At 55.7% G+C, this 461373-nt stretch carries 336 protein-coding genes, 2 tRNA genes, 1 other RNA gene and 1 pseudogene (2 of these 340 running past the window's edge); 173 read left to right on the plus strand and 167 right to left on the minus strand.

The window, feature by feature from the left end; translation table 11 throughout:
• On the minus strand, positions 1-403 hold the beginning of the coding sequence (locus tag Poly59_RS22225) for a Do family serine endopeptidase (RefSeq protein ID WP_146536310.1). Its footprint begins 1130 nt before the window's first position; 403 of the gene's 1533 nt are visible here — the first part of the coding sequence; it begins with the start codon at positions 401-403; the stop codon falls past the left edge of the window.
• A 205-nt stretch (positions 404-608) separates the two neighbouring features.
• On the opposite strand from Poly59_RS22225, the gene glgC reads away from it, so the two are divergent.
• The 3 genes from glgC to Poly59_RS22240 all read left to right on the plus strand — a co-directional run bounded on the left by glgC (position 609) and on the right by Poly59_RS22240 (position 4293).
• A complete protein-coding gene (glgC, locus tag Poly59_RS22230; RefSeq protein ID WP_146536311.1) occupies positions 609-1865 on the plus strand; it encodes a glucose-1-phosphate adenylyltransferase in 1257 nt (418 codons plus the stop codon).
• A 76-nt stretch (positions 1866-1941) separates the two neighbouring features.
• Entirely contained in the window at positions 1942-2868 is a 927-nt protein-coding gene (locus Poly59_RS22235) for a GGDEF domain-containing protein (protein WP_146536312.1), read from the plus strand.
• 54 nt (positions 2869-2922) lie between these two features.
• Positions 2923-4293: a POT family MFS transporter gene (locus tag Poly59_RS22240; protein ID WP_146536313.1), complete on the plus strand. Its 1371-nt coding sequence runs from the start codon at positions 2923-2925 to the stop codon at positions 4291-4293.
• Positions 4294-4307: 14 nt separating this feature from the next.
• On the opposite strand, the gene Poly59_RS22245 is transcribed toward Poly59_RS22240, so the two are convergent.
• A complete protein-coding gene (locus tag Poly59_RS22245) occupies positions 4308-5447 on the minus strand; it encodes a TonB-dependent receptor (RefSeq protein ID WP_146536314.1) in 1140 nt (379 codons plus the stop codon).
• Positions 5448-5849: 402 nt separating this feature from the next.
• Between Poly59_RS22245 and Poly59_RS22250 the strand changes: the two genes are divergently transcribed.
• Positions 5850-6632, plus strand: a complete 783-nt coding sequence (locus Poly59_RS22250; protein ID WP_146536315.1) for a LuxR C-terminal-related transcriptional regulator — start codon at positions 5850-5852, stop codon at positions 6630-6632.
• Positions 6633-6709: 77 nt separating this feature from the next.
• On the opposite strand, the gene Poly59_RS22255 is transcribed toward Poly59_RS22250, so the two are convergent.
• Complete coding sequence (locus Poly59_RS22255) at positions 6710-8182, minus strand: RNA polymerase sigma factor RpoD/SigA (RefSeq protein WP_186776448.1); 1473 nt, start codon at positions 8180-8182, stop codon at positions 6710-6712.
• Positions 8183-9021: 839 nt separating this feature from the next.
• Here Poly59_RS22255 and Poly59_RS22260 point away from each other — a divergent pair.
• Positions 9022-9306, plus strand: coding sequence for a DNA gyrase inhibitor YacG (locus Poly59_RS22260; RefSeq protein WP_146536317.1), 285 nt, complete (start codon positions 9022-9024; stop codon positions 9304-9306).
• A 33-nt stretch (positions 9307-9339) separates the two neighbouring features.
• On the opposite strand, the gene Poly59_RS22265 is transcribed toward Poly59_RS22260, so the two are convergent.
• On the minus strand, positions 9340-10722 hold the full coding sequence (locus Poly59_RS22265; RefSeq protein ID WP_246151858.1) for a helix-turn-helix domain-containing protein: 1383 nt from the start codon (positions 10720-10722) through the stop codon (positions 9340-9342).
• Positions 10723-10952: 230 nt separating this feature from the next.
• Here Poly59_RS22265 and Poly59_RS22270 point away from each other — a divergent pair, with 230 nt between their 5' ends.
• On the plus strand, positions 10953-11870 hold the full coding sequence (locus Poly59_RS22270; protein WP_146536318.1) for a DUF2059 domain-containing protein: 918 nt from the start codon (positions 10953-10955) through the stop codon (positions 11868-11870).
• 67 nt (positions 11871-11937) lie between these two features.
• Positions 11938-13440 (plus strand): sulfatase family protein, encoded by a 1503-nt coding sequence (locus Poly59_RS22275; protein WP_390621527.1) that lies wholly within the window; start codon positions 11938-11940, stop codon positions 13438-13440.
• 22 nt (positions 13441-13462) lie between these two features.
• On the opposite strand, the gene Poly59_RS22280 is transcribed toward Poly59_RS22275, so the two are convergent.
• Entirely contained in the window at positions 13463-15652 is a 2190-nt protein-coding gene (locus Poly59_RS22280; RefSeq protein ID WP_146536320.1) for an ABC transporter permease subunit/CPBP intramembrane protease, read from the minus strand.
• Positions 15649-16383: an ATP-binding cassette domain-containing protein gene (locus Poly59_RS22285; protein WP_146536321.1), complete on the minus strand. Its 735-nt coding sequence runs from the start codon at positions 16381-16383 to the stop codon at positions 15649-15651. The genes Poly59_RS22280 and Poly59_RS22285 overlap by 4 nt, the downstream gene beginning before the upstream one ends.
• Before the next feature lie 216 nt (positions 16384-16599).
• Between Poly59_RS22285 and Poly59_RS22290 the strand changes: the two genes are divergently transcribed.
• Together Poly59_RS22290 and Poly59_RS22295 are read left to right on the plus strand one after the other, a co-directional pair.
• Entirely contained in the window at positions 16600-18450 is a 1851-nt protein-coding gene (locus tag Poly59_RS22290; protein ID WP_186776449.1) for a tetratricopeptide repeat protein, read from the plus strand.
• Between the two features lie 93 nt (positions 18451-18543).
• Positions 18544-19167, plus strand: coding sequence for an EF-hand domain-containing protein (locus Poly59_RS22295; RefSeq protein ID WP_146536323.1), 624 nt, complete (start codon positions 18544-18546; stop codon positions 19165-19167).
• A 74-nt stretch (positions 19168-19241) separates the two neighbouring features.
• Here the strand turns inward: Poly59_RS22295 and Poly59_RS22300 are convergent, their stop codons facing one another.
• The 3 genes from Poly59_RS22300 to Poly59_RS22310 all read right to left on the minus strand — a co-directional run bounded on the left by Poly59_RS22300 (position 19242) and on the right by Poly59_RS22310 (position 22104).
• Positions 19242-20276 (minus strand): trypsin-like serine peptidase, encoded by a 1035-nt coding sequence (locus Poly59_RS22300; RefSeq protein ID WP_146536324.1) that lies wholly within the window; start codon positions 20274-20276, stop codon positions 19242-19244.
• Positions 20277-20308: 32 nt separating this feature from the next.
• Complete coding sequence (locus Poly59_RS22305) at positions 20309-21052, minus strand: hypothetical protein (RefSeq protein WP_146536325.1); 744 nt, start codon at positions 21050-21052, stop codon at positions 20309-20311.
• Between the two features lie 251 nt (positions 21053-21303).
• Entirely contained in the window at positions 21304-22104 is an 801-nt protein-coding gene (locus Poly59_RS22310) for a hypothetical protein (RefSeq protein WP_146536326.1), read from the minus strand.
• A gap of 37 nt (positions 22105-22141) precedes the next feature.
• Here Poly59_RS22310 and Poly59_RS22315 point away from each other — a divergent pair, with 37 nt between their 5' ends.
• From Poly59_RS22315 to Poly59_RS22325, 3 genes are all read left to right on the plus strand, one after another.
• Positions 22142-22351, plus strand: a complete 210-nt coding sequence (locus tag Poly59_RS22315) for a hypothetical protein (RefSeq protein ID WP_146536327.1) — start codon at positions 22142-22144, stop codon at positions 22349-22351.
• A gap of 54 nt (positions 22352-22405) precedes the next feature.
• The gene (locus tag Poly59_RS22320; RefSeq protein ID WP_186776450.1) at positions 22406-23401 is read left to right on the plus strand and encodes a potassium channel family protein; all 996 of its coding nucleotides are present in this window, start codon (positions 22406-22408) and stop codon (positions 23399-23401) included.
• 174 nt (positions 23402-23575) lie between these two features.
• On the plus strand, positions 23576-23956 hold the full coding sequence (locus Poly59_RS22325) for a translation initiation factor (RefSeq protein ID WP_146536329.1): 381 nt from the start codon (positions 23576-23578) through the stop codon (positions 23954-23956).
• Between the two features lie 52 nt (positions 23957-24008).
• Here Poly59_RS22325 and Poly59_RS22330 read toward each other — a convergent pair whose 3' ends face one another.
• The 5 genes from Poly59_RS22330 to Poly59_RS22350 all read right to left on the minus strand — a co-directional run bounded on the left by Poly59_RS22330 (position 24009) and on the right by Poly59_RS22350 (position 31382).
• Complete coding sequence (locus Poly59_RS22330) at positions 24009-24677, minus strand: tRNA (adenine(22)-N(1))-methyltransferase (RefSeq protein WP_146536330.1); 669 nt, start codon at positions 24675-24677, stop codon at positions 24009-24011.
• 100 nt (positions 24678-24777) lie between these two features.
• Complete coding sequence (locus tag Poly59_RS22335) at positions 24778-25791, minus strand: DUF1207 domain-containing protein (protein ID WP_246151859.1); 1014 nt, start codon at positions 25789-25791, stop codon at positions 24778-24780.
• Positions 25792-25801: 10 nt separating this feature from the next.
• Positions 25802-27550 (minus strand): ArnT family glycosyltransferase, encoded by a 1749-nt coding sequence (locus Poly59_RS22340; RefSeq protein ID WP_146536332.1) that lies wholly within the window; start codon positions 27548-27550, stop codon positions 25802-25804.
• 6 nt (positions 27551-27556) lie between these two features.
• Positions 27557-28747, minus strand: coding sequence for an LptF/LptG family permease (locus Poly59_RS22345; protein ID WP_186776451.1), 1191 nt, complete (start codon positions 28745-28747; stop codon positions 27557-27559).
• 133 nt (positions 28748-28880) lie between these two features.
• Positions 28881-31382, minus strand: a complete 2502-nt coding sequence (locus tag Poly59_RS22350; protein WP_146536334.1) for a glycosyltransferase — start codon at positions 31380-31382, stop codon at positions 28881-28883.
• 178 nt (positions 31383-31560) lie between these two features.
• Between Poly59_RS22350 and Poly59_RS22355 the strand changes: the two genes are divergently transcribed.
• Positions 31561-34590, plus strand: a complete 3030-nt coding sequence (locus Poly59_RS22355) for a PSD1 and planctomycete cytochrome C domain-containing protein (RefSeq protein WP_146536335.1) — start codon at positions 31561-31563, stop codon at positions 34588-34590.
• A gap of 71 nt (positions 34591-34661) precedes the next feature.
• On the plus strand, positions 34662-36038 hold the full coding sequence (locus tag Poly59_RS22360; RefSeq protein WP_146536863.1) for a DUF1501 domain-containing protein: 1377 nt from the start codon (positions 34662-34664) through the stop codon (positions 36036-36038).
• A 51-nt stretch (positions 36039-36089) separates the two neighbouring features.
• On the opposite strand, the gene Poly59_RS22365 is transcribed toward Poly59_RS22360, so the two are convergent.
• Positions 36090-37031, minus strand: a complete 942-nt coding sequence (locus tag Poly59_RS22365; RefSeq protein ID WP_146536336.1) for a glycosyltransferase family protein — start codon at positions 37029-37031, stop codon at positions 36090-36092.
• A gap of 253 nt (positions 37032-37284) precedes the next feature.
• On the opposite strand from Poly59_RS22365, the gene Poly59_RS22370 reads away from it, so the two are divergent.
• Positions 37285-38271, plus strand: coding sequence for an aldo/keto reductase (locus tag Poly59_RS22370; protein ID WP_146536337.1), 987 nt, complete (start codon positions 37285-37287; stop codon positions 38269-38271).
• 11 nt (positions 38272-38282) lie between these two features.
• Here the strand turns inward: Poly59_RS22370 and rnpB are convergent.
• Together rnpB and Poly59_RS22380 are read right to left on the minus strand one after the other, a co-directional pair.
• An RNA gene (rnpB, locus tag Poly59_RS22375) (RNase P RNA component class A) lies at positions 38283-38665 on the minus strand.
• Between the two features lie 90 nt (positions 38666-38755).
• A complete protein-coding gene (locus tag Poly59_RS22380; RefSeq protein WP_146536338.1) occupies positions 38756-39925 on the minus strand; it encodes an exonuclease/endonuclease/phosphatase family protein in 1170 nt (389 codons plus the stop codon).
• Between the two features lie 364 nt (positions 39926-40289).
• Between Poly59_RS22380 and odhB the strand changes: the two genes are divergently transcribed.
• Positions 40290-41591, plus strand: a complete 1302-nt coding sequence (gene odhB / locus Poly59_RS22385; RefSeq protein WP_146536339.1) for a 2-oxoglutarate dehydrogenase complex dihydrolipoyllysine-residue succinyltransferase — start codon at positions 40290-40292, stop codon at positions 41589-41591.
• A gap of 58 nt (positions 41592-41649) precedes the next feature.
• Here the strand turns inward: odhB and Poly59_RS22390 are convergent, their stop codons facing one another.
• The 3 genes from Poly59_RS22390 to Poly59_RS22400 are packed head-to-tail and all read right to left on the minus strand — an operon-like array spanning position 41650 to position 48380.
• A complete protein-coding gene (locus Poly59_RS22390) occupies positions 41650-44064 on the minus strand; it encodes a DUF255 domain-containing protein (protein ID WP_146536340.1) in 2415 nt (804 codons plus the stop codon).
• Positions 44065-44121: 57 nt separating this feature from the next.
• Entirely contained in the window at positions 44122-45588 is a 1467-nt protein-coding gene (locus tag Poly59_RS22395; protein WP_146536864.1) for a DUF1501 domain-containing protein, read from the minus strand.
• The gene (locus Poly59_RS22400; protein WP_146536341.1) at positions 45588-48380 is read right to left on the minus strand and encodes a PSD1 and planctomycete cytochrome C domain-containing protein; all 2793 of its coding nucleotides are present in this window, start codon (positions 48378-48380) and stop codon (positions 45588-45590) included. The genes Poly59_RS22395 and Poly59_RS22400 overlap by 1 nt, the downstream gene beginning before the upstream one ends.
• Before the next feature lie 424 nt (positions 48381-48804).
• Between Poly59_RS22400 and Poly59_RS22405 the strand changes: the two genes are divergently transcribed.
• Together Poly59_RS22405 and Poly59_RS22410 are read left to right on the plus strand one after the other, a co-directional pair.
• Entirely contained in the window at positions 48805-50175 is a 1371-nt protein-coding gene (locus tag Poly59_RS22405) for a sulfatase (protein ID WP_246151860.1), read from the plus strand.
• A 400-nt stretch (positions 50176-50575) separates the two neighbouring features.
• On the plus strand, positions 50576-54157 hold the full coding sequence (locus tag Poly59_RS22410) for a hybrid sensor histidine kinase/response regulator (RefSeq protein ID WP_186776452.1): 3582 nt from the start codon (positions 50576-50578) through the stop codon (positions 54155-54157).
• 276 nt (positions 54158-54433) lie between these two features.
• Here the strand turns inward: Poly59_RS22410 and Poly59_RS22415 are convergent, their stop codons facing one another.
• Together Poly59_RS22415 and Poly59_RS22420 are read right to left on the minus strand one after the other, a co-directional pair.
• On the minus strand, positions 54434-54853 hold the full coding sequence (locus Poly59_RS22415) for a DUF4198 domain-containing protein (protein WP_146536344.1): 420 nt from the start codon (positions 54851-54853) through the stop codon (positions 54434-54436).
• Positions 54854-54856: 3 nt separating this feature from the next.
• A complete protein-coding gene (locus tag Poly59_RS22420; RefSeq protein WP_146536345.1) occupies positions 54857-55942 on the minus strand; it encodes a DUF1559 domain-containing protein in 1086 nt (361 codons plus the stop codon).
• 665 nt (positions 55943-56607) lie between these two features.
• On the opposite strand from Poly59_RS22420, the gene Poly59_RS22425 reads away from it, so the two are divergent.
• The 7 genes from Poly59_RS22425 (at position 56608) to Poly59_RS22455 (ending at position 66302) form a co-directional block, all read left to right on the plus strand.
• On the plus strand, positions 56608-57108 hold the full coding sequence (locus Poly59_RS22425) for a hypothetical protein (RefSeq protein WP_146536346.1): 501 nt from the start codon (positions 56608-56610) through the stop codon (positions 57106-57108).
• Positions 57109-57194: 86 nt separating this feature from the next.
• Positions 57195-58718 (plus strand): carboxypeptidase M32, encoded by a 1524-nt coding sequence (locus Poly59_RS22430; protein WP_146536347.1) that lies wholly within the window; start codon positions 57195-57197, stop codon positions 58716-58718.
• A gap of 97 nt (positions 58719-58815) precedes the next feature.
• The gene (locus Poly59_RS22435; protein ID WP_146536348.1) at positions 58816-60552 is read left to right on the plus strand and encodes a hypothetical protein; all 1737 of its coding nucleotides are present in this window, start codon (positions 58816-58818) and stop codon (positions 60550-60552) included.
• 296 nt (positions 60553-60848) lie between these two features.
• Entirely contained in the window at positions 60849-61271 is a 423-nt protein-coding gene (locus Poly59_RS22440) for a GntR family transcriptional regulator (RefSeq protein WP_146536349.1), read from the plus strand.
• Positions 61268-62203, plus strand: a complete 936-nt coding sequence (locus Poly59_RS22445) for an ABC transporter ATP-binding protein (protein WP_146536350.1) — start codon at positions 61268-61270, stop codon at positions 62201-62203. The genes Poly59_RS22440 and Poly59_RS22445 overlap by 4 nt, the downstream gene beginning before the upstream one ends.
• On the plus strand, positions 62200-64341 hold the full coding sequence (locus Poly59_RS22450) for a hypothetical protein (RefSeq protein ID WP_146536351.1): 2142 nt from the start codon (positions 62200-62202) through the stop codon (positions 64339-64341). Before Poly59_RS22445 ends, Poly59_RS22450 begins: the two co-directional genes overlap by 4 nt.
• Before the next feature lie 236 nt (positions 64342-64577).
• Complete coding sequence (locus tag Poly59_RS22455) at positions 64578-66302, plus strand: hypothetical protein (protein WP_146536352.1); 1725 nt, start codon at positions 64578-64580, stop codon at positions 66300-66302.
• Positions 66303-66333: 31 nt separating this feature from the next.
• Here the strand turns inward: Poly59_RS22455 and purN are convergent, their stop codons facing one another.
• Together purN and ileS are read right to left on the minus strand one after the other, a co-directional pair.
• Positions 66334-66927: a phosphoribosylglycinamide formyltransferase gene (purN, locus tag Poly59_RS22460; protein ID WP_146536353.1), complete on the minus strand. Its 594-nt coding sequence runs from the start codon at positions 66925-66927 to the stop codon at positions 66334-66336.
• Entirely contained in the window at positions 66924-70352 is a 3429-nt protein-coding gene (ileS, locus tag Poly59_RS22465) for an isoleucine--tRNA ligase (RefSeq protein ID WP_146536354.1), read from the minus strand. Before ileS ends, purN begins: the two co-directional genes overlap by 4 nt.
• Before the next feature lie 148 nt (positions 70353-70500).
• Between ileS and Poly59_RS22470 the strand changes: the two genes are divergently transcribed.
• The gene (locus Poly59_RS22470) at positions 70501-71850 is read left to right on the plus strand and encodes an ATP-binding protein (protein ID WP_146536355.1); all 1350 of its coding nucleotides are present in this window, start codon (positions 70501-70503) and stop codon (positions 71848-71850) included.
• A 325-nt stretch (positions 71851-72175) separates the two neighbouring features.
• On the plus strand, positions 72176-72862 hold the full coding sequence (locus tag Poly59_RS22475) for a response regulator transcription factor (protein ID WP_146536356.1): 687 nt from the start codon (positions 72176-72178) through the stop codon (positions 72860-72862).
• Between the two features lie 25 nt (positions 72863-72887).
• Here Poly59_RS22475 and Poly59_RS22480 read toward each other — a convergent pair whose 3' ends face one another.
• Both Poly59_RS22480 and Poly59_RS22485 read right to left on the minus strand, forming a co-directional pair.
• On the minus strand, positions 72888-74306 hold the full coding sequence (locus tag Poly59_RS22480) for an O-antigen ligase family protein (RefSeq protein WP_146536357.1): 1419 nt from the start codon (positions 74304-74306) through the stop codon (positions 72888-72890).
• Positions 74307-74319: 13 nt separating this feature from the next.
• Positions 74320-75468, minus strand: a complete 1149-nt coding sequence (locus Poly59_RS22485; protein ID WP_186776453.1) for an acyltransferase family protein — start codon at positions 75466-75468, stop codon at positions 74320-74322.
• Between the two features lie 279 nt (positions 75469-75747).
• Here Poly59_RS22485 and pgi point away from each other — a divergent pair, with 279 nt between their 5' ends.
• Positions 75748-77385, plus strand: a complete 1638-nt coding sequence (pgi, locus tag Poly59_RS22490) for a glucose-6-phosphate isomerase (RefSeq protein ID WP_146536359.1) — start codon at positions 75748-75750, stop codon at positions 77383-77385.
• Positions 77386-77613: 228 nt separating this feature from the next.
• On the opposite strand, the gene Poly59_RS22495 is transcribed toward pgi, so the two are convergent.
• Together Poly59_RS22495 and Poly59_RS30450 are read right to left on the minus strand one after the other, a co-directional pair.
• The gene (locus tag Poly59_RS22495; RefSeq protein ID WP_146536360.1) at positions 77614-78600 is read right to left on the minus strand and encodes a TIGR03009 domain-containing protein; all 987 of its coding nucleotides are present in this window, start codon (positions 78598-78600) and stop codon (positions 77614-77616) included.
• A 233-nt stretch (positions 78601-78833) separates the two neighbouring features.
• Positions 78834-78968: a hypothetical protein gene (locus Poly59_RS30450; protein WP_261343538.1), complete on the minus strand. Its 135-nt coding sequence runs from the start codon at positions 78966-78968 to the stop codon at positions 78834-78836.
• Between Poly59_RS30450 and Poly59_RS22500 the strand changes: the two genes are divergently transcribed.
• From Poly59_RS22500 to Poly59_RS22515, 4 genes are all read left to right on the plus strand, one after another.
• A complete protein-coding gene (locus tag Poly59_RS22500; protein ID WP_146536361.1) occupies positions 78967-80064 on the plus strand; it encodes a WD40 repeat domain-containing protein in 1098 nt (365 codons plus the stop codon). The two genes, Poly59_RS30450 and Poly59_RS22500, sit on opposite strands and share 2 nt — an antisense overlap.
• Positions 80065-80126: 62 nt before the next feature.
• Positions 80127-85298 carry an SdrD B-like domain-containing protein gene (locus Poly59_RS22505; protein WP_390621528.1) on the plus strand — a complete coding sequence of 1724 codons (5172 nt, stop codon included), beginning with the start codon at positions 80127-80129 and terminating at the stop codon, positions 85296-85298.
• Between the two features lie 181 nt (positions 85299-85479).
• Positions 85480-85908: an Hsp20/alpha crystallin family protein gene (locus tag Poly59_RS22510; protein WP_146536362.1), complete on the plus strand. Its 429-nt coding sequence runs from the start codon at positions 85480-85482 to the stop codon at positions 85906-85908.
• A gap of 90 nt (positions 85909-85998) precedes the next feature.
• Positions 85999-86391 (plus strand): Hsp20/alpha crystallin family protein, encoded by a 393-nt coding sequence (locus Poly59_RS22515; RefSeq protein WP_146536363.1) that lies wholly within the window; start codon positions 85999-86001, stop codon positions 86389-86391.
• Between the two features lie 137 nt (positions 86392-86528).
• On the opposite strand, the gene Poly59_RS22520 is transcribed toward Poly59_RS22515, so the two are convergent.
• The 3 genes from Poly59_RS22520 to Poly59_RS22530 all read right to left on the minus strand — a co-directional run bounded on the left by Poly59_RS22520 (position 86529) and on the right by Poly59_RS22530 (position 90180).
• Positions 86529-87863 carry an ATPase, T2SS/T4P/T4SS family gene (locus tag Poly59_RS22520; RefSeq protein WP_146536364.1) on the minus strand — a complete coding sequence of 445 codons (1335 nt, stop codon included), beginning with the start codon at positions 87861-87863 and terminating at the stop codon, positions 86529-86531.
• Positions 87864-87994: 131 nt separating this feature from the next.
• On the minus strand, positions 87995-89194 hold the full coding sequence (locus Poly59_RS22525) for a type IV pilus twitching motility protein PilT (RefSeq protein WP_146536365.1): 1200 nt from the start codon (positions 89192-89194) through the stop codon (positions 87995-87997).
• Between the two features lie 107 nt (positions 89195-89301).
• Complete coding sequence (locus Poly59_RS22530; protein WP_146536366.1) at positions 89302-90180, minus strand: RAD55 family ATPase; 879 nt, start codon at positions 90178-90180, stop codon at positions 89302-89304.
• A 252-nt stretch (positions 90181-90432) separates the two neighbouring features.
• On the opposite strand from Poly59_RS22530, the gene Poly59_RS22535 reads away from it, so the two are divergent.
• From Poly59_RS22535 to Poly59_RS22550, 4 genes are all read left to right on the plus strand, one after another.
• Complete coding sequence (locus Poly59_RS22535; RefSeq protein ID WP_246151862.1) at positions 90433-91518, plus strand: acyl-CoA desaturase; 1086 nt, start codon at positions 90433-90435, stop codon at positions 91516-91518.
• A gap of 119 nt (positions 91519-91637) precedes the next feature.
• Entirely contained in the window at positions 91638-92255 is a 618-nt protein-coding gene (locus tag Poly59_RS22540) for a peroxiredoxin family protein (protein ID WP_186776454.1), read from the plus strand.
• 5 nt (positions 92256-92260) lie between these two features.
• Complete coding sequence (locus Poly59_RS22545) at positions 92261-94210, plus strand: serine/threonine-protein kinase (protein ID WP_246151929.1); 1950 nt, start codon at positions 92261-92263, stop codon at positions 94208-94210.
• A 32-nt stretch (positions 94211-94242) separates the two neighbouring features.
• Positions 94243-94542, plus strand: a complete 300-nt coding sequence (locus Poly59_RS22550) for a hypothetical protein (RefSeq protein ID WP_146536369.1) — start codon at positions 94243-94245, stop codon at positions 94540-94542.
• A gap of 49 nt (positions 94543-94591) precedes the next feature.
• Here the strand turns inward: Poly59_RS22550 and Poly59_RS22555 are convergent, their stop codons facing one another.
• The 3 genes from Poly59_RS22555 to Poly59_RS22565 form a co-directional block, all read right to left on the minus strand.
• Positions 94592-95521 (minus strand): putative 2-dehydropantoate 2-reductase, encoded by a 930-nt coding sequence (locus tag Poly59_RS22555; RefSeq protein ID WP_146536370.1) that lies wholly within the window; start codon positions 95519-95521, stop codon positions 94592-94594.
• A gap of 116 nt (positions 95522-95637) precedes the next feature.
• On the minus strand, positions 95638-96267 hold the full coding sequence (locus tag Poly59_RS22560) for a hypothetical protein (protein WP_146536371.1): 630 nt from the start codon (positions 96265-96267) through the stop codon (positions 95638-95640).
• Between the two features lie 27 nt (positions 96268-96294).
• Entirely contained in the window at positions 96295-97659 is a 1365-nt protein-coding gene (locus Poly59_RS22565) for an ArnT family glycosyltransferase (RefSeq protein WP_146536372.1), read from the minus strand.
• Positions 97660-97716: 57 nt separating this feature from the next.
• Here Poly59_RS22565 and Poly59_RS22570 point away from each other — a divergent pair, with 57 nt between their 5' ends.
• Positions 97717-100020 (plus strand): efflux RND transporter permease subunit, encoded by a 2304-nt coding sequence (locus Poly59_RS22570; RefSeq protein ID WP_186776455.1) that lies wholly within the window; start codon positions 97717-97719, stop codon positions 100018-100020.
• Here the strand turns inward: Poly59_RS22570 and Poly59_RS22575 are convergent.
• Positions 100002-101003 (minus strand): aldo/keto reductase, encoded by a 1002-nt coding sequence (locus Poly59_RS22575; protein WP_146536374.1) that lies wholly within the window; start codon positions 101001-101003, stop codon positions 100002-100004. The genes Poly59_RS22570 and Poly59_RS22575 overlap by 19 nt on opposite strands.
• A gap of 322 nt (positions 101004-101325) precedes the next feature.
• Between Poly59_RS22575 and Poly59_RS22580 the strand changes: the two genes are divergently transcribed.
• A complete protein-coding gene (locus tag Poly59_RS22580; protein ID WP_146536375.1) occupies positions 101326-103302 on the plus strand; it encodes a hypothetical protein in 1977 nt (658 codons plus the stop codon).
• Between the two features lie 222 nt (positions 103303-103524).
• Here the strand turns inward: Poly59_RS22580 and Poly59_RS22585 are convergent, their stop codons facing one another.
• The 4 genes from Poly59_RS22585 to eno all read right to left on the minus strand — a co-directional run bounded on the left by Poly59_RS22585 (position 103525) and on the right by eno (position 106270).
• Positions 103525-103755 carry a hypothetical protein gene (locus Poly59_RS22585; RefSeq protein ID WP_146536376.1) on the minus strand — a complete coding sequence of 77 codons (231 nt, stop codon included), beginning with the start codon at positions 103753-103755 and terminating at the stop codon, positions 103525-103527.
• 134 nt (positions 103756-103889) lie between these two features.
• Positions 103890-104114 (minus strand): DUF1289 domain-containing protein, encoded by a 225-nt coding sequence (locus Poly59_RS22590; protein WP_146536377.1) that lies wholly within the window; start codon positions 104112-104114, stop codon positions 103890-103892.
• A 224-nt stretch (positions 104115-104338) separates the two neighbouring features.
• Positions 104339-104890 carry a hypothetical protein gene (locus Poly59_RS22595; RefSeq protein WP_146536378.1) on the minus strand — a complete coding sequence of 184 codons (552 nt, stop codon included), beginning with the start codon at positions 104888-104890 and terminating at the stop codon, positions 104339-104341.
• 93 nt (positions 104891-104983) lie between these two features.
• On the minus strand, positions 104984-106270 hold the full coding sequence (gene eno / locus Poly59_RS22600; RefSeq protein ID WP_146536379.1) for a phosphopyruvate hydratase: 1287 nt from the start codon (positions 106268-106270) through the stop codon (positions 104984-104986).
• A 219-nt stretch (positions 106271-106489) separates the two neighbouring features.
• Between eno and Poly59_RS22605 the strand changes: the two genes are divergently transcribed.
• Positions 106490-107083, plus strand: a complete 594-nt coding sequence (locus Poly59_RS22605; protein WP_146536380.1) for a riboflavin synthase — start codon at positions 106490-106492, stop codon at positions 107081-107083.
• 94 nt (positions 107084-107177) lie between these two features.
• Positions 107178-108086: a 16S rRNA (adenine(1518)-N(6)/adenine(1519)-N(6))-dimethyltransferase RsmA gene (gene rsmA, locus Poly59_RS22610; protein ID WP_146536381.1), complete on the plus strand. Its 909-nt coding sequence runs from the start codon at positions 107178-107180 to the stop codon at positions 108084-108086.
• 277 nt (positions 108087-108363) lie between these two features.
• Here rsmA and Poly59_RS22615 read toward each other — a convergent pair whose 3' ends face one another.
• The 15 genes from Poly59_RS22615 to Poly59_RS22685 all read right to left on the minus strand — a co-directional run bounded on the left by Poly59_RS22615 (position 108364) and on the right by Poly59_RS22685 (position 134063).
• Entirely contained in the window at positions 108364-109548 is a 1185-nt protein-coding gene (locus Poly59_RS22615) for a 3-keto-disaccharide hydrolase (RefSeq protein WP_146536382.1), read from the minus strand.
• A gap of 236 nt (positions 109549-109784) precedes the next feature.
• The gene (locus tag Poly59_RS22620; protein ID WP_146536383.1) at positions 109785-111068 is read right to left on the minus strand and encodes a 6-phosphofructokinase; all 1284 of its coding nucleotides are present in this window, start codon (positions 111066-111068) and stop codon (positions 109785-109787) included.
• 211 nt (positions 111069-111279) lie between these two features.
• Positions 111280-111741: a hypothetical protein gene (locus tag Poly59_RS22625; protein ID WP_146536384.1), complete on the minus strand. Its 462-nt coding sequence runs from the start codon at positions 111739-111741 to the stop codon at positions 111280-111282.
• Between the two features lie 6 nt (positions 111742-111747).
• The gene (locus tag Poly59_RS22630; RefSeq protein ID WP_246151863.1) at positions 111748-114243 is read right to left on the minus strand and encodes a PulJ/GspJ family protein; all 2496 of its coding nucleotides are present in this window, start codon (positions 114241-114243) and stop codon (positions 111748-111750) included.
• A gap of 6 nt (positions 114244-114249) precedes the next feature.
• Positions 114250-120525: a hypothetical protein gene (locus Poly59_RS22635; protein WP_146536385.1), complete on the minus strand. Its 6276-nt coding sequence runs from the start codon at positions 120523-120525 to the stop codon at positions 114250-114252.
• A gap of 71 nt (positions 120526-120596) precedes the next feature.
• Positions 120597-122054, minus strand: coding sequence for a hypothetical protein (locus Poly59_RS22640; RefSeq protein ID WP_146536386.1), 1458 nt, complete (start codon positions 122052-122054; stop codon positions 120597-120599).
• 151 nt (positions 122055-122205) lie between these two features.
• A complete protein-coding gene (locus Poly59_RS22645; protein ID WP_246151864.1) occupies positions 122206-123537 on the minus strand; it encodes a pilus assembly FimT family protein in 1332 nt (443 codons plus the stop codon).
• Positions 123534-124796 (minus strand): type II secretion system protein, encoded by a 1263-nt coding sequence (locus Poly59_RS22650; RefSeq protein WP_246151865.1) that lies wholly within the window; start codon positions 124794-124796, stop codon positions 123534-123536. Before Poly59_RS22650 ends, Poly59_RS22645 begins: the two co-directional genes overlap by 4 nt.
• Positions 124793-126070: a type II secretion system protein gene (locus Poly59_RS22655; protein WP_146536387.1), complete on the minus strand. Its 1278-nt coding sequence runs from the start codon at positions 126068-126070 to the stop codon at positions 124793-124795. The genes Poly59_RS22650 and Poly59_RS22655 overlap by 4 nt, the downstream gene beginning before the upstream one ends.
• 144 nt (positions 126071-126214) lie before the next feature.
• Complete coding sequence (locus tag Poly59_RS22660) at positions 126215-127660, minus strand: type II secretion system F family protein (RefSeq protein ID WP_146536388.1); 1446 nt, start codon at positions 127658-127660, stop codon at positions 126215-126217.
• A 52-nt stretch (positions 127661-127712) separates the two neighbouring features.
• Positions 127713-128078, minus strand: a complete 366-nt coding sequence (locus tag Poly59_RS22665; RefSeq protein WP_146536389.1) for a four helix bundle protein — start codon at positions 128076-128078, stop codon at positions 127713-127715.
• A gap of 104 nt (positions 128079-128182) precedes the next feature.
• Positions 128183-129901, minus strand: a complete 1719-nt coding sequence (locus Poly59_RS22670; protein ID WP_146536390.1) for a GspE/PulE family protein — start codon at positions 129899-129901, stop codon at positions 128183-128185.
• 102 nt (positions 129902-130003) lie between these two features.
• The gene (locus Poly59_RS22675; protein WP_146536391.1) at positions 130004-131113 is read right to left on the minus strand and encodes a type IV pilus twitching motility protein PilT; all 1110 of its coding nucleotides are present in this window, start codon (positions 131111-131113) and stop codon (positions 130004-130006) included.
• A 432-nt stretch (positions 131114-131545) separates the two neighbouring features.
• Positions 131546-133306, minus strand: coding sequence for a GspE/PulE family protein (locus Poly59_RS22680; RefSeq protein WP_146536392.1), 1761 nt, complete (start codon positions 133304-133306; stop codon positions 131546-131548).
• Positions 133307-133499: 193 nt separating this feature from the next.
• A complete protein-coding gene (locus tag Poly59_RS22685; protein WP_146536393.1) occupies positions 133500-134063 on the minus strand; it encodes a DJ-1/PfpI family protein in 564 nt (187 codons plus the stop codon).
• 343 nt (positions 134064-134406) lie between these two features.
• Between Poly59_RS22685 and Poly59_RS22690 the strand changes: the two genes are divergently transcribed.
• The 3 genes from Poly59_RS22690 (at position 134407) to Poly59_RS22700 (ending at position 138189) form a co-directional block, all read left to right on the plus strand.
• Entirely contained in the window at positions 134407-136071 is a 1665-nt protein-coding gene (locus tag Poly59_RS22690; protein WP_146536394.1) for an outer membrane protein assembly factor BamB family protein, read from the plus strand.
• A 562-nt stretch (positions 136072-136633) separates the two neighbouring features.
• The gene (locus Poly59_RS22695) at positions 136634-136870 is read left to right on the plus strand and encodes a hypothetical protein (RefSeq protein ID WP_246151866.1); all 237 of its coding nucleotides are present in this window, start codon (positions 136634-136636) and stop codon (positions 136868-136870) included.
• Positions 136871-136983: 113 nt separating this feature from the next.
• Positions 136984-138189: a nucleoside monophosphate kinase gene (locus Poly59_RS22700; RefSeq protein WP_246151867.1), complete on the plus strand. Its 1206-nt coding sequence runs from the start codon at positions 136984-136986 to the stop codon at positions 138187-138189.
• A gap of 76 nt (positions 138190-138265) precedes the next feature.
• Here Poly59_RS22700 and Poly59_RS22705 read toward each other — a convergent pair whose 3' ends face one another.
• Positions 138266-139267 (minus strand): DUF6807 domain-containing protein, encoded by a 1002-nt coding sequence (locus Poly59_RS22705; RefSeq protein ID WP_146536395.1) that lies wholly within the window; start codon positions 139265-139267, stop codon positions 138266-138268.
• 212 nt (positions 139268-139479) lie between these two features.
• Between Poly59_RS22705 and Poly59_RS22710 the strand changes: the two genes are divergently transcribed.
• From Poly59_RS22710 to Poly59_RS22725, 4 genes are all read left to right on the plus strand, one after another.
• Entirely contained in the window at positions 139480-141465 is a 1986-nt protein-coding gene (locus tag Poly59_RS22710) for a DUF1549 and DUF1553 domain-containing protein (protein WP_146536396.1), read from the plus strand.
• Positions 141466-141518: 53 nt separating this feature from the next.
• Complete coding sequence (locus tag Poly59_RS22715; RefSeq protein ID WP_146536397.1) at positions 141519-142811, plus strand: DUF1501 domain-containing protein; 1293 nt, start codon at positions 141519-141521, stop codon at positions 142809-142811.
• Positions 142812-142962: 151 nt separating this feature from the next.
• Entirely contained in the window at positions 142963-143979 is a 1017-nt protein-coding gene (locus tag Poly59_RS22720) for a formylglycine-generating enzyme family protein (protein WP_186776456.1), read from the plus strand.
• Positions 143980-144040: 61 nt separating this feature from the next.
• Complete coding sequence (locus tag Poly59_RS22725) at positions 144041-145408, plus strand: Gfo/Idh/MocA family protein (protein WP_146536399.1); 1368 nt, start codon at positions 144041-144043, stop codon at positions 145406-145408.
• Between the two features lie 28 nt (positions 145409-145436).
• Here the strand turns inward: Poly59_RS22725 and Poly59_RS22730 are convergent, their stop codons facing one another.
• Positions 145437-146810 (minus strand): glucoamylase family protein, encoded by a 1374-nt coding sequence (locus Poly59_RS22730; protein WP_390621513.1) that lies wholly within the window; start codon positions 146808-146810, stop codon positions 145437-145439.
• 515 nt (positions 146811-147325) lie between these two features.
• Here Poly59_RS22730 and Poly59_RS22735 point away from each other — a divergent pair.
• The 9 genes from Poly59_RS22735 (at position 147326) to Poly59_RS22775 (ending at position 159019) form a co-directional block, all read left to right on the plus strand.
• Complete coding sequence (locus Poly59_RS22735; RefSeq protein ID WP_146536401.1) at positions 147326-147757, plus strand: hypothetical protein; 432 nt, start codon at positions 147326-147328, stop codon at positions 147755-147757.
• Positions 147754-149781, plus strand: a complete 2028-nt coding sequence (gene mdoH, locus Poly59_RS22740; RefSeq protein ID WP_186776457.1) for a glucans biosynthesis glucosyltransferase MdoH — start codon at positions 147754-147756, stop codon at positions 149779-149781. Before Poly59_RS22735 ends, mdoH begins: the two co-directional genes overlap by 4 nt.
• A 159-nt stretch (positions 149782-149940) precedes the next feature.
• Entirely contained in the window at positions 149941-151473 is a 1533-nt protein-coding gene (locus tag Poly59_RS22745) for a glucan biosynthesis protein (RefSeq protein ID WP_246151868.1), read from the plus strand.
• A gap of 83 nt (positions 151474-151556) precedes the next feature.
• The gene (gene carA, locus Poly59_RS22750; protein ID WP_146536404.1) at positions 151557-152690 is read left to right on the plus strand and encodes a glutamine-hydrolyzing carbamoyl-phosphate synthase small subunit; all 1134 of its coding nucleotides are present in this window, start codon (positions 151557-151559) and stop codon (positions 152688-152690) included.
• 63 nt (positions 152691-152753) lie between these two features.
• Positions 152754-154052, plus strand: a complete 1299-nt coding sequence (locus Poly59_RS22755; RefSeq protein ID WP_146536405.1) for a hypothetical protein — start codon at positions 152754-152756, stop codon at positions 154050-154052.
• A 220-nt stretch (positions 154053-154272) separates the two neighbouring features.
• Entirely contained in the window at positions 154273-154749 is a 477-nt protein-coding gene (gene greA, locus Poly59_RS22760; RefSeq protein WP_146536406.1) for a transcription elongation factor GreA, read from the plus strand.
• A gap of 76 nt (positions 154750-154825) precedes the next feature.
• Positions 154826-155545, plus strand: coding sequence for a hypothetical protein (locus Poly59_RS22765; RefSeq protein WP_146536407.1), 720 nt, complete (start codon positions 154826-154828; stop codon positions 155543-155545).
• Positions 155466-157145: a phytoene desaturase family protein gene (gene crtI, locus Poly59_RS22770; protein ID WP_146536408.1), complete on the plus strand. Its 1680-nt coding sequence runs from the start codon at positions 155466-155468 to the stop codon at positions 157143-157145. The genes Poly59_RS22765 and crtI overlap by 80 nt, the downstream gene beginning before the upstream one ends.
• Positions 157146-157633: 488 nt before the next feature.
• Positions 157634-159019, plus strand: coding sequence for an IS4 family transposase (locus Poly59_RS22775; RefSeq protein ID WP_146536409.1), 1386 nt, complete (start codon positions 157634-157636; stop codon positions 159017-159019).
• A 22-nt stretch (positions 159020-159041) separates the two neighbouring features.
• On the opposite strand, the gene Poly59_RS22780 is transcribed toward Poly59_RS22775, so the two are convergent.
• The gene (locus tag Poly59_RS22780; protein WP_146536410.1) at positions 159042-159581 is read right to left on the minus strand and encodes a hypothetical protein; all 540 of its coding nucleotides are present in this window, start codon (positions 159579-159581) and stop codon (positions 159042-159044) included.
• A gap of 435 nt (positions 159582-160016) precedes the next feature.
• Here Poly59_RS22780 and Poly59_RS22785 point away from each other — a divergent pair, with 435 nt between their 5' ends.
• From Poly59_RS22785 to Poly59_RS22790, 3 genes are all read left to right on the plus strand, one after another.
• Complete coding sequence (locus Poly59_RS22785; RefSeq protein ID WP_146536411.1) at positions 160017-160709, plus strand: outer membrane protein assembly factor BamB family protein; 693 nt, start codon at positions 160017-160019, stop codon at positions 160707-160709.
• A 673-nt stretch (positions 160710-161382) separates the two neighbouring features.
• Positions 161383-161547 carry a hypothetical protein gene (locus tag Poly59_RS29730; protein ID WP_186776458.1) on the plus strand — a complete coding sequence of 55 codons (165 nt, stop codon included), beginning with the start codon at positions 161383-161385 and terminating at the stop codon, positions 161545-161547.
• Positions 161548-161619: 72 nt separating this feature from the next.
• The gene (locus tag Poly59_RS22790; protein ID WP_146536412.1) at positions 161620-162453 is read left to right on the plus strand and encodes a PEP-CTERM sorting domain-containing protein; all 834 of its coding nucleotides are present in this window, start codon (positions 161620-161622) and stop codon (positions 162451-162453) included.
• 330 nt (positions 162454-162783) lie between these two features.
• Here the strand turns inward: Poly59_RS22790 and Poly59_RS22795 are convergent, their stop codons facing one another.
• The 6 genes from Poly59_RS22795 to Poly59_RS22825 form a co-directional block, all read right to left on the minus strand.
• Positions 162784-163485, minus strand: coding sequence for a transposase (locus Poly59_RS22795; protein WP_146536413.1), 702 nt, complete (start codon positions 163483-163485; stop codon positions 162784-162786).
• Positions 163486-163822: 337 nt separating this feature from the next.
• Positions 163823-165223 (minus strand): sulfatase family protein, encoded by a 1401-nt coding sequence (locus tag Poly59_RS22805; protein WP_146536414.1) that lies wholly within the window; start codon positions 165221-165223, stop codon positions 163823-163825.
• A 32-nt stretch (positions 165224-165255) separates the two neighbouring features.
• Complete coding sequence (gene moaA / locus Poly59_RS22810) at positions 165256-166254, minus strand: GTP 3',8-cyclase MoaA (RefSeq protein WP_146536415.1); 999 nt, start codon at positions 166252-166254, stop codon at positions 165256-165258.
• Positions 166255-166260: 6 nt separating this feature from the next.
• Entirely contained in the window at positions 166261-169503 is a 3243-nt protein-coding gene (locus Poly59_RS22815; protein WP_146536416.1) for an efflux RND transporter permease subunit, read from the minus strand.
• Entirely contained in the window at positions 169503-171221 is a 1719-nt protein-coding gene (locus Poly59_RS22820) for an efflux RND transporter periplasmic adaptor subunit (protein WP_146536417.1), read from the minus strand. The genes Poly59_RS22815 and Poly59_RS22820 overlap by 1 nt, the downstream gene beginning before the upstream one ends.
• Before the next feature lie 5 nt (positions 171222-171226).
• Positions 171227-171898: a CerR family C-terminal domain-containing protein gene (locus Poly59_RS22825; protein WP_146536418.1), complete on the minus strand. Its 672-nt coding sequence runs from the start codon at positions 171896-171898 to the stop codon at positions 171227-171229.
• Positions 171899-172166: 268 nt separating this feature from the next.
• On the opposite strand from Poly59_RS22825, the gene thrS reads away from it, so the two are divergent.
• The gene (gene thrS / locus Poly59_RS22830; RefSeq protein WP_146536419.1) at positions 172167-174332 is read left to right on the plus strand and encodes a threonine--tRNA ligase; all 2166 of its coding nucleotides are present in this window, start codon (positions 172167-172169) and stop codon (positions 174330-174332) included.
• A 70-nt stretch (positions 174333-174402) separates the two neighbouring features.
• Here the strand turns inward: thrS and Poly59_RS22835 are convergent, their stop codons facing one another.
• The gene (locus Poly59_RS22835) at positions 174403-174714 is read right to left on the minus strand and encodes a hypothetical protein (protein ID WP_146536420.1); all 312 of its coding nucleotides are present in this window, start codon (positions 174712-174714) and stop codon (positions 174403-174405) included.
• Between Poly59_RS22835 and Poly59_RS22840 the strand changes: the two genes are divergently transcribed.
• From Poly59_RS22840 to Poly59_RS22850, 3 genes are all read left to right on the plus strand, one after another.
• A complete protein-coding gene (locus tag Poly59_RS22840) occupies positions 174713-175699 on the plus strand; it encodes a hypothetical protein (protein ID WP_146536421.1) in 987 nt (328 codons plus the stop codon). The two genes, Poly59_RS22835 and Poly59_RS22840, sit on opposite strands and share 2 nt — an antisense overlap.
• Positions 175700-175723: 24 nt before the next feature.
• Positions 175724-176707: a hypothetical protein gene (locus Poly59_RS22845; RefSeq protein WP_146536422.1), complete on the plus strand. Its 984-nt coding sequence runs from the start codon at positions 175724-175726 to the stop codon at positions 176705-176707.
• A gap of 115 nt (positions 176708-176822) precedes the next feature.
• Positions 176823-179240: a hypothetical protein gene (locus Poly59_RS22850; RefSeq protein ID WP_146536423.1), complete on the plus strand. Its 2418-nt coding sequence runs from the start codon at positions 176823-176825 to the stop codon at positions 179238-179240.
• Positions 179241-179295: 55 nt separating this feature from the next.
• Here Poly59_RS22850 and Poly59_RS22855 read toward each other — a convergent pair whose 3' ends face one another.
• Both Poly59_RS22855 and Poly59_RS22860 read right to left on the minus strand, forming a co-directional pair.
• The gene (locus tag Poly59_RS22855; RefSeq protein WP_146536424.1) at positions 179296-180117 is read right to left on the minus strand and encodes a glycosyltransferase; all 822 of its coding nucleotides are present in this window, start codon (positions 180115-180117) and stop codon (positions 179296-179298) included.
• A 31-nt stretch (positions 180118-180148) separates the two neighbouring features.
• The gene (locus tag Poly59_RS22860; protein WP_186776462.1) at positions 180149-181270 is read right to left on the minus strand and encodes a hypothetical protein; all 1122 of its coding nucleotides are present in this window, start codon (positions 181268-181270) and stop codon (positions 180149-180151) included.
• A gap of 218 nt (positions 181271-181488) precedes the next feature.
• Here Poly59_RS22860 and Poly59_RS22865 point away from each other — a divergent pair, with 218 nt between their 5' ends.
• The 5 genes from Poly59_RS22865 to Poly59_RS22885 all read left to right on the plus strand — a co-directional run bounded on the left by Poly59_RS22865 (position 181489) and on the right by Poly59_RS22885 (position 187800).
• Positions 181489-182601 carry a S1 family peptidase gene (locus Poly59_RS22865; protein ID WP_146536426.1) on the plus strand — a complete coding sequence of 371 codons (1113 nt, stop codon included), beginning with the start codon at positions 181489-181491 and terminating at the stop codon, positions 182599-182601.
• A gap of 211 nt (positions 182602-182812) precedes the next feature.
• Positions 182813-183919, plus strand: a complete 1107-nt coding sequence (locus Poly59_RS22870; protein WP_146536427.1) for a PEP-CTERM sorting domain-containing protein — start codon at positions 182813-182815, stop codon at positions 183917-183919.
• An 88-nt stretch (positions 183920-184007) separates the two neighbouring features.
• Positions 184008-185159: a PDZ domain-containing protein gene (locus tag Poly59_RS22875; protein WP_186776463.1), complete on the plus strand. Its 1152-nt coding sequence runs from the start codon at positions 184008-184010 to the stop codon at positions 185157-185159.
• 52 nt (positions 185160-185211) lie between these two features.
• On the plus strand, positions 185212-186375 hold the full coding sequence (gene mutY, locus Poly59_RS22880) for an A/G-specific adenine glycosylase (protein WP_246151870.1): 1164 nt from the start codon (positions 185212-185214) through the stop codon (positions 186373-186375).
• A 132-nt stretch (positions 186376-186507) separates the two neighbouring features.
• Positions 186508-187800: a cytochrome-c peroxidase gene (locus tag Poly59_RS22885; RefSeq protein ID WP_246151871.1), complete on the plus strand. Its 1293-nt coding sequence runs from the start codon at positions 186508-186510 to the stop codon at positions 187798-187800.
• Between the two features lie 144 nt (positions 187801-187944).
• Here the strand turns inward: Poly59_RS22885 and bshB1 are convergent, their stop codons facing one another.
• The 11 genes from bshB1 to Poly59_RS22940 all read right to left on the minus strand — a co-directional run bounded on the left by bshB1 (position 187945) and on the right by Poly59_RS22940 (position 202522).
• Complete coding sequence (gene bshB1 / locus Poly59_RS22890) at positions 187945-188685, minus strand: bacillithiol biosynthesis deacetylase BshB1 (RefSeq protein WP_146536429.1); 741 nt, start codon at positions 188683-188685, stop codon at positions 187945-187947.
• Positions 188686-188736: 51 nt separating this feature from the next.
• Complete coding sequence (locus Poly59_RS22895) at positions 188737-189549, minus strand: inositol monophosphatase family protein (RefSeq protein ID WP_146536430.1); 813 nt, start codon at positions 189547-189549, stop codon at positions 188737-188739.
• A gap of 17 nt (positions 189550-189566) precedes the next feature.
• Entirely contained in the window at positions 189567-190550 is a 984-nt protein-coding gene (locus Poly59_RS22900) for an aldo/keto reductase (RefSeq protein ID WP_222436154.1), read from the minus strand.
• Between the two features lie 46 nt (positions 190551-190596).
• Positions 190597-191592 carry an NADPH:quinone reductase gene (locus tag Poly59_RS22905; protein WP_146536431.1) on the minus strand — a complete coding sequence of 332 codons (996 nt, stop codon included), beginning with the start codon at positions 191590-191592 and terminating at the stop codon, positions 190597-190599.
• A gap of 178 nt (positions 191593-191770) precedes the next feature.
• Complete coding sequence (locus tag Poly59_RS22910) at positions 191771-193192, minus strand: sulfatase-like hydrolase/transferase (RefSeq protein WP_246151872.1); 1422 nt, start codon at positions 193190-193192, stop codon at positions 191771-191773.
• Between the two features lie 72 nt (positions 193193-193264).
• Positions 193265-195442: a sulfatase-like hydrolase/transferase gene (locus Poly59_RS22915; RefSeq protein WP_186776464.1), complete on the minus strand. Its 2178-nt coding sequence runs from the start codon at positions 195440-195442 to the stop codon at positions 193265-193267.
• A 536-nt stretch (positions 195443-195978) separates the two neighbouring features.
• Complete coding sequence (locus tag Poly59_RS22920; protein WP_146536433.1) at positions 195979-197313, minus strand: Gfo/Idh/MocA family protein; 1335 nt, start codon at positions 197311-197313, stop codon at positions 195979-195981.
• A 133-nt stretch (positions 197314-197446) separates the two neighbouring features.
• Complete coding sequence (locus Poly59_RS22925; protein ID WP_146536434.1) at positions 197447-198286, minus strand: sugar phosphate isomerase/epimerase family protein; 840 nt, start codon at positions 198284-198286, stop codon at positions 197447-197449.
• A gap of 60 nt (positions 198287-198346) precedes the next feature.
• Positions 198347-199876, minus strand: coding sequence for a sulfatase family protein (locus Poly59_RS22930; RefSeq protein WP_186776465.1), 1530 nt, complete (start codon positions 199874-199876; stop codon positions 198347-198349).
• A gap of 367 nt (positions 199877-200243) precedes the next feature.
• Positions 200244-200945, minus strand: a complete 702-nt coding sequence (locus tag Poly59_RS22935; protein WP_222436155.1) for a PepSY-associated TM helix domain-containing protein — start codon at positions 200943-200945, stop codon at positions 200244-200246.
• A gap of 8 nt (positions 200946-200953) precedes the next feature.
• A complete protein-coding gene (locus Poly59_RS22940; RefSeq protein WP_186776466.1) occupies positions 200954-202522 on the minus strand; it encodes a DUF2271 domain-containing protein in 1569 nt (522 codons plus the stop codon).
• A 673-nt stretch (positions 202523-203195) separates the two neighbouring features.
• On the opposite strand from Poly59_RS22940, the gene Poly59_RS22945 reads away from it, so the two are divergent.
• The 3 genes from Poly59_RS22945 (at position 203196) to Poly59_RS22955 (ending at position 206826) form a co-directional block, all read left to right on the plus strand.
• Entirely contained in the window at positions 203196-204080 is an 885-nt protein-coding gene (locus Poly59_RS22945; RefSeq protein WP_246151873.1) for an Lpg1974 family pore-forming outer membrane protein, read from the plus strand.
• Between the two features lie 160 nt (positions 204081-204240).
• Positions 204241-205947 carry a DNA polymerase/3'-5' exonuclease PolX gene (gene polX / locus Poly59_RS22950; protein ID WP_146536437.1) on the plus strand — a complete coding sequence of 569 codons (1707 nt, stop codon included), beginning with the start codon at positions 204241-204243 and terminating at the stop codon, positions 205945-205947.
• 42 nt (positions 205948-205989) lie between these two features.
• On the plus strand, positions 205990-206826 hold the full coding sequence (locus Poly59_RS22955) for a class I SAM-dependent methyltransferase (protein WP_146536438.1): 837 nt from the start codon (positions 205990-205992) through the stop codon (positions 206824-206826).
• A 21-nt stretch (positions 206827-206847) separates the two neighbouring features.
• Here the strand turns inward: Poly59_RS22955 and Poly59_RS22960 are convergent, their stop codons facing one another.
• Positions 206848-208359, minus strand: a complete 1512-nt coding sequence (locus Poly59_RS22960; protein WP_146536878.1) for a sulfatase — start codon at positions 208357-208359, stop codon at positions 206848-206850.
• 82 nt (positions 208360-208441) lie between these two features.
• Positions 208442-208786: a hypothetical protein gene (locus Poly59_RS22965; RefSeq protein ID WP_186776468.1), complete on the minus strand. Its 345-nt coding sequence runs from the start codon at positions 208784-208786 to the stop codon at positions 208442-208444.
• A 343-nt stretch (positions 208787-209129) separates the two neighbouring features.
• Here Poly59_RS22965 and Poly59_RS22970 point away from each other — a divergent pair, with 343 nt between their 5' ends.
• Positions 209130-210968 (plus strand): arylsulfatase, encoded by a 1839-nt coding sequence (locus Poly59_RS22970; RefSeq protein ID WP_146536440.1) that lies wholly within the window; start codon positions 209130-209132, stop codon positions 210966-210968.
• 163 nt (positions 210969-211131) lie between these two features.
• Positions 211132-212013: a serine/threonine-protein kinase gene (locus Poly59_RS22975; protein WP_146536441.1), complete on the plus strand. Its 882-nt coding sequence runs from the start codon at positions 211132-211134 to the stop codon at positions 212011-212013.
• 64 nt (positions 212014-212077) lie between these two features.
• Here the strand turns inward: Poly59_RS22975 and hemG are convergent, their stop codons facing one another.
• Entirely contained in the window at positions 212078-213487 is a 1410-nt protein-coding gene (gene hemG / locus Poly59_RS22980) for a protoporphyrinogen oxidase (RefSeq protein WP_146536442.1), read from the minus strand.
• Between the two features lie 151 nt (positions 213488-213638).
• Positions 213639-214967, minus strand: a complete 1329-nt coding sequence (locus Poly59_RS22985) for a hypothetical protein (RefSeq protein WP_146536443.1) — start codon at positions 214965-214967, stop codon at positions 213639-213641.
• Between the two features lie 246 nt (positions 214968-215213).
• Here Poly59_RS22985 and Poly59_RS22990 point away from each other — a divergent pair, with 246 nt between their 5' ends.
• Both Poly59_RS22990 and Poly59_RS22995 read left to right on the plus strand, forming a co-directional pair.
• Positions 215214-216182: a ferredoxin--NADP reductase gene (locus Poly59_RS22990; protein ID WP_246151874.1), complete on the plus strand. Its 969-nt coding sequence runs from the start codon at positions 215214-215216 to the stop codon at positions 216180-216182.
• Positions 216183-216277: 95 nt separating this feature from the next.
• Positions 216278-217567: a glucose-1-phosphate adenylyltransferase gene (locus tag Poly59_RS22995; RefSeq protein WP_146536880.1), complete on the plus strand. Its 1290-nt coding sequence runs from the start codon at positions 216278-216280 to the stop codon at positions 217565-217567.
• A gap of 93 nt (positions 217568-217660) precedes the next feature.
• Here Poly59_RS22995 and Poly59_RS23000 read toward each other — a convergent pair whose 3' ends face one another.
• A complete protein-coding gene (locus Poly59_RS23000; protein ID WP_146536444.1) occupies positions 217661-219859 on the minus strand; it encodes a preprotein translocase subunit SecA in 2199 nt (732 codons plus the stop codon).
• Between the two features lie 261 nt (positions 219860-220120).
• On the opposite strand from Poly59_RS23000, the gene Poly59_RS23005 reads away from it, so the two are divergent.
• Positions 220121-221671 carry a BBP7 family outer membrane beta-barrel protein gene (locus Poly59_RS23005; RefSeq protein WP_146536445.1) on the plus strand — a complete coding sequence of 517 codons (1551 nt, stop codon included), beginning with the start codon at positions 220121-220123 and terminating at the stop codon, positions 221669-221671.
• A gap of 285 nt (positions 221672-221956) precedes the next feature.
• Here Poly59_RS23005 and Poly59_RS23010 read toward each other — a convergent pair whose 3' ends face one another.
• Positions 221957-222838 carry a hypothetical protein gene (locus Poly59_RS23010; RefSeq protein ID WP_146536446.1) on the minus strand — a complete coding sequence of 294 codons (882 nt, stop codon included), beginning with the start codon at positions 222836-222838 and terminating at the stop codon, positions 221957-221959.
• A gap of 62 nt (positions 222839-222900) precedes the next feature.
• Positions 222901-223461, minus strand: a complete 561-nt coding sequence (locus tag Poly59_RS23015) for a hypothetical protein (RefSeq protein WP_146536447.1) — start codon at positions 223459-223461, stop codon at positions 222901-222903.
• 609 nt (positions 223462-224070) lie between these two features.
• Between Poly59_RS23015 and Poly59_RS23020 the strand changes: the two genes are divergently transcribed.
• On the plus strand, positions 224071-224958 hold the full coding sequence (locus Poly59_RS23020; RefSeq protein WP_146536448.1) for an aldo/keto reductase: 888 nt from the start codon (positions 224071-224073) through the stop codon (positions 224956-224958).
• A gap of 4 nt (positions 224959-224962) precedes the next feature.
• Here Poly59_RS23020 and Poly59_RS23025 read toward each other — a convergent pair whose 3' ends face one another.
• From Poly59_RS23025 to Poly59_RS23035, 3 genes are all read right to left on the minus strand, one after another.
• A complete protein-coding gene (locus Poly59_RS23025) occupies positions 224963-226276 on the minus strand; it encodes an aminotransferase class V-fold PLP-dependent enzyme (RefSeq protein WP_146536449.1) in 1314 nt (437 codons plus the stop codon).
• On the minus strand, positions 226273-226737 hold the full coding sequence (gene sufU, locus Poly59_RS23030) for a Fe-S cluster assembly sulfur transfer protein SufU (protein ID WP_146536450.1): 465 nt from the start codon (positions 226735-226737) through the stop codon (positions 226273-226275). The genes Poly59_RS23025 and sufU overlap by 4 nt, the downstream gene beginning before the upstream one ends.
• Positions 226738-226911: 174 nt before the next feature.
• Positions 226912-227982: a lipid-binding SYLF domain-containing protein gene (locus Poly59_RS23035; RefSeq protein ID WP_146536451.1), complete on the minus strand. Its 1071-nt coding sequence runs from the start codon at positions 227980-227982 to the stop codon at positions 226912-226914.
• Between the two features lie 217 nt (positions 227983-228199).
• On the opposite strand from Poly59_RS23035, the gene Poly59_RS23040 reads away from it, so the two are divergent.
• From Poly59_RS23040 to Poly59_RS23075, 8 genes are all read left to right on the plus strand, one after another.
• A complete protein-coding gene (locus tag Poly59_RS23040; RefSeq protein WP_146536452.1) occupies positions 228200-228841 on the plus strand; it encodes a DUF502 domain-containing protein in 642 nt (213 codons plus the stop codon).
• A gap of 101 nt (positions 228842-228942) precedes the next feature.
• Positions 228943-230028 carry a DMT family transporter gene (locus Poly59_RS23045; protein ID WP_246151876.1) on the plus strand — a complete coding sequence of 362 codons (1086 nt, stop codon included), beginning with the start codon at positions 228943-228945 and terminating at the stop codon, positions 230026-230028.
• Positions 230029-230074: 46 nt separating this feature from the next.
• The gene (locus Poly59_RS23050) at positions 230075-231130 is read left to right on the plus strand and encodes a Gfo/Idh/MocA family protein (protein ID WP_146536453.1); all 1056 of its coding nucleotides are present in this window, start codon (positions 230075-230077) and stop codon (positions 231128-231130) included.
• 139 nt (positions 231131-231269) lie between these two features.
• Positions 231270-234284, plus strand: a complete 3015-nt coding sequence (locus Poly59_RS23055) for an AsmA family protein (protein WP_146536454.1) — start codon at positions 231270-231272, stop codon at positions 234282-234284.
• Positions 234285-234431: 147 nt separating this feature from the next.
• Positions 234432-235568, plus strand: a complete 1137-nt coding sequence (locus tag Poly59_RS23060) for a polysaccharide biosynthesis/export family protein (protein ID WP_246151877.1) — start codon at positions 234432-234434, stop codon at positions 235566-235568.
• 233 nt (positions 235569-235801) lie between these two features.
• Positions 235802-236893 carry a redox-regulated ATPase YchF gene (ychF, locus tag Poly59_RS23065; protein WP_146536455.1) on the plus strand — a complete coding sequence of 364 codons (1092 nt, stop codon included), beginning with the start codon at positions 235802-235804 and terminating at the stop codon, positions 236891-236893.
• Between the two features lie 232 nt (positions 236894-237125).
• The gene (locus Poly59_RS23070; RefSeq protein WP_146536456.1) at positions 237126-237698 is read left to right on the plus strand and encodes a hypothetical protein; all 573 of its coding nucleotides are present in this window, start codon (positions 237126-237128) and stop codon (positions 237696-237698) included.
• Positions 237699-237715: 17 nt separating this feature from the next.
• Positions 237716-238069, plus strand: a complete 354-nt coding sequence (locus Poly59_RS23075) for an amidohydrolase (RefSeq protein WP_146536883.1) — start codon at positions 237716-237718, stop codon at positions 238067-238069.
• Positions 238070-238089: 20 nt separating this feature from the next.
• Here the strand turns inward: Poly59_RS23075 and Poly59_RS23080 are convergent, their stop codons facing one another.
• On the minus strand, positions 238090-239607 hold the full coding sequence (locus Poly59_RS23080; RefSeq protein WP_146536457.1) for an MFS transporter: 1518 nt from the start codon (positions 239605-239607) through the stop codon (positions 238090-238092).
• Between the two features lie 222 nt (positions 239608-239829).
• Between Poly59_RS23080 and Poly59_RS23085 the strand changes: the two genes are divergently transcribed.
• From Poly59_RS23085 to Poly59_RS23125, 9 genes are all read left to right on the plus strand, one after another.
• A complete protein-coding gene (locus Poly59_RS23085) occupies positions 239830-240414 on the plus strand; it encodes a glutathione peroxidase (RefSeq protein ID WP_146536458.1) in 585 nt (194 codons plus the stop codon).
• Positions 240415-240721: 307 nt separating this feature from the next.
• Positions 240722-242047, plus strand: coding sequence for an adenylosuccinate synthase (locus Poly59_RS23090; protein WP_146536459.1), 1326 nt, complete (start codon positions 240722-240724; stop codon positions 242045-242047).
• Between the two features lie 13 nt (positions 242048-242060).
• On the plus strand, positions 242061-242819 hold the full coding sequence (gene uppS / locus Poly59_RS23095) for a polyprenyl diphosphate synthase (protein WP_146536460.1): 759 nt from the start codon (positions 242061-242063) through the stop codon (positions 242817-242819).
• A 128-nt stretch (positions 242820-242947) separates the two neighbouring features.
• On the plus strand, positions 242948-243892 hold the full coding sequence (locus Poly59_RS23100) for a phosphatidate cytidylyltransferase (RefSeq protein ID WP_146536461.1): 945 nt from the start codon (positions 242948-242950) through the stop codon (positions 243890-243892).
• Positions 243893-244036: 144 nt separating this feature from the next.
• The gene (locus Poly59_RS23105) at positions 244037-245032 is read left to right on the plus strand and encodes a PhoH family protein (RefSeq protein ID WP_146536462.1); all 996 of its coding nucleotides are present in this window, start codon (positions 244037-244039) and stop codon (positions 245030-245032) included.
• A gap of 20 nt (positions 245033-245052) precedes the next feature.
• Positions 245053-247413, plus strand: a complete 2361-nt coding sequence (locus Poly59_RS23110; protein ID WP_146536463.1) for an HD family phosphohydrolase — start codon at positions 245053-245055, stop codon at positions 247411-247413.
• A complete protein-coding gene (gene ybeY / locus Poly59_RS23115; RefSeq protein ID WP_146536464.1) occupies positions 247382-248014 on the plus strand; it encodes an rRNA maturation RNase YbeY in 633 nt (210 codons plus the stop codon). The genes Poly59_RS23110 and ybeY overlap by 32 nt, the downstream gene beginning before the upstream one ends.
• Complete coding sequence (locus Poly59_RS23120) at positions 248011-249300, plus strand: hemolysin family protein (protein WP_146536465.1); 1290 nt, start codon at positions 248011-248013, stop codon at positions 249298-249300. Before ybeY ends, Poly59_RS23120 begins: the two co-directional genes overlap by 4 nt.
• A gap of 126 nt (positions 249301-249426) precedes the next feature.
• The gene (locus Poly59_RS23125; RefSeq protein ID WP_146536466.1) at positions 249427-250743 is read left to right on the plus strand and encodes a citrate synthase; all 1317 of its coding nucleotides are present in this window, start codon (positions 249427-249429) and stop codon (positions 250741-250743) included.
• Between the two features lie 74 nt (positions 250744-250817).
• On the opposite strand, the gene Poly59_RS23130 is transcribed toward Poly59_RS23125, so the two are convergent.
• The 4 genes from Poly59_RS23130 to Poly59_RS23145 all read right to left on the minus strand — a co-directional run bounded on the left by Poly59_RS23130 (position 250818) and on the right by Poly59_RS23145 (position 255443).
• Positions 250818-251741, minus strand: a complete 924-nt coding sequence (locus Poly59_RS23130) for a glutaminase (RefSeq protein WP_146536467.1) — start codon at positions 251739-251741, stop codon at positions 250818-250820.
• Positions 251742-251843: 102 nt separating this feature from the next.
• Complete coding sequence (locus Poly59_RS23135) at positions 251844-253292, minus strand: NAD-dependent succinate-semialdehyde dehydrogenase (protein WP_146536468.1); 1449 nt, start codon at positions 253290-253292, stop codon at positions 251844-251846.
• Complete coding sequence (locus tag Poly59_RS23140) at positions 253285-254811, minus strand: sodium/proline symporter (RefSeq protein WP_146536469.1); 1527 nt, start codon at positions 254809-254811, stop codon at positions 253285-253287. The genes Poly59_RS23135 and Poly59_RS23140 overlap by 8 nt, the downstream gene beginning before the upstream one ends.
• 44 nt (positions 254812-254855) lie before the next feature.
• On the minus strand, positions 254856-255443 hold the full coding sequence (locus tag Poly59_RS23145; RefSeq protein ID WP_146536470.1) for a cupin domain-containing protein: 588 nt from the start codon (positions 255441-255443) through the stop codon (positions 254856-254858).
• Positions 255444-255620: 177 nt separating this feature from the next.
• On the opposite strand from Poly59_RS23145, the gene Poly59_RS23150 reads away from it, so the two are divergent.
• From Poly59_RS23150 to Poly59_RS23170, 5 genes are all read left to right on the plus strand, one after another.
• Positions 255621-256961 (plus strand): aspartate aminotransferase family protein, encoded by a 1341-nt coding sequence (locus Poly59_RS23150; RefSeq protein ID WP_146536471.1) that lies wholly within the window; start codon positions 255621-255623, stop codon positions 256959-256961.
• Positions 256962-257032: 71 nt separating this feature from the next.
• Positions 257033-257920 (plus strand): carbon-nitrogen hydrolase family protein, encoded by an 888-nt coding sequence (locus Poly59_RS23155; protein ID WP_222436156.1) that lies wholly within the window; start codon positions 257033-257035, stop codon positions 257918-257920.
• Positions 257921-258029: 109 nt separating this feature from the next.
• Positions 258030-260879, plus strand: coding sequence for an aminotransferase class I/II-fold pyridoxal phosphate-dependent enzyme (locus Poly59_RS23160; protein WP_146536472.1), 2850 nt, complete (start codon positions 258030-258032; stop codon positions 260877-260879).
• Positions 260880-260949: 70 nt separating this feature from the next.
• A complete protein-coding gene (locus Poly59_RS23165; RefSeq protein WP_146536473.1) occupies positions 260950-262431 on the plus strand; it encodes a biotin carboxylase in 1482 nt (493 codons plus the stop codon).
• Positions 262432-263400 (plus strand): C45 family autoproteolytic acyltransferase/hydolase, encoded by a 969-nt coding sequence (locus tag Poly59_RS23170; protein WP_146536474.1) that lies wholly within the window; start codon positions 262432-262434, stop codon positions 263398-263400.
• On the opposite strand, the gene Poly59_RS23175 is transcribed toward Poly59_RS23170, so the two are convergent.
• The 5 genes from Poly59_RS23175 to ykgO form a co-directional block, all read right to left on the minus strand.
• Complete coding sequence (locus Poly59_RS23175; protein ID WP_146536475.1) at positions 263397-264641, minus strand: NupC/NupG family nucleoside CNT transporter; 1245 nt, start codon at positions 264639-264641, stop codon at positions 263397-263399. The genes Poly59_RS23170 and Poly59_RS23175 overlap by 4 nt on opposite strands.
• Before the next feature lie 20 nt (positions 264642-264661).
• Positions 264662-265297, minus strand: a complete 636-nt coding sequence (gene upp, locus Poly59_RS23180) for a uracil phosphoribosyltransferase (RefSeq protein ID WP_146536476.1) — start codon at positions 265295-265297, stop codon at positions 264662-264664.
• Between the two features lie 50 nt (positions 265298-265347).
• Positions 265348-265436: transfer RNA gene (locus Poly59_RS23185), tRNA-Ser, on the minus strand.
• Between the two features lie 126 nt (positions 265437-265562).
• Positions 265563-265958, minus strand: coding sequence for a DUF4430 domain-containing protein (locus Poly59_RS23190; protein ID WP_146536477.1), 396 nt, complete (start codon positions 265956-265958; stop codon positions 265563-265565).
• Positions 265959-266092: 134 nt separating this feature from the next.
• Complete coding sequence (ykgO, locus tag Poly59_RS23195; RefSeq protein WP_040763550.1) at positions 266093-266245, minus strand: type B 50S ribosomal protein L36; 153 nt, start codon at positions 266243-266245, stop codon at positions 266093-266095.
• Positions 266246-266415: 170 nt separating this feature from the next.
• On the opposite strand from ykgO, the gene larC reads away from it, so the two are divergent.
• Positions 266416-267606 carry a nickel pincer cofactor biosynthesis protein LarC gene (gene larC, locus Poly59_RS23200; RefSeq protein ID WP_146536478.1) on the plus strand — a complete coding sequence of 397 codons (1191 nt, stop codon included), beginning with the start codon at positions 266416-266418 and terminating at the stop codon, positions 267604-267606.
• A gap of 98 nt (positions 267607-267704) precedes the next feature.
• Positions 267705-268367 (plus strand): hypothetical protein, encoded by a 663-nt coding sequence (locus Poly59_RS23205; RefSeq protein WP_146536479.1) that lies wholly within the window; start codon positions 267705-267707, stop codon positions 268365-268367.
• Positions 268368-268441: 74 nt separating this feature from the next.
• Here Poly59_RS23205 and Poly59_RS23210 read toward each other — a convergent pair whose 3' ends face one another.
• The 6 genes from Poly59_RS23210 to Poly59_RS23235 form a co-directional block, all read right to left on the minus strand.
• A complete protein-coding gene (locus Poly59_RS23210) occupies positions 268442-269542 on the minus strand; it encodes a calcium/sodium antiporter (protein ID WP_246151878.1) in 1101 nt (366 codons plus the stop codon).
• A 240-nt stretch (positions 269543-269782) separates the two neighbouring features.
• Positions 269783-271450, minus strand: coding sequence for an apolipoprotein N-acyltransferase (lnt, locus tag Poly59_RS23215; RefSeq protein ID WP_146536480.1), 1668 nt, complete (start codon positions 271448-271450; stop codon positions 269783-269785).
• A gap of 160 nt (positions 271451-271610) precedes the next feature.
• A complete protein-coding gene (locus Poly59_RS23220; RefSeq protein ID WP_146536481.1) occupies positions 271611-271997 on the minus strand; it encodes a hypothetical protein in 387 nt (128 codons plus the stop codon).
• A 144-nt stretch (positions 271998-272141) separates the two neighbouring features.
• Positions 272142-272987: a DUF1559 domain-containing protein gene (locus Poly59_RS23225; protein WP_146536482.1), complete on the minus strand. Its 846-nt coding sequence runs from the start codon at positions 272985-272987 to the stop codon at positions 272142-272144.
• A gap of 487 nt (positions 272988-273474) precedes the next feature.
• On the minus strand, positions 273475-274440 hold the full coding sequence (locus tag Poly59_RS23230) for an ABC transporter permease subunit (RefSeq protein WP_146536483.1): 966 nt from the start codon (positions 274438-274440) through the stop codon (positions 273475-273477).
• A complete protein-coding gene (locus Poly59_RS23235; RefSeq protein WP_146536886.1) occupies positions 274437-275342 on the minus strand; it encodes an ABC transporter ATP-binding protein in 906 nt (301 codons plus the stop codon). Before Poly59_RS23235 ends, Poly59_RS23230 begins: the two co-directional genes overlap by 4 nt.
• A gap of 181 nt (positions 275343-275523) precedes the next feature.
• On the opposite strand from Poly59_RS23235, the gene argJ reads away from it, so the two are divergent.
• Complete coding sequence (argJ, locus tag Poly59_RS23240; RefSeq protein WP_146536484.1) at positions 275524-276717, plus strand: bifunctional glutamate N-acetyltransferase/amino-acid acetyltransferase ArgJ; 1194 nt, start codon at positions 275524-275526, stop codon at positions 276715-276717.
• 50 nt (positions 276718-276767) lie between these two features.
• Here argJ and Poly59_RS23245 read toward each other — a convergent pair whose 3' ends face one another.
• From Poly59_RS23245 to Poly59_RS23255, 3 genes are all read right to left on the minus strand, one after another.
• Positions 276768-277751 carry a GNAT family N-acetyltransferase gene (locus Poly59_RS23245; RefSeq protein WP_146536485.1) on the minus strand — a complete coding sequence of 328 codons (984 nt, stop codon included), beginning with the start codon at positions 277749-277751 and terminating at the stop codon, positions 276768-276770.
• Positions 277752-278121: 370 nt separating this feature from the next.
• Positions 278122-278607 (minus strand): hypothetical protein, encoded by a 486-nt coding sequence (locus Poly59_RS23250; RefSeq protein ID WP_146536486.1) that lies wholly within the window; start codon positions 278605-278607, stop codon positions 278122-278124.
• Complete coding sequence (locus tag Poly59_RS23255; protein WP_246151879.1) at positions 278607-278879, minus strand: rod-binding protein; 273 nt, start codon at positions 278877-278879, stop codon at positions 278607-278609. The genes Poly59_RS23250 and Poly59_RS23255 overlap by 1 nt, the downstream gene beginning before the upstream one ends.
• Between Poly59_RS23255 and Poly59_RS30455 the strand changes: the two genes are divergently transcribed.
• A complete protein-coding gene (locus Poly59_RS30455; RefSeq protein WP_261343551.1) occupies positions 278878-279012 on the plus strand; it encodes a hypothetical protein in 135 nt (44 codons plus the stop codon). The genes Poly59_RS23255 and Poly59_RS30455 overlap by 2 nt on opposite strands.
• On the opposite strand, the gene Poly59_RS23260 is transcribed toward Poly59_RS30455, so the two are convergent.
• The 7 genes from Poly59_RS23260 to Poly59_RS23290 all read right to left on the minus strand — a co-directional run bounded on the left by Poly59_RS23260 (position 279006) and on the right by Poly59_RS23290 (position 291340).
• Entirely contained in the window at positions 279006-280061 is a 1056-nt protein-coding gene (locus Poly59_RS23260) for a flagellar basal body P-ring protein FlgI (protein ID WP_315852620.1), read from the minus strand. The two genes, Poly59_RS30455 and Poly59_RS23260, sit on opposite strands and share 7 nt — an antisense overlap.
• 106 nt (positions 280062-280167) lie before the next feature.
• A complete protein-coding gene (locus Poly59_RS23265; RefSeq protein ID WP_146536488.1) occupies positions 280168-280980 on the minus strand; it encodes a flagellar basal body L-ring protein FlgH in 813 nt (270 codons plus the stop codon).
• Positions 280981-281002: 22 nt separating this feature from the next.
• Positions 281003-282172: a flagellar basal body P-ring formation chaperone FlgA gene (flgA, locus tag Poly59_RS23270; RefSeq protein WP_146536489.1), complete on the minus strand. Its 1170-nt coding sequence runs from the start codon at positions 282170-282172 to the stop codon at positions 281003-281005.
• 48 nt (positions 282173-282220) lie between these two features.
• Positions 282221-283027: a flagellar basal-body rod protein FlgG gene (flgG, locus tag Poly59_RS23275; protein ID WP_146536490.1), complete on the minus strand. Its 807-nt coding sequence runs from the start codon at positions 283025-283027 to the stop codon at positions 282221-282223.
• A 67-nt stretch (positions 283028-283094) separates the two neighbouring features.
• On the minus strand, positions 283095-283847 hold the full coding sequence (locus Poly59_RS23280; RefSeq protein WP_146536491.1) for a flagellar hook-basal body protein: 753 nt from the start codon (positions 283845-283847) through the stop codon (positions 283095-283097).
• 237 nt (positions 283848-284084) lie between these two features.
• Positions 284085-288518 carry a VWA domain-containing protein gene (locus Poly59_RS23285; RefSeq protein WP_246151880.1) on the minus strand — a complete coding sequence of 1478 codons (4434 nt, stop codon included), beginning with the start codon at positions 288516-288518 and terminating at the stop codon, positions 284085-284087.
• Between the two features lie 479 nt (positions 288519-288997).
• Positions 288998-291340 carry a DEAD/DEAH box helicase gene (locus Poly59_RS23290; protein ID WP_246151881.1) on the minus strand — a complete coding sequence of 781 codons (2343 nt, stop codon included), beginning with the start codon at positions 291338-291340 and terminating at the stop codon, positions 288998-289000.
• A gap of 398 nt (positions 291341-291738) precedes the next feature.
• On the opposite strand from Poly59_RS23290, the gene Poly59_RS23295 reads away from it, so the two are divergent.
• Together Poly59_RS23295 and Poly59_RS23300 are read left to right on the plus strand one after the other, a co-directional pair.
• The gene (locus Poly59_RS23295; RefSeq protein WP_146536493.1) at positions 291739-292953 is read left to right on the plus strand and encodes a hypothetical protein; all 1215 of its coding nucleotides are present in this window, start codon (positions 291739-291741) and stop codon (positions 292951-292953) included.
• The gene (locus Poly59_RS23300) at positions 292950-293933 is read left to right on the plus strand and encodes a hypothetical protein (protein WP_146536494.1); all 984 of its coding nucleotides are present in this window, start codon (positions 292950-292952) and stop codon (positions 293931-293933) included. The genes Poly59_RS23295 and Poly59_RS23300 overlap by 4 nt, the downstream gene beginning before the upstream one ends.
• A 15-nt stretch (positions 293934-293948) precedes the next feature.
• Here Poly59_RS23300 and Poly59_RS23305 read toward each other — a convergent pair whose 3' ends face one another.
• The 3 genes from Poly59_RS23305 to Poly59_RS23315 form a co-directional block, all read right to left on the minus strand.
• A complete protein-coding gene (locus Poly59_RS23305; protein WP_186776469.1) occupies positions 293949-295625 on the minus strand; it encodes a PP2C family protein-serine/threonine phosphatase in 1677 nt (558 codons plus the stop codon).
• A gap of 352 nt (positions 295626-295977) precedes the next feature.
• Complete coding sequence (locus Poly59_RS23310; protein WP_146536496.1) at positions 295978-297225, minus strand: DUF1559 family PulG-like putative transporter; 1248 nt, start codon at positions 297223-297225, stop codon at positions 295978-295980.
• Between the two features lie 225 nt (positions 297226-297450).
• A complete protein-coding gene (locus Poly59_RS23315; RefSeq protein WP_146536497.1) occupies positions 297451-298089 on the minus strand; it encodes a hypothetical protein in 639 nt (212 codons plus the stop codon).
• 373 nt (positions 298090-298462) lie between these two features.
• Between Poly59_RS23315 and Poly59_RS23320 the strand changes: the two genes are divergently transcribed.
• The 3 genes from Poly59_RS23320 to Poly59_RS23330 all read left to right on the plus strand — a co-directional run bounded on the left by Poly59_RS23320 (position 298463) and on the right by Poly59_RS23330 (position 301955).
• Positions 298463-299584 carry a cysteine desulfurase family protein gene (locus tag Poly59_RS23320; RefSeq protein WP_261343552.1) on the plus strand — a complete coding sequence of 374 codons (1122 nt, stop codon included), beginning with the start codon at positions 298463-298465 and terminating at the stop codon, positions 299582-299584.
• Between the two features lie 409 nt (positions 299585-299993).
• The gene (locus Poly59_RS23325) at positions 299994-300614 is read left to right on the plus strand and encodes a peptide chain release factor 1 (protein WP_146536498.1); all 621 of its coding nucleotides are present in this window, start codon (positions 299994-299996) and stop codon (positions 300612-300614) included.
• Positions 300615-300959: 345 nt separating this feature from the next.
• Entirely contained in the window at positions 300960-301955 is a 996-nt protein-coding gene (locus Poly59_RS23330; protein WP_146536499.1) for a hypothetical protein, read from the plus strand.
• 125 nt (positions 301956-302080) lie between these two features.
• On the opposite strand, the pseudogene nusB reads toward Poly59_RS23330, so the two are convergent.
• From nusB to Poly59_RS23360, 6 genes and pseudogenes are all read right to left on the minus strand, one after another.
• A pseudogene (gene nusB / locus Poly59_RS23335) lies at positions 302081-302473 on the minus strand (transcription antitermination factor NusB); the annotation flags it as partial.
• A 142-nt stretch (positions 302474-302615) separates the two neighbouring features.
• Positions 302616-303341, minus strand: coding sequence for a deoxyribose-phosphate aldolase (gene deoC, locus Poly59_RS23340; RefSeq protein WP_146536501.1), 726 nt, complete (start codon positions 303339-303341; stop codon positions 302616-302618).
• 144 nt (positions 303342-303485) lie between these two features.
• Positions 303486-305837 carry a serine/threonine protein kinase gene (locus Poly59_RS23345; protein ID WP_146536502.1) on the minus strand — a complete coding sequence of 784 codons (2352 nt, stop codon included), beginning with the start codon at positions 305835-305837 and terminating at the stop codon, positions 303486-303488.
• Between the two features lie 90 nt (positions 305838-305927).
• Positions 305928-307235 (minus strand): YHYH protein, encoded by a 1308-nt coding sequence (locus tag Poly59_RS23350; RefSeq protein WP_246151883.1) that lies wholly within the window; start codon positions 307233-307235, stop codon positions 305928-305930.
• 50 nt (positions 307236-307285) lie between these two features.
• Positions 307286-308551 (minus strand): outer membrane protein assembly factor BamB family protein, encoded by a 1266-nt coding sequence (locus Poly59_RS23355; RefSeq protein ID WP_146536503.1) that lies wholly within the window; start codon positions 308549-308551, stop codon positions 307286-307288.
• Positions 308552-308638: 87 nt separating this feature from the next.
• Positions 308639-309211, minus strand: a complete 573-nt coding sequence (locus Poly59_RS23360; RefSeq protein ID WP_146536504.1) for an EF-hand domain-containing protein — start codon at positions 309209-309211, stop codon at positions 308639-308641.
• Positions 309212-309482: 271 nt separating this feature from the next.
• Between Poly59_RS23360 and Poly59_RS23365 the strand changes: the two genes are divergently transcribed.
• From Poly59_RS23365 to Poly59_RS23385, 5 genes are all read left to right on the plus strand, one after another.
• Positions 309483-310175 carry a hypothetical protein gene (locus tag Poly59_RS23365; RefSeq protein ID WP_146536505.1) on the plus strand — a complete coding sequence of 231 codons (693 nt, stop codon included), beginning with the start codon at positions 309483-309485 and terminating at the stop codon, positions 310173-310175.
• A 152-nt stretch (positions 310176-310327) separates the two neighbouring features.
• Positions 310328-314389, plus strand: coding sequence for a CotH kinase family protein (locus Poly59_RS23370; RefSeq protein ID WP_146536506.1), 4062 nt, complete (start codon positions 310328-310330; stop codon positions 314387-314389).
• Positions 314386-314946 (plus strand): ECF-type sigma factor, encoded by a 561-nt coding sequence (locus Poly59_RS23375; RefSeq protein WP_146536507.1) that lies wholly within the window; start codon positions 314386-314388, stop codon positions 314944-314946. Before Poly59_RS23370 ends, Poly59_RS23375 begins: the two co-directional genes overlap by 4 nt.
• 188 nt (positions 314947-315134) lie before the next feature.
• The gene (locus tag Poly59_RS23380; RefSeq protein ID WP_146536508.1) at positions 315135-318290 is read left to right on the plus strand and encodes a PSD1 and planctomycete cytochrome C domain-containing protein; all 3156 of its coding nucleotides are present in this window, start codon (positions 315135-315137) and stop codon (positions 318288-318290) included.
• A 7-nt stretch (positions 318291-318297) separates the two neighbouring features.
• On the plus strand, positions 318298-319749 hold the full coding sequence (locus tag Poly59_RS23385) for a DUF1501 domain-containing protein (RefSeq protein WP_146536509.1): 1452 nt from the start codon (positions 318298-318300) through the stop codon (positions 319747-319749).
• Between the two features lie 15 nt (positions 319750-319764).
• On the opposite strand, the gene Poly59_RS23390 is transcribed toward Poly59_RS23385, so the two are convergent.
• Entirely contained in the window at positions 319765-321267 is a 1503-nt protein-coding gene (locus Poly59_RS23390) for an aldehyde dehydrogenase family protein (protein ID WP_146536510.1), read from the minus strand.
• A gap of 266 nt (positions 321268-321533) precedes the next feature.
• On the opposite strand from Poly59_RS23390, the gene Poly59_RS23395 reads away from it, so the two are divergent.
• From Poly59_RS23395 to trhO, 3 genes are all read left to right on the plus strand, one after another.
• Positions 321534-322070, plus strand: a complete 537-nt coding sequence (locus tag Poly59_RS23395; protein WP_146536511.1) for a hypothetical protein — start codon at positions 321534-321536, stop codon at positions 322068-322070.
• Between the two features lie 141 nt (positions 322071-322211).
• Positions 322212-322727: a thiol peroxidase gene (gene tpx / locus Poly59_RS23400; RefSeq protein WP_146536512.1), complete on the plus strand. Its 516-nt coding sequence runs from the start codon at positions 322212-322214 to the stop codon at positions 322725-322727.
• 37 nt (positions 322728-322764) lie between these two features.
• Entirely contained in the window at positions 322765-323664 is a 900-nt protein-coding gene (gene trhO, locus Poly59_RS23405) for an oxygen-dependent tRNA uridine(34) hydroxylase TrhO (protein WP_146536513.1), read from the plus strand.
• 33 nt (positions 323665-323697) lie between these two features.
• On the opposite strand, the gene Poly59_RS23410 is transcribed toward trhO, so the two are convergent.
• Positions 323698-323901, minus strand: coding sequence for a DUF5989 family protein (locus tag Poly59_RS23410; protein ID WP_146536514.1), 204 nt, complete (start codon positions 323899-323901; stop codon positions 323698-323700).
• Positions 323902-323912: 11 nt separating this feature from the next.
• Positions 323913-325868, minus strand: a complete 1956-nt coding sequence (locus Poly59_RS23415) for a carbamoyltransferase family protein (RefSeq protein ID WP_146536515.1) — start codon at positions 325866-325868, stop codon at positions 323913-323915.
• A gap of 337 nt (positions 325869-326205) precedes the next feature.
• On the opposite strand from Poly59_RS23415, the gene Poly59_RS23420 reads away from it, so the two are divergent.
• From Poly59_RS23420 to Poly59_RS23435, 4 genes are all read left to right on the plus strand, one after another.
• Complete coding sequence (locus Poly59_RS23420; RefSeq protein WP_146536516.1) at positions 326206-328707, plus strand: polysaccharide biosynthesis tyrosine autokinase; 2502 nt, start codon at positions 326206-326208, stop codon at positions 328705-328707.
• 121 nt (positions 328708-328828) lie between these two features.
• Complete coding sequence (locus Poly59_RS23425; RefSeq protein WP_146536517.1) at positions 328829-331444, plus strand: O-antigen ligase family protein; 2616 nt, start codon at positions 328829-328831, stop codon at positions 331442-331444.
• 4 nt (positions 331445-331448) lie between these two features.
• On the plus strand, positions 331449-332630 hold the full coding sequence (locus Poly59_RS23430) for a glycosyltransferase (RefSeq protein ID WP_146536518.1): 1182 nt from the start codon (positions 331449-331451) through the stop codon (positions 332628-332630).
• Complete coding sequence (locus Poly59_RS23435; RefSeq protein ID WP_146536519.1) at positions 332627-333898, plus strand: hypothetical protein; 1272 nt, start codon at positions 332627-332629, stop codon at positions 333896-333898. Before Poly59_RS23430 ends, Poly59_RS23435 begins: the two co-directional genes overlap by 4 nt.
• A gap of 23 nt (positions 333899-333921) precedes the next feature.
• Here the strand turns inward: Poly59_RS23435 and Poly59_RS23440 are convergent, their stop codons facing one another.
• The 4 genes from Poly59_RS23440 to Poly59_RS23455 all read right to left on the minus strand — a co-directional run bounded on the left by Poly59_RS23440 (position 333922) and on the right by Poly59_RS23455 (position 337692).
• Positions 333922-335049: a glycosyltransferase family 4 protein gene (locus Poly59_RS23440; protein ID WP_146536520.1), complete on the minus strand. Its 1128-nt coding sequence runs from the start codon at positions 335047-335049 to the stop codon at positions 333922-333924.
• Positions 335046-336398 (minus strand): lipopolysaccharide biosynthesis protein, encoded by a 1353-nt coding sequence (locus Poly59_RS23445; RefSeq protein ID WP_146536521.1) that lies wholly within the window; start codon positions 336396-336398, stop codon positions 335046-335048. The genes Poly59_RS23440 and Poly59_RS23445 overlap by 4 nt, the downstream gene beginning before the upstream one ends.
• Positions 336395-336970, minus strand: a complete 576-nt coding sequence (locus Poly59_RS23450; protein WP_146536522.1) for a class I SAM-dependent methyltransferase — start codon at positions 336968-336970, stop codon at positions 336395-336397. The genes Poly59_RS23445 and Poly59_RS23450 overlap by 4 nt, the downstream gene beginning before the upstream one ends.
• 80 nt (positions 336971-337050) lie before the next feature.
• Positions 337051-337692, minus strand: a complete 642-nt coding sequence (locus Poly59_RS23455; protein ID WP_186776470.1) for a class I SAM-dependent methyltransferase — start codon at positions 337690-337692, stop codon at positions 337051-337053.
• A 669-nt stretch (positions 337693-338361) separates the two neighbouring features.
• On the opposite strand from Poly59_RS23455, the gene Poly59_RS23460 reads away from it, so the two are divergent.
• A complete protein-coding gene (locus Poly59_RS23460) occupies positions 338362-339177 on the plus strand; it encodes a sensor domain-containing diguanylate cyclase (protein WP_186776471.1) in 816 nt (271 codons plus the stop codon).
• Between the two features lie 37 nt (positions 339178-339214).
• Here Poly59_RS23460 and Poly59_RS23465 read toward each other — a convergent pair whose 3' ends face one another.
• Positions 339215-339904, minus strand: coding sequence for a response regulator transcription factor (locus Poly59_RS23465; protein ID WP_222436157.1), 690 nt, complete (start codon positions 339902-339904; stop codon positions 339215-339217).
• 633 nt (positions 339905-340537) lie between these two features.
• Between Poly59_RS23465 and Poly59_RS23470 the strand changes: the two genes are divergently transcribed.
• The 11 genes from Poly59_RS23470 (at position 340538) to Poly59_RS23520 (ending at position 349592) form a co-directional block, all read left to right on the plus strand.
• Positions 340538-341629, plus strand: a complete 1092-nt coding sequence (locus Poly59_RS23470) for a glycosyltransferase family 4 protein (protein WP_146536526.1) — start codon at positions 340538-340540, stop codon at positions 341627-341629.
• Positions 341630-341956: 327 nt separating this feature from the next.
• Positions 341957-342484, plus strand: coding sequence for a Na+/H+ antiporter subunit E (locus Poly59_RS23475; RefSeq protein ID WP_146536527.1), 528 nt, complete (start codon positions 341957-341959; stop codon positions 342482-342484).
• Complete coding sequence (locus Poly59_RS23480) at positions 342481-342765, plus strand: monovalent cation/H+ antiporter complex subunit F (RefSeq protein ID WP_146536528.1); 285 nt, start codon at positions 342481-342483, stop codon at positions 342763-342765. Before Poly59_RS23475 ends, Poly59_RS23480 begins: the two co-directional genes overlap by 4 nt.
• A 5-nt stretch (positions 342766-342770) precedes the next feature.
• On the plus strand, positions 342771-343118 hold the full coding sequence (mnhG, locus tag Poly59_RS23485) for a monovalent cation/H(+) antiporter subunit G (protein ID WP_246151884.1): 348 nt from the start codon (positions 342771-342773) through the stop codon (positions 343116-343118).
• Positions 343115-343660 (plus strand): DUF4040 domain-containing protein, encoded by a 546-nt coding sequence (locus Poly59_RS23490; RefSeq protein ID WP_146536530.1) that lies wholly within the window; start codon positions 343115-343117, stop codon positions 343658-343660. The genes mnhG and Poly59_RS23490 overlap by 4 nt, the downstream gene beginning before the upstream one ends.
• Positions 343657-344097: a Na(+)/H(+) antiporter subunit B gene (locus Poly59_RS23495; protein ID WP_146536531.1), complete on the plus strand. Its 441-nt coding sequence runs from the start codon at positions 343657-343659 to the stop codon at positions 344095-344097. The genes Poly59_RS23490 and Poly59_RS23495 overlap by 4 nt, the downstream gene beginning before the upstream one ends.
• Entirely contained in the window at positions 344094-344642 is a 549-nt protein-coding gene (locus tag Poly59_RS23500; RefSeq protein ID WP_146536532.1) for a sodium:proton antiporter, read from the plus strand. Before Poly59_RS23495 ends, Poly59_RS23500 begins: the two co-directional genes overlap by 4 nt.
• Positions 344639-346120 (plus strand): monovalent cation/H+ antiporter subunit D family protein, encoded by a 1482-nt coding sequence (locus tag Poly59_RS23505; protein ID WP_246151885.1) that lies wholly within the window; start codon positions 344639-344641, stop codon positions 346118-346120. The genes Poly59_RS23500 and Poly59_RS23505 overlap by 4 nt, the downstream gene beginning before the upstream one ends.
• Positions 346120-347595, plus strand: a complete 1476-nt coding sequence (locus tag Poly59_RS23510; protein WP_146536892.1) for a proton-conducting transporter transmembrane domain-containing protein — start codon at positions 346120-346122, stop codon at positions 347593-347595. The genes Poly59_RS23505 and Poly59_RS23510 overlap by 1 nt, the downstream gene beginning before the upstream one ends.
• Before the next feature lie 34 nt (positions 347596-347629).
• Complete coding sequence (locus Poly59_RS23515; RefSeq protein ID WP_146536533.1) at positions 347630-347899, plus strand: heme biosynthesis HemY N-terminal domain-containing protein; 270 nt, start codon at positions 347630-347632, stop codon at positions 347897-347899.
• Positions 347883-349592 carry a Na(+)/H(+) antiporter subunit D gene (locus tag Poly59_RS23520; RefSeq protein ID WP_146536534.1) on the plus strand — a complete coding sequence of 570 codons (1710 nt, stop codon included), beginning with the start codon at positions 347883-347885 and terminating at the stop codon, positions 349590-349592. Before Poly59_RS23515 ends, Poly59_RS23520 begins: the two co-directional genes overlap by 17 nt.
• A gap of 82 nt (positions 349593-349674) precedes the next feature.
• Here Poly59_RS23520 and Poly59_RS23525 read toward each other — a convergent pair whose 3' ends face one another.
• From Poly59_RS23525 to Poly59_RS23535, 3 genes are all read right to left on the minus strand, one after another.
• Positions 349675-350442, minus strand: coding sequence for a metallophosphoesterase family protein (locus Poly59_RS23525; protein ID WP_146536535.1), 768 nt, complete (start codon positions 350440-350442; stop codon positions 349675-349677).
• Positions 350443-350516: 74 nt separating this feature from the next.
• Positions 350517-351188, minus strand: a complete 672-nt coding sequence (locus Poly59_RS23530) for a YqgE/AlgH family protein (RefSeq protein WP_146536536.1) — start codon at positions 351186-351188, stop codon at positions 350517-350519.
• Positions 351189-351482: 294 nt separating this feature from the next.
• Positions 351483-353021, minus strand: a complete 1539-nt coding sequence (locus tag Poly59_RS23535; RefSeq protein WP_222436158.1) for a sulfatase family protein — start codon at positions 353019-353021, stop codon at positions 351483-351485.
• 175 nt (positions 353022-353196) lie between these two features.
• Between Poly59_RS23535 and Poly59_RS23540 the strand changes: the two genes are divergently transcribed.
• The 3 genes from Poly59_RS23540 (at position 353197) to Poly59_RS23550 (ending at position 355954) form a co-directional block, all read left to right on the plus strand.
• Positions 353197-354573: an EF-hand domain-containing protein gene (locus tag Poly59_RS23540; protein WP_146536538.1), complete on the plus strand. Its 1377-nt coding sequence runs from the start codon at positions 353197-353199 to the stop codon at positions 354571-354573.
• An 85-nt stretch (positions 354574-354658) separates the two neighbouring features.
• Positions 354659-355078 carry a hypothetical protein gene (locus tag Poly59_RS23545; RefSeq protein WP_146536539.1) on the plus strand — a complete coding sequence of 140 codons (420 nt, stop codon included), beginning with the start codon at positions 354659-354661 and terminating at the stop codon, positions 355076-355078.
• 15 nt (positions 355079-355093) lie between these two features.
• Positions 355094-355954, plus strand: a complete 861-nt coding sequence (locus tag Poly59_RS23550; protein WP_146536540.1) for a hypothetical protein — start codon at positions 355094-355096, stop codon at positions 355952-355954.
• Positions 355955-356006: 52 nt separating this feature from the next.
• On the opposite strand, the gene rsmH is transcribed toward Poly59_RS23550, so the two are convergent.
• The 5 genes from rsmH to Poly59_RS23575 form a co-directional block, all read right to left on the minus strand.
• Positions 356007-356942 carry a 16S rRNA (cytosine(1402)-N(4))-methyltransferase RsmH gene (gene rsmH / locus Poly59_RS23555; RefSeq protein WP_390621529.1) on the minus strand — a complete coding sequence of 312 codons (936 nt, stop codon included), beginning with the start codon at positions 356940-356942 and terminating at the stop codon, positions 356007-356009.
• 25 nt (positions 356943-356967) lie between these two features.
• A complete protein-coding gene (locus Poly59_RS23560; RefSeq protein ID WP_146536542.1) occupies positions 356968-357903 on the minus strand; it encodes a sugar phosphate isomerase/epimerase family protein in 936 nt (311 codons plus the stop codon).
• 90 nt (positions 357904-357993) lie between these two features.
• Positions 357994-360225 carry an ABC transporter permease subunit/CPBP intramembrane protease gene (locus tag Poly59_RS23565; protein WP_146536543.1) on the minus strand — a complete coding sequence of 744 codons (2232 nt, stop codon included), beginning with the start codon at positions 360223-360225 and terminating at the stop codon, positions 357994-357996.
• The gene (locus Poly59_RS23570) at positions 360225-361004 is read right to left on the minus strand and encodes an ATP-binding cassette domain-containing protein (protein ID WP_146536544.1); all 780 of its coding nucleotides are present in this window, start codon (positions 361002-361004) and stop codon (positions 360225-360227) included. The genes Poly59_RS23565 and Poly59_RS23570 overlap by 1 nt, the downstream gene beginning before the upstream one ends.
• A gap of 263 nt (positions 361005-361267) precedes the next feature.
• A complete protein-coding gene (locus tag Poly59_RS23575) occupies positions 361268-362590 on the minus strand; it encodes a homoserine dehydrogenase (RefSeq protein ID WP_186776472.1) in 1323 nt (440 codons plus the stop codon).
• A gap of 92 nt (positions 362591-362682) precedes the next feature.
• Between Poly59_RS23575 and Poly59_RS23580 the strand changes: the two genes are divergently transcribed.
• The 6 genes from Poly59_RS23580 to Poly59_RS23600 all read left to right on the plus strand — a co-directional run bounded on the left by Poly59_RS23580 (position 362683) and on the right by Poly59_RS23600 (position 379481).
• A tRNA-Arg gene (locus Poly59_RS23580) sits at positions 362683-362756 on the plus strand.
• Between the two features lie 380 nt (positions 362757-363136).
• The gene (locus Poly59_RS29735) at positions 363137-365542 is read left to right on the plus strand and encodes a two-partner secretion domain-containing protein (RefSeq protein ID WP_246151887.1); all 2406 of its coding nucleotides are present in this window, start codon (positions 363137-363139) and stop codon (positions 365540-365542) included.
• Positions 365543-365662: 120 nt separating this feature from the next.
• Positions 365663-373753: a beta strand repeat-containing protein gene (locus Poly59_RS23585; RefSeq protein ID WP_186776473.1), complete on the plus strand. Its 8091-nt coding sequence runs from the start codon at positions 365663-365665 to the stop codon at positions 373751-373753.
• 267 nt (positions 373754-374020) lie between these two features.
• Complete coding sequence (locus Poly59_RS23590) at positions 374021-376054, plus strand: putative bifunctional diguanylate cyclase/phosphodiesterase (RefSeq protein ID WP_186776474.1); 2034 nt, start codon at positions 374021-374023, stop codon at positions 376052-376054.
• 339 nt (positions 376055-376393) lie between these two features.
• A complete protein-coding gene (locus Poly59_RS23595; protein WP_146536547.1) occupies positions 376394-377671 on the plus strand; it encodes an alpha/beta hydrolase family protein in 1278 nt (425 codons plus the stop codon).
• A gap of 229 nt (positions 377672-377900) precedes the next feature.
• Positions 377901-379481 (plus strand): adenylate/guanylate cyclase domain-containing protein, encoded by a 1581-nt coding sequence (locus Poly59_RS23600; RefSeq protein WP_146536548.1) that lies wholly within the window; start codon positions 377901-377903, stop codon positions 379479-379481.
• Between the two features lie 68 nt (positions 379482-379549).
• On the opposite strand, the gene Poly59_RS23605 is transcribed toward Poly59_RS23600, so the two are convergent.
• From Poly59_RS23605 to Poly59_RS23625, 5 genes are all read right to left on the minus strand, one after another.
• The gene (locus Poly59_RS23605) at positions 379550-381004 is read right to left on the minus strand and encodes a DUF1501 domain-containing protein (RefSeq protein WP_146536549.1); all 1455 of its coding nucleotides are present in this window, start codon (positions 381002-381004) and stop codon (positions 379550-379552) included.
• Between the two features lie 16 nt (positions 381005-381020).
• The gene (locus Poly59_RS23610) at positions 381021-383873 is read right to left on the minus strand and encodes a PSD1 and planctomycete cytochrome C domain-containing protein (RefSeq protein WP_146536550.1); all 2853 of its coding nucleotides are present in this window, start codon (positions 383871-383873) and stop codon (positions 381021-381023) included.
• Positions 383874-383919: 46 nt separating this feature from the next.
• Positions 383920-385368, minus strand: coding sequence for a DUF1501 domain-containing protein (locus tag Poly59_RS23615; RefSeq protein WP_146536551.1), 1449 nt, complete (start codon positions 385366-385368; stop codon positions 383920-383922).
• The gene (locus tag Poly59_RS23620) at positions 385361-387733 is read right to left on the minus strand and encodes a PSD1 and planctomycete cytochrome C domain-containing protein (protein ID WP_146536893.1); all 2373 of its coding nucleotides are present in this window, start codon (positions 387731-387733) and stop codon (positions 385361-385363) included. Before Poly59_RS23620 ends, Poly59_RS23615 begins: the two co-directional genes overlap by 8 nt.
• Positions 387734-387892: 159 nt before the next feature.
• The gene (locus tag Poly59_RS23625; protein ID WP_146536552.1) at positions 387893-388096 is read right to left on the minus strand and encodes a hypothetical protein; all 204 of its coding nucleotides are present in this window, start codon (positions 388094-388096) and stop codon (positions 387893-387895) included.
• A gap of 181 nt (positions 388097-388277) precedes the next feature.
• Here Poly59_RS23625 and rpsB point away from each other — a divergent pair, with 181 nt between their 5' ends.
• The 6 genes from rpsB to Poly59_RS23655 all read left to right on the plus strand — a co-directional run bounded on the left by rpsB (position 388278) and on the right by Poly59_RS23655 (position 394880).
• Positions 388278-389036, plus strand: coding sequence for a 30S ribosomal protein S2 (rpsB, locus tag Poly59_RS23630; protein ID WP_246151889.1), 759 nt, complete (start codon positions 388278-388280; stop codon positions 389034-389036).
• A 152-nt stretch (positions 389037-389188) separates the two neighbouring features.
• On the plus strand, positions 389189-390172 hold the full coding sequence (gene tsf, locus Poly59_RS23635; protein WP_146536553.1) for a translation elongation factor Ts: 984 nt from the start codon (positions 389189-389191) through the stop codon (positions 390170-390172).
• Positions 390173-390349: 177 nt separating this feature from the next.
• Positions 390350-391108 (plus strand): UMP kinase, encoded by a 759-nt coding sequence (gene pyrH / locus Poly59_RS23640; protein WP_146536554.1) that lies wholly within the window; start codon positions 390350-390352, stop codon positions 391106-391108.
• A gap of 166 nt (positions 391109-391274) precedes the next feature.
• Complete coding sequence (frr, locus tag Poly59_RS23645; protein ID WP_146536555.1) at positions 391275-391838, plus strand: ribosome recycling factor; 564 nt, start codon at positions 391275-391277, stop codon at positions 391836-391838.
• A gap of 295 nt (positions 391839-392133) precedes the next feature.
• Complete coding sequence (locus tag Poly59_RS23650) at positions 392134-393480, plus strand: GDSL-type esterase/lipase family protein (protein WP_146536556.1); 1347 nt, start codon at positions 392134-392136, stop codon at positions 393478-393480.
• 2 nt (positions 393481-393482) lie between these two features.
• Positions 393483-394880 (plus strand): type III PLP-dependent enzyme domain-containing protein, encoded by a 1398-nt coding sequence (locus Poly59_RS23655; protein WP_146536557.1) that lies wholly within the window; start codon positions 393483-393485, stop codon positions 394878-394880.
• Positions 394881-394885: 5 nt separating this feature from the next.
• Here Poly59_RS23655 and Poly59_RS23660 read toward each other — a convergent pair whose 3' ends face one another.
• Positions 394886-395893, minus strand: a complete 1008-nt coding sequence (locus Poly59_RS23660; protein WP_146536558.1) for an alpha/beta hydrolase — start codon at positions 395891-395893, stop codon at positions 394886-394888.
• 328 nt (positions 395894-396221) lie between these two features.
• On the opposite strand from Poly59_RS23660, the gene Poly59_RS29740 reads away from it, so the two are divergent.
• Positions 396222-396626 (plus strand): hypothetical protein, encoded by a 405-nt coding sequence (locus Poly59_RS29740; RefSeq protein WP_186776475.1) that lies wholly within the window; start codon positions 396222-396224, stop codon positions 396624-396626.
• Between the two features lie 172 nt (positions 396627-396798).
• Here Poly59_RS29740 and Poly59_RS23670 read toward each other — a convergent pair whose 3' ends face one another.
• The 6 genes from Poly59_RS23670 to Poly59_RS23695 all read right to left on the minus strand — a co-directional run bounded on the left by Poly59_RS23670 (position 396799) and on the right by Poly59_RS23695 (position 405607).
• A complete protein-coding gene (locus Poly59_RS23670; RefSeq protein ID WP_146536560.1) occupies positions 396799-397242 on the minus strand; it encodes a hypothetical protein in 444 nt (147 codons plus the stop codon).
• A gap of 85 nt (positions 397243-397327) precedes the next feature.
• Positions 397328-399010 (minus strand): glycoside hydrolase family 43 protein, encoded by a 1683-nt coding sequence (locus Poly59_RS23675; RefSeq protein ID WP_146536561.1) that lies wholly within the window; start codon positions 399008-399010, stop codon positions 397328-397330.
• Between the two features lie 233 nt (positions 399011-399243).
• The gene (fae, locus tag Poly59_RS23680) at positions 399244-399792 is read right to left on the minus strand and encodes a formaldehyde-activating enzyme (protein ID WP_146536562.1); all 549 of its coding nucleotides are present in this window, start codon (positions 399790-399792) and stop codon (positions 399244-399246) included.
• 156 nt (positions 399793-399948) lie between these two features.
• Positions 399949-400533: a PEP-CTERM sorting domain-containing protein gene (locus Poly59_RS23685; protein WP_222436159.1), complete on the minus strand. Its 585-nt coding sequence runs from the start codon at positions 400531-400533 to the stop codon at positions 399949-399951.
• A 20-nt stretch (positions 400534-400553) separates the two neighbouring features.
• Positions 400554-401843 (minus strand): DUF1501 domain-containing protein, encoded by a 1290-nt coding sequence (locus Poly59_RS23690; protein WP_146536564.1) that lies wholly within the window; start codon positions 401841-401843, stop codon positions 400554-400556.
• The gene (locus tag Poly59_RS23695) at positions 401840-405607 is read right to left on the minus strand and encodes a DUF1553 domain-containing protein (RefSeq protein WP_146536565.1); all 3768 of its coding nucleotides are present in this window, start codon (positions 405605-405607) and stop codon (positions 401840-401842) included. Before Poly59_RS23695 ends, Poly59_RS23690 begins: the two co-directional genes overlap by 4 nt.
• Positions 405608-405940: 333 nt before the next feature.
• Here Poly59_RS23695 and Poly59_RS23700 point away from each other — a divergent pair, with 333 nt between their 5' ends.
• Together Poly59_RS23700 and Poly59_RS23705 are read left to right on the plus strand one after the other, a co-directional pair.
• Complete coding sequence (locus Poly59_RS23700; RefSeq protein ID WP_146536566.1) at positions 405941-406855, plus strand: glycerophosphodiester phosphodiesterase family protein; 915 nt, start codon at positions 405941-405943, stop codon at positions 406853-406855.
• 30 nt (positions 406856-406885) lie between these two features.
• On the plus strand, positions 406886-408307 hold the full coding sequence (locus tag Poly59_RS23705; RefSeq protein WP_186776476.1) for an arylsulfatase: 1422 nt from the start codon (positions 406886-406888) through the stop codon (positions 408305-408307).
• Between the two features lie 49 nt (positions 408308-408356).
• On the opposite strand, the gene rdgB is transcribed toward Poly59_RS23705, so the two are convergent.
• From rdgB to Poly59_RS23720, 3 genes are all read right to left on the minus strand, one after another.
• Positions 408357-408965 (minus strand): RdgB/HAM1 family non-canonical purine NTP pyrophosphatase, encoded by a 609-nt coding sequence (rdgB, locus tag Poly59_RS23710; protein ID WP_146536568.1) that lies wholly within the window; start codon positions 408963-408965, stop codon positions 408357-408359.
• Between the two features lie 2 nt (positions 408966-408967).
• Complete coding sequence (locus Poly59_RS23715) at positions 408968-410083, minus strand: hypothetical protein (RefSeq protein ID WP_146536569.1); 1116 nt, start codon at positions 410081-410083, stop codon at positions 408968-408970.
• Between the two features lie 137 nt (positions 410084-410220).
• Entirely contained in the window at positions 410221-411627 is a 1407-nt protein-coding gene (locus Poly59_RS23720; RefSeq protein WP_146536570.1) for a phytoene desaturase family protein, read from the minus strand.
• Positions 411628-411788: 161 nt separating this feature from the next.
• On the opposite strand from Poly59_RS23720, the gene Poly59_RS23725 reads away from it, so the two are divergent.
• Positions 411789-412910 (plus strand): GTP-binding protein, encoded by a 1122-nt coding sequence (locus tag Poly59_RS23725; RefSeq protein ID WP_146536571.1) that lies wholly within the window; start codon positions 411789-411791, stop codon positions 412908-412910.
• Between the two features lie 7 nt (positions 412911-412917).
• On the opposite strand, the gene Poly59_RS23730 is transcribed toward Poly59_RS23725, so the two are convergent.
• Positions 412918-416580 carry a translocation/assembly module TamB domain-containing protein gene (locus Poly59_RS23730; protein WP_146536572.1) on the minus strand — a complete coding sequence of 1221 codons (3663 nt, stop codon included), beginning with the start codon at positions 416578-416580 and terminating at the stop codon, positions 412918-412920.
• 210 nt (positions 416581-416790) lie between these two features.
• On the opposite strand from Poly59_RS23730, the gene Poly59_RS23735 reads away from it, so the two are divergent.
• From Poly59_RS23735 to Poly59_RS23785, 11 genes are all read left to right on the plus strand, one after another.
• Complete coding sequence (locus tag Poly59_RS23735) at positions 416791-417840, plus strand: NAD-dependent epimerase/dehydratase family protein (RefSeq protein WP_146536573.1); 1050 nt, start codon at positions 416791-416793, stop codon at positions 417838-417840.
• Between the two features lie 268 nt (positions 417841-418108).
• Complete coding sequence (rpe, locus tag Poly59_RS23740) at positions 418109-418819, plus strand: ribulose-phosphate 3-epimerase (RefSeq protein ID WP_146536574.1); 711 nt, start codon at positions 418109-418111, stop codon at positions 418817-418819.
• A gap of 2 nt (positions 418820-418821) precedes the next feature.
• Positions 418822-419427, plus strand: coding sequence for a histidine phosphatase family protein (locus Poly59_RS23745; RefSeq protein ID WP_146536575.1), 606 nt, complete (start codon positions 418822-418824; stop codon positions 419425-419427).
• Between the two features lie 270 nt (positions 419428-419697).
• A complete protein-coding gene (locus Poly59_RS23750) occupies positions 419698-421347 on the plus strand; it encodes a DUF1549 domain-containing protein (protein WP_146536895.1) in 1650 nt (549 codons plus the stop codon).
• A 47-nt stretch (positions 421348-421394) separates the two neighbouring features.
• The gene (locus Poly59_RS23755) at positions 421395-422669 is read left to right on the plus strand and encodes a DUF1501 domain-containing protein (protein WP_246151890.1); all 1275 of its coding nucleotides are present in this window, start codon (positions 421395-421397) and stop codon (positions 422667-422669) included.
• A 5-nt stretch (positions 422670-422674) separates the two neighbouring features.
• Entirely contained in the window at positions 422675-423283 is a 609-nt protein-coding gene (locus Poly59_RS23760; protein WP_246151891.1) for an RNA polymerase sigma factor, read from the plus strand.
• A gap of 10 nt (positions 423284-423293) precedes the next feature.
• On the plus strand, positions 423294-425243 hold the full coding sequence (locus tag Poly59_RS23765) for a cell division protein CrgA (protein WP_146536576.1): 1950 nt from the start codon (positions 423294-423296) through the stop codon (positions 425241-425243).
• 167 nt (positions 425244-425410) lie between these two features.
• Positions 425411-426907 (plus strand): oligosaccharide flippase family protein, encoded by a 1497-nt coding sequence (locus Poly59_RS23770; RefSeq protein WP_186776477.1) that lies wholly within the window; start codon positions 425411-425413, stop codon positions 426905-426907.
• 118 nt (positions 426908-427025) lie between these two features.
• Positions 427026-427712 (plus strand): hypothetical protein, encoded by a 687-nt coding sequence (locus Poly59_RS23775; protein ID WP_146536578.1) that lies wholly within the window; start codon positions 427026-427028, stop codon positions 427710-427712.
• 35 nt (positions 427713-427747) lie between these two features.
• A complete protein-coding gene (locus tag Poly59_RS23780) occupies positions 427748-428596 on the plus strand; it encodes a sugar phosphate isomerase/epimerase family protein (RefSeq protein ID WP_146536579.1) in 849 nt (282 codons plus the stop codon).
• Positions 428593-428940, plus strand: coding sequence for a histidine kinase (locus Poly59_RS23785; protein ID WP_146536580.1), 348 nt, complete (start codon positions 428593-428595; stop codon positions 428938-428940). Before Poly59_RS23780 ends, Poly59_RS23785 begins: the two co-directional genes overlap by 4 nt.
• A gap of 69 nt (positions 428941-429009) precedes the next feature.
• Here Poly59_RS23785 and Poly59_RS23790 read toward each other — a convergent pair whose 3' ends face one another.
• Positions 429010-430236, minus strand: a complete 1227-nt coding sequence (locus Poly59_RS23790) for a HEAT repeat domain-containing protein (protein ID WP_146536581.1) — start codon at positions 430234-430236, stop codon at positions 429010-429012.
• 143 nt (positions 430237-430379) lie between these two features.
• On the opposite strand from Poly59_RS23790, the gene Poly59_RS23795 reads away from it, so the two are divergent.
• The 5 genes from Poly59_RS23795 (at position 430380) to Poly59_RS23815 (ending at position 434544) form a co-directional block, all read left to right on the plus strand.
• Entirely contained in the window at positions 430380-431174 is a 795-nt protein-coding gene (locus Poly59_RS23795; RefSeq protein WP_246151892.1) for a phosphoadenylyl-sulfate reductase, read from the plus strand.
• A 27-nt stretch (positions 431175-431201) separates the two neighbouring features.
• A complete protein-coding gene (locus Poly59_RS23800) occupies positions 431202-431630 on the plus strand; it encodes an Rrf2 family transcriptional regulator (protein WP_146536583.1) in 429 nt (142 codons plus the stop codon).
• Positions 431631-431830: 200 nt separating this feature from the next.
• Entirely contained in the window at positions 431831-432061 is a 231-nt protein-coding gene (locus Poly59_RS23805; RefSeq protein WP_146536584.1) for a FeoA family protein, read from the plus strand.
• A gap of 47 nt (positions 432062-432108) precedes the next feature.
• Positions 432109-434337 (plus strand): ferrous iron transport protein B, encoded by a 2229-nt coding sequence (gene feoB, locus Poly59_RS23810; protein ID WP_146536585.1) that lies wholly within the window; start codon positions 432109-432111, stop codon positions 434335-434337.
• Between the two features lie 12 nt (positions 434338-434349).
• On the plus strand, positions 434350-434544 hold the full coding sequence (locus Poly59_RS23815; RefSeq protein ID WP_146536586.1) for a FeoB-associated Cys-rich membrane protein: 195 nt from the start codon (positions 434350-434352) through the stop codon (positions 434542-434544).
• A 38-nt stretch (positions 434545-434582) separates the two neighbouring features.
• Here Poly59_RS23815 and Poly59_RS23820 read toward each other — a convergent pair whose 3' ends face one another.
• Together Poly59_RS23820 and Poly59_RS23825 are read right to left on the minus strand one after the other, a co-directional pair.
• Positions 434583-435383 carry a DUF1559 family PulG-like putative transporter gene (locus tag Poly59_RS23820; RefSeq protein WP_246151893.1) on the minus strand — a complete coding sequence of 267 codons (801 nt, stop codon included), beginning with the start codon at positions 435381-435383 and terminating at the stop codon, positions 434583-434585.
• A gap of 135 nt (positions 435384-435518) precedes the next feature.
• Positions 435519-436826, minus strand: coding sequence for a hypothetical protein (locus Poly59_RS23825; RefSeq protein WP_186776478.1), 1308 nt, complete (start codon positions 436824-436826; stop codon positions 435519-435521).
• A gap of 314 nt (positions 436827-437140) precedes the next feature.
• On the opposite strand from Poly59_RS23825, the gene Poly59_RS23830 reads away from it, so the two are divergent.
• From Poly59_RS23830 to Poly59_RS23845, 4 genes are all read left to right on the plus strand, one after another.
• Positions 437141-438388, plus strand: a complete 1248-nt coding sequence (locus Poly59_RS23830; protein WP_146536588.1) for a trans-sulfuration enzyme family protein — start codon at positions 437141-437143, stop codon at positions 438386-438388.
• A gap of 122 nt (positions 438389-438510) precedes the next feature.
• Positions 438511-439671, plus strand: coding sequence for a trans-sulfuration enzyme family protein (locus Poly59_RS23835; RefSeq protein WP_146536589.1), 1161 nt, complete (start codon positions 438511-438513; stop codon positions 439669-439671).
• 192 nt (positions 439672-439863) lie between these two features.
• Positions 439864-442305 (plus strand): efflux RND transporter permease subunit, encoded by a 2442-nt coding sequence (locus Poly59_RS23840; RefSeq protein WP_146536590.1) that lies wholly within the window; start codon positions 439864-439866, stop codon positions 442303-442305.
• 82 nt (positions 442306-442387) lie between these two features.
• Positions 442388-444553: a protein kinase domain-containing protein gene (locus tag Poly59_RS23845; protein ID WP_146536591.1), complete on the plus strand. Its 2166-nt coding sequence runs from the start codon at positions 442388-442390 to the stop codon at positions 444551-444553.
• A 17-nt stretch (positions 444554-444570) separates the two neighbouring features.
• Here the strand turns inward: Poly59_RS23845 and nadA are convergent, their stop codons facing one another.
• The gene (gene nadA / locus Poly59_RS23850) at positions 444571-445686 is read right to left on the minus strand and encodes a quinolinate synthase NadA (RefSeq protein WP_146536899.1); all 1116 of its coding nucleotides are present in this window, start codon (positions 445684-445686) and stop codon (positions 444571-444573) included.
• A gap of 150 nt (positions 445687-445836) precedes the next feature.
• On the minus strand, positions 445837-447597 hold the full coding sequence (locus tag Poly59_RS23855) for a M48 family metallopeptidase (protein ID WP_146536592.1): 1761 nt from the start codon (positions 447595-447597) through the stop codon (positions 445837-445839).
• A 274-nt stretch (positions 447598-447871) separates the two neighbouring features.
• Here Poly59_RS23855 and Poly59_RS23860 point away from each other — a divergent pair, with 274 nt between their 5' ends.
• Positions 447872-448318 (plus strand): nuclear transport factor 2 family protein, encoded by a 447-nt coding sequence (locus Poly59_RS23860; protein WP_146536593.1) that lies wholly within the window; start codon positions 447872-447874, stop codon positions 448316-448318.
• A 133-nt stretch (positions 448319-448451) separates the two neighbouring features.
• On the plus strand, positions 448452-449924 hold the full coding sequence (locus Poly59_RS23865; protein WP_146536594.1) for a glycoside hydrolase: 1473 nt from the start codon (positions 448452-448454) through the stop codon (positions 449922-449924).
• 332 nt (positions 449925-450256) lie between these two features.
• Here the strand turns inward: Poly59_RS23865 and Poly59_RS23870 are convergent, their stop codons facing one another.
• The 8 genes from Poly59_RS23870 to Poly59_RS23905 form a co-directional block, all read right to left on the minus strand.
• Positions 450257-453304 carry an efflux RND transporter permease subunit gene (locus Poly59_RS23870; RefSeq protein ID WP_146536595.1) on the minus strand — a complete coding sequence of 1016 codons (3048 nt, stop codon included), beginning with the start codon at positions 453302-453304 and terminating at the stop codon, positions 450257-450259.
• Positions 453301-454407: an efflux RND transporter periplasmic adaptor subunit gene (locus Poly59_RS23875; protein ID WP_146536596.1), complete on the minus strand. Its 1107-nt coding sequence runs from the start codon at positions 454405-454407 to the stop codon at positions 453301-453303. Before Poly59_RS23875 ends, Poly59_RS23870 begins: the two co-directional genes overlap by 4 nt.
• Positions 454404-455528 (minus strand): efflux RND transporter periplasmic adaptor subunit, encoded by a 1125-nt coding sequence (locus tag Poly59_RS23880; RefSeq protein WP_146536597.1) that lies wholly within the window; start codon positions 455526-455528, stop codon positions 454404-454406. The genes Poly59_RS23875 and Poly59_RS23880 overlap by 4 nt, the downstream gene beginning before the upstream one ends.
• A 620-nt stretch (positions 455529-456148) precedes the next feature.
• Positions 456149-457351 (minus strand): tetratricopeptide repeat protein, encoded by a 1203-nt coding sequence (locus tag Poly59_RS23885; RefSeq protein WP_146536598.1) that lies wholly within the window; start codon positions 457349-457351, stop codon positions 456149-456151.
• Positions 457348-458310 (minus strand): hypothetical protein, encoded by a 963-nt coding sequence (locus Poly59_RS23890; protein ID WP_246151894.1) that lies wholly within the window; start codon positions 458308-458310, stop codon positions 457348-457350. Before Poly59_RS23890 ends, Poly59_RS23885 begins: the two co-directional genes overlap by 4 nt.
• A 221-nt stretch (positions 458311-458531) precedes the next feature.
• Positions 458532-459506 (minus strand): multiheme c-type cytochrome, encoded by a 975-nt coding sequence (locus tag Poly59_RS23895; RefSeq protein WP_146536901.1) that lies wholly within the window; start codon positions 459504-459506, stop codon positions 458532-458534.
• Positions 459507-459928: 422 nt separating this feature from the next.
• Positions 459929-460348 carry a hypothetical protein gene (locus tag Poly59_RS23900; RefSeq protein WP_146536599.1) on the minus strand — a complete coding sequence of 140 codons (420 nt, stop codon included), beginning with the start codon at positions 460346-460348 and terminating at the stop codon, positions 459929-459931.
• Positions 460349-460555: 207 nt separating this feature from the next.
• Positions 460556-461373, minus strand: the 3' portion of a protein-coding gene (locus tag Poly59_RS23905) for a DUF1559 domain-containing protein (RefSeq protein WP_146536902.1). It continues 331 nt past the right edge of the window; 818 of the gene's 1149 nt are visible here — the last part of the coding sequence; the start codon falls outside the window, past its right edge; its stop codon occupies positions 460556-460558.

A 461373-nucleotide genomic window follows, 5' to 3' on the forward strand; every position in this document is an offset into this window, starting at 1 on the left:
CGCCGCTGCCCATCCCGCTAGATTCACGTTCTTGGATTTGCGGCTGGGCCTGGCCGCCAAAGAAGTCTTCGAAGCCGCGCGGCACGCGACGGCCTGAGGTGCGAACCACTTGAGTCTGTTTCGTGCTGATGCTGACCACACTTGGCTTCAGTGCTTCGGCGACGTTTCGAAACGCTGTCGACAATCCGTCCGCAGCGGTCAAGTTTTGTTGCTGCAACGTCGCCGCGGCAGGCGGTGCTGGCTGGCCGTCCCGCTGAGCCGAAAATTGCCCAGTCGGTGCCCGTTCTTGCCCAATCGCTTCAACCTGCAAACTCTGCGGCAACGACATCACAACGCCCATCACCAAAACCCCAACCAACATGGCGGCCAGTGCGAACGATGTACTTTTCCAAAGACTCTGCATCAATGTTTCTCCAAGTCCAAAAACTCACGATCCGGCTGTCAAACCGGCAGAACGTTCTCATCATTCTAGGCGAGCAAACCGCAGGCCAATTCTTCCGTTCGGTCTCGCATGACAGCCATGCAGCGTGGTAACTTAATGATTGCATAAACAGGACGTTGTAGAACGCGATGATTCAGGGCAATCAACGGGTGTATGGAATCAAAAAATGATGCGAGACACTTTGACAGTGATTTTGGCGGGTGGACGCGGTTCACGGCTCGAACCACTGACGCGAGACCGAGCCAAACCCGCCGTTCCCTTCGGCGGGCTGTACCGGATCGTCGACTTTGTGCTCAGCAATTGCCTGAACAGCGGGATGCGCAACATATTGTTGCTGACGCAGTACAAAGCGGGTTCGCTGGACCGGCACATCAACTTGGCATGGCGAAATTACTTTTGCCGAGAATTGGGCGAATTCATCGATGTCGTTCCGCCTCAACAGCGTTTCGCCGACAACTGGTACACCGGCACGGCCGACGCAGTTTACCAGAACATCTACGCGATCGAACGCGAACAGCCGCGTGACGTCGTCATCTTGGGCGGCGACCATATCTACAAGATGAACTACAAACCGATGCTGGAATTCCATCGCAGGATGGACGCAGACATCACCATCGGGGCGCTGCGAGTGACACGCAGCGAAGCCAAAGAGTTTGGCGTCATTCAGGCCGATTTAGATCACCGAGTCCTCGGTTTCCAAGAAAAGCCCGAAGACCCGATCCCCACCCCCGAAGACCCCGACGTCTACATGGCGTCGATGGGCATCTATATCTTTAACGCACGTTTTCTGTACGAACAATTGTGCGACGACGCGACCATCGAAGACAGCGACCATGACTTCGGCAAGAACATCATTCCCGGGGCGATCGACGATTACAAAGTCTATGCGTTCCCGTTTTTGGACGAGAATCGCAAACGCGACGCATACTGGCGAGACGTCGGCACGATCGACGCCTACTTCGAGGCTACGATGGACCTGATCGGCGTCGACCCGCTGCTGAACCTGTACGACGAACATTGGCCCATCCGCGCGTTTCAACCGCAACTGCCGCCGCCAAAATTTGTTTTCGGCAGCGAGGGTGGCCCAGCAACTCGCCGCGGCGTCGCGCTCGATTCGCTGGTTTGCCAGGGTGCGATCATCAGCGGCGGTACGGTTGCCCGCAGCGTCTTGGGACCAGGCGTTCGGATCAACTCTTACGCTCGAGTCGAAGATTGCATTCTGTTCGATGATGTCGAAGTCGGGCGTCGCAGCCGGCTACGACGCGTGATCGTGGACAAGGGTGTCCGTATCCCGGCCGAAACCGAAATCGGATATGATCCCGAAGCCGACCGGGCTCGCGGATTCACCGTCACCGAAAGTGGACTAGTGGTCATCGCTCGTGGTGACGAACTTTCGTTCGCCCCCGAAGTGGCCCGCAGCTAGCAACTGTCAGCCTGGGAATTGTGTACCTGGCGAACGTGAACAGGGCAAACGTGAACAAGGCAGGGATTTTTCGCCAATGTCGCTCGCAGAAGCTACGCCGCTGATCGCCGGGATCGTGCTTGCGACCATTTTATTGGCCGTCGGCTTTCTGATCGGCTACCGTCGCGGCCGACGGCGAACCGCCGATGATGGACACAACCTCAGCGACGATGATCGCCAGCAACTTCTGCAGTTGATGCAGGAACTCGGCGCCTGGACCCACGACTACGCTGGGAACGTGTCCGGCAACCAAGAACAACTGGTCCGCTTGAGCGAAGCGGTCCAAAAGGACGGCGCAAGATCGCCTGCCGAAATCAAAGTCGTCGCCGTCTTGCAACAGATCATGCAGAACAACGAGCAACTAAAGTCCAAACTCGACGAAGCCGAAGAACAGCTCGAACGACAGACCCGTCAAATCGCATGCTATCTAACCGAAGCCCGCACCGACGGACTGACGGGTCTGTTCAATCGGCGAGCACTGGACAACCGATTGGACGAACTGTTCATCGGCTACCGAGCGGGCGGTCGATCATTCGTAATCGCGTTGATCGACATCGATAAATTCAAAGTCATCAATGACACGCACGGACACCAAGCCGGCGACCAAGTGCTAAAACAGCTAGCCTCGGTGCTGCGGACTCGCTTGGACGGTTCGCTGATGGTCGCACGATTCGGCGGCGAAGAATTCGCGGCCGTGATGGACGGGCCACTGCGAGTCGCGGCGGAAAAAATGAACGAGTTGCGTAAGGCTGTATCGGAGTACCCGATGCAGGCGGGTTCGAAAACGATCGACGTCACGATCAGTGTCGGGCTTAGCGAACCACGCGACGACATGATCGTCAGCCCCGTGCTGCGACGAGCCGACGAAGCATTATACGCCGCAAAAAACATCGGACGAAACCGAGTCTACTTTCACGACGGCCGAGACCCGATCCTGGTCGGAGCTCCCGAAGTAGCAAAGTAATACGACGATCAGCAATACGCATCACAGCAATTCGCAACTATAAGACTTATCACGATGGCAAGCCCCCAAACGACGCCCTACGACATCACCACCATGCCGCCGGGCATTCCCTACATCGTCGGCAACGAGGCAGCCGAACGATTCAGCTTCTATGGAATGCGCGCCATTTTGACGGTGTTCATGACCAAGTATCTGGTCGATGCGACCGGAGCGATGGACACAATGGGTGACGAGGACGCCAAGTTCTGGGGGCACACGTTCATCATGGTGGCGTACTTTACGCCAATTCTTGGCGCGTTTGCGGCGGACTGGTTGTTTGGTAAGTATAAAACGATCCTCTGGTTATCGTTGCTTTACTGTGCCGGCCACTTCGCATTAGCGATCAACGAAACGCGGATGGGACTTGCGGTCGGACTTAGTCTGATCGCACTAGGTACCGGAGCGATCAAGCCCTGTGTTTCGGCTCATGTAGGGGACCAATTCGGGACCCGAAACTCGCACTTGCTAGAAAAAGTCTTCGGTTGGTTTTACGTTGCCATCAACCTTGGCGCGTTCCTGTCGACTCTAGCGACGCCGTTCTTGCTGGACCGATTCGGATCCAAAGTCGCCTTTGGTGTGCCGGGCGTTTTGATGGCCATCGCGACGTTCGTTTTCTGGCTTGGCCGAAACAAATTCGTTCACATTCCGCCCCGCGGAATCGTGGTTTTCAAGGAAGCGTTCACCGGCGAAGGATTGAAGGTTATCCTGAAATTGACTCCGGTGTATCTGCTGGTTGCCGTTTTCTGGAGTCTGTTTGACCAAACCGCGACGAGCTGGGTTTTGCAGGCTGAAAAGATGGACCGGACGGTGTTCGGATTCGAATTGCTTTCCAGCCAAATCCAAGCTGCCAACCCGTTCATGATCTTGGTGCTGGTACCGCTGTTCAGTTACGTGGTCTATCCGGCAATTAGCAAGGTCTTCCCGCTGACATCACTGCGAAAAGTTTCAATCGGGATGTTCCTGTCGGTGTTGGCATTCGCTTTGATTGCGGTTGCCGAATCGAAAATTCAAGCAGGCGACACGACTAGCATTAGCTGGCAAGTCTTTGCGTACTTCATCATGACGGCAGCCGAAGTGATGGTCTCGATCACGTGCCTGGAGTTCAGCTACACGCAGGCTCCCAACAGCATGAAAAGCATCATCATGAGCCTGTACTTGCTGTCGGTTTCACTCGGCAACTTCATTGCCGCAGGCGTCAACGCAGTGATCCTGAACGCGGACGGTTCATCGAAGCTGCCTGGGGCAATGTACTACTGGTTCTTTGCCGGACTGATGTTCGCCGCCGCAGTTGCCTTCATCTTTGTCGCATATTTCTATCGCGAAAAGACATTTATCCAAGACAACGAGGCATCTCAGCGTTCGATCGCCGAGGGCAGCGAAGGCTAATCGCACCGAAGCGACTAAAATTGCCAAGCGGCTCGGATACCGACGCCATCGCTAAGGTCGATACGCACGTCGTCTCGTTCGTACTCGATACGACGACCGAACGTGTAGACGGTTTCGATGTTGAAGCCGCGGTTGCCGGCGCCGATCACTTCGTAGCCGCCAATCAACTCGTAGGCTCGGACCGTTAATTCGTCCGACTCGCCACTGGATCGCTTCACGGCCCATGTGTTGCCGCCGATGCTGGCACCGACGAAAGCCCAACCTTCTGCATGGCCGCCGTTTTTCCACAAACGACGGGCAAGCCGCGGACGTGGCATGGTCGCGTCGATTTTCCACCATGGGGTTGGCAAATAAACAAATCCAACAGCAGGCAACAAGCCAATGTCATTACGGGCAAAGTAAACGACACCAGCGGACAACGTTAGATTCGGACGCGGCTTCCAGTTCATCAGCGCCAATCCAAACAAACGAAACCCATTGTCGGATGTGTCGAAGTCACTTCGCACCGACGGGGTGACAACAACGGTGGTCGAGAAAACTTCGGACCATTTTTTTTGGTTCAATATCGATATACCGGTGTCGTAGACTGAACCCGGAACGTCAATGCCGGTCGGGCCGTCCAAGTGATCGACACGAAAGTAAGGACGAAATCCGACGATATTATCCATCGATCCACCGGTGATCACGCCGATCGGAAACCCAAAATTGATCCTCGCCTCTTCGAAGGTTTGGTTCATTCGCCCCGAGACGTCATCGTTGCCGGTGTCCCAAAGATGCCCGCCAAGTACTTCGGTGCCTTGATAGAAGCTTTTCCTGAACCGCTCAATCGGTACCTCGCCCGCGGCCTGGCTCACCATCATCGACGCCACCGAATCGGCAGGCATGTAGACGGTCGGCGGATAGATTCCGTCCATCGTTGGATCGATGACTGGACCACTCAGAATCAGATCGCTGATCGAGCGATCGCCCAAGGCCGGATCGTGCACGACACGGTCGCGAAAAGCATGCTGGCCAAACAGCGGGTCTTGGGATGTATTGCTCCGCAGTAGATCCGAACCTGAAATCGTTTGAGCATTTGAAACTGGCGTGTCCCATCCGGCGACGGCACAAACCGCCGCCAGCGAACTGGCAAGGCAAAATTGCGACAACCGCATAGCAAACTCCGAAGAACAGTGGGACAGGTTGACTGCTACCAAAATGACGACGGGCGAATCAACTGAAATCCTTCATGCGGACTGCTCCGACCGCTCGTGGCCTGTAAAAACGTCACACTCAGTGAAAAAAATTGGTCTAAATCTGCAATAAATTGAATTTCACGAAGAATTTTTCGCAAATCCGCACTTTGAGTGCGGCAAACCGTAAAAGAGTGCGATACTTTGCTAGTACGGAAATCGCTCCGGCAATTTTTCGTAATGAGAGCTTTGCCCGTGCCCCGGCAAAGCTCTTGGTAGTGCGCGGCAGGTTCGAAACTGCCCCTTTCGGCCTGCCGCCGCACTACACTATTAACAAGAGGCTAGTGGATGGCATGCCGTTGAGTGGATCTTCGCTCCGATTGAATGATCGGCTACCCACAGTCGACAACCAATTTCTACAACCCACGATCCAGATTGGGGACACGAGTGAACACCGGGGGCAACGGGATGCAGCCAGACGGATTTGATCAGGTCGAATCCTTCATGGCCGAATGCCGTTCGATTGTGTCCGAAGTCCACGCCGCAATCTTGGCAGACACTCCCACCGACATTGCGATCAATTCGAGGCCTGATTGTGTCTTCATCAAAGCCACCGATGGGACGATACTGGACTGCAACGATTCGTACCGCAAACTGTTCTCTCACCATGTCAGCCCAACGGGCCGACTTGGATCAGCGTACCTGGACGAATCGCTGATCGCAGCATCGCAACTCTCCGATCAGCTGATCATCTCGGGCGCTGACGACGTTGTGTTCACCCATCCTTGCCGGGACTCACACGGTCGCTCCATCACGTTACGAACGTACAAGTCATCCTTACTTGGACTTGGGCACCCTCGTTACGCGATTCTGGGCATCTGCCGGCTGATGAGGGTTAGCATCAGCGACCGGCATGTACGATTGCTGCCACTTCATGCCTCGTGGAATCAGTTTGCAAAACTAAAGCCGCGCGATCAACAAATCGCAGCCGCACTGGCACGCGGTGAGAAATTAAAAACGATCGCAAGTGAGCTGTCCGTGTCGGACAAAACGGTCGAAAACGCCCGTTCACAAATATTCAGACACATGAATCTGGATCAGGCTGCTGACCTGATCAAACTACTCGTTCGGCTTCAGGACAACGGCTTTGCTGACTTTGGTTTGTGATAACAATCGTCAGCAAAGCCCAGTGTTTTACAACGCCCAGTGTTTTACAACGCCCAGTGTTTAACAAAGCCCAAGCGTTAGCTAAGAAACTGTTCCAGGTGATCCGACACATCGGCACCCTTCAGCTTACCGATCGCAGCTCGCTCGATCTGACGCACCCGCTCGCGGCTAAGCTGAAACACATTGGCGACTTCAGCCAGTGTGTGTGGGAAATGAGCCCCAAACCCGAAACGCATCAACAGAATTTGGCGTTCTCGGTCGCCCAGTGTTCCCAACAATTCGGAACACCGTTGTTTCAGGTCGTTCGCATCGGCATTGTCCGGTGGCGTCGTGTCAGCTCGATCGGGCAAGAGATTCCCAAACTCTTGCTGGGTCCCACCCGAAACGCTCTGGTTCAGACTGACCGGTGTTTCCGCGACTCGTTCCAGCACCGCCAAGCGTTCCGTCGACGTGTTCGTCAACTTCGCGAGTTCATTCTTCGAAGCACGGCGTCCCGTTTCTTGAAAGAACCGTGTTTTGACTCGCGACAACTCGTTCAGTTCGCTGATCACCTGCGCAGGAACTCTTACCGCTCGCCCCTGCTCGGCAACTCCGCGACCGATCGCTTGACGAATCCACCAGGTTGCGTATGTGGAAAGTTTAAAACCACGACGATACTCGAACTTCTCGACCGCCCGCATCAACCCAGCGTTGCCTTCTTGAATTAAATCCAAGAACGATACACCTCGATTGCGATACTTCTTGGCCACCGAAACGACCAATCGCAAGTTCGCTTCGACCAGCCTGCTCTTTACATCCAAATAACGCAAATAAGCCTTCTCGATCAGTTTCAGACGACGAGCCAACCCGGCATATGAGTGCATCGTCGGACGCAGCAAACGCAGATACTCGCGACGAACTTCGCCATCCGAAGTAGCATCAATCGCCGCACGCAAGTTTTGGATGCGGCCGAAACGCCGCTTCAAATCGCCGTACAACTCTTCGATCAACGACAACCGGACGCCGAATTCCTCGATCAAAACGACCGAATGCTCGCGCCGCTTGCCGAATGCTTGAAAGGCCTGCTTTCGACGACGTGCCGACACCGATCGGCTTGCCGTTAATTCAAAGTTCTCTTTCATCGACTTGCGAATGCCTGCAATCGATTGCAGATTTTGCGGCAAACGATTGCACAACGCCTTTTTCGCTTTCGCATCGCTGACCGAGTAATCGAGCGTGCGATCGGCTCTCTTTTCGCCTTCGGCTACCGCCGTCAGTTCTGCAACGACGGACTCTGCTACATATCCGACCCGTAACATCTGACGTCGGAAAACACCTCGCGCGGTGTCCATCTCGATTGCCAAAGTCAACTCGTCCTTGGTCGAAAGCAACGGAGTCCGCGCGATCTCCTCGAGATACAAACCGAGCGCATCCGCTTGGTCATCGGCGTAGACTGTACGCGAGGGTTCACGACTTGGGTTAGAAACCGACGAGCGATCGCCCGAACGCACGCTGACCGTACGGACGCGTGGATCGAGCTGAGTGGTTTCAGGTGAGTAGAGGGAAACCATGATTTTTCCTGCTCCTCGAATTTCGAAAAGGATGTCGGCTGCTTGGCAGCCTGGGGGTGGGCATAGGGAACAAGACGCAATTGTCGTGCCTAAAAAGTTTTTACGCCGGACAAGCCCCCCCGGCTGTTGCAGCCTAAAGAGCAGCCCGCGACCAAACCATTCAGCCGAGTTGCCAGTTCTCTGACACATCAAGGACATTCCTGGTTCCCGATTGTCACGATCTTGGCGCCTGGTTCCCTCCTAAAATTGCTTTCGCGGTGCCGCATCCGCCTCGTTAGTCACGCTGCTTGCACTTTTTTCGCGATTTCGTTGCCAAGCTTGGCGTTTCGATTGTAAAAAACGGAGAAAGGATCCCGCACTTACACATCACCGAGACGGATACGACTCCTCGTGTGTTGGGCTAACCGAAAAAGATGCTTCCCACTAACTAATCGTTTATTCCAAAAGCCCATCCCAGTTTGCGACACGACGAATCAACTTGAACGTCCAACGACCAATTTCAATCCAGTGCGAGTTTCGAGCCCGGATTCATTGAGACATTTTGGGACACCGGGGCAAAAATACCCAGTTCGCATTTCCATCGTGGCTAGCCAAATCGAATCCAACATCACAAAAATGCGACTTGTACGACGCGAGTCGATCAATGCGACTTGAACAATGCGACTTGAACAACGCGACTTGAACAACGGCGCCCCAGACAGTCGACTAGGTGTCGACTAGTTAATGTCCAAGACACACGACGAGACATTCGGCTGGCGACGGGCGAGGTTGATTCAAACCCATCGCGATCCAGCACGGCGGCATCAATCCATCATCCGATCCTCGGCAATCCAATATCCATGCACCGAAAAGACCCTAGCCTCAATCACAGTGCCCGTGCCTCGGGTGCATCACCTGCACGTCGCACGGGAATTCTTAGCTGCAGCACTTGCGGCCAACCATTTCGCATCGACGAAACACCCACGCCGCCGTTTTGCAGCGAACGTTGTCAGTTGATTGATATGGGCCGCTGGCTGGACGAAGAAATCAGCGTGCCTCACGAAGGCGGCAACAGCGACATCATGGGCGGCCAACGCGAATCGGTGGACGACGAAGACGAAGACGATGACGATGCTTACGGCTAGTTCACTCGTCGGCTAGTTCACTTATCGATTAGTTCACTCATCGATTTCTGCAATCCGGCTGATCGCCTCGCCCGCCCAAGGACTGTCCGGCGCCAAATCCAGGAATCGTTTCCAGTGATGTTTTGATTCGACGGAACGTTCTAGTTGGTCCAGAACGCGTGCAAGGTTGTAGTGCACGTCCGCATAGTCGCTGTGCAATGACAGTGCTCCGCGAAAAGCTGCCACCGCCAATTCCAACTGACCAGTTTCCGACAACACGCTGCCTAGACTGGCGCGAGCTTCGACAAAGTCGGGATCCACTTCGATCGCACTGTAGTAACGTTCGCGCGCAGCGACCGGCTCGCCGAGACGGTAAAGCATTTCGCCGATCTGGAAACTGATATCGGCTCGCGGGCCATCTCGGGCGATGATCGCATGGCAATAGTCGATCGCGGTTGCGAAATCACCGTCATCTTCGGCTACAAAAGCAGCCGACAACAACGCATCGGACTGGGCATCGGAGGAATGCCGCAGCGAGTACTCGTCGGGCACCTTGTCGATATCCGAAAAGATCGCCAGCGTCGCAGGGGGAAAGGTCAGGTCATCAACGGGCTCACTCGCCCCGGCGTCGAGCATTCCGGAATCAAACGCATCAAAGTCGAACCGAAGTTGGCCGCCCGGTTCTAGTAGCCCTTCGCCTTGTCGCATCAAGACATGTTTGCCTTCGATTAAGATCGACAACTGATCGAGCGGCCGTTGAATGTCGGGTAAGACTTCGACCCATTCCACCAGACGCTGCTCGATCGCCTGAGGACTGGCGCCCGAGGCGATCCACTGGGCCAATCGCCGAGCGGTCGCGACTTCTTGAAAATCAAAGTACGGCAATCGATGCAGCGTCTGCACCGGCGTGATCAAACCTCGGCGCTGCCACCGCCGGATCACTCGCACCGACACACCCAACAAATGCGCTAACATCGCCGGCGTGTAGTAACGACGAATGGCTTGCTCGACATCCACCAACCCAAGCCGATGCCAGAGATCGGTTTCGTGCAGAATCTCGACCTGCCCAGCCGCAGCGGCTTCGCGAACCGAATCCCTCAACAACTCGGCTTCCGCCAGCGGTGACTCTTCGGCGCCGACCACCACCCAGTCCACTAACTCGTGATCGACATCCACCACGATGGCGTCGTAAGATCGCAGCACATTGGTCGCCTCACGTTGGTTCATTCCACCGAAACGTCCGACCAAGGCGACTCGCTTGCCGGCCACCCAGTCACCGGGCGTCACCCCATCAGCCGCGCCCGCCGTTGCCGCGCCCGCAACATCTTCCTCGGCATCTTCCTCGAACAGATCGGCAGCGATTTCGTCGGCTAACTCACCAGCCACTTCGTCATCCGAGGTGTCGCGATTAACGGAAAGATCGGGGGGGACGGTCAACGATCGAATCCGAGTGTTTACAGGAGAAAATTAAGGCATCATCAGCATGCTTCATTATTCAGATTCATGGATCGGCTGCGAGTGTGCGACCTGTTAAAAACGTCAATGCGGTTTAGGTATCCCAAAGTCGCGTTTTAACCGATGGACAGCTACAATCCTGCGATAGCCAGCTCCTACCTTCAACCCCAAACCTCCTTCATACCTTGATCTCTCCCACCCCGAAGGTCCGCATGAAGACCCGCCTGAAGCTGCTGTGGGGTCGCGTTGATCGCCTAGCGACGAACCTGAAACGGCTTGAGACCCGCAAAAAGAAACGAATTCTCGATGCTCTCGGGCTTGCGACGATTCTGGTGCTGGCCTGGGGGCTCTATCGCGTTTCTCGCCAGGACTCTCAGTCGCGAGAGCTAGCCTTGGCCAAAAGCATTGCTGCAGGCACAACCGGGGCAGATTTAGAGGCCAAAGCCAGCGAAGTGATTCTTCGCCTGGAAGAGAACTATCAGCCAGCCGGCGAGGATGAGTTGGCGATGGACATCATTGAAAAAAAGGCCAAGCTGCAACCAGAAATCGGCAAGAAGATGCCGGACGCAAGCATGCATTACAGCGCCACAGATGACTCGGAACTACAACCAGCCTCCGTCGAAAATGACAAAACCCTATCGGAATTGGTTTCGATCAAATCGATGGCGGAAAAAACCGCGGATCCGTTGGAATCTGTCGAGCCGTCGCCCGGTTCGCCGCGATCGGATGTCGAGACGCTGCTTGATCTGCTGCAGTCGGACGAAGCGGCGAAGCAAACGATCCAGCGGATGCTGGAACAGAACGTCAGGCAAAGTCCAGAAATGAGTCCTTACGGAGAACTAATCCGAGAGTTCTTCGAAAAATACTTTGCGTACGATGTGCTGAAGGACGAGATCGTTGAACTGTACGACAACTCGTTCACCGACGAAGAGATCCAACAGATGATCGCTTTCTACAGCACTCCGGTCGGACAAAAAGCAGTCCGATTGCTGCCCGCTTTGGCGATTGCCAGCGGTGAATTGGGCGTCAAACCTGCCGAAGCGAACATCAAAGACTTGCACCGGGCGATCGAAAAACGAGAGACTCAACTTCGCGCCGCTGGCATTAACGAAATCGCTCCTCAACCGTAAGACTTATCCGTAAGGCTCAACCGTGAAATCTGCTGTCTCTGTATCGATTGTTCTTGCCAGCAGTTTTCTGCTTTTCAGCCGTCCGCTGATCAGCGAAGCGATCGCGCATACGGACCACAAGAAACCGCTGAACATCGTTTTCGTGTTGTGCGATGACCACCGCTTCGATTGCTTTGGTGCCGCCGGGCACCCGTTCCTCGAAACGCCGCACATCGACTCGCTCGCTCGTGATGGTGCAATGCTGACGCGAGCGTACGTGACGACTTCACTTTGCTCACCAAGTCGTGCGTCCATTCTGACCGGCCAATACGCGCACAATCACCGTGTCGTCGACAACTATCATCCGGTTGATCCGGCGCTGGTATTTTTCCCCCAACAGTTGCAAGCCGCTGGCTATCAAACGGCCTTCGTCGGCAAGTGGCACATGGGCGGCGAGATCGATGATCCGCAGCGCGGTTTCGATCACTGGATCGCATTCAAGGGCCAAGGCACGTATTGGCCCGACGGCCATGGCACCACGCGTGAGGTTCCCCAGACGACCTACGACGGACTCAACGTCAACGGAAAACGCGTCGCTCAAACCGGCTACATCACGGACGAACTTACCGACTATTCGATTGAATGGCTTAAACAAACGGATCCGAACAAACCGTTCTTTCTGTACGTCAGCCACAAAGCGGTCCACTCTGACTTCGTGCCCGCCGATCGGCACCGAGGTCGTTACCAAGACCAACCTCTGCCAATCGGCATTCCAACGACCGACGAAATGGACGCTGGCAACATGCCGATGTGGGTTCGCAACCAACGCAACAGCCGACACGGTGTCGACTTTGGTTACAACTTGAATGGGTTCTCGCCCGAAGTTTACTACCGCCGCTATTGTGAATCTCTGCTTGCGGTCGACGACGGCGTTGGCAAATTGCGAAGCCATTTGTCGGACGCTGGATTGGCCGAAAACACGCTGTTCGTTTACATGGGCGACAACGGGTTTCAGTTCGGCGATCACGGGCTGATCGACAAGCGAGTCGCGTACGAAGCGAGTGCCAAGGTGCCACTGTTAATGGTGGCGCCGGGAAGTATTCCCAAGGGCCAGGTCTTCACAGACCTAGTGGGCAACATTGACATCGCACCCACACTGCTGGAAGCCGCAGGGGCCGAGAAACTGCAGCGCGCCGACGGCACCAGTTTTTGGAAGGCCGTCTGTGGTGACGCGGACGCCGCGCCACCGCGTGAATCACTGCTGTACGAATACTACTGGGAACGCAACTATCCTCACACGCCAACGCTGCACGCGATCATTGGCGGTCGCTGGAAATACATCCGATGCCACGGATTGTGGGATCGCGACGAATTGTACGATTTGGAATCTGACCCCGGCGAGATGGACAATCTGATCGATGCACCGGAGCACCAGGAACGAATCGCCGAACTGAACGAAAACCTGTGGTCGATGATCCAGTCTACCGGCGGCAACGAGATGCCACTGCTGGAAGATCGCGGTTCGCTGTTCCCGCGGCGTGATCCCGCGAAATCAAAACAAGCGAGCTTCCCAGCCGAGTACTTCGAGTAAGTTCGCTGGATTCGATTTAACGTTAGTGTGCCGGAACCGTAGCCAAAGTCTTGGTCCGCGTCCCCGCCCAAACCATCAAAATTCCGATCACGGCGATCGCTGTTGCGATTGCGATCCACATCGGTGGCAGGTGGGTTTGATTGTCAAAATCAGCACCCAAGAAATTGAGCTTCTCGTGATAGTGGCCCACCAATTCCAACAGACCGTTGTGAACAAAGTGCATCACCATTCCGGGCAACACGCTACCGCTGCGATACGCGATCCAGCCCAACAATAAACCCAACAATGTGGACGGTACAAAACGCTCGATCAATAATGCGTTGCCGGTCAAAACGTGGAACAATCCGAACAAGAGTGCCGTCAACGTGATCGTTTGCCACGGCTTCATCACCCGTCGAAACGATGAAAACAGAAAGCCGCGAAAGCAGAGTTCTTCGATGATCGCCGGTGTCGCGGCAAGCGTCCCCAGCAACACCCACGGCGGAACCAGCTTCCATGCCTTCAAGACCTTGCGAGTCTGAGCGATTTTTTCTTCACTGAGTCCGCCTACACCCAATGCCTCGGCAAGCACAAAGGCTTCGTGCGCGATCGCCCACGCTCCCAAACCGATCACCAGCGCACCGAACAGTGCAGCGATCGACGGACGCCGCAATCGGAACGTCGTTCGCGGTCGATTGCGGCCAAACCACGCCGCAATCGCCGGTACAAATCCAAACACGACGACTAGCGCCATCGCACTCAGGATCATACTTCGAATCTGCAATCCGGCCGACTGCGTGTCTGTTAGATCGGCTTGTCCGCCCAACATCGACGCTTTGACGCCGACTAAATACTGCATCAAGACGTTCGACAACACGAAGTAGATGGGCACCAACAAGGCCAGCACGAGCGCGGCCGCTTGCGGGCTGGCGACGTCTGTCCATTTCTTTGGTCGTCGAAAAAGTGACCCGATCGATTGTTCGCTCGTGCGTGTTACCGCGTCGCTGCCAAACAACTTTGCCGCGATCCCTAGTGCCGCCGCGGCGTAACCCATCGTGCTTAGCACTGCCGCCCCGGCCGCAGCCGGCTGGACCGTCCCGCCCAACACTTCGCGAGCCAACAAGACGATGTTGATCAGCGGTGCGATCGCCAACGGACCAGACAACTCCACCCCTGGCATCAACGACAACATGCCCGGCGTGATCGCAAACAACATGACGGGAATCAAGTAAGCCTGGGCTTCTTTGAACGACCGAGCGAAACTGGTCAACGACAACAGCACCGCCGAAAAGAAACCGCTGAACAGTACCAACAAACCCAGAATTTGCAGCACCGCCAACCAAGGAAACCCAGGATCGCCACCGGTCAACAGCGGCAGCAAACCACCCAACCACAGCGTCGTGAACATGGCCAGCAAGTTGGCAAGCGCCGTTAACAACGCCACCGTCACGACCGCCACATATTTTGCCAGCAGCACATAAAACCGCGGCACTGGCGATGCCATCAGTGCTTCCATCGTGCCCCGTTCGCGTTCACCAGCCGTCAAGTCAATTGCCGGATAAACCGCGCCGGTGATCGTCATCAACACCAGAACCAACGGCACAATCGTGGCAAGAATTGGCGTCTCTGTTGGCTCGCCGACTTCGGCGACCGTCACGTCGACCGGCGGCTTGAAGTTGGGATCCACTGCCTCGGCGACTCTTTCGGCAAACGCCAATTTCAACCATTGCATCCGTTCCACAATGATTCGCCGCGCATTCTGGCTGGTGGCATCGCCGGCGAACGACTTCAGCGTCAACGAATAGCGTCCATCGTTTTCCTCGACCAGCTTCGCAGCCACTTCGACGACGCCGTTTTCAAGAGCTTGCACCGGAGTCAGCGGCGTACCATTTTCGGTGTCCGAGGTATTGAAAAACACGAACTCAGCCAACTTACCGCTGCTTGAGCTCAACACCTCATCCGGCGGTACCGACTCGGGACTGCAAAGGAGATCATTCAGCCGGGTGCCCTCGGCGTCTGAACTGACCGCAATCCGGTATTTGACCTCGACCGAAGAATCCGCAGTCAACAAATATCGGTTCATCGCCATGCTCAGCAACGGATAAACCAACAATGGCATCAACAACAACGTCACGATCGTGCGACGATCGCGGCTAGTTTCTTTTAGCTCTTTTTGACATAGCCGCCATAAGCGACCGGGTGTGTTTTTCGTTGTGTGATGCGGCTGGCTCATGACACTTCCCGCATCAACTCGACGAACATGTTGACCAAGTGTTCTTGACCGGTGGACGCACGCAATTCTTCCATCGTTCCCATGTGCCGCATTTTTCCACGGTGCAACAGCCCGAACCGATCGCAAAGTCTTTCTGCTTCGTCCAATCGGTGCGTGCAAACGATCACAGCTTTGCCTACCTGGCGCAAGTGTTCGATGTATTCGAAGATGGTCTGAACACCGACCACATCCAACCCACGTGTAGGTTCGTCCAGTAACATCACGGGCGGATCATGAATCAGACCGCGAACGAGTGTCACTCGCTGCCGCTGGCCCGTCGAAAGGGTACCGGCACGTCGACTTAGCAGCGGCTCGATGCCCATCAGCTTCGCCAAATTTTCACATCGCTGGGCCGCAACGTCCGGATCAACCGCATAAAGATCAGCAAAATAAAGCAGCATCTCGCGAACCGAAAGCCACGGGTAAACTCCGTCACTTGCCGAAACGAATCCCAAACGAGCTTTGACGCCGATCGGATCGTCGGCGGTACGAATACCATCCACTTCGGCGAAACCTTCATCGGGCTCGAGCAGGCCCAAAATCATCCGTAGCGTGGTCGTTTTGCCAGCACCATTGGGGCCCAACAGCCCAAAGACTTCGCCGGGCATCACCTGGAACGACAAATGATCGACCGCGCATAGGTCACTGTCATCAAGCGAAAAGTTCTTCGTCAGCGACTCGGCAACAAGCATCGATCTACGCCCGGCCGGTATGGCCGGCGTGTTTGGATGATTCGGTGAAAACGCCCTGGAGGATAACGACCTGCATACGTTGTCAGATTACCGGCGGTTCGGATAGTCCGCCCATTTCAAGGTTTTCCGTGATTCCGGTCTACGCGCGGCGGTAGCCAACCCGCCATAATGAATGAGATCCCACCAATCACGCATTTTGGCGATGAGCTTACCCCCATGACATTGTGTTTTCTTGATTTCTCGTCCGACCACCCGGCCAATGACCGCTTGCAACGACACGCCTCACGCATCCGCCGATCGTTGACAGTGCTGGCGATGGCCGGCGTCGTGACAACGGCAGCGCTTTCGATGCCTCAGGCTTTCGGACAAGATAGCGGCGCGCCGGTTGTCGAGACTGACGCACCCGCCGGCACTGACACAAAACCCAGCACCGAAACCAAACCCGCTGCGACGGACGCCGGTCAATCTGAACTTGACGAAGCGATCATCAAGCGCATCGACGCCGAAACCGAAGACCAACTGGAATCGGTGGCCGCGCTATTGGAGTCTTCGTTGACCAAGGGTCTGGACGAAGAAAACGCGGCGTTCGCGAAACAAATGCTCGGTTCGGTCCTGCTGCAACGTGCTCAAGGCATGGCGCAAACGATTGTCCAAGCCAACGGGCGTCGCCGCGAAGACGTTCGTGAAGAAACCATCCGAGTCCTCAACCAAGCGGTCGAAGCCGATCCCAAATTGGTCGAAGCCTTCCTGCTGATCGCTCGTTTGAATCTGTTGCCCGGCGGCGATCGGAAGCAAATCACCGCAGCGACAACCAGTGCGATCGCCCTGCTGGAAGATGACCCGAAAGAGAAAAGCGCAGCGTTGATGTTGCGAGCGTTGACGCAAGACAGCGAAGACAAGCGAATGCAGGATCTGAACGCCGCTATCGAAGCGGACGGCGAAAACATGGAAGCCCGCCAAGCCCGCGCGCTTGCAAAGCTTGAAGAAAACGACGTCGAAGGCGCGATGGTCGACTTGGAAGGAATCCTTGCCAAGGATCCGACTAATCAAGCCGTCGCTGGTCTGGCCGTCCAAAAGTTGGTTCAACTGGAACGCTTGGACGAAGCGATGAAATTGATCACCAACATGTTGGCGTCCAACCCGAACGAAGGCATGTATCGCATGCGGGCCGTTCTGCACCGTGCCAACAACGACAGTGACCTGGCGCTTGCCGACCTGAACAAGGCGATCGCGATGGCCCCCAAAGACCCGATGACGCTAATGCAGCGTTCGGCTCTTGCCCTTGATCGCGATGACGTCAAATCGGCCAAGGCAGATTATGCCGCTGCACTGGAAATCGAACCGCGAATCGAAGGCGCCGACGAAGGAATCGAGCTGCGACTGCAAATTGCAATCGCCGAAAAGCGGATGCCAGATGCGATCAATGACGCTCAACTGCTGTGCGATAAAGCGCCCGACAACGTATTCCGGCGTCTGCGATTGGCCAGTCTGTACTCGATCGACAATCGACCTCGAAAAGCCATCGACATCCTGTCCGGCATCCTTCGCGATGACCCCAAGAACGTCGCTGTCCTGCGAACGCGTGGCGACGCGCTCTTGAGCGTCGGTGATCACGCTGCGGCGATCGATGACTATGAAAAAGCCATCGCGTCAATTGGCAATCTAGACGTGTCGGTTGCCGACGAACAAGACAAGATCGAAGCTTCGGGCATCTATAACAACCTGTCCTGGGTGTTGTCGACTTCGACGAACGATTCGGTTCGAAACGGCAAACGAGCGATCGAGTTGGCTGAAAAGTCGGCCGAATTGACGGACTACCAAGAAGCCCACATCCTCAGCACGCTCGCAGCCGGCTATGCCGAAGCGGGTGACTTTGAGAATGCTCGTCTTTGGAGCGAAAAAGCAGTTGCTTTGGCTGCCGAAGAAGAAGACCAGACCAATAGCCAACTGGAACAGTTGAAGGAAGAACTCGAGTCCTACAAGGCGGATAAACCTTGGCGAGAGAAGCAGGAAACGGAGGAAAACAACGTCCCGATCCTGTCGCCGGAAGAGCTGATCGATACTTGATCGAAACCTTTGCGTTGGTTGCGAGTTTAATGGACTAGACGCCCCTATTGGAAAGTGTGCGTCGAAAAATCCACAACTTGGGAACTCAACTCGATGAAACGATCACGATCAGCTTTGGCCGCTGCCTTGGCCACACTCGCAATGGCAACCACCACCGTCGCCCAGCCTCCCGAGGGCCGTGGGCGAGGTCGCGGGGACGGCGGTGGTCCTCGCGGCGGTGGCGCGCCGGGCGAAGGCATGATGCGATTCATCCCTGTCCTGGCCGCGCTCGACGCAGACAAGGATGGCGTGCTTTCCAAAGCCGAAATCGAAAACGCCACAAAAGCGCTGCTGACTTTGGACAAGGACAACGATGGCAGCTTGTCGGCCGAAGAGATGCGTCCGGCCAATCCAATGCGTGGCGGCGGCGGTCGCCCCGACGCGGCTGGCCGCCCAGAAATGGGTGGTCGTCCCGATATGCGTCAAAACCCTGGCGAAGGCATAGCCGCAATGTTTACTCAGCGGGACGCAAATAAAGACGGCAAGCTTTCAGGTGACGAAATCCCGGCAGCGATGGCCGAGCGTGTCGAACGACTTGATACTAATAGCGATGGTGCGATCGACAAAGATGAAATGGCCGCCGCGATGAAGCGGATGCGTGATGGTGGCGGCCGTCAAGGTGGCGATCAAGGCGGACGCCCAGGCGGCGATCGTCCCAAACGCCCCAGTGCTGAGTAAGCCAGTGCTGAGTGAGCCAGGCTAGGACGACGGTGTTGGGCGATGTCAATCGGCATCGCCCAACTTTTCGCTGCTTACACGGTGAAGTCGTGGAAGACTTGATTGTCTTCCAGTTCGGCAAACATCCGCGGCCCAAAGTACGGCGACACTAGCGAGTTCAAATTCAACTCGCCGCGGGCATAACGCAGCTTCGCGTGCCCCGACGTTACCCCCACGGCAACATACTTGCCGGGGCCTGCAGCTTTGTCTTCGACCAACCACGGGCAACCACTTGCCCCACCACCAAAGTTGGTTGCCATCACGGGCGCAAAATCGCTGTCGGGTCCGTTTCCTTGGCCGAATAAGTAGTCACCCTCGCTTTGCCAAAGCTGTTTGCCAAAGTCGAACCCGCTGCCGGCCGGATACCCCACAATCGCGACTCGTTCATTATCAAAGAAGTCAGGATCGGTCACGACTTCCGTTCGAATCTGAGTCCCGATGATGTCGCCGATGTTTCGATCGACGTAACAGATCGCGATGTCCAGATTAGTCGCCGGATTGTTCAAATAAGAACGCGGAATGTAGGCGCCCGTCACACGGCATGTCGGCCGGTCGTTGCTGTCGTAGTAGTCGTAGCCCGCGTGAAATTCGAGCGCCCGCGACCAAGTCCGGGTTGTCGAGTCGTACAGATTGTGGGCCGCGGTTGCGATCGTACTGGGCCCCGTGATCCACGCTGACCCCATCGCCAATGGCAATCGAGTATCAGGCGAAATCTGAATGAACAGCTTGCCGATCGCACGCAATTGATTCGATTGCGGACGAGCAACTAGGCGAGTCTGGAAGTAGGGATTCAGCGGCTGTTCCAACAGACTTTCCACTCGCGGAAACGCAACTGACGGGCGAACATTGTGAATCGTCCGATCACGGTCGGCGGCAAAGTCAAACGGATCGATCGGCGCCGACGGATAGGCACCGCCAGAATACGGAGAGGCTTCCGACGGATAGCTTGGCATCGCCATCGGCATGCTGAATTCGTCTTTGCGACCAAGTTGCTGCAAACGCAGTCCCTTGGCCGTCAAGAACGGATGAGCATCGCCAGACTGCTCCGGCGAGTTTCCTTGATCGGGCATCGAAGATGAATTCCAAGACAATGACTTGGCAACTATCGAAGCGAGATTGCTTCTTGCAGCGGTTGCAGCACACTGCTAATCAAATACTCGTCGACAAGGTCGCGGCAAAGGCCCGCCAACCTTTCGAACTCTTTTGCAAACGTTTCATCCGCACCAAGGCTGTCGTAGCGCCGAACCGTCAAGTAGACGCTGATTTGGTCTTCACCAAATTCGCCGGTACGAACTTGGAACGCATTGGTTCGCGATTCGAAACTGACCCGGCACTGAGTCTTGCAATCTTCGTCGAGTGCGAACTGGATGGCCGGTTCGTGCGACAACAACTTGCCAAATGGAACCTGCAAGAATCGTTCGAGCCCCGGTGCCACGCCAACAGCTTCGGCAAGGATCTCGTTGTGGTTACCTCGGTACGCAAAATCAAACCCAGCCATCACCGACAACGATTCGCAATCGAGCGGACTGATCGACAAATCATAGGGGACCATTTCCAACACCATGCGGTGCTGGTCAACGGCCGACTCATATGACTCGGGGTTCACAACACCACTGTTGACTCGCTTGGCTTCCACCGACGTCCATCGATAGTGGCCCGCTTCCTTTTCTTCTTCCAGAACGTATTCACCTTTTTCGCGTGAATAAAAGTTCTGCATCTTGGGATAACGGCGACGCACCTGTTCAAAATAGTGCAGGACGGACTCGCGACCCTGAGGCAATTCCATTTCGGTTGAAAGGTTCATGTTGAGATAAAAATCGTCGCTCAGTTCGCCATATCCGCTCATTCAGCCGTCTCCTGTGATCATCCGCGTTCGAGTGTTGCCCGCCCAAAAAAGGTTCCTGCGGCAATCCGTCAGCCATCTCTGATGGCGGCTTTCAGTATAGACGCGCGGCCTAGCGCAAAGAACCGCCGCGAATGACGGAAAGTCACCAATCACCGCAATTTAGCGGGTAAAACTCGCGAATTCAGCCTGCACGCTCTGTCCGTTGCCACTGCCAAGGCCACAGAATCGGCATTTACGACAAACTGGACGAGTCAATTCGATGGCGCAAGCGATTCGCGGTGTTGTCCCGCCAACAGGAATGCAGCCAGTGCGGTCGCGGCGACTGCGCTTTGCGGAGTCCAGCTCAAAAAGATGCCCATGAGAACTTGGTCGAACTCCATCTGCAGTGAATGTCCGACGAATAACGCAATCGCGATCAAGGAGAACGTGATGGGAATCAACAACACAACTCGTCGCTGCCACGACCAACGATGGGGAATCATCGCCAACCCGACCAACGTGGCTGGGCCGATCGCATAGATCGTCACCAGCGTTATCGGGTGGACCGCCAACCGGCTGACCACGGTGGACGCGATCGCCGCCATCGTCGTGACGATCATCAGACCACGCAGACTAAATTGTACTGGCGCGAGCTTTTGTGAATTGCCGGAATGGGACGACGCATTTGAATTGAGTTTGGCGTCTCCTGGATCAACAACCATTGCCCCATCAACGGCATCGTTCAGAAAGTCACGTTGCCAAACGGCAAACGCGCCGATGACGCATCCGACGACTGCTGCGCTCGCGATGTTCAAACCCATCGCACGATAGTCAGCAAACATTCCGCCGTACGTGTTGCCGGCTTCCCAAACTTGCCAAGGAAATCCGATTGCTGAGTTCAAGGTTGCGGGTCGCCCGACCAATCCGGACCAATCGGAAGAACGGAAAAAGTAGGACAGAGCGTTCACCGCCGCCATCAACAACATGCCAATGGCCAAACCTCGCATGAACCACCGGCCAGCCGAAGCTCGCACATCGGCGAGAACGGATTCGTTCTTGGATTCGAATACCATCTGCGAACCTCCATCGATCGGAAACAAACGGCAAGTCGTGAAATCGCTGCAATTAGTTTTACCCGTGCATGTTGCGGCACAGAGACAAACGGCCAAACAGTCGGCCAAAACCTATGAACTGATTCTAGCCGCCTGTACCGGCGACGGCGAAACGATTGTGCAGCTCGTTCCTATCTTGTCGGTTGGCAAAACTTTACGCCGGACACTTTTGATGAATCCAGCCGCCGCTACCGCTGGTGGCGGGTAGAGTTTTTCGTATTTCATCCATCCTTTTGCCAGTTACATGGGCGGTGCATGCACCATGACGCGAAAACACGGACTGGACAATCCGCACACTGGCAAAATGCCTCGGACATTCGAACACCGTTCTCGACGAACGTTGCGAAACGGTTTCACCTTCTTTGGTGGCACCTTTCTGCTTTCGACCGCCGGGTACGTCATCGCAGGATGGTCATGGGTTGATGCAATTTACATGGTCACGATCACATTCTTCGGCGTCGGGTATGGCGAAGTCCATTCGATCAACACCGTGTGGATGAAGTGGTTCACGATGGGCGTGATCTGCGCGGGATGCTCTTCGCTGATCTATGTGATCGGCGGCATCGTTCAAATGTTAACTGAAGGCGAAATCGAAGAAATCATGGGCATTCGACAACGATCACGCGAAATTGACTCTCTGTGCGACCACACCATCGTCTGCGGCTACGGCCGAGTCGGTCAAATGCTGGCCGCTGAACTGCGAAACCAAGGACAGTCGTTGGTGATCTTGGACTGTGATCCCGACCGAGTCGACCGAGCAATTTCCGATGGTTTCCTGGCGATGGAAGGCAACGCGGTCGAAGATGAAACGCTTCACGAAGCAGGCATCTTTCGCGCCGCAACCCTGGCCACCGTTTTGCCCGATGATGCCGCCAACGTCTTCATCACTTTGACAGCTCGCGACCTGTGCGAAACCATTTGCATCATCGCTCGCGCCGAATGTCCGACGACCGAACGCAAACTGATTCGTGGTGGCGCGACTCACGTTGTCATGCCAGCCGCCATCGGTGCAATCCGCATCGCACAACTAGCCTGCAGTTCCGACCAGTCTCGCGAAAACCTTCCCGAAGATCGCTACCGCATGCTGGACTCGCAAGGCAAAAAGGAAGCCTGCAAAGTCATCCTACCGTCGGCGCCGCACCCGTCGGACGAAAATTCCGAATCGAAAATGCAAGCTGACATCGCCGAACTCGCAGACCTTGCATCCGGGCTGGCCCAATCCATGGACAAGGTCGCTCATGATCGGTCGATCAGCTAATCCAACCCTGTCGAGACTGCGAATGTAGGGTCTTTGAAAGAACCTACCCCAAAGAGTATTTTGCTTGGCATTCACGCGATCCCGGGCGGCACGGCCTGAAATGTCGAAATCGACACAATTCCGAAGGGATCGATGCATTTCAACGAACGTCTCGCAATCGATTGCCCGATCACCATGACTCGACTTTTCGCCGGAACGGCGTTTGATATCCCGCCGACTTGCGACCAATGTGGCAAATTGGAATCCGATTGCATTTGCACGGCAGCCGAAAAAGCCGAAGCCGAACGGGCTCGCCAGCAAGCTGCCGACCGGCGCAGTCCCGAATCGCAAACCGCTGTTGTCACAGTGCAGAAACGCAAAGGTGGTCGGCAAGCGACGGTGATCGAGGGACTGACCGCCAAGGCAAACGATTTGCCCGAACTGCTTGGAAAACTGCAAGCGGCCTGCGGCGCCGGTGGAACGGTCAAAGCAAAAGAAGACCTGATCGAGCTGCAGGGTGATCACGCAGCTACAATCCGCAAGTCGCTAACGAATCTGGGCTACCGCGTCAAGTAGCAACCACACGATCCATCGGAGCGTCTGAGCCCCGGACATCGAGTGATTGAGTCTATGTGTTTACTCGCATCAAACGCTCGATCGCAGCCAAACGTTGTTCAGGTTCTTCGCCCAATCGATCAAGCTTTCGCAAGTACGTTGCTTCGTCCTTCAATCGATCGACAAAGTCCGACTGCCACCGGCGGATCAGGTGCGGCCCAAACAAAATCGCGGCCTCAAAATCTAGACCATCGTATGCCACGTCGCGGGAACCGACGGTATCCGATGAACGGCGGCTAAAACGCAAGATTGGATAAGCCCAGTGCCCGATCGCGACTTGTTCATCAACCAAATCAAACCGGCATCGCAATCCCCAGCGGCGCAGCAGTTCTGGGCGGCGATTGGGTTGCAACAGGACAACCTCTGGAACACGATCTGGATGCGCGTCCAAGATCGATGTCATCAACTCGCCGCCCATCCCACAAATGCTAACGCTGTCAGCTTCACCCGCCGCTAAACCTGCAAAACCATCGGCAAACCGAACGTCCGCATCGTAGCCGGCAAGTGTTGCTTTCGAATTCCGAAATGGCTGTGGTTTATTCTCGATCGCAATGCCGCGTTCAATGCGTCCAGATGCTAATAACGCTTTGAGCAGATGAGCATGGTCGGATCCGATATCAGCATGCACGCGACAACGAATCTGGGACGCAACTGCTTTCAAGCGATCGTCGAGGCGAGGCACGGAAAACAGACCCGACAGAGGTAAAATCGGTGAAGGAATCCGGCATGAACGTCGTCCGGCCGATTCTTGGCCACCCACGGGCCGACCGCATGATAGACGACTAATAGTCGAACCAAGTACCGATGCCGATGTAGTCTTCGCGGTTTTCGAAAAATTGCGATTGGCTGGTCGGGCCGCTGCCATACTGCAGACCGAATCGCCAACGCCGTCCCGACTCGGGGCCTTCGAATCCCCATCCTAATTGCAAGGTCGGGGCAATTTCAAAATCGACGCTTTCGCGAATGTTTAAGTTGATCGCCGCAAACGGAGCACCCGATCGTAGAGTTTTCGCCTCAGGCGTTAGCTCGGCTCCCAATTGGAATTGCATTGGTGCGGCGCCACCGTCATAGCTGAACGCCCACGCCACCTCGCCATACAACCGCGAGGTATTGGTGGGCAGGTAGCCAATGCCCCAAACCAAAGACTCGGTGACGTAGTTAACGCGTTTGAAGGTTGGATTTCGCTCGATGAATTCGTCTCCCACATGCGAGCTGATATGGAAGTACCCGAACTTCATTCGCCAAGCACCTTCGGCAGCCGTGATCTCGGTTCCGAATCGATAGTCCATCGACTCGACATCTTCCGACTCGCGAACATTCAGCCGCGTGATCACCGCGCCTTCCAAATCCCACTGCCATCCACGCGCATCACGTTGACCGACGGTACCGTAGCGCACCAGTCCGACGCGACCGCCCACCGTTGCATCCCAATAGATGTTGTCGTCGTTATCTAAAAAAATGACCGTTGAGATCCGCGGCTCTTGCGGACCAGCAAGGTAAGAGTGCCAGAGCAATCCGTCGGGCAGATACCGCCAATCTCGTGCGTCGGGATTCGACGAATAAGCAGATCCCGTCGCGCACTGGCAAACGTGTTCGCACTGAGCCGAGACTTGTTCTAGCACGGTCTCTGCATCATGGAACAAAAGCGGATCATCAATGTCAACTTGCAGCGACGCATGGGCAACGTCTCCCAACAATTCATCAGCAAGAACCGACGTTCCAGCGGCAACCGACAGCACAGCGGTCAGAACGCCACACATCAATCGCTTGCCAAAAACAGAAACAAATCTCGGCACCGCGTCCACCCTAATGAAGCTCTCGTTTTTTGACGACAGCCTGAGCTGTGCCGTTCGGCTTGATCCGCCGAGCAACGTAGACTTCGTCATTGTCACTGGCGGCGACCAACTTATAGGCAGATGAAAGAGTATCGCGCGCGAACTGTCGGTCTGCTTGACCGACCACCACGACAAGCTCCTGATGATTCAAAATCGTGCGATCCAGACCGCCTGTCCGCGCTGTTTGCAGGTGTACATGCGTTTGGATCGGCAATTCGACTTTAGCGCCATGAGATTTTTCATCGAAGAAAACGACCAACGCATTCGGATTATCCGCTGTCAGCTTGGCGACTTTCCCGAGAACCGATCGTTCCGCTGCCACGGTTGGCACGAAACGGGCGGTCGTGAAACTAATCACTCCGGCGGCAAACGCGGCAGTAAATGCCCAGGCAGATGCCGAGAACGCTTTGTCGGTGTTCCAGTACCGCAGCACAACGGCAAGCACCGCCGCCCCGCCGATTCCTGCGGCAATCGTGACTGCCGAAACCGTTCCGCCAAACCAAACATCCAGCGACATCACCAAGATTAACGTGAACAGCAGGATCAGCGAAGCGCGTTGGGGGAACGGCTTCAAGTAGGCGGAGATCCCGTTTTCGCGTTCGGGGCGAAGCACCGTTTGATCCAACATGCCACCGATCATCAAGCAAAGCAACGGAAGGGCCGGCAGGATATAGGTAGGCAATTTGCAGCTAGCAAGCGAAAAGAACAATAGAATCCATCCTGCCGCCAAGAACAGAAACCCCATGTCCTTGGACCGCAAACCACGCTTTGCATCGGAGCGACCGACCAGGAAAAATCCCAGTGATGGCAACACCAACGAAGTCGGAAACATCGCAGCCAGCAACGACGGTGCATAGAACCAAAATGGTTCCTTGTGGTTCGATCCTTGTGTGAATCGTTTTAGATTGTGTTCAAGGAAGAAGTAGTCACCAAAGGCGGGGTTCGACTTCCAAACGGCGATGTACCAAGGAATGCAAACGATGGCGATCGGCGCGCCAAAAGCAGCCCAATGTAGGAACTTTGGTCGTGTCGAATCTTGTCGTAGCCATGCGCTAACTACGACCGGAGGCCCGCACAGCAACAGCGCAACTGGGCCCTTGGTCAGCACACCCAGCGCACACGCGATGCCTGCAAACATCCACCATCCCCAATGATGGGATTCCTGGCGAACGGCGATGTAGGCCGACAACAGCGTTGTGACCACAAAGAACGAAAGAAGCGAATCAAGAATCAAGAATCGACCGGCGAAAACAAATCCACCACAAAGCAGCAAAGCGACTGAACCCAAAAATGCCGGTCGTGCTGCCAGGATTCTTTTCCCCAGAAGAAAGCTAACCAGAATCGTCGCCAGCGACGCCAAAACTGCCGGCAAACGCGCCGCCATTTCGGTGTTGCCAAAGCACTTGAAACTTAACGCCGTCAACCAGTACATCAGCGGCGGCTTGTCCAGGTAGGGCTGGCCGGACAACGTCGGTGTGATCCAGTTCTGCGAATCGTTCATCTCGATCGCAATCTGTGCGTACCGAGTTTCGTCCGGTTCAATCAACGGGTACGACAACGAGGGCATCAGAATCGCAGCGCTCGCCGCAACCAATACCCACATCGCGATCGTCTCTTGACGCTTTGTCCATGGTTTGGACTGAATTTTAGATTCAGCGGCGATCGGAAACAGCGTCTCGTTCCACCAACATCGAATCTTTGTCTTTACAGGAGTCAGCATTTAGATCTAGGCCGGAAAATAAACAGTTCTTCGAATCAACAGGACTCCGATTGCGACCGACAGACCGTTCGCAATCCAGACGCCTATGGAAAGAATTTTCCCTTCCTTTGCCATATCCAAACACAGGGCAAAGATCGGGTAGTAAACCAACAGAGTGGGGAGGAACACGATGCCAAACGTGGTCATCGTGTCCGCCGTTTTCATTCGAATCGCTAGGGGAATCCCAAGCAGCGCCATCGCCAGACAGGTGAACCCGCTGGACCACCGACGATGGACTTCGGTATCAATCCGTCGCAGACGTTTGTGGCTTCTCGCAACCGCGTCCAGGCGGGCCTGTGCGGCGGAGTCGCATATGGTGTCGCATCGAGAGCCCAGGACGCTGAAACCGACCCGCACCGCGACTTCACTTTCGCGTTGGTGAATGTCCAATTTTTGTTTGACCGTTGCCGATGCAAAGTCCGACATCGGCATGTGCGATGGGTTTGCCGTCAGCACGTCGTAGGCTGGCCGGTTGGACAGCGGAATCGTGTGTACAAGCGTGTCGGGAAAATGGAAGGAAGCCTTCCCACCGACACTCGCCGATCCATCCGTCACGCTTAATGTCAACGCTTCGGCGTCGTCATCGTAAGACAACGTGGCGCTGCGAGCATTGATCGAGACCGATTCATTGTTGGCGCGGCGCAGGTTGATCACGGGATCAACCAACGTCTTGCCCTGGACGTCGCGAACGTTCAGCGACATTGATCCGTGTTGAAAGCTTCGGTCGCGTTGAAGAACACCATAAGCGACTCGTTCGACCGACGACATCACGACCTTTTGAATGCCGTGAAAGCCCCAAGTGAACGCTGTGTTGATCAATCCAACCGTCGCCAAACTCAGCACGGTGGTGATCACAATCGCAGGCAGCATTGCCGGAATCGGCGAAATGCCGACCGATTGCATCGCGGTAAACTCGTTATCGGCCGACATCCGGCCATACACGCAGCACACACTAAACAGAGCGGTGCCAGGCACCGCTACTGCCAACGCGTTAGGTGCTGCGTAGGGAATCAACTGCAATACGCCCGCGACCCCTAAACCTTGCTCGAGTGCTTCACGGGCTACCCCGATGAACATGACCAAGACCGTCAGCGCAACCAGCGCGACAGAGAACATCTTCAGGATATCCATCCCGATTCGTATTTGGATCGTGGTCACTTTTGCGTCACCTGTACTTCGGAGCTCGAATCAACAGGTTTGGTACCAAAGTCGTTTGCGTCAGGGCCACCCCACCCTGGCAGGCAGCAACCGAGGAAGTGCTCGATCAGCCTGTCTGACAAACGTGAAAGCGTCATCGCGACACCCCGACCGTGTGACGAGCGGCAACCTGCGAGACAGGTTTTGTGGCTTCGATTGGCGGTGTGACTTCGACGATATAGCCAGGACCACGTTTGCCGAGTGAAACAATTTTGGTGCCGACCGGCATGCTTTGTCGCAGCAAGGCTTGGTCGACTCGATTCTGGATTACCAGCAGCGTACCGGGGTTGTTGCGAACATATTCGGCGAGTTTCACGTCGCGAACATTATCGAAATTCGGGATGTCGCTGCGACTAAGGTAAAACGGCACCTCTGAAAACTCATGCGACACCGTGGCCATTGGCCGAGTCGCAATGGATTGGGTTGCCAGGCCGCCCATTGAGAAGGCAATTTGTCGCTCTAGCGGTGATCCACTACCGAATAAAGTTTGATCGCGACTGTAGGCCGGGACCATTTGGTGCATCACCATGATCGCGAACAAAAATGCGGCGGCCGACGATGATGCCCAGGCCAATTTGGACTGGTGACGATCGTTGATCAACAAGATCGCCATCACCAACATGCCGGCCCACATCATCGCCCAAAGGTAGATTGTCGACGGTACGTCGATGCCCATCGTGATCACAAACATGACAAAGCCGACGCCGCCCAAACACGTGGCGACCGTGGCTCCGCGAGCAGACCAGAAAATCGCGAACCAGTGTTCGGTTTGCGACTGAGTCTGCCGCATCATTTGGTCCAGGTAATGTCCGACCATCAACGCCAGCGCCGGTGCGGCCGGCAGCACGTAGGTCGGCAACTTGCAACTTGAACACGAAAAGAACGCAAAACACCAAGCGGTCCACAACAACAAAAATCCGATCGCGAGCGGACGCTGACTCTGAGCGGCGGATTTCTTGGCAAACAAAAATCGGGCATAAGGTATCGTCAGGAACGACCATGGGTGTCCCGCGACCAACAACACTGGCACGAAGTACCAAATCGGTTGAGAGTGAAATTCACCGGCGAAACGACCGAAGTTGTGAACCCAAAAGAACTGCATCAAGAAGTCTGGATCTTGCCGCGACACGGCAATCAACCACGGCATCGCAATCAACGCAACAACGCCGCCAACGATCCCATAGTGCCACCATCGTGGCTTGGCGTGCCCTTCGGACAACCACGCCATCGCGAAGACAGGCGGAAGCCAAAGAATTAGCGCGACGGGTCCCTTGGTCATGAAACCGAGTCCACAAGCAATCGCCGAGACGAGCCACCAACCTAGCTTGACCTTGCCGCCACGAATCGACTCGTACGCGGCGAACATCGACGTGCAGATCATCAGTGTCAGGACACCATCAAGCAACAAGTATCGACTGGTGAAGGCAAACCCAACCGACAGCATCAAGACACCGCCAGCGAACAGACCAATTTGCCGGCCGAACCAACGTGTGCCAAAAAACATCGTGCTTGCCAGTGTCGCAAGTGCTGCCAAGGCAGGCACCAAACGAGCGGCCGATTCGGACATGCCGAATAATTTGAAACTTGCCGCACATAACCAATACAGCAACGGTGGCTTGTCGTAATAAGTTTGAAAATTCAATTGCGGAAGAACCCAATTTCCGGTCGCCAACATCTCGCGAGGAATCTCGGCGTAACGGGTCTCGTCACGATCGATCAACGGATATCCAAGGTTCGTCAGCAAGAACAAGGCTGCGACGACTAACAACGCCAATTGAAGCCAGCCAGCTTGGCGATCGCCGAGGATATTATTGGTGGATGCGACCGGGGCAGCCGTGCCGGCAATCCGTGGTTTGTCATCGCTATGACTTGTCGCGGAACCCGGAAATTGAACCGAGTTCCACCAGTAACGCGCCATGCTGGTCAAGACGCGAGGGATGTGCGCGATCGAAACGGTGCTGTTGCCTTCGGTTCGTAATCGATGCGAAACACCGACTTCGACCAGGCTCAGGCCGCGTTGGTTGACTTGGGTCAGCAGTTCTGAATTGACCAAGAATCCGTTGCCGGAAATGGTCAGGCTGCGAATCACGTCGCGATGGAACAACTTCATGGCGCAATCGACGTCGCGAACACCTGTCTGCAACAAGATTCGCACCATTTGGTTGTAGACTCGCGAATACAAGCAACGCAGCGCCGTGTCTTTGCGATCGATGCGGTATCCGCAGACGACGTCGTAGCGTTTCGACAGCAAGACGAACCGATCCAGTTCCGTCAGGTCGAACTGGCAGTCCGCGTCGGTGAACATCACCAGTTCTTTTTCGGCGGCCGAGAATCCAGTTCGAAGTGCGGCGCCGTATCCCTGGTTCGGATTGTGAGAAATCAAGCGAACGGCCGGATGCTCCACCGCGCAAGCTCGGACCAAATCGGCGGTTCCGTCAGTGCTACCATCGTCGACAACGATAATTTCATAATCGTCGGAGACCAGTCGTAGCGCCGCGTCCGCTTCCTCGATCGCCTGAACGATCACCTCGCATTCATTCCATGCGGGCAAAATCAGCGAAATCGAGGATTCTTGAGGGTCGTTCTGGGGGTGCATCCTTGCACTTTCCTGTCACAGGGGGGTGATCCACGTGCGCTGACAGTAAGAGACTGTGGGACGCCGAGCAATACCAACTTCTAACCAGATAGTAGGAACCATCTCGATGCCCGCAACTCCGATAGGTTAGGTTACAATGGACTACCCTGCCTAATGACTTGTTTTGCGAGCATTCTTGATGCCCTCCCGCCCACTTTTCGTTAACAGCGGTGCGCTCGCTCGACGGGCCTTGCTGTTTGCGATTTCAACATTTGTCGTTCAGACGCTACTTTGCCCAGCTTCACAAGCCGGCGAGGCGGCGACACCCGACCAAATCGAGTTTTTCGAGCGAGAAGTCCGTCCGGTTTTGGCCGAACACTGCTATTCGTGTCACAGTGCGGGTTCGAAGACGCTGCAGGCGGGGCTAGCCTTGGACAGTCGCGCGGCAATGCTAGCAGGCGGCGATTCGGGCGAATCGATCGTTCCGGGCGATCCAGATTCAAGCGTTCTGATCGAAGCGATTCGATACGAGTCGTACGAAATGCCGCCTAAGGGCAAACTGGCGGACGAGCAGATCAAAGCTCTTGAACAATGGGTCGCGATGGGGGCCCCCTGGCCTGACGAAGCCGCGCCAACGGCGGAAATGAGTCGTCCGAGTTTTGACTTGCAACAACGGGCAGCCGAACATTGGGCTTGGCGACCGATCACATCGCCAAAAGTTCCAAGCGTCTCGGACGTGTCCTGGCCCAAAGCCGACATCGACAATTTTGTCCTCGCGAAACTTGACGCGGTCAAACTTTCCCCTGCCGAACCAGCGGACCGATCCGCGATGCTGCGCCGACTGTATTTCGACTTGATCGGTTTGCCGCCGACGCCGGACGAAGCGGCCGAATTTATGGCCGACACGTCGCCCGCTGCGACCGATCGATTGGTCGATAAGCTGCTCAATTCACCGCACTTTGGCGAGCGTTGGGGACGGCACTGGTTGGATCTGGTTCGGTACGCGGAATCGCGAGGCCATGAGTTTGATGAAGACGCGAAGGACGCATTCCAATACCGCGACTACGTCATTCGCGCGTTTAACGCCGATGTGCCTTATGACCAATTTGTTCGCGAACATATTGCCGGCGATTTGCTAGACACGCCGCGACTGAACCCCGAACAGGGATTCGACGAGTCGGTGCTGGGAACCGGGTTTTGGCACCTGGGTGAGTGGGTGCATTCGCCGGTGGATATTCGAAAAGATGAATCGGACCGATTCGACAACATGATCGACGTGATGTCGAAGACGTTTCTCGGTGTGACGGTAGCCTGCGCTCGATGTCACGACCACAAATTCGACGCGATCTCGACAGCCGACTATTACTCGTTGTCGGGTTTTTTGCAGAGCAGCGACTTTCGGCACGTTCGCTTTGAATCTCATCACCACAATCAACAAATCGCAGGCGATCTCGCCAAACTCGACGCCGAATATCGACGTGCAATTACCCAGACTCTTGCTCGAGCGGGCGTGGCCATGCCGGCGCTCGATCCGATCCCAAGTGAACTCGCCGAATCCGTCGTGGTGAACTTCGGAAAGATCGACGACCGAGATTTCATGCAGAACGGTTTCACGTTCGGTGATCGGCCACGACATGCTGGCGATGCCTACGTCGAATCGGTGGACGGTGAACCGAAACTGAAATTCGCCGACAGCGATGCGGCCGCTAGTGACACTTTCTGGAATGGTTTGACGTCGGTTTCAGACAAGCCTGTCATGCATCGCAGCAAATTGGACGAAACGCTTCGCAGTGGTCGCACTTTGCGCACCCCGACCTTTGAATTGACCGCCGGCCGAGTTTTCTGCCGCGTTCGTGGACAAGGGCAAGTGTTCGCTTGCGTTGACTCTCACCGCTTTGTCGCTGGACCGCTGCACGGAAGCACGATTGCTAACTTTGACACGCACAGAGAAGGCAGCACGCCGTGGCTGGAACTGAACTTGGACCGGTACATCGGGCATCGTGTTGAACTCGAATTCACACCAGCGAAAGACGCGACCGTCGAAGTTTCGGTAATCATGCAAGGTGCCACAAAAGAGACTCGTAAACGGTGGGATCAACATGCCGAAAAAGTATCGGCCGCAGTCGCCAAGTTCGCCAAGTCAGCCCATGAAGTTTTGCAGCAAGCCCCGCAAGAACTGATCGGTTCGTGGGCCGACCAACGGGCACAATTGCGATCACGCGTGAAGGTTCAATCGCAGACCGCCATGTCGATGATGGACGGCACGGGCGAAGACGATCACGTGCTGATCCGAGGCAACTCGTCGAAGCCCGGCGAAATCGAACCACGTCACTTCTTGACCGCCATTGCCGGCGACGAGCCGATGAAAATCGCGGTTGGCAGCGGGCGTCGCGAATTGGCCGATGCGATCAATGCAGCCGACAATCCGTTGACCTCGCGAGTCATCGTGAACCGAATCTGGCACCACTTGATGGGCCGCGGCATCGTGCCAACGACGGACGACTTTGGCGTGCTGGGGCAACCACCAACGCACCCGGAATTGCTAGACCATTTGGCAACCACTTTTAGTAACGACGGACGAAGCATCAAGCGAGCCATCCGGCGAATTGTTTTGTCATCGACCTACGCAATGTCCAGCACGCCTGATCCGGCGGCGGTCGAAGCGGATCCAAAGAATCTGAATTGGCACCACCGTCCGCCACGCCGACTCGAAGGCGAATCAATTCGCGATGCTCTGTTGGCGATTTCGGGACAACTGGATCCGAAACCGTTCGGCAGCCCGGTGCCGATCTATCTGACTTCGTTTATGGATGGCCGTGGACGCCCCGGCAAGAGCGGTCCGATGGACGGCGATCGACGGCGATCGATCTACATCGCCGTGCGTCGAAATTTCTTGCCTCCATTCATGCTCGCTTTCGACACGCCGACACCGTTCAGCACGATGGGACGCCGCACGGTGTCGAACGTACCGGCGCAAGCGTTGATTCTGATGAATGATCCGTTGGTGGTTGAACTGAGTAAAAAGTGGGCTGAAACCGTCATGTCGAGACACGATTCAATGGACGACCGAATCGCCGACTTGTACCAGTCTGCCTTTGCGCGGCAACCGACATCCGCCGAACAAAAAATTGCAACTCGGTTCATTGGCGATGAACAAGAGTTGCCACAGCGATGGGCCGATCTGGCTCATGCGCTCGTCAACACAAAGGAGTTCATTTTCCTAAGATGAAAAATCCATTCCCAAATAACGGCTCGTACCCATGCGGTCGGTTTCAGTCGGCGCCGACGACTCGCCGCCAAATGCTAACAAACTGCGCCAGCGGATTCGGTGCCATCGCTTTGGCGGGACTGCAATCCGACGCCGCCTTTGCATCCGTTTCTGGTCAACCGTTGCACGGCCCACACCATGCGGTGCGTGCCAAGAACGTGATCTTTTTGTACATGGATGGTGGACCGTCCCAGATCGACACGTTTGATCCCAAACCGATGCTCGCCAAGTTTGACGGCAAAGATCCTAGCAAATTGTTTAACGTCGAACCCACCCAGTTCAACAACAACGGAAACGTGTTGGCGAGTCCGTGGAAGTTCAACCAGTACGGCGAGTCCGGCATCCCAGTCAGCGACCTGTTTCCGCATGTGGCAACGTGCGTGGACGAGTTGGCGGTCATGCGTTCGATGGTTTCCGAGTTCCCCGAGCACACGTTTGCGAATTACTTTTTGCACAGCGGCAGTGGGCTGCAAGGCCGGCCGAGCATGGGAGCTTGGGTCAATTACGGACTGGGCAGCGAGTGCCAGAACTTGCCTGGTTTTGTCGTCATCAACGGCGGCTTGATTCCGCCGGGTGGGCTGGACTGTTTCGGCAGTGGATTTCTGCCGGCCAGTTATCAGGGATCGATCTTCAAGCCATCGGGCAGCGGCGTGGCCAACATCGATCCGACCGAAAAGATCGCCGGTCGGCAACGCCAGAAACTGGATTTGATTGCCAAGCTTGACGGTTTCGCCGTCGACAACTTCGGAGCTCACGACAGTCTTGATTCGGCGATCCGGAACTACGAACTCGCGTACGCGATGCAAATGGCTGTACCGGAGGTGATGTCGCTGGCCGACGAACCTGGCTATCTGCAGAAACAGTACGGCATGGAATCCGAGTACGAACCGACACGTACTTATGCGGCACAGTGTCTATTGGCGCGACGTATGATCGAACGTGGTGTTCGGTTCGTCGAACTGACCTGCCCCAGTGTCGGTGGTGACCGATGGGATCAGCACAGCAACCTAAAACAGGGTCACGAGAATAACGCGCGTGCGGTCGACCAACCGATCGCTGCACTGCTGAAGGATCTTCGCGCGCGCGGATTGCTAGACGAAACGCTTGTCGTCTGGGCGGGCGAGTTTGGACGCACTCCATTTGCGCAAGGCAAGAACGGTCGCGATCACAATCCGTTCGGGTTCACGATCTGGATGGCAGGTGGCGGAGTCAAACCGGGAACGATCTACGGTGCCACCGACGAATTTGGATACAAAGCCGTCGAGAATCGTACCGAGATCCATGACCTACACGCCACGATGTTGCACTTGATGGGCGTCGATCACACTCGATCGACGCTCCGGTTCAGCGGTCGCGACATGCGTTTGACCGATGTGAAGGGGCATGTCATCCACGACGTGATCGCCTAATGGGAAACCACGTCGCGGTTGGACAGATTGACTAAGCCCATTGCCTTTCGGCTAAGCAGCACGCCGAACAGCGGCAGCCATGCCGACCGTTGGTAACTGATGAATCATGCGGACTTCATCGACGTTACAAGGCACGACATCACTGGTTCGCAGCGACTTGGCGATTTTCGATTCCAGTGTCGGTGCCAGCGATTGTCCGATGGATTCAGACAACATCGATGGATTCAACAGGTTTGCGAGCGTCGCCAACGCAGATGCCTTGCAAGCGACCGACCAACCACCTTGATAGAAGCACGACCGGATCGCTCGCAATCGTTTGCCGCGTCCCATCGACGGGGTATCGCAGGGAACCGAATCCTCTTCGCTTAGGATGCTCGATTGCTCGGCCAACTCACATCGCCAACCGGCCGCGCGGATCATCAATTCGTAAGCGTAGGTCGCATCCAATTCATTCCGCAGGTCGCACGTTTCGGTGACCGAACGAATCACTTCGCGGCGCCAAAACGATGCCGACAGGTACGCGCCAATGACCTTCCGGCTTTTGGCCGATGCTTGGTTCTGAGTGCTCGCGTTTGCTTTGCAAAGTCGGCCTGCCGTGTCTGACCAACCGGCCGCTAAGATTTGCTGATCGAGTGCGCTTCGAATCACCGGAGCAACCACACCGGCGTCGTAGATCTCGAACTTCTCGATCGCCGAGTCCGTCCATCCTTCGGTGGCTTGCAAGCCACCAGCCAGAACGTGTACGAATCGACCGTTGGCCGCCAGGGCTCCGGCCGCAACCAGATCCACGACGCTGTTCGACGCACCCGTGATGAAGCGAACCTCGCCGTCCAATTCAAATGGATCGTCGTAATGACCATCGTGGCAGACGAGAATCTCGGCTGCTTCGGGTTGGTTTTCCAAAACGCTGATCAAGGTTTTCTCGAACGTCGCCAAATCGCGACCAACGGGAACCACAATCGATAAACGCGGAATAGGAGGGAATTTTGTCACCAATACCGTCCAACAAGAGATGCTGAAGTAAGTCCGCCAAAATCGGCTTTCGAGGCGTTCAATCGGGTGGATCCCAATAAAACGCGGTCTGGAGGTAGTTTTCGGGTACTGCGACACACAGAATTGAGCCGTTCGGTGTCCAGTGAAGGGAATCACGGGAACTTTGGCTCGGCCCCTTTGAATCGGTTCGCTAACCGGCACAATTTGACGCTCGCACAGTTTCACGCCCTCCTCGATCGAAAGCTTTTCTGACATGCACACTCGCTCCCTCGGCGCCCACGGGCCAGCGGTATCGGAAATCGGCTTTGGCGCATGGGCGATCGGCGGCGGTTGGGGCGACCAAAATGACGAGACATCGTTAAAAGCTCTCAACCAGGCGATCGATCGCGGCGTCAACTTCATCGATACCGCGGCGGGCTACGGCGACGGACACAGCGAGCGGCTGATTGCAAAAGCATTGAAGAACCGCAGCGAAAGCGTCTTTGTCGCCACCAAGACGCCGCCGGCCGACGGTCCGTGGCCCCCCAGCCCGTACTGTCGTTGGCAGGATCGATACTCGGCCGCCTACCTGCGCGACAACGTTCACCAGCGGCTGAACAACCTTGGCACCGATCGAATTGATCTGCTGCAGTTACACACTTGGACGCGAGCCTGGAACGATGACCCGCAGCCCCTGTTGGTGCTTCGCCAAATGCGCGAAGAAGGCAAAATTGGACTGATCGGCGTCAGCACTCCCGAACAAGACCAATCTTGTGTGATTCAACTGATGCGAGACGGTCTGGTCGATGTCGTGCAGGTCATCTTCAACCTGTTCGAACAAGAACCGGCGGCTCAGATCTTGCCAGTCGCAGCCGAAACAGGCACAGGAGTCATCGTGCGAGTCTCGCTGGACGAGGGTGCGCTGGCCGGCAAGTACTCCGGCGAGCACTCGTTCCCTGACGATGATTTTCGCACTCGATACTTCGAAGGCGACCGCATGCAGCGGACGGTGGACCGAGTCGAAAAGATTCGAGCGGACTTGAAAGCGTTCGGGTTGCAGGACCAGTACTCGCCGGCCGACGTGGCTCTGAAGTTCGTGCTGGCACGGCCAGAGGTCAGCACGGTGATCGCCGGTATGCGATCGGTTGCCCAAGTGGACCAGAACACACGGACCAGCCAACTGAAAGATCTGCCCGACGATTTGCTGATCCAACTGCGGCGCCATCAATGGCACCGCGGCGTGTGGTACAGCGGAAAGTAATGAGGATAAAAACGGCGAGTGGGTTTGTAAGCCGGGTTCTGTAACGAAAGTTTGCACTTTCGCCAACGATCATTTATCTGTGCACGACGATTGCTCGCCGCCTCAATTGCGACCTACCCGAATGATGGAACGCGACGGACCGCCGCTTCATTCTGTTTGGTCTAGCTCCGGATGGGGTTTACCGAGCCGATCGTGTCACCACGAACGCTGGTGCGCTCTTACCGCACCGTTTCAGCCTTACCACGCACGCTCGAAAGCGCCGTTCGGCGGTCTACTCTCTGTTGCACTTTCCCTAACCTCACGGCCGGTCGACGTTATCGACCATCCTGTCCTGCGGAGCCCGGACTTTCCTCCAGTGATAACTCGTACCACCAGCGATCGTCCCACCCACTCACCGAATCCCTAGGTTATCGGTTTTGACGATTAGGTGTTAGGGACCGGGTGACAGGACCGGGTGATCGAGAGCTTTCTCCGTTCCAGCTTTTTACAGCTTGCCGCCTTCGTGAGCGGTGAAGTCGGCGAACACTGGCAAATGGCTGGTGACGGCTTCCGCTTCGATCGGGTTCATATCCTGAGCTCGGGCGTAATCGTAGACGCCCGACCGACCCAAGAATTCGCTCGCCGAAACGTTGTCGATCAACAGGTTACAGGTGTGGTAGCGGCTGTAGATATCCGTTGGACGTCCGACCACCGCCGCTCGCATCGAGCCGCCGCCCATGGTGGGGATCAAGTACGCGTCGTCGGCTTGAAACAGCCCCAGCATGATGACGTCATCCTCGCCGCGACCGTCGCCGCGGACCGACTTCATGATGCCGGGCAGCAAAGCGACTTCGCTTTGAGCGCGTGCCAAGTCGACTCGCACATTCACCAGCGAAAACGTCCAAGCAATCTGGGAGTCCGGCTTGGCGGCTCGGAAGGTTGCCACCAACGGATCGTAAGTCATTTGGTTCTGCGGATCTTCGACCGTATAAGTTTGCCGGCGGTCGACCAAGACTTGGTTGGTGTCAAAGATGAACGCCAACTGTTCTTGGCGGCCATTGGGTCCCGACGAATCGCCAATCACATAGTCGTAGCGGTTCTGGTAGTTCGAGCCGACTTGACCGCCGTTGATGATTTCGACCAATCGCGGAATCAAGTCTCGTTCGATCGACGCGATCTGCTGCAGCGCGATGACGTCGAACTGGCGAACGACCGCGGCAACGTGCTTTCGGACCGTCAAATTGCTTAACTTTGTCGGACCAAAACCGTCCAGGGCCCACGACGCAACCTTGATGCTGCGGTAACGAGGCGGCGCAGATGGCGTCTGGGCGGACGGCAGCGAGGTCTTGGGCGGCGAAAAATCTTGGATTCCTTCGACCGCAAAGCCGGAACTTGACCGCGACGTCAGTGTGATTGGATTGGCGGGACTGCCAAAATTGGTGAACTCGGTTTCGGGGACCGATCGATTGGGATCAATCTCGACGCGTTCGTCGATGTAAGGTGCCTCGATGTAGTTAACGAATTGGCCGTCACTTTGCGGCACATCCTTGGCAAGCACACTGACTCGGTCCAATCCTGCGATTTCATAATGATTGAAAAAATACCATCCTCCGCCGGCCACTAACAGGACGACGGCAGCGACTTGGATTGGGCTTCCACCTTGAGAATCTGACATGACGGCGTACTAACGTCGGTGGGCTAAAGGATTAAAACATGGTCCTTGATCAGCATCGAACCGAAACGGACTCCGCCATCAACTCGGCAGATCAAATGCATGCAAATCGACAAAACCAGGTGAGCTCAACCGTCGCGAAAAGCCGCTGTCGTCATGGCCGCTAGAATCCGAGCGACTAAATCGGCCGGCCCAGCCGGTTCTGCTGGCACTGCCGGTCACAGGACTTGGCACTGACAGGGTGACGCACCACTCGGATTTCGGCGACGACAGTGGCCTTCTTCCGCTGGGCGTGGGAGCGGCGACTTGCTATTTTGACGGCAGCAATTTTGCCTCTTCCTACCCTTCAATTCCATAGACGGTTCTCGTGAGCGAAACGATCCAGGTCGAAGTCCCCACCGTTGGCGAATCCATCAGCGAAGTTCAAATTGGCCAATGGCTCAAGGCCGAAGGCGATTGGGTCGCGTCGGGTGAAGATCTCGTAGAAATTGAAACCGAAAAGGCATCGGTCCAAATTCCGGCTCCATCGTCGGGGTTCTTGGAAAGCATCGCCAAACAAAGCGAAGAGTTTGCGGTGATCGGCGAAGTCATCGCAACAATCCGAGTCGCCGAGCAACCGGCCGGCGGATCGGCTCCTGCCGCAGCACCGCCTGCGGCCGCCGCGGCGCCAGCTCCCCAGGCTGCGCCTGTACCAAGTTCCGCACCAAGTCCTGCATCATCCGGCACCGGAACTGCCGCCGCGTTTGTGATGCCCGCCGCTCAGCGTTTGCTCGACACCCACGGGCTCCGTGCGGCTGACGTTCCCGCGACGGGACCCGGTGGACGGTTGCTCAAGGAAGACGTCCAGGCGTTCGTCCAAAACCGACCAGCCGCTGCACCACCTGCCGCAGCACCAGCGAAACCGCCGACCGCGGTGGCCGCACCGCGCCGCGAATCCGCTGCATCGTTGGTGACCGACGGGCCAGCCCACCGAACCGAGGAAGTCAAACCGCTGTCGATGCTTCGCCGCACGATTGCAACTCGTTTGGTCGAGGCCCAGCAGACCGCCGCGTTGTTGACGACGTTCAACGAAGTCGACATGTCGCCGACCATGCAAATTCGCAAGGAATACAAAGACCGCTTTGTCGAACGTCACGGCGTCAAACTGGGCTTCATGTCCTTCTTTGCCAAAGCGGCCGTCGAAGCACTACGCAAGTTTCCAGCCGTCAACGCGGAAATCCGTGATGGCAACGCGATCTATCGAAACTATCAAGACATTGGCGTCGCCATCGGCGGCGGCAAAGGATTGGTGGTGCCGATCTTGCGCAATGTCGAACGGATGTCGTTCGCCGACATCGAAGGCACGATCGCTGGGTTTGCAAAACAGGCCAGCGAAAATCGCCTACAACCCGAAGACTTGATGGGTGGCACCTTCACCATCTCTAACGGTGGTGTCTACGGATCGCTGTTGTCGACGCCAATCGTCAATCCGCCACAAAGCGGCATCCTGGGTCTGCACTCGATCCAAGATCGTCCCGTTGCAATCGACGGACAAGTCGTGATCCGGCCGATGATGTACATCGCACTGACCTACGATCACCGCATTGTTGATGGCCGCGAAGCAGTCGGCTTCCTAAAAACGATCAAAGAAGTGATCGAAGAACCCGCACGGTTGTTCTTGGAACTGTAAGACAATGCACTTTTCGTAGTACGGGCTGCCCGCCTGCATTTCGGGCTAGCAGCCTGAGCTACGAATGATCAACAACTTCGATCTCAAAAACCGCGTCCGTGGTTTGCGGCGCGATACAGCGACTTGCATCACACGCCTGCGACCGTAACGTGAACGTCAACGGCTGTTTCCCAAGCGGTGCATCACCCGCTATTTGCACCGTGGCTCGGAATGTGACTTCGCCCTGGTACAGAACCAAGTTCTGCTTCAGCACTTCATCAAGTTTCCTCGTCCCCTTCGGCGTGGCAATCTTCGCATCAAAGAACGGCTCGGCGGATGAAATGTCCAGCGTCGTCGACTGAACGAAATCGACGCCAGGATTGTCTCCGTACAAGTGCCAACCAGGTTCGATCGACAAGCGAATTGCGAAGTCGACCGTTTCGCCGCGCCCAACCCGAATTTGTGAAGCAAATAACTCGCCCACGATCGCGTTAGCAGTAAATCGCAAATCCGCATCGCTGAGTGAATCGTTCACGGTGACTCCAGCGGCCGAAGCTACAGCCGCGCCAGTTTCTAGCTGCATCGCCAGCGCGACCAGCAACTCATCTGCGTTGCCGGCAGACGCCCAGAGCGATCCGGCCAACCCTTCGATGGTTCGATTGGCAGCCTCGCGGTACTTTGCATCACCCGTCAAAGTCGCCAGTTCCAGCATCACTCGAGCAGCGATGCCGTTGCCGGACGGCAGATTACCGCCGCCGCCAAGATTCTTCGACCGAATCACAAAATCATTCTGTTCGTTTCCAGCGGCGTGATTCGCAGATCTTGAGGTAAAGAAAAACCCGCCCGCCTGTTCGTCTTGAAAGTCGGCCAACATTCGATCAGCAAGATCAATCGCAGCGTCCAAGTACTTTGCTTCTTCGGTGGCACGATGCAATTCCAACAGCGCGGCCGCCATGAAGGCATGATCATTCAAGTATCCATCCAGCTTTGATTGACCGCCGCGTGAAGTCCGCTGCAAACGACCATCAATGATCATCGACCCCAATACAAAATCCGCCGCCCGTCGCGCCGCCTCGACATAGTCAGGACGTTCCAACGTACGTCCGGCATAGGCAAGCGATTCGATCATTAGCCCGTTCCAAGCCGCCAACACCTTGTCATCCAAGTGCGGATAGAGTCGCTTTTGCCGTTCCGCCAACAACTTCGAACGCATTGCGGACAAACGCACCTCTAATTCACTCTCGTCAAGCTTTGCCGCGGCCGCGAATTGCGAAATCGGCTTTGGCAGATGCAGAATGTTGCTAGTCGACTGCTCCCCACTGGCTTCATCGTGAAAGTTACCATCGGCTAAAACGCCATAGACGCCGGCGAACACATCCGCGTCGTCTTTTCCAAGTACCGATACGATTTCGTCTCGCGTCCAAACGTAGTACTTGCCCTCCGTGGCATCACTTTCCGAATCAATCGCCGAATAGAAGCCTCCTTCGGGCGAGGTCATTTCGCGACTCAACCATTCGACAATCCCATCAACCGCTGCCAAATACGAATCGTCTTCGGAGAGCAAATAGCCATCAGTGTAGGCGCGCATCAGTTGCGCATTGTCGTACAGCATCTTTTCAAAGTGCGGCAGCAACCATTTTGCGTCGGTTGAATACCGATGAAAGCCACCGCCAATTTGATCGTGGACACCGCCACGCGACATTTTCGTCAGAGTTGTGTTGATCATCTTTAGCACCGCAGCGTCCGGTTCTCGGCGGTGCTGATCGACTAACAAAGCCAGCGCCGAATGAGGCGGAAATTTTGGCGCGCCGCCAAATCCGCCTTCCACCGAATCGAAACGAGACTTCAATGCCTCGATCGCAACGCTGATCAACTCTTTCGACGCAGGCTTGGTACTGTCCGGCGACTGACCGGCGCGGCTGATCATGTCCGTGATCGCACCGGCTTGCTTCATCACTTCGTCATTTCGCGTTTTCCAGATGCCGGACAACTGCGACAAGATTCGCTTGAACGAATCGTGAGAGAAGTAGGTGCCCGCCATCCACGCCTTGCCATCTGGAGTCAACCAAACCGAGTTCGGCCAACCTCCGCTGCCTCTTGTGACAAGCTGGGTTGCGATCATGAACTGTTGATCAAGATCCGGCCGTTCTTCGCGATCCACTTTAATGCAGACGTAGTTCGCATTCATAACCTCCGCCACATCCTCGCGTTCGAACGATTCTCGTTCCATCACGTGGCACCAGTAACACGTTGAATAACCGATCGAAAGAAAAACTGGTTTGTTCTCCTTCTTTGCTTTCGCAAAAGCTTCCGGCCCCCACGGATACCAATCGACCGGGTTATGCGCGTGCTGCAACAAGTACGGACTGGTTTCGTCGATCAACTTGTTGGTGTGCTTGTGCATCGTCGCATCTTCTTGCGAAAAGGAAAACGATCCTTGCCCAATCGCAAACAGCAAAACAACCAAGCAAGCCATCGCACGTCGAAGATTCATCACAGCGGGCTCTTGAGAATGCGAGTAGGGCGTTGCGAAAGATCAAACAGCAACCACTCAGGCGAGAACGTCGTGAATGACACGACCATGAACATCAGTCAGACGCCGCTGGATTCCGTTATGGTAATGCGTCAGACGTTTGTGATCGAAACCTAACAGGTGCAAGATCGTCGCGTGGAAATCGTGGATCGTGGTGACGTTCTCGGTCGCCCGAAAACCAAACTCGTCCGTTGCGCCATAACTGTGTCCGCGTTTGACTCCTGCACCCGCCATCCAACACGTAAACCCTAACGGGTTGTGGTCACGACCGAGCGTACCGGCCTGAAACATTGGCATTCGCCCAAACTCGGTCGCAAAAACGAGTAACGTCGAGTCCAGCAAGCCTCGCTGTTTCAAGTCACGAAGCAGACCTGCCACTGGTTGATCTAAAATCTCGCCGTGCACGTCATACTGTTCTTTCAGCTTGCTGTGCCCGTCCCAATTGATTCGCCCACCCGACGCGTAGGCTCCGTTGAAGATCTGAACAAACCGCACTCCGTTTTCGACAAGCCGCCGAGCCAGAATGCAGTTATTGGCGAACGCGGCCTTATCTTTGTTGGCACTATCAGCGCCGTATAATTTCCGAATGTGCTCAGGTTCGGTTGAAAGATCAACGACGTCGGGAACGTGCAACTGCATCCGTGCGGCAAGCTCGTAACTGGCAATTCTTGCCGCAAGCTGTTGATCGCCAGGAAAACGGTTTTGGTGCGATTGTTCTAAAAAACGCAGAAGCTCACGAGACGAGCGGTCCGTTTTTGCCGAGATCGAAGCCGGTCGATCCAGAAAACGAATCGGCTTGGTCGTGCTAAGCGGCGTGCCTTGAAAAGCGGCTGGTAAGAAACCGCTGGCCCAGTTGTTCGGCCCCGACTGAGGCATTCCGCGAGGATCTTCGATCGCCACAAACGCTGGCAAATTCTGGTTCTCGCTACCAAGCCCAAAGTTGATCCACGCCCCCATGCTTGGGAATCCGTCAAACGCAAAGCCGGTGTTCATGACGTTTTCAGCCGGCCCATGCGTGTTCGACTTGTTCGTCAACGAATGGAAGTAACAAATGTCATCAGAAAGGTCGCCGATATGTGGCACAAGATCCGAGACCATTTTCCCCGATTGACCGCGCGGGCGAAACTGCCAGAGTGGCTTCGTCAGATTGCCGTTCGGACCTTGGAATGAAACCAGCTTCTCGTTCCCCGGCAGTGGTTGCCCATCCAATCGGATCAGCTCAGGCTTGTAGTCAAAGGTGTCAACGTGGCTGAGTGCCCCCGAACAGAAGACCACGATCACGTTCTTCGCCTTGGCCGCAAAATGGGGCGAGCGAGGCAAGTACGGATTGGCGGGATCAATTTTCGGACGGTTCGATTCCGATGCCTCTGATGCCTCTGATGCTTCGGTCATCAACGAAGCCAATGCGATCGATGCCAAACCACCGGCTGCACCGGAGATCAACTGGCGTCGGCCGATGTTGAACTGTTTTAATTGTGAATGCATCATGGGATGTACAGGAACTCACTGGAATTGATCAACACGCGACACAGTTCGGCGAGACTCTCGGTTTCAACGAACTGGACCAACCGTTTTGTTTCGGCTACATCCGGCGGGCGAGAGTACGCGATCGCCAGCGCACAACTCACCTGATCGCTGACCGAGTCACCGGCTTCGGCACGAACTCGATCGGCAAAAAATTTCGCTTGTTGCAACACGAACGGACTGTTCAGCAGTCCAAGTGACTGAGTTGGCGTGATCGAGCGAGTTCGCTTGGGCTGCATCTGTCCCGCATCTGGACAGTCGAACGCACCGAATACATCAACGGACTGCATGCGGATTTTGTGCGCGTAAATCATCCGCCGCCATCCACTTTCATCGAACGTTTCGATCGGCTGGTAGTCAGCTAAACCGCCACGCTGTTTGAACAGATTGAAACCAGGGCCACCGGGTTGCCGATTCAATTTTCCACTAGCTTGCAAAATGCTGTCGCGAATCGATTCGGCCTCTAACCGGCGAGGCGGATATCGCCAAAGTAATCGAGAATCGGCATCGACCGTCGTCCCAGCGGCGTAGGGCCGATTGGATTGGCGAAACGTATCCGACATGACGATCTGGCGATGCAGACTCTTGAGCGACCATCCGCCATGAACAAAGTTGGACGCTAAAGCGTCGAGCAATTCGGGATGTGAAGGACGCGAGCCCATCTCGCCAAAATCGCTGGACGTATCCACCAGTCCTTCGCCAAAGTGGTGTTGCCAAACTCGATTGACGATCACTCGTGATGTCAACGGATGATCTTGCCTGGTCAGGTCGCGGGCAAGTGAGACACGCCGATTGACTTCGGGTTCATCGGCTTTCAATTGCAAGTCACCCAAGATCCTCGGGATCGCAGGCACTACTTGCTCGCGGCGATTCATGGGATCACCGCGATGCAGCAACCATGTTGGTTCTGGCGAATCACTGAACGAAGCGGCGAAAACTTTCGGACCAGCCGTCAAACGTTTCAAGTTGGCACGCGCGGATCGAAGATTCGCGTTGGCCTTGACGATTAATTCGACTTGCTCGGGCGTCTTGCCGGACAGCGTGACGTCTTTGGCTGGCCGAGTGTCGTCTTCACGCAAGTATCGATTGCCGGTATCGGCTACGACGAGCCAATCGCCCGAACCACCGTCCAGCACCTTCAACACATAGTCTGCTGGTTGACTGCTGCCACGATCCCAAACGACTCGATCGATCGTGGTCGGTTCAGGAAAATCAATCTGAATCCAAGCGGGGCCCTTTCTACTGGCAACCCAAGGAAACGCTTGACGACGATCGGTTAGTCCATCGATCAGATTATCGTGATGACGTGTCTGATTGGCCAGTTCGAAACTTGACGCCGATGCGGTCGCGCCCGCCGTCGCCAACGCCGCGTTAGTTTCGCCTGACCAAACTTCGAACTCGTAAAGCGAAGCCGGTCCGTTGTTGCCCGTCGCAGCGATCTCCATCCGTACGGATGAAGTGGTCACTGGGTCGATCGTTTCAGTGTGAAGCGAATCAAGCGGCGTTTCGAGCGACAACGAGATTCGCAGTTGATCCGATTCATCCGTTAATTTTTCCAACCGATCGCGTGCTGCGGGTACTTTCGCCGCAAATTCGTCATTCGTTTTCCCCCGAAGTCTTCGCTCGCCGAAACTTAGTCCTGCAAAGATCGCTTGCATCGAGTAGTAATCGCGTTGCAGGATTGGATCAAACTTGTGGTTGTGACAGCGGGCGCAGCCAACGGTGAGTCCCAGCACACTTTGGCTGACCGTTTGAATGACCTCGTCCAGTTCATCTTGGCGAGCTTGACGCATCGCTTCATCGTCGCGACCGATCTGGCCGGGCAAGTTGGCGGGGCCGGAAACCAGAAATCCCAACGCGGCGTCTTCGCCAACGGTGTCGCCCGCAATTTGTTCGAAAACGAACTGATCATAAGGCTTGTCATGGTTCAGCGAATCGATCACCCAGTCCCGATAGGGCCACGCATTGGGCCGCGGCGAGTTGGTTTCGAAGCCGACCGTTTCAGCCCACCGAATCACGTCGAGCCAGTGCTGCGCCCAACGTTCGCCATACGCCGGTGAATCAAGAAGCCGAGTGACGGCCTTTTCGTAGCCAGCTTCGACGCCGTCCGGGTCATCAAGGAACAGTGCTACCTGGTCCGGGGTCGGCGGCAACCCGGTGATGACCAGACTGAGTCGCCGCAGTTGCGTCGTGGGATCAGCACACGGCGAAAGCGACAAGTCGGACTCGCCCAACCTCTTTGCGATCATTTGGTCGATCACCGACTCGAAACCGCCACCGTCGGTTGAAGCGCCGCTTACCGTTTCACTGCGGAACGTTTTGATAGGCTCAAGCGACCATAGGTTCGAATCAATGTCATCAGCGGTCGCATCCATCTGGCCTGGCCAAGGCGCACCATCGGTGACCCACTTTTTCAGCGTTTCGATTTCGGCTGCCGAAAGACGTTCACCGTCGGGTGGCATCTGCATTTCGAGATCGTTCGTGCCGGTCACCACGGCGATCAAGAAACTGTCGTCGGGATTGCCAGGAACGACCGTCGCGACGCCAACGTCACCGCCACGCAGCATCGAACTACGACGATCCAGCCGCAGGCCACTGTTTTGTTCTTCACTGCCATGACAATGCGAGCAATGCTGGTCCAGGATCGGCTGAACGTCGCTTGTGAATTCCACCGTCTCGTTTGCGACGGCGTAGCAACAGCCGACGATGGTCATCGCGATGAAGGAGATCGATCGAATTAAAAGACCTGCCATAGATTGAGGCAATCAAAAGGGAGGGAAAACAAAGCTATCAGCAGGCTTTATTTTTTGTTGGTGGGGCAGGAACCAGAGTCGATTCAAAATTCGCGTCGAGCAAGTTCGGACCAGTCGGTGCGATTGTCTCTATCAATATCTCGTGATCGAAGGGGCTAACCAGCTTAACACTACGACGGACCAACGCCAACTCTTTCTCGTTTTGTGGATATCTGAACCACCGGCTTCAGTCTTACTGAATTCTTCATTGCGTTGTTTCCTGTTTGTTTCGTCACTGTGGACTTCCTAAGATGTCCGGTTCAACGCTGACTCACTTCTATTGACTTCGGAAACAAACATGAAATGGTGCCTTTTTGTAGCCTCGATAATTTTTGGATTTTGGGTCGGTGACTCATATTTTAGTTCAGCAGCAGATCGACCGAACGTGCTGTTCATCATCTCAGATGACCTGACTTCAACAGCACTGTCGTGTTACGGCAACTCCGTCGTTCAAACACCAAACATCGATTCGCTTGCCGCCCGAGGCACGCGTTTCACCCGAGCCTATTGCCAAGGTACTTACTGTGGTCCGTCGCGGGCTTCGTTCATGTCAGGCTACTACCCGCATGCGACGGGTGTGTTGGGATACAAAAATCCGCGTCCTCAAATCGGCGATCGAGCGACTTGGTCCCAGCATTTCAAAAACAACGGTTATTACGCAGCGCGGGTAAGCAAAATTTTTCACATGGGCGTGCCGGGCGGAATCGAAGAACGCGGCGATGGACGTGACCATGACGGCGGCAACGGAGCCGACGATGAACGATCGTGGACTGAGCGATTCAACAGTCCTGGACCGGAATGGAGGGCGCCCGGGGATGGCGAAACGCTGGAAAACAATGCTGATGGCAAGAAGCCCGTCGTGGGCGGAAACACCTTCGTGGTCGTCGAAGCGGATGGTGACGACATGGTCCACAGCGATGGCAAGACGTCGGCCAAAGCGGTCGAGCTGTTGCAACAGCATCGCGACGAACCGTTCTGGTTGGGCGTCGGCTTCGTGCGTCCGCACGTGCCATTCGTCGCACCGAGATCGTATTACTCGCCATTCAAACCGTATCAGAACATTCAGTTGCCAGAAAAACTTGTCGGTGACTGGGACGACATTCCGCGACCGGGCATCAACTACAAAACAAGCAAGAACATGAAAATGGATTTGAGACGGCAAAAGAAAGCGGTCGGCGGCTACTACGCTTCCGTCGCTTTCATGGACGCGCAAGTTGGAAAGGTTTTGGATGGACTGCGCCGCGCCGGACTTGAAGACAACACAATCGTGATCTTCACCAGTGATCATGGCTATCACCTGGGCGAACATGACTTTTGGGCCAAGGTTTCGCTGCATGAGGAATCGGCATCAGTGCCGCTGATCATCAGTGTCCCTGGCAAGCAACCCGCAACCTGCGACAGCCTCGTTGAACTGATAGACCTGTATCCGACTCTATCGAGTCTTTGTGGTTTAGACGTTCCAACGCGTCTGCAAGGCAAGGACATTTCAAGGATGCTTGACGATCCGACCGTGACAGTGCGTGAAGCCGCGTTCAGCGTTGCGCCGTCCAGCAAAGGTTTCCTAATTCGCGAAGACCGCTGGGCGTACTTGCAATACGAAGAGGACGGCACGCGAGGCCAAGAACTCTTTGACATGAACGCCGATCCGAAACAGTTCACGAACTTGGCGACCTCAAAAGAGCACGCCGATACCGTCACAAGACTGCAGACCAAGCTCGCAAAAAAGCTGGCCGAAGTCCGCGACAACGATCTGTAACAAGCGCGCGGAAATCGAAACAGGGAAAGAGAATTATTGTATGAACCATACGACGCCCCTTTCCCGATTGCTGATCACTGCAGTCTCACGGACAACTGCCGATGGCAGGGACGATAACTGGGCCGGCGTCGTCAGCTGGTGTTTGCGACGACAGCGAATTTGCAACCACTGAGACCGTCCGAGTTTCCGCGGTTTTCGAACCAAGGAAGCGGTGGCATCTTCAACAGCATCGTCCCAGAAGCACTTGTTTCTCCGATTTGCGGACAGCGATGTCATGCAGGGGTGGAATGCTCGAATGCGAAAGCGATACCATACACTGGTATGCAAAATTTCATTGAGGGTGAGCACCGCTTGAACGCAGATCAAGTTAAGAGGTTCCTGTTCTTTCATGGTAATCGGCGTGATAGGAAAACAACATTTGGCAGCGTTCCGTTGGGCGATGGCGATAGCGTTCTTGATGGCGGCGGGAATCTCGCAGGCTCAGAACAATTCGGCGATGCCGCTTGCCAAACAATTCGACGCCGGGCATATCGACGTGCTGGTCGACAACCTAGCTGTTGATCTGAAACTGCTCGCGGAAGTGAACGAAGGGCTCGCCACCGCCGAAACGGCCGGCATTGACGACACTTTGAATGAGCAACGTTTCGGCGGCTTTGGATCGCGTGAGATCACTCTCCGAGACTCGCTGAAATACTTCCTACCGATCTTGGCCGGACTCCTGATTGCGGCGTTTTTTTTTCTGGTGCGACAGCGCGAACGCAAGAAAGCAGAACGACTGTTGCGAGTCAGCGAGGAGTGCTTTCGCAAGTTGATCGAGCACGCACCCGAGGCCATCATGCTCGCAGACCCCAACGCCAACTGGGTCGCGAACGTCAATCCGGCGGCCGAGCGGCTGTTCAAAATGTCCGCTGCCGAACTTGCCAACATCGGACCGATGGAGCTGAGCCCACCCACACAGCCAGACGGTAGGCTGTCCAGCGAGAAAGGCGAAGAGTTTCTCGCCCGAGCAATGGCGGGCGAGACGCCCGTTTTCGAGTGGACGCACCGCGACGCGGAAGGTCGCGACATCCCATGCGAAGTCCGTCTGCTGCGCATGGAGATCGGCGGACGCACGGTAGTGCGAGGCAGCATTATCGATATCACCGAGCGCAAGAAAACCGAGGCCGCCCTAGAGAAATCCCGACGACGATTCGAACAACTCGTCAGTTCCGTCGAGGGCATTGTTTGGGAAGCCGATGCGCAGACGATTGAATTCAAGTTTGTCAGCGAACAGGCCGAGCGGTTGCTGGGTTACCCGGTCGAGAAATGGATGGAGCCGGGATTCTGGGTGAACCATATCCATCCCGCCGACCGAGCTGCCGCCACAGAACATTGCATGACGTGCACCCGACAGGGACGGAATCACGATTTCGAATATCGCATGCTTGCGGCTGACGGTCGTGTGGTCTGGCTGCGAGACATCGCCACGGTGCTGGTCGAGCAAGGCGTGCCGAGGCTCCTGTGCGGCATTATGGTAGACATCACGGAGCAGAAGCGGGCCGAGGCGTCGCTCAGCACCGCTGCTGAGCTCACGGGCAGTTTGATCAGGTCGATGCAGGATGGATTTTGCGTGCTGGATGAAAACGGTGTGCAATCGGATGTGAACCCAGCCTTTTGCGAGATGACCGGGTTTTCGCGTGAGGAACTCATCGGGCTCAACGCTCCCTATCCCTATTGGCCACCCGAGGAATATGAGCGGATTCAAGCTGCTCTGACAGAGACCCTTGACGGCGCGGCGGCGCATTTCGAGCTGACCTTCATGCGTCGAAATGGAGAGCGTTTTCCGGTGATCGTTAGCCCATCGAGTGTAAAAAATGACACCGGCGAAACGGTCAGTTACTGTGCGACGGTGAAGGACATCACTGAACTCAAGCGTGCGCAGTGGGAACTCGCCTCTACAACGGATCTGCTCGAGCGCACCAGTCGGATGGCAAAGGTCGGCGGCTGGGAATTAGACCTCAGAACAAAAGAATTGTTCTGGTCAACGGAAACTTTTCGCATCCATGAGATCGAACCGACCTCGCCGCCCAGCCTCGATCAGGCGATCGCCTTCTATGCCCCCGAGGCGCGGCCAATCATCGAGGCCAAAGTAAAGGCCGGAATCGAAAAGGGCACGCCGTGGGATCTCGAGTTGCCGATGAGCACCGCCACGGGCCGGAACATCTGGGTGAGGGCCCAGGCGTCCGCCGTCGAGGGCGAAGACGGGAAGGTGGTCAAACTGGTTGGCACTTTTCAAGACATCACTCTGCGCCGACACGCCCAAATCGAACGTGAAGCACTCGCGGGCAAAATGCAGGAAACGCAGAGGCTCGAAAGTCTCGGTGTCCTTGCAGGCGGCATCGCGCATGATTTCAACAACCTGTTAACGGCCATCCTTGGAAACGTTAGCGTTGCTCAGTTGAAGCTACCGTCGGATTCGTCCGTGCAAGACTGCCTGGGAAATATTAACGAGGCATCACTGCGCGCCGCCGATCTGTGCAAGCAAATGCTCGCCTACTCGGGACGTGGTCGCTTCGAGATTCGGACGCTCGACCTTGGCGAACTTGTCGAGCAAACCACACAGATGCTGCAAATCTCGATCAACCAAAAGGCAGTGCTCCGTTTTCACCTTCAGCCAGGACTGCCTCCGGTCGACGTGGATCCCACTCAAATTCGACAAGTGATCATGAATCTGGTGATCAACGCCTCCGAAGCGATTGGCGAGACCGACGGCGTGATCAGCTTTTCCACTGGCGCTACCCAAATCAATCGCGATTGCGCCGATGACACTCTGATGCTTCCTGATTTGCCAACAGGCGATTACGTTTGCCTCGAAGTATCCGACAGCGGTCCTGGGATGAGCGAGGAAACGCAGGCAAGAATTTTTGATCCTTTCTTCACTACAAAATTCGCGGGGCGCGGACTAGGACTTGCCGCGGTACAAGGCATCGTGCGCGGTCACAAGGGCGCGATGAGGGTCGATTCGAAATTGGGCTACGGCACCTCGTTCAAGCTTTTCTTTCCCGCATCGACGGGAACACGCGAAACCGCCGAGGAAACTGAAGAAGCCCAGGAAGCCAGCCCAGCATGGCAGGGGCAGGGCGTCGTGCTTGTGGTCGACGACGAAGAACCCGCGCGGAACACCATCGCCAGGATGATGCCTCTGTTAGGGTTCGACTATGTATTGGCCGTTGATGGCCGTGAAGCCATCACAATCTTCCGAGCGAATCCCGCGAAGTTCGCGATCGTCCTGCTCGACTTGATCATGCCGCACATTGACGGCGAACAGACTTTTAACGAACTGCGCCAAATGCGGCCGGACGTCCCCGTGGTGATCATGAGCGGTTTCAATGCCCACGAGGCACTCCTGCGATTCAAAGGCAAAGGACTCGCCAGCTTCCTACAAAAACCGTTCACGATTGCCACACTGCGCACGACGATCCACGGGATTTTACACGGCAAAGAATCAGTGCCTCCACAGGACGAGAAACTGCCGCCGCGTGGCGACGAAATCCCAGACGACTCTCTCTCGAGTCCATTTCGACAATCGCGGCTTCCTGAAATATCGCAACAAAGATTGAGCGAACCTGAGACCTTCGAAGCGTCTCAAACGATTCTCGTCATTGATGACGAAAGGATGATTCGAGAGTCGACAAAAACCCTACTTCAATCGCTGGGTTATGAAGTCCTAACCGCTAGCAACGGCCAAGACGGAATTGACGTCTTCATGGAACACGTCGGCCGTGTCAGCATGGTGTTATTAGATTTCCGACTTCCCGACATGCGCGCGGATGCCGTCTTTCAAGTATTACGTCAACATTCAAATGTTCCCGTCGTTCTATTGACGGGTTTCTTGGCGTCAGATGTCGCCGAGACGTACCAAGCCATGGGTTTTGCGGCGACGCTTGAAAAGCCGCTACCCGCGGAATCTCTTTGCAAGTTGCTTCAAGAGATTCTGGGGTAATTCATCGAGGCGACGATGGTGCAGGGCGTGCTCAAAGCCAACGTAAGATCACGGTCACGCACCAATTAGACGCGCAACAGAACCAAACTTCCTCTCACGTTTGCGCACGTTCGTTTTGTTAAAAAAATGCTTTAAAATTATGGACAAAAAAAGCCGGCACATTGTGTGCCGGCTCGAATTCGATTCATCAAACCTTTTCGATCGAAACGATTGGATTGCAAGTCGATCGCGATGGAAAGACGAACAATCTACTCTCTCTCAAATTTGTTTGAAAACTTATTGCTCGATGAGATTGATATCGAAAACGTTGTCTTCACCAGCAACGACTTCGATCTCACTGGGGCTCATCACCAATTCCGAAGTGGGCTTTCGTCCGCGGCGTTTGGGACGCTCGAATTTTACGTCATCTGGCCCGGCCTGTGCAAACTCGTATTCGAGTCGATGCGTTCCGGCCACAGCACCGGTCTGGTTCGGCAAGTAGTAGGCCACAAACTTGCCTTCCGCGTTCGTCCGGGCCAGTGATGGCCGTCCCTGAATTGGAAAGAACTCGATACTGACATTGGGAACGGGCTCTCCGTCCAATTTCAAAATCCCAGTGACCTGGCCGAGAGTGGAATCCCGGCCGCTACAACCGACACTGGATGACGCGAGTGCCGCAATCATTGCGACTGAAACGATAGATTGATTTAGTTTCACGGCTTAGAAATCCTGATCGAAGACCCAGCGGTCGGCACGACCGGTTAGGGCGGGGAAGACATTCACAAAGTCGATGCTGTCGGTGATGAATCGCACGGACCCATCGGCAAACAAAAACTGAACTCCACCAATGTGCTGGGAACGGAAACCGTTATGCAGAGTCGTCTCCCATTGTTGGGTGTAGTTGCCAGAGTACAAACTGTTGTTCGGAAAACGGGGAACCGTAACGTTGGCGGTTTGCCCCCAGTAGCGAGGACCGCCCCACTCGAAATACCCTTTGTTGGCTGACCACATTGCACCGTTGCCACGACCCGGACGAGCGTCGTACTGCTTGCCATCAAAGTCGTACATGTAAGCACCGTGCTCGCCGACTGCGATCGTGTTGCTTAGACCGTCCGAAATACTGGCAAAGCGACGTTCTTGAAATCGGTTGTTCTTCATCGAAAAGAAGCCATCGTCCTGCAACCAACCATAACCCGTCCACGTCGCGGTTTCGTTGTAGTAGCGATCCCAGTCGAAGTCCGTGTCGCCGGGTCTAAAGTAGAAACCGACGGAGGCCACATATTCGGGAACCTGAACTTCATAAGAAGCTGGTGCTGTGGGATCCCATTGCCGAGTTGCGTTGCTGGTGTTCTGGAATCGCTCCTTTGGCAGTGTGCTCGATGGGCAGTTGTATCCGGGGACTTTGGTCTCGGACATTACTTTCCAATTCCTGTTGGGCAGACCCGATCCGTTCGTGTCCGAGAAATCGGTGCCCGTATAGTCCAATCGTTCCGCGGCGCTCGTCTGTTCGATCTGCGCCAAAATGGCCACCAGCCAAGAAGGGCCCGTCGTCGGCGTTGCACCGCCCGTAGGGATCGTTTGCCGGACGCTAACGTTCCCCGGTATCTGTCGAAACGTGTCGTGGTAATTGTGAACGGCGATCCCGATCTGTTTCAAGTTGTTGGAGCACTGCATGCGCCGCGCTGCCTCCCGTGCGGCCTGAACCGCTGGCAACAGTAGGCCGACGAGCACGCCGATAATCGCGATCACAACGAGCAGCTCAACGAGTGTGAACCCCCGACGTTGAGGGCCTAAGATTTTGAACATGAGGTTTCCTAGAAAGCTTTGGGTAGAGGATCGATTGACGTCTAACTCACACAGCATGAGTACGCTGCTGGGACGTAAAGCAAGATGGATGCCGAGACTTTCTCTCACGGAAATGTGACCGACTCGGCAAACGTGCTGGTGATGCAAAGGTCGCCCTTGTTGTCCCATCGTGACCGACAAAGCCCCAACGATCCGTTTCCTTTTTTCTTGAAAATCCAGAGTCGGGCTAAAGTTACGTGCGAGGGTTTCAGTTGGTGCCGAATACCTAAGCACCGCTGCGCAAAGAAGTCGCGACCGCATGGGGGTTCCGCGTGGATGCTCTGGTCGATGGTAGAAAGTGGTCGCTATGCCCGCGGCCAAACACAAGAGCCAACAGACATTGCGACGTTCTTTGCCAACAGCGTTCGTTCACAGGGCGACATCACCGCGTTGAAGTTGCGTCGCTTATCAACAACGGTGGCTGCCGATCCTATTTGGCCAAGATTTCAAGCTTGACTTGTCAGCGAGCGGCTATTAGTTGTAGAGTTCAGGTGAACAGGCCCTTCCGATTTTCACGTATCGAGGAGGTTACGATGGAGCCTGAATATAGTGGCGACGATCTTTCGAAACGCCCGAGTAAAAACTCGCGATCTGAAACCCCACATTCAGACAGTAAGCGTTCCACCATGGAACGTTTCTTTGTCGGCCTTAGCGAGTGCATCTTTCACTCGAAACTGGGTGTGGTCGATGTCCAGCTTGTCGACTACGTCAGCGACATGATGATTCGGTTCATTCGAACCGATGACATCCACCGAGTCCGACGCCCTAATGGACGTCCGGCAACCGAAGTGTTTCAAATGCTTCGCGAGGCCGAACAACGCATCGGCTTAGCGCGGCGCGAAGTCCACCGGCACATCGGCGACTTCACGCTGTTCTGGTCCGGCATGTATCCGGAAAGTTTGCGTCAGTCAAAGTCATCGGCCGTCGCAGACCAGTTCTTTGACTACTGCCAACAAGGCAAACGTGCCTATGCGATCGCAGCCGAAATCGATGCCGGCGAAGACCGACCATCGTCGGACGTCTTGATGGCACTGAGCGATCAATTCGAAATGTGCGCTTACGGGCTACGAGAAATCCGCCGCGAACTGGAAGAAGGCAACACCGGCGACGGAATTCTGTTGGCGTAGCTGATTGCAGACAGGCGTCGAATTGGCTGAGAGGGCTAGGCCTGCGGGGGTCTGGCCTGCGGCGGAAAACTGCTATCTTTGCGTGCATGAATACCAAACAAGCACGATTTGATTCCGTCTGCGAGAAAGCTCGTCAGGCGATGAAGTTGCAGACTGCCGCGGATACTTTGGAATGGGACGAACGCACCGGAATGCCATCCGGTGGCGGTGATTACCGTGCCGAACAAGTTTCCATGTTGCGAGGCATGGTTCACGAACTTCGCACCGACGCTCAGTACGGCGACGATCTTTGCCGTTTGATCGACGACGTTGCCGGCCAAGATCCCCATAGCGACGAGTCGGCGACGGTCCGCGAACTTCACCGTGATTGGGACCGCGATCGCAAGCTGCCCACGCCGCTGGTCCGCAAAACGTCGGAGGCGACGGTCAAGGGGCAACAAGTCTGGGACGCAGCACGCAAGTCCAACGATTTTGCCAAGTTCCGTCCGTCGCTCGAAAACATCATCAGCCTGAAACGCGAAGCCGGCGAGCGTTGGAGCGAAGGTAGTGACCGAACTCCCTACGAAGCGTTGCTGGACGAATACGAACCCGACGCGTCAGTCGAGCAACTGCAAAAAATCTTTGATGATGTTCGTGTTCCGCTTGTCAAACTGATCGCCGAAATCAAAGACGCTCCGGTGCAACCGAATGTCTCGATCCTAGAACAAGATTTCTGCGTCGACGCTCAGCGTAAGTTCAGTCACCGGATTTCCAAGCTGATTGGTTTCGATTTCGATCGCGGCCGACTGGACGAAACGTCGCACCCGTTTTGCACGACGTTAGGGCCGAAAGACATTCGCATTCTGACACGGTTCGAGACGAATTGGGTGCCCAGTGGGATCTTCGGAACTCTGCACGAAACCGGGCACGGTCTGTACGAACAAGGAATGCGATACGAATGGTTCGGATTGCCGCCGGGGTCATACGTATCGCTGGGCATGCATGAATCGCAGTCCCGGTTGTGGGAAAACCAGGTCGGACGAAGCCGTGCGTTTTGGAGCCACTTGTATGAAGAAACTCAGGCGACGTTTGCGCCGCAGTTAGACAACGTAACGCTTGACGAATTCCATTTTGCCGTCAACACGATTCGCCCCAGTTTGATCCGAGTGGAAGCGGACGAGGCGACGTACAACCTGCACATCATCATTCGATTCGATCTGGAACGGCAATTGATCGAAGGCACTTTATCCGTCGCCGACCTGCCGGCCGCCTGGAACTCGCGTTACCAGAGCGATCTTGGTATCACGCCGCCCAGCGATGCCGACGGCGTGCTGCAGGACGTCCACTGGAGTGCTGGGCTGATCGGGTATTTCCCAACTTACACTCTCGGCAACCTAGCCTCGGCTCAGCTTTATGACGCGGCTGCGGTCGAGCTTGGCGATCTGGAAGCGATGTTTGCACAGGGGAACTTCAAACCCCTGTTGGAATGGCTTGTCGAACATGTCCACCGCCATGGCCGCTGCTACAGCGGCAGCGAACTTATCCAAAAGGCGACCGGAAAGCCTCTGTCGGCGGACGCGTTGGTCGGCTACCTGCAAGGAAAACTGAGACCTCTGTACGGGTTATCCTGAACCTCAAAAACCCAACGTTCTGGTCCACCGGCGTGTAGAAAGACCCCCTTGTACTGAGTTACAATGAGGGCGAATTCAATATCATTTCAGGACCGCTATGACTGTTTCTAATTGCCCACGATGCGCTGAACCTATTCGTTTGCCCGTCGATCCCGAATTTAGTGGCAGTTTGATCGACGACGCCCAGGGCGAATGCCCGTGGTGCGGTGAGTCGTTCCCAATGTCTGAACTGGTTCGCAAACTGCCACCAATGTTGGTAGTCCGATCCGCCGATGGCCAGGCGATCACGCCGGCCTTGGCCGGTGCGGCAGTCGGATTGGCTGGCATTGGAACAGGCACGGCGGCTGGGATCGTAGGCAACGCAAGCGCAGCGGTTGGCGGCGAGCTGATGGACGACGACGACCTCAGCAATCTGACCGTCGTCGACGAACCGGGACTCAACGAAACGATCAACGATGACGATTTAGGTGTCGTTGATGCTGACGAAACAGTTTCTGATTTTGGCAGCGAAGCGGATGCGTCGTTTAGCCCCGACGACGACCTAGATTACAACCAAGACATCGAAAGCGACGAACACGCCGACGACGGCTACGACGACGTTCCCGTCGTCGACGAACAGCCGATTGAGTACCAACTTGACTCGGCCAACGAACATTCGATCAGCGCAGATTGGGATGCCGACCAAGACTCGCAGCCGATGCGAGTTTCGCCAACGCGTCGCAAGAAGAAAGGGGCTCCCTGGAAGACCGCTGTTGGCGTGATCGCGGGCGGAGCTCTGGCATTGCCGATCGCAGACGGCCTGCTAACCCTTGCCGGACGCGAATCCATCCTTGGCATCTGGCCGTCCAAGTCGACCACGGTATCGTCCAACAATGTTCGCGTTTCGCCGCCGATGGAATTATCGGACGACAACGACCCAACCAACAGCCAACCTGAACCGGCCGGACGTTCGCTGGACATGCCGTCGACCCAGTCGAGTTCCCTGCAGGATGCGTCGAGCGCAATTTCGGACTTGATGAACGCAGCAGAAGCGACCACCACTGAATCCGAAACGTCGTTCCCTGACCCGGCGGCCGAACCCGCCGTCGCTGACTACGGAAATGTCGAAGAACCGGAAACGCCTAGCGAAGATTCTCTAGCGATGCCGGCGATGGAAACTCCTTCGTTCGACGTGCCAGTGACAGAGGAACCAGTTGCCGCAGAACCTATTGCGGAAGAACCTACCGCCGAGACTGGATTCACCGCCCAACCGAGCATCGACACACCAGAAATTGACGTATCAGCAACCGACGCGTTCTCGATGCCGCCGGCTGATTCCGTCGCCGATGCTCCAGCGGCGACTGAGGCTCTGTCGGCATTTGCCCCCCCCGCCGAACCCATCGAGGAAACTGCAGATTCACCTGAATTGACTTCGGCCCTCGACGAAGCGAATCGCACGCTTGATGCGGTCTTAGCGATGGACGATTCTGATCCACTTCGCACCAAAGCCATGGCGGTTGCGTATCGCGAAATCTCGAAGGTCGGCGTCCTGGCCGATGCGAACAGCGATTCGGCAAAAGATTTGCTGACCCGAGTGAAACAGTCGCCGCTGCTGTCGAAGTACGAGAACGCATCGACGAAATGGTTCAGCTATCCGAATCGCGGCACCGAAGGAATCTTGGTGATCGGTAAAACGGAATCCACCGCAAGCGGACAAGGAATCCGAGTGGGCGACGAGCTTGTACTGGTCTCCCAAGGCGAACTGCCGTCGTCGGACCGAGTCATCGCGCTAGGCAAAATCAGTGGCGATGCAGCGAATACGACCGTCGAAGTCACCGTGGCCGAATCGCTCTAGTCACGAAACTTTCGCTTGAAGCAACCCGGCCAAGCGTCCCTTCTTCCTACGGCGTGACTAACCGCCGTCGCGGCCGGCATCACCCTATGCCGGGGCCGCGTCTTTGATTTGCCGACTTTCGTTGGCTTCTTGTCCGTTTGCTTGCGCGATCGTGATTGCGTCTCCATCGGATCGCCGAAAGTCTTGACGGTGTGTCGATTTCGCTACGGGTTGCTCAACGGCAATCGAAATCGCTTGACGCGGCGATTTCGACAGCCTACTGTACTACTTAACGCAGTACAGCAGGCAAGACATTCATGCTTCGAATTCAAATCACCACCGGTGCTAGCCAGCCGATTTACCGGCAGATCGTCGATCAAGTACGTCACGCCGTGGCGGCGGGGAAAGTTCGCGTCGGTGATGCGATGCCCAGCGTCCGAGCACTTGCGACCGACTTGGTCGTGAACCCCAACACGATCGCCAAGGCGTATTCGGCGTTGGTGCGTGATGGAGTGATCGAGAGCCAGCAGGGACGCGGTTACTTCATCGCCGAGCCCCGCCTGATCTACACGCACAAGGAACGCAAACGGCGGTTGGGCGAAGTGATGAACCCGTTTCTAGCCGAAGCCATATCGCTGGGTTTCGAACCTCAGCAGATCATCGATGAAGTCGAAAAGCGACTTCGTAAAACATTTTCCTCGCCCGAAGCCGCACCCAAACCGAAGGATTCCGCATCGTGATTGATCCTGTGATTCAAACGTCCCGTTTGTGCCGGTACTTCGGCAATCGTCCCATCGTGCGAGACTTGGACATGCAGATCCCGGCGGGGCAAGTGACCGCCATGCTGGGCCTGAACGGCGCCGGCAAGACAACGACGATCCGTATTCTGATGGGGTTGCTACGGCCGACCCGCGGGACCGCGACGGTATTGGGCGAAGACGCGTCACAAATGTCGCCCGCGACTCGCGGACGGATCGGCTACATGGTCGAAGGACACTTTCTGTTTCCCTCGTTAACCGTTGATCAATGCGCATCGCTTCAGCGTGCGGGCTATGCGAGTTGGGACGACAGTCTGTTTCGCCAAATCCTCTATCACTTTGGCATCCATCTAGGATCACGAGTCAGCGAACTTAGCCGCGGCCAGCGAGCGGGCGTGTCGCTTGCACTCGTGCTGGCCCCCGATCCGGAACTGTTGGTGCTAGACGATCCGGCACTGGGACTAGATCCGGTCAGCCGACGGTCGCTCAACGAAACGCTCGTCGAATTCGCCAGCAATGGACAGCGAACGGTGCTATTGAGCACTCACTTGTTGGACGACGTCGAACGCGTAGCCGACCGGGTGATGGTGTTGGTCGGCGGACGTTTGAAGGTGGATACGTCGATGGAAGACTTTGCCGCCGGTGTATCGGGCTTTGCCGTGAAGGCAAGTTCCATCGACCCCAACAAACTTGCTGCGATTCCGGGGCTGATCGAAGCTCGCCCGATCAGCGACGGGTTGCACCTGTCCGTTGCCAACTGCACAGACGAAACGCGGGCCGCGATCGATCGGCTGGCCGGTGGAACGTCCGAGCCTATCGAGCTGACCTTCGGCGACGGAGTGCTTGCGTATCTGGCTCGCGAGCGCGGCGAGTCTTCCTTCTTGAACCTTGACCGTACGGGAGCCGAGCGATGAATCGTTGGTTTTGCATAGCGTTGTTTGTCAAAGAACTGCGAGAGACGATTCGCTGGACGCCCGTCGGCATGATCATTGTCGGCTTGTTGTGCTGGATGTCGATCCCAACGCAAACTCACAACGCAACGGGGCTGGCAGCTTCTTTGATGCTGTTGACCAGCGTTGGCTTTGGCATCATTGCGATTGGTTTGGCGTGGTTGCAGACGCTGCCCGACATGCGGACTGACTCGCGAAGTTTTTTGTTGCATCGTCCCGTAACGCAAATGGCGATCTTCAACAGCAAACTGCTCGCCGGAGCCGTCAGCTATTTTCTCGCGGTGCTGCCCCCGTTGCTGATCACCGCGTTTCGGCTGGAACTGCTCGGGCCCGAAATATTGCCGGTTGCCTGGACCGACGTGTTGCCATCCATCGCAGCGGCCCCGGTCGCCTTCATCATGTATCCGGCCGCAATGTGGGCAGCCTACCGAACCGCACGCTGGATCGGGACTAAGACATTGCCGATGTTTTTCACTGCGTCAGTCGTATTTTCTTGTATCGCGATGCTTCGAGAGATCGACCAGCGCTGGGTTCCACTGGCTTTCGTGGTCATGCTGGCGATTGGGCTTGGCATCACGCTTCGTTCGGCTTGGTTGGCTTTTTCGGACGAAACTTATTTGCCACCGGAATCAACATCGCTGGTCCGCTGCATTGGGATCGCGATCGCCGCGACGGTGTTGGTGTCCGTGATCGCGGTGTTCGCGATTGAGTCTCGGCCTCGCGACATCGAAAGAAAACTGATCACCTATTCACTCGCATTCGATGAGTCCGGCACGGCCTGGGAGCTGAAGAAACACTATGCCGATAACAGCCAAATCGTCGGCGAGGAATCGAAGATCGAACGCCGGCGAGTGTCGGTGAATCAGGAACCTCCTGCTGCCTTCGAGCCTTTGCCCGAACAGTGGAAGCAAGCACGTTCAGTCACGCTGACGCCCTTCAATGAAGGATCTTGGATGAGCGCCTACACGTTGGTGGGCGACACGGTCAGCCACACTGAAAGCGGGAATGGGATCCGATTACTGCTACACGACGGTTGGCTGTGGGGCTACAACTGGAACGCCAATTTGTCGTGGATCATAACGCCCAGCGGAATCTATTCGCCGGTCGAAACTCCTCCCGCTGCGCGTTTCGAAAAGGCAGTCGTGCTTGACAGTAGGTTGACGAACCAATCCGGCCATCGCGCCCTCAACCTCGTGGGATACCCGATTTTGGCGGCCGACAATGGGGTCTATCAACTGGATTTCCAGAAACGTCAGATTCGCAAGATTATCGACGCACCCGTTGATCGCCTTGCCATTGCGTTGCCTGACGAAAACGATCGCAACCACGCAAACATCTGGATCCAAAGCGGGAATCGCCTAACCAGCTTTGCCGCCACTTCAACGACCGATCAACCCCTCGATTCGATATCCGATCGAGTGATCAATGCAACACAATCCTATCCGTTACCAAACCTTGCGACAGAGAAAGTGGCTGAGTACCGCGTTCCGTCACAAGACGGACGTGGATACGCCTTGATTACACCGATTGAATCAGACCAGATCATCATGTCTCAGTCGATCGATGGGATTCGCAGTCGCGTCAGTGTTGTCGACGCCGGAAGTGAAGCATCGACGATGTCGATCCTATCGATCACGCCAAGTTCAAACAGTTATCGATTCTCGCGTGAAATGATCGGTTTCCCGCCGGGACTTTGGCTTGTGATGGTTCCCGCCAGCATGTTGATGGCACCTGAAATTTGGGAAGCTCAGTTCAACGCGATTCAGTCACAGTTTCACTACGTCATCTTTTTCTTGCTGCATTCGCTGCTTGCCGCGGTGCTTGCGAATCTGCTTTGTCGAAATCGCTATGTCGGGCGCGGTGCCCGGATTGCATGGACTCTAGCGGCAGGCTTGTTGGGCGTTGCGATGTTGTTAGCCATCGTGGCCTGCCACACCAAGCCGCTTCTCGAAGTTTGCCCTGCGTGTGCAAAGAAACGTCGAGTCGACTGTGACGATTGCGAGCACTGTGCCGCGCCATGGCCACCGCTGCCGCGTGAAGGCATCGAAGTGATCGCGAATGAAGTGCCCGAAAAGTCAACGCGTTCGGTATCGCTTGTCTGAGTTTCACGGGCCGTGAAACGAACGGTTCTGCCCATGTGTCGCGTCAAGCCGACAGCACATTCGTTGCAACCGGTTCGTCCGGTGAAACTCGACCCAAAAAGATTTCCAAAGCTCGAAAGTTGACTCATGAAACATTGACCGGAAGCATGCTGCGGCGTCCACTTACACCGGACGCCGAACGGTCTTGTTTTTTCGTTCGATGCCAAAACTTGCATTCCCCTGTTTGGAAATCGTGGATGTCGACACGACGCCTTTCGATCGCACTACTTGTTCTCGGTATCACCGGTGCCGCCGCTTCCGATTCGGCTAGCGCTTGCTGCTTGACCGACTGGCTGTTCGGCCGCACGGCAACGCCGTACTCGGCTGGCTATGCGCCGTACGGTGCCAGCTACACGCCGATTGGCTCGCCACAAATACTAACGACTCCGATTGGTTCGACGCCCTATTCGGCCGGTTACGCACCCAACTACCCCGCCAACTATGCGTCGGGCTACACGGCATTGCCGCTGACACCGCCGGCGTACTCGAGCGGTGTTTTCCAAGCTCAGCGCCCCGCTTATTACGACAATCCATCGGTCTACACGGGATTGCCGACCGCAGCCAATGCGCAAGCGGCTTATAGCGTGCCGATCACCAGCAATTATCGCGGCGGCATGGCTGCATCGGCTGGCAACATCGGAGCTGCCAACACGTACCCGAACAGTGCGTATTCATCTGGCATGCCGATCAACAGTTCGTACGCCAGCCCTTACTCGGCAAATTACCAATCGGCCGCACCAGCATCGATGCTGCCGACGACGCAAGTGACACCGCTTTTCCCACCGCAACAGCAACCGGTCCGCAGTGGGCTGTCACGCTTCTTTGGCTCGATTTTCGGGACTAACTACAACAGTTCGTACTACCGTGCGCCGGTGACTTACTATCGTCCCGTCACGTCGGTTGATCCGATGTTAGGCACCACCGTAACGGTGCAACGACCTTGTACCTCAACGATCACGCAAGTCCAACGGACGCCGTACAGCAGCATGCTGGCCACTCAGCCAGCACCAATTTACGGGCAACCATCGTCGGACTGCCAGACTCAGCCCGGCATGTACGGACCAAGTGGATATTCGCAAGTGAATCCCTACGGTCAACAAGCGATCGGCGGCGTGGGTCAAGCCAGTGCGATCGGCACTTCGCCTAGCCAATTCACGGTACCAATTCCTTCAACCGCTCCGTCCCTACCAAGCGACTACGGTTATGGGAACAGCAACCAACCAACGGTATCACCGCTGACGGGATCACCATCAGATCCGCGTCCTCAATCAGGAGCCGGCGATTTGGCACCGATCGATCAGCCGCGACTTGATTCCTATCAGCGCAGCGAGACGAGTTCGCGTCAGGACTACGACTCAGACTACGCTCCAGCCCCGCCTAGCTATTCGGCGCCTAGCTATTCAGCACCGAATTACTTGGACCCGCAGCCGTCGGCAGCACCGACGCCTACGGAAACTCAGCCACGCGAAGCTGCACCGAAATCGTATTGGCAGCTGCAAGACGCCGACGATTCGACAGCGATGATCCGCGCCGAAACTCAGCCACGCGCCACCGCAACAGCACCGCGTTTTTCGGCACCGCGAGACCCAGCCAGCTTGACGCTTCCCTCGTTCACCGCCGCCGAACCAATTCGTGCGCCGGGTAATGAGCCGTCGCCGTTCGAGTCTCTCGATGCTACTCGCAGTGGTGTTTCGCGAGCAAACTTCGAAGCACCACCTCTGCCGCCGGCACGATCCTATCCGCCAGCCGACGCCAACAGCGCGTCGAGCCGATCGAAATGGCAAGGCACACCAGCACGCGAAGTCGCGCTCGTACGAAACGAAACTACGCGAAACGAAAACGCAGTCCGTCCGGCTGCCGCCGCTCCGAAACCCAAAGCCGAACCGAAGCGTGATTCACGTTGGTTCACAGTCCAACCGTAACGACCGGCTGATACTCGCCAAGTCGCAAGTCTTACTTGCTTGCGATGATACGAATGGCGGCCGGCAAAGCTTCGCACTCTAAGTCGAACACCTTTGCAGCCAGCGAATCTGGTGTATCGCCTGGTTTGACCGCACACCATCGCTGCAGAATGATAGGGCCGTTGTCGTAGTGGTTGTCCACATAGTGGACCGTACATCCACTGACCTGGACGCCTCGATTGATCGCCGCTGTGTGAACGCGACTGCCGTACATCCCCGGCCCACCGAATGCGGGCAACAACGAGGGATGGATGTTGATCACGCGATTGGTAAAGTCGTCCGGGACCAAGACGTGCTTTAAAAAGCCCGCCATCACAACGATTTCCGCCCCGCACTTGCGAACAGGATCGAACATCGCCCGACAGTAATCGGCGGAATCGGGATGATCTTTTTTCAAGATCACTTCGGTCGGAATACCGGCGTCACGCCCCACGTCGACCCCGCGCACCTTGCCGCTGCTGCTGATCACTAACCGAAGGTCGATTGGCAACGCATGCTGATCACGATGCACGATCAAGTTTTCCAGCGTCCGACCGCCACCGCTTAGAAAGACGGCAACGGAAACAGGCTTCGCTTGCTCGCTCACGCTTTCACCACACGAACGTAGACCTTGCCCGATTCAGTATCGACTGGCGTGACGCCTTCAATTTCGCCGATCGACAATTTGTCGGCGAGTGTTTCACCAGCGATTAGTTTGCCGTGCTCTTCGACTGCGGCGGTCACGTCGGCTTCGTCCGTGACGATACCGACCTCAATCCGATCGGTGTACTCGCAGGCGATTTCCTTGCGTTGACTTTGGATGGTACGGATCAAGTCCTTTGCCACCCCTTCACGGCGAAGTTCGTCGGTGACTTCCGTATTCAGCACGACCACGCACTGATTTCCCTGGGCAGCCGCCCATCCATCGCGAGCCTGCAAGCGAACCTCAATATCGTCGCTATCCAGGCGAACTTCGCCGCCCGGCAATTCGAGCGATACGAAACCGGCCGTCGAAAGCTGATGCAGAAACTCGTTGCCGTCCGCTTTTGACAAAGCTGCTTTGACAGCCGGAATTTGCTTGCCGACTTTAGGACCGAGTCGCTTGAAGTTTGGCACCACGGTGTACTGAACGTACTGGTCGCCTTCGGTCGTGTAGTGGACCTCTTTGACGTTCAATTCTTCGCGAACCAGTTCGTCGTGGTTTTGCAACCAAGCGATCCGTTCATCGCTGGTCAGCACGACTTCGACTCGCGACAACGGCAAACGAACTTTCAGCTTTGCTTCGGCACGCGCGGCACGCCCAAGCGACGCGATCTCGCGCAGCAGAGTCATCGACGCCGACAGATCTTCGTCGATACGATCGGTCATCTCGACCGGATAGTCGCATAAGTGGACGCTCTTGCGAGCATTGTCGCCAAACGGTGCCGCCAAATTTTGCCACAGCGTTTCAGACAGGAATGGCACGAACGGAGCGACCAATTTGGCCAATTCCAATAGCGTTTCGTACAACGTCCAATACGCGTCGGCTTTGTCTTGCGAGTTGGCATCCGAAGCCCAGAACCGATCGCGGCTTCGGCGAACGTACCAGTTACTGAGTCCATCGACCAACTCGGTAATCGCCTTGCACGCGTTGTAGTTATCGAGCGCGTCCATTTTTTCGGTCACCGTTCGGATCGTTTGATTCAGTTCCGACAGAATCCAACGATCGATCTCACTGCGCTGCGATGCATCGCGATACGTCGGCGCACTGGCCAGCGATGCTGGCGAAAGTTGATCATCGGCACCGACCGCGGTCGTCGGATCGAATCCGTCGATCTCGGCGTAGATCGCTAGGAAGCTGAACGTGTTCCAGGTTCGCAACAGGAACTCGGGAATCGAGTCCTTGATTGCCTGTTCCTTGTACTGGATCGCGGTCCAAGGGGTTTGCTTGCTGAAGAAGAACCAGCGAAGCGCGTCGGCACCGTACTTGTCAAAAATCTCGTTTGGCTCGCGGAAGTTCTTGTCCTTCTTGGACATCTTTTTTCCGTCTTCGCCAAGCATCAGCCCCAGGACGATACAGTTGCGAAACGGGATCGGGAAATCAACATCGTCCATCGCGGCAATCGAGTTCGCCGGCGTCGGCGAAACGCCGGATTCCGTTTCGTTGATCGACGCGCCTTCACCGAACAACATCGTGCTGATCGCCAACTGGCTATAAAACCAACCACGCGTCTGGTCGAGTGCTTCGCTGATGAAGTCAGCCGGGAATTGGTCGCGGAACTGTTCGTCGTTCTGGTGTGGCCATCCCCACTGGGCGAATGGCATCGCACCGCTGTCGTACCAACAGTCGATGACTTCGGTGACCCGTTTCATGCGAGCCCCGGCGGCGAACGGCGAATCATAGGTGACCGCATCGATGTACGGTTTGTGAACACGCAGATCGTCAACCAATTCGGGGTTGTCGGCCTTGGCCGCCAACCAAACGTCATCGCCAGTCATCCCGGGTTTGGCAAGCAGTTCGTCGTAGTTGTCGATCGCTTCGCCACGACCGGTTTCTTCGCAGACCCAGATCGGCAGCGGCGTGCCCCAGTAGCGTTCTCGCGACAAGGCCCAGTCGACGTTGGATTCCAAAAAATTTCCGAACCGACCATCACGAATGTGTTCGGGTTGCCAACCGATCTTTGAATTGTTCTTCAACATCAGTTCGCGAAACTTGGTGGTTCGAACGAACCAACTGCGACGGGGATACTGGATCAAAGGGTCCTCGCTAGCGCGCCAGCAGAACGGATACTCGTGCAGATACTGCTCCTGCATCAGCAGCTTTCCAGATTCCTTCAGCAACCGGATGATTGGTTTGTCCGCATCCTTGACCCACGTGCCTTTCATCGCCGGAAACTCGTCCGTGAATTTTCCGTCCGGGCCAACCGCACACAACAGTTCGGGACCGCTGCCTTCGGTGAACCGTTTCTGTTCGGCGACCAAAACCTCGTGGTCAACTTCGCCGAACGCCGGCGCTTGGTGGACGATGCCCGAACCAGATTCGGTCGTGACAAATTCAGCCGCGACCACGCGCCAATACAGCGACTCGGTATCGCCGCCCACGGCAAGCTTGCCGATTGGATTGCCGGTCGTTTTGACATAATCGTCAAAGGGCGGTTGATAACGACGACCGATCAGCGAAGCGCCACTGATTTGTTCGACCGGTTCGAGTTCTCGTTTCAGTTTTCCGGCGATCGTGTCAACCAACTTGGTCGCCATCACCAACTCATTGCCGGTTTCCGGGTCACGGACGACACTGTACTGGACGTCGGTCGGATGAACCGCGGCGAACATATTGCTGGGCAGCGTCCACGGGGTGGTCGTCCAAACCACCAGCGAGCGGTTGGTCGGCTCGCCCGAATCGCTTAGCAGCGGGAACAGAACATAGACGCTGGGGTCGGCGACTTCGCGGTAGCCCTGTCCGACTTCGCCGGCCGACAGAGCGGTTCCGCCTTGGGCCCACCACCACACGATCTTGTGACCTTGGTACAGCAGTCCTCGGTCGAACAGATTCTTCAGACTCCACCAAACGCTTTCGACATAGCTTTGGTGATAGGTGACGTAGGCTTCGTCCAGATCGACCCAGAAACCCAGTCGCCGAGTCAACGTTTGCCACTGTTGCATGTAACGCCAAACACTTTGTTGGCATTTTTGGATGAACGGTTCTTCGCCATAGGCTTCGATGTCTTCTTTGGAATGGACGCCCATTTCTTTGCCGACTTCGACTTCAACGGGCAAGCCATGCGTGTCCCAACCGGCTTTACGATTGCAACGGAATCCCTTCATCGTTTTGTAACGAGGAAAAACATCCTTGATGCTGCGCGTCAAACAGTGCCCAGGGTGCGGCATGCCATTGGCGGTCGGCGGTCCTTCAAAGAAGACGAACGACGGCCCGTCCGCACGAGCGGCCAGCGATTGAGCGTAAATGTCATGCTCGTCCCAGAACTTCAGGACGTCTTGCTCGAGCGATGGGAAGTTCGGGCTGCCGGCAGGGGCACGAAGAGGGCTGGGCATGAGTGGCTAAGAAATGGGTGATCGGGACGTGGAATTGCTAATATTTGATGAAGAACGACGCTAGGCCTGTGTCAGGATCTGGGCCTAGCGACCATGATTGTACGGTCAAAAGTCGGCAGCGCCCGCCCCTGCTTGAATCAACTTGCCCATGCTTGCTCCGTCATCCAAAACACCGCTGCCGGTCGATCTTTTTGACGCTTCGGCGTCGGCAAGACGCAAGGTGGCGGTCGGGACGATCGTCATCGCGGTAGCCGTTGCCGCAATCACGGGATCAGTCTGGGGCACCGTCGCTGCAGTCGCCTTGACCGTCATCGGCGTCGGTTACTCGGTACAGCGGTCTCTGGTCGCTCACGAAAATCAAGTTCAAAGCACGCTGCATCGCTACCGCCAGGAAGCCAACCATGCCCAAGATTGCTTGGCCAGGCTTCAGCAGGATGCCGAGCAGACGACGTCGGCGATGCAAATGATGCGAGAAGGGGTGATCCTGCTGTCGCATGACGGCCGAATTTTGTTGATCAACCCATCGGCATCCGATTTGTTGGCGGTCGCATGTGAATCCAAGGTCAAAGGTCGGTTGCTTAGCGAAATCGTGCGGATCCCCGAATTGGCAAAAGGAATCGCCGTCGCCGGTGCAAGCGATGCATCGCAAGAGCTGCTGCTAGAGATTGCTGTTCATGACTTGCTTCGCCCGGTCAAGGTTCACATCGCTCCGATCGCTTCGCAATCCGAGACTCGGTTGCTGGTGACCCTGCGAGACGAAACCGAAACGAACCAAGTCGACAAATCGCGGCGTGAATTTGTCGCCAACATTTCTCACGAACTGAAAACGCCCCTGGCCGCAATCAAGGGGTACGCCGAAACGGTCGAGTTGGCGATCAAGGATGACCCGACCGCGGCAATGCACTTCATGAGCCAGATCCAAGTTCAGTGCTTGCGTTTGGAACGGCTGATTGCCGACATGATGCAGCTGGCCCGAGCCCAAGCGGGGCGAGCTCACCTGAAAATCCAAACCGTTGAACTTGCCGAAGTGATGGCTGAGTCGATGCGTTCAAACGAACCCGTCGCCGAAGCGAAACATATTGATTTGCAGTATGAAGCTACCGAAGTGGCGGATGTGCTGAGCGACCGTGAAGCGACTCTGACGATTGCCAACAACCTGATCGGAAACGCGATCCGCTACACCCCCAACGGCGGTAACGTTCACGTCAGCCTCCGTGACGCGGGCCGCATGGTCGCGATCGTGGTCCAGGATGACGGCGTCGGAATCTCGGCGGGCGAACAGAAACGAATTTTTGAACGCTTCTATCGAGTGCAAAATTCCCGCACGTCGCGCGACGATGGCACTACAGCGATGACTGAAGGCACCGGCATCGGGCTTTCGATCGTCAAGAATCTGACCAACGCACTTGGCGGCGAAGTTCGACTGACCAGCCATCCGGGTAAAGGCGCACGCTTCGAAGTGCTGCTGCCCAAGTCGAACAGCGATCCGTCGAATTGAACACTAAAACCTAGCAGCCCTGGCCAGCGTCCCTGGGTGGTGGTACCACACTGCACGTTCGTGCATCCGAACAACCATGGATAGCCCCCGAATGGCAAATATGAAGGCTGGCACACGAACAATTCACGAAACCTTCACTGAAATACAGCCCTCGGTGAGGGTGCGGGAAATTGATTCTTCGTTCACCATGTGACCTTCCGGCAGAAGAAAGATTTACAGTTCCTTTCTCATCGCTCGAGGCTCGCAAATGGAAACCGGCACCACCTTCCCGATGCCCTTCTCGCCCGCTCACAAAGCCAGCGTGATAGACCAAGCTGAAAACACCATGTCGAAAACCAAAGTACTGATCGTCGAAGACTACCGGCCACTAGCCGAGACGTTGGAATACCAACTGCAACGAGCCGGCTACGAGGTTTCGCGAGCAGCCGACGGTCGCGAAGCGATCAAGCAGGCCAAGCTGCAACTGCCCGACGTTATCTTTTTGGATGTCGATCTTCCCATTCTCAGCGGCGTCGATGTTTGCAAGCAACTTCGAGCTGATCCGACGACCAAGGACACGCTGATCTTGATGCTAAGTGCGCTGGGCGAAGAGTCCGATCAAGTCGTCGGGTTTGCCGTCGGTGCCGATGACTATGTCGTCAAACCTGTTGAAAGCTACAAAGTGTTGTTGCAGCGTTTGAAGGCTCTGCTGCGTCGACGTGAACCAGCGTTCGAAGAAAGCGACCAAGTCGAACATCACGGCGTCATGATCGACCGACGACGGTTCGTGGCCAGCATCGACGGAACCCAACTGAAGCTAACCAAGAGCGAGTTTCAGTTACTTGAAACTTTGATTCGCCAGCCTGGACGAGCCTTCGGACGAATCGAGTTGGTCGACGCCGCACTTGGCGAAGACACGATGGTTCTTGAGCGAACGATCGACGTTCACGTCCGCGCCCTTCGCAAGAAGATGGGCGACGCAGCCGATTTCATCGAGACGGTCCGCGGCATCGGCTATCGATTCCGCGAGTAAAGGTTGGCCGTGGACGCCATGAACGCTAGCTGTTAACGCCGTTTCCAACTTCGATCGCCATCGATCGGCTGGGGTGAATCACGGGAACCATCTTCGTTCCCGGGACTTCAACCAAGACACCCTTCTGTCGCACCGTTACAGCGATGCCACCTAGGAAGAACAGGAACATGTGGACCATCGGGATGATCAACACGTCCTGGAACATGCCGTTAGCGAAGTAGGCGATCATCGTCCCCAACAGAATCAGTCCAACAAACCGAGCTTCGGGTTTCTTGGCTGGCTCGCGAACCAGTCTCCATCCGGTACCGATCAAGCAAACGATCCAGCCGCCAAACAGCGACAGTCCCACCAGACCGGTGTCCACCAACACTGACAAAAAAACGTTGTGTTGGTTGTACGGCCGCGCTATCTCAAGCGGCAACTCATAACTGCGGTCGCTGTGGTAAGGCGCGTTGTGACAGTAGTATCGTCCGAATCCGTGGCCAACGATCGGCTTGTCTTTGAACATTTCATAAGCGACCACGGCCAGCAACGGTCGCAAGGCCATCGACTTCTGTGCGTCCGCAGCCGACAAGTTCTTGTCGCGTTTCATCTGCACGAGTTGATCTTTAAGCCCCATCACAGACGCACCGCCAAGCAACAGAACTCCCATCAAGCCCAGCACGCGGACCCAGCGTGGCGAGTAGACCAAGGCCACCAATCCAACCGCGCCAATCCCGCCCATCCAGGCACTTCGAGTCAGCGTCGCATAGACGCCCATCAACAACACGCCAACGATCGCCGCATAAACCAACTTGGCTCGGCGTGGTGCATAGACGAAGCCAATGCTAGCCGCCGCCACCCCAACGCTAATCACAAAGCCGTTGCCCGACGGGTTCAACAGTGGCCCGCGACCGCGACCAAAGAACTCCCAAACCTCGCCGTCGACGATGTAATGCGGAAAGACAAATGCGTGATGACTGGTCACTTCCAGCACGGCGGTGATGGCGAGGTACAGACCCAGCCCAATTCCGCCCATCGTCAACAATCGAACGTCTTGCTGCCGAATCTCGACCAAGCGTGCGATCGCGTACATACCGGCTGGCATCGCGATATAGAACAACCAACGTGCCGTTGGCGAACTGCCATCCGGTACCACTCCGCTGCCGATCGTACGCACGAAAAACCATCCCACGATACCGACGACCATCCAGTCGATTCGCGTCAGCTTAGGGAAATCTAACGCGCCGGTGCGCCAACCGATCGCCGCCACACCAAACATCGCTCCCCAAAGCACGCGATCCAAACTGATTTGGATCGGACCATTGATGGCGAAAAATGCGGGGCCAAACACCGTGCCAACGCCCAGCACCAGCATGGCGATGATGACCAGACGTGCCGACTGCAGGACTGGAACCAACCAAACCAATGAGGCGACGCAGAACATCGCAATCAGGAATTCCATGACTTTGATCCGTTTACGAAGCCGACGGTTGAGTCGGAGGCAGTGAAGAAGAAGAAGAAGAAGAAGAAATCGGCGACCTCTTACGCTGACTCGAAGGCGCGCGACCACCAGTCAGCAGAGCCAACGCGCGAGGTGCAAATCGATTCAGGACGACAACCGCCCAATAGCATCCAATCAAAACGATCGGTGTCAAAATCCAGCATGAATAGTCGTGGTCGATCAAACGATCGCTAATTCGATGGGCGACTGCTCGCAGCGGGAACTCATGCACCAAGTAAACGAAAAATGATCCGCCCGACAATCGAATGATCCAGGGCCGACGCAACCGCCAAGCGGTCGCAAACAAAGTCACGACGCCAACCAAAATCGACGCCTGATGCAGCAGCAGGTCAATCAAGTTGTGATCGTCGGCATACCAAATATCAAAATCGGCTCGAACACCCATCCGGGCCGCAACCAAACTGGCCCACAACAGCCATCCGGTCGCGACCAATCTGCCCGACGATTGGCCGACGCCTTCGATCAAGTGAAAGTTTGAAACAGCGACGCACCCGAGCGTAAAGAACAATAGCGTTTCCATTTGCAACAATCGCCAACCAGCAACCATAGGAAACACCTGCGCATCGAATACCCAAGTGATCATGATCGCACCAACGAAAACGTCTCGGCAAAGGCGACGCTGACAACACCAGCGAATGATCGGCGCGATTGTCACCAACACCATCAAGTCACGCAGGAACCACAGTTGTTCGGCAGGCGGTCGCAGCAACCACATCCGAACGAATTCGGCGGCCGTCATGTCGATCGGCTTACCTTCGACGCGGCGAACCAACAACCAAAACACCATTGCCAACGATGCGACGATGAAGAACGGAATCACTACGGTACGAATTCGTGAAGCAAATTTGGTTCGATAACTTAAAAAAGTTCCGTCGTCGCTGCGAAAATAAAACAGCCCGGCGGCGAAAGCAAAGACAGGAACGGCTACTCGTGCGATTCCGCCGAACCAAAATTCTTGGGCCACCTGGTTCCAAGTCGCCACCGCAACGCTGGGCTGATCGGGAATGTCCGACTTGTAGTGGATGCCAACAACCAAGATCGTCGCCAACAAAGTGACGACCGAGAATGTCTGCTTAGCTTCGATAGACAGGTCTTTGTCCACCAGCGAAAATCCAGTTCAACAATACGAATGATGACGAATGAAGCGACTGCAACGATAATTCGACGCAAAAACCCCACAATCAATGAAACATGATCACCGACTATCAGAAACCTAGGTCACGCAAACGCCCAGCGCACGACTGAATGCGACCTCGGAAACGACTAATTCACGTCAGCTTGGACAGTGATTCAGTCGGTGATGTTGCCTTTGCAGTGACTTCGGTATCCTGGGAGATCGACAAGACGCCCGCGAGATCACTTCATACTGCCAGGATCACTGATGACCGCATCGCCAACCCCAAGTTTGACGTCAAGCCCCGAGTGGAAATCGCTTCAGAAGCACTTCGACGCGATCAAGAACGTTCACTTGCGTCAGATGTTTGCCGACGATCCCCAACGCGGACGCACCATGACCGTCGAAGGATCCGGTCTGTACCTGGATTATTCCAAAAACCGCGTTACCGCCGAAACCATCAGCTTGTTGATCAGGCTAGCGGAATCGGTTGACTTGCAAGACCGCATCGAAGCGATGTTCACTGGCGAAAAGATCAACCTGACTGAAGGTCGCGCAGTCCTACACACCGCACTGCGAGCCCCGGCCGGATCGACCGTCATGGTGGACGGCGTCAACGTGGTTCCGGAAGTCCACGCAGTGCTTGATAAGATGTCGGCGTTCTGCGACCGAGTTCGCAGCGGCGACTGGAAAGGCCACACCGGCAAACGCATCCGTAACATTGTCAATGTTGGCATCGGCGGATCGGATCTAGGACCAGTGATGGCGTACGAGTCGCTACGGCACTTCACCCAGCGCGACATGACCTTCCGTTTCGTCAGCAACGTCGACGCAACCGACTTTGCCGAAGCCACCGTCGATTTGGATCCTGCCGAAACGTTATTCATCATCGCGTCAAAAACGTTCACGACGATCGAAACGATGACCAATGCCGACACCGCGCGAACATGGTTGATCGAAGGAATGGGCGGCGACAAGTCAGCCATTCCGAAGCACTTTGTGGCGTTATCGACCAACGCAGAAAAGGTCTCTGCGTTCGGCATTGATACCGCGAACATGTTCGAGTTCTGGGACTGGGTCGGCGGACGCTATTCGATGGAATCGGCGATCGGACTGTCCACAATGTTGGCGATTGGGCCGCAAGCATATCGCGAAATGCTCGGCGGCTTTCACGAAATGGACGTCCACTTTCGAACCACGTCGCTGGACAAGAACCTGCCGGTTCTGATGGGCATGCTGTCGGTTTGGTATTCGAATTTCTTTGAGTGTGAAACGACTGCGGTGCTGCCTTATGAACAGTACCTGAAACGCTTTCCCGCGTATCTGCAACAGTTGACGATGGAAAGCAACGGCAAGTTCGTCACGACGGACGGCGGCGAAGTCGATTACGAAACCGGCATGATCTACTGGGGCGAACCGGGAACGAACGGGCAACACTCGTTCTATCAATTGATCCACCAAGGCACGCGACTGATTCCTTGTGACTTCATCGCGTTTGGCAAGTCGCTGAACCCAATCGGGCCGCACCAAGACATCCTGATCGCAAACGTGCTGGCGCAAAGCGAAGCACTGGCGTTTGGTAAAACGGCCGATGAAGTACGTGCCGAAGGAACCGAAGAGTGGTTGGTGCCGCACCGAACATTCAAGGGCAACCGTCCGTCGAACACGATCCTGGCCGACGCAATGTCGCCGCGAATGCTCGGCCGCTTGGTTGCTCTGTACGAGCACAACGTGTTCGTGCAAAGCGTCGTCTGGAATATCGACGCGTTTGACCAGTGGGGCGTCGAACTTGGCAAGGTTTTGGCCAAAAACATCATTCCAGAACTCAGCACATCGGCATCCGCCGAACTGAACCACGATTCATCGACGAACGAACTGATTCGGCGATACCGTTCGATGAAGTAAGGATTGGAGAGCGCACGAAAAGCAGGTTCGGGATATCACTCTCCCCCATGGGAGAGTCGGACGCGGAGCGGGAGGGTGATTTTGAGATGGACAGTGCCGGAGTGATTCCCAAAAAAGTCCCTAAGCAAAATGAAGCAAGGCCGGGGGCAGAAGCACCTTCGATTCGAAGCTGCGTCCGCCACCGGCCTTGGTTGCATTTACATTGCCAGGACTTGGCGACCTGTTTGACTACCGAACCGCTGGCGCGGATGGATTAGCTGCTTGTTGTGGCGGCAAATCGACCGGCGCGACAAACTTGTCTCGCAAAATCTTCCAGTTCGCCGGTGGCTTTTCAGGAACAAAGTTGTTCATGAACACACCGAGTGCTGCACCGATGCTGTTTCGTTTGACGTCGGTGAATTCGTACTGGTCCCACTTCGGTGCCGTCTTGAAGTCAAAGTTGGGTGCGTACATTTTCAACGCTTGCGGCAGAAACGTGTTCGCCTCGAGTGCGATTTGAACCAATTTGTACTGAGCACGATCTTCTTGGCGTTTCGGCCAAGCTTCGATCAACACGATGCCAGCGGTTCCGGCATCGACTTGGCGAATCCAATAACGTTGTTGGATCTGAGCCGCGTCAAGATTAAAGACGAATGGCAGTGGGCTGCTGATGATGTTCTTGCCCTGCATTTCGGGCGGCAAGTCTTGGATGCGGCATTCTTCTTTACTGCGGTCCATTTCGATCAGTTGTTGACCGTTGCAGACCCAGTGTTCGCCGTACTGTCCGGTTTGTGGTTTGTAATGTGGTTTCTCGCCGTCCATGCCGGCAAAGAAAACCAGCTGGTCGACGCGAAAGAGTCCACGGTCAGGTGCAGCGTACTTCAACACTCCGTCTGCTCGCGTCGCATGTAAACCGGCCGGTGCGGCAAACATGTCAAAGTGCCAACGCGTGAACTTACACTCCAGCGTCTTGGTTCCTTGGCTCTGTTGCTGCCAAGCCAACAGGACTCGTTGCAGTTGTGCGTTGGCTTCAGGCGTCAGAGTGAATGGTGCCGTCGGAGCTGCATTCTGGGTCGCCGGTGCTGCTTGAGCTTGGGCTGCCGATGCAACACGAGGTTGACCGCCACCGTCGACTGGCCGCTGTGCATAGCTAGGCACATTGCCGGCCTGTTGAGCGCAGAGGGTGGAAGCCGAAACAAGAATCGCCATTCCAGTGGCAAGGGTTCGTCGCATCATCCTTGACGCAGCCTTCTTCGTTCGTGAAACACGCAAGCCAGACGCATCCGAGCGATCGGGCTATTCAGGACTTCTTGTACCGAAGGAGAAGTGGGGAACGAAAGAGCGATTTTGCTGCCGTTTATCCGTACGTGCTGTGGAAACTGTCATTTTGGGCGACATCTTTCCACTCCCCTACCTCCCCCTAGCCTTCGCATCCCCCCTGCGTTTTCTCATTGGACAATCTTTTCCGATTATTCGGGTGATGACGCTTCATGATCCGTGCCGATCTTGACGTTGGGCATATCTAGGTGCGCGGTCATTTGGCTGCGCAAGATGGTCTTCGAGAGACACAGATTCAGATCACGAATCTCCGGGGGGAGAATCATGACGTCAAACATTTCGCGCCGACGTTGGCTTCGAACGGTAGCAATCGCAGCTTCGTCGGGCATCTACTTGCCACTTCCGAACGCGATCGCACAGCCACCGAGCGTCAAATCGTCAACGACGGAACTTCGCACCAGCGGGCCCGGCGGGTCTGGGCTGCCGATTCAAAGCCGCGTCTATCGACTCGAAGGCGAAACCAACTCGCCGGTCGTCGTCACCGCAATCGCAGCCGATCCCCGTGGAAAGTGGCTGGCGGTATCGGGTGACGATCACATCATTCGAATTCTTGATACGTCCACGTTTGCGATCGCGCATCAGTTGACCGGGCACCGCGACGTGATTCGAACCTTGGTCTTCGATCCGAACGGCGACAGACTGGTTTCCGCTGGCAACGACGGGCAATTGATCGTTTGGAACTGCAACGATCAGTTTGCACTCAAACAAAAGATGTCTGGCACACCAGCTCTTGCGTGTGTCCGTTTTGCACCAGACGGTCGCGAAATGGCGGCGGTCGGCTTCAATAACGAAATCTATCTGATCGGTCATCCCGATCGAACACGATCGGTTCTAAATTGCCACTGCAACGATTTGCGTGCCGTCGCGTTTCGCGATGATAACACCGTGATCGCAGTCGCTGGACGCAGTGGTGACTTGCACCTATTCGACGTGGGTTCGGGCAACCTGACCAACGAATTTCCGATTCACAAGGGCCGCATCCACGACCTCGTCTTTCATCGCCAAAGCAACACCGTTATCAGTGTCGCCGAGGATGGTGACGTTGCGGTGTTCGATACTCGAGCCCAAAAACTGCGTCACCGCATCGAGGTAACATCGGGAAAACTGTTCACCGCTGCGATCTTGAACAGCCAAATGGTGGCGGTTGCCGGTTCCGACAATGTGATCCGAATCGTCAACACCGACGAAGGCAGAGTCGTCAAGACCCTCGATGGGCACCAGGGCAGCATCAGCACGCTGGCGGCGACAGCAGGTGCGCTCTTTTCGGGCAGCTTTGACGCGACGCTACGGCGTTGGACGATCGCCGACCTTGTGCAACGCGAGCAACGGATCGCCGAAGTTGTTCCGACCGTCGATCGCTGACTCGGGCTGATCGTGATGAGTGAAGACCATACTTTTCTTTCGCACAACTTGTGCGAATGCAAATGGGGCACACGGAGGTGCCGAGCGTGATTTGGAAAGCAAAACGAAAAAGCGATCGAAAACAGACCGTCCGCACCGACGCACTGAAGCGTCGGGCGATTAGCCCGGAACGACTCGAATCGCGCCGACTGTTCGCTGCCGACCCAATCCACGTCGGCGTGGTCTACGTTGAAACCGACTACTTGGAAAGCGACCAAGACGTCGGCGGTGATTCACGTGGCGACAGGTTCATTTTGTCGTTCGGTGGCGGTGCCGAAAATACCGAACTGACCGAACTGCGCATCAACACCGACAAAGACGGCGATGGCCTAAGCATCGGTGATCCGATGTTCGACACCGAACTCGGCGGCCGCGGCAAAAACGGAGCACACGGGTTTCAGATCGTTCGCATGACATCGTCCGATGGTCGGCAAATCAATGCGACCGCCGAAGTCGAAGACGGCGGTCAAGAACTGATACTAAAGCTAACCAACTTCAAAGCCGGCGACCGACTGGAGTTCACCCTCGACGTCGACGAAGTTTTGCGCAATGCAACGGACTTGGCGATATTCAACGATCGTTTGGACGTGATCACGTCGGGACAAGAATTTCAAGACTCACTGTTTGAAGCAACGTTTGACGCGCCGCATTTCGAGACCGCTCACGCCGACGCGATTTTTCTGAACGACTACGGTTCGCCCGATGTTGAATTTGGACTGGACCTTCCACCGGACGAAGGCACTGGGCCGGACAGCCGTCCCAACCGTTCAGCGGCCGCCATTGGCGAAACCAACCAAACCCCCAAACCGATCGAACTGTCGGGTACCGTGTGGGTCGACGACAACCTCGACGCGATTCGTCAGTCGAGCGAACAGACTCTATCCGGCGTCAGCATTGCGTTGTGGAAGCAAGCGGCAAACGGCAGCTATGCCGATACGGGGCTGCGCACAACGACCGACGCCAACGGCCGCTATGTGTTTGCTAAATCGCTGGGCATCCTGCCAGGCGTGTACCGCGTTGTCGAGACTCAGCCCGCCGATCTGCTTAGTGTCGCTTCGATACCAGGAACCGTATCCGGTGCAACCGTTGGTAGCTCGGAAACGAAAGACATTTTGACCGGGATCAACATTCCGCTGGGTGATCTGTCCGCAATCAATTACGACTTTGCCGAAGCGGCTCCTGCCTCGATCGGTGGTTTTGTTTACATCGACACCAACAACAACGGCAGCCGCGATGCTGGCGAAACCGGCATCCCAGGCGTGCGTGTCCAGTTGGTGCCAATCAACACGATCGCGCCGCAGTCGACCCTCAGCGTCACGACCGACGGCAATGGCTCGTACTCGTTCACCGGATTAGCGCCGGGAAGTTATGAAGTCATCGAGGTCAGCCAGCCCGCGGGGCTAAACGACGGCCTGGATACTGCCGGCACGATCGATGGACGCACGGTGGGTTCCGCTGACAATCCCGGCGACCGAATTCACGGGATCGACTTGGGCAGCGGAAGCAACGGGATCGAATACAACTTTGGCGAAACTCCGTTCGGCTCGATCGCCGGTTCGGTCTACTTGGCCGCGCCTGGGCAGGACTGTTTCGCAGATCACGCCGCCGACGACAGCACGCCGATCCCCGGTGTCGAGGTTCTACTGCAAGACGAATTTGGAACGACGATTTCTCGTACCACCACCGGTGCGGACGGCGGCTATCAGTTCAGCGAAATCCCGAACGGCAACTACCGCATCGTCGAGTTTACGCCCAACGGACTGATCGACGGCGGTTCGCATGTCGGCCGGATCAACAACGTGACCGTTGGCACCTCAATCGACGGTGGTTTAATCTCGCAGATCGCGATGACACCAGGTGGCGTCGGCGTGGAATACGATTTTTGCGAAGCCGCACCGGCGACTCTGTCGGGAAAGGTCTACCACGACCATGACGATGACGGCATCATCGACGCCAACGAAGAAGCAATCCCAGCGACCAAAGTAACACTCGTGAATGACGCGGGCCAAGTCGTTGCGACGACCGTCACCGACTCGGCAGGCAAGTACGAGTTTCTTAACTTGATGCCCGGCGAGTACTCGATCGTTGAGTCCCAGCCCGATGGATTCATTGATGGCAAGGACACTGCCGGAACAGTTCGCGGCGTCAAGCGTGGCACCAGCACGGGCGCCGACACATTGGCCGCGATCTACCTGAAACAGGGTGACATCGGCGTCGAATACAACTTTGGCGAAATCCGACCGGCGTCACTATTCGGAAACGTGTTCCTCGACGTGGATGCGGATTGTGAGCGCGACGAAGACGAACTCGTGCTCGAAGGTGTTGAGATTCGATTGCTAGATGCATCCGGCCGCGAAGTGGCGATGACGACCACTGACGCCGACGGAAATTATTCGTTCACGGACTTGGTGCCGGGGACCTACACCGTCGTTGAAACCCAGCCCGACGGATATTTTGAAGGCAACGCAAAACCGGGCAGCGAAGGCGGCACGGTGGTGGACGGCAGCCGCATCGGCAGCATCACGTTGGGATCAGGCGTCGTCGCGGTTGAATACGATTTTTGCGAACGACCACCGGCTGAGATCCGTGGCAACGTGTTCGCGGATACCGACGAAGACATGGTTTTCGATTCCAATGAATCCGGCATCCCGGGCGCACGCGTCGAACTGTACGACGCAACCGGCAAGATGATTGGTTTCACCAACACCGACTCGGCCGGTCACTATCAGTTCACGAACTTGCCGGCCGGCGACTACACGCTGCGCGAAATTCAACCGGCCGGTTGGTTGCAAGGCAGCCAAATGGCGGGCAGCAACGGCGGTGACGATTCGAAACAAGACGTGATCTCGCGAATTCCGATCGGGTGGGGCGAGCGTCTGACTCAGTACAACTTCAGCGAACTCGAATCGGCCAGCATCGCGGGAACCGTATACGTCGATGGCAACGGCGACTGCGTACGTGACGAAAACGAACCGCCTCTTGAGGGTGTAACGATCGAACTGCGCGACGCATCAGGCGACTTCGTGTCTCGCACGGTAACCAACTCGATGGGGCAATACAGTTTCGAAGGCCTGCGTCCCGGACGTTATCAGGTCTTTGAAGAGCAACCCGACGGATACTTCCAAGGCGGTCAAGTTCCCGGCACAGGCGATGGCGAAGTGCTCGGCGAAGACTTGTTGGGCGCGGTGTTGCGATCGGGCGATTCACTGGTGAACTACGATTTCTGCGAACTGCCGCCGGCGTCAATCGGTGGTCGAGTGTGGCAAGAATCAGACCTGAATCGGGTCTACGATGCGGGTGACGTTCCGATCCCAGGTGTGATGGTTGAATTGCTCAATCAGCAGGGCGATGTGCTCGGTCAGACCCAGACTAATGATGCAGGCCATTACCTGTTCGACCATCTTGCGCCGGGCATCTATTCGGTTCGCGAGACTCAGCCGACCGGCCTTTTCCACGGCGGTGAAGTTGTAGGTGATGCGGGCGGACAAATTGGCGGCGACGACCTGTTGGTGGGCATCACACTCACCGGCGGAATGTCGGCGCGCAACTATGACTTCCCCGAAGTCCCACCCGCGCTAATTTCGGGGTATGTGTTCCAAGACGGCGACGCAATTCAAACCAATAACGCCCCCCTGGCGACCGAACTGCGACAATACCGCGACGGGCAATTGACGTCCGACGATACGCTGCTGGCAGGTGTGACGATTGAGCTGCGCACGTTGTTGGGTTTGCCGTTTACCGGCGACCGTGCGCTGCCAGGCGTCTACGGCGATGGCCCAATCCGAACCACGACCGACGCAAACGGATACTACGAATTCACCGGGCTGCGTCCGGGTGTCTATCACGTCTATCAGGTCCAACCGTCCGACTTCATTGACGGTTTGGACACACCGGGCTCGACTGGCGGTGTCGCAGTGAACCCAGCCGATGCAGTGGACGAGAGCGACCGTATCGTCATCCAAACATTGTCACAGAGCGAAGCGTCAAACCCCCACGACGATGCAATTTTAAACGTCATGTTGGTTGGTGGCGGGCAAAGCATAAACAACAACTTCAGCGAAATCGTGATTCGCCCAACGCTGATTGCGCCTCCACAGCCGACCCCCGAAGAACAACCACGTGTGTTCACGCCGATCGAAATTTTCGATCCGCAGATTCGTGTGATGACGTTCGCCAATCCGCTGAACTTCGTGACGCCCGCAGTCGCCTATGACGAGTGGGCGGTATCGTGGCACTTAAGCGTGATCAACGGGGGTTTCCCTCGTGGGACACTCGGCGAAGACGGTTTAATCCAAGGCGTTTCATCCAAGACAACTTCACCGAACTGGATCGAAGGCGACCAGAATCAGGGCCGCTGGACGATTGCGGACAAAGACGGCAACCGAAGCTCAGCGAGTGACAAGTATTCGCTCGGCATGCAGCAGGGTATCGCCCTAGCAGGTGACTTCGACGGCGACGGATCCGACGAAGGAGTCGTATACAAAAACGGTCAATGGTTCGTCGATTTCAACGGCAACGGTAAATGGGACGCCGGCGATCTGTGGATGAAGCTGGGCACCGAACTTGATCGTCCGGTCGTCGGTGACTGGGATGGAGACGGCAAGGACGACATCGGCATCTTCGGTCGTCAATGGAATCGCGACGAACAGAAGATCAAGAAAGATCCAGGCCTTCCCGACCCAGCCAACAAGCGCCGGCGAGAAGTCGATGCTCGATCGCTGGCACAGAAGGACACCGACCCGGGCGACGATCGTAAACGACTGCTCGTTCGCGGCGAGCAAGGATCACTGCGAGCCGATGCTGTGGATCACGTATTCAAGTACGGCGAACAAGTTGATACGCCGATCGCAGGTGACTGGAATGGCGACGGCATTGACCAAATCGCGGTCTTCCGTGGCGGCAACTGGTTGCTAGATGCTGACGGCGACGGACGTTGGACCGATGCCGACGAACGAGTCACGTTTGGACGTCCCGGTGACGAACCAATCGTCGGCGACTTCAACGGCGACGAGATCGACGAGATAGGTGTCGTTCGTGGCGACCTGTGGATCATCGACACCGACGGTGACCGACGGATCACCGGCAACGACACGCAAATCGTGGTGCCACGAACAAGCGAAAACAGTCAACCGGTCGTGGGCGACTTTGACGGCGACGGCACCGACGAACCAGCGTATTACGACGAATCCGCTTAACGGTCAAATTTGCCAGAACCGAGCGGATAGAAAATACCAAAATCGTCATTCAGGCTATTGGTCATTTCCACCAATCGCAATTGGCACGCTCGTTGCATTGTTTGGGCCTCTGTAGTGGCGAGTGTGCCACTTCGACAGACATCAACTCAACGCAGTTAGCTCAGACAAAGGAGGCAAAAACATGTTGAGTACACAATGGCAACCCATGGCAGAAATGAATCGTCTCCGAAACGAAATGGACCGAGTTTTCGGGCGTCACGGAAACGGCAGCGGTAGAGCGACCGCTTTTCCGCCGCTGAATGTTTGGGAAAACGACGATAGCTTGTTCGTTGAAGCCGAACTGCCTGGTTTCGACCTCGATGATTTGGAAATCTACGTTACTGGCGGCAACCACCTTTCGATCGCCGGCGAGCGCAAGCAGCCAGAACACGAAGGCGGCGCATGGCATCGCCAAGAGCGAGCTTTTGGCAAGTTCCGGCGCACGTTGGACCTGCCTGGCGACGTCAATAGTGATGGCGTTGAAGCGAGTTTTTGCAACGGCGTTTTGAAACTTGCGATGCCCAAAGCGGAACAAGTCAAACCACACCGCATCGAAGTGAAAGCAATCTGATCACGGGTGAATCTTAGCCAGTTCGAGTCACAGGTGGCTCGTTCTAGCAGACTCACAATTTTGAAAAAACCAAACACTGGAGGAATAGTCATGAGTCCAACGATGACAACTCCCGAAAAACAGTCCGGTGAAAACGGGAGCCCGGAAACGACCTACCAATCAACGTTCATTCCTCGATTTGACATCTGGGAAGGCGAAGAAGAGTTACTGCTTTACGGCGACTTGCCAGGCGTAAGCGTCGATGACTTGGACATCCGATTCGAGAACCGAGAATTGTCGATTCGCGGCAAGGTTCAACCCCGGCACGAGGGCGAACGCCTGTTGGACGAATACGGCATCGGTGATTTCCATCGTACGTTCACTGTCGGTGAAGCAATCGACGCCGAAAAAATCTCTGCAGAGATGAAACAAGGCGTGCTAGTACTTCACCTGCCGAAGTCCGAAAAACTGAAGCCGCGTCGAATCAAAGTAAAGGCAATCTAATCGGAGTGATGCCTTTTGTCTGACTCGGACGCTCAACGCTCCGTATACCCAATGGCGATGCTTCGCGATCAAGTCTGATCGCGGCATCGCTTTTCGCGGAACATTAGCTGAATTTGCCACAACAACGTTGTGTCTGGTTACTTCTTGGCGAACACTCGCTTCAGTTCATCCAGGCTGGTCAGCCCGCGCGCGACGGTCAAGATTGCTTCGGCTTGAATGCCGCGGTGACCTTCACCCTTAGCGATTTGGCTTAGGCGGCCCATGTCCTGCGTCTGCAGCAATGCTTTGCGTAGCTCTTCGCCTGGCGTCAGCAATTCGAAAATTGCGATACGACCCAGGTACCCTCGTCCGTTGCAAACGTGGCAAGGAATCAGCGGCGCTGGCTTTCCGTTTTCATCGACCTGTTGTTCGATCGGCGGCGGAATGAACGGCCCGTACAACATCGCGACTCGGCCAGCCGGAATGCCCAATTGTTTCAATAGTTGTGGAGGCGGTTCGAAACCCAACTTGCAATTGTCGCATAGTCGGCGAACCAGTTTCTGGCACAACACCGCACCGATCGTCGCGGCGATGTCTTTCGACGAATCACGATAGCGACCAACCAATCGCACCAAACCTTCCATCGCGCTGCCCGCGTTCATCCGCAGGTAGAGTTGTTTTTCGGTGTTCTTGACGTGTTCCAGGCAGGTCTTCATCGATTCAGGTTCCGGTAGTTCCGGAAAGATCAAGACGTCAGGTTCTTTCAATACGGCTTTCAGAACGACTTCGATTTCTGTTTTGCCGGTTTCGCCACCAAAGTAGTTTTGGTTGACGTTGATGATGTCCGGTTCTGGCTTTGTCTCGTCGTCGAATTCTTGGAAGTCACGCACCAAGCGGTCGGCCGCGTTGATCGCGACGCCCCATGTCGTCGTCAATCCTTCACCCTTCGGCGTTGTGATCAAGACGATATTGCCGTGCGCATCGATCTTCTCTTTGAAGACTTCGAACAGTTTGTCTCGCATCCCCAAATCACTCATGCGCTCGAACGGGACTTTCGTCGATTCGATTTTGCACAACACTCGCTCGCCCGTCGCTACGCCTTGCGACTGAGAACTGAGATTGAATTTCTCTTTGGCGACTTTCAAACCCAACTGCCCGCTTTGCGGCGAACGTCGATCGGCCGGATTCATCAGCGACAGTTGCTTCAGGGCGTACAACATCGCGTCGCCGGTTTCGCGATCGATCGGCGGCAATTGTTCCCAGTTGCCGTCGATTTGGTATCGGATCGCACAAGCGTTTTGCGAAAAGTCGAACAAGACATGCGTCGCCCGCGACTGGATTGCGTGAGCAAGTTGGCCGCCAATGATTTGATACCCAGCACCTTGGCGAGTCTGTATCAGCAGAGATTGAGCCTGATTTCGTTCCGCGATCCGCGGTTCAAATTCGACAGGAGCAACTGTTTGCCAGAGTTGGATTTCTTCTTGTGCAGCCATCGCGGCGAGATCGTTTGAAAAGGAAGTAAGTGATTTGAAATACAGAGGCCTAGAATCGCTCGATTCAACGCGTCAAACGCAGCGCCGCCCGACTTCGAATCCGGCCGAACGTACGCATGCAAAAAAACGCGTTACAGAATACCTGGTGCCTTCACATCGATGCCCTTCAGCGCCATCTTCAACGCTTCCTTATTCGGGGCAACCGCGAACGCAGTCGGGCGATCAATCAGTTCATCGTCGATCAGTTGCTTTAGACTCATCGTGAAGTCTTGCATGCCATCTTCGGCACCAATTCGGATCGCGTCGGGCAGCTTATGGTCCTGGCCTTCGAGCACCAGTTTGCGAATCATTGGCGAAAAAGTCATCACTTCGCACGTCGGCACACGCGGCACATCGGGGCGAATCGTCTTTAGCAATTTCTGAGCCACGATGCCTTTCATATTGAACGCGATCGCCGAACGAATTGCTCCGTGCATTTCTTCAGGGAACAAGTCCAAAATCCGCCCGATCGTCGTCGAAGCACTCGACGCGTGAATCGTACCAAACACCAGGTGCCCAGTTTCGGCCGCGTGAATCGCCGTCATGAACGTTTCTTCGTCACGAAGCTCACCGACCAGAATGATGTCGGGGTCTTCTCGCACCGCGTGCTTCATCCCAATCTCGAAATCCAGCACGTCTTGGCCGATTTCGCGTTGGTTGATCAAACACTTGTCTTCGGTATAGATAAATTCGATCGGATCTTCGAGCGTCAAAATGTGTTTGCGGTAGATGCTGTTGATGTAGTTGAGCATCGAACCAATCGTCGTCGACTTGCCCGAACCTGTCACACCGGCCAGCAGCACCATGCCTTGGTCAAAGTGGCAAAGCGTTTCCATGACGGGCGGCAAGTACAGCCCTTTGAAGTCGGGAATGAAGTTGCTGATCCGGCGCGCGACCAAACCGATGTTGCCGAGCGACTTCAGCATGTTGACGCGAAACCGCCATCGGACTCCGTCGACTTGAATGACGTGCGAAAAGTCAGCACCGCCTTCTTGTTCGAAAATCACCAGGTTCCGCTCGTCCATCATCGGCAACAGCAGCCGAACCATTTCTTCCATGTCGATCAGCGGGCGATTAAGCGGCTTCAGCTCACCACGCACACGAACCATCGGCGGCTGGCCGACTTTCAAGTGCAAGTCGGAACCTTCCAGCTTCACCAGGGCTCGGAAAATCTTGTCAACTTCAAGCTCGCCGCGATCCTTCAGCAAGCTCTCTCTCAGCCGTCCTGCGACTGCTTCGGCCGAATTGTCCTGACCGGGCGGTGGGGCGGGGTGAGATTTTTTTTTCGACATGTTCGGAAAATATCGCTGGGAAATCGATCGTTGGAAAACGGCCGCCGCAGCAGCCGAGGCCTATTCTAGGCGATCAAACGACCATAGCGAGACCCAAGCTTTGAAAGCTATTCCAAAACGATGCCGCCGTCGTCGATCGTAAACGGCACAATTGTTTCATCACAGGCGCTGCCGCGGTGTTTGGCGACGCAAAGAGCGCGGCCCATTTTGTTGCCGTCCCGGGTTTTCCCCATCAAAATGATCGTGTTGGCGTTCGAAAGCACGTCCCCAGACTCGATCGGTCGCGAAATCAGGTCATCCAGCATGACTTCGTGGCTGGTGGCCAGAATCGCACAGCCCACCGAATTGTGGTCGTACTGGGCCTGAGTCACTCGATCGGCGTTTTCTCGATACGCCACCCGAAACAGATCTCGAGCCAACCAATCGTGCTCTTTTCGCAAAATTTGCTGGTACACGTACTCGAACAATTCGAATTGAATCGACTGAGCCGCCCGGTCCACCGGCTCGATCCCGTCGATCACGACCCGGCGGACTCCGTGGACAAAGTTGCCATAGAAAAACGCGATCGCTTGGTCTAGTTTCTTGGCTTGTTCGTATTTCCAGCGTCGCCAGCCATCGTCGTCCATGTCAGCCGCCGTGACTCGCCGGCCCGCGTCGCGAAACAGGTGAATAGAGTCGCGGCGTGCCCGGTCTCGATCCCAAACGGCCGCCGCGTCGACTCGGTCCACCAACTCGGCGGCGGTCAATTCCCATCCGAACATGCGATTTGCGTAGTCGCGGTGATTTTGCGAATCGCCCCGCGAGGTCAAATCAAAGAAAACGCCTCGCTCGCCCTCTTGTTCGGCGCCCTGATTGGCAAAACGGATCCCTAACTGAGTCTTACCGATCCCGGTGGCCCCCATCACGACCGTCAACTTGCCAGGCAACAGTCCGCCGCCAAGCATGTCATCAAGTTGAGCAATGCCGGTTTGCAGTCGATTCGTCATGGAAAAGCTTTAGCGTTTAATCGGTTTGGGGAACGGCCGTGCAGCAAAACATTCGCTTGCTTGCCAAAAACAACCATTTCGCCCCTGCAAGGAATAGGCATCGATCCGGTATGCTTCGAGTCACATCACTGTACAAGTTGCTTCCGTTTGCAGATCGCATTCAGACAGCGGCGCGGCATCGAAACACAGGATCGATACGCTGTGCAGACCGTTTTTAATCATCCAGGAGTCAAGATGGCAACCGAGGCACCGATGCTTTTGCCCACGCAGGACGCTCCCCCCATCAAAAACTCAAGCGAAAAGTTGCACGAGTCGCCCGGTCAATTGCCAGTGCAAAACAGTGAAAGTCCGCCGCGCAACGACGAGTCGGTCGAGAAATCAGCCGACGACAAGTTGACTCCCGTCGGGCACACGATGGCCGCAATCCGGAAGGATTACCTGGTCTTCTTTATCTCGCTGCATGCTCTGTGTTTGCTAGCCCTGCTGCCGTACTTCTTTTCGTGGGCAGGCGTCGCAGCGTTCGTGGTTGGCGTGGTCGTGTTTGGCCAGATGGCGATTCCGATCGGCTATCACCGAATGCTGTCGCACCGCAGTTTCAAGTCGCCCAAGTGGTTCGAACGATCGCTCGTGACTTTGGCGATGTGTACGGCCCAAGAAACGCCCGCGCACTGGGTAGCCTGGCACCGCATGCACCACTCGCACAGCGACCACAAAGACGATCCGCACTCGCCACGAATCAGTTTCCTGTGGGCTCACGTCCAGTGGTTGGTTCACGAGTCACGCACGCCGCTGGCCACATTCGCGATGTACGAAAAATACGCTCGCGATATCCTGGCAGACCCCTACTATCGTTGGCTCGAAAAACTGCCAATCGCCGCGGGCATCTTCTACTTTGCTCACGCGATTCTTTACGCGATCATCGCCAACGTGGCTTGCTTGGCGATCTATGGCAACACGCCCGAAGCGTACCGAATGGCGGCCAGCCTGTTTGTTTGGGGCGTGATCGTGCGAACCGTTTGGGTTTGGCACATCACGTGGGCCGTCAACTCGCTTACCCACGTGTTCGGTTATCGCAACTACGAAACCACCGATGACAGCCGCAACAATTGGTTCGTCACGCTGCTGACCGCCGGCGAAGGATGGCACAATAACCACCACGCCGACCCGGCCAGTGCGTCAGTACAACACAGGTGGTGGGAAATTGACGTAAACTATTACACGATTCGATTGTTTGGTGTTCTTGGACTGGCGTCCGACATCATCCAGCCACGTCACATCCGACAAGCTCAAGCGGCGGCGGCCAGAGAAAAAGCATCCAGTGCAAAGGCCTCTCGTTAGCCTGATCGTTTGGCCCGTTTCGAGCGAACTTCGCAGCTTCGCCTAGAACGTCGATTGGAACGTCGATCGAACACGGGCTGATCCACTTACGGGCTGATCCATTGCAACGAACTGCGCCATTGTTTTCCTGCTCTGCCCTGCCAAGCCTATTGGCGATCGGCGGACTCGTCATCGCATTGTCGGCGACAGGATGCCGCCCCGCGATCGACGATGGCATCCAGTTTTCGGATGACTTGCAAAGTCAATCTCAGCCGATCGATGACTTCTCGCAACTTTTGTTCATTGCCGCCGATGGGCAACCGATCAACCTGGTCGGGCAAATGAAACAGAAGTACGCGGTCCTGGTGGTGACTCGCGGTTGGACCGGCGCGATCTGTTTGTACTGCGCTTCGCAAACATCCAAGTGGGCACGCCGCTTTGACGAACTTGAACCCTACGACGCTGAACTCTTTGTGGTCTTTCCCACCGAGACGGCCGGCGACGCAAAGCTGGTCGAAGAACTGCAAAAGAAGATCACCACAGGCCCCATCGAAAATGACTCCATTCCTTTTCCGATCCTGTTGGATATCGATCTAAAATCCGTCGACCAATTGGGAATTCGTGACGAGTTGGCGAAACCGGCCACGTACATCATCGATCGCCAGGGACGCGTGCGGTTTGCTTATGTCGGTCAATCGATCGCGGACCGACCGTCGGTTGACGCAGTCCTAAAACAACTGTCACGGATGACCGATTGAGCGACGTGATCCCAAGCCAAACCTTTGTCCGCAAGTGTGTCGAGCTTCAGTTTCTGAAACCCGACCAAGCCGACGAAACCCTTGCCGAAGCCGTGTCCAGCCAGACGGCCGTCGAAACGTTAGTCGTGCGCCGCGGATGGATGACACCGGAATTGGTGGACATTGTCGTATCGCTTTGCAATCCGACTGAAATTGCGCCGGGCTACGAACTGCTAGACGTGCTTGGCCGAGGCGGCATGGGCGTCGTCTATCGAGCACGGCAACTCGACTTGAACCGGATCGTTGCGATCAAAACCATCTTGCTGTCCAGCATGTCGAACCCGAACGTGGCTAAGCGATTTGAGCGTGAAGCAATGGCAATCGCGCGGCTACAACATCCCGGTATCGTCCAAGCATGGAACTTTGGCCAACACAATCACCGATACTACTTGGCCATGGAGTTCGTGGACGGTCAATCGTGCGATCAGATCATCAGCGGTGGACGCCGACTATCGCCGAAGATTGCTTGGAGTTACGTCCGTCAGGTTGCCGCTGGTTTATTGCACGCGCATTCGCAAGGCGTGATCCACCGTGACATCAAGCCTGCAAATTTATTAGCAACTACGCCACCGGAAGGCTCGTCACTGCCACCGGGCGCAAAGGTGATCAAGATCGCCGACTTTGGTTTGGCAGTCCTAGCTGACAACGACTCGCTTGAAAGTCGCATCACGACCGACAATGCACTGGTGGGCAGCCCGGCCTACATGTCGCCCGAGCAATTCGGCGGCGAGGACGTTGATTTCCGCAGCGATATCTATTCACTTGGCGTGACGGCGCTAAACCTGTTGACAGGACAGACTCCGTTTGCGGCCAAAAGCCTGGTTCAACTGGCTGGAATGAAGAAGACCGGCTTGGCGATCGACGATCCGCAATTGGCAAGCCTACCCAGTGATCAAGCCGATTTGATTCGCACCATGATCGCGCCGACGCCAAACGATCGCCCGCAAAGCTACCGTGACTTGATCGACCGAATCGAACAATTGCAGGTCGCCGATTGGCCCCAGTCGTCACCCACCACTGCGGCAATGACCGAGACGCTGCAGTTTGATTCAAGTGATGATTTTTCCACCCTTTCATTTACGACCACTCCACTCAGTGACGCAGAAAGCCAACCGACGATTCAACTGAACAACTCCGACCGGCCACCACGTGGAAAGCGTCGATCGCGAATTTGGATTGGACTGATTGCCGTTGGGATCGCCGGGTCGTTAGCGGCATGTATGCTGACCTGGATGCCATGGAACGAAACCGGCGATCGGTCGTTCACAAAAGTCACGACGGTGTTGCCGTTATTCGATGGAGTGACTTTGGCGGGCTGGGACGTCGGCGGCACGATGGTCGGGGCTTGGAATGTGGTCGAGTCGCCCGACGATTCAACCAGCATCGCATGCTTGGCCCGTCGTGGTGCCATCACGCGCCGGTTGCCACAGTGGCCACATCAACGGATCAGTTTGTTTGTTTACCTTTCGGAATCAGACGACGACTCAGATTCCGAATCTACCACCACTGCCGACATTGATTTCGGGTTCCAAGGCGCCGGCGCCACAGTCCCCCATCCTACGTTTCGCGTCACTGACAAGATGATCGCACTTGGATTGAAAAAAGGCGATTTTGGCGACTTCGAATCTTGGCACCAACGGCGGGCGCCCAACTCGATCCATGATCGCTACCACGTGATCGACATCGAACGCCAAGATAGTGATTGGTACGTGTTCTTTGAACAACAATTCATCGGAACGCTGCCGATCGACGATTCCGATAACGTCGAAAATCAATCCGGCCAAGGTATGCTGCGTTTGGTGGTGACCGATAACGATCCCGATCAACCGAAAGTGCATTTCGCAGATCTGCAATCAAGCCAATTGGCTGCCACAATCAATACAGCTACAGGCGACGTGACAAAAAATCCTGAATAGCCTATTTCACTTCCTTCCAAGACCTCGATCCTATGTCCGACCCCCAAAACACATCTCTTCCTGTCGGGTCTCAACCCGCCGACGTGCCTTCGTTCGGTTGTATCGTTTACGTTCGCGCGAATCCTGCGGGCGGTGTGATCGCGCGAGTTGCCAACCTCGACGGCATCGAGATCGCGGGATCGACCGAGCGCGACGTGCTCTCTCGAATTGTTCCCCAATTCAAAAAGAAAATCCAAGACCACATGGCCGCCGATAAACCGATCCCGTGGACCGAACCGCCAGCGGCGATGACCGAAGGTGAACAGAAGCGTTTTCTGCCGATGCATCTTTAAAAAAGCAAGCGACTGGTTCGCCAATTCCTGAAGTCTCCGCCGCGCTGCCTTACCGACTTCGGCGATCCAGAAATTTCAATTCGCGGTACAGCGTTTCGACATGCGGCATGGTGAAACCGACTGCTTTAGCCGCACGAATCGGGTTGCCTAGGATTGCTTCGACTTCCATCGGTCGTTTCGCCAAGAAATCCAACCGCATGCTGCTGTCGTACGGCACCATTTCTTTGGTCACATCAATCGTCGCTGCGATTGCTTTCTCGGCGACGTTCACGCCGCATGCCGCAGCCGCAGCGTGGACTTCGCGGACAATGGTCTCGGCAAGTTCTAACGCGTCGGGATCGTCAACGATTTCCTTGGTTGATGCGTTCAGCGCTACCGACAACCCGTTAAAAGGAATGTTCCACATCAACTTTTTCCATCGCGTCATCGGCAGATTGCCAGTCGCGTGCGCGTCGATTCCCGCCGAAACCATTTCGTCGGCAATCCGCTGAACCCTCGGTGTCACGTCGATCGCATGATCACCGTATTCACCGAACACGACACGTCCTTGATCGACATGTTTGATGTGCCCTGGACCAACTTTGTTGCTGCACAAAAAGCAGCAACCACCCAGCACACGTTCGGGACCGACCACCGCAGCAGTATCAGCTTCGCTATGAAGACCGTTTTGCAGAACCAATACCACACCGCCTTCGCGCGTTGGCGACGGCAGGAGATCTTTCAACAGTCCGTTCTTGGTCGTCTTCAGCCCTACGATCGTCACATCGCAAGGTGGCATTGTTTCCACCGATGCGTGGGCGTGCACATCTTGCAAGTGAAAGTCACCCAGCCTTGTGTCAACTCGCAAACCGTTCGCTACGACGTGGTCGTAATCACGATTCAACAAGAAATGGACTTCGAAACCAGCACGAGCCAGAAGGCCGCCGTAGAGTCCGCCAAGTGCGCCTGCACCAACCACCGCATATCGTTGTTTTTCCATAGGTGGAAGTATAACGACGCTGTAAAGATTGTTCAGCCGGGATAGACGCCCAGCCTAAGAAATCACTCTGCACGAATTCACCGATACGCAGACAGACTTTCTCGATGTCTGGATCATCAAGCGAAAACGAACTTCTGGATTTGATCAATCGAGGCTTGCGTTTCTGCCACGGTTCGCACCGGTGGAATCTGTTGCAAAAAATCGCCTGGCAAACAACGCGACGCCAAGAAGCTCGCCGTGCGTTCAAATTCAGCGTCTCGGAACGCTTCCGCCTTTTGATACGAAGGGCTGGGCAAGATCGAATCGGTAAGTGCGGACACCACCGCTCGCCAATCGGACAAGACATGCGCGTCGGCATCGATATATGGCGCTCGTCCATATTGGCACTCGTACGCGTCCAGCACACTCTCGCGCCATGACTGAGGGGTCGTGGTCAACGTAGGATCAGCAATCTCGATCTCGATCAGATCAATGATCTCACAAAAGATTGCATCAATCGCAGCTTCCCAAATCGCAGCTGGCGGCAGAGCTTGACGAGTCGTCAACAAGCATCCGGCGATCTGATCCAGCAGCCAGATCCGTTGCTCGACATCCCACATGTCGAAAGCATCGATTCCGTACCGCCAAGTTTCGGCCTCACCCCGAAACTCCTCGATCAAGTGATCTAGCATCATGCCAAGTCCGCCACGAACCAAGTCCGCTTCGGCGTCTCTTAACGTTCTCAACCCATCAACTGTTGGCCACATCGGTTTTTGCTCCTTCGTATCCGAACGCTACTGCTGAATCGAACGATCCTTTTGACGACCGTAAATGCAGCCGGCCGCAACAATCGCAAGCCCCGGAACAGCCGGAGCCCGCATTCGCACGTTGCTCCAATAAACCGCGTGAACCGCGGACAAAGTCAACAACATCGATAAGATTGCCCAACCCAGCACCGAATGCAAGCAGATTTCGCATTTCCGCAATCGCCACACCCCGACTACCACCATCCCATAGAATATTGAAAAGTAGATTCCTACCGCTAAGGTCGAAATTGCCGACCGCTGAGAGGTCACGTGGGGCAGTGGTTTCCACATTCGCCACAAACGCGAAAAACATGACCGAACAAAAGTCACCGGTTGGCGGCGGATCAGTGCTTTCGCCGCCGACATCGCCAACCGGTCGTCATCGATCTCCGATGCATCCGGTGGGAACAGAGCGTCGCCGGCGTCAGACCAATCTCGTTCCCAAAATTCCTCAGTCGTTGGATCGCCCTGATAGCGATGCGAGTAAGCATCAAAAAAGGACTGAGGATCCCATGCCTGACCGCTATTGTTGGACTGCAAATGGCGATAGTACATGGGGTTGTTAGCCAGCAATAATGTGTAACCACCATGCGTTGTTGCCCAAACGGGATGCCCCACCACTTGTTGGTTTCGAAACATCCATCCAGCCATCGTGATCCCGATGACTCCGGCTATCGCGAACACGGGCGTCCATGGCCATTCCTGGTCGCGGCGACGCATGGCCCGAAACGCCATCCAAGCTAGCCCCAGCACGATAAGCGCAGCCCAAACCAAAAACGTCGGACGACACAGATATGCCAAAGCCAACAACGTTCCAATCGCCAAACTGCGTTTCAAAGAAAAGCCCCAGCGCGCTGCGACGGCAATCTGCCAAAGCACTGCTGATACGATTGCACCTGCCATCGTTTCGGTCATCACAACGGTCGACTGTTGCAACAGAATGGGATCGACAATGACTAGCACCGCAGCGAACCACGCGACTCGGCGATCTGACGAAAACGACATCGTTGCTAAGTAAATGAAAACGGCCGTTGCCGATCCCAATAACACGTGCAGTACTGCGATCGGCACAACGTCCGGCGTCGTCCATGACAACACATACGGGTACAGCGGCGGCCGAAATGCGATCGAACGAACTTCGCCATCGGGGCCAGTCAAGCCAAACACACCGGACTGAATTATCGTTTTTGCGATTGCCCGGTACGCATCCGGGTCGTCGCGAAGGTCAGCCAACGACACCGCTGAAACCGTCGCTCGCACGAAAAGAGCCAGCACGAAAACAGCGAGAATCGACTTGCTCTGGCTGAGCGTTTTCTGCCACCGCTCGTCATGCGAAGCCTGACTTGCCATCATCACCGATTACCAAACGCCGTATTTACGATTCTCACTGAACAAAGTTCGACCATCATAGTGAATCAGCCATTGCCGCGCAGTAAAGCCGAAAAACTTTCACAGATGGTGGTTCGTTACCGTTTTGTGTTGGCGTTGGTTGGTGTGATCGCTGCCGCGATTTCCTTTCCCCTCGCACGGCAAGTCGATTTTGATCGCAGCATTCGGGCCATGTTCGCGGCCGACGATCCAACCCTTATCGGCTACCGAGAACTCGAAGACTCGTTCGGTGGCAACGAAGTCGTGATGTTGGTTTACGAGGACGCCGAGTTTGAAACAACCGCAGGTCTAGAACGAAACGAGGCTCTTTCGAATCAGATCGCCAACCTGCCGGGCGTCGCCGGGGTGCTGTCGCCGGCGGTACTGAACCGAGCGGTCGAGAAACTTCGTCCGGGGTCGTTGTTTTCAAAATCCGTAGCGCTGTTCAAGTCCTCGGATCCGGTAGCGAAAGGTTTTATGAACCTGTTTTCTGGCTATACGCATTCGGCTGACCGAAAACGAGCCGCCGTTGTTGCCATGTTAGAACGTGACCACACGCGGCAGACGATCGACTCACTGAAATCAATCGCTGCTGAACTTGACGACCAACCCGATGATGCGATCGGTGACGTCGCCTTGGTCGGCGAACCGGTACTGGTGCATGACGGATTCGAATTGATCCAGCGAGATGGTAAACGACTGGAAATCACAACAATTGTCTTATTGTCGATCGTATTGCTAATCGCGTTGGGCGACATGCGGTTGGTGACACTCGCGGCAATCTCAATCGCTTGGTCGGTCACCATCACCAAGGCAATCATGTTCACCGCCGGTATTGAGCTGTCACTGGTGGCGACCATTTTGACAGCGATCGTGACCGTCATCACGGTCACTGCCATCTTGCACTTAGGCGTGCGGTTTCAAACCAGCATCCGCCGAGGCAAAAGTCGCCCCGCGGCGCTGGCCAAGACGTTTGCCCGACTATCCGTACCGATTTTCTGGACATGCATGACTGATGCGGCCGGATTTGCGGCGTTAGCGGTGTCAGGCATTTTACCCGTTGCTCAATTTGGCATCATGACTGCCATCGCCTCGATCGCCGTCTTCGTTTCGTTGGCACTGTTCGCTCCGACATTATTGATGATTCCCAACATAGGAAAACCAGCCGCCAACCCAATAGTGACGCGTGTCAATCATTTCCTGCACCGAACCGGCTTGGTTGTTGCGTCATGGTCAGTGCACCACCGCACCGCGGTCATCGGCGTGACAATCGTGTGCGTGATTTTTGTGGTGTTGGGAATGGGCCGTGCCGAAGTTGAAACGAGTTTTCTGAACAACTTTCGCCCCGACAGCGAGATCGTGATTGACTATGGCCACGTCGAATCCAACTTCGGCGGCGCCGGAGTCTGGGACATCGTGATGGACACACCTAAGGATCTTAGCGAAGAATACCTGGAGTCAGTTCGCCGCCTGGAAGACGACTTGCGAGGAATAGAGATCGACGGTGCAAAACTAACCAAAGTGATTAGCTTGGCAGACGCCGACTCGGTAGCGATGAAGGTGCGAATTTTGAAATTAGTGTCTCCATCGACAAGACTATCAGGAATGAGTGCGACGATGCCCGTGTTTTTCGCTGCGTTATTGTCGGATTCCGCCGATGGTGAGCCCGGAAAGTTACGCATCATGCTGCGCAGCGAAGAACACCTGGATGCCGAGCGCAAGACTGCGTTGATTGACGAAGTTCGCCGAGTGGTCGCATCAAGCGAAGTCGGCAAAGCGGCGCGAGTCACGGGTTACTACGTGATGATGGCTCGATTGGTCGGGCAGATGATCGTTGATCAATGGCGATGCTTTGCCGCTTCGGGCGTTTTGGTTTGGGGACTGTTGATCGTCGCGACCCGGTCACTAAGGCTAGCGACGCTGGCATTGTTGCCGAATCTGCTACCCGTCTTCTTGGTGCTCGCGGTCGTCGGACTGACGGGCGGAAAAATCAACATGGGCGCGGCGATGATCGCCGCAGTCTCCATTGGTTTATCGATCGACGGCTCTGTACACTTTTTATCGGCATTTCAACGACTGCGTCGCAGAGGTCACTCGTCGATCGACAGCGCCATTCATGCGGCAGGCAACATTGGTGCCGCTGTCGTTCTAGCCACAATTGCATTGGTCGTCGGGTTTGGTGCCATGACGACCAGCCAGTTCGTGCCGACGGCTACCTTCGGCAACTTGATCGCAGCGACGCTTGCGATCGGAACGATCGTGAACCTGACACTATTGCCGTGCCTGGTTGGTGCCGGGCATGTTGCCGAGATCGCGTCGCCACTGGATCAGTCGGCGCACGCTTGATCGATAGCGACCCAATCAATTGCGACAAGTTCATCGTCGGCGAAATCCAGTTGCTGTAAACAGGCGATGTTCTCGATAATTTGTTCCGGGTGGCTGGCCCCAGTCAATACGGATGTGACGCGCTGATCTCGTAAGATCCAAGACAGTGCCATCTGGCCTAGCGTTTGCCCACGTTGATTCGCGATCTCATTCAGCTTGGCGATTTGTTGCAACCGCTTGTCAGTTATCCGCCCCGAATCAATCGCGCCGTTGCCTTGATTGATCGCCGCACGCGAATCAGACGGGATCCCACTAAGGTACCGTGCCGTCAATAATCCTTGGGCAAGTGGTGAAAATGCAATCACTCCGACGCCATTTCGCGCTGCCGTCGGAAACACGGATGATTCGGCGGCGCGGTCAAACAGATTGTACCGAGGCTGATGAATCGTGATCGGCGACCAGCCTTTGGCGATCATCACCGCAACGGCGTCGGCAAAACGGGGATCAGGATAGTTTGACAGTCCGGTGTACAACGCTTTGCCCTGCCGAACGAGCGTCTCGAGAGCGCCGAGAGTTTCTTCGAGCGGTGTTTCGAGGTCGACGCGATGCGAATAGAAAATGTCGACATAATCAACGCCCAACCGTTTCAGCGATTGCTCGCAAGACTCGATCAAGTACTTTTTCCCGCCACCATCACCGTAGGGGCCAGGCCACATCGGGTATCCGGCCTTACTGCTGATGACCAGTTCGTGGCGTGGCATCTCGGTCAATATCTGGCCGAACAACGCTTCACTTGCGCCCGCCGGGTTGCCGTAGTTGTTTGCAAAGTCAAAGTGCGTGATGCCGTGGTCGAACGCAGTAAAGAAGATGCGTTTGGATTCATCCGCATCACGATAGCTTCCGATCCCTTGCCAACCGCCCAAGCTGATTACCGGCAACCGCAAGCCAGAATTACCGCAACGACGGTAGACCATCGAATCATAACGCGACGGATTGAACTTCATGATTGACCTAGCTGTGACAAGGGAGTCGTTAATCAAGTGACCTCGAAATTGAGTCTAACATTCCCGGCAAATCAGGCAAACTTTACGAAGCAAACCTGCAAAACGAGTTCGACCGACGGAACTGGCAATTTCGGCGCAATCCCGACAACCGATCCAATGACTACGGATTATGCAATCCCGACACTTTAAGACTGATTCCCATTTGTATACCCGAACTTTGTTGATGACGCGGGGGGCGCGACTAGCCTTTGCTAGATCAAAACATCAAGGTCAATGCGGCTGTTCGTGTTGTACCTTCTCTCCCCTCTAAGGATTTCCCCCTGTGAAGAAGTTGTATTTCTCGTTCGCCGCTCTCGCCTTTACTGCACTCGGCAGCACACCAGCATTCGCACAGTGCTGTGACGCTGCGCCGGCTTCGGCCGATGTCGGTTGTTCGTCTTGTGGCGCCGCGGCTGTTGCCGACGGTACTGTTGCTGGCGAAGTTGTCGTTGCTGATGGCATGAGTGGCTCGGCTTGTGGACCAACGTACACGACCCAAACGGTCATGGTTCCTCAACAAGTGACCGAAACGAAGATGGTCACGGTCACGGAAATGAAGCAAGAAACGCGTCAGCGTAGCTTCACCGTCATGAACAACGTTTCTCGCGAAGAAACACGCAGCCGTACCGTTTCCAAGCAAGTGCCACGTCAAGTCACTAAGACTCAGACGTACACCGAAATGGTTCCTTCGACTTCGACGCAAGAGTACAGCGTCCAAGTTCCAGTGACGACTCAAGTCGCACAAGAATACACCGTGAACGTTCCCGTTAAGGAAACCATTCAAGTTCCTTACACCGTTCAAGTTCCTGTAACGACCCAAGTTGAAGTTCCTTACAGCGTCTGTGTTCCTTACACAGAAACGGCAACGCGAACTTACATGGTCAGCGTTCCTTACACCGAAACGATCGAGCAAAGCTACACCGTTACGGTTCCTTACACCGAGAACGTCGAACAGACCTACACCGTCAACGTTCCTTACACCGAACAAGTTGAACAAACTTACACGGTCAACGTTCCTTACACCGAAACTAGCGAAGTTTCGTACAACGTCAACGTTCCTTACACTGAAACGATGACCGGAACCAAGACTGTTTGCCAACGCGTTCCAGTCACATCGTTCCGCAACGTTACCAAGGACCTCGGCAGCTTCGTTTGCGAAAGCGTTGAAGTTCCAACTTCGTCGCTTTCCAGCGGAAACGCAGCTAGCAGCAACGGTCGTCGTGGATTGTTCCGCGGCCTATTGGGCGGCCTGTTGGGTCGTCACAACGCCAGCCACTGTGGTTGCGGTGCACCTGCTGCTTGTGGTTGCGAAGCTCCTGTTGCTGCTTGTGGCTGCGAAGCTGCTCCTGTTGCTGATTGCGGTTGCGGTGCGGCTCCTGTTGCCGACTGTGGTTGCGGCGCAGCACCTGTTGCTGACGCTGGTTGCGGATGCGGTGCACCTGCACCAGCTCCTTGCACGACCATCGTTCAACGTCAAGTTTGGGTTCCAAACCTGATCACCGAACAAGTCGCTTACACGACCTACAAGACTGAACAAGTCCAAGTTCCTTACTCGTACAACGTCACCAAGACTCGCTGCGAAACTCGCACTCGTCCTGTCACCGTGACCAAGTACCGTAGCGAAACCAAGACTCGTATGGTTCCTGTCACGAAGACTCGCACCGAAACTCGCACTCGCAGCGTTCCTGTGACGAAGACTCGTCAAGAAACACGCACTCGCCAAGTTGCGATCCAAAAGTGCCGTCAAGAAGAACGTACTCAAGAGTACCTGGTCAACAAGACTCGCACCGAGCAACGTACCCGTACCGAAAACCGCACCAGCTACACGACCGAAACTCGCAGCCGCGATCAAGTCGTATGCAAGATGGTTGCCGAAACTCGCACTCGCATGGTCCCACAAACGACCATGAAGAGCGAAACTCGTACTCGTAACGTTACCGTTATGGTTCCGACCACGAAGACTCGTGACTACACCGTCACCGAATTCGATACGGTCACCGAAGAAGTTCCTTACACCGTCACCGTTGTTGACCAAGTGCCAGAAACGAAGACCGAAGACTACACCGTGTGTGTCCCAGTCCAAGTTGAAAAGGAAGTTCAAGTTTGCACGACCATCATGGTCCCGCAAGAAGTTCAAGTTCCCGTCAGCAGCGGCTTCGGTGCATCGAACGAAGTTATCAGCAACGGCAGTGGCTCGGCAAATGCCGGCAACGGCTGCGGCTGTGGTGCACCTGCCAGCGATTGTGGCTGCGGTTGCTAACCTAACCTCTCGGTCACCAAGTGTGACTTGTTGAGACGACTGAAAAGGGTCGGCGTTCCACTGGATCGTCGGCCCTTTTTTTGTGCGCGGGTTCAACGCCTACGCGTTTGCCATTGCGCAAGCTGGCAGTCCGCAATACGTCAGATCGCTATCACGGCTTGGCTTGTCTTTTTTGATAGGCGACGCGGATTGCCGCCAGCATCATCAGAAATGCCGTCGTAATCACGCGGCAATTCGAACGTCAGAGTCTCGCCGGGCTTCAAGAAACGCTGGGCCACCTGCCATTTCAATGGCTAGTTCAAGACTTCCGAGCTGGAAAACCAAGTTCTTGAACCGTGCAGCGTCTCGTGACGTGGACGCCAATTCAAGTTCTGCCAGAAACTCTTGCACCTCGGCCAAAGCCATTCGTGCGACCAAACGCTCGGGTGAAACGGGTTGAACTTGCATTGCCATTGACCGCCATGCGATGAGTGAACCAGGATTTGGATTACCGCTTTGGGTTGCATCGGCACTCAAACGCCAACCGCGGCACCGATTCCAGCGCCGTTCCACTGCTAGCGATTGAAGCGATCAATCAACCCGCCCGATCAAGTGTCAGAACCATCACATTTGCCACGCTCGATCGCCCGCAGATTGACCGCCCGACGCTGGTCGCTGGTCAATTGCGAATAGACCGCGATCTCGTCCAACGTCCGGTGACAACCCAGGCAAACGCCACTAATGCCAATAGCACAAACGTTGATGCACGGCGACTCAGACTCAGATTCGGATGGGGACGGATCATCCGCAGGCGACGATGTTGACTCAGGCACGCAACCATTCCGTTAGGTCTGATGGGAAACAACTTTGCCATTGATAATGCTCAAAACCACCCTCCGCCCCGCGGTAGGGTCGGACGCAGTAGCGGCCTGGAAGGGCTACATGAAAAACCCTCTCCGGCCGCTACTGCGTCCGACTCTCCCAGAGGGAGAGTAAAATCTCGAACCAATGTGCGTACGATCTCGTGAACTTTTGAGACTCGACCGGCAATGACTAACTATGGCGTCGAGAATTGGTCGGGGCCGCCGGCGATCGGGGAGTGTCGATATTCGACCACTCGCCAACGGTCGCCTTCTTTGCGAAAACGCAACTGCAAAGCTCGCACCACGCGAATATTCTTGACGCCACCACGCTTGGTGCTGACGTCGACTTTCACCGAAAGATCCGCGTCCGCTTCTTTCGGCGACGCTCCTTCGATCATCACAATCGATCGCAACTTGTTGACTTTGGCCATCGTGAATTCGAACTGAGGCAGCTCTTGCCGGGCCATTGCTTCGGCTTTTTCGTCGCCGATGATTTGATAGGCACGTTCGAAATCGTTTCGCTCGACGGCGTCAGCCGTTTCGTAGATCAATGCTTCGATTTGTTCGCGATCGGTTTCCCAGTTCGATGCAACCATGAACGCTACGGGGATCAACGCAAATGCGATGCCACCCATAACCGCCGCAGGCTTCTTGCCGGTTTGCAACCACCCGTACACGAGTGCCCCACCTACCAACGCCAGCATCATTGAAACGATCCAAGGCTGCTCGGCAAGCAAATCGTTCATGGCAAGGACCACACGGTTAAGGATAAAAGACAAAGCGGCAGACGCCGCTTCATCTTATCAGATACCGCACCTTGCGACCTTCAATCCCGCGTTCTACTTGCCCAACTTGGCAGCGAAGATGGGACCACCGTACTGTGCCGTGTCGCCCAACATTTCTTCGATACGGAGCAGTTGGTTGTACTTGGCCATACGATCGCTTCGGCTTGCCGAACCCGTCTTGATTTGGCCCGTCGACAAAGCAACTGCCAAGTCAGCGATGGTCGAGTCTTCGGTTTCGCCGCTGCGGTGGCTGCTGATCGAAGTGTAGTTGTTGCGGTGAGCCAACTGGATCGCGTCGATCGTTTCGGTCAGCGTTCCGATCTGGTTGACCTTGATCAGAATGCTGTTCGCGATTCCTTCGTTGATCCCGCGTTGCAGGCGATCAACGTTAGTGACGAACAAGTCATCACCGACCAATTGAACCTTTTTGCCAATCTTGTCGGTCAGCTTCTTCCAAGTGTCCCAGTCGTCTTCGTCACAGCCGTCTTCGATGCTGCAGATTGGGTACTTGTCACACCAACCGGCCAAGAAGTCGACCATTTCGGTGCCCGACATCTTGTTGCCGTCGATCGAATAGGTCTTCGAATCCTTGTCGTAGAATTCCGTCGAAGCAGCGTCCAATGCGATCCAGACTTGTTCGCCAGCTTTGTAACCCGCTTTGTCAATCGCCGTCATGATGACGTCGAGTGCTTCTTGGTTGCTCTTCAAGTCAGGTGCGAAACCACCTTCGTCACCAACGGCCGTGTTGTAGCCCTTTTCGGTCAACACCTTTTTCAGGTTGTGGAAAATTTCGGTACCGCAGCGAAGTGCGTCACTGAATCGTTCGAAACCCAATGGCATCACCATGAATTCTTGAACGTCAACGTTGTTGTCGGCGTGTTCGCCACCGTTGATGATGTTCATCATCGGGGCCGGCAACATGCGAGCACCCGCACCGCCGAGGTAACGGTACAGCGGTTGTCCGGTGCACGAGGCCGCAGCGTGTGCGGTGGCAAGCGAAACACCTAGGATCGCGTTGGCGCCCAAGTTCTTCTTGTTCGGCGTGCCGTCCATTTCGATCATCGCTTGGTCGATGCCGGCTTGGTCGGTTGCGTCCATGCCTTCAAGTGCTTCGGCGATCTTTTCGTTGACGTTATCAACCGCGGTCAAAACGCCTTTGCCCATGAACACGTTCTTGTCGCCGTCACGCAGTTCCCACGCTTCGTGCATCCCGGTGCTGGCACCGCTGGGCACGGCAGCCCGTCCGTGCGAACCGTCCGACAACAGGACTTCGCATTCGATCGTCGGATTACCGCGGCTGTCGAGAATTTGGCGGGCGTGAATGGCTTCGATCAAAGTCATGAGAGGTCTCGTGATAGCTGGAAAGGGTAAAGTGTTTGGTTCATTCCGGGCTGGCATTTTGTAGCATCGCTGCCAAACTGGCTAGGAGTAGGGCGATAGGTTTTAGAGGCGATGTTTAGGTCCAGGGCGAACGAATTCGTCTAGAATTCCTATCCGGATCCATGCTGCTATCCCGCAAAATCGCCTTTTCCAATTCCTCACACCCCCACCCACCCGTCTATGTTTACCGGACTCGTCGAAACGCTTGGCACGATCGTCAATGTCTTGAACCAGGATCCGGGCAAACGGTTCACCGTTGACGCCGGGTTAGTGGCAGAGGATGCAGCCATTGGCGACAGCATCTGTATCAACGGCTGCTGCCTGACCGTGGTCGCGATCAACGGGACTAATCTGGATTTCGAGGCTGGCGCCGAGACGTTGTCTCGCACCAATCTGGGTGAACAAACAGTCGGATCCCAAGTCAACCTGGAAAGATCGCTGGCCGTCGGCGATCGAATGGGCGGCCATTATGTGTCAGGACATATCGACGCGGTCGGCATTCTGATCGAGCGGGTGGACGATCCGCCATGGGCTAATCTGCGGTTCAGTATGCCCCGGCATTTGGCATCACAAGTCGCGTCGAAGGGCAGCATCGCGATCGACGGGATCAGTTTGACCGTGGTCGACGTGAGCGAAGACACGTTTACGGTCGCCTTGATCCCCCACACCCTAACCGTCACGACGCTAGGAAACCGAAAGGTCGGCGACCGAGTCAACTTAGAAACCGACCTGTTGGCCAAGTACGTCGAGCGAGCCGTCATCAATCGCGACTAGGATTGAACGCCTACCTCCAAGTAGCAAATCAACGCTGGGCGTTCCTCCACTTTCCGTTTTCCAAACCAACACCTACTCAAACTGTCCCCCGTCCATGAACCAGCCACGCCAAACCGCGACTTACCTATCCAAACGACTCGCCGCAGCGGGGCTGCGTCCGGTCTCGCGTTTTGGCCAGAATTTTCTGATCGACTTGAACTTGGTTGACTTGATCGCTCGGTCGGCCGAGATCCGCAAGGACGACGTAGTGCTGGAAATTGGCACAGGGATCGGATCGCTGACGACACGACTTAGCGATCAAGCCGGTGCCGTGTTGACGGTTGAGATCGACAACAACTTGCACCAAATGGCGAGCGAAGAATTGGCTGGCCGACCGAACGTGAAAATGATTCACGGCGACGCGTTAAAGAACAAAAACACGCTGCGCCCCGAAATCATGGAGAACATTCGCGATGCGATGGCTCGTATCGGCGAAAAGGCTCGGTTCCTGCTGGTCGCCAACCTGCCCTACAACGTCGCTACGCCGATCATCAGCAACTTGCTGCACGAGACTCCGGCGCCCGATGTGATCGTCGTGACGATCCAAAAAGAGCTTGGCGACCGAATGATCGCGGGGCCCGGATCGAAAGACTACGGCGCACTGAGCGTATGGATTCAATCGCTGTGCGATGCCGAGATCGTGCGGATCTTGCCGCCGACGGTATTCTGGCCTCGCCCGAATGTCGACTCAGCGGTGATTCGGCTGGATCACAAACCCGAGCGGCGGGCAAAGTTCGAAGACATCAATCACTTCCACACGACCGTCCGAGCCTTGTTCTTCCACCGCCGCAAGTACTTGCGTTCGGTCGTGATCAGTGCGTTCAAAGGACGACTGGACAAGAACCAAGTCGACAAGGTGCTGCAGTCGCTTGGCCACGGCGAAACGGCCCGAGCAGAAGAACTAGACGTCACTCAAATCCAACAACTCGCCGAAGCACTGCGTCAAGCTGAACTCAATGCCTAGCGACAATCGTCAGCGTCTAGCTAATTAGAAAATAGCTGATTAGTAAATAGCTGATTAGCAAACCGCATCGAAACAAGTTGGCAATATTTCACTCTCCCTCTGGGAGAGTCGGACGCGGTAGCGGCCGGAGAGGTTTTTGAGAACGGCCTCCCCGCCGCTACAGCGTCCAAACCTCCCTAGGAACGGGAGGGTGACATTGGGTTTGCGAATGCCGGATTCATTTCCGAAAGAAACTCTCGGCGAGTTTCGCTACCTGAATACGGAATGACCAGCGAGATTACTTTTTCTCGCCCGCGTCGGTTTCCTTCTGGGCTTCTTCATCGGCTTCGGCTTTCTTCTTTGCGTCGGCCTTGGCCTTCTTTTCAGCTGCTGCGATTTCAGCCTTGTCGGCCTTCGCTTTCTCCGCTGCAGCGAGTTGTTCGGCGGTCGGTTCGACCGGGAAGTTCACCATGGTCAAGCCGCGATCGATCAACCATACGTTGCGATAGCGGACCGGGTCACCGTGGTCCTGCAACTTGATCGGCAGCAACGTTGGTGCTTCGTCTTTGCCAGCGCCCGTTTGTGCTGGCAAAGGCACGTTGTCTTGAACCTTGACTCCGTTGACCCATGACGTGATATGCGCATTTCGAATCTTGGTGCCGTCCGACGCCCAGCGAGGCGATGTGAAGACGACGTCATAGGTTTGCCAAGTCAGCGGCGGAAAACACATGTTCAAATCCGGCTTCTTGAATCGGTACAACGCACCACAACCGTTGAAGACAGGATCCTGGGCAAACGAGTCCAACACTTGGCACTCGTACCGACTTTGCAAATACAGACCACTGTTGCCGCGGCTTTGTCCCGACGCCTGTGGCATGTAGGGAAGTTGGAACTCGACGTGCAAATTGAAATCCTGAAACATAGGTTCCAGATCCGCGCCCGCCATCAACAGTCCGTCGTCCGTCATCGTCGCGTTGGTGAACTGGTCGACGCTGGTTCCGTCAAACAAGACCGTCGCACCCTCGGGCGCAGGTGCTCCCATTGTCGGGCTGGTTCGCGTGATGCGTTCTAGCTTTCCGAGCTTGGTGCCTTCGCGGTCGACCAACGTGCAGCCTTCGGCGGAAACAAACATTGCCCATGGACCGCCGGACAACACCACCATGTCGCCGCTACGACGACCGATCAATCGGATCGGCTCGCCACCAAATTCAGGTTGCCCGGGAAGCCCGCCAGTGAACGAGAGAGCGTCAAAATTGTCGCCGCCCACCGGACGAATCTGCAGCCCAATGGTTTCTTTTTCGTCGTCACCGGTCGAGATCTCGCCGACGAACTCGCCCAGCAACGGATAGTTCGCATCGTCGGCGGGTGGCGCCGTGTAGGCAGGCCCCTTGCCGTTGTTTTCGGGCTTCGCTACCGCGTCGGCGGCGAATACCGGCGAGGAAAGCGTAGAGGCAATCAGTAACGCAGAGAAATGACGACGCATATCGGATTCTTCAAGGGTGGGTAAACAGGCAGGACAAAGAATCCGCCTATTCTAATCACCCAGAACCAGCCCGCGACACTCGGGCTCATTTGGCGATGTGCAAAAGCCCCATATCGAGGCTCAAAACCATCACCACCGTTCCGGCCCCACCTGTTCCGGACCCACCCGCAGGCTGTCGTAATGCAGTTCCCGGGTAGGCGATCGAAAACGAGACCTGAACTCAGAGCCGACGATTTTCAACTGTCGACGCAGGTTTCTAGGAACCGAGCCAACCGGTGAAAATCGCTGGTCGTTTCGATGTAACGGACCTTGGTCACCAGCGTCTTAGGATCGACCAATTCTTCGAATGGCACATAGTGCAGGTTGAATTGTCCGGAAACCGAAACCATCACTCCGTTGAGTTTCTCTTCGACGAGTGCTCGATAGGCACCGACGCCTAATTGCGAACCCAGCATCACATCGTAGGCATGCGGCTGAGCACAACGGGCTTCGTATCCCATCTGCAATCCGTTGACCTTGCGAACTTTGCCCGATCGCTCTTTGTAACGATCCGCCAACAGTGACGCCATCATTGCACCAAAGTTGATCGATGCGATGTTGATGTGACCGTGGTCATCTCGGCTGACGCCTTCCAAGTACTTCGACGGCAAGAATTCAGCCATGCCTTCAGCAACCACGATCGTTCCGTACTCGCGGCCCTCACGTTCGCGAGCCAACATCATGTCGACCATGCGATCGATCACGCGGTCCATTTCCATGACCTTGCGAGTCGCACCCGTTTCAACGTTGATGACTTCGGTTTCCGCCAAACTGCCGGTGATATCTTCGACCGACAACACCATCGATGCTTCGCCAGCGATCGCAGCACCATAAGCCAACCATCCGGCGCTTCGGCCCATCGCTTCGCAAAGGAAGTACGCCCGACCGGCTGCGGCGTCGTAGTTCAGGTTGCGAATTTCTTCGGCAAGCGTTTCAACCGCCGTGAAGAAACCAAACGTAAAATCGATCCCCGAGTAATCGTTGTCGATCGTTTTCGGCAAGTGGATGACGGGGAACTTGCGAGCACCTGCGGGCAAGTTGTCTTGGAACATCTTGATCTTGTTGGCCGTCTTCAACGTGTCGTCGCCACCGATCGAGATCAGTGCGTCAACTTCTAACGAGCACAAACCTTCATAGACGCGGCGCAGCGGCGCGACCAAAGCAGAATCCTTCAAGTGCTCCGGTGAACTAACATGTTTGCCTGGGTTGGTGCGAGCGGTGCCGATCATGATGCCGCGACTGCAGCGGGCGTTGGTCAACGTTTCGTGAGTGAAACGAATGTAATCGGTGCCTTCTTGCAGCGGCCCGGCGGCGGTGTACTCAGCCAGTCGGCTGTAGCCGTGCTTGATCCCGAAGACTTGAGCGCCTTCTTCGAGGAACGAATGAGCCGCAGTCGAAATGACAGCGTTGGCGGCTGGAGCCGGTCCACCCGCAAACAGGATCGCAACGCGTTTGATGTCAAAATTGGGTGAGTCAGGCATATCGTCGTGTGATCAAAGGGTGCAAAAGAATCATTCACAAGCGAGGATTTTACGTGCCAGACGTGTTTACCGAAAGGATCCCGCAACGCCGCCGACGGCCCCCTAAAGCCCCCGCAGGGGAAACACAGCACTAATTGGGGGACAAATCCCAATCAGGCAATCTACGTTGACTAAGTTTGGAACCAAATGTTGGTATCAGACGTGCAGCGAGCTAGTTAGCAGGAACCACCGATCCGCCGGACTGCCGCATCACTTCCCAGACACCGGCGTCATTGTGACCTTGAAAGAACTGCCGGCTTGGTGGTCCGTATTCATCGACCGAGGGCTCGCCGCTTGCGTCCAGCCATGCACCGCGTTGCAAGACTAGCGGCAGCACGTCAGGATCGGCCTGGTACGCCGCTTCGGACAGCACAATCAATCGGTCGTCGCTGCCGGTGGCACCAAGTTCGACGGCATCATCAACGATCCCGTTGAACCCGTCATCCACGAGCGCGATCCCTGGCAATCCGTCTGGGCCCGCATCCACACCAATGAGCGCACGTGCGTCATATGTCTTCGTCGCCACCGGCGCATCGAATTGAATCTCAGCGGCCGGCTGAACCATCGATCCGGTTAGCGACCACAATCGATAACCCACCGCCAAGCCAAGCAAGCACCAAATCAACGAACGCACTCGAGATTACTCCAATGCTTCTACAACGGTGAACTGAGCCATCTCTTCGCTTGACGGATCCATCACTCGAACCGTCACACTGATCGCTTCCAAAGGAGTTGGGAACGGCGGCGAAGTTTCGGGTTCGCTTGGCACCCAACGTCCGGTATCGACTTGAATCAGATTCTGAGGCGTTGGTGCAACCAATCGCGGCGTGGGAGCCGCACCTGCACTGGCTGGATTGTTCAACACCCAAGTTGTCCCCATCAAATTCGCACCACGAACCTGACCTGCCAATGTATGCGTTTGGTCAAACCCATCGGTTTCGTAACCGTCGGTCCAAGTATCATAGGCCGGCTGAAAGAAACAGATTGCTCCGTTGGTGGCCGAGTGAACCAGCTTACCGCTTCGTTTCAATGAATTCATGCCTGCGGTGGTTGATGGTTGCTCTAGCGGCAACCCCGAAAACGCCGACTGCATGAACAAATTGAAGTTGGTCGCAACACGCGCGACCGGTGTGATTCCGGTAAGCGGTGGCGATGCAACTTCGCCGCTACCAACAGCGATCGATTCTGCGTAACGCTCTCTTAGCGTTGATCCGGCCAGCATCGGGTAAGCCAAATCGACAAACTCCCCACGCGATCCGAGCGTTACTTTCAAACCAGTAATCGGGGCGGTACCGGTGTAGTACGTCGACGACCGACGTGGATCGATGATCGGTTGCCCCATCACATCGTAGATCGCAAGGTCATTGACCCCGACCAGAACATCATCGCTGCCGGCGGCCCCGAATTCAATCTGAGCGATTGGCCCAGCGATCACATCCGTTTCGTCCGACGAGCCGCTGGTATCGTCATCGTAGCCTGAAACACCCGGCTCACCGTCGGGTCCGCCCGTGATGAAAACCGGTGCGGTCGGATCGAATCCACGAATGTCAAACGATAACACGTTCGATGTCAAAATGTCTTCGCCGGTGCGGTCCCATCGCGGGTCTGCCGTCGCCAAGTATTCACGTTCCCAGTGCTCGCCAAAACTGGTCCCCACAGGATTGGGATCGCCAAGTTCAAACATTGGCAACAACCAACCGTTGAACAGTCCCGTTCGCGAGTTCGGTGTGCCACCGGCGTTGAGTGTTTTGGGACTTGGTTGTCCCGTTGGGAACCATGCGGGTGCCGTTGCAACGGCTGGTACTGCACGAGGATCCGACGCACCCTGCCATGTCAGAATGGGATCATTCCACCCCAAGGCCAATAACGGCATCGATGTTGCGTCATCGCCGGTGCCAAAAGTGCCGCGGCCAAAATAGCGACCGGGGTAACGAACGTGCCCGAACCGATTGTGAGGCTGAACCAGATCAGCCATCGAATTGGCTGCGACAAAACCGGTCGGTTGGCCTGTTTCGGGGTCGATCACTCGTCGCAACGAGAGGTCATAGAAGTGATGCAGCGGTGCCATCCCAACCAACCAATTGCTGGTCAGCATGTCGCGGTTGTCCGTCGCGCTGGTCGTCACGGCGTAATTCGGGTACAGCGGCGATGTGCCGTTGTTGGTCACACCAATCGGATACAAACGTTCAAGCGGTGCGGGCACGGACATGGGGTTCGCAACCGCATTCCAAGGACGCAGCACGTTTGTCGTGAATGCATTTCCGCCACCATTGGTGACAGAACGAACGGCATTCAGGTCCGGGCGAATCAACAGCGTGCGTTGGTGCAGCACGATGCGATCGGGAATGAAGTCGTTGTTCTTGTCGCGATACAACGGCATTCCACCGTTGGCATGAGTCGCGACCTGCAACAAGTTGGTCGCCGAATCGACTTCCCAGACTGGCGATGCCCACATGATGACTTCGGCGAACTTGGAACGGATCACTCGCGGCTCCATCGCTGCGGCGCCCGTCAGCCCATCTTCGACCAAGTACGCTGGCACTTTTCCGGTGAACCACTGGTCGCCGGACGCTTCGGTCGTGAACGCGATGTAATCGTCGAAATCCCCAAGCCTTCCGTGTTGGCGATAAGTCGCACTCGCATTCGAATTGTTGTACTGGGGATCACGCGTTGCCGTTCCGGCTGGACCGTCGGCTGGCGTAAATTCATTGACAACGACGCCCGAGCTTAGCTTTCGTTCGGGGCGAGCACCGAACAGAGCCATCGATTGCTCGGTCAGTGGGCCTTCGTAGTACATGAAGTAACCACTGCCCGCCGTCGACGAAAGCGGCGGGTTGATTTCCGCGGTCCGTGACCGAAGGTCGGTACGGATGCGAAAACTAACCGAACGCAGTTTGCTGCTGAGCGACACCTGGCTGCGTCCAACTTGGATCGACTTGCCAATCACGCCGAACGACTTTGCCATCGCTGCCATCAACAGCAACGTGATCGTCATCGCAATCAACAACTCAACCAACGTGAACGCTAGCGGAACTAGAACACCAATTCGGCCCCCACGCGACAATGTCAACTTTGACAGCGTCTTCGTTGACAGTGCCGTGGGTGATTTCAATTTTTGAATCATCATTTTATTCATCACGGCTTAGTTCAACATTCGAGAGAGCAAAACAGTTTCCATCGCGTTGTTCAATTGTCCCGGTTCGTACATGACCGGGACGCTGCGATCGATGATGTGAAACGATTGGAAGCGACGTGATTGGCCCAGATCGCTGCCAAGTTCTTGGCCGACATGCAGATTGCCATCCACCTTGAACAAGCCGACCGTGATCCAGACTCCGAACACGTTGGATTGATCAGCCGCCAAATTGTTCAACCGCGTGATCGCAATGTCATTGTGCAACGCACTGCGCTGACGCATTTCACCGTTCAGGGATCCACCAAGCGGCTTGTGGAACAACGGGGAATCACCGCCGAGCGCGTCGGTCGCCGTTACGCCCGGTCGCATGATCGTGCGGTCCAGCGGACGAACACGATCAGTCACAAGCGGTGCCAAGTCCGATGCATTGGAAGGCCGGAACGCACCGCCAAATTGGCTTGGCCGAGTACGATCAAACTGTGTGATCGTGCCGCCCGCTTGCATCACCGGTTCGCTGGCGCCGCCGGTCAACAAATAACCACGGCGACTTTGTGAAAACTCAGCCGCGAACGCACCAAACGCAGGGTCGCTGGTGTCCGAGATTCCTTCCATCAAGGCGCGGTACACACGCGGCCCTTTGATCGTGTTCAGGTTGATCCGACCTTGTCGGTACTGCGGCTGCAAAATATTGAATGGCGCCCGAAGCGATTCGATTGTCATTTGGTTCAGCCAGAAAGCGTTCGTCGTAGCACCCGCGTTTGTCCAACTGTAAGGATTACCAGTCACCGTGGTGCCCAATCCTGAATAGTTGATCGAACCACCGAAAGTGGACTGAGCAGGCGTCGAAACGGTGCTGTTATTTTCGATGTTCCGATTCGTCGACACAAAATCATTCTCGAAGTCGAACGGTGCAGGAACCTCGATATAGTTCAAGATCCGATGCAGGTTCGGCGAGTTCACGAAACTAGCCTGATCCGTGCTGCTGTAGTTCCACAAGTGTGGGAACACCCGGTTGTAATCCAGACGATCGCCAACCGCGTGCGGCGGTGCCTGCGATGCAAACACATTCCCAGCGGTAAAACCGGTATCGGCGGTTGCCGTTCCAAAGGACGCGCCGAATCGAGCAGCCGAAGTGGTCGGCACCCACATCAATTCACCAGGCGAAACATACGAACGGTTCAACCACGTCGCAGACGAGAAGTACTTGTTGACCGGCATCCCCGCATAACGTGTGTCCGTTGTACCGGTTGTGCGCCAACGGTCCCCGTATGAAGCATTGGCGAAGCCAAGCGTTGACGAGTGAGCCGTACGGCCAGGGTTACTGTCCGGTTTCGTTGCGCCGGGTGGTGCCGTATCGGGGTTCACCGTCGTCTGCAAATTAAGCGTGAACGGGAAGTACGGCGCGTGTCCACCAAGCGTCGGCGCCCCGGTCGTTTCCGGCGCGGTTGTCGGTGGCGGGAACGTGTTGACGCTGTGCGACAAATTCTCGGACGCCGATGCAGCCACGCCTTGGAAGATCGTGTTGCCGGTCTTGTAACGAGTCGCAAAACGTTCGTTCGGGATCGAGCCGAACGGATCCGGGTTGCCCTTGTCAGTCCACTCGGTCACAGCCGGTGGGCCAGCATCGGTTTCCTGAGTATTACCATCGCTGCCGTTGAACACCGTCAAGTCGATCGTGATGTAATCGACACTGATGTACGGATTCAGGATTTCGTCATGCGGCTGAGTTGGATCGGCTAGCCGTTGCAAGTAAGCCGTTTTGAAACGTTCTCGCGTTCCCGTTCGTTCGGCGTCGGGGCCGTAGACACGAAACAACTCGGCATAGGCCGCTTGATCGAACGGGACGTCCGGCAGATTCCCGGTCGCCGCAACGAAGTCATGATAGGAGTCGAACGGGAAATCCGCCTTCAACCGAGTTGTTGGCGACGGATAGTACCGATTCACACCCACCGGTGCTGGATACGGAAGCGGTTCCGAAACATTGATGCCAATGCCGGGCGTCGTGCCAACCACGGGCGGACCCGTGAAGCCAGTCGGAACATTTGCCGCCGCGATGATGCCGACGGTGTTACGAATCGTGCTGTTGGCACCACCGGCGACCGTTGGTGTCGCGTTCGAATTTGTAAACAAACGGTGCTCGAAAGCCGTCGATCCCAACAAGAACCGTTGCGGCGATTCGTAATCGACATAGTTCACCACGGGTTCGTGGGTCGTTGGGTTGTGCGTTGGCGTGCCCGCATTGCTCTGCAGCGATCCCACATGCGTTATTGCACGAGGGCCGATGACTGCGTACTGGCCACCACGAAGGTGAACTTCGGTCAGATTGTCGGTATCAGTGACCTGGTAGGGATAATCTGCCGCTGCAAATCGGTTGTAGAAGATTTTTTCGACGCTGTTGGAGTCGACAGGAGCAAAGTCAATGAAACCATCGTCAGCGGTGAAGTCGCCATAGGCCTGGCCAGCGATCGTGGTCCCGTTCGTCGTCGCATCTCGTTGCAGACCGTTATCGGGATTAACATTGGTGAACCAAATCACACGGTCAACTTGCTGAGGCGGCGGAATCTCTGCCCCAAAGAAGTCAGGTCGGTCCAACTGTAAGGTCGCAGCCTGACGGTTCATGGCGATCGCAAACGGATCAACATTGCTGCCGACCGGTTGCAGCATTTCGTCACCCGACTGGCGCGGATCTCCTCGCACCGCATCGTCGTGCGCCGGCGAGATCGCAACTCGCCAAACCGGGTTACGGTCGGGCGCGGTGCGAGCCAAATCCAGCATGTATTCGTACTGAGGCGACCCAACGGTTGCGCTGGTGTCGACCTGCGAATACAGTTCCGTCGGCACAGCCCATGCTTGCGACGTGCTATCGGTATCGGTAGCTGGATTTCGCAAATAGTCCGGCGAGCGAGTTGACCGAACCTCCAAGAACAACGATCCCTGCGGCAAACGCCACTGGTCGGTGTCATCGTCGAGGAATGTGCCGCCGCTGAAACGAGGTTCCGACGCTGCGTCCAAATTCGTATCGCGAACACGTCGATCGTGCATCGCCAGCGACTCTTCCAAAGCGAGTTCGGGATACTCCATTCCCCAAACGGTTCGATAGGTCAATGGCGTCGCGCTGATGTCCCAACCGTCGAACGGATACACATCGTAATCGAATCGCGACATGATTGAATCGGGGTCGCGGAAATCGGCCACGTTGATTGCCCACTGAGCCAAAGTCCAAGCTCGATACTCTTCCTCGGCCGTGTTGGCGGTCCCGTACGCCGATCCCGGCAACGTGTCGCGACGGAAAGTTGGCGTCACGATCGTTGGCGGCACACCAAGCGAGAAATCAAATGCGTCCGTACCGTTCAGGTCACGCACCAACGTCATCGCCATCACATACAAGTGACGTGCGAACCAACCCTGCGGCGTAGGTTCCGGATAGACGCCACCGGCACTGACCGGCCCCGGTTCGCCCGGCGTCAAATCGCTGAACGGAGTCGTGTAGAAAGTGTCCGAGGTCGTTCCGGTGAAGTCACGATAGAAGTAGAGGTTCTGAACGGCATTGCGAAGTTCTTCGGGATCATCGACGACGCCGTCGCCGTCATCGTCGATGCCATTACCGAATGGACGATTCAAGTTCAATTTGCCACCGCTCAAAACTTCGCGAGGCAACAACTGCATCAACAAAGCGTTGCGTTGTGAGGTGTCGAAACGATTGGTCCCCGAGTTAGGCGGCAAGCTGCGAACGGCATCGTCAAAGATCGACGCCGGGGTGTCGGACGAGTTCGCCAAATTAGTGCCGCGGTACTCTTGCGGCAACATCCCGGTATTGACCGACGCGCTGCTGCTGATCGTCGTGACTGAGTTTGCGAACTCTTGTCGATCCGCGATCGTGGTCAAGTGATTTTGGGCAAGCTCGACCAATGCACTGTCGAGCGCATCACGGTCAAAATCGTTAAACCGCAACATCGCTTCCATATCGGGAAGCGTGAACGCGCTATCAGGCAATTCGCCAGGCGTCGTAATCATTTCATACGGATCGTCGTTCGCATCACCCGCCTGGGCACCTGCAGACAAAGTTGGTGTCTGAACGGTCACGGACGAATTGGCGACCATCAGGCCACCATCAATGCCAAGCGCCATCGACGACCGACCAAACTTATCCACGGGCAAACCATAGGCGTTCGCCGTGCTGTGGACGTTGGGCAAGTATGGTTGTCGCAGCACACCCATCAGGTCGTTGCCGCTTTGCGTGATCGGATCAATCAAGTGACCAGAGGCGACATATTCGACGCCGGAAAACGTTCGGCTGACCAAACGTCGTCGCAACAGATCGAGAGCTCCGTTGGGCGAAGTACCGAACAACGGATTCAAACTGATTTCAGCCGGACCGTAACCGAACCCAGCAGGCAAGTCGGTGTGCGTGACCGTCGGCCCGGTTGGGATACCAGTTCGGTACAGCACGCCGCTAGCGGATTTCTGAACCGCGTTTCGAGCCTGGACCAAGTTCCCGGCCAGGTTCACATCGACTCGGCCACCAAGATCTTCGATCAGGTACGCGACCATCGGTTTGACCAACGATCCATCTTCGGATTCGGTCAACGGCAAACCCGCGTCCGTCCAAACACTGTCCGGAATCCCGTCGCCGTTGTTGTCGACGTCCCAGTCCGGATACCCATCACCGTTGCTGTCGCCACCGCAAAGAGACCGCACCAAACGTCGAATGTTGGCGGCCAAGATTACAGGATCGGTCTCCGAAAAATCCAGCCAGCCATCGACTGGCGACGGACGTCCGAGGTCTGAGTTGTTGCTGCCAGTGAAGTCGCTGTAATCCAATTGCAAGACACCCGCACCACGGTTGCTCAGTGCGGCCGGCATCGCAGTGATGTCGTTTTTGATCGGCAAGGGCCGCGTCGTCGAGCGCTGCACGGCACGCAGAATCTGCTGAAGCCGCAACACCGTCATCGAGTCTAACGTGCCGGACTGTTGGTTGATCAACCAGTGCAACAAGTCAGGACGGACAAACGAAGGTGCCGATGCACCGAAAGCTTCGTTGGTCGGGAAATAACTAAGCCACAGATTTTGCTCGTCCGGCGCATCGTACGGTTCGTCCGCATCACCGCCAGGCAAGTCTTGCAAGTAACCCTGTTCGGCGGTTGCCGATGACGCCGACGCTTCCCGGCGATATACCGCAAAGTGCCCCTGCAGTGCTGCGGGCACGTCGGTACCGGTCGCCGAGCCGGCGTACGCTGTCCCACCGATCGGACTTGGTGCGGCCGCCGGCAGAGGGCTATGGTTCGTGTTGATGACCTCGTTCAAGTTCTGGTTCGCATCACCGACGACAGTCAGTGATGTCCGCCCAACGTCGAAACCTAGACCAGGTCCGTTCAGGATCGCACCGTTGAGATAGAAATCTGAAAGTGGTGTCGCAGCCGTTACCAATTCCGGTGGTTGGTTGTAAAACAATCGCGAGATGTATTGGTGATCGACGTCACTGGTTGGCAACAATGCCTTTTCAAGCCAACGTGCCAACGTGTTTGTTTCCCCGAGACTGTCAATCGTGATCGCGCGGTGAAGGTGCGGACGCATGTCCAACACCAATTGTCCGCTCAAGATTTGGCGACCGTTCGTCACCGTCGTCGACACATGGTTGCCGAACGACCGAAGAACCTTCATCGACAATCCTTCGAGCGGCCCTTCGCGGAACGTCAAAACACGTCCAGCTAGCTCGTCGTCCATTTCGAAAAGAGGGGTCGAGGCCGATGGGTAGTTTCGTTCGGCAAGCGACGTGTGATCGACGCGGCGATTCGGATACGTCGCCGTACGGAACAACTCTGTTGGGATTCGGACAAAATCATTCATCAACACATTCGGCGCGACCAAAGGGTCGGCGACCACAAAACTGGCCTGCGGCGTCATCTCGCCCAGAATCGCATCACGCATTCCGTACAAGTCACCAAGGATATCGTGACCCCAGACCGACGAATCGGGAGAATCCGAGCCGACCAGAATCTCTTCCAGTGCATCGCCCAGCAACTGCTCGCCGTCAAAATTCCGCGACTCGCTGCGACTGATGTTGTAGGCCGTAGAACGCTGCCGCGTCGTGAACACCAAGTACGAAACCGCCATCACGCTGAACAGCGTCAGCATGCCAAGCACGACCAGCAGAACAATTCCGCTGCGAGATTGTTGACGGCCAGAATGGTGACCGCGCAATGATTGGCGGCAAACTGGTTGGCTGCGAAACGGATCGCGGCGCACTGAGTTTCGTCGCAGCGTTGAATCGATTCGGCACATTGAATTTTCTCCCGCAGAGGGTTGCGAGCATTCGGAAGAGAGAAGAGAAGAGTCGCTGGGGTGAGTTAATATCATTCGAACTTGACCTCCGATTCGATCACTGAGACCGCGCCTTCGACGATCGTGCAGAACGTGTCGTCGATCGGTGTCGTATTACCGGTCGTTTCGTCCTGGAACGCCCAATCCGGCCCGGCCAGCGACAGGCGTCGCCCCCAAACATCGTGCGTTCCGCCGGCCCACGTGTAACTGGATGTCTGCTCGGCTTCGCCAACGCTGATCACGCGATACCAACGGTGAACCGCCGGACCATTCGCACGCAGCGTCACGGGCGGACCGGTGACTCGGTGCGGTTGACGCGACAGCATCACCCAACTGTTCGATGAAATGTCGTCCGTCACACCTTGCGAACCGAACACGCTGACTTCGCCGCCCGAACCGCCGTTGAAACCAATCGCGGTTTCCGGATCGATCCACGCCAAACGTTCGGACGTCGGGTTGTCGTCAGCATCATCGATCGTGTAATTGCCTTTCTGCAAGGCGAACGGATCACCGACACGTCGCGGCACTGGCGCAAGTCGTTTGCGAACGACGACGATCGACTGGCGAAAACTATCACCGCCCAAGAAGTTTGGCGTCAGCGTCGCAAACCAGGTGTAGTCGCTGGCGTTGTCACGCCCGCCGTCTAGCCGGTTCCCACCGACAAGCGTCGTTTCGGTTAGCACTCCCCGCGGCAACTCTTTGTCCGGAGCATCGACGTTGGACAGTCCGTTGGATCCGCCGAAAATATTGCGAGTGATCGATGGCGACATCAACTGATATCGGTACATCGGGATTCGGCTGTCGAACATCGGCGACTTCAACGTCACGCGGTACATCCGCGGCCCCATCGGCCACGGGGTGGTTCTGGTGGTGGTGTTAACGCCTGCTGGGTTTCCAATCTGTTCGTTTGGCGACGCCAAAACGTTGTAACGTTCATTGAAATACGGAAAGCGGCTGTAGTCGAATGCCGAATCCGTGGTGGCAGCAGCAGCAAACGGCTGAGCGGCGTTTGGGCTGGTGACAAAGCCACCCGTCAACAACGCCAAGTCCGGTGTCCCCAGCGGATCGATGCAAATACCACCGCTCAGTCCGGTACCGGCCAACATGTGCATGTAGCCGGGTGTTTCCAATTTCAAGGGTGCATTGGACAGTTTCGATTCGAGCGTCTGCATCGCATTGGTTGGGATGTAGCCACCGGCGGTGTTAGCCGCTGAACCCTGCACTGGCTTATCGAACATCACCAACGAATCGAGATCGTGAAACGACTGAACAACACCGACTGCCGATGCCGACGTCGACTCGCTAATGCTGCGGTCGATTTCGATCGTGTCGCGAGCATTTTGGGACGCGATCGGAATCAACGCCGCCAAACCGACCAGCCCGGTCAGAACCACACCGATCGCAAAGATACATTCCATCAACGTAACCGCCGCGCGTCGGCAAGACCGGCGGCGTGAAGCTTGTTTGGTTGGGGAAGTCTTCCAGTTCATGTACATGTTCAGCTCAATCGATGAGTTTCGGCCGCATTCCGATGCTGCCTTTGATCGACACGATTCAAATCATTCGCGTCGTTACTGTCAGTAGTTTGATAAGGGTTTTTGACGAAGCATCGCTTCGACGTTGAATGCTAGACGAGGACCGCTAGATTCCGTCTTCACGAACTTCTACGGCAGCCGAGCGAGTGCGTCCGAGCACATCTTCGATTCGTTTCTGCCGGGTCGCATTGGTTGGTACTGTTGGGGCACCGCCGATCAGGTTCGACGTACTGTCGGTCGGGTCAATCCAAGGCGACGCGATAACTTCACCGCTGCGAACTTTGATCGATACCCAAATGCTGCTTGAATCCAACAGCGGTGTTCGTCCGTCTTTTTTGGCATCTTCAATCGGATTGCTGTCGGCGTCTTCGAGCGGATCCTCGGGCTTGATTTCACCGCCTTCGCCAACCAGGAAGAAGATGTCGCCAGTCACGGGAATTTCCAACAACTCAATCACTCCGCCCGACAACACCCCGCCCAGCACTCGCGAGACTTCGCCGCGGCGTCCGAACAAAACGTAAATCGATTGGTAATCGCGCGGCGTTCCTACGAAAGGCGCCAGCGTTGTGTCGATGTAATTGCCGTCGATGAACATGGGCGAAAACTGGTTCCCAAACCGCCCGACTCCTGATGACGTTAGATCAATCGCGGTTCCCCGCGGCAGATCGACGGGCATCGAGATCGCCGGTCGTGGGCTGCGATTGATCTGGAACGAAACGTCTTGGCCCACGAAGCGTCGCAGGTTCAGTTGCGGTTCCATGCGTTCCACTTGGATCCATACCCAGTTCGTCACATCCGCATCGCTCAGTTGGGACGCCGTGATGCCGGCTGCGTTGCGAAATGCAACGGTTCCATATTGCATCACGTCGGTGGCTCGTAACATCAACCCACCACCGCCAAGCTGGACAAAGTCACCTGGATTGATCGGCTTGGTGCGCACCGTCAGCGTCGAATCCGCCTGTTCGGCAAGAATGTCGTCAACCGCTCGGCGAGCTTGGATCGATGTCGGGTCAAACCAAATCGAGATCACGTCGTTGCGCACAAACGTGCCGGTCGCGACGCCGATCTTGACCGTCGCCCCGGGCGTGTCGCCCGTGTACGGTGGCGAGACCGTTGCAAAGCGAACTCGCGTCGAATCACATCGCTGGTTGATGTTTTCGATTCCCGATCGATCAATGATGATGCCGCCACCACCGCCGGTCGCGATCGATCGTGCTCGGCCCTCTTCGATCGCCGACTGCAACAACGTCGCCGCACGACTAAGTTTCTGACCTTGTATGGTGCTCTTGACCGTCGGCAATGCGATACCGGCCAGCACTGAAATCACAGCGAGCGCCACCATCAACTCGACCAATGTCAGTGCGGCACGAGACCGCAGCGCCTGCATGGGCTGAGTCAAACAATGTCGATGCATTTCGATTTTACGATGGTTCGTCATTGCAGTGCCAAGCTTGGATAAATGTTGTCCGCCGATTCGTCGACGCCGTTGCTGTTCACATCGACCACCGCGCCCGGACGATCGGCGAGCGGCCGAGGTGCGTCACCGACAATGGCCAAACTGTAAAACGGGTCCGGAAAGAACACGTTGCTGCCGTAACCAATCGGATGCGGTACCAACGAGCCATTGCGTCGGCGACGTTGGGGCGACGCAAGAGTCGCGATCCTCTGACTGCCTTGAGTGGCGCGAGCCGTTCCCGACGGCGTGACAAGAAGATCGAACGCGCCATCGAGACCAGCCGATACGATCATCGGACGCGCATAGAACGTCACCTTGTCAATTTCGATGCTGGTGTCATTGGTGGTCGGGTCGACCAAGACCGCATCACCGCCGTTTTCGACAAGATTTGTGCGAGGATCCGAGCGCAGGATATCAAGCGGGTCCTCGCCAAGTTTGGCAACGAGCGCCTTCAAATCACCAACGGTGGGTTTGTTGGCATCAAGCGCATCATTGGCCGACCAATTGTTCTTCAAGTAAAACCCGACTGGGCTGCGCATCCAAACCACGGGAACACCCCAGGAGTCGACGATTTCAAGCATTCCGTCTTCGTCGGTGTCGGCAACATCGCGGGTGCGAAGTTGTCCTAGCAGCGGTTGGCCGTTGATCGTGTTCGCAGCGAAGATCAGATACAAGCACTCCGCTGACTCGTTCGTGGCTGTCCACTTTGAATAGGCCGTTGCCCAATCGGGCGTCGCACTATCAATCGCATTCAGAGTTCGCACAACACGGTTTCGGTAAATCAGCGACGTCGCCTCTCGCCGCGTCGGCGGCAAAGGCTGGGTGCCGGTTTCGCTAAGGAACGGCACGCTGTACAGCGTCGGTGCGGCAGGATCCGAACCGGCAGCCGGGCGGCCTGACCCTACGTCGATATCCGCTTTGGACATCGGCAGGGAAGCACGCAACCAATCGCGCCGCCAAATCAACTGAGTCTGACTAGCCGCTTCCGGTGACCATGCCTGACCCGGCAAACCCACGCTTCGCGACGCTTCGGTTTCGTAGAGCTGCAGCATCGTCAGGTTCAGCTGGTTGATGAAGGCCTGAGCCCGCGTCTCCTTGGCTTGACGATTGGCACCGATCAATGCTTGAGACACCATCCCACTGATGATGCCCAAGATAACGATCGTCACCAACAACTCGACAAGCGTGAAGGCTTGACGTTGCTCCGGTGCATTCGGTCGTGTCTTGATAAGTGAACTCACTTTAGATCCGATTCGAGAGTACGAGTCGAGAAGTTGGTGATATTGTCCAATTGCGGCTTGATCGCGCCGTAAATCGATTCAGGGTCTTCGTACTTGTCGCCGCCACCCGTGTTGGCACCCGCAAAGTTAGCGAACTCGCCACTGGGGTAACGCGTGACCACACCCGCAGCCGACGGTAACGCTGGGGTAGCAGTTCCAGGCAGAACGCTGCCGCCGTAGCTGCCGTCGAGCCCAGCCGAAATGACTTGGTATTTGTTCTGTTCGGCCCACAAGTAGCCACCGGCGTTGGTGTCCAGATTGTCCGTCAGGTACGGACGAGCCACACCGCGATCGAGATCGCCAGCGGGATGCAAGTAGATATTCAGCGTGTGATAAAGACCCGCGCCCGTCGCACCCATCCAACCACCGGTGATCGCAGTCGGCGCGAACGTGTCGCTGTAGTTGTCGGCGTTGAAATACACCAACGGACCGGATCGATCATTCGGGCTGTAGACAGGAAACGGATCGAACAAGAAACGAATCGAAGCAAACGAGTTGCCCGAGGGTGCGCGAGTCGAATAACCACTTTGCAGGCCAGTGCCGGATGTCGTCGAAGCGTACTCGTCGTCCGAGAACGCATACGGCACCGTCGCGCCAGCGGGGTTCGGTGAACTGCCGCCCGTGTTGAGCACCGAAACCGTCAGCCCATCTGCGAGGTCGAAGAAACCGTTCTCTCGTGCGCTATTGTATTGGTAAAAACCGTAGTCCGCCGTACAACTGCTGCTCGGCGTCGAAATCAACGACAACGGTCCGCCTTCGCCGGTGAATGGCTTCTTGACGTTACTGCTGTATCCACCCAAGCAAAACACGAGCGCTTCGGCCGGGTCCATGCACTGGCGATAGTACCGGTAGGTTGTGCCAATACGTGGGTCGGCGTTTGCCCCGGCGCCCATTGCGGCAAACGGCACGCGATTGTAGGAGTCATCCAAGAACGTGTACTGAGCCAACAACTTCAACTCGTTGTCATCGATGTTCGGAAACGCCTTGCGATAGTGGCGTTCGACTTTGGACCAATCGCTGAAGTCAGGCGGATAGTCGCCGTACTTCAACTTGTACGCCTCGAGCGCCTGACCGACGACATCGATTTCAACCCGGATCGCCGCTTCCTTGGCGGTCGTCAGCGCACCGGTGATGGCAGGAATCGCTATCCCCGCAAGGATGCCGATGATCACGATCACCGTTAGGATTTCGACGAGCGTGAAGGCGGCTCGCTTTCGGATGAGGGTTGCGTTCATGGCAATCTGAATAGGGCTGAAGGATTTGGTTTTGGCGACGAGGTGTTAACAACAAAACGGGGAACAAGGACACCGCTGGAGGCTTCCGTGGGGACTTCGGTGCGTTTGACACGCGCCGAAGCCCCAGCACGTTGCCCAATCTTCTTAGGACAATCCGGAGATCAGTTCGACCAACGGCATGAACAAACTAATGACGATGAAACCGACCGCGACGCCTAGGAACACGATCATCAGTGGTTCCATCAACGCGGTCAGGCCGTCGGTCATCACGCGAACTTCTTCGTCGTACGTGTCGGCGACCTTGTACAACATCGTGTCCAATTCACCGGTCTCTTCACCGACGTCGACCATGTTGACGACCAAGTCATCGACGACGCGTGACTTGGCTTTGGTAGCACCGAACAACGCGGCCAACACGGCACCGCCGAGCGTGGCTTGCACACCCAACATCGTCAGCGTTTGGACCATCGTGCCGTCATCCAGCTTGGTGCCCTTGGCCGTCAATGCGACCGACAACAACACGCAACCGGGGAACGCACCGAACATGGCCCAGAACACAAGCGACATCGGGTGCAGCCCCATCAAGCTGTGCTCGCGCAGCGGCTTGCTGATCACTTCACCTTCACGAATCGCTTCGTTGGTCTTTTGGAACAACCGTTCGAACATGCCGTTGCCGGATGTTTCTTTGGTGATATTGATGGCTTCCAAAATCGGTACACCGGATGCCACCAACGTACCGAGCGTCCGTGTCGTCCGAGCCAAAATGTTCTTTTCGATCAGGCTGCCGAAGATCGGCACTTTGATGATGAACATGTCAAAGCCCATGCGGCCGTGACGGAATTTTCGCATCAACTTGACCAGGATCAGCAAGCAGACTGGCATCGCAATCAGCAAGAACCAGTAACCAGCGATGTAGTTACTCATCGCGATCAACAACATCGTCGGTGCCGGCAATGACAAACCAAATTCTTCGAACATCGTTTCGAACGTCGGAACGATGAACAACATGATGAAAGTCAAAATCGACGCGGCCACCATCACGACGATGACCGGATAGATCAACGCACCCTTGACCTTTCGCTTTAGCGATTCGGCGCTTTCCAGGAAGTCAGCGAGCCGCTGCAAAATCGTTTCCAACGCACCACCGGCCTCACCAGCCTTGATCATGTTGACGTACAGGCGGCTGAATACTTTGGGTGACTTCGACATCGCTTCGCTAAGCGTCGAACCGCCTTCGATTTCATCGCACGTGTCCATCAACGCATTCTTCAACTTGCCCGGTTTGGCGTTGTTTTCAAGAATCTTCAGACTGCGCAGAATCGGCAGACCGGCATCTTGCAAAATCGACAACTGGCGAGTGAACGCACAGATGTGTTTTGTCTTGGCGCCACCGATCGTGAAGCTACGCTTTTTGCCACCCTTGCCTGACGCATCAGCCTGGCCCGCAGCCTGCTTCTTGACGGAGATCTTCGTAACGAAGTATCCCATCTGGCGAATAGTGGTTTGCGCCTCTTCTTCGTTGGCGGCATCGATCTCGTCCCGGATCTCTTGTCCGGTCGCGTCCATCGCTTCGAATTGATAAACAGGCATTTGAATAGGCTTCAGGTAACAGGTAACAGGTTACAGGTTTTGAGTTCCAGGATCATTGATCCGAACGTGCACGGACGGCTGAGGTAAAGCTGGACAGCATCCGTTTGATTTCTAGTAGTTGATCTTCGAGTTTTCGGTGAAGTTCGATGTCGATGTATTCGAGGTCTTTCGCGAGGATGAGTTGGTACTCGGCCTCGCAAGCGGACCCCATCGCAATATCACAAAAATGGGCTAGGTCTTTATCGGTTCGGCGTCCACAGCCTTCGGCAAGGTTCGACGGAACCGAAGCTGACGATCGGCGGACCTGAGATGTCAAGCCATAACGTTCGTCGTCTGGAAACCGGCGAGTCGCACGGTAAACCCCAAGAACGAATGCGTGCGATTTCTCCCAAACCTTCAGCTCTCGAAAATTTCGCATGACCGTGACACCTCTCTACCACAACTTTTGTCTTGCTCTGCTTTGTTCAGTTCTAACTTCTCTTGTTTTTCCTGACGCCCGTGACCTGACGCCCGTAACCTATTTCAATCTTCAACCGTTTCGCGGATGACTTCGTCTAGCGTCGTGACACCGTCGGCGGCGACGGCCATGCCGAAATCTCGCAGCGACACCATGCCGGCCCTTTCGGCTTCGGCACGCAGTTCGTCGGTCGATGCGTTGGCCAGCACCATTTCGCGAAGTTTGTCATTGAGCAGCATCAATTCGAACAACGCGATGCGGCCCTTGTATCCCGTGTTGTTGCAGGCATCGCAGCCGGTGCCCTTGAAAAACTTCTTGCCAGCGATGGTTGCCTTGTCGATACCCAGATCGAACATCATCGCGCTGCTGACCTTCGCTTCCTCGCGGCACTTCGTGCAGATCCGGCGAACCAATCGCTGGGCCAGGATGGCTTCGACGGTCGCACAAATCATGAACGCTTGGATGCCCATGTCTTTCAACCGAGTGACGGTCGCGGCTGCACTGTTGGTGTGCAGTGTGCTGAACACCAAGTGACCGGTCAGAGCAGCTTGGATCGCGATTTCGGCCGTTTCCAAGTCGCGGATCTCACCGACCAGGATCGTGTCAGGGTCTTGTCGCAAAATCGCCCGCAGACAACTTGCAAACGTGACGCCGACATCCGAGTCGATTGGAATCTGAATGATGCCGTCGATGTCGTATTCAACCGGATCTTCGGTCGTGATCAGTTTGTCACCGATGTGGTTCAGTTCGGACAGCGACGAATACAACGTCGTCGTCTTGCCCGACCCCGTCGGCCCGGTCACCAACACAATGCCGTTGGGACGATCGATCGCCGCGCGAAAGCGGGTCATCATGTCTTCGTCCATGCCGACATTTTCGAGCGAAAGGTTGACCACTGATCGGTCAAGCACTCGCATAACGACTGATTCGCCAAAAATCGTTGGCAACACTGAAACGCGAAGGTCAACCGGGTGACCGCCGACCATCAATTCGATCCGACCGTCCTGCGGCATTCGTCGTTCGGCAATGTCCAAGTCGGCCATGACCTTGATCCGGGTCGTGATCGCGAACGCCAAGTGACGCGGCGGCGGGACCATTTCGTACAACACACCTTCGGCTTTGATGCGAATGCGAAACTCGTCTTCGAAAGGCTCGAAGTGAATGTCCGATGCGTGATCCTTAATCGCCAGCAACAAAACCATGTTCAGCAGCTTGCGAACCGGCGCCGAATCGGCAAGAGCAGCCGCATCAGTGATGCTGAACTTCTCTTTTTCGAGCGCCGAAACCATTGTCTTCAGCTCTTCGTCGTCGGCCAGTGACTGGACCAACTTTTCAACGCTCTCGGACTCACTGTCATAGTGACGCGTGATCGTCTGCATCAGATCGCGTTCGGTCGCGATGACCATGTTGATTTCGTAACCCAAGAACGTTCGCAACTCGTCCTGAATCGACAAGTTCTGCGGATCGCACGTCGCAACGGTCAAAGTGTTTGACTTTTCGTCGAACGCCAGCGGGACGATGCGATAAAGCTGGGCCATCGTTTCCGAGATTTTTTCCAACACGCCTTCGCCAAACGTCGCTTCTTCAAGCGACACCGTTTGCATCGACATCTGCTCGGCGAGCGCCTGGATCAACTGCTCGTCCGTGATCAGCGTCATGTCTTCGGCGATCTTGCCCAACAGTGTGCCGGGCTGCTGCTCTTGCTCTTCCAAGATGATCACGAGCTGCTCGTCGGTTAGAAAACCGAGGTCAACGAGGATCTGTCCGATGCGTCGTGATGCCATGAGGAGAAACAGGTGTTAGAGATTAGGTGTTAGGTATTAGGGAATGGTTTAGGAACACTGGATTTAGATTTTTCCTAAAACCTAATTCCTAATTCCTAAAACCTATTTTTCTTCGGGAACCGGGATCGGGTCGTCACCTTCGCCTCGGCGACTGTTGACGATCCGCTTTGCCAGGTCATCAGGGCGATGGGCTTTCCCCAACGCGTCCTCGACCGTGATCGTTTCTTTCTTCCAAAGATCGAACAGGGTGTCATCCATCAACTGCATGCCGAACTTGGCACCGGTTTGCATCGAACTGTTGATTCGGAAAGTCTTGTTTTCGCGAATCAAGTTCGAGATCCCCGGCGTGACCACCAAGACCTCGTATGCGGCCACTCGGCCACCGCCGATCTTTGGCAACAATGTCTGTGCGACCACACCGATCAAGGTCGACGCCAACTGAGTTCGAATTTGGTCTTGAAGGTTTCCGGGGAACGCATCGATGATCCGGTTGACCGTGCCCTGCGCGCTGTTGGTGTGCAGCGTGCCGAACACGACGTGCCCCGTTTCCGCAGCACTAATGGCCGCCTCGATGGTTTCGAGGTCACGAAGCTCGCCGACCAGAATCACGTCCGGGTCTTGCCGCAACGCTCGCCGAATCGCTTCCGAAAAACTGGGAACGTCAACGCCGACTTCGCGCTGGTTGATCGTCGACTCGATGTGGTCGTGATAAAATTCGATCGGATCTTCGATCGTGATGATGTGGTGGTCAATCGTTTCGTTTAGCAGATTGATCAGCGACGCTAGCGTCGTCGATTTCCCCGAACCGGTTGGGCCTGTCACCAAGAAAAGTCCCCGCGGGCGGTGAACCATCTTCATCACAGCTTCGGGCAAACCAAGTTGCTCGGGCGTCAGTTTGTCGTTGGGAATTTGTCGCAGCACCATCGAAATGAAGCCACGTTGCTTGAAAACCGACACCCGGAACCGGGCCAAGTCACCGAACGCAAACCCAAAGTCAGTCGAGCCCGCCTCCTGTAATTCTCGCTGGCATCGCTCCGGCGTGATCGACTTCATCAACTGAACAGCGTCTTCGCCTTGCAAGACCTTTGTTTCTAACTTCCGCATCCGTCCGTGCAGACGGAATACGGGGGGCTGACCAACGACGATGTGAATGTCGCTAACGCCCTGCTTGATCGCAGCCTGCAGCAGTTTGTCGATCAGGACGGTTGCCATGGATTTCGCTTTCGAAAATCAGGTCGGCTGTTCGTGGACCCACGACTGTGCTCGCAGGAGTTCCGACCATTCCCGGCGAACAGCGTCACCAGGCCACGTATTTGATTGCAATATTGAGATAAGAGCCGAACACGACAGGCCGTCATGGCCGCTGCTCGACATTGCTATTATTGCCATGAAACTCGCTGAGGCCAGAAAAACTGCCCCTGCGAGACCAGAACGCGTCAGAAAAAGCTGGTAGGCGAACCTGCCCGACCAGCCTTCGCACGGCGAACACATCGAAAAACCAGCACCACAGAGGGGCCAGAGGCCAGGCAGCAACGATCGCTGCACAGCCTCGGGCATACCCGCATGACTTGCTGTTCCAACATCACCATCTGGACCGTCCGACGATGGCCCATCGAGCCCTAAAACGGGCGGCCGAGGGGTGAATTACAGCGAGTCCAAATCCTTGACGATGTGACCAAACGCCAGGTCTTCTTGCTCAGTCTTCTTGGCCACCCGGTACACCTCTTCAAAGCTGGTAATTCCGCGGGTCGCCTTCAGCATCCCGTCGGCGTAAAGCGTTGACATACCGTTCTTTATGGCTTCGATACGCAACTCTTTGGTGTCGGCATTCTTGAACATCAGTTCGCGAATTTTTCCGTTGATCAACATCAGCTCGTAAATGCCGATTCGACCCCGGTATCCCGACCGCCCACAGTAGGCACAACCCTTGCCCCGCATGAACGTGGCTTGCTTGACCATTTCGGGCGGAATGCCAGTTTCCTCTAGCACCGAAGTGGAGGGCTTGAACGGCACCTTGCAGCGGGGGCAAATCGTCCTGACCAACCGCTGGGCCAGGATCGCGATCACCGAACTTGCCACCATATAAGATGGTACACCGATGTCCACCATTCGCGACACAGAACTGGGCGCGTCGTTCGTGTGCAGCGTACTGAATACCAGGTGTCCAGTAAGTGAAGCCTGGATTCCCATCGATGCGGTCTCGTGATCCCGCATTTCACCCACCAGGATGATATTGGGCGCCTGACGCAACATCGCGCGAATGATCAGGGCAAAGTCGAGCCCGATGCCGTGCTTCACTTCGACTTGGTTGATGCCCGGCAAGTAGTACTCGACCGGGTCTTCCGCGGTGATCACTTTACGGTCGGGACGGTTCAGCGCGTTCAGTGCGGCGTACAGCGTCGTCGTCTTCCCCGAACCGGTCGGACCTGTCACCAAAATGATTCCGTTGGGACGCCGGATCAGCGAGTTGAAGTTTCGGAAGTCACGCTCGGACAACCCCAACTGACGAACACCGACTTTGATGTTGTCCTTGTCCAGCAGCCGCATGACGACCGAGGACCCGTGATTGGTGGGGATGATGGACACCCGAAGGTCAAGCTGTTTGTCACCGACCGTGATCTTGATCCGGCCGTCGGTGGGCCGCCGTTTTTCCGAGATGTCGATTTTTGCCAAGATCTTGATCCGGGCCACGATCGCAGAGAGCATCCGGCGGGGGGCGTTCTCACGCTCGACACAAACGCCGTCAATTCGATAACGGATGCGAACGCGGTCCTCGAAGGGCTCGACGTGAATATCCGAGGCCCGCAACTGGACTGCTTCGGCGATCATCAGATTGACCAGACGAATGACGGGAGCCGAGTTGTCATCGACTTCTTCGGTCATTCCGCCATCACCACCGCCATCGGTTTCGGTGAAGTCGATCGCCGTATCGGTGAATTCCTGCAACATACTGTCAGCCGATTCACCTTCGACCTGACCGTAGTACTTGTTGACCGCCCCCAGGATGGCGGACTTAGGAGCCAGCGCGGTTTCGATCTTACGATTCAGAATGAAACGTAGTTTTTCGATGGTTTCGAGGTCAAAGGGGTCGGCGATCAGAATCCGCAGGGCTCCGTCCTGCTCGCTGAACGGGATCACGTTATTTTCCCGTGCGACTGATTCGGGCACCATTTCGATCACATCGTCGCTGATCGTGGTTGTCCGCAGATCGACGTAGGGAATCTTGTGGTGCTTTGCCATCGCCTGGGCGACTTCTTCGGGCGTGCAGTACTCCATCTGGACAAGCACATCACCGACGTCGGCGTTGGTTGTCTTGGCAACCCCTTCGGCTTCGGTCAATTGATCGAGGCTGATGATGCCGCCTTTGAGCAACAGGTCGGTGTAGTCTTTCATCGCTTGAGCCATGGTGCGTGTGTCTTGTCAGTAGATGAAGATGAAGATGAAGAAGATGAGTGGCCTGCGGCGGTGATTCGCCGCATTCGACCTAGGATACCATCGGGATTGGCAAACGTGGCATAGGAAAAGGGCGGGTTCCGCCGTTGGATTCCCACTTTAGGCGTCACCTGTTGCCTTACGAATCACGACTTCGGCGCCGCGGCTAAAGCAGCTTCATGAATTCTCGCATCCAGGCGGGATGCGCGGGCCAGGCCGGAGCGGTCACGAGGTTTCCGTCGACGTGAGCCGAGTCCATCGTTGCCGCCGGAGCGATGTAAGTGCCGCCGCCAGCGGTGATTTCCGGCGCCACCGCGGGATAGCAACTGCAGGCTCGGCTGCCCAAGACACCAGCGGCGGCAAGGATTTGCGGGCCATGACAGATCGCAGCGATCGGTTTCTTGGTGTCGTCAAAGTGCCGCACAATCGCCAGCACGTTTTCGTCCAAACGCAGATACTCTGGCGCACGGCCGCCCGGAATGACCAATCCATCGTAACGGGCTGGATCGACCGAAACGAAGTCGGCGGTAATTGCAAAGCGGTGGCCGGGCTTCTCGCTGTACGTTTGATGGCCTTCGAAGTCGTGGATTGCAGTCGCCACGGATTCGCCCGCCTTCTTGCCGGGGCAAACGGTGTCGACCGAATGACCGGCACACAGCAGGATCTGGTACGGCACCATCGCTTCGTAGTCTTCAACAAAGTCGCCAACAATCATCAGCAAACGGGACATCAGTGGTTCTCGGGGGTCAGAGAGTTTCGGGGGGGCAGGAAATGACGGAAGTTCCGGAAATAGGATAGCGTTTTCGGGCGCACCCTTCGCACGACGACTGCACCGCTGGCATGAACGGCGACAGGGCCAACAGCAGCCCCACAGCCCTATGTCCCAACGTTTTACCGCCTGAGGGAACAAAATTCGCCGAAGACAACAACGACGATCTGACTTTTCGGCTCAATCGTTGCGATCGCTCGTTAGATCAAGGAATCCGCAGGTGTTTCGTTCGCAGGCACCGCAGGGGTTAGTTAGACTGACACTGGATCCTTTTCTTTCGTTTCTCGTTCTGACGCGAACCGCTATGCATCGCACTTTCGCCCTGGCCGGTCTGTTTATGGCCGCCTCTATTTCTGCTAACCTTTCATCCGCTGACGAGGCGTTGATGACGGCGAACGTTGCCAGTCGCTTGGGCCTTGTCGAAGCGTGGCAGCGAACGATCCCCACACCTGTCGGCGCTGCTTCACTTGCCGACCAAAAAATATTCGTCCACAGCGAATCGCCGCACGTCTATATCGAGATCGTCGCCGGCGCAGCCCCCGCAGCCACGGCGACTGTCCCCGCAGCGACGGATGATGCTGAACCAAGCCCCGGTGCGGAAGCGAAGCCGGTCGCTGGCAAACCAAAATCAGCTGACACAGCGAAGGTGTTGATGCGGATTGCGGTCGGCACGCCAAACGCACGTGGCGTCTCTATCGACCAGAAAGAAGCCGAGCGATTGGCGTCGAACGAGATTCGCCGGATGAAGCGACGTGGAATCCAAGCGACCATGCGAACGACCGAAGTCCAGCGTGTCGTTCTGTACTCGCTTGCCGACGACGGCACACTCGAAGCCCGAGACGCTGAGACTGGTCGACCAATCTGGATCGCTCAGGTCGGCACTCAAGGATTGCACTTTGGTGAAATTGGCGTCAGCGAAAAATACGTCACGGTCGTCAACGGAGCAAACCTGATCCAAATCGACGCATCCAACGGCACAATCATTTATCAAGACCGAACCGGAAACGCACCTCAGTTTGGCGTCATCAATGCAGGCGACTTTGCGATGATCGCGACCGTCGGTGGCGGAATCGAAGGCTATCCGCTTTCCGATCCCACGATCGACCCGTTCCTGGAAATCGTTGCAGGGCAAGCAATGGCGCCGCCGACGACTTCGCCAACCTCTTCACGTACCGCTTGGTCGACTGATCGCGGTTTCGTGTACGTGATGGAATTGATTGGCAAACCGTCGACTCTGTTTCGACTAAACACGAACGGATTAGTGTCTGGCCGAATCGCGGCAGCATCAGGCGACCGATTCTTTTTCGGATCCGACACCGGCCAGGCCTACGCCCTTCGCGCTACTCGCAGTGGTGACGTGATGTGGGTGGTGCCGTTCGGGGAACCGTTCTACGACCAGCCCCTCGTGATCGGCGAGCAAGTGATGATGTTGTCGACCTATGGCCGGTTATTCTCGATGAACATCGACAATGGCGACTTGAGCTGGGACAAGCCAGTCACCAACGTCGACCAGATGCTCGGCGGATTCGGAAACCAATTGTTCGTTCGAACGATGGGCGGCTCGTTGTCGGTGATCGACGTCAAAACCGGCAAGACCACCGGCACGTTCGCCAATGTGCGACCCGGCCACCTGCTGCCCAACACGCAAACCGATCGCTTGTACTTAGTTGGCGAGTCGGGCGTGGTGCAGTGCCTGCGTCCGATCGATTCGGAATTGCCGAGGTTCATTGTCGCACCCGACCGCAAGCCAACAGAAGAATTGGCCGCCGAAACAGAGACGAAAGACCCGGCAGAGAAGAGCCCCTTCGACCCTGGTTCCACCGACCCATTCGGCACAACTGCTGACCCGTTCGGGGCCGGCGGCGGTGCGGATCCATTCGGTGCTGGTGGCGGTGCAGACCCGTTCGGTGGCAGTGGCGCTGACCCGTTCGGTGGTGGCAGTGCAATGGATGACCCGTTCGGCAATTAAACCCGACCGGAACAGCCGCGACAGACATTCTGGCAGCAGATGATTCTCCGGGATCCTCTGCCGGTTTCCTTTGGACTTGTTCGGAAATCGCTCCGGCGTTCACTCCCTCAAATTCACACTCTCGCTTGCGGGAGCGTGATATCCCGATTTCTTTCCGAACGATTCATTTGCGCGACGAGCGCCCGCGTCGACCAGCCTTCCCGGCAACCAGCCTTCCCGGCAACCAAACTTGTTACGAAATGAGTTTCTGCCCAATCTTTTCTGCGGCTTCCTAGGCTAGATCTCGCTAACAGTCGCAGGGAACCATCGAACACCCGCTTCGGTGGACTATTTCCCCGTATTCGTTCCAGACGGCTTCCCAAAACACCCTTTTTGCGAAAACATACGTCGACAGAGAAGTTTTCTTTTGACCTTGCTTAACCAGCAAGTAAACGAATAGATGAACGCGATTGTTTGATTGAGGCCGTGGCATTTTCTGCCGCACCGGTCTCATTTCAATCCACTTAGCATTTCCGATTCACGTTCCAGTGCGTTGTCGTCGCTGGATTGTGGGAGAATGACCATGACAACGATCGAAATCCAGAATCGCGAACAACAATTGCTGCAACGCATCGATGGCGTGCTTCGATTTGACCGCAACCTTGGGCCTCACGTAGCCGGGCTGAACATTTCGTTCGACGCGTCGCGATTGATCCTCGACGGCGACCTGCCGACCGCCGCCATGATCGATGAATTGGTCCCCGCAATTCGCCGTGCAGGTGTGCTGAATCAGGTCTGCAACAACGTTCGCGTCGCCTAACGCGAATCCGATGATGGCCAAGCCGAAAATCCGCGGGCCGCATCCCCTTTGAATTGCACACGTCGCGACTAAGCTTACCCCGATAGCTTAGCCCCCTCAGCGATGGAAACGACGTGCCTAATTCTCTGCCTCCGTCAATCAAGAAGGCCGCTTCGGCGGATCTTGAAGTCAAAGACGCTCAGTTGATCTTCAACTCCGTTTGGAAGGAGATGCAAGACGAACGCGGGCGATCGGCAATGCGGTTCCCCAAAGAATTGATCCTGTTGGGCGGAGCCCCCGGCGCCGGTAAGGGCACCAATACGGACTTCATCCGCAGTGTCCGCGACATCTCGACTGCTCCGATCGTCGTCAGCGAACTGCTAAACAGCCCCGAAGCGAAATCGATCAAGGCCCGCGGCGGCATGGTAGGCGATCGCGAAGCGGTGCGGATCGTGTTTCGCGAATTGCTGGATCCCAAGTACCAAAACGGTGCGGTGCTGGACGGCTTTCCACGCACCAAAGTGCAAGTCGAATGCTTGAAGTTGCTGTTCGACGAAATGGTTGGGCTGCGCCGCGAATTCGCCGACTCGCCCGACGTGGTGCATTTCAAACAGCCGATCTTTCACATCATTTTGCTGTTCGTCGACGAAGCCGAAAGTGTCGCCCGACAAATCAAGCGCGGCCGGCAAACGATCGCTCACAACATTGCTGCCGAACAAGGCGCCGAGACGACAAAGGTCGAAGAGCGGCCGACCGACTTTAACGAAGAACTGGCCCGCAACCGATACCGAGTCTTCAAGGAACGAACCTACGACGCGTTGGTGTCTTTGAAACAAATCTTTCACTACCACTTCATCAACGCTCAGGCACCGCTGGAAGTCGTGCAGGAAAACATCCTGCACGAACTGGAATACCAAAGCTCGCTTGAACTCGATCCGCGAACGTTCCATACCCTACGCGAGATTCCACTGGCGAGCGAAATCGTCAGCCATGCCCGTCGCGACCTAGTCACCCGGCTAGACAACTACGAAATCGAGCAGACCGAACTGTTCCACCAAGTCGTCGAGCAGATCGAGACAAAGATGATGCCGATCATTCTGCTTCACGCGATCTCGGGCCGTGCGAGCATCAATTCCGAGAACACAATCTGGGAAAAACCCAACGCACTGTCGATGCTGATCGATGTTTTTTCCGAACGCGGATTCCACGCGACGATCGACGTGACCAAACACAACACGCCGACGCGTTTCGATTTGGAAACCGGCGAAATTCATTACAAACAACGAAACATCTACCACATCGAAGTCCGATTCAAAGGTTCCGAAATCCGCCGCGGTTAGACGTATCAACGCACAACGGAGGACGGTTCTCTTACGAACGTAAACCGTTGACGCGATTTAATGCATACCAACTCGCTTACTGTACCGACGGCACAGGTTCGCTTGCGAATTTCTCTTGGTCCGCTTTTGCGGTCTCCAAATCCAAGCCACCATCGTGCAGCACGACGCGATAGCTCAACTGCATCTCGTCGCCTGCCTTCAAATCCACGCCGCCAGTGTGCGGGCCACCGGTAAAGTGGGACACGCCGAACGGATTGGCGGCGAACAAACCGTAGGTTCGCACGTGCCACGCGCACGGAAATCCGTAGTTGCGTGGATGATCGTGGATCGTCACGCCAGCAGTCTTGCCGTTGACGGGGCCCGAGTAGTCGACCCAGGCAGCTTTCTTGCCCCAAGCCTCGGCGTCATGAAGTCCATTGGCTGACGTGATCACGCCGCCAAGTTTTGCATCGACCTTCATCGTGCCAGCCACACGGATTCCGAATGTGCCTTCCTTAGTGTCACCAAAATTCACGTCGCCATCGGTGGCTCGAAACACAATGCTGTAATCAATCAAACGCCTGCCATCGGCCTTGAAGAATGCAACTCGCCGAGTGTCCGACATCACTCGTTTGCCTTCCGGCGAGATCCAATCGTTTTCGGTCACGATGACGGCGACTCCGTCGGGTGTCATTGTCGCGGTGCCTTTGCGATGAACGGTATCGCCTTCGTTCTTTTCGTCTGCCCAAAAATCAAAGCCGTTGACCTCGCCATGCGTCAGCCACATCGACCGATGGTGCTGGTGATCCTTCTTTTCAGTTTCCATCGCGTCATCGATCGGGAACCGACGCACCATTTCTTGCCCGCTTGGCCCCATGACGGGGTACACGATCGGCTTGCCATTGCTTTCGACTCGGTAGCCGGCAACCAACGTGTCGCCGTCATAAATCATCCAACCCTCAGGATCGGCCGAGGCTTTGATTTGCATCGTTTCCGACTTCTGCGGCTTCGGTGCCTCGGCCGCGGCAGGCAGCGACAAAACCGCGGTTGCCGAAAAAAATGAAAGACAAGCCAAGAAGTTCGAAAAACATCGGTTCACAGTGAAATCTCAAATGCAGGAGGGGAGCGGGGGGCAAGGCGGCAAAACGACCGCGAACGGGTTTCGCCCGAATGGCTTTCCGACGACGAAGCAGTCCACGATCACTTTTTACAGCATCCTTCGCAACGGAGAAGCGGTTATCATAATGGAACGACAGGGGTGCTACGTCCTCCCTTCTTTTCCTGAGCCAACTTTTCAAGCGATCGCGTGCAATGCCGTTCCCACAAAGTCACTCGCGCCGGACAAACACTGTTTCTGCCATCAAGATCATCGCGATCGTCATCGTGTCGGTGGCCACTGCGTCGCTGACCACCGCGCCGCTAATGGCTCAATCCGGCGGCAAGAAGCCGGCCGCGAAGAAAGCGCCCAAGATCAATTTGCCGGCCAGCGTCCGCGACCGTACTCCTTTGAAAATGCAGGTCGCGGCCGTCAACGCTTCATCGCGATCCTCTGTGGCATCATCCGCCGACCGCTTGGACTCGCTGGTCGAAGACAAATTGCGATCGGAAAAAGTGACACCCAACCCAATCGCCAGCGACGAGATCTTTCTGCGCCGCGTCTACTTGGACGTTGCCGGTCGCATCCCAACGCTAACCGAAGCGACCGAGTTTTTGAGTTCAACCGATCCCGAGAAACGCGAGGTCTTGATCGACGGATTGCTTAGCAGTCCCGATTACGTCAGCAACTTCTACAACTTTTGGGCCGACGTGCTGCGACTGGTCGAACGCCCCACCACGAACAACGTTGCCGATCCGTATTTGGGTTACGTCAAAGACACCATTCGCACCAACAAGAAGTACGACGCATGGGTGTACGAAATGTTGACCGCAGACGGCAAAGTTTGGAACAACCCGGCGACTGGATTCCAACTGCGCGATGATGGCATGCCGCTTCCCTACATCGACAACACGGTTCGTGTCTTCTTAGGCACTCAGATCGGTTGCGCGCAATGTCACGACCACCCGTTCGATCAATGGAGCCAATATCAGTTCTTCCAATTGGCTGCGTTCACCGCCGGAACACGAACACGACTCAGAAAGGGCGACCCAGGATTCGAATCCGGCAACCCAGCGGCCAAGTTGATCAGCGAAGCCAAAACGAAATATGACAAAGGTAAAGTCCCAGGGCCTTTCCAACGCTTGGCTCAAGCGAACATGTACTCGGTATCAGAAGTTCCGGCCAAACTGAGACTTCCTCACGACTATGCCTATGAAGACGCAAAGCCGAAGCAAGTTGTTGAACCGGAGGTCTTGTGGGGAAAAATCCCTTCATCGGCGGCTAAGGCTAGCCCGCGAGAACAGTTCGCAGCATGGCTGACCAGCCCCGACAATCCTCAATTTTCGCGAACGATCGCAAACCGCTTGTGGAAACGTTTCTTAGGCGTCGGCTTGGTCGACCCCATTGATGATTTCCGCGACGAAAACCAGTGCGTGAATGAACCGCTGTTGGATTTTTTGAGCCATGAAGTTATCCGCAACGATTTTGACTTAAAAGAGTTCATGCGAACGGTGCTGTACAGCAAGACGTACCAACGCGAAGCGACCGACTATGAACTGACCAGCGGCACGCCATATTACTTTCAAGGTCCGGTTTTACGCCGTATGACTGCCGAGCAGGTTTGGGATTCGATCCTGACGCTTGCGGTCGCCAACCCGTGGCCGTTCCAGCGTCCGACCGCAGAAGAAATGGCTCCGATCATGGAAGTGAATTTCGAAAAAGCGAACTACGATTCGTTCAAACGCCAGAGCGAAAAATTTGGCGAGACGTACTTCCGCAACCATTACAACCGAACGCTCAACCAGCATGCCTACCAAGGCAACATTCTTGCCAGGGCTAGCGAATTGCCGTCGCCCGTGGCTGCCGACCACTTTCTGCGACAGTTCGGCCAAGGCGATCGCGAAACGATCAACTGTTCGCAAACCGATGCGACTGTGCCTCAGATCCTGGCAATGTTCAACGGCCCGATCACTCACGTCATGCTCGAAGAAGGCTCGTCGATCGTCGACCAAGTCTTAGCGATTGAAAACACGCGAGATCGAATCGATGCGATTTTTCTAAGTCTTCTGGCACGCTATCCCAACCCGACCGACCGAAAAGCGGCCGCCCAAGAACTTGGACGGTCTCGCCAAGACGGCGTCAGCTATGGAAACATCATCTGGGCGCTGCTGAATACTCGCGAGTTCCTATTCGTCCAGTAGCTGGCACTCGTCGCGCTCCTAACAAAACCTGAATCACTTTCGAGAAACGATCTATGGCTTGCCCCGACTTCTCCGTCAACGAGCGCCGTGACTTCATGCGGACGATCGCCAAACAAACGCTCGGCGTCTCGTTTGCCGGGTCGGCTTTGTCACCCGGTCTGTTTGGCGAGCCCTGCCAAGCTGCGGCCCAGAAAATCGGCAAAGCCAAACACGTCATCTACTTGTTCATGGACGGAGCAATGTCCCACTTGGACACGTTTGATCCGAAAGTTGGTGTCGAGGAAGCCGGCGAGACTAAACCGATCCAGACACGGGTACCGGGAGTAATGTTTGGCGACCGCTTTCCAAAGCTGGCTTATTTGGCTGGTGCAATCGCGGTTGTACGGTCGCTTAGCACGGAAACCGGCGCGCACGACCAGGGCAAGTACTTGATGCGAACGTCCTATAAACAAATCAACAGCATCCAGCATCCGGCGATGGGTGCATGGATGGTCGCTGAACAAGGGCGTTTGAACCGAGAACTGCCAGGTAACTTTTTGGTGGGTGGCGGCAATCGACACCCCGGCGCCGGGTTCTTGGAAGCCGTCCATTCACCGGTTCCGATCCCGAACCCCGCCGCCGGTTTGCAAAACACGAGTTTGCCCAAGTACTTACCTAACGAATTGTTCGGACGACGTTTGGCGCTAGCGTCTAAATTCGACAGCCAATTCCAAAGCGGTCGCGCCAACGCAAGCGTCGACGCTTACAACCAACTTTACAGCGAAGCTCGGCGGTTGATGGGCAGCGAGCACTTGAAGGTGTTCGATATCAAGCTGGAAACGCAAAAAGTACGAGACGCGTACGGCAACAATTCGCTCGGGCAAGCCTGCTTGCTGTCACGGCGACTGGTACAAGGCGGAGCCCGATTTGTTGAAGTCAACTTCGGTGGCTGGGACATGCACCAGGACCTGTACACTTCACTCAACACCAAAGCCGAGCAACTCGACACGGCCCTCAGCACGCTGATGCGAGACCTGAATCAGAGCGGACTGCTTAAAGAGACCCTGATCGTGCTGACTACCGAATTTGGCCGAACGCCAAAGATCAACGCCAATGCCGGACGCGATCACCATCCCGGTGCGTTTTCGTCGCTGTTGATTGGTGCGGGCATCAAGGGAGGACAAGTCTATGGCGAGTCCGACAAACAGGGTGTCAGCGTCAACAAAGACAAGGTCTCGGTATCCGACTTCAATCGGACGATCGCCGCGGCGGCCGGATTACCGTTAGACGTGGAACGTTTTTCACCGAGTGGACGCCCCTTTAAAATTGGCGGCGACGGTGACCCCATCGCTGCGTTGCTCTCCTAAAACACCGCCCCGCCACCGTCACGTCGTAAGGTTTTGTTTGGAAATAACTCCGGCATTGACAATGCTCAACATCACCGATCCCGCCCCGCGGGAGAGTGATATTCCGAACTTGTTTTCGTACGGTTCCCACCTCACACTTTTTCGTTCAAACATGAAGAAAATTTGCGCACTGCTCTGCACATTCGCCGCCTGCGTTTTGGCTCGCGCGGACGCCCCCGTCGCTCCGGTGAAACCAGTCGCCATGCAGCCTTATGCCGAGGCGATTGAGCACACGGATCTATCGATTGAAATGTTGCCGATCCCTGGCGGAACGTTTCAAATGGGTTCGCCGTCAACCGAAGCCGAACACAAGGACGACGAAGGGCCGCAAGCCGAAGTCACCGTGTCGCCGTTTTGGATGGGCAAGTACGAAGTCACTTGGGACCAATACGATTGCTGGAGCGAACAGCTTGACCAACGGCGACGCAAAATGATGTCGGTCGATGCCACCCAACGAGACGTCTTGGTCGACGGTATTTCCAAGCCGACCGAACCCTACACCGACATGAGCTTTGGGATGGGCAAGGGCGACTATCCGGCGATCTGCATGACTCAGCACGCCGCGCGGACGTTCTGCCAGTGGCTATCTGCCAAAACCGGGCACTACTATCGACTGCCCACCGAAGCCGAATGGGAGCACGCTGCACGAGCCGGCACGACGACGGCTTATTCCTTTGGCGACGACCCTGAATTGCTCGACGATCACGCCTGGTACGACGACAACAGCGACGATGAGTATCACGAAGTCGGCAAAAAACAGCCGAACCCTTGGGGGCTTTACGATATGCACGGCAACGTTGCCGAGTGGGTTTTGGACCAATACGATCCGACTTTTTTCGCCGATCACCCCAAGTCGGTTGACCCGTTGAACGTTCCGAAGACTTTGTATCCGCGAGTCGTCCGTGGTGGCGGCTGGGATGACAGCCCCGACATTCTTCGCAGCGCCGCTCGGGAAGGATCCAGCGATGAATGGAAGGACCAAGATCCACAGCTTCCACGCAGCATTTGGTATCACACCGACGCCCTGGGCGTCGGATTCCGTGTTGTCCGTCCCTACCAAGAACCCACCGCCGAAGAACGTGCGGCGAAGTGGGACAAATGCGATCCGCTACAGATTGACCAAGATTAAACGTGATCACGATGCACGTGATTTGCTTTGTTGCCTCTCCCGCCTTTTGAAAGTCCCACCGATGACTCAACCAAACTCTCGCCGTGAATTTCTGAAAACAACTGGCCGTGTCGCGGCTGCAACAACCATGATTTCTGCGGCCGCGCCGAATGTCCACGCCGGCGAAGACTCCACCATCCGCATCGCCTTAGTTGGGTGCGGTGGTCGCGGAACCGGCGCTGCGCTGAACGCGTTGTCAGTCGACAATGGACCAATCCAGTTGGTGGCGTTAGCGGATGTATTTCAGCGCAATCTCGACAGCACTTACGCCGCGCTATCGGGCCACAACAAGATCGGTGCCAAAGTTGACGTGCCTGACGAGCGCAAGTTCCTGGGCTTCGACGCCTATCGCCAAGCCATGGACCAGCTTCGCCCGGGTGACGTCGTGATCTTGGCAACGCCGCCCGGATTCCGCTGGGTGCACTACAGCTATGCGATCGAAAAGGGGCTGAACGTCTTCATGGAGAAACCGGTCACCGTCGACGCACCGACATCGGTGCGAATGCTTGAAATCAACAAGCAAGCGATTGAGAAAAACTTGAAGGTCGCCGTGGGACTGATGTGTCGTCACTGTCGCGGACGCATGGAAATGTTCGACCGCATCCAAAGTGGCGAGATCGGCGACATTCACATGTTGCGTGCGTACCGGATGGCCGGCAAAACGGCATCGGCGGCCGTCGAACCTAACGACGGATCGATGCCGCACTTGCACCACCAGATCAAGAACTTCCACGGATTCCTGTGGCTTAGCGGCGGCGCAGTCAGCGACTTTTTGATTCACAACATCGACGAGTCATGCTGGATGAAAAACGCTTGGCCAGAAAAAGCGATCGCGATCGGTGGACGTCACTATCGCGAAAACTGTGTCGACCAAAACTTTGACAATTACGCGATCGAATACACATTCGCCGACGGTGCCAAGTTGTTTGTCGATGGACGCACGGTGCCGGGATGCAAACAAGAGTTCGCGAGTTTTGCCCACGGCACCAAAGGCACCGGCATCATCTCGACGGCGTCGCACACACCGGCGAAGAGCCGACTGTTTTCAGACCAAGCGATGACCAAAGACAAGATGACTTGGGCGTTCCCTCAACCGGAACCCAACCCGTACGATTTGGAATGGGTCGACTTGATCGATGCGATCCGAGAAGACCGTCCGTACAACGAAGTCGAACGTGGGGTGATGGCAAGCGCCGTGACATCGATGGGACGCATGGCAGCGCACACCGGTCAAGAAATCACACTGGCGAAATTCATGAAGCACGATCACGAATTCGCACCCAATATCGACAAATTGACGATGGACGGCGACTCGCCATTGATGCCCAACGACAAAGGCCTGTACAGCATCCCAATGCCCGGATTGGTGAAGAACCGCGAGTACCTGTAATCAACGACGAACGGTACAGTGGCCCAAATCAGGCCGTCGAAGTAAACCCGGCCAACTGCAACGCTCGTGTTGCAGCCGGGTGAGCCATGAAGGCTTGCCACACGCCGCCCGATTCGAGATTGTCGGCCATCGCCAACGTGATCCCTGTGTCGATACCGATTACATCCGTTCCGATCCAACCGGTCGCTGGGTTGTAAGCGTTGACGAAACCATAGCGACCGTAGATTTTGTCGGCGAACTGATCACGTTGGTGGCGCAGTGTATACAGCGACTGTTGCGGCACGATTGCCAACCCTCCCCCGGCGGCACTCGGCACGACCGTGCCATCGATTCCGCGGTCGGGTTCATACCGATCGTCTTCGTACGGCCCACCCCAATCACGATATCCGTTGACGCTATCGCTGCTGGTCAGCCCCCAAAGATCAGCTCCGTAATGCGCGAAGTTCTTTGGATTTCGATTTGATAGTTCCGACATGAACGCAATCTGAGCATGGTGAGCGCGCACGGAATTGTCCCAGTAACTGCGTCCACTCGGCGAACGCAGACGCCGGAAATCGAAGTACGCCATCGGATACTGATGCACGAACAGTGGCGGATAGCTTAAGAAGCTCTCGCCTTGAAAATGCAATGCCCGACCACGATTCCAGGCCTGCCAACACCGCGGCGGAATTGCATGATTCGGAGCACCGATCGCGAGCAAGACCAAGATCACCAGCTCGCTGAACGTATCCCACTGGTACGGCAGCATCCCTGCCTCGGGTGTCCAACCCATGTGCAGGCAATCGTTGTCGCCAAGCATCCACGTCCAATCGACACGGCGGTAAAGTTGATCCGCCAATTCGATGACTTCATGATCGTCGGCGAACGTCACCTGCGCGCACATGGCACCGGCGATCATCAGAGCCGTGTCGATCGACGATGCTTCGCTGCCCAACATCCTTGCGCCGTCGCGGCAACCAAAGAAGTGGTACACGAAACCACTTTTGTGCTCGGCCAAATGAACCAGCGAATGAAGTAACTGACGCGTTCGCTGCAGCGTTTCGGCACGCGCGACCCAACCTTTGCGAGCGGCGATGGAGTGAGCGGTCAAGCCAAAGCCGCAAGCCGCACTACTGGCGACATCCGAGGCAGCCGAACCGTTTGCTGCGGCCCGATCAGGGATGAATCCAGTGGATGGATCGGCGGTTTCGATGAAGTACTGGTAACAACGCCGCTGCAGGTCGGTAAGGAACTCTTCATTCGAGTCACCATCCGGTTTGCCAGATCCGGTTGAATTCAGATTCGATCGGACCACGGGATCAGCCAGTGAGGAGCCAGGAAACAGACCGCTGGCCACCAATGGTATAGCAATCCCTCCGGCTAGGAAGGTACGCCGCGAGACTGCGGATTTGGAACGCTTCACAGGCGATTCCATTCTAAAGGGGGGAAGAACCCTCATGCAGGTCGTGCTGGCCTCTCACCAGCAAGTGCAATCGCATTCTTGTAGGGCGGGTGGGAATGGGTCGGAAGTACTCGCTCGGCACAAACGTGGATGGTCTGCTGCTCAACCATCAGCCGCTGTGGTCACTTTGCATGCAGCACAAAACTTCTTCGAGATTAGTTTCTCGTTCACTTTGTTTGAATTCGAAACGTTTAATACCGAATTCTACGGCCACATTACTCTCCCTTGCCCATTCGTTAGCCGAAATTCCCACCAAAAAACAACCGCAAAGTGTAACCGCACACCTTTAATGGGTTATTGCAGCTCGTAAGGGTGGCTACGCGGGCTAGGCGTAATCGAGCCCGAGAAGGATTGCCAGCCTACGTCCAGACATTGGCACGCGCTTTGATGTTCTAGACGGCTGCGTCGAAAGACGAAACACTCACTAGTCTCTTCTCCTCTCTCTTCTCACTGTCTGAGTGAAAGGTTGTTATTCAATGACCATGCACGACCAAAGTGACCGCGCGCCGTCGCTTGACCTACCAGCCGCGGATCTCACCGAAACGCAATTGCGGATCGATATACCTGGCCCCAACCACGCGCTTCGAAATCCAACCTACATGCGAGCCGTTCAGTCATCGGTTTCATACTTGTTGCGAAGCGGCCTGAACCAACCCGACGCGATCACTCTGGCAAGGCAAGTCGTTGACCGTGCAGCCGATCAATCGGTCTCGGGTTCCGCACGGCAAGCCACGATGCCACTGGATCGACTTGCTCTTGAAACCGCGATCGACTTGCGGATCGAGCAATTGAAGTCACGACGAACGGTCGTTCCCGTTGAGAACCTGCGACCGATGACGAAAGCCACGCCGAGCCGTTTGATCAATCCATTTCGTCGCTATTCAGTACAGGACGTCGAGGTCTCGTGATCGCTAAGCCGATTTTTGCCACTCGCGTCGGCGTGATTACGTCGACGGTGTTGGTCACCACGTTTGCGTCATGGCAGTACGCAACCATCGTTGCCGGTGGTTCGGGCACCAATGGGTTCGAACTGGCAAGCATTCCCGCGTTTGCGTTGCTGTTCGGCTGGATCACATTCTCGTTTCTGTTGGCGTTTGTGGGATGGATGCGATTGATTCGCAACACGCCGATGCGCAACAAAACCTGCCGCACCGACGACAACGCGATCGTCGATAGGGATGCCTTGTCGTCGACGGCGGTGTTGATGCCGGTCTACAACGAATCTCCTGACCGAGTGTTCGCGGGGATTACAGCGATGTTGCGTTCACTTGCTGCGGCGGGCAATGCGACCACCTTTGACTTCTATATCCTTAGTGACACGACCGATCACGAGATTTGGCTCAAGGAAGAACAAGCCTGGGGCAAACTGACGGACGCGCACCCAGAGGCTCGGGTCTTCTATCGCCACCGGCGTAAGAACGTCGCGCGCAAGGCAGGCAACATCGCTGATTTTTGTTCGCGTTGGGGCAGCCACTATCCTTACATGATCGTGCTGGACGCCGACAGTTTGGTCGAAGGGCAAACGATGATCGAATTGGTCCGTCGCATGGACTCGGACGATCAGATCGGCATCCTGCAAGTTCCGCCAACACCAATCGGTCGCGATTCGTTGTTCGCTCGGGTGCAACAATTTGCATCGGCTGCCTACGGACGCGTTTTTGTCGAAGGATTTGCTGCATGGGCAGGCAGCCAGGGCAACTACTGGGGGCACAATGCGATCATTCGCGTCGCTCCGTTTCTCCAGCACTGTGATCTACCGATCCTGCCTGGCAAAGCTCCCCTGGGTGGCGAAGTCCTGAGTCACGATTTTGTCGAGGCAGCGTTGATGCTGCGATCAGGCTGGAAGGTCGAATTGGCGACCGATCTGGGTGGCAGTTACGAAGAATGCCCGCCGACGCTGGCCGACTACGCGATTCGCGATAACCGCTGGTGCCAAGGTAATTTGCAACACGCTCGGCTTGCGATCAGCGAAGGGTTTCATCCGCTGTCTCGATTCCACTTTTCCTCGGGCGTGATGGCGTACGTCGCTTCGCCGATCTGGTTGGCGTTTACGGCGTTATGCATCGTGGGGACGGTGATCGATCGAATGCATGTCACCCCAATCGAGTCGATGTCGAAACCGATGATTGACGCACTGGGTTTGTTTGTGATTTCGATGGCCATGTTGTTAACTCCGAAAGTTCTGGCTCTCGTGTCGATCACCGCGGACTCGGAATTGCGTTCGCGTTTTGGAGGCGTGACGAGAACGTGGATCGGTGGATTTGCTGAAATGGTGTGTTCAATATTGCTTTCACCGATCATGGCTCTGTTTCATTCGCGGTTCGTGATTTCGACGTTGCTGGGTAGAAACATCAAGTGGTCCGCCCAACAGCGCAGCGAACATAGCGTGCGCTGGACCGAAGCGATCCGCCAGTTTGCCGTTTTCACTTTGGTCGGTTTGATCGCCACGGCTTTGACCGCTTACGCCGCCCCCCAGTTGCTAATTTGGTTTTCGCCGATGTTGGTCGGTTTACTGCTGTCGATTCCGCTTGCCGTCGTCATGGGCAGCGGCAAGATGGGTCGCCGATTCAAACGCTGGGGAATGCTGTTGATTCCGGAAGAAATCGAACCGCCGGCGATCCTAATGGATCGCGATCACGCGTACGGAATTGCGGCGACGGAATCGCTGATTGATCGACCGTCACTATTCGAAACGGTGATTCATGACCCGGAATTTCATCTGTTACACCGTCAAATCGAATCAACAACTGGTGGTGACGGCGAGCTGTCGGTAAGTCAATCCAAGGCGATCGAAGCCGCGTTTGCCGAGGGCGGTCCGAGCAACATCCCGGTGGAAGTTCGCTCGGCACTGTTGGCAGACCTAAAGACGCTGCGTGCATTGCATTTGGAATCCGCACTCCGTTCCCATGCGGATCTGCAATCGCAAACATAAACATTAGAGATGAACCAATTGAACAAGATAAAGAACGTTGTTACCGAAACGGCATGCGATAGGCGTCCCTGTCAGCTCAAGTCATGCGTTCCCCTGCGTATTGGAACAACGGTTTGTTTGCTGATCTCGTTATTCGCAAGCAACGTTGTGAGAGGCCAAGTGACGGCCGAATCACCTGGATCACCCTCGGCATTGATGCTGGAACAAGTCTCGACTTTCTCGCAAGTTCGCTCGTTCAGCGATCTGGATTCACTCGCCGGCGACACGGCCGCTCGCGAATTTGTCAATCGTGGTCCGATCCCGCCAGCACTGGCTGCGTTTAGGTATGACGACTACGTCAAGATTTCTTACAAGCATGAAAAAGCAACTTGGTGGGACAACGATTCGCCTTTTTGCATGGAGACGTTTCACCAAGGATTTGTACAGCGAGATCGGGTGTGGTTGTTCGCATCCGAGCGAGACAAGAACCGATTGATTCCGTTTTCGACGGACGACTTCAACTACGACCTTCCGGATCTTGATTTAGATTCGATCGCAGGTGCTGGTCATGCGGGAATCAAGTTGGCCGGGCGAATCGGCAATGAATCAGCCCAAGAGTTTTTGACGTTCCTAGGTTCCAGCTATTTTCGTGGTCGTAGCGAACGATCCTTGTACGGTGCTTCGGCGCGAGGTTTGGCGGTCAATGTTGCAACCGATGGCGCCGAAGAGTTTCCTTTCTTTCGCGCGTTCTGGGTTGATCAGCCGAAACCTGGCGACACGTCGATCACCATTCGTGCGTTGTTAGATAGCACGTCAGTGGCGGGTGCTTACGAGTTCATTTTGAAACCTGGCACCGACCAGACTCGGGTCTCTGTCAAAGCGTCCTTGCACTTTCGCCGCATTCCCGAAAAGTTAGCGATCGCGCCGCTAACTAGCATGTGGATTTGGGGCGACGGCTTAGCAGGCCCGCCAAAGGATGACCGACCGGCCTGTCACGATTCGGATGGTTTATTGATTCGAACTGGCGACTTAAAAAACAGCGATTGGACGTGGCGTGCGTTTTCTCGCTCGCCGTATCCATCGGTCAGCACCTTTGCAACCGACAAGTTGATCGGTTACGGAGTGATGCAACGGAACACGTCCTTCTTTCACTTTGGCGACTACAACGCCAAGTACAACGAACGTCCTAGCGTGTTCGTGACACCGGCCAAGAACTGGGGCGCCGGTCGAGTCGAGCTGTTCGAGTTGCCCGGTGCCCACGAGGGGATCGATAACATCGGGGCGTACTGGATTCCGGACCAACCACCGACGACTGACAAACCGCTGCGTCTGGAATACACCGTCGACTTCTTTCGCGGTGACCACGGTGACGAGTCCAACGTGGCCCGGGCGACGTCGCTAGAAATTGACCGATCGGGAAAATCGATCGAAATGTCAGTCCGTTTCGCGGGTGGCCAGATCGACAAAATCGACTCCAAAGCCAACGTCGAAATTCAGGTCAAGACGATTCGTGGCGAGGCGATACGCAAAGATTTGCAGAAGACAAAAACCGGCGATTGGTTGATGACGTTGGCCCTGGAACCCGAGGAAAAAGCGCCAATGGAGGTCCAGGCGACCCTGCAATTGGACGGCAAAACGTTGTCGGAAACGTTTGTATACCTGTGTCCGCACCAAGAGCCCGAATTCGTGTATCCGGACATTTACACGCGTTAGACGCTGCCTCTTATCAAAAATAGAGATTCCACGTAAACTGGCAGGGAAATTTGCTCCCCATCAAACGCCCCCCGCGGACTCTCATGCCACTCGCAAAACTTGCTCTCGAAGACGGAACGATCTATTGCGGCGAATCGTTCGGCGCCGTTGGTGAAGTGACCGGCGAGGTCGTTTTCAACACCTCGATGACAGGGTACCAGGAAATCCTGACCGACCCCAGCTATCGCGGCCAAATCATCACGATGACCTACCCCGAGATCGGCAACTACGGCATCAACGATGAAGACGTCGAACACAGCGTTCCAGCTCTGTCCGGTTTCTTGGTTCGCCAACTGAGCCGAATCCACAGCAATTATCGTTCGAACACCGATCTGGATTCGTATCTCAAGAAGCACAACGTCATCGGTCTTTCCGGTCTCGACACACGAGCGCTTGTCAAACACATTCGCGACGCTGGCGCGATGCGTGGTGTCTTGTCGACCGAAGACCTGGACGACGCGTCGCTAGTTGCGAAAGCCAAAGCGGCTCCTAGCTTGGTCGGCCGCGACATCGTTCAAGAAGTGATGTGTAAAGCAACGACGACTTGGGACGAGCGGCTTGATGCTTGGACCGAAACCCAGATTGGTTCGGCCGTCGATTCCGGCAACGGTGCTCACGTGGTCTGCATGGACTTTGGCATGAAGTGGAACATTCCACGTCACTTCGCGTCGCGCGGTTACCGCGTCACGATCGTTCCGGGCAACACGTCCGCGGCCGACATCATGAAACTGAATCCCGACGGTGTGTTCTTATCCAACGGCCCTGGCGACCCCGAACCACTGGACTACGCGATCAAGACAATCGCCGAACTGCTGGGCAAGACGCCGATCTTTGGCATTTGCTTGGGCCACCAATTGCTGTCGCTTGCCTGCGGTGCAAAAACGTTCAAGTTGAAGTTTGGGCACCGCGGTGCGAATCAGCCGGTGCAAGATTTGACGACCAAAAAAGTCGAAATCACGACCCAAAATCATGGCTTCGCAGTCGATGCGGACTCGATGCCTGATGACTTGGAAATCACTCACCTGAACCTAAACGACAATACCGTCGCAGGCGTTCGTCACAAAAAGCACCCGGCATTCAGCGTCCAATACCATCCGGAAGCCGCTGCCGGCCCGCACGACAGCCATTACCTGTTCGAACGGTTCCAGGACCTGCTGTCGGCAGCCGCGACTAGCTAGCAACCCGCTAGCGTCGCCGAAACGACGTTGACCTCGGCCCCGTCGGCTTGTTAATCGAGAGACTTGAGTTTTGTTTCTCAGTTTCTGACAAGTTTGACGATCTCGCCGGTGTGTACAGCGAATCCTTGCCGTCTCTCATCCTCTGCGCCGATCCCTGCGATCGCGTCCGGGCTGGCATGTGGACTTTTGCTGCTGATTTCTGCCGCCGGTTGCAGCAACCGTGCTCACCGCGACGTGTACGCCCAGCGGATGATGTCGGAATCACGAGTACTCGAAGACCAACTGTACCAAGCGGACTACGAAAACCGCATCCTGCGCGACCGGTTGGAACAATATCAACGCAAAGTCGCCGCCGCACGAGTCCCCACTCCGTCGACGATGCGACCGCATGATCATCCGGCCGCGCTCGGCGGATCAGCTAGTTCAATGCGAAATTCGCTGCCGCCGGCACCCTACGCCGATCCCGCTGCCGACTTGCCGATGTTCGACATGGGCGAAGGTCTGGAAGCTGACGAATACGAAATGCCAATGTTTGACGAGGGCGACCCCGTCGATGCAGGTACGATCGATCCGGACACGATGGGCGCGCGAAATGATGAAACGAGCGAGGAAACGTCCGATGGCGATTCATACGAAGGCATTCTGCCCGAACCAAAACCGAAGAATCCCAACGCACTTCGCGATCCTGAACCACTCGGTGCACCGTCACCTGTGCCGGATCCTCGTTCGACACCGAATACCGATGACATCCACGCCGACGACATCGACGAATCATTCCTTTTGCCAGCACCCGGTGGCCCGGTTCCGCCTGGCAAGAAAGACCTGATGATTCCGCCGATCGAAGAGGGCGAAGTGCTGCCACCACCACTCGACGGAAAACAAGCCAAACCGCCGGGCCAGATCATGCTGCCCGATGCGTTACAGGCCGCCCAGGGCTTGCCCGAGAAACTGCAAATTCACCCGGTCCTTTCGGTCGGCCATCACACCGATGGCGAACTGGACGGAGCCGTGATCGTAGTCAATGCGATCGATGCGACGGGACGCCCGGTCGACATTGCCGACTTTGACATCGAAGCCGAACTGTCGGTCGTCGTCCTGGACCCGTCGCGGCCCAGCGAAGACGCGATGATTGGGCGATGGGACTTCGACCGCTGGCAAATCCAAGCCTTTGTCCGCCAGCATCCGGTTTCCGGTCTGCACGTGCCGATCCAGTGGAAAGATGAAATTCCCAACGGGGAAGACGTCGTCGTCCACGTTCGCTTGCGAGGCGAGGACAACGATATGCGTTGCGAAAGCGAGCTGCGGCTGGCGGAAAAGGAACCGATCAGCGACTGGACTCCGCGAGCACGAGCCCTGCGTTAGGAGCCCGAGTGAGGGCACTGCGATAGAAAGCTGCGGCATTCAGAAAACCGCACGAACCTGGCTGTCTTGACGCCGCTCTTTACACGCAAGCGGCCAGCAGCGACAATGTTGGATTGAGCCAAACATTCGTTTCGGCTGTAAACTGAAATCTAGAAACCTTTCTCTGCACCGGGAAAGGTTTTCTTTTTGTTGAACGTCAAAAAACTTTAGGAATGGTGGGATGATCGAATCGGTACCCATGACACGAGCCGGCTACAACAAAATCAAGGCCGAAATCGAACGCTTGGAATCGGAAATTGATATCTGCACTGAAAAAATCGCCGAGGCACGCGCCGAAGGTGACTTGAAAGAGAATGCGGAGTATCACGCTCAGCGAGAAAACCAAGGCATGTTGGCGGCCAAAGTCGCGCAGCACAAAGACAAAATCGCCCGCGCTTCGATCATCGACATCGCGTCGCTGCCTAAGAACGAAGTTGTCTTTGGCTGTACCGTTACGGTTGAAGACGTGGCCTATGGTGACGAAGAACAGTTCACGCTGGTCGGCGCCGGTGAAGATGATGTCAACGCCGGCAAGGTCTTGGTGACCAGCCCGTTCGGGCAAGGGTTGATTGGCAAAAAAGTTGGCGAGACGGCCGAGATCGACGCCCCGGCCGGCAAGTTAAAGTTCAAGATTCTAAAGATCGAATTCTTGGACTGACCCGTCGAAACCAAGTCGCGGCTTGCACGTTCCGGCAAGACGTCGTTTCCACCGACAAAGACGCAAACAGAATCCCGTGACTGAATCGCCCCAACCGACCGACGAGCAAACTCCACCGGTACACGAATTGACGGCCGAGGAGATTGCGGAAGGCCCCGGTTGGCTGCCGGCCTGCTTGGCGGGCGGAGCGTTACTGGGGATTGCGTTTTTTGTCTTCTGTGGTGTTTCGACGTGGTACTTGTTTCAAAAGCGAACCGAGTTTGCGATCCGGACGTTGCGCGATGCCTACATCCCCGAACTCGAACAGAGTTTGCTGGAACCGGACGAGAAGTCCAAGGTGATCAAGCAGGTCACCAAATTGGTCGACGAGATGCAACGCGGCAAGTACGAGAACTGGCAATCGGCCGGCATCCTGCAGCGGCTGCAACGGATGCCAGTGATCCAGTGGGGCGAACTTTATGCGGTCGATGCATTCGCGCAAAAAAACGCCAGCAGTGAAGTAGCAGCCGAGACCACCAAACAACTGTCTCGCCTGCGCCGCTCGGTCGAAATCGGCCGGACCACTTCGTTCGATTTCGAGGATGTCTTGACGCCGGTCTACATTGCTGACGCGAACTCGCCGAATGGACACCGCCTGAACCAACCGTTCGATGTGGATTCGATCATCGAGGTAGTCAATCTCGCGCGCGCGGTTGCCGACCGTGAAGATGTACCGGATGAAACGTTTACGGACGTGCATATCGAGTCAATCGTGTTGGATCAGATCAATTCGGGGATCGCCGAGGGCGGCTTCTAGCCCTACGATTACAGATCGTTCTGCCCTTCACCCACAGACTTCTTCTTGTTTGGGAATGTCGACCGTGTCTGCTCGCAAAGTCGTAGTGGTTGGCGCGGGCCCGGGCGGCTTGGCAACGGCGATGCAACTTGCGCACGCTGGTTGCGATGTGACGCTGCTTGAACGAGCCGACCGAGTGGGCGGGCGAACGTCGGCGATCGAAGCCGACGGATTTCGATTCGACATCGGACCAACTTTCTTTTTGTACCCGCGAGTGCTCGCAGAGATCTTTCAATCAGTCGGTCGCGACCTGATGGAGGAGATCCCGATGACGCGGCTGGATCCGCAATATCGACTAACCTTTGCCGCCGGCGGACAACTCGATTGCACGGCCGACATGGACGAAATGGATCGTCAGATCGCGAAGATCTCGCCCGCCGATGTCGGCGCCCTGCGGCGATACATGGACGACAATCGGGTCAAGCTTGCCAAGTTTCGGCCGATCCTTGAATCGCCATTTAATTCAGTACTGGATCTGATGCGGCCATCGCTGTTGGCGGCCGCGCCGCATCTGCATCCACTGCGATCGCTTGGCACAGAACTCGAACGTTACTTTCTCGATCCACGATTGGTGATCGCGTTCGCATTCCAAGCCAAGTACCTAGGCATGTCGCCGTACCAGTGCCCCAGTCTGTTCAGTATCCTGTCGTTTCTCGAATACGAGCACGGTGTTTGGCATCCGCACGGCGGATGCAGCCGAGTCAGCGAACGAATGGCAGAAATCGCCGAATCAATGGGAGTGAAAATTCACCTCAGCGAACCCGTCACGTCGGTCGAAATGCAGGACCGCCGCGTCACGGCGCTACACACCGACCAAGACCGCTACGACGCTGATGCCTTCGTCGTCAATGCGGACTTTGCCAATTGGATCACGACCACGATTCCGAACAGCTTTCGCAAACGATGGAGTGATGAGAAGTTAGCGGCGAAGAAATACTCATGCAGCACATTCATGCTGTACCTTGGCATCGACGGCGTCTACGAAAACCTGCCGCATCACAACATTCACATCGCCAAAGACTATGCACGAAACTTACGCGAGATCGAAGTCGACCACGTGCTCAGCGACGATCCATCGTTCTATGTCCAAAATGCGTCGATCACCGACATGTCGCTGGCACCGCCCGGACAAAGCGCGTTGTATGTCTTGGTGCCCGTCACACACCAGCACGAGAATGTCGATTGGTCCCTCGAGTCGGACCGTTTCCGAAACTTGACGCTCGACAAGCTAGCCGCGATTGGGTTGGATGGCATTCGTGATCAGATTCGATTCGAGCATCGGATCACGCCTGACGACTGGCACAACGACTACTCGATCTACAAAGGAGCCACGTTCAACCTGGCACACAATCTGGGCCAGATGCTGCACAATCGGCCACACAATCGATTCGAAGAACTCGACGGCGTCTACCTAGTCGGTGGCGGAACTCATCCGGGCAGCGGCTTGCCAGTGATATACGAATCCAGTCGAATCAGCAGTCGATTGCTACTCACCGACCTAAGAATCAACACCGATTTTATGTCAGCCGGAGCAAACGAGTGCTTTGACCGTCCGCGGTAGTTCACAGGCTCGAACGCCCACTCCGGTGCCAGACGATTCCCCACAAGTCGTCAAACCGCGTGACCATCGGACCGCGTTTCTCAAGTCGCAACAACGCGTGGGGCGTTGCCCACGCGGTTCAAACTCAACGGATGGACTTTGTGGGTATCAGTCGGCACCGTTGGTGCTACCGCTACCCGAGTCCACTGCCATCGAGCTGGAAATCGCACGCGTTCTGCTCCGACCGACCGGCAAACCACGCCACCGGGCGCTCAGCCCGCCTTCAACGAGCCACTACAGGAAGCGTAGGAATCGAAAAGGCGTCAGGACTGAATGGCACGGGCGTAAAGGTTGAACAACGACGGGTAGTTCGTTTTGGTTTTTGCTGGCGCTAGCTGTAGTGATAGCAAAAGGACGCACGCATTTGTCGTGCCTGCGACGGATGAAATGCATGGCAGAAACCTGTTGAATGGAAGGTGTAAACGTCAACCGTCCAACGAGGTCCTGCCATGCGTCCTGAGTTTAACGAATCGGTTTCGGATGTGCAGCGCAAGCTGCAATCTGTCTCCTCACTGGTACTTGATTTCTTGCTTCCCCAAACTGAAGTGCTACGGATTTGCGAGGAACTCGAATTTGGGTTTCGAGATCGTGTCTATAACCCGATGGTGGTTGTTTGGATGTTCATTTCACAAGTTCTCTCAGCGGATCACAGTTGCCAGCAGGCCGTCTCGCGGTTCAACGCTTGGCGTGTTGCCCGCGGACTGATGCGAGTCAGTAGCGAGACCACGTCTTACTGCAAAGCGCGCTGCCGACTACCTGAAGAACTCTTCGAGCGACTGCTGAGTTGGACGGCACTGCGGTGCGAACAAGCAACCAATGATGCGTGGCTGTTCCGCGGGCGCATTGTCGAAATGGTCGATGGCTGGACGGTGACGATGGCCGACACGAATGCGAATCAACAGGCGTATCCGCAGATGAAGAGCCAGAGGCCGGGATGCGGATTTCCGATCGCGAGAATGGTCGGAGTCTTCTCGCTGGCCACCGGCGCGATCGGCTTCGTTGCGTTGGGTCCGTTCCGAGGAAAGCAAACGGGCGAGACATCTCTGCTGCGAAGCATTCTGGATCGTGTTTTGCCGGGCCGAATCCTACTTGCCGATCGCTATTACGCCAGCTTTTGGTTGTTGGCGCAGAGCGAGATGCGCGGCATCGACTTGGTCGCTCGTGTGCATCAGCTTCGTTTGGTCGACTTTCGCCGCGGACTCAAGCAGGGCTGTCTCGATCAATTGGTCGCTTATCCCAAGCCCGGTCGACCAAACTGGATGAACCGCGACGAGTACCGGCTATATCCCGATTTCATTTTCGTTCGGCACTTAACGTATCGCGTCGAGCAACTGGGCTTTCGCACGCGCGCGATCACGCTGGCGACAACCTTGCTCGATGCCGAAGTTTACCCGGCCGAAGAGCTTGCCCGTCTTTACAGCAGACGATGGCAAGTTGAACTGCACATTCGCAGCTTGAAATCACAGATGCAAATGGACCACCTCCGGTGCAAGAGTCCGCAAATGGTTCGTAAAGAAATTCATTGTCACATGATCGGCTTCAATTTGGTGCGAGCAGCGATGCTGGCGTCAGCCCTTAAATTCAAGCAGTGCCCAACGCGGCTGAGCTTCGCCGGCGCGATGCAGGCAATCGACGAGTTCGCATCGAGCTTGCGTCTGCGGTCGGGGCGGCGAGAAGAACAGTGGGGCAACCTGCTTGAAACGATCTCGGAGTTAACCGTGGGACACCGCCCAGGGCGTCAAGAAAAACGAGAACTCAAACGCCGGCAAAAGAACTACAAACTGATGACGACACCACGCAACCCGAACCGAAACCGTTTCGCCACAGCAGCTTAAGCTTACGCCCGTGCCATTCGTGTCAGGACTCTTTGTTAGAGAAATCAAAGGCCTCAGACGCCTTCAAAGATTCCTGACACCTTTGATTTGGCCCGTCACCTCCAGAGAAGTCACCTTCAATGTACGCGCGAACGACTTGTTGCTGGACTTGCCACCGCGTGTCGAAACTGAGTCGCGATTGTCGAGCGTGAAAGCGAGCGTTGCGGCCAGGCGAACCATCGGTAAAAATCGTTGTCGTATCGAACGAATCGGTCGAACCAATCGCGTCATAGTCTTTGATCAAATCTGCTTTGACATAGCCGCCGATCTTCATTGCCACGTTGTCACTGACAATGCTGATTCCACCTTCGAATTCGGGAAACATATTGAAGCTATTGGCCAAGCGAGAGCCAGTGTCAAACTGGTCCGAACGAAAATCGCTCAGCGGACGATTCTCGCGATAGAAAGGACTTAAATTGTCCTCGTTTGTAATGGAACCGGTAAACGAGTTCGTCGTTACCCACTGAACGGGTATCACGGGTTCGTCGATCAGTCCGGCCCAGTAGACTGCTGATTGATCCAAGGCGTCCTGTGAAGGCGTCCTGTGAAGGAGTCGTGGAGCGATCGACGGTCTCGGAAATCGAAGGCAACCGTATGGGAGCGGGAGCTTGTCCGCTTGCCAGATCACTGAACACCAGGAACGCGGCGACAAGGAAGATCCTTTTCGGTTCTATTCCTCCCCAACACATTCAACGTCCATCACGATTTGCTTAGCCCGACATCGCGTCGAACAAATTGAGACTCAACGCCGGATACCAACTGCAAACGAAAGCGGCGTTTCTCTTTTATCGATACGAAAGTGTGCCAAGTTTAGCGAAAGTAGGAATTAAGTCGACTAAGAGGGGGAGGTCGCCTTTGCTTGTTATGAGGCGTGATAAAGCCTTTCAGCCACAAGATGTTTCTGTCCGGGCATCGGATGCTCTCCAAGTCGTGGTTCTAGCTGAAAAATAGGCTATCAGTGTCGTTCCCCACAAAAAAGACCCCCGTCCCCTTTGTTCGTCTCGGCCAAGTCTATGCCGTTCGTGCGACCCGCAGTGGCCTTGTCTCCTGGGTGACTCCGTTCGGCGAACCGTTCTACTCCGAATCGTTGATCGTCGAAGACCAAGTCATGCTGGTATCCGCCTACGGCCGTGTCTTTTGCATGAATGTCGAAACGGGTGATTTGTCGTGGAACGCCCCCGCAACCAACATCGCTCGCTTGATTGGCGGAATCGGTGACCATGTCTATGCCGTAACGATGGGCGGATCGCTGACGGTGTTGGATCGGAAAACGGGAGCAACGGTTTCAACATTTGCAGAAGTTCGACCGGGTCAGGCGTTAGCCAATCGAGACACGAACCGACTGTATTTGGTCAGTGATTCGGGGGCCGTTCAGTGCCTGCGGCCGCTGAATTCACCATTGCCTAAATTCAACACGACGCCGGATCCAGAGCCGGTGGTGGAAGAAGAAGTCGAAAAGGTCGAGGAAAAGGAACCTTCCAGCCCATTCGATGCAGGCGGAATGGATCCCTTTGGCGCGGGCGGCGATCCGTCTGGCGCCGGTGGTGACCCGTTTGGTGCCGGCGGTGGCAACGCGGATCCGTTTGGTGCCGGTGGCGCCGGCGGCGACGCAATGGCCGATCCCTTCGGTGCCGACCCGTTCGGAAACTAAGCGATACGTCAGGCTTCTTTAGCCTGACCAAGATACTGTGTGTATCAGGATAGAAAGCCTGACGTCCATCTTGTTAGGGATCGCGCGGGAAATAAGCGTCCGGGACCTTTTCCCGCGACAGCTTCATCAGCGTAAGGTGGGCGTGAACCCGGAGTATCTTGCGCCGATCCTAGCTCGGATCGGGTTGGACGTGGCGGGCTAGTGTGACGTGGTCTCCAGATTCGGCCGGATGTTCAAGCGGGCCGCCGGCACGCCGGAGAGCTTGGCTCGGGAAGCGATCCGCATCGGTCAGCGCTGACTGTGCGCGAGCGAGAATCCGCTGCCCAAGGCTTGTAAGGGCCGGACTTTGCCGTCGCGATGTGCCTTGGCGCCAGTTCTGTCTCGATAAGTTCACGATCGAGCCTAGATCGAAGCACGCAAAGCAGATCCAGATATTGGGTGGCTCCATCTGCCCCGCTTGGATGGGGCTTGGGAGCATGGGAAGACTAACAAATCAAACCTGTGGGGTCAATGAAGTTTGGGTGGCCCCTTTTGACTCCTTTTGACTGGCCCCTTTTGACTGGGTGTGAAGTTTCGGCTATGGAAGTCAGCTCTCGACAAACGATCATCGCCTTTCGTAACTCCCCAATTTCTTGGGTCAGGGTTTCGTTATCCACCTTGGCGAGGAAATAACATGAACGAGAAAGTCACTCGCGGACTGCAAGCAAAGCACGCAGATCACGACGCAGGTTTAAAAATGGTATGGCGGCTCAAATTTGGCTGTGGTGATCCGACATCAATCAATCTATATTTGTGTTTCTCAACCGTCGCGGGCGATGAGTGGTCACGTGGACCCTAGCGGAAAAACACACGTTGAAATTCAACCATAAAGAAAGTTTCCACCATTTTTAATTCGGGGAGAGTACACAACATGAATAAGACATATTTGATGATGATCATTGCGGGCTTGATAGTCTTAGGGTCGCTAATGAGTTCGGCTCAGGCAGGCATGATAATCTACTCAGAAAACTTTGGTAATTTGGTTGACCAAGCACCGCTAGTCGCTTCCGATGGTAACGCTTCACTTAGTTTTGGTGCCAATGCTACGATTGGGGACACGAATGCGGCTGGAGATGCCGCAGCAGGCGGTATTTATGCCAGTGCCGGCGCTACTAGTGGGCTATCCACACGAAACGGTGTGCGTGGATATACCACGGTAGCCAATGCGGGCTTTACAACTGCTTCAGGATCAGTTGGGCAACTACACACGCACACCGCCAACGGTTTCGGTGTACTTTCCACGGGCCCCATCACGACAGTGAACGGAGTCGGCAATCAACCTACTCCGATTGTTCTGTCATCACCGGCTGCAGGCGATATTATCCGAGTCGAATTTGACATGTACGTTCAAGCGACCAGGACTCTCACAACTTCATTGGGAGTGAACTGGAACTTGAAAGATGCTTCATTCGCCGTGATTTCTTTCACTGACACTTGGAATGACTATGCCAATGCGATGGTAGGAGATGTGATCGCAGTTCAGAAGGATTTGACCATCACGGAGGCTATGATCACAGCGGGCTTGAATTCAATTGGTCCTCAGTTCACTTTCGGTAACAATTCTGGCGATGTTGCAGTGAACACCGCGTTCGCCCAAATCGACAACTTCACGGTCGAGCACATCACTGCTGTTCCCGAGCCATCTTCTTTGGCATTGATCGGTTTAGGCTTCATCGGCGTTGTCGTTCGTCGCCGTAGGAAGTAGATCGAAATCGATTTTGAAAAGAATAGCCCTGCCGGCGACGGCAGGGCTTTTTTGTTTGAACGTACCAAGTTTCGTGGAAGGCGATCAGTGCTACAGATTCGCGGCTGGCCGTGGAAACGAGGGCCAAAAGGGGTCAGGTCTCTTTTCTTTCCTGTCGCTGCTCGATTCGTGCTTTAGGACGTCCTCGCGGACGCATGGTTGACTCTAGATTCAACCTCCTGGCGATCGACTCTACCCATCCCTCGTCGCCAAGCGGGCGGCCTCGGTGTGCGGAAAGTCGCACGGCGTCGAGCTCGTGTTGGCTCAGTGGCTCGGAGGGTCCAAAAGGGGTCAGGCCTCTTTTCTTTTCTGTCGCTGCTCGATTCGTGCTTTAGGACGTCCTCGCGGACGCATGGTTGACTCTAGATTCAACCTCCTAGCGATCGACTCTACCCATCCCTCGTCGCCAAGCGGGCGGCCTCGGTGTGCGGAAAGTCGCACGGCGTCGAGCTCGTGTTGGCTCAGTGGTTCGTTAACCCTTTGAGTCCACCGTGGCAATCTTGGCAGCGGCCAGCGCGAGAGCAGTTTTGGGTCCGGCGGCGAGCTCTGCATCCAACGCCACAGCGATCCCCAACGCCAGCGTTCTGCCCGGTCCACCAATCCGGCTCGTAGAGCATTGCGTTCGACGTAGCGACAGACCACAAAGAAGTGACCGTCGTCTTGGATCGGAAAGCTCTTGTACCGCTGTTGGTAAACATGGCCCAATCCGCTGGTCTTGTAGTGAGCGTGGTACCGCATCGTGTGGGTTCCGCCGACCCAACCCATGAATCGACTCATTTCACCGTCAACCAACGGTCGCAAAACCAAGTGGTAGTGATTGGGCATCAGTTGGTAGCTGAAGAGCTCAATTTGATGAATCTGCAGGGCCTCTTGGAGGATCCGCTCGAAGGCAGCGAAGTCCTCGTCCTTTTTGAAAATGTCAGCTCTGAGGTTACCGCGATTGAGTGCGTGATAGAGCCCGCCAGCTTCGTCAGCTCGAGGAGGTCTTGGCATCGTGTTACTCATGTTCGGAGAGGAAAACGGAGTTTAACAGGCCGCGGCAACACAGAAAAGAGACCTGACCCCTTTTGTGATGACCCCTTTTGTGATGACCCCTTTTGTGATGACCCCTTTTGTGATGACCCCTTTTGTGATGACCCCTTTTGTGATGATCCCTTTTGTGATGACCCCTTTTGTGATGACCCCTTTTGTGACCTTCGTGACAAGCGCCAAGATTTCCAGTAGCAAGCTCGCGCGCGGCAACTCACCCACTTGTCCAAGTTTGTAAACCGAGCTCAAAATATCGACGAGACGATTGCGCCGTAAAAATGATGCTCGTCTTATCTTCCCGTCACCGAGTTTCCGTTTCGGCTTCGTAGGTTTGCATCTTCCTCAACAGTTGCTTCACGATTTCCGGGTGTTGTTCGGCGATGTTATTTGATTCGCCGATATCGACGTTCAAATCGAATAGCAGCGGTTGATCACTCTCTAGTTTCGGTAACATCCAACTCGGCTGTTTGGGCAGTTGTAGCTTCCATTTGCCCGATCGGATGCCGGTCGCTTCATTGCCGCCAAAAATGAAGTCGGTCTCATCACGCGAGCCGAGACTTTCCAACACCGGCCGGATCGTTCGTCCATCGTAGACTCGCTCCGCCGGCAGCGGAATTTTTAAATAATCCAGCATCGTCGGCAGAATGTCGGTGATGATCGCGGGTGAGGATTCCACTTTGCCTGGGGCAATGACGCCTGGCAACCGAAAGATGCCTGGGACTCGCACGCCACCCTCGAATGTCGCCTGCTTGCCACCGCGCAGTGGTGCGTTGCTGCCGCTAGTCATGTCTGCACAAAACCAACGTTGAACCTCGTCGGGTTGATGGGCCACATGATGCGTTGCACCGTTGTCGCTGGTGAACAGCACCAGTGTTGTGTCGTCGATGCCAAAGGCCTTCAGCGCTCGCATCACTTCACCCGTGCTCCAATCGATTTCTTCGATACTGTCACCGTACAAGCCGTTTTGTGACTTGCTGACGAAGTCGGGCGACGCACCGATGATCGCATGAGGCATCGCGTGGGCCAAGAACAGAAAGAACGGACGATCGTGATGCTTGCTGATGAAGTTCACCGCGTCGGCGGTGTACTGCTGGGTCAGTAGGTTGACATTGATTGGCTGCTCGACGATCTCGCCGTCCAGCATCATTGGCATCGGTGGCCATGCTTCTCGGCGACGAGTTTCCTGCGGATGGCCTGCGGTCATATCGTTCGGATACGGCATCCCATACCAGTGGTCGAATCCATGAGCTTGTGGCAAATGTTCCGGTTTTCCATGACCGAGATGCCATTTGCCACTCAGATGAGTTGCGTAGCCGGCGTCTTGCAGCAATTCAGCAAGCGTGACTTCGACGTTGGGCAAAGCATCCTCGGTCGACGTCGGCCACAACACTCCGGGACTGCCGCAGCGACGCGGTAAACGCCCGGTCAGAAACGCCGCCCGAGTCGGCGTACACACGGACGACGTGACATAGAAATCGGTGAACCGCATCCCTTCATCGGCCAAGCGATCGATGTGCGGAGTGCGATGGACGCTACTGCCGTAGCAACCCAAGTCACCATAGCCGAGATCGTCGGCCATGATGACCAGCAGATTCAGTCGCGGCGGATCGCTGGCAACGCTTGGCTGCGCAGTCGCCCGCGTCAGACAGAGAATTGACGACGTGAAAAAAGCGAACCAAAGAAAACGAAAGCAACAGCGCATACGACATCCACCTAGAAAACGAGCTCTAACCACTATCCACCGATCGCATACATCGGACGGTCGGGCGGGATGAATCCGTCTTCGTCGATCCCGTGCGCCGCGGCCTTTCCCGTAACCGATGCTTGCACCTGAGCGAGCAGTTCTTCGTCCGTTGCACCGGATCGCATCAATTCGCGAAGCGGCGTTTCGCCGGCTGCGAACAAACAGTTACGCACTCCGCCATCCGCCGTAATCCGAATCCGATTGCACCCGCTACAAAACGGAGCCGTCACCGAACGAATGATTCCGACCGGATGTCCGTCGACCAAAAATTCTTCGGCCGGCTGAGACGCCACCGAGCGCGGACGCTCGATCACTTCACCAAAGTGATCTCGCAAGATCACCAACAACCGATCGCCCGTCAAAACTTTGTCGTGTGTCCAAGCCTTGTCGGTATCTAGCGGCATAAACTCGATGAAACGCATTGTGACCCTACGGTCGATTGCAAAACGTACCAGCGCCGCGACTTCTTTCTCGGTAATGCCCGTGATCGCTAGAGAATTCAGTTTTACCGAATCAAAACCAACCGCGATGGCAGCGTCGATGCCGGCGATCGTCTTTTCCAAACCGTCTCGCCTAGAAATCTTGCGAAAAACATCGGCGTCGAGCGTGTCCAACGAGATATTGACGCGTCGCAACCCAGCCTCTCGCAACTGGGCCGCATGCTCGGCTAGCAAGATCCCATTGGTGGTCATCGACAGGTCTTCCAAACCGTCAATCGCAGCAAGCTTGCTGATCAGCGTCGACAACTCACGACGCACCAGCGGTTCGCCGCCGGTAATTCGAATGTCACGAACACCGGCCCGAGTGACCAGGATCGTCGCCAGTCGCCGAATTTCTTCGAACGACAACAACCGATCCTTGTTCATGAACTGAGCGCCCGTTTCCGGCATGCAGTAGAAGCAGCGGATGTTGCATCGATCCGTCACGCTGATGCGAACGCTGTCATGGACACGGCCAAAGCGATCGACCAGCGGTGTGATGGGAACCATATCAGGTTACTCGTCTTCCTCGACAAGACTGAATCCCAACATTTCGATCATGTTCAAATACAGCAAGTAGAACACCGGGATCAGGATCAACACCAAAACCGTTGCCAACATCAAACCGAACGCCAAACTGGCGGCCATCGGAATCAGCAACTGCGCTTGAAACGACTTCTCGGTGATCAGAGGCATCAACCCAGCGATCGTTGTCAAACTGGTCAAAATGATCGGACGAAACCGGCGCTGCCCCGACTCGACCAGTGCTTCGCGAATCGGCACACCATCGCGAACGCGTGCGTTGATAAAGTCGATTAACACGATCGAGTCATTCACCACCACACCGGCAAGAGCGACCAAACCGAACATGCTGAACAGAGTTAGCGGCAACCCTAAAAACGCATGTCCCCAAACCGCACCGATCATACCGAACGGGATGATGGCCAGAATCAATAGTGGTTGAAAGTAACTTCGAAACTGCAGCACCAACAACACAAACATCGCGACAATGGCGATGCCAAATCCGGTGATCAGGCTGCCAACCGATTCATTGCTTTGTTCACGTTGTCCCTCCCAACGAACATCGATCGCTGGATATTCCAGCTGCAGTTCTGGGACGAACGACTTTTGTAACTCGCCGATGATCAGGTTTGCGTTGGCTTTGGTTTCATCCAAGTCCGCACTGATCGTGATGCTTCGTCGCTGGTCGACTCGGTTGATCTCCGAAAACCCGCGGCTCAAATTAACTTCGGCAAGTTCAGTGATTGGACGTTGGCTTCCGTCGGGCGTTTGAATTCGGATTTCGCGAAAATCAACCAAGCTGCGTCGTTCTTCTTCGGGGTAACGAACCATCAACTTGACTTCGTGACGACCACGCTGCAGTCGCATTACTTCGGCGCCGAAGTAAACGTTGCGGACGGTTTCGCCAAGATCAGTCGGCGTCACGCCCGTTGCCAACGCGCGATCCTTGACCCGAAATTGGAACTCCCACTTTCCAGGCGTGTTGTCGTCCGCGATGTCATAGACACCGGCGAACTGACCAAGTCTCGCTTTGATTTTTTCAGTCGCCGCGACCAACTGGTCAACGTCCTTACCAGGCGCTAGCAACTTGAATTCGATCGCCTTACCGCCTGGACCAACCCCCACGGTACCGTAGGTGATCCGCTCTGAACCGGGGAACTCGCCCGTTTCGGCTCTCCACATCGAAATCAAATCATCGCTGCGAACGTCACGGATCTCGGTATCGAACAGTTCTGCAAAAATCTGGCCAACATGCGAACCGGCGCCACCACCGCCGGCAGCGTTGTTCAGGTTGGTAATCGTACCGACGTCGCGATACGTCATCCGAACCGGACCTTCGCCCACTCCTTCATCGGACGTATAGATTTCTTCGACCGGAACTCCCAATCGTTCGGCGTGCTCTTTTCCGATTCGCTTGCTGATCCGGCGAAGGGCTTCTTCCATCTTGCGAGTCGCATTGTCCGTTTCCGCAGCCGGCGTACCATCGGGAAACGCTATCGTCGCTTGCAGATTGTTGTTGTCCGTCTTGGGGAACAGAATCGACGGCACGACGCCACCGCGAATCAATCCGCCGGTAAAGATAAACAACGAAATCGCAAACGCGATCGGCACCAAGGGATGTCGCAGCGAGAACTTTAGTGTTGGCACGTACAACCGAGCCACCACCCAATCCAAGCCCCAGCCCGTTCGCAGCGACAACCAGTTCAGCGCCATGCCGACCGGACGCAGCGGATACGTTAGCACCGACAACAATCGAAAGAATCCGGTGTGCTTGTGCGCCAAGTGAGTCGGCAATACGAACACGCTTTCCCACAACGAGATCACCAACATCGCAATCACGGCGAAGGGGATCACGCCCATAAACTTTCCCATCACGCCGGATACAAAAAACATCGGCGAAAACGCTATCACGGTCGTGGTCACGGACGCTGCGACGCTACCCATGACTTCCAAAGTCCCGTCGATCGAAGCTTGCTTGAGCGACTTTCCCATTTGGATGTGCGCATAGATGTTCTCACCAATCACAATCGCGTCATCGACCACGATGCCAAGTGCGACCAAGAACGAAAACAGACTCAGCATGTTTAGCGTTTGCCCGCCATAAGACAAAAACAATCCGGCACCCAAAATCGAAATCGGAATTCCCATCGCGACCCAGAACGCCAAACGCATTTCCAAGAACAACGTCAGCACCAAGAACACCAACAACAACCCTTGCGCACCATTGCGCAGCAACAAGTTCAATCGACCGCGAACCTCGGTGCTGCTGTCGCCCCAAACCTCGAACCGGTACCCTTCGGGCAACTCTGCCGTGGCGACGTGCGCTCGAACCGCATCAACCATCGCCAACAAGTCTTCCGTTTTTGTACGCTCGACATTGACGACCATCGCTGGTTCGCCATTGATCTCGCCTACCGACGTGATGTCTTGAAACTCGTCGCGAACGGTTCCCAAGTCGTTGACGGTCAGTACGACGCCGCCGGGTTGTGTGATGACCGGCAGTCGCCCAATTTCTTCGCCGATGCGACCCTTGTTCTTCGCCCGCAGCAGGATTTCCTGGCCTTCGGATTTCAGGTTTCCACCGGGCAACTCCACGTTCCTAGCACGAATGGTTTGCGCCACACTGGCCAGCGACAATCCATAACTACGCAGCGTAGCCTCGGGGATTTCAACGTCGATCTGATACGGACGAGCGCCCATAACCGACGCCGACGACACCGAGGGCAATCGAAGAATGTCGTCGCGAACGCTTTCAGCGACCTCGCGAAGTTTCAGCTCGCCTTCGCGTGTACGATCGGCCGGTCCAACGACGCCGACGCGGATCGCGGCTTCGCGAAACGTGATCTGCTGGATCAATGGGTCTTCGGCCAAGACCGGAAAGCTGGGGATGCGATCGACTTCGCGATCGATTTCAGCCATCACCTTTTGCACGTCTTTGACATCGGCGCGCAGTTCCGCCAGCACGAATCCGCTGCCCTCTTGAGCGATCGAGGTCACCTTTTTGATCCCGTCGATCGACCGAATCGCTTCTTCGATCTTCTGGCAAATCGCTTCTTCGGTATCCTGAGGTGTCGCACCCGGGTAAGGCACCGAAATCATGACGATTTCAAGTTCAAAAGCGGGGAACACCTCGCGTCGCATTTTCCACAATGACACTCCACCAACCAACATCAACGCCAACATCAACATGTTCATGCCGGGGGCATTCGAAATTGCCCATGCAATGACTTTTCTCATCACGCACCCTCCGTATTTTTCGCGCGAGACGCCACCGATTGATCAGCATCGGCCGGAGCAGCACCGTCGCCATCGAGACGTTCGGCTCGCACGGGCATCGAACCATCGTCGAAACCACCGAGCGGTGAAACGACGACGTAAGAGCCGCTGACAAGTTCAGGACTTTGGACTTCACAAACCCACATTCGATTGGCGCCCTCAAACGCCGAAACTCGATCGCCGCTTGCATTGGTATCAGTTGATAGCGTCTGTTGAGATCCCGACACATTGCCCAACGTCAATGTGTCGACCGGAACCACGCTACGGCGCACAATTACTTTTCCAGGCTCCCATCGTTTGGCATTAAAACCGTCGTCCGCCAGATCGCCAGTGACTTCCGTTTCAGTCGTTTCCAAAACCGATTCGTCTGGCATAAATTGAAAGACTCGATTGCCCGGTTGCAAAGCGCGAGCGGGAATGACGACCAACGAAGCCTTGGGTTTGATCATCAACTTCACCCGCACATACATGCCACGGACCAGTGCCGGCGTGCCCGTTTTGGTTATAGGCTTACCGTTTTCATCAACCATTTCCTGAGGATTATCGACCACGACTCGTACGGGAACCGTCCGCGTCGTGGGATCCAAGCCGATGCCGTTGTACGACAAAAGTCGCCCGTTCCACCGGTACACGACGTTGTCACGTCCCGACATTTCGTATTCGATGATCGCTGGCGTTTCTGGCAAGTCGTAGTTGCGCGACGCCGTATCGACGGTTTCGTTGCCTTGATTGAGAACCCAGTAAAGTTGATCCATTCGCAGGCTGCTGGACACGTCTACTTTCGACGTATCGTCGATCACAACCAGAGTCGTGCCACGAGAGACGAACGTGTTCAGATCAGCTTCCTCGGCGACGATCACGCCTTCGATGGGTGCTCGGATTTCGGTGCGTGCCAAGTTCGTTTCCGCGCCACGAAGCTGTGTGTCAGCCAATCGTTCGGACGACTCCAGCCGGATCCGGCGTTGGACCAGCAGATCAAACTGGTTTTCAAAGTTGACCAACTGCTGTCGCGATGCCAACAGAGCACGATTTGCTTGATCGATTTCCGCTCGCGAAGCGTAACCGGCCGGCATCGCGTTTTGTCGGTCGACTTCTTTTTGTTGCAATGCAAGATCTTGCTTTGCGACTTCAATCGACCGCTTCGCGTTGGCCATTTCCTGATCAACTTCGCGAAGCGCCTGATAATCTTGTTCTTTCATGCGAGTCAGTCGGTCGACTTCCAACTCGTAGTCCGTTGCATCAATCTTCATCAGCAACTGGCCCGCGGTGACATACGAACCTGCTTCACATTCAACAGCTTTGAAAACCACCTTGCCTGCGATCTCGGCCGCCACACGTGCTTCACGGTACGGAACCACGGTGCCATCGACTTGCAAACGCAGAGGTTGGCCGGTCTGTTCGAGTGACTGAAGTTGTTGAACACGTACGGGCGGCAACGCCTTCAAGCGGCCATCCCGAGTCGTATCGGTAGATGGCCGAGTCGCCGGTTCAACGGTCCCCAACATCACTACCGCTGCTCCAGCACATGCGAGCAGCCCCAGCGGAATCAGGACGTTGAACAACACTCCATTCTTAAAAGCAGCAAGTCGCGAGGGCGCGGACTTGGATGCCTTCGGATCGACCGATGTGTCAATTTTCACCGGCGAGGATTCAGTGCTAGGTTCAGAACTATTTTGCATGAGATTTATAGTAAGTTTTCAGGGCGGATCACTTCGTCGCTGCGAATGGCAGCTAAAGTCACCGCAGTGATATGTCGGCTGATGGTTTCGACGTCAAAATGCAATTCACGTTGCTGGGCGGGGACCAACAACTTGATTGCATCGGCGCCGACTTTGTAGTGAACGCACTGGCCGACGACGCTTAGAGCCAATTGCTGGATGACATGATCCGAGACTGACGGATCATTGATCAATACCGTGATATTTTGAAGCAGTCGATCGTGCAGCGGTTTGAAGTACTCAACCACAATGTCCTCGAACACCGGCGTTGGGTTCTGCATCTCGCGCATGAACAATTGTGATTCCCACCCCGACGGATCCGCTGCCAGAATCCGCGACATCAGTGTTCGCACGACTCTCGCCAGCGACGCAGAGGGGTCATCATCCACAGAAGCATACGGAGTCGGAAACTGGCGTTGGCGTGATTCGCGAATTTGTCGAATCAACTCGCGGTAAAGCCCCAATTTGTCGCCAAAATGGTAGCCCACTGAGGCCACATTGACCCCCGCCGCCGCACAGATCTCACGTACTGTCGCTCGATCGAATCCTCGCGCTGCAAACACAGGCCCGGAAGCCTCCAGTAGCTTCGCTCGCGTGTCCAATTCGGTCGTTGACGGGGCGTCAGACAAGCTTTTCACTGCTCCGGCGGATTCAAACAACAGTTTTAAACAATCGTTTGAATCCCTCAAATTGTCAAGTCCGAAAGGTTCCTGCAGGGAAACCAATATAAAACAGGAGCATTAACCCCCCCGGGCTGCATGCCGTTTGCCCCCGATCCAGCCAGCCGGTTTCCGTGTCCCAACTCGGCATTGACGCTTTGGCCGTTGCGCCATCATCCTTGACGTTGACCGATTCTGGCCTTTGGTATGCCAGGACGACCCTAAACCATTTGCCCCCCGAGTTGCGATGAGCGCGAACGTCCAAGTCCAGTTGCCCGATGGAACCCTGGCCAGTCACCCTTTTGAAACCACGCCGATGGATATCGCCAAGGGGATCAGCGAGGGACTCGCCCGCAGCGTCATCGCAGCCGACGTGGCTGGCAAGATCGTCGACGCCGACCGCCCGTTGGGCGAGCTTGCTGAATCCGCTGCACCGCTCGCACTGAAGTTGTTGACCAGCCGCGATCGCGAAGCGCTTGATGTGCTGCGTCACTCGGCCGCCCACGTGATGGCTCGCGCTGTCATGCGTTTGTACAAAGGCGTCTCTTTGGCGTTCGGGCCGACCACCGACGGCGGCTTCTATTACGACTTTGACATTCCGGAAACTCTCAGCGAAGAAGACTTTCCGAAGATCGAAGCCGAAATCAAAAAGATCATCAAAGACAAAGAACCGTTCGAACGCTTCTCGTTGTCGCGCGACGAAGCCCGCAAGTTGCTTGACGACTTGGACCAAGACCTAAAAGTCGAACACATCGATACCGGTTTGTCGGATCAAGAATCAGTCAGCTTCTATCGTCAAGGTGAGTTCGTGGACTTGTGCCGCGGGCCTCACATTCCTGACGCCGGAAAGATCAAAGCGATCAAGATGATGAGCGTCGCCGGGTCGCACTGGAAAGGCGACGTGTCGGGACGGTCGTTACAACGACTTTATGGCACCGCGTTCTTTGACAAGAAAGAACTGGCGGCTTACTTGGAACAACTCGAAGAGGCCAAGCGACGCGACCACCGCGTGCTGGGCAAGCAACACGGATTGTTTTCGATCAACCCCGAAGTCGGCCAAGGACTGTGTCTGTGGTTGCCCAAGGGCGCGAGAGTTCGCGTGGCGTTGGAAGACTTCTTGCGTAAAGAACTGCTTTCGCGAGGCTACGATCCGGTCTACAGCCCGCACATCGGCCGCGTTGAAATGTACGAAACCAGCGGCCACTTTCCGTACTATCGCGACAGCCAATTTGCGCCCCTGTACGGTCAAGAGGTCGGCGGCATGTTGGACGCCTGGAGCCAACGCCTGGCCGACGGATCGTTGTCGAAAGACGACGAGGACAAGTTGATGGCGGCGGCAGAAGTGTTCGGTGTCAAACTGAATCACTACAAGCCATCGGCGTCGTCGGAAGCCAAGCAAGGAGCGCTGCACGATTGGCAAACCGAGAACGAACGTTACTTGCTGAAGCCGATGAACTGTCCGCATCACTGCTACATGTTCAAGGCTCAACCACGTTCGTATCGCCAATTGCCACTGCGTTTGTTTGAGTTCGGTACCGTTTACCGTCACGAACAGACCGGCGAATTGAACGGTCTGCTACGTGTTCGCGGACTGACCCAAGACGACGCGCACATTTTCTGCACTGCCGATCAAGTCGAAGAAGAATTCCGCGCCACCATCGAACTGACCAAGTTCGTGTTGAAATCGGTCGGCCTGGACGACTACCGCGTTCAATTGTCGCTGCGAGATCCGGATAGCAGCAAGTATGTCGGTACCGAAGAGCAGTGGGACAACGCCGAAGGCGCGCTGCGAGGCGTGCTGCAACAGTCGGGTTTGGACTTCAACGAAGAGCCTGGCGAAGCCGCATTCTATGGACCAAAGGCCGACTTCATGATCCGCGACTGCATCGGTCGTTCGTGGCAACTCGGCACGGTCCAGTTGGACTACAACTTGCCCGAACGGTTTAAGCTGGAATACGCTGGCGGCGACAACACGACTCACCGCCCCGTCATGATCCACCGCGCTCCATTCGGCTCGCTCGAACGATTCGTCGGCGTGCTGATCGAGCACTTTGCGGGTGCGTTTCCGATGTGGTTGTCGCCCGAACAAATCCGCGTGCTACCGCTAAGCGACAAATCGATCGACTATGCCGTCCAAGTCGCCAAGCAATTGTCGGACGCTGGTTTGAAAGCCACGGTCGACAACACCGGCGGCAAGGTTCAAGCCAAGATCCGCAACGCGCAATTGGACCTCGTCAACTACATGGCGGTCGTCGGTCCCAAAGAAGCGGAAACCGGCCAAGTGGCGCTGCGAGACCGGATCGATGGCGACCTGGGTTCGATGCCGATCGCGGAGGCAATTGCTCGATTGACCAAGGAAATCGAAACTCGCCAAGTCCGCCAAGCGGTCAAACCCAGCGACGTGACGCTTTAGCGTTTTATAGGCTCTGCCTGCCCCCGCGCCACATCGCTCGCGGGGCAGACGTGATTGTGGAAATCATTTCTCATGAATTTCCCAATAGCGACTTGCCCACCAGGTCACGGTGCCGTGAAAATAGTGCCGTTATCGGATTGCTGATCAAGATTTTGAGATCAGCGATCTCAGTTGGGCTAGCCGCTTCTGGGAGCAGCGTGATGTGGGTTCCGCACAGATTGATTCTTCTGGTTTCTTGTCGGTTATGGCTAAGCATCCTTGCATTCGCCATCTGCTTAAGGTCAGACGCGATCGTTTCAGCGGATAACAAAACAAACACGCCGCCACCGCAAAAGGTTTCGGTAGCGATCCGCGCAAAGTCACCGTTTGTAAACGTAGGCATGCTTCAGATCGACGGGCTAGAAACCGGCAAGGACCACGTCGTCCAGATGATGTTGGCCAACGAAACATCTGAGACACTCAATCTCGAAAATTCCGTAGCGACCTACAATCTCATCAAGGTTAAACCTACTCAACCAACGCTTGCGGCGGGCCAGTCATGCCGAGTCGACCTTGTTTTGCAACCGCAAGCGAATTTTTCGAAGCATGTCTGGGAACAATCGATCGAATTCCGTCCACCGCGTGGTGTTCGAGGAGCGAGCGCGACGCTAACGGTCAGCTCGAAGCTAAAAGGGTTGTTCTCGGTCTCGCCGGATAGCGTCTTGTTGATCGCGTCCACTTTAAAAGGCGAATCGGAAACCAGGTTTACCAAGGTACTCGACGTCACGTTTTCACCACCCGTTGATCCCAAGAACTTTCGATTCTCGGGCTCCGAAATTGTCAATTTGTTGGACATCGGTGTGACAAATCGAGGATCCGGCGGCCAAGCCGAAATCGAGGTGGCGGCCGAGTTAGCTTACATTCCAACCGAAGGCGTACACGGAGATCTCGAGATCACTGATACGGTGACCAACAAAGTCCGTGTCGTTCATATCACCATGGTCCAGCGAGCTCGCATCCGAGTGTTCCCTTCGAAGTTGGTGTTTCGCCCGCTAGCGAACAGTGATCGGTGGGTCGCGTCAGGGATGTTGATCCGCGAGCAACCCAATGCGGACAAAGACGATGATATCGCAACGACAACAACAGAACCGGCGAATGTGTCAGATGCCGTTTTCTGTACAGCGAGTCTTGGCGAACGAGCGGTTAAACTCAAGACCGAGTTGACGGAAGTCAGCTCGAATGTCCAGAGATTCCGTTTGACGATTGACCCAGCAAAACTTGATGAGTCATCGAATGCGACGACTAAACCGTCTGTCATGTGGGACATTCACTGGGGCAAGGATCGCGTCAGCGACAAATCGGTCGCGATTGTTCCTAGCCGTCCCTAAGTGTTCGAAATCAGGATCCAGAAGATGCCTCGCTTGATTGTCTTGTTGTGCGTTTTAGCGTTGAGTTCTGTTTCGTTGAGTTCTGTTTCGTTGGGCCAGGAAGCCGACGGCGACGCTGACAAGGACGGCAGTCGGTTCGCCGCCTCGTTGATTGAAGGACTCATCGCGAACAACGAATCGCTGCATGCCTACTCTTTGGCGTACACATCGAAATTCGAAAGCAACCGACCGGGGGCACGGCGAGTGCAGGACCAGAAAGTTCGTTGCTATCACGATCCCGATTCGGAGAGAACGATTGTTGCCCGGCGGACAATGAGCAACCAATTCGACAGCGCCGGCGAAATGAAAACCTATGACGGGATCTTCTTAATCGAGATGGTCAGAAACCGCCAGGCAATGATGACGGACTCGCAAGGCAAGCGGCGGATTCACGTGCCAGACCAGAAACCGCTCAGCATGTCGATTCGACTGCCTTTTTTTCACACACTTGGTTTCCATGCCTTTCCGGACAACGCGAGTTCGACGTTCAATCGCGAGTTTTGGAAAACGCAGGCAGTTTCTCAAGAAGGCATGAGTTCTTCGCTGATCAACAACCAGTCGGCATTGGTGCGGCAGACGTTTGAAAAGGATGGCGTACCGACAGTGAAATACGAATGGACTTTCGATTTAGAATCGCTTTGTCCAACCCAACGAAAGTCGTACTACTTTAACGCGGAATTGAAAAAGTTCGTGTTTAAAGAACTCGAAAAAATCACTTGGAAAAACTTCAATGGAATCCAACTTCCCGTAGCAATCCATGACGAAAATAGCCAGGTCGCCATCGAGCCGGGTTCGGGAAAACGATTGAACTTCACCCAGCAGACCGAAACCAACTTCCTCTGGCTCTCGGTCGGCAAACCAATGGCTTCCGATGAACCAGCGCCAGACCAATTGGCGACGCTCGATACCATCGCCCGGTGGATCGATTCAGGCCTCGGCGAGGTTTCGGATGGCAAGACTGCCCGTTAATCATCCGATTTTGGTGGCATTTGCTCAGAAGTTCAACTTTCTTGCACGGATCTTTGCCGTCGCTGTCACTAACGAGATAGCGACAATTTGATCCGGCTTTTCCGCGAGAAAAATCATGCGACTGACCCTCCGCACCCTTCTGGCTTACCTCGACAATACTCTTGAGCCGCAGGACGCTGAAGTTCTGCGTCAAAAGCTGGCCGAGAGTGGGTTTGCGACTCAGTTGGTCCAGCGTTTACGAGCCGGGCTGGTCAATCCAGCTCTGACGGCCTTGCGCCCCGATGCGGTCGGCCCGAACGAGGACGCCAATGCGATCGGCGAGTACCTGGACAGCACGCTGCCGACCGAACAGGTCGCCGAGATCGAACGGGCGTGTTTGGAATCGGATTCGCGTCTGGCCGAAGCTGCGGCGTGTCACCAAATCCTAACCATGGTGCTGGGCAAGACGGCTGATGTCCCGCCGGCGCTGCGGAACCGGATCTATGAACTTCCCGAACGAGAGATCGAGCGGATTGCGTCATCGAGCAGTCGATTTTCGTCCTTGTCGATTGATGATCCACCGCCGGTCGTCCACGACATCTTCGACGCGCCGACGATGGACTCGCCACTGACTCATTCTGGCGGTCCCGTTACTCCGGTTGGACCGAGCGACACAGGCGTATCCGACGCACCGACGCGGATCCGCGAATCAGGTGTGATCGCTGACGCCGCAGCGGGGAAGGGCAAAACACCTGCGATTGCTGGTTCAAAGAAACGAGACCGCACTGACACGGCGATCTATGGTGGATCCATTCGAACTTCGCGGATCGCGCCATGGCTGGTTTCATTAGCACTCGCCGGAGTCTTATTGTTTGCGATGACGCGGCTGTTTGCACCGCTACTGAATCGCGGCACCGAGGTCGCCGACTTGGTAGATAGCGACTTGGTCAATAGGGACTTAGTCGACCGAGACACTGTTTCGACGCCAGACATTGAAGTTCCACCGGACCTGTCACCGCCGATGGTTGAGATCGAACCGACCACCGAAGCCGACGATTTTTCGGACGCCGAAATGTTGCCACCACCCGCCGCGATAGCAGAACCCGATCTCGGGCGTCCCGACATCATCGAACCTGAAACCGAACCCGACGTGGGGGTCGAGATGACAAACGACGGCGATCTGGACGTTCAGGTGCTCGCACCACCAACGCCAGCCATGGCAGATGGCGGACTTTCCGATCCCGGTGACGAAGACGATACGTTTACCGAAATGGCACCACCGTCGCCGAGCGTGGCAGCACTTCCGCCAGCCAGCGATGCGTCGCTGCCGCCGGGCGACGGACCTGAACCGCCACTCGCCAGCGAGATGACCGCAGAAGTCAGCGGCGAGAACCTTGGAGTCGCCAATGCAGCGGCACCCGAGATCGCAACGATCACGACGGAGAACACGTTGGTGGCGACCAACAAGGGATTGCCTGGTGAAGCACCCAAGTGGGTGCGTTTGAAGAAGGGCATGACCGTTGTCCCTGGCTACTCGATCGTTTGTCCGCCCACGTTCCGCGCGACGATGACATCGGTCTCCGGCTTTGACGTGACGTTGGTCGGACCAGCCGAAGTCGTTTGGGTTGCCGATGGGACTGGCGAATCGGCGTTGGCGGTGATCAGCGGTCGACTGCTGATGAAATCGAACAAGCCAGACGTCCGCATCGATTTAGCGCTGGGCAACGAACTGGTCACGCTGTCATTTGCAGACATCGGGTCGGTCGCGGCGGCCAGCGTCAAGCACTTTCGCGCACCGGGTTATGATCCGAAAGTATCCGAGAATCGAATCGAATTGGCCGGCGTTTTGTCGGTCCAGGGGTCGATTGACTTGGCGGCCGAACAGGGCGAAGAAACACTCAATACGGGTCTGCAATGGGTCAAACGCGGCGCGGCTGCACCGACGACTTCGCCAGTCGACGAAGTACCTGCTTGGATCAGTCCAGTTTCTCCCACAGCAACCTCGCTTGCCGCTAGTGCTCGCGAAGGATTGCTAGAACTGATCAAGAGTGATCAACCGCTTGAGATCGCGCTTCGCGAAGCCACCCTATTTCGGCGCAGCGAAGTGGCCGCTCTTGCTGCCGAAACTTTGTTGCACATGGGTCAAGGCGACGTCTATTTTGGCAACGACGGAATCCTTAGCGAAACAAAACAACGCGCTTACTGGCCCGAGCACTTTCTGGAACTCGTCGCCACTGTCGACCGCAGCGCGATCGCTGCAGAACAATTGGAAAAGTCGATCACAAAGATGGACGCAACCAATGCAACGGCGATCATGCGTTTGTTGACAGGCTATTCGCAGAAGCAATTGGTCGAAGGCGACGATGAAACGTTAGTCAACTTGCTAGATTCTGAAGCGATGGCGGTACGAGTTCTTGCGCTCGAGAACTTGAACAAGATCACCGGAACGACCTTGTATTTCCGCGCCGAGCAAGACAACGCCGTTCGGCGAGCACCCGGAATCAAAAAATGGGTCGCCCGCCAACGCAAGGGCGACATCCGCTGGCCCGAATGAAAGCCGCCGGAATCCATCACAAGTGCGGCAATCGCGAATCAGAATTCTGGTTTGCTTAAGCCGCGTTTGGCAGTCCGTAATCCGTTCGCTTGCGACCTGACGTGACCGTTTGTTTTCGGATGTTTAGATTGCGTTGCAAGTCCTCGGCGTTGGCGTATCCGCGACCGTGATCCAAATGCAAGACAACGGTTTGGAATCGCACATGCTTGCCACGAACGCCAGCGTTTTCGAGTCGCTCGCCCAGTTCACGGTCTTGGCCACCATATCGCATTCGCTCGTCGAAGCCGCCGGCAGCGACCACATCGGTTGTCCAGCCCGACGAGTTATTACCGTTCCAGGTTGGACGTGTCGGCGTGATTTGGTTTAGCAACTTGCTGGCACGGCCACTGACCAGGCGCAGCCATCGGTGCGACGCCGGCAGACCGTGCTTTCGCAGCCAGGACAGCTTGAACGCGTCACCGCTGCGGATGTCCTCGGGCGTGATCGATTGGCTGACCGACATTGGCAACTTGTAGTACCCGCCTGACAAAAAACGCTGTGGCTCGAGAGCCGCATAATGCTGGGCCAGAAAATCTGATCGCGGGATACAGTCACCATCGGAAAACAACACGTACTCGCCTGCAACCGCTTCGAGCGCGCGGTTTAAGATCGTACTCTTGCGAAACCCGTCATCAGCGTGCCAAACGTGCTTGATCGTCAACGACGTTTCATCACGCAACCGTTTTACCAACTCTGCTGTTTCGACTCGCGAACCGTCATCAGCCAAGACAATTTCAAACTCGCGGTGTTGTTGGACCGAGTATCCCCACAAAACTTTTTCGAGCCAGGCGGGTTGGTTGTAGGTCGACAGCACAACGCTGATCAATTTCGGTTTCATCGTGATCATGTTTTGAAATGGCAAGATGGTTTCAAGCGGCGCGAGCGGTTGTGGTCGCAGCGTCGTGAAAGTTGTGATCGTGAAAGGGCAGGCAGATTCGGCGTGCCGACAAATCGAACTGGCCGTCGCGTAGGTTTTTGACAAACCGAGTTCCGCAAAGGTGCTCGTCATAAAATTCAGCGCCCGACCTTCGCATTCGCGCGATCTCGGCAACTGGCATCGAAACAGCACGACTGATGGCGTCGACCAAACTGGCGCGATCCGAAAAACAAATCGCGTTGACTCCGTCGATCAAATGCGGCGTGACTCGATCGCCATACTGAAGAATCGGGATTGTGCCGACGCTCATCGATTCAACCAAGTGATGGCAAGTTGGCTGGGAAGATCCGGGGCAACACAAGAAGAAATTGGCGGACGCGATCACGGGCATCCAGTTCGATGCAGATACGGGATCTGTGCGGCTATCGGACAACACGATCGAGTCGGTCCGATTAGCAAGCTCAAACCGTTCATTGACGTGTTGGGGGTGGCTTTGGCGAACGGTCTCGAGCACTTCGATTCGATTGAGCAAACCGAATCCTTGGCCGATCTGCTGATCGCCGTAACGCGGTTTTTGGTTGCCAGCGAACAGCACCGAAAACCAACGGCGATGGTTGCGAAGATCGCCGAGCAAACAGGGGCTGATCCGGCCAAGCGTCGTGGGGTGCATCGGGTAGGGCATCACCGGAACACTGCGATCGATATCACGCCCGATATCCAATTGAATGGTGGTGTCCGATTGAATGAAGTCGCGTTTCGGATGATGCGATCCAACCGAACCGTCGGCTAGCACGATCGCGTCCGCGGGAATCTGGCGACTGTCTTCGACGTAGGTCACACCCGGCATCGCCAACATGCGACGCCCGTACTCTTTGTGCGCAATCGCGGCCAGCGTCATCGCATCGGTGGACAGATAAAGCGGCGATCGGGCATCAATGCAATGATGAGCCAGCGTCGCCAAGTGTCGTCCCGCATCAATCATCATCTGGTTCGTGCTGAGCCGCAGCGCAATCGGACGCTGGTCAAGCGAGACCGGCGACACGGGCTTGTCGCGAAGAATCTGACGCGCCCGCCGAATGTCGACAGGAAAGCGAACCAGCGATTTCCATTTCATGCGTTTCAACTAGATTTGGGCAGGCGGCGAACGAGACATTTCTCGAGTCATTCTGTAGTGTCTTTCGATACAAAAAACGCCCAAGGCACGTCAAGTTCGGACACGTCGAGCCGCTACCACCCCAGGTAGATTGAACTCGAAGTTTTCCGAAACCCAGGATGTGAATAGGGGTTCAACGGCCGAAGCTCTTCTCTTTTCTCGAGGCCAATAGGCGTAAAATGCACTACCAAAGCCGCCCAGTCTCCGCATTCTGCCTAGCCATTGGCCTGTTGGCCGCCTGCCTGGCACAGACACCGGTTACTGGCCAGAATTTCTTTCCCAAAATTTTGGTCGGAACCCCGACCGACGACTACGAATCGGTGGGCATCGTGGGCAGTATCACTGGCGGCGGTTTTTGCACGGGCACACTGATCTCATCAACCGACGTGCTGACAGCCGCGCATTGTGCGTTTGAAGTCGAGAGTTCGACGGAGGGGACGTTTGAAGTCGGTGGTCAGCTCTATCTGACTTCAGCGATTTTCATTCACCCAGACTACAACCCCGTCACCTACGAAAACGACATCGCGATTTTTCGATTGTCCGAACCAGTGGCCGACATCGAACCGTCAACCATTTTCCGCGGAACTCCGATCGTCGGTGACTTGTTATCGATCGTTGGCTTCGGCGGAACTGGCACAGCGATCGACGGAAACGATGGAACGTTTGGAATCAAACGAGTTGGCATCACGACGATCGACGACGTGACTGCGACCGTGATCGAGTGGCTGTACGACGATCCCAGTGAAGCCAACACCGCAAGTGGCGACTCGGGTGGACCGGGATTCCTGTTCGTCGACGGCGAGCCGTTCATCGCATCGATCACGTCGGGCGGATCAGTCTTCGATTCGACACTTGGTGACGTTGCGTTCAACACTCGAGTCGACGCGTTCGCAGACTGGATTGACATCACCTTGCTGGAAGCGGTTCCGACCGACACGAGCGATCCTGCCCCCAGCGAACCAGACACAAATTCGCCGTCCGATGAGGATGCCGATGAAGACGCCGATCAAGACACCGACGACGCAATGACGGCCTGTGAAAAATATCTTTCGAAACCGTTTCCGTTTCTCAATTTCCTGATCGATTTCTTAACATCGCTGTTGCAGTCGTTGACCGAGGTGACCGATACGGCAGTTATCACCGACGTGACGGAGACACCGGACGCCACTGACACAGTGGTCGATGATTCGGATTCGGTTACCGAAACGGTCAGTCAATCGACGCCCCATTCAGCAACTCACAAGGTTCGCCGCAATCAACCTCAGCGGAGGGGTCGCAGCGGTGGGCGATAGTTGATTCCCACGCAAGCTCGGCCGAAACAGCGAAAATCGGCTGAACGATTCCGAGCATCGCCGTAAAAGCCATAAAATCCGACCAAAGCCGACCGCAGACTCGTCAAAACGCTTGCATGCGGAATCAGAATGGTTACGCTTTTTGCACTTCTCGCCGCAGAACGCAGGTCCGACTGGACCGCCTTTTGACGTTACTTTTCGATAGGAAGAAATGATGGCTCATTTGCGATTGGCTGCCGCTTTAACGCTCGCGCTTTCGATTTTCGGTTCTCATGCTGATGCCGGTGTCGTGCTGGATTACTCAGACACGACGTTTTTCGACGGATCAAGCACGGTTCGAGTCAAAGCCAAAGCGGCTCTCGAAGCGGCTGTTGCGGACATCAATGCAGTGATCGACTTCAACCTTGGTGCCATCACCAACGACGTGGTAACGGGAACCAGCGGCAGCACGACGGCGACGATTGATTTCCGATACGGGTATCGAAATCCAACGACCAATGCGACGGTGGAAGTTCCCAACACGACGATGCCGGCAAACGAATTTCGCATCTTTGTTGGCATGCGTCCTCTTTCGGGTTCCACCCTCGGCCAGGGCGGCCCCGGCAGCGTTGGCGCGGGTTTTGGCGCGTCCGGTTTCTTCAACCCTGGCGAAGCTCAAGCTGCTGTTACCGCCGCCGCAGCCGCATCGGAGCATCGTCGTGGTGATGGCCCGGTCATGGCGACATTATCCGGTACGGTATTCGGCAGCCCAAACGACTCGGCGTACTCAATTGAGTTTGGTCCGACGATCGGAAACCTTTGGTTTGATGATGACGTTGACAATTTGGGCGGATCGGATGGCGATGCGGCGCTTGACAGTTTTTGGCACTTTGACCACACGACCGCCGTCGATGCCGGAAAAAATGATTTCTACTCGGTTGCACTTCACGAAACTCTTCACGCGCTCGGCGTGGGTGGATCGGAAACTTGGGACAGTTTGGTTACTAACGGCACAGACTGGACCGGCGCCGAAGCGATCGCTGAAATCGGAAGTGGCATCGGCTTGATCGACGCAGGTGGAGCTCACATCACCGATGGAACGATGAGCTTTCGACTGTCCGACGGAATGGCTCAAGAAGTGGTCATGGACCCGAGCATCTTCACGGGGACTCGCAAAAGCTTGACGACGCTCGACGCGGCGTTCCTGCGAGACCTGAACTACACGACGCAAATTACCGCAGTTCCTGAACCCTCGTCGCTGCTTGCGATGACTTTGGCGGGTGCAGGCACTGGACTATTGCGTCGCCGGAAGCCCAGCCACCGAAAGACTCGTTGCTAGAACGAGCGATAGCACCCGGTTCGCACTGCCATCAAGCCGCTATACTACGTCCTGGATCAACTTCGGGACGTCGACGGATGGGTGAAACGTGTTAGTGACCAATTTTGCCAAACGCTACTCTTGGGCGTTACTGTTCGCGGCAGCAATCGCGGCAACGACGACATCGACCGCCCAAGACAAACCGCAAGCGGAACAAAAGTCAGGTGAAGGATCGATCGCCTATTGGGTAACCCAACTCGCCAGCGACCACTACCTGCGCCGCGAAACGGCAGCCCAAAAATTAGCGCAAGCCGGTCCTTCTGCGATTCCTGATCTAATTCAGGTGATGCAAACTGGCGATCTTGAAGTCGTCGAGCGTGCCAGCAATGTCATCACCGAGATCGCTGTTTCGGGTTCACCCCAGGAAGATGGCGGCGCATGGGACAAATTGAACGAGTTGAAAAGTGGCACCGTCGGCCGCGTCGCCTCTCGTGCCCAGACTGCGGTTGACGAAATTCGCAAGCACCGATCGGTCCAAGCTCGCACCGAATTAAATTCCGCGGGTGTATTTGTCGGAATTGACGAGTTCGTGATTCAAGCGCGAAGCCAACCGAGCTTGATCGTCCAAATCGACGAAAAATGGAACGGTGATGTCGAAGCCCTGCAGTGGCTAAAGTGGCTCGACGGTATCCCAAACGCGCGCGTCAAAGGCCCAGCGATTGAGGGTACAGTCCTTGCGCAAATCACCAAGGTGCCTGATCTTAAATCGCTCGCCATCGTCGATGGCACCGTGGACGATGAGGTGTTGCAACCACTTTTGGAAATGAATCCGCTAAACGATCTGGAGTTCCGTTATGTTCGGTTGAACGACGAACAAGCGGAAAAGATCGCGACCATGCCCGTCCGCGTATCCATGAACTTGATGGGAACCGGACTCTCGGCCGAAAAGGTCGAATCCATGCGTGCTTCGGCGCCTGGGTTAGCCATCGATCATCGCCAAGGCGGCTTTCTTGGTGTCACGTGTCAGGATTCGTTCGACATTTGTGAAATCAGTAGCGTGATTGCCAAAAGCGCGGCCGAAGATGCAGGGCTGATCCGCGGCGACGTGGTTCTAAAGCTCGACGACACCGTGGTGACGCGGTTCAAAGATTTGCAGGACGCAATCAACCAGCACATTCCTGGCGATACGGTGAAAGTGACGTTCCAGCGCGCCGAGATCACCAAGGTCGTCGACCTACAATTACGACGATTCGAAGACTAATCGAAATCAAACTCCTTCAACTCTTACCCCACTCGCTAAGACTCACATTTCATTGCTAGATCCCCTGCCCGAGTCGCTTCCTGATCACGATCCAAACTGGACGGATACCCGTTGGCGACGTAGCGTCCGGACTGGCCTGCTGAAATGGTTTGCGGCGAATGCACGAACGCTGCCTTGGCGTAGCGAACCGACACCGTACCGAGTCTGGGTCAGCGAGATCATGTTGCAACAGACTCAGGTTGCGACAGTGCTGCCGTACTTTGATCGTTTCATGCAAACGTTCCCCAACGTCGCCACACTGGCCGCCGCTGACGAACAATCGCTGATGCAGCACTGGGAGGGACTCGGGTACTATCGTCGCGCGCGATCGATGCACACGGCCGCCGCCAAAATTGTGGCTGACCACGACGGCGAATTCCCGGAATCGTTCGACGACGTGCTGGCTTTACCTGGGATCGGCCGCTACACGGCCGGCGCGATTCTGTCGATCTCGCGCGACCAACGTCATCCGATTTTGGAAGGCAACACGGTACGCGTTTTCAGCCGCTGGATTGCGCTGCGGTCACCTGCAACAGCCAAGCCGGCGAACAAGCTGTTGTGGCAAGTCGCCGAAGCCATGTTGCCCGCCAAACGTTCAAGCGAAACTGCGGGCACGTTCAATCAAGCAGCGATGGAACTGGGTGCTCTCGTCTGCACTCCCAAGTCACCCAAGTGCAACCAGTGCCCCGTCGCGAAACGCTGCGAGGCAAACACGCTGAATTTGCAGACGGAAATTCCCGGCAAAGTGACTCAGATCAAATACCAAGACCGCACAGAGTTCGCATTCGTAATTGCCCAGACGGAAAATCAAAAACGCAAATCGGATCCACTCGGCACAAAGTATCTGGTCCGTCCGATTCCGCCCGGATCACGGTGGGCGGGACTATGGGATTTTCCGCGAACGATCGAGCGTTCGATCGAATCACCCATCGAAGCCGCCGGCGAACTGACTGCTGCACTTGGCGAGCCGATCGTACCGGGCGAGCGATTGACGACAATCAAACACGCGGTCACGAAATACCGAATCAAACTGAACGTCCACACTGCAGATTGGGGACCCACTTCCACCGCGCCGCCGGGGCCGCCACCCGAACCATGGCGGTATGTGACATTAGCCGAAATGGCTAATCTGCCGATGAGTGTGACAGGCCGAAAAATCGCCAAGCTGTTGGGTTAGCTCAATTCCAGCAGCCCGATTTTCAATGCGTCGAATCGCCACCATCTTCTCCCAACGACGAAGCTCATCACTTGGGTACAATGAGAAGCCCTTCCAACCAATCCTTCCTTGTTTCAGTCGAAGAGTCGATACATGCTTCAGCGCAAAAAACCTAATTTGAACTCACTGATTATGGGCGGCGTTGCCGGTTTGATGATCGGCGGTGCTGGCGCTTACTTGTCAAACAGAACCAATGCCGAATCACTCGAATCGGCCAAGAGTGATTCGGTAACGTTAGGCGATCCAGAATTGACCTCCGGCATTCCCGGTATCGCACTGTTAACGCAGTCCCAAATCGAAGCCTGGTTGGCCGACGAATCCAATCACCTTCCGCTGAAGATCACGTTGCCACCGGGTTTGGATGCCGGCTCGGCCAACATCTACATCCCCGACGACAACCCGATGACGCGGGCCAAAATCGAACTGGGCCGGCAACTCTATTTTGATGAACGACTTTCATCAGACAACACCGTATCGTGTGCGTCATGCCACGACCCGGCACAGGGCTGGGGCGCCGAAATGCCGTTCGGAGTTGGTGTTCGCGGACAAACCGGCGGGCGCAACTCACCGGTGTCGTTCAATCGAATTCTCAGCAAGGCGCAATTCTGGGACGGTCGCGCCGATTCGCTGGAAGATCAAGCTGTCGGCCCAATCGCCAACGCAATCGAGATGGGGAATACCCACGATGCCAGCATCAAAACGATCGCAGCCATCCCGGGCTACCAAATCCAATTCGAAAAGATTTTCGAAGACGGTGTGACGATCGACAACGTCGGCAAGGCATTGGCAACCTTTGAACGGGCGATCGTGACTGGCCCGATGCCCTACGACGCGTACGACAAACTTGTCAAGTTTGAAACAACCTTCGCAGACGACCTGGAATACTTGGACGAAGAACCAGAACTGAAAGCGAAGTACGACGCCATCAAGGCGGACACCGACGCGATGCCGATGAGCGAATCAGCGCAACGTGGCATGAAGCTGTTTGCGGGTAAAGCCAACTGCGCAGCATGTCACGCGGGCGCCAATTTCACCGACGAACAGTACCACAACCTGGGCGTCGGCATGGAAGCAGCCGAGCCCGACCTCGGTCGTTTTGATCAAACGGGCGAAGACAAAGATCGTGGCGCCTTCAAGACGCCGACTCTGCGCAACATCGCATTCGTTGCACCGTACATGCACGACGGCAGTCAAGGCACGCTGGAAGAAGTCGTCGAGTGGTACAACAAAGGCGGGCACAAGAACCCGTATCTAAGCGACAAAATGAAGCCGTTGAACTTGACCGAACAAGAACAGGCCGACTTGATTGCTTTCATGGTCGAAGGACTGACCGGCGAATTTCCCTACGTCAGCCAAGCTCGCTTGCCGCAATCACCAGCCAAATGATCATTCGGCTGACGTCCCGATAGAAACCCTGTGGCCGCATCGCGGCCACCGGCAACTGGTCCGATACGTTGGGCCAGTTGAACACTCTTCTCCAGCAGAGCGACCGGCTGCATACGTTCAGCCGGCAGCGTGCATAACGGCGACTCAGATCAGGTCGCGAATCGACTTCATCGCCAGCGGTTCTTTGGTAGCGAACGGTTCGCCGTATCGGCGATTGATTAGCCGACCCCAGTTGGCTGCTTCGTGATGCAATTGGTCGATCAACGTCGGCGGCTCGGTCGGTCGACCTTGCACGAACTGGCTTTGGTACGCCTGGATCGAAGCCCGCTTGGCGTCCCAATGGTCGCTGATGTCGACGATCCAGCTCGGCGTGATCGCCAGTCGCAAGTGAATGCAAAAGTAGTAGTAAACACGTTCCGGATGAAACCGTTCGCCCGGCATCTCCGTCTTGCTCAGCTTGGCCCAGAAACGTGCCGCTTCGATAAGATCCGTCGCCGCCACATGATCCGGATGAGCATCGTTCCAATACGGCGCAAAGATCCAGCGTGGACGTAGCATGCGGAAATAGCTGGCGACCAGCTCGCGTGCTTCCAGCGTGTGAACCAGCTTCCGATTTGGTAAACCCGCGTTTCCTCGCCAAGTCAAATTCAACGCATCGGTGGCAACTTGCGTCTCTTCGCGCCGAATCGTTTCACTGCCGTGAGGCGTCGGTTCACCAGTCGTCAAATCCAACACGCCGACACGCATCCCTTCGTCGATCATCTTGGCAATCGTACCGCCCATGCCAAGCTCGGCATCATCCGGATGCGGCGCAACGACCAAGATGTCAAGCGGATCCGTTGCAGGAAGTTCAGCAGGTGGCTGCGTGTAAATCGGAATGGTCATAGACGAACAAGTGCCAGGTTACAGAAATCAAATCAGGGAAGAACTTTAAAATCACGAAGCTGGATGATGCTTCGACGTGATTTCAATCATCGCATCATGCAGCGCTGTGTTACTAGCCACAATGCTTGTCTTAGCAATGTTCAACGCGTCACCTTTTCCGTCAGTCACCTTGCCGCCAGCCTCGCGCACGATCAATGCACCAGCGGCAAAGTCCCACGGCGAAAGCTGGTATTCAAAGAAGCCGCCGAATTGACCGCAGGCAACCTGACACAGATCCAGTGAAGCTGTTCCAAACCGACGAATCCCGTGAATGTCATTTTCAAAGAACTCTTCGACCGCATGCAGCGTCGATCGCATCATCTCACCGCGATCGTAGTAAAACCCACACCCGATCAGCGATTTTGACAACGTTGTCGCAGCATCCACCGAAATCGGCTCTCCCTCAAAGAACGCTCCGCCGCCACGGATCGCCATGTACTGTTCGCCGCGAACTGGATTCAATACCGCCCCAACCACGGCTTCACCACGATGATAATAGGCAATAGAAACAGCAAAGTGAGGCACTCGGTGTGCAAAATTGTTAGTGCCATCGAGCGGATCAATAATCCACAAGTGTTCGGCATCAACGTTGCCGACCTGCTCTTCCTCGCCCAGAATTTCGTGATCCGGAAACTGGCTCCGCAAGTAAGCTGCGATCGCTTGTTCGGCTTCGACATCCGCATCACTGACCAAGTCATAGGTCTTTCCACCCGACACCGATTTGTCACGCATGCTGACACCATCGCGCCAATAACGCATCAAGACGTCGCCGCCGCACTTGGCCGCCGTCGTGGCCGCGCTGATCAGTTCTTGTTCCGTGTTCATGGTCGCAATCGATTCGACTATTCGTAAATGGGAAAGAATGTATTAAACGCGGATTCACAGAAATCGCCCGGATCGTTGAACCGACGATGGCGATCCAAGTTGGCGATCTGCGTCATTTGATCGCCGGAAAGTTCAAAGTCGAACACAGCTAAGTTCTCTTTCAAACGTTCGACTTTCGATGTCTTTGGCACGACCGATGTATTTCGCTGGACGCCGAAACGCAACAGCACTTGGCCTGGCGTTCGACCGACCGCACCGGCGATGGCTTTGACGACGTCATGTTCGATCAAAGACTCACTGGCTTCGGCCATGTTTAATTGAAAATACGACTGTGCCCCGAGCGGCGAAAACGCGGTGACAGCAACGCCGGACTCGTGACAAAACCGTAGCAACTTTTCCTGAGTCAGGTACGGGTGCATTTCGACTTGCAACACCGACGGCGGAATGTGGGCTTGGTTCTGCAAGTCGCGCAGCAACGACACGCCAAAGTTACAAACGCCAATGTCCCTCACCAAACCTTCGCGGACCAAATCTTCCATCGCTCGCCAAGTGTCGACGATCGGAATCGCTTCAGTTTCGACCTTCGGTGCGGCTGCGTTGGGATCCGCAAACCAACCTGGCGGATAACGTTCGGCGATCGGCACGTATGCCTGAGCGATTGGAAAGTGAATCAAGTACAGATCCAAATAATCAAGCTGCAAATCGGCAAGCGTTTTCATCAACGCCAAACGCACGTGTTCGGGTTTGTGATGAGTGTTCCACAGCTTACTTGTGATCCACAAGTCTTCGCGGTCAACCTTGCCGCTGTTGATGGCGGCCGACAACCCCTGGCCGGTTTCAACTTCGTTACCATAGTCGGCCGCACTATCAAAGTGTCGATAGCCGCACTCGATCGCTTGGCCCACGACACTTGCCGTGATCTCGTTTTCGATCTTCCAAAGTCCCAGTCCAACCGACGGCATTTCACGTCCGGTCGCTAGCTTGATTGTTTCGTGACTCATGATGTTGTTCTTCCAATTGAGAGGTGGTGGGCAACGTCGTTGATCTTCAATTGACGGTCAAGACGATCTTGCCCATCAATCCACCGCCGCCTTCGAGCGTTGCTTGCTCTTGCAAACGATGTGCCTGGGCTGCATCGGACAGGTCGAACGTTCGCCCGATGTTGGCTTTCAACTTGCCCATCGCTAACCAGTGGTTGATGTCTTCGGCCGCCGCACGCATTTCCGATGCGGTTGCTTTGAACATGGCAAAACCGTGCAACGAGCATTCTTTGACATAAAACGGGCCAACCGGAAACGAGGGTCTCGCGTCACGTCCGGCCATCAACACCATGCGTCCCTTGCCCGCCATCAATTCGACCGCCAAATCAAAGTCAGGTTCGCGGCGAGTCTCCCAAAATACATTGACGCCTTTCGGAGCCGCTTTCTTCACGGCATCTTCAAGCGAATCGGCTTGGTAGTTGATCGCGATGTCCGCACCCAACTTTTTGACCGCTGCACATTTCTCGTCGCTGCCCGCAGTCGCAATCACGGTTGCGCCGGCCGATCGAGCCATCTGGACGACCATCGAGCCAACACCGCCGCTGCCGCCGACGACCAAGATCGTTTCACCGCCTTGCAAATCAGCTTCGCGAAACAGACCTAGGTGGGCCGTCACGCCCACTAGCGCGCACGCGGCAGCGTCCACGAACGAAACCGCATCGGCAAGCGGAAAACACCAGTCTTGCGAGATCACAATTTTTTCTGCAAACGTACCTTGGCGACCAAGCAATCCCTGATTGGTGCACCAGACTCGATCGCCGACCGCCGCATGGTGCACTCCCTCGCCAATGGCTTCGACCACGCCCGCGGCATCACAACCCAGAATGAACGGATTGGGCAATTCGGCGGCGATTGCTCCGCTGCGAATGTACGTATCGATCGGATTGACCGAAACCGCGTGAACGCGGATCAATACTTCGCCGCGCCCCGGTGTCGGAGCCTCTAAATCGCCGTACCGGATCACATCGGCGGACCCTGTCGATTCAATGTAAGCAGCTTTCATGGCAACCCTCGAGGTTAAAATCGTTAAACAATGGCTTCCTTCATGGCTTCCGCAGTTGTTCACTCGATCGCAACGAGATCAGCAAGAGCCATTGGAAATTCGCACCCCTTCGAGGTTACGTCAGACGCGGCCGGCGCACCAGCCAGCAGACTCTCACGATTGCGTTTCGTTCGGCGGCCTAGTAGCTGTAGTCGGCACCGTCGCGACTCAACAGGCAACTGGTTTCCATCGCCTCGAGTTTCTGAGACATCATCTCGAAAAGCTTGGGCTGCGACTCCGAAAGGTCCGAATGTTCGTACGGATCGCTGCTTAAATCGTACAGTCGCATTTGGCCGTTCTTTTTCGCTTCCTTCATCAGCTTGAAGTTGCCACTGATGATCGACTTTCCATCAACTCCATCGTGCAAACGGCGAAACCCAAAGAACATGTCTTTATCGCGTTGTTTCGAATCGCCGCGAATGATCGGCATCAGGTCGACACCATCGATCGGTCGCTGTTGGGAACCCGAGAACGAATAGTCGACCAGTTTCGCGATCGTCGGAAAGTAGTCGATCGTCGAACAACGAACATCCGTGACCGAACCCGACTCGATGACGCCGGGCCATTCAGCACACGCGGGAACTAAAACGCCACCTTCGTACATGTGGTGCTTGTGTCCTTTGAAGGGACCAGCCGATGCGACGCCTTTATTCGCTAGTTTGTCGCCCGGCCCGTTGTCGCTGCAAAAGAATACGAGCGTTTCCTTTTCAACCCCCAGTTCGCGCAGCTTGTCGCGTAGCCTGCCGATCTGCTCGTCCATCGCCGTGATGCAGCCGTAGTAGTTCTGTCGCAACTGACCGAATTTCGCGTACGGCTTCTTGTACTCTTCGCCAGCGACCACGGGTTCATGCGGCGTATGGAACCAAACCGCCGCAAAGAACCGCTGATTTTTGTTTTGTTCGACAAACGGGATCACACGATCCATGATCACGCGGCTATCGTCGCCGTTGAGATTCTCCTTGGCTTCTTGCCCGTTGTGCATGTAAGGAAAGCCACCCTTCCACGGCTCACCAGGCTTGTTGGACTTGCTGTCCCAACCTTCGGGCGTCACCGCCGGATCCCAGGTCGGAACGGCGCTCGTGGTTGCAAAGACTTCGTCGAATCCGTGATGCGACGGCGGCGAATAGTGCCCGCGTGTGCTTAGCTCGTCAGGCTTGACCCAGCCGATGTGCCACTTGCCGAAAAAACCGGTCTCGTATTTTTGCTTCTTTAGCATTTCTGCCAACGTGATCTCACCGACTCGCAATCCCGACGTGTGCGCGGCGAGAATGCCAAGTCGAAACGGAAACCGACCCGTCAAGCAACTGCCGCGAGTCGGCGAGCACAATGGCGCAGCCGCATAGAACCGATCGAAACGAACTCCGTTTCCTGCCATCGCATCCAAGTTGGGCGTGATGATGTCTTCGTTGCCGTTGAAGCCGACGTCACCCCAGCCCTGATCATCGCTCATCACCAAAATGATGTTGGGCGCACTCGCAGGCCTCTCTGCGGCAACCAGGACGCTTCCGAAACCGATCGACAAACAGGTCACTGCCAGCAGATGAAAAATTGTCTTCGACAAAACGTTGAACTCTCAATGGATTTAGAAAAAAGGTGACTCTAAAGATCTTTGCGTGTGTTACCGACAACCGCGCTATCGCAACCAACTGGGCACCGAATCGTTCACTCGCCAATCGTCGATGCGCTCGTCCAGCTTGTCGCCTGTCCACTGATCCTTGCCCGCGGGCAACACGTCCGTTTTGGGCAACCATTTTTTGTGCTCGGCAATGATTGCTGCAAATTCAGGATTGCCGGCTAGATTCGTGTGCTCGCGAGGATCAGTCCGGTGGTCGTAAAGTTCTTCGGTTCCGTCGCGGTAACGGATGTAACGCCAGTCGTTGCTGCGGATCGCGTGATTGCCGTAGTACCAAGTACTCAGCACCGGGTGATTTCGTTTTGCGGTGGGATTGGTCACCTGCGGCACCAAACTTTCGCCATCAAGCTTTGGCGCGGCTGGCAAATCGCAGAGTTCCACAAGCGTCGGGTAGACATCCAACAGACTGACGGCCTGATCGCATCGAGAATTCGGCTCCCCAAGTCCCGGCACTTTGAAACACAAAGGAACTCGCGTTGATTCTTCCCACAACGCTTGCTTTCGCCAATGATGTTTTTCGCCCAAGTGTTGACCGTGATCCGACCAAAGTACGACGATCGTGTTATCGGCGTACTTGCTTTTCTCCAAAGCGTCCAGCACTTTCCCGGCCTGAGCATCGACGAACGAAACACAGGCAAGGTAGCCGTAAACCATTTCACGCCAATAGCTGTCGCTTAGGTTCACAACGGCGTAGTGATCGCCCGACCGAATCGTTCCGTAGGCGATCGCCTTGCCCATCAGCGGAATGTCCGACATTTCGTCGTCCGGAACTTCGGGGATAACGACGTCGTCCAGATCGTACAGATCAAAGTATTCTTTCGGCGCCGTGTAAGGCACGTGAGGCCGAACAAATCCGACCGCCATAAAAAATGGCTTGTCATGTTCTTGGCTCAATTGATCAACGGCCCACTGAGCAATCAGTTCGTCGTACATCTTGCCACCCGGCATGTCTTCACGCTCGAGAGCCCCGTAGCACAACGAGTTACCGTCGGCGAACTTCTTCCCGTAACGATCGATGATCTGACTACCGTCGCGAGGGAAAGGATAAAAATGCGTGCCGCCATAACCTTCGCCGCGTGCCTTCAAGTCCTGGGGCACTTTGTAACCAGGCGCGGTCACGTCCCAGAAATCGTCTGTCCGTTCGCGATAGTCCGACACGCCTTGATGAAACACTTTCCCAGCCGCCAGCGTCTGATAGCCGTTGTCGCGAAACTGCTGTGGCAACATTTTGTGTTCGCCCATCACTTGGTCATAAGTCTTTCGCATCGCTGTGGTAGAGCTGTACCAACCCGACGTACTCGGATGGATGCCACTTAACAACGAGTTTCTTGACGCCGTACAAACCGCTTGCGAACAGTGCGCATTGGTAAACAACACACCTTGCCCAAACAGCTTGTCCAAGTTGGGCGTCTTGGCTTGCGGATTGCCTCCCATGCCACCCTGCCAGTCATTCAAGTCATCAATCGAAATGAACAGCACGTTCGGTTTCGACGAAGCTTGCCGTTGCTGCGACGCTTCTTCTCGCTGCGTCAACAACGGTGCAACGGCGTGACTGACGTGTTTGGCAATGATTGCCGACCCTTCCTCACTAGGGTGAACCCCGTCGCTGCTCATCCACTGTGGTTCGGTGACCAGCAGAGACTGTAAATCAACCAGCGAAACGTTTCGAGCTTCGGCTACATCGATCGCAGCCTGCTGGTAATTCTTGATCAGCGCGGGCAATCCACCCGCCGCCTCAAACAATTCGCGATCATGACGCGTAAAGAACGGTTCAGGATTGATTGGTGGCAGCGTGCACAAAACTACTTTAGCGTGCGCCGTTTGGCACGCATCAATCATCGCTTCAAGATTGGCACGGTATTCCGGCACCGGGACGTGAACCCGCTCGCTATCGACCCGCAGATCGTTGGTACCGAAAAAGATCACCACGACATCAGGCTTGTGATCCAAAACGTCGGTCGACATTCGCCGCAATGCTTGGCTGGTCGAATTACCGCCGACTCCCGCATTGACAGTGTCCACACCCAACAACTCGCCCAACGTTTCCGAGTAGCCACGTTTGGTGATGCTGTCGCCGAAACACACGACCTTGGCGCGAGTCAGCGTTTGCGCATCGGCGCCAAGATTGAATTGCGTCACAGCAACTGCGACGAGAAATAAAAGGACACGGGTCGGCATGGCAAAACAGTCACGAGGAAACAGGCGTGCAAACATGATCTCAAGGTACTCGGCGGGCTATATTCTAACCATTGGATGACAGCCTGTTTCAGATCTCGCCTTTTGTGTTCAGCCAAGGCTAACGACTTGTTCGGAAACAACTCCAGTATTCAGACGCTCAAAAACACGCTCCCGCTTGCGGGAGCGTCGGACGCAACAGCGGCCGGGGAGGGTCGTATGCAAAACCCTCTCTGGCTGCTACTGCGTCCGACTTTCCCAGGGGCAGAGCAATATCCCGATCTTATTTCCGTACGATTCCTAATTGCTCAATGTCCACAAAAAGCAATCATCGATTGCGTTCCTGCGTGCTGTTAACGTCCGCGAGGGTTTTTACGCTGACCAACGCAACGCAAGCATTGGCTGCTAGCGGCAACCGCGAGAAGCACGAGAGACGCGGAAGAGAAAAGTGAAAAGGTTGCGATGTGCACAGAAAGGTTGGATTGTCGGGCGCGAAGGACCCGCGGCGAAACATTTTCTAGTTGGTCTTAGCAAGCCAGTTAGGTGAACGTTGTCTTGCCGGGGATGGCCACTTGCCACTGTGGCACGGCAGTATCCCAGGCGATTTCGTCGGGCATCAAATCCTGCTTTGAATCCAGCGCTTGCTGCCACGTAATTTCTTGCCCCGTGTAGGCTGACTCGCGTGCCATGATGGCCATCAAAGTTGATTTGGCGAAGTATTCACCATTGTTCAAGTATCCACCCGATCGCAACTCTTGGTAAAACGCATCGTGCTCCGTTTGGTGACCGACTTGTTTTTTGCCGTTGCGTTGGCCGGATTGCCATGCGGATGGACCAGTGATGTCGTACTTCACTTTTCCTTCACCGATGCAAGTTCCCTTCGTTCCAGCCAAACGCATCTCGAATGCGCTGGCGCATCCCTGCTGCTGTCGGCTGGTGGCATAGAGTTCGGAACCGTTTGCGAATTTATAGAGTGCCGCAAAGTGATCGTAGGTGTGCCCGTACATCTCCGACGTTCGTGATTGGCGGCCACCAGTCGCTAAGCAAGACACCGGATAGTCCCCCATCACCCAGGCCATCCGGTCGATCTCGTGCACAAATTGCTCGATCAGAAAGTCACCGGAAAGCCAAGTGTAATAGTGCCAGTTCGATAACTGGTGCTGAACGTCGGTCTGCTCGGGCTTGCGCGGCTTGACCCACAGACCACCGGTGTATCGCGACATCCTTGCATTCAGAATTTCCCCAATCGCTCCGTCATGGACACGCTTGGTCATCTCGATTGTTTCGGGCTCGTATCTCGCTTGCAAACCGGCGACGATGAATAGCCCCTTCTCTTTTGCTTTGACTGCGGATGCCAAGACGCTGCGAATTCCGGCCGGGTCGACGGCTGCCGGTTTTTCCGCGAAGACGTGTTTGCCTGCGTCAATCGCGGCGCGCAGATGCAGTGGACGAAATCCGGGCGGCGTTGCTAACAAGACAACATCGATGTCGGTCGCCAGCACATTTTTGTAAGCATCGAGTCCGGTAAATCGCATCTCGTCGCTGACGTCGACCCGACTGCCAAAATCCTTGTGTCGCTGTAAGGTTTCCAGGCAGCCGTTCAATCGATCTTCAACGGCGTCAGCCATTGCGACCAGTCGAACGCCAGGATCGGCTTTCAACGCGTTCAATGTCGCTCCGGTTCCGCGCCCACCACAACCAATCAGCCCAATGCGAATATCACCATCAACGCTGACATGCGGTGTCTGTGCCGTCGACGTCGCGGAAGCCAGCGATGCGCCAACCATCGCACTTCCCGTTGCTTTGAGAAAGCTTCGCCGAGGTGCTTGAGATTTGACATTGGAAGTTTCAGAGAGCTTGCGATCGTTGAGCATGGCACCGTTTCACGAAGAAAGAGCTGTCGTCGAAAACACAAAATTCTAACCGAAGAAGGATCCCGAATCATCTTTCTAGCATTTTGACACAACATGCACCGAACAACCGATGCACAGTCGCGTCTCCTCGCGTTCATAGATCCAGCACTTGATCCATCCATTTGGAAACACCAGAGAGGCGTCTGGCATCGCCACCTTTGACTTCCGCCGATGCCCAGCCCGAGAAGTTGACGGCCGCGAGTTCCCTACGAACGTTTGCCCAGTGCACCTCGCCACCATCCGTGCCAACAGCCGTTTGCGACTTCAGCTTCGGGTCACCAAATTCCGCGTGTCCCCTGTCCTTGATGTCCACCTTTACAATCCGATGCCCCAGCACGTGTGCCCAGTGCTGGGCCGTTTGCTTCGTCCAGGTGATTGTGTTGCCGGTATCGTAGTACGCACCGATCGCGGGTGATTCTAATTCGTCGATGAAGCGAGCCATTTCTTCAGCGGTCTTCAGAAACGAAGCACGCACGTTTTCAATCAGCAGGCGGACATTCTGTTTTTCCGCAAGCGGAATGGCCTTGCGGACTACGGCAAGTGATCTCGCGAAGTTATCCGCGTAACTAAGATTGTCGAGTTCTGGGGCGACGACTAGAACCGTGCTACCGCCAACCTGTTCACAAAGATCGATCGACGCCGAGCAGTCATCACCGGCGCCGTGGATCACACCATGCACTGCAATCTCAGTGGCGTCCGTCGCGGCACGGACCTCTTGGGGCGACAGTCCGTCACGCAGACTGATCTCGACCCCGTCAAAGTCCGCCCGTTTGAGAAGCTGAAACTGCTGAACCAACGAAAGACGTACGTCAATCATGGAGTACTTCAGCGACTTGCGAATCCTTCCCGTGAACTGTCCAGCCAATATTGGTGAAGCACATACACCAGCGGCACCGATCGCGATTCCGGATTGCAGAAACTTGCGTCGATTCATGCGATAGATTCCTTGTACGATCGAACTTGTGGGCCAGTTAATGCTGCGGAACCCAGTTGACTACTCACGCTGTCGATTTGCATTCTCGGAACTGTACCATTGCGGAGTGCCGAACCAGTCATGCATCTCCTTTTCAAAAGGAGCGACGATTTCCTGGGGCTCTGGGAAGACGCCCTGATCCTGTGTTTCGACCATCCATACCGAAAGTGCGCTTCGCATCTGGAGGAGTGCTTCCCGATGCTCAGGAGCATTTGACGTCGCCAAATTGTTGATCTCGTGGGGGTCGTTTTCGGTGTCGAACAACTGTTCTTCGGGCACCGTTGGAGACATCAATGCAGCGGGAATAGCGGACAACTTTCCTTCTGCCATCAGCTGACGCATCAGTGGCTTGATTGGAAAGCACTTTTCTTTGTAGCGGTTCAGTGATGCGAAGTGTCGATCGGGAAAGTAGTTGCGAAGGTAATGAAACTTCTTGCCTCGAACGCTTCGAATACGATTGACCGTCTCGTCAATACGGTCGCGTGCTGAAAACGCAAATTGGCGTTCCGGCCCTAGCTTGTTCCCCATAAAGATCCGCCCTTGCATACCCAGTGGACGATTGATCCCGGCGAACCCCAACGTGGTTGAAGTAATGTCAATCAAACTGATGACCTGGTCGCTAACAGAACCTGCTTTGTAATTCGCAGGAGCAGCAAAATTTTTGGGCCAATGGATAATCATCGGAACATGCAATCCGGTGTCGTAACACCAGTGAATGCCTCGTGGTTCGATTCGTCCGTTGTCGCCAAAAAACATGACGATTGTATCGTCTGCCAGACCGTCGTCTTTCAATTGCGTCAGCACGCGGCCAATCGTTTTGTCCATTCCGGAAATGGAATTCAGATACCTAGCCCATTCTTTTCTGACTAACGGGTGATCTGGATAATAGGGCGGCGGGTTGACGTTATCGACCGTCGCAATCTGCTCATGCGTCTGCTCGCCCTTCCACTCCACACGGGGTTGCTTCCAAGTCTGCCGATCATAGATGTCGTACTCAGCTTCGAGCGTGTTGATTTGAGCAAAGAATGGCTCGTTGCCCTGTAGATCCTCCCACTTGCTGGTGTCGTACAGCTTTCCCTCTTCCACAAAGTTCAGGTCCAGTTTTCCAGACCCAACCTGTTGGCCACCAAGAGTTGCGATGTTCGCCGTAAAATAGCCTACGTCTTTGAGCCGATGCGTAATCGGGCGAACGCCTTCGGGAAGTCGATAGCCGTCGCTGCGATGCGAACGCATGTTGTGCGTATCAGTCGTCGTTTGATACATACCGACGAAAAAGGCACTGCGACTGGGAGCACATACAGGCGACGTTGAAAACACATGAGTGTAGCGCACTCCCTTTTCCGCCAGCGCATCCAACGCAGGTGTCTTGACGTTAGCGGCTCCGTAACAGCCCAGGTCGAGCTTCAAATTCTCACCAACGATCCAAAGAATGTTCGGTCGCTTTGCATCCTTCGATTCGTCCGCGGCGCATTTAGAAGTCACGAAGCAGGCGGAAGCAAGCAGAATGCTGCTGACCATCATTAGCCGAAGAGAGTTGAAGTTTCGATGCATAGTGGTGCCCATATCTGATGTTTGCGGCCTTGAACGATGCGTTAAGGTTACCCAAACACAAGCTCTGGTGCTCGCAAACACTGGACGGATGCTTAGCACCGTTCAGTCAAAACTCTGAACCGTGCCACACCAGGCCAGAAATTCGCAACTTTTGAGTTCGGATGCAGCTAGGCAAAACGGTGGTCCCGTCAACTGGCTTTTGATAAACGAACTTCAGATGCACACTACGAACTGATGTTGAAGCAGCCTCTGATGCAGTGCCGAAGGTGCTGGCAACAACTTGTCGCGCAGTGCGAGACCGTCGATAACCAAACCTCACTCACCATCCTGCCTGTCATCCATGCAAAGAGTCGCGGTCCATCTACGCTTAGGCAACCGCCAAAGTGTAGAAGTACCAAGTCATCGCCGCACCCAAAACTGCTAATGCGATTCCCGATCGCCGACGCAATTTCAAAAAGAAGATGAGCACGAATCCGGTCAGACCTACCAGCGTGCCGATCACCGCCGACACATCGATGACCCACGACCAGACTTCACCGGAATGACGGCCTTTGTGAAGATCGTTCATGACGGTGACCAAATCGCTGGACAACACGTCAACGGCATACTCGCCGGTCGATCGATTGATCCGAGCGGTCGCTGAATAGCCGGGACTCTGAAACGTGACTTCACATTCATCTTCGAAGGCTAAGAAGTCGGTGACCTTGCCGCGCAAACGATGTTCGCTACGCAGCAACTCGACAACTTCGAGCCGATAGATCTGGTGACTGAAATCGTACTCGTCCCAACCCGGAGGCGCAGGTGCGTCAACGTTCAACCACTCGCGAGGCATCGTCCCGCTGATCTTTGTTGCGTGTTCGGCAAAGAACCAATCGGAATGGTTCAAGGTCAGCCCCGTGATGCTGAAAAACAGAACGACAGCCGAGCCAAACATTGACAGATAGATATGCAGCCAACGACTCCACGAAGCCAACAGTCGCCGAACACGCCGCTTGGGTTTCGCGGCCGGGTTGCTTGAAGGTTTTGCGGCGCCGGTCGCCGGCGTCGATTCGATACTTGATGAGGCCACTGGAAACACTACTCGCCTGCGGCTTGGTTGACTTTGTACTGGACTGATGCCGAAGCAATTTCGACATTGCCCTTCAAGTCTGCACTAAATTCTTTGCCGAGCTCGAAATCGTGTTTGATCAGCTCATACGATCCATGCTCTCGCGCGGATTCGATCAACAACGTGTATTTGCCTGGCTTGAGTGCCGCACCGGAATCATCGCGGCCATCCCAGGTGACTTTGTACTTCCCTGGATTACGAGTCGGTTTCGACACGGTCGCAATCAAGTCCCGATCATCGACAAGCTTCCGCAACTGATCATCCGAGTACCAGCGTCGCACGTCGCGATACCACCGCGGCCCAGGATTGTCCTGCATCAGAAACAAACTGAGTGTCTTGACCGGAAACGCGTCCTTGTCCTCAATCCAAACTGCAACGTACGGCCGACGATAGCGTCTGGATTGCTCGGGCTTACCGATCTCGAATTGAACCAGCATTTCGTGAGCGGACAGTTTGGGCTGCTGCGTCTGGACGTTCGTACCGGCCTTCGTATCAGCATCTGCCTTCTCTTCCGTCGTCGTGTCGGCCGGCTTCGCATCAGCGGGCCAGTTATCGCTCATGAAAAGGACGTTGGCTGCGGTGACCAACAGACAATCCACACCAGGCAACCCGTTGACAAAGGCGAGACTTTCCTGAACCGATAGCACGCTGCAAATGGTCGCTACCGCATCGGCAGAGCATGCCGTGTCCGCGATCACCGTCGCGCTGACCGTCTGTTCCACTGGATAACCAGTGCGAGGATCGATGATGTGCGAGTACAACTTGCCATCAATGGTGAAATGCCGTTCCGAGCTGCCGCTGGTGGCGACAGCGCCCTGAGAAAGCATGATGGACGCCAGCGGGCGAGATCCGATCGAGTCTGCACCAGGGTTAGCGATATCAACTTGCGTCTGAAAACTACCCGCCACACGCAAATCACCGCCAATATTGACCATCAATCCTTGAAGTCCCTCGATCGTTTCTAATGCGGACTCAGCGGCGTGGTCCAGGATGATTCCTTTCGCTACCGCGTTCAGGGAGATGGGAACATCCGAATTCCGGCTCACCGAACGCGTGCTCGCGTCGAGTCGCCAGTGTGCTGAGCCAATTTTGGAAACCGCAGCCCGAATTTCGGCGTCGTTGGGATGCAGTTCTTCCTGCTCGCCTTTCGCCCATTTCCTGGTCAACAGTTCAACGGCGGGATTGAACGCTCCCTTACTCGCACGCGTCCATTCCTCGCAAACCTGAATGGCAGAATAGAGAGCAGGAGAAACTTGCACGGCGTCAGACTGTCCTCGACTCAAGAACCCCGCAAGCTCGCTTTGCGAGCTGTACGTGCTGAAAACCGAGTCCAGGCGATCGATCGATTCAAGGACGGACTCCTCTGCCTTTTTCGCTGCGTCTTGCGAATTGGCCGAAACTTGAATTTCAAGACTCGTTCCGAGGACGCCTTCGTGAAAAAAGCGATATTCGGCGGCCTGGCACGTCAATGCACTGACACCTGCGATGGCAATCGCCAACAAAAAAGCGGCAATCGGACTCTTGAACGTTGTTGGCATCAGCAATGAACCTGGCCTCGAGAAGTAGACATTTTGATAAGAGTTGCCAGGCAAACGCCCAAATCGCCCTGTGCGGCGATAAGACCTGTCGAACCAGCTACCGGATTGAACAAACGAACCGCAATAAAGTTCCGTCAGCCGGGCTAGTTTCTCGCGACCACGAATGCCAGCCAGCGTTAACGGTGACAATTCTCGTACCCCAAACGAGCGTGCACGTGTGCATCTTCGCTCACTCCAGCCTGATCGGCTGTGCACTTCCTGGCAAGATAGTGCGGTCCAACGAGATGGCGCGTTTCGGAAACCCGACTTGGCGTTGATTGGGCTGGCAAGCCGACACAGTAAGCAGAAGTTTTTAGGTGAAGGAGTACCAAGGATGGGAATGAAGCAAACGCTGTGTGGCATTTCGTCACTCGTAACAATTGGATCTCATGTGATTGCAGTTTGTGTACTTTGCTGCTCGGGAAGCATTGCGCAAGCTGACGCCTGGGACCAGTGTTCCGGCAACCCCTGTGACCAGGGCACGGCGTTCTGCGATGCAAACAGAAAACAAAACAACGTTCCGATGTGGCATCAGCCGTCGGATTGGTTCGAGGCCGAGCGTCAAGATTCGCGGTTGTGCGCACCGGCGATGTCCGCACAAACGTTCAATTCAACTCCGTGCACAGAACCGCGTTTGTGCGCTACTCCAGCGGCTCGCGCAAGCCAATGGATCGGCGGTTTCGAATTCTTGTGGATGCGGGCCAACTTTGATCAGAACGTCGCCTTGATCATTGATCCGCCGGTTGGCAACACGTTAGTCCCGTTCGAATACGACCGCCAGCTATCGACCCGAACATGGTTGGGTTGGCAATCGAAACGTGGCGGTGGATTCCGAGCGACGTACTGGGAATTTGATGAGCAGGCCGGCGACGAATCCGTGACCGCCGTTGTCGGTGCGACTCCGGTGTTTGTGTTTGTCTATGGTGCCGGCAATAACTTGTCGCGCAGCGCGCAGGCCGGCGTCGGCCAAACATTGACGTCACAGCACCGGTTGAAACTGCAGGCTTTTGATCTCGAAGCGACCCAGCAGTTCGATTGGAACTCGCTTCGCGGAACCCTTAGCTGCGGTGTTCGGATTGCCGACATGGAACAACTGCTTCGTGGCGATGTGGTCGACGGTGTCGGTGCATTGCAAGAATCGATCGCGAACGATTTGACTTTCCAAGGCGCCGGGCCGACGGTCGCAATGAAAGTCAACCGAGCCATCGCGGCAAGTCGTTTGGCAATGTACGGTGGAATGCGAGGCTCGCTGATCATGGGCGAAACGAACCAAAAGATCTATGAAATGAAAGGCGCCTTCACGACTGAGCTTGAAGACTTGGCGACTCAGCGCGAAGTGATCACGGCTTTCGAACTGGCACTCGGTCTGCAATGGAATCAACCGATCGGCCGCCGCTGCACCACGTTCGCTCGCGCGGGCTACGAATGCCAAACTTGGATCGACGCCGGTGGACCGGTCGATTCGCACAGCACGATCAGCTTGGATGCGATTGCGTTTGGACTTGGCATGCAGTTCTAGCCAATAAAAACGTTACGTAGGGTGGGCTATCCGTCGGAGTAGAACGTCGTGAAAAACGGCCTATTCGGAAAGACAGGCTGGAAGCCTATCCTCCATTTTTGTCGCGTCGTGTTACACTCTGGCGGTTTAAAATGAACTGGCTCTGACGGGGAACAGCGACGTGGATAATGCGGCGATCGCAGATGTGTTTGACGAGATGGCGGAATTGCTCGAGTTCCGTGGCGAGAACCCGTTTCGCATCCGTGCCTACACCAACGGTGCCAAGGCGATCCGCGAACTTACCGAGTCCGTCGCGGCGATCGTTGCGGACGAAAATCGCGACCTTTCGAAAGTCCCTGGCATCGGCAAAACGCTTGCCGAAAAGTCCGCGGTGCTGGTCGAGACTGGGTCGCTGCCACAACTGGAACAACTTCGTGCCGAGATTCCCGAAGTCACGATTCAAATGGCACGTATCCCCGGACTTGGTGCGAAGAAAGCCGTCAAGTTGCAGCAAGAGCTTGGACTCGAATCGCTCGACGATCTGCGCAAGGCTTGCCAAGAAGACAAGATCGCAAAACTGAAAGGCTTCGGCGCAAAAACGCAAGCGGCGATCCTGGACGGACTTTCGATTGCCGAAGCTGCGGCCGAGCGGATCTATTGGTCCACGGCCGACGACTTGGCGCGTTCGATCGGTGAACACATGGCCGCGTGCAGCCAGATCACCAAGTTGGAATGGGCCGGCAGCTATCGGCGCGGCCGCGAAACCGTTGGCGACCTGGACTTGCTAGTCGTCGCGACCGATCACCAAGCCGTGATGGACCATTTGGAATCCTACGTCGGTTATGCCCAGACGATTGGGCGCGGGGACACCAAGATCTCGATTCGTGTCGGCAAGTCGTTCCAAGTCGACATGCGAGTGGTCGAGGCAGACCAGTTTGGTGCGGCGCTTCAGTATTTCACCGGTTCACAAGCGCACAACATTCACACTCGGCGATTGGCCAAAGACCAAGGCTTGAAAATCAACGAGTATGGTGTTTTCAAGGTCGACGATGAAACCAAAGTCGCCGGCGAAACCGAAGCCGATGTTTATGCGGCGATTGGACTGCCATGGATTGCACCGGAGATCCGCGAGGACCGACGCGAATTCGAGTGGGCGGCGAGTGGATCGTTGCCCGAGTTGATCGAAGTCAGCGATGTCGTCGGCGACTTGCACATGCACACCAATGCCACGGACGGAACCGCGACGATTCGCGAAATGGCGGACGCAGCGATCGCCCGAGGGCTAAAGTACATCGCGATCACGGACCACAGCAAACGAGTCTCGATGGCGATGGGACTGGACGAGAAACGACTACGTCAACAGTGGAAGCTGATCGACGAGATCCGCCCCGAGTACGAAGGTCGGTTGACGATTTTGAAAGGCATCGAGTGCGACATTCTTGAAAAAGGCGGCATGGACCTGGCTGACGACTGCCTCGCCGAGGCCGACTGGGTTTTGGCCAGCGTGCACTACGGACAAAAGCAACCGCGTGATCAAATCACCGAACGCATTCTGGGTGCAATCGAAAACCCGCACGTGACCTGCATCGCTCACCCCACCGGTCGTCTGATCAACCGACGCCCGCCCTACGATGTCGACATGGATGCGGTCATGGCGGCGGCCAAATCGCACGGAAAGCTGATGGAACTGAACGCCAATCCGGCTCGTCTGGACTTGAACGACCTGCATTTGGCGGCGGCGAAACGAGTCGGCATTCCGATCGTGATCAGCACCGACGCGCACTCGATCGAAGGCCTCGATGTGATGCAGTACGGCATCAAACAGGCTCGCCGCGGCGGGCTGACAAAAGACGATGTCGCGAATACGCGTCCGTGGCCGTTTCGCTAGAATCATCGCACTCCATGCTTAACATCCTTTGAGAAACACACCATGACAAAAGACAAAGCCAAGAAGGGCGAAAAGACGCTCGCATCGACCGCCGACAAATTTGACTGTTACCAACGTTCGGTTCAGGTGCCGGATCACGAAGTCGACTTCTTTGACAAGGCGTTTCGGGAAGCCTACAAGTCGAAACCCACAAGTCTGCGTGAAGACTTCTGCGGCACGTTTGCGGTTTGTTGCGAGTGGGTCAAATCAGGGCCTCGCCGCACCGCCGTCGGCGTTGACTTAGACAAGCCGACTTTGCAGTGGGGGCGAAACAACAATCTGGCCAAGCTGACGGCTAAGCAACAAGAACGCGTTCAAATTCTGACGCAAGATGTTCGCAAACGAAACCGGCCGACGGTTGACGTGTTGGCGGCACAGAACTTTTCGTTCTGGTTGTTCAAGACTCGTAAAGAGGTCGTCGACTACTTCAAGGTCGCTCGTTCGAACCTAAATTCCAAAGGCATCATGGTGATGGACATGATGGGCGGCGGTGATTGCTACACCGAAGAAAACGTCGACAAGCGTAAAATTCGCAAAGGCAAAAAAGGGTTTTCGTATCACTGGGAACAAGCGTCGTTCAATCCGGTCACGGCCGACGCGACGTTCTATATCCACTTCAAGTTCGCCGACGGCAGCAAACTGAAACGAGCCTTCGAATACCACTGGCGGTTTTGGACGATTCCCGAGGTCCGCGAAATGTTGGCTGAAGCCGGATTCAGCGAGTCGCACGTTTACTGGGAGAACGACGACGAAGGCAGCAAGCACTTCGGCGAGTGGCAACGCAGCGAAACGGCACCGAGCGACCCGAGCTGGATCAGCTACATCGTGGCGAAGAAGTAACGTCCGCCAACCGCCGACGCTTTAGCGTTTCGCTTTCTTCCTGTTGCGTCCCACCGGTTCGTCGTGGGTTTCCAAGATTGCGATCAGTTGCTTCAGGATCGCCGGACGCTTTGCAGCCAAGTTCACCGACTCGACCGAGTCGTCTCGGTAGTCGTAAAGCTCGTACTCGATGCTGGCGTCGTCCTCACCTTTCCACTGGACCAAACGATATCGGTCCGTACGAACTGCCCGGCCGAGTTTTGCTTTGGGATACGCGTGGTAAGCATGATCACGCACTCGAGCAGCGGGCTGCTTGAGAACTGGCACCAACGAAACACCATCGATCGGCTGCGGCCCTCGGGGCGCGGGCAACCCAGCCAATTCGGCCAGTGTCGGGAACACGTCCACGCTTTCGGCAAGCTGTGTCGTCGCCGTCCCCGGCTTCGTCACGCCCGGTGCGACCATCAAGATCGGGATTCGCGTGGCCTGTTCATAATTGGTGTGCTTGGTCCAGATCCCCAGGTCTCCCAAATGAAAACCGTGGTCGCCCCAAAGCACGACAATTGTGTTGTCGGTTAATTCCAGTTCGTCGAGACCAGCGATCACGCGTCCGATTTGTGCGTCTACGAAACTGGTGCTGGCGTAGTAACCATGGATTAGCTTCCGAGCCAGCGTTCCATCGACGTCACCGGATTCGGGCACAGGCTTGTATGCCGTAATCTCGCCGCCGAGTTTTCCGGCCACCTTGGGTGCATCGACTGGCGATTCGGTGCGAACTGGCATTGGCAACGTGGCTGGGTCGTGCATGTCCCAGTACTTTTTCGGTGCACAGAACGGCAAGTGAGGACGAGCGAAACCGGCGGCAATGAAAAACGGCGTCCCATCGTTCGCCCTGGCTTGCTTGGCGGCTTGCAGTCGCTTGATGGTTTCGCCGGCGACTCGGCCGTCGGCATAGGCAATGTCATCAACGTCGGGTGATTCAAACGCGGCTCCGCGAGGCAACTGGCGAATGCGTCCAAGTTCTTGGTTAGTGAAAAGTGCCTCCTCACGAGTCAGTTTTCCACCGTCGGTGCTCGCCGGATCGAGGTACTCGACCACTTTATCCTTGAAGTGCGGTGCCATGAAGGACTGAGGATCGCCGTGGTTTCCGTGGCCGACATGAAAGATCTTTCCGAGTGATTCGGTGCGATAACCGGCCGCCGCAAAGTGCTGGGGCAACGTGACCGCGTCCGGAATGGTGCCGCGTAAATCACTGCCCAATCCGTACAAGCCCGTTGATGTCGAGTGCGAGCCAAGCATTAACGTAAACCGCGAAGGAGCGCAGACGGCTTGGTTGCAGTAAGCTGCATCAAATCGCATCCCACGTACCGCCAGCGCATCGATGTTTGGCGTCTTGGCGTGCGAGTCGCCGTAACAACCGATCGCCGGCTTCAAGTCGTCGACCAAGATCAACAGCACGTTAGGTCGATCCGCAGCAACAGCATGACCGGGGTAGATGACGAGCAAAGCCGTCAGCGAGAACAGACAACAAAAGAGAGATCGAAACGGGGTCATCTTCGCGCCAGGGCAGGTTGGAAAGGGGAATACCAAAGAGACTCGCACTTTAACACAACCTGCCCGCAGATTCTTCATCGCATCATTCGACTTCGTGCGAGTGATGCTTTCGCGATCGGCTGCTTTTCTGCATACGATCAACCTTTTGGCTCAGCGTGTAAGAGACCCGATCGGCTACGCGGTGGAAAAGGTTCCCGTAGTTATCGTCGGCATCTTCGATCACGATCGACGGCATCCTCTTTAAATGCACAACGCAACGACATTGCTTGTCGATGCCGCCCTTGGGACCGTTTACATCACGAACGGTCACTTGAACTTTGCGAATTCGATTTTGAAATCGCTCGACAGCGCCGAGCATCAAATCCGAGACGTCTTGTTTAACAGAAGGAGCGAGTTCGAAGTTACCGAAGTGAGTCGAAAGCATCATGGTCAAACCTTTCCAAGTCGCGTCAAGTTTCATCCACCCAGCACTGTGGGCTTCACAATCAACAGTACCTCTGAACCGGCCCGATGTCACATAGAATGGGCGGAAATTCACCTAGATTTCTTCTATCGATGGAACATCTTCCCTACGCGAAAAACTTTGCATTTCGCGAGAATTCTCTTGCAATTTGAACGTTCGTCGATTTCCGATTCCGCCTCGGCTCGATGTGTCAATCGGTAGACTTTGCCTGACAGAAAATGTTGAAGGAACGACTCGGTCGTGGAAAGCGAAACCGACGGTGATCACTTAGACTGGGGGTCTCGGAATTCATCCCCGGAGCCAACCCATGTTCATCTGCATTCCAAACACATCCAAGATTACTCGAACGCTCGCAGCACAAGTCATTGCTGTAGCGATTGCGATTGGTTTTGCGTCGAACGACTCGGCCAACGACATATTAGCGGTCGCGTCCGAGCACCACCCCAACGTCGTCGTGATTCTGACAGACGATCAGGGATGGGGTGATTTAAGTTTGAATGGCAACCCAAACCTTTCAACGCCCAACATCGATTCGCTTGCTCGCGATGGAGCCGAAGTCAAGAACTACTACGTTTGCGCCGTATGCTCACCCACGCGTGCCGAGCTCCTGACCGGGCGATACCACACTCGTAGCGGAGTCTACAGCACGTCATCGGGCGGCGAGCGGATCAACGCGGACGAGCAAACAATCGGCGACGTTTTCAAAACCGCCGGCTACGCCACCGCCGCGTTTGGAAAATGGCACAGCGGAATGCAGTATCCGTATCACCCAAATGCACGTGGATTCGACGAGTACTACGGTTTTTGCAGCGGACATTGGGGCGATTATTTCTCACCAATGCTTGAACACAACGGCGAGATCGTGACGGGCGAAGGATTCTTGGTTGACGACCTGACAAGTCATGCGATCGAGTTCATCGACGGCCATGTGAACGATCCGTTCTTTGTTTACTTGCCGTTCAATACGCCTCACGCCCCGATGCAGGTGCCAGATCCGTTTTGGGAAAAGTTCAAAGACAAGCCATTGGTTCCCGATCCGGATCCTAAAAATGCGAAAGCTCAAGACGACAACCACACTCGCGCGGCGCTGGCGATGTGCGAAAACATCGATTTCAACGTCGGCCGGTTGCTCAAGCACTTGGACGAGACCGGGTTGGCCAACAACACGCTCGTGGTTTTCTTTTGCGACAACGGGCCGAATGGCTACCGGTTCAATGGCGGGCTGCGTGGGCGAAAAGGATCGACGAATGAAGGTGGACTGCGGTCGCCGATGCTCGTTCGCTATCCGACGGCGATCAAGAAAGGAACCAAGGTCACGTCGATCATGGGCGCGATCGATTTGCTGCCTACGCTGGCGGAATTGACAAAAATCAAACTTCAGTCGCCCAAACCGCTGGACGGGCGTTCGATGGCCGCCGGACTGCTGGGCCAACCTGCCAACGACGATGAGATCGACGACCGAATGATCTTTTCGACTTGGAATGGTCGGCACAGCTTGCGGAGCAACCAGTATCGGATGCACGGCGACGGCAGCTTGTATGACATCCAAGACGATCGTGGCGAACACGTTGATTTACGAAACCGCGAGCCAGAGATCGCTAAACAGATGGGCGACGTGCTGGCCAGTTACGTTGCCGAACTGAATCCGAAGAATTCGAAGTCCAAGGAACGGCGTCCGATCACCCTCGGACATCCCGATGCCCAGTTCAATCAGATGCCGGCGCGAGATGCGATCGGCCACGGCGGCGTTGTTCACAGCAACAAGTTTCCCAATTGCACGTTCATGAAAAACTGGGTCGGCACCGACAGCTCGATCACGTGGGACGTAGATATTCTGGGCGAAGGCGACCACGAAGTCACGATGTATTACGCGTGCAAAAATGACGACGTGGGGTCCGTGATCGAACTGAGCCTGGGTGACGAAAAGCTGCAAGCGACGATCAGCGAAGCGAACGAAGTGCCGCTAAGAGGCATGGAGAACGACCGCGACCTGCGACCGGAAAGTTACGTCAAGGATTGGAAGCCGATGACGCTAGGAACGTTCCATTTGAAGCCCGGTCGCGGCACGTTGACGTTGAAGGCGATCGAGGCTGCCGGCGGTGAAGTGGCTGAAATGCGGCTGCTGATGTTTCGGAAGCTGCCTTAACGCGTCACTCTGTATCGATTGTTCCGGCTAGCACTGTCATCAGGTCGAGTGGAAAGGCATGGTGGTAACGAAAATGCTGGTGACGGCGTGACGGTCGTGACGATCTAGCGGGGTGTGGCGGTGAAGGTCACAGATATTGATTCCGCGTTTGAATGGGTTGCCCGTGGCTGTTTCGCTGAAAGTTCTTCGGAACGACGAAAGTACTCCTGCAACACTGCGGATCGGCAGTCGACTGGATAAGTACCGAATCTTACGACGTCTTGGCGAAGGTGGATTTGCGAATGTCTATGCGGCTCAGGACTTAGTCGAAGATCGAAAAGTTGCGTTGAAGATTCCGCACAACGAATTCGTCAGCAACACTCAATCGCTCGACGACCTGCAGCGGGAAGTCCGCATCATGTCTCGGCTACGACACCCCTCGATCCTGCCGCTGAAGGACGCTCGATTCATCGGCGGGCACTTTGTGATCACGTTTCCGCTAGGTGTTGAAACGCTTGGCGACCGCATGACACGGCGGATTTCGCGACAAACGGCGATGGATTACGCCGTCCAAATGATTAGCGCCGTCGCTTATGCACACGAAAACTCGGTACTGCATCGCGACATCAAGCCCGAAAACTTCGTGCTGTTCCCCGATCAAGTGATCCAGTTGACCGACTTTGGATTAGCCCGCATCGAGAAGGGTGATCACGATATCTCGGGATCAGGCACGCTTGGATACATTTCGCCAGAACAGGCGATGGGCAAGCCGACGTACCGCAGTGATGTGTTTTCACTCGGACTGGTGATCTATCGATTGTTCTCGGGAGCCATCCCCGAATATCCATTCGATTCGCTGCCAAGCTACAACCGACTGCGACGCGGCCTATCAAAAGACTTTGTCGATTTGATTCGAAAAGCGATCGAACCAGCGCCCACCAAACGCTTTCGCGATGGAGTCGCGATGCACAATGCGTTGATGAAAATTCGTTTCCCGATGACCGACCGATCGGTAACATTGCGCAGCACCACCAACGCAGATGGATACACACGGCGAGTAGCGTAGCGAGTCAACCACTTTGCGATTCAGCTCGCGATATCCATTGATTTCTTCGCGTTCTGCACAACCGTCACAGCGAGACTCCGCCGGCCGCTCGAATGACTGGGGCGATACCGACGCCGCCTAAGCCATTGTTGATTAGGCTAAGACCTGGAACTTGGGCGATCGAGTCTTCGATCTGTTTCACGCGTTGTTTGTGCCCAACATGGTATTGGGGCATCGCGTGATTCCACCGAACCACGCGTGTGACGACGGGCTCGCCTTGCAGACCGATCAAGTCTGCGAGTTCTTGCCGCACGATTTTGACGAGGCTCGCGTCATCTTGTTCCAGCAACTCGGGTTGCATCGCGCCGCCCATGAAGACGCGGATCAGCACATGCCCGTCGGGCGCTCGTCCGGCAAACTTGTGACTTGCAAAACTGCCGGCCAGAATCTTGCGGTTCTCGGAAAGCGGCACCACAAAACCAAAAGTGTTGATGTCCGCTCGGATGTCAGACTTCTTTACGCCCAAGACGACGATCGCCGCCGATGCCGATTCGATTGCGGCGAGTTGTTCGGACGCGACCGGTGCGATTTCGGCAAGTAATTTTGAAGCGGGCGCGGGTGGCGCCGCGACCACGACATGGTCGAACGCTTCGGTTTCACCGCCAGCGGTGTTGACGTTCCAAAGTTCGTTTTGTCGCACGATGCTGCCCACCGGCGTATTGGTTCGAATCGAACCAGCCGGCAAGGAATCGGCCAGCGTTTGGATCAGCCGGATCATGCCGCCGCGGAACGCTCGAAATTGGCCATAGCGAGCTCCGGTGCTGCCGCGTTCGACCGAGTCTTCGCCACTGCGCCGTCGCGCCACGGTTGCTCGCGCTAGCGATCCGTACTTTTGCTCCATTTCGGCGATCGGCCCCATCGTCGCGCGCATGCTAAGTTTGGTGATGTCGGCGGTGTAGATCCCAGCCGATAGCGGCGCGACAATTCGGTCGAGCACCTCGTTGCCCATGCGACGGCGCACAAACGAATCAATCGACTCGTCGAACCCGTCACCCGCACTTTGCTTGTCCGCCGACACAAACCGTTCAGCCAAAAACCGCAGCTTTCCCAGCGGCGTCAACAGCGGCGTCTTGAGCATCGGCCATAACTTGGTCGCCCGCATCAGAACAAACCCGTCGGGAATCGGCATCAGTTTCCCATGCCGAACGATCCTGGCACCGCGCCCGTCGGGCAACGGCTCGATCAACTGATCTTCGACACCCAGTTTTTGACACAACTGCAACGCATGGGGCGGGTTGGTTGCGAACATGTCAGCACCATGATCGATCAAAAAACCGTCCGCTGTTTCCGTATGAATGACTCCGCCGACTCGTTCGCCGGCTTCGAAAACAGTTAGCTTGATGCCGGGGTGAGCCAAACGAAGTTGGGCGGCTGTCGCTAAACCAGAAAGGCCGCCACCAATAACGGCGACGCGAGTATCGATGCAATCAGACACAGAGAAAAACGTCAAAAACAAGGGAACGGGTAGGAGCGAACAAGCAGTTTGACGGCTTGTTGCCAGAGTCACCAGACTGCCTATCTATTTTGACGAAACCGAAAAAACTGCAAAGCGATTCCGGTTAGAAACCTAAGCTCACCCAGTCTTTTTAATTTTGCGACTGGTCGTCGTAATCGCTGCCGCCATCCATCCCCGAGTACTCATCCATCCCGGAATAGTCATCCATCCCCGAGTAATCATCCATGCCCGAATAGCCATCATATCCATTTCCACTGTTCGGCGACTTACCGGTAAGGCTAAAGCGTTTGCCGATCATGTTGCCGAAACCAGCCAACGCCGTTTCCATCATCGCAGCGCCGCTAAAAATCGACTCCATCGCGCCGTGATACTGGTCGGCGGTCGTGGACGCCATCATTGGCCCCGAGAAAGATCCGACCATGGTCGCGAACCCAGTGACGGCGGGAAACAGATCGCTGCCCGTGCTTTCCGAGATCGTCGCTTTTGCCGATTCAACGGACTTTGCCCACGAATCGGCCATGGATTTAGGAACCCAGAACCCGTCAATCTTGGTAAACGTTACTCTGGATTTTCGGCCGTCTATTTCGATCGAGACAACGGCTGTGTCTTCTTTTTCAGATTCGACTGTCACAGTTCGCCCCGAGCGGCCGTTATAGCTGAACAACTGGGCGACGAAGGGCGCGATCGCGGCATCCAAATCCGCTACGCACTTTTCGACGGGCGTGGTTCGCAATTTCTCTAGACTGATCACGTCGGGTGACAATCCGATCCGCAGCGCACCCGCGGTGGTCAGCACTTCTTCGGCCATCGAGTCGAACGCGTCGGGTGGCAGTTGTTTGACACGCGGGCTGGATAGAAACCAACGCTGCTTCGTGACGATCGCTTCGCCGAGTTGCTGTAACTTTCCGATCGACGCGTCCCATGTGGTCTCGTCCGATTTTTCGGCGGCCAACTTAACGATGTCGTTGATGTCGTTGCGATAGGTCAACGGCAGCGAATCGTAGATGGCTCTGACATGCCCATCGCGAACCAGCGTTTCGATTTGATCCAAGAATGCGCCGATGGCCAGGTCGGTTTTTGGCGTCGTGTACGCAGGCGCTGCCGGCGGCATCGGCAACGGGTTCGGCGCTGGCGCCGCCGCTTCGGTGGCGCGGCCCTGCAATTCGCCGATGCGAGTACCGCGATTCTTCTGCCAATCGCGAGCAAGATCCTGTGCCTGAATGCGGCTCTCGCTGCGAAGCGCGTCCAACTTCACACTGATCCGTTTGCCGTTGAGCATTTCCAAAATCACGCTATCGCCCCAAAGCCCAACCATTCGGGCTTCGATCGTGCGAGTCCCTCGCAGGTCGGTCCAAGATTCAGCGCAAGCGGTTTCGGCACAGAATCCGATTCCCAAAAAGGTGATCAACGTAGCCGCAGCAAGGGGCATGAAACGGGCGGGCATAGCAGTATTTGACATAACTGGTGATTGATTGGGCTGGCTGATTAAACAGATTGTTCGAAGCTCAGGGTTTTTAGGGCGTCCATTTCAACAAAATGACGCTCTTACGATCCATAGCCTCCCGCACAAACCATTATATTGAGAATAGCGGCACGAAGGCGGTGATCCTGGGACATTTAACTTGGACTTTTAGCCAAGTCTAACCATCGCAGCGGACAGTGTCGTCCAAGGAAGTGACTCGGACCACGCAGTGAGGAAGAAAACGTGAGCGAAGCGACCGATGCAAGCGAACTGGCTGCCGACGAGGCCGAAGCGTTACGGGAGAAGTATTACAACGCGACTGTGATCGAGCGAATCGACATTCACGATGATTTGGCACGTTTTCGGATTCGCCCGGACACTCCCGTCGAACCATTTGAGCCAGGACAATACGTCGCGATCGGGATGGGCAACTGGGAACCGCGACTTGAGGGGACTCAGGTCGAAGTGGTGTCCGAGAGCAAGCTGCGAAAACTTGGCCGCCGCGCGTACTCGATTTCTTGTCCGATGCTAAATCCGGCCGGCAAGGTCGCGCCGGTAGACTCGATCGACTACTTAGAGTTTTACGTCACGCTGGTCCGGCGAGCGGATGGCGAAGGTAAGAAGCCGCCCGTTTTGACACCGCGACTGTTCCTGCTTGGCCCCGGCGGGCGACTGGAATTGCAACGCAAGATCACCGGTCATTATGTGCTAGGCGAGATCGATCCGGACGACACCGTCTTGATGTTGGGGACCGGCACAGGCGAGGCTCCGCACAACGCGATGTCGGCGCACTTGTTGGCTAGCGGTCATCGCGGCAAGATCGTCAACGTGACCAGCGTTCGCAAACGTTGCGACTTGGGGTACGCCAAAGAACACGCCGAACTGATGACACAGTACGCCAACTATCGATATCTCTGTTTCACAACGCGCGACCCGGAAAACCTCGATCCGGCACATCCGAATTTTGTCGGCAAACAGTATCTGCAAGCGTTGTTCACGTCTGGAAAATTGGCTGAACTTGCGGGCGATCCCCTGTCGCCATCGAACACGCACGTGTTTCTGTGTGGGAATCCAGCAATGATTGGATACGTCCCGCCGGGCGCTGAACCACCGTCCACACCGGGCATGTTGCAGGTACTTATTGACGCAGGATTTACGGATGATCACGACTACAGCGGCGCCGGTGCTATCCGTTTCGAAAAGTATTGGTGAGGATACCGGCCGGATGGTTTCAGCCGGCGTGGGCCTCCGCTACAACAGCTAAACAACGCGAATTATTTCAACACGAAGCACTTCAAGCGAAAACGATAATCATGGATCTCTCAAATACGATTGCTTTGATTCTTGGCGGCGGACGGGGCACGCGTTTGTTCCCTTTGACAAAGATCCGTGCTAAACCAGCGGTTCCGTTGGCGGCAAAGTATCGTTTGATCGACATCCCGATCAGTAACTGCATCAACAGCGGGCTGAACCGCGCCTATGTCTTGACCCAGTTCTTGTCGGAAAGTCTGCACCGGCACTTGCGGCAAACCTATACGTTCGATCACTTCAGCGGCGGCTTTGTCGAATTGCTTGCTGCCCAGCAAACCGTTGACGAAGGTACCGATTGGTACCAGGGAACAGCCGACGCGGTGCGCAAGAACTTGGTCCATTTGGAAGAAGACTGGATCAAGCACGTTTTGATTCTGTCCGGTGACCAACTTTACCGGATGGACTTTCGCGAGATGATGAAGACGCACATCGAATCGGGCGCAGCGGCGACGATTGCCGGCATCCCAGTCAACCGAGAAGACGCGTCGGCGCTGGGTATCATGCAGGTCGATGACGACGGACGGGTGCAAGGCTTTATCGAAAAACCAAAAACCGAAGAAGAACTAGCCAAAGTTCGTATGGATCCAGCTTGGATCGACGCTCGTGGTATCCCCAGCCATGGCCGCGATTGTTTGGCCAGCATGGGTTTGTACATCTTCAACAAAGACGTGATGGTGGACTTGCTGCGCAGCACCGATCACGAAGACTTTGGCAAAGAAGTGTTCCCCGAGGCACTGAAGTCGCACAAGGTTCAAGTGCACCTGTTCGATGGTTATTGGGAAGACATCGGTACGATCCGCGCGTTCTACGAAGCGAACTTATCGCTGGCCGGCAAGAACCCGCCGTTCGATATCCGAAATCGCCAGGCTCCGATCTACAGCCGGCCAAGATTCCTGCCCCCGACCATCATGGGCGACACCAAGATTACCGGTAGCTTGATCGCCGACGGTTGCCGCATTGGCGATAATGTCACGATCGAAAACAGTGTGATCGGTTTGCGAACCGTGATTGGTGACAACGTTACGATCAAAGATTGCGTCGTGATGGGTGCCGACCACATCGAGGATGCTGGCCCGCAAGCCAACGGCGCCGTGCCCACTGGAATCGGTGATGGTTCAACGATCGTTGGAACAATCTTGGACAAGAATTGTCGGATCGGCCAGAACGTGAAGATCGTCAACGAGAAGGGCATCGAAAACCAAGGCGAAGACGAACCGTTGCAAGTTCGCGACGGCATCCCGATCGTGATCAAGAACGCCACGATCGAAGACGGCTTCGTGATGTAAAGTCAATTCGCAGGGTGTGTACCGCGTGTTTCATCAACTGCTTTGCAGTTGATATCCCGGGTGCGAAGTCGCGGGTCCACAAGGCGGGGCCCGTTAGTCTGGCGTGTCCAAGTACGGATCTTGGCCGATTTCACGCTGCATTTTCTTGCGTTCTTTTTCGTGGTGCATCAGCACCATGCGGTCCCGAAAGTGCCGCTTCTCGACTTTCAATTGCGCCTTGCGGAACAGTTTGGCCAGGCGGTCGACAGATCCGCCGGTGGCGGCGCCCTGAGTCTTTAAACGCTCGGACTTCTTAACGCCCAACCCTGTTTTCAAGATGTCGTCGTCAAGCGACAAGTACTGGCGGTACGAACCGCTGTCACCTTGTCGACCACAACGACCAATCAATTGTCGGTCAATTCGCGCCGCGTCGTGCAGTTCGGTACAGATCACGTGCATGCCGCCTAGCTTTTCGACGCCGTCGGACAGCTTGATGTCGGTGCCGCGTCCGGCCATGTTCGTTGCCACCGTGACTCGGCCGGTTCCGCCTGCCGCGGCGACAATTTCCGCTTCTTGTTCGACGTTGTTGGCGTTCAGAACTTTGTGTTCGATGCCAAGTTCGTTCAACATCCGCGACAGCAGCTCACTTTTATCGATCGACCGTGTCCCGATCAAAATCGGTCGTCCGGTCGCGTGAATTTCTTTGATTTCTTCGACAATTGCCTGAAACTTGCGTTCCATCGTGCCGAACACGCGGTCCTTCAACCGCGCCCGACGAGGCGGCTTGTTCGTCGGTACTCGCAGTACCGGCGTACGATAGATCCGTCGCAGCTCGCTAGCGCTGGTGGCCGCCGTCCCGGTCATTCCGGCCAAGTGCGGATATCGCAGAAACAAATCCTGGACCGTGATCCGAGCCGCTTGGCCCGTCGGAACGCTGATCTCGATGTTTTCCTTTGATTCAATTGCTTGGTGAATCCCGTCACGCCATTTTCGGCCTTCGGCCAACCGCCCGGTAAATTCGTCCACAATCACGATCTCGTCCTCGCCCTTATCGCCAGGCCGGACGACGTATTGGCGGTCAAGCAAAAATTCGCGGTGCACTTTGATCGCCCGCTCGGTGTATTCGTACAAATCGACCAACCCCATCGTGCGAACGAGATCGGATTTTGGCAGCGCACGGACCTTTTGCCGGCCGCGTGACGTCAATTCGTACTGTTTCGTATCTGGATGGATCGTAAAGTGATCGTCCAGCTCGTATTCGGTCGCCGTGTCAGACGCCCAGCGATACGTTTCGACGATCTGGTCGCGAACATTATCTTCGATACTGCCAATGATCAGCGGCGTACGCGCTTCGTCGATCAGAATACTGTCAGCCTCGTCGACCAAGCAAAAGTGCATGCCTCGCATCACGATTTCGTCGCCGCCGCCGCCAAACCCGGCACCTCCGTCGCCCAACATCTCTGTTTGCAGTCGGTTCTGAGCACGCAGCAACAATCGGTCACGCAGGAAATCAAAGCCGAATTCCTTGGCGGTACCGTAAGTAATCGCCGCAGCATAAGACTTTCGCCGCGACGTTTGGTCGTCGGGCGTTTGGATGATGCCGACGTCAACGCCCAACATCGCAAACAACGGCTGCATCCACTCGGCATCCCGTTTGGCCAAGTAATCGTTCACCGTCGCCAAATGCGCGCCCTTGCCGGTCAACGAGTGAAGATAAAGGGGCAACGTCGCGGTCAACGTCTTACCTTCGCCCGTCTGCATCTCGGCAACGTAACCTTCGAACAGGGCAATGCCGCCGATGATCTGTACGTCGTAATGCCGCATCGAAAGTGCCCGGCGGCCGGCTTCGCGAGTCAGCGCATAGGCTTCGGGAAGCAGCGTCGCCAGTTTTTCGCCAGCCATCGCTCGATATCGAATTGCTAGCGAGCGTTTGCGAAGTTCGGTATCCGGCTCGGCCTTTAGCGTCGACTCGAGTGCGTTGACTTGCGCCAGTTGCCGCTTCCACCGGATCAGCTGCGGGCGAAATCCTTGACGCGAGACCACGGACAACGTCTTACCCGAGTCATTGCCCCGTCGTTTGTTAGCCTCGTCGTCAGACGAAGGGGCCGGCGGAGGTGCACCCGGCGGCAAACTGGATTCGGTCGCGACGGATTCGATGATGTCAGTGATTTCGCCGGAGTCCAAGATTTCACCGGTGTCTTCGCCGAGGTCTGCACCGGTCCCCGCAAGCTGCGGATCGATTTGCGGATCAACCTGAGGATCGGCAGAGTTTGGGTGCGTGGGGTTCTCGGAGTTCGTATTTCCGGCCGACATCGGTACTACTTCGTCAAAAAACGTTGAAAAGATTGGGCACGACGAGGGTCAAAACACCCCTCAATAGGGATCAATCGCCGTGAAACATGCATTCTAGTGCATCGTTTTGAGATGCTAGGCAAACTTTGACGCTTTCGTCCGTCAAGTTGGGCAACTTGGAGCAGGTGTTCGGCCTCTGAGGACAGTGCTGCATATACCAGTGAATCCAGTCGATTGCCTTATACCAGTCAATCAGTGTTCCCGGACTGTACGAGACGTTTTATGAAAACTAATTTGAAGAAGCTGGCCCTCACAGCAATGTTGCTTTCTGGCACCAGCATGGCAATGGCAGATAATGGTAGTTCGACAATCGGAGATCTTCCCGGATACGGCGAAGATGCTTACTTCGGTGAAGACGCAGCCTACTCTGACACTACAGAAATTTATGACAGCGAAGACGCTGCCTATCAAGATGAATCCTACGACGACGGCGTCGTAGCCCCGGTTGCTCACAGCGAGCGTTCGGTCATCGCACGAGCACCTCGTCGTCGATCGGTTCAAACACCGGCCCATGCGACCGCTTACGCACCCGTCCAAGCATCGCAAATGCAAACGGCTTCGTTCAGCGGCGACTGCGGTTGCGAGTCTGGCAACTGCGGCGGCGGATGCGGCGTTGAAATGCAATACACCATGGGTGCTAGCTGCGGCTGCGAAACGCCGAACTGCGATGGCGGCTGTGGCGGATGCGGCACTGCAGGTCGAATGACGAACCTGTTCAACACTTGCGACAGCAACGCTTGGGCGTCGCTCGAAGCACTGTTGTGGTTCGCCCAACCACGTGACCTTGCACCGCTGGTACTAGGATCGGATCCTGGCACTTTGCCGGTTCTTGGCCAGCCTGGCAACGTCCGAACCTTGTTCGGTGGCGAAGGCGAAACGGAACTGTCGGCCGGCTTCCGAGTCGACGGCGGATTCTGGTTGAGCGATCATGTCGGTGTCGGCGGACGTTTCTGGATGCTTGACGAAAGCGGCAGCGACTTCAGCTACAGCGGCAACGGCAGCGACCAATCGGTCGGCCGTTCGTACTTCAACACCAGCCCAGGTGCGGTTGGCGAAGACGCTTTGTTGGTCGCTCAACAAGGCATCTTCCAAGGCAACCTGCAAGCCGAAAGCTCGTTGGACATCATGGCTGCGGAAGCTTACGCTCGCCTGCGTTTCGGAAGTGGCAAGCATTGCAACCTCGACTTCATCGGTGGCTACTCGCACTTTGAAATCGACGACACGCTTAGCATCAACAGCACGACGATCAACACCGCTGCATCGGGTGGCAACCCAATCGGCACCATCCGTACGTTCTCGGACCGCTTCGGTGGCGAAAACGAATTCAATGGTGGTCAACTTGGTTTCGACATGATCATGCATCGTGGTTGCTGGACCGTCAGCTCGCTGACCAAGGTTCACTTGGGCAACATGGATCAACGATTCACCGCAGCAGGTAACTACACTCGCCAGATTCCTGGTGGAGCAGTCACCGGCGGCAGCGGCGGCGTCTTGGCCAGCTCGACAGCGATGGATGTAGAACGCAGCGTGTTTGCTTTCGCACCAGAAGCCAACTTCAAGATTGGATACAACTTCCGTCCGAACGTGGCTCTGACCGTCGGCTACAGCTTCATCTACTTCGATAACCTTGCTCTTGCTGGCGACGCGGTCAACCGCAGCGTCCAAGGCAACACGATCGGAACAGGCAACTCCGGTGCCAACCCCATCTTCGACTTCAACGATTCGAGCTTGTGGGTTCACGGCATCGACCTAGGCGTCGCAATCAACTTCTAAGCGGCGAATTTCGTCCGGCGGCTCCGACTTCGATAAGCAGTCCGGAACACCGCTTTGGAGTCGCCAATTGGCGAAGCAACGACCGAAAGCTCGGTGGGTTCATCCCACCGAGCTTTTTTTGTTTGCCCAGTGAGCACAAGTATCTGCCAACCGTACACCGACATTCCTTTTGCAATCCAAAGCTCGGCGGAATATCGCGACAGCCATCCACGCGATGGAGAAGAACGACAGCAACGTGATGCCCTGACGGTCATTGCATTCAACATATTGAAAGCCGATCCTGCTTTAGTTCGAGGCACCGCTTTCTTCACGATCACTGGGACCTTCCGCAAATAGGATGACCTGCATAGCCAATTCTTGATCCGATTTTGGAAAGCGTTCAATCGCTTTTTCCATAGGCTCGTCCTCCTCAAGAAAGTCACAAGCTTCAAGAAACAATCGCAGCTGTTGTCGGTCAAAAACAAGCAACCCTTTGAAGAACTCTTCGGCGATACTCGGGTCTTTGACAGGTCCGCGTTCGCTTTCTAGCGAGGTTTGGAATGCACGTTGAATTCGCTGTCCCGACGCAGCAGATTTTTTCTGTTGTTCTTCAGACAGCGAAAGGTAGTTAGAAACGATCTCGACGGACGTAGCGTTCAACCTAAGTCTCGCGATTAACCGACTTGCGATGTCCACTCGCTGTTCTTTGCCAAGCTTTGGCGAGAGCTCATCCCAAAACTCCGTACTCAGCTGAGCTTCCCGCTTTGCAATAACTGCCAGATCTTTCTTGTTGAGGGAATTTTCTTCACCTTGATAACGGGCGAACACATCGTCATCACGACGCGATCCAGTGCGGTTTGTGTACATGCGGTCAATCTCAGCAACTGGAAGAATCTTCTTTTCAACCAGCAGTGCTTTAAGCTCAACCGCAGGATTTAGCTCTGGACTCGCCAGATAAAGACGCCCACGCTGGCCACGCCAGTCGACGCGCCGTTGAATCGGTTTCCTTGGAACATTGGTAGCATCCCCGCCACTCTCCCGCATCATGCGTTCCAGCAAAAAGGATGAAGGCAGGGGGTACTCAACATCATCGTCTGCATGCACCGCACATTCAAAAGCAAAGTTCGGACAGATCCAACTGGTGAACAGGAGCAGACGTAGTAATTCCTTTTGAAAAGACAAATACATATTTATAACCGTATGGGAATTCGGAGATTCTGTTCGATGGAGCACTAGTCGTCGAACAACGTTCAGGGCACGTAGACGGTGAAATTACTGTTGGTCGCGGCGGTAAATATCCAACCCGTTCCGTTTACGATGTAGTCGACGGTGTAAGCACCCGAATACGGGTCATAGAAGGAGCGGCGTAAAGCGTACACACCCGTGTAAGACTTTTCTTGAACCCACTTCGTTTTCGTACCAGCTTCCCACATAGAAGAATCAGGGTAGACACCATTACCATAAGCCTCAACAACATCAGGAGCCTTAACAAGCGTCACGTTAGTGGCGCCATTCGCGAGTGCCCCAGACGTCCCTCCACTATACGTCGCACTGACTGTTACTCTGCCGAGCAGCACATTGTACTCGTCGTACACATCATCAACTCTAACGTCTGGGCTAACAGTACTGGATAGGTTGAAGGTTGAATCGTGCGTGAACTCAGTGTCGAAGTCTGCTTGATAGTAAATTGGGTTGAAAACCAAAGAAGGAAAGGCTGGCCCATAAGATGCAGACTGAGCATTCACATTAGTTGAAGCGACGATCGTTACGACAAGCAAGAAAACAGCAAAATTCGCAGATTCATAGGACATAACCCAGGGTTGAGAGTTAAGAACGCAGTCCACTTGACGAGAACGTAAAAACAAAGGCACCACAGCCGATCGGAATCATCACGATGAGAGAAATCGAACTTCAGGCCCCGAAAGCCTTAAGGACGCCTCGATGACCACCAACCAAAACAACTCGCGTTCGCCGTCCCCAACAGAGGGGGTCAAGCAAGAGAACTGACCCTAGCACACCGTGTGCAAGGATACAAGTTGACGAACAAGAAATTTGGGAATCAATCACGCCGGGAAGACTCCAGGCTCGATTGACGACTCCGCCGACAAGACCGGGCGAGCGATAATTCACCTGCGTCGTCATCCAAGCGGCCCCTGCGGGCCACGTGATAATTTGCGACGTTGATTTGAATCGAAACGGTGCCCAAACGTCAGCCCACGGGTTGTTGTTTGCTTAGCGAAGCTGTGGGATGTTTGATTCGTGAAAATGAGCAACATTTGACTCAGCCGTCTTTACATTCTGCGAGGTACCGCAGCAACTGGCTCATGCTATTGGATCATCAGCGGATCGACCCGATTACAGCTAGGATCCAAAGTCTACCAATCACAACCACAGAACACCGAACGCCCGACTGACCTGCGATGAATTCGATCACCTTTGGACTCTGGCCCCTGGCGGGCGTTACGACCGTCGGAGTCACCGCGGACGATGCGGACGCCACGATGACAGCCATCATCGATGGCGGACTCACGGCTTTCGACACCGCGTTTAGTTACGGCTACGACGGCGAGAGTGATCAGTTGCTGGGGCGTTTCATCGGCAACGACCGAGACCGTTTTTCGGTCACCGGCAAAGTCGGACAGCGCTGGTCGGCGGATCACAAACGGATCGTCGATGGATCAGCGGCCACACTATGCGCCGACGCCGAAACGTCGCTCAAACGAATCGGCATCGAGCAGTTCGATGTGCTGATGCTGCATTCGCCGGACCCGAATGTCGAGATCGAAAAGTCGGCGGAAACGATGGGCGAGTTGTTGCACCGCGGCTTGACGAAGCGAGTCGGTGTTTGCAATGTCGACGCCGAACAACTACGTCGATTCTCCGGTGCAGTCGCATGCACCGCCGTGCAATGCCCGCTGAACCTACTGCAACGTGATTCGCTGGATGACTTCATTCCCGAGGCCATGAAACTTGGCTGTGAAGTGCATGTGTTTTGGGCGCTGATGAAAGGGTTGTTGGCGGGAAAAATTAGCCGCGACCATCAGTTCGCCGAAGGCGACAGCCGCCCTGGCTATGAAGTCTTTCAAGGCGCCGCTCGCCAGCACGCTCACGATGTGATCGATCAAATGAAGTTGATCGCCGAGTCGACCGGCAAAACGATCGCACAACTGTCCATCGGCTGGGCTGCGTCCCAGCCTGGTGTGAGTTCCGCCTTGGTCGGTGCTCGGCGCCCCGAACAGGCACAAGAAATCGCAGCCACCACGCGACTTAGCCCGGACGTACTTGCCGCGCTGGATGCGTTGATCTAGCGGATCAGGTTCTTGGGCGGCGTTTTCGTCCTGAGGGCGCGAACTTTGATTGCACTTCGATCACTGCGTCAACGAAACGATCGGCTTCTTCGATCGTGTTGTAAAAATAGAAACTCGCTCGTGCCGTCGCGGACAACTTCAAGAAATGATGCAGCGGCATCGTACAGTGGTGCCCCGCACGGACGGCGACGCCAGCCGAATCGAGTTGCTGGGACACGTCATGCGCGTGAACGCCCGGCAAGTGGATGCTGATGATTCCGTTTTTTTGGTTCGGTACAGCGCCCGCCACCGGACCGACGATCTGCACTCCGGTGATCTCTCGCAGCCGCGACTCGGCATGTTCGCTGAGCGCATGTTCGTGCGCGGCGATGCGATCGAGTCCAACCTCGGTGATGTACTTCACAGCCGCCGCTAGCCCGATGGCTTCGACGATCGGTGGCGTGCCGGCTTCGAACTTTTCGGGCAGCCCCGCGCACGTGAATCCTGTTGTGGTGACATCGTGAATCATTCCGCCGCCACCTAAAAACGGCGGCATCGCTTCAAGCAACGCTTCCTTGCCATACAACACGCCAATCCCGGTCGGGCCACAGACCTTGTGACCACTAAACGCAACGAAATCAGCGTTCCACTGCTGGACGTCGACGACTTGATGCGGCGCAGCTTGGGCTGCGTCGACCAGTACCGTCGCGCCATGATCGTGAGCAAGTTTTGTCCAGCGTTGGACGGGGAAGATCGTGCCCAACGTGTTGCTGGCGGCTGTGAAGGCAAACAGTTTCGGTCGCAGCCGATCAAGCGCCTCCACCATGACTTCGTCATCGATCGTGAACCCGTCATTGATGGGCAGAAACTCGACTCGGCATCCGGTCCGCGCCGCCAATTGGTGCCACGGAACAATGTTGGCGTGGTGTTCGGCGATCGTGACTAAAACGACATCGCCGGCGGCGACGTTGGCGTCACCCCATGATCGCGCGACCGTGTTGATCGACGCGGTTGCGCCAGCGGTGAAAATGACTTCGCGTGGTCGCTTGGCATTTAAAAACTGAGCCACGGTAACGCGGGCTTGTTCGAATGCCGCCGTCGACTCCTCGCTCAGCGTGTGAATACCGCGATGCACGTTCGCATAATACGAACGATAACAGTCGCTCATCGCGTCGATGACTTGTGTCGGTCGCTGAGTGCTGGCGGCGTTGTCCAGAAAAGCGAGCGGCGCACCGCTGGCGGCTTGACGATCCAAAATGGGAAAGTCAGAGCGATAGACGGCAGGATCAAACGCAGCCGCCGACTGCGAAGCGGCTACCGTCACGATTCTTCGCGTCATGATTCTTCACTGAGACTGGGGCCGCCAAAATTTGCGTTGCCATCATCATCGCCTTCTTCGCCATTGGTTTCCTCGCTGGCGCTGCCGACTGGCGAATGGACCGCGGTCTGCAGAACTCGCCACGACAACAAGCAGCACTTTTGACGGTTCGGGGTCAACTTTGGTCCGAACAATTCGAGCATATCGGTGGCCGAAAACTGGTTGACCTCTTCCAGCGTCTTGCCTTCGATCTTTTCGATCAACATCGACGCCGACGCTTGACTGATGACACAACCGGCACCGCTGAACCAGGCTTCTTCGATCCTGCCATCGTCTGACAATTTCAGATCGATGTGGATAACGTCGCCGCAGAGCGGGTTTTTTCCATCGTGAGCATGGGTAGCGTTATCGAATTCCCCTCGGTGATAGGGGTCTTCGTAATGATCGAGCACGTGTTCTTCGTAAATATCTTGTTCAGACATCGCTATCGAAATGGTCGGGTGAAACAAACGCGGAAGCCGCTGGCCGGCATTTAAGTCTACGTTTGTTGTCAAAAATAGGCAGCCCCTGCTAGCAAAAATAGGCAGCCTCAACCACGAAAAACAGGCAGGCCCAGGCTCAATTGAGACGCCAAATCAAACAAATCGCCAATCAAATCACTTCGGCGGCGGTGGCAGACGCAGCTCGGGGGCCGACGGCGAGAGGGCTTGCTGGTAGTGGTGCAGAAGTCCGTTAAGCGATTGAAATTCTGGACGAGCAGCCAGTTGGGCGTACTGTGGATTTCGCGACACTTCGTCGAATCGAGCGATCGTCGCCAGCAGAGTTTCAGGCGACGGATCGGTGCCACGAAGCATCTCGATCGGGATCCCCAAATACGACGTCCATTGATCGTCCAACAATGCGAACAGTTTCGGCGACAACTGGACGATCTGAGCCCGCAGGACATCCGTTTCGCGAGCAGACTGCTGTTGAACGATTGCCGCGTTCTGGTTGACCGGCGCGTCCGGTTGGGCATGACCAGCATAGGTTGCAACCGCCATCGTTAGTTGACCAGCACTCGGCGGCACCGTGACCGGGCCACCGGGAACGGCACTGGGGTAATACGCACCGGTCGCAAACTGGTCCACTTGAACCACTGATCCGTCGATCGATACACCCGCGAACAATCCACGGCTTCGTGAATACGTATAGATCTCGGCTTGCAATCTGCCGTCGGTGGCAACGGCCGTTTCGCGTCCGACTGGCCCGGCCGCAGCGGCGGCATCGGCACCGATCGTCAGTTTTCCGGACAACAATCCTTGGATACTGCGTTGGGTTTTAAAAACCAAGATGATGTCCGACGACTGAACGCCGATCTGCCATCCGATGTTCCCGCCGGTAAGGGTGATGAAGACCGGTGCATGCCAGACGCCATCAGGTTCGCGAACGAACAGCAGGCCACGGCCGCGTCGCGCGCCAACGATGAAGCTGCCTTTGATAACGTTGGGGATGATCGCAACACCGTAAGCATCGCTAAGCATCGACTCGGGAATGCGATTTCCAGGCGACTGCATCGCTTGGTTCAGCACCATGCCAGCGGATTGCACGACCATTTCTTCGGCTGAAACGACCGGCTGGGGCACCGTATTGGCCGGCTGGATTGTCACCTGAGCAGTGGCCGATGAAACTAACACCAGACCAATGAAAAAGGTCGGCGCCATCAGCAAAACGTGGTTCGTTCGATCCATCACACAGAATCCAAGAGTCAAATTGTTGTGCCGAGTTCGGCAGATATGGTCCGACAGTGTAAGTTTTTGTGCGCCCCGTCGAAATGCGACTTCGGGCCAACACGGTAGGTTATGAGCAGTCGCGGGATTCGTTTTTGCCTGGATTGTTTCGCCAAGACAACGAATCCAAGCTTGACCGACGACGACTTGAAACCAAATTTTACGGAAAACGTTGCTGATGAGAGCGAAGATTAACGAATCGGTCGGTTTTTTACGCTCGACGGCAATCGGTGGACTGTTTTTCTTACTTCCGCTGGCGGTGATCATTGGATTGCTAGGGCAAGTCTATGGAATCGTCGCGGCGGTGGCTGGTCCGCTGGGTGATTCGCTGCCGGACTGGGTCCCGGTCAATTCGGCGATGGGGATCGCATTTCTGTTTTCAGCATCCGTTGCGACAATCGTTGGAATGTGCTTTTTCGCTGGCGTAGTGGCTCGGCGAGCGATCGGTCAAAAGTTTTCGTCAACGATTGAAAAACAGTTGATCACGGTGTTCCCGAAGTACGCGATCTACAAAGACCTACTGGCCGGCAACCTGAAACACGACAGCGACGGTCCTTCGCTGACACCGGTACTCGTTGAATGTCCCGAAGGATTCCGAATTGCGATGGAAGCCGATCGGTTGCCCGGCGGTCTGGTCGTCGTCTACTTTCCCGGTGCGCCGGACACTTGGATCGGATCCGTGGTCCTGGTCCCGGCAGACCGAGTCCGCTCGACCGACCTCGACTTCAATGAGACGCTCGGCGTATTTGAACGCTTGGGCCGTGACTCGAGTGCTTTCTTGGCGCCGATCGAATCGCTGACTAAGCCACCGCCAGCGTAAGGTTAAGCGGCTAACCCAAGTCGGGCTCGACGTCTAAGCTGTTCGCAAGTCAGACTTGCCGCCCGCGGCTTCCTTCACGCCTGAATCGATACGACCCTCCCTTGTCACCCGCCTCTCCCACATTTGAAAGTTCGGCCAGCCAACGCAATCGCGCGATCATCATGTTGATCCTGACCAATGCGATTTGGGGTGCGACGTTTCCGATGATGAAGGGACTGAACTTTCAAGTCGACGCGCACTTTGGCGTCACCGACGTGACCGCGTCGGGTTGGCTGCGTTGCTCGGCGGCGGCTTGGATGATTTCAATTCGATTCGGGCTTGCCCTGGCGATGTTCGTCGTTTTCTTTCGCTCAGTGATGCGGCGAGTTCGCTGGCCGCACGCGATTTCCGGCGCTACGATGGGCGTATTTTTCTTCTTTGGAATGCTCGTTCAAGTCATCGGGCTAGGCACGATCTCGGCATCACGCAGTGGCTTTTTGACCAGTCTGGCAGTCGTGTTCACGCCGCTGTTTTCGACAATCCTTCGGCGGCGACTGCCCCGCGCCACGGTGATGGCAGGAGTCGCCGTCGCACTGGCCGGCGTATCGGTATTGACCGAGATGGTGGTGATCGGTGACGGATCCGTTCGCATTGCCAGCGACGCGCTGCAGCGATGGACTTGGGGCGACTCGCTAACGATCCTTGGCGCGTGCTTTTTCAGTTGCCACATTTTGTTGGTGGACGTGCTGGGCAAACGATATGAATCGATCGCGTTCACACCCGCGATGTTTGCAACCGCGATGGTGCTGGGCGGTGTGACGTTTGGACTGCTGAAAACGAGCGTTCCAGAAATCCCGATCGATCAATCGTGGACTAGCCTGACCGTCCAACCACAATTCTTTGGTTTGATTGCCGCACTCGGATTGTTTCCGTCACTGCTAGCGTTCGCGTGGATGAACAAATACCAACCGTACCTATCCGCCGTGCAAGCGGCGGTGATTTACACCAGCGAACCGTTCTTCGCATCGACATGGGCAATGTTTCTGCCCGGCATTTTGGCGGTTTTCTGTTCGGTTCCCTATCTCAACGAATCATTCAGTTCACCACTGCTAGTCGGTGGCGTGCTGATTTTGACCGCGAACGTATTGGCACTGTGGCCACAAAAATCTAGAGCGAACGAAAAACCGAACGACGTCACAATCGTCTAACCTTGATGTGCATTCGCACTCAAACACCACTGATAGAAATCTTCCGATGAAAAAACTTCGAGCTGCTGTGATTGGTGCCGGCTACTTCAGCCACTTTCATTACGACGCGTGGTCTCGAATTGAAAATGTTGAAATTGTGGCCTGCTGCGATACCGACGAAGGTCGGGGCAACAGTGTTTCGGCCCAGTACAACATTCCGGCGGTATTCACCGACGCACGCGAGATGCTGGACAAGTGCGAAGTCGACTTTGTGGACATCGTCACTCGGCCCGACACACATCTAGCAATCGTCGAACAGATTGCCCAGCGCGGCATCGCGATGATCTGTCAGAAACCACTGGCGCCGACGCTGGACGAAGCCAAGGCAATCGTGGACATCGCCATGCGGGCTCGGGTGCGTTTGATGGTTCACGAAAACTTTCGGTTCCAGCCCTGGTACCGAGAAATCAAAAAAATGCTCGATGCCGGGACAATCGGGAACCGGCTGCACACGATCAGCTATCGCAACCGAGCCGGTGACGGATACGGCGATGATGCCTACATGGCTCGCCAGCCGTACTTTCAAACAATGAAAAAGTTTCTGATCCACGAGGCGGGTATCCACACGATTGACACGTTTCGTTACCTCGGTGGCGAAATCCGGCGTGTTTGGTGCGTGACGCGAAAACTGAATCCCGTGATCGCTGGCGAGGACACGGCCATTTCGATCATGGAGTTTGAAAAGAACGGGCTGGGCCTTTACGACGCCAATCGGTTCAACGAATCGACATCCGAAGACCAACGCTACACGTTCGGCGAAGTGATGGTGGAAGCCGACCGGGGCACCATCCGGCTCTACGACGACGGACGGCTGACGATCCAGATGCTCGGCAAAGCCGAACGGGATCACATATACGCACACAGCACCAAAGGCTTCGCCGGCGACTGTGTCTTCACGACTCAGCAGCATTTTGTCGATGGCCTGATCGCCAACTCGCCGTTCGAAACCGATGGTCCGAATTACCTGCGTTCGCTGGCGGTCCAGGAAGCCATGTACCGATCGGCGGAAAGCGGCCAATGGGAAGCGCCGATTCTGTCAAAAGGCGTCAATCGCTGGGAATAAGGACGAGAAAGCGGGTAGCGGCGTCGGCGGCGAGTTTCGTACGCTGCAGATAGTCCGGCTTTCGCGGTTCATCGTAAAATTCAGTTTCACGAAATTGTGTGAGCCAAACTTTTTAGAACCAGAACCGAGATCTGCTCCGATGACGAACTGCGTTTCGCGACGAATCCCATCGATCGGGCGTTTGCCGTTCGTCGCGTGTCTGACCTGGGTGTGCCTCACTTGGGCTTGCTCAGGCGTCGCGATGGCTCAGCAAGCGGAAAAGCCGGCTGCGAGGGTGGCAAATCAGCCTCGTTATTGGACGACGGAATGGTCGCTCAGCGATATCGATGTTGGCAAGTTGGCAAATCGACTAGAACTGATCGGCATTGAAACCGGGCTGGATCTGTCGGGAACCGTTTCCGTCGAATTCCAGGTCGGCATTCCGATGACCTCGCTGCGAGACGCGTCGGCGTACCGGTTCGACGGAACGCTGACCAGCCCTTCGCTGGAAGTTGATGGCGTGCTGCTGAAGGAACTTCGCACCCACGTCGTCTATCGCGATGGGGTAGCGACGCTGCAGAACTTGAATTCCCAAATCATCGATCGCGAGCGTCCCGAAGAATCGACCGGTTCGATCGAAGGAACCGCAACCGCTCAGTTAGTTCCTCGAAAAGATCTCAGCGCCGATGTCACAGTCACCGACCTTGCCGTCGCCCCACTCGCTGAATTGATTGCGAAGTTGTTAGGGCGAACCGACGACAGGTTGCCGAGCGACGGCAAGTTTTCGGGGAACGCGAAATTCAACGTGCCGCTGGAAACGGCCAGCGAGATCGCAACGTATCGACTTGATGGGAAGTTCAGCGGACGTGGGCTTCGCATCGCTAATCTTCCGCCAGCCGACTTTGACGCGGATCACGTTGAAATCGAAGAAGAACGCTTGGTCGTCGATCGATTCACGCTGTCGACAGGCACCAGCGATAACACGGCGGAGACGATCCGGTTGCTCGGAAACGCGAGCCTGCCATTATCCAAAGACGGCGGTGACTTCCATTTTGCAATCGACGGCGATGACGTGCCCATCGGAAACGTTGTCGCGTTGATGGCTCAGCAGAACGGTCCAGACAACTCTTCGTTTGTCAGCGGAAAGATTGACTTCCGCTTGATGGGCGACGGAAAACTGGCGGACAAAATTGCCCAGTCGTCCTGGAACATCCGCGGTTCTGTGGCTTCGCCAAAACTATCAGTCGCTGGCGTCGACCTGGGAACGGTCGAACACGACATCGAGTTGACGCCGACGGTTTTCAATGTGACGTCCAAACGGGATACGGAGACGTTGCCAAAATCGTTTCGGCTGATCGCTTTAAAATCGGCCTTTACGATCGGCGATGAATCTCTCGTCATCAAACAGATCGACGCCACGCTCTTTGACGGGAATCTTTCAGGCTCCGCCACGATTCCGTTTGTGGAATCGGGCACCGCGACTGCGAAGCTTGAACTCGATGGAATCCAACCTCGCATCGAACTGTCATTGGCCGGGCGAAAGACCATCGTGACGGCCGGAATCGAAGGCAACTTGGATTGGCAGGTGCCAATGGGAAAGGTCGACCAACCGGACCAACACAGCGGACAAGCACGCCTATCGGTGACGGGAATCACAATCGGAGACACAGACGTTGGCGCAATCAAGGCAGTCGCATCAGCCGAAGCCGGCAAGATCTCGCTGAACGCCAATGGCCGTTTGTTCGATGGCTCAGTCACAGTCGCGACGACCGCCAACATGCAAGCGGGCGACCGCTGGTCGGATGTTACTTCGCGTTTGGCGGCGACCGTCATCGAGTTCGACGAAGTAAAAATCGATCGACTGATCAAGGACGTGACAACGTCGACGATTGAAGTCACCGGACTAGTATCGGGCAAAGTAAGCGTCAGCGACTGGAACACTCACGCCCCCGACAAAGTCGAGTTGCCATCGGCCGATGTCCAGCTAGAGATTTCACGGTTTAGCCACCGATCGCGTCTGTTGTCGCGGTCGATGCGATTGGAAGGAAAACTGCGAAACAACATTTTCGACGTTGCTTCCCTTGTTGGCGACTACGCCGAAGGCAGCACTCACGCGCGGGGGCGAGTTTATCTGATCGACGAAAGCGGGACGCTGCATCCTCGCGCAGACCTCCGCGTTTCGGCCAACCGAGTCAATCTCGCACAGTCGCTTTGGTTCTTGGGTGATACTGCCGAAGACTACCAAGGTCGCGCATCGGTGTCGGCGACGGTTGCCGGATATCAAGACTCAATTCGCGTTCGGGGCAGTGCCGATGGACGCGAACTGTCGCTTTATGGGTTGCCGCTTGGCAAGGCTCACAGCGGCTTGATGGCCGAAGCCAACGTAGGACGCAAAAGCTGGAAGGTGCGTTTTCCCAGCGTGCGATCGACCCAAGGCGGCGGTCAGGTCGAGGGTGCATTAGCGCTCAATTCCACTCGCAGTGGCGGGCGAGGCATTGATATGGAAAGCCGCTGGAACACTCGCCGAGTCGACATTTTCCGACTGTCAAACGAAGTTGGCCGTTCGACTTCGTTGGCGCGCGGTGAAATCACGGGCGACATTTCCTTGAATGGAAAGTCGATTCAAAACCTGGCCGACCTGAGCGGTCGGTTCAACTTTTCACTGGGTCAGACCCGCGGCGCCGGCATCCCTGGCCTGGTCGCAGTTTCACGCTTCTTGGGGCCAATCTCGCTGGTCAACCAAACCTTCAATGTCGGCGAAGCCAAAGGGATCATTGGCGGCGGTGCGATCACGGTCGACGAGTTTTGGCTCGGCTCGGATGCGGCGCTCGTGCAAGCCGATGGAAAGGTGTACATCCAAGGTGGCCGATTAGACATGAACGCGTTGATTGCGACGGGTGACTACCGCGACATCGCCGCAAACTTTGCGCAATTGGCTCAACAGTACGCACTGCGAACTTTGTTGCCGACATCCGCAATCTTGGACGTGACTGAGTTGCTGCGAGATCGGACGCTGGTCGTCCGCGTGATGGGGACGCTTGGTGACCCGATCATTCGAGTCCAACCGGTGCAAACCTTTCGCGAGGAAACCGCCCGGTTTCTGCTTCGTGAGGGCCAGCGATTGGTTTTGGCGGGGATCACCGTCGGAGCGGCCGATGGTCTAACGACGAAATAAGCCGAGTCCGTTCGCTGAACTTTGTGCCGGTCATTCCGAATCTACCGGTTCTGTTCATTGCAACACGCGGATCGATTGAGCACGGCTGATCGGGCCTGTTGAGCCGATGGCACTCATGGAAACGATTTCACGGGAACAGGTGACACGATGTCTCGCAACGATAAAAACAACTGGATCGATCGATTCGTATGCGTCCGAACATTGGGCTTGATGGTCGGGTGTTTCTTATTGAGTGGTTGCAGCACACTTGGATTGTCGCTTTACCCATCGAATTCGACGTTGACGAAAGACGCCGAAGCGGTGCTGGATGCCTCAAAAATTCCGGTCTGGCTGCCACGCGAGAACGCGAAATCGGTTTTACCGCCGCATGCGCTCGAACCAGGCGACTCGTTGTTGATCGAACCTGTCAGTTTGGAACGTGACCTGCGTTTGCCGGCTGACCAGGTTGTGTTGGCCGACGGGACCGTTGACTTGGGACCGTACGGGCGTGTCATCGTTGCGGGCCGCGATCTCGAACAAGCCGAGTCGTTGATCGAACAGCAGATCGCCTATCAGTTGCGTCAACAGCGAGATTCGTGCAAGGAATTGGCTAGCGAAGAGGATCGCAAAGCCATCGACGCCCCAGCGCTTCCCGACGATTGCGACGCGATCGCTGTCAACGTACGAATGCTTGAACCGGTGCATCGGTTTTACGTGCTCGGCGAAGTCAATGCGCCGGGATCGTATCCACTAGCGGGATTCGAAACCGTTCTCGACGGGATCGTTGCAGCGGGCGGTTTGACCAGCAGCTCGAACCCTTGCAAGATCCTGTTGGCGCGGCCCACCGATCCTTGCGGGGGCCGAATCACGTTGCCGGTGTGTTATCGCGAAATCGTACAACTGGGCAACACGTCGTCGAACTACCAATTGCAACCGGGCGATCGGATCTTTGTCTCGTCACGGTCGTGCATGGACGAGCTGATGTTCTGGCAAGCCAGTCGCACTTGCGAGCGATGCAAAGGTTGCAACAAAGCGTGCGAGAACCCACCGGTCACATCCGCGCGTCCGATGGCGGGCGTCGCTAACACGATGATCGCACCGGGCAGCGTCGGATGGATGCGGCTAGCGAATGACCCGCTGCGACCGAGCGACCTGATGGAACCGAATCAACCCGGTCCCACCGCGGCCCCCGCGTCGCCATCGACATTGAAAGATTATCTCAACAACTCGACCGAGCCTGGCGCATCGGCGACGACAACGGAACCTTCGGACGTCGACGGCGAACTCAGCTTTCCATCGTTTTAGCGGTCGTTCGTTCAGAAGTTTCGCTTTTTGATTTAAGGGCAACGCCCCGTCGATTTGGCTAGCCCAGTCCAACGGGCTGGGCTAGGCAATTCGCTGTGCCTTCGGTCGGGAGGAAACCGAAAAACGCGGCTTCAATTCTCTGGGGTTCGACCGTCTGGGGCTGGCCTGATAGGATTTGCGGCCACTCGCGTCCTCCGTCATCTCTTGAACTGAAAAAGCCAGAAGTAAGCCCCATGGAAGCTGGAATCGTCGGCTTGCCCAACGTCGGCAAAAGCACACTTTTCAACGCTCTGACCGCATCCAAGGCGGCTCAAAGCGAGAATTACCCGTTCTGTACGATCGAACCCAATGAGGGCATCGTCAGCGTCCCCGACGATCGCCTGACTCGGATCACCCAGTACATCGTTCCCAAAAAAGTCATTCCAACGACGTTGAAGTTGGTCGACATCGCTGGAATCGTGAAAGGTGCCAGCGAAGGCGAAGGTCTGGGCAACAAGTTCCTCAGCCACATTCGCCAAGTCGATGCGATTGTTCAGGTCGTCCGCTGCTTCAATGATCCCGATGTGATTCACGTCGCCGGCACCGTCGATCCGCTGGCCGACATGGAAACGATCGAAACCGAATTGATGCTGGCCGACATCCAGACGCTCGAAAACGCGTTGCCAAAAGCCGAAAAAATGGCTCGCGGCGGCGACAAAGAAGCAAAACTGCGTGTCGATGCGATCAAGAAATGCAACGAACACTTGGCCACCGATCAGCCGCTGCGAACGATGGAATTGCCAGACGCCGAAAAGATTGCAATTTCCAGCTACGGGCTGATGAGCGCAAAGCCGGTGCTGTATGTCGCCAACGTCAGCGAGAATGACCTGGAAGGCAAAGATCCACTGGTTCAAAAGGTTCGCGACCAAGCTGCCAAGGTCGGCGCCGACGTGGTCTGCGTTTGCGCCAAGCTGGAATCCGAACTCGCCGAACTGGACGAACCGGACCGAGCCGAAATGCTGGCCGAAGTCGGCCTGGAAGAGCCTGCACTGCACACAATCGCACGCGGCGCCTACAAGACGCTTGGCCTAGAAAGCTACTTCACAGCCGGTGAAAAAGAAGTTCGGGCGTGGCCGATTCCCCGAGGCGCGACCGCGCCGCAGGCGGCTGGTGTGATCCACAGCGACTTTGAACGGGGCTTCATCCGCTGCGAGGTCTACACGCTGGAGGACCTGGAAACCTACAAATCCGAAAAAGAAATTCGCCAGGCCGGTAAACTACGAGTCGAAGGCAAAACGTACGTGATGAACGATGGTGACATCTGTCACTTCCTGTTCAACGTGTAAGGACCTATTTGGAAATAGCTCGAATTCACAAGTAGAAAATCACCCTCCCGCTTGCGGGAGGGTCGGACGCGGCAGCGGCCGGGGAGGGCCGTAAGTAAAACCCTCTCCGGCCGCTACTGCGTCCGACTCTCCCAGAGGGAGAGTGATATTACGAACTTATTTCCGCACGATGCCCTGAGGTCTTGAAAGCCTCTAACAGCCCCCCCGCTTCCCACCTCCTTTCGAGAGTTACATGAACAAAATGTGGATTCCAATTTGTTTCGCGTTGTTGACTGCGTTTTTCTGGGGCTGCTACGGTCCGTTGATCGGTAACGCCAACGCGCCGATGGTGGATGGGGCGAAACTCTGGTCGCCGTACAAGCCGTATCTGTTTGTCGGTGTCGCCTATCTGGTCATTGCGATCATCGGCGGCGCGATCATGATGAGCGTCAAAGGTGACACATTCAATTTCTCGGGTGTCCATTACCCAACAATGAAGTGGGGATTCTTGGCGGGCAGCTTCGGTGCCATCGGTGCTCTGTTTTTGACGTCCGCAATGATGACCAGCAAAGGCAACGCGGCGCTCGTGATGCCAATCGTCTTCGGTGGTGCCGTTTCGGTTAGCGCGATCATTGGACTGCTGCGTCTGCACGGTGGCGTCACGATTAGCCCCCTGTTGTGGGTCGGTTTGGTCACCACCGTGGTTGGTGTCACGCTGACCGCGATGAACACGCCACACGGTCACGCACCGGCGAAGCCAAAGGCGGAAACGCCTGTGGTTTCAGCCGCGGACGAATCGCCGATAGCGACGGAAGAGCATGTTTGATGGGCCAGCCGAGTGAGATGGACCAGCCGAGTGACCCGATGAGCCGAGTCCGGGCGATCGACGACCAAGTAGCTCACGTCTGGATGGTGCGAACGTTCTTGAAGCACGCGGACGAGGCGGAAGAGGACGAAGACTTGCGAGACGTGGTTCGCAACCTTTACGACTTCATCTTGGCAGTCGGCCCGGTCGCGGAAGTCGAAGACCCGGCGGTGTACTTGAAGATGGCCAAGAAAAAACTCGGCCGCCTGCGAAAGGCGACCGAGTTGTATGAAGTGATTCAGCCCGAGGTCAGCGGCCACACCAATTTTGCGATGGCCGCCCGGTCGCTGCGATTAGCAGTCGACCGAATCATCTCGCTAGTGACTGGCTGAGCGTTTTACCGCTCGGCGTCTTACAGTTCCGCGCCGGGTGCCGACTCGCCCAAGGCGTCGACATGGTGGCCTGACTTGGGTGCTTTGAAGCCAAGCAACAGGATCAGATAAAGCACTGCCATTGCCGCTGGAACGATCGCGGTCATGCGGATCGCCATGCGGCTGCCGTACAAGGTTGCTTCGCCGACCGGGCCAGCGTCTTCGGCTGCGAATTCCTTGTTCTCGTTCCACCATTTCGCTTGCTCGCGAAGACCGGCAAATGCTTCGCCGTCGATGGCATCGCCTGCGATTTCCACATCTGACAAGATTGACGCACCGTTATCGGCGATCATCCCTGCCTTTGCGCCATCGATACCCGTGATCGCCGGGAAGACCAAGAACTTATTCTCGTTCGGAGCTTTGACGCGAGCGAACGTCTCAGGATTGTTTTCCTGGATGTACTGCGATGCGAAATAGTCTTGCTTGTAACCGATCCCAGGACCGCCCAACAAACCAGCCGACGTCATTCCGACAAAGCCCATCAACGCCATCGCGACGGTCGCACTCTGCGGGAATCGCTCGCCAACCACACCCAACATCGTTGGCCACAGGAAAGTCTTGCCGATACCGTAGATCGTTGCTGCCATGAACATGAACGGCACGCTGTTACCGATGCTGATCAAGTACAAGCCAGTGGCACCGATGACCGCGCTGACCAGCAACAATCCCAGCGATGAAATTCGGTGAACAATCGGTCCAGCAAAGAAACGCAAAGCCGTCATCAAGAGCGACGTGTAGATGAACAACGCGGTACCAAGAGCAGCACTCTTCAAGATGCCGCCGGTGATCTTGTTGATCCAACTGTCAGTTCCCAATTCAACGTAGCCGACGCACGCGTGAGCGATCAGCAGGATAAAGAAGAACGGAACCAACAGACGAGCGAACATGCCGCCGTAGGAAACCGATCCGGACTGAGCATCCGTTTTCGGGAATACTTCTTTCAGCGCGATGAATCCATAAATTGCCGCCGGAATCAAATACGTCGCCAACAAGATTTCCCAACCGATGCTGTCCTTCAAGAACACGATCAGACCGCCCAGAACCAAACCAGCAGGCCAGCCGGCATGCAGGATGTTTAGATAATGGGTCTTCTGTTCGGGAAACAGCGTTGCCGTCAGCGGATTAATTACCGCCTCGCAGACTCCGTTACCGACCGCAAAGATAAACGCGGACCAAAACAGAATCATATACACCGCGTCCTTCCCGGCCGCGTTAAACACCGGCGTCGCCGAGAACAGCATGATGGCCGAGACAACGTGGCACGCCAGAGCGAACAACATCAGCGGCTTGTAACCAATCCAGTCGACCAACAAACCGGCTGCCAGAATGACGAGGCCGAAACCGAGCAGACCGCCACCGGTGATCTGACCGAGCTCGGTCATGGTGAAGCCGTACTTGTTGGACCAAATATCCAGCAATCCACCACGGACGGCAAAGCCGATGCCGGCAGCGATCAATGCGAGGAAGCCGGCGGCCAGGAGCGTTTTGCGATTTTCCATAGGTGGGTCGAAATTATGAGTATGGGGGTAGGGAGCCGGAAATGCTGCCATTCCCGGTTAACGGCGTCAAGTCTTCCGCGAGCATTCCGTGAAGAAGATGAACGTAATTCGCCGGGACGTGCGTTGCCACTGTTAGGCTCGCTATACTTAGCCAAGAAGTGAAACTTTTCGCTTCCCCACCTTTTGACACCTACCTTTCCCTTTCTGCGGAGACCTCCACCGATGCGTTCGATCCTTACCCTCACACTTGCTTTTGCGACCCTAACTTCGGTGTTCACGACGATGGCTTTAGCTGACAAGCACGAAGGCGAGCATGAATGCGCGCTCAATTTCAAGATGAAAACAATCGATGGCGATACCGTCGACCTCGAAGACTACGAAGGCAACGTCGTGCTGGTCGTCAATGTCGCCAGCAAATGCGGTTTGACCAAGCAATACACGGAATTGCAAAAGCTTTACGAAGCCAACAAAGACGCCGGTTTGGTGATCTTGGGCTTCCCTTGCAACCAATTCGGTGGGCAAGAACCGGGCACCGAAGCCGAGATCAAGACGTTCTGCAGCACGAAGTACAACGTCAGCTTTCCGATGTTCAGCAAGGTCGATGTCAACGGCGACGGAGCCGCACCGATCTACAAGTACTTGACCAGCAAGAGTGTCAAACCGGTTGGCGACGGCAAGATCAGCTGGAATTTCGAAAAGTTCCTGATCGACCGCGAAGGCAACTTGGTCCATCGTTTCGCCCCTCGAACCACTCCGGATGACGCGGAATTCGTCGCCGCCGTCAAAGAACAGTTGGCCAAGAAGTAAGCAGAGGCCCACAAATCCGTAGAACAGGCTTTTAGTCTGTTTCGGTGCTTTTGGGCGTTCAGGCTCAGCGGGCGATCCGTCGATCCAGCCCCCTCCGTCGATCTAGCCCCTCCGTCAATCTAGCCCCTAGGCCGAACGGCCTGGGTTGATTGGCAGCGGCAGAACTGGCTGCCGGATTGCACAAAGCTCAAAACGGGGGTTTCTGACCCCGTTATTGCCACCGATCGCGCCGGGGCGTACGCTTTTCGCTTTCCGCCTCGGGTCTGTGGCGGCATTTTAACGGTGTTTGCCAGCGGGAGCGTGCGCGGTGTCAGGAACTTGTGTAATCGGACTTCAATGGGGCGATGAGGCCAAAGGAAAACTCGTCGATCTGCTGGCTCCCCAATTCGATTTGGTGGTCCGCTATCAGGGCGGTGCCAACGCGGGACATACCGTCGTCGCGGGCAGCGAAACTTACAAATTGCACCATATCCCTAGCGGGATTCTGCACCCCCAAGTCCAAAACTTGATCACGCCGGGCGTCGTCATCAACCCAACGACCATGTTGGACGAGATTGACGGGCTGGCGAAACGCGACGTCAACTGCCGCGCCAATTTGCGGATCAGCGAGCGGGCTCACCTGGTGATGCCTTGGCACATGGCCGAAGACAAGTTCATCAACGCGACCAAGATGAAGGGCGAGTCGATCGGCACGACCAACCGCGGAATCGGTCCCTGCTATCGCGACAAAGTCGGCCGCACCTATGCGATCCGCATGTCGGACTTGATCCAGCCCAACCGCGACGAACGAATCGGAACCGTCGCCCAGCAAAAACTCGACTTGCTCAAAGGCATGGGCGCGCCGGCCGAAGACTTAGACTCGATCGCACCGGAAAAAGTCGTCGCATTGGCGGCCGGATGGGCCGACCGTTTGCAGGACATGATCGGCGACACGACCGATTTCTTGCTGGACGCGTGCGAAGCCGACAAGCGAATCTTGTTCGAAGGGGCTCAAGGCGCCTTGCTAGATATCGACCACGGCACGTTCCCGTTTGTCACCAGCAGCAACAGCAGTGGCGTCGGCGTTTGTGCCGGTGCCGGCGTTCCACCGCGCTGGATCAACCACACGCTTGGCGTCTGCAAGGCGTACAGCACGCGAGTCGGTGGCGGTCCGTTTCCGACTGAACTAGAAAACGAAACTGGCGAAAAGATTCGCAAACTTGGAAACGAATTTGGCACCACCACCGGCCGCCCTCGGCGCTGCGGTTGGTTCGATGCCGTGGCGGTTCGTTACACAGCCCGCCTGAGCGGCGTGACGCGACTGGCCCTGATGATGATGGACGTGCTGGCACACTTCGAAGAACTGCAAGTCTGTGTCGCCTACGAATTGGACGGCAAACGGATCGAACGACTGCCCGCCGACGCGGACCAGTTGCGTCGCTGCAAGCCAATCTTGGAAACGATCAAAGGCTGGAACTCGCCGGTCGATGACGTGCGACGCGTGGAAGATTTTCCGCAAGGCGCGCTCGACTATGTCAAACGCATCGAAGAACTGGTCGGTGTGCCGGTTGGCGTTTTGAGCGTGGGTCCCGATCGTGCGCAAACGATCTTCACCGAGGCAGCGGCCGAGTTGCAGCTCAGTCCGATTGCTTAACGATTGAATAACGATGGCTGAGCCAGATTCAACGATCGATCGATTGGAAGACATTCCGCCGGCGGACCGACCGGCGCACATCGCAATCATCATGGACGGCAACGGCCGATGGGCGACGTCGCGGGATTTACCGCGAATCGAAGGCCATCGCCGCGGCGTGAACACCGTCCGGATGATCAGCGAGACGTGCGCGGAATTGGGCGTCGAAGCGGTCACGCTCTATTGCTTGTCCAGCGAAAACTGGAAGCGTCCGCAGCCGGAACTCGACTTCCTGATGCACTTGTTGGAACAGTACTTGGTCGAGGAACGGCGGACGATCATGGACCAAGGTCTACGATTGAAAGTGATCGGTCGTCGCGATCGATTGCCGCCCGGCGTGATTGAAGAAATGGACCGCACACTGGAAATGTCGGCGGCAAACCCAGGCACTCAGTTGGTTCTGGCGATCGACTACGGCGGTCGCGACGAGATCACTCGGGCGGCACGTGATCTTGCCATTGATGTCGCCGCCGGAAAGATCTCGGCCGATTCGATCGACGAAGCAACCTTCGCGAGTCGGCTGTCGACGGCCGGACTTCCTGAAATTGACTTGATGATCCGCACCGGCGGTGACATGCGAGTCAGCAATTTTTTGTTGTGGCAGCTTAGTTATGCAGAGCTGTTTGTGACGGAAACGTGTTGGCCAGATTTTTCACGTGCTGACTTCTTGTCGTCGATCCGCCAATTTAAAACCAGACAACGTCGCTTTGGCGGTTTGAATGTTAACGAGTAGATATGCCAGCTCGAATTCACTCTCCCTTTGGGAGAATGAGATACAGAACTGCTTTCCGTACGATCTCTTCATTCGACAAACCGTCAACAGTTTCGTTGCTGGAACAAGAGCACCAAGGATGATTCGATTTGTTAGTTGACCGATTACGTTCGTCCGCAATTCTGCTTAGCGTTGTGGCGCTGTTGATTTATCTAGATGCGAATTACTCGCGCGTCGGCGCCGAAGGACTTTGGTTGCTGCCGCTGCTGTTTTTCTTTTCGATCGGCACAGCCCACGACATGTGTGGACTGCTCACTAAATCGAACCATCCGGTCGCGCGACCTGATGTCATGATCGCCACGGCAATGGTGACGGTGTCGGCTGCGATTCCGCTAGCGTGGCCGTTGTTCGGATCGGTGTATCCGGCGACGTGCCCGATCGGACGTCTTGGCTGGATCGTGATCGCGGGCGTCGGCGCGACGTTTGTCATCCTGATTCGCGAGATGAATCGTTACGCAAAAGGCGAATCGGGAATCATTGAGCGAACAAGTGCGGCGGTGTTCGTGTCTCTGTATGTCGGGCTGCCGATGGCACTGCTTGTTTCGCTGCGAACGATGGGCGATGGCAACTGGGGATTGGCGGCTCTGATCACCATGATCGCAACGACGAAGTCCGCCGACGCGGGCGCTTATTTCAGTGGAAAGACCTTTGGCAAACATAAACTGGTACCTCGGCTCAGCCCCGGAAAGACTCGCGAAGGCGGCATTGGCGGCATCGTGGTTTCGACGATCGTTGCATTCGCGTGCCTGACTTGGCTTTTTCCTGCAGTTGCCGGGACCGCCGTCGGACCGATCGCGACTCCATCGATCCCCGGACTCGACAATCCAATTTTTGGTGCGATGTTGCTCGGGCCTCTGCTGGCGATCGCCGGGATGATCGGCGATCTGGCTGAATCGCTGGTCAAACGGGCGGCCGGCGCCAAGGACAGCGGAGGGCTACTGCCGGGTTTGGGAGGCGTCTGGGACGTTACGGACTCGCTAATTTCGGCGGTCATGCCTGCGATTCTTTGTTTCGCAGCCGGTGTCGGCAGCTAGACAATATCACACGCTCAAAAACCAAGCCCCCCGCCCGATTAGCCACGACTCGCTGAACCAGGGCCGTAATGATTTATTGCCCGACCGCCCGACCGTATACAATTACAACTCACGTCTGAACAAACATTCCCCACCAGGCGACTTATGACCGAAGCCACGCTTTCGATCACCGATCCCAGCGAAATCCTGATTCTGTTCGGGCCTCGCGACCAGCACCTTCGTAAATTGCGGCGTTTGTTTGACGTCAGCATCACTCAGCGGAACGGCCAAGTGCTGGTTGCTGGCGAAGAAGCCGGCGTCCAGAAAGCCACCCGGACCCTGGAAAAGCTGCGTCATTTGACTCGAAAACAGGGCGAATTGTCCGCCGGCGACGTCAATAAAGCCGCCATGGAAGAAGGCGCGATCATCGAGGGTACGGTTCCGGCCGGACCGATCGGTGAAGAGATTCAGATCCAACATGCTGGCCGCCGCATCAAGCCACGCACCCGCGGCCAGGCCCAGTATGTAGACGCGATTCGGGCACATGATTTGACATTTGCGACCGGTCCTGCCGGTTGCGGAAAAACGTACTTGGCGGTTGCCATGGCGGTCGAAGCCCTCCGAGCCGGCGCGATCCGCAAAATTGTGCTGGTCCGCCCAGCCGTCGAGGCGGGCGAGAGTTTGGGGTTCCTGCCAGGAGATTTACGCGCCAAACTGAATCCTTATCTGCGACCATTGATGGACGCGTTGGGCGAGATGGTGGATTACAACCAAGCCCGCAACTTGATGGAAGAAGACGTCATCGAAGTCATCCCGCTGGCCTACATGCGTGGACGCACCTTGAACGACGCCTTCATCATCTTGGACGAAGCGCAGAACACGACGGTCGCTCAGATGAAGATGTTCTTAACTCGAATGGGTGAACACAGCAAAATGGTAGTCAGCGGCGACGCGACTCAGTTGGACTTGCCGCGAGGCGTGACCAGCGGACTGCGCGATGCGGTTCGTCGGTTATCAAAGATTGAAGCGATCGGTGTCGTGGCATTGCAGGCCAGCGATATCGTGCGTCACAAGTTGGTCCAACAGATCGTCGAAGCCTACGATGATGACGATGCCAAGAGCGAAGCCTCACGAACAGGAAACACCAACGACCGGTCGTAAATACGATCAGGTCGACTGCCATGAGCGGTGCAAGTAAAAATCGAACTCGCCAAGAACGCGTCGAGTCACTCGGAATCCAAAAACCTCGTTGGATTCAGTGGTGGCAAAACAGCGACAAGGCTGACGTATCGTCTCGCGTCGGCATCGCGCTAATCGCAGCCTTGGCGCTGCTGTTGGTTTGCGAGACCTGGCGACCGCCGTTCGCTTACCGGCTCAACGCAATCCCAGCGCGCGATCTGATCAGCCGCGTCACGTTCGAAGTTCCCAACATTGACGAAACCAAGACGCTGCAAGATCGCAAGCGCCGCGAACAACTGGCTTTCTATCGCAACCGGCCTCAGCCGATCGACCAACTCAACGCGGCTTTACGCGATCAACTGTTTTTGGTTCTAAGCGCACCGTCGTTCGACAGACTGACAGAAGACGAACGAAACGCGTTCGCGCAATTTTACGAAGACGATGAAACCGACCCCAACGATACGCCGGCCAATCGCTTTTCGATGCTAAAGACGGTATTGGCGTCGGACCCGGAACTCAAAACGCTCGATGACGCAATCAAAGTTGCGATGCGAGACAATTATCGGTTCGGGCTGATCATGGCACTGCAACACGTGCCCGACCAAGGTAGCCAAGAACGGATCAAGGTCTACCCAGTCGGCCGACCGGACGAAGTCGAGTTCGTCGAAATCGCCGACGCCCGAATTGCTCAGGCCGGTGTCGCTTTGGCCAAGCGACTACGCGAACAGTTTCGCACGAAATTTCCAGCCGATGATTCGCAAAAAGTCGCGGGCATGATCAGCGACTGGATCGTGTCGAAATTGCCCAAATACGAAACGCTGGAATACGACGACACGCTTAGCGAACAAGCACGCCAGGCGGCTGCTGAATCCGTCGTTCCGGTGATGACAACGTTTCGCCACGGCGAATCAAAACTAGCCGAAGCCGGCAAGACACTGCGAGAATCCGACATTCGTTTGCTCAAACGCGAATGGGGTGAACTGGTCAGCAAGATGCAGTGGACCGACAAGGCAATCCGCATGGTCGCTTACGCGGGCATGATCTCGGCGTTGTATCTGTTATGCGCCACCTACATTTTCTTTGTCGATGATAAACGCTTGCTTCTGGATCGATTCAGACTGACCCGAATGTTGGCGGTGATGGTCGTCACGATCGGACTCGGATACTGGGTTTCCGGCGACCGCTGGCGAGGCGAATTGGTTCCACTTGTGATGGCGTCGATTTTGACTGCGGTGGTTTACGGGCGTGAATTGGCACTGCTGCTGATGACGGCGGCCTGCGTCAGCGTGACGTTGTTCCTGGGTTCGAACCTGGCGGAACTGGTGACCTTTGCGGCCGCGTGTACGAGCTGCATCCTGTTGCTCGGCCGCATTCGAACTCGCACTCACTTGCTGTACATCGGTGCCACATCGGCAGTGATCACAGTGTTGACCGTCATCGGTGTCGGCATCGTGACGGGGCAAACTCTTTCGATCGGCGCCCCAGTCGCAGGCATCGATTCGCTGTACCGTGGCCCGCAATTCGACATGGTCGTTTGGGGATTGGTCAAAGAAGCGTTCTGGTCAGGTTTCTGTATCCTGGTCTCGGCCAGCGCGATGACGCCACTGTTGCCACTGGTCGAGAAAGGTTTCGGCGTACAAACCGACCTCAGCCTGCTGGAACTCGGCGACGCCAGCCACCCTTTGCTTCGACGTTTGGCTCAGCGCGCACCAGGGACCTACAATCACTCGATCAACGTCGCGTCGATTGCCGAAGCCGCCGCAGACTCGATCGGCGCGAACGGGTTGCTGGTCCGTGTCGGCGCGTACTTCCATGACATCGGCAAGATGTTCAAGCCTGAATACTTCATCGAAAACCAATCGGCCGGTATCAACCAACACGATTCGCTGCAGCCGGCCATGAGTACGCTAGTGATCATCGCGCACGTCAAAGACGGCGCCGACTTGGCTCGCAGCCACCACCTGCCCGAACCGATCATCGACTTTATCCTGCAACACCACGGCACGACGCTTGTCGAGTATTTTTATCGGGAAGCGGCGCGGCGCAGCGAAGAAGACCCGAACGGCGAAACCGTCAACGACAAAGACTTTCGCTATCCCGGTCCGAAACCGCAAACTCTCGAAGCAGCCGTGATGATGTTGGCCGACACGATCGAAAGTGCCAGCCGTACATTGGTCGACCCCACACCTTCGCGTATCCAAAACTTGGTCGACGCGATTGCCAACAAGAAAATGAGCGATGGGCAATTCGATGAATGCGGGCTGACATTCATGCAACTCGATCGAATCCGCCGCTCACTCGTCAAATCCCTCACCGCGATCTATCACGCACGTGTCAAATACCCCGGACAACAATCGGCTTGATGCCGGCGACGATCTTGATGCCGATCCTTTCGAGATGCCGCCGTCCTTAGACGGCCAAACCAGCAACATCGAAGTCGCAAGCAAGATCGAAGTCGAAGTCAACGTCGATCCTCAAATCTCTGTCGCGATCAATCAACCTCTGATGATACGCGCTATCGCCACCGCCGCCGCGGCACGCGGATTCACCGCTGGACAGATCGGCGTGCGCGTGACGGATGATCCAGCGATTCGTGAAATCAACGCTAAACACTTAGGACACGATTACGCCACCGACGTGATCAGTTTTGGTTACGAAGCCGACTCGCCCTATGTCGAAGGCGAACTCGTCGTCAGCATCGATACAGCGATCAGTCGCGCGGCGGAACTGGGATGGCCAGCCGAGAGTGAATTGATTCTGTATGTCGTTCACGGCACGCTGCACATCTGTGGAATGGACGATCACGACGACGATGACCGCCAAGCAATGCGGACGTTCGAAACCGAAGTGATGACTCGCTTGGGCATCCCTGATATCCAGCGATTCGGCGCGGACACTGAAAACCAGATTGAAAGTGATATTGAAATCACGGCTGAACACTCAAGCCCCGAGGTTCAATCGTGAATGATGTCATCGCGTGGTGGGCGTGCTCGATCGTTGGCTTCGCACTTAGCAGCATCGGCGGCCTTGGCTGCGAATTGTTGGACCGCTTTGCTGGCCGTTCGCTCGAAGCGTATTGCCGACTGAAAAAGAACCGCGATCGCTTTGGCGCCGTTCTTGACCATCAAGACGCGGCCATCGAAGGCAGCGCATACTTGGGCATGATCGGCACGGTCGTGTTCTTGATCTGCGGCACCGGTGCGGTTTTCGCCGGCCCCGACGACCTAGCGATCCGGAATTTGGTGACGTGGGGTGTTTGTGCCAGCGGACTGATGACGTTGATTCATGTTTGGATCCCGAACTCCGTAACCCGGTTCGCTTCGACGCCAGTCTTGTACCATTCGTGGCCATTTTGGCGCACCTTGTCGATCGTGATGCGTCCGTTAGCGGCACCTGGTCAACTGATTGATTTAGTTGCGCGTCGTTTGATGGGCACTGAAGAAAACGAAGACGAAGAAGAAGAGCAACTCGAAGACGAAATTCGAACGATCATCACCGCCGGCACCCGCGAAGGCTACTTTGGTCCCGGTGTCCGCGAAATGATCCAAGGCGTGATGACACTTCACGACGACACGGTCGGCCACATCATGACGCCGCGAGGTGATGTTGATGCGATCGATGTGGCTTGGGGTTGGGACAAGGTCTTGGAGGATATCGTCGAAGCCGGCCGAACTCGTTTCCCGGTCTATTCCGGCACACTCGATAACACCGTCGGGATTCTGTACGTCAAAGACTTGCTGCCGTTTTTGGTGGACGGCTCTACGCCTGAAAAACAGTTGACCGAAATCATGCGGCGTCCGTGGACCGTCCCGGACAACCGCAGTGTCGAGTCGATTTTGCGAGAATTTCTGCACAGCCGGTCTCACATGGCGATCGTGCTGGATGAGTTCGGCCAAACCGCTGGCGTGGTCACGATCGAAGACGCGCTTGAAGAAATCGTTGGCGAGATCGTTGACGAATCTGACGAGGACGAAGAATTCGGGATCCACATCATCGATGAAGAGACGGTGGAAGTGGACGGTCGAGTGATGATCGACGATCTGAACGAAACCGCAGGCTGGGAACTGCCCGAGAGCGACGATTACGAGACAGTTGCGGGATTCGTGCTGTTCCATTTTGGCGCAATTCCCGAGGAAGGCCACCGCTTTACGATCGACAACGTCGAAATCGAAATTTTGACCGCGACCAATCGGAAGATCGAATCCATGAGAATCCGCCTGGTGGGCAGCGAAAACCAAAAGGTCGGATAGCGGATCGCTCGGGAGCCGTCGCCTGGTCGCAGTCTGATTGCCGCTTACTTGCTGCACCGCTAAACTGGTTCACGGCGGAAAACCGAGATCTGCAACAACCTAAAAACCGATTCTTTGGAAGCGTGAATGACCATGAAAGTCGACCTATCAACCGAAGACGCCGGTACCGCCCGAGTTGTCTACGATGGGCAGGAATTTGATCTGCCAGTGATCGTAGGAAGCGAAGGCGAGAGAGCGATCGACATCAGCAAGTTGCGTGGTTCGACCAACCTGATCACGCTCGATGAAGGTTTCGTCAACACAGGATCCACCCGCAGCGCAATCACATTTCTGGACGGCGAGAAAGGAATTCTGCGTTACCGCGGCTACCCGATCGAAACGCTGGCGGCAAAGTCGGACTTCATCGAAACAGCCTACCTGCTGATCTACGGCGAACTGCCAAACGAAAAACAAGCGTCGGATTTCCGATCTGGCATTCGTGAACACACGATGATTCACGAAGACATGCGGTCGTTCTACAACGGCTTCCCACGCGATGCTCACCCGATGGCGATCCTGTCGTCTGTGGTCGGTGCTCTATCGACGTTCTACCAAGACTCGATGGATCTGAACGACGAAAAGCAAGTCGAAATTTCGATCTATCGCTTGCTCGCCAAACTTCCAACCATCGCAGCCTACAGTTACAAAAAGTCGATGGGCCAACCGTTCATCTACCCAAATAACGAACTGAGTTACTGCGAAAACTTTCTGCATATGATGTTCGCCACTCCGGCACGCGACTACATGGTCGACCCGGATTTCGCCGAAGCGCTCAACTTGCTGCTGATCGTTCACGCTGACCACGAACAGAACTGCAGCACGTCGACCGTTCGGATGGTCGGCAGCAGTAACGCAAACCTATTCGCATCGATCAGCGCTGGCATCGGCGCACTGTGGGGACCGCTGCACGGCGGTGCCAACGAAGCCTGCGTCAACATGCTCGACACGATCGCCAAAGATGGCAGTAATGTCGAAAAGTATGTCGCCATGGCCAAGGACAAAGAGAACGGGTTCCGCTTGATGGGATTCGGCCACCGTGTCTACAAAAACTTTGATCCGCGTGCAACGATCATTCGCGCAAGCTGCGAGAAGCTGCTGGCGAAATTGGACTTGGACGACCCGTTGTTCGAAGTCGCTCAGAAACTAGAAGAAGTCGCGCTGCGAGATGAGTACTTCATCGAGCGAAAATTGTATCCAAACGTCGACTTCTATTCGGGCGTGATTTACCGAGCTCTGGGAATCCCAGTAGCGATGTTCACGGTTCTGTTTGCGATCGGACGATTGCCCGGATGGCTAGCACACTGGCGTGAAATGCACGCGAACCCAGGCACACGTATCAACCGCCCTCGCCAGATCTACACTGGATCGACCGAACGCGAGTTCACCGCGATCGAGAATCGATAAAAACCAGTAGCCGATTGAGATAAAGCCGTCTCCGACAAAGCACCACTGGGCGACTACGCTGGAACAGCGTTTGGCTAAACAAAGACCGACCAACCGGTTGCTTTGACCAACGCTTCGAGCGCCAAGCTTCCCACCGCTGAAGTCCCGGCTTGGTTCAGGCCCGGCGACCAAACCGCGACCGCGCCATGCCGCGGCGCGATCACCAGGATGCCTCCTCCGACACCGCTCTTGCCCGGCAGCCCAATCCGATAAGTGAAGTCGCCGCTGTTGTCATAGTGCCCACACGACATCATGACCGCATTGATACGTCGACATGCTTGGCTGCTTACCATTTGCTGACCGCTGATTGGGTCGCATCCGTCGAACGCCAGGAACAGTGCGGCTCGAGCAAGTTGGCGGCACGTCATCGCGATCGAACAGTGACAGAAGTACGCCGCCAACGTTTCCTCGACGGGGCACTTTATGTTTCCGTACGACTTCATAAACGATGCGAGGGCTCGATTTCGTTCGCCCGCCAATGACTCGGATTCCGCGACAGCCTGATCGACTTTGATCGAGTCGTCATCAGCAAGTCTTCGGATTCGGTCCAGCAATTCAGCGATGGTCTTTGACGATCCAAGCCGCTCGACTAAATGGTCTGTCACGACAATCGCACCCGCGTTGATCAATGGATTGCGAGGAATCCCGCGTTCGTGTTCCAACTGGACGATCGAGTTAAATGGCGACCCCGAAGGTTCACGTCCCACCCGTTCCCACAACGTGTCGCCCACCACACGAAGTGCCATCGAAAGCGTGAAAACTTTCGAAATGCTTTGGATCGAAAACAACTCATCCGCGTCGCCGAGGCAAGATTGCGTGCCGTCACCCAGCACCACCGCGAGGCCAAACTTCCGAGGATCCACTGCCGCTAGTGCAGGAATGTAGTCCGCGACTTTGCCCTGACCTCGCATCGGTTCGACCGACGCTTCAATCCCTTGCAGTACACATTCCCAATCCATTAGATCTCAGTGATAAAGTCCAAGTAACGAACCGACGTTGGTCTCAACGAACGAATATCGCAAACACGCCAGAACGACAGCCTAGCGTATTCAACGGTGAAATCACGAGGGGCTCGGCACTGCTTGAGCTTCGATGAAGTCGTGCAGGCCTTCGACGCCACCTTCGCGGCCGAATCCCGATTGCTTCATGCCCCCGAACGGAGCTTCCGCGGTTGGGCCCGACCCTGTGTTGCAGCCGACGTGGCCGAAACTGAGCCGTGCGATGACGCGCTGGGCACATCCGTCGTCACTGGTGAAAACATACGCCGCCAATCCGTACTCGGTCGAATTGGCTGCGGTGATGACTTCCTCTTCGTCAGCAAATTCGATGATCGGAGCTAGCGGACCGAATGTTTCGTCTTGCACACATTCCATCGCCGACGTCACACCTCGCAACACCGTTGGCGGAAAGAAATTTCCGGTGCCATGGTTGACCATGGTCGATCGTTCACCGGCGATGAGTATAGCGCCTTTCGCGAGCGCGTCATCGACGTGACGCTGAACTTTGGCCACCGCGTTTTTATCAATCAGCGGCCCCATGTCGGTGCCTTCAACCATTCCATCGCCAACCTTCAAAGCCGCGGCTCGTGCGGCAAGCTTTTCGGCAAAGCTGTCCGCGATCTCGCGCTGCACATAAACACGATTGGCGCACACGCATGTCTGACCGGCACCGCGAAATTTGTTTGCCATCAAGTGCTCAATCGCTTTGTCGATATCTGCATCGGCAAACACAATGAACGGTGCATTGCCGCCCAGTTCCAACGCCAAACGCTTCAAATGCGGTGCCGTCGCCGCCATCAATTTCTTGCCCACTGGCGTTGATCCGGTAAAGCTGATGATGCGAACGGCTGGGTGTTCGCACAACGCATCGCTGATCGGCCCGGCTGGCCCAAGCACTAAGTTCGCCTTGCCCGCAGGCAGATCCAACGACTCCATTAACGAGAACAACGCGATCATCGACAGCGGCGTTTTGGACGACGGCTTCACCACACAGCCACAATCAGCGGCCAGCGCCGCAGAAAACTTCTTAGCCAACATCGCTAGCGGAAAATTCCACGGTGTCACCAGCGCCGCAACGCCGGCCGGACGATAGTGCACCATCCAGCGGTGACCGCGAGGACGGTCGGGCAGTTCTCGTGGTTTCAAATGATCGATACAGCTCGCATAAAAACGAAAGAAGCTAGCGGCATAGTCGGCTTCGCCCATCGCTTCCTTCCACGGCTTGCCATGCTCGTGCGTGACGATGCGGCCAAGCTCTTCGCGATTCTTGATGATCAGATCGGCAATTTGATCCAGCCATGTGCGTCGCTGTTCGATCGTCGTTGGCGTCGCCAGTGTCCGCTCGGCTGCTTCGATCGCGCGAATCGTCTCGTCGCGGCCCATCACTGGCACGACCGCCACCATTTCGTCAGTCGCAGGGTTGATAACCGTTTGAGTCTTTCCCGAATCGGCGTGTGCCCATTTACCGTCGATGTATCCCGCAGCATTCTTTAGCAGTGGTGAATCAAGCATGGTTGATTTCCTTATCCCAGGGTTTGTGTGAATGATCCAGCAAGGCTTGGCCGCGATGGTCCATTAGGCTGACAACAATAGCAACGATCATCGAAACCGCGAACGCGGGTGGCAACTCGGACAACGAAGCAAAACTGTCGCCGACCAGTGGCAACTGCGGCGCAATGAATTTGAAACAAGGCACACTTACGAATCCAGCTAGCATCGCCGCCAACGCACCGCGTGCGGTCAACTTGGTCCAGTAGAGCGACAGAATCATTGTCGGACAAAACGTTGCCGAAATTCCTGACCAACCAAAGATTGCGAACCAAAAAACCGTTCGGCCTGGCACGAGTGCCGCCACCGAAAATGCGATCAATAGCGAGTCGCCCGCAAGTCCGAATGTCACCCATCGACTGCGACCGAGCAATTCAGTGTCGGACATCTCGGGGTGCCTTACCTTTTGGTAATAGTCACGCACAAACGCACTCGACGCCAAAACCAACAACGAATCAACCGTCGACATGATCGCGGCCAACACGATCGCAATGTACAAACCGATGCCCCAATCCGGTACCGATTGATCGACTAGCATCGGAAGCACATGCTGGCCACCTTGTCCGAGCCCGTCTTCAAGCGACTGGTCCGGCGTCATCAACAACGCACGCCCCACCATGCCGACCAGCACCGCACCAAGAGTCGCCAGCAGCGTCCAAATCACGGCCACGATCGCTCCGGGACGAATTTCCTTTTCTGATCGCATCGACAAGAAACGCACAAAGATTTGCGGCGAGCCCAGAAAGCCCAAACCGATGGCGAGGAAACCCAGGATCGTAAAGAACGAACTCCATCCCGGCCCGGACGGACCCCATAGCGACATCAACCTTGGATCCTGCGCATGGATCCGTTCGACCGCCGTATCCATGCCGCCGACTGCCATCAACCCGAAAACTGGCAAGGCCACCAGACCTAGCACCATCAGGCAAGCCTGAAAAACATCGGACCAAACTACCGCAACAAACCCGCCGCTGACGATATAGCAAAGCACAATCGAAAACCCAACGACTGCGCCGACGTAGTAGTTCCACCCTAGAAAGCTTTCGAATGCAGTGCCGATCGCGTCGATTTGTGCGCTGACGTAGATCGTGACGAACACGACTAGCGTCAAGGCAGCGACCAATCGAATCCGCTGGGTCTTGTCCGCCAATCGCGACTCCAAGTAGTCAGGAATCGTGATCGAGTCGTAACGATCGGTCATGCGTTTGAAGCGACCGCACAAAAATATCCATGCCGCCGCGACCCCCACGACTTCGCCCAGAACCACCCACAACGCCTGAGCCCCAACGGCGGCGCCCATTCCGGTCAAACCGATCAACAGCCACGCCGACTCGCCCGTCGCGCGTGACGAAAACGATGCCGCCCAAAAACCAAACCGCTTGTCTCCGGCATAGTAATCTCGCAAATCCTTCATTCGTCGCGATGCAACCATTCCGATCACTAACAGAATGACAAGATAGATCGCGATGCCGATCAATTTCATAGCGGTCTCAGTGGAGGGAACTCATTCGATCGCTGGCTAGTGATCTAAAAAGTCGGCGGCGTGCATGAACTGACGATCTCGCAATCGATTTTTCCGATGTTGCGAAAACGATGTGGCAACTGGCTTGAAAAGTAATAACCATCGCCCGGCCCCAGCACTTCGCATTGATTGCCAACGGTCAACTCGATTTCGCCGCGAACAATCACCCCCGCCTCTTCGCCATCGTGACGAAGCATGGTGGGACCGGTGTCACCGCCCGGCACATAAGTTTCGTGCAGCACCTGCATCTTGCGTCCGGTAACCGTTCCGCCGATCTGACGCAGCACGACCGTGCCGTCGGAAATGCGATTCATTTCATGGGCGCGAAAAAAGATCTCTCGATCTGGCTCGAACTCCTCGGCAAAAAAATCGGCGAGCGATAACCCGAACACAGTCAAAATCTTCTTCAACGATGCGATTGACGGACTAACACGATCTTGCTCGATCATCGATATAGCGCCGTTGGTCACACTCGCCTGCTTCGCCAACTCTCGCTGCGACATGCCGTGTGCCGTTCGCAGCCGACGAATCCTGGCCCCCACTTCATTGGACTCACCAACGTGAACTGAAGCACTTGCCTTTTCGCTCAACATATTTAACAAAATCCGACCAGAGTTCGATAAAAATAAACCCATTGCCAGGAATATAGCACTGGGTGTTTAATATATCAATCGCAGGCGGGGGGGGTTCTGTCGCGGTGTCGCGTGACCACTGATGGCCCGTGACGTTAGCCAAACATGCTCGTTCCGCGACCCGAAAGGCCGGCTTCCATGGCGACTGATGCGGACTTGATTGCTCGACGAGCCGCCGTGACCCCTCGCGGTATTTCGATGGCCACGTCGCTGATTGCCGATTCAAGTTCCGGCGCCGTGTTGCGTGACCCGAGTGGTCGCGAGGTGATCGATTTCGGCGGCGGCATCGGAGTGATGAACGTTGGACACTGTCAGCCGAAAGTGGTGAAAGCGATTACCGATCAAGCAAATCGCTTGCTTCACAGCTGCTTTCAAGTTGCCACTTACGAACCCTATGTCGCGCTCTGCGAAAAGCTGGCTGAGATTCTGCCTCACGTCGATGTCACAAAGCTAGCCGGCGATGCCTGCACGGGTCACACCAAGACGATGCTGGTCAACACGGGCGCCGAAGCCGTCGAGAACGCCATCAAGATCGCTCGCCAAGCGACCAACCGTTCCGCGGTGATCTGTTTCACCGACGGTTTTCACGGACGGTCGATGATGGCAATGTCGCTAACGTCAAAGTTTGGCTACAAGATCGGCTGCGGACCCTACGCCCCCGAAGTCTATCGGCTGCCGTTTCCAAATCACTATCGTTACGGCGATGGACTCGGCGAGGCTCAGTTTGTCGAACGCGAATTGAATCGTTTTCGCGAATCACTAATCAATACGGTCGCTGCCGAACAAGTGGCGGCTGTGATCTTGGAACCCATTCAAGGCGAAGGCGGCTTTGTGCCCGCGCCGCTGGCCTATCTGCAAGGACTTCGTGAACTATGCGACGAGAACGGCATTCTGCTGATACTTGATGAAGTCCAATCGGGATTTTGCCGAACCGGGCGATGGGCTGCTTACGAACACTACGACATCTTGCCAGACATTTCGACATGGGCCAAATCAATGGGCGGTGGTCTGCCTATCGGTGCCGTCATGGGCCGTAGCGAGATCATGGACGCGGCTCGATTAGGCACGATTGGCGGAACTTACGGCGGCAACCCTGTCTCGTGCGCCGCGTCGCTGGCCACGATCAAGTTGATGGAAGAACTAAACCTCAATGCGCGTGCTACCGAGATTGGCAATACCATGTTCGCACGACTCCGCGAACTGCAAGGCCGTTTTCCGGATTACATCGGCGATGTCCGTGGACGCGGCGCGATGGTCGGCGTCGAACTCGTCAACAACGGTAATCCCAAATCGCCAGCAACCGAACTGACGTCACGCGTCTTAAAAGCTTCGATGTTGCGTGACGTCCTGATTCTTCGTGCCGGAATCCACGGCAACGTGATTCGCTTCCTGATGCCGCTGGTAATTTCCGATCAACAACTCAATGACGGACTGGACATCGTGACCGAGGAAATCGCTAAAGCAATCCAGAATCCCTGACGGATACTATCTCTCGACAAGACGTAACCGCAACGAAAACCGAACAAACCATTTCACCGGAGCATCTTACCTTGATTCCATTTGCCATTGGCGGCCTACAACTCAACACATCAGGGCTGCGAGACAACCTACCGTACATGAACGCAAAGCTCGACTATTTCATGTATCTCTTTCCATGGGTTCAAATGGTCGTGTTTAGCGAACTGGCGGCCTACGGTCCCAACCCAGCCAAAGCGGAACCCTTGCCCGGCCCGGCCGAACGCAATTTCCAAGAAATGGCGGCCAAGCACAAAATTTGGGTCGTCACCGGCTCACTCGTCGAAATCCTCAATGGCCAACACTACAACACCCTGTCCGTGATTGATCCCACCGGAAAAGTCATCGGACGTTACCGCAAGATGTTTCCATTTTTACCTTACGAGGAAGGCACGACATGCGGCGGATCGTTCTTTGTGTTCGACGTGCCAGATGTCGGCCGTTTTGGCGTTTCGATTTGTTATGACATGTGGTTCCCCGAAACCACACGAGTGCTCGCCAGCATGGGCGCGGAAGTCATCCTGCACCCGACGCTCACCAACACGATTGATCGCGACGTCGAACTGTGCATTGCACGAGCCAACGCGGCGACGAATCAGTGCTTCATGATCGACATCAATGGCGTCGGTGATGGGGGCAACGGCAAATCGATCATGTGCGGCCCCAACGGCGAAGTACTGCATCAATTCGGATCCAATGAAGAAATGGTTCCGATGGAAATCGACTTGGAACGAGTCCGACGGTCTCGTGAAGTCGGCATGCGGGGACTCGGCCAACCGCTGAAGAGCTTCCGCGACTCGGAAGTCATCTTTCCAGTCTACGCACCGGGCGGAAAGAACACCGAGTACCTGCAGTCCCTCGGCCCGCTAGCGAAGATGTCACGGGGATCACGAGCTGGTCTCGACGAAGCCACTCAGGCGTAGCCATCGCGGAAGCCATTCGAGGCTCTGAACATCCATCCGTATTTTCTACGATATCGAAACTCTCGACGAGTTCCGCCAATCGCGAACTGAATAACAAGAGATCGTCGAGATGAAAGAGCAAGACTACGACTACTTTGACTTCCAATCACTCGATCCGGCCGAGGTCGCGTTCTATAACCTGACGCGATTGCGTACGGACAATTGGCACTTTTTACGTGACAACGCACGGCGATTGCATCGGCTGCACAAATCGGGAACGGTGCAAGAGCAGGCCGATGTAATGTGGTTGACGGATGCGTGCACCGAAGTGTTCAGCTTTTTGCAGCCGTTGGAAGAGTTCTTTGTTTTCCCTGGAATTCCCGCGCTCGAACAAGTCAAAGCTGCTTTTGAACAGCGTCGGTACGACGACTTTGCCAGGCAAATCGTCCGCATGGTCCGGATGATGACAAACGGGCTGTTTCGGAAGCTCGACTTGACCACGTCACGCCTATCCGACTACGGCGATTTGCTGAACGTGGCGAAGCTGAGCGATGAACTACATACTCGGATTCGACAAGAAAAACGACCTTACTTTCAGGTTCTGATTGTTGACGACCTGACTGAAACCGAATCAAAAGAAGTCCGACGGCAACTGCGTGATTTGCGCCGCCCCGATGACCTATTCTTCTATGAAGTCGTCGTGGCCAGAAGCTACGAGGACGCTTTGCTGGCGGCTCTGATCAATCCCGACATTCAAACCTGCGTGGTCCGCTACAGCTTCCCGTTTCGATCAAAGAAGAAGTTTCGTTTGCTGGACGAACTTCATTCGCTGCTGAAGCATAATGTCAAAAAACTGGACTCGGCGATGCCGACCGAACGCAGTTTGGCATTAGGAAAGTCACTGAAATCACTGCGTCCAGAACTGGACTTGTACCTTGTCACCGATGCGCCGGTCGAGAGCATCGTTGGCGAACCGAGCCGCGCGTTTCGCCGTGCGTTTTACAACCAAGGCAACTACCAGGAAATGCACCTGAGTATCCTGAAGGCTGTGAACGAGCGATACGAGACACCGTTTTTCAATGCGCTGAAAAAATACAGCCAGAAACCAACGGCGATGTTCCACGCGCTGCCGATTTCCCATTCAGCAACGATCGTCAGGTCGCACTGGATCAAAGACATGGGCGAATTTTACGGTTCCAAAATGTTCGAGGCCGAAACGTCCGCGACCACGGGTGGACTCGATTCGCTGCTTCAACCCGGCGGATCACTTCGCGACAGCCAAGAAAACGCCTCGCGAGCGTTCGGATCTCGGCGCACTTACTTTGTCACCAATGGAACCTCGACGGCTAACAAGATCGTCATGCAAGCGATCAATCGCCCGGGCGATATCGTGCTGTTGGCGCATGACTGCCACAAATCGCATCCCTACGCGTGCATCTTGTCGGGTGCCTTTCCTGTGTATCTGGATGCCTATCCGCTTAGCGAGTACTCGATGTACGGGGCGGTGCCTCTGCGCGAGATCAAGTCTCGTCTGCTAGAACTTCGTGCCGCTGGCAAACTCGACCAAGTGCGAATGTTGCTGCTAACCAACATCACGTTTGATGGAATCGTTTACGACCCGATTCGGGTGATGGAAGAGGTGCTGGCAATCAAGCCGGACATGATCTTTTTGTGGGATGAAGCCTGGTGTGCCTACGCAAGGTTCTCGCCGATCCTGCGACGACGAACCGCGATGTGGTCGGCACAGGAACTGCGACAGCGATTCGATTCATCGGCCTACCTCAAAAAATTCGCAAAATGGAAAACTCAATTCGAAGCGTCGAATACTTCGGACGATGAAACGTGGTTGGAAACGCGACTGATGCCCGATCCCGAACTCGCTCGGGTGCGTGTCTATGCGACCCATTCAACACACAAAACCCTGACGGCCCTTCGCCAGGGTTCGATGATCCACGTTCACGACCAGGACTTCGAACACTACACGCGCAACGCGTTCAACGAAGCCTACATGACCCACACGTCGACGTCGCCGAACTATCAGATTCTGGCGTCACTCGATGTCGGCCGGCGACAAGTCGAGTTGGAAGGCCACGATATGGTTGGTCGCAGCATTGAGTTGGCGATGATGCTGCGCGAACGGATCACGAGGGACCCGCTGATCAGCAAATTCTTTACGGTACTTGCCGCCAAAGAAATGATCCTTCCCGAATTCCGACCATCGGGATTGGAGGAATATTTCAGCAACAGCGCAGGCTGGTGCCGCTTGGACAAAGCTTGGCTGGGCGATGAATTCGTACTCGACCCGACCCGAGTAACGTTGCATGTCGGCAGCACCGGAATGGATGGCGACACGTTCAAGAAGTTGCTGATGGACCGGTTTGACATCCAGATCAACAAGACTTCGCGAAATACTGTCCTGTTCATGATCCACATTGGCATGACGCGCGGCACGATCGCACATTTGGTCAATGTCTTGTCGGAAATCGCGATGGACCTCAATGACAAACTGGATAGCTGGAGCAATGTGGAGCTAGCAGCCCACGAACAGAACGTTCGGTCACTCAACGAAGAACTGCCGCCACTGCCAAACTTCAGCCGTTTTCATCCTTCGTTCTTGCCCTCTCCCGAAAACACGACTCCCGAAGGCGATATGCGACGTGCCTTCTACCTCGCCTACGACGACACGGCTTGCGAACACATCAAAATCGAAGATGGATCGCTGCTGGAAGCCGTTCAGGCGGGCGATCGAGACATCGTTTCAGCGGCCTTCATCACGCCGTATCCACCCGGGTTTCCGGTGCTGGTCCCTGGCCAAGTCGTCACGCGAGAGATCGTCCAGTACTTGATGGCATTGGATGTTCAAGAGATCCACGGTTACGAACCGATGTACGGCACGCGAGTGTTCAAAACATCTGCGGTGGTTCGGGAAAGTGAAAAGCAAGATGCACTCTTGATTTCGAACCGTAGTGGATCTTGTTGATCAGGTTCCAAAAAAATCGATCTTTGACAAGTTCCAATACAACCATGACCTCCGCTTAGGAATGCCCACGATGACAACGAATACCAAACGCGTACTGAAAGGCATCCCAGATATCCGTCTGCACTTTCATCGTAACGAAACGCCAATTTACTTCATCAGCGCCACGAATTTCAATTTGATGGGCATCGATGAATGGGTCCGCAACTTTCGATACATCACCTATATCGATTGCTTTGATGGACAGCACCCGCACGTCATTTCACCATCCGAGATCCCTCACCGACCGTTCACGTCGATCGAAGATGTCAACAACTACTTGCTTGAACACAAAGAAGTGGTCGACCTGATTCGCCGACGGTCCAAAAACGGAAAGGGTGGCAAAGCTGTTTTCTTATTCTTTGATGAACAGACCGAAGCGTTGTGTGAGCAACTGGGGTTGGAAGTGTGTTTCCCGTCGGCCCAACTGCGTACGGAAATCGACAACAAGATCATGACGACACGGATCGGCGATCGCGCGGGAATCGCCAGCGTTCCCAACGTGCTGGCCAAAGTCGAAAGTTACTCGCAAATGCGAGAACTGACCGGTCACCTGGGCAACGACTTAGTGATTCAAACGGCATTCGGCGACAGTGGCCACACCACATTCTTCATCTCCAGCGAGGAGGACTGGAACAAGCACGCCGACGAAATCGTTGCAGACCCCGAAGTCAAAATCATGAAACGGATTCGTTGTCGCGGTGCGGCACAAGAAGCCTGTGTGACGCGGCACGGTACGATCGTTGGGCCAATGATGACTGAATTGGTGGGCTTCAAAGAATTGACGCCTTATCGTGGCGGTTGGTGCGGGAACGAAGTTTTGGCGGAATCATTTTCCCAGGACGTTCGCGCCAAGGCTTGTGATATGACGTTTCGCTTTGGCGAAGAGCTTCGCAAAATGGGATATCGCGGTTACTTCGAACTCGACTTTCTACGCGACCTCGATTCGGACGAACTTTACCTTGGCGAAGTCAATCCGCGAGTCACCGGCGCTAGCGCGATGACAAACTTAGCGGCGTTTGCACATGCGGACGCACCACTGTTCCTGTTCCACTTGCTTGAATGGGCGGACGTTGATTTTGAACTCGACGTCGCCGAACTCAATGCACGCTGGTCCGATCCCGACAACATCGATAGCTGGGGTCAACTGGTCATCAAACACACTGCGGACACCGTCGAACTGATCACCGAGACGCCGCAGACGGGCATTTGGAAATTGCATGAAAATGGCAACGTCGAATACCTTCGCATGCAAACTCACCGGCGCACAGTCGAATCGGAACAGGAAGCTTTCTTCTTGCGAATCGCCAAGCCGGGTGATTACAAGTACGAAGGTGCGGATCTTGGCATCCTGATCACGCCAGGCCGATTGATGACCGAAGATTTCGAACTTAACGATCGAGCGAAAGCCTGGACCAAAGGTATCATCGGCGAGTTCAAATCACGAGCCATCCAACCAGCAGAGGCCGAAGTGGCCACGGAAATTGCTGAAGTCGCTAACTTCAAGATGATGTAAGTGTCTGTCATCTTTCAAGCCGTTTCGGAGTCGACGCCGGGACCAAAATGGCAATCCTTCTTCGAACGTCTTTGGCCGTCCTATCACCTGTGGTTTCTCAAACAAGGTGATCAGGCGCGCCCCACGTATTTGGCCTGCGAAACGGCGATGAAGAAGCATTTGCCCGAGTTGCTGCCGCTGTACTTTCAGTTAGTGGAACTCGGCGGCGGTTCGGACGCGGCTGCTCGGTTCCTAAGTTTGTACTGCCCGACGCCCTACATGTCCGGATGTTCGCAAGCGGTTTGGACTCGCGACGAATCGTTTTTGATCCGCAACTACGATTACAGTTCCAAGCTCTGGGAAGCGACGTTGCTGCGGACATGTTGGAACGGCAAGCAAGTGATGGCGATGAGCGATTGTGCCTGGGGTGTGCTCGACGGCATGAACGAAGACGGCTTGGCTGTTTCGTTGGCGTTCGGCGGACGCAGAACATTAGGAGTCGGATTCGGTATCCCACTGGTTCTGCGATACATTCTGGAATTCTGCGACACGACGGCTCAAGCCACCGACGTTCTGCGACGAGTACCAAGCCACATGGCGTACAACGTCACGGTCCTGGATCGCAAAGGTGCGCACGCAACCGTGTTTGTTTCACCCGATCGCGATATCGTGGTTTCACGCCGCAAGCTAGCGACCAACCATCAAGGCACCGTCGATTGGCCCGAGCATGAACGGGCAACCGCCAGCCTGGATCGCGCCCACGTGCTTTCGGTTCGACTGCAGGATCCCAATGAAACGCATGAGCGATTTGTATCACGATTCCTAGAACCGCCCTTATACCAATTCAATCATCAAGCCGGCTGGGGCACGCTTTACACGACAACCTACAATCCGGCCCGCGGCGTCTTCACCTGCCGATGGCCCGGATACTGCCTCGAACGGACATTCGAAAATTTCGCCGAACAAGCCGTCTCGCTTCGCTTTACTTAAAGCAGCAGTCCGGCGATCGCACCCGTCATGCAGCACGCGAGCAGTCCGCCGAACATGGCTCGCAGGCCCAGCCTTGCTAGGTCGTCTTTCCGCGATGGTTCCAGCCCGCCGATGCCGCCGACTTGGATTCCGATCGCTCCGAAGTTGCTGAAACCGGCCAGCGCGTACGTCAACACCGTCTCGGTTCGCAAGCTAATTTGCCCGCCTTCGCCGGCACTGAGTTTCCCCAACGCGTCATAGGCGATAAATTCGTTGGCGACTGTTTTCAGTCCGATCAAACGACCGGCTTCCATGCACTCGGCCGCCGGGATACCAAGCAACCAAGCCAGCGGCCAACAAACGTAACCCAAAATCACTCCCAACGTGATTCGCGGAACGTTGTCAGCGTCGACCAGCCCGACGAACGAACAACCATAACCCAAGATCACATCGACCAACGCCAACAGCGCCAAGAACGCGATCAACATCGCGCCGACGTTCAGCGCCAACTTCAAACCGTCGCTAGCACCTTCGACCGCTGCGCCGATCAAGTTGACGTGACTTCCAACGCTGGCAAGCTTCATTTCAGCAGAAACCTTTTCAGGCTCGGTTTCCGGCACCATCACTTTTGCGATCAACAGCGCTGCCGGCGCGCTGATAATCGACGCGGTCAATAAGTGCGAGATGTCGATGCCCATGCCTGCGTACACGCCAAGCAAACCGCCCGTGACGGTTGCAAAGCCGCCGGTCATCATCGCGCACAATTCGCTTCGCGTCATCGTGGCCAAGTAAGGTCGCACGACAAGCGGCGCCTCGGTGTGCCCAACAAAAACATTGGCTGCCGCGGAAAGCGTTTCGGCACCGCTGGTGCCAAGCGAGAAACGCATCACCCATGCCATCGCCCACACCAATCGTTGCATGATTCCGATGTGATATAGAATGCTCATCAGCGACGAAAAGAAAATGACGGTTGGCAAAACGCCGAACGCAAACGTCGTCAAAAGCGTTTCGTCACCACGGGCCGAGAACAAGAACCCGCTGCCCGCGGCAACCGTCTCCATCACCTTCTCAAATGCTTCGCCAATTTTGACAAAGAACCATCGTCCGGTTTCCGTTTTCAAAACCAAGAACGCCAGTGTCAACTGCAACGCCAATCCGCCGACAACGACGCGGATGGGAAATCGCTTGCGATCGGTGCTGATGATCCAGGCCAAAAGGACGAACACAAACAATCCGAGGATGCAGGTCAGTCGAGCTTGCATAGGACCATCTTCGAACGAGGTTAGCCGTGTTGGGGCGTGTCAAAGATTCGATCACCAGCATCACCAAGCCCCGGCACGATGAATGATTGTTCGTTCAGGTCCGGATCGATCTCAGCGACAAAAACCTTAACGTCCGGAAAGTGACTTGCGACTCGGTCGACTCCGGCCTGGGCGGCGATGATGCTAAGCACCCGAATGTCCGGCACGCCCCAGCTCATCAATCGCTCAATCACCATTTCAACGCTACCGCCGGTCGCCAACATCGGATCCAAAACCAACGCGACATTCGGCGCGCCGGACTTAGGCAACTTGTCGTAATAGCCCACTGGTTCGGCGGTCTCTTCGTTACGAAACAAACCGAGATGCCAAACGGCTGCGTCGGGAAGCAGTCCTTGCAGCGGCTCGACCATCCCAAGGCCCGCTCGCAGAATCGGGACCAGCTCGACTCGCACATCGATCCGCTGGCAATCAGCTTCGCAAATCGGCGTTTGAATCTTTACCGGCGTCAGCGGAAGATCTTCGGTCGCTCGCATTCCGACCAAGACAGCCAGGCGACCTATCGCCGCCCGGAACTCACTCGAACGAGTTTGCTTATCGCGAACGGTACAGAGATGATGCTGGATTAGCGGATGTTTGACTTTTGTGACGCAGCTCACAGGTGTTGATCACCTTTGCAAAAGGTCGGCGACACGCAATCGAAAAAGAGCGGACGGTGAGGGATTCGAACCCCCGGTAGAGTTTCCCCCACGCCGGTTTTCAAGACCGGTGCCATAAACCAGACTCGGCCAACCGTCCCGATCTGCGTCAAATTCTAACAATGTGAAACGCCGATTGCCAAGGCGGCTAAATACAGTTCCCGCAAATCACTTTGGCAAGCTTGATCCAATCGAAATCGTCACGCCCTACGCGCCAACAAACGACTCATTCGCTGTCCCAGCCGGTAAACTTCCACGTCACCGTCGTGGGCGGCGACAACGTCGTAACACCGACGCCCTCGTGAATGAATTCGTCATCGATCTTGTAGGTCCATCCTTCGCTTGCTGATGTCGACAGGCCATCAATGCTGCTGACAAACGCTGTCGTTCCGCTGCCCGAGATTTCGGCAGGAAAGTCTTTTGCGGACCGCATCACCTGTTCCAACGTCGAACCGTCGGATACGTCATCGACGGTATAAGTCTTGGTTCCATCAGCCGAGACAATCTCGATCGTGACGGTTCCCTTGGCTGCATCCACCGCAATCGGGGCGGGCTGTTGCTGGCAGCCAGTCACCGCCATCGCAGAGATCAGGGCAAGAAATGCCAAAGTTACGAGTCGCATCGAATACCTCCGTGACAGTTGCAATCAGACCGGACTGCAAAACCAATAAAAAAACGACCGGCTTTCGAAAAAACCGGTCGCTTCATGAATCAGACCTGGGCCAAATGTCGACTAGCGACGAAACCAAATGTCGTCTAACGACGAGCCTTCTTGACCTTCGCCCCACCTTGGCGGACTTTGAACTTTGGATTGCTTTTGCAGATCACATAGATCCGCCCACGGCGCTTAACCACCTGGCAATCAGGATGGCGGTACTTCAGGGCACCAATGCTGCTGACAACTTTCATCGGATCGCTCTTCGGGAACTTATGGTTTACGTTTTGTATTGAATGATTGGGTTTGGCCGCGGATGGCGGAGCGGGAGTATACCAATACCACAAAAACCTTCAACGCCAAAGCTGTCATTCGTCAAACATCTCACGATCCCACCTTCCGAAATTGCTCGAAAGCGAGAAAAATGCCTCGAATCGCCTACTTTGATTGTCTCTCGGGTATCAGCGGCGACATGACTCTGGGGGCTTTGGTGGACCTGGGGGCCGACGTTACGGCGATCGAAGCCGCTGTCCGGTCGATGGGACTGCCGGAGCTGTCGATTACGGCCGAAATCGTTAAGAAATGCGGTTTTCGGGCGATTCATGTCAAAGTTGGCCACCCGGACGAACACGCCCACCGGCACCTGCACCACATCCACGAGATGATTGACCGAGCCACCGAGGTGGACGAGACCGCGAAAGATCTGGCGAAAAAGATTTTTCAAGAAGTCGCCGTCGCCGAAGCGAAAGTCCACAACTCGACGCTCGAAAAAGTTCACTTTCACGAGGTCGGCGCGGTCGATTCGATCGCTGATATCGTCGGAACGGCAGTCGCCTTTGGGATTTTGGGCATCGAGCGGGTAGCCGCGTCGCCGGTCCCGACCGGCACCGGCCACATCACGATCGCTCACGGCCGAGTGTCGGTACCGGCACCAGCGACGGCGGACATCCTGCGAGGAGTCCCGATCGCGCCATCGGACATCGAAGCCGAACTAACAACGCCGACGGGTGCCGCAATCCTGAAAGCCACTTCCGAATCATTTGGCGCTATGCCGGGCATGACGATCCAGTCGATCGGCTATGGCGCGGGAACTCGCGACTTGCCGGGCCAGGCGAATGTCTTGAGAGTGCTGCTAGGTGAATTGACGGAAAACCACGGCGGCATCGCAGGCGTGGAAGCCGACCGAGCGGTCGTGCTTGAAACCAACATCGACGACTCGACCGCCGAACAGCTTGCCGATTGTGCCGAACGTTTGCTTGCAGCGGGCGCGCTCGACGTGTTTCAAACGCCTTGCACGATGAAAAAAGGGCGAGCCGGAATCGTGTTTTCCGTGATCGCACCACCGTCACGCGTAGGCTTGATCGAGCAAATCATCTTCCAGCACACCTCATCGATCGGCATCCGGCGGCACAGCGTTGACCGGCACAAATTGATCCGGCGAAGTGAAACAATCGAAACAAAATATGGTCCCGTTCGAGGTAAGGTGATGACGCTGCCGAGCGGCCAAACGCGTTTGACGATCGAAGACGACGACGCACGCGCTCTCGCATCCGCCAATCAAACCACGACGACTGAAATACGCCGCGAAGCGACTCAGGTTTGGATGCAAAGCTAGCTCAGACCGGCTGAACGCCCATCAGAAGAAAAGTTCGAAAAACTCTTTTCTTTATTCAAGTCAGGCGAAGTGACTTACCGATAAGAGACTATTGCAAGATGCATTTTTGTTTTGGTTTCATGGACGAAGCTGGTTTCTATTCCATCCAGCTCCGAGTCCTTCGCTTGCGTAATCTCACACTTGGCGTATTGATCGTCACCGGCGGCGCCTTAGCCGCAATCCCGTTTCGTCGGCACAAGTCAATTTCCGACGACGCTCTTCTTCCTGGTACGGCCACCGGTCCGTCGATTTCGGCGTTGGATTTTCCGCCGCCTGATTCGCTTGCCAGCACGCTCGATAGCGATCTGCCACTTCCGGGCTCCCTACCGATTTGGCATCGAGGCGGCCAACCCAAACTGCCGCCACGGCAAGTCGACGTGCCGCTTTCGTTTGACGACTTGATGGTTCCAATCGACCAGCCCGTCCCAATGCGACAACGGTTCGCAGCTACGTCGGAAAACCATCGTGAAAAACGAGATCAAGAGCGAATCACGTCGCTGGAAATGCCACCGCTAAACGCGATTGCGCCCGCGATGCAAGAAGAGCTGCAACGGAGACTTGATTTTGCGACTCCCGAAAAGTTTCAAGACATTACTCCCAAGCCGGCAACCCGAACGACACACGGCTCGCTGGCCAGTGCGCCATGGTTAGCTTCGCCACCGGACCGATTACCCCAGCCGACCACGCCAGCCGATGATCGTCACTGGATTCGCCAACCATAACGACACCTGCGCGGCATTGGTACAGCATCCGTATCAACGTCTCCAACAACTTTCCCAGCGCTCGGATAGGCCGACTAATTTTTCTTTCGGCCGATCAGCAATGTTGCGGCAAAGGTTAACAACGTCAGCGGCAACACGCCGCACGTGGTCAAGGTTCCCAGCGGTCCAATCAACGGCGAACCTTTCGCCGCCAAGACTGTGACGACGGTGTAGGCGATGTAAAAAATCACGAACAATGCGCCTTCCCAGCGTCGAACCAGATTGCCCGTGGCAAAGACAGGGAAACAAATCACCGCGACTGCAACCATGCAGGGAATGTCAAAATCGATTGCCGAAGGTGCAACGGGAATCGGTTTAGGCGACACAACGGCGGTCAGGCCCAGCACGCAGAGGATATTGAACAAGTTGCTGCCGACGACATTTCCAACGGCGATATCACGTTGTCCCCGATAGCTTGCCACGACCGACGTGACCATCTCGGGCAGCGAAGTGCCGATCGCCACGACTGTCAAACCGATCACTAACTGGCTAACGCCCAGCGCAACCGCAACCTTCGTCGCACCGTTGACTAATAGGTTCGATCCGACGCCCAACAGCGCAAGCCCGCCGATCAAATACGCCAACTGCAGAACAACATCTTTCTTCGACGTCAACGAATGCGTGTAATCTTCGTACTCTTCTTGAACCAGCTTGCTCTCTTTTCGGCTGGCGACGACGCTAAACGCGATGTACGCCAACAGTGCCAAAAACAAGACGCCACCTTCCCACCGCACGATCATTCCATCGCTCGCCATCCACCATGCAGCGAGGGACGCCGCGATCATCAATGGAACATCTTTGCGAATCAATTGGCTCGACACGACCAACGGCGCCACCAACGACGCGACGCCCAGAATCAACAACACGTTGATGATATTGCTGCCCACGACGTTGCCGACCGCAACATCGCCGTTGCCCGAAAACGATGCCTGCAGGCTGACCCCCAACTCGGGGGCACTGGTGCCAAATGCAACGACCGTCAGCCCGATGACCAGGGGCGAGATCTTGAAAGCAGACGCCAGCGACGCAGCACCGCGAACCAACAATTCACCGCCGACAACCAACAGAATCAGGCCAGCGACGATGCTTAGAGCAACCAACATATTCTCAGTAAACGAAAGTGAACGGAAACGCATCCGAAGAGTCGGAAACCGAACAACCTACCAGAACCAACCCATTTGCTCGATAGAACACGCCGACGATTGTGCCCATGCCGAGCCAGAGTGTCGTTTGCCAACAGGATGAGCAAATTTGATGGGCGACGATGCCGACACCAAGGGTCGACGAACGAGAAAGGCCGAACCCTTGACGGCTTTGCAATTAATCAGATCAGCAGCCGCGGACTGTCGCATCACGTCATGACGCTAATGTAATTTCTAATGTCCGACCGACCACGGCGAATCGGGCGGTGCCAATCCGCGAAACAAAAGAAACGGCACTAGTGCCAACGTGATCCATGTCGCGGATTCTGCGACCCAGTTCCCGTTCCTTGTGTAGAAAGTCGTATCGTCGAAAAGCGGAACACTTTTGCAAAGAACGCCGTCCTCGCCGATCGGCAGTTCGTCGGTGATCGTTCCATCAGGCTGGATCAAACAGGTCACGCCAGTGGCCGCACATCGAATCATCGCACGACGATTCTCAATCGATCGTAATTGAGCCAGCTTCAAATGCTGTCGCAGAGTATCTGGATCCTTGAAGGCGGATCCGTTGGCTAACGCCACCAACACCTCCGCGCCTTCTCGCACACTTGACGCAGCATTGTCGGCAACCATGTCCTCGTAGCACACCAACATTCCGACTCGCTGACCATGCGACAGTTCGAGCGGCATGTTGCTGGTGCCACAGACGATTTTGTCGCTCACTGCAGCCCAATCGCGAAGCACCGGAAACCACGTTTCACCGGGTACGTATTCGCCAATCGGCATCAGCGATCGCTTCACGTACCGTCCGATGATTGATTGCTGCCTATCAATTAAGAACGCCGTGTTTTTGTAAACGCCCTGGTCGCGTTGCCCAACTTCATACGTTTTGCCTCCGGCAAGCAAGTCACAGTGAAGATCGGGGTATGGTAAAAGTGCAGGATTCGGCATTTCCGAGTTTGCGACTGTGAAATCCTCATCACCGAAATGATCAAGTGAGACGCTGTAGTTTCCTAGTGTTGATTCCGGCCAAAGCACAAGGTCTGCGGCCCCTGACACATGATCGGAAAGCTGCTGCATCTTGCCGAGCGATTCCACATAAGTCGGATCAACCTGAATCGCGGCAATGCGAAGCGTGCTGGCCGCGCCAATTCGTTCTTGCCAGCTTGCAAACGCGTAAACTCCCCAGCCACAACAAATCAGGATCATCGTGAACGCCAACGCAGCCTCGCCCATCGCCTGGGCCGAGCTGCGAAATCGCCAGTAACGCGCCAGCGCGACAGACCCCATCAGTGCGATAGCAGTGACGCCAGCGGTACCAGCGATTTCTGCAATCTGCAGGATCGGAGGAAAACCGAGGTAAGCATGCGCTGTGGCCCAACTAAAAATTCGTGGCCAATGCGTTTCAATCGTTACCCAAATAGGAACCAACAACCACAACCACCGTGGCCCCTTCGACCGAAGCATACAAGAAGCCAACCCAAGCAAACCAAACGCAATCGCCTCCCAAACGATCAGTCCGATGAAAACCAAGATCGACATTGTGTAACTGAGATGCGTGGTGCCAAAAATCGAATTCGACGCCCAGTGAAACGCAATCGCCAAGGCAATCAAACCGCAAGCGAACGATTCACTAGCAGCTCGCAAAGGCGACTGCTCTGCCGCACGCATGATCAAGCAGGTGTATCCAATCATCCCTAGCAAAAAGCATGACTGGAACAGCCACGGCAAACCGATCAGTATTCCGGTTCCGGCGATGGCCACCGCACTCGCAGCGGTCGCCCGCCAATGCTTCGCTAGATGGGTTGGATTTGCGAATTGACTTTCGTCTCGATTTTCGTCTCGAAGCGAATGATCGCAACTCTGCATTTCGCTCGGACGATCCGACAAAAACTGCATGATCATTCACAATCTGTGCAAGCGGACTTGAAAGAAGTAGCGAGTGCAAGGACTCGATACCCAGCACCGGCGCAATGACAGTCATCGACCGAAAAAGGCCAGCGCCGCAGAATCAATCAACGACGCCAGCCCGATGAAATTGGGTCATTCCATCGCGATGATGAAGCTACGGCAGGTTAACCGTTCTTGTCTCACCAGCCGCCAACTTCACGGTTTTGACGTTGCTCGTGAACGCAGCTTGTTCCGGAGGATTGGATCCCGCGTTTACATGCGCGAATGCATAAGTTTGCAAACCAGCCTTCAGGTTGCCGATCGTCACAGAGCCACCCGGCGGAATCATCTTTCCGCCACGAGAGGTGAAGTTTGACTGTGTTGTCGCTTGCAAGAACTCGGTCGTTCCCACAATCACATAGACATCGCGTCCGGCTTCGCTAGTCGATGTAGTCGTGTTGACAAACTTAAACGCTGCTTTGGCTTTGGTATTCCCGCCGCCTGCCTCGGCAATCGAAGGCACAACAACTGCAATTAACATCGCCAGAATGAACTTGTTCATTTTCTTCTCTCTCGTACGACTTGTTAGTGAAACGGTAAGGCAGCTCTCGAAATCAACAAAATGATCAAATACTGTGTGTGTTGGCTGGCGACTCCTTTTTGATGAATAGGGGGAAACTTCAGGCGGGAATGTTTGAGGCCAAATTCAGTCAGTGAAGTCTTCTGGGATGATTTCACGACCATCTCGAGAGCACAAAGCTCCTAGGACATCAAGCGATATCGACTCAGTCAAAAACCGAATCGCACCATCAGAGGCGACTACAAAAGCTCCGCCGGGATGGCGGCTAAATACTTCACCCGAATTTGCAACGTTGATGCCTCCGTTGTCCTGGGTGATGACGTTTGCTCCGTCAGCCCACAAACCATGCTCGGCTGCATCACGGTCAACGACCTCAGCCAACAGAAGAGTGTGGCTTGTACCGTCAAAAATCTCGGGCAGACTTATGGGATTGAGTCGACGTGGCGTCGAGGCGATCAACACGCCGTTGTTCGGACCGTGGGCAAGGACTGATCCAAAGTCGGCGAGCAAACTTCCGGCGACACCCGCGTAATCCGTGTCGCCGGGCAAATCAACGATCGACGATGGGCACCGAAGCAACGGAATCGATTTCTTGGCCAACTCAGCATTGCGTAGGGCGTGATTCCAAGGAACCGAGAAGTCCCACTGGTCGGCGATCGCATTCTGTTCAATCTGACTAAGAATTGCTGACGCCCAAGAGTGATCGCGATAGTTCAAGCGGTCATTACCTAGAGGCAACGTTTTGTGAGTCACGTGAAAATTGTGCAGCGCCAAAGCTTGTTGACGTAAATTGCCAGAGCAGTGAACTTTGCGTGCCGACTCGCGAGCAGCTTGGACACCATTGAGTGTCAAACCCATCAGGATGCCAATGATCGAGATGACAACCAGCAACTCGACCAAAGTAAACGCCGCGTTACGATCACTTTGCTGGTGAAGCAAGCGGAAAACTCGAAATCTGCTAGCGGACAGCATTTCTCAATCCCTTCCGTGATGGCTCTCTTCAAGAAACTTGAACAAAGCCAATGAAACAGGACCCTCAGGTGGTACAGCCAACTACCACCCCCTCCGATCGACAGGATCCTACCACCGAACGAGGTATTTGCAAGTTGTACACTTTGCAGAGACTCGGATTTTTCAAGATTTTTTCCAACGCCGCTTCAATGCAGGAACCGGCCAAGAACCGGCGAATTTGCTAGCTTCGCGAGCGTCGTCTCGCAAAGAAATGCATGGAATTGGTTGCTCCACTGACCAGGTGCATCGCTCAAGCGTCGCAACGGAACACTCCTAAGTAGCGATCAAGAACACGCGTAAGTGACGCAGCTCATCGGGGCGACTGCGGGCGTCTGTCCCCCAAAATTGCCAATCACACAGCGTTGGCAAGCGTTCGAACGTCATGGACTAGGCATAGACGCGTCGGGATGAATCGCGTTTGATGTTCTCCCCGCGCGACTGTCTCGCTCTACAGCGGTGCCGGTAAGTCTCGTCGGCCGAAGTGGTGGATTGCGAATGCATAGAACAGCATCCCTAGGCCGATCAAGATCAGGGGATAGACCAGAGGCGGCAATGCGCCGTCCGGTACCGTTTCCGTCAAACTCCATGGCCCCGACGAGCCATGCTTTGAAACGAGCGACGTCATTTTCTGAGGCTTGTAGCAACTGAAAAAGCTAAGCGACAGCAACCAACTGAGTGACTCGGCCGCTTTGCCCAGCCCAAACATCACCAACTGGATCACGTAGATGCCGACCACCGCGCCGACAGTGCGCCAACGGTATCGATCCAGCGCGCTGAACATCGTCGACAGACCGAGTAGAAAGAAGCCAAACGCGAACAAGTGAAACGTTGACGCCGCATAAGCTTCCACGTCAACGCGATCACTCAGCGGCATTGTTTGTGTGACCGGTTTGTCAACAGTCAACGGAATGTCCAGATTGAAGATCGGAATCCGAAACGATGGCGGCGACACAGACTCGGTCACGGTTGTCGCCATCACGCCCACAGCGATGCCAGCCCAAACCAGCAAACACAACATCGCCAATCCAACGACTGATACGGTCGCATGGGAGAGCAACAAGGTGCGTCGCCGGATCGGCTGGGCCAACAACATCTCCAGCGTGCCGCGACCAAGTTCGCCGCTAATGACATCGCTGCCTCGGGAAATACACCAGATCACGGTACACAAAATCACGATCGGCTCATCGTACGTCATCCCGACTCGGCCGGGATACGTGAACAATGCGTCAAACTCGATCGGTGCGTATTTTTCGAAGTCTCGGAACTGTTCCAATATCGTCGTGAACTGGCCCATGTCCAGCAAACACACGACCCAAACACGCACCCACGCGAACGCAAACAACGCCAACCCACACGCGGCGAACAACAGCAGCGATTGTCCGATGTACTTGCGAACCAAAATGCGATTGATCAAACCACCACCTCGCCACCCATGTGAACCGAATCGTAAACCGCGCGCAGCCCAAGCGGTTCGATCCGCATTCCCACAAGCTGCAGCGAATCGAGCCACCCAATCATGGGCGATAAGTCTCCATCGGTGTCGATGCACAACAGTTCTTGGTTGGCACGCGTGATGGTTGATACGCGAACTCGATCGGCCAACGAATCGGGAACACTAATCGACGCCGGCGCAGACACCGACGTCGTTTTTGCCGTGACCCGGTGCCGCTGAAACAGCTCGCTCATCATCAATTCGCGAACCAGTTCACCTTTGCGAAGAAACGCGACTCGGTCGCATGTCTCTTCGATCTCGCTTAGCACATGCGACGAAAACATCACTGTGCGACCACGCGACCGCGCCTCGACTACCAAATCTAAAACTGCCGCGCGAACGGTCGGGTCCAAGTTGGCAGTGGGTTCATCCAAAATCAACAGCGGTGTGTCCAACCCCAACACGACCGCCAACGCTAGTTTCTGGCGCATCCCGGTCGACATGAACGCAACGCGAGTCTTGACGTTCAATTCCAAACGATCGGCCACCCGCAGACTGCGATCAACGTCACCGCACGGATGCATTTCCGAGAAAAACGTCAGCACGCCGGCGCCTCGCATGTGCCGCGGCAATCGAGCATCGCCTGGCAAATAGGCGACTCGGGATCGCAGCCCCACGCCGTCCACCATCGGATCAAATCCGTCGACGGAACAGCTTCCCGATGTGGGACGCAAAAAACCCAACAGCGACCGTATCAAGGTAGTTTTCCCCGCTCCGTTGGGCCCCAGCAATCCAAAAATTTCGCCTCTCGCAACCGACAAGCTGCAGTTCGAAAGGGCGGTGAAGTCCCCATATCGCTTGGTCAAACGATCCGTCACAACCATAGGATCGGCCAAGTCAGCGATTGCCCCAGCCACCGTCCCTGTTTGAGACCTCTCGATAGACGATAGACTTTGCGGATAATTCAAAACCAAACCTTTTCGTGACAGTGAACCTGCATTGTCTCGCCTAGCGACTTTCTTGCCACTCCCCATCAAACTCGCAACCAACCCCTCGCAGTGAACCATGGACAATTCAGAAAACAACCTGCCCACCGGTTTTCGTTTCGCAGGCGTGACCTGCGGCCTGAAGGCCAGCGGTAAGAGCGACCTCGCACTTATCGTCACTGATCACCCCGTCACCGCCGCAGGCGTCTACACAAAAAACCAAATTGTTGCCGCGCCCGTCATGCTTAGCCGTAGCCGGACCCCGTCCAGCACGATTCGAGCCGTCGTCACCAACAGCGGAAACGCCAACGCCTGCACCGGCGACCAAGGCATGACCGACGCGCAAACGATGTGTCGCGAAGTTGCTGAGCGAGTCGGCTGTCATCCCGAAGACGTGCTGGTGATGAGTACCGGTGTGATCGGTCGTCCGCTGCCGATGGACAAGTTGATTGTAGGGATCGAACAAGCGGCCAAAGAAATCGCAGGCGACACGCCCGCTTTCGTCCGAGCCGCCGAAGCGATCCGAACCACTGACGCCGCGCGAAAGACAGTGACTCGCGAGATCGAGATCGGCGGCAAAAAAATCAAATTCGCTGCGATGGCGAAAGGTGCCGGCATGATCGCGCCGAACATGGCAACGATGTTGGCGGTAATGATGACTGACGCGACGCTATCAGCCGATTCCATCAAAGCAGTACTCACCGAATCGGCCGATCGCAGTTTTAACCGCGTCAGCGTCGATGGGCACACCAGCACGAACGACACGTTCCTGTTACTCGCTAGCGGCCAAGGCGAACCGCTTGCCGGCGACGAACTGGCCCAGTTCCAATCGCACATCAATGAAGTCTCGATCGCGCTGGCCAAACAATTGGTCGAAGACGGCGAAGGAGCCGTCCACACGATGGCGATCCGAATTCGCGGTGCAGCCGATGTTGCGGCGGCAGAAACGATCGCCAAGACGGTCGCGGCCAGTCCGTTGGTCAAGACCGCCATCACGGGCGGCGATCCAAACTGGGGACGCATTGTTTCAGCGGCCGGTTATGCGGACGCAAAAATTGATCCGACCAAAACCAGCTTAAAAATCTGCGAAACCGAAATCTATCGCGGCGGAACGCCCGTTCCGTTTGACGCTAAAACACTCAGCCAAAAAATGCTGGCTCAAAAAGAAGTGCCGATCGAACTAGTCGTCGGCGAAGGGCCTGGCGAAGCCGAGTATTGGTCAAGCGATCTTACCTGTGATTACGTGCGTTTCAATTCCGAATACACAACGTAGTCCGCCGACAACAAACGTCGAGCGATGTTGACATCGGCGACCGCGATCGCCTAGCCGATCTTCGAAATCCCTGCGTCTGGGTTTACTTTTCGCAGCATGTGTTTTAGCGCCGCCTTCATCGGCATCTGCTTGACGGCCGCGGTGGCGGCAATTCGCAGTGCGCGGACGTTGCGGTAGATGACCGATCCCGAAACACAGCCATGACGGACGGTCGTGATCGTGTCCGTCTGTTTTCGCTTGTATGGTTGCTCGCCGTACCCCATGTCAATGCATCGGATGCCGTGCTGATCGGCCGAACGCACAATTTCTTTGAATAGCGCCGTACCGGGCGAGTAGCGAGAGTATTGGATGTCGTAGGTTGGAAACCAGTAATGCAGCAGATCGTTTTCGATCATGCCCACGTGAGCCGCTACGACGGTATCGCCAGCACGCAACACGGACAACAATCCTCGCATGCCCGAACTCTGGGACGCATGCAGATGACGCAGCATTTCACGCGTCCAATCCGGCGTGAACAAATCCAAGATGTTAGTCCGCCGGTACTGTTCGCGTTTCCACTGAATGGCCTGATCCAATAGCAATGGATCACGACAATCGACTTCGACACTCAGCGGCCCGATCTCGCGCGACATCTTGCGCGACTTCTGTTCTTGGCGGCGGATCGTGCGGTGATCCTTTTCCAACTGGTCAAGAAACGCTTTCGAATCATTTCCGATCAACGCACAGAAAGATTCCGTTGTGCCCTGAAAGGAACTCGACGGCAAGTGACTCTGCTCGCCAACGAGTGCATGAAAGTCATAAGCCTTGACACCACACTGCTTCAACAACCACGGCCAGTCCACCATCGTGCCCGGGCGCATCACCAAATTGTGAGCGTCGTTGAAGTAGCGGCCGGCCGGCCACGCAACTTTCCCGATTCGATGAAAGGGCAAGAACGCTACCACTTCGTCACGAGCGCTGATCACGGCAACCCAAACATCACCGCGTGAGGCGTGGACCGCGTCGAAAAACTCTAGAGAAAAAAAAGGGGTCACAAACTCGAACTGGCTCGCCCGCAATTCGTTCCATCGAGCGCGGTCGGACGTGGAGAGACCTGACCACGGAATCACTTCGACATGATCGGCGCACGGCGAAACCGGGTCGACGGACCGCTGTCCGACATCGGCATCAGGTATGGTCGCGGCTATGCTCACAACTGGATCAAACCGGCAAAAATGAGGGTGACAAGCAATACGCAATCGGCGTAACGCCGTGCGGATACGCTCTCTATCTTACTCCACCGCCACGAAACCAAAAGCCGCGATCATGTACCGGAGCCTGTTCCTAGCCCGCCAGAATGTCGCACGGGTCCCGTTACCGCCGCAAAAGCAGAGAAAACCTCTCAAATCGGCCGTGAATACCGTTCTACGCCGCCTCGTCGAACAAACCGCCGCCCGATTTAGATTTCGGCTCGTTCCGTTTAGCCGACTGATAGGTCTGCGGAGTCCCCGTCCGAGTCAACGTGCGGACCAAATCCGTCGTCAAATCGGCCAGATGGTATTGGCAAACAAACAGCGAAACTGCGCGCGTATGAGTCATTTCGATGACCACAGCCAATTCGCGGCATCGCTTGGCCAAACGAGCATCGTCGATTTGCCGCGACCCAAGCAATTTGGTGCTCAGCGTCAATCCCTCGGAAGGCGCATCCGGGTCGCGAAGCAAGTCATCACGCTGCGAAATCTTGCCTTCCAACTCTTCCAGCGCGGCCGCCAATTGCCGAGTCGACTCGTTGACCTCAGTAACCTCAACGCCGATCGTTCCCATCCGAGTCTGGTCCAAGATCACGTCAATCGTGTTGGCCGTCTGCTCGAGCTCGTTCAAATAGGTTTCAACGCGATTGGACCAATTCATCAAGATCTCCGTTGCAGGTTAAATAGCTCGAACATCGGGTCCGCCAGCGAACTGGCCGACGACTTGGTCAAATCTTCAACGATGTGTTGGTCGAGTTGTTGTTGAAAAACTTCTTCGGTTCGGCCACCGTGCATGTAAGCCGGTTTGCCGACTGTCTTTCGCATCGACGAAAGCATGCTACCGAATAACGTTTGGCCGACAAAATCTGTGAATGCTTCTTTCATTTCCGATGCTTCGCCTGACATCGAAAGTTCAGGCGACTTCGACATCATGTCCGACATCGACGACATCGACGACATCGATGAAAGCGACGGCATCGAAGACGATCGTCCTGCTGAATGCAAATCCATGGTGCTTGTTTCCGTGTTGAATGGTGACACGCTTGTTGAGACGAGCGACTATTGAAAAACCACTTCGCCATACAGATCGCCTTTTCGTTTCAGCGTCTTGATGATGGCAATTAAATCGGACGTTGGCACATCGAGGGCGTTCAACGCATCGGCAAGACTTTTTAGTTTTGCGTTAACAGGCAGATCGTTCGTGTCACCAACTTGGGCAAACCCGCCACTGCCACCGGCTTCGATCCGCAGGCTGCGGTGAGTCACCAAGACCGGCGCGATTTCGACATCCTTCCCAATCACCACCACTCCATCACGTTCATTGATGACGACACGCGACGAGTGTCCGGAAATTTGAATGGTCGTACCCAACAGCAAAGCAATAAATTTGATCGGATTTTCGCTATAAAGTTCGGGGATTGAAACTTCGATGTGCAGCTGGTCGATCGCCCGAGCTCGAGTCCGCGTCGACATTCCCGACGTCGTCGTTGGATCACCAAGTGTCAGTGAAGAAAAACTGTTGATCTCGTCCTCGATCCGTTGGGCAGTATCGAAACTAGCGAAGTCTTTCTCTAACACCAACGTGATTTTGCCGTCTTTCTGATAGTTCGCCGCAATCGCAGCCTCCATCTTCGCCCCACCCTGAATCCTGGCTGACGTTGCCGGACCGTCCAATGACACGTTCAGTCGCCCTTGAGCCATCGCATAAACCGTTGGGTTGTCCGCTCGTGGCCCCAACATCGGCGTCAACATCAACGTGCCGCCTTCCAGACTTTTTGCATTGATCGCATTGACCGTCACATCGACCAAGTCACCAGGCTGGGCTCCGACGGTGCTTAAGGTCGCAGTGACAAACACCATCGCTACATTCTTGGCATCAGCAACATCTTCTAAATCCAAGTTGCCCGTTCGATCGGTCGCCATCGGACCACCCATCAATTGCATCATCCGAGCGAGCGCGCGAGCCGTCGGCGCAGCATCCGAGTCACCGGTCCCACGCAGTCCCACGACCAATCCCAACCCTTGCAACGTGTTGGTTTCCTGGCCTTTCACGCGGCAGATATCGCCCAATTTCAGCCCCGCTGCGTCGCAACGGCCCACCACGCACACAATCATTGCCAATGCGGCAGGCGTGACGACTAGGCGTTTTAGAAATGACATTTTGCTTACGGGATAGTTGGTACGGAAAAAGACTTTCTGAATCAATCAGCTACTTGTTGACTTAGAACGGCTTGAAGCGATCAATCCACCGAGCCAACCAGCCTCGCTTGTAACCGTCTCGCAAGTGTCCTTGATCTTCCTTCAAGATTTCAAGGTCGATCAGATCCTTACTCAGGACGACATTGTCGGGTGCAATGTCTTGCGCACGACAAATTCCCGTCAGCGACGTTTCCCACAGGTTATCGTTGATGCGAATCGATTTCCGTGCTTCTAAAACCAAAGATCCGTTGGCCCGGATGTCGACGACCGTCGCGGCGATATTGAACGTCATCGATTCTCGTGACTGAATCGACGATTGCGCGCGATAGTTAGTGTTCGATTCGGCAGCAATCGCAGGATCGCCGCTCGGTTGGGGATCAGTTCGCAGTTGTCCGTTGGTTAGCTTGATCCAATCCGTCAAGATCGCTTCATAGAGCGTTTGTTTCCGTTGGTTCGCCGAACCATCCGCTAGCACTCGAGTGATTTCGTCAACGCGAATGGTGACCACATCATTTTTTTGGAAGGTGCGCATCGGAGAAGCTGGTTGATAAGTCCAACTTGCACGATCAATCAACACGGCGGGCCGATCGAGAGCCATCTGGCCGTCACCTGATGCGGTGGGCGCAGGCATCAGATTAGGTGGTACCGTTTGACGCGTGATCGACTGCTCTGCAACCGATTGGCCAGGTGTTGCACGAGGTGCCATCGCGGGCATCGGCGCGTACATCAACGAACTGTTCTGGGCGTTCACATTCGCCATCAGGGCAAACAATGCAATCGTCGCAGCGCAGGCCCAGGCCACCAGGATTCGCTTGCGTGAGTTTTGGTTCTTCATCGCTATTGTTTTCACTTTTGCGTTATCGAACGATGGGCGATCGAGTCACGATCTCGACAACGCCATGCTGGGCAACGCGAGCAAGCAGTCGTTTTCGTGGATTGATGGTCTCGATTTCAATCAGATCGGATTCCGATCCATCGCCGAGCGATTTTCCGTTGGTAGTAACAGTCACTCCGCCGCCAATCACGCGAACTTCGACCAAGTCACCACGGTGAATTAGAATGGGGAAACCGAATTGGTCGTGGCGAATCGCCTGACCGACTCGCAGGTTGGCCCGCACTTCCTGCCCGATTAGCACCGACATATCAGCCACCGCATTGGGATCAATATTTTCGGGAGCCATCCGTTTGAGTGTGATGTCGGTTTCTTGGATACGATGCCCGCGTCCCATGCTTCGTGTCGGTACGACCACTTCGGGATACGAAACAAGGTTGACGTTCACTTCCGATTCAATTGGTCCGTTGATGGACCGAGCAACGACAAGAAAACGACAGGGTCCGTCATCGATCGGCGTCACTGCCTCCATGTGGGTGACTCCGCTCATCGATTGCAAGGCGACCAACTCAGTCTGGTCGGCGGGAACCTCCACGGCGTAGGCGTCGTCAACATCAGGATAAAATTGCTCCATCGCTATTTCAATCCAGTGGATGACACGCTTCGCATCAATGTGTGAAAGCGCCGGTGCATTGGCTTGCGTTGGAATTCGTTGATCCGTACTGGACTCGTAGCCGACTGCGTTGACTGAATGGTCGTTCGTAATTGTATGAAAATCATTTACCCCGGATTTAGCCCGGCGGGCTGCAACTTCATCGGGTGTCGGCTGTCGATAGACAACACGAACTTCGTTGGGTCCGAACCAATCGATCATGCGCGGCGTCGCCTCGGCGGCAAGGATTGCCTTACCAAGTCTTTCGCGGCGGATCGTCATGGCTTCGCCACTGACCGGCACCAATCCAATGGCCGCTCGCCGCAGTCGCTGCCAACCGGCTTGGTTGGGGTCGACCGGTTGGACGACGTCACCGAGGCGGACGATCGATGAAGTAACCGTGACGGGTGAAATGATTCGAAATCCCCAGCGTGTTCCAGCATCGACGGATGCATTGAAGGCACCACCGTAATCTTGCGCACCCGCCTTGGACACGATCAGTGTCATGGCGGCGAATATCAAGATGCGACGGAAAAACAGCATGAATGTCTTGCGTTTGGGTGGTGGTAAGGATTCGGCCCGCTCAGCGGACTAGAAACGTTTCAGGTTGGTGATCGTTTGCATGATCTGGTCGCCGGCTTGAACGGCTTGGCTGTTGAGTTCAAAGGCGCGCTGCGTGGTGATCAGGTCAATCAGTTCTTGCACGGGCTGAACGTTGGACGCTTCCAAGTTACCTTGCTGAAGCGTGCCGAGTCCTTGATCGCCTGGATTGGCGACTTGTTCCTGCCCCGATGCATCGGTTTGCATGTACATGTTTTCGCCGACTTTTAACAAGCCATCGGGATTGATGAATTGAGCCAATTGCAATTGGCCTTGATTGGCTAGTTCGACCTGTCCGGGGACTCGGGTCATGACTTGCCCATCGGCCGTGATTTGGATTGCCGTTGCATCTTGGGGGATCGTGATCGGCGGATCGAGTAATCGGCCCACTTGCGCCGAACCAATCACCAACTGGCCATTTGCGTTGATGTCTAGATTGCCAGCGCGGGTGTACATGGGCTGCTGAGTGGAAGGATCAAGCACGCGAAGAAACCCGCGTCCGGTGATCGCCATGTCCAACTCACGCCCCGTCTGCTGGAGCGTCCCTTGGCTATGATCGGTTTGAGTGCTGGTCACTCGCACGCCCAGACCGACCTGAGTTCCGACGGCGGTCGGTGTCTGGCTGGCATCTTGGACGCCGGGATAAACTTCCGTTCGATACAAAAGGTCTTCGAAGTTTGCCCGGTCTTTCTTGAAACCGGTCGTGTTGATGTTGGCCAGGTTGTTGGCGATGACATCCAACTTGGTTTCCATCGCCCCCATGCCGGTGGCGGCGGTGTAAAGAGTTTGAACACTCATGGAATCGACTTGGGGTTAGGGTGTTAGGTTTTGGTTTCAAATGCGATCGAAATACGGAAATTTATCGCTACGCCTGCAGCACTCGCGAGATCAACGATCCCATCACCGAATCTTGGTTTTGAATCATGCGCACGTTGGCTTCGTAAACTCTAGACGTCTCGATCAATTCCATCATCGCGCCGGTGGGCTGAACGCCGGACTGTTCCAACATTCCGGCGACGACCTTACGCCCACCACCACCGACGACATCAAACGGTGCCATGGGCTTGAACTGGTTTCCGCCAAGATGGGAAATGTCGCCCATGCTTTTGGGCTTGGCCAACATCAGTTCCCAAGTATTTTCGCCCTGGCGAACCCGGCCTTCGGGCATGACTTGGACCGGAATGCCAGGCTGGACTTGGATTGGGGAACCGTCACTGGCTAAGACTTGTTCGCCCGACGGATTGATCATCTGGCCTTTGGAATCGAACAGAAAATCGCCGGCTCGGGTCAACAGTTGCTGGTCGCCGCGCTTCAGAACAAAGAACGTTTCTTCGTCATTGATCGCAAAGTCGAGATCGCGATCCGTCTTCTTCATTGGCCCGACCGCAAATTGAGTTGCCGAGCGCTGGATTGTGACTCCGCCACCGATATCGTCAGCCCCTCCGAGTCCGGGCGGAACTTCGCCACCCTCGATCATTTCAGCGAACCGTGCTTGCAGAACCGTTTCCTCCGGCTTGAAACCGGTCGTCGAAACGTTTGCCAGGTTATTGCTGAGCACCTGCATTCGGTGGCTCTGTGCGTGAGCACCGGCCGCGGATAGGTAAACGCCATAGGGCATGAGAGACTGCCTCGGAAGGAGTCGCGGGGAATTACGAAACTTGAGCCTTTGTGGCTAACAATTTTCAGATTCCTCGCACAACCCCAGTCTGAGGTCAGACGGAGCAAAAGCGGCTTTTCGGGGCCTGCCGAGGCGATGTCGATCCGGACGCTGCCTCATCTCGCACCCAAACAAAAAGAGCCGGCATGTTTCCATGCCGGCTCTTCCATCATTTGGTTTCTTAGTTAACTCTAACCGTTAGTTACCAAGTCCGCCTGCGGCACCGCCCGTAGCCGCGCCTCCAAGGCCGCCCGCAGCACCACCGGCCTGAGTCGTCGACTCTCCCGACACGAAGTTGAACGTCGAAACGTCGCCAACTTGTGAAAAGATAGGTGCAGGTGAAATCCGCACATATCGACGATCGGCCGAGATAATCGCCAGCGTTGAATTCGAGGCACCTTCGGGAAGCACGGTAAGCTGAGGCTGGAAACCAACCGCACCACGACGAGCGAACCCGCCTGGGCCGTTCACCGTTGTGACGCCGCCGGTGATCGCCTGGATGTCGTTGAACAGGTCCGTTAAGACTTGCCCGCTGCCACCCGGAACGTTGGGATCACCGCCAAATTGGGCCAACACTTCGTTCTGAACCTTACGTTGAACGTCACGCAGGTTCGCCAACTGAGCTTCGCCAACTTCTTCGACTCGCTTGCCCTGCTTGACTTCGAAGATCACCAACGCGTCTTTTTCGGTCAACGGAACTTCTTGACGAATGAAACGTTGGCTTGGACGACCAACATCGGTCAACACTTCGACTGAAACGCGGCCTGTCGAGACATTGCCCCAAACTCGGCGAACCAGCAATCGATACTGGCCGCTGAATCCTTGGGGACAAAGGTAAGTTTCCGAAACCGTACCCTCGACATCACTGACACTTCCGGGGAATGCATCCCCGACCAGAGTGCCACCGCCTGCCGTCGCACGATTCTCAAACGAACAAACAGTACCCGATGGCTCTTCGACCGCCAAATCGATATCCGCATCACCCGTCCATGAAACGCGTACGATCACGTCGTGCGATGCAGCCAATTTCAACGCGTTATTAAACGTTGCAGCCAATTCAGTTTTACCTTGCTCAACCAGATCGGCATGAGTCGCACGAGCGACCAAGCGAGCTTCTTCGACAATGGCACTGAAGCTCTCGGGCCAAGCTTGACCCAGGATGCCTTCGCATGCCCACATCAAACCCTCGACGTCGTTGATCTGCCGAGCCATTCGCATGCCCATCACGTAGGTTTCGCGACGATACGGATCGATGACCGCGACGTTTTTGCAAAGTTCAAGAGCGGCCTTCGCTGAACCAACTTCTTCCAGTCTTGCCGCAACGTGCAAAACATCTTGAGGCGTTTCAGCGAAATCAACTGCCGACAATAAAGCGCGCTCAACTTCTTCGGCAGGCGCCGAGGTTGCCTTCAAGGCAATCGCATACGCCTGGTACATCCACGGTTGAACGTGCCCTGCACGCATCGCACCGGCGATCGCATCTCGCGCCTGTGCGAATTGTTCGACGGCACCTTCCACGTCACCCTTGGCTTGCAAACGAGTTGCCTTGGCCGAATTGAACGCGACCGTTGATCGAACGCGTTGATCCAAAATGGTCAAGTCTTTCGCGTCCGCAATCGATTGGTCGGCAAAGTAAGCGTCCCAAGCATCGCTGCGAGATTGACCTTCGCCGACCTTCAACACAATTGCGCTGATCGACGGGTCATTCTTGCTGATCGACTTAGCCGCGGACTCCTCTTTGGCAGTCTTGTTTGACGCCGGCGCTGACGAAGTCGACTTGGTACCAAGCGTAACATCGTCGGGAACAGCGAACATACCGCCACCGCCGCCCATGCCGCCGCCACCCATACCGCCGCCCATGCCGCCGCCCATGCCGCCGCCGCCCATTCCGCCGCCCATGCCACCGCCGCCGCCGCCCATGCCGCCGCCCATGCCGCCACCCATGCCGCCGCCGCCACCCAACTGGATGATTGGCACGACCAAGTCACCAACCGGATAGACCTTGTTGATCAAGTTCTCTTCGGCTGCTTCGATCGTGGTGATCTGCATGACTTCGTCTTTGATGACGTAGGTCAACTCGTTTTCTCGCAGCATCAAACGCAAGAACGATCGCAATGAAACGTTCTTCAATGTCAAAGTCACTGGCTCGTCTCGCGAGATACCAATTTCTTCAAGCGCTTTATTGTCGATCACGATTGGAATGTCGTGAGCCTTGGCAAGCGCATCAACGGCCTCGCCAAGCGGCATGTCAACGAAAGTTTGCGATGTTTCATCACCTAGCGCCGTTTGAATCCGACGTTCGGTTTCATTGTCGCCAACCAATTCAATCGCACCGTATCGTTCCAAACGACGACGGCTCATTCGTTGCCAGACATCGGCATCGGGATAAACAATTGGAGGTTCGTCAACGAACGGGATATTACCTTTCAGCACCAACGAGAACGCATCGACAAAGTTCCGTTCTCGCATTTCGCGATAACGACGGTCGCGGTCATAAACCTGCAACATCAACGGTTCGTCGGTAAAGTGACGACCAGCTACCGAGTCACGGGTGATCGTGTCACCAGCGATTCTGGCAAACTCGAGCGAAACGACACCGTCGGCTTCATCGTAACGACCTTCGTCGATCAACGCGTTCATTTGCTCCGACAATGTCTTCAATGTCGATTCACGACGGAAAGTTTCAGCCAGCATCCGTTGAGATGCGTTCGCGGTCGAAACGATTTGTTCGAGGTTACGTTGTCCTTCACTGTATTCAGCCTCTTTGCGACTTGCGATTTGAATCGCCGATCGGACCTTCGACAACAATTCGCGTCGAAGTTGCGGGTCTAAGTCCGGCGTCGTTTCGACGTTGGCCAATAGACTCTTCAGCGAACCGGCAACATTCGTTGGATCCGTTCGCATTTGCTTTTCAGCTTGGGCCAAAGCCGCATTGACGTTCGCACGCATGCGACCGTCGTTGGCGGATCGTTCCGCACGAACGCGGTCAAGCAATTCGCCGCCTGGTTCAGTAACGCCCTGGTCCGCAGGACGACCAAAACCTGAGAAGTCGTCGAAGCCGCTGGCACGAGGTGCCATGGGTGCTGCTTGAACCGCAGCCGGTGGCGCTGCTGCCGCAGGTGGCGGAGTTTCAATCGCCGGTGCAACTGGCGCAGGTTCGACAACTGCTGCCGCAGCAGGTTCTTCGCCGAATAAACCGCCATCATCTGCATCCATCGGTGCGTCAGCAGCCCCGCCAAACGGATCGTCGCCAGCGGCGGCGAACGGATCGTCCATCGCAGCAGGTGGAGCCGGTGGTGCCGGTGCATCGGCCGGGGCGTCACCGCCACCACCGAAAATATCATCGAAAGCCCCACCGTCATTTTGAATCACTAAACGGTTGCCTGCGGCTTTTTCAAGCATCACAGCTTCGGTGTTATTCGGATCCGCCTGCAGCGCCATGTCGGCGACCGCTTTAGCGCCCCGTTTGTTTCCTTGTTGCAACGCCATGTTACCGGCGCGAACCAGAGCTTCCGAATTGGCCGTCATCATGCGAGCCGTCTGACGCAGCATCGGCGATCCGGCAGTCGCCAAACGCAAACCTTGATCCGCCTTCGCTTTTTCAACCAATCCACCCAAGAACGCAAAGTCCGGATGCGCATTTTCGAGTTCAGCGTCCACCAAGATACGAATCGACGAAGTCGACGTTTCTCCGGTGAATGTCATAGCACCGCTCGTCTTGGCATCAGCATCCAGTTCGCCCACGAGAATCGAGTCACGGTCCAAACGCAGAGGCGGCAAACGGTTGGCTTGAACCGACTTCATTCCGCCCATCATCTTGGCTTCGGTCAACCAGATCGGTGACATCGTCGCGCTGCGAGCCACTTGAGGTGCTAGGACCGTCGTCGAGGCATCCGAACCCTCGGCAACGACTCCGATCACGCCGCCGGTTTGATTGGCAAGCACGCCCATCAATTCAACGTTCGTGGCTGGGCCGATCGCCAACGAGTGGACGGAAATCCGGTCGGCCCGCAAGGCACTGATCAAAGCACCGAAACGGTCGACGTCGCCCATCGCATCAAGCGACGAACCATCACCGATATAGACGATTGAACGAGTGTGATTTTGCGGTTCAGCAACCAGCGCCGATCGAACTGCGTCGATGACGGCAACCATGTTCGTGTTGCCAAGCGGCAAACGCTTCTTTAGCTGGGCCACGGCCGGCTCGACCGATTTCCCGGAAGTGAACGATCCGGTCAAGTCGGTAGCGTGGACGTCGGCTGCGTAAACTCGCACCCGGTCGCCCGCACGCAACTTGCCTGCGATCGAACGCACCGCAGCGATCGAATCACTTCGATAGCTGCCGACTTGGCTGGCCGACGTGTCGACCAATAATACGACATCCGCCGGCGCCTTTTCGGCAGCCATCATCAGCGCGTCGTCAGCCGATGGCTGGACCGAAGCGGCGAAATACCCGCTGCCGTCGGTGACCCGGTAGGTCGCAATGCGAACCTGAGCCCCGTCGGTACCCGCGGATTGGACGGTGTCCGCAGACGCAGTGGCAACAGTAGATTGGGCAGCCAGTGAAGGCACCCAGATCACTCCGGCCATCGCCCAAGTGAATACGTTTCGTGCGACGTGTCGCAATCCCATGAGAAATTTCTCCATGTCGAGGCGGCCAAATGCCGGCCGTCGACAAACAAGCCGGTTGGTTGAACAAGTTGAATAGCAGTCCGAGAAGACTCAATGCACGAGTTTATTCTCGCTTCACCGCACTCGCTATGGAAAAAAGGTGCTTTCCAAAGCGCCGACGTCAGGTCGGTCCAGTTGTAGGTGTTGCAAAATGCAGCGATTGACGCAAGCTGCAACATTAAAACCGTACGATCGAGGCCAAAAGTGCTTCAAAAGACCTTAATACGCTATCAACGTGCCAAACGTGCTAGAAAAGAAAAGCTGAGTGCAGATTGCCAAATCCCCCCAAACGGCCAGCAAGGCTCCCGAAAAATCGGCAAACCACAATTGGGGTTTCGGGTAGGCAGATCGAAGTAGCGCCGGTTCCCACGGGCCAATCCGTTGATTCGAGCGGCCGGTGGCAACCGGCCCTACTCGAAAATCTCGCTGACTTCGGGCGTTTAGCTTGAGTGCTTGCCCTTGCCGGATCTCATCTTTCCGCCTTTGTGCTTCCCAGGGCTTGGCTTGCCGCTGCGGTGTTTTCCACCCGAGAAGTCTCGTCCGGTTCGGCCGCCCATATCGCGGCTGATATTCAGCTTCTTGCCCAACACCCAGGTGTTTTGCAACGTGTTGAAAATGTCATTGGGCATTCCTTCGGGCAAATCGACCGTTGTGAAATGATCCTGGATGCTGATCGGGCCAATGAATTCACTCTCGATACCGGCTTCGTTGGCGATCGCGCCGACCAAGTTGCCCGGCTTCACACCGTCAACACGGCCAACTTCGACTCGGAATCGTTGCATGCCAGGACGAACCGTTCCCACTCGGCGTGGTGGACGATCGTCGCCCGAATCACCGCTGTTTCGATCTCTACCCCGCTGGCGATCGCCGCCAAAGTCGCCATCATCAAAGTCACCACGCTTCGAACGCGGTTCGGCCTTCGGGCGATCCTTGACCAAGAACGGACGTCCGGCATTCAATTGATCGGCAAGCGCCGCAGCCACTTTTTCGATCGATGTACCGGTTTCTTCGACGAAGGTTGCAATCAACGATTCGTAGTAGGTCACATCGCGATCTGCCAGAGTGCGCGTGATCTTGGATTTGAAACTATCGATACGGCGATTGTTGATGTCATCGGTGGATGGCCAATCGCAGATTTTGATGACTTGGTTGGTCAACCGTTCAATCGAACGAAGCTTGCCACGCTGGGCCTGAGTCAAAAAGATGATCGCTTCGCCGCTGCGTCCGGCGCGACCGGTTCGGCCGATACGGTGCACGTACGATTCGTTGTCGTGCGGCAAATCAAAGTTGATCACGTGGCTGATCCGTGGCACGTCCAAACCGCGTGCGGCAACGTCAGTCGCGACAACGATGTCCAAGCGGCCGTTCTTCAGTTGATCTACGGTTCGCTCGCGAGCCCGCTGGGCCATGTCGCCGTTCAGAGCCGCGGCGTTGTAACCCATTTGCACCAACTTTTCGGCAACCACGGTCGTCGATTCTTTGGTTTTTGCAAAGATGATCACGCCATCGGTTTCTTCGCATTCAAGCAGCCGACGCATCAATTCGATCTTTTCGCGTGGCGACACATAAATCGCTCGCTGATTGATCGAATCCGCGGTCATGGTATTGGACTGAACGGTGACCGTTTTCGGATCACGAAGATGCTGTTCCGCGATTCGGCGAATCGGGTTTGGCATCGTGGCCGAGAACAACGCGACTTGCTTTTCAGCCGGGCATTGTTGCAAGACGAATTCAACGTCTTCCAAGAATCCCATGTTCAGCATTTCGTCGGCTTCGTCCAACACCAAGCAACGCAAATGTTCCAGCGACAGCGACCCGCGTTTCACATGGTCAATCACGCGTCCAGGCGTACCAACAACCACGGAAACACCACGACGCAGCAATCGCAACTGCGGCTCGTAATCTTGGCCTCCGTATATCGTCGCGATCGAAAAACCCTTCAAGTCACCTGCATAAGTCTCGAACGATTTGGCAACCTGAACCGCCAATTCTCGTGTCGGTGCTAACACCAACACTTGTGGCGACGGCGATTTAGATTTCAGCTTTGCCAAAATCGGCAACGCAAACGCAGCCGTCTTACCGGAGCCGGTTTGCGATTGAGCGACGACGTCGCGGCCAGCCAACATTGGCGGGATGACGGCGGCTTGGATTTCCGACGGCGTCGTGTATCCGGAACGCTGGATCGCTTCTTGAACGGACCGTGGCAAGTCCATCGCTGCAAACGTGTTCTCGGCTTCGACGTCAGCTTCGACGGCGGCTTCGTCATCATCCTGGTCCGACTCGTCGGCAACTGGCTCGCGAGTTTCGACTTTGGCAACAACCTTGACGATTTCTTCCGCGATGACAGCTTCTTCCGCGACAACCACAACAGATTTTTTAACGACGGCTACTTCGACCGCTTGATTGTCGTTTTTGCCGGCGGTGGCTTCGGCGAGCGCCGCTGCTTCGGCCGCCGCTGCAGCTTCAGCAGCTCGGCGTGCTTTTTTCTCTCGCTTTTTTTGTTTCTTTCGTTCCAACTTTGCATCGAAGTCGACGTCGGCAACCGGAGTCACTTGCGATCCGTCGGCACTGACGGTTTCATTCGCCGTGGTCTTCACCGAAACGGTTTCGACTTGGAGATCAGAGCCGACTTGGGAATCAGACGAGACAGTCACTGGTGGAGTAACGACCGCTGCATCTTCGGCAGAATGTTGTTTACTCGCTTCTTTCGAAACAAGGTTTTCGACGAGCGCTTTGGCAGCCGCGTTGCCGTATCGCACGGCGGGGCCTTTGGAGCGCAACACGATGCGTCGACCGCCGCGTGGAAAATAAGAGGGGGTTTCTGGTGTAGGCACGGGAGCTGACATGGAGGGCTTTGGAACAGGTTGGAGAGCGAGTCCGCAGCGTAGTCGGGGTCGTACCGAGACAGGAGGCGCCGAATCGAGGGGCGCAATGAGAAACGCGAGCGGTAGCCCCTTAAAATACGTCCTGGAACCACTTTTCACAACTCAAACACCATATTCCGATCCAATCCTAGCTGCCTTCCCCCCGCGACTATGCCGCCCAGACGAAGCCCAGCAACCATGCACGGTGCCACGACGCCCCCTTAAGAGAAATCCTGGCGAAAATGAACCCGGCGTTTTGATCTTCACTGGCAACCGGTCGTCTGCCCTATAATCGATTAACCCGCTAGGAGCTCAGCATGGATTTGAGACGACCACCGCAAGACACATCCTCTGAACCACCGTCGTCCAAAAGTTTTGTGGCGGCGCTGGCCGGTGCGATGTTGGTCGCTGGTGTCACCGCAAAGCTGACGTTTCCGACTTCGCCGACCGGCCCCGAAACGGCTCCCGCCATTCCCACATCACCATCCGATCAAATCATTGATTCCGGACCGCAACCGGTTCCGATATCAGCAGCCCAAGAACGCGAGATCGAGCGAGCCAGTTTTTATGACCAGCACGTCGAACCGCAAATTGTCGCGACCGACGCACTGAATCGAAAAGCGGCCGATCGCTGCATCCAACGAATCGAACGATTGATCGGCGGCTATCAAGCGAACGTGCAGCCGTTCGTTGAAGATCTGACTAGCATTTCAACTCGAATGTCGATCATCTCGCAAATGCCAGGCGGGTGGTGGTACAACGACGACCGTGTCAGCGATTCGATCAGTTTGAAATTCCAAACGCATTTGTTCTCCGAAGAATCGCTGACCAACGACATCGTCGGAATCCTGTCGAACTTTCGCAGCGAAGTCGACGCGAATCAAAAACGAATGCTGACGTCGGTCCAAGCCTCGCTAACATCGGCCGACTTGCCAGACGTTGACTTGGATTCGTACCGACCGTTCTTTGAAAAAGTCGCTGCCGATCTGCAAGACTACTCGGCTCGCCAAGGTGCCAACAGTGTCTCCAACGGAGTCACCACGATCCTGGTCAGCGAAGCGGGTAGTTACGTTGCCGTTTCGTTGATTGGCGGACTGCTGGGCCGGATGGCGGCCACCGGCGCCGTCACGGCTGCGGCCGGCGCCGGAGCCACAGCCACTGGTGGTGCCGCTGGTGCGGGTGGCGGCAGCATCGTTGGACCGGCCGGAACCGTCGTCGGACTGGTCGTCGGACTCGGTGTCGGCATGGCGATCGATTGGTACATGACCGATCAATTTCAAATCGAACTGGCGGCACAAATGAGCGGCTACCTGGATTCGCTCGAGCAAACGCTGCTGTACGGATCGCCGCTTGACCTACAAGAAAACAGTCGCGAACAGCTAGGTGATTCGCCGAATCCTGCTCGCAACATCCAACCGCGTACCCCCGTCGGTGGCATCGTCGCGGCGTTGCCCGTTGTTTGCGACGACCTGCAAACGGCGTATCGCGAACGTTTCTACCAACAAATCGTCCAACCCAAGTCGAATCCATGAAACGATCATCTCACCGCAGACTCCGGTGCATCGCATTGCTTTCCGCGATGCTGGTCCCGTGGACCACGCCCTGTCGTGCCGCTGCCGAAATACCGATCGCGAACCAATCCGTCGCGTTGGCCGGTTCGGTAGCCAAAGCGATCGTAAAGTACTTTGGTAAAGAAGGTGCCAGCGAAGCGTCTGAGTTTCTGTCGAAAAAGGGCGGCCGCGAAATGATGGAACGCGTCAGCGCCAGCGCGACCCGCGAAGGCGGCGAAGCAACGGTCGAGCAGGTCTCGAAACTTGCCACGAAATATGGCCCCGAAGCGATCGTGGCACTCGACAATGGCCCGTCGGTCCAATCGGTCTTGAATGCGTTAGACGAATTGCCGACCGATCAAGTCCGTCCGGCGCTGGCGAAGCTTGCCGCCGGCGCACCGGGACGCGAATTGGCGGATGCGACCACAAAATTTGGCGTCCGCGCTCTGCAAAGCGAACTGAAACACCCCGGCGTTGGATTAGTCTTGGTCCGCAGCCTGGGCGATGACGGCGCCGAACTGGCAACACGGCTAAGTTCGGATCAAGCGATTGCAGTCGCTCGACATGCCGAAGACCTCGCCAAACTGCCGCCAACCGCACGCAGCAATATCCTGGGCATGATCCGTGACGATGCGACACGAATGGTCCAGTTCCTTGGCCGATTCGCCGAAGCCAACCCTGGCAAGACGCTGTTCACGGTCGCAGCCACCGGCATCATCTTGGCCGAACCTGATCGAATCTTAGGCGGTGACGAAATCATTTACGACGCCGATGGCAACCCTATTCTGATCAGCAAGTCAGGACTAGCCGGTCGCACTTTGGCGGCCGGCGGATCGATCGCCGAACATGTTTCGACCCAGTACGTTCGCCCAGTCTTCCTGACCGCGCTAGCCTTCGTCACGACGTTTGCGATCCTGTGGGCTAGCCTGAAACTTTGGCGGATCAGTCGCAAGCCGGCTTGATGGGCCTGCTAACGATTACCATCTCAGTAGCGACACCGCGCCACGTTCCTGATCTAGCGACTTGCCAGCCATGTCGCGGCGGATCGAAGCCAGCGGATTCATGTCCTTCGATTTCATGGCTCGGCGAAGTTGTTCGCCGAGCGCCCGTTGGCCGGCTTCGTCTTTGAACATCCCGGCCGTGTAAGCCAAGAACGTTTCGCCCTCGAGCATCCGGAAGGTCCGGGTGACTGGCCGAGCATCAATGTGACTGTTCAGTGGTTCGCCGCGTCCATCGACCAGCGGTCGGTAACCGTAACCGCTGCCGATCATCGCCGTGATATTGCCTGCCGACGCGACTTCGCCTTCTCCCGTTTCGGGGTCCACGTGAGCATACAGCAGTGACATCAACTGCTCGCCCGTACTGGTGTGCCAGAGCGTGTCGCCAACACGGCCCAGCAACTGCGCCGGCGAGTGCCGGTAACCCGTGTGCGACGCCAGCGCCGCGCGAGCCACGGTGGCGTGCATCGCACCGGCGATGGATCGATCGACTGCTTCGGCGATCGCCAACATCATCGTTCCATCGGGCAAGACGTCCCACGTGTGCCAACCGGCCGCCCAATCGGCAGGCGATTCGATCATCCCGTCAACACGCCATCGCTCGGCCAACATGGCGCCAACGGGCATCGACTGATGCTGCCATGCCGCAACTTCACGAATGACAGTGTTCTCTTCTTTTTGGCTGGAGTGATCACGCCGAGCCGATGCCGTGGCAAGTTCCAGTGCGATTCCCGCAGCGACCAACCGAGCGGCTGCGGCTTCGGATTTTCCAAACTCGATGACTTCGTTTGCGAATAGCCATAGTGTCCCAATCGGCACGCCGGCCGACTTGATCACGACGCAAATTCCGGCCGCAAAATCCTCCGGTGCATTCCATGTATCGATCGAACCGGCTGCGAAGTCATCGATCGTGACCACGTCACGAACCATGGCTTCCAAATCGCCGCGACTGCCACGCAGTGGACGGGGTGGCTTGGACAACGTGCCGGGAGACATGCCAAACGCGGCACGCGGCAACAAGTATTCGGTGTCGTCGTCCAGCAAGTACAGCACCGCGGCATCACATCCACATGCCATCGCCGCGTCCGACATCAGCGACTCGATACGGTCAGCCAAGCGAGTCGTTTCTTCGTCGCTAGCGATCAAGGATGCCCGAGCGGCAAGCTCCATCGATTGGCGACGCAGCGCTTCGCGAGACTCTTCAAGTTCGTCGGTGATCCGGCGAGCGGAATCGGCCAATCGAGTCGCGTCGATTTTACCAAGCCCAAGCAACAGCTCCGGTGCATTGGCTTGACCATGACCGTAGCTTTGGTCTTGGTCTTGATGGGCCTGTGCCGCGGATGCATGGGCGGCGGCGGGTGTGTGAGGTGCCGAGACGCCGTGACCGGCCGGATCGATGATCGCTTCTAAGTGCGTCCTATTTTCTAAGACGCTCCCCATATCAACATCACTGACCGATGGAAGAACCTGCGTTGGCTGTCCTCGACGCTTGGCTCGTCGATCCAGCCGCCATCCAGTGGTGCAGGAAAAATCATTCCAAAACTGTTCGGTCGCATCCAGGGAGGCAGCGGGAGGGAGGCCCGCTTTGGATGGCCGGTCGTTTGGTTGGTCAGGTCCGCGGTGGACTTTCAAATAGTTGGGGAGCGTCTTAGTCACGGGAGGGAACTTGGATGTTGGTGCAAAGCGGGAGAGCGGGAGGGCAATCCGTGCCATGCTGTTGGGCCCAAGTGGTGGGAGGTCTCTGTCTTAGAGAACCACTCGGTCGCACCAACATCCGATCGGTGCAAGAGTAGATATCGCCCGCCCGCACCGTTTCCCTGCACTACCAATCCGTTAAAGTCACCGATCTTTACCAGCACGCACGCACAACCCCACCAACCCACAACACCAACAATCTCACCGTCATCGACAACGTCATTCGCCCCCAACATCGGCGCATAAAAAAAGCCGAGGCCCGAAGACCTCGACTTCCTAAATTCTTGAACAGCTTCTAAACGCCAGACAGCGATCAGTCACCCAGTTCGTCGGTCAAGACAAATTCAGGCCAAGGCACATTGCTGCTCTTGCCACGAAGCGTCATCAAAGCTTGGTAAACACGATAATCCACGCTGTCAGTCACAAACCGCGTCGCACCATCGGCGAACGCTGCGTTGACTCCGTCAACGTGAGCCGACGAAGGACGAGCCAAATCTCGAGCATCATCAGCCGTTGTCATCACCTTATTGAAAATGTCATCCGAAACCGTCGTCCCACCACCGTTGATGCGGTGAAGGGTATTGACCGCCGCAGGAACTACGGCGGCGGCGGTGCCATTCTTGTTCCAAAGCGTTGACATACCGGAATCAGCGGAATCAGCGTCTTCGTAATGCCACACCATTCCATGAACGAATCGAGCGGTTAGCGCGGTCGTTCCACTGAATACGATGTCCGTGTGAGCGGCATCGGCCGTGTGCAACGTCGTGCCGGCGATCAGACCAGCGCGGTGCCATGGCAGCGCTTGAACATTCTCAGCGAACAACATCGTAAAGCCTTGCCCGTCCTTGAAATCATCCAAACGGACGTTTGGACCTTCCGACCCGTGGGTTCCAGTTCCGTTGGACGCAATCGCCGTCACGTTGTACTTCGAGTTACCAACGCCGTTGGCGCGATCTTGCGAAGAAGCGAACGTCACGCCCCCGACCGTGCTGGCACTCATGCCGGATCCTATCGTATGGTTCATCCCATTATTGTATACAAAACTGTTTTTTCCAAAATCACCGCCGGACACGGGATTGCTCGGACACTGCATGATCGCCAAGTTCGGCGCTGCAAGTGTATGGAAACCGGCCCCCGACGCACCAGTGGTTGAGCCGGATTCGGGCGGGCTGGTAGGGTCAGCAACGATAACTGGGTAACGGTCCGTGGTCCAGTGCTCGTAAGTCGGCTGGGCATCAAGCCATGGCAAGAAAGCAACTGCCCAAGTACCAATTTTCTTGTGGCGCGGAACACCCGCGTTGGATGGATCTGATGGGTCCACCGCGCTCGAGCCACCTGCGTACAGACCGTAGTCCATCACATAGCCGGGGAATTCACCCTTTGTGTTTTCGTACTGAACACCGGCCAGCGCCAGATTCTTCATGTTTGTAGCGCACTGGTTACGGCGAGCCGTTTCCCGCGCCGCGTTAACGGCGGGAATCAAAAGTCCCATCAGAATGCCGATGATTGAAATCACCACCAGCAATTCAACGAGGGTAAAACCGGATTTAGGGCGACTCATTGAGCAGGCTCCAGATGGAGTAAGAGAAAAGAACGATGGGGATGGGGCAAGCGTCCCAGATTCACCGACACCCGGGATCTTTGAACAGCCTTCCTAGCAGGCCATTTGTACCGAATGCCTGCGAAACGACTTTGCGGACACGTACCGATTCTATGCCTGAACGTTTCCATAGACAACTCAAGCAGCTTGCCAGCCAGTTTAACTTTTTCCAATCGACAAGAATTCTCAGCGTTTTCGGGATCGCGTTCGAAAAAGCGCCAGGCATGCTGGAATTGCACACAAAGCGAGAGAAGAGACCTCCGGTACTGCAACAACATTTAAGTTGTCGAGCTCGATATTATCGAATTGATGAGCCGTAGGAACGGTAGAACCTTGGGACCAGCTAACCTGCGAGACGCCATCGAACCCAACGAATTCCAAAACACTCGGTGCCGTTATGCCAGCGGCTATTGTGTACGACTGACTGACCGTCGACGCACCTTTAATTCCGGTAAAAACGATAGTTTGCGCTTCAGCAGGATCAGGGTTTAGACCACCAGTGATCCCACTAGCGAAAGACGCGAGAGTTATTTTGGTGAGTGTGAACAGTGAATTATCGCTTTCCTTCAAGGTTATCGTGCCGTCTAGAACGGCTAGAAAAAGCGACTCCGAAACCTGGTACCGAGGCGAACCAAACTGCTGACTCTCAAAATTGCCACTACTGCCCGAAAGTGTGAAGCCATCTTCCATGTAAGTAGAACCAATAACGCTAACGTTACCGCCTGGGCCGCCTTGGCCGGTAAAATCAAGAGTCACCAAGTCCGCCGAAACGGACGCACAGGAGGTGGCAAACACCAAAGCGATTAGAGTTCCGATGTTTCGCATTTCGACAGATCTTACCCCTGAATAAATCAGAACGTGTGAATGGAATTTTCGCGTGCGGCTCACGATACTTCCGCGAACTCTTGGCCGAACGCATCTACTGAACGTGAAATGACCAGTGTAACTGCCGGAGAAAGGAATTCCGCCCCCTTGCCATCGCTCAAACCAGTTTTTTCGCAAAATCCCTGATCATCCAGCGAGCAAGCTGACTGCGGGACAGCGGTATAGCCGGCCGCGCCTTTAAGGGTGGTGGAGCAAGCTAAAACCAGTACACGACACTCGGGCGACAAATAGTTTGGTTTTAATTACCTTGCCTGGTGGGCACTTAGTCAGCGCGCCTCTACGCCTCCTCCGCTCTCTCACGCCGGCACTGCTTGTGATCTACCTCGATTTCAATCGAACGACGCCTATTGCCCCTTCGGTGCTGGAGGCGATGAAGCCTTATTGGCTGACCCATTTCATGCTGCCCGGTCAAGACCATGCCCATGCTCAAGCGGTCGGCGAGGCGCTCGAAAATGCTCGCGAAGGCGTGGCATTTTTGGCGGGCTGCGAACCGTTCGAAATCGTGTTCACCAGCGGGGGCACCGAGGCGAATAACCTGGCGGTCCTGGGCACCCTGGCTCGACAAGATCCTGGGCACATTCTGGTCAGCTCGCTTGAGCACGATTCGGTGATTGGGGCAGCCACCAGCTTGGTGAGCCAGGGCTGGGAGATCGAAACCATTGCCTGCCAAACGGACGGGACCATTGATCCTGAATTGGTCGCTCGGCTCATTCGGCCCACAACTCGAATGGTCTGCCTGCAACTGGCCAATCCGGTCCTGGGAACCATCCAACCTGTCCGCGAAGTAGCCGACCTCTGCCACAACCGGGGGGTGCCAATTCACTGCGACGCAACCCAGGCATTCGGCAAGATGCCCGTTGACATCACGTCGCTACGAGCCGACACGATGTCGATCAGCGGCCACAAGTTCTATGGCCCCAAAGGCAGCGGCGCCCTGTTCGTTCGCCGCGGATTGCACCTATCCCCGATCGGATTCGGCGAACCCCGCGAAATGGGGCTCCGCCCCGGATCGGAAAACATCCCCGGATGCATCGGATTAGGCGCCGCAGCGACGCTGGCGGCCAAGTGCGCGGGCGACGTTGAGATCGGCATCAGCGACCTGCGAGACCATTTCGCTAACAGCCTGATCTCGACCCTTGATGGACGAGCAAGAATCCTGTGCGAAGACAGCCCGAGACTGGCAAACACGCTGGCCGTCGAGATGCCTGGCGACGCCAAACGGATCCAACGAACCGCTCGGCAACTGGCCGTTGCAACGGCCCAGTCGGACGCTCCGCCAGACGAGACGACCCGAGCGTTGCGAGCCATCGGGATGACCAGCGCCCAAGTCGGCCGGACACTGCGAATCTCCATGGGCTGGACTACCAGCCGCGAGCAAGTCGACCGAGCCATCGAACTGCTAGCCGATGCCTGCGACGGCATTGTCGCCGCCTGAGCGATTGGCGACCCGATGACTCTGGGAAAACGATCGGGCGAGCCGCTGAGACACAGGGTCGGCGATCCTGCTTCAATGCCAAAGGGAACGCCAAAAGTCTTAACGACTTTCGCTCGACTCTCTTCCTAGATGCATGGCGAGGAACACCGGCGAGCCATATCGCCCAGTCTGCCACCTCAATTAAATGACAGCATTTCTCGACATGGACACTTAGACCCTGCACAAGACGCATCGCCCAAAAACCCCGCACCCTGACGCGACCCAAAAGAGGGGGCGGCAACGCCCAGAACGCAGGCATGTGCGTTAAGTTGTTTCCAGAAAACAAGTTACGGACTCTCGTTTGACGGATTGAAAGCATTGGCTATCAACCCCGACGCGTGCTCGACAAGAGCAAAGGACAGTCCCAAACATGGCATCTTTCAATCACTCGACCAGCAACCCGTTCGCTGGTGATCAAGCCCAGAACACCAGCCCGTCTCGTCTGACATCGCCCGCTTCGATAACTAGCCATGTCGAGACACTGGCAAATCGAGTCGCGTCGGCAGCGACATCAGACCCTGGGCTCAGTGCTGAACTGCAAGCACGAGCCGGTGAAGTCATGAAAGCGGCCGAGGCACAATTCGCCCTATCGGGAAGCTGGGTTGCCTTCTATCGCGAAATGCTTGGCACCGAGGGCCTGGTCCAAAGAACCTTCCCAACGACAACCGAATTCGCTCAGTTCCAAAAAAGCAAACAGTTCGCTGAACTGCAAGAAATGGTCGCCGCTCTCCGCAGCCACGAATCGTCCAAGGGAGACACGAACGAACCCGAAAAGATGATCACGATTCGCTTGCCAAAGAGCCTGCATGACGCGCTGACCCAAGAGTCAAATGAACTCAATCTCAGCATCAACAAACTCTGCATCAGCAAGCTACTGCAACGCATCGAAAGCCGATTTGTCCCAGTCCAGCAAGGGCGTCGAAGAGGCCGTAAGCCTGGCCCCCAAGGCCCCCGCAAGAAAACATCGCCAGAGCAAACTTCCGACAACTGAGCTGCCCAGTTCCGGACCACGAACAAGAGACTTCGGACACCCCGAGCGACCGGCGGCCAAGCACGCTGCCAGAATCCTGCCCACGCGGAGCCATTGGCACCTGACGTCGCAAGTGGCAACAAGACTTTCGCTGCGACGCCGGAGCGCGGCCTAAACAAATGACGAGCTTCGCGACGCCGAGACCTAGCTACTCGAAAGCATTCGTTTGATAATCCTCGCCAGGACCTTGCCGCCGGCATTTTGGGGCCAAACAACCAACACCATCTCCGAAAGAGGGGTACCTATTCCGAACGCCGAAGCTCGGATACTGGCCCCTGTCTTTACCGCCGAAAACGCACGACCTGCATGCCCCTATCTGCTGAAAAGATCCGCGATTTTGCCTCGCGATTTCCAACCCCTCTTTTGCTGGACGACGATTCAGAGATTGCAAAGAGGCTGGCAACGATAGGGCAATTCGACCGAGTCCGAACGTCGACGATTCGAGATGAATCGGTCGCGTCTTTGACGGTCTTGCGAGAGTCCGGTCTTGCCCTCAATACCGACTGCTTGGCAGCGGCCGAACGGGCTAAGGCGGCAGGCTTTTTGACGACGCCAAACCGACCCGAAATTTTGTTTTCAGCCGACGCGTTTGACCAAAGGACACTTGGGGAACTGATCCGACTGGGCGTACCAATCGACTGCGGTTCGCCTGAGATGATCAGCCAACTTGGCGACCGGTGTCCGGGAACCGAAATCACGATTTCCGTCAATCCGGACCTCGGGTCGTCGATCGGCCGGGGAATCTGGACCGACGAAGTGGAAGCCAGCCTGTTGAGGGCCGACCAAGATGGCGTGATGGTCACGGGACTGCGGATCCTTGCGGGCGACGCGGCGACGCCGGACGAAATCGCAAAATCGGCAGAATCGGTCGCTTATCAAATCGGCCGCACGCTGCGAACGCTGATTTTACCCGTGACGCCTTCTAGTTCAGGAGAACGGACCTTCGACGATCCATTTGCCGGCATTGTGCAGAGATTGGCGCAAACCTTTGAGCACCCGATTGAACTGCACGCTGACGTGGGATCGTGGCTACGGCGAGGGACAAGGCTTGCGATTGCCGAGGTCCGCAGCGTCAAGAAGGCTGGCACGCGGACAATCGCAACGCTCGAAATCGACTCTTTTGCACTCCGAAACCCAGCCGAATTGACGGTCATTGCACGGACGGGCGACGCTTACCAACGCCAATCAATCGAGATCTTGGTGACAGGCCGAAAATCAAACGACTATTTGGTCGCTGCGACGATCCCGATCCCAAGAGTCGGCGATCTGATGGCCTGGCGTGTTACCGACTACGACGAATGATCGCTGTCGACGTCGCTCGACGATGCTTCGGAAGCCGCGGATTCGGCTGATTCGGCGGACGTTTCACCACCAGACTCGTCGCTGATGCGATCACGATTCTGATCACTGGGCAGTTCCAGGCCGTCTTTCATCAGACGATCGAGAATTCCGTTGATGAAACGCGGGCTATTTTTATCGCCATACCGCTTTGCCAACAAAATCGACTCGTTGACCGCAACGCGGCCGGGCGTGTCACTGAACAGGATCTCGTAGCCGCCCAGTCGCAGCACATTTCGGTCAACCACTGGCATTCGCGGCAACGTCCAATTGGTCGCCAACCTTGCCAGTCGCTGATCGATCTGGTCGCGATGTTCAAGCGTGCCATCAAGCAGCTTGCAGGCGAAACTGGTCAGCGCCTTGCGGCCCTGCATCCGAGACCGAATGAACCGACGGCACGACTCGGCATCACGAGTTCCGTTGATGTCCGCTTCGTACAGCAACTGCAGGACGATCTCGCGGGCGCGACGGCGAGTGGACATGCGGACCAAAAATTCAGGGAAGGAGCAGGGAACAAACCGAATCAGCTTGAGAGCGGCGAATTGTAGACGCTAACGAGCGAAGCGCGTATCGGGGCAAACTCGAAGCATCACGCAATCAAGTGCTAGGCAACCGATCGCCCCTTCAATAGCCGCTGCTGTTGGTTGCGGTAACGTCGATTGCAGGCAGACCCAGACGCTTGCGAGCTTCGCCTAGCATTTCAGCCGTACGGCTGGCTCCGCACCGAGTTACACCAATCTCGCGAACAGCCAGCAGCGCATCCAAGTCACGGACGCCGCCCGCCGCTTTGACTTGCACATCGTCGCCAGCATGCTTTCGCATCAGCTTCAGGTCATCGTGCGTCGCGCCACCGGTCCCGTATCCCGTTGACGTTTTCACCCATTCGGCACCTAGAGCGGTGCATATTTCGCACAGCTTGATTTTCTGGTCGTCGTTCAAATAACAGTTTTCGAAGATCACCTTGACCTTCCGGCCGGCCGCGTGAGCGACTTCAATAACGGCGGCGATGTCGGCCTGAACGTAGTCCCAGTCACTCGACAAAACTTTCGAGATATTGACGACCATGTCCAATTCTTGACATCCATCGGCAACCGCCTGTTCGGCTTCGGCACGCTTGATCGCAGTGGTGTTTCCGCCGTGAGGAAACCCGATCGTCGTCGATGGCTTGACAGTCGACCCGGCCAGCATCTCGGTACACCGCTTCATGTGGTAAGGCATGATGCAAACGCTGGCGACGTCGTAAGCGATCGCCAGTTCGATGCCGGCTTCGAGGTCGGCGACCGAAAGCGTGGGGTTGAGCAATGAATGGTCGATCATCTTGGCGACGTCTTGGTACGTATAGTCGGCCATAAGAAAAACACTGGGGGTTCGTGGACGCGGATGATGAGCACTTGCCGAAACACTCGACGGCTTGCTGATTTAGCGAGGCAGTGTGGACTAATGAATTGTCACGACTGACAGACCGGGGAACAAGACGGCGACTGAGTTGGCCGACTAGTTCGGCTGTCCGTCACTCGGGCCCGCGATCAGCCCAAGCGACACTTCACGGATCTGGTCAATCTTTGGCCCCAACGATGATGGAGCGCCGCGGATGACACGCGATGCTTCGTCATGGACCTGCAATGCCTCGACCAGATCGAACCATGGCGTCGCAGCCGGCTGTTGGGGCAGTTCGAGAATCTCGTCGAGCACGTCACCGATCCACTGGCGAGATAGATCGAGCGCATGCTCCGCCTGTTGCCGGTCGCCAGCGTAATGATGAGCCAGCGCAAGTGGAGCCTGAACTACGTATTTGGCAGGCCAACGAGGATCACTTTGCAGGCGAATCAGCAAGTCGATTGCGGCATCGTATTTTTCGGCTCGCAAATAGGCCAGCGCAGCGATGTACTCGCACATCTCACGCGGCAAACTCTCGCGCGGCCGTCCATCGAGCGTGCGGTCAGGCGGCGGTCCACCCGGGCCTCGACCGGGCGGCGCATCAAAACCAGGAGGCGGGCCGGGCGGCGGTAACGCCAACCAGCCTTGCGCCAATTCCGAAAGCGCCCAATAGTCCACCGACTGGTCAGCCAGATCGCTGACGACCAAACCACGCAGCGTCAACCACTTGGGGTCATCGGTTTGTTGTTCTTGCGCTAACTGTTTTCGATACTGGTTAGCGACTCGCGTGAACGCATCGTCGTGCCCGGTGTACAGAAACAGTGATGGTACGCCCCACCACTGTGGCTGCGAAGTCGAAGCGCCCGCGTCGAGGGCAATCTCGTAGTCGCTGGCGGCTTCTGGCCACAGACGAATGCGTGCGTAGAGTTGTGCCCGTTGAACACGCGGCAGAAAATACGTCGACTGAATCGCAACGGCGGCGTTGTAGTCTCGCGATGCTTCGTCCCAGCGCCCGGCGTCGGCGTGAGTCTGACCGCTGGCGACCAACACATTGGCCTCCGTCAAGTTCTCGGCAAACCGTTCGACCTCGTGCTTGGCCGCAATCGCTTCGACCTTCGCACTCATCGCTTCACGCAGTGCCGCGTCCTTGCCGTTTCGCTCTTTGATCGCCTCGGACATCTGCCACAAACTGGCCGCCGTCCCCAGCACCATCGACAACCCGACAAGCGCCGCGGTGGCGATCGCCACGCGATGACGACGAGCGAATTTCTGGAACTGATAAACCGCGCTGGGCGGACGCGCGATGATCGATTCGCCACCGAGGTAACGACGTATGTCGTCAGCCAACGAGGCAGCCGAGTCGTAGCGCCGCGAACGATCTTTTTCGAGCGACTTCATCACGATCCAGTCCAGATCACCGCGCAGCGTCGACGCGAGTCGCCCCGGGTCGACACGGCGCGAGTCAGCAACGGTGGAAAGTGCATGGTCGAGCGTCGAAAGCCGAGTGCTGGGCCGCGGCGGTTCTTCGTCGCGAATGATCCGGCGCAGTTCGTCATAACCAACCGAATCCATCCGACCGCGATCAAACGGCGTGGTTCCGGCGAGCACTTCGTACAACAGCACACCAAGCGAATAAATGTCGCTGCGAGTGTCGATGTCCAGTCCGCTCATCTCAGCCTGCTCGGGGCTCATGTACAGCGGTGTGCCGATCATCGCGTAGAAACGCGTGTAGATCGTTTTTTCGGTTAACTTTTCGCCGATCGCTTTGGCGACGCCAAAGTCGATCACTTTCGCAACCGGCTTGCCGTCGTGTAGCGTGACCATGACGTTGGACGGCTTGATGTCGCGGTGGATCACGCCTTTTTGATGGGCATGATGAACAGCCGAACAAACGTCGACCATTAAACTCAAACGCTCGCGGACATTCATCTGCTGCTTGTCACAGAAATCTGTGATCGCCAAGCCGCGGACAAGCTCCATCGCAAAGTACGGTCGATGGTCGGTTGTGACACCGGCATCAAAGACCTGCGCGATGTTGGGATGATTCATCATCGCAACGGCTTGGCGTTCGGCCTCGAATCGGGCGATCACTTCTTTTGACCCAAGGCCGGGCTTCACAATCTTGAACGCGACACGGCGGCGAACTGGCTGTGATTGTTCGGCCACAAAGACGAGGCCAAATCCGCCTTCGCCGATTTGCTCCATCAACTTGTAAGGGCCAATTTGCATGCCAATGTGCTGGACCGTTTCTTGACCAATGTCGACCGGCATCGACGGCCGCGATCGATCGCCACCGATGGGATGATCAAGCAACGCGGCGGGCTGCTGGTGCGCAAGCAACAACGCCTCGACGGATGCCCGCAGCTCGCGGTCGTCGCCACAGGCCGAATCCAAATAGGCAACCCGATCGTCGAGATCATCCTCGTCAATCGCCTGCAGAAAAATCGCTCGTTCGGTTGGGTTGGCCATCAAATCATTACAACAAAAACGCAGCGGAAGTCGTCACGACTTTTGAACAGCATGAAACGAAACTCTTGACGAGCTCTACACCCGAGTTGGTCATTGGGGTCGTCCACTGCGGCGACGGTCTTCGGATGGGCCGCCGCCTGGGCGTTGCCCAAATCCAGGGCCCGGACCAGAACCGGGACCGAACGGAGGCGGGGCTTGCAACCGTTGTTGCTGTTCGGCGGTCAGTATGTTGCTGAGTTCTTTATCAACGGTCGCTTGCAGATCACGGAGTTGCTGTTCCTGCTGGGCGGTTAGGTTCAGTGACTGCATCACAAAACCAGGAATGATTTCGCCTGGCCGAGGCGGGCCACCACCAGGATGCATTCCGCCACCATGCATTACGTCAGGACGCATCTGACCGGGACGCCCCGGGCCACCGCGGTGTTCACCCATTCCCGGACCATGACCGCCTGGCCCACCCGCCATCGGATCGCCGAAACCAGGGCCACCAATACCTGGGCCACCAGAACCAGGACCATGACGAAAGTCTGCCGAAGGCGTGCCACGATAATTCCGCGGGACGACCGGCCACTGTTCCGTCATGAAGTAAGTGTAAGTTCCATCGGGATACTCTGGCGTGATCGTGAAGCGACCATTGCACTGGTCCAAGTCTCCCGAACCTTTGACGTACTCGTAATCGCGAACGAACGTGCCGTCGTACTTGCCGCCCGGAGCGTTACCGCCCGGACGATCACCTTGCTTGAGCTGGTAGCTTGAGACGAGTTTTTGAATTGGCGAATCCGCGTTCTTCGGATCGCTGTATCCATAGACGGCGTAAATCGGAAACCCGTCCGCCGCCCAACCGACGATCGGCGAATGCGAACCGGCTTTGACTTCGATCGAATCGATCAGTCCAGTCGGCAGCCCGTGGTAGTGATATTTGCCGGTCGGTTGAACGTGAGCGTGCGAGACATCGATGCCAAGATCAATCGCACCCGACAGCGGTTCGTATTGCCAACCAGGCTCGCCATCATAGAACTCGCCCGCGCCAGGATCGAACGGAATGCCGTTGACCGCGACACCGAACTCGCCATGCATTGGTGAGATCTGGTCAGCAATTTTGGGCTTGGCCGGAACACGATACTCATGTCGCTGGACACTGATCCGATTCGGGTTTCCCGGATTAGGAAACGGCCCCGTCTTATGATTCGGAATTCCATTCGAAACGATCACCCGGTCGTCACCTTCGATCGTGATCGTGACCTGACTCGGTTCGGATGGCAATTCCGTCGCCGGCAACGGCCGAAGCGTGCCTTTCTGTTCGACATGATGCATGCGAGGCGGCGGCGGTTGCTGGGCGACCAAATACGCAAACGAGCCAAGCACAACTGGCACAGCGAAGCACAGAGACTTTTTCACAAGCACGATTCCTAGTTTTGAATCAGAAACGCTACGAAGCCGCACGACAACTATTTGCCAATGCAATACAGCGATTGATCGCTGCGGATGTACAGCTTGCCATCCGAAACCGCTGGCGATCCGTTGAAGTCGGTTTCATCGCCGGCCAGCACGTTCTGCGCAAGCGGCTTGAACGTATCCGTCGGCTCGTAAACAAACGTGCCGCTGCGACGTGTGACCACGTAAATGTGTTTGCCAATCAGGACCGGCGACGCATAGACCGGACGACCGTTTTGCAAGTTATCGACTCGCTCGCGATAGACGACTTCGCCATCTTTTGCCGACGTACAGTACGCGATTCCGCGATCGTCGATCCAATAGAAACGACCGTCCACAAGCAACGGCGTGGCCACGTAAGAACTGGACCGGTTCGTCCACACGACTTGCGAATCCGTGACGTCATCCTTGCCACCGGCTTTGACCGCGATGCTGCCGGATGCACGATAACCGCCGAAGCTATAAATCGTTTCGCCATCGACGATGACCGACGGCGATACGTTCCCGGTCATCGGTGACTCGGCGAACCAAAGCAGCTTTCCCGTGACGGGATTCAATGACCAAATTTCGCCAGGCACGCTGATCACAAGTTCTTCGCTGCCGTTGTCCAGTTTGACGATCCGCGGTGTGCCGTAAGTCAATTCAATCATGTCGGCTTCTTGACGCCAGATTTCTTTGCCGGTTGCTTTGTCAAGCGAAATGATCGACTTCGATTCTTCGGCCGCGTTGACAATGACGCTGTTGTTGAACAACACCAAACTTGCGGCTGAACCCCATTGCCGATTGCTGGAACCCTTGCCGACATCGACGCTCCAGTTCGTTTTCCCATCCAAGCTGATCGAATGCACGCCGCCCTTGCCAAGAAAGACATAGACGTTTTCACCATCGGTCACCGGCGTGTTGCTGGCGTAACCGTGTTCGGTGATGTAGCCCTGATACCCGTCTTCGCGATAGTCGATCGGAAAGTCGATCGACCATAACTGATCGCCAGTATTCTTGTCGAAGCACAGCACTTGTCGCTTGGCTGCATTGCCACCGGCGTCTTTGCCAGCGACGTAGCAGGTCACAACAACCTTGTCACCGACGATGATAGGGCTGGACGAACCACTGCCCGGCAAATCGACTTTCCAAGCCAAGTTGTTCGTCTCATCCCAGGTCGTAGGCACCACGTCGGACGAGCGAGCGGCGCCGCCTAGCCCCAAGAATTCAGGCCAATCACTTGCGTGCGATTGACTGGCTAGCAAGACGAGACAAAGCGATGCGAGAACGTAACGATGCATGAGCCGAACAACCTGAAACGAATTGCCGATAAACTTTGAGGAACCGCTATTATTTTAGAAGCGAGTTTGAGTCTACCAACACCCAAATCATTGTGGGCGTTGCGGGCGACCATTGCCAGCAGCGGCGTCGGCGTGATCGGGACCGTGCGGCGGCTGCGCGTTTTGAAGTTGCTCTTCTTGCTCGTCCGTCAGGATTCCGGCGAGTCGTTTGTCGACATCGGATTGCAAAGCAGCGAGCATGCGAGTTTGGCGGTCGTTCAAGTTGAGCGACTGCACGACGGGGTCCGGCAAAACTTGACCGGGCTTTGGCGGTGGACCTTGGGGAGCTCCACCTTGCGGCGGCTGGTTTCCAACTTGCTGGTTGGCTTGCCCAAAATTGCCGCCCTGCGGCGGCGGGCCGCCGCGGCCCATTTGATTGTTGCCACTGCCCTGGCCTTGCAGGACCGCAGTCAACTCGGCCTTCGTCACGCTTCCGTCACGATTAGCGTCAGCCTGTTCAAACAACTGAATGATCATCTCCATTGGCGGACCACCTCGACCGTTCATGCCGGGAGGCCCACCGCGACCGGGAGGCTGGGCCGAAAGCACACCGGGGAACATCAAGTTGGGGATCAGAGCGATGCCAAAGGCAATGACGATGGACTGGAATGTTCGATTCATGGACCGGTATCCGTTGGAAAAGCTGGCAGAGAAGACGGCGATTGAGCGTCGATAGACGAACCACCAGAGTGTCAATGCGCCGCCGACAGACGTACCGGGCCACGCTTTACCGAAGTTTTCCACAAATAACTTAGACACCCAAAAACAACCGGATATCCACCGTTTCGGCCCGTTTTAGGTGCAAGAGTTTGGTGGCGTGTTCCCGACAAGGAATGTGCCGGTGGCCAGTGAATGGCCATTTCAACCACCATTTTTCTGGGCACCTGTCAAAATGAATATCTCCAACTCCACGGCATCCTACGCCAGCCAAGCTTCGTCAGCGAATTCGCGATCCCAAGGCGCACGGCCTCAAGGGCCACCGCCAGGCGGCAAAGAACAACTTTCGTCGGCCTTGCAGTCCATCGGCGTCGACGACTCGACCGCTGCGAGCGTGCTGGAGCAAATCGACGTTGCGATCTCGGCTCTGAACACCGAGTCATCGTCAGGACGCGCCAACCGTGACGCGGTTCGGTCCGCGATCGACGAAGTCCTCGAAACCAACGGCATCGACTCGGCAGAAGTCGGCGAAGCCATCCAAGCGGCCGGCGCATCGGGTGTGTCAGGCGCATCGGGAGTGTCAGGTGCTTCGGGCGTGTCAGGCCCATCGCGTTCCGGTGGACCATCGGGCGCCGGCCGACCAAACGGACCACCGCCACCACGCCCCGAGGATACCGACACCAGCGACGTTGAATCGGCCCTGCTTTCGGCTGGCGTCGACGAAAGCTCGGTCGACGAACTGCTAAGCAAGATCATCGAAACCGTCGGAGAACTCGCAAGCAATTCGGAAACCAACATCACCGAAGAAGAATTGCGGTCGGCTTTGACGAGCATCCTGGAAGAAAACGACGTCGATGTCGAATCTTTCGAACAAGCCCTCAGCAGCCAATTGGGCTCGTCGGGATCGTTTCTGAACCGACTGGTCTAAGAACTGCACGGACATTTTTGGCCCTCCCCTCGGCTCAATGACGCATTGACGATTAGCGAACAAAAGCAGCCCCACTCGGCATTCAGAACTTTGCAAACTGAATCCCCAACGAAAGTGGGTTAGTCAACCATTGAACCGAAGTCATTGCCACGATGTCTAAATCTCAGACTCTTTTCGGCCGCACACTTTCTAAACTTGGCCGCTCACAAGAACAAAGCCGCGCTCGCCGCCGACGTCCGTCTCGGCGGCTAAGGGCCGAGGCATTGGAGGCTCGCCAGTTGCTTGCCGGTGACTTGTTCATCAACGAGATCATGGCCGACAACGATACGATCATCGAAGACCCCGATGAAGCCGGTGCGTACGAGGACTGGGTTGAAATCTACAATGCGGGAACGACAGCAATCGACCTCGGCGGCAAGTACCTGACCGACGACGTGGACGCTCCGACCCAGTGGCAATTCCCGGCGGGTTCGACCATCGCCGCGGGTGATTATCTGTTGATCTGGGCCGATGGCGAAACCGAGCAAGGTGACAACCATGCATCGTTCAAATTGTCGGCCAGCGGCGAAACGGTTGCTCTCTATGACACCGACGGCACGACGCTACTCGACACAATCGAGTTCGGCGCGCAGTCGACGGACGTTGCGTATGGCCGTTCGCCCGATGGCAGCGAAACGCTTAGCGTGCTAACGACGCCAACACCTGGTGCGGCCAACTCCGTTGTCGCCGAAGCCAACTTCGCACCAACCGCCAACGCCGGCGGTCCGTACTACGGCACCACCGCGGACACCATTTCGATTAGCGGATCGAAGTCGGCTGACTCGGACGGAACGATCGCAACGTACGCGTGGGACTTGGATCACGACGGCGAATATGACGACGCGACTGGCGTTGACGTTACGTTCACGTCGACCACGGCAGGAACTTTCGTCGTCGGATTGCAAGTGACCGACGATGACGGCGTGACCAGCATCGACACCGGGACGATCAAGATTTCGCAAGTTGGCGACACAGCGTCACCTTGGGATCCCGTCACGATCGATGACGAAGCGGCTGTGTTCTTTGACGACACTTACGTGCACGAAGTCTACATCACGTTTGAAGATGACGACTGGTACGACACGCTCTTCACTTCGCACGACACCGACGCAGCCGACCCGTATTTCGAAGCCGATTTTGTCGCGGACGGGATCGCGCTCGACAACGTCGGCGTGCGATTCAAGGGCAATTCGTCGTTCGATGGCAGCGGAGTCAAAAAGTCGATCAAGATTGACTTCAATGAATTCGTGGACTCTACGTTCTTGGGTCTGAAAAAACTGAACCTGAACAACAACTACAACGACCCGACGATGTTGCGGGAGAAATTGTTTTACGACTATGCGTCGAACTTTGTCGAAGGTGTGGGCCGCGCGGTCTTCACCAATGTCTACATCAATGGCGAACTCTATGGCGTGTACACGGCTGTCGAACAAGTGGACTCGACGTTCACGCAAAGCCGATTTGGAGACGACGAAGATGGCAATCTATACAAGGGAACGGCATCGGACGACGCGGTGCTTAGCGATCCGCAGGCCGACTTTGGTTCTGACTTGACCTACCTGGGCACGGATCAGGCCGCTTATGAAGCCTTCTATGAACTGAAGACGAACGAAGCCGCAAACGATTACTCGCAATTGATCGAGCTTATCGATGTGCTCAACAACACTCCGTCGGGCGAATTAGCCGATGCGATCGAACCACTGCTAGACGTCCAGGACACGCTTGCTTCGCTGGCGCTGAACAATCTGTTCGTGAACCTAGATTCCTACTCGGGCGCGGCCCACAACTATTATCTCTATGATCGGGATGACACCGGACAGTTCACGCATTTGCTGTGGGACGCGAACGAATCGTTCGGCACGTTCACTCAGTTCGTCGACCGCTTCCAAAACCCGGTCGAAATCGATCCGTTCTGGTTGCCGACTGGAACGGCAATGGGGCCACCCGGTACTCCGGTCGAAGACGAACCGCGACCGCTTGCCGAAAACTTGTGGGCCGTCGATGACTACAGCATCGACTACTTGCGTGATCTGCAACAAATGCTGGAAGAGGGTTTCGACGTCATTTCAGCCACTGCTCGGATCAACGAACTGGCCGATCTGATTCGTGATGACGTATCGGCCGACCCGAACAAACAATTCACGCTCGCGCAGTTCAATTCAAACTTGACGACCAACGTGTCGGCAGGAAATCGAACGATCTACGGATTGACCAGCTTCATCGGGGACCGATCGACCTATTTGGCGTCCGCTCTCTCGCAATACGACCTGGAACCGGAATCGGTCGAGGTCTACATCAACGAAATCATGGCGGACAATGACGCCACGATCGAAGATCCTGACGAAGCCGGTGCCTTTGAAGACTGGATCGAACTGTATAACCCTGGCACCACTGTGGTTGATCTCAGCGGATTCTACCTAACCGATGACGCTGCCGACCCAACGCAGTGGCAATTCCCCAGCGGATCAACGATCGACGCGGGAGGCTACCTGATCATTTGGGCCGATGGTGATACCGATCAAGGTGACAATCACGCTTCATTCAAGCTGTCCGCCGGCGGCGAGTCGGTGCAACTGTACAACAACGACGGAACCACGCTGGTCGACTCGATCACTTTTGGCGAGCAAACCACGGACGTCTCCTACGGTCGTTTCCCAGACGGATCGTCGACGCTGCTGGTTTTGTCGGCTGCCACACCAGGTGCATCCAACACCAACGACGCGACACCCGATAACATCGCCCCAACTGCCGAAGCCGGTGGCCCGTACACCGGAACCGTCGGCGGGACGATCACCCTGAGCGGTGCAACGTCGTCCGACTCGGACGGCACGATCGCATCTTACGCGTGGGACTTGGATAACGACGGGCTGTACGACGACGCCACGACGACCACTGCGACGTTCAACGCGGCCGCAGCGGGCACGTTCACGGTTGGTTTGCAAGTTACGGACGACGACGGTGCCACCAGCACCAACACGGCGACCGTTACCGTAAACGCCGCTGTTACCCCAGGACTGGTCGTCACTCAGTCGGGTGGTTCAACGATCGTCAACGAAGCGAGTTTGACGGACACGATCAACGTGGCACTATCGAGTCAACCGACCGCCGATGTCACGGTCAGTGTCACTAGCGCGGACACGGACGAAGCGGCCGTGTCGCCGGACCAACTGACGTTCACGCCAGACAACTGGGACATCGCTCAGACGGTTACGATCAGCAGTTCGAGCGACGGACTGAACGACGGCAGCCAGAGCACACAGGTTTCATTTGATGTCTCCAGCACCGATGCTGCGTACGCAGCCGTGACGAGCGTCGAAGTCAGCGTCATCACTCATGATTCGGACATCACGACCCCAGCAACTCGAATCTATACGCCCGACTTCCTCGTTCGTTTGCACGTAATCCCTGGCGACAGCATCCCAACAGCGATTCTGTTCCGAGCCGTTTCGAACGCGGCGATCTCAGTCGTTCCGATCGGCACCGCTAGTGTCGGACAAACGATCCGCGTGGTGGACGAGACCGTTTCGGGAATCGACACGTTCTCGGCCGGCGTGACCACGGCAACCGTCACGGCTGGCGGACTGTACGCGATCATCTTCGAACCGCATACCGAGAACCGCACCTACACCGTGCAATCGACCGCTGGATCGGATGCGTTTACTCCGTCGGCTCCCACCAATTTTCTGCAGCCAACGGACACCAACGGTGACGCCCGCACGTCGGCGCTGGATGCGTTGATCGTGATCAACCAAATCAGTCGAATGCAGAATGCCGAGGGCGAAGAGTTGACGGCGGCATTCATGTACGACGTCAACCACGACGGAGTCACCACCGCTCTGGATGCGTTGATGGTGATCAATCAATTGACAAGGCAAACGGACGCGACAAGCGAAAGTGAACTCGTGCAATCTGCTGACCAGCTCGCTCCGTTGCTTTCGAATCAATTGGCAACGACGACGTCAGAAAACGACGACGAGACGGCGGAGTATCCGCTCGGCGAAACTCTGGCGGACATCGATTCGCACGCGACTTTATTCGAGGCCGCGTTCGCATCCCAGTCGAATGCGGTTTCCGAATTCGTTTTCGAAAGCGATTCGGATCTGTCGGACGACGATTTGGATTTGCTTGCCGAGGACTTGCATCACATGCTTAGCATGCAAGAATCGAGTTCATGAACCGAGATATCACTCAAATCTTATCGGCGATCGAACAAGGCGACCCCAACGCGGCAAGCGACCTATTGCCGCTGGTGTATGAAGAACTAAGGCGACTGGCGGCCAGTCGAATGAACCACGAAAAGTCGGGACAAACACTTCAACCCACCGCCTTGGTTCACGAAGCTTTCCTGCGACTTGTCGGAAGCGGCGATGCGCACCAGTGGGACGGCCGAGGCCATTTCTTCGCCGCCGCAGCCGAAGCGATGCGAAGAATCTTGATCGAAAACGCGCGTCGCAAGGGCCGCGTCAAACGGGGCGGCGAACTCAAACGCCACGACCTGGAAGACAACGCGGCTGCGATTGACCCCGACAATTTTGACGAACTCCTTTCGCTCGACGAAGCGCTCAACAAGCTAGCCGTCGAAGACACGCAACTCGCGAAACTCGTCGAACTTCGCTACTTCACAGGCCTGACGATCGAAGAGACCGCCAACGTCCTGGGCGTTTCTGCACGAACCACCAAACGCAATTGGGCCTACGCTCGCGCCTGGCTGCAACGCGAAATGAGCGATTAGAAAGGACTCTCAAATTCGCTGAGCGAATTCAGCGGCAGGCGGTGCTCTTTCGATGCCTTTTTCGCGCAGACCGCATCAAACGACCGCGCCAACGGCCAGCCGCTGGCTTTTTGTTTGATTAGGGACATACTAAGGTTCAGCTATCCTCCCTTCGCTGCACCTGCCTTCCTACCTGCGGCCCCCGCCTGATGAAATCCAAGCTCGCAAAATCGCTTGCTTTTGCAACAGTGATCGCCTTAGTCGCTGCCCGCGTCGGACTTGCCGAGCCTGCGCAGAGCGACCAATCGAAACTTCGATTACCTGACCAAGTGACGTTCAACGCCCACATTCGGCCGATCATGTCGAACACGTGCTTTGCGTGCCACGGGCCCGACGAAGACGCCAACGACAGCGGTCTGCGGTTGGACTCGTTCGAACTAGCAACCGAATCGGCAATCGTTCCCGGGGACGCGGACGCATCCGACGTTTATCGCCGCTTGGTCGATGTGGACGATCCGATGCCGCCGACCGAGTTTCGACACCAGCTTTCCGATCGCGAAAAGGCGCTGTTCAAAAAGTGGATCGACCAAGGTGCTAAGTACGAACAGCATTGGTCATACACGCCGCTCGAGAAGCCGCCAATCGTAGACTCGAAATCCAACAACCCCATCGATGGTTTCATCATCGCTAGGCTGGCCACCGAAGGACTCTCACCTTCGCAGGTTGCTGACAAAGCAACGCTATTACGCCGACTTAGCTTGGACCTGATCGGCTTGCCACCGACGCCGGAACAAATCGATTCATTCATCGCGGACGATGCGGACGATGCTTACGAAAAACAAGTCGATCGCCTGCTCGCGTCGCCACACTATGGCGAGCGGATGGCGACTGCTTGGCTAGACATCGTGCGTTTTTCGGACACGGTGGGTTTCCATGGCGATCAAAACCAACGCATCTTTGCGTACCGCGACTACGTTATCGATTCGATCAACCAAAACAAACCATTCGACCAATTCACGATCGAACAACTTGCCGGCGACTTGCTGGAAAATCCGACCGAAGAACAACTGGTCGCAACCGGTCTGAACCGATTGAACATGGTCACCCGCGAAGGCGGCGCACAACCAGGCGAGTACTTGGCCAAATACAAAGCGGATCGCGTTCGTATGATCGGCACCGCTTGGTTGGGTTCGACGACCGGTTGCTGTGAATGCCACAACCACAAGTACGATCCGTTCACAGCAAAAGACTTCTATTCGCTCGGCGCGTTCTTTGACGACCTTCGCCAATGGGGCGTCTACAGCGACTACGGCTACACGCCCAACAAAGACCTGAAAGGCTTTAACAACGACTACCCTTTCCCACCTGAAATGCGGCTAAAGTCACGATCCCTGGAACAAGAAATCGCGTTGCTTGAACGAGAACTGGAGTCTTCTTTCCGATCAACCAAACCGCTTGATGAAGCCACACGCCAATGGGCCGCCGACGCGCACGCTTGGCTGCAAGCGAATCCGTCCGGATGGCAGACGTTGTCGCCAACATCCGTGAATTCCGCCAAAGAATCAACGACGAAACTACTCGGTACGGATGTCTTGGTATCGGGCGAAACCAAGAAGGACGACACCGTTACATGGCAACACGAAGTCACTAGTCCAACGGCTGTTCGCACCGTGCAACTGCAGATCCTTCCCGATGACGCCAACGGGGGACACGTCGGACGATCAGCCGAAGGACGATTCTCCGTTGCGACTTCGATCGCCATCGTCCGCGACGGGAAAGACGTGCCTTTGAAAATCGCGTTCGGACAAGCGGACCGACAAAACCCCAAAAACTATCAATCCGGCCACGACCCAAGATTCTTGGAAGAAACCTGGCGCAGCGGCCCCATCGCTTGGCAATTGCCCGCCAACGAAACCACGCTACCACACACTGCGGTTTACCATCTGGACGAATTGGCGAACCTGCTACCCGGCGATCGATTGGAAGTACGACTGCGCAGCGACGATGTCGGCAGATTCCGAGTCTCGACATCCCCGTTTGCTCGGATGGTGGTCGGACAACCGAGTGCACCGGAGTCACTTTCCCAAGCACTGGCGGCGTTCGACCAAGGCGCGGGCAGCGACGCAGTGCTGTCTGCATCCCAGACCGCCGCGATATTGACTGGCAAACATGGATCGACCGTTTCGGCCAAAGATCAAAGCAAAGACTACCTGCGAATTCGCAACGAAATCCTCGACCGCCGCAGCGGTTATGCAATGACTTTGGTGTCTCAGTCGCTGTCGCCCGAGCAAATTCCCGTCGCTCGAGTTCTGCCGCGTGGCAATTGGCAGGATGAATCGGGTGAAGTCATCACGCCGGCATTCCCCGAGTTTCTGACCCGGACAGAGTCAGAAGAACCCGACAACTCAAACGCGTCAGAGGAAAACCCTCGCCGCCTGACTCGCCTCGACCTGGCTCGCTGGCTGACGTCTGACGAAAACCCGATCGTTGCGCGCCACTACGTCAATCGAACGTGGAAACATTTCTTCGGCGCGGGGCTATCGAACAAACTCGATGACCTGGGCAGCCAAGGCGAATGGCCCAGCCACCCGCTTTTGCTTGATTGGCTGGCCGCCGAATTTCGCGATGGCTGGGACATGAAGCACATCGCACGACTGATCCTGACCAGCGACACGTATCGCCAAGCAGCCGCGGTTCGCGACGACCTCATCGAGACCGACCCTTACAACCGTTTGCTGTCTCAGCAATCGGCAAGACGTTTGGAAGCGGAAGCGATTCGCGATAACGCACTTTCGATCGCCGGCTTGCTGAACACCGATATCGTTGGCGGACCGAGCGTCTTCCCGTATCAACCCGAGGGCTACTACAGCAACATCCAATTTCCGAATCGAACCTACGTCAATGACACGGATTTTGGCCAGTATCGCCGCGGCGTTTACATGCACTGCCAGCGATCGTTCCTGCATCCAATGCTCGTCAATTTTGACGCGCCGGCACGTGACGAATGCGTCGCCGACCGGCCGCAATCGAACAGTCCTCAACAAGCATTGACGCTGCTGAACGATCCGTCGTTTGTTGAAACTGCAAAAGCACTCAGCAACCGAATGATCGCCGAAGACCCCGGTGCAACGATTCAAACCTACGTCGACCGCGCGTATCGATTATCGCTCGCACGCCCCCCACGTCCCGAAGAAATCGCGGGCCTGACGTCGCTTTACGAAAACCAGCTAAAACACTTTCGTGACACCCCCGACGACGCAAAACCTTTCGCGATTGACGATTCGAACGATGCCGCCGAGCGTGCGGCACTCGCGCAAGTCTGCCGCGTGATCCTGAACCTGCACGAAACCATCACTCGCTACTAAGAACACCATGAACGAAAACTTCATCGAACAATTGCGAAAAGATTGGTCGCGGCGGACGTTTCTGTCCAAGTCGTTTGCTGGGATCGGATCAATCGCTCTGTCATCGCTGCTGCAGGGACAATCCGGCGCCGGAGCCGCTGCCGCCGGTACAACAAGTGGACATCCATGGCCCGCATTGCCGAATCTGCCTCACCATGCGGCCAAGGCAAAACGGATCGTGCACCTTTGCATGGCGGGTGGCCCGTCACATGTCGAATCACTCGACCCGAAACCCGAACTTGATCGATTGGATGGGCAACCGTTCCCCAGTTCGTTTACCGACGGACAACAACTCGCCCAGCTTCAAGGCGCAACCCTGAAGGCTCGCAAGTCGTTCACGAAATTTAAAAAGTGGGGTCAATCGGGAATCGAAATTTCGGAACTTTTCCCGCACATCGGCAGCATCGCTGATGACCTGACCGTCGTTCGCAGCATGACGACCGAGCAGATCAATCACGACACGGCGCACGCGTTCATGAACACGGGCTCGATCATCAAAGGTCGACCGTCGATGGGTTCGTGGATGCTTTATGGACTTGGTGCTGAAACGGAAAATCTGCCCGGTTATGTCGTCATGACCTCGCAAGGTCCCGGCGCCCAACCCGTATCGGCGCGTCAGTGGTCAGCCGGTTTTCTGCCCAGCAAGTTCCAAGGCGTGGCATTTCAGAGCAAGGGTAAACCGGTCCACTACATCGGCAACCCCGACGGCGTTTGCCAATCGACTCAGCGACAGGTCGTCGACGAAATCCAGCGGATCAATGGACTGCTGCAACAGCGTCATCACGACGACGAAATTGCCACGCGAATCGCTCAGTACGAGATGGCGTTTCAAATGCAAACTGCCGTTCCGGATTTGGCAGACATGTCAAACGAGACCCAAGAAACGCTGGATATGTACGGCGTCAAGAAACCGGGCGACGGCTCGTTCGCATCCAATTGCCTGCTCGCTCGCCGGTTGTTGCAGCGAGGTGTCCGCGTCGTGCAACTGTATCACCGGGGTTGGGATCACCACAGCGATTTGGAAAAGAACTTTACAACCTCGGCCGGCGATTGCGATCGCCCCAGCGCTGCACTTGTGAAGGATCTGAAACGCCACGGCTTGCTGGACGATACGCTGGTTCTGTGGGGCGGCGAATTCGGCCGCACACCGATGTCACAGGGCTCCGGCCGCGACCACCACATCAACGGGTTTAGCGTTTGGATGGCGGGCGGCGGCGTCAAAGGTGGCACGGTCTACGGCGCAACCGACGAACTCGGGTACAACAGCGTCGAAAATGTTGTTTCCGTTCACGACTTGCATGCGACGATGTTGGACCTGTTCGGAATCGAACATGAACGCTTCACGAAAGCGTTTCAAGGGCTCGACATCAAACTAACCGGCGTCGAACCGGCCCGAGTGGTCCGAGAAATCATCGCGTAACCAGAATCGGCGAAACTACAATTTCACGCAGACCGATTTGGTTTGCAGGTAGTTTTCCAGCGCCGCATGGCCCATTTCCCGTCCCCATCCGGATTGCTTGTACCCGCCGAACGGCAACGCAGCGTCAAAGATGCTGTAGCAATTGATCCAGACCGTGCCTGCCTTGACGGACTTGGCCAATCGATGTGCTTTGGAGATATCACGTGTCCAAATGCCGGCGGCCAAACCGTAACTCGAATTGTTGGCCTTGCCGATCAGTTCGCTATCGTCGCCAAACGGCATCGCCGCGACCACAGGTCCAAAAATCTCCTCGCGTACGACTGACATGTTTTCCGATGCATGCTTTAGCACCGTCGGCTGAACAAAGTAGCCAGGCCGATCCAGCGCCGCACCACCAGCGGACGCTTCGGCACCTTCGGCGATACCCGCCTGCAAGTATCCCGTCACACGTTTGAACTGCTCGCGCGAAACCAACGGCCCCATTTGAGTCGTCGCATCGAACCCGCTGCCGACCTTCATATTCTTCGCAATCTCGCTGATGCCGGCCACGACATCGTCATAGATTCCTTTTTGAACGAACAGCCTTGAACCGGCGCTGCAGACCTGTCCCTGGTTAAAGAAAATCGCGTCCGCTGCACCGGCGATCGCCATGCCCAAGTCGGCGTCATCGTAAACCACATTGGGACTCTTGCCCCCAAGTTCCAACGTCACCTTCTTTAAGTTTCCAGTCGCGGCATTGATGATCAACTTGCCGACTTCGGTCGAGCCGGTGAACGCGACCTTGTCGACGTCCGGATGCGAAGCGATCGCGGCGCCGGCGGTTTCACCAAAGCCGGTCACGATGTTGACGACGCCGCTGGGAATGCCAGCTTCCAAGATCAGTTCGCCCAACCGCAGCGCCGACAGCGGCGTTTGCTCGGCCGGCTTCAGCACGACCGTGCACCCTGTCGCTAGCGCGGGGCCCAATTTCCAAGCCGCCATCAACAGCGGAAAGTTCCAAGGAATGATCTGTCCCACCACGCCAACGGGTTCTTTCAGCGTGAACGCATGAAATTGGCTGCCCGGTGCATAGGGCACGTTCAGCGGGATCGTATTGCCCTCGATCTTCGTCGCCCAACCGGCCATGTAGCGAAACATATCGGCGGCCAGCGCGACGTCGGCGGCTTTAGCAACGCCCAACGGCTTGCCGTTGTCGATCGTTTCCAATTGAGCCAACTCGTCCGCGTTGGCTTCGATCAGATCGCCAATCTTCCAAATCAATCGACCTCGATCCGACGCTGTCAGCTTGGACCACGGTCCCAAATCGAACGCCCGGCGAGCCGCTGCAACCGCCAGATCCACATCCGCGGCATCGCCTTCGGCAGCCTGCGCGATAACCTGATCCGTGGCGGGATCAAAAACGTCAAACGTCTTCCCGCTGACCGCGTCGACCCACTTGCCATCGATCAACAACTGTTTGGGTGATGCCAGAAACGAATGCAGCGACTTGGGGATAGAATGCTCGATAGCAGCGGACATGGAAGGTGGCTCCGGCAATGAAAGTGACATAGCGATGCAGTGTCGCAACGCGTTCTGTCATTTTAGCGGACAATTCGACCGCGATGCCAACGACTTTCGTCACTAAGGACTTGTTTAAAAGCGACGCCGGCATTCACAAGCACAAAATCATCTACCCGCTCGCGGAAGGGTAAATTCCCGAACTTATTTCCGTACGACGCCTTAATCCATTGCCTGAATCTTAAAAGTCCCTCTGCAAAATCAATCTCATAGCAATCCGAACAACGATGGCTCGACAAACTCATGATCGCGAAGACCTGTTTCGCGACGGCACGCAAATGCCCTACCGAGGCCGTATCCAGATCGGCGACGCCGAAGTGGTCGTTGGTTTTCGCACAGGCGGTGCCGCAAGTTTGTACTGGGACCAAGACCCAGTGTTTCAGTTCAACAGCGATCACGAAGTTCGCCGCGTCTACTTTGCCGGTGATCGCTATGCCGCCAACGCAGGAAAGCTGGTCCGGCTGATCCAAAAACGTTCAGATCACGAAACAACCACCGAGCGACTAAGACTCGATCAAGCATCCGTCGCCGACGACGTCAATGACGGCATCGATTCCAAACTGCAATTCTGCCTCGCCCAGCTCCGATGCTCTTGCCGCCCGAACTCTGGCGAACCTAACGACGCTGGCGAACCTAACGATCAGGCAGCCTGGGAGGTCACGGGCGAATCAAAAACGGAGTTCCTGGCACGACTGGATCGGTGGCTCGGCACTGTCGGGAATCCCGCGGTAACGGCCCGTGGGCCGGCGGTCAGTTCAGCCTGACACGCGTGAAACCATCGCAAAAACCACTGTTTGCATCATCCCCGGACGGTCGCCTAGCGCCTGCCCTCTTCACTTTCCAGCCCCGTCGCTTCATACTTTTGCCCATACAAATCCTCTCGCCACACAACGAAAGCTATCGATATGGGACGCTCCGGAGTCATCACGTTCAAGGGCAATGCTATGACACTTGAAGGCAACGATCTGGCCGTCGGTTCGGCCGCACCAGATTTCAAGTTGATCTACGCTGACAACGGCCTGCAAGCATTGACGCTGGCCGACTTAAAGGGCAAGCCTTCGATCATCAGTGTCGTGCCAAGCCTGGACACACCAACCTGTGCGATTCAAACCAAGAGGTTTAACGAAGAACTCGGTTCGCTAGGCGATAAGATCAACGCCGTCACCGTCAGCCGTGACTTGCCATTCGCCCAAGCTCGATTCTGTGGCGCCGAAGACGTCAAGATGCGAACCGCTAGCGATTACCAAACTCACGCTTTCGGAACCGACTACGGCCTAACGATCGAAGAGCTGAAGCTTCTGACTCGCGCCGTCATTGTGCTCGATGCCGACGGTAAAGTTGCCTACAAAGAAATCGTTGCCGAAGTCACTCAAGAACCTGACTACAGCGCTGCGATGGCAGCACTGCGAATGCTTGTTTAGAGCGACCTGACTCGCAACACCAACTCTCTCGTCAACCATGTTTACCGTCGCCGCGCTCTACCGATTTGTGCCACTTTCCGATCACGTCTCGATGCGTGAAGCAATCTTGGGGTGCATGGTGGAACACGGCGTGCGGGGAACGTTGTTGTTGGCCAGCGAGGGTATCAACGGAACCGTCGCGGGCAACCGTGACGGAATTGAAAACCTGCTAACTTTCTTGCGTGATGATCCGCGCCTTGCCGAACTGGACGTCAAGTGGTCCGAGTGCGATGAGATGCCATTCAGGCGGTCTCGCGTCCGGTTGAAGAAAGAGATCGTGACCCTTGGCGTCGAAGGCATTGATCCACTTGCCTCAGTCGGCACCTACGTCGACGCGGCCGAGTGGAACGCACTGATCGACGATCCCGATGTAACGCTCGTCGACACTCGCAACGACTACGAAGTCGCGATCGGAACGTTTCGCGGCGCGATCAACCCCAACACGGATAGCTTTCGCGACTTCCCAGACTTTGTGTCGAAGAATCTTGATCCTAAGAAACACAAGAAAGTCGCCATGTTTTGCACCGGAGGAATCCGCTGCGAAAAGTCGACGGCACTGCTGAAGAAAGTCGGCTTCGAAAACGTCTACCATCTTCGCGGCGGCATTCTGAAGTACCTCGAAACCGTTCCTGCCGAAGACTCTCGTTGGCAAGGCGACTGTTTCGTATTCGACGGACGTGTTGCCGTCGATCACGACCTGCAAGAATCCAACCACGTGATGTGCTTTGGTTGCGGATGGCCGGTATCGCCAGATGGCCAACAATCCGACGACTACATCCCCGGCGTCCAGTGTCCTCACTGTGCCAGCGAATTGACGGACGAACAACGCGCCCGATTCGCCGAACGCCAATTCCAGTTGCGGCAACGAATCGCCAAGCAAGCGACGTCGCAAGCATAGGTTTCGTCGCGCCAATTTCGCTCGCCCAGTTTCCTAAAACAGCGCATAGATAAACGGCGCGGCGGGTGAAGCGGACAGAAACACCATCGCCATCATCAACACGGTGACGATCAAGATCGGTGCGATCCACCATTTCTTGTTGTAGCGCAGAAACGATGCGAACTCGCGAATGATGCCCGGATCTTTCACGGCGACTCGCTTTGGATCGGGTCGGTTTGATTCTGATTTCTTGTTCATCGTTGGCGTGTTCAATACGTTCGAAAAAAACGATCGGGATCATCACAAATTGGCATGGACTTCCAGTATGTCAAAAGCAATAGCGGTGCCTTACGAAACCGCCGCAAGATTCCGATCGGTGTGATAACCCCATAATAGACGGCCCCCATCCCAGCCGTCCCGAGAATTCGGTTCCAAAGCCGAAATGCTCGCCTGGCCGCCATGAACCTTGGCTGTCGCTCGCCAGCCGAGTCTTCGACCACCGGTGGACTTGAAACCTCCTTGGATCGAACAATGAAGTTCTCGATCACCAACACGTCCATGTCGGTTTTCAAGTAGCAGCGCAGCGCATCATCGGGCGACGCCACGATCGGCTCGCCACGAACATTGAAACTGGTGTTGACCAACATCGGACAACCGGTCGCTTCAAAAAAAGAACGCAGCAATTGTTCAAACGATGGGTTGTCAATCGCGTCGACGGTTTGCACGCGAGCTGACCCGTCAACGTGAGTGACAGCAGGGATGCGAAGAATGTTTGAACGGACCGGATGCACAAACATCATGTAGGGACTGTCGGCGTGCCCGGCGCAATCAAACCAATCCTCGGCCTGATCCGCCAACACAGCGGGTGCGAAAGGGCGAAACGATTCGCGAAACTTGATCTTTTGATTGATCCGCGACTGAGTCGTCACGCCGCGAGGATCCGCCAGGATGCTGCGATTACCGAGAGCCCGAGGCCCGAACTCCATCCGCCCGGCAAAACGACCGATGACTTTTCCCGCAGCCAACTCGGTGGCGACGACGCCCGCTATCTGATCATCGGAAACCACTTCGCACGACAAACCATGACGCTGGATCGCGGCTTCAACCACATTCGCATCAAATTCAGGTCCCAACAACGCATCACATCGTTTCAACGAGGCTGAATCGCGTTCTTTTTCGAAGACGTCGTACCACCCCAGCAGTGCCGCACCGATCGCACCACCAGCATCGCCCGAAGCCGGTTGCACCCAAACGTCATCGAACGGGCCTTCTCGCAGCAATTTGCCATTGGCGACACAGTTCAGCGCAACGCCGCCCGCCATGCACAACTTCGTTTGGCCGGTAACCTGGTGAACGTGCCGCGCCGTCTTCATCACGACTTCTTCCAGGACGACTTGGATCGACGCCGCCATGTCTTGATCAAACGGTTCAATCGGTGCATCGGGATCGCGTCGCGAGCGGCCGAACAACTGATCGAACTTTACGCTCGTCATCGTTAGACCAACTTGATAGTCAAAATACTCAGGCGACAAACGGAACGATCCGTCATCACGAATATCAATCAGCTCGTCACGAATCAAATCGACAAAACGCGGTCGCCCATAGGGTGCTAAACCCATCAATTTGTACTCGCCCGAATTCACTCGAAATCCAGCGTGATAAGTGAACGCCGAATACAGCAGCCCGATCGAATCAGGAAACTCGATCTGGTGACTCAGTTCGATTGACCGGCCACGACCGACGCCCCATGTCGATGTCGCCCATTCGCCGACGCCGTCCATCGTGATGATCGCTGCTTCGTCGAACGGCGACGGGTAGAACGCGCTGGCGGCGTGGGATTGGTGGTGCTCCCAAAACCCGATGGGGCCGGTGTACCGCCGACCAAGTTGTTTGCGAATTTGTTTCCGAACATGAAGCTTTTGCTCAAGCCACGAAGGCATCGCAGTAGCAAACGACCGAAACCCGCGCGGCGCGGCATTCAGGTACGTATCAATCAACCGATCAAACTTTGCCAGCGGCTTTTCGTAAAACGCCACCAGATCAAGATCACCGGCATCGATGCCGGCCGCGGACAAACAGTACTCGATCGACTGAATCGGGAACGCCGGGTCGTGCTTGATTCGCGAGAACCGTTCTTCTTGGGCCGCTGCCACAACCCGACCGTCCACGACCACTGCAGCAGCAGAATCGTGAAAAAATGCGGAGATACCGAGTATCGCAGTCATGGATTCACCGCTGATCGACAGGTCAACAGAAAGGACAAGGTGGTTTCCCGGCATGTTTCATGGATGGCCGATCCACGATCGGCAGACGTAATAGTTTACCGCATTTACCAAAACTCTTTGATCCGCACCGATACCGTCTTCGCCGCGATCGTTCCGATCGGGATTTTAGTTACATCGATTTCAACTGATACCGATAGCAGGAGTGGGCTATTTCCGCATCTGCGGATTAGTCCGGCTATGAACTTCGCGAAACGGCATGACGGCAAAACCACACCAGGTTCGCCGTTGCCAAAACACTCGCCCTACCCTGCTTTACTCTGTACCCAAGTAAACGACGATGGCAGACGCAAACAAATCGATGGGACTGTCGCCCAACGAACTTGACATCTCGGGAATGATCCGTCGCCGCTGGCGATTGTTGGTGTTCGGCATGGTGGTCGGTGTCGGTTTGTCGATCCTGTATTTCAAGACCGCGCCTCGGGTCTATGAATCCAGCATCGAAGTCTTGGTCGGGCAACGATCGAGCGAAATGACCAATCGCGGTACGATCAGCAGTACTTCGGGCGGCACCGAAGGCATGGGCGAAGACGAACTGGCAACGCACATGCGTTTGTTTGTTGCTCGCAAGGTCTTGACCGAAGCGATCAAACTCGGTTCCCTCGACGAACTCGACACTTTCCGCAAAGCGCGTGAAAACGACCAATCGCTTGTCGATCACATTTTAGAAAACATCGAAGTCGAGCGTGGTGGCGAAGGGGCAGCCGCCGACGCGATGGTCCTTCGCGTCTTCTATCACGCGTCCAATCCCGAAGAATCGGCCACGGTACTGGCTGCCGTTTTCCAAAGCTACAAGCGGTACATCGATTCGCAAGACCAAGACAACAGCAAGCTTGCGGTCGAGCTGATCGAAGCCGCTCGCGAGACACACGAACAGGAACTGTCCGACGCTGACGCGGCGTATCGCGACTTCGTCGCCTCGGTGCCCGTCTTGCTAGAGGGCGACAAAGTTCGCGACATCCATAAAGAACGCTTGTCCGACATGGAAACCGAACTGAACAAAGTTCGATCGTCGCTTGCCGAAAACGAATCGCGACTGCAAGTGATTTTGACAGAAGCCGAAGAACGCGGCGACGAGCTGGCTGGCGAAATGGACCAACTCGCTCTGCTTAGCGAGAAAGAAGTCGACCGCTTGAAGTTCTTTTTGGACATGACACGTGGCAGCAGCCAGTCTGAAAAGTTCCAAGCCGAGGCGCCCGTTCGCCAAGAAGTCGCCAAGGCCCAATACAACCGCCTGCTTGACTTGATCCAACGCGAAAAAGCACTCAGTGATACATTTGGCAAAGGTCACCCATTGGTCGAAGCCACTCGACAGGAAACCGAAATCACTCGCCAATTCATCGCCGCCAACGCGCCCGAAACCAAGGCTCGCGAAACCAAGACGATGGACGCCGAAGAAATGCTGAAGACGTACGTGATGCTGCTGCGAAACGACATCTCGGAACTTCAAAAACGTAAGACGATCCTGATGGAGGAAGCCGAACGCGAAATGTTGGCTGCGAAAGAAGTCGAAGCGTCGTTCATGGAAAGCAACTCGCTAAAAGCGAAACTCGCTCGCGCTCAGTCACGTTATGACCAAGTCATCGTACGTTTGCAAGAACTGAACTTGTCTCGATCTTACGCCGGTTTTTCAACCGACTTGCTAGCCAGTGCCGAAGTTCCTCGCAACGCAGTCTGGCCAAAACTGCCGATCGTATTGGCAGTTGGCGTCGGCGCCGGGCTTGCACTAGGCCTCCTATTGACCTTGGCCGCCGAAACGTTCGACTCGACCTTCGGTAGCGTCACCGATCTGGAATCGACGACCAAAGCGGCCGTCATCGCGCACGTTCCGCGGCTCAACCTGCGGACCCTACGCAAGGCCGCCATCGCGGGATCGCAGCTCGATCCGTCCTTGCTGACGTACCATACGCCGAGATCCGCCGAAGCCGAAATCTTCCGCGTCGGCCGAACGTCCTTGATGATCGCCAACCGCAAAGACTCGGTCCAAACCATCATGGTCACCAGCCCGCAACCGGGCGACGGCAAGTCGACCACAATCAGCAACTTGGCGATTTCGTTCGCCCAGGCGGGCAAACGAGTGCTGTTGATCGACGCGGACATGCGGCGTCCCGTGATCTCGAAACTGTTTGGAATTGACGACAGAAAAGGTTTGTCGGACTTCCTTGCCGGACGGGTGGAGTTTGCCGATGGTGTCGTGGAAACCGAAGTTCAGAATTTGCATATCATGCCAAACGGCAGCAACACTTCCGAGCCAGCCGAACTGCTGGAATCACATCGCTTGATGCGGCTGTTCCAAAACGCCTGCGAGTCGTACGACTTGGTCATGATCGATGCTCCGCCCGTTTTGGCGGTTGCCGATCCAGCCATCATCGCGCCTTACGTCGACTCGGTTCTATTGACGGTTCGGGTAACCAAGAACGGTCGCGGAACCGTCGAAGACGCCGTTCGGATTTTAAACGACATTCAAATCACGCCGGCCGCGGTAATCGTCAATGGCATCGACCGAAACGCGCTGAAAACGTACGCCTATGGCGGTTACGGCAAAGGCAAGTACGGCGGTGGCTACATCGGTCATTATCACGCTGATTATGCCGCCAAAGAACGAAGCGACGTTCACCGCTCCGATGCAACGCGTAGTGAACCGACACCCAAAAACGGACGTCCAGCCACTTTCGCAGCGGCCAGTGCAGATTTGGGATCCAGCGTTCGACGTCAACCGGCGCCGATCACGATCCCGAGTGGCGACGCGCCACCGATGGCGGATCAATCATCCAAGTCCTAGCGGTGCGCCGTGCGTAAGCAACGCAGCGTGAAGTGTCGCCGCGTCAATCACCCCAGGGGCCCGCGAAAATACGATTCGCGACCTCAATCCACCGCACAATCAAGAACAGGAAGCCATCAGCGTGGACAGCCGGCTGCAGCAATCGCCGAACGATGAAGTCGAACCTCGATGGATCGAATCAATCGCTGCATGGATTGGCCGTGCAACGATTTTGGTGGCGTTGGTCTACGCGATGTGGCGCTACGGCGCCGTCGAAAGTTTGGCGCTACGAGACCTGTCGATTCTTCTGATCGCCGCATCCGTGCTGGCGATGATAAAGCAGCTTGCTGGCCGACGAGCGGCCCCGATCCCGATGACGCTGTTCTTGATCGCGATCGCCTGGATCGGCTACGCGTTCGCACAATCGGTTCCCAGCCCATCATGGATTCCCAACACAACCGGCTGGTCGCAAACGATCTTTGCAGCTGAAAATTTGCAGGTTCTGTCCGATACGATTCCGAACTACACCTCACAAGAACTGGCATCGCCACCAAGGCCCACCGCAAGCATCATTCCGAGCCATACTCAGCAAGCGATCGTTCCGTTTTTGTTGGCAACGATGATGCTGGTCACATCGGCGGTGCTGTTCGATTCCAAACGTTCACGAGCCGCGTACTTATGGGTGCTGATGATCAATGCGGCCGCGATTTGCATTTGGGGAATCGTGCAGCGAGCAGGCGGTGACGAATACATTTTGCCGGGCGTTGTCTACGACGTCGACGGCGCGCCGTTTTCCAGCTTTATCTACAAAAACGCCGGTGCAGCCGCCATTTTACCAACGCTCGGCATGATCGCGGCGCTCGTGATATATCGTGCGGACTGCGGGCCGGATGACAACATCGGCCACCAAGCGTTCGAACGAGTCGACCTGTTTTCGACACGATTCTTGACGCTCATTTCGCTGGCGATCTTCGTGATGGTTGGTCTGGGAACATCTCTCTCGCGAGGAGCTTGGGTTGCCGGCGCTGGAGCTGCGATCGGTGTGCTGCTGATACGAGGCCGCGCCGAAGTCCATCGCACTCATGTGGTCGCATGCGTTGTCGGCTGCCTTGCGATCGCGGGCGTGATCAGCATCAGCGGCGTGCTGGGAGACGTATGGGAACGAGCCGAAGATGTCTCGATTACACGGCTCGCCAACGACCAACGGTGGAGCCACACCAGCGAAGGATGGCGAGCGGCGGTTGCAAATCTGCCCTTCGGCAGCGGCCTTGGCACGTACGGCTATGCCACACTGCCGCATCAAAAAGAAACCCATACAACGTGGTTTCGAAACGCTCACAATCAGTATCTGGAGACGCTAACCGAGATGGGGCTGGTAGGCACAACGCTTGTCATTCTGGGGATTTTGGTGACAGCGATCACGTCGATTCGAATGATCCGCAACAATCCAAGACCCCAAGGCCAGACCTGGGGAATGATCGGACTGTTTACGTTGCTTTGCTGCGTCATCCAAAGCATCTATGACTTTGTCATCGTGATTCCGTCCAACATGCTGCTTTACGCCAGCGTGATTGCAATCGGTATCGCAGTCCACAAGCAATCGATCGCAAGCACCAAGCCACGTCACTTCGGCTTTACTGGTTTTGTATCAGTTGTCGTGCTTGCTGGCTTAACGATCGCGGCCGGCGTGTGGGCCCATGCACTATCGCAACAACAAATCCGAACAGACTTGGTTCTAGCGCAAACACGATACGCCGAAACGGATGACGCACCTTCGGCACCAGAGATCACCGATGCAATTGCCAAGCTAGACCAGGCAATCCTAGAAGCCCCCATGAACGCGGACTTGTACAAGACTCGAGCCAATTGGCGACTGTGCGAATTCCGCCTTGCAGTTATTGAACTCGCTGCACAGCAAAACGTCACCATCGATTGGCAGAACTCGCGGCTGACTTCATTGTTTGACATCGTGATCAGCAGCGAACTAGCACAACGTGATCAGGTACGAAACGATTTCTTGGCAACGCCTGAACTGAAAACGTTAGTCGGCCAGTGGATGGGCGATGTCGACGCCTCACTGCGACGCCAACCCCTATCGCCACGCAACCACTTGGCCGCTGCCATGATGGCACCGATGACCGAACAACCAACCGCTCCGTGGATCCAATCGGCCAGTCGGTTGATCAACAATAGCGACGAGATGCTTTTCATCAACGGTTGGATGGCCGCGAAGAACGGCCAAATTGACGAAGCCATCGATCAGTGGAAACGGTCACTGTCGATCAGTTTGCTATTTGTCGACGAAATCTACGAACGCAGCCAAGGACTGATCGGTCCGATCCAAATCGCCGAGAATTTGATTCCACCTCGTCGCACCGACCTGTTCTTGCGATTGATCAACCAATCACCCGAGGCAAGCGAGTCCGACCGAATCAAGCTGGCCGAAAAAGTGGTTGAGATTCTCGAAGCAAAAGAAGGCGTCGACGACGGACTTCGGTTCGAAACGATCGCTCGAATCTATCAAGCCATCAAACGAAACGACGAGGCGACCGAGGCTTGGAAAACCGCGGTCTCTGCGACCGGCCGAAACCTTGAATACCGCCATCGCTACTCGCTCGCCCTGCGCGCCACCGGAAAGCTGCAACTCGCACTCGACCAAGCGTCTCTTGCCAGCGCGATCGATCCCCGTGATCCCCGGTTCCCGCCTCTTGTCGAACAACTTCGACGCGAAATCGGAGGCGGACGTTCGATCCGATAGCAACATGAAAACCGCAACTAGCAAATCACCAAACAGCCCATGCCCGCCGCCGATGTCAGCCATGAAAGTCGCCCTTGCGCACCACTGGATCACAAGCTATCGCGGCGGCGAGAAAGTGATCGAACAGATCGCCAAACTGTTTCCAGGCAGCGACTTGTATACGTTGGTGCAAAACCCCAACATTGATGTACCGGGACTTCGCGGCACCACGGTCCACACCAGCCGCCTGAATCGGTTCCCACTCGTCCACCGCACCTATCGCCATCTGCTGCCGCTGCACCCATGGGCCATTGCGGGCATGCGAGTTGCCGACGATGTGGACTTGCTACTCTCAAGCGATGCTTCGCTGTTCAAGGGCATCCCCAAAGCAGCCAGCACCAAACACGTTTGCTATTGCCATTCGCCGCCACGGTATCTGTGGGAACTGGGATCGGACTACAAGCGAGCGTCGTTTGCCGCGCGAATTGCGTTGGACCGATTCGCCGGCCGATTGCGTGAATACGACCGCAACTCAGCCGCCAATGTTGACCACTTCATCGCCAACTCGAACTTCGTCGCCGGCCGGATTAAAAAGTACTACGATCGCGAATCAACGGTGATCTACCCACCGGTAGCCACCCACGATTTCGTCGCCAATCAAACGCGAGGCGACTTTCATTTAGCGATTTCTGAACTGGTTTCCTACAAACGCATCGACATCGCAGTCGACGCTTACAACAAGCTCGGCAAACGCCTGATTGTGATCGGCGATGGACCGGAACGCAAAGCACTGCAGGCGGCTGCAAAATCCAACATCGAATTTCTCGGGCGACAGCCGTTTAGTGTCCTGAAAGAGCACTTCGAAACTTGCCAAGCGTTCGTGTTTCCGGGGATCGAAGACTTCGGAATCACCCCCGTCGAGGCCCAAGCCGCAGGCGCCCCCGTGATCGCACTGCGAGCTGGCGGAGCGCTCGAGACCGTCGTCGAAAACGAAACAGGAGTCTTCTTCGACGATCAATCTGCCGAGTCCCTGATCGACGCCGTTGAGCGTTTCGCATCCGAAGCGTTCACCCCAGAATCGTGCGTGCGAAACGCTGTTCGATTTTCGACCGATCAATTCCGCGACAAGTACATCGCGTTTCTCGATGACATGCAAGGAAGAAAAGTTCTCACCCGCGATGATCCCGCGCGGGAGGATTCAGAATGAAAGACCAACCCCGCCGCCGTTCACTGAGTCGCCAATTTGCATGGTGCAGTGCGATGCTAACGCTGGTATGCATGTTTGGTTTCCCCAAAGCCGGCGTCTATCTTGGCACCATTCCTTTGACGCTGGGCTACGCGTTGCTGGGGATTATGGCGGGTGCAGAGCTAGTGTTTCTAGCAACCAACCGAATTGGCCGCATTGAACGATCCTACGTTTGGCTAACCTTGCTAATCTTTACGCTGGGGCTAGTCGAAATGTTTTCGTTTAGCATCTACGGAAGCATCTCCACCGGCGCGCTCGTTTCCATCGTGGTTAGCACGCTCGTCGTCCCATTTGTCGCCGTCTTGGGGTCACGATGGATGATCCGTGTGCTGGGCATCTCGGATGTACTTCGAGCGCTCCGCTGGGCGCTCGTTCCTGTGTTCATCTACGGAATCTTTTCATTTGCTGTCTACAACACAACGGGAAAGGTAGTCGGTATTCCGTTTCTAACGACTACTGGAAATGACCTGTCATTGATTGCGACTCGCCACAATTTGCGAGGCCCATTCATCAAGATGTTCTCAACTTACAACAACGGAAACATTCTCGGAGTCAATTTGCTGCTGTGGGGGCCGATTGCTGCCCTGGCATCCGCGCCGCTGGCATTTTCTTATCGCACGCTTTGCGTCCTAACGCTTTCGCGTTCGGTCTGGGTCGGACTGCTCGTTTTGGAATTCGTCACCGCGATCGTCAATCAATCGATGTTCAAACTATTCCGCGCACTCGTCGGAATTTTCATCTTGCTTGCGATTGGGATCCTGGCGTCATGGGTGATCGGCAGAGATCCATTCCAGTTCTTGTTCGACCGCAACCTTGGTGGCCGCGTCGCCAATCTGCAAGACGCCCTCGAGGTCATCAGCACTCAGCGGATCGCGTGGCGCAATGAAAGTGTTTATGCGGCGTCTTACTTAGCGTTCGGACCAGTCGGACTATTTCTGATATCGACGATTTGGTGGTTCCCTGTATTCGCTGGCGGACGCGCACCGATTCAGCAAACTGCAAGAATCGCATTGTTCGTCTACCTGATCATCGCAGCGGCAGAAGGAGCCTTCACTCTGGTGCCAACGCAAGGAATCTATTGGTTTGTTGCGACCATCGCACTCTGCCCCGAGGACTGGGTGCGTGTGGACACCAAGGATGAAGCAGAAGAAATCACGGACAAGTCTACCGAACCCATCACGAACATCAGTCTTGATAAAACCAATCCGCAATTAGCGTTGTCGCCATAGGCACCGCGGCAATGACGCGGTGTTCAAGCAAATCGATGCGCATCGACGATCCGGTCGACGACGCTTTCCCAAGTGAACTTTCGGCCATGATCTTTCACGCTATTGATATCGAACGCTGATTCGCCGGTTGCGATCTTAGCGATGGATGTCGCCACTTGTTCAGGATCGGGCGTGGCCAACAGGTATCCCGAGACACCATCGTCGATCGCTTCGCCGACACCACCGTTGTCGACGCCGATACTGGGCACTCCACGCGCTGCGGCTTCGGCGAATGAGATCCCGAATCCTTCGACAGTATAGCTTTGAAGCAGACGGTTGGGCATCGCATAGGCGTCCATTAGATCATAGTGGTTGACCAATTCCTCTTCGGGGATCCGGCCTGCGAAGACGACGTACTTCTGAAGTCCTTTTTGCTCGACCAATGATTCAAGCGACGCTCGTTCGGGCCCAGAACCAGCAATCAGGTAGCGAATATTCGGAAGCGTCGGCTTCAACGACTCAATGGCCTGGATGACAACATCATGTCCTTTCCGCTTGTCCAACCGGCTGATCGTACCGACGATAAAATCAGTGTCACCAAAACCATAACGCGATCGCAACTCGATCAATTTCGCATCATCGACAGGGTCGGTTAGAAAGGCCTCGGTGACACCGCAAGATGTCAAATGGCTGTCGTGGTCGTAACGTTCCTTCAGCTCTTTCGAAACGAAACCGGTCGTCGAAAAAATTCGCTCGGCTCCCGCCAACGACCGAGCAAAGAGAGCGTCGGTTGACTTCTTGCGAGAATACCGAATCAGTTCGGATCCGTGCAGCATGACTTCGTAGGGGACTTTCCCCATCATGTTCAGGATCGGAAGCGGCAGCGCATTGGCAGGATCAATGATCAAAATTCGATCGAACGATTCCTTGCGAATCCAGCTTCCCATCGTCAATGGCCACACCGTGGTCAGATAGATCTTTCCAAGCGAGCTGTTGGCCGGACGAGCATAGTACTTTGTCTTGACTCGCTCGTTGCTGTTCTGGGACCGTGACTTGGTCATCAAGGTGACATCGTTGCCACGATCCAGCAGGTGCTCGGCAACCGCTGCTGCCACACGAGCGATGCCGCCAATGGTCGGCCGATACTCGTCGCTGATGATCAAATACTTCATGCCTCACCTTGTTCAGAAAGCGTCTGTGGCGTTGGAGGATCGTCCCGAAAGAATGAGGCGAAACAGCCAGTTGACAGCAGCAAAACCAAAAGGAACTCGCAGCTCAGACTCGTCCAAATCGCACCGTGCCACGAGTAGCGAGGGATCAAGAACCATGCGACAGCAACGTAGGCAATCACGACAGTCACTTGAGCAGTCGCACGAAAGGTTTGACGTCCAATTGCCGACAAATAGTTGCCCATTGAGTAGTGAAGCACTTGCAGGATAGGCAAGACACAACCGACTCGCAACACATCAACAGAGTCGTTGAAATCTTCACCAAGCAGAACAGTCGCCCATGGAGCCAGCAAGTAGATACAGGCCGAAAGGCAACAAGCGATAAGAAGATTGACTCCCAAAACGCGTGAAGAAAATTTCAAGCAATCGCTTGGACTCTTTGCCGCGTAGGCGACTTGCTTTGGAAAGGTTGCTTCCAAGATTGCCCGGATCGGCAAAAATGCGAGCGACAAAATTTTGTAGCCTGCCGCATAGGTGCCAACGATTTCAGACGTCGTCCAACGTGCCAAAAACAGTTTGTCCATATCAGTGTAGACAGCCTTGCTGAACACGCCGGTGGTGAACGATAAAGCCAACTTAAAATTCGACCGGAGCGCGGTCCAAGAAACTTGCGTAGCACTGGACTGACGTGCAAGAGAAACGAAGAAGTACAGAAGCACTGGAGTGAAGCAGATATCCAAAATGATCACCAGCATCAGTAGCGAATCATTGCCGGACATCCATAGCAGCATCGCAACGATTGCCTTCGTCGCCGAGACCGAAACGTTGATCGCCGAAGTCCCTTTGATCTCTCGTCTCGCTTGACGAATTCGAGCGATTGCTAGGCATGCGCGCACCAAAGCCAACTCGCAAATCGCCAGACCTAGCATTAAATGCCATTCAATCAAGTTGCCAGAACCGGTTTGGCTACAAATCAACGCCAACGCAATTGCCAGCGGAATCCCTAGTGCCAATGTTGCGACGACCGAGTTTGCAAGCCAAAGGCCGGTTTCTTCTCGATCTTGGCTCACCCGAATGAGCGCTACTTCGCTGTAACCGATGCCAGCAAACGGCGAAACAAGATTGATGGCGGCTAGCGCAGCAGCGAATTGTCCAAACCGCTCGGCCCCTAGCATGCGTGTCAGAATCAAGAAGTAGCCCATTTGCAAAATCAATTGAGCGACGTAACCAATTGCCAGGATCACCGAGTCCGTAAGATGCTCTCGTGCACCACTACCCTTTGAGATCGCCGAACGACCGGTCGCAACCAAGTTCGATAGCTTACCGCGTTTCGGCCCTGGACGACGGTTCACTTGGTTGCTTCAATCCGCATGTCGCGACCGGGATAGTGAGTCTCGGTGCGATGGGAGATCTTTACGGACGAGAAGCCAATCGAGCGAAGTTCCTTTTTGATTTCTCGAGCAGACCAAACGTAACGATGGGTTTCAAACTCGATGCGATCCCATTGATTGCCGTAAAACTGGTTACGGGCAACTCGGCGTCGATTGGCGATCGGATGGAACAACCAAAGGATGCAGCGGGCAAAATCTGCGACCTCGATGACCAGCTTGCCGCCGGGACGCAGCATTCGGTGCCAATCCGTCAGCATGTCGACACATTGCCAACGTGTGAAATGGTCAATGGTGTGGTAGGTCTGAAATTCGTCGACGACTGCATCGGCGAGACCAAGGTCTGTCATATCCGCAAACACATCCGCGTTGCAACCATCACGTGATGAGTCGTTGATGGTCGGATCATGGGGATGCAAGTCGACGTTGATAAACCCGTCTAAATGTACGCCACCGCACCCGAGATGCAGCCGGACGGGTTGACCAGCGAGTTCCGCAACACGCGTAGACAGGTCAGTTGATGAAAGAGTTGACATGGGGTGGCTCAGGTTTGATCGATTTGCTGTGGCGGATCTTCTATGCTTGGCGAGTAATGTCGCGAATCTCAGTGGCAGCTTTACTCTCGAGTCCAAAGTAAAGTTTCTTTGGTAAACAGCGTTCGTCCAATTTGCATGTCAAAAAGCACAAGCTGCTCTGCCGGCAAATTGAAGGGTTCTTCGGTCAGTCGGATCGGCCTGGATCCACCATCGACCGTTTCTGAATTTGGCTCTTGAAACTCACGCATCGTGCCAAAAACACTAAAGCGGTTACGTTTCATTTTGCGATAGTCATTCGTCAGCAATGCATAGCGATAACGTTTGAGATTGCCAGACAAGAACTTTTGCACCGACTCGTTCGACAAGTGCTGGAGCACGTCTTTGCAAATGCATAGATCGGCAGAAGGCAACTCATCGCTGGTCAGATCCGCACAAGCGAATCTCATCTTATCGCTTCCATGTTCACGATTAAGTTCTTCGGATAGCGACGGAACGATGTCGACGCCGGTGTAGTCGACCCGCGACCAATCAACGTTTCTAGAAAAACTCCAGTCGCCACACCCAATGTCCACAACGGATTGGATGTCTTCACGGGCCACCACTTTTTCTAGACAGTCCACATACTCCTTTAATCGAAAAAGCTCAGAGCCGGGACCGCTACGGGATGTGCTTCCCCATTCATGGTCTTTGTAAATGCTTGCAAATTTGGATTGGCGATTCATAGCTTTGGACATTTCTTGGATGTGAGCGAGCAACCGAGTTTTAACCTTGTTCGCTTGGCACACGAAGGAAAACTCGAAGGCCAAAATTGCATTGGTGCTGTGCCAGTGAAGGCGCGCGATTCTAGATGTTCGATTTCGGCCCCGCGCAGGCAGTCTTAGGATATCTGGCAAATTGCAGCTAGCCGGATCCCCGCAGGAAAGCCGTCGATCTTGATTTTTTTCGGTATTTCAATGACTGGAATCTCACGAGTAAAAAAGCGAATGAGTACCCGGGATTGATTTGGTGCAGAAATCAACAACATTTGCGGGCTTCTTCGTTCGATTTCTTCCAATCGTTTTCCACCAAAGCAGCGATAGTGCTAGCCATCGAAAAATGGACGATCAAGAATCCATGCATGAAACTTCGACAACCGAAATACCCCCCCAAAGTTGGCGGGTATTTAATTGATATAGCATCCATCGCTAACACCGAAAACTGCGATTGGTTCGCGACTCTTAAGTCGTTAGTCTTTCGAGCTTGCTTCGATTTCCTAATCTGTTTGCTTTTCGCGCAACGTCCTTTTCTCGTCCAATCAATCGATGTCACAATTCGCAGCCTATTCTGATTTTTCAACCGCCTCAAAATCTGTGCTCGCATTTCTGCACGCACGATTTGGGTTCAAACTATGGATGGTCACTCGCACCGAAGGCGATGACTGGATCGTGCTAGATGCGAACGATCATGGATACGGTGTGGCACCGGGAAATGTCTTTTCATGGGCAGATTCGTTCTGTTCCAGGATGGTTCTAGGCAAAGGTCCCTGCATCGCTCCGGCTTCGCAGTCCATTCCCGCTTACGTCGCGGCGCCGATCGGCCAACAGGTTCCCATTGGCGCCTACATCGGCATTCCCCTGGAAGATGCCGATGGTGGGCTGTTTGGAACGCTCTGTGCCATCGACCCCGAGCCTCAATTTGCGATTACCGAAAACGACTTGCCGCTTTTGCGAGTCACGGGACGGATGCTCGCTAGCATTCTGGTCGCGGAACTCAAGCTGTCCGCGATCGAACGAAACAAGAGCTTTTCAGCTCTCAAAGAACTTATTGATCCAGCAACCAAAGTGCTGAACGCCAACGGGTGGGAACAGCTAGTCGAAGCAGAAGAAAACCGCTGCGTTAAGTACGGCCATCCGGCGCAAATCTTTGCCATCGAGATGGCGGATAATTTCGACGTATCTAACATCACCGCCGCAGTCGAGCGGCTAAAAATTTTCCTGCCCGAAGACGGCGCGATCGCACGCTTGGCAGCCAACGAGTTTTTGATGATCGCACCAGAGAGCAGCACGAGTGACGGCCAACAGCGATTGGAGGCAATCAGAAAGCATTTCCGCGACGCCGGCATTCCAATGGCGATCGGTGTCGCCAGTCGTGACCCTCGCCTTGGAATGGGACCGGCGATCGCAGCCGCGCGGCAGATGCAGCAAGCAGAAATCGAAGCACGCGTGTAGTCACAGCGGTGAGTTATGGGACACCAACGAATTCACGCTAAGCCAAGCCACGCTCGTCAAGCCGCACCAGCATCTTGACGATTTCGATCGGTCGCTCGAATCCGAAATGAGCCAAGATCTTCTGACGACGGATTTCGACGGATCGAGTGGTCAGCCCTACCATCGCGCCAATTTCTCTTGATGAATCGCCCCGGGCATAACCTTGGCAAATCTCTTGGTCGGTGGCGTCGAGTTGCTGCAACAGCGATACCAACTCGTTTAGACTTCGCCGGCGCTCAACGTTGCTCGTCCCGAGGTAGGCCACGGGTCTAGAAATCGTCAAGATCACGAAACTGGGATCTTGTAATTCGTCGAGTCGACGTTTGTACGTGATGAAGGAACAAGGCCGAAGATTGTAGTGAGGCCCTACATGTTCCAGCTCCAGCGAAGCGACACCATCAAGAATCAGACCATCTGTCACCTGGGATATCTTTCTGAAACTGCGGACGCCTGTCGAATCAACGTTCGAGCCCAAGCCGGAACGCCCATCCATCAAGAGCTTTCGAAACACGCCACTCTCGCCGGTCACGACACGTTCCGAATTCTTAATGGCGATGATCGCGTCAAATTGCGACAGATCAAATGATTCAGTCCGCTCGCCCTTGCCCCACTCCAACAGATGTTCGACAACAAGTCGCTTCAGTTCACAAAACGGCGTTGCGAACTCGATGGCCCCCAAACTTGTCACAACACTCACATGACCTTTCTACATTTCGGGTGTCGCTATCGATTCGAGCCGAGTTACCAGAATCAATCCAATTCTTAATTCGAAGAATTTAGTCGAAATCGCTAGCTTCGACCTACGTAAAAACGAATCCTTTTATTCTGATCGGGTGGGGCACACATGATCTGAACAAAAAAGCAGACGGCCTGTTGATCTGGGGCACCCGATCGACAGGCCGCTGCGATTCGTTTCACAACACTCAAGACAGTGCGGGGCAAGCATTTGCGAAGAGCGTTGCGCGATAACGAAATCTACAACATTCTTCGTCGGTTGGTTGGCAAAGAATCAGACAAATTTCGCGAAAGCGAAAAAGTTTCGCCTGCCCCCAATGATTCGGATGCAGCTTGAATGATGGTGCAATGTCATTTTGACGTCTTCTGCCACCCTTTTCGCTTGAACCGCTTTTCGCAAAGGCGAAGCCGAAATCTGCAGCACCGATTGCCACATTCAATGCTCGTATACCCATGACAAAGAACCTGCGGCCACCCTGCGGGCCCCGACATTGCCCTTTTCAGATCGGGGAATGTCGTCCTAAAGTCGCTCGAGATCGTTGCGATCCGAAACTTTGTCTTCGCTCTTTGGTTGACCCACCTGCCCATGAAAGTCCTGCAAATTGTCGCCGATGGCGTCCCGGGTGGGGGGACTACGAATGTCCTGGCGCTGACCGAGGACCTGCTGGCACAGTCCGTCGAGGTCGTGTTCTGTAGCCAGAAAGATTCCTATGCGATCGATGAAGCCCAAACCTTAGGCGCTGAGGTTTGTAACGGGATCGATTTTTTCAGCAGCCGGCTGAGTCGCCGCGTCGTTCGCGACCTGCACGAGGCCGTCGAGCGAATCAACCCTGATATCATTCACGCGCACGGCGGTCGAGCCGGTTTCGCGCTCGTCCGTGGCGGCGATCGCGATAGACTCGCGAGGTCTCTGTATACCGTTCGCGGCTACCAGTTTTATTTCAAACCTGCGCCACTGCGATATTTGGGAAAACGAGCGGAACGCCACATCAGCCGATCCGTTTTCAAGACGGTCCACGTTTGCGAAAAAGATCGCGAAGTCGGACTGCAGCAAGGCCTCGTCTCCGATGCATCGTCTAGTATGGTCATTCGCAACGGGCTGCGTCTGTCCGACATCCCCCACCACGACGGGCCTCGGAATCCGAAGGACGTTGCGGTCCTGGGACGACTGACCCACCCGAAGAATCCCGAACTGGTTCTCGACCTTGCGGTCCGCTTGGCCAGCGATGGTTTCGTTTTCCACTTGATCGGTGGTGGCGACAAAGAAGCCGAAGTGCGGAGCCGAGTCGAACGCGAGAACATCACGAACGTTCGAATGTATGGCCATCGCAGCCGCGAGGAAGGATTGAAGATCATGTCGGGCGCGGGCACGTTCTTACTGGCCAGCCGTTCCGAGGGGCTGCCGATCGCACCGGTCGAAGCAATGGCGATGGGATTGCCCGTGGTGATCAGTAACGTCAACGGTTGCACCGAAGTGGTTCGCGACGGAATCGAAGGCCGCGTCGCACCAAGCGAAGATCGCGATGCGTTTGTCGCAGCGTTAAGAGCGGTAATCTCCGAACCTGAAAAGACTCGTCAATTGGTCGAAAATGGAAAGATTCGCGTGGCGACCGAATTCACTCGCGACCGCGTCGTCCAGCAACACCTTCAACTCTACGATGACTGCCTCAATCGATAGGACGATCGAACCGATCGGCTGATTTGACAGCCGGTCAGACAAGGGTATCGCGAATGAGCATGGACGGCGTCAGCAGCAGGTCAGACAAGCCGTGAATGCACATAAGATTCCCCCCCCGAACGTAACGTTGTCCTGGCCAGAATCGTGGCAAAACGTCGCGGATGCGACTCTGCGAGCCCATGCCTGACTGCATGGCCGTTTTGATGGTATTGGGACAATGACCGGTGGGGGCTATATTCGGCGCCGAGCACAGACGGGACGAATCCCGGCCCGATTGTGACCGCTCAACCGCAATCACCAACACGATCCCCCGCAGAACACAGGTCCGTGAAATACACGCTCACGCTAGGCGCCGCGCTGTTCGCCAATTGGCTGTTGTGGTCCGGCCACTTCGATAATCCATTCCTGATTGGAATGGGGATAGCGTCATGCGGAGTCAGTTTGTGGTTGTCGCAGCGGATGAAAATTGTGGACGAAGAAGGCGCGCCGGCGCAGTTAGGATTTCGGCCGTTTACTCAATATGCACCATGGCTGATCAAGGAAATCGTGGTATCGAATATCCAAGTCGCCAAGATCATTTTGTCGGCTAAGATGCCGCTAAAACGCAACATTGTGATGGTCACCGCTAGCCAAAAGAGTCCGCTGGGGCGTGTGATCATGGCGAACTCGATCACCCTGACGCCGGGAACCGTTTCGATGGACCTGATCGGCAACAAAATCAAAGTCCACGCGTTGTCGCTTGAAGAAGCCGAAGAAGACATGTCGGGCGACATGGACCGCCGAATCACACGGTTGGAACAGCAAGGCTCGCGACGACCCGCACAGTCGCGTGATCGATCGAGCGCGAAGCCATGACGATCAATATGTTTGGAGTCGCAAGCGCGGCAATGATCGTCACGATGGTGCTCGCTCTGATCCGAGCGATGCTTGGACCGACGGTATTCGACAGAGTGTTGGCGCTGAACATGTTTGGCACAAAGACCGTGCTGTTAATTTCGGTCGTCAGCTTCTTGACGCATCGTACTGACTTCCTAGACGTGGCACTGATGTACAGCCTGATGAACTTCATCGGCATGGTTGCGTTGCTGCGATTCACAACCATGTCCGCAACTCCGTTCAACCAAGAGAGCGAGTGATGGTGATGGACATCCTCAGTTGGGCTTTTCTGTTGTCCGGATCGGCATTTTCGATCATCGGCGGAATCGGAATTGTGCGTTTGCCCGAGTTCTTTTCGCGCATGCACGGTGCTGGCATCACGGACACGATGGGTGCGGGATTGATCACGATTGGCTTGATGTTCCAGGCTGATTCGTTCTTGGTTGGATTCAAACTGTTTGCGATTCTGTTCTTCCTGATGGTCACCAGCCCTAGCTCATGTTACGCACTTGCCCACTCGGCGCTGGTCCACGGCTTGAAACCTGTACTTGATGTGACAAAACCCAGTAACGGTGATTCGACGGCGTCCAACGACGAAGGATCCGGCTCATGATGGTGATCGAGTTTGCGATTCTGGGAATGCTGGTAACCACAGCGGTCACGATTGCTCGCATGCGAGACTTGTGGGCCGCCATCATGTTTACGGGAATCTACAGTTTCCTATCGGCAAGCTGGATGTTGCTGTTGGACGCTCCCGACGTATCGTTTACCGAAGCGGCCGTCGGCGCCGGCATCTCGACCGTCTTGATGCTCAGCACGTTGTCGTTGACCGGCAAAGAAGAGAAAAAGTCAAAACGTTTCGCGCCGATCCCATTCTTGGTGGTCACCGTGACGGGCTGTGCCTTGATCTACGGCACGCTGGACATGCCGCCGATGGGCGACCCGAATGACCCGATCCATCTGCATCCAGACCCTGGATTTGTCGAGCGATCGCAAACCGATATGCACGGAATGCCAAACGTGGTCACCGCCATTTTGGCCAGCTATCGAGGCTACGACACGCTGGGTGAAACGACCGTCGTATTGACCGCAGGGATCGCAGTCTTGTTGATCCTGCGACGCGGAAAAGAAGAACACGTGGAGGCAGAGCTATGACCGACTTTCCGATCATTCGCGTCGTCACGAAACTGCTGATCCCGTACATCCTGCTGTTCGCGTTCTACGTTCAATTCCACGGCGACTATGGTCCGGGCGGTGGATTCCAAGCGGGCGTTATCTTTGCCGCCGCAATCATTCTGTATGGATTGGTGTTTGGACTCGCCGCAGTCAAAAAGGTCGCGCCGCCAATCGTCATCGAAAAGTTGATGGCGGCGGGTGTGCTGGTGTACGCAGGCACGGGAATCGCAACCATCGCTCTTGGCGGCAAGTTCCTGGACTATGACGTCTTAGAGCATCACTTTTTGACGGAGTACCATTTCCCCAGCGGTCAGCACTTGGGCATTTTCTTGGTCGAATGTGGCGTCGGGATTACGGTCACCGCCGTGATGACGATGATCTTCTACACCTTCGCTGGACGGAGGCAATCGCCATGAACATCAACCTGACTAGCGATCCCAACATCGGCATCTTTGCTTGGCAGTTTCAAGGACTGCTGAATTACTGGGTCGTTGTTTTCCTGATGATGATCGGTTTCTACATCGTCATCGCGAGAGGCAACTTGATCAAAACGATCTTGGGTTTGAACATTTTCCAGACCTCGGTGTTCTTGCTGTACATCACGATGGGAAAGATCAATGGAGGAACCGCACCGATCATTCCGCCCCACTTGGTCGCGAGTCACGGTAACGCTGCTGGCCACGGTGATGTGACGACTCATGGCGATGCTGCCATTCATGGTGAAGGCGTATCCCACGGTAATTCGGCGATCGATGAACATACCGAACTTGCAACCGAAGCGGCGACGATGATCTATTCAAATCCGCTGCCAAGTGTTTTGATGCTGACCGCAATCGTGGTAGGCATCGCTACGACGGCGACGGCGCTGGCGTTGATTGTTCGGATTCGCGAAGACTATGGCACGATCGAAGAAGACGAGATTCTTCAAATCGATCAGGCTGGAACGGATGGCAACCCGTGATCGAAGCACACCTGCCTGTCCTGTTGATCGTGCTTCCGATGATGGCAGCACCACTTTGCGTGTTGGCCGGAAACCGCAAGGCCGCCTATGGAATCGCGTTGCTAACGACCCTTGCCACGTTCGCCATCGGACTGCGTTTGATGTCGACGGTTCTTTCGACCGGCTCGATTCACTACGAAATCGGCGGCTGGGAACCTCCCTACGGCATCGAGTACGTCGTTGACTCGTTTAGCGCGTTTGTGATCTTGATCGTCTCGGCAATGGCGGCGATCACAATGATGTACGCTCCGCCAAGTCTCGACAAAGAAATTCTGCCGTCGAAACACTACCTGTTCTACGCCACGTTCTTGCTGTGCATGACAGGTCTACTTGGGATGTGCGTGACGGGTGACTTGTTCAACGTATTCGTGTTTCTCGAAATCTCGTCGCTATCGTCTTACGCACTGATCTCGCTCGGCAAGACCCGACGCGCACCTTTGGCGGCACTGCAGTACTTGATCCTGGGCAGCGTCGGCGCAACGTTCATCCTGATTGGTATCGGCTTGCTTTATCAAATGACCGGAACGTTGAACATGGTCGACATCGCGTCGCGGATCAACACAGTCAACGGTCCGCGAACGATGCTCGTAGCTTTGGCGTTCATGACGATTGGTTTGTACATCAAGATGGCGGTCTTTCCGCTGCACACTTGGTTGCCCAATGCATATACCTACGCACCTTCGGTGGTCACGGTGTTCGTGGCTGCGACGGCAACCAAAGTTTCCGTCTATGCCTTTGTTCGGTTGATCTACGGAATCGTGACGCCGGACTTTGCTTTCGAGACCTTGCCGTTGGATGCGGCCCTGCGATTGATGGCCTTTGTCGGAATCTTTGTGGCGTCGACTGCGGCGATCTTTCAAGACAATGTCAAACGACTTCTCGCCTACAGCAGCATTGCTCAGATCGGTTACATCCTGTTGGGCGTCAGCATGAACACACAAGCTGGATTGACCGGAGGGATCGCCCACATGTTCAATCACGCGATCATCAAGGGCGGCTTGTTCATGGTGGTTGGATGCTTTGCTATGCGATTGGGTTCGGTCCAGCTTAGCGACTGGAGAGGCGCAGGCCGCACGATGCCGTGGACCGCTTTTGCTTGGGCGGTGGGTGGACTCGGGTTGATCGGCGTTCCACTGACAGCGGGCTTCATCAGCAAATGGCTGCTGCTGACGGCAGCCTTCGAGTCCGAGCTTTGGCAAGTTGCCGTGCTGATGCTAATCAGTTCACTGCTGGCAATTGTCTACGTTTGGCGAGTCGTCGAAACACTCTACTTTTCAGAACCATCCGAAATAGCCAAAGCGGCCACCGACGCTCCCCTGCAAATGTTGGTTCCGACCTATGTCGTCATCGGTGCCACGGTATTGTTCGGAATCTGGACAACCTACTCCGCTGGCCTGGCGGCCAATGCGGCCGCCATGTTGTTGGGAGGCTCGCAATGATGTCGCCCGAGAATTTGATCGCTATTTGCCTGACGCTGCCGCTGTTGGCATTTGCGTTAAACTTTGCCTTTAGCAAGGTTCCGAATTTGCGAGAAGGCAGCACGGTGACGATCGCGACGATCGTGTTTGCCGCTGCATGGGCACTGTCGCGAAGTGTGTTCGCCGGACAACGCCCCGAGCTTGCGATTGGCGAGATCCTGCCTGGGTTTGCGATTCGATTTCAAGTCGAACCGCTGGGAATGCTGTTCGCGTTGGTCGCCACAGGATTGTGGATTCTGACCACGGTTTATGCAGCCGGATACATGCGTGGCCATCACGAAAAACATCAAACACGATTCTTTGGTTGTTTTGCGGTCGCAATCTTTGCGGCTTTGGCAGCAGCGTTTTCAGCCAACTTGTTCACGCTGTTCGTCGCCTACGAATTGATGACGGTTTCGACCTATCCCTTGGTGACTCACCACGGAGACGAAGAAGCTCGAGGCGGCGGCCGAGTCTACCTAGGCATCCTACTGTCCACGTCGATCGCGTTCTTCATGCTCGCGATCGCGTGGACAGGGTCAGTCGCGGGAACGTTGGATTTTCGCGCCGGCGGCATCCTGAGCGATGCCTACAAGTCCGGTTCGATTTCACAGACCGGACTAGGCGTTTTGCTGGGGTTGTACGCGTTTGGAATTGGTAAAGCCGCGCTAATGCCGTTCCACCGTTGGTTGCCGGCGGCCATGGTGGCCCCCACACCGGTCAGCGCTTTGCTGCACGCAGTAGCCGTCGTCAAGGTTGGCGTTTTTTCAGTGATGAAGGTCGCCATTTATATTTTTGGCATCGACCTGCTGCACTCGTCCGGTGTGAATGTTTGGCTGATGTACGTTGCCGGCTACACTTTGCTAGTGGCGTCGCTGGTGGCGATGACCAAAGACAACTTAAAAGCGCGTCTTGCCTATTCAACGATTGGCCAGTTGGCGTACATCACGCTGGGCGCCGCGATCGCCAACCCGTCAGCGGTGATCGGTGGCGGCATGCACATTGCGATGCACGCCGTCGGCAAGATCACGCTGTTCTTTTGCGCTGGTGCGATTTACGTGGCCGCGCACAAGAAAAACATCAGCGACATGCGGGGTCTTGGCCGCCAAATGCCCTACACATTTGCCGCTTTCGCGATCGCATCGATCAGCATCATTGGGCTGCCGCCGGGCGGCGGTGCGTGGAGCAAATGGTTCCTGGCGATCGGTACGGTTGAAAGCGGCCACTATGCATTAACCGCCGCGTTGATGATCAGTTCGCTGCTGAACATCGCCTACTTGGTTCCGATTCCGGTACTGGCGTTCATGTCGCCGCCGGAGGATTCGGATTCCACCAAAACTATCCACGAAGCACCGCTGGCGTGTGTGATTCCGTTGTGTATGACAGCTATCGGCAGCGTGCTGTTGTTCTTCGCCGCCGAGTCGATTTACGAAGTGCTGCTGCCAATCACAAAGTGAGCCAACGTCCTGCCGCAATCAGGAAGCAAACATCATGAACCATCACAAAACTGATTCGGAACCAAGTTGGTTCGAACGTCCAGCAAACATCAATCGGATGATTGGCGCGTTGGTGGTGGTGTGTGCTGGATTGGTCGCAGCCGATTGGTTTTACGAAAACCCACATCCTCATTTCGATTTAGAAACTTCGTTTGGCTTCCAGGCCTGGTTTGGGTTCGTCGCGTTTATCGTCGTCGTATTCCTAGGGCGACTGCTTCGTTTGCTTGTCAGCAAACCGGAGGACTATTATGAACGTCGTCGCTAACCTGCCACCTGGCTTGATCATGATCGTTGGCGGCCTTTTGCTGCTGGCGGTGCCGCGTAAATTCCAAAGCGCCGGTGCGTTGATCGTTTCGGTGATCAGCTTGATCTGTTTTCTGTTTTTGGGTGAAGCCAACTTCGGCAACGTTGACCTGTTCGGCGCCTCGCTGAACATGGTTCGAATCGACATGTACAGCCGCGTCTTTGGATTGGTATTCCACGGTGCTGCGATCATTGCGGCCATCTATGCGCTGCATGTTCGTGATTCGAAACAGCACGTTGCTGGAATGATCTACGCCGGCGCTGCGATCGGCGCGGCCTGTGCGGGCGATCTGGTGACGCTGTTTGTATACTGGGAACTAACGGCAATTTCGAGCGTCATTTTGGTTTGGGCGACTGGTACGACAAAGTCCTACCGATCGGGAATGCGTTACCTGATCATACAAGTCACATCGGGCGTGCTGTTGCTATCCGGCGCCATTTTTCAACATGTCCAAACCGGCTCGCTTGCGTTCGAGAGCTTTGTCGTCGAAGGCGAACCGCTATCGATCGCTGCGATGTTAGTGCTCGGTGCATTCGGAATTAAATGTGCGTTCCCACTGTTGCACAACTGGCTGCAAGACGCGTATCCCAACGCAACTCCGACCGGCACAGTGTTTCTCAGTGCGTTCACGACCAAGCTTGCGGTTTATTCGTTGATTCGCGGCTTTGCGGGCTACGAGCCGCTGATTTGGATTGGATGCGCGATGACATTGTTTCCGATCGTTTTTGCCGTGATCGAAAACGACTTACGCCGTGTGCTGGCTTACAGCCTGAACAACCAACTGGGGTTCATGGTCGTTGGCATTGGAATCGGCAGCGAACTGGCGCTCAATGGAACAGTTGCGCACGCGTTTTGCCATATCATCTATAAATCGCTGCTATTCATGTCGATGGGCGCGGTGATGTTACGAGTCGGAACCACCAAGGCAACGGAACTCGGTGGTCTGCACAAATCGATGCCGTGGACAACGCTGTTTTGCATCATCGGTGCTGGTGCGATTTCAGGCTTTCCGCTGCTAAGTGGCTTCATCAGCAAGTCAATGATCATTTCTGCGGCCGCCGAAGAGCACATATTTTGGGTTTGGATTGTATTGCTGATTGCATCGGCTGGGGTGATGGAACACTCGGGGATCAAGATCCCTTTCTTTGCTTTCTTTGCACACGACAGCGGCAAGCGAGTCAAAGAAGCTCCGATGAACATGTTGGTTGCGATGGGAATCGCCGCCGCACTGTGCGTCGGACTAGGCGTGGCCTATCCGCTGCTGTACCGAATCCTGCCGTTTGACATCGACTATCACCCCTATACCGTGACTCACGTGGTGACTCAGTTACAGCTTCTGATGTTCGCCGGGTTAGCGTTCGTGGTGCTAATGAAAACGGGACTCTATCCCGCTGAAAAACGCGCCACTGTGCTAGACACCGATTGGGTCTATCGAGTCGCAATGGCAAAGCTGGTGCGAGGCTTCGGCGCAACCGTCGAAGCAGTCGACGGAACGCTGCGGGACGACACAACGCTAGTCCTGCGTGGCATGCGAAAACAGGCCCGCATTGTCTTTAACGATCGTGGGATTCTTGGTGGAACGTGGTCAAGTAGCACAATGACGTTCTGGGCTGCCGTGCTGTTGGCGGCATGCTTGGTGATGTACTACGTCTAACGAACAAGAAACCGGGCTTCCAATTGTTCTTGAAAACGCAAAAGTCTAAACGACTTTTGTAGCGCAAATCGGCGACGTTAAATCAGCATTCCAGTTTTCGGGCTGGCGCAGCCGAGGGGCCTTTCCCTGCGAATCGCTTGCGACAGAACTCGGTGATATTCTTTCCTAGCTTTAACGCTTGGTGAGCCGCAGAAATCAGCGGCGGTCGACAGAGATGCCCGTGTCGATTGGTTTGAACCACATCACCCGAACCGATATCCAGAGCGGTCAAACAGCCACCGCCGAAACAGTACGTGTCGATGCATACCAGGTGACCAGCATCCAAGATACGATTTTCGGGCTGGGGCGTGTGTCCCACAATGACTCGCTTGCCGCTTTGATGCGGTTCCGGCAATGGTGACGGCAGGTGCGTCCAGAATAGAGTCATGTCGGTCTGGGCGTGCATCGCCAAATCATGCACGTAGTTTGCATGAGCGAAGATTTCAGTCGGCGTTTCGTAGAAGGGTGACAATTGCTGAAAAAAGCTCAAATGCTCGGCCGGAATTTTCTCGGTGCTACCGCCATAGCTTGCCACCGTCGACTGGCCACCGTTATCGAGCCAAACTCGGTCATCCAAACCGCCAATCACGACGCCCATCAGCATGATTTCGTGATTGCCTCGTAGGGCTACCACATTACACCGATCTCGAAGAGCGATGACTTGGTCAACGACGTCGCGACTATCAGGCCCTCGGTCGATGTAATCGCCTAGAAAAATCAGTTGATCCTGCGGCTTTGGATCGATCGCGTCGATCAGGCCTCGAAGAGCCTTAGCGCAGCCATGGATGTCTCCGATAGCAATTCGTCGCATAGGAAGGTCCACTTGCGTTCGCGGCGGATAGTTGATTGATGTTAGCGGGCAATGATAACCGAAATAATATCGTTTTAATTCATTGCCGAGTCACCAAAACGCACTCCTGGCGCGATCTCGGACAGAATATCGTGCCCACACTGCCGAACCGCTCGCTCCCAACACAGGTCGGGGTCGCCAAACATGATCTCGGGATCCGCATCGCCCGCCAGCCAACCGCCGACACGCAGTTCTTCGTCCAACTGGCCTGGCCCCCATCCGCTGTAATGGGCAACGTACCGAACACGAGCGTCAGGACGCTTCAGCAGAATCCGCAGGTGATCGTCGTCACCGGTGATCCAGGCCGGCGGGTTACCGAGTTCGATCGACAGCGACCCCCACGGCTCGGCCGGATGATCGTGCAGAGTGAACTTTGAACCCTCGCTCAGCGCTTGTCCGGGCGGCATCGGCTGGCCGGTGGGATCGAACGGACCACAGGGTTCTCCAACGCCCGCCAAATCGTGAAGCGCCAGCAGCGGACCATCGACAGGTCCACCACGATAGATTTGGTCGTCATCGCGAGGACGCCCTTCGGCAGGCGACATTTCGACCAAGTCACGAAACCGGCGATCGGTGGGGCGATTGATCGTCAATCCAAAAGCGCCTTCAACATCGTGACGGATGATGAACACGACCGAACGCAGGAAATTGCCGTCGCTCAGGTACGGCGACGCGATCAGCAATCGACCAGAAAGATTGGCTGGCATGGGTCGATTCCCCGTATTTCGAATGAGTGGGTAAGTCTTCGTGGTCTTGCCGAAGTATAAGCACACCTCGGCAAGCGAACGCACGAACACCTAAATTTTATTGCGTCAGCCACACTAATGGCCATCAGTCATGACGGTTAGCGGAAGCTAAAAGCTCGTAACGATCGAGCGGACAGAGCTGGCTCGATCGAATTCAACGACCATCCCAAACCAGACTTGCAGATCTGGTTCTATCTTTCACGTCAAAGCAATCGCAGCAAGGGCGAACGCTCGGCCGTCCAACGGTTGCCTGCCCTACTTCGCTTGTCTGTTGAGCGGCTCGTCGACGACCATCGCAGCGGGAAAATTAGCGGCTGCTTTGCCGCCCTTTTCTAACCAGCGTTTGTTTTGCGAACCGCCCGATGGCTGGTTCATCGGGATGTCCATCCCGCCCGCATCGCCGAGCATCTTGTACAGCTCGTTCTCCATTTCCTTGGCGACTGACTTGTATTCAGGATCGTACAGCAAGTTCTTCTTTTCACCTGGATCGGTTGTCAGGTCATAGAGTTCATCCGCATCCCACAATCCGTAATACGTGATGTATTTGAAACGGTCACCACGCAGAGCAAACTGAGTCGGCGTTTGTGGGAAGTTCTTTTCCCAGTAATAGACGTACAAAAAGTTCTGACGCCAATCCATGTTGGGGTTGTTGGGCAAGTCAAGAAAACTGTTTCCATCGATGTAGTCGGGCGTTTCCAAGCCAGCCGCATGCAGCACCGTCGGGCCGACATCAATGTTGCCGATCACTTTCTCGACGACCGTGCCGCCTTGGTACAGATCAGGACAGTGCATCATCATCGGAACCCGCATCGATTCTTCGTACGAAACTCGCTTGTCGATCAAGCCGTGCTCGCCCCACATGAAACCGTTGTCGCCCATGTAGATCACCAGCGTTTCATCGTGAACGCCCATGTCCTTTAACTTTTGCATCACTCGCCCCACGCTATCGTCAACGGCCAACAGCGACTCACAGTAGCGACGGTACAAGTAATCGAGCCCATTATCGCTGTGATAACTGAAGTCAATTCCGTGCCAGCTATTGCGTTGGTCACGCACCCAGCGAGGCGAATTATCTTCGGCCGTGATGCCTTCACCGCGAGGCAGAAAGCTAAGGTCGGCATCGGCATAGCGTCCCGCATGTCGCTCGGCGGGGGTGAAATTGCTGTGCACGGCTTTGTGCGACAAGTACATAAAGAACGGCTTGCCCGTATCCTTTTGCGCGTCCAGCCAATCGACGGCGTAGTCGGTCATTTCGTCGGTGATGTAACCCTTCTGTTTGACTCGTTCGCCGTTGACGTTCAATGTGTAGTTTGGTCCCGGCGGCAAGTAATTGCCCTGACCTTTGAAACTGATCCAATGATCAAACCCCGGACGCCGATCGTCATTATTGGCCCCCATGTGCCACTTGCCGATGTAGGCGGTTTGGTAACCTTCACGCTGTAAGTATTGAGGAAAGAAAATCGTTCCCTCGGGGACAAGTCGGTTGTTGTCGATCACGCGGTGTTTGTGTGTGTACAGTCCGGTCAGAATCGATGCCCGGCTCGGTGAACACAGCGACGTGGTCACGAAAGCGTTCTTCAAGTGAACGCCGCCGGAGGCCAATTTGTCCAGGTTTGGAGTCTCCAGAAACGGATGCCCCATGAACCCCATCGCGTCGTAACGATGGTCATCAGTCAAAATGAAGATGACATTGCGAGGCTTGACGCCATCGCGGGCTGGCGTCGCTGGCAGGTCAGCACTGGATGCGACCATGCTGGCATGGGCCATCACAACCGCGACAATCGATAAGGTCATCGCAAATCGAACTGCAGCAAAATTTGTCCGCATCAACCGAAAACTCCGAGTAAGCGTAAGAAGTACGTCTGGAGGGCAGAATTGCTGCCCAGACCGACATACTAACGTAACTACAATACCGATCGCGACTTGCTTTTCAACGAAACTTCGACCGTGCTGGTTGGTTCAAACGACTATGAACACACGCTCCTTCGCCTTTATGGCCCTGACCCTGTTGGTAACGATTCCTGTCGTGGCTCAACCGCCATTCGGCGGCGGTGATCGAGGCGGTGGTCGTGGTGATCGTGGCGGAGACGCCGGTGGTGGCCGAGGCGGAGCCCCAGGTGGCGATCGAGGCGGATTTCCTAGCGGTGGTCGAGGTGGACCGCCCGGAGGCGAAGGAGATCGCGCCAGCCGCGGTGGTGGCGGCTTTGACCCTAGTTCGATCCTCGAACGACTCGACGCCAACGGAAACGGCGTCCTGGATCCCGACGAACAACAGGGCCCGGCGTCGTTCCTGATCGGACGACTGCAACAGAGTGACCCCAGCATCAAGCCAGGCTCGCCGATCAAAATCTCGAAACTGAAGGAAGGCTTCGAGAAAATGCGGGGCGGAGGCGATTCAAATTCTCGCGGAGGCGGTGACACGTCCAACCGCAACGCCGCAGACGAAGCGTTGATGGTGGAATTGCTGGTTCCCGGATTTGGCGAAGAATCCTTGGCGGCCCCGCTGCTAGGCTTCGGTCCCAAAGCCGAAATGCTGTCGGTCCCTGTGACCGATGCCGACCGCGCCCAGGCTGCCGAAAGCATGCGGCGATACGACCGCAACGGAAACGGTTTCATCGAAAAAAGTGAACTCAGCAGCCGAATGTCGGGGAATCCAATGGACTTCGACCGCAACCGAGACGAAAAGTTGACGCTAGACGAATTGGCGGTCCGCTATGCTCGGCGCCGCGAAGGCGAAGAAGAAGCGAAAAAGAACAGCAAGAAGGACAAAAAACGTAGCCGCGACGACGATCAAGCCGGCGAAGTCGTCGACGTCTTCTCGGGGCGAAACTCGTACCGTCCAACCTCGGGCCGAAAAGCACCAGAAGGCTTGCCGGGGTACTTCACCGACAAAGATGCCAATGGTGACGGTCAGATCTCGATGGCCGAATTTACCACCGAGTGGAATGATGACGCGGTCGCCGAGTTCTTTGATTCGGACTTCAATCGCGACGGAGTGATCACGACCGACGAGGCTCTTCGGGCGGTCGAACAGGGCCCCGTGTCGAAATTGCTGGCGTCGATGTCGGGCAGTTCAGCGGGCTCGTCCGGTTCGAGTTCGGCGACCGGATCCAGTTCCGGCGACGGGGCCGCAGCCGCTGCGTCGGGCGGCAACGCAGATCCGAAGTACGTCAAAGTGGTCCAGCGAATTGTCCAGAGATATGACAGCAACAACGACGGAACTCTGACCGCCTCGGAATGGGAAAAAATGCTGATGAGCCCCGCGGCGGCCGATGCCAACCGCGACGGACGCATTTCGGTCGAGGAATACGCTTTGTGGATGCAGTCGAACCAGAAAAAGCGATAACCCGGCCAGACCTTATCAACGACACCGAATGCGGCTATAATCAAGGGTGTGAATTGACAGTTAATACGTGTGCGAAGGAACATCCATGTCGGTCGGTGAAGGTTTAGAAGACGTCACAATCAAGGTCTCGCCCGAAGATTTGGATGATGACGGTTTCATCAGCATCTGGAACATCGCCTCGTCGTCCTGCGAAGGCGATACGGCCCAGTCGCGTGCTCTCGCAGCCGCTTTGCTGGGATTTTTGTGCAAGAAAGGCTGTGATTTCGTCGTCACCAGCACCGCGAATGCGGATTACTTGGACAGCCAGTTCGAAAAAGACAACAAGGTTTTGTACGCCTGGAAAGCCGACAGCGAGATGGTCGACTTGGTGTCGCAGCACGCCGAAGTCCCTTTCAAGGCGTTCAGCAGCTTCCTGGTCAACCAGAAATTCAACGCGACCACCAACTACAGTCCACGGCGGATTGACCGAGTTGAGTGGTTCCAAAACATGTGGTCAGTCGGCTAAGGGATTCCCTAAGCCGTGTCCCAGCCCAACGATATGACGTCCCGCGAAACGGGGTTCGACAAAGCTTCGACCGGCAACACGAGGCCCGAGAACGCGTACGCGCCGGACAGTCGATTCGCGAGAAATCAGTTCGGCCCGAACTCTGGTCCACCCAACGAAACAAAGAACGGCCGATGCCTCCTGTTTGGATGCGTCGGCGTTTTCGTGGGTGGACTGCTGCTGATCGTTTGCGCTGGCTTTGCAACCTACTCGACAGTCCGCAAACAGGTCGAAAAGTACACTTCGACCCAACCGATGGAATTGCCCACGGTTCAGTACAGCGAAGAAAAACTCACCGAACTGGAAAACCGTCTCGAAAGTTTCCAGTCGACGCTTGAGGTCGATGATTCGACGGACCAGGAAAGCCCAGGTTCGGCCGAAAGTGTCGCCGCGTCTACTGGCGAAGTTGCTGCCGCCAACGACACCGAAAACATTGCATCGCCTCGCGAGATCAGGTTGTCGGCCGACGACATCAATGCCCTGATCGCGAAAGAAGAAAAACTGCGCGGCAAGGTTCTCGTGCGTATCGACGACGGCAAAGTTTCCGGTGACATCAGCCTGCCGACAGACTCATTCTTGCCAGGATCCAAGGGGCGATACTTTAACGGTTCAGGCACTTTCGACGTTTCACTTGAAGACGGGGTCTTGATGGTGCGACTAGTATCGGCATCCGTCAACGACGAACCGATTCCGGACGCTTTCTTGAACGGTATCAAGGACGAGAACCTGGCCAAAGAAATCTACAAAAATGAAAAGAACGCTAAGATCATCCGCCGCTTCGATTCGATCCGCGTCGAAGACGACAAAATCATCGCAAAGCTAAAAGACGGCGCGTAGAGCGGGCCTGCAAATGACGCCCCCCCCGTGGCACCGCCACTCCGCTGGTGTATCAGCGCAACTCGGCCACGCGCAACTTAGCACTGCGCGATCTGGGGTTTCGGCGAATTTCGTCATCTGTCGGACGCAGTGGTTTTTTCGTCAAGACATTCCACCGCTCGTCGTCACGAAACGCGTTTTTTACGATCCGGTCTTCCAACGAATGAAAACTGATCACGACCAAACGACCGCCGGGTGACAACCAATCCGGCGACGCCTTGATCGTTCGCTCCATAATGCCAAGTTCATCGTTGACCACGATACGCAAAGCCTGAAACGTTCGCGTCGCAGGATGGATGTTGTGATTCTTGCTCGTCGGGACACATCGGCGACAAATCTCGACCAAGTCGTTCACCGTCTTTACCGGATTCTCTTTCCGACGCCGCATCACGATCTCGCGAGCGATCCGACGACTGCATCGCTCTTCGCCGTACTGATAGATCGCGTTGGCAATCTCGTCCTCCTTTTTCCAGGCCAGCCAATCCGATGCCGGGTCGCCATTCTCGGGATCGAATCGTAAATCCAGCGGTCCATCGGCATTGAAACTAAAGCCACGATTCGCGTCAGCCAGTTGGTCGCTGGAAAGCCCAACGTCCAACAAAATCGCGTCCGCCTTGGTGATTTCCATGGCTTCGAGAGCTTTGGGAATCTTTTCGTAGCTTCCCAAAAACACCGTCAATCGCGGATCATGTTGCTCGCTATCGACTCGTTCACTGACCAACGGATCGCGATCAAGACCGATGACGACACCTTCGCCAGGCGGCAACTTTTTGACCAGCAAAGCCGAGTGACCACCGCCACCGTAGGTGCCGTCAACGATGACTTGCGGCGAATGTCCTGTCATCCACTCGACAACTTCGTCGGGCATCACCGGCACATGCACGGTTTCCGCCAACGTTTCGCTTCCGACAGATTCGCTACCAAGATTCTTGTTCGAGTCGACTTCCAATGAATTGGATTCCGAGGTGTTTGATTCAGTTGACAAGCGAGACACTCTTGCTGCAGTGAAGGGCTTCTTCCATGTGATCGCTGATCTCGCGCAGTCGTGTTGGCCCGCCGCCGCCGACCTCGGCCGCCAACCAACCCGTGAATTCAACATCGTGCAGCGCCGTTTCAACCGACGTCCAATCGATGTCGCCTTCGGTAATGTTGGTGAACTTATTTTCGGCGCGAGAGAAGCCTTTGATGTCCAGCTTCTTGATTCGCTTTCCAAGAGTGCGAATCCACTGCGCCGGATCGCCATACTTCCAGTGGTTACCGATATCGAATTGGACACCGACCCAGGGCGAATCAAACGCGTCGACGAACTTGGCCAACTCGTCTGCGGTTTGATCATTCGGGCCATCGTGAACGTAAAGAAAATCGTTCCAAACGTTCTCGATCAAAATCGAAACGCTGTGCTTTTCAGCGACTGGAATGGCTTCGCGAATCGCCGCCATCGCGCGTTCGTAAACCTCGGCGTCGGAACCGTCTTTGCCGTGCGCGGGAACCAACAACATCGACTCGCCGCCAACCGCAGCAGTTTCTTCGATGCCTTTCTTTAACTTTTCGAGTGCCGTGGCACGCACGGCCGGGTCGGGATCGCTGTGCCGCTCGCCCCAGTGATAGCCGCCGACCGAACCGTCGATGATGATGCCGCTGGACTTTGCCGCAGCTTTTGCTTCGTCGATGTCGACACCGGGCACGTTCACTTCGACGCCTTCGAAACCAGCTTCCTTGGCAACGGCAAATCGATCAGCCAAGGTTCCCTTGTTCCCGAGCATTCCAACCTTCAGCGTTTTCCGCAGCCACGGCGAGGCAGTCTCGTCCGCGAAACATGGACGGACGATCGAGGCGCCGGCTACTCCTATGATCCCGGTGCCAACCGTTTTCAAAAAATTTCGCCGACCGGGCATGATTGGCTGATTCATCGACGTGTTCTCGCAGGAGGGGGGAGCATTAGGGGAATGGTGGACGACGCACTGCGTCCTAACCAAGTCCCTATCCTACCTGCCTGCCGATTACCCGACTAGCAATCGTGCCGTTGGATCGATGATTTCCGCATCGCTTTCCAAATTGTCGGATTCGCACAAGTCAATATTCGGCCGCAACGTGGCAAAGTACAACAAGCACGTGATCGCGATGCCAATGCTGCAAACGATCCAAATCGGTTGATAAGCTGGTCCGGTCTCGGTTGCGGTCAAGAACAACGACGCCCCCTCCCAAGATCCATCCGCAATTCGCTCCATCGAAACCGAAAGCGCATTATTGGTGAAGTGGATCAGGATTCCAGGCAAAACGCTGCCCGTGCGAAGAGCGATAAAGCCCAACAATACTCCCATCATCGTCGCCGCAATCGACTGCTGCAGCACGCCATGCGAGATCCCAAACATCAACGCCGAAATCAGAACGGCGCGAAGGTGGTGTCGCTCGCGAACGAGTCCACCAAAGATGAAACCGCGGAAGGCAAGTTCTTCGCAAACCGCCGGAACAAATGCCATCAAGAAAATGACCGTCATCCAAGGCGCTGTGGAAATCTGGTCCGTGAACGGCTTCATCGCGGCAATGGCCTGCTCGCTGATTGGATACGTGTAACTGATCCACTGGGCCAACATCACGTACAACGGATGCAGCGTCACGCCCAACAACACCGCCATTGGAAACGTGGTCCAGTGCGACATCCGAATCCGAAGACTCTTTCGCAGCGATGTGGTCATCATCGTCGCCATCAATAACGCCGGTGCCAAAATCATTCCAATCTGCGGCAACATGATCAGCTTGGCAAAGCCTGCGATCGATGTAGGCATTTCGGTGACGGCCAGCTTACCAAAAAACAACGCCACCAAAATCATGGCACCGCATGCAAAGGCTTGCGACGGAGTCGCTGCGGTTTGGCGGTCTCGCCAAAGGTGACGAACCCAACCACGCAGTTCCCATTGATCGCTGCCGCCGAATAGAACGGCTTCGTCTTCAAATTGCCGGCGCACCCATGAAACGGCCAACCACAAACATCCTGCGGTCACTCCGGCCACCATCGGCAAGTGCCAAAGCGCGTGGGCATATTGTCCTTCGACGAGTGCTCGCACCATCAAGAACATTCCCGTCACGGGAATCAAGCTGGTACCTGCGGTCAGCGTTGTGCCAGGCAACATCGGCAACATCACCAATGGCAATGTCACCATCATCAGCGGCATCAAATAGTACTGACCTTCTTTGCTGCTTCGCGCCATCGCCGCAACCGCCAGCGCCAAAGCACTGAACAGCGCCGACAACGGCACCAGCGCCACCAACAACCATAACATCGGGATGATCGGCGGTGACCCAATCGATCCGCCGACACCGATTTGTTTAAATACAAAGGAACTGGTGACCAACATGCTGGACGCGTTCAAGATCGCCGTCATCATGCTGAAGGTCGTCACGGCGCCAAGCTTGCCCCACACGATTTCGCTGCGAAGCGCCGGGCTACACAGCAGTGTTTCAAGCGTCCCGCGTTCTTTTTCGCCGGCCACCAAGTCGATCGCCGGATAGAACGCGCCGGTCATCGCCCACACCAACATGATGAACGGCAACAACTTGCTCCAAAGCGCTGTTTCACGTGTGCGTTCGGGCGCAATGTCGATGTCCGATAGTTTAAACGGCGACAACATTTTGATGTCGACACCCGAATCACTCAGCCGGTCTTGAACCCAACCACTTTGCCACTTCGACATGATCCGGGTTACACGGTCACGTGCCACCATTGATTGGTCAGATGCGACGTTGTAGAGCAATTGAATCGATGCCGAGTCTTCTTCCGCTCGCTTTTCGGGATCAGCAAAACCAGGCGGAATGATCAGCACGACGTCAAATGCACCGTCGCTGACCCAACCCTTTGCCTTTTGGTCCAAATCGCCAGTGATCGAAGCTTCTTTCCACTGATACGTAATTAGTTCTAGTCGATCGTCATCATCGGCCAGTCCATCTGCAAACACACGGTTATCGGTGTCGATCAGTGGTGGCACATCGGACAAATGATCCGTGCCGACGACACAAACCGATGTCTGGTGTTGACGTGTGAATTGTGCGATCTGCAGCAACAGGGTTCCGACCAGCGGATACAACAGAATCGGCAGGATCGCGATCGTGAATAGTGTTCGCCGGTCACGAAGCTGGTCACGCATTTCCCGTGCATAGATCAACCACACTGCGGACCAGCGCGGCTTACCGGCCTTACGCGCGGCTTTTCGTTTTGCTTCGGAATTCGCACTCATTACGAAACTCCTCCTATCATCGACATTTCATCCAACTCAGCTTCTTCGTGGCGACTCAACAGCCCAAAGAAGAGTTCCTCGAAGTCATCTTCTTGATGCCGTGATCGTAATTCAACCAGCGTCCCCGAATCTAAGATCCGGCCGCGGTGCATGATCGCAATGCGATCGCAGAGCCGTTCGACTTCGCTCATGATGTGAGTCGAAAAGATCAAACACTTTCCTGATTCTCGCAGCGTGCGAACGACGCTCAGCAAATTTCGAGCGACCAACACGTCCAGCCCCAACGTGGCTTCGTCAAAGATCAAAACAGGAGGATCGTGAACCATCGCCCGGGCAATCGAGACCTTTTGCTTCATCCCCGTCGACATCTTCGATCCAGGAACGTCGCGAAACTCGTTCATTCGCAATTGAGTAAACAACGTTTCAAGCCGGTCGCGTAATTCAGCCTTTGGCATCCCGTGCAACTTGCCAAAGTAGTTGACCATTTCCCATGCCGTCATGCGGTCGTAGATCGCTGTGTTGTTGCTGACGAACCCGATATTGCGACGCACTTCGGCGGCGTCTCGAATCACGTCGAAGCCTGCGACCGTCGCGATGCCGTGCGTCGGTGTCAGTACCGTCGACAAAATCCGCATAACCGTCGTTTTGCCAGCGCCGTTAGCACCGAGGAGCCCAAAAATCTCACCGGGCCTGACCGAGAATGACACGCGATCAACGGCGACAAAAGATCCGCGACTCAGATCCTCATACGTTTTTGTCAGATGCTGAACGTGGATCATGGCCGTCTCTCTACAAGGTCAAGGGCGAAGAATGTGCGCAGTACGCAGCGCAATGCAACGCGCGATACCTGAGGTTAGCTCGCCCGAGCGCGCAGCGAAGAGTCAGATTGATCCAATCTGCTGATTCCGTAGCCGCATGCCTGTGCAATCGTCACGAGTGGTACCAATGTCGGCATCACCTGTAGGCGGGGGAAGCGTTTCCCGTCCGTCGACGATGACCGATCCGTGCTGCCCTATCCGTGCTGCCCGATCCGTGCGGAAAGCTAGTCTTTCACCTGCAAGCGAACGACTGGACCAGTAACGGTCGCTAGTGATTCAATTTCCAGAGTTGCTTTGCGAGCAGCACCGGCGGTTGCTTCGTGTGTCATCACAACCAAGGTAACCGGATCGATCTGGGGATCATTTGATCCGTCAGCTTCGTCCGATGTTTCGTGCTGGATCACCGACGCAATCGAAATGCCGTGCTTCGCAAGCACCGTCGCAATCGAAGCCAACGTTCCCGGATGATTCGAAACGGGCAAACGGAAGTAGTAGCGACCAACCAAAGTATCCGCGTCTCGCAACTTGACTCGCGGCGGTTGATCGATCGAAAAATACTCCAGCGTTTGGAACGTCAATCGAGTCCGACCGACGGCCGTGTCGATCAGGTCAGCGACCACTGCCGATGCCGTCGGCATCTGCCCCGCGCCCAGACCGTGATAGAAGACAGGCCCGACCGCATCACCGATGACCCGAATCGCGTTGAACGCATCGCGAACTTCGGCAAGCGGCGTGCCGATCTTGACCAACGTTGGGCCAACCGAGAGCTCAAGACCATCGTCGGCGAGTTTAGCGACGCCCAGCAACTTGATTCGGTACCCCAGTTTGCGAGCATACGTCAAATCATCCGCGGCCAAGCCATCAATGCCTACTCGCGGAATGTCGTTCCAGTCCACCGTGGCGCCGAACGCCAAGTGGGCAAGAATCGCCAATTTCTGCGCTGCGTCGCTGCCGTCAACGTCCATGGCCGGATCGGCTTCGGCGTAGCCAAGTTTTTGGGCTTGGCGAACGACATCGTCGTACGAAGCGCCGCGTTCGTCCATTTGCGTGACGATGAAGTTGCTGGTGCCGTTGAGAATGCCTTCCAGCGAAACAATTTGGTTGGCCGACAAACACTGGCTGATGTTTGCGATGATCGGGATGCCGCCAGCGACCGAGGCTTCGAAGGCGATGCTGCGGCCAAGTTCGCGGGCTCGGTTGAACAGCTCCGGTCCGTGCTGGGCCAACAGTGCTTTGTTGGCAGTGACAATGTCCTTGCCGGCTTCCAGGAGGTCCAGCATGATCGTTCGTGCCGGCTCCAGCCCGCCTATCAACTGGGCAACGACCGTGATTTCTGGGTCGTTCAGTACGTCAGCGATCGAATCAGTCACGACGCCGTCAGGCAGTTCAACGTCGCGAGGCTTCTGAAGATCACGGACAACTGCCTTTTTCAGCCACAGTGTCCGCCCGGCATGCCGCGATGTGCGGTCGCCATGATCGAGCAACAAGCGGGCGACGCCGGTGCCGACGGTGCCCATTCCAACGATTGCGATGTTTGTCTTTTCCATGATCGGGATCTTAATCCGACGACGGAAAGTCCGCGACCCGTAACCAACCTTCCATTGCCACAAGCCGCCAATCAGGTCACAATCTTCCCCACGCGCCCGTAGCTCAGTTGGATAGAGCATCGCACTTCTAATGCGGCGGTCGCAGGTTCGAATCCTGCCGGGCGTGCTGGTTGATGGTCGCGATTTCCAGGTCGCAATGGCGGTCTGTGGCCGGAGACGGGTTTTCTTTCCGGGCGTCGATCCCGGATGGGGCTGATTTCCCACGAACTCTGATCGAGCCATTGGAGACTCTACCGCAGGGATGGTTGGCTTGGATTCTTAGCCACCCATCTCGGTACAAGACGTGCCTGCACCGTTGATCAAGCAAGCAACAGGCCACGCAAACGGTAATCCCAGCGCAGCCGTACTCTTCTTCCTGCTTCCTACGAATTACCCAGTAGGTCAACTCAAAACAAGCCCGCCTAGGGACCGAAGTCAATCGCAGTGTCTGTACACGACCTCATTCAAAGTGTGGGAAATTTCAGACCGAGTACCGACACGTTTGCGATGAAGAATGGAATCGAGGGGCACTTGATGAGACGTTTGCGGAAAAACCAACTCCGATCTTCTCGCCGCCGAACGGCGCGAAGATTGCTGGTTCTTTTGATCGCATCGGCATCGCCGGCCGGACAATCTGTATATGCGCAGGTCCCCACTGGCGCCGACGTGGTGGCTGGACAGGTTGCCATTTCCGAAGCCGGAAACGCACTGAACATCCACGCCGCGACCACTCGCGCAATCGTCAACTGGGATTCGTTCAGTCTCGGCGCGGGAAATGTTGCCAACTTCAATCTGCCCGATGCCAACTCCGCGATCCTGAACCGCGTGACGTCACCAAGCATGCCGTCAACGATCGCTGGCGCGGTCAACTCGAACGGGCATGTCTATCTCGTCAATCCATCGGGCATCGTGGTCAGCTCGTCGGGCATGGTGAATACGAACGGATTCACGGCGTCAACGTTTGACATTGCGAACCAAGACTTCATGGACGGCGGTGCGTTGACTTTTGCGGATAACGGATCGAAGTCGTCGATCGTCAACAACGGGACGATCGCGACAGGCTCCGGTGGGGCTCACTTGATCGCGAACGAAATCGCGAACCACGGCACGCTGACTTCCAATGGCGGGAACATCACGTTGTCGGGCGGCGGACGAGTGACTCTCGACAATGGTGTGACGTACGTCCAGCCAACGCTGGAAACGCTTGCCAGCGGTATCAGTCCGACCGCAGGCTTGATTCAGAATACAGGGACGATTCGCGCGACCGGCGCAGCGACGAGCGGTGGCGAGGTCTATTTGGTGAATCCGAATGGCAAGATCATGCACGATGGAACGATCGCGGCGCAGAATATCGCCAGCAACGGAGATACCATTGGCGGCCATGTTCAACTCGAAGCGGACGAGATCACGCTGACGCAGAATTCGTCGATCGATGCACGCGGCACTCATGGCGGCGGTGAAGTACTGGTCGGTGGCGACTGGCAAGGCTCCGGCGCTATGACTCAGGCGACTACCGTAAAGATGGAAGCCGGCGCGACGATCGATGCTTCGGCAACTGTATCGGGCGATGGCGGAAAAATTGTGCTGTGGTCAGACATTCATAACTTGAATTCCGTCACGCAAGCCTTCGGAACCCTGCTCGCGCGAGCGGGCGAACTGCTGGGCAACGGTGGACAGATCGAAACCTCCGGACATCAGGTTGATACCTCGGGCATCGGCGTTGACGCGGGATCTGAACATGGTGACGCGGGGCATTGGTTGATTGATCCGTACAACTACGTCATCGATGCGATTGCGGCCAGCAATATTGTCAGCGCGTTGAATTCGAATACCAGCGTGACCGTCACCACGACGGCCAATGTGTCGGCGTTTGGCAGTTCCGGCAACAGCAGCGATGCGGGCGACATCACCATTAGCGCTCAGATCGATGCAACGGGCACAGGCTCTCTGACTCTGGATGCGGCTCGCGACATCATCATTTCACAACAACTTGTTCGAGTCACCGGCGATGGGGCCAATATCAATTTGTTGGCTGGACTTAACATTGTCGAGGACCAAACGAGCGGGGGCATCAAGCTGGAGACCGGCACAGGTAACATCGTATTGGCGGCTGATGCCGATGGTAACGGCAGCGGCGTGATCGACTTCCGTACGTCGGGCGTGTTGGACTTTCTAACAAACGGTGGTGACATCACTTTCGGTGGCGGAGATGCGACCGCAAGTGGGTACGCCCAAGGCTACGATGCCAGCACGAATGAAGCGGTCCACTTTGCCGATTCCAGTGCGGTCACCATCCGTTCCAATGGAGGCGACATCAGCCTGAAAGGACGCTCGTCGACCGCTACTGCTCCAAACAGCAACGGTGCCTTTGGAGTTGGCTTTTTGAACAATAGCAGCGTTACGATCGATAGTGGAGTCGGAACGATTTTGATCGAAGGCATCAGCCAGCAGGCCGGTAGCAGCTCCAGTACCGGTCAGGGCGTCTACTTTCTGGGTGGCAACACGACGATCAAATCTGCCAACATAACCAGTGATGCGATTCGAATCATTGGCGACGCCAGCGCTTCCAAGTCAACGAACAGTTACGGTGTCGAGTTTGATTCGAACGCGTACATTCATGCCACCGGCGTTGGTGGCGGGATTCTGATCGATGGTCATGCGGGAACCGCCAGTTCCGACTTGATGATGCGTTCTCATACGTACGAAATCCTTGCCAATGGCGGCCCCATATCGTTACTCGGACATAAAGCGGATGGTCTGTTCACCATCGGCGGCAGCTCCAACATCAACATCGGTTCGAAGACAGGAACCGCCGTTGCGACGAGTGCCAGCGACGTGACGATTCAGTTTGATCAGTACTCCTTCAACGGTTACTCGCCCAAAATCGCAACCAGCGGTGACGTGCTGTGGTAGTCGGCCAGCGATTCCTTTGGCGAAAACATCAGCACGAACTGGTTCAATTGGAATTCTCAGGCCGGGCAGTCGATCGGTGGTCTGACGATTGGCAAAACGACGAATACCGCGAACGTCACGATGAACATTGGTGACAACGGATCGTCAACGAATCCTCTGACGATCGGTGGTGGATTGAATGTTTATGGCGGTGTCGTCAGCGTCAGCAAAGGCATCACTAGCACCGGGACTGGCGACATCTTCCTGCAAGGGGCGACGGCGGCAAATGCATCGCTCAACATCAGCGGCAACATTCTGAAAACTGGCGGCGCGGCGAGCACGTTGACGCTCAAGGGCGCGGGCCGCGTCACAGTGAACAATGCGATCACCGCGACCAATCCTGGCGGCATGAATGTGGTGCTGTGGTCGGATTACGACGGCGGCGATCAAGGTGGCGTATCGATACTCAACTCGATCAGTACCGGCGGTGGGCACTTTTGGGCGGGCGGCAGCGATACGGTTGCTGGCAGCAATAATTGGAACGGCTTGACGGTTGGCAACGGTCCCTCGGTCGGTGGCAACGGCTACAACCACAACGCACTGGATCTGTATGGCAACATCACCACGGCAGGCGGTGATGTGCTGTTGTGGGGAGGGAATGGGTACAGCACAGGAACGAGCGGACTGGGTGTATCTGGAGCCCGCACGATCGATAGTGGTTCCGGCGATGTGACTTTGATCGCGGACGATGTGGTCGGTGGAACGATCGAAGTCAACTCGACGGGGCACTTCACCTACAAGCCGAACAGCAACACGCTTCTGGGCGTCGGTGGACAGCTCGATTTTGACGGCAATTTTAGCGGCAGCTCTTTCATCGGCACCGGCGACACCAATTGGTTGCGATTCACAAACTACAGCGCGCTCGGCGGTTTGACGTTGGGTACGTCGGGCATGACGAACAACATTCGCGTTTTTGATACGATCGACGTGAATGGAAGGATCGAGCTTTACGGCGCTGACTTGATCATTGATGCAGGAGTCGTCTTGGACTCGACCGGTGGCGGTACCGCAGCGGATATTGTGCTGCACGGCAGCGGCAGTGTAACCGTTCCCGAGGCGATCATTTCCGGCGGCGGCGTTGACATCCATGGCAACACCGTTTCCTTGGGTTCTTCCATACAATACACCGGCGATGCGTCCATTATCAGCGACAATGGCGACCTCAACTTCTACGGCAATCTGGAAAAGTACGGCGGCGCCGAGTCCAGCACTCTGCTGAAGTCGAGTCGCCACATTGTCCTTAACAGCGGCGCGAGTCTTTTGACCTCGAGCGGAACACAGAACGTCAAATTGTGGGCGGATAGCGATAACTCTGGCGACGGCATCAATATCTTTAGCTCGCCAACGATCGCAACCAACGGCGGTTCGTTCACGGTCGGCAATGGCAACACAGCGTCGATTGGCGGTTCGACTGTTAAAGTTGGTGGTGATATCTACATCAATGGATCGAGTGCGCAAACCATCAACACGAACGGTGGCGACCTGACGATCAATGGCGAAACCATTGCAGCCAACACGAATGGAGTGACATTCGAATCTGCCGGCGGCAACATTGTCTTTGGTGGAGTATTGAATTCGGGCAATCAGTACACCTACGTCGATGGTCCTGATGGACAAGCAAATTCGTGGGACTGGGCAAGGGCGAATGCCAAGAACGGCACGGCAGGTGGTGCGGCACTCGGTGATAGCTACATGGCTACGATCACGTCGCGACTGGAAAACGCGATCGCTGGAATCGCAGCCGGATATCGCGGCGCCTGGATCGGTGCCTACCGCGATACGGCCACACCGAACGATTGGGTTTGGGCGGATGGCCCCGAAGCCGGCCAGCATTTCTTCACGCAGGGTGGCAGCGGCGGAGGCTCTCCGGAGAGCGGCTGGTATGCCAACTTCGGTACCGGAGAACCCAATGGAACGGGAACGACCGGTGAAACTCGTGGTCAGTTCTTCGGCAACGCCGGACAATGGAACGACTTGGGTTCAGGAACTACGTTCGCAGCCACACAGGACTCAGATTACGCGGTACTCGGCTACGTTCGTGAAACGAATCTTGCACCAACGATGATCGCCATCAACGCTGGATCAGGGACTGTCACGTTCGATGGCGGTGTCGGAAGTAGCAAGGCACTGGCTTCGTTGGCTGTGACTGCCGGTGCAGGCATTCACATCAACGGAGGTCAAGTCAAGACGGAAGGAATCCAAACGTACAACAGCCCGGTCGTACTGGGTAACCATACTCACTTCTCAACGATCCAAAACGACATCTTTTTCAACTCCACTGTCGATTCTGATGACGTCGCCAACCAGTGGAACCTAACAGCAACGATCACCCCCAGCAACGTTTATCACTGGGTCGATTGGTCGACGTGGGATGAAGCCAGCAAGACCGCAACCGGCACGATCACGGTTGGCTCGGATGTCATCATAGTCACATATCACAATCCGCAAGGAATCTTCGAAGCACAAACTTCAGGCGGAACGAATTACTGGACCGGACGCAGTGGCGGCGCGTTTGTTGGCGATTCACCTTACATCAGTTCCAACGTGGCCAACGGTCCTTCGACATCCGACATCATCAAGTTGGCATACGCGGGCTCCCAAACATTGACCTTCAGCGAATCGGTGGAAAACCTCGCGTTCAGCATCATGAGCATGAACGGCAACGGATACGGATTCGATCAGGATTTTACGATTGAATCCTATTCGGGATTGAACGGTGCCAGCCCCGGCTATTTTGGCGCAGGCACACTAAGTAAATCCATCTTGGGAGACACATTCCAACTCAATGACGGTGGAGTCAACGTGGCAAGCGATGGTGGAAACAGCGAACCGCACGGGACCATTCGCTTTGGCAATGCCTTCTCGACGCTAACGTGGGACAGCCTTAGCAACGAAACCTGGAATGCGTTTTCCATCGGAGTCAGCGGGACGAGTGCCACCGCAGGACGCGTGCAATTTGGTGGAGCGGTTGGCAGCAACGCGGCGGTTGGTGACATCGCCGTCAACGCGGCCGTTCGAACGACCGCTAACATCGCCGCGGCCTCTTCGTTTGACGTGACCGGACTCACCAGCCTCGGTGGCGACATCACCACCACCGGAAACCAAACCTTCGGCAGCGCAGTCACGCTGGACACCGATCTGGCGTTGACAACAACGGCGAACGGCAACGTCAAAGCCACAGGCACGATCGACGGTGCACATGACCTCAGCGTTGAAACCAACGGCACCGGGGACGTCACCATCGGCGGCAGCGTTGGCGGTAACAACGCATTAACGAACTTGACCATCGACACCGTTTCGCTCGACGCCCAAGCGATTTCGCTGGCGGACGACGCGGCGTTGGCTGTCACCAATAGCGGTGCGAGCGAAATTGCCGGCGTGATCTCGGGCACCGATGCCACACTCACCAAAGACGGTGCCGCATCTTTGACGCTTTCAGGAACAAACACCTATTCCGGCAGCACCACCGTTTCGGGCGGAACACTGTCGATCACCACCGACGCTAATCTGGGCACCGCACCGTCCACCACAACCCAATCCCATCTGACCCTCGATGGCGGCGCGCTGTTGGTCACCGCTAACACGACCCTCAGTAGCAATCGCGGCATGGAGCTGGGTAACGACGGCGGTACGATCGAAATCGCGACTGGGACGACAACACAGTACGCTGGCATCATTGCGGGCAGCGGCGACTTGACCAAATCAGGTGCTGGCATACTGAAACTATCCGGCCAGAACACCTATACCGGTGCAACAACGGTCAGCGGCGGGATCGCGGAAACCAGCCACGCATCTGCGCTTGGTAATAACTCCGCCGTCACGCTGAACAACACTGCGGGCGTTACTCTGAACCTGCTTTCGGAGCTCGCAATCGGTTCGTTGACAGGTGGCGGCACCACGGGCGGCAATGTCTCGCTCGGCACTTCAACGCTCACCATCGGCGACGACGGCACATCGACAACCTTTGGCGGCGGGATCACTGGCACCGGTGGCCTAAACAAAAACGGCACCAGTGAATTCACCGCAACCGGATTGGCCACTTACACCGGCAGCACTGCGGTCGCCGCAGGATCCATCGTCTTCCAGAATAATGCGGCTCCGTTGACCAGTGGTTTCACCGGTTCGGGAACCGTTACGATCGAGCCTTCCGGCACCAGCTTCTCCAGTGGTGTAATCAGCAACTACCATTTCGCCAACACACTCAGCGGCCTGATGCTCGGCAAGTCCGGCAACACGTCCGAGATCACCGTCAACAGTGTCACCAGCATCAACGGTGACGTCGCCATTCATGCCGGCAACCTGGCGATTATCAACACGCTTGCCACCACTGCCGGCAACACAACCACGCTCGGTGTTTCCGGCAATGCGACGCAAACGACCGCCATCACGACGGACAACCTCGCCCTGCAAGGAACCGGTAACTTTACGCTCGACAACAACGCGAACTCAGTCGGAACGCTCGCTGGTGGCGAGACAGGAACACTGCTCGGCAACCTCGCGTTTGTCAACAACGCAATATTAACGGTCGGCACCGTCGGATCACAAACCGGCATCGCCGCCAGCGGTACCGTCAATCTTGCAACGCAGTCCGGCGACCTCACGATCACACAGAACGTTGCGACCACCAATACGACCGCTTCGGCAATCACGCTCAATGCCGGACGATCCACATCCGCCGGCACCGCTTCGGGCGGCAACCTGATCCTCAGTAATTCCCATTCCATCACGGTCGGCACAGGCGGACGTGCCACGTTCTACACCGGAGGCATCGCGGACAGCTTGGGCCTAACCGACGCGGTCGGCAGCGGCAGTGGTCGCTTCCGTTACAACAGCGACGAAGCCGACACGAACTATTCGCTTTCACTGGGCACTGGACCGTTCGGAATCTATCGCGAACAACCCTCCATCACCATTACCGCCATCGACGCGTCCACCACCTACGGCACCGCACCCACGTTAACGACGTCAATTGATTCCCAAAACGGCGACACGGCCGCGCAGGCATTTAGCCTTGCACCAACCATCACCGTTGGCGGAGACCAATCGACCAGCGGCAACTTCATTGCTGGCGATCACTCGCTAACAGCTTCTGGCGGTACCAGCCAACTAGGCTACGCGATCAATGGTTACTCGGGCGGAACCTTGACCGTCAATCAAAAGCCCATCTCCGTCCCAGTCGTGGTAGACAACAAAGTTTACGATGGCTCCACAACGGCCCAAATGAACGCCACCTCTAGCGGCGTGGTGGCAACTGATGTTGTAACGATCGGCGGCACCGCCACCTTCGCCAACAAGAACGTTGGCACGGGCAAAACCGTCAACATCACCGGGCTGAACCTCACCGGCACCGACGCGGCAAACTACTCCCTCGCCAGCACAACGGACACGTCGACCGCCGACATCACTCCGCTCTCCATCAACGTCACCGGACTCACCGGCGAGAACAAAGTCTACGACGGCACCACCCTTGCCGCGCTCAGCGGCACGGCGACGACCGCCCCAATTGTTGGCGACGACTTGCAAGTTGTCGGTTCGGCGATCGCCAGCTTTGCGGACAAAAACGTGGGCACATCCAAGTCGATCGTCGTCAGCGGTCTCTCGCTGGCAGGCGACGATGCGAACAATTACAACATCATTCAACCCAGCGGTCTGGCCGCTGATATCACTCCCGCACCGCTGACCATCATTGCCAACAACGACGCCAAGTTCGTCACCAAGATGGATTTGGCAGGTTACGCCGGTGCCAGCTACCGCGGCTTTGTCGCGGGCGAAGACATTTCGAATCTGACCGGTTCGCTGTCGGTCTTGCGAAGTGGAATAGGCAGCGACGAGTCTGCAGGTATCTACGCCGACGCATTGGCCGCCAGCGGTTGGAGTTCCAGCAATTACGACATCACCTATGTCACCGGCGATTACACAATCGTCCCAGCCGATCAACTGCTGGTGCGCTTCGACAACAGCAGTTCCACCTACGGCGACCTGCTTGGCCTGCAACTTCTATCCGCCCAATACATGGACACTAGCGAAACCGTTCACACCCTCACCCCGACGTCCGCGGTCAACGGTCATTACGCATTTGACGACGGAGTCGGTGGCACGGCCGCGTTCGACGTTGTCCTCGACGGATCGTCGCTCAGCACATCCAACTACACCAATGCCGGAGCCTTCGCACTCGGCATGGAAAACCTTGATGTCACCAGCGGCAACTTTTCGAACAGCGTCAGCATTGTCGGCAACCATACCGTCAACCGAGCCGCAATCAACGTTAGTGCATCCGGGGTTAGCAAGACGTACGAAGGCAACACCGCCATGGTCAACCTCTCGCTGGACCAAACTGGTGACGTGAATGGCGACGTTTTGACATTGAACGGCCAAGGCAGTTACGCCGATCGACACGCCGGAACCGGTCTGGCCTACACGGTCGGCAACCTGGAACTCGGTGGCACCGACGCCAACAACTACTACCTGACTGTTGGAAGCACCTTCACTGCCAACGATGGCGTGATCACGCCAAAAAACGTGACCATCACCGCACCACCGGTCGCCAAGGTCTACGACGGCAACACCAACAGCGTCGCCACGACGCCCCAGTTGCAAGCCTTCACCACGGCCCTGGGCATCACCGGCGACAGCGTTGCCTCGATCACCCTGACCTACGACGACAAGAACGTCGGCACCGATAAAACGCTGACGGCATCCAACATCGCGATCAACGATGGCAATGGAGGTGGCAACTACAACATCACCTTCACTGACAATGCAGACAGCAGCATCACACGGCTGGGCACGGTCACCTGGATCGGTGGCACGACCGGCAACTGGAACGATCCCGCCAACTGGGCCGGCGGCGCAGTTCCCGACCTCGCCAATGTCGCCAACGTGATCATCCCCCAAGGCGTCACACCGACGTTCGACAACAGCGTCAACGGACCCGTCGAAATCGATTCGTTACTGGGCGGCAACTTGCAAGTCGACAGCGGCACGCTGAACGTCGATGGCAGCTTGGATGTCGATACTTTCACGCAAGACGGCGGGACCGTGACCGCCGGCACCTTCCACGCGGACGACGTTACCCAGAACGATGGCGTGATCGAAGTCGATGGTAACTTCACCGTCCACAACAGCTTCACGCAGAGCAGCACTGGCACGATCGACGTCACCGGCGACGTTGACATCACGCAGACCAGCGGCGACTTGACGGTCAACAACCTGTCCGGCGGCAACGTCAAACTGGACGGCCAGACTGGCGGCGTCAACCTGCACGACCTGACCGCCACCGGCAACCTCGTCATCGACGCGGCCGGCGACATCACCCAGTCCTCCACCGGCACGATCACGGTTGGCGAAACCACCACGCTCACCGCTGGCGGCAACATCGATCTGGACGGAACCAACAACGACTTCGCCGGCCCCGTCCACGCGACCGGCCACGACATCAACCTCGTCGACGGCCACGGCGGATTGACGCTCGGCAACATCGACGCCAACGGTGACTTCGATGCCACCTCCACCGATGGCGACATCACCCAACATCCCGGCACCACCGTCCAAGTCGACGGCGAAACCACGCTTGCTGGCGACGGCGATGTGATCTTGGGCAATATCGGTAACGTCTTCACTGGCATCGTCAACGTGCTCGCTGACAACGGCATCATCCGCCAATCAACCGGCGATTTGCTGCTGGGCAACGTGCAAACCACCGGTGACTTCACCACCACGGCCAACAACGGCAGCGTCGGTCAATCGCCGACCTCGACGATCGACGTCGCCGGCAACAGCAGCTTCACCGCCAAGACCGCCATCAACTTGCCCAACGCGGGCAACCGACTCGGCCAACAAACCACTGTCAATGCACCACGCTTCGAGCTCAATTCGCTCGATCCGCTGGACATCATTCGCACCGGAGCCGCCCTCGGCGATTCCGCGCTCAGCAAGTCCGTCTCGGATACCACCAACGACACCTTTACCCGCCCTGCCTCGGCATCCCAGACCGATCCCAACTCCGGTGCAAACACCGGACAACGCCCCAACGGCTGGTTTGAAACATTCAAGATGTTCGTCACCAACTTGGTAACACGCGGATCGGACAACTCCGTCAACGGCCAAGCGGAAGGGTTGAGCGCCGAGCAAACTGGCGACGAAACCTACCTCCGCCGCCAAGGCCCAACGTAACGATCTTCTTTACCGCATAGCTCTTCTCGCTGTGATAGAAAAGCCGCACAAACACTTTGCCATCTCAGAGGGAGGGTGAAATGCAGACGCGATGCAACGGTCTCTGCCAGGCGGTCGAGGGTTGGTGGGACACTCCGGTCGCAACGTTTCGAAAAGTGGTTCCAGTCGTAGAGATTCTGCGGGACTTAGCTCTACCATTTTTGCCGAGCGAATCGATCTGCTTTGCCGCGCATGATGATCGCAGTTCTTTCCGCGTCCCTTTCTGCCGTGAAATTTTATCAAATCAAAGCGTGCCGTCCCGATTTCCCCCGTAAGGCAACTTTCTTTGGCTTAGAGTTGTTCGCCCCAGCAATTTGGATGTCGTTACAGGAACCGGAAATGACCGATTGGGGGAAACCAACGCAATCGAACGACGTGTTTGTCGAATCGACAAACTCAGAGCAACTACGTGCGCAACGAGTATGGCTATTCGCTTCCGTGATGAACGCGACCTGGCTCTTCTTTGCCATCTTTCTTTGGTGGCGTCAATTTTCAATCGCAGCTCAAGAGTGCGTGCTCGCTTTCACGACGATCTCGCTGATCAATTTCGTTTATCGGAAGAGCAGCCAATTCAGTCGCGTGATGAATTTAAATCTGGCAACCAGCGCCGTGGGACTGTTCTGTGTGTCAGTGAGTGCCCCCGCGATGCACGGAACGATGCTTTTCTACCCGGTTTCGATCTTGGTCGCATCGCAACTTCTTGGCGTCCGCTCCGCATTGTGTTGGTTCTGCATCAATCTTGTCGCCATGAGCGGTTTCTTCTTGTGGGTCGATGGAGTTGAGGCTCTGTTCTCCTCGACGAGGTTCGATGAACTGATTCTTTTGCTTGGCGTTGCTGCGTGTGTCTATTTTTGCTGTCGCCAAGGTGAGGAGTACTATCGCAGGCGAACGGAAGGACTGATTGAACTAAGCAACGACCTGAAAGCAAAAAGCGAAACGCTTCATGCGCTCGCTACCACGGATGCCCTGACCGGATTAATGAACCGGTTTCAGTTCCAAGAACGGCTTCGAGAAACGCTGCAAGAATCACTAGCTCAATCAACGCCGATGGCACTCTTCATGATCGACATGAATGGATTCAAGGACATTAACGACACGCTTGGGCATCCGGTCGGCGATGAAACGCTGATTTCAATCGCGAACCTGTTGAAGGAAAGATTTGGCGAGGAAGCCGAAGTGGCAAGACTGGGGGGCGACGAGTTTTGCCTGATCAAGACCGACGTGGGTAGTCTTGAAGACACCGATGCGATGGCTCAAGCCGTCGTTGAATTGTTGACGCATCAATTTACGTTGGCTGATTGCAGCTTTCCGCTGAGCGCCAGCGTTGGCTATTGCCTGATTCCTGAACACGCGACGACGGACAAGGACGCACTCGCGTTCGCAGACACCGCCATGTTCCACGCGAAGGAACATCGGAAAGGGTACGCTCGATACGAATCGGAAATGACGGAAGTACTGGTAGAGTATCGAACAACCCAAGAGAAGCTTTCCCTGGCCCTGCAGCGAGATGAGTTTTTTCTCGTATACCAGCCGCAAGTTAGTTTTGATAGCGGAGTTGTCACCGGCGTGGAGGCTCTTCTGCGCTGGCGAAGCGAAGGCGAAATCGTGCCGCCCGGGCGATTCATTCATCTATTGGATCGAAGCCGTGAAATCTTGCCCGTCAGCAATTGGATCATTCGGCAAGCCTGCCGCCAATTGGCTCAGTGGGATGCAGATGGATTCTCCATCACGATGTCAGTCAACGTCAGCGCCCTGCAATTCGCGGATCCCGATTTTCATGCGACTGTGCTAAACGCAATCGAAGAGTTTGGAGTGGACCCGAAACAACTCGATTTCGAAATCACAGAGGGCTTGCTGATCGACGAAGTCGCGGTTGCGGTCGAAAAACTGAATCAACTCAAAGAGCTTGGTGCAAGCATTAGCATCGATGATTTTGGAACCGGCTATTCTTCGTTGGCATACCTGCGTCAATTTCCAATCGACCGGCTTAAGATCGACCGAGCTTTTATCAAGGATTTCCCGGACTCCGATGATGGAATGATCGCGACAAGCATCATTGCGTTAGCGAAGTCATTGGGTCTTAAGGTTCTCGCAGAAGGCGTTGAAACGAAGACTCAACTTGAATTCCTTCGGTATCACGATTGCGGCGAATACCAAGGCTACTATTTCAGCCGACCAGTGCCACCCGAAGAGGCTGCTGCGTTGTTTACGATTGCGAATCATCCAGAGTCGCCGCAACCGCACGCATTCGCCAAGGGCTAATTGATCGCCTGCCAGTTCAGTGGAACCGCGTGGTAAGTCGATGATGCATGTATCGATTCGCGATTATCGATGGCTGTTGTGTTGGACGGCGAAGCAGAGCGACCTGCACCACGCAAACACGGACGATGCGTCCTTCCAAAACGCAGAGCCAATCAGGCAGCGCGAGTATTCCGCTGCCTTGCCCGGGTGCCTGAATTTTGTAACCGGCCAGAGGCAGCCCGCGACTGTAACGATTGAAAAACGGCCAAGTCGACTCAGGAAAGGTTGTACGTTGGGATCTGATAAACTGTGGGGCCTAATTCGATTGGTCCTCCCATTCCCAACAATAGTGTCTTTCGTATGACTTTCTCTCGATCATCCGGTGTCTTGATCCTATCAATCTGCTGGTGGATCCCTTGCGTTCAGGCTGACGACAGGGCGATCCACTCAACGCCAGGAGTCTGGCCGATCGAGCGTCTGAAGTCGGAAGTGCCGGTCTTTCGAATCGAAGATCCCGACGCGAAGATTCAGTCGCTGATCTACGAAGGCGAGAACGTCGATGGCCAAGCGACGGAAGTGTTTTCCTTTTACGCATCGCCGAGAACGCTGGGCATTGGCAACGAGGGCGACACGTATCCCGGCATCGTGCTGATTCACGGTGGTGGTGGCACCGCGTTCGCCGATTGGGTTGGGATGTGGGCGAACCGTGGCTATGCCGCGATCGCGATGGACCTCGGTGGTCGACGACCTCCCCAGCCCGAATACGATGAATCAGGAAAACTGAAACCCTACGCGGGACACAAACAAGGAACTCGCGTACGGCTTGCCAAAGGCGGCCCCGCCGATGGACACCCGGAAAAATTCGACTGCATCGGGGGAAGGATCGATGACGACTGGCCGTACCACGCGGCGGCCAACGTGATGCGGGCACATACACTGATCCGCAGTTTCCCCGATGTGGATGCCGACCGTACTGCCGTGACCGGGATCAGCTGGGGCGGGTACACGACCTGCCTGGCCGCTTCGCTGGATGATCGATTCAAAGCCGCGGTGCCGGTCTACGGATGTGGATTTCTGCACGAAGGCGAATCGGTCCAAAAACCTTCCATCGACCGTCTTGGTGATCGCCGTGACGCCTGGGTTGCCGCATACGACCCCGGAAGTCACCTCCACCAATGCACGGTCCCCACACTATGGGTCAACGGCACGCACGATAAGCATTATGTGCTGGACAGTTACGCCAAGTCCTACGCCAAGGTGCAGGGGCCGCGGATGATGCGAATCGAACCGCGAATGCCACACGGCCATCAAGCGGGCTGGAACCCGCCAGAAATCCAGATATTCGTGGACTCGATTTTGAAGAACACACCGCCGCTGGCATCCGTTGGCCCGTTGCAGGTCAGCGACAGTGGCACCGTCACCGTGCCGTTCCAGTCCGACACCAAGATCGTTCAATCCGCATTGCATTTCACGACCGAAACGGGCCTGCGATCCCAGCGGAAATGGCAATCCGTCGACTGTGTGATCTCGGCTGAAAAAGTCGAAGCGATGGGACTTCCGCGGGAAGCCAACACGTGGTTGGTGACATTGACGGACGAACGCGGTGCATTGGTCTCCACCGAAGTCGGATTCCGCTAAACGCGCTGCCAGGTGCCAGGTGCCGCCCAGACTATCCCCGGCAGGTACCGACCATTCGCCGCCAGGTGCCGAACATGCCATGGACTTGCCCCGTTCGAGTTTCAAGCTTTTGTTTTCCGTTTAGACTGGGGGCCATCTATGTTCGACGGTCCCTGCTACGCCCGACTTGGCAGCACAAATCGTTGCTGGTTTCCTGCTGACACGCTTCCCCCGTTTGCTTGAATCGCGGATGCCTGACTTTCAAGATCGCACAAAACCAAAGTGGAGCTTCCTACAGCGACATGGATTGCTGTTCGTTTGCACATCGCCGTTGATTGCCAATGCGATCGGCAGTCTGTTCAACGTGCTCTACAACCGCAACCAGATCTTCCCGCTTTTGTCGGATGCCCAGCGGGTCCGGTTCGACGACTGCGTATTGTGGTTCAACGTGCTGATCTATCCGATTGCCGTGTTGTGCTTTGTGCTGCCTTTGTTGTGGGTGCGACCGGTGTACCGTGATCTGTTGGCGGGAAAGCCGGTTGCGACCGAGCTACACCAAAAAGTTCAGCGTGTCGTCGTCAACTTGCCTTGGTGGTTCCTGCTGGTTGCGTCACTCGGATGGCTCAGTTGCATTCCGGTCTTCATCACCTCGTTGTACGTTTTGCCAGAACCTTTGCAGGGCATCGTCATCGCTCACTTGATCACATCGTTTCTGATCGCAGCGATGATTGCGGTGACGCATAGTTTCTTTGCCGTTGAATTGGCGATCCAGCACGCGGTGTTTCCTGTCGTTTTTTATTCCGAAGATCAGACGATCCAAACGATGCCCGCCAGTGTGCCGGGAATCATTCCATTGAACATCACTTTGCGAGGCGCTTTGTGGACAGTGTCTTCGGTGGTCAGCCCCATCATTTCACTCGTCTTGATCCTGCTGTTGCCGGATGACGAAAACTTGGCACCCCGGTTTGCCGTCGCGGTCGGCTTGGTTGCGATTGCGTTTGGGTTTGCCACCAGTTGGATGCTTGGCAAATTGGTCGTCAGACCGGTGCAGCAATTACGACGTGCCGCTGCGGAAGTCGCCGCGGGTAACTTGGACACACATATTCACTTGCTCTGTGCCGACGAATTCGGGCACCTGATCAACAGTTTCAACTCGATGGTCGAAGGCCTGCGACAACGCGAGCATTTGCAGCAAACCTTTGGCCGACACGTTGGTCAAGAAGCCGCTCGGCAAATCATCAGCCAAGGCGATCAGCTGACCGGCCGCGAACAAGTCATCACCGTGATGTTCGTCGATGTACGAAATTTCACGCAGTATTCGTCGGAACATTCGCCCAGCGAAGTTGTTTCAGCGCTGAACGTATTTTTTCGCGAAGCCGTTGAATGCGTGGAGTCGAACGGCGGGATGGTCAACAAGTTTTTAGGTGACGGATTCATGGCAATCTTTGGTGTCGGCGCAAATACGGAACGACATGCACAAAACGCTGTCGATTCGGCACTTGCGCTACGGAAGTGCGTCCAGCAGTCCACATCGCTTTTTCGAGACGCTGGCTGGGACGACTTGCAAATCGGCATCGGCGTCAACACGGGTCCTGCTGTCGTCGGCAGTATCGGTTCCCCCAAACGCCAGGAGTACACCGCGATCGGCGACACCGTCAACGTAGCCGCGCGAGTGGAGGCAGCCACCAAGCAGGCAGGCCACAATCTGCTGATCACGGAATCGACAAAGTCTGCTTTAGTCGATCCGTCCGCCTGGATCCGCCTGCCTCCCCAACGCGTCAAAGGGAAAGACACACCGCTCCAACTCTTTGCCGCTCAGAGTGGTTCATGATGAACAGAATCATTCCCTCGCAGAAACCGCGAGCGCAAAATGAGTTTCAAAATGACACTCAGCCGTCGTTATGCCATCAGCCCGTCGATCGCTTTGCCGTGAACGTCGGTCAGGCGAAAATCGCGACCGGCGTGGTGGTAGGTTAGTCGTTCGTGATCGAATCCTAACAGACGCATGATGGTGGCTTGGATATCGTGAACGTGCACGGGATTTTCGGTGATATTGAATCCAAACTCATCCGTCGCACCGTACGTGATGCCCGGTTTGGCACCGCCGCCCGCCATCCACATCGTGAACGCCTGCGGATGGTGATCTCGGCCCGCTTTGCGCCCTAGCGCCGGGTTGGTTTCGACCATCGGCGTGCGTCCAAATTCGCCGCCCCAAATCACCAGCGTTTCGTCCAGCAATCCGCACCGTTTCAAGTCCTCGATCAGTGCCGCCGTTGCCTGGACCGTTTCTTTGCAGCGGCTTTCTGTGCTGCCCTTCACGTTGCTGTGCGCATCCCAGCCGGAATGATAGATATTGATGAATCGAACGCCCCGTTCGACCATCCGCCGTGCCAGCAAACATGAACGGGCAAACGAAGGCTTTTCAGGATCACATCCATAGGCGTCCATCGTTGCCTTCGTTTCGCCTCGAAAGTCAACCAGCTCGGGTGCAGACGTCTGTAGCCGGGCCGCCATCTCGTACGCCGCCATCCGAGTCGCAATCTCGGGGTCACTAACTCGGTCCAAGCGTTGTCGGTTCAGCCGATTGATCAAGTCGAACGTATCCTGTTGCAACTCGCTACCAAACTTATCGGGCGTTGCCACATTCAGAATCGGCTCGCGGCCGTTTCGAAATTGCACGCCGGTATAAACCGTCGGCATGAACCCACTGGACCACAAGGACGTGCCGCCGCTAATCCCAGCACCGGTGCTCATGACGACAAACGCGGGAAGGTCTTGCGATTCGCTTCCCAAGCCATACAGAGCCCATGAACCAATACTGGGCCTACCGGGCTGAGAAAATCCGGTATTGAAGAAGATTTGTGCCGGAGCGTGATTGAATTGGTCCGTCGTGCACGAGCGGATGAAACAAATTTCATCGGCGACCCGCCCCAATTCTTTCATCGGCTCACCCAGCACCGCACCGGATTGGCCGTAGGTGTCAAATTTGAACTGAGGCCCCAGCACAGCGGCATCCGGTTGAATGAACGCATAACGTTGATCGCCGATCACGGACGCCGGCAACGGCTTGCCTTCCAGTTTCGAAAGCGTGGGTTTGGGGTCAAACAATTCAAGCTGGCTAGGCGCACCGGCCATGAAGAGGTGGATCACTGCTTTGGCTCGCGGTGCATAGTGCGGCGTCTTCGGCGCGAGCGGATTGCGAGAATTGTCAGAAACCGCCGCGGCCCCCGCTCGCCCGTTCATCGACTGAGCCAACAACCCCGCGGCGGCGACTTTTCCAAGTCCGACGCCGCATTGATTCAGAAAGTACCGCCGCGAATTCGACGTCGCTGGGTTTCGATTTTCGAACATCATTCTTGCTTTCGTCGATTCAGTTTTTCGTGATCGCTTCGTCGATACACAGCATCACGCGTGCTGTGGCCGTCCAATCGCCATGCTTAGTTTGAAACGTGGCAATCCATTCGCGTTCGGTCTCGGTCGGCCTACGCGTCATCAGCCAGCGAAAGCCTTCGTCGATCTTTTCGTTGACGTCACCGTCGACCGCCGCCATGCGATCGCCGTATGCACCTGCGATTTCCACAAACATCGGATCGTTCATCAATGTCAACGCTTGCAGCGGAGTGTTTGACACGTCCCGTCGCGCCACACAGGCCTCACCCGACCCGGCATCGAACGTCGTGAACATTTCAAACGGCGCCGTTCGTTTTTGATAGGTGTAGACGCTGCGACGATAGCGATCATCGCCTTCGCTGGCCTGCCAAGTCGATTTGCTGTAGTTCGCGGAAACCGCACCGACGGGCTGTGGTGGCCGCACGGGTGGACCATACATCTTGTCACTTAGCAACCCCGATGCCGCGAGCGACGCGTCGCGAATGATCTCGGCTTCCAAGCGGTTGCGCGGGAATCGCCCAAGCAGCCGATCAACACCGGCTCCGGCATCTGCTGAAGGCACGGCGGACGACTGCTTATAAGTCGCACTCGTCACAATCAGCCGATGCGACGACTTGATCGACCAGCCTGTTTCCATCAACTCGACCGCTAAATGGTCCAGCAGTTCAGGGTGACTCGGCATTTCGCCTTGCATTCCAAAATCATCCAGCGTCGCAACCAACCCGGTACCAAAGAACGCCGCCCACTGGCGATTTGCCACGACGCGAGCCGTTAGCGGATTCTCGCGGCTGACTAACCACCGTGCAAACGCCAATCGGTCACTCGGCATCGGCTGATCGCTGTCCCACAGTGCGTCGGGCAATCGTGCCGGCACCGATTCGATCGGCTGAGTATATTCACCACGATGGTGTAGATAAGTTTCTCGAGCGTGTCCGGCCGGCCGCTCTTTTAGAATCAGCGTCATCGGCCCAACGTCCGGCTCACTCAGCTTACGAATCTTGTCGGCGTACTCTTTCAGCTCCGGTGCATGCATCAGAAACTCTCGACGAACAACCGGATTATCAGCGGGATTATCACCTGCAAGCAACGTTGCCAACTCGGGCGACTGAACCACCGCCGTTTTGATCAACGCATTATCGGTCGCACTGATGCGAAACTTTCCGAGCGAACTGGCATAGTGTCGCCCAAAGTGCATGCGCAAAGTGAACGCAGTCCCCGCGTCGATCGGTGTCTTCAATCGAAAGATCGCGACATGCGACTTCCCCGCACCTGCCGAGTCGACGGACCAGCCGGTTTGAATGTCGCCGTCGGTCGCCAACTTAGCCGACACTTCGTTCTTTCCAAACGTGTTCTTTGCAAAGCTTTCGAACGCGTCCGTGATTTCGATCGCCCCATCATTCTCCGTCGACAGTTCGAACTCCGTCAAATAGAAGTCGCCCTTCACCCCTTCGTAATACGTCGACCCTGGTCCACCGGCTGGCAAACGGGGATCGGCAAGAGCTTCCAAACGAATCGTGTGGATGGGGAAGTCAGCTGCTGCGAACTTGACCGTATAGATGTCATGCTTCGACGTGTCGCCACCCGCGATGATGGCTCCATCGTCTTCGAGCGTCAGGTACGGCACATTCGCTGATAATTCGGTCGGAACCATCGTCGCCCAGTCGGCTAACCCGCTGCGCTGATTTTCGATCCACGACGCGAAAGCAGTGTCCAGGTCTGTCGATGATTTCTGCAACGCGGGCCAGTGGTTTGCCAATTCGCTTTGCAATTGGTCCGCTTGATCGAGGTTCAATTCTCGATCCGGATCGGCGGTTTCAAGTGGCAAAAAGAAATCGGGTTCGTCGGCGTTATTCAGATACGCCATCATGCCGAAATAATCGTGATGGGTGATCGGGTCGTACTTGTGCGTATGACACTGGGCACATCCGGTCGTTAACCCCAACCAGGTTGTGCCGGTCGTCGCCACCCGATCGGTCATTGCATGGTAACGAAATTCAAGCGGGTCGATGCCGCCTTCTTCGTTCAACATCGTGTTGCGATGAAACCCGGTTGCGACCAATTGACCGGCGGTTGGATCGGGCAACATATCACCGGCCAGTTGCTGGACCGTGAATTGATCAAACGGCATGTCATCGTTGATCGAGCGGATCACCCAGTCACGGTAGGGCCAAATGCTGCGGTCTCGATCCTTTTCATAACCGTTGGTGTCCGCATAACGAGCCAGATCGAGCCAACGTCGTGCCCAGCGTTCGCCGTAACGAGGCGACGCAAGCAGGTCATCCACGATTTTTGCGTACGCGGCAGGCGAAGAGTCGGCTGCAAATGCGTCGGCGACATCAGCCGGCGGTGGAAGTCCGATCAAGTCTAAGTACACGCGACGAACGAGCGTCAACGGATCAGCCGGTTCGGATCGCTTGCGTCCGGCCGCCTTCAATTTGGCGTCAACAAAATGGTCAATCGGATGCAAGCCCGCCGGAACCGGCGAGCGAACCGGTGGAACGAACGACCAATGCTGTTCATAGGGCAAACCCTCTTCGACCCAGCGCCGCAGCACCAGTCGTTTGGCGTCATCGAGCGGCTTGTTCACCGCCGGCGGCGGCATCATCTCGTCAGGGTCGGTCGAAGCAATTCGACGAAGGACTTCGTCCGCATCTGCTCCATCCGGCAAATCCAGTCTCAGCCCGGCTTCGCGACTTCCTTCGTCAGGCCCATGGCACGAAAAACAATGCTTCGACAGCAACGGACGAACGTCACGGTTGTAAGACACCCGATCACCGGCGTCCGCTTGACTGCATAAAAAGAACAGGACGAATAAGACGATAAAAATGCGCATGAAGCAAACTAGCCGAGGCGTTGCGAGGTTCGTGAATCGGCGACGATCACGCCAGAATATCGTGAATCACGTGTGTCTCTTTGACGCCCGTTAACTTCTCGTCCAGCCCTAAAAAGGGAAACGTCAGTTTGTTATGGTCGATTCCCAACTGGTGCAGGATCGTGGCATTGAAGTCGCGAACGTGAACTGGGTTTTCAACAATATTGTAACTGAATTCGTCCGTCTGGCCGTACGAGATTCCTGGCTTGATCCCACCGCCCGCCATCCACGCGGTGAAACAACGAGGATGGTGATCGCGGCCATAATCCGTGGTCGTCAATTTGCCTTGGCAATAGGTCGTCCGACCAAATTCACCCGCGAAAACCACCAACGTATCGTCAAGTAGACCATTCTGTTTCAGATCGGTCAGCAAGCCTGCGATCGGCTGATCCACATCCATCGCTTGCCCGCGGATCTTCGCTGGCAGTCCCTTGTGATGGTCCCAACCACGATGGAACAGTTGCACGAATCGCACGTCACGCTCAACCATCCGGCGAGCCAACAAACAGTTACGTGCAAACGAACCGCTCTTGCCGACTTCGGGGCCATACAGATCCAGCACGCTTTGCGGTTCATCCGAAACGTCCGCCAACTCGGGAACCGACATTTGCATCCGAAACGCCATCTCTTGTTGAGCGATGGTCGTCATAATTTCCGGGTCACCGACTTGATGCAGATGTTCCTGGTTCAACTTCGTGACCAAGTCCAACATTTTGCCTCGATTGGTCCGATCCACGCCCGCCGGATTGGACAAAAACAAAACGGGATCACCCGACGGCTGAAATGCGACGCCTTGATGCTTCGTAGGCAAGAAACCCGAACCCCACAACCGACTGTACAGCGCCTGAATGTTGGCTTGGTCGCCCGACCAAAATGCCGAACTTAGAACGACAAAGTCCGGCAGGTTTTCGTTGATCCGCCCAAGTCCATAACTAAGCCACGCGCCCAGCGAAGCCTTGCCTGGGATTTCCGATCCGGTGCAAATCAACGTCTTGCCTGGGTCGTGATTGATCGCATCGGTATGCATCGACTTGATCAAACAGATATCGTCGATCTTGGTCGCCAGGTGCGGCAACACTTCGCTTAGGTAAGTGCCATTTTCGCCGTGCTGCGAAAACTTGAACATCGACGGAGCGATGCGTTGCTCTTTGCCTCGCGTCATCGCCGTCACGCGTTGCCCGTTGCTGACCGACGGCGGCAACGGTTCTTGGAACAGATCTGTCAGACCTGGCTTATAGTCGAACAAATCCAACTGACTTGGTGCACCAGCCATGAACAAAAAGATCACCCGCTTCGCTTTCGCCGGATGATGCAAACCGTCCATCGCTCCAGCCGCGGGTGCATTCTTGCCGGCGGCCAACGATCCAAGGATCGATCCCAACACGGGCGTCCCCAGTCCGGCGGCGGCAAGCCCTTCGGCGGTGCTGCGCAGAAATTCGCGACGTCCATTATTCATGAGTCTTTACCCTATCGAGATTGAATATCGAGTGAACGATCATGGTCATCGCAGCCAAATCGATCTGCGCCGCCGGATCTTTGACAGCCTGAACCTCGGCGGTTTCACTGCCTGCGATCATCGCCAGCGCGGCGTCGGGATCGGCGGCATAACTTTCGTGGAATTGAGCGTGTGCTTCGGCGAGTACACCTAGCGCCGCATCATCCGGTGGCAGCGAAGTGGTCGACTCATACGCAAGTGCAATTCGATCGACAACCGATAAGTCCGTTCGAGCTTGCAAGGAGTAAGCCAACTTCATGGCGGCCGAAAAATACTGTTTCTCGTTCATCAACAACAACGCCTGCAAGGGCGTGTTAGTACGCTCGCGACGCGCGATGCAACTTTCGCGTGACGGAGCGTCAAAGATGGTCATTTGCGGCGGCGGCATTCCTCGCTTCCAGAATGTATAAATGCTGCGCCGATAAATCTTGTCACCTTCGTCGGCGACAAACGTGCTGGGGTACGAACTTGGCATCGCGACCGTCTTCCACAAACCGGCCGGCTGAGGAACTTTGACACTCTTGCCGTTCATTTCCAGGTTCAACAGCCCGCTAACGCTAAGCAGTTGATCGCGAATCACTTCGGCGTCCAAACGAAACCGCGACCCTCGCGTCAACAACCTATTTTCTGGATCATCACGAAACGATTCCGGCGAAGCACTCGAAGCCTGCCGATAGGTCGCCGACATCACGATTGACCGGACTAGCGACTTGACGTTCCAGCTCGACTCTAAAAACTCGGTCGCCAAGTGATCCAGCAATTCGGGGTGCGAAGGTGGTTGGCCCTGAGCGCCAAAGTCTTCGGCCGTCTTCACCAAGCCGACGCCCAAGAACTGTTGCCAAAAACGATTCACCGTCACTCGCGACATCAACGGGTTCCCGGGATCGGTCAACCAATCGGCCAAGTCCATTCGAGTCGGCGGGCCATCGGTTGGTTTCATCGGCGGCAGGAATCCAGGAGTCGCGCGGACGACTTCATCGCCCGGTTGGTCATACGCGCCGCGGATCAGAATATGGGCGGGGCGAACTTCCTGGCGTTCTTTCATCACTAACGTCGCTGGAATCTGCAACGTCAAGGCATCACGTTCGCGATTGGCATCATCAAGATCTTTCTTCGCAGCCTTTGGTTCCTGCTTTTCAAGCTCTGCGATCATCTTGTCGAGTCGCTGCAGTTCGGCGGCTTGTTCGTCAGTCGGTAGATCCAGGTACGGCGACTGCAATCCACGCTTGAAGTCCGACGTGCCACGCCTGCCGGTTTCGGGTTCGCCATCGAAGTTGTTGTAGAACGCGTACAGTTGATAAAAGTCACGCTGAGTGATGGGGTCGTACTTGTGGTCATGGCAAACCGCACACTGAACCGTCAGCCCCATGAACGCAGTACCGACCGCGGTGACTTGGTCCACTACGTTGCGAAAAAAGCTTTCTTCGGGCAGCGCCGTGCCGACGTCGATGATCAGGTGCAATCGATTGAAACCGGATGCGATCAATTGGTCCGTGGTGGGATCCGGAAACAGATCGCCGGCAACTTGAAACTTTGCGAAATCATCAAATGGCAAGTTCTCATTGAAAGCCCGAATCACCCAGTCTCGGTATGGCGTCATCTCGCGATAGTGATCGTGGTGCAGACCGTTGGTGTCAGCGAACCGAACCAAGTCCAACCAATATCTCGCCATGTGTTCGCCATAGTGGGGCGATGCCATCAAGCGGTCGACCAACTTGGCGTACGCATCCTCGGAATCGTCAGCCAAGAACGCATCGATGTCATCAATTGATGGCGGCAGTCCCGTCAAATCGATCGACAGTCGCCTGATTAGATTCCGACGATCGGCTGGCGGGCTTGCGACTTTGTTCTTTTTTGCGATCTGAGCCAACACGAAACGGTCGATCACCGAGCTATCCCAATCGCCCGACGGGCTTCCAGGCGGTAATGCCTGACTGGCCAGCGGCGGGACGACCGGAATGGTCGGCGGGACAAATGACCAGTGCTGTTGGTACTGGGCACCCGACTCGAGCCAGCCTGAGAGAGTCTTGATCTGCCCGGGACTGAGCGGCTTGTTCATTTCTGGCGGCGGCATCATCCGATCGGGATCGTCCGATTGGATGCGAGCGAGCACTTCGTCCAGATCGACTTCGCCCGGCACGTCCAATCGCACATCGGCTTCGCGGTGCGTTTCATCAGGTCCGTGACAAGCGAAACAGTGGTTTGACAAAATCGGGCGAACATCGTCGCTGAACGAAAATGCATGTTCCTCGGCGAATCCAATCGAAGCAATTTGCGTCACAACGATCAACCACACAAAACACTGCGGTCGAAATTTTAATGCCATATTCTGAATCAATTCGGTGAAACGTTTGTTCATGGGCAACCAGATCAGACTACCTGTGATGACGACCAACAACCGTAACGGATAGCCGCCTCGCTTCCAGTGTATTGCGAGAAGCATTCACCGTGAAAGATAATTAGGAGCGGCGCGTGGGCCCAAGTGTTACGAAACCTGACGAGCACCAAACACCAAGGCCAATTCGCCCTCAAACACCCGACCGCCCACCAGAGGGGCAAGTGCTGGTTTTGGGATCAACGAGAATTCGACGTTGATTATCGGGGCAACCGAAGCGTGTTTTCCCGATGAAACGCTGCGGTGGCATCCCTTGCTGTGAAATCGCTTTTCCGGTACGCTCTTCGCTCTCATGGTGGCCTCGGTACCTTCTGCCGGGGCCTCTTTCATTCACACGCCAACACTGATGGGACGAAGGGCGATGAATTTGCAGGCCGTTTGGCTGTAAATTCGATGCTCTGGTTACCGATGTTCTGCCTATTCGGGCAACTCGGTTTCTCGCAGCCCGTGATGGCAAAAACTAGGAAACAACGACGTGGCAAATCCGATTGTTCAAGAGATGATCGAAGCTGGTGTTCACTTTGGACACCGAACCAGCTTGTGGAATCCGAAGATGGCTCCGTACATCTTCGGCCGCAAAAACCAGATTCACGTGATGGACATCCGCGAAACGCTTCGCGGAATGCTCCGAGCCAAGAAATATCTCGGTCAAGTTGCCGCTGGCGGCAGCCTGATTCTGTTTGTCGGCACCAAGCGTCAAGCTGGCGAAGCCGTCGAAGAACAAGCGTTGCGATGCGGCATGCCATTCGTTAGCGAACGATGGTTGGGCGGCACGCTGACCAACTTCCGCACCATTCGCAGCCGATTAACCCGTTTGGAAGAACTGGAAGATCTACGTGGCAGCGACAAGATCAACGACTACAGCAAGAAAATGCAGTCGACGATCAACCGCGAGTACCGCAAGATGTACCGCAACCTAAACGGTCTTCGTACCATGAACCGCTTGCCCGAGTGCTTGTTCATCGTCGACCCAGGCAAGGAACGAAACGCAGTCCGCGAAGCCAAGCGTCTTGGCATCCCGACCGTCGCACTGATCGATACCGACAGCGATCCATCGCAAATCGACCTGCCAATTCCCGGCAACGATGACGGCATCCGCAGCGTTGAATTGATCCTGAAGCAATTGGCTGATGCGATCAACGCGGGCAAAGGCCAATCGGCAATCGAACCAGCCGACGACAGTGCACCCGCACCTGCTGCGGAACCAGCGGCCGAAGAAACGACCGCTACCTAGGTCAACGGACCAGCGAACTTTCGCACGCCTGGACATGTCTTGAACATACGCCGGGCAAGTAATCATTCGAACAGGGCCAGGATTGCTTCCTGGCCTATGACGTTATCCACACACGCACAGTCATAAGACAGAGATTAGGAACAGAGACAGTCATGGCAACGATTTCCGCAAAAGACGTCAGCGAGCTGAGAAGAACGACCGGCGCCGGCATGATGGACTGCAAGAAAGCGTTGGAGGAATCGGGCGGCGATATGGAAGGCGCCCTGGATTACCTTCGCAAGAAAGGCCAGAAAGTTGCCGCCAAGCGAGCCGATCGCGAAGCCAACGAAGGTGTTGTCTCGGCAATGACCGAAGGCAACCGCGGTCAACTGTTGGCACTCAGCAGCGAAACTGACTTCGTCGCCAAAAACGACGCGTTCATCGAATTGACCAACGCCATCGCCAAGCTGGCTTTCGAAAACAACTGCAAGACGAAAGAAGACGTCGTCGCGTTGCCGTTCGAAGGCGGCACGGTTGGCGAACGCTTGGTTGCCGAGACTGGCAAGGTTGGCGAAAAGATCGAAGTTTCGGATTTCCAAGTCGTCGAAGGTGAAAACATCACCCAGTACATCCACGCCGGCAGCAAGATCGGCGTTTTGGTTTCGTACGCAGACGGTGGCCACGCCGAAGCACCCCAGTTCTTCCGCTGTGTCGCGATGCACATCGCAGCCATGAAGCCTTCGATCTTGCACCCGAGCGAATTTGACGAAGAATTGGTCGCGAAGGAAACCGAAGCCTTGCGTGCTCAGATCATCGCCGAAAACGAAGTCAACGAACGCGAAAACTTGGGCAAGCCGCAAAAGAACGTTCCTCAGTACGCCAGCATGCGTCAACTGACCGAATCGGTCTTGAAGGCTGCTGAAGACGCGATCAAGGCCGAACTGGCTGCCGAAGGCAAACCAGAAAAGATCTGGGACAAGATCGTGCCCGGCAAAATGGATCGCTTCATCGCCGACAACACGCTGCTTGACCAAGAACGATGCTTGCTGAGCCAGTTCTACGCTCTTGACGACACCAAAACCGTCGAAGCTGCGATCAAGGAATTGAGCGCCGATGCCAAGGTACTGGCATTCCGCCGCGTATCCGTTGGCGGCTAGTCAGTCGCTTCGATCCGATCAAATAAAACCTCGTCGACCCTATCGGTTCGGCGAGGTTTTTTTGTGTACGATAGTATTCAGATCGTTGGAGCCGGACGGTTCAATGTGTTCAATCGTGAGCACCGACAAACGCCCAGATTCAACCACCACCACGATTCCCCCCCTGCGATTCTTTCCATGCCAATCGACGCCGACAGTCCGACAAGTCTTCAATACAAACGCGTCATTTTAAAACTCAGTGGCGAAAGCTTGGCCGATTCGGGAGGTCGCGGAATCAGCGGCGAAGAGTCCGGCCAGATCGCGCAACAAATCAAAAGCGCCCACAAATCCGGGTGCCAAATCGCGATCGTGATCGGCGGAGGCAACATCCTTCGCGGCGGCCAGTTTTCGGGCGCCAATGCGCTCGTTCAAGAAGCAACCGCTCACTACATGGGCATGCTGGCGACGGTCATCAACTCGCTAGCGATGCAAGACACGCTGGAATCAATTGGACTGACCACGCGAGTGATGTCTGCCGTTGCGATGGACAAGGTTTGCGAGACATTCATTCGCCGCCGCGCGATCGAGCACCTTGAAAAAGGTCACGTCGTCATTCTGGCCGCCGGTATCGGTAACCCGTTCGTAACGACCGACACGGCCGCGGCGCAGCGTGCGTTGGAACTCGACGCCGACGTGGTACTGAAAGCGACTCGCGTTGACGGCGTTTACAGTGACGACCCTGAAAAGAACCCGCATGCAGTTCTTTACGAGTCGCTGACCTATGCCGAAGTCATCCAGAAGAACTTAAAAGTCATGGATGCGACCGCGATCGCCCTATGCAACGAACATGCCAAGCCAATTCTTGTGTTCAACTTTAAGAAGGACGGAAACATCGTCAAAGCCATCAAAGGCGACACGGTTGGCACTTGGATCGGATCGACCCAAAAACCCAAGTGAACCGCTGCGATCGTTGCAACTCGCGCCACGTCGATCACGCGCATGCGCGGCGAACTAAAACCAAACTGCTAAGAACGACATCTTAGCTAACGGCGGCTGCCCCTACGAAATCCGCCAAAACAATCTACCCATCTTTGTCACTCTTCTATCGAAAAGGATCTTCCCCATGGCCGCGACTGACGAAACACTGACGGACGCCGAAGAACGCATGGAAAAGGCGCTTTCTGTCCTGCAACACAACCTGTCCGGAATCCGCACCGGCCGGGCAACGCCGGGCTTGGTCGATTCGATCAAGGTCGACGTGTACGGATCGTCAACGCCGTTGAAACAACTGGCGTCGATCGGAACTCCCGAGCCACAGCAGATCGTCGTGCGTCCCTTCGACGTCTCGACCATCAAAGAAATCGAAAAGGCGATCGTCGGTAGCGATATCGGTCTGAATCCGCAAAACGACGGTCGCATGATTCGGCTGAACGTGCCACCGTTGTCGACCGAAGTTCGCAAGAAAATGGTCAGCCGGATCAAGGAACTGACCGAAGACGCAAAGATCTCAATCCGCAATATCCGCCGCGACGCCAACAAAGCAGCCGACACGGCCGAAAAGGACAAAGAGATCAGCGAAGATGATCGCGACAAGCTGAAGGAAGCCGTCCAAGAGCTGACCAAGAAGTACGAAGCTCAAGCCGGGGAACTGGCTAAGGGACGCGAAACCGAAGTCACCGAAGCTTAGCCTCAACGACTCGGGTTTGATAACTTCCGGCGCGGCCACTTTCAAGCACTGTGTTAGAACAGCACAGTGCTTTGCAACACTCAGCTGCCATTCTTTGACCTGAGCGGCGTTCACGTAGGCGAGTCTCTCCGAGACTCGTGCAACCCGCGACGATGTCGCGGTATCCGTCTTGGAGAGACAGATCTGCGTGCAGTCCTGGAGCGGCTTCGGCGGGGTGAACTCTTTGTAAGTCACCAACTATGTCAGGTGGCCTTTCCCTCAACCTTTCCAATTTCGCTTTTGAAGGCTCCATCCAATGCGTCCCACCCTGCTATCGCTGATGTTGCTTAGTGTTTTGTTTGGCGGTAACACTAGCGCTCAAGACGTTGCCACGGAGATCCGTTTTGCGATTCCCGATAGCGACGAAGGGCTGCCGGGTGCCGGCCCTATTCGCCGCTACGATTGGATGCGTAACATTTGGAATAAGCGTCGTTCAACGTTTGCCGATCGCGTCGAACAAGACCAAGGGGCAATCGTATTCTTTGGTGACTCGATCACTCAAGGTTGGGGCGATGACTTTGGTGGCCGATTTGACGATCTCGATGTGAACGTCGCCAACCGTGGAATCAGTGGTGATACCACTCGCGGCATGCTGCTTCGTATCGACGATGAAGTCATTGCCCTGGATCCCGCGGCCGTTGTCATGCTGATGGGTACCAATGACTTGGAAGAACACGCCGACGCAGAAACCATCGCTAGCAACGTCGGTTTGATGGTCGACAAACTCAATCAACACGATCCAGAAATGCCGATTGTGCTGTGCCTGGTCATGCCAAGCAGTGAATCGAAGTCTCGACCGGCCGCTGAAATCAAGATAATCAACGCAGCTTTGGCGGACCTAGTTCGTGGCAACGCCACTGTCACCGTCGTCGACACGTGGACACTGTTCGCAAACAAAGATGGCGACGCAAAGAAAGAAGAGTTCCCTGACCTGCTGCACCCAAATGGTGCCGGGTATGCAAAATGGAAGTCGGCACTGATACCAATCTTTGCAACGCTTGGATTTACAGAAACTGGTGACGATGACTTTCAAGTCGAAGACGGTTTCACCAGCCTGTTCAACGGTCACGACTTGACCGGTTGGGGATATCGTGTGACGCCGCAGTCGGCTCGTAAAGGGCGAGCGAACTGGATCAAAAGAGACCCATCAGTCACTTGGCCGCTCGTCGAAGAGGACGTAGCCTTTGCTGGACAGACATCAACGCCCGATCATCGCTATCGCACGATCAATGGTCGCTTGGTCGTGACAACGCCCCCGGAAGGACGCAAAATCCAACAGCTCTACACAACAGAAGACTTCCAAGGTGACTTTACCTTACGTTTGCAATTCCGGGCTGGCGTGGCAGCCGACAGTGGCGTTTTCCTTCGTGGTCATCAATTGCAAGTTCGCGACTTTCCTTTGGCTGGTCCCTACAAAGATCTAACTAATTTTCGGTCGGGTGACTGGAACGATCTAGAAGTCATCGTCGTCGGCGATAAAGCCAAATGCACCTGCAACGGCGAGATTCTTGAAGCCGCTTTCGATGTACCGGCGTCTGGATCGATCGGCGTCGAGGGTGACCGCGGCCAGATCGAGTATCGCCGCATTCGGATCCGCCGCTAATCGTGCAGCACGATCTGTTTGATTTCTGTCGTGGTGTCGCGCCGCTGACTCCCCGACTCGCGCGATGGATGATCCGCGAGTTATCGGACGCGGAATCGCTTGGCAAACGACTGGACGTCCACGGATCGCCCTTGCACCTGCACGCACCGGCGCAGATGCGTCGCAACATCGCGGCATTCACGGATGTCGCGAAAACTCGAAACATCGCGATGGACATGTTCTATGCCTGCAAGGCGAACAAATGCCGGATGTATCTCGATGAAGCCATTGCGGCCGGGATCGGTGTCGATGTCGCAAGCAGCAACGAGCTAAACGCCGCAATCGAAGCCGGTTTCTCGGGATCACGCATCGCCATCACCGCGACGTCAAAGCCTGAGATGATGCTTCGCCGTGCAGCAGAGGTGGGCGCGACGATTATTGCAGGAAGCCCCGAAGAACTCAGGCGTGTGGCGGACTTCGCTTCGAGAGCGAGCGCTGAATCGCTGAACATCACGATTCGAATCAGTGGCTTCGCATTCTCCAATCAACGGCACGACTCGCGTTTCGGCATCGATATCTCACAAGTCATGTTCGCAGCGAAAACCGTACGTGTCTCCGGTTTGCACTTTCATCTCGACGGAACCTCCATCGAAGATCGCGTTGCCGCGATTCATCAGACAATCCTGCTTGCCAAATCACTTCGCCAAGCGGGTCACCCGATTGCGTATATCGATATAGGCGGCGGAGCTCCGGTGCAATACCTTGAATCTGAGTCGGACTGGATTGCGTTCCACCATAAACTCGACATTCAACTCGACCGGCAATGGTGTGACGACGAGATCAAGCCGATTATTTTCCCAAACCGTACGTACGGACGTACAAAGATGGGCCGCAATTTCGTGCAAACCGATCGCAACTACCCGACCTGGCAAGCCGACAGCTCATCAGTCTGGTTAGCAAAGATATTTGACTCTGGTGGAATTGCCGATTCCTTTCGTTCGAACGGATTGCGACTACGGATGCAGCCCGGCCGATCCCTGCTTGAGATGTGCGGCATCACAGTCGCTCGAGTCATCTCGTGCAGCCCCGACAAAGCGGGCGACACCTTTGTGACGCTCGAGATGAATCAAACCAACTGCAAAACCACGTCCGTTGACTTTGCGGTAGATCCCATTCTGGTTCCGCACGACAAGAACAATCGCCCGCCGGCGACGACGGGATACCTGGCCGGGAACTACTGTGCCGAAGACGACCTGATCACGCCTCGCCGGATGCGTTTCGACAGAGGTGTGCAAGCGGGCGACATCTTGGCCTTTCCGAACACCGCCGGCTATCAAATGCACTTTATGGAAAGCCGTGGCCATCAGTTCGACTTGCCAGAAAACATCGCCATCCGCCCGACATCGGACGAACTGGGATAAAGATGCTATTTGGCTGCGGCGCGTTTTTCGACGTCTTTGGCCGCCTTCGTTTTCTCGCCTGGCGCAGCGAGGAATCCAAGATCATCAAGCCACTCATTCATCCGCTGTGGCCAAGTACCAAACGGAATACCGCCTCGATCGCCAATGGAACCGCCGTGCCCGCCCCGCGCGTAGATGTGCATTTCGAGATTCGGAATCCCTGCTCGGAGCATCGGCGAGAAATACTCGTCGGCCCAAATCGCGTGGACCCTATCATCGACTCCCGCGCAAACAATGAAGCTAGGCGGCGCGTTCGCAGGGATTGCAGTTTCCGGCTCGCGAGTGAACGGCGTGGGGCCCGGGTAAACCAAACCGACAAAGTCAGGACGTGGCGAAACACGAGCCAGTGGATCGGAAGGTTCGCTGTGTTTGCTTTGAAAGTCATCAAAGAACAACGCGGCCGGCGCGGCCAATTCGGCGCCGGCTGAAAAACCAACGAAGCCAATTTTGTCGGGGTCCAACTTCCACTCGGCGGCGTGATCGCGAACGATGCGTATCGCTTGGAATGCGTCGCGGACGGCGTCGGTGGTTGGTTCATATCCGTCGACCCGAAGTCGATTGCGCAGCACGATGGTTGACACACCTTGCGTCGCAAAGAACGGCACCAGATCCAACCCCTCGGGCCCCAACCAAAGGATTTTGTGCCCACCACCTGGTGCAACGATCACCGCGGCGCCGTTGCGTTGGCGATCTTCGGCTAGATGCACTTCAATCGTTGGATTGTGGACATTGAGCGTATTGAGCAATCGATCGTAGTTACCCGTCGTGTTGTACTTCTCGGCTTCATGAACACGATCTGCATTCAACGCAGACGAATCGCCCGGATACAACGACAACACGATTCCGCCCGGTAACGCAGCCTCAGGAACAAATGGCCCATCGGCCGCGGTCCGCACGCGACTCGCCCCAATGTCTTGAGCCAAACAAACGGATGAACAAAGAACCCAAGCCACCAACGCAAATCGGATTGTCATTTGGTTTCGATCAAAGAAAGGAAGGAGAAGTTTCCTGAGGCAACGCGTTTCACTGTCCCATTAGATCTTTAAACTTGGCGCCGACACAACTCATTCGATGGAAAGCAAACCGGTTCGCTCTGAGCGTCTTAGTACCGAAGCGTCATCGCACCGCAACAAGACTGCAATTGCCAAGCGGCAAACAGAGTTAGATGGGTACAAAAAAAAAGAGACAGCCTGCATTTCAATGCGAGCCATCTCTTGTTTTGATCCGTGCGAGGAACAGGTCATCCTCCGAAGAGGATCTGGGTCCTGAACCGTTATTAGCAACCGCAAGGAGCGGCGACTGGTGCACAGCAGCTTTGACGAGCAGCGCGACGATCGCGAAGCTTTTGGATCAACTTGCAGCCTTTGCGAGGAGCTTCGCAGCAAGTTGGTGCTGGTTCTGGGCAGCAAACTGGTGCTGGTGCACAAACAGGTTCTGGTGCACAGCAAACTGGTTCTGGAGCGCAAACAGGAGCTGGTGCAGGTGCACAGCAAACTGGTTCTGGAGCGCAAACAGGTGCAGGAGCTTCGCAGCAAACTGGTTCTGGAGCACAGGTTGGAGCACATGCTGGTGCACAAGCATCAGCCTTGCAACGACCGAACAACTTGCCGAAGCAACCGGCGTCCGAGTTGGGAGCCACGATGGTACCGACCAAAGCGAACATCGCAAACAAAACAATCGACTTCATTTCTGCCTCCTAGGGGCTGAAAAAGGGTTGTGAAGTGCGGATTCTAGGGATCAAACAGAATGCAGCAACTAGGCAACCTAGGAACCTAGCCACTTCGCGGAGAAAAAAACCCGTTTTCGACCGTTCTGGTGATATTTTGCACACTAAATTGAAAGCATTTCTCTTGACTATTCGCCCAAACAGCCTCCAGATCTAGTTTTTTCCGCTTTTTCGAGTGGTCATACCATCAGCGACCGCCAGTCCGCCAAAAACCAACATGATTCCGCCGTTGATCGCAATCACAATGGCTGGCTCGCCAATCCCCAAAATCAGCATCAAACCTGTCACCGCCCCCTGACCGAACATCGCCAATAACGACCACCGAAACGTTTTTTGGCGGCGCAGTGCGATCATGACGGGTGCCATCCAAACGCCGGGAACGTTCAACAGGAAGCACATGCCGCCTTGCCGGTCCACATTACCGGCACGCAGCAACACGACCGTAAACGTGACAAAACCGATCGCCGCCACAGTCGTCAGCAACAGCAACACCCAGCGCCGGCGTGGATCATCAGTCTCAGTCTTTCGAAGCACGTCACGCAGTAACGTCGAATCTTCGTCGATCGGGCTGGGCGGGACATAGGGATTTGCAACCATCTCGAGTCCATTTCACTGCTTCGCAAACTTGCCAATGCGGCCAAGTTCATCAATGCCGACGGGCATTTGAGTCTCTCGCACGGTCTCAAAGCGACTTGAAAGACCACTCTCGAAACGTGGCGTCCGTGTCGACAACGCGCAGCCCAGCTTTGCCTGATCTGTATTGATCGTCTTGCACTTTCAACTTAACGGTGTCGTTGTGAACGACCGCAATCTCATCACCAACAATCCGGACGGCAAGCCGCTGCGGTATCGATGGATCGAACGTGCAATCGACTCGCGCTAGCTCGGTCCACTTTTTCCCGTCCATCTTGCCGACGACCAGCAAACTCGTTTTCGGAACCAGTCCGGCAAAGTAACCTCGCTGGGCGTCGTAGCCGATTGAAACCGCGGAGCATCGAAACAAGATGCCCGCGTCACGTGACTGGGTTTGACCTTGAAAATCGATGACCACCGAAATCTCAGCATCGTCCGCAACCGCTCGATTGAACACGACCTTTTCGCCGCTGCGATATTCGTTGATCGGGACCCCAGGTCGGGCACCCAATTGAATCTCATCCTTCGTAGCCGCATAGAATTGGTGGTGGCCGTAATAGCTGAAACCGTCCGTCTTGGGCGACTTTTCGCTTGACGATTCGCCCGATGGGCGATGCAGAATCGATCCGGTAGCGACAGGTTTTCCAAAAACAGGAAAGCCTTGCTCGTCCACGTTCATTGGCTGCACAAAAATCGCTCGACGCCAACCCGGTTCGCGATCTCGCTTGGCATGGAACACATGCCACCACTGTTTATCGTCAAGCGAGCGGACGAAACAGGAATGCCCAACGCCGTACGTCGACTCACTGCTCTCGAACACCGGATCAGGACGCTTCTTCCACGATTCAGAGTTCAGTGGATCGTCGCCCCGCAGTTCCAGCATCCCCAGTTTGTAGTTCGGCATCCACGACGCTCCACACGAATACACAATCGCGGTAGCATCGCCGGACTGGAAAACTTGCGGGCCTTCGTTGAGTCCTTTGGCCGTTGCGTTCGATTCGATACGTTCCCACTGAAAATCATCGTGGTTGCAAATACGGACTCTCGGCCCAACCAATTCGGTCGGCGACTTCATTTCGGCAATGTACAGATATTGCTGGTCAGTCTTTGGTGCATCCCACCCCGACCAGATTGCATAGCGGCGCTGGTCATATTCCAGCACGGTCATGTCGATGGACCAAAGATTCGGCGAGTCACGATCGCTACCTGCACCGGTCTTCAACGGCCCAATCAATTCGTATTCACTCAGCACGTCAGCAGTCGCTGACCGCAAGACATAAGTCTTGTGATTTTCGTTGTTGCCATCCGAAGCCGCAAAGTAAATGTGCCAGTGTTCGTCAAGGAAATGCAGTTCGGGGGCCCACAGTTCTTTCGAGAAGGGGCCGAACGGCGGAGCTGTCCAGACGATGTGCTTCTCGCCCAGCGAAGTTAGCGACGGGCTCTTGTGAATCGCTAGTTCTCGGTTCCCTTCCGAAAAGCACCACAAATAGCCACCTGACAAAGGGTCGCGAGTCACCCAAGGATCAGCCCCCTCACCAATCGGATTAACAAACAGATTCGACGACAAAGCGCCGGCAATACTCGCTTCCTGAGCAGTCGCTACGCCAACACCCGCAACAAAACTGATGCCTAAAACCAGAACCATCGCAACAGTGTCGCGCCACCAACGCATCAGTGAAAACGCAGTTCCAAGGTTCCGATCAACAATCATCAGTTTCGCCTTCTGGTTCATTTTTGGTCTTCAAGTCGTCTCAGCCCGGCGCGACAAACGTAAGCAGCAAGCAAAGTGGGGCGGTTGATCGCACCATCGATCGTCTAGATTACTACAACATTCGTCGCAAAATTCTCAGAGAGCTTCGCGAGCCAACGAAGACGACAAGGAAAACCTCTGCAATTTTCCATGTGAACAAATGCGAGACTTGCTGGCACCGTGTTCACGCAAATCTACCGCTCGGCCGGCATGCCCTAGAGCTTGCCTTCCACACCCAGGTCGTGGAAGAAGTGCGAAACCTTGTCTTGGTTTTCCAGTAGCCAATCGATCGACGGTTCACACGCGATGGCCTTGGCGATCGCTTTGACAGTCGCTTCGCGGTGAATGCGAAACAACTCTTGATGGTCGACTTTTTCGACCTTCAAGACACCGGGGTCCAACCAAACCGAATAGATGATGCCTAGATCGTTGGCTTTTTCTTTGGGAATGTGCCCGGCGCGGACAGCGTCCAAAACGCCGTTGGCGATGCCAGCCTGGACGCTGCCCATCAGGATGTTGGTGTAACGGGAATTTTTGACGGTCACTTTGCTGACCATCAAGGTGACCGGACGGACTTGCACGTCGCTGTTCAAAATTGCGAACACACGGGTATGTCCTTTGACCTGATCACCGACCAACGTCGCAAGTGCCTGACCAACGGGGCCGTCGAGTTCGCCGATCACGATTTCGGGTTCGGCACATAAGTATTCGGCATCGCCTTCGACGAGGGCTTCACCGGTTCGCATCACGATTCGTTGGTTCATATTTGGGCATGCCGCGGGAGAGAAAACAGGGGCCTGTCGTGCGGCGAATCCACGCCGCGCCGAGAATCATACAACCAACTCACTTGATTTGGCAGATGAATCTCGTCTGTCCAAAAATTCGTTCTCTACGCGGGACCACAGCCTCCTTTCTGCGAACTACAGCATCATCTTGGGCAGTCGTTGAAATCGGCATCTGCGAACGGCGAAGCCAACCGTGGCGACCAACAGCAATGCCATCGACGACGCTTCAGGAACTGCCACGGTGTTGGAAACCACAAAAACAGCCCCGTTCAACTTGCTACTAACCAAGAGCTCTCTTAGGGGCGAAACCCCGAATCGAAAGTCGCTTCGTGTTACCGGGTTCGAGGGCGTGCATCCCAGGTAACTTGGGTCACCAAACAGTTCAGCAAACGTATTGAAATTTACCGTTGCGGTGCTTTCATCATCATCATGGTCAAAAGCCAACATGAACTGATTGTGATCGTCGAGCCAGGTGAGTTGATCGACGGCCTCGCCCGCTTCGAGTGAAGTTTTTTGCGTCAGCAAGTTTTCCAGCGAGACACTGTACAGTTGGCCGCCCGGTGCCACCGAATTGCCGGCAAAATTACCGTAAAAATACTCGCCATTGATGACCGGACCACCAGCGATGCTGATCAAATTGTTGTCCATTGGATCGTTGTGGCCGAGTTGCAGCGCTGGATAGATGAAGGTCTTTCCTTCGTCATTCCCCGTTAGCAACATTTGATTCACTCGCTAAAGTCTCAGGTGAACAGCGATGCGATCGGGGCGCCTCGGTCGGTGATTGGGACCGGACGATCACCGTCGTACAACGATTTGCCAGGATCGATGCCAAGGGCTGCGTGTATGGTCGCAAAGAAGTCTGGCACGGAAACGGGTGATTCGACGATGGATTGCGATAACTCGTCCGTGACGCCGTACGCGCCGACGTGATTCAATCCGCCACCAGCCAAAACACAAGTGAATGTTTTGCCTTGGTGTCCGCGCCCGCCACCGGAATCAAAACCAGCAGGACGACCAAATTCCGTCGTGACCACAATCAACGTGTCATCCAACATCGACTTGGATTGCAAGTCATCAATCAACGTAGCCATCGCGATGTCCAGCTCTGATATCAGTTGGTGCTGTTTTTGAATGCCGTCGTTATGGACATCCCATCCGGTTCCGTTGAGGAAATTTAGATTGTGCGAAACTTCGACAAATCGGACGCCTCGCTGGATCAGCCGCCGGGCCAGCAAACAGCGTTGCCCAAATTCGCCACCGAATTGATTCCGCAGGTCATCTGGTTCGCGATCGAGCTGGAAGACACGGTTGAATTCAGGACCAGAAAGCCGCAGAGATTGTTCCAAGGCGGAATCGTAATCGGCCATCTTTTCGTCGCCGGCAAAACGTTTGCTGGCGGACAAACGCGTCTGTGCAAGCAACTTTTCACGCGTCGATTGGCGATCAGCGTCGACGCCGTGGGGCAATGACAGTCCCGCGGGGCCACGCCGAGTGTCGGTCAAATACAAATAGCCAGACTGTGCACCCAAGAAACCGGGTCCGCGTGTGACGTTGGGATAACCGATCAGAACATACGGCGGAACGCCCTCGGCCGCCGCGTCCAACTGGTTGGCAATGACACTGCCCAGCGACGGGTATGTCACCGTACCGGTCACAATGCGACCGGTGTGCATCCGGTTAGTCGCCGCGGCGTGTTCGTCGATGACGTCATGATGCACGGTGCGCACGGCCGTGACGCGGTCCATTCGAGGTGCCAATTGCGACAGATGTTCGCAAACCGAGACGCCAGCAACCGCAGTGTCAATCGACTTATAGAGCGAACCGGGCTTCTTCGCCTTTGGGTCACCGACGCGTTTCGGGTCAAACGTATCGATCTGGCCCATGCCGCCACCGAGCCAAATGGAAATGACATGCTTGGCTTTGCCTCGTGGCATTACCGGTCCGGACGCATCGGTCGTTCGCGTCAATGACAAGCTTGTTGCGGCTGCCGCGGCGGCACCCATCCAATGTCGACGATTCAATTCGTTCATGGTAGCCACACAAATTCAGGAGAGTTCAATATCGACCAAACGACGTCTTCGTAAACAGTTCGCCAAGACGTTCGCAAACGTGGATCGGGGGCATCGCCGACGATCGCTCGTCGTTCCATTTCGATTTTGATCGTGTTAGCGGGGCCCGCCAAATGATTCGACCAAGAAACGTGTTCCAACCCTGGCAGACGCTCCGGTGCAACCACTTGATCACCAGGCACCAATCGGTCATCAAAGCCATCTTGCAGAACTTCAACCATAATATGCAATTCATTGTCTGTTGGTCGTCGTGACAAAAACCGAATGTACAACGATTCGACCAAAGCCCGCGATGAATCCGCATTGATGGCCAAGTTCGCCAAATCACTGTTCATCGACGCCGCAACCGTCCAAGAAGCGAACACGCTGTTTCCAATCGCGCCGGGTTGCAATACGTTGGTCGAATTGTCGCGAGAATCAATGGCGGATTGCCGGTTGCCAGTCCATCCAAACGCTTTCATCACATCCACCACCGCCGACGCTCGTGGCAGTGCCAAACTTGGTCGGTCGCGTTCATTGGACAGCGTCGTAAATTGCCACGCCCGGGATGGACTGCCGAACTGCAACATCGTTTTGGCTGGACGGCGTGCTTCGGGATCGAACGACAACTCTTCGACATCCAAGGGGCGGCCCGATGCAGCCACCATCGAATCGACCAACTGTTCGGCGGATAACCGCCGACGATCGGGTGCGGCAAACCAACGTTCGTCGGCACGGGCATCCAAATTTGAACCTCCAGCCTGCCGTTGGTACACGTCGGACTTCATGATCGTCGCCGCTAAAAGACGCAAGTCATATCCGTGACGGATGAAGTCATGCGACAACCACCGTAACAATTCAGGATGGCTAGGCTTGGCCGATTCCCAATCGCCAACCGGTTCGACAAAGCCGGTTCCGATAAGACGTTTCCAAACCCGATTGACGATCACGGCGGCAAAGCGAGAGTTCGCGGGCGAAGTGATCGCGGCTGCGAAACGTTCGCGTGAATCCGCTGATTTTGATGACCATCGGTCGATTTCCTTTGGTGAAACAAGTTCAGCAAACGGCCATTCAGGTTGGACAGGGACGCCCGGTTGCAAAGTGACCTCGATCAACGAATCACGACCGCCGTGGTCTTCAAAGAACGCTGCCGGAACAGTGCTGCTGGCGGGCACTTTGACGTCTTTGCGTGCCAGCATCGCGGCCAAAGAAAAAAGGTCGTGCTGCGTTGTTTCGTGATAAGGCGAATCGTGGCATCGGGCACATTGTAAGTTGATTCCCAGGAACGCCGATGCGGCAACGATGCTGCGGGTTGCTTCAGGCGCATCGTTGTCGGCAGCCATACCAAAACCGGCGCTGCCGCCCTGATACAAACTACCGCGCAGCATCAACAACTCGGTCACCATTCGGTCGACCGGTTGGTTGTCGATCAAGGCTTCATACAAAAAGTAACGAAACGGTCCGGTATTATTTAGCGACGGTTTCAACAGGTTCGGGTTTTCGGCCAAAATGTCTTGCCAAAAGCTGACCCAATGATCGGCAACTTCTGTTCGCGTTAGTAATTGGTCGATCAAATCCGCTCGCTTGGACACGGATCCGCTGCTCATAAAAGCAAAGTACTCATCTCGCGTGGGCGGCAAACCAACCGTGTCCAAATAAGCTCGTCGCAAAAAAGTTTCATCGTCGACCAGATCCGCAATCACGATTTCATCAGCCGATTTCGATCGCCCCCAGGTTGCTCCCGATGCGATCCACTCATCCAACGTTTCGATATTTTCGGACGACATCGGTTCCGACGGCGGCATCCGTTCGGACTCGTCCGGCGATCGGATTCGACGCATCAGTTCACTGCCGTGCGGGTCGCCGGCACGCACGATCAATTCACCTGAATCGCCGCCGGCTGCAACATCCGCTGCGGAACTCAAACGCAGCCCCCCCTCGTCGTCTTCGTCATGGCAACGAAAGCAATTTTGTTTCAAGATCGGCAATACGTTCGTCGTGAAATGATCGGCTGCGGAATAATCCGGTTCACCAATTGAATTGTTGCTGGTTGCAGTGGATCGATGTTTTTCGATTTTCGCCAAAATGAACTTATCGACGACGGACGAGGAAGCATCGGAAGATGGAATATCGATAGGATCGAGCGTTTGCAAGTGTTCGCGAGCGAGGAAATGTCGCTGATCCCAATAGGCGTTCTGTGACGCAGCAAGTTGATGTCGCGAATCCGTTTCGAAATCAGCGACGTATTTCTCGACGTATTTCAATTGTTTGGTGACGTTGCCGTCCGTCATCGGCATTTCGACTAACGATGCGGGTGCTGGCCGGAGCAACAGAAACGGGCCGGTTGAATTCAATTGAACGGCAACGACCGTTTCGCCAGGTTCGGCACGCAGCGATTTGCCGCCGATAAGCGTTTCCAAAATCACGCGTTGAATGCCGTCGGTCTTGATCGTGTGTTCGACGATCTTCTCTTCCACGCCGTAAGCCACCCGCCGCATTTTCGCGGCCGGTCGTTCGGGTAGCGGTTCGACTGGGTTGTGCCCATCGGTCCTTGACGACAGCGGCCCTGTCGTGTCGAAGCGTTGATCATCGATCCACAGACGCGACAAACCACGTGACCGCACGACGAAACGATGCGTGCCCGCGGGCAAATCCACATCGGCACCAAGCCGCAACCAAACGGCATCACGATAGGCATCGCGTACTCCGTGATCGTCGTAAGCGTGCGGCAATCGATTTAATAACATCGGCGCGTCAATATTCAGCCATGTCCCGCGATCGATTCGCTTAGCTTGCCAATCAGCGTCCTGCCAAGCGGTATGCGACGGAACTTGATCGTCGAACCACCACGTCACCTGGCCGGCGGGAATCGTCATCGTCGGGGGTGACGGTGGAGGCGGCGGCAATGGGTTCCAACGCAAAGCCATTTCGGAATCCGTCAACGCACGGCGATAAATGATCAATCGATCGAGCTGGCCACGCAGGCTGGATGAGTTCTGCCCCGCCATCGACGATCCGATCCAAACGGCTGCGTCATCGACAACGGGTGCCGTTTGTGTGGGACCGCCCATGTCCCATTGGCCATCAGTCGATCTACCATCGATCCACGCACGCATGCTGTCCGGTTTTCCGAAACGGTACGAAACTGCAATGTGATGCCAAGCCGATGACGACGACTGCCAACCATCGTGGCTAATCCACCGATGCCAAACTGAATTTGAACCGTCCTTCGGTGTCGCAAACAGAAAGCCGACTCGAACTTGGCCATTCCTCTTGCATATCCGCAAGGCCCAGTTCTGGTTGTCTCGTTCGAACCCTTTGTCGAAGGTGCGTCCTTTGCCAACGATGTAACTGTTTTCACCTTCCGCGATGTCATCGACTTTCAAAATCGCTTCAATCGAGATCACGTCGCCATTGGCAAAATCCCACCGACTCGATTCCCCCAAATCCGGGACAACGATGCGTGCTCCCTGGCCACCAAATTCAAAAGCGAGATTATCAGCGGCCGTGTCAGGATATCGCGGTGGACGGGGTCCGATACGGTCCCGTTGCACCTTGCCCACGATGACACCCACGTCCGGCTTCGCTTCGAAATCCCAATCCGCGACTAGGTTCGGATGAGAAACGTCCGGTTGGGAAATATCTGCACCTGATTCGTCGGCACGCAAGTGATCGACGGAAGCAAAGGCCAACCCGAACGCTAGCGAGGCGGCAACAATCAATCGCTTGATGGTGTTAGAACTCATGGGCGAGCACACGTTAGCTTGAGGCGGGAAGTACGGAGGGATGATCAGTTTAAACCAAATACAACCGCAGATGCGAATCCTTTGATGTACTTACGAGTGACAAACGTTCTTTCTTTTGCCGTGTGCTGATCGTTCAAACGCAATGCCTTTGCTGGCAGCTATCCGTTGGACGATTGCGAAGAAACCGGTCGAGTCAACCGCTAGCGCGTACAATCGAGGATCGCGTCCACGCAAACGCAGTCGTCCCCGGCAATTCGTCTGCCAAACTCTCTTTCAGTTTCAGCCTCTTCCTTCACTTCCCTCAAGAACTTTCTCTCAATCCAAGACACAATCATGTTCTACTTGAGCACGCTTCTGCTATTGCTTCTTTCAGTGGCAACACTCCAAGCCCAAGAGCAATCGCCTACGCCCCAAGCAACGAAACAGCGAATTGTTGCTCCGCAAACCGAGACGGAACTCAAGTCGCTTCTTCACGTGGGCGCGTCGTCGCTTCCGCTGGTCAGTGCGCATCGTGGCGGACCCAACATCGGTTTTCCGGAAAACTGCATCGCGACGTTTGAACATACGATTGCCGCGGGATTTTCCATGCTCGAAGTCGATCCGCGTCGAACGGTTGACGACAACTTCGTGCTGTTTCACGACTCCGCGTTGCCACGAACTTCAAACGCGACCGGGAATCTCAACCAAGTTACTCTCGAAGCGTTACAGAGCGTCAAGCTGAAGGACGATCGCGGAAATTTGACGCAGCACACCATTCCAACGCTCGACGAAGCGATTGCTTGGGCGAAAGGAAAATGTGTCTTAGTCCTTGATACAAAAGATGTGTCGATCGCCGAGCGGCTCTCTGCCATTGAAAAGCAAAATGCAGAAGGTTGGGTGATGATCATTGCCTACACGATTGCAAGTGCGAAAGAATGCTACGCGGCAAACCCAGATGTGATGATGGAGATTGGCGTGACATCAAAGAAAAAGTTTGACGAACTTGATGCGTCCGGCATACCTTGGTCCAACGTGGTCGCGTTCGTAGGGCATGACTCGCCAGTCGACACACAATTGATCGCTGCAATTCACGACAAGGGGGCGTGCTGCATGGCCGGAACTTCCCGCAACCTCGATCGAGAGTTGCTGCACGCCACCGATCAAAACCGTGCACAAATCGAACAACAGTATCGAGACCTGTTGAAAATTGGGGTCGACATTATCGAGACCGACCTGCCGATTGCCGTCATGCAAATCATTCAGAAGTAAGCCAGTTCACCTTCAATGAAAAGACATCTTATGTTCAAACCATCCGCGCTGATCGCATTGCTTCTATGCTTGACGGCTGTAAACATCCAAGCCAAACCGCCAAACATTATCTTCATACTTAGCGATGATGTCGCTCAAGGTGATCTTGGTTGCTATGGACAATCGCTGATTCAGACTCCCAATCTTGATCGGATGGCAGCCGAGGGAACTCGGTATCTGCAAGCTTATTGCGGCACCACAGTCTGTGCCCCGAGTCGAGCGTCGTTGATTACGGGTCAGCACTGCGGTCACTGTCCGATTCGTGGCAATTATGAGGTCCCGCCGGAAGGTCAGTTGCCGCTTCCAGCCGAGACCGAAACGGTCGCAGAAGTGCTCAAGCCCGCCGGCTATGCAACGGCCTGTGTTGGAAAGTGGGGAATGGGTTTCTTCGACACAACTGGCTCACCCATGAAGCAGGGCTTTGATCATTTCTTTGGATACAACTGCCAACGCGAAGCTCATTCGTACTTCCCAAAGTACCTTTACAACGACGATCAGAAGATCTTCCTGGATGGCAATGATGGCAAGACAATCGGGCAAACCTACGCTCAAGATTTGATCCAGTCGGATGCGCTGCGATGGATTGAATCACATCGCGAGCAGCCGTTCTTTCTTTTCTATGCCGTCACGCTGCCTCACGGCCGACATGAAATTGACAAACTAGGACAGTACGCAGACAAGAATTGGTCGGACACTCAAAAATCATACGCGGCCCAAATTTCTCGCCTGGATAGTGACGTCGGAGCGATCGCCGATTTGCTGCGAGAATTGAAAATTGCTGGAAACACGTTGATTGTTTTCAGTGGCGACAACGGTTCATCCTTCTCGATCAATTCGGAAATAGGCACACTGTTTGAGCAAGATTCGAATGGGCTGCGCGGCTATAAACGAAATCTTTACGAAGGTGCCTTGCGTCAGGCCGCATTCGCTTGGTGGCCGGGAACAGTACCAGCAGGTCGGGTCAGCGATGAGCCGTGGGCATTTTGGGATTTTCTGCCGACCTGTGCCGAACTTGCTGGCACCGAGGTACCAAGCGACCAGCCAGTTGATGGCTTGTCGCTTGTCAGTTTCCTTAAAGGTGGCGAGGCTCCTAAGCGAGATTACTTCTACTGGGAACTGCACGAAGGAAAGCCAGTTCGCGCGATCCGTTTCGGCGACTGGAAAGCGGTCAAGCCGTTCAACCAATCGATCGAACTGTACGATTTAGCGAGTGACCGTGGCGAGCAGAAAAACGTTGCCGACACTCACGCCGATATTGTGGCACGGGCCCAGACGTTGATGGATGAAGCACATACACCGAGCGCACGGTGGCCATTGACGGGCAACACCGACGAGCGAAACAGAGTTTCCAAGGCCGCGTGGGAAGCGACTCGCACAAGGCGGGACTCCGCCCCGTCAATTCCGCAGAAGTAGAATAGTCCTCTGTCGCGGTATGTGCGCCAGCGGCGTTACACCGTCTCACTTAGTCCAGGCTGGAGATCAGTCGCATCAGCTTGGGGATGAATTCTCGCAGCGCTCGGGACCGATGGCTCAGCGCTCGTTTTACCGTTAGGTCCAACTCACCGAAGGTGCGGTGATATTCCGGGATGATGAATAGAGGATCGTACCCGAACCCGGCGTCACCACTTCGTGCGTGGCCAATTCGGCCGCCGCAGGTGCCGTTGGCTTCTAAGCGGACACTGCCTTGGGGATCTGACAGACACAGATAGCAATTGTACTTGGCACTCCGTTTTTCGTCCGGAACGCCTTTTAATTCACTCAGTAGTTTGTCGTTGTTGGCTTCATCGTCACCGTGCTGGCCGGCATAACGAGCGGAGTAGACGCCCGGTTCGCCCGCCAGTGCGTCGACGGTCAAACCACTGTCTTCGGCCAAGACCCATCGGTTCAAATGAACGGCTTGCTCAGTCGCTTTCAACGCTGCGTTTTCCGCAAACGTTAACCCGGTTTCTTCTACGTCGATGGATCCATCGATCTGGGCCAGCGATGTCAGTTGGATCTGATCGTCGGGCAGCAACAAACGCAGTTCGATTAGTTTCTTAGCGTTGTTTGTGCCTAGGACCAAATCAAACATGGTTACCGCATTCCGTAGAGACTTCGCTTGGACTGTTTCGGGATCGCGATCGCGGTCGGTTGGACATCGAACGGAACCATCCCAACGTTGTTGCTGGCGAACCCGTTTGAACCCTGCGGGATCTGGCGAGCCAGTTCAGGCCGCACGTTGAAGGCACTGTACTTCTTGATCAAGGCTTGGATCTGCGGGTCGTACTCGAACTTACCGTTGGGCAATTGACGACCTAGCGTATCAAAGCTGCCGACGGTTACCAGGGATTGGTCACGATCATGGAACTGATAGGCCTCGACACCTTGGCGGCGAAGTTCAGCCGTCATCTTGGCAGCATCGCTGGCCAATTGGTCCATGCGATTTTCGTCAGGTGTGAAGTTCTTTTTGTTTTTGCTGTTTTCAATCGTTGCATAGCCGGTGAACGTCTTCACAACGACAGTGAACTTTCCATCACATTTCAGCAGCGAATGGTCCAGATTTTCGTTTAGTTGGCTGACGAAGGAATCGACCGGCGGTGCTTGGAAATATCCTTCGGGTAACATGGGATTGCGAGTCACAAAGGCGCTCGCGAGTGGGCCTTTGGGATTGTCCTTGCGAGCATTCTTCCAGCGGTCCGCCAACGCTTTTACCGCAGTGACGGGATTATTGCCGGACGTTTCCGCAGCGATTTCGTTGGGGTCTTGCAATACTTTCGGCGTTGCCGCTTTGATGCGAGCCAAGTCGCCTTCGATGTTTCGATTTTCGACACTGTCGTATTCCCCAACCAAGACAGCGTACGCTTGGTACTTGTAACTGTTGGCGTATCGAACCGGTTTGGCGGTTCGTTGGTCAAAGCCGACGGTGCCGGTGAAGTCAAACTTTTCGTGATAGATAAATGCGGGCAGCCCCATGGTGGTGCGAATTTCCAGGGCCAGCTTACGAGCACGTTCCTGGGATCCTTCGCCCACCAGCGTCGACGCCAAAATCAGCCAGGGGCCGTCTTCGACCGTCAGTTCATAGCTCTTCGATTCGTCAGCCTCGACGGACGGCGCTCGGCCGAACATCTTTAGAAAACTGGGGGGATCGGCAGCGACCGGACCAGCAATGGACAGGACGAACAAGAACGAAAGCAGTGATCGTTGGTACATGACAGACAATTTCCGCGTGCGACAGACTCGGGATTCGTGGCCCAAACTTTGGGATACACACCGGCTTTAACAAAAATTGCTGATTCGTGGAAAGAGAGATTGCGGGCGGTTTTGAGGTGGGAGGTGGGAGAGGTTGTCTAGACCTGCAGGCAGTGGCGATTTGCCATGCTGATGCCGCTAACGATCGCGCCGACGATACCTACGAACCCTTGGTCAGTACCGCACAAGAAAACGTTCGACAAATGGGTCGTCCCATCGAGCTGTTTGTCGGGGGCACCGTAGACCGCGCCGTTGTCATGGAACGTGAACCGGCGAATGGTCTTGGGAGTGAACACGTCGGTATCGACGACATAGCCGCGGAAGTCGGGCATGAAGCGGACTGCCGATGCGATCGCGTCGTCGTACTGGATCACTTTCTCGCTGCGGTACTTTTCGTCCGACAAGGCGCACCAACGATCATGGTCGGCCAGCGTCGTGATCCGGATCACTCCGTCCGGCAGCTCGCCTTCGTCGGCATCGTAGATGTAATTGTTGGGCGAACAGATCACGCCCGTTCGCGAATCACAAAGCGCGTCGTTTGGTTTTTGCCAGTGAAAGGACTTGCTGTCGTTATAAAACACGATCGTGCGATCGAAACCGAAATCAACCGGCTTTCGATCCAAAATCGAAATGGATTCGATGAACGACAACGAGCCCGCTTTTGCAACGTCAACTTCAGTGATGTCGTCGCACATCCGCAACGTTTCGATGTTACCCGCCGAAGACAAAATTCGTTTCGCTTGCAATTCGGTGCCGTCGTCCAACACCACGCCGCAGGCTTGCCCGTTTTCGACATGGATTTTCGCCACGCCGCTGCGCAGTTTCAGTTCGCCGCCTAGACCGCGAAACTTCTTCACCAGGTTCTTCAGGATCACGCGAACGCCTTTGAAAGGCCGGCCGAACCCCTCCAAGTAACAAGCGCGAAACATGATGCAGAACTGGCCAAAGTCCATGTCGTTTTCACGAGCATTGCCGTACCACATCAACGGACAAATCAACATCTCGATCAACAGCGGATCGGAGATGTGTTCGGCCATCACTTCGCGGGCCGATCGCATGAAGTTTGGCGCGTCGCCGTCCATGTCGCTGTAGTCCAACAACGAACCGCATAGCGACCGGAAACCGTCGACTTGCCCCGGAAACTGTTTGGCGATTTCGGATTCCAGCAATCCGATGTCATTGGTGAAGTCAAGCGAGACCTCGGGAAATCGAATAGAAGAACCGATCTGTTCAGCCAGCTTGAAGTCTTCCCAGCGAAAACGGAGTTGCCGAATTAGTTTTGCCAACGGGCCTCGCTTGTCCGAACCCTTGCGAGCAAAATTCGTCATCGCGTGCAGGCCGACGTCGTAGTCACGTCCGCCCATCCGGTAAAAGGAGTTCAAACCGCCGATGGTATAGTGTTTTTCGAGAATGCAGACGCGCTGATCAAAGTGTGCCAAACGGATGCCGGCCGCTAGACCGCTCATGCCGGCGCCGATGATGATCGTGTCGTACTGAGCCGTCATGAGGTGAAAAATCGATTGGGGGATGGTGAAGGGGGCCTCGGAACGTGTCAGAATACGTGACACTTTAATGATGGACAACGACGAATCGATGGACGCCAAGCCGAAATCTATTCGCAGACGACTCCCCCCCTCCCACGTTCTTACGCAAAAAGCGGTATTCGATGACTGATGAACCCAAGATTCGTTTCGTGTTGATTGGCGGCTTTTTGGGTGCTGGGAAGACGACGCTAGTCGGCCAACTGGCGCGAGCCTACGCGGCGGCCGGAAAACGAGTCGGCATCATCACGAACGATCAGGCCGAAAATTTGGTGGACACACAAAATCTCCGCTCGCAAGGATTCGACGTCGGCGAAGTGGCCGGCGCCTGTTTCTGCTGCAGTTTCGATGACTTAGTCGCAACAGCCGATCGACTTTCAAGCGAGGGGGCTCCGGACATCCTGTTGGCCGAACCGGTGGGCAGTTGCACCGACTTGGTCGCGACCGTGGTACGGCCGCTGCAACAACTGTTAGGCGATCGGTTCGAGCTTGCTCCGTTCGGCGTGCTGCTGAAACCGTCGCACGGGAAACGCATTTTGGCGGAACCGTCAGCCGACGAACGCAGTGGTTTTTCGCCGCAAGCCGAGTACATCTTTCTGAAGCAACTCGAAGAAGCCGATTACATCATGATCGGTCGGCGAGACCAGTTGAGTGACGACGAAGTCGCAGCGCTGAAGTCTCGTCTGGCCATCGTCGCGCCAGGAATCCCCGTGGTTGCGGTCAGTCCGGCGACGGGTGAAGGTGTCGATGAAGTGTTGGGATACATCGAGTCGCCGATGGAGGCCGGTCGCCGGTTGTTGGATATCGACTACGACACCTACGCCGATGGCGAAGCCGAGTTGGGCTGGGTGAACTTGACGGCACAATTAGATACCGACGTAACGGTCGACCTCGATAAAATCGCCAGCGACGTGGTGACGCGAATTCGAGACGTTGTCGTTGGCCAGCACGACGGTCACATCGCCCACCTGAAGACATCCGTTCTGGCCGGTGACACTCAAGCCGTTGCCAACGTCGTCGCCAATGACGCGCCCGTGGACGTGGGACTGTTGGCTTCGCGCAGCGTCGCCGGATCGATTCAAGTGATCGTCAACGCGCGGGTCGCGATGGACCCTGGGCTGTTAGAAGACGTGTGCCGCGAACAGGTTGCTGCGTCATCACAGCATCACGGCATCACCGTGACCAGCATCAGCGCTCGGTCGCTGCGTCCCGGCCGCCCGACCCCAACTCACCGAGTCGGCACGTAACGAATTCCTATCGGCCGAAGAGTTTCTCGAGGCCGATTTTTTCCATCTGCTTGCCAAGTTGTTTTTGCAGGTAGTTCTCGGCGTTCTCTTGGATTGCTTTAGTGCCCAACTGGGCAACAACTTGGCGGATGCCGGCCGAATCGAGCCGCGGCTGCGAGATCGTGCCTTCGATCGGCAACGTCACGGATTGTCCGGTCAAGCCTTGCAAATCACGTCCGAGCCAACGCGAATCCAGCGGAATCTGAGCCGTCATGCTCATGCGGCCATCGAACGCCACTCGGCCACTGGTGATGACCTGGGCGCGATCGATCGCAAAGTACATCCGTTCGTGAACAGCGGTCCCGCGGTCAACGGCGAAGTCAACCTTTTGTGGTGGCATCGTGATCAGGGTTCGATTGGTAGACGCGGCTACGGTTTGACCAGTCACCGACCCAGCAAGGGCCTTTAATTGGTCGACGCCGCCGATCAATTGGTTCGCGAGCGGCCCCGCGTTCATTTCGACGCTTCCCAAGTTCAGACGGCCAACGATTCGTGTTTGGTTCGGATCATCAAAGACGATCAGTGCCTCGTCGACTTCCGCACCAACGGTGCCTTGGATACGAGCCGTGTTCGCCGCCAACGGTGCCAAGTACTTCAACCATCGATCCGTCATTTCGGGAGTCAGTTCAATCGACTCGGCGATCACCCCACGTTCCAATTGCATCCACATCGGCCCGGGCGAGTAGTGCACCGAACCTGCCAAGTTGACTTTGCCGTTCATCGATCCAGGGCCGCTGCCGACAGCAACTTGAGACGGCGAAACGATCACGGTCGTTTCGGTCATTTGAATCGGAATGTTGGCTGATCCAAACGAAACGCCGGCCACGCCGCCCGATTCCCAGCCAAGATTTGCGGTCACGTTCATAGCCACCGTGCCGTCGGGTCTGCGGGTCGCTTGAATGTCCAGCGGCGTCTCGTGAATTCCGGTGACTGCGATCGGAATGCCAGCCATGGGCGAAACCAATTCAGCGACTTTGTCCATTTTCAAACGGGCTGGGCCAGCCAGTCGAACTTGGCCGACTTGTTCGTTCCATGCGACCGAGCCCGTCAGTGTCGTGGCGAACCAGTCGCCTGCGATCAACAGTTCCTGGGCTTCGATGTTGCCGGATTCGGTTTGGTACCGCACGTTGCCTTTGAATTGCAAATTAGGTTCTTCCCAAACGAGCTCTTGCTTAGCCGATGCGCGACCAAATTGGTCCGCCGACGCTGGCATCGGTCCGACAGCCCCCGCGGTGCTGGCAGACTGCAGCACGGCGACGTCTTGCCCCTTCATCGACGCAGCCACATTGATCCATCCGTCACTGGTGCGGATGTCAAACTCGCCGTCGCAGTCACCTTTGAAGATATAGGAATCGGATGTTGCGGCGGCTCGCGTTTGCACACTCCCCTGCAGCCGATCCAGTTTTGCACGCCACTTGATCGTCATGTCGATATTGTCTGCCACGGCAGTTCCTTGCGCGGCTGCACTGACCGCGTCGCCAACTAGCGTCAACGTATCGGCGCGCAGTCGGCCCTCCGGCAGCAGCAATTCGCCAGCGAAACCCAGTTCCATTTTCGGCTGGCTAAAATACTGAGTGCCATACGTGACGCGCGGCTGCGTCAGAGTCAGCTTCGCATCCGTCAAGGTCGAGATTGAAGTTGACGCTTGTCCGGTGGCCGTCAATTGAAAATCGCCGGTGGAATCCACCAAGTCCGCAGGCATCCACGGCGCGGCGAGTTCCGACAATGTTTCCAATCGACCGTTGCCTCGAATCGCGATCGGCATCGGTACGACTCCGTCGGGACGCGCGACCGGAGCCAACAAATCCGCGCTGATGGCCAGTCCATTAGTGGTGACGTTGATGCCCGCGCTAGTGAGTTCTTCCAGCGAATCACCGGCCCATCGTCCGACGGCTTCCACATTGCCTTTCATCGCTTGTCGGCGCAGCACTTGGCCGCCCGGCAAGGTGACCAGCAAGCTGTTCGCCTCGCCGCCGCCCTGCAGTTTCCAGACATTGTCGGCTGACGCGTTCCAGCGGATTTTTCCGCTCGCGGTTCCGGCCATGGTGGCGTCCGAGATTTCGATGATCGGACGCAGCATCGCAGTCAGCCGTCCAAAATCGATTTCGACGTCTGCACTTCCGCTCTGCAAATCGCCTTGCCCAACGGCCGATCCAAACGTGCTCTTCCAATTGAATTGTTCGGCACGAATTTGCCCGCGCTGAGTCGCCACCGTCGCCGACAGTTCGATCGGGTCAATGACAACGTTGCGCCCGCCCGACCGGGCACGAAGGGCATCACTGTTGATCGATAGTTTGCTGCGACGAACCGATGCACCAGCGTCGGCATCACGGGCAACAGGAGGCCCAGGGTTAGATTCGATTCGCGCGATCGCGCGACCAGACAACAGTTCGGCCCCGTCCCGTAGCGGCATCATACCGGGCAGCGCCTGGTCAAGTTTGGCAAGATCAACATCGACTCCGGCGGTGCCGTCGATCGCATCGAGCCAGCGAAGCGGATTGTCGTCCGTTCCAACCAACGAGAACGTCGTGGAAACCACGCCGTCCATGGTGGCGCGGGCAAAGTCTGTCGTTGCGACGAGGCGGCGACCGTACAGACGTGTCCCGGTCATCGTCAATTCGCCGTCGAAGGTGGCCAGGTCGTTCTTCCACATTCTTGCAGCGGCGGTGCCCAGCATATCGTCGTCTTCGGCGGTCAGACTGCGGATCTTCAATTGGTTGATCGCTGCCTCGATGACACCGTCGGCGTTGCTGGAAACCGATACCGCCCCCGTGGCATCACCGCTGACCCGACGAGGAATCGACGTTGCCAGTTCTGGCATTCGGCGCCGCACCAGTTCAACGATCGAAAGCGGCAACGACTCGGTTTGAATGTTCATCTTCCACGCCAGCGATTCGTCAGGCTTGGCGTCCATGGCCAAATCAATGGATCCGCCCATCGATCCGCCCGCCCCGCCGGGTTCGGTCAAAACGCCTTCGAACTTTGACACCACACTGGTCGCCCCCAGTTCAACGTTGGCATTGCAATTGGCGAGTTGCCACGATCGGCCAGTGACTTTATCGGTGACTGCAACGGTGACGTCCTGCAGCTTGATCGTGCCCGTCGTCGCACCGCTGGTGCTGTCGCTAGGCGTTTCCAACAATTGCTGCAGGTCGGCTTCGACGCTAGAGGTTCCTTCGTCCACGCTGCATGCGACTTGAATGCCTTGCAGAGTGATCTGGCCGAGATTGGACATGGATGAGTCTGCAATCAACTGCATGACCGTTAGGTCCATGTCCAACTGGCTAACCGAAATGTCGGTGCCTGCCTTCGTCCCGTGAATTTTTAGGCCCGTGATTTGCAGAGGTGTCACCCAGCCAATTCGCATCGAATCAGACTGAGCTTCCAATCCATATTCTGCCAGCGCATTGGTCATCATCGATCGGCCGATCGACGAGTGGCTAATGAACGAGGGTGCACCCAAGATCAAAAGGACGATCAGTCCCAATCCACCGACAAAATAGAATTGGCGTCGCCGCGATCGCCCATCTCGGCGGCGGCGAGTTTGATCTCGAAGAGTTCGGTCGGCCTGGTCAAGCAGGAAGTCATCGGTTGTCACGGTTTCGTCCTTGCCGCCGTAGTGTTTATGCATCGTCTGCGGAGTCTAGCGGGAAAGTCGACCTTGACCCAAGACGAGTTTTTGCGACTGTGGCGGAAGGCTCAGCGAACGATTTATGGAAACGACTAAACACAATTCGCCTATGGCAAAACGGCTTGGGCCATTCATGATTGACTGCGCCTGCAACTAGATTCATCTGCGACTTCTCTCCTTTGATTCCCTTTTCCTTGGCAACAACTCTCGATGCGCATTCTTGTGACCGGCGGTACCGGCTTGCTTGGCAACAACATTCTGCGGCAACTGGCGGCTGACCGGCCAGACCACTCGTTGACTGCGTTGGTGCGATCGCAGCCCAAGCCGCAAGTCTTTGCGGGATTGGATGTCAGCTGTGCAATTGGCGATCTAGGTGACGAAGAAACGTTTTCTGCAATTCGCCAAGCGGTTGCCGACTGCGACGTTGTCATTCACTCGGCCGCGTTGATCCACATCGGGTGGCAGCGGATGGAGGAGTCGATGCGAGTCAATCGTGACGGCACCGCGATGATCGTCGAAGCCTGTATCGAACACGACAAACCAATCGTGCATATCGGAACAGTCGATACGCTCGCGCTTGGGGCAAGAGAAAAGCCAGCCAGCGAAACGACCAGACTGAACGAAAATGGCTCAGCGACGTTGTGCAGTTACGTGGCCAGCAAGCGGGCAGGTGTCGATGTCGTCAAGTCGGCGGTCCGACGAGGCTTGCAAGCATTGATCATTCATCCCGGATTCATGCTTGGCCCATGGGATTGGAAACCTAGCAGTGGGCAGATGATCGTTGAGGTTGCCAAGACTTGGCGTCCCTTGGCTCCGTCGGGCGGCTGCAGCCTGTGCGATGCTCGCGATGTCGCCGCCGGGACCATCGCGGCGATGGACGCGATCACGCAGCCGCGGCCGACCCGACCAACGGATTCGCCGATCAAAAGCGGCCGCGAGTACATTCTGGCCGGTGAAAACTGGACGTATTTTGAGCTGTGGCGGGAAATCGCCAAGCGAACTGGCGCCCGAAAACCCATCATGCCGGCCGGGCCTGGCCAGATTTTGATCGGCGAGATCGCAGCCAGCATGTTGTCGAAAATATCGGCAAATGAGGGCGTTTTCAACTCTGCGGCGTTGGAAATGAGCACTCAATTCCACTGGTACGATTCACAGCGAGCCCACGATGAACTGGGATACCGAATTCGCGACCCGTCGATCAGTCTGGATGATGCCGTCGATTGGATCCAGAATCGCTTCCCTACCCAGGCCGGAAGATGAATTCTGATACTTTTTAATGGTAGCAATCTCTCCCTAGCGAGCATTCTGATTACCCGAAGTCTCGGATCCTGTGCCGAACCGCCCTGCAAAACCCCCCACAGGAGGTGTGGCAATGGTTTCCGGCGCGATTGACAATCGATCCGACGCGCGTTCAATGTGTTGCACGCTTACTGCTTTGCTGAACAGTGTTGTTGCAGAATCGGGCCTGAAAAGGACTGATTGGCAAAACGCGGTGGCGAAGTTTTCAGGACTCATTGAGAACGTATGGATGGCGCGAGCCTCACTCGAAGCGATTCGCAACGCTGCTCCGGCAGTCTTGCCTAGCCTATTGCTTTGCGACTTCGGCGATCTGAAGGGCGAAGTCGCCAAACTGCACGATGCCGGTGCGCGCGTTTTGCACCTCGACGTGATGGACGGGCACTTCGTTCCTAACATGACTTATGCGATGCCGATCGTCGAAGGACTGCGACGTCACACGGATATGCCTTTGGACGTGCACTTGATGATCAGCGATCCGCTGAAGTACGCCAAACCGATGGTGGATGCGGGTGCGGACATGTTGACGTTTCATGTCGAAGCCGTTCGCAATGCGGCTGAAACCGCAGACTTGATCCGTCAGATGGGCGTCAACGTGGGAGTTGCACTGAACCCCGAAACGCCGTTGGCCAGCTTGCGAGAATGCTTGGCTGATATCGATATGGTGTTGGTAATGAGCGTCGAGGCTGGTTTCGGCGGACAGAAATTCAACCCGATCGCGCTTGAGAAACTGCGAACGCTGCGGTCTGAATTTCCTGATTTATTGCTGGAAATCGACGGTGGTATCGACGCGACCACGATTGGTCCCGCACGTGCGGCCGGTTGCGACTTATTCGTGGTCGGTTCGGCAATCTTCAAAAAACACGACTACAACAGCGCTATCAAAGCTCTGACAGACGAAATCGCTGCCAACGATCCTCCCACAACCGGAGAGGAGAACTAACAATGATTTTAAAGTCCCCCGCGATTACTCGCGTTCTATTGGTTCGCCCCGGCGCCACCGAATTCGATGACCAAGGTCGCATCAAGGGCTGCATGGACATGCCGCTTAGCGAAACTGGCCGTCGCCAAGCCGCGTCCCTGGTCGACCAAGTCGCCCATTTCCGTTGCCGAACCATCTACACCGCCCCTTGCGAATCGGCTCGCGAAACGGCGGATCTTTTGGCGCGTGACCCGTCCAGTGGCCAGCGGGTTGCAAAGGTCAAAGTGATCGAGGCGTTTCGGAACCTGGACCACGGTCTGTGGCATGGAAAACTGATCGACGAACTGAGACGAAACCACCCGAAACTTTATCGATGTGGTCAGGAAACGCCGCTGGACATTTGTCCGCCGGGCGGTGAATCGATCAGCGACGCCAAGTCGCGAGTCGAAAAGGCGGTGCTGAAGCTGCTGAAAAAGAACAGTGACGATTTGGTCACGATCGTGATTCCCGACCCGATGGCTTGGATCGTCCAGACTCTGTTGTCGGGCGAGGCGCTGGCGGATCTGTGGAAAGCCGAAACGGATTCCGGAAAGTGGGATCTGATCGAGCCCGTGCTTTCGGGCCGTTGATCGAGCGGCTGGGTTGGTACGCCACAGAAGCGTTCAAGCAAGGCCCGAACGCCGTTTTTCGCCAAGGTTGCGTCAATCCTCGTTATAACCGGGACGATTGGCCGGCAATCTGGTAGCTGATTGGGATCGCTCTTTGAGCGTGACCTTCGGCTGGAATAGAATGAATGGGTACATCGGGTCGCTTGGACGCGTTCAAGTGGTGTCGAACGAACCCCATCCCAGGATTTCTGCTCCGTGAACCACCGATTCTCTCTTACCGTTGCCGGATGGATGATCGCCCTATTTAGCGGTTTCCTGGGCAGCGGTTTTACGTCTCCCACGTCAGCTTCGGCTGCCGATACGGTCCGCCCCCAGGTCGCGTTGATCAATGAATTGATCGAACAGGGATGGCGAGATTACGAAATTCGCACGCCGGCGCCCGAAGTCGATGATGCGACGTGGGCACGTCGTGTCTTTTTGGATGTGATTGGCCGGATTCCGACGGTCGCCGAACTGCAAGACTTCGCTTCTGATCGTGGCAGTGACAAGCGAGCCAATCTGGTCGAGAAATTGTTGCACGATGATCGATACACCGAAGAGTACGCAGGACATTGGGCCACGACTTGGTCAAACCTGCTGATCGGTCGCAGTGGCGGCAATGACCGCCGTTCGATGGTTAGCCCCGCAGGAATGCAGAAGTACCTTCGCGACTCGTTCGCGATGAATAAACCGTACAACACGATGGCCTATGAATTGGTCACCGCCACAGGCAGCGGCAAGCCGGGCACTGAGAATTTCAACGGTGCTGCAAACTTCTTGTTGGACAAAGTCAACGAAGAAAATGCGGTGCTTGCGACCAGCAGCACGTCGCGAATTTTCTTGGGCCAACAAGTCCAATGCACCCAGTGCCACAACCACCCGTTCAACCAGTGGAAGCAACAACGATTCTGGGAATTCAATTCGTTCTTTCGCCAAACTCGCGCACTGCGTCGCTTTGTCGAAGACACCAACGATATCTCGCATGGCGAGTTAGCAGACCAAGACTACGCGGGCGAATCGAACAATCCTGAAGACGCGTTGATTTTCTACGAATTGAGAAACGGCCTGACGAAAGTTGCCTATCCGGTCTTCACCGACGGAACCGAAATCGGCAAGAGCGGCTTTGTTGGTGATGTGAATCGACGTCAAGAACTCGGACGCTTGATGCTCGAGAGCGAGTATCTGGACAAAATGATTGTCAACCGAATGTGGTCACTGTTCCTGGGATTTGGGTTCACCAAACCGATTGATGATCTGGGCCCGCACAACGTGGCGTCACACCCCGAATTGCTCGACAAATTATCAGCCGAGTTTCGCAAGTCGAGCTACGACCTGAAAGAACTGATCACATGGATCACGACCAGCCGTCCGTACCAGTTATCGGCAGTACTGAATTCGTCAAACGAAATCGATGATCCATCGATCGGCGAAATGCCAAAGTTCTCGCGTTTCTACTTGCGTCAAATGTCAGCAGAACAGCTTTATCAATCGATGGTAACAGCAACGGACGCATCGGCTTCGGGCAGCTATGAAGAACAGGAACGCGAACGCCGCAAATGGTTGGAACAGTTCGTGGTCGCATTCGGCACCGACGAAGGTGACGAGGCGACGACGTTCAACGGCTCGATTCCGCAAGCGTTGATGTTGTTCAATGGTGCCCTAACGCAAAACGCAATCAGCAAGTCCGACGGCAGCTTCATCGACCGGATCGCCAAGTCGGGCCGATCGCCGCAAGATCGTGTGACCAATTTGTTCCAAGCCGGATTGGCTCGCCGTCCTGACAAGAAAGAAATCCAAATCGCCGGACAACTGCTAAGAGCACGCGGCGGCGACGAAAAAGAAATGTTGCAAGACATGTGGTGGGCTGTGCTGAACAGCAACGAATTCATCATGCAACACTAGTCGTTCAATCTCTATTCGCTAACAACTTTTAACCCCCAGTTTACGCCATGATTTCCACCTGGAAGACTCCCGTCGGGATGGATCGTCGACACTTCATGCAGCACCTTGCTGGTTCGTCGGCGGCTGCAGGCGCGGCCCTCACCTTGGGCGGTGCCATCCATGCCAACGCCGACGAGATGAAGAAGAATCACAAGAGTGCGATTCTGCTTTGGATGGGTGGCGGTCCGGCAACGATTGACATCTGGGACTTGAAACCAGGGGCACCGACGGGCGGCCCGTTCAAGCCGATCTCGACAACCGGCGACATGCAAATCTGTGAACACATGCCAATGATGGCTCAGCAGATGAAACACCTGTCGATCGTCCGCAGCATGTCGACTCGCGAAGCCGACCACAATCGCGGACGCTACTACATGCACACTGGTTTCGTGCCGAACCCAAACATCGAACACCCGAGCTACGGTTCGGTGATCGCTCACGAGCTGATCGACCAACGACCCGAGTTAGAAATTCCTCCGTTCGTTTCGATCGGTGGAGCCGGCGCTGGCCCGGGTTTCTTGGGAATGGCTTGGAGCCCGTTTTCGGTGACGAGCAACGGCCGAATCCGTAACCTCGATATGAAGCTGGACGAGACACGTTTGATGCAGCGAATGGCAGCACTGAACATGATCGAATCCGGTTTCGAAAAACGGACTCGTGACTTGCCGGCCAGCGAGCATGCGAAAGTGCTGCGCAAGACGTATGACCTGATGACCAGCAGTCAAATGGAAGCGTTCCGCGTTGAAAAAGAACCCGAAGAAGTTCAAGAGCGTTATGGCAAAGACAACTTCGGCCAAGGCTGCCTGCTGGCTCGTCGATTGGTCGAGTCCGGTGTGCCGTTTGTCGAAGTCGACTTGGGTGGCTGGGACAACCACAACGGAATCCACACGCTGCTGAAGGACACCAAGTTGCCGCAGCTTGACCGCGCAATGAGCGCGCTGACCGAAGATTTGGCCCAACGAGGATTGCTCGAAGACACGGTCATCATTTGGATGGGCGAATTTGGTCGCACACCGCGCATCAATCAAAATGCCGGCCGCGACCACTGGGCCCGATCATGGTCATGCGTTGTCGGCGGCGGAGCTATCAAGGGCGGATTGGCTGTTGGCGAAACCAGCAGTGACGGAACAGCCGTCGAGTCCGAGCCGTATAGCAGCGAAGATTTGATGTCGACGGTTTGCAAAGGCCTGGGCATCTCGACGGAGAAAACGTTCACCAGCAAGAATGGTCGACCAATGAAAATCGCCGGCGGTGGCAAGCTTATCACTGATCTATTGGCGTAAAGCTTGTGTCGTCGCAAGGATCGCATGAACGTGTAAGCGGCAGCGTCGGCGATGCTGCGGGCGCTGGCGCTAGCGGGATTGAATCCACCGGTGACGCTGCCGAACTGCTACCTGCCGAGCTGATTGCTCGGCACCAACGGGGCATTTGGCGGTATCTACGAATGCTCGGATGCGACGACTCGATGGCGGACGATTTGACGCAGGAAACGTTTTTACGAGTCCTTCGCCGCGACAATTTCGTTCAACATAGTGAAGCCGCGACCAGCAGTTATCTGCGGCGAACGGCCTACAACCTGCTCGTTTCGGACCATCGCAAGCACAAGCGTGTGCAGTCGATGGCCGAGTCGCCGCTGATGGACGAGATCTGGGATCGTTGGGCTGGTAAGGATTTGTCGGGCGACCGAGCAGTGGATGCCTTGAAGGGCTGCTTGTCGATACTGACGAATCGAGCACGGTTGGCATTGCAGATGAGGTATGGAAACGATGCCACGCGGATTGAGATCGCCGAGGCGCTTGATATCACGGACCATGGTGCTCGCAATTTGATGCAGCGAGCAAAGGGGCAGCTTCGCGAATGTGTCGAAGCAAAATTACACTTGAACATCGATCATTGAAAACAGACTCATGACTGACTCGAACCAGTCCAACCCTGATTCACCAAACAACGACGACCGCGCATTGACCGACCAGGACTTTGCCGAACGAGCGTTTGATTCGTTGTTCGTCGAAGCAATGGGAAAGGCCGAGCCGCCCGACCTGACTTACAAGATCCTGTCGCGACTGCGAGAGGAACCGGTCGCCGCAGCACCTCGGCCAACGGCGCTACCCAATCGCCCGTCCCAAGCGAAACCGTCGCCCGCAATCGCGAAATCCGCATGGTGGTTCGTCGCTGCCGCAATCGCGGCATCCTTGATCGGCTTGCTATGGGTTCGGAATCATCGCAACTTGCCGATCGAAGTCGGTTCGGTCGCCAAGCAAACCGAACAAAATGTCGCATCGACGACCAAGAATGACGTCGCAGCAGCGGCTGCTTCATCGGATTTATCAACTACCGAACCCAAACAAGACTCGCTCGCGGACGCGCCACGTCAACCGCCACGCGGTCGTCCGATGGTTTTGCCGACCAACGAATCGAACGAACCAGTCGATGCACCAGAGTCTGTGCTGGGAATGCCGTCTGACGAATCACTTGGGCCGCCTGAATCGATGGCGTTGGTATCACATCAAGTGGATTCGGAGATGCGAGGGTACTGGGATGCGATTGGGATTCAACCGACCGACGAAGCCGGTGCCGAACAAGTTGCAGATCGCTTTAGCCGGCTGTTTGGCTTTGCCTGGTCCGCCTCGGATCTAAGTAGTGCCGAAACGATTCAAGCGAAAATCGCAATCGATTCGATCGCGACGCAGATTGCGACCGGTTGGCTGAATCAGATCACCGATGGCGGAATCAACCGCGTCAAAGGAAAACAGCGAGACGATCTAATATCCGAAGTCGCCCAGGCCTTCTCGGGTTCGTTGCCGCTGGACCGATCGCTTGCCAGTTGGATCGATGGAACGTCGGTGACATCCACCGCTTTCCTTACCGCGATGGCAGCAGGTTCAAATTCAGTCGATGACGGTGTGATGGGGCGTCATTTGGCATCGCTAATTTTCAACAAAGATCTCCGTTGCACTCGTTGTCACGACGCCTACATCGAAGGAAGCGGCCGACAAGAAGACTATTGGTCGCTGGTTGGGTTGTTGCACCGTGATTTGGTTCCCAGTCGTCAGGGATGGTCGGTCGCGAAAAAGCCAAACTCCCGCAAGCTGTTTTTTGATCTCGCCGATGGTCGTCGCCGGGTTGCGATGCCAGAAGTCCCCCGTCAATGGATCGCCGGCCCCGATGCAGTGACTTCGCTATCGGATTGGTCGGCTCGATTGAACGGTTCTCCGTCGTTGGCGGCAGGCGTGGTCAATTCACTTTGGGAAATGGTCCACGGGCAACCGCTTCACGGCCGAGTTGTCGATCCGATGAATGCGCCGCATAACGAAGCGTTGGCGGAATTAGAAACTCGCTTGGTGAACGACCTTCTGCGGTCAAAGTTCAATCTGGGTCGCGCACTCGCACTGGTGATCGCATCGCCGGCCAGCAACCGCCAAGTCCCCAAGTCACTGGAAAATAGTTGGGTTATCGACAACGCGGTCGAGCGTTCGGCCGCCGAGGCATTCGCCGCAGCGATGCCGCTGAAGTCCGACTTGCCGTTCGACCGACGAGTTGACGAGGCGATGCGATCGATCGGTGCAAAGCTCGACATCAATGGAAAACCACTGCTGGCCCAAATCGGCCAAGGCGGCTCTGGCACCAACAAAGTCCGTTCGGACAAACTGTCTTGGGACTTTCCCGACCGCGCCGAAACCCTGCCTGTGCAATGGCTGCGTCTGATCAAGAACACCGACCAGCAGGTGGATCATTTGGCCTACCTGGCGGGGCGAACCGATGCACCCGAGTCCGTGCAGAAGGGCGTCGAGGCAATGCAGGCCGCAAACATCGACGAGGCAACGATATTGAACCGAGTCTGGTGGATGGTTCGGTAGAGGGGATTTGCCGAAGGCTCGAGACATCGAGGTTTCGGTGCAATCGTTAAAACCGGATCGGTCGCATTGTTTGGTTTCAAATCGGCTCGCCGTTTGGCGAAGCGGACGACCGTGGCATCAGTACTGTGCAAAATTTCACCGAATCATACTCGTTCGTTGAAATGCACGTGTCAGACGTTTCCCAAAAAACCGACTCCGAATCCAGCTTCGTTGCCGACTCGCTTGCCATCGGCATGGCGGTCATGTTGGCAATGACCGTCATTCAGCGCGGACTCGGATTCTTTCGTGGCATTTGGTTTTGCCGATTGCTTGACGATGCCGTCGTCGGCCAGTGGTCGATGGCGTATGACTTCATCACCATGATCACGCCCGTGATGTTGCTTGGCATCCCCGGAACGTTGCCAAGGTATGTCGAGCACTACCGAGTCCAAGGGCATTTGACGCCGCTCGTGCGGCGCATGCTGTGGGTCACGATTGGTTTGGGCACGATCTTTTTTGTCGGAATCATGTTATTCCCCGACTTTTTTGGTTGGCTGGTTTTCTTACAGCCGCAGTCGATGGCGTTGGTTTACAGCATCGGCGCAGGCGTGGTGGCGATTGTCATCTTTAATTTTGTTTATCAGATGGTTTCAGCCCTTCGACAAGTTCGTGTGGCCTCGATCATGCAGTTTGTTCAGTCGGTGTCGTTTACCGTCATCGGGATTGCTTGGTTGACATTCGGCGGCGGGTTGACCGGGTTGGTCTATGCTTTCATTGCTGCAACGTTGATTGCGACCGTTCCCGGACTCCACACCTTGGTTCGTGGTTGGGCGGGTTTACCCGTCAGCCAAGATTCGTTTGACGCATTGTCGATGTGGCGGCGTTTGATGCCTTATGCGGCCGCGCTGTGGGCGATGAATTTGTTGTCAAATGTGTTCGCACTGTCGGACCGTTACATGATTTTGCACATGATGCCGGGCGACGACACTGCTACCCAGGCCGCCGTCGGCCAATACCATAGTGGCCGAATCATTCCCATGCTGTTGATCAGTTTGGCGACCATGATCAGTGGCGTATTGATGCCCTACCTAGCCGCCGACTGGGAAGCCGGTCGCAAAGAAAAGGTACGCGAAAACTTACGCCGCATTCTGTTTGCCGCGTCCGGTTTCTTTACAGCCGGGGCCGCCGTCGCGATGGTTATGTCGCCTTGGTTTTTTGAAGTGATTTTGGAAAACCGCTACGCGGCTGGTCTGCAGTTGATGCCAATGACGTTTGTCTTTTGTATCTGGGTATCACTGGCGACCATCGGACAGGACTACTTGTGGGTGGCCGAAAAAGGGAAGTGGGTTACTGTGGCGATCGGCGTTGCATTGATTGTGAACGTGGCGCTCAATTACGTGCTGCTGCCGATGCTGGGACTCGAGGGAGCTGTGGTCGCAACCTTGGTTGCCAACGGAGTCATGTTGGGATCGCTGTGGTTGGCGATGTCGAGGTTTGGATTCCGATTGGACCTGACGTTGCTGATTCTGTCAGTGCTACCTGCGACGCTGTTGGCCGGTCCTTGGATCGGGCTAGCCTGTGTGGTGATCGCCTGCGTAGGGAACGTAGAAATTCGTGGATGGTGTGACGAAGGCGCGACTTACCTGATACAGCGACTCCGCCCGCAACCGGGCAGCGCAGCGTAGCAACGAATCTGATGACACAGGCTACAGCTGAGGTTACGCGCCGCGGCGCCGAAGTTTCAAGTCGTGCAACTCGCAGTCCGACCTACTTTTGGCATCGTTTTCGCGTTACTCTTTTCGCATGAACTTTCTTTGCCATGCAATTCCGTATCTCGACCAGCCGCTGTTAGCGATTTCGACGGGCGTGCCCGATTGGATGAGCGTTGTGGACCGCAAAGTCCGGGCTCGTGGCAAATACGCCGCCCAGCATGTCGACAGCGATGATCCGGAATTGGCCGCGGTTGCTGGAGGCATCCTGCGGCACATCGCCGACGATCGCTGGTTCCACGGCACGGCTGCGTTTGTCGAGACGAACCTTCGATTGGCTGTCGAGCTGCGTGACCTGCTGCCTGGCGACACCGGTTTTCGGCCAATGTTTGTCGGGCACATCTTGATCGAGATGTTGTTGGATTCGTATTGGCTGCGAGACGATCCGTCGATTGGCCAGCGATACTATGACGCCGTTTCGGCAGCCGATGCGGCGGTAGTCCAGCAATCGGTGGTGACCATCACCGGCAAACAGGTTACCGGCCTGGCATCGGTGATCCAGCGATTTGCGGACATCAAATTCCTTTACGACTATCGTGACCACACCAAACTGTTGATGCGGATCAACCAAGTGATGGCACGGGTCGGACTCAGCCAGCTTCCCGACTCGCTCGTCGAGTGGCTCGCGAGTGCCGACAAGTTGGTAGAATCACGCCGAGTTCAGATGCTGACGCCGCCCGACGGGACGGATCCGTTTGGATTCGCCAACCCAGCGACCTGATCCCCCTCCTGATACCCTACGAGAAAACGAACGCGATGAAATACGGAATGAATCTGCTGCTATGGAGCGGCGAAGTGACTGACGCCATGTTCCCGGTTTGTGAGCAATTGAAGGCAGCCGGTTTTGACGGCGTTGAGCTACCGATGTTCAACTTGGACTTGGACTACGCCGCCATCGGCAAGCAACTTGATTCCATGGGCCTTTCTCGCACCGCGGTCACGATTCGCAACGAAGGCGACAACCCGATCTCGCCCGACAAAAGTGTCCGCGACCTGGGAATCTCGTTGACCAAGAAAACTCTCGATGCCTGCGCCGCTGCTGGTGTGGAAACGCTGGTCGGACCGTACCACTCGGCGATCGGCGTCTTCAGTGGCGCCGGCCCAACGTCGGACGAATGGAAGTGGGGTGTCGACAGCATGCAACAAGTCGCCGAACACGCTGGCAAAGTCGGCGTGAAGTTGGGCGTCGAAGCGCTGAACCGTTTCGAGTGCTACTTTTTGAACACGCATGCCGACTCGACTCGCTTCGCACGTGAAGTCGATCACCCAGCCTGCGGAATCATGTACGACACCTTCCACAGCAACATCGAAGAAAAGAACATCAAGGATGCGGTGAAGGCCGGCGGTGACAAGTTGTTCCACATCCACATCAGCGAGAATGATCGCAGCACGCCCGGCGAAGGCGCGATCCGCTGGGCAGACAACTTCGACGCGATCGCCGAATGCGGTTACGACGGCTGGCTGGTGATCGAAGCGTTCGGTCTATCGTTGCCCGAGATTGCTGCGGCGACCAAGATTTGGCGCAAGATGTTTTCCGATGAAATGTCGCTAGCGACAAACGGTTTGAAGTTCATGCGCGGCGAAATTGAAAAACGAAAAGCATGAGCACCGAAACCAGCAACCGAGTGCTGATGGTGTCGGGTGATCTTGTCTTTGGATCCCGCGTAAAAATGGCTGCCGAACGAGCGGATTGGAAATTCTCGCTCGGCGGTCGATTGCCAGATGGCGAGCTCGACGATGTCCGTTACGTGATTGTTGATTTGTCGACTCGCAGCGGCGTGATTGGCACGATCGTGGGCGAGTGCAACGAGCGGTGCCCGTCGGCCAAGCTGATCGCGTACGGGCCGCACGTGCACGTGCCGAAATTGAAAGCAGCTCGTGAAGCGGGTATCGAACAGGTGATCACCAACGGCCAGTTCGACGCGATGCTGTCGACACTTTTCGATTAGTCAACGGTTCGATTGATTCCTGTTCCAGCTAATCCAGCTCGGTAACACACCGATAAAGACGACGTTCCGTTACGGATCGCGTCTTAGGTCGCCACTGAACTTCGTTTTCTTGGCGGCCAAGTACATCTGCCACTTTTGCTCGTTGTAGCCAAAGTCGACATTGGGTTCGACCATCCGCAGCAGTGCCAGTACCGCCGGATTCGGCTGAGTGTCATTGATCTCCACTGCTTTGCCTCCGGTCGACATTCCGTTGGAACCGTTGTCGCCAAATCCAAGGCTCATGCCGGGCGGCGGTGGGCCTACTGTTTTGACGGTTGTGACCAACGCATCAACATAGGTCATGGCAAGTTCAGGATCCGGAAACCACGATAGCGCTCGAGCAGCCCGGTGGATTGTTTGCCGATTGTTCGCCGACAGCATCGGCACGTACGTCGCCGACGCTGAATCAGCACCGTAGACAAGCAGTTGCTCCAGCGCGGCTTCGCGAATCGTTTCGTCCGTTTCTTCGACGCCCGCCAAGACCAATGCTTGAACGGAAACCCGGTTCTTGAATCGGCCCAGCAAATCGATCCATAACCGCCGCATTGCGACAGGCTGGGATCGATCATTTCGCGAATCCTTTAACTGTTCAGCAATCGCAACCGCCGCCAGCGGATCCTTGATCGCTCGCAGGGCGTCCAGGGCTTCGGCCGATTTCGATGACCCTTTCGAAACGATCTTGATTAGCCGGTTGACCTCGCGAATCCACAGCTTCGATTCCGTTTCGCTCGCTTCGGCCGATTCCGCTAGCGCAACGGATTCGGGAAGCTCCCACTTGCGGCCCACCGAGATCATGCCCCTATCGCGCATCATGTCGTTGCGATGAATCCACTTGCCGTTCTCTTTCAAGTAACCCAATGCCGCGCGAGCCAGTTCGTGTTCCGGATCCAGTTCGATCGCCCGTTGGAAATGGTATTTGCGATATTGGCCGGTCTGGCCCGGAAGATTGCCGGCGGTCGCACACCAGATCGCTAGCTTGTAGTGCAGTTCGGCGTTTTCGCCCGCTTTGGCAGCGTTGCGGCGATACTGTGCCAGTTCGTCAGATTTAACGACCCGAGAAACGCGGCTGTTCGGGATCGCGACTTGGATTTCGTCGTCGATGGCGACCACGGTGTAATCGGACTGGCGGGTGACTTTGCCCGTCAAATGGCCGCCGCCAGCGATCTCAACCGAATCTGCCACTGCGGAAATAGGCATGAGGCAGGCTACGGAAAATAGCAGCACGCAGGCTGGCGTGATGGTTAGCAATCGAGTCATCGTGAGTCGCCCTTGAGTTTGATAAGCTCAATTCTAACCCACTGGCGGACGATAACCATACTTGACTATGTTGATCGTGTTTGTAACCTTTCGATATGTCAGCTAAATTTTACCGCCAAACTTCGGCGTCATCCGACCGACCTATGAACGAAAAATCGTCACAACCCGATCCGCCGCCGCAGGTCTTCTCGATCGATTCGGGAGAACCTCGCGGGGCTTTGGCGGCCGATCCGCCGCTGTATCCGACCGACGAATTCCTGGCCGAAATGGCTGCTGAAAGCGCAAAGCTGGAAACCGCCACACCTCAGGAGATCCTGCGCTGGGCGGTGGACCGGTTTGCGCCCAAGTTCACGATGGCGACTGCGTTTGGCCCCGAAGGCATGACGATCATGCACATGCTGGCCGAAATCGCCCCCGAAACGCCCGTTTTTAATCTGGATACGGGTTACCAGTTCAAAGAAACGCTTGAGCTGCGCGAACGGGTGAAAGAAAAGTACGGCATCGAAGTCGAATACAAACTGCCCGACACGACAGTCCAGCAGTACGAAGAAATGCACGGCGGGCCGCTGTACGCGACAAATCCGAACCAGTGCTGCTTTGACCGCAAAATGCGACCGCTGCACGAAGCGGCCAAGGGCCAACACGCTTGGGCCAGTGCAATCCGTCGCGACCAATCGCCCGACCGAGCCGCGGCGCCAATCGTCGGCTGGGACAAGAAGTTCCAGTTGGTGAAGATCAGTCCGCTGGCGAATTGGACCAAGAACCAGGTCTGGGATCTGATTTTGAAAGAGAGCATTCCTTACAACCCGCTGCACGACCAGGGGTTCCCCAGCATCGGTTGCCAGCCTTGCACACGCGCGACTCAGTTGGGCGAGGACGAGCGGGCCGGCCGTTGGGCGGGATTCGAAAAGACCGAATGTGGACTGCACAATTCGTAATTCACGCCAACTTCGGGAGAAACCAAGATGTTGATTTCCGCTCGCGTGCATTACGCATCTCTTGCCTTGGTCGAATTGGCCGTCCGCAGCAGCCAATCGTCGCCGGTCACGGTGCGTGACATCACCGATCGTCACGGAGTGCCGGGACCGTTCTTGGTGCAAATCCTGCGCACGCTGCGTGCGTCGGGATGGGTGCAAAGTATTCGTGGCAGCCAAGGCGGGTACCGTTTGTCGGCCGAACCGTCGTCAATCACGTTGCTGGATATCGCCGAAGCCGTCGGTTGCAGCCAAGACTCGGCATGCAGTGTCGAGGGCAAGGCGACGGCCACTGACGAACGACTGCAAGAAGTTTGGGACGAAGCGGCCGAGGCATCGAGGAACGTACTGGCCGCCGTGACCCTGGCCGACATGGTCCAACGCAGCGTCGATGCCGACGCGTCGATGTTCTACATCTAAGGCGCCCGCGGCAATCTCGCCTAGCTGGCAATCTCGCCCAGCCGGCAAACTCGCCCAGTCGGCAATCTCGCGACATCGTTCGGGTCCGCCCCATTTGATCGACCCGTTGCCGGGATAGTCGTCTTCAATCACTTGACAAACGGGATGAAAGCAGCGAAGATTGGCTTACTGAGACTGATTCTCAATAAAGGAAACTTCCCTTGACGACTCTTGACCAGCTGCTGCCCGGACAACGTGGTGAAATCGTTCGCATCGATGGTGCGGATGGAATTGCTTCCCGCCTTCGCGAAATGGGGTTCATCCCCGGCGAAGCGGTTGAGTATTTGCGTCGGGCGCCGCTAGGCGATCCGGTGAAGTGCTCGGTCCAGGGATGCCGAATCGCGGTCCGCAACGGTGAAGCTCGCCGTGTTTTCGTTCAGCCGATCGGCTGAATTTCTCCTTCACGAGCGCGGACGCCAATCTCGGCCGTGTAGTTTCTATGGCAACTGCTCCGGACCGGATCAATGACCCGACCGTGGCGACATCACGTGTCGCATTGGTCGGCAACCCCAACACGGGCAAGAGCACGCTCTTCAACGCGCTTGCCGGCCTGAACGTCCGGACGGGCAATTACGCCGGCGTGACGATCGAAAAGAAAGTCGGCCGCTGCAATCTTGGGTCGCGAGTGATCGACTTGGTCGATTTGCCAGGCACCTATTCGATGGCACCTCGGTCACCCGATGAATTGGTCGCGGTCGAAGTTTTAACCGGCGACCTTGAAAACGAACCTTCGGTCGAAGTGATCGTGTGCGTGGTCAACGCGGCCCAACTGAAACGCAATTTGTTTTTGGTTAGCCAGTTGCTGGAACTCGGCAAGCCGACCATCGTCGCGCTCAACATGGTCGATTCTCTGCAGTCGCATGGAATCACGATCGACGTCGAAAAGCTTTCGTCGCAACTTGGTGTCGACGTGATCCCGACATCGGCATCGAAGCGCCAGGGCGTCCCCGAATTGAAAGCGGCGATCGAAAAGCACTTATCGCGTTCGGACGAGTCGACGCAGCGAGAAAAAACACTTCCGGCAAACTTCTATGAAGTCTGCGGCGAACTTCGCCAAGCCTTGCTTGACGGCGCTTGCACGACCGGCCCGGCGGCAACGGCCGAGCTGTCATTGCCCGACGATTACTTGATCCAGCGCATGTTGCTTGATCGCGGCGGCGAAGCCGAACGGCGCGTGATCCGGCGACTCGGTGGTGGGATTCTGCCCGCACTGATTTCGGCGCGCAAGAAACTAGCCGACCAAGTCGGCGATCCGGTCGACATGGAATGCAACGCGCGCTATGCGTGGGCGAATCAAAAACTTAGCGGTGTGATCGGACAAACGGGCCACGCGTCATCAAAAGTTACCGATCGTTTGGATGCCGTGTTGACGCACCGCATCGGCGGATTGATTGGTTTCGTGTTGGTGATGCTGGCGATCTTTCAGTCGATCTATACGTTCTCGTCGATTCCGATGGACCTGATTGAAACCGCAACCGGTTTTGTCGCAGGCATAGTCGAGTCGTGGATGGGACCGGGAATGTTGCGCAGCCTGCTGGTTGATGGCGTGATCGCCGGAGTCGGTGGTGTCTTAATTTTCTTGCCCCAGATCGCACTGCTGTTTTTCTTCTTGGCGATTCTCGAAGACTGCGGTTACATGGCGCGAGCGGCGTTCTTGGTTGACCGAGTGATGACATGGTTCGGACTGAGCGGTAAGTCGTTTCTGCCGATGATGAGCTCGTTCGCCTGCGCCGTGCCTGGCGTGATGGCAACACGGGTGATCGAGAACCGTCGCGATCGGCTAGCCACGATCATGGTCGCGCCACTGATGAGCTGCAGTGCGCGGCTGCCGGTTTACTTGCTGTTGATTGGCGCGTTTGTGCCGACCACGGCCATGCTTGGCGGATGGGTATCGATGCCGGCGATCGTCTTGATGGCGATGTACATGGTCGGCGTGCTGACAGCGATTCCGGTGGCCTGGATCTTGAAGAAGACGTTGCTGCGAGGCGAAGTCGCTCCATTCGTGATGGAACTTCCCGAATACAAAATTCCGGCACCCCGAGTGATTTTCTCGCGAGTTTGGGAAGCCAGTTTGGCATTCGTGATCCGCGCCGGCACGCTGATCTTTGCTGCTTCGATCGTGATCTGGTTCGCGGGCTATTGGCCGGGCGATCACACGCGACAGTACGAGCTAGAAACGCGATTGGAGTCGGTCGCAGAAGGCTCACCCGAAGCCGACGAATTGCAGTTGGCGCTGCAAACCGAGTCGGCGGCGTTACTCGAAGGCAGTCTGCTGGGCCGTGTCGGTCACACGATTGAACCCGCCGTCCGTCCACTCGGCTGGGACTGGAAAATCGGCGTCGGTGCGATCGCCAGCTTCCCGGCTCGCGAAGTCATCATCGCAACCTTGGGCACGATCTATTCGCTCGGCGGCGACGCTGACGAAGAAGGACTTGCCGGTGCCATGCGAGCTTCAACGCATCCAGACGGTTCGCCCGTTTACACGATCCCGGTGGCGCTTTCGATCATGGTGTTCTTCGCCTTGTGTGCCCAGTGCGTTAGCACGTTGCTGGTGATTCGCCGCGAAACGAATAGCTGGTTTTGGCCAGCACTCAGTTTTACTTACATGACCGTTTTGGCTTATTTTGGCGCGATGGTAACCTACCAAGTAGGCACGCGTTTCTTTTAAGAGGTACGGTCGATGAATTGGCAAAACATCATCGCGACAGCAATCGTTGCGGTGGCATCACTATGGTTGTTGCGACGCGTCTATCGAACCATCTCGCGAGGCCTACGCAGCGGCTCCGGCAACGTCGGCGGCTGTGGCACGTGCAGCAAGAATCCCAACAACGTGGACGCCACCCCGCTGGTCAGCCTAGGCCGCAAAAAGCCCTAGAGCAGACAGATCACCCAATGGCGAACGATATCGAGCAATCAGAAACTGGGGTCGATCTTCTCGCCGCCGGCGATCGTAATCAAAGCGTCGAAGGTCGCTCGGTCGAAATCGTAACCAACCGGCCGAATTGCGCCGTCACCCATCAGCAGAATCGCTTTCTCAGATGGCTGCAGCATCGTGATCGCCTTGAACGCTTCATCAGCAGTGACGTTTATATTCGACGTCCAAATGACGCCTTGCTGTGGCAGTTGGATTGCCATCAAGGTGTTGGACAACCCGTCCGTAATGTCGCGAAACCGAATCGTGGTGTTCGGCGTCGGTGGAAACATGCCGGCTGGATCCACGATGACGAATATCGCGGTGTCGCCGGGTGTTCCATTGACGACCTGAAACGCTTCCGGGGCAACGATCGAGACTTGTTCGTTGACCGGGCTATTCCACATCACATCATTGTTGTAGCTCTCCCACTGCGACTGGCCTTCGACGAACGGCGACAGCGCCAAACGCCAACCCAAACGTTCTTCACCGGCGGTGTTTTCAGTCACCGTGAAAGGAAGTTGCCTGTACGCCGAATGATAGTTGTGCATGCCAAGTCCAATTTGTTTGACTTGGTTGGACGCGACCGCAGTTCGCGCAGCCTTGCGGGCCGCCTGCACCGCTGGCAATAGCAGGGCCAGCAGCACACCGCCGCACATCAGCATCATCACAAAGGCGAGCCCCAGCACGATCACAATGACGGAGGTGCCATTCTTGCCACTCGGTGGTGACGCTTGCGGTGACACCGGCGGCATCGCATTGACGCTAAGAGGATCTTGACCGGGTGGAGTGCCTTGCGACATGAACTTGGCCTCTTCGTTTGGGATTTGCAGTATTTGATATTTGCAGAGGTGCCCCGCCCTGCGGGCCAAAACCCAGCTATCCAGATTCAGCTATCCAGATTCAGCTATCCAGATTCGGCGATCAAGATCCAGCGATCAAGATCCTTCAACGAGACGTTTTTCGCTCATCATCCGATCAATCTTTTCTCGCGTCTTCTTACGCGGACCATCGTCATCGACGGGAAATCCGATGTCGCCGAGAATGAATCCGTACGTTGGATGCGTTTGCAGCGATCCGAATCCGGTTTCCGCCAAGTCAGCATTGTAAAGGACTGCGATGGTCGCCATGGCCACGTCACGAATTTCGGTGCGGATCAGTTTGCCGTCTGCGAACCCGGTTTCCGATGACGGGCGAGAATCGTCGAGCAGCGGCTGAACAAAAACAGCATGCTCGCGAGAACCAAACCGTGCGATCGCTTGCAGCGCCACCGCCAACGTTTCGGTCTCGTTAGCTTCGGTCAATGTCGCCACGGCAAGCGACAACGTATCTTCGACTTCCCAGGCCATTCCGGACAACAAGACATCGATTCGGTTCGACAAAGTCCCACGGATCATCCACCGCCCAAGCAGGGCACGGAACGATGGCAACAGTTGCGGGTTTTGGCGAATCTCGGTCGCACCGGTTTTCAGCAGCGTGCTCAGCACCACACTTTCAAATCCAGCCGTCACGGGAACTTTCGCATCCACGGTCGGCAAGACCAACGCAAAGGTGTCGGCACGCGAGGGGAACTTGCGTTCGACAAACACACGCTGCTGAACCGTCGCCATTGCTTTCTCAAGCGCGATCACGCGGTCGCGAGTCTCGCCTTCCATCGATGCGATCAGCGCCGGGTGTGCTTCGGTCATTTCGATGAACAGTTCGCGAATCGTGCCATTGTCCCCCAGCATCGCGCGAATGACTTCCCACCCGTCAAAGTCGACTTCCTTGCCAGCCAAGAAATCTTTGATGCGAGTTTGCAGGTCACCGTCGGTCAGTTGCCGCACCACTTCACCGGCTCGCAAACGGACTTCCGCGTCGGTGGATTGAGCTTGCAACTGTCGCAGCGGCTCGACCACGTCCATCCCCATCGCCATTAGTGCGGCGGCTGCTCGTTCGCGTTGGGCGAATTCGCCGGACGAAAGTTCTTCGACCAACTGATCCAGCTCGGCTTGTCGTTCTGGCGTCAGCGGCTTTGCTTGAGCAGCGACGTCTAGATTCTCAGCGTTTTGGTTCTCGGCGTCTGGTTCGCCCGCTTCGATTTCGGCGGTGGCGTCAAGTTGGTCGACCTGTTCCGCGTCCTGTTCCGCGTCCTGGTCCGCGTCCTGGTCCGCGTCCTGGTCCGCAGCCTGGTCCGCAGCCTGGTCCGCAGCCTGGTCCGCAACACATCGCGAAACCTGGGCCGTCAAGCCAATGACTTGCGACACGGCGAGGGATCCGGCAAGGAACCAGCTCGGGAAGAGATGTAGCGACAACCTGCGATCCTTTGAAGATTGGTCAAAGCCGTCATTCTACACCTGCCCAGTCCGTCGAGGAAAGCCAAACCGGTTTTGGCAAGCTTTGCCGGTGTTGGCGGTCGCCGTGGCGGCTTAAAACAAACCGCCATCGAGACGGACGAAATCGGTTGTCAATTCGCTAGGTGGTGGCTAATCTTGAGTACTGACGCGGGCGAGATGTTTCGCCCAAACGCGTCCCTTTTAGGGATTTGCGGCCGATTGCAGCCTTTACCTGCTAAAGAGCCATGACAACGAACATGACGATTGATCGTGATGCGGACCAAACGAGCCGCCCTTCTGACGCTTCGCGTCCTACATTTTCCCACCTCGGCTTGTCGACACAGTGCGTCCACAGCGGCGAACAACGCCAAAAGCCCGAGGGCGCGATAACCCAGCCCATCTTCACAGCCTCGACCTACACGTTTGCGTCGACCGCTGACCTGTTGCGATTCGTCGAAGGCGAAGAGCAACGTGAAGAGTACGGTCGCTACGGCAGCCCGAACGAAAAGAGCGTCGAAGCCAAACTGGCCGCTCTCGATGGCGCCGAAGATGCCATCCTGTATTCGTCCGGAATGGCGGCGATCGTCGGACTGTTGATGACGAAGCTGCAAAGCGGCGACGAAATCGTTTTCTTTGACCAGTGTTATCACCGCAGCCGTGAATTCTGTTCCAAGCATTTGGCTCGGTTCGGTGTCGTCACGCATCAAGTTCCAACGGGCGACTTTGCCGCGATGGAAGCCTCGATCAACGATCGCACCAAGTTGATCGTCAGCGAGTCGCCCACCAACCCGCACTTGACGTCGGTCGACTTGGAAAAGTTTGTCGCCATCGGCAAAGCCAACGAAGTTGAAACGTTGATCGATGCGACATTGGCAACGCCCTATAATTTGCGCCCAATCGATTACGGCGTGGACTACGTTTGGCATTCGGCGACGAAGTACTTAGGCGGTCACAATGACTTGCTAGCCGGATCGATTGCGGGCAGCCGTGAATTGCTGGATCCGGTTCGCAAGCTTCGCGGAGTGCTAGGAAGTGTCAATTCGGGACACAACCTGTACTTGCTTGAGCGAGGTTTGAAGACGTTCGAGCTGAGAATGGAACGTCACAACAAGAATGGTTTAGCGATCGCTGAATTCTTAGAAGCTCATCCCCGAGTCGGCCGTGTTTATTACCCCGGCCTGAAGTCACATCCGTCGCACGAAATTGCTGCAGCGCAGATGCGAGGTTTCGGTGGCTTGATCACTTTCACGGTGAAAGATGCTGACTGGAAAGAAACCTCGCGAGTCGTCGACGCGGCCCAGATCGCTCGCATCGCACCGAGTCTCGGCGGCGTCGAGTCGTTGATCGAGCAACCGTTAGTGATGAGCTACTACCATTGCTCGCCCGAAGAGCGAAAGCAGTTTGGCATCGATGACAACATGATCCGATTCTCTTGCGGCATCGAAAACACCGACGATTTGATCGCAGACTTGAAGCAAGCACTCGAGGCATAGGTCTCGAGATTTTGCTTTCCGTTGGCTCAATCCGCTCTCTTGATGCTGTTCACTAGCGGTCCCATCACCCGTAGCCACGCTACGGTTTCTTTTCAAAACTCAGCCTCTAAACGGGACAAGTCTTGTCCAAACATTCCTTCCGCACTCGTGCGATCCATGTCGGCAATGCGATCGATCCAGCAACCGGCGCAGTCGTGCCGCCAATCCACTTAGCCAGCACCTTCAAGCAACCCGGCGCGGGCGAGTGGGGCGAGTTTGACTACTCACGCAGTGGCAACCCGACCCGGACTCACCTGCAAACCACACTCGCGTCGCTCGACGGAGCCGCTGGTGCTTTGGCATTCTCGTCCGGCATGGCTGCGATTCACTGTGTCACGATGTTATTGTCCGCCGGTGATCATGTCGTGGCTGGTTCCGACATTTACGGCGGCGCGTATCGGTTGCTGCACAAAATTTGTAATCGCAGCGGCATCACGGTTTCGCTCGTCGACATGACCAACTTGCCCGCGATCGAAGCGGCGATCACTGACAAGACAAAATTGATTTGGGGCGAAACGATTGGCAACCCGCGGATGACGATCGCCGACATGAAGGGCATCGCCAAGATTGCTCGCGCCAACGGTGTGATCTTCGGCGTCGACAATACGTTTGGCACCCCCGCTCTGCTGCGGCCGATCGAACACGGCGTCGACATCGTCATGCACTCGGCGACCAAGTACCTGGGTGGACACAGCGATTGCTTGGGCGGAACGCTTGCATCGGCGACCAAAGTACTTCACGACCAACTGTACTTCATCCAAAACGCGACCGGCGCGGTGCTGGATCCGCTGAGCTGTCACTTGGTAGCACGCGGATTGAAGACGTTGGACCTGCGCGTTCGCGAACAATCGGCGACGGCACTGAAGTTGGCGACGTGGCTGGAAGCACACCCGAACATTCGGTCCGTGCTGTATCCCGGTTTGGCGTCGCACCCCCAGCACGAATTGGCCGTCCAGACGCTCGACGGCGGATTCGGTGCGATGGTGACGTTTGAACTCGACGGATCGATCCAGCAAACAGCGAAAGTTTGCGAATCAACCCAACTATTTCACTTAGCGGTCTCTTTAGGGGCCGTCGAGTCGCTGATCGAGCAACCGGCGACGATGTCACACGCCAGCTATGACGCCGCCGATCGAGCCCGCTTCGGAATTACCGATGGTTTGATAAGATTATCAGTTGGCTTGGAATCATTTGAAGATCTGAAAGACGATTTGGCAGGCGCGATCGCGTTGGCGATGCCCTAACAAATGAGCGAAAAACAAGTCGGGATTTTGCTCTCCCTCCGGGAGAGTCGAGGCTGAGCGAGGAGAGGGTTTCCATGCTACCCTCCCCGGCCGCTACGGCGTCCGACCCTCCCGCAAGCGGGAGGGTGATTTTGAGCTTGTGAATGCCAATACGGTGGTGAATGATTACTACTTTCTACCTTAGGGAAATCCATGACTGACGAAGATCCGCTCGGCAAGCGATACCTTCGTCAACTGAAGTTCGGCGCCGGCGTGCTGCTGTTGCTGGCGATCCCCGCCATCTTGCATTCTCACGCTGCGATCGAATCACTGTTCAACCGGCCAGCCGATTGGGTTCCGGATTCGTTGACCGAGAAGGCCGAATTCAACGACTTCCTGGCTCACTTCTCGGTCGCCGAAGTCGTGATGGTTGGATGGGAAGAGTCCGATTTGGATTCACCTTCGCTGGACACGGCTGCCGCGATCCTGAAACCGCTGTGCGAAGAAACCTTTGACGCCGAAACAGACGCCGACGCGTTGGCCGCGTTGCCACCAAAATCCGTCGAATGGATCAACAACGTTCGCGACGTCTGTGGCACCGATACTCCGTTGCACTGGGCGCACAGCGGTACCGAAACGTTGAACGCGCTGATCGAAGCGACCAGCTTGAAACGCGAGTCCGCAATTTCGCGTTTGCAGGGAACCCTAGTCGGGCCAGACGGGGCGCAAACGGCATTGGTTGTGTCGATCGCCGAGGAAGGTCTAGCGAAACGCCGCTTTTTGATTCCCGCGATTCGAGAAATGGTGGCGGACTTGGTCGATTCTACGGCCGATCAAATTGCAGTCGTTGGCAGTCCCTTCGAAGGCGCGGTCGTTGACGCCGAAAGCATCCGATCGATCCAGCGATTCTCGCCACCATCGGCCGTGATCGCCGCCATTTTATGTTTACTATGCTTGCGATCGATTCCGCTAACCACCGCGATCGTGGTCGTGGCGGTGATTGGCGAGGGACTCGTGTTAGCGGCGGTCTACTACACCGGCACGCCGATGAATGCGATTCTGATCGTGTTGCCGCCGCTCGTGTTCGTGTTGACGGTTTCAGCCGGCATCCACCTTAGCAACTATTACCTGGACATCGTTCACGAGTTTCCTGGCGTATCGCGATCCGATGCCGCGCGGCGGGCGATGAAGGCAGGCGTGATGCCGTGCGCGTTGGCAACCGGCACGACCGTGGTGGGACTCAGTTCATTGTTGCTGGTTCGCTTGGAACCGGTTCGAGTCTTCGGCGGAGTCGCGTCGCTCGGCGTGACGTTGACGTTGGGATTGTTGATTCTGGTGTTGCCTGGCGCGATGGTTTTGACCAAGCCACGGCTATCAAAGGTCGACCAGAACCCAGACGATCGCAGCCCGATCCGCGTCGCAGCGTCAAACTGGATGCGACGCCGACTGGCCCGTCCGTGGCCTATCATTATCTGCTTCATGTTGGTGGCGGCGACGTTGTCGATGGGATTGGGGCGGCTAGAGAGCAGCGTGAACGTGCCACGAATGTTCCTACCCGACAGCGACATTCGCAAACAATACAATTGGGTCGAACAACACATCGGCCCCACGGTCAACGGCGAGTTGCTGCTGACGTTTCCGCTGATGACCGATGATGACGACCCGCTTGCCCGGTTGGGTGCTGTGGCTAGAGCCCATTCGGCGGTGCTGGATTTGGACATTGTCGGCGGTGCCTTGTCGGCAATGACGTTCGTGCCGCAGGTCTCCGGTCGTCGCAGCCTTTCCGCCACGGCACAGCGCAGCGTCGTTCGCAAACTGATCCGCGATCCTGATTCATCGCTGGGTAAATTGGGATTCATCGCTCGCGATGGCGACCGCGAAATTTGGCGAATCAGCATCCGGATGCCGCAAACGGACAAGGACGATTTGAGTCAACAGATCGAGCGGATCGAGTCTGCGGTCGCTAACAAACTAGCCGAATCCGATCCGGCAACCGCGCCAACCAAAGTGACGCTTACCGGCAGCATTGTGATTGTCCAAAAGTCGCAAGAGATCTTGCTGCGAGACTTGTTCAAGAGCTTCATGGCGGCGTTCGCGGTGATCGCCGTCGTGATGATGGCGATGTTGCGAAGCTTCATCGGGGGGCTGCTGGCGATGGTGCCGAACCTGTTCCCTACAATTGCGCTGTTCGGTGTGATGGGATTGATCCGGTTGCCGCTAGACATCGGATCGGTGATGTCGGCAAGTGTTGCGCTTGGCATCGCGGTCGACGACACGGTGCACCTGTTAAGCCGCTACGGTTCGCGCAGAGCACGAGGGATTGGCCAGATCCGTGCGTCGTTGGGTGCGTTATCTCAATGCGGCTGGGCAATGTTCCAAACGACCTTGGTGTGCGGCACTTCATTGATGGCGTACTGGTTTAGCGATTTCGTACCGACAAGCAATTTCGCATTGCTGATGTTCGGGCTGCTGACCACAGCACTGCTGGGGGTCGTGTTCTTGTTGCCAGCGATGTTGGCAAGTGTGCTGGGCCGATGGTTGGCTCATACGATTGGCGCGGACCCAACGGCCAGTGTTTATGCGGACGGTCCTTTGCCGGAATCTTCCCCCGATGATTTCCGCCGAGTGCCAACGCATCGGGAAAAAATCCGATAATATCGTTTGACCGTAAGGTATATTTCGGCGTCGCCTGCGACCCATTTTTTCGTTCAATCCTCACGACCCGACCTCGTTTGCCATGGTTTTGCAACCGTCCGATCCGAAACCTGGCGCCAACGATTTTGGCCACAGCGGGTTGTTGGCTTCGATCTTGGGCAGCGCGTCTCTGCGGAAACAGCTCAGCGCGATGCCGTTTGACGAAAAAACAATTGAGCTATCCACGACCAATCTGAACGATCTTTCGCATCCCGATTGGACGAGTACTTCTGGCAAAAATTTCCAGCACGAAACGATCGACGTTTCAATCGATCAAACGCTTGATACGGCACCGCCAGTCGACCTGGGATTCATTCCCAAACGCGTGATCGCGAACATCGGAACACCAAGCACCGAAAACACCGACTATCGCATTATCGGCAAACTAGGTGCCGGTGGAACAGCCGTCGTATTCCAGGCTCACCAACGAGCGGTGGATCGCGAAGTCGCGGTCAAGATGCTGCACGAGGAACTATCGAGCAAGGCTGCATCACGCGAACGCTTTCTAGCCGAAGCTCGCGTCATTGGCGGACTGGACCACCCCAACATCATCGCCCTTCACGAAGTCTACTCGGATGCATCGGGTGGGCTTTTCTATTCGATGAAGTGCATCGACGGAACAAGCTGGGACAAGCAGATTGCGGATCTATCGCATGAACAAAACATGGACACGTTGCTGCGTGTTGCCGACGGGATCCGATATGCCCATTCGCGTGGTTTGATCCACCGCGACATCAAACCCGAAAACGTGATGCTGGGTCGGTTCGGCGAAGTCCTGTTGGCCGACTGGGGATTGGCGATCAAGTACGGATCAAGCGACCAGGCATTGGTTGCAAATTCGTCGATCGGCGGCACGCCAGCCTACATGGCGCCCGAACTGGCATCGGCATCCGCAGGCGAAATCAATTTCCAAACTGACGTGTATTTGTTGGGCGCGATCCTTTTTCAAATTCAAACAGGGCGTCCGCCACACTATGGCGAAACGTTGTTGGAATGCCTGCGAGCAGCCGCCAGCAATGTGATCGAAACGACCGAGGTCGAAGGCGAGTTGATGGACATCGCGATGACCGCCATGGCCACCAAACAATCCGATCGGTATCCCGACGTCGATGCGTTCGTAGCAGCAATCAAAGATCAACGCCAACACGAACAGAGTGTTCGATTGGTGCGACGCGCCGTCCGTCAAGTCGCGCAGCCCAAGAATGCAGTTGATGTCATCGATCCCTACAAGGACTACGGAATCGCCGACGCACTGCTCGGTGAAGCAATCGAAACTTGGCCAGAAAACCCAAGGGCACACGAAGTCCGAAAGCGACTGCAACTTGAATTTGCTCGGATCGCAACCGAGCGTGGCGATTTTGACTTGGCCACCAATATCTACGAAGCCGCTGGCGAATCAGAATCCGACGAAGCACTGATGGTGAAGTTTCACCGCATGCGACGCGACGCCAGCCAGCAAGCCGTGTCGCGTTACTCGGCGCTATTCACCCAGTCACCCGACGCGGGTCTGTTGGTCCAGATGTCGACGGGAAAGATCGTCGAAGCAAACTTGGCGTTCGGACGCTTGCTCGGGTACAAGGCCGACCAAGTGGTTGGTGTCTCCATCGGGGAACTGAATCTTTGGGTCTGCCCCAAGCGACGAACGTTGATGATTGACCGAGTCAAACAGCACGGCAGCGTTGATGATTTCGAGGCCCAGTTTTATCATACCGATGGCCGAATCATCGACGTCTTGTTTGGTGCACGGGTGTTGGAGGTCGAGGGCGAGCAGATGTTGCTGTCGACGCTACGTGATATTTCGCTGCGAAAAATCGCCGAAAATGAACTCAAACGAAGCCGAGCCAGACTGCGCGACTTGCAAGGGATGGCAGGGCTGGCGACATGGTCGTACGACGTCATCACCGGAAAAGTAACGTGGAATACCGAAGCGTTTGAACTCGCCGGACGGTCGCGAGAAGAAGGCACGCCAACGCAAGCCGAATACTTCGAAATGATTCACCCGGAAGACCGCGGGCGGCTACGAATGGCGCTTGATATGGCGATCGATTCGGGCGCGGCATACGAGTTATCCGTACGCCAGAAATCGATGGGCGGCGAATTTCGATACGTCGTCGTTCGGGGACAACCGATCTTGGACGACGACGGAAAAACGGTCGAAGTCTACGGTGTCGTACTCGAGCGACCGCAACGAAGCGTTGAACGCGATTGATCGCGTGATTCCGATCCTTACTTCACTGCCAACATTCGTTCCAGCGCGATCAGACTCCACTTGGTCGTTTCGTCATCGACCTTAATCTCGTTGACGATCGCTCCATCACGCAAGTTTTCGAGCGTCCAACACAAGTGCGGCAAGTCGATTCGATACATCGTCGCGCACATGCAAAGCACTGGGCTTAGGAAGTGAATTTCCTGTTCAGGGTGCTCTGCCTTCAAACGGTTTACCAAGTGCAGTTCCGTGCCGATCGCCCACTTAGTCCCGGCCGGTGCACTGCGAACAGTCTCGATGATTTTGCCGGTGCTGCCTGAAACGTCGGCCAAGTCGTTGACCTCGCGTGGGCATTCGGGGTGTACCAAAATTTGGATGCCCGGGTGCTGCTTGCGAAATCCGTGGACATGTTCGGCGCGGAACATTTGGTGAACGCTGCAGTGACCCTTCCACAAAATCACTTTGCTGTTCTGAATCTGCTCGTCCGAGTTGCCGCCCATTTCAAGGGCGTACGGATCCCACACCGGCATTTGCTCTTCGGTAATATCCATCTTCAGCGCCGTGTTGCGGCCGAGGTGTTGATCGGGAAAGAAGAAGACTCGCTCGCCGCGTTCAAACGCCCAATCCAAAACCGCCGCCGCGTTGCTGCTGGTGCAAACGATGCCGCCATGACGGCCACAGAACGCTTTCAGGCTAGCGGCACTGTTGATGTAAGTCACCGGAATGACTTTCTCGGTGTCGATGATTTCCGACATGTCCGCCCAAGCCGCTTCGACCTGCGCGATCCCAGCCATGTCGGCCATCGAGCAACCGGCTGCCATATCGGGCAGGATCACCGTCACTTTCGATCCGTCGCGTTCAGCAACCTTCTCGGGCCGGTTGGCCAGAATGTCAGCGGTTTCGGCCATGAAGTGCACGCCACAGAACACGATCGTACGGCAGGCCTTACTCGCCGCAGCCATTTCTGAAAGCTTGTAGGAATCGCCGCGAAGGTCCGTCTGCGCAACCACTTCGTCCTGTTGATAGTGATGCCCAAGGATCAACAACGAATCACCAAGACTTTCGCGAACCGCCGAAATCCGAGCATTCAGCTCGTCCGAACTCAGCGTTTTATAAGGTGCAAGCTCATGCACCATGGCGGGGTTCTTGTTCAGCGTGACTAGGTTGTCGGTGGTCAACGTCGTATTCCTTCGATCGAGCAAAAAGCGTCAGTCGGAATTATAGCCAGCAGTGTACAACCCCCGCGACCGCCCCAATTTTGGTGACACGAGTGTCGCAATTGCGATCTAACCGCCCGCGAATCCGGCCAGGTGCTTTTCAACAGGCTGCAGTTCGTCGGGGTTGATCAATCGGCCAATCTGGTTTCGATAAAAGTCTTGCGTCACGTTTTGACACAAACGGTCGTAGTGGCGAAACAACTCGCGAGCCGGGCGTTCGACTGTCCAAATCCCCGGCGCCTCGCACTTCGCCGCCGCAGCAATGCGCGAAGCATCGCTGGGATGCGAATCTAGCAGTCCGGTCCGCTCCTCGTCGATGTCGGCCAGGATCTTCGCTCGCGAAGATTGCGGAATCTGACGTTCAAGCATTTGAATCATTTTCGGAATATCGTCAATCATCACCGCTTTATTGATCAACCCACTCAAACCGATCATCGCCGCGTGTTGGGCATGGCCAAGCGTTCGCATAGAACGTGTCGTCGACGCAAACGTTTCGCTGCCACTGACAAAAGTCTCGTATCGATCCGCATCAAACTCCATTTGACGCAGCAAGAAACAACTGCCCATGTGCGCCACCATCATGAACACCCACATCACGCCACGCACGATCGATACGCCAACGCGAGCGATGAGCCAAACTAGGCCCAACACGCTTTCGCTGTCTTCGATGGCGTCGTCGAGCGTCTCGTCGATCCCGTCACGCTGATAGACAACTCGCGAAAACCAGCCGTTGATCGAACGAATCAGATAGCTTGCCCGCATCCCGGCACCCTGCGAAAAGTGTCCAAATTCGTGTGCAAGGACGCCGGCGAATTCTCGGGTATTCAAACTGGCCACCAAAGGTACGCCGATCGTAAGCACTAAGTCGTTCGAAAACAAACTTCGCAAACCTCGGCCGTACGAGGCCGATGCGTTGACGTCGCTGTCGACATCAATGCGTGACGGCTTCGGCGCACCGGTGACATCACAGATATGATCGACCAGTTCGAACAGCAACGGCTCGCCTTCGCGGTTGATCGAACGGCTTCGCACATCGCCGCCTTTGATTACAGTCATGAGCAGCGGCTTGATCATGAAAATAATCACCGTCACGCCCGCCACAATCGGTGCGATGTAAATTGCGACAGCAAAGATCGCAACGCGCCCGCGAGGCATTCGCTGGAACAGCGTCGGCAACCAATCAAACGTGTAAACATACATACCGTAGATGCTGGCGAAGATTAGTCCGACATAGGCCATCGGCAACATCATCATGAAGACTGCGTTGATCGACAGACCGATGCGATACCCAAGCCCAACACTTTGCCTGGGGATTTTCCCCGACAGCTGTGACTTGATTGCTTTGGCAAGATCGACTCGAGGCTGTTGACGCACCGGATGTGCCGACGTCTTTAGGCCAGCCAATCGGCGTTCCCTAGGCGACGGCACAAACGGGGCCGCGGTCATCGCCGGGATCTCAACGCCGAACAAATTGTCCGACGTCTGCGGCGATTCAGGATGCGGTTTCGAAGATGCGTTAATCATTTTCGCAACCGGCAACTCTTGACCATCGCGAATACTTTCACCAACTGCGTCCGATAACGTGACAGGCGAAGCAGATATTCGTTGCTGTTGCTGGTTCGCAGGATCCGCTAGTGGCGAATTACGCGATGGCTGGGTCGGCTGAGTGGGTTGCGGCTGCAGACTTGCTTGGGGAATCCGCAACTTCGCGTCGCACTTCGGGCACGCTACAATTTTCCCGCGCGCCGTCTGGCGAATTTTCAGTCGCTGCTTACAGGCAGTGCAAGCGATTTGAAACGTGTCACCCATCAAAGACCCACTCGTCAACATGTTGGTTCCGTGGAAAGCTGCGTTTTACTATATCCGACCAGCGCAGCGGCGTTGGCAACTTCGGGCCCACAAATTTCCTACACCAACTTACCGTCGTGGAACCAAGGGGCACCCTGACTCGAGCGACGATTCCGACGTTCAACTTTCTATGACTAGCTGGAATGCGTAATGAGCGTTTTTACCGTCTTCGCTTAGGCAAAGCCCAGCAATCGATTAGACTGCCGACCAACGACTGCGTATTCCAGCAACTTCCCGGCCTAGAGAGAGAGAACCAATGCAGCCGGACGAAGAACCATTGAGTCCAAGAGAGTTGATCTATCGAGCTTTCCTATTCACATGGATCAAGAACGGCTGGGAATCCCGCACCTCGGTCAGTGTCGCTGACTACTTTCATCCTGAGTGCGTGATCACCGGCATGGCACCTGTTGTTTTGGAAGGCGTGGACCAAGTTCAGGCGGCGTACCAATCCTTGCATGCGCGTGTGGATCATTGCCACGCCGAAGTGAACTTCATGCTAATCCGCGAGGAATCGTTCTCGCTGGTGATGGAATTGCAGGGTATCCATCGCGATACCGGCATGGACATCGTGATCGAGGTAGGCGTTCACGGACGCCTGAAAGACGATCTTGTCTTCCAGTGCCACAATGTCGTGGACTACACAAGCATGTATGCGAAGCTCGGCATTTTGGACGTCGAGAAATTGCGAGACGAACTCGGCTAGTCGAAACAAAGTTGCCTAACACATTTGCTATCCCCAAACCTTTGTTGCTCCCGTACGTGACTGGCATGCTTATCAAAACAAGCGAAGCACCTATGATGTCCGCTTTCCTCTTTTCTTCTACCAGAGGCCTGCGATGTTTCGTGCCATAGCGACCTGCGTTTTTCTTACCTTGTCCGTTCTACTTTTTTCCTCAGCATCGCCGGCCCAACCGCCGCAGACCCCAGAGCGAACTCGCACCGTCATAACCGTAACCCCGTCACGCAAACATCAAGTCTTTGACGGCATGGGGTGCGGTACGATCTTCTACACCGGACACATCACCAGTTTCGCAAAACGTGACAAGCACGATCTTCAAGAGCGATATTACGACGAGATTTTCTCGGACTTGAAGACTCAATTTCTGCACGTGATGATCCGCCCCAACTACGAACCGACCAACGACAACCAAGATCCCTATTTAGCTGAGTTTTCCACAGACGCGTTCGAGATCAATGAACCGGTGCTTGAAGTGTGTTCGGCTGCTAAATCTCGCCGCCCCGACATGAAGTTGTTTGCGACGCTCTATACCCCTCCCGCCTGGATGAAAACCAATGGTGACGAAAGCGGAGGCGGGGAAGTCATGGGGACACTCAAACCCGGTCACTCGCTGGAAATGGGCGAGTACATCTGGGCCTATCTTCGCCACATGCAGCAAAACGGACACCCCGTCGACTACCTGAGCATCTGCAACGAATCGGATTGGAAACACACTCAGCCGAGTTACTATCTCGACCCGCAGCAGCACGCTCAACTTTTCAAAGAAATCGCCGAATATCTTGATGAAATGGCCAGGCGGTTCCCAGAGATTCGTCGCCCCGAACTTGTCGCCGCGAACTTGCTAAGCGCTGTCGACACCGCGACCAAGTACTGGCCCGAAATGATCACAAGTGGTGCAGACGACCAAGTCGCCGTCGTCGGCGCACACGATTACGACCGTCGCGGTCATCGCTGGAAAACGTTACGAGACGTAGCCGGCAACCGCCCGCTTTGGTGCACAGAGTGGTGCGTCAACGGCGTTGATCAGTCTGACGATTTGATCAAGTCAGCCAATGAGTTCTGGCTTGCCATGACAGAAGCGTTCAATGATGGCGTGAATGTGTGGATGGCCTATGACTGGGCCTATCCACCGCGAGAAGGTGGCGAAGCGCTGACGCACATCGAATGGGGAAAGTCGTACCACAAGACCAAGATCTACCACGGCTTCCGCCAATGGTGCAACGCACTGGATCCAGGAATGCGAGTCGTGGAAACCGACCTGCAAGGCCCCGATAGCACCGGGACCTCGACACCCGGAGTGAAGGCATGTGCTTTTGTAAAAGCCAGCGACAAAAACAGTCCCGGACGCCTCGTCCTGCATGTTGCTAACGTCCAAGATCGGCCGAGCTCAATCACCGTCCGCATCGCAGGCGACACTTTCGCCAATGCCAAAGTGGAGATGATCCGGACGTCTTCCAAGGACACCGAAAAGCCGTACCCTGCCCAGCAACTTCCCGCCAAAGGAATCTCAGATTCTCTCAAAGCCAGAGAACTGGTCACCTATATCGTCACACCATTGGCCTTGAAATAACGCCGGCCAAACTTGGCCGGACCAAACGCAGCGCTGTCCCGGTAAAACCATCGTGCACCTGGCTTGAAGAATCGGACTCTGACGTTGTTGCATTTGCCGTCCAAATAGTAAAACCCCAACGCTCGAGTGCCAGTCACCCTCTCCGTGCAAATTATCCGCTGACCATTCGGTGCCCCACCTATGTCTTGCAGCCGATCAGGTTGTCGCGATTCACGACAGAAAGCCGACACCGCAAATAAGTTGCGTAAGGGGAGAACTCTGCGCACCAGTTCAATGCCCGCTTCGATAGCCATCGCAAAAGTGCGAGTTTGGGAATATCAATTCCGAGGCTGCTAATTGTTTAATTTTGGTTCTTTGATACGGAACCAAGCGACATATAACGCTGGTAAAAACAGCAGCGTTAAAACGGTGCCGACGATGATGCCGCCCATCATTGCGAAAGCCATCGGTCCCCAGAAGATTTCAGATGCAATTGGGATCAACGCCAAACTCGCCGCGGCTGCGGTTAGCATGATCGGCCGCATGCGATGCTCCGTCGCGTCGATGACGGCATCCCAAGCCTCTTGCCCTTCGTCGCGGTGCGTCTCGATTTGAACGATTAAGATTACCGCGTTGCGGATCAAGATCCCGATCAACGCCAGCACGCCAAGAATCGCGACAAAGCCCAACGGCGCTCCACTGGGTACCAATGCCGCAACAACGCCGATCAAACCCAACGGTGCAACCGAAAAGACCAAGAACAATCGACTGAAACTCTGCATTTGCACCATCAAGATCGATGCCATCGCGAACAACATCACCGGCACAATGGCAAAGATCGGACCTTGCCCCTTCGCACTTTCTTCGACGGCGCCGCCGACGGCGACGTGGTATCCGGCTGGCAGTTTTGATTGAAATGCCTTGAGCGTGTCATCCAGTTGCTTAACGACCGTGGCCGGTTGCACGTCGCTCGCGATGCTGGCCTTGATCGTGATCGTGGGTAAGCGATTGCGTCGCCAAACGGCAGGCTGTTCCAATTCGTAACGAAACTTGGCGAGCGAAGCGAGTGGCACCGACTTACCGTTGATGCCAGCAATTTGCAGGTTTTGCAACGTTTCGATTGAGGCTCGTTCGCTCTGGGTCGCTCGGCCGATCGCGCTGACCAAATAGATGCTGTCGCGAATCTCCGTAAAACGTAAACCACCAACGATGCCGTTGAGCGTTTGAGCGATCGTTTGCGAAGTCACGCCTAGCTGGGCTGCTTCGTCCTGCAAAATGTCGACCTTGATTACCCGACCGGGTTCGTTCCAATCAAAGATCAAGCTTTGGATACTCGAATTGTCATCGATTTTCGATGCCAGATCCAACGAGAGTTCACGGACGTTCTGGATTCCTGGACCACTAATACGGTACTGCACCGGACGTCCCACCGGCGGACCGATATCAAGCAAGTGGACGAACGCATCAGTGCCAAGAAAATCATCTTTCAAGACGTCTTCAAGTTTCGTCCGCAGACGCTCTCGAGCCTCAATGCTTTTGGTGACAATGACGATCTGACCGAAATTCGGTGACGGTGGTTGAACGTCAAACGACAACATAAACCGTACCGCTCCGCGACCGACGTAACTGGACCAGTGCTCGACATCCTCGTCGCCGGCGAGCAACTCTTCGAACCGGTCCATCTCTTGCCGCGTCTGCTCGATTGACGCATTTTGGCGAAGCGTCCAATCCACGATCAGTTCGGCTCGGTCCGAACTAGGAAAGAATTGTTGTTGAACAAAGTTCATCCCGTAAATCGATGCGGCAAACATCGCAAGCGTGATCGCGATCGTCGTCCATTTCCAACGCATCGAAACCAATAGCAATCGGCCAAACCCCTTGGCGAACCAGCCTTTCGTTTCGTGCGTGTGCTTCATCTTCTTAGGCAACAAGGTCACGCCGATCAGCGGCGCGAAAAGAACCGCCACGACCCACGAGGTCAACAACGAAACCGCGATCACGACGAACAGCGTGTAGGTGAATTCGCCTGCGGCACTGCCGTTCAATCCGACCGGAATGAAGCTGGCGACAGTAACCAGGGTTCCCGTCAACATCGGAAACGCAGTCGATGTATAAACGTACGTTGCCGCCTTTTCGAGTGGATCGCCTGCTTCCAATCGCGCGACCATCATCTCGACCGCGATCATCGCATCATCGACCAGTAACCCCAACGCGATGATGAGCGCGCCGAGCGAGATGCGTTGCAAAGAAATCTCAAACAATTCCATCGCCACAAACGTGATCGCAAGCACCAGCGGAATCGTCAGCGAAACGACCAAACCGGCTCGAAAACCAAGACTGACGAAACTGACGATCAGCACGATCGCGACCGCCTCAAACAACGCCTTCGTGAAGCCACCGACGGCTTCTTCGACGATCATCGGTTGGTCTGAAACCAAATGGATGCCGACACCGATGGGCAGGTCCGCTTCAATCCGGTCCATCTCTTCATGCAACGCTTCACCAAACTCCAAAAGGTTCGCTTTGGGTTTCATCCCAATCGCCAAACCGATCGCAGGCTCGCCGTTGAAGCGAAACAAAGACTCGGGCGGGTCGACATAAGTCCGACGAATTGTCGCGACATCGCGCAAGCGAAAGAAACGATCGTTGACTCGCAGGTTGATCGACCGCAAGTCTTCTTCGGACGTGAACTCACCGCTGACGCGAAGACTGATTCGCTCTCCTTCACTCTCGATCACGCCGGAGGGGGTGATCGCATTTTGCGAACGAATCGCATCGACGACGGTTTGTTCGGTAAGTCCTAGCGAGGCTAGCTCGCGAGTACTGAATTCGAGGTAGATGACCTCATCTTGTGCTCCGATCAATTCGACTTTGCCGACATTGGGAACGGTCATGACGGCGGCGCGAGCGGATTCGACGTAATCGCGAAGTTGACGTTGAGTTAATCCATCGGAGGTGAATGCGAACACGTTGCCGTACACATCACCGAAGTCATCGTTGAAGAACGGCCCAACCACACCGGACGGAAACTCTCCTTGAATGTCGCTAATCAAATTCCGGATTCGCAGCCAAGCTTGCGGCACCTGTTCGGCCGGCGTGGAGTCTTTCAGGTTGACGAAGATCGTCGTCTGACCCGGGCGATTCAAACTCTTCGCGTAGTCGAATTGTGGAATCTCTTCGACTTTCTTTTCGATCCGATCGGTGACTTGATTGATCGTTTCCTCCAGCGTCGCGCCGGGCCACGCCGCGCTGACGATCATCGTCTTGATCGTGAACGAGGGATCTTCCTCGCGACCCAAGTTGAAGTACGAGAACGTTCCCATGATCGCGGATACCAACATCAGGTACCACACCAACGATCGATGCTTCAAAGCCCAATCGGACAGATTGAAACCATTCATTCGTTCAACTCCGGTCCCGAAATGATGTCCGTATTCCAACGCACTTGTTGTCCTTCTTGGAGTGAGTGAACACCGGCGGTGACAACGCGATCGCCGACTTCGATTCCTTCGGCAAGGTCGGCCGTCTTGTCATCGCGACGTGACAAGGTGACGGGTCGGCGACTTACGGTGCTAGATTTCTCATTGACAACCCAAACAAATGATTGCCCCTCTTCGACCAAGATGGTATCGATCGGAACGCGGATGTCGGTATTCGTGATCGTGATCGGCTGCGCCAGGATGGTGGAACCGAGCCGGAAGCCCTCGGGAGGATCGGTCAGGGAAATTCGCACGCGTCGGGTCCGCGTCTTTTGGTCGGCTTGCGGTGCGATTTCGCGAACAGTGCCGATCATTTCGACGTCGTCGTTTTTCTGCAACAGGACACGAAAATCGGTACCCGGCTGGATCATGCGAATCTCATCTTCGCCAATATCCACGACAGCTTCGCGGATCGCGGGATTGGCAATCGTGGCAACCGTTTCACCGGCGGTCACGGTTTCGTCTCGTTCGGCATCGATCGACATGACGACGCCGTCGATATCGCTTTTCAAGCGAGTGTACGTTAGGTCTTCTTTAGCCTTGGCGAGATTCGCTTCAGCCTGAGTGACTTCGGCAACGGCAGCCTCTTCATTGTTTCTTGCGGCTTCCAAGTCGCTTTGAGATGTCGCGTTCCGTTCCGTTAACTTTTCTTGGCGGTCCAGTTTAGCTTCGGCGTTTGCACGTTGAACCCGAGCATTTGTCAGGCTGGCTTCGGCTGAGCGAACCGCAAGTTGCTGAAGCTCAGGATCGATCGTCGCAATCAACTGGTCCGATTGAACCGTATCACCGACATCGACATCGCGCGTCAATATTCTGCCCAACAACCGGAAGCTAGCGTCGGTTTGGTAACGAGGCTCAATGATGCCGCTGTAACCGTCATTCGGTACCGCAGCGGGAGTTGCCAAGATCGACAAGACAGGACGCACAGTCTCAGCTGGCGGTTCTTCTTCGCGATTGCATCCTGCCAGACAAGCAATCAACAGACCGAGCGTAAGCGATCGCCAAGGTTGATGGAGTACTTTCATGTTGATTCACCTGCCGACAGAGTTTTCGTCGCGATCGGCTTTACCTTTTGACCGGGACGCAACAGCTGAGCACCAGCGACGACGACAATCTCACCCGGTTTCAATCCCCCCGTCACCAACAGCACACCTGAGACGTAACTTTCTACTTCAAGGACACGTCTGGCCACAGCTTCCGTCTCTGGATCGACAACCCAAACGCTCGTTTGGTCGCCCTCTCGCATTAGCGCCGTCCACGGCAACTCGACAACATCCATTGGGGGATACTTTGCTTCACCGACCACCGGAGCGCCTAGTTGCATTTGTGGCGGCGGATCGGGGACGGCGACTTTGACTCGAACCGTGCCAGTGGTTCGATCGATCGATGGTGCGATCTCGCGAATGATACCGACTGTCTTGACCGAAGGATCAGACAACAGTGTTAATGCGATCTCGTCGTCGATCGGCCGCTCGGGAATGTGCGACGGAAAGACGTCAAAGACTGCTTCGCGATCCCCATCGTCGGCGACCGTGAAAACCGGCTGAGCCGCGCCGACAACCTGCCCCACTTCGGCTTGGCGGTCGATGATCACTCCCGGCGACTGCGCGACGATATCAGTGAACTGCAATTGCCGCTCGGCCGCCTCCAAATCCGCTTGTCGCACCTCGACCAAACCCTCAGCTGTCAACAAAGCCGCTTTCGCATCGTCGAAATCTGCTCTCGAGGCAGCGTTGGACTCGATAAGACGTTCGGTGCGATCCGATTCCGACATCGCTTTTTGCTTGCTCGCTTCTGCGGATTCTAGCGCCGCCCGAGCAGAACCAACATCCGAGACAAGCTGCGACTTATCGAGGCTCGCCAGGATATCGCCGGTCGCCACTCGATCGCCAACATCCACCGAGCGACTTTCAATTCGTCCACCCACTCGGAAGGAAAGATTGCTTTGAATGCGCGACCGAAACTCCCCCGTAAGTGTCTTGCTACGAGGGCGTGCTACTTTCTCAACAATTTGCACCTTCACGGCCAACCGATCATCACCAGCCGGGCGTGGCGGCTTGCGGCAACCAGTCCAAGGCAGCAACAAAACAACGATGCACCAAGACCTCACTAGCAACCGGTTTATCGCGTGACGTTTGAGTTTCATCAATCCCGTCCTTCTTGGTCGTCCCCTCGATCGACAGGCCCGACGGTGCCTACGAACGGCGCGACGGCGATCCCGAATTCCAATCCGTAGTTTCCTCGAAAGCGACCAAGTCTGTCGATAGGGCGACCAGATAAGGGGATCCCCGATTCGTTGTTGAAACTCTTGAGGGTCTCTCTCCTGAAAACCCAGGGGCTTGAGTTTGAGATTGCAGCAAGTTCGCGCCTCCTGACTTCGTCGTAGGCAAAGTCAGGAGGCGACATGACGGGTTGACTCTTTATTCGAGATTGGTTGCGATCACATGCGTGTAACCGGTTCGCGACGATTCGGTACGAAGGAAGAAAGACGGATCACAAATTCACGATGCGTCTCCGACAACAGCTGCCTGAATCGTCGCATCAAGCGTATCGTCTTCAGCCTCTCAACCACCGGCAAACAGAGGCCCCGAAACCATACAGAGCAGCGAACAACCAATCACGCATCTCACTCGGCCATTCCTCATGGAGCTTTTTCCGCTCCTAAGTTTCATCAACGATATGGGTTCCTTAAGTTGAGTCAATTCCATGCCTTGCAAAATAGATTGCTCGCCCCAGCCGACTTGCGTTGCCGCTCGCTCCGCGGCATCAGCGCACGCCGCTCAGACATCCAAAATGATCCCGAGCCAATTCGGAAGTGATGGAATCAAGCTCTGAACGCGAAGCTGGATCGAGTTCAAATGCCTGACTTGCATATTTGGCGGCCAAATCCATCTTCTGGTGGTGCTTGTAACACTTGGCCATCAACAGACAATTGGAAGCGTTGGGAGCGACATTTAGTAGTTGTTGGTAGGCATGCTCTTCCATCGAACGTTGATCTAGTTGGCGTGCAGCGAACGCAATACCTTTCCAAGCACTCGCGAGACTTTGTCGCTTTTGATTCGATTCAATCTGCGCAGTCCAGTATTGAATTGCCATTTGATATCCGACCAAGCTACTTTCCGGATCTCCAAGTCGCTGGAAGCATAGACCGTAAACGTCCAAGCTGGCTGGATGGAATCGTTCTCCAGAAAGCAATGGTTTCAGTCCAACTAAAGCCTGGTCAAAAAGCTCCAATTGCACGAGCGATGTAACCCGCATCGCAATCGCCCCTGTCGGCGCAGTTGGCGAGATCGGGCGTCTGACAATCGCATTTAGCTGATCAATTCGATCATCTAGAGAGTCGAGTAAACTAACAATTGCCAAACCGTCAATTCGCGTTTGCGGCCTCAATTGCGAAAGTCTTCTTGCATGCCCCAACGCTACGGTTGGGCGATCATTTGACAACGATTGCCGCAACTGACTGGCTAACGTTTTAGAAACAGAATCAACGTAGACGCCCGGAATTGAAACAGCAACCACGACGAACAGCGCCGGCACTAACGAAGATTTTTCAATCCTATCACCACCTGCGACTAGGGTTTTGAAAACGTTCAAGCATGCCAACGGCAGCGTCATAGTGATTACCGCTAGCGCACCGCGAACAATGGACAGAGCCACAGCACTCATTCCAAATTCATAAAGCAAGATACGCCAGACACCAATTTGCGAAACCACAATTAGGGCGAGAAGAGCAACTAAGCCAAATCGCACGATCTTCGACTTTCTTGCGATTTGATCGGCCATCAAAACGCTAATCGGGACCGCGGAAAACACGGAAACCACCAGCACATCCAATCGCCCAAAAATTTCAAAATCGCCGCGATCACTTTTCAGTGCGAGATATCCAATACCACAGACCAAGCAAGCAGCCGAAATTGCTCGAAACTCTGCACCCCAGGGGAAGCGTAGAGCGGAACGATTGGAAATCATGGGGCACTCGTGATTGGTGAACCTTTACTGGAATTGGGACGACGTTTCCAAATCATGCCATCGAAGCAGTAATGCCAAAACGCAACAATTAGATTGACAGTCACCCAGAACTGAAACAGGCCCTGTGACAGCAGGTAGTTGCCCACGCCAATCACAGCAACAAAGACGAACAGAAACAAAAACCAAGTCTCTGAAAGTCGTTTGAGTACGTTGCTCTGTGGCGACGCTACGGACTTCCGGACCGACCAGGTAACGATCGACAGGTATTCGACCGAGTGAAAGATTGCGGACGCAACCGCCAACTGGATAACCGATTGTGATCTTTGAAAATGGGCAGCCAACAACATTGACGCGAACAGCCCCATCACACTCGTCAGATAAACGACGCTGGCGATCTTAGCCGTCTTTCCAATCCCCCATCGCGTCCACTCCAAGGCAACGAGGTAAATCGGAATCAGCATCAACAAAATATCCGCCACTACAAAAGGCCCGCTTGCGCCGACGTGTGTTGCGAGGGATTCGTTGATGGGCTCCGCAAAGTCGTTCCAGCCCAGTCCAGCAACCCTCGCAATGACATAGAGCAAAAATACACGAAAGGCAATCTTGTGAAGCCTACCTTTCCAAGTTGACTCTTGGACAAGCCCGTTGCGTTGATAGATACGGAACACACCGTGATGCTGAGAAGAAAAATGCCATGCGTTCCAAGCGTAATCGACCACGCCCAGGCACAGCAGCGATCCAGTACCGAACTGGATGCACAAGCAGACTGCCAAAATCACAACCGCCAATGACGCAAACAACCATCGCCGATCATCCGATCGATGATGGTCCACCGAAACCACGGCGATCGTAATCCAGCGATGTGGCGCGGTCACAAAGAAGATTTGCCAAAACAGGATACCCTCATGCGCCTCCAATCCACCCGCCCAATCGACAAACCAAAGAAGCGGCCAAAGCACATTTGCAATGAAGAGACAGTCGACCAGAGGTGAAAATAAATAACCTCTACTCGAGTTCCGATACGAAACTTGGCCTGAGCCATCTTTGCGGGCGGATGTCTCAACCGCCATTGATGGAGACGTCGACCGAGACAGTGTTGGATTCCGATCGTGCGTATGTTCTAACGTTTCGGATGTAAGTTGGGCTTTCCCAGCCTGTCGTGGATGCAAAGAGGCTTGGCTCATGGCTGCACCTGTGAAGCAGCGATTTCGGTGACGCTGTATTCGTTTGCACCGTCCTTGTTGGCTCTGCCCGTGATGTCAGTGCTGTAACGTTCGACAAGAGACTTGCCGGCGGCAGCAGGAATCTGAATATGGTGATCGTGAAATGCGATACCGGCAGTCCATTCCACCTTGGGCATGTGGCACGCAATGCAGTCACCTCGACGCGGCGACGGGCAGGTTGCCAAACGTGTCGCTGAGTGACAACTCTGACACCGGGCGATGTAGGCTTGGCGATCTGTCGACGTCGCGTCATGCGGATCGTGGCACGATGAACACGTCATCGCACCTTCGGATTCCAGGTAGCAACGACTTCGCTGTAGTCCGTAGGGCTGAAACCGTACATGATCTTTTTCGGGAGAATCCGCTCGAACCGATCGCTCGTCGCGATGGCAAGAACTGCAGACCTGCATGTACCCTTGAGCAGTCTCGAAATCGACCATCGGCTTGACATCCGCCGCTCGCCCTTCTCGTGCCGAGATAACATGTGATTGACGAGGCCCATGACATCGTTCGCAACCCACGTTGGTAATCATCGTAGCCGAATGCAACGGCAACGCAGACGGCGGAATCACCGTCGAATGACACCCCAAACAGGAACGCAAATCCGACGAATCCATCGGCCGACCGAAGCACTCCACACTCGATGTATCAAACAAATCAAAGCGATCGTGGTCCGGCGTCAGTTCAAGCTGTTGCGGGTTGCCAAAAGCGGACAGACGAATTTCGACACCCTGATGACCAGCCGAATCCGTTGCGATGGGCGTCTGTGCGTGCTTCCCAGACCCCATTAACCAATTGACGTTGATGACTCGGTTGCCGGTCGAGATTTGAAAGTCATCATTTTGAAGAGTGAATTGAAACCGCTGTTGACGTCGCGAATCATCGTAGCTGGCTTGTTTTGCTAGTGTTTTTGCAAGGGGTGTCGATGCCATCGGAGCGAGGGTGTGCGAATGCCCTGATCGCTGATGCGATTGAAACTGCGACTGATGGCACGAGACGCACGCCTGATCGCCCGCAAACTGATTCTTGATCAATTGGTTCCACTGCTGGAGATGCGTTTCGTTATAGCTCGGCAAATTGTGTTTTCCCGAGCGTTCCCCTGATTTCAAATCCGCATCTGTGTCAAATGATGTGACAGACTGCGACCTATGATTTGAGTCATTGCGATGCAAAGACAGAGCTCCAAAATCCAAACGCCCCGCTCTCCAACTCAAGAATGCAATCACGATCACGACACAGCTACCCAAGAAGGGCTTTCCGTTCATCAGGGAGACGCTCTAGAAACAATAGACATAGAATGCTGCAGCCCGAGACGTTAAAAGAATCGACGCTGCAGCGAAAACTCATCCTGCGATCAGCTCAGTGGCGCGTCTTTGAGCTTCCAATCGCCGTCCACCAGTTGCAATGTCCATCGCTGAGTGGAATGACTGCTACTCGAAGGCCGTCTTGCTTCGCGATCGCCCTTCTCTGAGTCAAAGACTCCACCAGTGATTGTGACGGGAATGATTGCCGTCTCACCTTCAAAGGTCCCAACTCCGCTGATGTCGTAGCCATACTTCGCATACGCCTCTCGATCCTTCGGTACGCTTCCAGCGACGAACGCTTCGTTAAAACGAGATTCGTCCGACGCCAAATCACCAAGTCCAGAAACTCGCGCGTACGCGTCTTGTTCGTTTGTCGACGAGAGTCCATCCCGCGAACCACAGCCGGTGATGAACGTCAGAAGCAAGACTGAAGCTGCCGTCGGCAACATTTTCGAAATGAAGATTTTCATTGATTGTTGGATAGTAGTTGTTGGTTATTTTCTAGAGATTGAACGCAGCGGAAAACATCCGTTGCGAAGGTTGATGACCGCGCGGCAGACCCTTGACTTACCTAATGTGGACAGACTCGCCACGAGGCCAAAAGCTTTAGTTGCGGCGCCGCAAACTTCTCACTTTCCAGCTGCGGTCGAACCGGAAATTTAAGTCGCGTTTGACGACTATTCCTGGATCACAACTTCGCTATTTTGGGCAGTCCCCATTGGCCGCCAAATGTTCAAATTGTCAACCGAATCGGTAACGAATCGCACGGACCCGTCGGCCATCAGTGTGCTGACACCACCAACGTGATGACTGCGTGAAGCCGCGTAGACGTCCGGCGTATCGCGTTCCTGCAAACATTCCATGTACGGAGTTTTGATCCCGACGATCGTCTCATCACAAGCTGCCAACGTGTCCTTTTCCTTTGAGTTCGGACTCAGGAATGTTGAAAAGATGCTCGCTCCCATCGCTGGCGACATCCAGACACCTCGAATATCTGATTTCGGCGATCCGCCGCTCAAATCCGACGCAACAATCTCGCTGATGGCAATCGTATTGCTTAGCCCATCTAAGAAGTCGCGGCTCTTCATTCCTTGCCGTTGCTGGAAACGGTCGCCTGCGGAAACAGCACTTCCGCCTGAACCCGGATTGATGATTTTGTCCTGATCCACATAGTAAGTCCCGAACGCCCCACGGGTTTCGCTAGATTCCCACGACAACATGTTTCCCGATCCCCAAGATGCTGCATAGTTACAGCCTTTGGCGAGCGATTCCAAACCGTAGCTTCCATCAGTGAACTGGCTAGTCGGTGTCGGAGCTGAAGGGCAGCTGATGAACGACCCCAATTGATCGCGTCCAAAGTAATCATTGGATTCCATCGACTCGCAGTGGTCACAAGGATTGGACGTGTGGTCGTCTGCGCGATCGTCTTCGCAAATCTCTACCTTTTCCCAAAGCCCTGGTTGTTCGATGAACGGAAACAGCATGGGAAGCCATG

This window comes from Rubripirellula reticaptiva (assembly GCF_007860175.1).
Classification (GTDB): domain Bacteria; phylum Planctomycetota; class Planctomycetia; order Pirellulales; family Pirellulaceae; genus Rubripirellula; species Rubripirellula reticaptiva.

Coding starts and splice junctions, on each gene's coding strand:
- Poly59_RS22805 (WP_146536414.1), bottom strand. CDS start 165,223: ATGCGCTGTTGCTTTCGTTTTCTTTGGTTCGCTTTTTTCACGTCGTCA.
- Poly59_RS29730 (WP_186776458.1), top strand. CDS start 161,383: ATGAACGAGAAAGTCACTCGCGGACTGCAAGCAAAGCACGCAGATCAC.
- Poly59_RS22280 (WP_146536320.1), bottom strand. CDS start 15,652: ATGAGCCAGCCGCATCACACAACGAAAAACACACCCGGTCGCTTATGG.
- Poly59_RS23385 (WP_146536509.1), top strand. CDS start 318,298: ATGAACGAAAACTTCATCGAACAATTGCGAAAAGATTGGTCGCGGCGG.
- Poly59_RS22850 (WP_146536423.1), top strand. CDS start 176,823: ATGCGACTGACCCTCCGCACCCTTCTGGCTTACCTCGACAATACTCTT.
- Poly59_RS23880 (WP_146536597.1), bottom strand. CDS start 455,528: ATGAAACTCAAACGTCACGCGATAAACCGGTTGCTAGTGAGGTCTTGG.
- Poly59_RS23870 (WP_146536595.1), bottom strand. CDS start 453,304: ATGAATGGTTTCAATCTGTCCGATTGGGCTTTGAAGCATCGATCGTTG.
- Poly59_RS23430 (WP_146536518.1), top strand. CDS start 331,449: ATGAAAACCGCAACTAGCAAATCACCAAACAGCCCATGCCCGCCGCCG.
- Poly59_RS22865 (WP_146536426.1), top strand. CDS start 181,489: ATGCACTACCAAAGCCGCCCAGTCTCCGCATTCTGCCTAGCCATTGGC.
- Poly59_RS23885 (WP_146536598.1), bottom strand. CDS start 457,351: ATGATTTCCAATCGTTCCGCTCTACGCTTCCCCTGGGGTGCAGAGTTT.
- Poly59_RS30450 (WP_261343538.1), bottom strand. CDS start 78,968: ATGATTCTCCCCCCGGAGATTCGTGATCTGAATCTGTGTCTCTCGAAG.
- Poly59_RS23020 (WP_146536448.1), top strand. CDS start 224,071: ATGAATTCGATCACCTTTGGACTCTGGCCCCTGGCGGGCGTTACGACC.
- Poly59_RS22775 (WP_146536409.1), top strand. CDS start 157,634: ATGCGTCCTGAGTTTAACGAATCGGTTTCGGATGTGCAGCGCAAGCTG.
- rsmA (WP_146536381.1), top strand. CDS start 107,178: ATGAACCAGCCACGCCAAACCGCGACTTACCTATCCAAACGACTCGCC.
- ychF (WP_146536455.1), top strand. CDS start 235,802: ATGGAAGCTGGAATCGTCGGCTTGCCCAACGTCGGCAAAAGCACACTT.
- Poly59_RS22855 (WP_146536424.1), bottom strand. CDS start 180,117: ATGAAACCGAAATTGATCAGCGTTGTGCTGTCGACCTACAACCAACCC.
- flgG (WP_146536490.1), bottom strand. CDS start 283,027: ATGAGTGTTCAAACTCTTTACACCGCCGCCACCGGCATGGGGGCGATG.
- Poly59_RS23865 (WP_146536594.1), top strand. CDS start 448,452: ATGTTTCGTGCCATAGCGACCTGCGTTTTTCTTACCTTGTCCGTTCTA.
- Poly59_RS22970 (WP_146536440.1), top strand. CDS start 209,130: ATGTTCATCTGCATTCCAAACACATCCAAGATTACTCGAACGCTCGCA.
- Poly59_RS22835 (WP_146536420.1), bottom strand. CDS start 174,714: ATGCCTACGTTTACAAACGGTGACTTTGCGCGGATCGCTACCGAAACC.
- Poly59_RS22355 (WP_146536335.1), top strand. CDS start 31,561: ATGCCCTCCCGCCCACTTTTCGTTAACAGCGGTGCGCTCGCTCGACGG.
- Poly59_RS23370 (WP_146536506.1), top strand. CDS start 310,328: ATGTCTAAATCTCAGACTCTTTTCGGCCGCACACTTTCTAAACTTGGC.
- Poly59_RS23705 (WP_186776476.1), top strand. CDS start 406,886: ATGTTCAAACCATCCGCGCTGATCGCATTGCTTCTATGCTTGACGGCT.
- Poly59_RS22680 (WP_146536392.1), bottom strand. CDS start 133,306: ATGGCTCAAGCGATGAAAGACTACACCGACCTGTTGCTCAAAGGCGGC.
- Poly59_RS22235 (WP_146536312.1), top strand. CDS start 1,942: ATGTCGCTCGCAGAAGCTACGCCGCTGATCGCCGGGATCGTGCTTGCG.
- Poly59_RS22395 (WP_146536864.1), bottom strand. CDS start 45,588: ATGCATTCACAATTAAAACAGTTCAACATCGGCCGACGCCAGTTGATC.
- nadA (WP_146536899.1), bottom strand. CDS start 445,686: ATGGTGCATGAGCTTGCACCTTATAAAACGCTGAGTTCGGACGAGCTG.
- Poly59_RS23625 (WP_146536552.1), bottom strand. CDS start 388,096: ATGAGAGCGAAGAGCGTACCGGAAAAGCGATTTCACAGCAAGGGATGC.
- Poly59_RS22920 (WP_146536433.1), bottom strand. CDS start 197,313: ATGCTCAACGATCGCAAGCTCTCTGAAACTTCCAATGTCAAATCTCAA.
- Poly59_RS23310 (WP_146536496.1), bottom strand. CDS start 297,225: ATGAGTCGCCCTAAATCCGGTTTTACCCTCGTTGAATTGCTGGTGGTG.
- Poly59_RS23110 (WP_146536463.1), top strand. CDS start 245,053: ATGAGCGGTGCAAGTAAAAATCGAACTCGCCAAGAACGCGTCGAGTCA.
- Poly59_RS23300 (WP_146536494.1), top strand. CDS start 292,950: ATGAAACGATCATCTCACCGCAGACTCCGGTGCATCGCATTGCTTTCC.
- Poly59_RS23360 (WP_146536504.1), bottom strand. CDS start 309,211: ATGAATCGAACATTCCAGTCCATCGTCATTGCCTTTGGCATCGCTCTG.
- greA (WP_146536406.1), top strand. CDS start 154,273: ATGATCGAATCGGTACCCATGACACGAGCCGGCTACAACAAAATCAAG.
- mnhG (WP_246151884.1), top strand. CDS start 342,771: ATGGACATCCTCAGTTGGGCTTTTCTGTTGTCCGGATCGGCATTTTCG.
- Poly59_RS22550 (WP_146536369.1), top strand. CDS start 94,243: ATGTCCGACCCCCAAAACACATCTCTTCCTGTCGGGTCTCAACCCGCC.
- ykgO (WP_040763550.1), bottom strand. CDS start 266,245: ATGAAAGTTGTCAGCAGCATTGGTGCCCTGAAGTACCGCCATCCTGAT.
- Poly59_RS23395 (WP_146536511.1), top strand. CDS start 321,534: ATGGCTCGACAAACTCATGATCGCGAAGACCTGTTTCGCGACGGCACG.
- Poly59_RS23675 (WP_146536561.1), bottom strand. CDS start 399,010: ATGAACCAGAAGGCGAAACTGATGATTGTTGATCGGAACCTTGGAACT.
- Poly59_RS22295 (WP_146536323.1), top strand. CDS start 18,544: ATGAAACGATCACGATCAGCTTTGGCCGCTGCCTTGGCCACACTCGCA.
- Poly59_RS23415 (WP_146536515.1), bottom strand. CDS start 325,868: ATGACTGCGATACTCGGTATCTCCGCATTTTTTCACGATTCTGCTGCT.
- bshB1 (WP_146536429.1), bottom strand. CDS start 188,685: ATGACCATTCCGATTTACACGCAGCCACCTGCTGAACTTCCTGCAACG.
- Poly59_RS22420 (WP_146536345.1), bottom strand. CDS start 55,942: ATGTTCAAAATCTTAGGCCCTCAACGTCGGGGGTTCACACTCGTTGAG.
- Poly59_RS23255 (WP_246151879.1), bottom strand. CDS start 278,879: ATGATGTCGAAGTCGCCTGAACTTTCGATGTCAGGCGAAGCATCGGAA.
- Poly59_RS23520 (WP_146536534.1), top strand. CDS start 347,883: ATGAACGTCGTCGCTAACCTGCCACCTGGCTTGATCATGATCGTTGGC.
- Poly59_RS22500 (WP_146536361.1), top strand. CDS start 78,967: ATGACGTCAAACATTTCGCGCCGACGTTGGCTTCGAACGGTAGCAATC.
- Poly59_RS22660 (WP_146536388.1), bottom strand. CDS start 127,660: ATGCCTGTTTATCAATTCGAAGCGATGGACGCGACCGGACAAGAGATC.
- Poly59_RS22620 (WP_146536383.1), bottom strand. CDS start 111,068: ATGCCTGACTCACCCAATTTTGACATCAAACGCGTTGCGATCCTGTTT.
- Poly59_RS22515 (WP_146536363.1), top strand. CDS start 85,999: ATGAGTCCAACGATGACAACTCCCGAAAAACAGTCCGGTGAAAACGGG.
- Poly59_RS22475 (WP_146536356.1), top strand. CDS start 72,176: ATGTCGAAAACCAAAGTACTGATCGTCGAAGACTACCGGCCACTAGCC.
- Poly59_RS22455 (WP_146536352.1), top strand. CDS start 64,578: ATGTCGACACGACGCCTTTCGATCGCACTACTTGTTCTCGGTATCACC.
- Poly59_RS23205 (WP_146536479.1), top strand. CDS start 267,705: ATGCATTTTTGTTTTGGTTTCATGGACGAAGCTGGTTTCTATTCCATC.
- Poly59_RS22565 (WP_146536372.1), bottom strand. CDS start 97,659: ATGATGGCAAGTCAGGCTTCGCATGACGAGCGGTGGCAGAAAACGCTC.
- Poly59_RS23480 (WP_146536528.1), top strand. CDS start 342,481: ATGACGATCAATATGTTTGGAGTCGCAAGCGCGGCAATGATCGTCACG.
- Poly59_RS23685 (WP_222436159.1), bottom strand. CDS start 400,533: ATGTTGCTAACGGGGAATGACGAAGGAAAGACCTTCATCTATCCAGCG.
- Poly59_RS22370 (WP_146536337.1), top strand. CDS start 37,285: ATGCACACTCGCTCCCTCGGCGCCCACGGGCCAGCGGTATCGGAAATC.
- Poly59_RS22665 (WP_146536389.1), bottom strand. CDS start 128,078: ATGCGAAATTTTCGAGAGCTGAAGGTTTGGGAGAAATCGCACGCATTC.
- Poly59_RS22815 (WP_146536416.1), bottom strand. CDS start 169,503: ATGAGAAAAGTCATTGCATGGGCAATTTCGAATGCCCCCGGCATGAAC.
- Poly59_RS23545 (WP_146536539.1), top strand. CDS start 354,659: ATGTCGGTCGGTGAAGGTTTAGAAGACGTCACAATCAAGGTCTCGCCC.
- Poly59_RS23845 (WP_146536591.1), top strand. CDS start 442,388: ATGGTTTTGCAACCGTCCGATCCGAAACCTGGCGCCAACGATTTTGGC.
- Poly59_RS23250 (WP_146536486.1), bottom strand. CDS start 278,607: ATGAATTGGTCCAATCGCGTTGAAACCTATTTGAACGAGCTCGAGCAG.
- Poly59_RS23730 (WP_146536572.1), bottom strand. CDS start 416,580: ATGCATAAACACTACGGCGGCAAGGACGAAACCGTGACAACCGATGAC.
- Poly59_RS23725 (WP_146536571.1), top strand. CDS start 411,789: ATGACTGATGAACCCAAGATTCGTTTCGTGTTGATTGGCGGCTTTTTG.
- Poly59_RS23900 (WP_146536599.1), bottom strand. CDS start 460,348: ATGAAAATCTTCATTTCGAAAATGTTGCCGACGGCAGCTTCAGTCTTG.
- Poly59_RS23895 (WP_146536901.1), bottom strand. CDS start 459,506: ATGGCATCGACACCCCTTGCAAAAACACTAGCAAAACAAGCCAGCTAC.
- Poly59_RS23365 (WP_146536505.1), top strand. CDS start 309,483: ATGAATATCTCCAACTCCACGGCATCCTACGCCAGCCAAGCTTCGTCA.
- Poly59_RS23075 (WP_146536883.1), top strand. CDS start 237,716: ATGGACCAGCCGAGTGACCCGATGAGCCGAGTCCGGGCGATCGACGAC.
- Poly59_RS23775 (WP_146536578.1), top strand. CDS start 427,026: ATGAACTTTCTTTGCCATGCAATTCCGTATCTCGACCAGCCGCTGTTA.
- Poly59_RS22270 (WP_146536318.1), top strand. CDS start 10,953: ATGAAGACCCGCCTGAAGCTGCTGTGGGGTCGCGTTGATCGCCTAGCG.
- Poly59_RS23435 (WP_146536519.1), top strand. CDS start 332,627: ATGAAAGACCAACCCCGCCGCCGTTCACTGAGTCGCCAATTTGCATGG.
- Poly59_RS22325 (WP_146536329.1), top strand. CDS start 23,576: ATGACTCGACTTTTCGCCGGAACGGCGTTTGATATCCCGCCGACTTGC.
- Poly59_RS22900 (WP_222436154.1), bottom strand. CDS start 190,550: ATGAGTCACGAAACAATCAAGCTAGCGACCGGACGTGAAATGCCGTCG.
- argJ (WP_146536484.1), top strand. CDS start 275,524: ATGGACAATTCAGAAAACAACCTGCCCACCGGTTTTCGTTTCGCAGGC.
- Poly59_RS23535 (WP_222436158.1), bottom strand. CDS start 353,021: ATGACCTTATCGATTGTCGCGGTTGTGATGGCCCATGCCAGCATGGTC.
- Poly59_RS23160 (WP_146536472.1), top strand. CDS start 258,030: ATGAAAGAGCAAGACTACGACTACTTTGACTTCCAATCACTCGATCCG.
- carA (WP_146536404.1), top strand. CDS start 151,557: ATGCCACTCGCAAAACTTGCTCTCGAAGACGGAACGATCTATTGCGGC.
- Poly59_RS23720 (WP_146536570.1), bottom strand. CDS start 411,627: ATGACGGCTCAGTACGACACGATCATCATCGGCGCCGGCATGAGCGGT.
- Poly59_RS23210 (WP_246151878.1), bottom strand. CDS start 269,542: ATGCGTTTCCGTTCACTTTCGTTTACTGAGAATATGTTGGTTGCTCTA.
- Poly59_RS23035 (WP_146536451.1), bottom strand. CDS start 227,982: ATGGATCGAACGAACCACGTTTTGCTGATGGCGCCGACCTTTTTCATT.
- Poly59_RS22320 (WP_186776450.1), top strand. CDS start 22,406: ATGACGCGAAAACACGGACTGGACAATCCGCACACTGGCAAAATGCCT.
- Poly59_RS23150 (WP_146536471.1), top strand. CDS start 255,621: ATGGCGACTGATGCGGACTTGATTGCTCGACGAGCCGCCGTGACCCCT.
- Poly59_RS22470 (WP_146536355.1), top strand. CDS start 70,501: ATGCTTGCTCCGTCATCCAAAACACCGCTGCCGGTCGATCTTTTTGAC.
- Poly59_RS23260 (WP_315852620.1), bottom strand. CDS start 280,061: ATGATTGTGTGCGTGGTGGGCCGTTGCGACGCAGCGGGGCTGAAATTG.
- Poly59_RS22425 (WP_146536346.1), top strand. CDS start 56,608: ATGGAACGTTTCTTTGTCGGCCTTAGCGAGTGCATCTTTCACTCGAAA.
- Poly59_RS23670 (WP_146536560.1), bottom strand. CDS start 397,242: ATGGTTGCAAATCCCTATGTCCCGCCCAGCCCGATCGACGAAGATTCG.
- Poly59_RS23140 (WP_146536469.1), bottom strand. CDS start 254,811: ATGAAATTGATCGGCATCGCGATCTATCTTGTCATTCTGTTAGTGATC.
- Poly59_RS23460 (WP_186776471.1), top strand. CDS start 338,362: ATGGTCACTCGCACCGAAGGCGATGACTGGATCGTGCTAGATGCGAAC.
- thrS (WP_146536419.1), top strand. CDS start 172,167: ATGAGCGCGAACGTCCAAGTCCAGTTGCCCGATGGAACCCTGGCCAGT.
- Poly59_RS23815 (WP_146536586.1), top strand. CDS start 434,350: ATGAATTGGCAAAACATCATCGCGACAGCAATCGTTGCGGTGGCATCA.
- Poly59_RS23595 (WP_146536547.1), top strand. CDS start 376,394: ATGACTTTCTCTCGATCATCCGGTGTCTTGATCCTATCAATCTGCTGG.
- Poly59_RS23755 (WP_246151890.1), top strand. CDS start 421,395: ATGATTTCCACCTGGAAGACTCCCGTCGGGATGGATCGTCGACACTTC.
- Poly59_RS23570 (WP_146536544.1), bottom strand. CDS start 361,004: ATGATCCACGTTCAGCATCTGACAAAAACGTATGAGGATCTGAGTCGC.
- Poly59_RS23070 (WP_146536456.1), top strand. CDS start 237,126: ATGAACAAAATGTGGATTCCAATTTGTTTCGCGTTGTTGACTGCGTTT.
- Poly59_RS22255 (WP_186776448.1), bottom strand. CDS start 8,182: ATGGTTTCCCTCTACTCACCTGAAACCACTCAGCTCGATCCACGCGTC.
- Poly59_RS23190 (WP_146536477.1), bottom strand. CDS start 265,958: ATGCGACTCGTAACTTTGGCATTTCTTGCCCTGATCTCTGCGATGGCG.
- Poly59_RS22250 (WP_146536315.1), top strand. CDS start 5,850: ATGATCGGCTACCCACAGTCGACAACCAATTTCTACAACCCACGATCC.
- Poly59_RS23540 (WP_146536538.1), top strand. CDS start 353,197: ATGAACACACGCTCCTTCGCCTTTATGGCCCTGACCCTGTTGGTAACG.
- Poly59_RS23860 (WP_146536593.1), top strand. CDS start 447,872: ATGCAGCCGGACGAAGAACCATTGAGTCCAAGAGAGTTGATCTATCGA.
- Poly59_RS23220 (WP_146536481.1), bottom strand. CDS start 271,997: ATGAACAAGTTCATTCTGGCGATGTTAATTGCAGTTGTTGTGCCTTCG.
- Poly59_RS23005 (WP_146536445.1), top strand. CDS start 220,121: ATGAAAACTAATTTGAAGAAGCTGGCCCTCACAGCAATGTTGCTTTCT.
- Poly59_RS23000 (WP_146536444.1), bottom strand. CDS start 219,859: ATGTCGGCCGGAAATACGAACTCCGAGAACCCCACGCACCCAAACTCT.
- Poly59_RS23455 (WP_186776470.1), bottom strand. CDS start 337,692: ATGAATCGCCAATCCAAATTTGCAAGCATTTACAAAGACCATGAATGG.
- Poly59_RS23690 (WP_146536564.1), bottom strand. CDS start 401,843: ATGAACGAATTGAATCGTCGACATTGGATGGGTGCCGCCGCGGCAGCC.
- trhO (WP_146536513.1), top strand. CDS start 322,765: ATGTTTACCGTCGCCGCGCTCTACCGATTTGTGCCACTTTCCGATCAC.
- deoC (WP_146536501.1), bottom strand. CDS start 303,341: ATGGCCGACTATACGTACCAAGACGTCGCCAAGATGATCGACCATTCA.
- Poly59_RS23085 (WP_146536458.1), top strand. CDS start 239,830: ATGCGTTCGATCCTTACCCTCACACTTGCTTTTGCGACCCTAACTTCG.
- Poly59_RS22955 (WP_146536438.1), top strand. CDS start 205,990: ATGACAAAAGACAAAGCCAAGAAGGGCGAAAAGACGCTCGCATCGACC.
- Poly59_RS22305 (WP_146536325.1), bottom strand. CDS start 21,052: ATGAGCGGATATGGCGAACTGAGCGACGATTTTTATCTCAACATGAAC.
- Poly59_RS23700 (WP_146536566.1), top strand. CDS start 405,941: ATGTTCTACTTGAGCACGCTTCTGCTATTGCTTCTTTCAGTGGCAACA.
- Poly59_RS23295 (WP_146536493.1), top strand. CDS start 291,739: ATGGATTTGAGACGACCACCGCAAGACACATCCTCTGAACCACCGTCG.
- Poly59_RS29735 (WP_246151887.1), top strand. CDS start 363,137: ATGAAGAATGGAATCGAGGGGCACTTGATGAGACGTTTGCGGAAAAAC.
- Poly59_RS23650 (WP_146536556.1), top strand. CDS start 392,134: ATGCGTCCCACCCTGCTATCGCTGATGTTGCTTAGTGTTTTGTTTGGC.
- Poly59_RS23855 (WP_146536592.1), bottom strand. CDS start 447,597: ATGTTGACGAGTGGGTCTTTGATGGGTGACACGTTTCAAATCGCTTGC.
- rdgB (WP_146536568.1), bottom strand. CDS start 408,965: ATGTTTGATTTGGTCCTAGGCACAAACAACGCTAAGAAACTAATCGAA.
- tpx (WP_146536512.1), top strand. CDS start 322,212: ATGGGACGCTCCGGAGTCATCACGTTCAAGGGCAATGCTATGACACTT.
- Poly59_RS22860 (WP_186776462.1), bottom strand. CDS start 181,270: ATGAAATGGAAATCGCTGGTTCGCTTTCCTGTCGACATTCGGCGGGCG.
- Poly59_RS23530 (WP_146536536.1), bottom strand. CDS start 351,188: ATGCCAGCCAATCTTTCTGGTCGATTGCTGATCGCGTCGCCGTACCTG.
- Poly59_RS22915 (WP_186776464.1), bottom strand. CDS start 195,442: ATGCCGACCCGTGTCCTTTTATTTCTCGTCGCAGTTGCTGTGACGCAA.
- Poly59_RS22575 (WP_146536374.1), bottom strand. CDS start 101,003: ATGAAGTTCAATCCGTCGCGTTATGATTCGATGGTCTACCGTCGTTGC.
- Poly59_RS23105 (WP_146536462.1), top strand. CDS start 244,037: ATGACCGAAGCCACGCTTTCGATCACCGATCCCAGCGAAATCCTGATT.
- Poly59_RS23345 (WP_146536502.1), bottom strand. CDS start 305,837: ATGGCCAACCCAACCGAACGAGCGATTTTTCTGCAGGCGATTGACGAG.
- Poly59_RS22505 (WP_390621528.1), top strand. CDS start 80,127: ATGGGGCACACGGAGGTGCCGAGCGTGATTTGGAAAGCAAAACGAAAA.
- Poly59_RS22240 (WP_146536313.1), top strand. CDS start 2,923: ATGGCAAGCCCCCAAACGACGCCCTACGACATCACCACCATGCCGCCG.
- Poly59_RS22245 (WP_146536314.1), bottom strand. CDS start 5,447: ATGCGGTTGTCGCAATTTTGCCTTGCCAGTTCGCTGGCGGCGGTTTGT.
- Poly59_RS22310 (WP_146536326.1), bottom strand. CDS start 22,104: ATGGTATTCGAATCCAAGAACGAATCCGTTCTCGCCGATGTGCGAGCT.
- moaA (WP_146536415.1), bottom strand. CDS start 166,254: ATGGTTCCCATCACACCGCTGGTCGATCGCTTTGGCCGTGTCCATGAC.
- Poly59_RS23125 (WP_146536466.1), top strand. CDS start 249,427: ATGACCATGAAAGTCGACCTATCAACCGAAGACGCCGGTACCGCCCGA.
- Poly59_RS23820 (WP_246151893.1), bottom strand. CDS start 435,383: ATGTCGCAAGGCACTCCACCCGGTCAAGATCCTCTTAGCGTCAATGCG.
- crtI (WP_146536408.1), top strand. CDS start 155,466: ATGAAACGTTTACGGACGTGCATATCGAGTCAATCGTGTTGGATCAGA.
- Poly59_RS22400 (WP_146536341.1), bottom strand. CDS start 48,380: ATGGCAGGTCTTTTAATTCGATCGATCTCCTTCATCGCGATGACCATC.
- Poly59_RS30455 (WP_261343551.1), top strand. CDS start 278,878: ATGTCCGACATCGACGACATCGACGACATCGATGAAAGCGACGGCATC.
- Poly59_RS22930 (WP_186776465.1), bottom strand. CDS start 199,876: ATGCATCGAAACTTCAACTCTCTTCGGCTAATGATGGTCAGCAGCATT.
- Poly59_RS22630 (WP_246151863.1), bottom strand. CDS start 114,243: ATGAATAAAATGATGATTCAAAAATTGAAATCACCCACGGCACTGTCA.
- Poly59_RS22940 (WP_186776466.1), bottom strand. CDS start 202,522: ATGCCAACAACGTTCAAGAGTCCGATTGCCGCTTTTTTGTTGGCGATT.
- larC (WP_146536478.1), top strand. CDS start 266,416: ATGCCTCGAATCGCCTACTTTGATTGTCTCTCGGGTATCAGCGGCGAC.
- Poly59_RS23795 (WP_246151892.1), top strand. CDS start 430,380: ATGAACGAAAAATCGTCACAACCCGATCCGCCGCCGCAGGTCTTCTCG.
- Poly59_RS23500 (WP_146536532.1), top strand. CDS start 344,094: ATGAACATCAACCTGACTAGCGATCCCAACATCGGCATCTTTGCTTGG.
- fae (WP_146536562.1), bottom strand. CDS start 399,792: ATGAACCAACGAATCGTGATGCGAACCGGTGAAGCCCTCGTCGAAGGC.
- Poly59_RS23830 (WP_146536588.1), top strand. CDS start 437,141: ATGACAACGAACATGACGATTGATCGTGATGCGGACCAAACGAGCCGC.
- Poly59_RS22710 (WP_146536396.1), top strand. CDS start 139,480: ATGCCGTTCCCACAAAGTCACTCGCGCCGGACAAACACTGTTTCTGCC.
- Poly59_RS22510 (WP_146536362.1), top strand. CDS start 85,480: ATGTTGAGTACACAATGGCAACCCATGGCAGAAATGAATCGTCTCCGA.
- Poly59_RS22905 (WP_146536431.1), bottom strand. CDS start 191,592: ATGAAAGCTGCTTACATTGAATCGACAGGGTCCGCCGATGTGATCCGG.
- pgi (WP_146536359.1), top strand. CDS start 75,748: ATGACCGCATCGCCAACCCCAAGTTTGACGTCAAGCCCCGAGTGGAAA.
- Poly59_RS22845 (WP_146536422.1), top strand. CDS start 175,724: ATGCCTCGCTTGATTGTCTTGTTGTGCGTTTTAGCGTTGAGTTCTGTT.
- Poly59_RS23375 (WP_146536507.1), top strand. CDS start 314,386: ATGAACCGAGATATCACTCAAATCTTATCGGCGATCGAACAAGGCGAC.
- lnt (WP_146536480.1), bottom strand. CDS start 271,450: ATGATCATGCAGTTTTTGTCGGATCGTCCGAGCGAAATGCAGAGTTGC.
- Poly59_RS23560 (WP_146536542.1), bottom strand. CDS start 357,903: ATGAATCAGCCAATCATGCCCGGTCGGCGAAATTTTTTGAAAACGGTT.
- feoB (WP_146536585.1), top strand. CDS start 432,109: ATGGCAACTGCTCCGGACCGGATCAATGACCCGACCGTGGCGACATCA.
- Poly59_RS22480 (WP_146536357.1), bottom strand. CDS start 74,306: ATGGAATTCCTGATTGCGATGTTCTGCGTCGCCTCATTGGTTTGGTTG.
- Poly59_RS23840 (WP_146536590.1), top strand. CDS start 439,864: ATGACTGACGAAGATCCGCTCGGCAAGCGATACCTTCGTCAACTGAAG.
- Poly59_RS22895 (WP_146536430.1), bottom strand. CDS start 189,549: ATGAACACGGAACAAGAACTGATCAGCGCGGCCACGACGGCGGCCAAG.
- Poly59_RS23060 (WP_246151877.1), top strand. CDS start 234,432: ATGTCTCGCAACGATAAAAACAACTGGATCGATCGATTCGTATGCGTC.
- Poly59_RS23165 (WP_146536473.1), top strand. CDS start 260,950: ATGACAACGAATACCAAACGCGTACTGAAAGGCATCCCAGATATCCGT.
- Poly59_RS23515 (WP_146536533.1), top strand. CDS start 347,630: ATGAACCATCACAAAACTGATTCGGAACCAAGTTGGTTCGAACGTCCA.
- Poly59_RS22735 (WP_146536401.1), top strand. CDS start 147,326: ATGACCATGCACGACCAAAGTGACCGCGCGCCGTCGCTTGACCTACCA.
- Poly59_RS23025 (WP_146536449.1), bottom strand. CDS start 226,276: ATGACGCGAAGAATCGTGACGGTAGCCGCTTCGCAGTCGGCGGCTGCG.
- Poly59_RS23875 (WP_146536596.1), bottom strand. CDS start 454,407: ATGAAAGTACTCCATCAACCTTGGCGATCGCTTACGCTCGGTCTGTTG.
- Poly59_RS22640 (WP_146536386.1), bottom strand. CDS start 122,054: ATGAACTGGAAGACTTCCCCAACCAAACAAGCTTCACGCCGCCGGTCT.
- Poly59_RS22290 (WP_186776449.1), top strand. CDS start 16,600: ATGACATTGTGTTTTCTTGATTTCTCGTCCGACCACCCGGCCAATGAC.
- Poly59_RS22300 (WP_146536324.1), bottom strand. CDS start 20,276: ATGCCCGATCAAGGAAACTCGCCGGAGCAGTCTGGCGATGCTCATCCG.
- Poly59_RS22450 (WP_146536351.1), top strand. CDS start 62,200: ATGAATCGTTGGTTTTGCATAGCGTTGTTTGTCAAAGAACTGCGAGAG.
- Poly59_RS23615 (WP_146536551.1), bottom strand. CDS start 385,368: ATGAATAATGGACGTCGCGAATTTCTGCGCAGCACCGCCGAAGGGCTT.
- Poly59_RS22535 (WP_246151862.1), top strand. CDS start 90,433: ATGCTTTTGCCCACGCAGGACGCTCCCCCCATCAAAAACTCAAGCGAA.
- Poly59_RS23135 (WP_146536468.1), bottom strand. CDS start 253,292: ATGCTTGATTCACCACTGCTAAAGAATGCTGCGGGATACATCGACGGT.
- Poly59_RS22615 (WP_146536382.1), bottom strand. CDS start 109,548: ATGCGTCGTCATTTCTCTGCGTTACTGATTGCCTCTACGCTTTCCTCG.
- Poly59_RS23380 (WP_146536508.1), top strand. CDS start 315,135: ATGAAATCCAAGCTCGCAAAATCGCTTGCTTTTGCAACAGTGATCGCC.
- Poly59_RS23040 (WP_146536452.1), top strand. CDS start 228,200: ATGAGAGCGAAGATTAACGAATCGGTCGGTTTTTTACGCTCGACGGCA.
- Poly59_RS22340 (WP_146536332.1), bottom strand. CDS start 27,550: ATGCTGACTCCTGTAAAGACAAAGATTCGATGTTGGTGGAACGAGACG.
- Poly59_RS23315 (WP_146536497.1), bottom strand. CDS start 298,089: ATGCGAAACATCGGAACTCTAATCGCTTTGGTGTTTGCCACCTCCTGT.
- Poly59_RS23330 (WP_146536499.1), top strand. CDS start 300,960: ATGCCCCTATCTGCTGAAAAGATCCGCGATTTTGCCTCGCGATTTCCA.
- Poly59_RS23470 (WP_146536526.1), top strand. CDS start 340,538: ATGAAAGTCCTGCAAATTGTCGCCGATGGCGTCCCGGGTGGGGGGACT.
- ileS (WP_146536354.1), bottom strand. CDS start 70,352: ATGCCCAGCCCTCTTCGTGCCCCTGCCGGCAGCCCGAACTTCCCATCG.
- Poly59_RS22675 (WP_146536391.1), bottom strand. CDS start 131,113: ATGGCAACCGTCCTGATCGACAAACTGCTGCAGGCTGCGATCAAGCAG.
- Poly59_RS23785 (WP_146536580.1), top strand. CDS start 428,593: ATGAGCACCGAAACCAGCAACCGAGTGCTGATGGTGTCGGGTGATCTT.
- Poly59_RS23410 (WP_146536514.1), bottom strand. CDS start 323,901: ATGAACAAGAAATCAGAATCAAACCGACCCGATCCAAAGCGAGTCGCC.
- Poly59_RS23790 (WP_146536581.1), bottom strand. CDS start 430,236: ATGACTCGATTGCTAACCATCACGCCAGCCTGCGTGCTGCTATTTTCC.
- Poly59_RS22585 (WP_146536376.1), bottom strand. CDS start 103,755: ATGGCAATGCAAGTTCAACCCGTTTCACCCGAGCGTTTGGTCGCACGA.
- Poly59_RS22820 (WP_146536417.1), bottom strand. CDS start 171,221: ATGCAAAATAGTTCTGAACCTAGCACTGAATCCTCGCCGGTGAAAATT.
- Poly59_RS23080 (WP_146536457.1), bottom strand. CDS start 239,607: ATGGAAAATCGCAAAACGCTCCTGGCCGCCGGCTTCCTCGCATTGATC.
- Poly59_RS23495 (WP_146536531.1), top strand. CDS start 343,657: ATGACCGACTTTCCGATCATTCGCGTCGTCACGAAACTGCTGATCCCG.
- Poly59_RS23695 (WP_146536565.1), bottom strand. CDS start 405,607: ATGAGTTCTAACACCATCAAGCGATTGATTGTTGCCGCCTCGCTAGCG.
- Poly59_RS23510 (WP_146536892.1), top strand. CDS start 346,120: ATGTCGCCCGAGAATTTGATCGCTATTTGCCTGACGCTGCCGCTGTTG.
- Poly59_RS23175 (WP_146536475.1), bottom strand. CDS start 264,641: ATGCAAGCTCGACTGACCTGCATCCTCGGATTGTTTGTGTTCGTCCTT.
- Poly59_RS22495 (WP_146536360.1), bottom strand. CDS start 78,600: ATGATGCGACGAACCCTTGCCACTGGAATGGCGATTCTTGTTTCGGCT.
- Poly59_RS22435 (WP_146536348.1), top strand. CDS start 58,816: ATGACTGTTTCTAATTGCCCACGATGCGCTGAACCTATTCGTTTGCCC.
- Poly59_RS22350 (WP_146536334.1), bottom strand. CDS start 31,382: ATGCACCCCCAGAACGACCCTCAAGAATCCTCGATTTCGCTGATTTTG.
- Poly59_RS23735 (WP_146536573.1), top strand. CDS start 416,791: ATGCGCATTCTTGTGACCGGCGGTACCGGCTTGCTTGGCAACAACATT.
- Poly59_RS23605 (WP_146536549.1), bottom strand. CDS start 381,004: ATGATGTTCGAAAATCGAAACCCAGCGACGTCGAATTCGCGGCGGTAC.
- Poly59_RS23800 (WP_146536583.1), top strand. CDS start 431,202: ATGTTGATTTCCGCTCGCGTGCATTACGCATCTCTTGCCTTGGTCGAA.
- Poly59_RS22840 (WP_146536421.1), top strand. CDS start 174,713: ATGCTTCAGATCGACGGGCTAGAAACCGGCAAGGACCACGTCGTCCAG.
- Poly59_RS22790 (WP_146536412.1), top strand. CDS start 161,620: ATGAATAAGACATATTTGATGATGATCATTGCGGGCTTGATAGTCTTA.
- Poly59_RS23285 (WP_246151880.1), bottom strand. CDS start 288,518: ATGGGATTGCGACACGTCGCACGAAACGTATTCACTTGGGCGATGGCC.
- Poly59_RS23355 (WP_146536503.1), bottom strand. CDS start 308,551: ATGCATCGTTACGTTCTCGCATCGCTTTGTCTCGTCTTGCTAGCCAGT.
- Poly59_RS22380 (WP_146536338.1), bottom strand. CDS start 39,925: ATGTCAGATTCTCAAGGTGGAAGCCCAATCCAAGTCGCTGCCGTCGTC.
- Poly59_RS23575 (WP_186776472.1), bottom strand. CDS start 362,590: ATGGAAAAGACAAACATCGCAATCGTTGGAATGGGCACCGTCGGCACC.
- Poly59_RS22925 (WP_146536434.1), bottom strand. CDS start 198,286: ATGAATCGACGCAAGTTTCTGCAATCCGGAATCGCGATCGGTGCCGCT.
- tsf (WP_146536553.1), top strand. CDS start 389,189: ATGGCAACGATTTCCGCAAAAGACGTCAGCGAGCTGAGAAGAACGACC.
- Poly59_RS23565 (WP_146536543.1), bottom strand. CDS start 360,225: ATGAGTGCGAATTCCGAAGCAAAACGAAAAGCCGCGCGTAAGGCCGGT.
- Poly59_RS22690 (WP_146536394.1), top strand. CDS start 134,407: ATGCATCGCACTTTCGCCCTGGCCGGTCTGTTTATGGCCGCCTCTATT.
- Poly59_RS22655 (WP_146536387.1), bottom strand. CDS start 126,070: ATGAACGCAACCCTCATCCGAAAGCGAGCCGCCTTCACGCTCGTCGAA.
- Poly59_RS23525 (WP_146536535.1), bottom strand. CDS start 350,442: ATGCGACGAATTGCTATCGGAGACATCCATGGCTGCGCTAAGGCTCTT.
- Poly59_RS22560 (WP_146536371.1), bottom strand. CDS start 96,267: ATGTGGCCAACAGTTGATGGGTTGAGAACGTTAAGAGACGCCGAAGCG.
- eno (WP_146536379.1), bottom strand. CDS start 106,270: ATGACTTTGATCGAAGCCATTCACGCCCGCCAAATTCTCGACAGCCGC.
- Poly59_RS22725 (WP_146536399.1), top strand. CDS start 144,041: ATGACTCAACCAAACTCTCGCCGTGAATTTCTGAAAACAACTGGCCGT.
- sufU (WP_146536450.1), bottom strand. CDS start 226,737: ATGTCTGAACAAGATATTTACGAAGAACACGTGCTCGATCATTACGAA.
- Poly59_RS22285 (WP_146536321.1), bottom strand. CDS start 16,383: ATGCTTGTTGCCGAGTCGCTGACGAAGAACTTTTCGCTTGATGACAGT.
- Poly59_RS23390 (WP_146536510.1), bottom strand. CDS start 321,267: ATGTCCGCTGCTATCGAGCATTCTATCCCCAAGTCGCTGCATTCGTTT.
- Poly59_RS22685 (WP_146536393.1), bottom strand. CDS start 134,063: ATGTCCCGTTTGCTGATGATTGTTGGCGACTTTGTTGAAGACTACGAA.
- Poly59_RS22430 (WP_146536347.1), top strand. CDS start 57,195: ATGAATACCAAACAAGCACGATTTGATTCCGTCTGCGAGAAAGCTCGT.
- Poly59_RS23745 (WP_146536575.1), top strand. CDS start 418,822: ATGATTTTAAAGTCCCCCGCGATTACTCGCGTTCTATTGGTTCGCCCC.
- glgC (WP_146536311.1), top strand. CDS start 609: ATGATGCGAGACACTTTGACAGTGATTTTGGCGGGTGGACGCGGTTCA.
- Poly59_RS22960 (WP_146536878.1), bottom strand. CDS start 208,359: ATGACCCCGTTTCGATCTCTCTTTTGTTGTCTGTTCTCGCTGACGGCT.
- Poly59_RS23610 (WP_146536550.1), bottom strand. CDS start 383,873: ATGCGCATTTTTATCGTCTTATTCGTCCTGTTCTTTTTATGCAGTCAA.
- Poly59_RS22645 (WP_246151864.1), bottom strand. CDS start 123,537: ATGACGAACCATCGTAAAATCGAAATGCATCGACATTGTTTGACTCAG.
- Poly59_RS23235 (WP_146536886.1), bottom strand. CDS start 275,342: ATGGTTGTGACGGATCGTTTGACCAAGCGATATGGGGACTTCACCGCC.
- Poly59_RS23325 (WP_146536498.1), top strand. CDS start 299,994: ATGGCATCTTTCAATCACTCGACCAGCAACCCGTTCGCTGGTGATCAA.
- Poly59_RS23750 (WP_146536895.1), top strand. CDS start 419,698: ATGATCGCCCTATTTAGCGGTTTCCTGGGCAGCGGTTTTACGTCTCCC.
- Poly59_RS23420 (WP_146536516.1), top strand. CDS start 326,206: ATGGCAGACGCAAACAAATCGATGGGACTGTCGCCCAACGAACTTGAC.
- Poly59_RS23050 (WP_146536453.1), top strand. CDS start 230,075: ATGAAAAAACTTCGAGCTGCTGTGATTGGTGCCGGCTACTTCAGCCAC.
- Poly59_RS22530 (WP_146536366.1), bottom strand. CDS start 90,180: ATGACGAATCGACTGCAAACCGGCATTGCTCAACTTGATGACATGCTT.
- rpe (WP_146536574.1), top strand. CDS start 418,109: ATGGCGCGAGCCTCACTCGAAGCGATTCGCAACGCTGCTCCGGCAGTC.
- Poly59_RS23440 (WP_146536520.1), bottom strand. CDS start 335,049: ATGAAGTATTTGATCATCAGCGACGAGTATCGGCCGACCATTGGCGGC.
- Poly59_RS22870 (WP_146536427.1), top strand. CDS start 182,813: ATGATGGCTCATTTGCGATTGGCTGCCGCTTTAACGCTCGCGCTTTCG.
- Poly59_RS23620 (WP_146536893.1), bottom strand. CDS start 387,733: ATGGCATTAAAATTTCGACCGCAGTGTTTTGTGTGGTTGATCGTTGTG.
- Poly59_RS22695 (WP_246151866.1), top strand. CDS start 136,634: ATGACAACGATCGAAATCCAGAATCGCGAACAACAATTGCTGCAACGC.
- Poly59_RS22555 (WP_146536370.1), bottom strand. CDS start 95,521: ATGGAAAAACAACGATATGCGGTGGTTGGTGCAGGCGCACTTGGCGGA.
- pyrH (WP_146536554.1), top strand. CDS start 390,350: ATGCCAATCGACGCCGACAGTCCGACAAGTCTTCAATACAAACGCGTC.
- Poly59_RS23015 (WP_146536447.1), bottom strand. CDS start 223,461: ATGTCCTATGAATCTGCGAATTTTGCTGTTTTCTTGCTTGTCGTAACG.
- Poly59_RS23265 (WP_146536488.1), bottom strand. CDS start 280,980: ATGAAGAACCAAAACTCACGCAAGCGAATCCTGGTGGCCTGGGCCTGC.
- Poly59_RS22635 (WP_146536385.1), bottom strand. CDS start 120,525: ATGTGCCGAATCGATTCAACGCTGCGACGAAACTCAGTGCGCCGCGAT.
- Poly59_RS22525 (WP_146536365.1), bottom strand. CDS start 89,194: ATGTCGAAAAAAAAATCTCACCCCGCCCCACCGCCCGGTCAGGACAAT.
- Poly59_RS22520 (WP_146536364.1), bottom strand. CDS start 87,863: ATGGCTGCACAAGAAGAAATCCAACTCTGGCAAACAGTTGCTCCTGTC.
- Poly59_RS23660 (WP_146536558.1), bottom strand. CDS start 395,893: ATGACAATCCGATTTGCGTTGGTGGCTTGGGTTCTTTGTTCATCCGTT.
- Poly59_RS22360 (WP_146536863.1), top strand. CDS start 34,662: ATGCTAACAAACTGCGCCAGCGGATTCGGTGCCATCGCTTTGGCGGGA.
- Poly59_RS22720 (WP_186776456.1), top strand. CDS start 142,963: ATGAAGAAAATTTGCGCACTGCTCTGCACATTCGCCGCCTGCGTTTTG.
- Poly59_RS23010 (WP_146536446.1), bottom strand. CDS start 222,838: ATGTATTTGTCTTTTCAAAAGGAATTACTACGTCTGCTCCTGTTCACC.
- Poly59_RS22965 (WP_186776468.1), bottom strand. CDS start 208,786: ATGATGCTTTCGACTCACTTCGGTAACTTCGAACTCGCTCCTTCTGTT.
- Poly59_RS22260 (WP_146536317.1), top strand. CDS start 9,022: ATGCACCGAAAAGACCCTAGCCTCAATCACAGTGCCCGTGCCTCGGGT.
- Poly59_RS23055 (WP_146536454.1), top strand. CDS start 231,270: ATGACGAACTGCGTTTCGCGACGAATCCCATCGATCGGGCGTTTGCCG.
- Poly59_RS22715 (WP_146536397.1), top strand. CDS start 141,519: ATGGCTTGCCCCGACTTCTCCGTCAACGAGCGCCGTGACTTCATGCGG.
- Poly59_RS23130 (WP_146536467.1), bottom strand. CDS start 251,741: ATGGATTGGGAATGTGTACTGCAAGGGATTGAAGCGTCGGTCGAACCG.
- Poly59_RS23490 (WP_146536530.1), top strand. CDS start 343,115: ATGATGGTGATCGAGTTTGCGATTCTGGGAATGCTGGTAACCACAGCG.
- Poly59_RS23145 (WP_146536470.1), bottom strand. CDS start 255,443: ATGTTGAGCGAAAAGGCAAGTGCTTCAGTTCACGTTGGTGAGTCCAAT.
- flgA (WP_146536489.1), bottom strand. CDS start 282,172: ATGCTGTTTTTCCGTCGCATCTTGATATTCGCCGCCATGACACTGATC.
- Poly59_RS23225 (WP_146536482.1), bottom strand. CDS start 272,987: ATGCTGTCCGCTAGCAGATTTCGAGTTTTCCGCTTGCTTCACCAGCAA.
- Poly59_RS22605 (WP_146536380.1), top strand. CDS start 106,490: ATGTTTACCGGACTCGTCGAAACGCTTGGCACGATCGTCAATGTCTTG.
- frr (WP_146536555.1), top strand. CDS start 391,275: ATGGCCGCGACTGACGAAACACTGACGGACGCCGAAGAACGCATGGAA.
- Poly59_RS23780 (WP_146536579.1), top strand. CDS start 427,748: ATGAAATACGGAATGAATCTGCTGCTATGGAGCGGCGAAGTGACTGAC.
- Poly59_RS23715 (WP_146536569.1), bottom strand. CDS start 410,083: ATGTACCAACGATCACTGCTTTCGTTCTTGTTCGTCCTGTCCATTGCT.
- Poly59_RS22985 (WP_146536443.1), bottom strand. CDS start 214,967: ATGTCAAATACTGCTATGCCCGCCCGTTTCATGCCCCTTGCTGCGGCT.
- Poly59_RS23280 (WP_146536491.1), bottom strand. CDS start 283,847: ATGCCCTATGGCGTTTACCTATCCGCGGCCGGTGCTCACGCACAGAGC.
- Poly59_RS23600 (WP_146536548.1), top strand. CDS start 377,901: ATGCCTGACTTTCAAGATCGCACAAAACCAAAGTGGAGCTTCCTACAG.
- uppS (WP_146536460.1), top strand. CDS start 242,061: ATGGCTGAGCCAGATTCAACGATCGATCGATTGGAAGACATTCCGCCG.
- Poly59_RS22595 (WP_146536378.1), bottom strand. CDS start 104,890: ATGAACGATTTGCTTGCCGAGCAGCCTTGGATCGTTTCAATGATGCTG.
- Poly59_RS22885 (WP_246151871.1), top strand. CDS start 186,508: ATGCTTCAGCGCAAAAAACCTAATTTGAACTCACTGATTATGGGCGGC.
- Poly59_RS22390 (WP_146536340.1), bottom strand. CDS start 44,064: ATGAATCTTCGACGTGCGATGGCTTGCTTGGTTGTTTTGCTGTTTGCG.
- Poly59_RS22795 (WP_146536413.1), bottom strand. CDS start 163,485: ATGCCAAGACCTCCTCGAGCTGACGAAGCTGGCGGGCTCTATCACGCA.
- Poly59_RS23450 (WP_146536522.1), bottom strand. CDS start 336,970: ATGTCAACTCTTTCATCAACTGACCTGTCTACGCGTGTTGCGGAACTC.
- Poly59_RS23585 (WP_186776473.1), top strand. CDS start 365,663: ATGAACATTGGTGACAACGGATCGTCAACGAATCCTCTGACGATCGGT.
- Poly59_RS22670 (WP_146536390.1), bottom strand. CDS start 129,901: ATGGCATCACGACGCATCGGACAGATCCTCGTTGACCTCGGTTTTCTA.
- Poly59_RS23765 (WP_146536576.1), top strand. CDS start 423,294: ATGACTGACTCGAACCAGTCCAACCCTGATTCACCAAACAACGACGAC.
- Poly59_RS22440 (WP_146536349.1), top strand. CDS start 60,849: ATGCTTCGAATTCAAATCACCACCGGTGCTAGCCAGCCGATTTACCGG.